This window comes from Chelatococcus sp. KU-N122, assembly GCF_055391085.1.
Genome location: NZ_AP043981.1, coordinates 113,256 through 482,500, shown reverse-complemented (window position 1 = coordinate 482,500; position 369,245 = coordinate 113,256). Strand labels below are relative to the sequence as shown.

Sequence of the window (369,245 nt, the reverse complement as noted above, 5' to 3'; positions counted from 1 at the left end):
CCCCGGCCGTCCTTGGTCGTAAGAGCCTTGCGCGACCATATTCGCGCCGTGCTGCCCACACTGTAGAACCCGTGAATGCGACGAACGCTGATACGGCGCCTGCCCCGGGCGGGTCGCGGACGGCGGGGTCGCCTGGGGCGCGGCCAGAGTCGGGCTCGATCAGCCCGGGGCATTTCGCCATCCAACGACGCGTCGATGCCCAGAAAGTGCTTCAACTCGTCGCGACCTCGCGATGAAAAGCGCATAGTCATTATTTCTGGGTGCACGTGAAACATTGGAATCTATTCGCGCTGGGCCTTGGTATTATTGTCGTTCTGGCGAGCGGATCTCGACCGCAAGGCGCGAACGGATGACGACAGACTTCAATCCCTCGGACGTGGGCGGCTATGCGGCCTTGGGTGAGTTCGCCAGGGCCGCGCCGCTGCGCGACACGAGCCGCAGCACGGACGAGGCCGAGGTCTGGCGGGCATAATGGCGCGCCGCACCGGGCGCAGATGATAACTACGTTTACGCTATAGCCCTCTAAGATGAGGATCGGAAGGCCGGCAGAACTCGCTGAAATAATAGGAGGAATTAGTCTATACGTGCTGGTTGGGGGCGCGAAGCAGGCGCCCGGCCGGTGGTGATTGATTGGCCTGGAGCCGAGAGGATCAATTGCCGGGTCAGGCATAGGCCGTACCGGCGAGCGCCGCCCCGACCCCAACCATCCCCCGATCAGTCAGGTCCAAGAAAATACGATTCGTATCGTTCGTGTCGCGCGTGCGGCCAAAGAGTTCATGCGCCTGAGTGAATGCTACGCTCCAAACAGACGCGATCATGCCGGCGGCGAGATGCGCATCAGGATCGCCGCGTGGGCGGTTGACGGCATCGGCCAGGACATCTGCCAGAGCGCGGACGAAATCGTCGCGCATCTGGCGTGCACGCGCCTTGAGGGTTTCGCTCGCAAGGGCCGTTTCCACAAAGAGGTATGTGCCGCCAAAGAGTGGGTAGGAAGGATGAGGCTGTTCAATCAAGCGATGTGCCAAAGCACCCAACGCCTGAATGGGCGAGGTGCCCGCGTCACGGGCTTGGATGGCCGCAAACGCGACGTCCCTCATCTCCTGCTCCCGATCGAAGAACATGTCCTCCTTGCGGGGGAAGTGGTTGAACACCGTCATTCGCCCTACATCGGCAGCATCGGCGATCTCGTCGATCGTCACGTGGTCGAAGCCTCGCTCAAAGAACAGACGGGTCGCCACATCGGAGATGGTTTGGCGCGTCACCAGTCGCTTTCGCGTTCGCCGCTCTGCAGCTGACTTAGGCATGCCTTGCTTTCTGTACTGAGTATATTTATAGATCGAGTCCACATCATGCGGGTTCGAAATTGAGGGTTCCATGGCCAATCCGTCAACCTCCGTCTTTGCCCCGGCCCATGTTGACCAACCGTCGGTACTGGTCAGCGGCGCGAGCTTCGCCGGTTTGGCAACTGCCTATTGGATGACGAAACTCGGCTATCGCGTGACGGTCATCGAACTTGCCAGCGGATTGCGGCGAGGCGGCACTCCCGTCGATATCGAGGGTGAGACGATAGGGATCCTAACCCGCATGGGGATGATCGAAGCCGTACGCGCTAAGGCTCTTCCTCCACGCGACTTCGAGTTCAAGGACGAGGCGGATGCCACCTTGGGCGGGCTGGAGGCAGCCTCCAGGCCTGACGATCTGTCGGCGCGGCGATACGAGATCCACCGGGACGATCTACTCGACATCCTGTTCGGGGCGGTCGAGGGCTCCGTCGAAATCCTGTTCGGGCGATCCCTGAGCCAATTGGAGGAAGGGCCGGCAGGCGTCACGGTCACCTTCAGCGACGGCTCGAAGGGCGACTACACGCTGGTGTTCGGATGCGATGGCAATCGCTCCAATACCAGAAAGCTCGTGTTCGGAGACGCCGACTCTTCGTCCTACTTCATGGGCGGGTACTTCTACCTGCGAGTCGTGCCGGAGCCCGGCTTGGTTCCGGCAAACAGGACGCAGGTCTTCAGTGTGCCGGGCCTGACGGCGATGCTGAATGGCTACGACGATCGCACCGACATCGCCCTGGCGTTTCGCTCCGATCGCCAGATCGACTACGACTATCGCGACAGGGCACAGCAGCGCCGCCTCATCCGCGATCACTTCGACGGGCTCGGGTGGAAGGTGCCGGCCATGCTCGCCCACGTCGATACGGACGGCGACTTCTACTTCGACCAAGCGAGCCAGATCAGGATGAAGAGCTGGTCGAAGGGGCGTGTCACTCTGGTTGGTGACGCGGGATACTGCGTTTCTCCCGTCGCCGGCATGGGGGGCTCCATGGCCCTGATCGGCGCGGCGCGCGTGGCCGACGCTCTTCGGCGCCATCCGGACGATCATGCCGCCGCGTTCCAGGAATACGAGGACAGGCTTCGCCCCTTTGTGGAAGAGGTGCAGGAAAAAGCAGCCACCGATGGCATGTCGTTGCTGTTTCCGGCGGATGAGCTCGACCTTGCGGAGCGCAACCGTAAGCTCCTCGAGGGGATAATAGATCTGTGAGCCTCAGCACCGCCCCTTGAAGTTCCGTTCAGCAAGCAACGCGCCCCATGGCATATCGAGCGACGTTTTTTGGGAACCGCTCAAGCGTCGTTGAACGTCGCGAATGAGGGCGCATTCCCGCCATACCAGGCCGCAACGTATTCTTTTGGCAATCACTCGACCGAAAGCGATTCGAACTTTTCCGCCGCCGAACGCCGCCATTTCTACGCTCTTTTGCGCGTGGGCCGGCCTCTACCAGCTATAAGGGTGTACGTTCAACGGCTATAGTGTACAGCGGAGGGTAATCGGCGGTATTTGGCGCGCCAGACAGGAATCGAACTGGTCTTCGTTCTACGTAGAAAAGCTAAGCTGCTAACCTCGGGATCGGCCCCTCAACCAATCGCAGAAATCGGGTGTTGCAAGCTCCCGCAACCAAATCAGCCCGCCAAGTCAATGACTTGGCGGGTTTTTCGTTTGACCGGGCCTCATTCGGCCGGGCGCGGGGAGCGGCGACGCAGGGGCCGTCCGGCCATCTGCGCCAAGGCGACGCCGGCCAACACCAGGCAACCACCGATGACGTGATAGGGCCGGATCGGCTCGCCGAGCATGACGATCGCCGCCGCCGCGGTCAGCACCGGCAGCAGGTTCATGAACACGGCGCAGCGGCTGGGGCCCAGATGCTGGACGCCGCGGATCCAGAAGAACGGCAGCACCACCGACGCGAGCCCGCCGGCATAAGCGATGAGGGGCAGGGTGTCCTGGTTGAGGGCGCGCAACGGCGCCGGCGTCGCGAGGAAGGCGGGCAGCATGATCGCCAGCGCGCACAGCGCCTGCATGTAGGTCGACTGCCAGCCGGTGACGGGAAGGTTCCAGCGTTTCAGCAGCACGCCGTACAGCGCGTAGGCCAGGGCCGCCAGCAGCATCAGCGGATCGCCCGCATGTATGCCGTCGTGCAGCAGCGACGCGGGGCTGCCGCCGCTGACGAGATAGATGAGACCAACCAGCGACAGCACGCCACCGCCGACCATGCCGACGGTCGCCGGCTCGCCGAGCAGCCGCACGCTGAGGCCGACGGTCAGCAGCGGCGTCAGCGCCGTGAACACCGCCATGTTCGTCGCCGTCGTGGTCTCGGCCGCCAGGTAGGACAGGCTCTGGAACAGGCACATGGCCAGGAAGCCGAGGATGGCGAACTCGCCCAGATGCGGCCAGATGGCGGCCCGGTTGCGCCAGGCCGGGCGGGCCACGAACAGGCTCATCAGGAGGGCCGCCAGCAGCAGCCGGTAGAAGGTGATCGCCTGCGGCCCGATGGTGTGCGCCGACAGCCGGGAGACGATGACGTTGCCGGCCCACAGCACGATGGCGAGGACAGGATAGAGCGATGCGGCGTTGCGCCTGAGCATGGGGGCCTCGCGAAGAATTGCGGAGAGCCCATCCGATAGCGGGTCGCGGCTTGGTTAGTATCGCGCTAGAACGACGTTATCTGGCGAGATTGGGACATGCTCGACGATCTGCTCACCCGGTATCTCGACTATCACGCGACCGCCCGGCCTCTGGCGGCGATGGAGGTCGACTATCCGAGTGGCAGCAGCACGGGGCTGCATGCCCATCCGCGCGGTCAGCTTCTGCATGCGATCGCCGGTGTGATGATCGTGCGCTCGGCGGCGGGCTCCTGGGTCGTGCCGCCCAACCGGGCGGTGTGGCTGGTCGTGGGCCTCGAGCACGAGGTGCACATGTGCGGCGAGGTGAAGATCCGCACGGTGTTCGTCGATCCCGGTGCGGCGGCGCATCTGCCGCGAACGAGCTGCGTCATCGCCGTCTCGCCGCTGCTGCGCGAGCTGATCGTCGCGGCGGTCGCCGTGCCCAGCGACTACACGCCGGGCACGCGGGACGAACGTCTTCTGCTGCTGCTGCTCGACGAATTGCGCGAGCTCGACACGCTACCACTGCACCTGCCGGCGCCGGGCGATGCCCGCCTCAGGGCCATCTGCCAGGGGCTGACGTCGCGGCCCGATGACGTCACGACGGCCGAGCAGTGGGCGGGCCGGCTCGGCATCACGGCGAAGACGCTGCATCGGCTGTTTGCGAAGGAAACGGGCATGACCTTCGGCCAGTGGCGGCAGCAGGCGCGGCTGCTGTTTGCGCTGGAGCGGCTGGCGCGCGGCGAGCGGATCATCGATGTGGCGCTCGACAGCGGCTATGCCAGCCAGAGCGCCTTCACCGCCATGTTCCGCAAGCATTTCGGGATGCCGCCCAGCGTCTTCTATCGCTAGACTGCGTCGATCAGACGAGGTCATCCGATCCGGGAGGCATGCTCCGCTTCTCTCCGATCGGCTGCCGCCCCTCGATGACAGAGTACCCGAAGCGGCTTGATATGAGCTGCCGCTCTAGATGTGAGCTCTGTCGGCCTCAATCGGCGCGTTCGCCCCCATCTGCATCCTTGCAGATGGGGGCGCGCCACCGTTTCACTCGCGGTCTGGCCCGGTCGCCTCATAACGCTGCGAGTCCCCGCAAGGCATTGACGTCGTGCGAATTGACGAGGTCCTTCACGGTCCAGCCGGACAGATCGTATTCGGCCATGCAGCGCCGGACCATGTCCTGCATGAGCTCGAGCTCGCCGGTCGCCTGCGCGGCGAGCAGCGTCTCGATCCGCAGGTTTTCGTAGTTGCCGGCGTAGTTGCGTTCGTAGAGCTCGTGGCGCCCGCCGAACTCGGAGCCGATCGCGTCCCAGAGCAGCTTCAGCAGCTTCACCCGGTCGATGGCCGCATAGCCGTTCGACCCGCGCACGAAGCGGTCGAGATAGGGCCGGATCGCCGGACTGTCGAAGTCCGCTGCGGTCGACGGCAGGTAGATCAGGCCCGATGCGACGTGGCGCTCGATCAACTCCTTGATCCGCGGGTAGGCCATCGGCGCCATCACCCGATAGGCGAGGCCGTAGTTCATGTTGGGCAGGTTGAACCCGTCGGTGCCCTGCCAGGGGATCGGCGACTTGACCATCGCGTCCGCGAGTCCGTGGAAGAGGTTGCGCCAGGCGAGCACCTCGCCCACCGCGGCCTGCACGCCGCGGAAGCTACCCGCGCCGGTCGCGTCGACCGCCATCGAGAAGAGGCCGGCGATGAAGTCGAGCTTTACGGCAAAGCGGCAGACGCCGTGAAGCGTGAAGCGCGGCACGAAACCCGAGGCCGGGAAGAAGGCGTTCACCTTGGCCGTGTCGCCGTAGATGAAGACGTTCTCCCACGGCACCAGCACCTTGTCGAAGACGAGGATGGAATCGTTTTCGTCGAGCCGGCTCGACAGCGGGTAGTCGAAGGGCGTGCCCATCACAGCAGCCTGCGCCTCGTACGACTGCCGGGCGATCAGCTTCACGCCGGGTGAATCCATCGGCACGGTGAAGATCAGCGCAAACTTCTTGTCCTTGATCGGAATTCCGTAGTGGGCGATGAAGTTGTAGTGCGTCAGCGCCGATCCGGTGGCCACGACCTTGGCGCCGGAGACGACGACGCCCGCGTCACTCTCTCGCTCCACATGCATGAAGACGTCGGCCACCTCCTCGATGGGTCGGTCGCGGTCGATCGGCGGGTTGACGATGGCGTGGTTCCAGAAGTCGAGCCGCTCTTGCGTGCGGCTGTACCAGTCGCGCGCATTCTGCGCATACTCGCCGTAGAAGGCGGAGTTGGCGCCGAGCGTGCCGAGAAAGCTCGCCTTGTAGTCGGGCGACCGGCCCATCCAGCCGAAGGCGGGCTGCTGCAGGTCCATGATCGCGGCCTTTGACCGGACCAGGTCCTCGGCCGTGCGCGAGCCCAGGAAGAAGGGGTGGGTGATCTTTCGCGAGCCGTTGTCGCAGGGCACGCCGAGGGTGTCGGCATGGGCGTGGAAGCGGTCATACCAGCGAGCCACCATCCGCGCCGAGTTGCGGAACGCCGGGTGCCGCGTCACGTCCTTCACGCGCTCGCCGTAAATATACACCTCGCGGCCGTCGCGGATGCTCTCGAGAAACGCGTTGCCGGTATAGGCGGCGCAGCCTTCGCTGGGGCTGAATTGATCCATCGTCTCCTCCCTGGACTTTCGAGATCAGGCCCGGACCGCATGCTTTTCTGCGCGAGCCGACGGCGGAAACTGTCGCGCCGCGGCAGGCATCGCGGAAGGTATCGTGCCTTACCTGGGGCGGCATTGCCCGGCGCCCGCTTCCGCGCCAGCCTCGTTTCGGACGACCCGCGAAGCGGGCGCCAGCATTGCGCGGGGCATGCGTTGCGCAGGGGAGGAGCCGGGATGAGGCATGCGAGAGAAGGCGACCGGTTGCGCCCCGATGTGCCGAGCGCACCGGCCTTCGACACGCGCGCGTTCCGCAACGCTTGCGGCGGCTTCGGCACCGGCGTCACGGTGATCTCGACCCGCGCCGGCGGCGAGGACCATGCGATGACCGCCAACGCCTTCATGTCGATCTCACTCGAGCCGCCGCTGATCGCCGTATCCATCGCCGCCACGGCGCGGATGCTGCCCCGGCTGCGCGCCGCCCGGGCTTTCGCGGTGAGCGTGCTCAGCGAGGGGATGGAGACCATTGCCTGGCATTTCGCCGGCCGCCCGTTGATCCAGGGCCCCATGCCGTTCGACGATCTGGACGGCCTGCCGGTGATCCGCGATGCAGCAACCATCTTCGCGGCCGACGTGCACCACGAGGTCCCGGCCGGCGACCATGTGGTCTTCATCGGCCACGTCCGCTCCATGCGTTGCGACTCCGGTGCCCGGCCGCTGCTGTTCCACGCCGGGCGCTTCGCGAGCCTGCCGGCCGAGCCGGCAGACTGAAACCAGTGGGGGGATGGGATGGCCCTCGACGAGAGCACGGGCGCGGCGCACCCCCTCGACCTCAGGCGGATGCGCTACTTCCTCGCCGTGGCGCGCGAACTGCACTTCGGCCGCGCTGCGGACCGTCTCGGCATCGCGCAGCCGCCGCTCTCACGCATGATCGCGCAGCTCGAGCGCGATCTCGACGTGCAGCTCTTCGACCGCAGCCGCAGCCAGATTGCCCTGACCCAGGCGGGCGAGCTCCTGAGGACACGGGCGAGCTATCTCGTCGAGGAAATCGACCGCGCCATCCGCGACGTGCGGACCGTCGGCAAGGGCGGGTCGGGGGTCCTGCGCGTGTCCTTCGTGGGCTCGGCGACGCATGGGCCGTTTCCCGTGTTGGTCAAGCAGTTCCGCTCCGCCTATCCGGAGGTGGAGCTGCGTCTCAGCGCGATGAACAATGCGGAATCCCATGATCAGCTGATCACCCGGGCGATCGACGTGGCGGTGGTCCGCCCCGCCCTCGACGACTGCACGCTGCGCCAGCAGTTGTTGGTCGAAGAGCCGCTGGTCGCCGCCGTGCATGAGACGATGGCCGACGGCCTCGGCGCCTCCATCCGGCTGTCGGCGCTCGGCGGCATGCCGTTCGTGCTGTTCCCGCGCAAGCCGCGTCCCAGCTTCGCCGATCTGATCCTCGGCCTGTGCGAGAAAGCGGGCTTCGCGCCGCCGACCATCGTCTGGGCGCCCGACTACCAGACGGCCGTCAGTCTCGTCGCGGTGGGGGAGGGGATATCCATCGTGCCGGCGTCCTGCGAGGGGGCGCTCCGGCCCGGCGTGCGCTTCTGCCATCTGGCCGAGCCGGAGGCCCGGACCCGCCTGTCGATCTGCGCCCGCAGCGACAACCAGAGCCCGCACGTGTTCAAGTTCCTGGATTTCGCGCGCAGCTTCGCCCGTAGCTTGAACAACGGGCGAAGCGCCGACAACCGGTAGAGCATTTCGTCATTGGACCTGATCGTCCAATGACGAAATGCTCATAACCTTTTGAATCTGGAACGCAGGTATCGCGTCAGACCCGCCGGGTATTGGACAGGTCCGGCGTGCGTCCGGAAAGTGGACCGGCAATCAAAATTTCAAGAGACAGGCCAAGGCTGTGGTGACCATCGACCGGATCGATACTCTCATCATCGACGTCCCGACGGTGCGCGGGCATGTGCTGTCGATGGCGACGATGATGACGCAGTCCGTCGTGCTCGTGCACATGCGTTTCTCCGACGGCTCCGAAGGCTGGGGCGAGGGCGCCTCGATCGGCGGATTGTCTTACGGCCTGGAAAGCGTCGAAAGCATCAAGCTGGCCATCGACGTCTACATCGCGCCGATCCTGGCGGGCGCCGACGCGGATCGGATCACTGCGGCCTCGGCGCTGATGGCGCGGGCCGTCAAGGGCAACCACGCCGCGCGGGCGGCGGTCGAGACGGCGCTGTGGGACGGGCTCGCCCGGCGGCTCGGCGTGCCGGTGGCCCAGCTCTTCGGCGGCCGCGTGCACGATCGCCTGCCGGTCGCCTGGACGCTCGCCTCGGGCAACAGCCGGACCGACATCGACGAGGCGGAGCAGATGCTCGACGAGCGCCGTCACCGCGACTTCAAGCTGAAGATCGGCAAGCGTGCGGTGAAGGACGATCTGGCCCATGTGGCGGCGATCGCCCAGGCGGTGGGCGAGCGGGGCACGATCCGGGTCGACGTCAACCAGGCCTGGAGCCTGACCGACGCGCGCTACGGCGTGCGCGGCCTGCAGGAGATCGGCTGCGTTCTCGTCGAGCAGCCCGTCGCGCGCGAGCGGCTGGCGGGCCTCAAGGCGCTGACCGACGGCTACGAGATCGCGATCATGGCGGACGAGGTGCTGCAGGGGCCGATCGATGCGATGCGCGTCGCGGCGGAGCGCTCGGCCGACGTCTTCGCGGTGAAGGTCTGCCAGTCCGGCGGCCTCGCGCCGGCGGCGGAGGTCGCGTCCATCGCCCGGGCGGCGGGCATCGACCTTTACGGCGGCACCATGCTGGAGAGCGGCGTCGGGACGGCCGCTGCCGTCCAGCTCTTCGCCACGATCCCGCAGATCACCTGGGGAACCGAGCTGTTCGGGCCGCTTCTCCTGGTCGACGAGATCCTGGCCGAGCCGCTCGTCTACGGCGATTTCTCGGTCATGGTGCCGACGGGGCCGGGCATCGGCGTTCGGCCCGACCCCGACAAGCTGGCCTTCTACCGGCGCGACCGGCGGCCATCGGCAGCGCGCGTGGCGGCTACGTAGTAGCGCCGCTCGCGGCGCTCACACCAGCTTCCGGGCGACCTTCTGGGCGAGCGCCACGAAGTTGCGGACGTGGATGCCCTGTTCGTCGATCCGGTAGTTGACGGAAATCCCCGTCCCCGTCGCGAGGTGAGCGATCTCGTGATAGCGCACGCCGTTCCGCTGCACCGTCCCGACCGATGCCGGGACCAGCGCCACGCCTTCGCCGACGGCGACCAGCGCGATGGCCGTCTGGAAGTCCATGGTGAAGACGGGGCGGCCCACGTCCATCCCCAAGCTCTCGCAGGCGCGGATCACCACGTCGGCGAATGAGGGCCGCGGATACTCCGGATAGAGGATGAAGGTTTCGTCCTTAAGCCGTGGCAGGTCGACGGGGCCGGGCGGCAGGATCAGTGTATCGGGGACCGCCAGAGCCAGCGGCTCGTCCGCCAGCTTGCGGGTGACGATCTCGGTGTCATCGAGCGAAGGGCGGGCGATGGCGATGTCGATCTCGCGCCGGATCAGGGTCCGCTGCAATTGCGCGTTGTTCATCGGGACCAGCGACAGGTTCACGTCCGGATAGGCCGCACGGAAGGACTTCAGGATGTTGGGCAGCATCCCGTAGGTCGCCGAGCCGACGAAGCCGACCCGCAGACGCCCCTCGGCCCCCTGGCCGATGCGCCGGACCTCGAGCTTGATGTCGTCGAACTCGGTGAGCAGCGCCGAGCCGCGCTGATAGAACCGCTCGCCGGCTTGCGTCAGGGTGATCCCGTTGCGGCCGCGATTGAAGAGCAGCGCACCCAGATCCTCCTCGATCTGCTTGATCTGCCGCGACAGGGGCGGCTGCGCCATGCCCAGCCGCTCGGCCGCACGCCCGAAATGCAGTTCTTCCGCCAGCGCTATGAAATATTCAAGCTGCTTGAGGTTCACACCCGCGCTCCTTCGCCCCGTGCAGGCTGTCGCTCGCAGGGGGCGGGCAAGATGTCCGCAAGAGTTAGGAGCTTTGCACGGAGGCGTTGTCTTCTTGAGCGGATGGATGGCCGGGTCAAGCCCGGCCAAGACGATGAGGATAAAGGCTCTCCGCCTTCACGCTCTCATCGGCCGGGCTTGACCCGGCCATCCATCGACTTCAAACCTCCTGAGGGCGCGGCCTCAGGTGCAGACGGCTTTCACTCCGCAGCGAGTGCCGGGGATGCCGCCAGCGGCTTCAGGGTGAAGTCGAAACGGATGTGCAGGTTGGTGTCGTCGCCGGGACGGCCGGGGCCGAACGTGGCCACAAGGCTGTTCTTCACCGCGAACACCGAGTCCTCGTCGAGCCAGGGGCTCTCGGCGTCGAAGACCTGGCTCACCAGCGTCCGATAGCCGTCCTTGGCGATGATGAAATGCAGATGGCCGGGACGGTTGGGATGATGGCCCATGTAGCGGATCAGTTCGCCCGCCGTCTCGTTGTCGGGGATCGGGTAAGGCACCGGTCGCAAGGCGCGCAGTGCGAAGTGGCCGGCGTCGTCGGTCTCGAAGCGGCCGCGCAGGTTGTAGTCCGGCTGGCTCGGGTCGTGGTTCTCGTAGAGCCCGTTCGGGGCATCTTCCCAGATGTCGATGGTCACGCCCGCGAGCGGCCGCCCCGCCGTATCGCGGATGTAGCCCTCGACCAGCACGGTCTCTTCGCCCTCGAAGTGCTTCTGCACGGTCGAGGCGCCCTTGGGCAGCACCGGCGGGTTCTCCCGGTAGAAGGGGCCGAGCACGGTCGACTCGCTTTCGCCGCCATCGATCGGGTTCGACAGCATGTCGACCAGAACCTCGACGCCGAGGATGTCGCCCAGGAGGATGAACTCCTGCCGTTTGTCGTCGCAGGTCTGGCCGGCGCGTGCCAGGAACTGGCAGGCCTGGATGAATTCGTGGTGCTGAAGCTTCACGTCGCGGCAAAAGCCGTGCAGGTGCTTCAGAAGCGAGGTCATGATCTCACGCTGGCGGTCGGAGATCGGGCCGTGGCGGCCGAGCGAGCCGATGACCACGTCGGTGACGTTGCTGGTCGTGACGTTGCGCATGGTGTCCTCCTCCCCGAAACCTGGTCTTTGCGGGTTCCCGCTGTCTGGGCGAGTATTCACGTCGGTCTCGGCGGCGCCAATGCTCCGCCGGGTATGGCCCGATACCTGCCCCGCCCGGTATCGGCGAATACCCGCCACGTCATTGTCGGCCGGCATCCGTGCGTCCTTGATGGACGTCGCCGGGTGCGTACGCCCTGGCGGGAGGACCGACATGCTCGCCACTCTACGCCGGATGCAGGATCGGTTGAACGCGACGCCGCACCTGCTGCGTCTGGGGCGGCTGTTTTCCGAAACCGTGCTCGTCGAGGTGGACGGGCAGGAGTTCTATCTGACCTTCCGCGACGGCCGGCTGGAGGCCATCATGGAGGGGCCGAGCCGCAAGACGCCCTGGCGCTTCGGCCTGCGCACCGACGCGAAGGCGCTGGCCGCCTTCTGGGCGCCGCTGCCGGACCCGGGCTTTCACGACATCTTCGGGCTGGTGAAGATCGGTCGCGCCCGGATCGACGGCGATAGCCTGGTGCTGGTCAAGAACCTGCGCTTCTTCAAGGAATTCATGGCGCTCGGGCGCGAGATGGAGCCGGCATGACCTTCGAGCCGATCACCGGCCGCTATCTCACCGTGACCGTGGCCGGACGCGCGCAGCGCATCTACGTCGAGATGGCGGGAGAAGGGTCGGCCGTGCTCTGCCTGCACACCGCGGGGGCGGACACGCGGCAGTGGCGGCATATCCTGAACGACGCCGAGCTGACGCGCCGGCACCGCTTCTTCGCCTTCGACCTGCCCTGGCACGGCAAATCCCTGCCGCCGGATGGTTTCCAGACCGAGGAATACCGGCTGACCACCGATCTCTACGTCGAGACCGTGCTGGCCGTGACGACGGCCCTCGGGCTCGACCGGCCGATCCTGGCGGGCTGTTCGATGGGCGGGCGCGTCGCGCTGCAGCTCGCGGCGCTCCACGCCGGCCGCTTCTCGGGCTTCATCGCCATCGAGGCATCGGATTTCCAGCCCGCCTGGTACGACATCGATTGGTTCGACCGGCCCGACGCCCACGGCGGCGAACTGGGGGCGGCGCTGGTCTCGGCCAACATCTCGCCCCATGCGCCGCCGGCTGACCGTTGGCACACGCTGTGGATGTTCATGCAGTCGGGACCCGGCGTGTTCCGGGGCGATCTGTCATTCTACACGCTGGATCGGAGCCTGATCGACCGGCTGCACCTGATCGACGCCGGGCGCACCCCCGTGCACCTGCTGGTCGGCGCCTATGACCTCACCTGCACGCCGGAGGACGCCCGCCGCACGGCCGAGGCGATCCCCGGGGCGACGATCACGGTGATGCCCGAGCTCGGCCATTTCCCCATGTCGGAGCATCCCGAGGCGTTCCGGCCCTACTTCGCCGACGCGCTGGACCGCATGGCCGCGCGCGTCTGAACCCGGAGCGCTGCGCGATCCAATGATTGCGCCAACCGCAGAAGATTCAAAAGGTTATGGGCACTTCTCTGCCTTTGGATGACCTCATCCAATGGGGATATGCTCTAGCCATCAAGCCATCGTCGGCCATCTTGATGGCTGGCGTCCCAGGCCCTATTTTGTTGGCGCAAGGAGGGCCCCATGGCTGAGCCACAGCTTTCCGTCCGCAGTGCCAAGGCGCGCGACCTCGCGCACCGGTTGGCGCGGCGCGAGAAACGCTCGATCGCCGACATCGTCGAGCGCGCACTGGAAGCCTATGAGATCCGCGAGGCGGGACGCGAGCCAGCGGTCGCCTTCTACGCCCGCCTGTCGGCCAATGCGGCAACCGACATCGATCTCGAAGCTGTCATCCGTGAGGCGCGTCGCGCTCATCCAGGCCCGGAGTTGTGATCTTCCTCGACACCAACGTCGTGTCGGAGACCCTGCGCAAATCGCCGGAACCGGCGGTGATCGCCTGGCTCGTGCGGCATGATGCCGAGCTCGCTCTGCCAACCGTGACTATCGCCGAGATCGCTTTCGGCATCGCAAAGATCAAGCCGGATCAGCGCGCGGCGCGGCTCGAGCAGGGGCTCGCCGACTGGCGCCGTCGCTTCGCCGACAGGATTTTCGCCCTGACCGAGGAAGCGGCGCTGGCCTATGGGGACATCATGGGCGTCGCTTCGCGGCAGGGGAACGGCATGTCGGCGCCCGACGGCACGATCGCCGCCATCGCGCTCATCAACGGCGGACGCCTCGCCACCCGCAACCTGGCGGACTTCAGGTCGACGGGCCTCGAGCTGATTTCCCCCTGGGATTTCTGATCAGCGGAGGCAAACCGGCGCCGCCGGTGTTGCCCGAGCTCGGCCCATTCACGGGTCGAGGGCCGCCGTCAGGTCGCCCATCGGCGGCTCGCCCTGTGCCGCGAGCGCCTTGTCGCGTTCGATCAGGCCGGGCAGCACGGGTAGGTTCCAGCGCTCGGTGACGAAGCGCAGGATCGAGGTCGTGTCGTACTGCGTGTGGTCGACGAAGCCCCGCTTGGCGAACGGCGAGACGATGAGGGCGGGAATGCGCGAGCCCGGGCCCCAGCGATCGGCCTTGGGCGGGGCGACATGGTCCCAGAAGCCGCCGTTCTCGTCGTAGGTCACGACCACCAGCATATGCTCCCACTGCGGGCTCTTCTCGAGGTGGGCGATGACGTCGGCGATGTGGGCATCGCCGGCGCTGACCGAGGCATAGTCCGGGTGCTGGTTGAGATTGCCTTGGGGCTTGTAGAAGGTGACGGACGGCAGCTGGCCCGCGTCGATGTCGGCGATGAAGGCCGTGCCGTCCATGCCGCCGTCGCGCAGATGCGCGGTGCGCGTCGCCGTGCCGGGCGCGAACTGGGCGAAATAGTTGAAGGGCTGGTGGTGGTATTGGAAGTTCGGCGCGGGCCTCCCGTTGTGGCCGTCGAGCGTGGCCTGCCAGGCGCCGGCGTACCAGGCCCAGTCCACCCCCTTGGCCGTGAGGAGGTCGCCGATCGTGGCGTCGCGCTGCGGCGGTAGCGTCGTTGCCTTGCCCGGATCGGCATAAGCCTTGTCCTGCCCCGCGGCCGGCGGATTGGCGCTCGGCTGGTAGGGCGGCTGCATCGTGTTCACCGCGTAGAAGTCCGGCGTCAGATTGCTGCTGTTGGCGAATTTTGGCGGCCCATCCATCGCCGACGCCGCGGCATTGGGCGCGGGTGTCAGCGTGACGCCATCCGGCTCCACCTTCGAGATCAGGTCCTTGGCAGGGCTCTCGTCGGCGCGGGGGTAGACCGGAATGCAGGCGCAGACGAGCTCGAAATGGTTGAGGAAGGAGCCGCCGAAAGCGCCTTGAAAGAAGTTGTCAGCCAGCGTGTACGTCTTCGCGACATCCCATAATTGCTGCTTTGCGTGGGCGTAGTGGCCCATCACCAGCGCTCCCGCGTCGGCAAAGGCCACGAAGCGGTCGTTCTTGCCGCCGTTGATCTGCATCTGCTCTTCGTAGAAGCGATGCCAGAGATCGCGCGTGATGACCGTGTCGGGCGCGTTGAAGCCGCTCGGATCGTCGATGGCGAAGGGCGCATTGGGCAGGTGCTCGGTCTGGGTCTGGGTCACCGGCGGCACGACGCCTTTGGCCGTCAGCCCGGTCCAGATCGGCGGCAGCTCCTTGAGCGGCTCGCCATTGCGGTCGATCTGGCGGTAGTGAGCTGGCTCAATCCCCTGGAGGCCGCGCGCGCCGGGGAATGTCCCGTAGATGTTGTCGAAGCTGCGGTTCTCCGCATAGATCACGACGACCGTATCGATCCTGTCGAGCCTTGCGGAGGCGGCGACACCGGGCGTCGCCGCAGCGATTGTCGTCGAGCTGGCACCGATAAGGAGGAGTGTGCGAAGCATCATCATGTCATCCCCGGGAACGGGCAGTGGCGGTGTCCGCGAGCGACCCACAAACGGTCGCTGTTAGGCTCGTCTGATTGCAGTTTCGTGATGCCGACGCGACCGGCACGCCATCGTCCTCATCAAGGAGAGCTCAAGGTGGCGGATAGACGACGTCGGGCGGCCCCCGGAAAAGCGCTCCAGACCCAAAAGGTCATGAGCCTTTCGCCATTGGATGATCTCATCCAATGGCGAAAGGCTCTGGCGCTGGTGGGGCTGCTGCTGATTGCCGCGGCGCCGCTGCCAGCGCCGGACGGTGCGGCCATCGATGGGTCGGCCGGCGGCGGGCTCTCGCGGGCCGAAGCCTTTCGCCGCGCTGCGGGGCTGGAGGCGCTGGGGCGCAAGCTGTTCTTCGATCCGGCTCTGTCTGCCTCGAGGTCCCTGTCGTGCGCCTCGTGCCACGTGCCGGAGCGGGGCTTTGGGCCGGCCAACGGGGCGTCGGTCCAATACGGAGGCCGGGATCTGGACCAGCCCGGGACGCGCGCGGTGCCTTCGCTCACCTATCTCCAGGCCACCCCGCAGTTTGCCGAGCACCAGTTCGACGACGAGGGCGGGGGCGATGCGAGCGTTGACAACGGGCCGACCGGCGGGCTGACCTGGGACGGACGCGCCGACCGCGGGCGCGGCCAGGCGACCATTCCACTGCTGTCGAGCAACGAAATGGCGAACCCCAGCGCCGGCGATGTCGCCGCCGCGGTCCGGGCCGCGCCCTATGCGGCGGAAGCTGCCGCCCTGGCGGGCGGCGAGCACGACGACGCGCTGTTCAAGACGGTTCTGGAGGCGCTTGAAGCCTTCGAGCAGACCCCGCAGGCCTTCTATCCGTATTCGAGCAAGTACGACGCCTTTCTGGCCGGGCAGGTCGCCCTCGCGGACCAAGAGGCGCGCGGCTTGAAGCTCTTCGAGGATCCGCAGAAGGGCAATTGCGCCAGCTGCCATCCGAGCCAGCGCGACGGCAACAACACGCCGCCGCAGTTCACCGACTACGGGCTCGTGGCGCTCGGCCTGCCCCGCAATATGGCGATCCCGGCCAATCGCGACCCCGACTATGTGGATCTCGGGCTGTGTGGCCCTTACCGAACCGATTTCAGCGACCGCCCCGCCTATTGCGGGCTGTTCAAGGCGCCGTCGCTGCGCAACGTGGCGCGACGCGAGACCTTCTTCCACAACGGCGTCGTTCACGACCTGCGCAGCGCCGTCGCTTTCTACGCTTACCGCGACGTGCAGCCGGAGCGGTTCTATCCGCGCCGGCCGGACGGGACGGTGGCCGTCTACGACGACTTGCCGGAACGCTACCGGGGCAACCTCAACCAGGATCCGCCGTTCGGCCGCAAGCCGGGCGACCCGCCGCCGCTCACCGAGACCGAGATCGACGACATCACGGCCTTCCTGCGGACCCTCGACGACGGCTATTCTGCTCCGGCGACGGCGCGGCGTGCGGCGCCTTAGCCAGGCGCGCCCGCGGCCGGCGGCCGATCTATCGCGAGGATTGAGCCATGAAGATCGACGGACGGCACTATCGCACCATCTGGCCGGCCGAGGACGGCTGGCGCGTCGTCATCATCGACCAGACGAAGCTGCCGCACGGCTTCGAGACGGTGGTGCTGGAGAGCGAGGAGCAGGCGGCGCACGCCATCCGCAGCATGCAGGTGCGCGGGGCGCCGCTGATCGGCGCCACCGGCGCCTACGGCCTGGCGTTGGCGCTTCGCGCCGATCCGTCCGACGCCGCCCTGGCCGCGGCCTATGATCGGCTGCTGGGCACCCGCCCGACCGCGGTCAACCTGCGCTGGGCGCTAGACGACATGCGCGCCCGGGCGGCGGCGCTGAAGCCGGCGGAGCGCGCCGCCGCCGCCTATCGCCGTGCGGCCGAGATCTGCGACGACGATGTCGCCACCTGCCGCGCCATCGGCGAGCACGGCCTGGCCGTGTTCCGCGAGCTCTGGGAGAGGAAGGGCCGGCCGGAGCGGCTGAACGTGCTGACCCATTGCAACGCCGGCTGGCTGGCCACGGTCGACTGGGGCACGGCTCTCGCGCCGGTCTACCTGGCGCATGACGGCGGCGTGCCGGTCCATGTCTGGGTCGACGAGACGCGGCCACGCAACCAGGGCGCCAGCATCACCGCCTTCGAGCTCGGCCGCCACGGCGTCAAGCACACGGTGATCGCCGATAATGTCGGCGGCCATCTGATGCAGCACGGCATGGTCGATGTCGTCATCGTCGGCACCGACCGCACCACCGCGGCCGGGGACGTGTGCAACAAGATCGGCACCTATCTGAAGGCGCTCGCGGCGCACGCCAACGGCGTGCCGTTCTATGTCGCGCTGCCCTACACCACGATCGACTGGACCCTGACCGACGGCGTCCGCGGCATCGAGATCGAGCAGCGTGACCCGCGCGAGCTGAGCCATATCACCGGGCGCACCGCGGACGGCCGGATCGAGACGGTCGGCATTCTGCCGGAGGGCAGCGCTGCGGCGAACTGGGCCTTCGACGTCACCCCGGCGCGCTACGTCACCGGGCTGATCACCGAGCGCGGCGTCTGCGCCGCCAGCCGTGAAGGCCTGGCCGGGCTATACCCGGAGCGGCACCGGCACCATGCCGGTCAGCGGCGGTAGCAACGGATCGTCTCAAAGCCGCGGCTGCGATTTCCAGGGATGGGTCTTGCGGGCCGTGAAACTTAGGAGGAGCATTCCGGCTTTAGAGAAAGCAACATACGGGAGGTGATCGCCATGCAGGAGATCCGGACCCGCGACCAGGATGCCGCATCCGGCAGAGGTCGCAAGGGTCCACGGTGCGTTGCCATCGTGGGCCCGTTCCAGAGCGGCAAGACGACGCTCCTCGAAGCCATGCTGGCCCGGGCGGGGGCCGTCTCGCGGCAGGGCAGCGTGGTTGCCGGCAACAGCGTCGGCGACGCCAGCGCCGAGGCCAGGGCCCATCGCATGAGCGTCGAGGTCAACGTCGCCGGCGCCGAATTCCTGGGCGACGCCTATACGTTCATCGACTGTCCGGGCTCCGTCGAGTTCCTGGCCGAGATGCAGCCGGTCCTGCCCGCCGTGGATGCCGCGGTCGTGGTGTGCGACGGCGATGACAAGAAGATCCCGGCGCTCCAGCTCATCCTGCACGAGCTCGAGGCGCGCTCCATCCCGCGGCTGCTGTTCCTCAACAAGATCGATGCCTCGACCCGGCGCATCGAGGAGGCCATTGCCGCGCTCCGGCCCGCCTCGTCGGTGCCGCTGCTGCTGCGCCACATGCCGATCCAGCGCGACGGCTGTGCCGTCGGCTTCATCGACCTCGCACTCGAGCGGGCCTTCCTCTACCAGGATCATGCGCCCTCGCGCACCGCGGAGATCCCGGCCGATGCCGCCGAGGAGGAGCGCGCGGTGCGCTTCGCCATGCTGGAGCGCCTCTCCGAGCATGACGACCGGCTGATGGAGGAACTGGTCGAGGAGATCGAGCCCGAGCGCGAGCGCGTCTTTGCCGACCTCACCCACGAGATGCGGGATGGTCTGGCGGTGCCGGTGCTCATCGGATCCGCCGTCAACGGCCACGGAGTCGGGCGGCTGATGAAGGCGTTCCGCCACGAGGTGCCCGACGTCGCGAGTACGGCGCAACGCTTGGGTCTTGCTGCGCAGGGTCAGCCCGTCGCGCAGGTCGTGAAGACGCTGCACACCGGCCAGGCGGGCAAGCTGTCCGTCGTACGGGTGCTGGACGGCGTGCTCCAGGACGGCATGAGCTTGACGGCGTCGTCGGGCCAGGCGACCCGCGTCTCGGGCCTGGCGCGGCTGACGGGCCAGGCCAGCCAGAAGGTCACCGAAGCGGTTGCCGGCGACGTGGTGGCTCTGGGGCGGCTCGAGGCCGTCAACACGGGCGAGACGCTGTCGTTCGGCAAACCGGTCGCGCCGCTCGTCGAGCTGACTGCACCCAAGCCCGTCATGGCGCTGGCGGTCCGGGCGCGCGACCGCAAGGACGACGTCAAGCTGGGCGCGGCCATGCGCAAGCTGACCGACGAGGACCGCTCGCTTGCGCTCGCGAGCGACGGGGAGCTCGGTGAGCAGATCCTGCGCGGCCAGGGCGAACTGCACCTGCGCGTCGCGGCCGAGCGGCTCGCGTCGCGCTTCGGCATCGAGGTCGTCGCGCAGCCACCGCAGGTGGGCTACCGCGAGACCATCCGCAAGGCCGCGAGCGCGGTGCGCGGCCGCCACAAGAAGCAGTCGGGGGGGCATGGCCAGTTCGGCGACGTGGTCGTCGACATCGCGCCGCTGCCGCGCGGCGAGGGCTTCGTCTTCGAGGAGCGGATCGTCGGCGGCGCGATCCCACGCCAGTACATCCCCTCGGTCGAAGCCGGCAGCCAGGCGGCTCTGAAGAAGGGGCCGCTCGGCTTCCCGGTCGTCGATGTGCGCGTCACCCTGACCGACGGCTCCTTCCACACGGTGGATTCCTCCGACATGGCGTTCCAGCAGGCCGCCCGCGTCGCCATGACCGAGGCTCTGCCGCGCTGTGCGCCGGTGCTGCTCGAGCCGGTGCTGGCCATCTCCATCGCCGTGCCCTCCGAGGCGACCGCCAAGGTCAACGCCATCGTGTCGTCGCGCCGCGGCCAGATCCTCGGCTTCGACGCGCGCGACGGCTGGCCCGGATGGGATGTGGTGGAGGCGCAGATCCCCGAGGCGGAGATGGCCGATCTGATCATCGAGCTGCGCTCGGTGACGGCCGGCGTCGGCACCTTCGAGGCGAGCTTTCATCACCTGGCGGAGTTCGTCGGTCGCGACGCCGACCAGGTCGTGGCGGCGCGGCAGGGGGCGGCGTAGCTGTGCCGCTTGAGAGCTTGGGCTCGGAGGTGGACACTGGCTCCTGGGTTATTCCGATGTCGAGGCGGACTGACGAAGCGGCGGCTCCGATGGAAACGGCGCTGCCGCTCTCTAGAGCGAGTTGATTTTTCTTCGAACCATCATCCCGCTCTATCTCATTCTTTAAGCATGATCTATTCGCTGACGCGGACCTTCGGTTCCAAAAACCGGATTCCACTTTTGGGGATCATGCTTTAGTTCTTTGTTTGAGTATCGGATTGTTCTCGAAGCCGGCATCCACGTTTGAGTCCGACGCGCTAAATTCGAAATCCGCCGTTCACGTCGATCACGGTACCGGTCAGATACCCGGCCTTTTCCGATAGCAGGAAGGCCACCGTGGCGGCGAGCTCGTCCGCCTCGCCCAGCCGTCCCAGGGGAATCCTCTCCAGGACCGCGGGCTCGGCTTCGAGCGGCACGGCCTTGCGCATCAGGGGGGAGGCGAAGGTGCCCGGGGCGATGGCGTTCGCCGTGATCCCGAGCGGCGCCACCTCCCGGGCCACGGACTTGGTGAGGCTGATCACGGCGCCCTTCGAGGCCGCGTAGGACGTGCTCGAATGCGCGCTCCCCATCTGCGCGGCGACTGAGCTCAGCGTGACGATCCGCGCGCCCGGCAGCGGCGCAGTCGTCCTGCGCCGCACCATCTCCCTGATGCAGAGGAAGGTGCCCAGCGCGTTCACGTCGAACGTGCGCTGCCAGTCCTCCACCGATGTCGTCGTGATCCCGGTCCGTTCGCCCGGCCGCATGAGCAGCACCGCGGCGAACGTGACCAGCGACGACACGGGGCCCAGCTCCCGTTCCGCCACCTCGAAGGCGGCCTGAACCGACGCCTCGCGCGCCACGTCGATCTCGATGCCGAGATGTGGGCCGCCAGCGAGCGACGATGCAAGGCGCTCGCTGGCGGCCCGGTCGACGTCGGCCGCGGCGATGCGGAAGCCCGTGTCCGCCAGCAGGCGGCACGTCGCCACGCCCAACTGGCCACAGGCGCCGGTGATCAAGGCTGTTCGAGGCCCCATGCGCTCCTCCTATGCCCAAGCGTCATGCGTCGAGAAACACCAGCTTGCTGACACCCCCCTGGGTCACCAAGCGGCACGCCGACGGGCTCGGCGAGTGCGAGGTGAGGATGATCGTGTCGGTGTTGGCGTAGCGCTCGATCAGGCCGGCGATCGTCCGGTTCCCAACCGCGTGGTCGGCGTCGGCGCGTGAGCGCCATGTCCCGTGGATGAACTGGACGGCGTGGTGCGCCGCATCGGCGGTGAAGAGGCAGTGCCTCCCCGCCGATCTGAGGTGGACGCCGCTTTGGTGCATCGTATGGCCGGGCAAGGGCTCCAGCCACAGCTCCGTCGCGCCCGCGGCGATCTGCGCGTCGTCCGCGACGAGCTTCAGTCGCCCCATCCGCATCAATGGCTCGACGCACTCGTCGAAGGCGGCCTTGGCCTGCGGCGTCGTCCCGCCGTCGGCGTGCGCCCGCTTCCACCAGCCGTACTCCGACCCGGTCACGATGTAGTCGGCGTTCGGAAATGTGGGCACGAAGCGATCGCCCTCCCGCATGACGTTCCAGCCCACGTGGTCGACGTGGAGGTGCGTGCAGATCACGGTGTCCACGTCCTCGCGGCGAACGCCGATGGCGCTCATGTTCTCCAGGTACCGCGTGTCGAGATGATCGAACACCGGAACGGACGGGCGGCTGCGGCCGTTGCCGACGCCGGTATCGATGACGATGGTCCGGCCGGGGCAACGGATGACATGGGACTGAACGGTGATCTTGAGGTGGCCGTTCGCAGTATTGATCAGCCGGGGTCCGAGATGCTTCGCCTGCCGAAGAACATCCTCGGGGGTCGCGCCGGGAATCAGCCAGCCCGGCTCGAACTCGGCTTCGAGCTCGAGCACCCGGTCGACACGGCAATCGCCGATTTCCAGTATGCTCATCGGATCCTCCCCTATGCGCGCCCGGCTGCCTGCCTTGCGCCCGCTCACGGCGACGGCAAGGCGCCGCCGTCCGCCGCATGTTTTGCGAACATCTGCTCGTAGGCCTTCTGTCGTGTCGCGTTGAACGCGGCCATGTTGGCCTTCATCCAGGCGTGCGTGTCGTGCCTGTTCTTGTTGACGTTCGAGAAATGCGGCATCACGAACCGGGCATAGAGCTCGAACGACTTCTTCGTCTGCTCCCAATCGGCCCAGTCATGCCCCAGCTGGAGCACGCAGCCGAAGCCGCCCTGCTCGGCTTGCAGGCGCTCGATCATCTCGATCGCGTCGTCGGGCGTGCCGATGACCACGCGCTTGCTGTTGATGAGGTAGTCGACCGCGTCCTGGCCCTTGGTCTCGCCGAGCGGGATCGCGGTCACCATCCCATAGTAGTCGAACCACTTGGCGAGCCCGAAGCGGACGTTGGCCCGGGCCTGATCGCGCGTCTCGGCGATATGCATGGGCACGCAGATCCTCAGCCGGCTGCGATCCATCGTCCGCCCGTCCTTGGCGGCGATGTCTTCGGCGATCGTCCAATTGCCGCGCAGGACGTCGAAGCCCTTGGGGTCGGTGGCGGCGACGCACAGCAGGCCGAGGCCGTACGTGCCGGCGGCGCGGGCGCCCGACGGCGTGTAGACGCTCGCGACGGCGACCTCCGGATGGGGATCGGAGTAGGGCAGGATGTGCACGCGCGCCTGGTCCAGGTCGAACCAATCGGTCTTGTGCGTGACCGTCTCGCCGCGCAACAGGCGGAGTATCACCGCGAGCGCCTCCGCCATCCGGTCGCGCTGCGTCAGCGGATCGACGCCGTTCATGATGGCATCGGTGACGAGGACGCCGGGCCCGACGCCGAGCATCACGCGGCCGCGCGTCATGTGGTCGAGCTGAATGATGCGGTTCGCCACCATCAAGGGGTTATGGTAGGTCAGTGAAACGACGCCGGTCCCCAGCCTGATATGCTTCGTCCTTTCGGCCGCGGCTGCGATCATCAGCTCCGGCGACGAGATCATCTCCCAGCCGCCGGAATGATGCTCGCCGATCCACGCTTCCTGGTAGCCGAGACGGTCGAGCCATTCGATGAGCTCCAGCTCGCGCGTGAAGAGCGTGGTCGGGTTCTCGTCGATGGGATGGTACGGGGCTGAAAACAACCCGTGCCGCAATCTGTCGTTCGCCATTGTGTCCTCCTCGGCCCGGCGCCGGGCGCATGCGCCCAATTCGACGGGGCGGCGTCTGCCGGCGTTGCCTCGCGCCACGCGCGCTCAAGATGTGTGAATCCGATAGCCGGCTTTCGGATGGTGCCCGCCGGGCGCCAGTCCGTCCGCATCGGCGCATGTCACCGCTTGTCTTGTATTAGACCTATAGCCCGTATTATAGGTTCAATGCAAGTGCGGCGCTGCTGCCCGCGCATGGGGCATAGGGAGGGTTTCTTGATAGCGGATAACAAGCTGCCGGAGTTCGGCGTGTCCGGCCGGACCGTGCTGGTGACCGGCGCATCGCGCGGCATCGGCTTCGCCATCGCAGAGGCCGCCGCGGCCGCGGGCGCAACTCACGTGGTGCTCAACGGCATCGATGGCGACGAGCTCCAAGACGCGGTGCAACGGATCGAGCGGGCCGGGGCGCGGGCGAGCGCGCTCGTAGCGGACGTCTTCTCGGAAGACGCGGTGCTGCGCATGTTTGCCGAGCTCGACGAGCGTGTCGGCTTCGTCGACTGCGTCTTCAGCAACGCCGGCATGAACCTGAGGATCCCCACGCTGGAGATGTCGGGTGCCGATTTCGGCTCGGTCGTCAACGCCAACCTGCTCTCGCACTTCTACGTCGGGCGCGAAGCGGCCCTGCGGATGCGCGAGCGCAGGCGGGGCTCGGTCGTCTTCACGGCGTCGATCACCACGCTGGTCGGCCGTCCGCGGCTCGCGGCCTACACGACGGCCAAGAGCGGGCTGGGCGGCTTGACCCGCTGCCTTGCCGCGGAGCTCGGCCCCTATGGCGCGCGCGCCAACGCGGTTTGCCCCGGCTTCATCGAGACGGCCCTCAGCGCCGGCCTGCACGGCAACGCGGACAGCAACGCGCTGATCAGACACCGCGTTCCCGCGGCCCGGTGGGGCCGGCCCGACGACATTTCGGGCCCGGCGTTGTTTCTGGCGTCGGAGGCGGCGCGATATGTGAACGGGCACCTGCTGGTGGTGGACGGCGGCATGACGGAGGTCTTTGACGAGCACCCGTTCGCGCCGGCTTGACGAAGGAGCAGGGGGCGCTTGCGCGCTTGCGCCGGCGCGCCGCGTCGGATCAGTTAGGCGCCAACCGCCGGCTGATCGACGAGGGCTGTAACGATGCGCGCCAACACTGAACGCCCCAACGCGCCGGGACGCGCGCGCTCCTCGGGCGACGACGCGCGGCATTCGTCCGAGGATGCCCCGGAGCTCACGGACCGGGTTGCGCTCTACCTCAGGATTGCCAGCCTCATCCGATCGAAAATCTCGGGCGGCGCCTGGACGGTCGGCGCACGGCTGCCCACCGTCGTCGAGCTCGCGGCGCACTACAACGTCTCTCGGATCACCATCCGCCAGGCGCTAGGGCTGCTGTCCCAGGAGGGTCTGATCGACAGCCGGCGGGGTCGGGGAACCCTGGTCATCGCCGTGCCGGCGCACCCGCCGGCCCTCCCGAGCCTGCTGGAGCTCGGCAAGCAGTATCGGACCGACCGTAGCCTCGCCATCAATGTGCTCGAGATCAAGCAGGCGACGACGATCTCTCCGGAGTTCGAGCTTCATGGGCGGCCGTCCGGGCGATACACGTTGATCAAGAAGCTGCACATGTACGAAGGCGCGGTCTTCTGCCTGTCCACCATCTATCTGTGCGAGGAGCTGGCGAAGCTCTGCCCCCGGCGCCTGATCGAGCGGGAGCGGGTCACCTCGGCTCTCTCGGAAACCTTCATCGAGCGGAAAAGCCTCTATTTCCAGCGCATTACCGTCTCGGAAGCGGATGTCGGGACGGCGGAGCACCTGAAGGTCGGCGTGGCCGCTCCGATCGCGATCGTGCATCGCGAATACCTGTCGCCGGAGGGTGAGATCCTGATGGTTTCGCAGGGCAGGTACCGCTCGGATCGTTTTGCGAGCGAGGAGCGTGATACGTTCGAGGCCATGCTGAAGCGTCAGGCCGGCCCGATCGCGGGGCGGCCCGCACAGGCCACAAGCGCGGCTCGCGCACGGCGTGAGCGCGCCGGCGGAGCCGATCGCTCGGCGCCGGCCGCGGCACTCACAGAGACCGTGCCGGGGGGCCGTCGTAGGTGACCTCGTCGTCGGATGCCAGCAGCCGAAAGCCGGGCTCTCGCGCGTACTCCTCCAGAGCGTGGGCGGACAGGCCGGCCGCGCGCCCGACGAAGTTGATTGCCCGGATGATGTCGGGCGGCATGCCGATGTCCAGGGCGACGCAGGCGATCGCGCCATCGACATTCATCGGCAGCGGCCGCCCGACGCGACGGGCGATCACCGCTTCGGCCGCGAGGCCGACCTCCAGGGCTTGTCCGGCGACGCCGAGATCGTGGGCGAGGCGGATGAGGCGACGGGCGCGCGGATCGCCGTCGGGATGCAGGGGCTGCCCGTAGCCGGGCACGCGCTCTCCCCGGTCCTGGAACGACGCCACGAAGCGCTCCGCGGCGGCGGTCACGTCAAGGGCGCCTGTCGCCGCCTCGCCAAGACTGGCCTGCAGGCCTCGCGCCATGGCGATCCCGACGCCGCCGTGGATGTCGCCGAAGGTCAGAATGCCGGCGGCGACGGCCGCCTGCAGCGGCACGCCGCACGACGCCACCGTCCGCGCAATCGACGCGGACGGCGTAATCCCGCGATCAGCCGCCGAAATCAACAGCGCGTTGATGGCCTTCGCAGCCTGCGGCGACGGTAGTTCTCCGCAGACGAGCAGGAAGAAGACCGCGCCGAAGTCGACCTTCTCGGCGAGATCCGAAATATTGTAGCCGCGAATGCGCACCTCGTCGGCGCTCGCCTCGGTGATGGCCGTCCGCCATCTCATTCGTTCGCTTGCTTTTCCCATGGCGCGGCCCATCCTTTCGTCCCGATCTATCGCTTCACAGCAGGCCCTTGTCAATAGTAGGACTATAGATAAGATATCATGATTAATGTAGCTTGACAGGGGTCGGCGTGGGAGGGCTTCGACATGCGCGAGGGGGCTCTGGCCGACGCGCGACGCAGCCCGCGATGTCCTCGGCTCACGCGCCCACGTGTGAGCGTGTCTCGCCTCTTTTGAGCATAACGGAGATGATGTGATGCCGCGTCCGCTTGATGGTGTCCGTGTTCTTGAAGTCGGCCAGTACATTGCCGCTCCGTATTGTTGCCTGTTGCTGGCCGATCTCGGCGCCGAGGTGATCAAGATCGAGCGCCCGGGCTCGGGCGACCCGCGCCGTAGCTACGATCCCCGGTATGTCAGTGGCGACCATACGATGAGCGGCGGCTTCATCGGCTACAACCGCAGCAAGAAGAGCGTCACGCTCGATCTGTCGCAGCCGCGCGGCGCGGATGTCTTTCGCGGTCTGGTCGAGCGGGCGGACGTCGTCGTCGAGAACCTCAAGCCCGGGGCCATGGATCGGCTCGGCCTGAGCTACGCGAAGCTGTCGGCCATCAACCCGCGCCTCGTCTATTGCGCGATCAGTGGCTTCGGCCGGCTGGCCACGCATCAGGGCCCTTATTCGGGGCAGCGGTCGTTCGACACCACGATTCAGGCCATGTCCGGCGTCATGTCCGTGACGGGGGAGCCGGGCGGCGGGCCGAGCCTCGGGCCGTCGGGATTTGCGGACATCTACACGGGCGTCTTCGGGGCCCTCGCCATCAACTCCGCGCTCTACGGCCGGGAGAAGACGGGCCTCGGCACCTTCATCGATCAGGCGATGTACGACACTATGGTGTCGCTCATGGAGCGGGCGCTCATTCTTCACGCGCTGACGGGCTACGTGCCCAAGCCCGGTCAGGACATGTACTCGCCGCTCGGGCCGATCGGGGTGAAGGACGGCACCATCGCGGTCGTCCTGCCCACGGACGAGATGTTCGGCCGGTTCTGCAACGCGCTCGGGCGCCCCGACCTGATCGGCGACCCTCGCCTGGCGACGGTGCTCGACCGCGCCGCCCGCTTTCACGACGTGATCCGGCCGGAGGCGGAGACGTGGACGATGCGGCACACGCGAGCCGAGGTGGTGGAGCGCTTCGTGGCCGCCGGCCTGCCGGTCGGCGTGGTGCAGACCATCGATGAGGTCTACGCCTGCCCACAGGTCGAAGCGCGAGGCATGCTGCTGGCGATCGACGAGACCGCCATGGGGCGCGTGCGCCTGCCGCGCACGCCGCTGCTGTTCTCCGCCTTCGAGGCCGCCGACACCCGTCCCGCTCCGGGCCTGGGCCAGCATACGCGCGAAGTGCTCACGGGGCTGGTCGGGCTGACGGCCGAGGAGATCGCGGCCCTGAGCGCGAGCGGCGCTGTCTGAGCCTCAGCTCTTCGACAGCTCCTTCAGCAGCGCATCGTTGAAGCGCCGCGGCTCCTCCATCTGCGGCGCATGGCCAAGGGCGGGAAACTCGATCAGCGTCGCCTGCGGGATCATCCGGGCGACCTGTTTGCCGAGCACGTCGTAGTGGCCGAGCTTCCCCTTCACCTCCGGTGAGGCCACGTCGCTGCCGATCGCCGTGGTGTCGGCTGTGCCGATCATCAGCGCGGTCGGCACCTTGACGTTCTTGAACTCGTAGTAGACGGGCTGGGTGAAGATCATGTCGTAGATCAGCGCCGAGTTCCATGCCACCAGGCGGTGGCCGGGCCCCTTGTTGAGGCCGGCCAGCATGTCCACCCAGCGGTCGAATGCGGGCTTCCAGCGTCCGGCATAGTAGGTCGCCTGCTCGTACTTGCGGACCCCCTCGGCCGAGAGCTTCAGCTCGCGCTCGAACCATTGGTCGACGGTGCGGTAGGGGACGCCGAGCGCCTTCCAGTCCTCCAGGCCAATGGGGTTGACCAGCACCAGCCGGTCCACCTGCTCCGGGTAGAGCAGGGCGTAGCGGGTCGCCAGCATGCCGCCGGTCGAATGGGCGATCAGCGCCACCCGTTGAATACCGAGCTTGTCCAGCAGCGCGCGCGTATTGCTAGCCAACTGCTGGAAGCTGTACTGGTAGCTCTCGGGCTTGGTCGAGGAGCAGAAGCCGATCTGGTCGGGCGCGATCACCCGGTAGCCGGCCGCGCTCAGCGCCTTGATGGTATCCTCCCAGGTCGCCGCGCAAAAATTCTTGCCGTGCATGACGACGGCGGTGCGACCGTTCGCCGGGCCCGAGGGCGCCACGTCCATGTAGCCCATCTCGAGCTGTTTGCCCTGGGACTCGAAGGCGAAATGCTGCAGCGGGTAAGGATAGACGAAGCCTTCCAGCTGCGGGCCGTAGCCCGGCCCGTCGGTTGCGGCGGCAAGAGCCGGACAGGTGGCTGCCACTGCGAGCGCGCACGACAGCCAGAGAGAGCGCAAGGTGAACATCAGGGGATCCTCGACGTCGGCGAATTCCGCGCCGGAGGCGATACCCGAACATCGGCGGTATCGTGGCAGGACGAGGATGTGCGGCGCTCTTGTCGCTGGCCGCCGCGCCGGACGCGCGCGGCCGCGGCGCGTGGTTGGCCGGCCCGAGCCGTTCTGGCCTGCCCTGGGGCTCGCGGCGTTCAGCTTACCATCTGCCGGCGCGGCGCGTAGGCAAGGGCAACGAGGCTGACCGCGGTCGCCGCGGCGACATAGAAGGCAGGCGCATGCGCCTGGCCGGTCTGTGCCACTAGCCAGGCCACGATGAAGGGCGTAAATCCCCCAAAGATCGTGGTGGCGCCGTTGTAGGCGATCGACAACCCCGTCGAGCGGGACGTGGGCGGAAACTGGGTCGCCATGAAGAAGGGCAGCACGCCCAGCATGCCCCCGACCGGAACGGCAAACGCGAGCTGGAACGTCAGCAGCGCGGACACGCCCGGCCGCGCCAGCAACAGCATCAGGGCCGGAACGATCAGGAGCCCGACCAGGAGGATGGCGGCGATCAAGATCGGGCGGGCGCCGATCCGGTCTGCCAGGCGCCCCGCGAGCAGCGCGCAAAGCCCGCAGACGATGAGTCCGGCTGCATTGGTCAGCAGCGCCTGGTCTTGCGCGACGTGAAGCTGCCGCACGGCAAACGTCGGCATGTTGACGAGGAAGAAGTACGTGGAGATCGTCGTCGCGACGACCAGGCCGAAGCACGCGGCCGTCGAGCGCCCGTGATCGTCGAAGGTCTGCCGCAAGGGACTGGGAGCGGTGTCGGCGACCTGGGGTAGCGTTTCCGGCGCCCGGTTGCGGATATAGAGGCCGACGGGGCCGATCAGGAGGCCGGCGAGGAAGGGAACGCGCCATCCCCAGCTCAGCAGGTCCTCGGTCGACAGGAGGCCGGTGACGGCCGCGCTGACCGCCGATCCCAGGAGCAGCGCTGCGGCGACCGTCACCTGCCACAGGCTTCCGTAGAAGGCCCGCCGGGCAACCGGCGCCTGCTCGACGAGATAGGCCGTTGCGCTACCGAACTCGCCGCCCGCCGAAAAGCCCTGGATCAGCCGCCCGGCCACGATGATCGCCGGTCCCCACAGGCCGGCCTGCTCGTAAGTCGGAGCAAGCCCGATCATCGCCGTGCCGAGCGCCATGAGCCCGATGACGATCGTGAGGGCGGGCTTGCGTCCACGACGATCGGCAAGAACGCCGAGCACGACCGCGCCGACGGGCCGCATGAGGAACCCCACGCCGAAGGCCGCCACCGACGCGAGCAACGAGACGGTCTCGTTGCCGGCCGGGAAGAACAGCTTGGCGATGGTCAATGCGAGGAAGCCGTAGACAGCGAAATCGTACCACTCGAGCAGATTGCCGATCAACGCGGCCGTGACCGCCCGACGCGCCGAAATCCGCTCCGGGCTGCGCAAGAGTTCGTCGCCACGATCGATCTGTTCGACTGATACAGTTCCGCCAGACATGCTGTTGTCCTCCCGTTCTTCTTAAATGGCCGTCGATTGACTGCTGAAAGCCACGAGCGATTGCGCTTGGGCCGGTTGTCCAACGGCGCCGGAGGCTGTTCGTCCGCGTATCGAGCCGGCCGCGCGCGTCGCCGCATGCGTCCGCCCGGCGCCGACCGGACCATCGAGCGGGGGCTTCGTCCCCAGCCGACGGATAGCGCACCGCCTCGTGTCGAATAATGAATTCTAATTCATATCTTTGTGTCAAGAGCGAAGCGCGATTCAATCGGCGCTGCGCGCATATGGTGCTTTTAATATCGGGTTCATGCGCCCAAAGAGCGAGACGGCTTGACAGTAGGAGTGATTATAGGTTCATTTCTTATACGCCTCGAGTAAAGGCGATCTGGCGGGAGGGCGATGGCAATGCAGGCACCCATGGGAGCGGATATGGCCGCGTACGCGGCCCGTGCGCGCTTCTTCTCGGTGGAGGAGGGCTTCAATATCAAACGGCCGCCGCTGGAGCCGCGGCAGTTCACGGCGGAGCGGGACGCAGCGTTCGACGCCGGCACGCCGACGCGCGAGATTCTGCTGGACAGCGCCACGCCGCTCGGCCTGCCCCATCCCGCGACCTCGCCGCTGCTGTTGGCGAGCTATCTGCGCATCAAGGCCGGCGAGCAGCTGGCCCTGGCCCGCGCGGCCACCGGCGAGATCTACGTGGTGCTGTCGGGATCGGGCCAGAGCAGCAAAGGCGCCGATCGTATCCAGTGGAGCGACGGTGACATCTTCTGCCTGCCCGGCGCCGACGATCCCACGGAGCACGCGGCGAGCGCGGACGCCATTCTCTACCATGTCTCCGATGCGCCGGCGCTGCGCTTTGCGGGCGCCGGCGCGCCCGTGTCCGAGCAGGCGGCGATCGAAGCCGTCCACTATCCACGCGCCATGACGGAGGCGCGATTGAGCGAGCTGCGCGAGCGGATTTTGCCCCCGGACGCGCCCGGGCGGGCGCTCAATCTGTCGAGCACGGCCATGGACGGCCTCAAGACATGTCTGCCCTTGATGACGCTGACCTACAACCTGGTGGCCCCGGGCGACGCCCAGCCCGCCCATCGGCACAACGCCGCCGCACTGGTGCTCGTGCTGCGGCAGGGCGAATGCCATTCGGTGATCGGCGGACGCCGGTTCGACTGGTCCGATCACACGGTGATCCTGACGCCGGCGACCGAGGCTCACTCGCACGCCAATGCCGCCGACGGCGGCTGGGCGCTGGCGCTGATCGTGCAGGACGGCGGTCTATACTATCACGCCCGCACCATGGGCTTCGCTTTTGTCTGACGAGGCTCCCATGCACGGCCTGATGCAGGACGTTCCGCTGCTCATCTCGAGCCTCCTGGACTATGCCGAGCGGTGGCATCCGCGGGCCGAGATCGTCGCCTACGCGGACGGCGCTGCGGCTCATCGGTATGGTTTCGAGGATGCGGCGCGGCGAGCGCGGCGGCTCGCCTCGGCGCTGACGCGCGCCGGCGTGAAGCCCGGGGACCGCGTCGCCACCCTGGCCATGAACCATCACCGGCACTTCGAGCTCTACTTCGCCGTGTCCGGAATCGGCGCCATTCTTCACACGGTCAATCCGCGCCTCTTCGACGCCCAGATCGAGTACATCGTCCGGCACGGCGGCAGCCGCATCCTGTTCGCCGACGCTCAGTTCGTCCCGCTGGCGGCGCGGCTGGCCGAGCGCGTCGAAGCGCTTCACACCGTGATCGTTCTCGGCGAGCCTGGCGAAGCCGCCGCCGCGCCGCGCACCGACTGGCTGGGCTATGAGCGCTTTCTCGCCGACGGCGACGTCGATCTGGCCTGGCCGCGTTTCGACGAGCGCACCGCCTCCACCCTCTGCTACACGTCGGGCACCACGGGAGATCCCAAGGGCGTCCTCTACTCGCATCGGTCCACCGTGCTGCACGCGCTCTCGGCGTGCCAGCCCGGCAGCTTTTCGATCTCGGCGGACAGCGTGCTGCTGGCGCTACCTCCGATGTTCCACGCGAATGCCTGGAGCTTTCCGTATCTGGCGGCGATGACGGGCGCCAAGCTGGTGCTGCCCGGCGCCAAGATCGACGGGCCGGCCATGCATGCGATGATCAGCGCCGAGGCCTGCACCTTCACCGTCGGCGTGCCGACGGTGTTCACCATGCTGCTCGACCACCTCGGGCAGACGGGGGGACGGATCGACAGCCTGCGCCGGGCCGGCATCGGCGGCTCCGCCGTGCCGCGCGCCATGATCGAGGCTCTGGCCGGCTTCGGCTGTACCGTTCTGCAGCTGTGGGGGATGACCGAAACCAGCCCTCTCGGCACGATCGCCACCTCGACCCCCGCGGTGGACGCGCTGCCGCACGAGCAGCGCGCCACCGTCCTCGCCCAGCAGGGGCGGGTTCGATGGGGCGTGGACGCGCGCATCGTGCAGGAGGACGGGGGCGAGGCCCCGCGGGACGGGCGCTCGCAAGGGGCGCTGTGGGTTCGCGGACCCTGGGTGGCCCGGAGCTATTTCGGCGCGGGCCAGGACGAGCTCGACACGGAGGGCTGGTTCGCGACGGGCGACGTCGGAACGCTCGACCGCTTCGGTTATCTCCGCATTACCGACCGCACGAAGGACGTGATCAAGTCAGGCGGCGAGTGGATCAGTTCGCTCGAGATCGAGAACCTTGCCTGCAGCGTGCCGGGCGTGAGGCAGGCGGCCGTCATCGCGGCCTATCACCCCAAGTGGGAGGAGCGGCCGCTGCTCATCATCGTGGCGGCCGAAGGGGCGGCGCCGACACGCGAGGGCGTGCTCTCGTTCCTGAGCCCGCGCATCGCCAGATGGTGGCTCCCCGACGACGTCGTGTTCGTCGACGAGCTGCCGATGACCGCCACCGGCAAGATCTCGAAGCTGACGCTTCGCGAACGCTTCCGCGACCATCTCACCCAGGTCCCGGCGGCATGAGCGGCGCGTCCGGCAGCGGCGGGCCGCCTTATGCCAGCGGCCCGTTCCAGACGTTGATCGTCGGCGTTTCCCGGTAGTAGCCGAGGAGGCACAGGGTGCCGGTGCCGAGCTGGAGGTGCTGGCCGAGGACGGTGGGCGAGCCGATCCAGCGGGCGCCGACGACGCGCAGGATGTGGCCGTGCGCGAACAGCGCCACCTTGCCGCCGGCCTGCCGGGCGCGTGCGATCACCCGGTCGGCGCGGGCGCCGATCTGCTCCGGTGTCTCGCCGCCCGGGCAGCCGTCCACGAAGATCTCCCAGCCCGGAGCCTCCTCGCGGATCTGGTCGGTGGTCCGCCCCTCATAGGCGCCGTAGTTCCACTCGCGCAGGTCCGGGTCGACGACCGCCTGGGCGCCGAGGCCGGCGATCTCGCAGGTCTCGCGCGCCCGCTGCATCGGGCTCACCAGCACCAGCGCGAACGTCTCCTTGGCGAGCACCGGCCGCAGCCGCTCGGCGAGGTGCCGGCCGTTGTCGGTCAAGGGGATATCGGTGGTGCCGGTGTGCTGGCCGCTGAGGCTCCACGCCGTCTCCCCGTGCCTGATCGCAAACACATCCACGTCGCGCCCTCCCGTCTGCGACCGCGGTGACCGGCGGACCATCGGGTCGTCGCCGGTTCATAGCACAGCGTGAGAGCTAAAACGTCGGTGGCGTATTGATGACGATGATCCGCGCCGGCTTAGGCCCCGGGTTGAAGTATCCGTGCGGGATCTCCGAGCGGAAGTGTGCGGAATCGCCGGCGTTGACCGTGTAGCGCTCCTTTCCCACGATGATCTCCAATGTTCCCTCGATGACGTAGCCGACCTCTTCGCCCTCGTGCGTGATCAGGTCGTCGCTCGTCTGGGCGCCCGACCCGGGCGCAATGAGGTGAATGCTGCCCTCCAGCAGATGGCTGGGGTCGTAGGGGATCAACTGCTCGACCTTGGTGTCGCTGTTGGGCCGCAGCGGATGGATGGGCAGGATGGCGCGCTCGCCGGCGCGCGAAATGATGCCGGCCGGGCGGTGTGCGTTGGTGAACAACTGCCCCATGGTCAGACCCAGCACCTTGATGACGCGATAGAGCGTCGCCATCGACGGCAGCGCCCGGCCGTTCTCGATCTTGGACAGCATGCTCTCCGAGCACTCCGCCTGCTCGGCCAGCTGGCGCAGCGTCAGTCGATGCGTGAGCCGCGCGTGGCGCAGCCGCCGGCCGATGTGAACATCGTCGGCCGGCGGCTCGTCCGCCGCTTCGGCGGCCGCGGCGGGCAAGGTCTTGTGGCGACGCATATCGGGCTCCGTGCTGGCGGCGCGACGAGCCGCCCGTGAATCGGTGTGCGTTCAAAATAGGCCGGAATTTCATTCAAGCTACTTGAATAAAATTGCGCATATAGGTAATCAGTTTGCCACCAAGCAGCGATGCGGAGACCGACATGGCAGACTCGATGCTGATCGACGCCGAAACGCAGGACCACGCGCCCCACTTCGAGCCGTACGGGTGGCAGCATTGGCCCGACCATCCCTGGATGTCGTACCAATTCAGGCGCGGGCTCGGAGAGACGCAGGAAGGCGCGGGCGCCATCAGCGAGTGCTTCCAGGCCGCCGCGCGCATGGTGCCGGGCGACGAGGAGAGCTGGCACAACGAGTGGATCCGCGTGGCGCGGCGCAACCACGAGCGCGCCGACCGCTCGGAGGCCGCAGGCCATATCCAGACGGCCCAGAACGGCTGGCTGCGCGCTGCCGGCTACTACCGCCAGGCCGAGTTCTGGCTGGCGCCCGACGATCCGCGCCGGCTGCCCACCTTCGAGCTGATGGAGACCTGCTCGAAGAAGTTCATCTCCCACCTCGTTCCCGCCGGCGAGGTGGTGGATATCCCCTATGAGAACGGGGTCTCGCTGTGCGCCTACTTCGTGCGCTCACCCCTTGGCTCCGGCCGTCAGCCCGTCCTCATCGCCATGGGCGGCCTCGACTCGATCAAGGACGAGATGTGGTTCATGCAGGCGCGCGGCGCCCTGCAGCGCGGCCTCTCGGTGCTGATGATCGATGGCCCCGGCCAGGGCGGCACGCTGCGCCGCCACGGCGTGGTCAGCCGCTATGACTACGAGGTGCCGATCGGCCGCTGCATCGACTATCTGGCGACGCGCGACGACGTCGACATGGCGCGGATCGCGCTCTGCGGCTCCAGCCTGGGCGGCTATTACGCCGCGCGCGCCGGCAGCTACGAGCCGCGGCTCGCGGCCTGCATCTCGCACGGCGCCATCTGGGACTTCGCCGCCCAGATCGGCGACCGACCCGAGGACCATCCGCTCGCCGGTCATCTGAAGTGGGTCACCGGCGCCACCTCCATGCGCGAGCTGCCGGAGGTGGTGCGCCAGTTCCGCCTGGAGGGCGTGCTGGACCATATGAAGTGCCCCTACCTCATCGTGCACGGCGGCCACGATGTCCTCGGCGTGCAGGCGGCCAAGCTGGTGCGTGACTATGCGGTGTCGAAGAGCGTCGACGTGACCTTCCACCTGGTCAGCGAGGAGGAGACCGGCGCCGACCACTGCCAGCACGACAACCCGACGCTCGGCCAGGAGATCATCGGTGACTGGCTGGTCGAGCGGTTCGGCATCGACGAGCGCGCGCTGCGCGCGGTGGCCCGGGGCTGAGATTGGCTGCAGGCCGCCGGCGCTTGCAGCTTGGCACCTAAACTCTTGCTCTGACAGCGCATCGCCAACACCCCCACCCCTCCCCACAAGGGGGAGGGAGGAGCCTCACTTTTTAAGCTTGGAGAAGTTGGGCGAGGCGGCCTGCCGAACGGCCTCCCCCTTGCGGGGAGGCTCTCCCGACCGAAGGGGAGGGGCTGGTGGGGTGTTGCCTCGACGCCCGCAGAACGTGCCTCGGTGAACACACCACAACAACCAGAGGGGAGCCGCATGACGATCGCATCGACCATAGCCGTGCAGCCATCGGCAGAGCGTCTGTCCCGGCGCGCAGCGATGACCATGTTGGCCATCATGGGCGTGACCTATGCGGTCAACGCCATGGACCGGATCGTGTTCTCGATCTTGCTGCCCAACGTCAACGCGCACTACGCGTTCTCGCTCGAGCAGGGCGGCTTCCTGGCCACCGTCTTCACCCTCGGCATCGGCCTGTCCGGCATCCCGACCGGCTACCTGCTCGACCGCTTCTCGCGCATGAACGTCATCCTTATCGGCATCCTGATCTATTCGGTGCTGACGATCCTGTCGGCGTTCTCGGTCGGCTTCTACGATATGGCCGTCTATCGCGCCCTGTCGGGTATCGGCGAGGGCATGCAGAACGCCGCCCTGTTCACCGCCGTGGGGGCCTACTTCGCCGCCAACCGCGCCGCGGCCCTGGGCTCGATGAACTTCGCCTATGGCGTGGGATCGTTCATCGGGCCGATTCTCGCCGCCTACCTCCTGGTCTGGACCAGCGATTGGCGGACACCGCTGATCGTTTACGGCGTGCTCGGCCTCATCGTCCTGGTGTTTGCCCGTCTGACGGTCACGCCCGCCTTCACCGAGCATCGTAACGAGCCGCTCGATCTCGCTGCATCCGGCGCCGACGAGCACATCCCGGCGCGCGTGCTCAACCGCAACGTCGTCATCTGCGCCCTGAGCGCCATCGTCCTGGGCGTGGCCGGCTACGGCTTCCTCGGCCTCTATCCGACGTTCCTGCGCACCGAGCTCGGTCTGAGCGTCCCGCAGGCCGGCTTCGCCGCCAGCCTCTTCGGGCTCGGCGCCCTGCTCGGCATTCCCGCCGGCTACTTGGCCGATCGCGTCAGCCAGCGCTGGATCGCCATCGTCGCGATCTGCGTGATGATCGTGAACTCCTACGCCATGTTCAACGTCGCGACATCAGCGCCGGCTCAGTACGCGCTCGCCTTCATCGCCGGCGCCATCGGCAGCGGCGTCGTCTTCGTCAACACCTATTCGCTGATCCAGCGCTGCGTCCGCCCGGCCTTCGTCGGTCGCGCCTCGGGCATCATGGTCACCTGCCTGTACCTGCCGGCAAGTCTTGCCGGCTATCTGTTCGCGCTGCTGCGCACGCAGTTCGGCTGGGGCCACGCGAGCCTGCTGCAACTGTGCCTGTTCCCGCTCGTCGCGATTATCGCCATGCTGTTCCTCGACGCCAAGGCGATCCGCCGGCCGCGGCCGGCCGCGTGACGAACCGAAGCGGCAGGCCCATTGAAACGGAGGATCACCCGGTGAGCGATGACGTCGGCCGCAGCATCCGTGCCCGCCTCGACTATACGCCGATCCACCGGCGGCCAGCCCTGGCGCTGCCGGGTGGTGCCCGGGTCGCCGTCTGGACCATCGTCAACGTCGAGAACTGGAGCCCGCTTGCGGCGATGCCGCGGGCCGTGCTGCCGCCGCCCATGGGCCAGCCGCTGCTGCCGGATGTACCCAACTGGGCCTGGCACGAGTACGGCATGCGGGTCGGCTTCTGGCGCTTCATCGAGGCGCTCGGCAGCCGCGGCCTGAAGGCGACGTTCGCCGTCAACGGCAGCGCCTGCACGGTCTACGAGGAAGCCTGCCGGGCCGCCCGCGAGGCCGGCTGGGAGTTCATGGGGCACGGCTTCGTCCAGCGCCCCATGCACAAGGTCGCGGATCAGCGCGCCGCCATCGCCGATACGATCAAGGCCATTGCCGATTTCACCGGCCGGCCGCCGCGCGGCTGGGAGAGCCCCGGCCTCACCGAGACCGACGAGACGCTCGATCTCCTGGCGGAGGCGGGCATCGAATACGTCGCCGACTGGGTGCTGGACGAGCAGCCGGTGCCGCTCACGACCCGGGCCGGCACCGTCGTCTCCGTGCCCTACACGGTCGAGATCAACGACGTCGTCATCAGCGCCGTGCAGCAGCAGCCGTCGGACGAGATCTGGCGGCGGGGCCGCGACCAGTTTGACCGGCTCTACCTCGACGGTGCCCGGGCGCCGCGCGTCATGGCCATCTCGATCCACCCCTACCTCACGGGCGTGCCGCACCGGATCAAGTACCTCGAGATGCTCTACGACTACATTCTCGGTCACGACGGCGTCGTCATGTGGACCGGGGCGGAGATCCTCGACTGGTATCGCACCCAGCACACCGTTGGCGTGTGATGGTGTAGATCTGTCGCGCAAGGTCCTTCCGAGGCCTGGGGACAGAATCGTGCGAGGAGCGATCGGATGGCGTCCTGGCGCGACCTGGACCGGTTTCCCTTCGGCGACGGGCCCGAGCTCGCGGACGAGCTGCTCGCGCTCATTCTGATCGGCCGCAAGACGGCGACGTGCTGGAGCGCCACCGACGGGTCGAAGGGGGCCGAGGCCGGCAAGCGATGGGTCGTCGAGGACGGCGCCGGACGGCCGCGCGCCGTGCTGGAGACCGTCGAGCTGACCCAGCGCCGCTTCGACGAGGTGGACGATGTCTTCGCCGCCGAGGAAGGGGAGGGCGATCTGACGCTCGCCTACTGGCGGGCGGCGCACCAGAGCTACTTCACGCGGAACGGCGGCTTCAATCCGGACATGCTGCTGTGGTGCGAGCGCTTCCGCGTGGTCGAAGTCCTCGACGTCGACGGCGCGTAGATGGGGCGATCACGGTTGCAGAGCCGGCGCGTGGCAGTTCGCGTCAATAGTCGGCCTTTGCTGCCCGAAGCTTGATAGGCGCGGAGGCGCCGATCGATCAGCTCGCGATGATCGCCGCGGCCGTCATGCGCGCGAGCCGCTTGATTTGCTGTCGGTCGCAGCGTTCGCCGAGAACGACGATGCGCCAGTAGAGGGGTCCGATCAGCACATCGGTCGCCAGGCGACGATCAACATCTTCCGGTAGTTCGCCTCGGACCACGGCTCGGTCGATCAGTGTCTTGACCTTCTTCTCCCGCGCCGCCTCGCCGGGCCGCAGCACCGCCACCAGGGCGGGCTCCCGCCCCATGGCCAAGTAGAGGTCAGGCAGGATGCGGCGCACGAGCCGGTGGCGCATCAAGCGCCGGCCGGCGAGGAGCATCGCATACAGATCGTCCTCCAGGGACCCGCAGTCACCAGACTCGATGCGGGCGGGGACGGTCGCCACGAACTGGGACAGGAGATCGCGCGCCATGTCGGCCTTGGAGCGCCAACGACGATAGAGAGCAGCCTTGCCAACCCCCGCCTTGCGCGCCACGGCATCGAGGCTGAGCGCGCTGTATCCGACGCGCGCCCATTCTTCGAAAAAGGTCCGTGCCAACGCGTCGGTGATCTGCGGCCGCTTCACCGCCGCGCCGCTCAGGCGCTCGGCACGCGCAGCCGTCGCGACGGAACGGTTGCGTTCCATTGATCGTGAGCCTAGCCTGTCGAGACGATCGTGTTCCATCGACGGAGATCTAGTCCGTGTCCGAGACCAAGCCAACCACTCTGACCATCATGAAGGATGCCCTTGGAGACCGTATCGACCCGTCGGCGACAAGCTTCATCGACATGATGGCCGAGGACTTCGTCATGGAGTTTCCATACGCCCGACCCGGCATGAAGACACGGATCGACGGCCGTGCAGCCGTGGTCTCGTATCTATCGACCGTCGGCGAGGCCGTGAGCGTCGACTCGGTGGACAACGTCATCGTGCACGAGACCACCGACCCCGAGGTGGTCATTCTGGAGTTCGAGGGCCATGGCCGCGCACTGAAAGTCGGCGAACCGTATGAGCAGCGCTACATCTCCGTCATCCGCACGCGCGGCGGCCGGATGGTCCACTACAAGGACTACTGGAACCCCATTCAGGGCCTGAAGGCGCAGCTCGGCTCGGCAGTGGTCGAGGCTTTCATTCTCGGCGGCGCGCCCGACGCGGGAGACGCCGCATGAGTGGCCTCGTGCTCGTCACCGGCGCGACCGGGAAAACGGGCCGGAGCCTGGTCTCGCAACTGAGCGAGAAGGGCGTGGACTATCGCGCCGCCTCTCGCGGCGGCGAGCGGCCGTTCGACTGGACCCGGCCCGAGACATGGGACGCGGTGCTTGACGGCGTTGCGTCGGTCTATCTCGTGGCTCCGCCGACCGTCGACGATCCGTATTCGCGGATGGTGGCGTTCGCGCAATCGGCGATGCGCAAGGGCGTTCGTCGCTTCGTGTTTCTCAGCATGGCTTCGCTGCCAGCAGGCGGGCCCGCCCACGGACAGGTGCACCAATGGCTGAAAGACAACAGTGAGGACTGGGCCGTCTTGTGCCCGAGCGCCTTCATGCAGAACTTCAGCGTGGGCTCGCATCTCGCGACCATCCTGGGCGAGGACACCATCTATTCGAACACCGGCACAGGCCGCGTTCCCTTCATCAGCGCCGACGACATCGCGCGCGCGGCGTTTGCGGTGCTGACGGGGCCTGGGCGGATGAACAGCGACTTTGTTCTCACGGGCGGCGAGGCGATTTCGTATGACCAGGTCGCGGAGCAGATCAGCCAGGCTTGCGGCCGCCGAATCTCGCACACCCCCATTTCGACGGAGGCGCTGGTGGTTCGCTTCCTCAATCGCGGCCTTCCCGACGCAACGGCCAGATTCTTGGCCGCCGGATACCAAGCCATTGCTGACGGCGCCCATGCGCGGACGACGGACGTCTTTAGAACCTTGACCGGCGCGCCTCCTCTGACCTTTCAAGCTTTTGCCGAGGCGAGCGCTGATGTCTGGAAGCGGGCGGGTTAGAGCGGGATGATTTTTCTTCGAATCATCATCCCGCTTGGGGTCATGCGCTAAGGAGAGGCGGAAGGCGCCGACGCCTCGGCCGCCGTGCAGACGTCCGCTCCCAGGCGGCGGACAGGGCAGGTGGCTTGGCCGTGCGTCAGCCGCGCAGCTTCTCGCGCGCCACGCGGATGCCGGCCTGCTCTCGGTCCCATACGTCCGGCGTGACGCCGGCGCTGCGCAGCACGTGCTTCTCCACCTTCTGCGTCGGCGTCCTCGGCAGGTCGGGGAGCACGCGCACATAGCGCGGCAGCATGAAATGGGCGAGCCTGGGCCTCAGGAACTCCAGCAACTCCACCGGGTCGATGGTCGCGCCGGGTATCGGCGCCACGATCGCCAGCACATCGTCCTCCGACGTCTCGTTCGGGACGGCGACGACGGCGCACTCGCGCACGGCCGGGTGGGCGAGGATCTCCACTTCCACCTCGAACGAGGAGATGTTCTCGCCGCGCCGGCGGATCGCGTCCTTCATGCGGTCGACGAAGAAGTAGTCGCCATCCGCATCGCGCCGGAAGGCGTCGCCGGTGTGGAACCAGCCGTTGCGCCAGGCTTTCGCCGTCGCCTCCGCGTCCTTGAAGTAACCGGAGTTCAGCGCCCACGGCGCGTCGGTGCGGATGATCAGCTCGCCCACCTGCCCGTCGGCAACCTCGCAATCGTGCTCGTCGACAATGCGCAGTTCGACGCCGTCACGCTTGCGCCCGCAGGTGCCGAGCTTGGGCGGGTTGGGCTCGGAGACGATCGGCACGTTGATCTCGGTCATGTTGAACAGCGTCCACACTGTCACGCCGAACCGTTCGGCGAAGGCGCGCCAGCCGTCGTCGAGGGGGATCATCATCACCTTCTTGAGCGTGTGGCCGCGGTCGTCGGGCGAGGGCGGCCGCTTGGCGATGAAGCTGGTCATGACGCCGAGCAGGATCGCGAAGGTGGCGCCGGTGGCGCGCACCGCCGGCCAGAACGTCTCGGTCGAGAACTCGCCGGCGACGCCGACGGCGCCGCCGCGGTTGAGCGAGGCGACCACCGGCAGCGTGCCGCCGACGTGGAACAGCGGGCCGTAGAGCAGGAAGCTGTCGGTCTCGTCGAGCATGTGGAAGCTCTGCGGCCCGCTCATGTGGAAGAGGTGGGCGTAGGAGCTGATCACCCCCTTGGAACGGCCGGTGGTGCCCGAGGTGTAGATGATCGACTGCACGTCCCAGGGCTCGATCGGCCGGCCGAGGGTCGGGATCGTGGAGGGATCGCCGTCGAGCGCCGCCGCCTCGTGCATGGCGAGGCCGGGCACGGGATCGGCGCTGCCGCCGACGACGACGCAGGTCTCAAGGCTCGCCCTGTCCACGTCGGCGAGCCGCGCCACCAGGTCGACGCTGGCGACGATGACCGACGAGCCGGCGTTGGCCAGCACGTGCGCCAGCAGGCTGCCGCGATAGGCGACGTTGATCGGCACGTAGGTCGCGCCCAGCCAGTTGATGGCGAACCAGACGCGGATCATCTCGACACCGTTGGGCAGCCACACGGTGACCGTGTCGCCCTGCTTGACGCCGAGGGCGGCGAGCCCCGCCGCGGCGCGCTCGACCTGCTGCTTGAAATCGCCGTAGGCGAGGTGGCTGCCATCGCCGAGCCGGATGAACGGGCGGTCCGGATGGGCGGCTGCGCGCCTGTCGAGCACGTAGCGGAGCACGCAGTCGTCGCGTGCCGGCACGCGGGGCTCGGATACAGCCATGGTTCCCTCCTGAAGCGTGATTGCCGAGCGGACGCCGCCGCCTTCGTCGCGGTCTCGCCTCCACAATCCTCGGTCGGCGGCCACGTTTCGGTCGTGGTCGACCGGCGCAAGGTCATGCCGACCGTTCGGCCCGGCGGGCGGACGGGGGCGAGAGGGCCTCAGCCGTCCCTGCCACCGCATGCTCCGTCCGGCGCCGCGCCGTGCGATCGTGTCAACGTATTGATGGATTTTCGCGGCGCCGACAACCGTTTTCTGGCGACCGCCTTCTGCTCAGTCGCCGGCGCCGGCCGTGTGCGTCCGGTCTGGCGCCGCGTCGGCGGCGCCGTGGGCGGTCCGCTGGCGCCGCCCACCTGCCGGCTTCGATCGCGGGCCGGGCTTCTTTGCCGAGTGTTTCTTGGCCGAGTGCTTCTTGGCCGAGTCGAGGCGCACCGCCTTCAGGCCGCGCGAAACCTGGACCAGCACCTCGACGAACGCCGCCCTGGCATCGAACGGTATCGTCTCGGTGGCGAGCTTGTAGAACTCGACGGTGCGGGCGCTCAGATCGTCCCACGCCAGGACGCCGGCCCGGGTCAGCCGCACGATGCGGATCCGTCTGTCGGTCGGGCCCTCGATGCGTTCGACGAGGCCTTGACGCTCCATCCGCTTGAGCACGGCATCCAGGTTCTGGCGGCTGACGGCGAGGTAGTCGACGAGGGCGGAGAACGCGATGCCCTCGTCGGCATAGCGCGACAGCGCCCCCAGCACCACGCCCTGGATGGCCGAGATGTTGAGCTCGCGCGTGGCCTGCCGGTGATAGATGTTGGCCGCCTGGACCAGCCGGAAGAAGAGGCGGTTGTTGAGCTCATGGTCAGCATCGCCCGAACGGTCGGCGGGGGGGGCGTCGTGCGTAGGCTGCATGCTCACCATGGTTCCTTGTGGTTGGCGGCTTCCGGTTGCGGGAGCCAGACGTGTCAATATATTGACGCGTCTCGCCCTCGCTCGTAGAGCTGGGTCGGCCGCACGCTGAAATATCGAGCAGAAGCCGCTTCCTGTCAGCTGGCCGACGACGGGGCTGCCGACGCGTTGCGCAGCCGCGATCCGGCAGCCGGCCGTCGTGCTTACGCACAAGCGGTGGCTCGCGCAAGATGGCCACAACCAGGGCGATACGGCTCCACAGTCGGAGCAGGTCAGGACAGCACACCGGGAGGACAAGATGCAGGCGCAAGGAGATGCAGCCGATTACACCGCCAGCGAAGCGGCCTATCTGGCTCACGCGGAGCAATTCTGGGCGCGACGCTGGCCCGCCGAGGTCCCCCGCGAGGTGCGCTATCCGCTGGGCGAGATCGCCATCACCGCCTACCTCGGCGAGTGGGCACGACGCACGCCTGCCAAGCCCGCGATCATCTTCTACGGCCGTGAGATCAGCTACGCTGAGCTCGACCGGCTGAGCGACCGCTTCGCCGCCCTGCTCCATCGCTACGGTTTCAAGACCGGCGATCGGGTCGCCGTCTTCCTGCCCAACTGCCCGCAGTTCTTCATCGCCTTCTACGGCATCCTGAAGGCCGGCGGCGTGCATGTGCCGGTCAACCCGATGTTCCGGGAGGCCGAGTTCGTCTACGAGCTCAACGACACCGCCGCCGAGATTCTAGTCACCCACGACCAGCTGCTGCCGGTGGTCGAGGCTTGCAAGGCGCAGACCTCGGTCCGGCACGTGCTCGCCACCTCGTTCCTGGACATGCTGCCGGACCAGCCGCTCGGCCCCCTGCCGCCGGCCCTGACGACGCCGCGCAGCCCGCTGCCGGCCGGCGTCGTCGACCTGATGGCGACGCTCGACGCGGAGACCGGCGCGGCGCCCAAGGTGGAGCCCGATCTCGATGCGGTCGCCGCGCTGAACTACACCGGCGGTACCACCGGCATGCCCAAGGGCTGCGTGCACACCCAGCGCAACATGCTCTACACGGCCGCGACCGGCACCTCGATCACCGCCGACATCGGGCCCGACGCCGTCATCATCGACTTCTGGCCGATCTTCTGGATGGCCGGGGAGGATTTCGGCATCCTCATCCCCGTCGTCTGCGGCGGTACCTGCGTGCTGCTGGCGCGCTGGGATCCGGAGGCCTACATGGCCGCGGTCGAGCGCCACAAGGTGACCTTCTCGGCCATGGTCGTCGACAATGCGGTGGAGCTGATGGAGCATCCCCGCATCGGCGACTACGACCTGACGTCGCTGCGCGACGTGGTCGTCGCCTCCTTCGTCAAGAAGCTCAACGTCGCCTTCCGCGAAGGCTGGCGGACGCACACCGGCGCCACCCTGCGCGAAGCCGCCTGGGGCATGACCGAGACCCACTCGATCGACACCTTCACCCGCGGCTTCCAGGAGGGCGACGTCGACCTCAAGGCGCGGCAGGTGTTCTGCGGCCTGCCGGTGCCCGGCACCGCGTTCAAGATCATGGAGTTCGGCAGCGACAGGCTGAAGCCGCTGGGCGAGGAGGGCGAGCTCTGTGTCCGCTCACCGTCGCTGCTCAAGGGCTACTGGAACAAGCCGGACGCCACGCGCGAAGGCCTGGTCGGCGGCTGGCTGCGCACCGGCGACATCGGCATGATCGGCGAGGACGGCTCGATCCACTTCCTCGGCCGCCGCAAGGAGATGCTCAAGGTCAAGGGCATGAGCGTGTTCCCGGCGGAGATCGAGGCCGTGCTCGGCCAGCACCCGGCGGTGACCGGCAGCGGCGTCATCGGGCGGGAGGACCCCGTCCGCGGCCAGGTGCCGGTCGCCTTCGTCACCTTGCACCCGGCGCAGGCGGGCCAGGTGTCGGCCGACGATCTCCTGGCGTTCTGCCGCGAGAGGCTCGCCGTCTACAAGATTCCCGAGCTGCGCATCGCCGAGAGCCTGCCGATGACCACCACCGGCAAGGTGAAGAAGGAAGAGCTGGCCAAGGAGCTGTGAGGCGTGGGTGGCCGCCGCTCCAGCGTCATGGCTGGGATGGGCCCGGCTGCCATCGTCCCTCCGTCGTCATGGCCGGACTTGATCCGGCCATCCATCCACTTGGAAACCGCCAGCATGCGGCCAGCCCTGGCGGGCTGACATTTATCTTCATCGATGGATGGCCGGGTCAAGCCCGGCCATGACGCGCCGCGGGTGAAGGAGCGAGCCGGATCAAGTCCGGCCATGACGCGCGGGAGATGAAGGAGCGGGCCGGGCCAAGCCCGGCCATGACGAGGGGCTACTTCTTCAAGTACTTGCAGTCGCTCTGGTCGACCGGGATGAAGGCCTGCTCGCCCGGAAACTTCTGGGTGAGGTTCACCAGGTCCGTGGCATCCTTCATGTCCGCAGGCTTCTTGACCTCGGCGAAGTAGAGGTCGCGCATCAGCCGGCCGTCGGCGCGGACCTTGGCGCCGTGGGTGAAGAAATCCTCCACCGGCATTTCCTTCATCTTGGCGAGCACCGCTGCCGTATCGGCGGTGCCGGCGGCCTTGACCGCCTTCAGGTAGTGCGTGACGGCGCTGTAGACGTTGGCCTGCGGGTCGGTCGGCAGCTTGCCGGTGCGCTGCTTGAAGCGCTCGGCCCAGGTCCGGGTGGCGTCGGATTCGCCCCAGTAGAAGCTGAACACCAGCGGCATGCCGGCGGTCGCCTTGTTGCCGAGGCCGATGATGTCGACCGTGGTCAGCGAGAACGGGATGAAGCGCTGTCCGGTCTGGTTGATGCCGAACTCGTCGGCCTGCTTGATGCCGTTCACCAGGTCGCTGCCGCCGGCGATCATTACGATGTTCTTGGCGCCGGACGATTGCGCGCGCAGCAGGTAGGAGCTGAAGTCCGTGGTGTTCAGCGGGAAGCGGACGCTGCCGGCGAACTGGCCGCCCTGCGCCTCGATCATCTTCTTGGAATCGCCTTCGATGCTGTGGCCGGCCGTGTAGTCGACGGTGATGAAGAACCAGCTGTCGGCGCCCGGCTTGCGGCTGCCGTCGATGGTCAGCTTGGCGACGGAATAGCCGTCGTTGGCCCATTGCATGCCGTTGGGCGAGCAGGACTTGCCGCTGATGTCGCGGCTGCTGGCCATCGACACCACCAGGATCTTGTTCTTCTCCTCGGCGAGCCGCTGCACGGCCAGCGAGACGCCGGAGCTGTAGATGTCGAAGACGGCATCGACGCCGTCGACATCGAACCACTTGCGCGCGATGCCGGCGCCCACGTCGGGTTTCTGCAGGTGGTCCGCCGCCAGGATCTCGATGGGCTTGCCGAGCAATTGCCCGCCGAAGTCCTCGACGGCCATCTTGGCGGCTACCTCGGAGCCTTCGCCCGTGATCGAGGAATAGACCGACGAGCGGTCGTTCAGGATGCCGATCTTGACCGGACCGCCCGACTGGGCTGCGGCGATGCTAGGCCCCGCCGCCAAGGACAGCGCCGCAAGCGCTGCCAGAACCAAATTCCTCATGCCATCCTCCCTCGTCCAGCTTCGTCGACGCCGTCTTGTAAAGCCAGGCGACGTTGATTGGTCGCCGGAGCTTCCACGGCAGGGCATAAATGTCAACAGGTTGATACGTCTGGCCGTGCGTGCATCTCGCAACGGGATGAGATCAACCAATTGCGAGATGCGCCAAGTTTTTGGATCTGGAGCGCTTCTCTTGCGCTTGGGTGTCTCCACCCTGGCGCGAAGCGCTCCAGGCTCAGCGCAGCAGCGCGTAGGGGCCGCCGCGCTCCAGCGCCCGCTTGTAAGCGTCTCGCGCGTGGATGCGCTCGAGGAAGCCGCTCAGGTTGGCGTAGCGCCCGTCGAGGCCGCCGCGGGCCGCGAGAGCTTCCACGGGAAAGCTCATCTGGATATCGGCTGCGGTCATGTCGGCGCCGGCAAACCATGGGCTGCGGCCGAGCTCGGCCTCCATGAACGCCCGCTGGTCGGCCAGCTGCGGCTCCACGGCGCGGGCGATCGCCTTGTCGGCGACGATCTGCAGCAACGGCCGCAGCAGCGCCGGCGCCGCCGTCGGCAGGCGGCTGAGCACCAGCTTGAGCAGCAGCGGCGGCATGGCCGAGCCTTCGGCGAAGTGGAGCCAGTAGGTGTAGCGCCGGTGCTCCGGCGTGCCCGGTGGCGGCCGCAGTCGGCCGCCGCCGTAGCGATCGAGCAGGTATTCGATGATGGCGCCGGATTCGGCGACGACCTGGTCGCCATCGGTCACGATCGGCGATTTGCCGAGCGGATGGATGGCCTTCAGGGCAGCCGGCGCCCGCATGGATGCGTCGCGGGCGTAGCGCTTGACCTCGTAGGGAAGGCCGAGCTCCTCGAGCAGCCACAGCACCCGCTGCGAGCGCGAATTCTCCAGGTGGTGGACGACGAGCATGCGCTTCTCCCGCGCGGCGATGACGCCCGCCCCCTGACCGATTTGGCGTTTCCGGGCCTGCTCAGAACGGCGGCGGCACCACCTGGTAGACGGTGCGGCCGCCGTAGCTGTAGGGACGGTAGTAGGTGCCCGAGCAATTGTAGTAGCGGGCGCCGTTCACCGTGGCGGAGTCGCAGGGGCCGGGCAGAGCATAGTAGGTCGAGCCGGCGGGCGCTGCCACGGCCACCGGCGCCGGAGCGACGACGACGGGCGGTGGCGGGACCGCCGCGGCGGCACCGATCGCGGCGCCGGCAGCGAGGCCGACGGCGCCGGCGGCGGCAACCCCGCCCCAGCCGGGGCCACCCCAGCAGCATCCGCCGCCGTGCCAATAACCGCCGCCGGCTGCATAGCCGCCGTGCCAGGCGTGGATGCCGCCGGCGGGGCCGCGCCAGAAGCCGCCGCCGTGGGCGGCGATCCAGGCCGAGGCCGGGCTGGCGACCGCCATCAGGGAGAGCGCCGAAAGCGCAGCAAGGATGTAGCGACGCATGGGGATCTCCTTATTGCGCAGGCAGGAATTCGATCTGGGCGGCATCGGCGGCCGGCGCGAACTCGAAGGTCTTGGCCGGAAGCTCCTTGTTCAGCTCCCAGTTCCTGAGCTCGACCAGGAAGTGCGGATTGCGCTCGGTATCGGTGTAGGTCACCGCCAGCAGGTGCGGCAGCTGCGTCTCCGTGTCGATCCAGATCTGCCATTCGACGCCCTTGCCGGCGAAGGCCAGATGCTTGACCTTGGCATTGTGCAGCTGGCTGGTCTGCACCTCGTAGGCGGTGGTCAGCCCGTCGGTCAGCACCTTGTAGGGGTCGCTGTAGAGGAAGTCGGCCAGCGCGAAGTGGATGCCCTGCTTGCCGGCCGCCTGGAGCGTCTCGTCCAGGGTCGCGGGCGCGTCGAGCTTGCTGAACAGGTTCGTCGTCGTGTCGACGACGTTGAGCGTCTTGCCGTCGTAGACGAAGCGCATGCGCTGGCCGTCGGTGTCGACGACCGCGTTCAGCCGGTTGGGGCGCTGCACCTCGACTCGCGTCGTGCTGAAGAAGGTCAGCATGTTGTTCTGCGTCGAGAGCACCTCGCGCATGCCCCGCGCGCTGACGCTCAACGTCTTGGCGGCGGCGAGCTTGTCGCTCATCGCCTTGACCAGATCGAGGGCCTTCTGGTCGATGACCGGCTTGGGCGCCTCGGCGGGCGCAGCAGCCGCGGTCGCCGGAGCCTGGCTGGCCGGCGCTTGGCTGGCTGGCGCTTGGCTGGCCGGCACTTGGCTGGCCGGCACTTGGGGCGGGGCAGCGGGCTGGGCTGGGGCTGGAGCCGGCGTGGCCGCAGTCTGCGCCATGGCGGTGGTGGTGAGGCATAGCGCGCCCAGGAGCGGCGCAAGCAGGCGAAGTCGCTCGGCGACGAACGTTGACGTCATGGAACCGCTGGCCTCCCTTTGCCCGTTGTCCGTCCGGCGCCACGCACCCCACGGCGGCAACGGCGCCGGCCATACCACAGGTGGGCTTCCGGCCGCCATGGCTAAGGGGCCGGAGGCGCATTCCGGCGGCGCGTGCAACGCCGTTGCGCCGGCGCGACGGACGCGGCCGGCGGCGTTGTTCGCTCCGCCGGCCGATGCTACGAAGCGCCGGAGTGAGGCTTGGCCGACGAGCGGCCGGACGAGCGAGGAGCGGATATGCGCGCGATGGTGCTGGGGACCCTGCTGGTCGCCGCTCTGACGGTCTCGGTGGAAGCCCAGCAGACGCGGCGGGGCGGCGGGCACGATGCTCCTCCCCCTGGCCAGAACTGGCTCGACCTCGGCGACGAGGGCGACGACGAGGACGACGGGTCGGAATACGTACGTGAGAGCGAGGGACAGTCGCCGGTCGACGGCGGCATGGCCGGCAGCGACGACCTCTTCGGCAACGACGTGCTGCCGGGCGGCGTCGGCGGGCCGGACTGAGCTTCGGAGACGTTCCGTTCCGATGTGATCAGCGGGGCGGATCGATGTGGTCCACGCGCTCACGGCGTTCGCCTGCTGCGAAGGCTCGGTTGACGCCTTACGCATTGCGACGGCGGTGCCGGCGCAGCAGAAGCGGGCATGGATCTTGACCTTTCGATCGCAGCGCTGCTGGCCGGCGCGGGCTTGCTCGCCGGCGCCATGAACGCCGCGGCCGGCGGCGGCTCGTTCGTCACCCTGCCGGCGCTGGTGCTCGCCGGCGTGCCCTCCGTCGGCGCCAACGCGTCGAGCACCGTGGCGCTGTTTCCCGGCGCGCTCGCCAGCGCCTACGGCTACCGTGAGGACTTCCGCCCGTTCGACGGCGTCTCGTTCGGCCCCGTGCTCGGCGTGAGCCTGGCCGGCGGCCTCGTCGGCGCGCTGCTTCTGCTGCTGACGCCGCAGCGCGCCTTCGACGGCATCGTGCCGTGGCTGCTGCTCATCGGCACGGTGGCCTTCGCCTTCGGCGCCCGGGCGGGACGCGCCCTGCGGCGCGTCGTGCGCATCGGCCCGGCCACGCTGCTCGGGGCGCAATTCGTCCTCGGCATCTACGGCGGCTATTTCGGCGGCGCCGTCGGCATCATGATGATGGCGGTCTGGAGCCTGCTCGGGCACGAGGATATCAAGGCGATGAGCGCGGCGCGCACGCTGCTGGTCGCCGCCACCAACGCCATCGCCGTCGTCTGCTTCAGCGCCGCCGGCATCGTCCACTGGCCGCAGACACTGATCATGCTGGGCGCAGCCATCGTCGGCGGCTACGCCGGCGCCCGCCTGGCGCGGCGGCTCGACCAGCGCCACCTTCGCTTCGGCATCACGCTGCTGAACGTCGCGATGACGGCGATCCTGTTCTATCGGCTGCGCTAGAGCATGATCCCAAAAAGTGGACACCGTTTTTTTGGACAAGATCATGCTCAGAACAAAGACTTAGCGCGGGGTGATGATTCGAAGAAAAATCATCCCGCCCTAAGCAGGATCAGGAACTTTCGCTGCCGCATCACGTTGTTCGGGCGACCCATCGGCAACGGGCCGTGTTCACACCGAGAGCTGCCAAGGCTAACCGAACAAAGGGACAGGCCGTGCTTGGAACAGTCCTTCTCATCATCATTATTTTGCTTCTGGTCGGCGCTGTGCCGCGGTGGCCTTACAGCGCGAACTGGGGCTATGGCCCCTCGGGCGTGCTTGGCGCCGTGCTCGTCGTCGTGCTGATCCTCCTGCTCCTCGGCCAGCTGTAGCGGGGCCGCAAGGCTGCGGCTGCGCCGCCCACCCGACGATGGTCGATCACCCGGGCGCGAGCCCGGGTGATTTCGTTTGTGCGGTCCGTTCAATCCTGCCACACGGCAACACGTGACGTGGGCGTCGAGACGCGTCGGGGGCAAGGGCGCGCGGTCGACCGCGCCGCTGTTCGTGATCGTGAAATCGCCCAGGTTGTCACGGATGGGGATGCGTGCGCCCGCACGGCGAATCTGGCATTCGCCTCACGCGGGGCGGCGCGCTTAACGAATATCGGGTCAATGCCAAGCGGGCGGCTGCCGCGAGCCGCTGCTGGCCGAACCCGACCGAGGGGCTGGTGCCATGAAAGCGAGCCGCGTCGTGGCGGTCGTCATCGTCCTTGCGGCCGTCGGCTGGATTGCATCCGGCATGCTGACGCGTGAGCCGCACAAGGTGGCGGACGCCGGGGCGCCGGCGGCGGCCGAGGCGCGGCCGCGCTTCAAGGTCGCGGTGATGACGGTGACGGAGGAGGAGCGGGCCCGCAAGGTCACCGTGTCCGGCCGCACCGAGGCGGACAAGCGCGGCACGGCCGTCGCCCGCGTCGCCGGCATCATCAAGGAGCTCAGGGTGAAGCGCGGCTCCGAGGTGAAGACCGGGGACGTCATCGCGGTGCTGCTGGACGAGGGCCGCTCGGCGGCGGTCGACCAGGCCCGGGCGAAGCTCGCCCAACGCCGTATCGAGCTCGAGGCGAAGCTGAAGCTGATCGAGAGCGGCGCCTACGCCGCCCTCAACAAGCCGCAGCTCGAGGCCGAGCTGAAGGCCGCCACCGCGAGCCTGGCGCTGGCCGAGGCGGAGCAGGGCAAGAACGAGGTGCTCGCCCCCATCACCGGCGTGGTCAGCGACGTGCCGGTCCAGGTCGGGCAGGCCCTGGCGCTCAACGCCACCCTGGCCGAGATGGTGTCGCTCAACCCGATGCTCGCCGTCGTCGAGGTGTCCGAGCGGCAGCTCGGCGGCATCACCGTCGGCGACGAAGCGCGCGTCAAGCTGGTCACCGGCGCCAGCGGCAAGGGCCGGATCCGCTTCATCTCGCCCACCGCCAGCAAGGGCACGCGCACCTACCGGGTCGAGATCGAGCTCTACAAGAGCAAGGGCGTCGTGCCCGACGGGGTGACGTGCGAGGCCGCGCTGTGGCTTGCCAAGGTGCCCGCCGTGGCGGTGCCGCGCTCGGCCCTGACCTTCTCGGCCGAGGGGCGGCTCGGCGTGCGGACCGTGCAGGACGGCAACAAGGTCTCCTTCCTGCCCATCGAGGTGGTGGAGGACACGCCGGCCGACATCTGGGTCGCCGGCGTGCCGGGCGCCAGCAAGGTCATCGTCCGCGGCCAGGATTTCGTGAAGGAGGGCGAGGTCGTCGAGCCGGTGGCGGCTGGCGCGCCGCTGACCTGATGGCCAATCCCGTCGACTATGCGATCAACCACGCCCGGCTCACCATCGCCACCCTGCTGTTCCTGCTGGTGGCCGGCCTCACCGCCTACGTCTCGATCCCCAAGGAGGCGGAGCCGGACGTGCGTGTGCCGATCATCTACGTCAACGTGCTCCAGCGCGGCATCAGCCCGGAGGATTCCGAACGGCTGATCCTGCGGCCGCTCGAAACGCAGCTGAAGTCGGTCGCCAACATCAAGGAGATGCGCAGCGCCTCCTACGAGGGCGGCGGCTACGTGCTGGTGGAGTTCGAGGCCGGCTTCGATTCCAACGCGGCGCTGGCCGACGTGCGGGCCAAGGTCGACCAGGCCCGCAAGGACCTGCCGCGCGATGCCGACCAGCCGATCGTCATGGAGGTCAACCTCTCGCTGTTCCCGGTGCTGGTCGTCGGCCTCGGCGGCGACGTGCCGGAGCGGACGCTGCTGCGGCTCGCCCGCCAGGCCAAGACCGTCATCGAGCAGGCGCCGGGCGTGCTGTCGGCCGAGCTGCGCGGCGCCCGCGACGAGGCGGTCGAGATCATCGTCGAGCCGATGCTGCTCAAGAGCTACGGCATCTCGCTCAACGATTTCGTCAACACCGTCTCGGCCAGCAACAGCCTCGTGGCGGCCGGCGCCATCGAGAGCAGCACCGGGCGCTTCGCGGTCAAGGTGCCGGCGCTGATCGAGGAGCCGCAGGATGTGCTGAAGCTGCCGGTGGCCTCGTCCGGCGCCGCCACCGTCACCCTGGGCGAGGTGGCCGAGGTGCTGCCCACCTTCCGCGACGCCACCTCGATCACGCGCATCAACGGCAAGCCGGCGATCACCGTCGAGGTCAAGAAGCGCAGCGGCGCCAACCTCATCGACACCGTCGACGCCACCAAGAAGGCCGTTGCCGAGCTCCAGCGCAGCTGGCCGGCCAACGTGCAGGTGAGCTTTACCCAGGACAAGTCGAAGAACATCCGCGCCATGCTGCACGAGCTGCAGAACAGCGTCGTCACGGCAGTGCTGCTGGTCGTCATCATCATGCTGGTGGTGCTCGGCGGCCGCGCCTCGATGTTCATCGGCATCGCCATCCCCGCCTCGTTCCTGGCCGGCATCCTCGGCCTGCAGATGGCCGGCCTCACCATCAACATCGTCGTGCTGTTCTCGCTCATCCTGGCGGTCGGCATGCTGGTCGACGATGCCATCATCGTCTCGGAATTCGCCGAGCGGCGCATGGCGGAGGGGATGGCGCCCAAGGCCGCTTATGCGCTGGCGGCCAAGCGCATGGCCGGGCCGGTGATCTCGGCGACGCTGACCCGCATCGCCGCCTTCTCGCCGCTGCTGTTCTGGCCCGGCGTCGTCGGCCAGTTCATGAAGTACATGCCGCTGACGCTGATCGCGACGCTGTCGGCGTCGCTGGTCGTGGCGCTGTTCTTCACCCCGACGCTGGGCGCGCTGCTCGGCCGGGCGTCGGCCGCGCCGCACGACGAGCGCGTGCGCGACGACGGCTTATATATGCGCACGGTCCGGCTCGCCATCGCCCACCCCCTCGCCACGCTCGGCCTCGCCGTGCTGCTGCTCGTCGGCGTCATGCAGGCCTACGGCCGCTTCGGCCACGGGGTGGAGTTCTTTCCCGACGTCGAGCCCGACTACGGCCTGGTGCAGGTGCGGGCGCGCGGCAATCTTTCCATGACGGAAAAGGACCGCATCGTCCGCCAGGTCGAGGACCGCCTGCTCGGCATGGGCGAGATCGAGACCGTCTACGCCCGCTCGGGCGAGGGCGAGCGCGGCTCGAGCGACGTCACCGAGGATACCGTCGGCACCATCCAGTTCTCCTTCGTCGACTGGCGCCAGCGCCGGCGCGCCTCGCAGATCATGACCGACATCCGCGAGCGCACGCAGGACATTCCGGGCGTCATCATCGAGGTGACCAAGCCCAACGCCGGGCCGGCCACCGGCAAGCCGATCGCCATCCAGCTCAGCGGCATCGACAGTGCCCAGCTCTTCCCCGCGGCGCGCAAGACCGCGGAGCTGCTGCGGGCCCGCGCCGACACCCGCGACGTGGACGACGGCCTGCCGCTGCCGGGCATCGACTGGAAGATCGACGTCGACAAGGCGGAGGCGGCGAAGTACGGCGCCAGCCCCCTCGGCGTCGGCACCACCGTCCAGCTCGTCACCAACGGGCTCAAGGTGGCGGAGTACCGGCCGATCGACACGGACAAGTCGGTCGACATCCTCGTGCGATTCCCGGCGGCGATGCGTAGCCTCGACACGCTCGACGCGCTGCTGCTGCAGACGCCGGTGGGCGCGGTGCCGATCGCCAACTTCGTCGCCCGCAAGCCGATCGACCGCGTCAGCCTGATCAATCGCGTCAACGCCCAACGGGTGGTCAACGTCACCGCCAATGTCGCCGGCGGCGTGCAGACGGCCGTGGTGCAGCAGGAGGTGACCGAGGCGCTGCGGCGGCTCGAGCTGCCGGGCGTCACCTTCAAGCTCAAGGGCGAGGACGAGGAGCGCCAGAAGGCGGGCGCCTTCCTCGCCAAGGCCTTCGGCGCCGCGCTGTTCCTGATCTTCGCCATCCTGCTGGCGCAGTTCAACAAGTTCAGCAGCGTCTTGCTGACGCTCTCGGCGGTGGTGCTGTCCACCATCGGTGTGCTGATCGGGCTCATGGTCATGGGCCAGCCGTTCGGCGTGGTGATGACCGGCATCGGCATCATCGCCAACGCCGGCGTCATCGTGAACAACAACATCGTGCTGATCGACACCTACGACCGGCTGGTGCGCGAGGGCTCGGCGGCGCGCGAGGCGATCCTGGAGACGTGCCGCGAGCGCGCGCGGCCGGTGGTGCTGACCGCCGTCACCGCGGTGCTGGGCGTGCTGGCCATCGCCTTCGGCATCAATCTCGACTTCGTCAAGCGCACGATCGACTACGGCGCGCCCTCGACGCAATGGTGGGTGAACCTCTCGACCGCCATCGTTTTCGGGCTCGGCTTCGCCACCATCCTGACGCTGGTGGTGACGCCGGCGGCGCTGATGGCCATGGCCCGCGCCGGCGCCTGGCGGCGGGCCAGGCGGGCAGGTGCCGCCGGCCAGCCGGCTGCCGCCTCGGCCGCGAGCGCGCCGGCGGAATAGGCGCTCCGTGCCGGGGCGGCCGCAGCCGAGCCGCCGCGCCGGTCGGAAAAGGCATTCATATTCAAATCGTTATTGAAGTGCTTCGGCGTCGGTCGCCTCCAGCCGATGGCAAAGCGCATGAGCGCCGGGTGTGGTTGGGCTCGGCCCGAGCGTCGAGAGCTGGGCGGCTCCGAGCCCGGAGAATGCATACGACGCGGCAGGCCTCATGCGGAGGAATGCATCCTATGCCGCCTCTTGCCGTGGGCGACGGGCGGCCTACTTATGGTAAACGTGTCAGACGGAACATAAACGGAACAAACGGCACCTAGGCTGGGGGCGGACGATGGTCGTGACGCCAGATTCACTGTCGCGTCATGGGCCGGATCGATTCTCCCGCACGGTATCGTGTGATTCGTTGGCTTCCGCGAGCAAGGGAGAACCCGATGCCAGCTGCGTCCACTCTGACGGCGGTCTCGCCGACGCGCCGGAGCGGCAATCTGCGGGAATGGGCACGCGCTGCCTACGCAGCCGTCCGGGATGAAACCGAGCGCCGCGTCGCGCCGCTGTCGGACGAGGACCAACTGATCCAGTCCATGGCGGACGCCAGCCCCGCCAAATGGCACCGGGCTCACACCACGTGGTTCTTCGAGCAGTTCCTGCTGGTGCCGCACGCGGCCGGCTACAAGCCGTTCGATGAGCGCTTCGCCTTCCTGTTCAACTCCTACTACGTCAGCGCCGGGCCTCGGCACGAGCGACCGCGGCGCGGCCTCATCACCCGTCCGACGGTGGCCGAGGTCGGGCACTACCGGGCCCACGTCGATGCCGCCATGGCGAACCTCATCGCGGAGGCGGACGAGGCCACGCTCGAGGCGATCGCGCCGCTCGTCGAGATCGGGCTCAACCACGAGCAGCAGCATCAGGAGCTGATGCTGACCGACATCCTGCACGGCTTTGCCCACAACCCGACCGATCCGGTCTACGCCGCCGGCTGGCGCCTGCCGTCACCCACCGGCGGCGATGCCACGTCGGTGCCCGGCGGCATCTACCGCATCGGCCACGAGGGGCAGGGCTTCTCGTTCGACAACGAGGCCCCCAACCACCAGGTGCTCGTCCATGCGGTCACGATCGGCCCGCTGGTCACCAACCGCGAGTGGCTCGCCTTCATGGCGGAGGGGGGCTACAGCGACCCGCTGCTGTGGCTCTCCGACGGCTGGGCGACGGTCCAGCGCGAGGGCTGGGAGGCGCCCGGCTATTGGCGCCAGGTCGACGGCCGCTGGTTCCAGATGACGCTGGCGGGCATGCAGCCGGTCGATCCGGCGGCGGCGGTCTGCCACGTCAGCTATTACGAGGCGGACGCCTATGCGCGGTTCGCCGGCAAGGACCTGCCGACCGAACAGGAATGGGAGGTGGCGGCGGCCGGCGGCTTGCCGGATGCCTTCGGCATCGTCTGGCAGTGGACCCGCAGCGCCTACGGCGCCTATCCGGGCTACCGGCCGGCGCCGGGAGCGCTCGGCGAATACAACGGCAAGTTCATGGTCAACCAGCTGGTGCTGCGCGGCTCGTCGGTGGCGACACCGTCCGGCCACGAGCGGCTGACCTACCGCAACTTCTTCTATCCCCACCATCGCTGGCAGTTCACAGGCTTGCGCCTCGCCGACTACGTCCGCACCGCCCCTGGGCGGGATGGTGGCGCCGCCAAGGAGGTCAACGCGTGACGGTCGTCCCCCGCTTCGAGATCGCGCAGCGCGTGGCGCCGCCTTTCGCCAACAATCCCTTCGCCCTCGACCTGGTGCAGGGTCTGTCCCAGAGCCCCAAACAGATCTCCCCCAAGTATTTCTACGACGAGGCCGGATCCGAGCTGTTCGAGCGGATCACGGCCCTCGACGAATACTATCCCACCCGCACCGAGATCCGCATCCTGCGGGAGCGGGCGGGCGACATCGCCGCCCTTGTGCCCGACGGCGCCGCGCTGGTGGAGTTCGGCAGCGGCTCGAGCACCAAGGTGCGGCTGCTGCTCGATCGGTTGCCGGGGCTCCACGCCTACGTGCCGGTCGACATATCCGACGGCTTTCTGCACAGCAGCGCCGAGGCGCTGCAGGCCGACTACCCGGCGCTGCGGATCGCGCCGGTCGCGGCCGACTTCACCCAGCCGTTCGCGCTGCCCGCGGCCCTTGCCGGCCGCCCCCTGGTCGGCTTCTTCCCGGGCTCGACGATCGGCAATTTCGAGCCGGCCGACGCGGCCGTGTTCCTGGCCCATGCGGGATCCATCCTGGGGCCGGGCGCATCGATGATCGTCGGCGTCGACCTGGTGAAGGACACGGCGATCCTCAACGCCGCCTACGACGACCGCGAGGGGGTCACCGCCGCCTTCAATCTCAACGTCCTGGCGCGTGCCAACCGTGAGCTCGGCGCCGACTTCGAGCTCGGGGCCTTTGCCCATAAGGCCTTCTTCAACGTCGAAGCCAGCCGCATCGAGATGCACCTGGCGAGCCTGAGCGCCCAGGACGTGCAGGTGGCGGGCGTGCGGCTGCGCTTCGGCCGGGGCGAGACCATTCACACCGAGAACAGCTACAAGTACACTCCGGACGGCTTCCGGGCGCTGGCCGGCCAAGCCGGCTGGACGAGCCGGGCCGTCTGGACCGATGCCAGGCAGCTGTTCTCGGTGCACGTCCTGGCCAAGGCCTGAGGCTAGAGCATGTCCCGATCGGATGGAGTCATCCGATCGGATGGGCATGCTCCACCTTTTTGAATCTGGAGCGCTTCTCCTCGAGAGGGTAGGGCTCAGCCGATCGACTGGAAGCGCTCCGGCGGACCGCGCGGCGGCCGTCGCTGCGTTGTCACATTGGTGCGTCCGTTCTAGCCTATACGCGGGCGATCGAAGGGCCCAAGTCACCGGTCGTGGATGGAGACAGTGCAATGTTCGACGCCAAGCAGATTCTGGACGCGATGGTCGGTGCCGGCGCCATGGGCGGCCAGCCCCAATCGTCCCAGCAACAGGCCCCGGCCGCCCAGGGCGGCCTCGCCGACATGCTGAATCAAGCGCTCGGCGGCCTGACCAACGGCCAGGCGGCGCAGCCCGGCCAGCAGCCCGGTCTGGGCGGCCTCCTCAGCCAGGTCCTGGCCGGCGGTCAAGGCGCCGGCGCGGGGGCAGGCGCGGGCACCGGCGGGCAGCCGGGCGGCAGCCTCGGTGACCTGCTCGGGCAGGTGCTCGGCGGCGGCCAGGGTGGTGCGGGCGGCGCGGCCGCCGCGGGCGGCCTCGGCGGCCTGCTCAGCCAGATCCTGGGCGGCGCCCAGGGCGGCGCGGCCGGCGCTCCCTCGACCGGCAGCGCGGCCGCACCGGCTGGCAGCCCCGGCTCCGATCCCTCGGCCGGCGGCCTCGGCGGCCTGCTCGGCCAGATTCTCGGTGGTCAGGGCGGACAGGGCGGCAGCGGCCTGGGTGGCGCATTGGCCGGCGGCGCGGCAGCGGGCGGCCTTGGCGGTCTCCTCGGCCAGCTCCTGGGCGGCGCCACGCAGAGCGGCGCGTCCGACCAGCCGGGGTCCAACCCCGGCGCGACCATCGGCGACAGCCTGAGCAAGGTTGCCGGTCCGCAGACCGGCGGCATCCTGCAGAACGCCATCTCCTTCGCCCAGACGCCGCAGGGCGCCGCGATCCTGGCGGGGCTCGCAGGCCTGATGGTCACCAAGGCGACCCACACCCTCAGCAGCAATGCGGCCCAGCTCGGCGGCGCCGCGCTGATCGGGGGCCTGACCTACAAGGCCATGAAGAACTGGCAGGGCGGGGCCCAGCCCCAGGTGACGCAGGCCAGCGCGCCGGCCATCGCGCCGCCCGGCTCGGGTTTCGAGCCCAAGGATCTGACGCACGACGACGCCACTGTCCTCATCAACGCGATGATCGCCGCTGCCGCCGCCGACGGCTCGGTCGATCCGGCAGAGCGCGCCAAGATCGCCGGCACCCTCCAGCAGGCGGGCTTCAATCCGGCCGCAGCGTCGTACCTGGATCAGGCTTTCTCCAATCCGCCGTCGGTGCAGGATCTCGCCAACGCGGCCTCGTCGCCGGAGCAGGCCGCGCAGATCTACGAGGCGGCGCGCATCACCATCGACCCGGACTCGCCCGCCAATGCGGCCTTCTTGAACAACCTCAAGCAGGCGCTCGGTCTGGACGATTCCCTGGTCGCTCACCTGGACGCGGCCGCCCAAAGCACCCGGGCCTGAGCCCTGGAGCGCTTCGCGATTGGGTGGAAACACCCAATCGCGGAGAAGCGCTCCAGCTTCCAAAGCTTCTGAGCATGTCGATGCAATTGGATGATCTCATCCAATTGCGAAATGCTCTGCGCCTCGCGGCGCCGCGGCAGCTGGGGCGGGCTCGCCACAGCCCCGCCGCTGCGCCCGGGCCTGCAAGTCGAGGCCGCTCCTTCTCCACGACGTGGTGGGGGAGGGGCGGCACGATTCGACTTTCTTTATGGCTTCAGAACAAGAGCTTACGGTCGTGGTCGCAGCCTTCCTCGCGCCTTCGGCCGCGGGCTGTGTGCGTCCGATTGGCCGGCGGGCGATCTGCCGGGCCAACGCGTGGCGGACGAGCGCGCGCGGCAGGACATGCATTGACAGGTGGGGCGGAGGTACCTACGTCCGCCGGCCGAACCTGTTGAGGAGAGCCACGCCGACATGATGGACCGCCGTTTGTTTCTGGCCGCCTCGGCCGCGACCGCAGCCATGGCCAGCACGGGGTTTGCACCTGAGGCGCTGGCGGCGTCCGATCTCAAGCTCGGCAATCCCGTCGATTTCTCCTTCGAAGCCCTCAAGGCGCGCGTGCGCACCATGGCGACCCAGCCCTATCGGCCGGCGCCGTCGCCGGACCCGGCGGTGCTGAACCAGATCGACTACGACGCGCACGGCAAGATCAAGTTCAATCCGGACTACGCGCTGTTCGCGGACGGGCCCGGCCAGTTTCCTGTCACCTTCTTCCATCTCGGCCAGTGGTTCCAGAAGCCGGTGCGCATGCGCGTGGTGGCCGACGGCAAGGCGCGCGAGATCGTCTACGAGCCGCGCTACTTCGACATGCCCGCCGACTCGCCCGCCCGGCGCCTCAAGGAGAACGCCGGTTTCGCCGGCTTCCGCTTCCAGGAAAGCCGGCTGGGCGACCAGGCGGCCAAGCCCTGGCAGAAGAACGATTGGGTCGCTTTCCTCGGCGCATCCTATTTCCGGGCCATCGGCGAACTCTACCAGTACGGCCTGTCGGCACGCGGCGTCGCCGTCAACGTCACGGTGGCGGAGGCGCCGGAGGAGTTTCCGGACTTCACCGAGGTCTATTTCGAGACCCCCAAGGACAACGGCCCCTCGGTCACCGTCTACGCCCTGCTCGAAGGCCCTTCCGTCGTCGGCGCCTACAAGTTCATCATGACCCGCGACAAGGCGGTGGTGATGGACATCGAGGCCGCGCTCACCGTGCGCAAGCCGGTGATCCGCTTCGGTCTGGCGCCGCTCACCTCGATGTTCTGGTTCTCCGAGACGGTGAAGCCGACCGCCGTCGACTGGCGGCCGGAGGTGCATGATTCCGACGGTCTCGCCATGTGGACCGGCAGCGGCGAGCGCATCTGGCGGCCGCTCAACGATCCACCGCGCATCAGCGCCTCGGCCTTCCAGGACATGGATCCGCGCGGCTTCGGCCTGATGCAGCGCGATCGCAACGGTGATCACTTCCAGGACGGCGTCTTCTACGAGAAGCGGCCGAGCGCCTGGGTGGAGCCGGTGGGCCAGTGGGGCAAGGGCTCCGTCCAACTGATCGAGATCCCGACCGACGACGAGATCCACGACAACATCGTCGCCATGTGGGTACCGGCCGAGCCCGCCACTGCGGGCCGCAACTATGCGCTGCGCTACCGCCTCCACTGGGTTGCCGACGAGCCCTTCCCGAGCGATCTCGCCCGCTGTGTCGCGACGCGTCTGGGCAACGGCGGCGTGCCCGGGCAGCCGCGCCCCAAGGGCGTGCGCAAGTTCATGGTCGAGTTCCTCGGCGGCCCGCTCAAGAACCTGCCGTTCGGCGCCAAGCCCGAGGTGGTGCTGTCCGCCTCGCGCGGCACTTTCTCCTACGTCTTCACCGAGGCGGTGCCCAACAACGTGCCCGGCCACTGGCGCGCGCAGTTCGACCTGACGGTCAGCGGCAACGACCCGGTCGACATGCGCTGCTACCTGAAGCTCGGCGACCAGGTGCTGACGGAGACCTGGCTCTACCAGTACCTGCCGTTCTGACGCAGCTGGCGGCGCGCTCCACCCCTGGACAAATGCAACAGTAGAACATTACATACTGGGCGATGGTCCAGTCTGCGCACGTTCACGCCCATGCTGCCCGCCGCGCCCAGGGGGCGAGGCCGTCATTGCTGCGGGCGGCGGTGGCGGATCGGGCCGTCGTGGCCGTGGTGCTGCTCCTCGCCCTGTGGGCGGCCATCGCCGCCGTCATCGGAGCCTCGGCATGAGCGCAGAGCGCGCGGCATCGTCGGTCCTCGCCTCGTCGGCGCAGGCCGTGGCATCGGACGGGCCCATAGCTGCCCGGCCTTTGGCCGCTATTCGCTTCGACGATGTGACCCTGGGTTACGACCGGCATCCCGCGGTGCATCACCTCGACGGGGCGATCGCCAGCGGCAGCCTGACGGCGATCGTCGGTCCCAACGGCGCCGGCAAATCCACCCTGCTCAAATCGGTCGCCGGCCTCATCAAGCCGCTGGGCGGCCACATCCGTGTCGGCCGGCCGGGCGAGCGCATCGCCTACCTTCCGCAGCTGACCGACCTCGACCGCAGTTTTCCGATCAGCGTCTACGATCTGGTCGCCATGGGCCTTTGGCACCGGGTCGGCGTCTTCGGGCGCATCGGCCGCAAGGAGGCCGGGCGGGTCGAAGAGGCGATCGCGGCGGTCGGGCTTACCGGCTTCGAGCGGCGGCCGATCGGCAAGCTCTCCGGCGGCCAGCTGCAGCGGGCCTTGTTTGCGCGGCTGTTGGTGCAGGATGCGGCCCTGATCGTGCTCGACGAGCCGTTCAATGCGCTCGATGCCAAGACCACGGCGGATCTGCTCGACCTGGTGCGCCGCTGGCACCAGGAGGAGCGCACTGTCATCGCTGCCCTGCACGATCTGGCGACCGTCGAGCAGACGTTTCCCGAGACGCTGCTGATCGCCCGCGAGCCGATCGCCTGGGGCCGGACGGCGACGGTGCTCACACCGGAGAACCTGCTGTCGGCGCGGCGGATGATCGAGGCGAGCGATCCGCATGCGCGGGCCTGCGACCGAGCCGCCTAAGCAAATAGAGGCGCGCGTGAACCTTCTCTATAGCTGGCTCGCAGCTCCCTTCGTCGACTTCGATTTCATGCGGCGCGGGCTGGTCGGCGCCGTCGCGCTGGCGCTCTCCGGCGCGCCGGTCGGCGTCTTCCTCATGCTGCGGCGCATGAGCCTGACCGGCGATGCCATGGCGCACGCGGTGCTGCCGGGCGCCGCCATCGGCTTCATGCTCTACGGCCTGTCCCTGCCCGCGATGACCATCGGCGGCCTCGTCGCCGGCTGCGCCGTGGCATTGCTTGCCGGCGCCGTGGCGCGGGCCACGAGCTTGCGCGAGGATGCCTCGCTGGCCTCGTTCTACCTGCTGTCCCTGGCGCTCGGGGTGACCATCGTGTCGCTCAAGGGCTCCAACATCGATCTGCTGCACGTGCTGTTCGGCTCGGTGCTGGCCCTCGACGACGCGACGCTGCTGCTGCTCGGCGGCGTCGCCAGCATCACCCTGGTCACGCTGTCGGTGCTCTATCGGCCGCTGGTGATGGAATGCGTCGATCCGGGCTTCCTGCGCTCGGTGAGTCGGCTCGGCGCGCCGACGCACCTGGCGTTCCTGAGCCTCCTGGTGCTCAATCTCGTCGCCGGCTTCCACGCGCTCGGCACGCTGCTGGCCATCGGCATGATGATCCTGCCGGCGGCCACGGCCCGGTTCTGGGCCGAGGACGTGACGGCCATGATCATGCTCTCGGTGGTATTCGCTCTGGTTGCCGGCTGGGCCGGCCTGGTGCTGTCGTTCCACTTCGGGCTGCCGGCGGGGCCTTCCATCATCCTCGCCGCGGGCGTGCTCTACCTCGTCTCGCTGGTGCTCGGCCCGGCCGGTGGGCTGTTACACGGCCTGCTGCCGCAGCGGCATCTGGAGGCGTAAGCGATGCGCCGCTTGGGCTTGCCAAATGGCATGTTAGATGGAAAACATGGATATTATGGATATTTGGATGACTGATTGATGCGGGCGTTCACCACCCATGATCTGAACAAGCAGGTCGGCGAGGTCACCGATGCCGCGGCGAGGGCGCCGGTCATCATCACGCGCCATCGCAAACCCCGATTTGTCATGATGAGCTACGAGCACTACCAGAAGCTACGGGACGACGCTGATCCGCGCCGGGCTTATGGCACGGGCGAAACGCCTGTCGAGCTCGCGCAGGTGTTCTCGGCCGAAATTGCTCGCCTCGCCAAAGGCGAGGGCTATGGTGACGAATGATGACTGGCGCCCGGGCTCCGTCGTTCGCTATCCCTACCTATGGCGCTGGCAGAACGAGCGCGGCGAGAGGGAGGGGCGGAAGGGCCGCCCGGTCTGTGTGGTCGTCGCCCTCCGCGCGGCTGACGATCTTACCCATCTCGCCCTCTTTGCCATATCGAGTCGCCCACCCGGCGCCGACCAGGCTGCCATCGAGGTGCCCGCGATCGAGTGCCGTCGGGCGGGATTGAACGAGCTGCAGCGAGCCTGGATCACGGTGAGCGAGTACAACCATGACGTCTTGGAGCGCTCCTTCTACGTCGACCCCAACGAGCCCGTGCTGGGGCGGTTCAGCCGGTCTTTCATGATGCAGGTTGCGACCGCCGCCACTCCCCTGTTCCAGACAAGGCAGGCCCGCGTTGATCGTATCGATTGAAGCTGGGGCCCATCATGTACCCCGCATCCGGGGTGAGCGCCTCTTTTGCGGTTGGGTGAGTCCACCCGACCGCGAAGCGCTCTAGCCCTTTTCTCGCGACGGCGCGCACCGATATATCAGCGCCAGTTCCATCGGTGCCGTTGCCGGAACCGTCGTCTGCATTGCCGGCTTCGCCGCGAGCGAAGCCGTGGAGGCTGCCATGACCGACAAGATCCCCGTCACCGTGCTCACCGGCTATCTCGGCGCCGGCAAGACGACGCTGCTCAACCGCATCCTCAGTGAGCCGCACGGCAAGAAGTACGCCGTCATCGTCAACGAGTTCGGCGAGGTGGGCATCGACAACGACCTCATCGTCGGCGCCGACGAGGAGGTGTTCGAGATGAACAACGGCTGCGTCTGCTGCACCGTGCGCGGCGACCTGATCCGCATCATCGACGGGCTGATGAAGCGCAAGGGCAAGTTCGACGCGATCATCGTCGAGACCACCGGTCTCGCCGATCCGGCGCCGGTGGCGCAGACCTTTTTCGTCGACCAGGACGTGTCGGACCGGACCAGGCTCGACGCCGTGGTCACCGTCGCCGACGCCAAATGGCTCTCCGAGCGGTTGAAGGATGCGCCCGAGGCCAAGAACCAGATCGCCTTCGCCGACGTCATCGTGCTCAACAAGACCGATCTGGTGAGCGCCGACGAACTGGCGGATGTCGAGAGCCGCATCCGCGCCATCAACCCCTATGCGCGCCTGCACCGGACCGAGCGGGCCAAGGTCGACATCGACGAGGTGCTCGGCCGCAACGCCTTCGACCTCGACCGCATCATGGCGCTGGAGCCCGACTTCCTGGAGGAGGGGCACCACCACCACCACGACGACGACGTGCAGTCGGTGGCGGTGACGCTCGACGGCGACGTCGACCCCGACCGCTTCCTGCCCTGGATCAACGACCTGGCCCAGCGCGAAGGGGCGAACATCCTGCGCTCCAAGGGCATCCTGGCCTTCAAGGGCGAGCCCAAGCGCTTCGTCTTCCAGGGCGTACACATGATGCTGGAAGGCGACCTGCAGCGCGACTGGCGCCCCGACGAGAAGCGCGCCTCCAAGATCGTGGTGATCGGGCGGGACCTCGACCGGGCGTCCATCGAGAAGGCCTTCCAGGCCTGCGCGGCGTGAGCCTGCTCGTCCCCTGGCGGCCTGGGCGGCCGCGTGACATAGAGGTGATCGTTCGACCATGAAGCCGGCAGCAGCCCCGATGACCCAGGCCAGCGCAATCACTTCGCTCCTCGATCACGTGACGGCGCTCGACGCAGGCGCCCATGTCACCGGCGCCGCTTTCCTCGGCGATGTGGCGGCGCTGGCGCTGGGCGACGGCGGCGTGCTGCTCGCGGCGGCCGGCGAGACGCGGCGCGTGGAGGCGCATCCGGACGGCGCCGTGCTGGTCGCCGTCCGCCAGGGCGCGCAGCTGATTACCGGCGGCGACGACGGCCGCGTGGCGGCCATCGACGCCACCGGCCGGATTGAGACCATCGCGGATGAAAAGGGCCGCTGGATCGACGCGGTGGCGGCGCGGCCCGGCGCCGTGGCCTGGAGCTTCGGCAAGCAGGTTGCGGCGCGGGACGACAAGGGCGCCGTGCGGCGGATCGAGGCGCCGTCGAGCGTCCGCGGTCTCGCCTTCGCGCCCAAGGGCTACCGGCTGGCGCTGGCCCACTACAACGGCGCCAGCCTGTGGTTCCCCAACACCGATGCGGCACCGGAGGCGCTGAGCTGGAAGGGCTCGCATCTCGACATCACGTTCTCGCCGGACGGGCGCTTCCTCGTCACCTCCATGCAGGAGAATACGCTGCACGGCTGGCGCCTGGCCGACCGCAAGGACATGCGCATGTCCGGCTATCCGGCCAAGCCGCGCTCGCTCTCCTGGTCCCACGACGGGCTGCACCTCGCCACGTCAGGGGCCGACGCCGCCATCGTCTGGCCGTTCGAGGCCAAGGACGGGCCGATGGGCAAGCCGCCGCGCGAGTGCGGCGTGCGCCCGGCCAAGGTTTCGCAGGTCGCCTTCCATCCCCGCGCGCTGATTCTGGCGCTCGGCTACGAGGACGGCGCCGTCATGTTGGTGCGGCTGACCGATGCGGCCGAGCTGATGGTGCGCAAGCCGGACGATGCCGGCCCGATTTCGGCCTTCGCCTGGGACGACAAGGGCGCACGCCTCGTATTCGGCACCGCCGAAGGCGCGGCTGGATTGCTGACGCTGCCCTGAGTCCGTAGCCCATGACATTCGGCCTGCTCAAACGCCGCCCGCGGCCCGATGCCGAGATCGCCTCCCGCATCAAGGCGTGGACGGGCGCGGCGCTCGGCGCCGACGAGGCCACCAACTTCGCTGTCAACGAGATCGTCTGCCACGATCCGGGCTGTCCCGGCACGGAGACGGTGATCCTGGTGATGCAGCCGGGCCAGCGGACCTGGGCGCTGAAAATCGCCAAGGCGATGGCCGAGACCGCCGAGGAGGACGTCGCCGCTGCCGTGGACGAGGCTCGGCAGCGGCAGGCTGGTTGATCGAGGAGCACCCGGACGATGACGGATCTCTCAGGCTGGCGCCCCCCGCCATTTCCGCCCCGGCGCGTGCTCGAGGGGCGCTACTGCCGGCTCGAGCCGCTCTCCGTCGACCGCCATGCCGACGACCTGTGGGCGGTGCTCGCCGACGCCCACGATGTGTGGACCTACCTGCCGCTGGTCGCGCCGGACGGCCCGGACGCCTACCGTGCGCTGCTGGCGTCCATGGTCGAACGCACCGACATCGTGCCGCTGGCGGTGGTCGACACCGCCGACGGCCGCGCCAAGGGGCACCTCTGGCTGATGGAGATCCGGCCCGCCCACGGCGTCGCCGAGGTGGGCTTCATCACCTATGCGCCGAGCCTCCAGCGCACCCGCACGGCCACCGAGGCGATCCACCTCTGTGGCGCTTATCTGTTCGGGCTCGGCTATCGCCGGTTCGAGTGGAAGTGCAACGACCTGAACGAGCCGTCCAAGCGCGCCGCCGCGCGCTTCGGCTTCGTTTACGAAGGGCTGTTCCGCCAGCACATGGTGGTCAAGGGAGCCAATCGCGACACCACCTGGTTCTCGATCCTGGACGGCGAATGGCCGGCGGTCGCCGCGGCGTTCAAGGCGTGGCTGGCGCCCGACAACTTCGACGCCGAGGGCCGACAGCGGCGCGGCCTGGCCGAGATCCGGGCCGCGGCTGCCGCCAATCCGCCGACAGATTGGCGGCCTTAAGCTGGAACGGCTGCGAGCTGCGCGGGAGTGAGCGGGGCCGGGATTGGGCCGCGGAGCCAATTGCGGCCCGCGAGATCAGTGCAGCTCAGCGGTTGGAGCATGATTCCGAAAACTGGACATCGGCTTTTGGACAAGATCATGCTCAGAATAAGGGCTTATAGCGGGTGATGAATCGAAGATAGATCATCCCGCTCTAGAGTCCAGCCGCCCTATAGCTAAGGGTGCGGAAGGCCTCGTTGTTCTTTGCGCCATCTACCCGTGCTTCGGTGGCCGAGTCGTAGCGGCGCGCCGCGGGCCTCTCCACATGCTTCGAAGCGCTGTTGCACGCCTTGATCCTGACCGGACGGCTGGTGTCGATCGGGAGCACCGTCTTGTGAGAGATCCGCTTCAGTGCTAGACTTGAGCGAATACTGGCGACGCCGGGTATGCGCGAGATCTTGTTGACGATGATATCTTCGAGATCGTCTACGTCGGAAGCCATGACGCGCAGCAGATAATCGCTATCTCCCGTCATCAGGTAACACTCCATTACCTGGCTCAGGCGATCAATCGCGCGTGTAAAATTCTCAAGGGACAGCTGAGCCTGCTTCTCAAGCTTCACTTGGATGAATGCGGTTACGCCGATGCCGAGTACCGCCGGGTCCAGTACCGCAATTCGTCGATCGATCACACCAAGCTTTTCAAGTGTTCTAACTCGAGCGAGGCAAGGCGATGGTGAAAGATTTACGCGGGAAGCAAGCTCCACATTAGTCAAGCTCGCATCCTGCTGCAGTTCGTTCAGAATCTTTATGTCGATCCTGTCGAGAGCCGTCGTTGTCATATCGCTGTCTCCCGGAGTAAATAGCGGCAACTATCGAGGCCCAGTCCCGCGCGTTATCTTGCGCAGTGACATCTCGATGACAGGGATGCTAACCACTGTCTGGGCTGCCGAATTTCGACAAAATGACAACTTATATCGAAAAACAGTCAATCCGTTTGAGCCCGTTGAATGCGGCTACGCCGGCGGGGCGCGGCGGCGCGCGGTCCGCAGGAGCGGGTCGCCGGCATCCCTGCTCCGAGGCTCCCACGCCTCCCCGGCAATCACGTCGAAATAGGGCCGCACGCCGTGCAGATGGAAGGCGATGATGCCGCCGGCGACGGCAGGATCCGCCTCGATGATGGCGCGAGCCGCCGCCAGATCGCCCGCCTCGATCAGCACGACGCCGCCGAAGCTCGAGCGGAACGGACCGCCGAACAGCACGGCCCCGTCTTCGTAGTGGCGACGCATGTGCTTCAGATGCGCACGCATGATCGCCGGATCCTGCTCATGCACCGGACGGTCGGGAACCGCATTCGGTCCGGCGGCGAGAACGGCCACATAGCGCATGCTCGGTCCTCCAGTTTGAGCGCTCCACCCCCGGAGCGCGTGTCTTCAGCCCAGGGCTCGCCAGACGCATTTTGGGCCGGACGACCCGCCGGCCCTGGCCTGTTTGTGTCGGCGACGCAGCCTCAGCCACCGCGAATGCTTCCGCGATGCCTCCAGACTTATGATCGAGACGAAATCCAGCATATTCAGCATCGGCGCGTCGTAGCCCCTTGCCGGGCTGCCGGATTTCGCTAGAATGCCAACCTATCGCTAAAATCTGTCAAATGATGTTGGGCGGCCCCCTTCTCCCCGGCTTCGACGACCCCGATGCAATCGACCGGCCGGCGGTGGCGTTGCGTCTGCAGGTGAGCGAGCACAGCGCTGAAATCCCGGTGCATCGGCATCGCAAGGGGCAGTTGGTCTTGGCGCTGCACGGTGCGGTCACATGCCAGGTGGCCGATGCGTTTTGGATCGTGCCGCCGCATTGCGGCGTATGGATTCCGGGCGACATGCCGCACAGCAATCGCGCGACAGCGAATGCGCGCCTTTGCTACCTGTTCGTCGAGCCGGGCATCGTGGCGCTTTCCCAACAGTGTTGCACGCTTTCTATCTCACCGATGATCCGCGAGATGATCTTGCATCTTGCGGCCTCGCCCTTGGATTATGAGCCGGGCAGCCATATCGACCATCTCACCCGCGTTCTGCTGGACGAACTGGCGCTGATGCCGATGGAGAGGCTCTATCTGCCCGTCACCGATCATCCGAAAATCCGCCAGATCGCCGACGCGCTTCACGCTAATCCCGCCGACCGCAGCACCGCCGCCCAATGGGCGAAGCGTCTGGCGATGAGCGAGCGCTCGCTCACCCGGCTTGTCCTCGATGAGACGGGACTCACGTTCGGGCGCTGGCGGCAGCAACTTCATTTGCTCATCGCGATTCGCGAGCTTGCCGGCGGCGCGTCGGTGCAGCGCGTGTCCGGCGACCTCGGCTATGAGTCGGTCACCGCGTTCATCACGATGTTCAAGAAGGCACTTGGACTCTCGCCGGCCCGCTATTTCGCGGCGCTCACGCAAAGCCGGTTGCCGACAGCAGGCGAGCTGTAGCGCCCTCACGACGGCGATGGCGTAGCCGCCCCGTACGAAAGGGCCGCCCGACGCCTGGCATGCGCAGCCGCGATCGAAGCCTGCCGACACCTGCGGATTACTCCGCGCGCCGCGGCAGAAAATGCCGATCGGTGATGCGGGGGGCGAGCTGTTTGAACATTAATGCCGGGACGGCTGCGTAAATATCATTCGGATAACGCGAGCCCGCGGAGATCGCAGATCAGCGCCCTGCCGCAAACCGGGAACGAAAAAATGAGGCTTAAACACGTCTATCTTACTGCTGCCGAACCAGAGCAGCTCGCGGAGTTCTACGAGGCGCTCGGACTGACGATCCGCTTTGCCGACCAAGGTAAGTGGATTCAATTCGCAGGGGAGAAAACCGCATTCTGCGTCGCAGGCCCGCCTGAATCCGTGTCCGAGCAGTCTCAGAATGCTGTCCTCGTATTCGAGGTGGACGATCTGGACACGGCCGTCGAGCGCGCACGGGCGCGGGGAGCCACAGTATTTGGTGAAGTCCGGGACATGGGAGCGCACGGACGGGTGGCCCAGTTCAGGGACCCGCAGCAAAATACGATCCAGCTGTTTCAAGCCGCGCGCACGTAGAGCTGGTAGCAAGCGCGCTGAATGACGTCGGATCCACGCATCGAGGCGGTCGTCGCCGTGAACGCCCAAGTGTCCCCTATGCCCGGGCAGGAAATCCCGACGTGCAGCAGCGCCGAGTTCCGCGGCGCTATGCGCAACGTGCCGGGCGCCGTGTCCATCGTGACGACAGGTAGGCAGCCGAGCAGACACGGCTTGACGCTGACGGCTGGCTGTTCGTTGTCGACCGATCCACCGAGGGTGCTCGTGTGTGTCAATAAGCTGGCCGGTGCGCACGATACGATAAAGCGAAGCGGATCGTTCTGCTGGAATATTCTCGCGGTCGGCCACGTTGTGCTGGCGCAGACTTTCGCGGGGCGGGACGGTAGCAAGGGCGACATACGTTTCAGCGAAGGTATGTGGCGGGCGCTCGTTACGGGAGCGCCGAGCCTTATCGAGGCGGTTTGCAGCTTCGATTGTCGCGTTGCCGGGTCGTGCGACGCGGGAAGTCATACGATATTCACCGGCGACGTTGTTGCACAGGTCGCAAACGCCGATCTCGAGCCTCTCGTCTATGCGAAGGGCGAGTTCGCCGTGCCAGAGTTCCAGCTCCCGTCGCGATCCTAAGCGACGCGTCAAACGCCATCGATCGAAAGTGAAAGCAAGTCAACATGATGATTCCGCAAATCGGCCGTCCTATACGCGTCACCAATGCCTAGCTAGTTCCGCCTGGGCGACGCGGAGCCGGCCGTCGTTCGTCGATCCGCGGGCCATCGTGGCCCTCGAACCGCACTATTCACTCGTATCACTCGGTGCCCGCTCATGTCATCGCTCTGGCTCAATGTTCTCGCGAGTGGAATTCTGCTCGGCCTCGTCTACGGACTCGTGGCGCTCGGGCTGACGATCATTTTCGGCGTCATGCGCGTCGTCAACTTCGCGCACGGCGAGATGGTCGTCTTCGGCATTTATATCGGGTATTGGGCTGTCCGCCTTTGGGATGTTCCGATCATTGTCGCGGCAGCAATAGCAGCGATCGTGATGTTCATCTTCGGATACCTACTGGAGGTCGCGATCGTTAAACGTTTCGTTAATCGGCCACATCATTATCAGTTCATCGTATTCATCGGGCTGTCGCTGCTTCTTGGGGGCATACTCCTGGTGACGTTCGGGCCGGATCCTCGTCCAACGGCTTCTCAGTTGTCGTTTCAGACCGTATCGCTCGGCCCTCTGACGCTGGATCTGGCGCGGCTTCAGGCCGCGGCGACTGCGGGCCTGCTCATTCTCGTCCTCGGCGCGTATCTGAGGTATTCATCGTTTGGCCAGTCCCTGAGAGCGGCCGCGGACAATCGGCTCGGCGGCCTGGTCGTCGGGCTGAACATTCCGCGGGTCTACGCAGTGACCTTTGGCATCGGCGCAGCATGCGCGGGTGCGGCCGGCGCCCTGATATCTCCTTTGTTCGACGCCCAACCATATCTAGCTGTTGACTTTACTCTAATAGCTTTCGTGACGGTCATCGTCGGCGGCCTCGGCAGCTTCAGTGGAGCGCTTTTGGGCGGATTAACAATCGGCGTGGCCGAGGCCGTCGCGGCGCTGATGTTTGCGCCGTCGATGAAGACGGCGCTCCCCTATGCGCTCCTGATCATCATCCTGATCTTCAGTCCCAGGGGGTTTTTCGGTGCAAAAGAGACTTGATGGCGCCACTGAAATGAAGCGATGGCTCGCGGGAGGAACGGTCTTCGCTATCCTTGCTCTAGTCGGTGCCCTGTCGAACGCATACGTCGTCTCGCTGATGACTATCGTCTTGCTGTTCACCTTCCTGGGGCAATCGTGGAATCTGATGCTCGGAATCGGTGGGCAACTGTCGATAGGTCATGCCCTCTTTGTCGGCCTGGGGGCCTATTCAGTGGCCGTCCTCGACATCAAGTACGGCATCTCTCCGTGGATAGGCCTTCTGCTCGGTATGCTCATAGCCGGATCCGTCGGTGCCGTATTGGCGTGGCTGAGCTTCCGGTTCGAAGTGCGTGGAATATACTTCGCGCTGCTGACGATCGCCGCCGCGGAGTTTGCACGGATTATGTTTAGCGGCTGGGAGTTCGTTGGCGGAATGCAGGGGCTGTTCTTTCAGGCGCCCACCGGCACGATCGACATCCTGATGCTCCGGGGAGATGCCCGGTTCTACTATTTTGTGGCTCTGGCCTTGGCGGCATTGGGCATCGTCGGAACCGAGCTTATCTCACGATCGTACCTCGGATATGTATGGCGAGCGATGAGGGATGATGACGAGGCCGCACGCGCGCTCGGTGTCCGCACGTTCCGACACAAAATTCTCGTGATTTCCATATCGGCGGCGACTGCGGCAGTCGGTGGCGGTATTCTGGCACTCGTACAGGGATCGATATTTCCAGATTCGATTATGGGCATGGGAATCTCGGTCGACGTCCTGATCGGGCCCGTGGTCGGTGGGTTAGGTACGAGCTTCGGCCCGCTGATCGGATCGCTCGCGGCAATCCCTCTGAACCATTTGATGAGCGCGCTTGGTGACAGCTTCGGGATACCGGGGTTGAACCATATCGCATACGGCATCGTCCTGATCCTGGTCGTCTGGTTCTTGCCGGACGGTATTTGGCCGGCCGCCGTCCGTCTCTACAAGGCAATCCAGCTGCCGTCCCGAGCGTGGCTGCCGCAGCCGAGCAAGGCCGAGAAATGACGAATCTACTCGAGGTCAGGAACCTCTCTCGATCGTTCGGCGGGCTGGTCGCGGTCAACGACGTCAGCTTCGCTCTCGGAGCCGGCCGCATCACTGCGCTCATCGGGCCGAATGGCGCGGGAAAGACGACGTGCTTCAATCTTGTTGCCGGCGCCCTGAAGCCGACGAGCGGGCAGGTGCTCTTCGAGGGGCGCTCGATAGAAAATACGCCGCCGGAAAATGTCTGCAGGATGGGCATCGCGAGAACATTTCAAATCGTGCGGCCGATGCGCGACATGTCGGTCTTGGAGAACGCAATGGTCGGCGCCTTCAGCTGGACCAAGAGCGTCAACGTGGCGCGATCGACGGCCTACGAGTCTCTCGAAAGTGTTGGGCTCGCCGGCAAGGCCAATGCGCGGACGGATCAGCTGACATTGCCGGATCGGAAGATGCTGGAAACGGCTAAAGCGCTATCGACGCGACCCAAGCTGCTACTGCTGGACGAGGTGATGGCAGGCCTCCGACCCACCGAAGCCGCAGGAGTCGTCCGTGTGCTGCAGAAACTGGCAGGGAATGGGCTGACGATCCTTCTCGTCGAGCACGTCATGCGGATCGTGATGGAAGTGGCTTCGCTTGTCGTCGTCCTTCATCACGGCGCAAAAATTGCAGAAGGAAGCCCTGGCGACGTGGTGGCGGATCCAAGCGTACGCGAATGCTATCTCGGGGCCGGCTTCCATGCTTGACGACGCTCTTTTATCGGTCGACGCGCTTTGTGTTGCGTACGATGGCTCGAACGCCTTGAACGGCGTCTCCCTGCATATCCGCCAAGGCGAGTTGATCTGTGTCGTCGGCGCCAACGGCGCAGGCAAGACGTCGCTGATCAGAACGATCTCGGGCATCGTTCCACCCTCACGGGGTGCCGTTCGGCTGAAGGGTGTCGATATCACCGGGATGCCGCCATGGGAGATCTGCGAGCTTGGCATCGCGCAGGTCGCCGAAGGCCGGCAGCTGTTTGGGGGGCTTTCCGTCGAGGAAAATCTGCTACTCGGCGGCTCGCTGAGACGTGCGAAGGCTGACCGGCACGCAACGCTCGAGTTCGTCTATCAATTGTTCGGGCGCCTCCGAGAGCGCCGGCGCCAACGCGCAGGGACGTTGTCCGGCGGCGAGCAGCAGATGGTGGCGATCGGACGCGCGATCATGGCGAAGCCGGAAGTCGTCATGTTCGACGAGCCGTCCATCGGGCTGTCGCCCGCTTTGACGGATGCGATGTTCGGCGTCGTCGAGTCCCTGCACAAACAGGGAATAACGGTGCTGCTGGTCGAGCAGAACGTCGCGAAATCGCTTGCGATGAGCAATCGCGGCTACGTCCTGGAGAACGGCTCCATCGTGCTCCACGGATCGAGCCATGAGCTGCTGAACAACTCCGAGATCCAACGCGCCTATCTCGGAATGTAGCTATCTTCAAGGCAGCACGGCATCGAGCCGCGCAACGAGGGCCGCTCCATCCCACCTCGGTAGCGCGCGCGGCTGCGCTCAAGCGAGGCGAATAGCCATGGCGCCCCAGGAAAGGGCGAGCGCCGATATCGAGAAACGCGACGTCACCCGACAAATCGACGGACGGATCCGGAGTAGAAGATGCTGAGACAGGGCATTCCGGCGGATGTTTGTGTCGTGGCGCGTCGCCTCGGCACCGATGTACGGCAATCAATTTCGACACACGACACGTAGGGTTCCCCCCATGGATAATGACGATGCCCTTATAATCGAGCGCGACCGCGGCATGGTCACGATGACTATGAATAGGCCGCCGGCAAATGCGGTGAACACTGGCCTTATCGTCGGTTTGCTGGACCATATCCGCTCGCTATCCCACGAAGCTTCACCGCCAGGTATTGTATTGACTGGTCAAGGTGATCGATTCTTCAGCGCGGGGGGCGATATAAATGAAGTGGCTGGCTTCGAAATCGCAGCACGCCGCTTGAGAAGCTTTCACGCGCTTCTTTGCGAGATGGAGAGGTATCCAGGCCCGATCGTATGTGCCGTCCGAGGGTATGCGGTTGGAGGAGCGTTGGAGTTTCTCCTTCATGCGGACTACGTCGTTGCAAATCACGAGTGCCAAATCGGGTTTCCGGAAATCAACAACGGTCTCCTACCGGCAGTCAAAGGGATACGGCAGGCGGTGCAGAAACTTGGGCTTCGTGAGGCCCAAGCCCTGCTCTATTGGGGCGAGCTCGTCGACGCGCGGAAAGCGCTTGATATGGGCGCGATCAACGAAATCACAACCACCGCAAACGTGATGAGCCGTGCCACGGAGGTTTGTAGGCACCTTCGTGGGAAGGATAAGACGCTTTTCGCCGCGCTCAAGCGCTCGTTGAACTTGGCGGGACATATGGATGACAACTCGCTCGAGGCGATGACGATCGACGATCTCGGCGCCTATCTGACCGATGATAGCTCGGCAGACGCGCGCGCGCGATTCCTCTCGAAGAGCTCGAGGAAGGCATGAATGGCGGCGTTGGCATCTCCTGATCAAATCCGGCTGGAGCTCATGAGCTTCGAGGAGATATCGGCCGCCCTGACGCTCGGGCGCTCGACGGTCCTGATACCATGTGGCGCCGTCGAGCAGCATGGACCGCATCTTCCTCTTTGCATGGATGCGGATCACGCCGACGCGCTCGCGGCAAGGGTGGCGCGGCAGCTTGGCGACACTCTGATAGCGCCGACGATCAAGGTCGGTTGTTCATCCCACCATCTTGTCTTCCCCGGGACCATCTCGCTTCGGCCAGAAACATTTGAAGCCGTCTGCGCGGATTATTGCACGAGTCTCGCAACGCACGGGTTTACGCGGATGCTGCTCTTTTCCGGGCATATCGGAAACTTTCCCGTTCTGCGAGACAGTCTCCCTCGATTGCGGCAGGCGGCGCCGCAAGACGTTGAGATCGACGCATTCTTTGACTCGATCGCTTGGATCGACAGGTGGCGAAGCGCCGTCGAGGCCGCGGGAGGTGACCCTGAAGCCGTCGGCGGGCACGCCGATATCGCGGAGACGTCTCTCATGATGTGTCTGCGCCCGGATAGCGTGCGGCTGGATCGGTTCGAAGTTGGACACCGAGGCGCGCTGTCCGAAGAACAGCTCAACTCCATGTGGAGGAACGGCATCAAGTCGATCGCCGGCAACGGCATCATCGGCGATCCCAATGGATCGACTGCGGAGATCGGCGAGCGATGCCTCGAGGCGATCACCGATCTTCTCGTCGGCTCGTTCCGCAAGTAAATCGACGCCGCGACCGGCGCCATACGGGCCACCGGGCCAAGATGCCGGCGGAAAGGAACATCGCGCGGAGACCCGTAAGATATGTAGCTGTCGAGGATAGTATTTCTCGACTCATTACAGCACAAAATTCGGTAGCCTATGTAACGTTCTCCAGCATTTAAACGAAAATGTTGCGCGCCTTATGGGACGCTGTACCGATCTCGCATCACTTAGAGGATTCAAAAATGGCACTTACGTTTGGCTTCTGGTCGGAGCAAGAAACCCAGGTCGGACAGAGCTATGCGCGCCGACTTCATGAGCTGGTGGACGAGGTGCGCCTCGCGGAGAAAGTCGGGTTTGACTGCGTCGCGCTGTCCGAACAGCACGTGGCGCTTGGCGGCATCTCGAGCTCGGCGCCCGAAGTCGTGTATGGCTACCTCGCCGCCGTGACGTCGCGCGTGAAGCTGAGGTCCGCGGTTACCTTGATGCCGCACAGGATCAATCACGCCTTGCGGTCGGCAGAGCGGTTGGCGGTGACCGATATCCTGTCCCATGGTCGCGCGGAATTCTATGGCGGCCGGGCCAATACGACCATCGCAATGCGCGCGTTCAATGTCGAGCCGAGCGAAACGCTCGAGCAGATGGAAGAAGGGCTCGCGCTGCTCAGGAAGTCGATGCGCGAGGATATCTTCACGTTCGATGGAAAGTATTACCAGATCCCGCCGCGGATGCTCGTGCCGAAGCCGATTCAGAAGCCGCATCCGGTCATCGGCATTGCCGCGACGAGCGAACGCAGTCACAGCTGGGCGGGCTCCGAAGGCCTGGCCGTGATGAGCAGCAACATCTACCAGGGCTGGGAAGTCCAGGAAAAGCTGGTCAAGACGTACCGCAACGCTTGGAAGCGGGACGAACAAGGCCCGCTCGAGCGTCCTCGCATCGGTGTTCCGCTCTTCCTCGGCATCGGCGCCACCGACCAGAAGGCGAAGGACGACTACGCCGAGCCGCTGATGCACTATGCGAGAATCTCCACCGACGCGTATCCCCGTCTGGCCAAGCTCGCCGATGACTATGCGTACATGAGCGAGAGCGTGCCGGCCATGGAGCGCGCGGCAAGGGACTGGGACTACCTGCTCAACCACTCGGCGACGACGGTCTGTGGCAGTCCCGACACCGTCATTCGCCAGATCGAGAAGTTTCAGGATTTGGGGATCGATGAAGTTCTTCTTCACCTCGATTCGGTGAGCCACGAGAAGATCATGGAAGCCATCGACATGGTCGGCCGTTACGTGATCCCCCATTTCAACGATAGAAATAATGTGGTCCGGCCCACAGAAGACATCCTCGGGAAAATTCGAGCTATGCGGCCTCAGAATTGAACGTGCAGGCAGCAGAAGGGAGAAGATCAATGGCGCAGCATAGCTACAAGTATCTGATCGTCGAAAGGCGTGCCAGCGGTGTCGCCGTCGTGACGCTGAACCGGCCGGAAATTCTGAACGCGATCAATTGGGATATGCACGAGGAGCTGGAACAGGTCTTCGTTGATCTCGACGGGGACAAGTCGGTCCGCGCGATTGTGCTCACCGGCGCCGGCCGCGGATTCTGCTCGGGAGGCGATCAGAAGTCGCTCGACAAGGGCAAGCTTCCGTCGCCGACAAGGAGCGGACGTCACCTCATCCGCAATATGCTCGAAGTCGAGGTGCCGCTCATCGCGGCCGTCAACGGCGTTGCCGTCGGGCTTGGCGCGACGCTTGCCCTGTTTTGCGACGTCATCTTCGCAAACCCGACCGCGCGATTTGCCGATACGCATGTGACGGCCGGCGTCGTCGCCGGCGACGGCGGCGCGGTGATGTGGCCGTTGCTGATGGGGCCGGTGCGCGCAAAGCATTATCTCATGACCGGAGATTTCATCTCGGCCGAGAAGGCTGCGGCCATGGGGATGATCAACGACGTCATTTCGAATCGAGACGTCAAGGACGCCGCGATCGAATACGCCGAGATGCTTGCGAGCGGCCCGCAGGAGGCGATCATCTGGACGAAATATAGCGTCAACAAGATCATCAAGCAGTATGCGCATCTGCTGCTCGACACCTCGGCGGCGCTGGAGATGCTGACGTTCGCATCGCCGGAGCGACGCGAGGCGGTCGCCGCTTTTGCGGAGAAGCGGAAGCGCTTTGCGGAGCGATAAGATGGGCGTCGAATCCTTCATTTCGGGAGCTCAGCTGGTCGACGTGACCATTCCGCAGCTTCTGATCGAGCGAAGAGCGGAGCGCCCGGACACGGTCGCGTATCACCAGAAGCGTCACGGCGAGTGGATCGCCGTGACGTGGAAGCAGTATTCGGATCGCGTCGCGAGCCTGGCGCTCGCCCTGCAGCAGGCCGGGCTCCAGCGCGGCGACCGGATCGCCATCATGGGGGACGTGTCCCAGGAGTGGCTGATTGCGGACATGGCGACGATCTGCGCAGGCGCCGTGATGGTCGGCGTCTACTTTACCGCATCGCCGGAAGAAGTCGGCTACTATCTGAGCGATTCCGGAGCGTCCTTCGCCTTCGTCGGCAACGAGCTTCAGCTGGGTATCGTCATCGGCTCCGGCCAGGCCGAGAAGCTGAAGAAGATCATCGTGCTGGATGCTGAATGGGACGGAGGGGGCGGAGCGGCCAATGTCGTCTCCCTGAGGGAATTCTGCGGGACGGCGCCGGTCGATGCCGACGCATGTCTGCGGGAGCAGGCGACGAAAGCCAAGGCCAGCGACCTGGCGAGCATCGGCTATACATCGGGCACGACCGGCTTCCCGAAAGGTGCGATGCTAACCCATCTGTCGCTGCTCGCCGGCGCGCACTGCGTGACGACGTTTACCCCGCGCATGCGCAGCGACAGGCATCGCGTTGTCGTCCATCTGCCCATGTCGCATACGGTTGCGCGCGCACAAGCGACGACCATGCCCTTGATCGCCAATATGGTGCCGTATTTTGGCGAAGCGAGCGCGGATTTCGCTCAAACGATCGAGGAGGTGAAGCCGACCTATTTCATGGCGCCGCCGCGATTTTTCCAGCGCTTTGCCACGCAGATCCTCAGCAAGGTGCACTCCGGCTCGGCGAAGCAGAAGCACGACTATCAGCTCGCGATGAAGGTCGCCCGCAAGGCGCTCGATGCCCGCCAGGCTGGTGGGGAGCCGGACCCTTTCATATCCGGGCTCTTCGAGGTCTGCCGGGAACAGATCTTCCGGCCGTTGCTCGCCGAGGTCGGGTTCGCGGAGCTCACGGTCGCCTTCACCTCCTCGGCGGCGATGCCTTCCGAGCTCATGTCCCTGTGGCAATTGTGGGGCCTCCAGCTCAAGGAGTGCTACGGCCAGACGGAGCTCGTCGGAGCCAACCTGGTGCAGATGGCCGAATGGCCCGAGGCCGGTACCGTTGGCGTGCCGCTGGAGGACCCGGCTTGGGAGACAACGGTTCTTGAAGACGGGGAAATGATCACCCGCGGGCCGGGGCTCTTTGTCGGGTATTGGAACAAGCCTGAGGAGACCAAAGCAGCTCTGCGGGACGGCTGGCTCTATACCGGGGATATCGTCGAAGTCGGACCGACCGGGCTTTTCAAGCTGATCGACCGCAAGAAGGAGATCATCAATACCTCCAACGGAAAATCGATCAGCCCGACGCAGATCGAGAACGAGATCCGACATAGTCCGTTCATCTCCGAAGCGGCAGTGATCGGAGAAGGAAAGAAGTATCTCACAGCGTTGATCGAAGTCGACGCGACGGCTACGATGGATTGGGTGAAATCGCGCGATCTCCAGATTGCGCAGTATTCCGACTTGGCGAATTCCGAGGTCGTCGTCCGAATGATCGAGGGCGAGATTGCCAAGGCAAACAGCCGTCTGGCGAGAGCCGAGCAGATCAAGGCCTTTCGAATACTGCCGGAGGAGCTGTCTCCGGAGAATGGCGTGATGACACCGACACGTAAGAAGCGCCGAAAGCAACTGATGGAAAGATACCGATCGCTGATCGATACGCTCTACGACGATAGCGAGGAAAACCTGATCAAGACGGAAATGGGAATGTGATCTGTACTACTCCGGTTCTATGATCACACGCGCCGCACGGGTATCGCGGCGTGCTTAAGATGGAAGGTGCGCACGTACGTTCTGTGTCAGCTGAGATGACAGGGCGCTTCACCACTCCGTAGCGCCACGTCGTGGCGAAGGATCAGTTGAACACTCCGGCGCGCGCCGTCATCCGCAATGTTCCCAATCGAACCGTCTCACTATTCATTGCCGTCAACAGAAGGGGACATCACATGAAGAATCGGATCGGAAACGGGATAACGCGCCGCGCCGTGCTCGGTGGTGGCGTTGGCATCACAGCAGGACTTGCGTCGTGGCCGGTCGCGGCGGCGCCGACCAAGGTGCGTGTCGGCGCGATCATGCCCAGCAGCGGCGTGTTGGCGTTCCCCGGGCAGGCCTGCGTGCGCGGTATCAACGTCGGCGCGAAGTTCGCGAAAGAAAAATTCGGCATAGACATCGAGATCATTCATGCCGATACACAGAGTAGGCCGGAGAACGGGCGAATTGCCGCCGATAGCCTTATCAGGCAGGGCTGCACGGTGCTCATTGGCGCCTGGGATTCGGGAGCGACCATCTCGGCGCTTCAGGCCGCTGAGGCCGCGGCGGTTCCGATGGTGGTGCATGTCGCAAGCGCGACCCAGGTGACGTCGCAGGGATTCACCCAGGTCTTCCGTTACTATCCTACGTCGCTGACGATCGTCAGGAAGTCTCTTGTCGAATTGAAGTCGGTGCTGTCGACGCTCAAGGATCCGCCGACGAGCGCTGCCGTTCTTCATCTCAACAACACGATGGGACAGTCCACCGCTGCAAGCATCGATCAAGCCTGGAAGGAGGTGGACCCGCCGCTGAAGATCGCGCAGTACGTGCCGTATGACGAACGGGCCAAGGACCTCGCGGTCGAGGTCGCGAAGGCCAAGGCCTCGGGCGCCGATGCGCTTGTGTCGGTCACGCGCGTCAACGACGCCATCATGATCATCCGGGAATGCATCAAGCAGGGATGGAATCTCAAGATGATCTTCTCGCCGAATTCGAACGGCGTGCAGGACAAAGCGTATTACGACGCGCTGGGCAAGTATGGCGACGGCGGAATCGCGACGGGCCTGTGGTGCAATCCCAAGGCACCGGACACCGAAGCCATTCTCAAGCGATTTGCCACCGACTATCCAAATGATTGGTTCGATGGAAACGCAGGATGCGCGTTCGAAGCCGTGCAGATCGTCGGAGATGCAGTGACCCGCGCCGGCTCCGCCGAGGCCGTGGCAATTCATGCCGCGCTCAAGTCGACCGACATGACGCCGTTCCTGATGTCGAGCGGCAAGATCAAGTTTGATGCGACCGGTCAGAACACGGGCAGCGACATAACCATCCTACAGGCCCAGAACGGAAAGCCTCGTGTCGTATCGCCGCCGGCGGTTGCGGAAGCGGCGCTTCAGTACCCACTGGTTCCGTTTAACGCGCGGTAGACAAGGGATGAGTTGCGGCCTCCGGTCAACCGGGCCGGGGGCGCAGCCTTCCGATGAACGGCTCGTGGCTGGTGAAGCTGGATCGCTCGGCGAGGAAGCGACGCGGGCTCTTTCCCATCGTCTTCTTGAACATGGTTATGAAGGCGCTAGGCGTCTCATAGCCCAGATCGAGTGAGACGGCCTGCACGGACGATCCGGCCGACAAGCGTTGCAGCGCCACCAGGATGTGCAGCCGCTGCCGCCAGCGTCCGAATGTGATCCCCGTTTCCTTCAATACCAGACGGGCGAACGTGCGCTCACTCATCGCATATCGAGCAGCCAGCTCCTCGACCGTGCTGCGGTCGCCAGGATCATTGAGCAGAGACGTGGCGAGATGCTGAAGCCGGCTATCCGCGGAGATGGGCAGGTACATCTGCTCGGTGGACATCTGTACCAGTTCGTCGAGCAATACGCGCGCAAGCCGGCTGGTCGGGCCTTCGATTGGATATAAGGGTGGAAATACAGCTAATCGATGTATCAACTCACGGACAAGAGACGATATCGTAAATGTACAGCAGGCAGATGGTAGTGTGCTCGCTTGTGGATCAATAAAGACAACGTATACCTTTCCGTAATCTGATATGCAGTTGCTATGCGGAATTCCAGCGGGTATCCATACCGCACCTTGTGGCGGGACGATCCATAGTCCACCCGGTGCACGACACATGACGGATCCGCGAGACGCGACCACCAGCTGCCCCTTCGTATGCGAATGAAGCGGAAGCTCGTCGTTGTCCTGATCTGTCTCGATACAGAACGAGACAATGGGTCGGTCGAGGAGGTCCGGATCGATCGGATCGTAATTGATCCGAAGATCCGGCAAATTCATTCTGGCAAGGCCGTGATCCGTCTCTGAAGCGGGCGACGTGCGCATCGAATTCACTCGTGAACGGCAGCCGTTCCAATCTGTTAGGCGGCGGCGACAAAGCTCGCGCCGGGTTCTTTATCAAGGATAGCCCGCTGGCAGATGATCGTCACTGAGAAAGTAGCGAGGCGTGAAAGAAAAATCTACCGATGAAAGGCCATCTTCCGCTTCCGGCGCGCGGTTGAGAGCGATCCTGAGTGGGCGATTACCGTGGGTTGCGGTGGTCGTGAGGCGTGCTCGTTGCGCAATCATTGGCCGGGGCTGCGACCCGGCAAGCTCGCCCATAATTGCGGCGCGACGATCGATCGCCATCGGGGCGTGTAAGTCCGGCTGCTGCGCGAACGTGTGCTCCTTATTTCGTCGTGCCGCGGGCCTTGTCGGCTCGGCTGCCATATGCCGGGCGGCAGAGAATGCCGAGTATCGGCGATAGCACTCCGTCTGGCCGCGTATTCCGGCAGAACGGCACGTTCTTCGGCAAGATATGCCATGCAACTCGGTGCTACCTAGGACGGGGTTCGCAGGAGTTTGAGGAAAAATGATCGCTCACATCGATCCGCCGTTCAACGTGGCCGCTGCGTCATCGCTCGACCAAGATCACGATGAAACGGCGGATTGGCTCGCATCTCTTGGGTCTCTCTATCGAAGCGCAGGCGCCGAACGCGTTCGCTTCATCCTGTCGGCCCTGGACCAGCGCGCCAAGGAGCTGGGCGTATTGTCTGAGGCGCCACCGTATTCCCCCTATCGAAACTCGATACCGCTTGAATCACAGGCGCCGTATCCGGGCGACATCGATATCGAGACCCGCATCACCGCGATCATCCGGTGGAACGCGCTCGCTATGGTCGTTCGCGCCAACAAGGCCTATGGAGAGCTCGGCGGCCACGTCGCGAGCTATGCATCCGCCGCGGAGATATTCGAGGTCGGTTTCAATCACTTCTTTCGCGCGTCGACGTCGGAGACCGAGGGCGACATCGTGTATTTCCAGCCGCACTCGTCGCCAGGCGTTTATGCGCGCGCATATCTCGAGGGGCGGCTGTCCGAGGAGAACTTAAGGTACTATCGTCAGGAGCTTACGGGCGCCGGTCTGTCGTCGTATCCGCATCCTTGGTTGATGCCGGACTTCTGGCAGATGCCGACAGGTTCGATGGGCATCGGGCCGATCAGCGCCGTGTATCAGGCCCGATTCATGAAATATCTCGAGAATCGAGGCTTGGCGCGTACCGAAGGCCGTCGCGTATGGGGTGTTTTCGGCGACGGCGAGATGGACGAGCCGGAGTCGATTGCTGGTCTGTCGTTGGCCGCTCGCGAAGGGCTCGACAATCTGACCTTCATCGTCAACTGCAACTTGCAGCGGCTCGACGGTCCGGTGCGCGGCAATGGTCAGGTCATACAAGAGCTCGAGATGCTCTTCCGGGGCGCCGGTTGGAATGTAATCAAGGTACTCTGGGGATCGGATTGGGATCACATCTTCTCGCGCGATACCGAGCATGCGCTGTTGCGCAAGTTCGCCGCGACGGTGGACGGAAAGTATCAGACGCTGGGCGCGAAGGATGGGGCGTACAATCTAGCGAATTTCTTCGGTGAAGATCCGAAAGTGCGAGCCCTTGTCTCGCACATGTCGGATAGCGATATCGACGCGTTGAAGCGAGGTGGCCACGATTTCCGAAAGTTGTTCGCTGCCTTCTCGGCGGCGAGGGCGACAAAGGGGCGGCCCACGGTCATCCTGGCGAAGACGAAGAAGGGCTACGGAATGGGCGGCGCCGGTGAGTCACGGATGACGTCCCATCAGGCAAAGAAATTGGACGTCGATGCGCTCTATGCCTTTCGCGATCGTTTTTCTCTACCACTGACGAACGAGCAGGTCGAGCGCCTCGAGTTCTTCCGTCCTGCGGAAGAGAGCACCGAGATTCAATATCTGCGTTCCAGGCGTGAGGCGCTTGGAGGCTATCTGCCTTCAAGACGGCGGACGGCAGCGCCGGTGCCGGTTCCGCCCATGCAATCTTATGCGGACTTTGCTCTCAAGGGCGATGGCAAGGAGATGTCGACGACCATGGCAGTCGTGAGGCTCATCTCGAACCTCCTCAAGGACAAGGTGCTCGGCCCGAGGATCGTGCCGATTGTTGCCGACGAAGCACGCACGTTCGGTATGGCCAATCTCTTCAGACAGGTGGGAATCTACTCGCCCGTCGGACAGCTATACGAGCCGGAAGACGCGGGCTCGATGCTATACTATAAGGAGGCTGTAGATGGCCAGCTTCTCGAGGAGGGGATCAGTGAAGCCGGTGCGATTTCGTCGTGGACGGCTGCGGCGACATCGTACAGCGTTCACAATTTCGCGTTGCTCCCTTTCTATATCTACTATTCGATGTTCGGCTTTCAACGGATCGGCGATCTCATCTGGGCGGCCGCGGATCAGCGCGCCAGAGGCCTCCTGTTAGGAGCAACAGCGGGCCGAACCACGCTCGGCGGCGAAGGTCTGCAACATCAAGACGGGTCGAGCCATGTCATGGCTGCGACGATCCCGAATTGCCGAGCCTACGACCCGGCGTTTTCCTATGAGGTCGCAGTCATCGTCGACCATGGCATGCGAGCCATGCTCGAAGAAGGACGCGACGAGTTCTATTATCTCACGGTGATGAACGAGAACTACCCGCAACCGTCGATGCCGGGGGATGTGCGCGACGACATCATAAAGGGCCTCTATCGGGTCGTCGCGAGCGAGGATGGGCTGCCACAGGTTCGTCTTGTGGGTTCCGGCGCCATCCTCCCCGAGACGTTGGCGGCGGCGGAGATGTTGCAGAGCGACTGGCAGGTCTCGTGCGAAGTCTGGTCGGCGACGAGCTACTCGGAATTGGCGCGCGAGGCCCGTGAGGTCGAGCGGAGAAATCGTCTCAGCCCTCTGTCCGAGCCGGCAGAAAGCCACGTTTCGAGATGCCTCTCGGGAAGCGCGCCGGTCGTGGCGGCTTCCGACTACGTGCGGGCTTATCCCCAGCTCATCGGGTCCTATTTCGAGGCGCCATACACGGTTCTGGGTACCGACGGATTCGGACGTAGCGATACGCGTTCAGCGCTCAGGTCGTTCTTCGAGGTCGATCGCAAGCAGATCGTGGTCGCCGCGCTTTCCGCTGTGGCGCGCTCAGGTGAGATCGATCGAGGGCGAGTGGCTGAAGCCATCTCGCTCTATGACATCGCGGCCGACGCAAATTCGCCTTGGCTCATGTGACGAATAAGTCAGAGTATCATCATGGTTGAGTCAGTAGAAATCGTTCTGCCAGACATTGGAGACTACAGGGACGTTCCCGTCGTTGAGATTAACGTGGCGGTTGGCGATGATGTCGCGGTCGATACGCCGCTGCTATCGATCGAATCCGACAAGGCGACAATGGAGGTGCCGTCTCCTGCCGCTGGTAAAGTCAAGCAGTTGATGATCGATGTTGGAAGCCGCGTATCTCGTGGATCTATCTTGATGATCCTTGAGAGCCAAGGAGCGTCGAGTGGTCTTCCGGTCCGAGCGTCGAATGCCGAACCGACGCCGCCAAAGAGGGAAGCAATTGCCGCGGTGCAGGGAGAACCCACTGCGAAGAGTGAGGTGCAGGAATATCAGAGGAGGGCAGAGGCGGGCGGGGCGCACGCGACGCCGTCGGTACGCGCATTGGCGCGGGAGCTCGGCGTCGCTCTGGATCTCGTGAAGCCGAGCGGCGCCAAGGGCAGAGTATTGCGCGACGACATAACGAACCACGTGAGGCACGTCGTGGGTTCGGGCCAATCGACGCCGTCGGCGTTCGGCAATGTGGTGCTCGAATGGCCCAAAGTGGATTTCGAGAGGTTCGGTCCTATCGAACGAACACCCCTGTCGCGAATTCAGAAGATAGCGGGAGCGAATCTCTCGCGAAACTGGAACATGATCCCGCATGTCACGAACTTCGACAAAGCGGATGTGACCGATGCGGAGGCGTTCCGAAAGATCATAAACAGCGACCCCGCAAAAGATACGGCGAAGCTGACGATGGTATCTATTCTGATTAAAGCGGCGGCCCTGGCGTTAAAAAAGTTTCCGCGCTTCAACTCCTCGCTCGATCAGGATGAACTGATACTCAAAAGGTACGTCCACGTCGGATTCGCTGTCGACACGCCAAAGGGTTTGGTTGTCCCGGTGATAAGAGATTGCGACAGGAAGGGATTGCTGGAGATCGCCTCCGAGATGCGATCGCTGGCAGATAAGGCGATCGGAGGGCAGTTGCCAGCCGGCGACATGCAGGGCGGATGCTTGTCCGTCTCTTCTTTGGGAGGCGTCGGCGGCCACGGCTTCACGCCGATCATCAACGCGCCCGAGGTTGCGATCTTAGGCGCGGGGAGAGCCGTGACCGAGGCGGTTTGGAATGGAAGCGAATTTCAGCCGCGTCTGATGCTGCCCATCAGCCTGTCTTGGGATCATCGGGTGGTCGATGGCGTCGCAGCCGCTCAGTTCTTGGGCTTCATCGCCGCTTCGCTAGCTGATTTGCGGCGCCAGGCGTTGTGAGGTCCTCCATGGAAAAGGTCGTTGACATAGCAGTCCCGGATATCGGGGGCTCCGAGGATGTCGAGGTCGTCGCGATCCTCGTCGAGGACGGAGATGTCGTTCAGGAGGAGCAGGCGCTGATCACCGTCGAGTCGGACAAGGCGACGATGGAGATTCCGGCGCCGGTCTCCGGGTTGATCGTCAGCGTGCTCGTGAAGGTCGGCGACAAGGTATCTCAAGGCACCATCCTGGCCAAAGCGGCGGTGTCTGCGTCGCAGCCCGCCGAGCCTGCCGTGGCTGTCGAGGGACATCAGGGAGCAGAGTCGACAGGCAGCGAGACACTGGAACGCTTCGATGTTGCCGTCATCGGAGGTGGGCCGGGCGGATATTCGGCGGCCTATCGCGCGGCCGATCTCGGCTTGAGGGTTGCCATCATCGAGCGGCACGACACGTTGGGCGGCGTATGCCTGAACGTCGGGTGCATCCCGTCGAAGGCGCTTCTGCACATCGCTGCCATCAAGGAGGAGGCGCAAAGGATCGCGGACAAGGGAGTGCGATTCGGAGATCCCGAGATAGACCTGAATGCGCTGAGGTCGTTCAAAGACGGTACGGTCAAGCGACTGACCGACGGGTTGAGCCAGATGGCTCGCGCGCGGAACGTCAAGGTGTTCGCCGGGACCGCGAGGTTCGTCGCAACGCACTGTTTGGAAGTCCGCCTCAGAGGTGGTGCGACGCAACGAATCGAGTTCGGAAACTGTATCGTCGCGACCGGATCGTCGGCCGTCAGGCTTGGCGTGCTGCCGGACGACGACCGGATCGTCACCTCCACAGGAGCCCTACGCCTCGAAGCGATCCCGAAGAGAATGTTGGTTGTCGGCGCCGGAATAATCGGCTTGGAGATGGCCACGGTCTATAGCGCGCTTGGGGCCCGGATCGATCTGGTCGAACGGCTGCCGGAGATGCTCGCCGGGGTCGATCCGGATGCCGTACGCATATGGCGGAGCCAGAACGGCCATCGCTTCGCGCATATCGATCTCGAGGCCAGCGTGAAGGGCGCGAGAGCGGAGCCGGATGGAGTGTCAGTTGAGATCCAGGGCGCGGACGCGGCCGTGCGATCATACGACTTGGTCCTGCAATCTGCAGGTCGGGTGCCAAACAGTGACGATCTAGGGCTGGAAGCGATCGGTCTGAAGCGGGACGCGAAAGGGTTCCTGACCGTCGATCGACAGATGCGGACGAATTTGCATCACATTTTCGCGGTCGGCGATGTGGCTGGCGGTGCCATGCTAGCCCACAAGGCGGTCCATGAGGGGCATGTCGCCGCTGAGGCGGCCGCGGGGTTGAAGAGCTTCTACGACGCGAAGATCGTGCCGAACGTGGCCTACACGGATCCTGAAATTGCTTGGGTCGGCCTGATGGAGCACGAGGCCGCGGCCTCGGGGAAGCGCGTCAAGTCTGCAAGATTTCCATGGGCTGCCTCCGGACGGGCGATTGCCTCTGGTGCGGGGTATGGAATGACGAAGCTGGTATTCGACGAGGAGACGCATCGGATCGTGGGCGGCGTCATCGTTGGACCGCACGCGGGTGACATGATCGGGGAGATCTGCCTGGCGATCGAGATGGGGGCCGATGCGATCGATATCGGTAGAACCATCCATCCGCATCCGACGCTTGGAGAAACGATAGGTTTGGCGGCGGAAATCTATGAAGGCGTCTGCACGGACGTCCTGCCGAGTAGGACGAGCGAATCGAAGCGCATGAGTCATCGATAGCCGAGCAGGCAGAGGCAGGGCCTTCACGGTCGCAGGGGAGGCCCCTCCCCGCCACGAAGTGGCGGGGAGGGTAGGGTGGGCAGAGATGTGCGCCACCCGATAGCCGCAAGCCCGGCCGGGTGCGCGGCTGGAACCGGAGGCCGGCTGCCTCTACGACCGCACCAGCACGTTGCGGAACTGCCAGGGGTCGCTGGTGTCGATGTCCTCGGGGAACAGCCCCGGCCGTCCGTCGAGCGGCGTCCAGTCGGTGTAGACGCCCACCACCGGGCCCAGATAAGGCAGCTGAACCTCCAGGCAGCGGCGGAAGTCGATCTCGTCCGCCTCGACGATGCCGGCGTTGGGGTTCTCCAGCGCCCACACCATGCCGGCGAGCACGGCCGAGGTGACCTGCAGGCCGGTGGCGTTCTGGTAGGGGGCGAGCTTGCGGGTCTCGTCGATGGAGAGCTGCGAGCCGTACCAATAGGCGTTGCCGCCGTGGCCGTAGAGCAGCACGCCGAGCTCGTCGATGCCGTCGACGATCTCGTTCTCGTCGAGGATGTGCTGCTCCTCCTGCACGCGGCCGGCCTGGCCGAACATCTCGTGCAGCGACAGCACCGCCTCGTTGCACGGGTGGTAGGCGTAGTGACAGGTCGGCCGGTAGACCACCTTGTCGCCGTCGCGCACCGTGAAGTAGTCGGCGATCGAGATCGCTTCGTTGTGGGTGACGAGGAAGCCGTACTGGGCCTTCGCCGTCGGTGTCCAGCTGCGCACGCGCGTGTCGGCGCCGGGCTGCAGCAGGTAGATGGCGGCCCCGCAGCCGTGCTCGTGCACGCGCCCGGTCTCGGGCATCCACGTCTCATGGGTGCCCCAGCCGAGCTCGGCCGGCTGCAGGCCTTCGGAGACGAAGCCCTCGACCGACCAGGTGTTGACGAACACCTGCATCGGCTTCTCGGACGTGGCGCGCTGCGTATCCCGCTCGGCGATGTGGATGCCCTTGACGCCGGTGCGGCGCATCAGGTCGGCCCACTCCTCGCGGCTCTTGGGCTCGTCGTGCGGGATGTTGAGGTCGGTGGCCAGATTGAGCAGGGCGCGCTTGGCGAACCATGAGACCATGCCAGGATTGGCGCCGCAGCAGTTGATCGCGGTCGTCCCGCCGGGGCTCGCGCGGCGCGCGGCAAGCAGCTTCTCGCGCAGCGCGTAGTTGGAGCGGTCCGAGGTCGACAGGTTCTTGTCGAAATAGAAGCCGAGCCACGGCTCGTTGACCGTGTCGACGTAGAGCGCGCCGAGCTCGCGGCAGAGCTCCATGATGGAGATCGAGCCGGTGTCGACCGACAGGTTGACGCAGAAGCCCTGGCCGCCTCCGGCCGTGAGCAGCGGCGCCAGGATGTCGCGATAGTTTGCCGGCGTCAGCGCCGCCTGGACGAAGCGGATGCCGCGCTCGTCCAGCAGGCCGCGATCCTTGTCGGAGGGGTCGATGACGACCAGGCGCGAAGCGTCGAACTCGAAGTGCCGTTCGATCAGGGGGAGCGTGCCCCGCCCGATGGAGCCGAAACCGATCATCACGATAGGACCGGTGATGCGGCCATGGATGGGCCAGGACTCGGACGACGAGGTCATCGGTGTTCTCCTTCCGAAACGGCGGCTGATAAAGCTCTTCGACGACGAGCGGACGACAGGAGGTGCGCCAGCAAAGGCTGCCGGCGCCATCCCATCAATCGTTCGGTCGCGCAACGCTTGTCCGGCTGAGCGCAGGGCCGCGTCCTGCTGAAAATGCGTCCAGCGTATCGATTGCCGCGGCGCTCAGGTCGACGGGCTCCGCCGGATCTGAACGCGCGCGGGCGGGGCGAGGCCGATGGGCCTCGCCCCGTCAAGGGTGTCACTGTGGTGTTGATGGGGAAGCTGGCTGCGGTTCACGCAGCGCGAGCCAACCTCCGTTCCGTGTGACCGGCGGCTGCCACCAGCTGGGCGAGATCCGGCTTGGGCGCACGGGTGCCGGTGGCGCTGATCAGGCCGCGAGCGCCGTCGAGCGCACCCGGCGCGAGCTCGCGGGCGAGCAGCCGCTCGGGGGCGTAGGGGCCGGGCATCCACAGCGCGCCGGTCTTGGCCGCCGAAAAGCCGAAGCGCTCATAGTACGGCGCATCGCCCATCAGCAGCACTGCCGCGTGGCCGCCTGCGGAGGCGCGCCGCAGCGCCTCGCGCATCAGGTCCGAGCCGATGCCGTCGCCCTGGCGGTCGGGGTCGACGGCGAGCGGGCCGAGCAGCAGCGCCGGGCGCGCCGGCCCGGCGCTCACATGCCAGAGTCGCACCGTGCCGAGCAGCCGCGGGCCGCTCGGTCCGCCGTCGCGCGCGACCAGGGAGAGGCCGCCGACGGGCAGGCGATCCTCGCGCAGGCGCTCGCTCGCCTTCTCGAAGCGGCCAGCGCCCATGGCGCGATCGAGCAGCGCTTCGCGCGCAGCGACTTCGAAGGGGGTTTCGTCGGCGATCGAAATCATGGCCGCTCGTCCTCATGTGCGGAGGTGGCAGCCCTCGCACCCGCGCGGTTGCCCACGCAGGCCGTCCGGACAAAGGATGGGATGGGTGAGAACGAGCCGGCAGGCCGGCGCGTTCGGCGTCCGATCAGATGATGTAGGACTTCAGCGGCGGGAAGCCGTTGAACGCCACCGCCGAGTAGGTGGTCGTGTAGGCGCCGGTTCCCTCGATCAGCACCTTGTCGCCGATCTCGATGCTCACCGGCAGCCAGTACGGCTCCTTCTCGTACAGGACATCGGCGGAATCGCAGGTCGGGCCGGCGAGCACGCAGGGCGCCTTCTCGTCACCGTCGCGCAGCGTCCGGATCGGATAGCGAATCGCCTCCTCCATCGTCTCGGCGAGGCCGCCGAACTTGCCGATGTCGAGGTAGACCCAGCGCACGCGGTCGGCGTCGCTCTTCTTGGACACGAGCACGACTTCGGCCTGGATCAGGCCGGCGTTGCCGACCATGCCGCGACCGGGCTCGATGATCGTCTCCGGGATACGGTTGCCGAAGTGTCGTCGCAACGCCTGGAAGATCGAGCTGCCATAGGCGCCCACGGCCGGAACCTGCTTCAGGTACTTCGTCGGAAAGCCGCCGCCGAGATTGACCATCGACAGGAAGATGCCGCGTTCCGCACAGGCGCGGAACACCGACGAGGCCATCGCCAGCGCCCCGTCCCAGGCCTCCGTGTTGCGCTGCTGGGAGCCGACGTGGAACGACACGCCATAGGCCTCCAGGCCCAGTCGATGGGCATGCTCGAGCACGTCGGGCGCCATCTGCGGATCGCAGCCGAACTTGCGCGACAGCGGCCATTCCGCGCCCGCTCCATCGCAGAGCACGCGGCAGAACACCTTGACGTCGCGCGCGCCGACCAGCGCCACGGCGCGGCCGATCTTGTCGACCTCGGCCTGGCAGTCGACGGCGAACAGGCGCACGCCGAGCTCGAGCGCGCGCACGATGTCGCGCTCCTTCTTGATGGTATTGCCGAAGGAGATGCGATCGGGCGTGGCGCCCGCGTCGAGCGCGAGCTGGATCTCGACGACGGACGCCGTATCGAAGCACGAGCCCAGGCCGTTGAGGACACGCAGGACCTCCGGGGCCGGATTCGCCTTCACCGCATAGAAGATGCGCGTGTCCGGCAGGGCCTTGGCGAAGGTCAGGTAGTTGTCACGCACGACGTCGAGGTCGACGACCAGGCACGGCCCGTCCTCGCGGCGGTTGCGCAGAAACTCACGGATGCGCGACGTCATGGCGCCCTCCCCAAAAGCTCAATGAACGGCCGGGAGAACCCACTCCGCGGTCGTTCGGCATGATGCGGTTGAAGAGCTCGCTTCCGTAGCGCTGTGGAGACGCTGCGGCGCGACTTCTCTCGAACCGACCGTGCTGCCTTGGTTTGGACAGGGAGAATCCCGATCCGCACGCCCGGCAATGATGGACAAGCCTCTTCGGTGTCGACCTTTGGAGGGCCGACGAGACCAAAAAAGCCCGCTCCGTCGTTGCTTTAAGCTGCGTCCCCCGTGGAGAGCGGGGTTCGCCGGTTTCGCCTCCGGCTGCCGGTTGTATGTTGAGGTCCGATCTTGCGATCGGGGCCGACCTGCCCGGGGTGTCCCACCCCAAGCCATCGACCCTTTCAACCTCGGGCGGCTGTCCGGCCTCTTGTCCGGATGCCCACCAACCGGCACGCGGCCACAGGCACGTGCGAAATTGGGCAGGGCGTTTAATAGTGTGCGCGTCGCCCTATCACAAGTGTTTTTCGGGCCGGAAAGTGCGGTTGGGTCAAAAAATTTCCACCATCGGCCGCCAACCGTGACCCGGGCCATGGGCCCGGCGCCGCCACGCCCAGGCCGGCGCTCGTACTGGCGCTCCCGCACTGGACCGACCCGGCGGGATCGCCTAATCCGTCTCTCCAAAAATCGGGCGCAGGCGCGATATCGGGTGGCGGCTAACATTCACGTGTGAGGCGAATGAGCGTTCTTTCCCGACGGCATTTCATCGAGGGCCTGGCCGCCCTCGTCTCCCTCGCCGCGAGCGCCGCGGCGGCCGAGGCCCAGGGCACGCAAGCGGCGCCGGCGCGCACCGATGCGCCGCCGCCAGCCGGCCCCGCCATCAAGCCGTTCGGCTACGACGACGTGGTTCGCCGCGCGCGCGAACTGTCCCTCGTCCCCTACGACGACCGCCCAAGCCAGCTGCCGGAGGCGTTGGCGAAGCTCGATTTCGACGCCTGGCGCGACATCCGCTTCCGCCCCGACAAGGCCCTGTTGGCGTCGAGCAACACGCCCTTCCGCATGCAGATGTTCCACCTGGGCTTCCTCTTCCAGCGCCCGGTGATCGTGAACGTCGTGCGCGACGGCATCGCCACCCCGGTGCCGTATTCGGCGCAGCTGTTCGACTACGGCCGCAACAAGTTCGACAAGCCGCTGCCGGTGAACGTGGGCTTTGCCGGCTTGCGGTTGCACTATCCGCTCAACAATCCCACCGTCAACGACGAGCTGATCTCGTTCATCGGCGCCAGCTACTTCCGCTTCCTGGGGCGCGGGCAGGTGTACGGCCTGTCGGCGCGCGGCCTCGCCATCGGCATCGGCGGCCAGGAGGAGTTTCCGGCCTTCCGCGAATTCTGGGTCGACGTCCAGCCCGGCGGCGAGAGCCGCGCCGTCGTCTATGCGCTGCTTGACGGCCCGTCGGTGACGGGGGCCTATCAGTTCAACGTCTATCCGGCGAAGGAAACTGTGGTCGACACCGTGGCGACCGTGTTTCCGCGCAAGCCCATCGCCAAGCTCGGCATCGCGCCGCTCACCTCGATGTTCTTCATCGGCGAGAACGACCGCCGCTTCATCGACGACTACCGGCCGGAGGTGCACGATTCCGACGGCCTGCTGATCCATTCCGGCACCGGCGAATGGATCTGGCGGCCGCTCAGGAACCCCAAGGAACTCGCCATCTCCTCCTTCATGGAGAGCAACGTGCGCGGCTTCGGGCTGATGCAGCGCGACCGTATCTTCGAGCACTACGAGGACCTGGACATCGCCTACGAGCAGCGGCCCGGCTATTGGGTGGAGCCGCGCGGCCAGTGGGGCGAGGGCCATGTGGAACTGGTCGAGCTGCCCACCACCGACGAGACCAACGACAACGTCGTCGTCGCCTGGGTGCCCAAGCAGCAGGCGGAGCCGGGGCAGACACTGGTCTACCGCTATGCCATCAAGGCCGTCGGCGACACGACGGGGCTGCATCCGGGCGGCATGGCCGTCAACAGCTACCAGTCGGCGCCCAAGGCCCTGGGCTCGTCGGAGGTCGTGAAGCCCAACACCCGCCGCCTGATGGTCGATTTCAACGGCGGCGAACTGTCCTATTGGCTGAAGGATCCGAGCAAGGTGCAGGTCGATGCCTCGATCTCGTCCGGCCGCATCATCCGCACCTTCATCATGCCCAACCCGCAGGTCCAGGGCTTCCGCGCCGGCGTCGACATCGAGGCGCCTGCCGGCCAGACGGTGGACGTGCGCGTCTTCCTGCGCGCCGGCAGCAAGGCGCTCACCGAGACCTGGATCTTCCCCTGGAAGGCGGACGGCGCCGCTTAGAGCGCTTTGTGATCCGACGTCATGGCCGGGCTTGACCCGGCCATCCATTGCAGCAAGCAGCGTCAGCCCGATAGGGCTGCCCGAATGTTGTTGTTTTCCAAGTGGATGGATGGCCGGGTCAAGCCCGGCCATGACGCGGTGGGTTTGTGCCCGCTAGATAAATCCCGGCTTCGGCTTTCCGGCGGCCTCGCCGAGGTCGAAGTCGGCCACTTCGCCCAGCAGCCTGACGAAGGCGGCCGCCGCGTGGTTCGCCGCCGCCTCGCCCTTCTCCGCGGTCGCCGCGGCGGCGTTGCCGATGGCGCCGGCGGCGTGGAGGTCCTGCGCCAGCCAGGCGAAGCCCGCCGGCCGGTCGGCGCGGAGCAGGCCGTACTCCTGCTCCATGGCCCGTGTCCGCGACGCGAAGTCGGCGGCCTGCTCCATGCGCACCAGATCCGGCCGGAAGGCGAGCATCAGCGAGGTCTCGATCTCGCCGCCGTGGATGCCGTGCCGGATCTCGTCGGCGTCGAAGAGGCCGTCCGGGTAGCCGAGCCGGGCCCACGAGGTCAGCACGACGAGGAGCCCGGCTTCGAGCCGCAGCGCGCGCGACACCACGTCCATGACCGGGCTGTTGCCGCCGTGGGAGCTCACCATGACGAGCTTACGGCAGCCGGCGCGGGTCACGCCGTAGCCGATCTCGCGCCAGGCGCGGATCGCCGTTTCCGGCGAGAGCGTGAGCGTGCCGGCGAAGGCGACGTGCTCCGTCGACAGGCCGACCGTCTGCGTCGGCAGCACCACCACCGGCGGCTCGCTGCCGGCGCCGTCCTCCAGCAGGGTCCGCACGCGCGCCAGGTGGCCCTCCATGATGAAGGTGTCGGTGCCGGTCGGCAGATGCGGGCCGTGCTGCTCGATCGCCGCCACCGGCAGCACGGCGATGGTGCGCGCCATCTCGCGGGCGGCGAAATCCTCGGTGGTGAGCTCGTCCCACAGCCGGCTGCGGCGGAACTGTGGCGCGCCGGGAGATCGTACGGTCTGGAAACTCTGGGCCAAGGTGCTCATCCCGAACGCGAGGTGATCTATGCAGAACGAAGGTATTCGCCGTCTTGTCAGCTTAGCCGTCTCGCGGGACAAAGGCACGGCGACAGATGGGGGAGATCAGACATGATCCGGTGGTTGGGCGGCATGTGGGCGGGCATCGTGCTCCTGTTGGGTGCCGGCGCGGCGCTGGCGGCCGACAAGGTCACCTTCGGCACCAACTGGCTCGCCCAGGCCGAGCACGGCGGCTTCTACCAGGCGGTGGCCGACGGCACCTATGCCAAGTACGGCCTCGACGTCACCATCGTGCCGGGCGGTCCGCAGAGCAACAACCGCATGCTGCTCGCTGCCGGCCGCCTCGATTTCTACATGGGCGGCAATCTGCTCCAGCCGTTCTCGGCGGTGGCCGAGAACATCCCGGTCGTCGTCGTCGCCGCCATCTTCCAGAAGGATCCGCAGGCGATCCTGTCCCGCCCCGGCCAGGGCCTCGATACCTGGGAGGATCTCAAGAAGGCGCGGCTGTTCATCGCCCGCGAGGGGCTGGTCTCCTACTTCCAGTGGATGAAGGCGGCGTTCGGCTTCAAGGAGGACATGACGCGGCCCTACACCTTCAACGTGGCGCCGTTCCTGGCCGATCCGCAATCCGCCATGGAGGGCTACAGCACCTCCGAGCCGCTGGCGGTCGAGAAGCAGGGCGGCTTCAAGCCCAACGTCTTCCTGCTCGCCGATTACGGCTTCGACACCTATTCGACCACCATCGAGACACGCAGCGACGTCGTCGCCGGCAAGGCCGACATGGTGCAGCGCTTCGTCGATGCCTCGATCATCGGCTGGTACAACTATCTCTACGGCGATCCGGCCGCCGCCAACGCGCTGATCAAGGCGGCCAACCCGGACATGAGCGACGAGCAGCTCGCCTTCTCGCGGGCCAAGATGAAGGAGTACGGCATCGTCGACTCCGGCGACACGCTGAAGCTCGGCATCGGCGCCATGACCGATGCACGGTTCAAGCACTTCTTCGGTCTCGCGGCGAACGCCGGGTTGGTGAACCCCGGGCTTGCCTACACCAAGAGCTACACGCTGGCCTTCGTGAACAAGGGCGTCGGGCTTGACCTCAGGCGCTAGCGGACTGGCGGTGGCGGACGTCGAGCCGATGCCGGCGCCCGCTGCCATCAGTCTGCTCGGTGTCGGCAAGAGCTACCCCAACGGAACGCGAGCCCTGGCCGGCCTCGATCTCGTGGTGCGCCAGCGCGAACTGCTGGCGCTGCTCGGCCCGTCGGGCTGCGGCAAGTCGACGGCGCTGCGCATCATGGCCGGCCTCGCCGCTCCGACCAGCGGCGTCGTCGAGCGCCATCTGGCCGCGGGCGACGGCGCCCCGATCGGCTTCGTCTTCCAGGAGCCGACGCTGATGCCGTGGGCCCGCGTCGCCGCCAACGTGCGGCTGCCGCTCGACCTTGCGGGCGTGGGCCGGGCGGAGGCCCGGCGTCGCGCCGAGGAGATGATCGACCATGTCGGCCTCGCCGGGTTCGGCCGTGCCTTCCCGCGCGAGCTCTCCGGCGGCATGCGCATGCGCGTCTCGCTGGCGCGCGCGCTGGTGACGCGGCCGCAACTGCTGCTGATGGACGAGCCGTTCGCCGCCCTCGACGAGATCACCCGCTTCAAGCTCAACGACGATCTCCTGGCGCTCCGGGCGGCGTTCGACTGCACCATCGTCTTCGTCACCCATTCCACCTACGAGAGCGTCTATCTGGCCGACCGCATCGTGGTGATGAGCGGGCGACCCGGCCGGGTCACCGACGAGATCGTGGTGGAGGCGCCGGCGCCTCGCACCGCGGCCTTCCGCGGCACGGCGGACTATGCCGAGCAATGCCGCCGCGCCTTCGCCGCCATTGCCGGGGCCGCCGGGAGCGTCGCCCCATGAGGGGCGGCGGCCATGAGCGCGTGCTGGCGTGGGGCATGCCGGCCCTGGCCTTCGCCGGCGCCATCCTGGCGTGGGACCTGGTGGTGCGGTTGAACGGCATTCCGCCCTACATCCTGCCGGGGCCGGGGCTCGTCGCCGCCACCCTGGTCAGCGACTGGCCGACGCTGTCGGCGTCGCTCTGGGTCACGCTGCGCACCACGCTCAAGGCGCTGGCCGTGGCGACGGTCGGCGGCGTCGCCCTGGCCGTCCTCTTCGCCCAGTCGCGCTGGGTCGCGCTGTCGCTCTATCCGTTCGCGGTGATCCTGCAGGTGACGCCGATCATCGCCATAGCGCCGCTGCTGCTCATCTATCTCTCCCCCGATGCGGCCGTGCTCACCTGCGCCTTTGTCGTCGCCTTCTTCCCGGTGCTGTCGAATACGCTGGCCGGACTGAACAGCGTCGATCCCAATCTGCGCGACCTGTTCCGCCTCAACCGCGCCTCGCGGCTGGCGGAGCTGCTGCGCCTGCGCATTCCCGCCGCCCTGCCCAGTTTCCTGGTGGGCCTGCGCATCGCAGGCGGCCTCGCCCTCATCGGCGCCATCGTCGCCGAGATCGCCGCGGGATCCTCCGGGCAAGGCTCGGGCCTGGCCTACCGCATCGTCGAAGCCGGCTATCGCCTCAACGTGCCGCGCATGTTCGCGGCGCTGGCGCTGATCTCGATCGCCGGCATCGTGATCTATGCCAGCCTCGCGCTGTTGTCGCATATCTTGCTGCGGCGCTGGCACGACAGCGCCGTCGGCCCCGACGGATAGTCGGGTGGCGAAGCACCGGCCCGCCTCGGTTATGCTGATCCCGGCGTCGGCTATTCGTTCACTCTACGTCATCGACTCGTCACTGCCCGCGAAGTACTATTTCGACGGCAAGCTAATTCCTTGGCGAGCTAAGCACGCCGCCAGAGCGCTTCCCGATGGGGTGGCCTCACCCGATCGGAGAGAAGCGCTCCAGATTCAAGAGCTGGAGCATCTCCATCCGATCAGATGAGCCCGTCTGATCGGATGGAGATGTTCCAGGGATCAGGGCTCGGCCAGCCCGGGCGCACCAAGCGAGACGAGCCGATGAAAAATCATATCCGCAAGAGCGTGGGGTGGGCGCTCGTCCATTCGGCGCGGCTGCACCGCACCCGCATGGGCGAGCGATTATCGGCGCTGGGCCTGTTCCCGGGGCAGGAGCAGGTGCTGCAGGCGCTCTCGGAGGTGGAGGCCATGACCATGGGCGAACTGGCCGACCTGCTGCGCGTGAAGCCCCCGACCGCCTCGAAGACCGTGGCGCGCCTGTCGGCGCAGGGCCTTGTGACGCGACAGGCCGAGCCCGGCGACGCCCGCGTGGTGCGCGTGCGGCTGACGCCGGACGGTGTCCAGCGCGCCGCTTCCATCGTCCAGCTCTGGGACGAGGTGGAGGACGAACTGCTCGACGGCTTCGACGCCAAGGAGCGGCGCCGGTTGCGCAAGCTGCTGCGGCGCGTCGCGAAGAACCTCGCGGGCACCGAGACCGAGGACGAGGCGGCCGACGCTCTGGACGACGAGTTCGAGGACAGCGCCGTCGTCTAGGTGCATCCCCGCTCCAGCCGGGGGGCCGCCACCGATGGACAGGATAGGCCGGAGCGGCTTATCGGTGGGGCGTCGGAGAGGTCAGCCATGTCCCAGGTCGAGGTGGTTCAAGTCAGTCCGCTCATGCCCGGACCACAGCGGGCGCTGGAAGCCGGCTTTACGGTGCATCGCTGTTACGGCGCAGTTGACCGCGCTGCCGTGCTCGATGCGGTCGCCGATCGGGCCCGCGCCGTGGCCGGCGGCTTCTCCAAGGTCGATGCGGCATTCATCGATGCGTTGCCGCGGCTGGAGATCATCGCCAATCTGGGTGTCGGCTACGATGCCGTCGATGCCGTCCACGCAGGCCGCAAGGGCATCGTCGTCACCAACACGCCGGACGTGCTGACCGACGAGGTCGCGGACCTGACGCTCGGCCTCATCCTGGCGACGGTGCGGCGTCTGCCCCAGGCGGATCGCTATGTGCGTGAGGGGCGATGGCCGGCTGGGCCGTTCCCGCTCACCGGCTCGCTGCGCGGCTGCACCATCGGCATCCTCGGTCTGGGTCGCATCGGCAAGGCCATTGCCACGCGCTGCGAGGCCTTCGGCCTCCCGGTCGCCTACCACGGGCGCCACCGCCAGCCCGGCGTGGCCTACGCCTATCACCCGACGTTGCCGGCGCTCGCGGCGGCGGTGGACATCCTCGTGGTGGTGGCGCCGGGCGGCGCGGAAACCCATGGCATCGTCGACGCCGAGGTGCTGCGGGCCCTCGGCCGCGACGGCATCCTGGTCAACGTGGGCCGCGGCTCGGTGGTGGACGAGCCGGCCCTGATCGCGGCCTTGCAGGCCGGAACGATCGCCGCCGCGGGGCTGGACGTCTTCGCGCACGAGCCGCACGTGCCAGCGGAACTGATCGCGCTCGACAATGTGGTGTTGCTGCCCCACGTGGGCTCGGCCTCCGTGCAGACGCGCACGGCCATGTCGCAGCTGGTGGTCGACAACCTGACCAACTGGTTTGCCGGACGCGGCCCGCTCACGCCGGTGGCCGAAACGCCCTGGCCGACTCCCTGAGGCGATGGTTCCGGCGCCTTGGCTCTAGTGTGGTGGAAGGTCCTGGCCCCGACATGGCATCGACGTTCAGGCCGCCGGTCCAGCGGCGCACCTCTCCCCGCAGGCGGGGCGAGGGGGCACGGCGGCTCCGTCAGCGCCAAACCGGTAAGACTTGTATGCAGAGCCACCCAAGCGCCTCTCTTGCGATTGGGTGATGCCACCAACCGCGAAGCAGCTAGCGCGTCAAGACCGGCTCGACCCTCAGCGCGCTGCGCACGAAGGCGATCATGGCCCACAGGCCGATGCAGCCGAAGATCACCATGAACGCGTATTCGATCGTCGTGCCCAGCTCCAGCAGGCCGGCGACGGCCCAGCCGCCCGCGATGGCTGCGCCCATCACCTCGGTGCCGACGAGCAGCGTCAGCGAGCCAAGGGTGAGCAGATTGCGCCAGTTGACGCGGCCTTGCGGTGCGAGCTTGTTTTCCGTATCTGCCGACAAACGACGTCCTTTCGATCAAGCCACGAGAAATAGCTTATGACGAAGCCCCCTGACAAGGCGATGCGGCCGCTGCCAGCGACGCGGCTTGCCCTGCAGGGCACGCATGGGCGCATTCGCGCGATTCGGCTCAAGCGCCACTTCGTTTCCGCTAAGGTGGCTTCCTAAACGACATCGGCACCAGAGCATCGGACCCGGGGTGGACGCCGGTTTTGGGGTTGTTCCGATGCTGAGACTGAAGAGCTAGGGCGGCAGCTTCGTTCCGGCGGAGCGCCCGACGCCCGAGAGCATCTCCGTCCGATCGGACAGAAATGCTCGGACTCTTCGAAACTGGAGCGCTTTCTTGCGGTCGGGTGAGCCCATCCGAGCGTGAAGCGCTCCGGCGTGGCGGATCCGGCTGGCTGACGGCGCATCGGTTGCAGGGCCGTGCGCGTCGAGCGATGAAGCAGGCGAACGCCACGCGGGTTGGTCCCACGAACGGCTCAGAGCGAGGGTGGATGCATCACGAGACCTTCAAGGCCTTCATGCCCTATCCCCCAGCGGCGGTTGCCCACGCGTCCACCGGGCCGCTGTCGGGTCTGAGCTTTGCCGTCAAGGATGTCATCGACGTCGCCGGCTATCCCACCTCCTGCGGCACGCCGCTCAAGCTCGCCGCCTCCGGAATCAAGCCGTCCACCGCCCCGGTCGTCCAGCGGTTGCTCGACGCCGGCGCCCGCTTTGCCGGCAAGACCCACACGGACGAGTTCGCTTTCTCGATCCTCGGCCGCAACTGCCATTTCGGCACGCCGGTCAACCCGGCCGCTCCCGGCCGCATCCCGGGAGGCTCGTCCTCCGGTTCGGCGGTGGCCGTGGCGGCGCGGCTCGTCGATTTTTCGTTGGGCACCGATACCGGCGGCTCGTTGCGCGCTCCGGCCTCCTATTGCGGCATCTTCGGCATCCGCCCGACCTTCGGCCGGGTCGACAACAGCCTGTGCGAGCCGCTCGCCCCCAGCTTCGACACGGTGGGCTGGTTTGCGCGGGACGCCAAGATGCTGGCCCGGGTCGGCGCCGTCCTGCTCGGCCCCGACACCACGGCGCTGCCGGGCGCCGCGCGCTTCCTGATCGCTCGCAGCTGCTTCGCCGTGGCCAAGCCCGAGACGGCGGCGGAGCTCGAAAGCGTGCTGCGCCGCATCGAGCTGCGGCTTGGCATGCTCGACGACACCACCGACGCGGCGCCCAACATCGACGACCTGTACTGGGCGTTCCGCCATATCCAGTCGCGCGAGGCCTGGGAGGCGCATCACGCCTTCATCGAAGAGATCGAGCCGCCGCTCTCGCCGGCGCTGGCCGAGCGCTTCGCCTTCGGCAAGGACGTGACCGACTCGCTCGTGGCCGAGGCGCGGGCGCTGCGCGTGCGCTTCCGCCAGCATCTGACGGCGCTGCTGGGGAGGGCACCGTGCTGGTGCTGCCGACCATGCCGGCGCCGCCGCCGTTCCTGAACGAGGCCGATGCGGCCATCGAGGATTTCCGCAACCGCACCGTCCGGCTGCTGTGCCTGGCGAGTTTAGCCGGCTTCCCGCAGGTGACCATCCCGGTGGTCGAGAGCGACAACGGCCCCTCGGCCTGTCGCTGTTGGGCCCCGCGGGCTCCGACCGGTCGCTGATCCAGCTCGCCAGCCGCGTCGCGGAAGCGGCGCGCGAACGGATCGCCTAAAGGGCTCTTCGCCGTCAGCCGGCGCCGGCCGAGGCGAGGCCGACCAGCAGCGCCGTCCCCAACACGAAGACGAAGGCGCCGGCGAGCACCTCGAGGCCGGCCACGACGACGGTTCCGCCGCGTCCGCGGCCACCGGCCAGCCTGAGCGCGAGGCCCTTGGCGAAGACCGCCAGCGCTGCCACGAGCCCGGTGGTGATGGCCGTGCCCAGCGCCATGGCGAAGGTGGCGGCGACCCCGACGGCGAAGGCCTTCTGGGACAGGGCGAAGACCAGCAGGATGATGGCGCCGGAGCAGGGACGGGTGCCCGCCGCCAGCACCACGCCGATCCAGCCGCGCACCGTGTCGGCCCGGGCGACCTCGGCGGCCGAGGGCATGTGAGCGTGGTCGCAGTCGTCGGCGGCGGCCGCATCGCCGCTGGGCGTCGCCACCGCAACGAGCTTGCCCGCCTTGCGCCACAGCAGCACGGCGCCGACTGCCGCCACCAGGGCGAAGCTCGCCAGCTCGATGAGGTTGGCGGTGGCGCTGACGGAGGCGGCGGTGGCGTTGAGCACGACCGCCAGCACGGCGACGATGGCGATGGCGACCAGGGCCTGGAGCACGGCCGCCGCCAGGCTGAGCACGAAGCCCTTCGCCAGCGTCTGCTCGTTGGCCAGCAGGTAGCCGGAGATGACCCCCTTGCCGTGCCCGGGGCCGGCGGCGTGGAAGACACCGTAGGCGAAGCCGACGCCCATCAGGGCCCACAGCCCGCTCCCGGTCTCGGCGATCACCTGGAGGCCGTTGGTGAGCGCCTGGTAGAAGCGCGATTGCAGCGCCAGGATCAGCGCGCCGAAGCTGCCGGTGGGCGCCGCCTCGCGCAGACCGGTGCCGAACGGGCTCTTGGGCGGTGCCGGCGCCGCAGCCTGGCCCGCCGCCCAGGCGATGAGCGCGAGTGCCGCCGCCACGAGCGCGACCGCGGCGACCGCCACGGCGATGCGCCGGGCGAGCCGGCCGTGGCGCGCCGCGATCGCTGACGTGGCGACGCCGCCCTCGCTCAGGGACATGCGACGAGCGCCTTGTTGGCGAACTGGCTGCCGAAATCGGACGACTGGTCCAGCGCGGTGAAGAAGCTCTCCGACAGGTTGCGCGTGTCGGGCGCCTGCGTCTTGGGGCGCATGACGGTGAGAGTGCAGCCCGCCGGCGCGCCGGCGAGGCGCACCGGATCGGGGCCGTCGGCGAGCGTGAAGTCGACGAAATAGGTCGGATCCGAGACGTCGAGCATCAGCGTGCGGCTGGCCGGCAGCGGCCGCTTCAGCGGTAGCAGGAACCTGAGCGTCAGCTGGCCGTCGGTGTATTCCATCGCCGTATCCACCGGCTCGGCGAACTCGAGCTCCTTGCCGTTCACGCGGGCGTGGGTGAAGTAGCCGTATTCGTTGAGCGATTCGGTGTTCACCTTGGCTAGCTCCGTCAGCTCGTCCGGCGTCACCTTGCCGTCGCCGTTCTTGTCCAGCCCCTGCACCGAATAGGCGGAGTAAGCCTTGTCGAAGCTCCAGGTGTGGCGGACGCCGGTCATGCTGCCGTCGGGCGCATAGATGATCTCGCTGCGCACGCTGACCCAGACATGGGGGTGCGCGGCGGCCGGTAGGGCGAAGGCGACGGCCAGCAGGAGGCCGAGAATCAGTCGCATGGCGAGCTCGCTCATGGGGCGGGCACCCTCTTTGGCAATTCGATCGAAATCGAGGCACGCCGAAAGGGCGGGCCGTGATGCAGTCGTCGTCCCGCCACTTTGGGCGGTCGTGCACGCGGCCGCGTTGCCGCCGCGCGTCGTGGCTCCAGATGTAAGCCCAAGGATGACGGGCGTGCGTTCGGGCGTAGCATGCGCGGACGAGTCGCGGTGATCCAGTGGAGAGAGATCGACCCATGACAGCGCTCACGACCGCCGATCCGGCTGCCCGCCTGGCCGGGCTCAGCGACAGCCAACGCGTCTTCGCCATCTTTGCCGCCTCGTCCGGCAATCTCGTCGAGTGGTATGACTTTTACGTTTACGCGTTCACGGCCATCTATTTCGCGCCGGCCTTCTTCCCGGCCGGCGACCCGACCATCCAGCTGCTCAACAGCGCCGCCATCTTCGCCATCGGCTTCCTCATGCGGCCCATCGGCGGCTGGCTCTTCGGCCGCATCGCCGACCGCTACGGGCGCCGCCGCTCGATGATCATTTCGGTGCTGATGATGTGCTTCGGCTCGCTCATCATCGCCTGCCTGCCGACCTTTGCCACCATCGGCACCCTGGCGCCGCTGCTGCTCCTCCTGGCGCGCATGGGCCAGGGGCTTTCCGTCGGCGGCGAATACGGCACCAGCGCGACCTACATGAGCGAGGTGGCCAAGGTGGGCCGTCGCGGCTTCTTCGGCTCCTTCCAGTACGTCACGCTGATCGGCGGCCAGTTGCTCGCCTCCCTGGTTATCCTGATCCTGGCGCTGATGCTCAGCACCGAGGAGATGCGGGCGTGGGGCTGGCGCATCCCCTTCTTCATCGGCGCCGCTACGGCGGTCATCGCGCTCTTTCTGCGGCGGACGCTCGAGGAGACCCAGTCGGAGGAGGTGCGCAAGCGCAGCGAGGCCGGTTCGCTGATGGCGCTGCTGCGGCAGCATCCCCGCGCCTTCCTCACGGTGCTCGGATTTACGGCCGGCGGGTCGCTGATCTTTTACACGTTCACGACCTACATGCAGAAATACCTGATCAATACGGCCCATATGGAGACGCGCACCGTCAACATCGTGATGACGGCGGCGCTGTTCGTCTACATGTGCCTGCAGCCGCCGTTCGGGGCGCTCTCCGACCGCATCGGCCGGCGCAACTCGATGCTGCTGTTCGGCGGCCTCACCACGGTGGCGACAGTGCCGTTGCTGACGGCCATCGGCGGCGTGACCAACCCCTGGACGGCGCTCGTGCTGATCCTGATCGCGCTCGCCATCATCAGCCTCTACACGTCGATCAGCGGCCTGGTGAAGGCGGAGCTGTTCCCGGCGGAGGTGAGGGCGCTCGGCGTCGGCTTCGCCTACGCCCTTGCCAACGCGGTGTTCGGCGGCTCGGCGGAGTACGTGGCGCTCTGGTTCAAGAGCGTCGGGCACGAATCCTGGTTCTTCTGGTACGTCACCATCATGTGCGCCATCGCGTTCGGCGTGGCCGTGTTGATGCGCGACTCCCGCAAGGGCGGCTACCTGCAGGGCCAGCACGTGGATTGAGCGCCTGATCGGCAGGGTTGCCCCGGCGCAGCGCTGCCGATCCCCGCTTGCATCCTGGTTGCACTCCCTTGAGTATGCACGCCGATGGTCACAAGAGCCATCTGAGGGAGGAACCATGCCTACGTCAGCGATCCGCTGGGGCTTGCTTGCCCTGGTGTGCACTCTAACGCCCGCCGCCGCCCAGGACTGGACCAAGTCCAAATGGGGCCCGGACGACGAGATCGGCGCGGCGAACTACATCACGCCGGAGCTTGTGCTCAAAGCCACCCAGCTGGTGAAGACCGGTAAGACCTATGCGCTCGGCATCGAGACCAACGCCAAGACGCCGGCTTTTCCACCCCGTGGCTTCAAGCTCATGGTGGTCCAGCCGGGCCAGGCCGGCATTCCTGGGCTGGGGCCGAACAAGGCCACCTATAACGACGATATCATCGAGGGGTGGGTCGGCGTCGGTAGCCAGCTCGACGGGCTGGGCCACCTCGGGATCGAACACGTCTATTACAACGGCAACAAGGGGGCCGACTTCGCCGACCCCAACGGCCTGAAGAAGCTCGGTATCGAGAAGGTCCCTCCGCTCGTCGCCCGTGGCGTGCTGCTCGACATGGCGGCGCTGAACAACACGGACGTGGTCAAGGAAGGGACGGCCTTCAATCGGGCGGAGATCGAGGCGGCCGCCAAGAAGCAGGGCGTCGATATCCGTCAGGGCGACGTGGTTCTGTTTCACACCGGCTGGACCAGCCTGATCGGCAAGGACGACAAGCGCTACAGCGCCGGAGAACCGGGAATCGGCCTCGAGGGTGCGCAATACCTGACGGATATCGGGGTCGTGGCGGTTGGTTCCGATTCCTCGGCGCTCGAAGTGATTCCCTTCGAGACCAAGGATCTGTTTCCCGTCCACCAGCACCTGCTCGCCAAGACGGGAACTTACATCCTGGAAAACATGAACACGGAGCAGCTGTCCAAGGACAAGGCTTACGAGTTTCTGTTCGTCTTGGGGCCGGCCCGGGTCACCGGCGCGGTGCAGGCGATCATCAACCCGATTGCCATCAGGTAGTGCTGCTGCTCCGTTGCAGCACAGGGCCTCCGGCCGTCCGGCTGCGAACCTCGCCCCGCGTGGGGGGTGAGGTCCGCAGCCGGCGCCGGCAACGCCAAGCCGTCAAAATAACGCGTCAGGCCGACTTCGCCGCGGCCGGCGGCTGCGGCCGCAGGCGGAACTCGCGACCCTGCTCGAGCCAGGCGATGCGCTCGTCGCGCAGCGCCGTGCGCCGCACCTTGCCGGCGTCGTCGCGCACCGCGTCGGTCGCCAGCTCGTAGCTCTCGGGGTGCTTGGGCCGGGCGATCCGGCTGGCGAGGAAGTCGGGCAGGGAGGCCAGCACCGTGTCCGCATCCTTGCCGTCGGCGAGCTGCACGATGGCGTGGATGCGCGCGCCGAGGTCCGCGTCCGGCAAGCCGATGACGGCGCAGGTGGTGATGTCCGGATGGGCGATCAGCGCCGCCTCGACCTCGGCCGGATAGACGTTGGCGCCGCCGCGCAGGATCATGTCGGAGCGACGGTCGGCCAGCCAGATGTAGCCCTCCTCGTCGATGCGACCGATGTCGCCGAGCGACTCCCAGCCGTCTTTCGTGCGCTTCGGCTCCGCTCCCAGGTAGTGGTAGGTGGTGCCGGCGCCCTCGGCCGACTTGAGGTAGATCTCGCCCGTCTCGCCCGGCGGCAGGTCGCGCCCGTCCTCGTCGACGACCTTGGCACCGCCGATCTCCACGCGGCCGACCGAGCCCTTGCGCTTGATCCATTCGGTGCCGGGAATGACGGTGGAAGCCTGCCGCTCGGTGCCGCCGTAGAGCTCGTAGATGCGCTCGGCCCCGAGCCAGTCGATCCACGCCTCCTTCAGCCACATGGGCATCGGGGCCGCCATGTGGAAGACGATGCGCAGGCTCGACAGATCGAAGCGCTCGCGCTCCTCCTTGGGCAGCGACCAGATGCGGCTCATCATGGTCGGCACGAAATTCACCCATTCGATGCGATGCCGCTCGATCAGGCGGAGCGCCTCGAGCGCGTCGAACTTGGGCATGCCGACCAGCAGGCCGCCCTCGAACAGGCTCGTATGGCTGATGATGAACGGCGCGTTGTGGTAGACCGGGCCGGGATTGAGCAGCCTGACGTGCTCGTGCATGACGATCGGCGGCACCTTGGGATCGGTCGCCGCCGGCTGGTGATCGACGATGACCTTCGGCCGGCCGGTCGAGCCCCCCGAGGTCATCGCCTTCCAATAGCGGGCGATCGGGCCGGTGACCGGCTCGTCCGAAAATCCCTCGGGCTTGAAATCGGGCGGCAGCGTCTTGGGGGCGTTCCAATCGGCCTCGCCACCGATGACGAGAGAGGGCTGCAGCAGCTCGAGGATCGCTGCGGCTTCGCCGCGTGGCAGGCGATACGACAGCGAGCAGGGCGTCGCGCCGCATTTCCAGATGGCGAAGGTATTCTCGTAGAAGACGTTGGAGTTGGGCAGGCCGACGGCGACGAAATCGCCCGGCTTGACGCCCATGTGAGCGAAGGCGCGCGCCCGCTGGTTGGCGCGCCGCTCCAGCTCGCCCCACGTCAGCTTGTCGTCGCCGTGGATGATGGCCACGGTGTCGTGGCCGTTCCGGTCGGCGTGCCAGCGCGGCACGTCTGCCATCGGGATCAGCATGTTTCCTCCACCGCCCGGCCGTCTCTGGCCGCTGCTCCATGTTGAGCCTGGGCGTTCGCCCGGCCGGATGATGTCATCCGGCCGGGCGAACGCCCAGGCCCAGCTGCGAATCTAAGGGAAGTAGAGCGGTATTTTGGCGCCGGGCGCAAACCGCCTGATGGCGGGCCGGTGGGGCCCGTCACTTTTCACGGCGCCAGGACGGCCTCCGCGGCAACGACGTCGGCATATTTCTGTGCCATGTCGAACAGGTTGGCCGCGTGCGGCGCCAAAGCCCGGTCGCCGACGCAGTCCTCCAGCACCACGGGGCGGAAGCCGAAGGACATGGCATCCACGACCGAGGCCCGGACGCAGCCGCTCGTGGTGCAGCCGGCTATCAGCAGGGTCGTGACCTCCTTGCGGACGAGCCAGGGTGCAAGCGCGGTGCCGAAGAAGGCCGACGGCACCGTCTTGCGCACCACCAATTCGCCCGGCAGCGGCGCGAGCTCTGCGACAATGGCGCTCTCGGGGCTGTCTTCCTTCAAGGAGAGCATCCCGGGGACCTTCAGGCAGAACACGTTTGCGTCCGCGTCGTCGTCCGCAAACACGATGCGACTGTGCGCCACCGGCCAGCGGCGCACGCGGGCATGGGCGAGGACCTGCCGGGTGCGAGCGATGGCGGCCGGAATGTTGCCGCCGCCGAACACCTCCGGGTCGGCGAAGCCGTTGACGAAGTCCACGATCAGCAGTCCCAGCCGGCCCTCGAGCCCGAGGGCGCGGCCGAAGCCCTGGCGCCGGTAGACCGCCGTGTCGGCCTCCGGGAGAGAAGCCGGGCTCATGCCGCCGCGTCCAGCGCCACGAGGGCGCCGTCGCGCACCACCTCGCGCCCGTCCACCGCCACGGTGCAGCGGCGCATGGGGATGTCGATATGGCATGCGGTGGTGCGGTTGCCGCCCGCCTCGTTGTTGGGGCCCATGGAGAACAGGAAGTTGCCCGCAAAAGCGCGCGCATCCATGCCGATCGTCTCCTCGCGATCGTAGAGGCCGAGCGTCGACCAGCGCGCCCGGTTCTGGAGGCCCCAGCCGATGTGCGAGATGGCATAGGCTTCCGGATCCTCGAAGACCGCCATGTAATCGTTGAGAAGATCGGCATCGACGCCGCCGGTGATGGACGTCACGTAACCTTTCTCCACGGCCATCTCGATCGGGGCGGACAGATAGGACTTCATCGGCAGCAGGATATCCCCGCGGTCGAGCACGACGCGTCCATGAGCCTCCCCATCGTTGGAGAAGGTCAGGCTGAAGCCGCTCGGCCAATGGTCCCAGCGGCCCGGCTCGTCCACGAAGCCGTATTCCTGGATGACCGGAAACTGGCCCATGGGCAAATGGAGGTCCGTGCCGGCCTTGGAGGTGACGTGCATCTCCCGGGCGCCGGACATGATGGCCGCTGCCTCCGCGCAGCGCGCCTTGTCGTCGAGGTTCGGCAGCAGCCGCACGAGCACCTCCGGCGGCTCGACGGCGAGCAGGATCTTGGTGCCGCTTTCAAGGATCTCCTGCTGCTCCGGGGAGAACAGCAGGGTCATGAGATCCAGCACCAGGTCGCTCTGCTTCAGCGCGGCGAGGGCGGCGCCGTTGCCGGTGAGCGGCGTTTCGCCGAGATAGGCGAGGCTGTCGCGGCTCAGGGAATGCTCGGCGTTCATCGGGGCGAGGTCGAGCCGGTTCACCGTGGCTCCCAGGTTGCCGGCGGCAATCTTCGCCGTGCGCAGCGTCTGCGCGTGGGAGTGCTCGGTGGTGAGGATGGTCACCGTTTGCTTCGGCTCGAGCTTCGACAACTTGAGCACATGGGTCCAGGCGCGGACCATATCGGCGTCGCTGACGGGCATGAGGATCTCCTCTCGGGTCTACGGGTGGAAACGGATCAGAGGGGCTCGCCCAGGAAGCCGCCGAGGGCGGCGTGGAAGCCGTCCTCGTCGTCCCAGGGGATCATGTGTCCGGCGCCATCGACGCGCCGGATGTCGATGGCCGGATTGAGGCCCCGGATCTCGTCCTCGTCGGCCGGCGTGATGACGCCGCCCCGGCCCGCCACCATGAGCAGGGTCGGGCACGTGAGGACCGGGAAGTCGGGGTGGATGTCGTCGGCGTGGAAGTCGGCGAAGGCTGTCGTGACAGCCCCCTCGTGGCACGTGTGGAGCCATTCGGCCCGCAGCGCGCGCTGTGCGTCCGTCCAGGTGGGGCAGAAGGCGCGCATGGCCTCGGCGTCGCATCCGGCCCGGGCGAGCCGGATGGACTCCACGTACCAGGAGAGGTCTGCCGGATAGGAGCGTCGGCCCGGCCCCGAGACCGGGGGATCCACCAGCACCAGGCGGCTGGCCCGCGCCCCGTGGCGCGCCTGCGCCCGCAACGCGATGCGCGCGCCCATGGAATGGCCGGCGAGGATATGGTCCCTCAGGCCGAGCGCCTCTGCGACGGCCACCGCGTCCCGCGCCATGGCCTCCAGCGAATAGTCGAGGCCGTCGCCGCTGTCGGAGAGGCCGCGGCCGCGGATGTCGAGGACATAGGTGTCGAAGACGCGGCCGAGACGCTCGCCCACGAAGGCCCACGTCACGGCCGGGCTGGTGATGCCGGGCAGCAGGAGCAACGGCCGGCCCCGGCCGCCGAAGCGCAGATAATGCTGGCGGATGCCGTTGGCGCCTACGTTCGCACCGTAGAGGAAGGTTGTGGCCATCTGCACCTCCCTCAGTACGCGCCGGACAGCAGGGCGCCGGCGCCGGGCACGAAGGCGGGCAGGGCGAGCGCCTTCAGCATGGCGTAGGTGGTGGCGACCGCCGCGGTGACGACCGGCTTGACGGTGCGGGCCTCCACCTCCGCAATGGCCCGCAGGGAGGGCATCTGAACACAGGCCGACAGCACGATGGCGTCCGCATCGGCGAGGTCCAGCCCGCTGACGATGCTCGGCAGCTGGGCCGGATCGTGGCGGCCGACCTCCAGGTTATCGGGGATCTCCAGGGCGCGGAAATCCTTCACCGTCACCCCTTCGTCGGTGATGTAGTCCACCACGAGCTGGGTCAGGGGCCGCATGTAAGGCGCCACCACCACGACCTGCTTCGCCCCGATCACGTGGAGGGCGTCCACCAGCGCGCCGGCGCTGGTGATCACCGGCGCCGGCGCGCCGTTCTCGATCGTGCGCGCGTGGAGGCGCTCCTGGGAAACGCGGTGGTAGGACTTGCCCATGCTCATGATGGCCACGAGGCAGGCGTAGCCGAGGACGTCCACCCGGGCGTCGCTCAGTTCCAGGGCGCAGCGGTCGGACTCGCCGTCCATGGCGGCGAGCTCCTCCTTCTTCACCGTCTTCATGCGCATGCGGCTGGAATGGAAGGTGAAGCGCGTGCCGTGCGCCCGGGCGTGCGCCTCGAACATCGCCGGGATCTCGGTCTCCATGGTGGTGTTGGAGCTCGGGACGATCTGCCCGATGCGGTAGATCTTGCTTGTCATGGTCACGCCTCGATGGCTTCAGGCAACAAGGCGCGACGGCGCCGGCTCCGACGCGGCCTCGAACTTGCGCGCGTCGTACGCGTAGACCCAGTTGGCTTGGATGCCGCTGGACTGAGGGTTGAGGAGGCCGCGCACCCAGTAGAGGAAGTCGCGCTTGGCCTGGGCCACGGCGGAGGGGAGGTGGTAGGTCCGCCCCCGCTCCCGCGCTTCGAGCTGCACCCGGCTGGTGCGCGGCAGTCGCTCCGCCTCATAGGCTTTGAGGACGGTGGCCAACTCGTCATGGCGGGCGAGCGCAGCCGCCAGCACGTAGGCGTCCTCGATGGCCATGGCTGCGCCCTGCGAGAGGAACGGCAGCATCGGATGGGCGGCGTCGCCCAGGAGCGTGACCCGGCCCTTCGACCATCCGGCCATGGGATCGCGATCGAACAGGCCCCATTTGAAGACGTCGGTGACCTGGCTGAACAGCCTCTCCACATTCGGGTGCCAGCCACGGAAGGCGTCGAGCATCTCGTCGCGGCTGCTCGGCGCGTTCCAGGATTCCTCCACCCACCGCGCCGTCTCCGCGACGGCGACGATGTTCACCGCCCTGCCGCCCTGCACGTAGTAGGTCACGACGTGGCTTCGCGGTCCCATCCAGAACGAGGCATCCGGGCTCACGTAGTCCACGACGCCGTCGACCGGGACGAGCGCGCGGTAGCACATGTGGCCGGTGAAACGGGGTGCCTCGGGCCCGAACAAGGCGGTGCGCACCGCCGAGCGTACGCCATCAGCCCCGACGATGAGATCGGCCTCGAAGGCGGACCCGTCGCTGAACTCCGCCACCGCCGCGTCCTTGGCCTGGCGCACGGTCGTGCACGTCGCGCCGAACGTGGCCAGGTCCTCCGGCACCAGCGAGGCAAGGATGCCGTGCAGGTCGGCGCGGTGGATGTGGATGAACGGGGCGTCGTAGAGCGTGGGGCACACCGCCTTCAGCGGCGTGCGGAAAGTCTCGCGGCCGGAGCGCCAGTTGCGGCCGACGATGGCCTCCGGCAGGAAGCCGGCGGCCATCATCCTGTCGAGCAGGCCAAGGGCCTTCATGACCTTCACGGCGTTGGGGGTCATCTGGATGCCGGCGCCCACCTCGCCGAATGCCGTGGCACGCTCGAACAGGTGCACCTCGAAGCCACGGCCCAGCAGGTTCGCCGCCAGGCCGACGCCGCCGATGCCGCCGCCGATGATGCCGATCCTCTTTCGCCTTCTCACATCGTTTCTCCAGATATTAATTGTTCATTCATTTAAATAAGGCGCGAAATCCATGCCGCTGACGGTGCGCCTCATCCGCCGAGATAGGCGCGCAGCAGCTCCGGATCGCCCCTCAGCTCGGCGGCGGGTCCGGCGGCCTTGGTGCGGCCGGTCTCCACCACATAGGCCCGCGAGGCGACGTCGAGGGCATTGTAGATGTTCTGCTCGACCAGCAGGACGGTGACCCCGTGGGCGTTGATGGAGCGCACCACCTCGAACACCTCGTCGGCCATCTTGGGGCTGAGGCCGAGGCTCGGCTCGTCGAGCATCAGCAGGCGCGGCTCCGACGCGAGGGCACGGGCGATGGCGAGCATCTGCTGCTCGCCGCCCGAGAGCGTGCCGGCGAGCTGGCGCGCGCGCTCCCGCAGGCGCGGAAACCGGTGGAATGCCATGCCGACACGCTGCTCCCGTTCGGCGCGGGAGGTGCACAGAAAGGCGCCCAGGCTGAGATTTTCCTCGACCGTCATGGCGGGCCAGACATGCCGCTCCTCCGGGCAATGGGCAATGCCGGCGGCGACGATCCGATCCGGGGACAGGTTGGCGATGCTGTTCCCCTCGAAGCGGATGGCGCCTGAGCGCAGCTTGAGGAGGCCGGAGATGGCGCGCAGGGTGGTGCTCTTGCCTGCACCGTTGGCGCCGATGAGGGCAACCGTTTCGCCCTTGTAAACCTCGAACGAGACGCCGTGGAGCGCCGCCGTGGCGCCATAGCAGACATGGATCTGCTCGACTGCGAGGACCGGGGGGCCGCTCATGCTGCGGCCTTTCCGAGATAGGCTTCCACTACGCTGGGGTTCGCCCGCACCTCCTCGGGCCGCCCCTCCGCCAGCTTCTGCCCGAAGTTGAGCACGACGAGCCGGTCGCAGGTGGCCATGACCAGGCTCATGTTGTGCTCGACCAGCAGCAGGGCGTTCACGGCGGTGCCGACGAGCCGCTTCAGCGCCTCGCCGAACTGGCCGGCCTCATGGCTGTTGAGACCGGCCGCGGGCTCGTCGAGCAGCAGGGCTTCGGGCTTGGCCGCGAGCGCCACGGCGACCTCCAGCAGCCGCAACTCGCCACAGGACAGCAGGTGAGCCGGGGCATCGGCCCGGCGGGTGAGGCCGAGGGTGTCGACGATGTGCGCTGCGCTGTCGGCGATCCGCGCCTCCGTGCGGCGCGTGCGCGGACCCGGCAGGAAGGTTCCGAGCAGAGACTGCCGGCCCTGCATGTAATGGCCGGTGAGGACATTCTCGAACACCGTCAGCTTCTTCATGACGGAGGTCTTCTGGAACGAGCGCACAAGGCCGAGCCGGGCGATCCGGTGGGGCTGGCGGCCGGTGATGTCGTGACCCTTGAAGTGGATCCGCCCGGAGGTCGGCGGGCAGAACCCGGTGACCATGTTGAAGCAGGTGGTCTTCCCCGCCCCGTTGGGGCCGATGAGGCCGACGATCTCGCCGGGCATCAGCCGGAAGGAGAAATCCCGCACGGCGGTGAGGCCGCCGAACACCCGGGTGAGGCGGTCCGCCTCCAGGAGGGGCTTCGCTGTGGCATCCGTCATTGTTACAGGGTCCCTTGGTCGACGGAGATCGGGCGCGCTGGCGCGCGGGCGCCGCCAGAGCCCTGGAGCTTGCGCAGCAGGCTGATGATCCCGTTGGGTAGGAAGAGAACGACGGCCATGACGATGAGGCCGAACAGGGTGAGGCGCAGCTCCTGCGCATCGCGCAGGTATTCGTCGAGCAAAGTGACAATGGTTGCGCCGATGATCGGCCCGATGAGCGTGCCCTTACCGCCGATCAGCACCATGATGATCATGCTCGCCATGAAGCTGAACTGGAAGACGTCGGGGCCGACGAAGGTGATGTAGTGGGCGTAGAAGCCGCCGGCGAGGCCGGCGAGGAACGCGCCCAGCACGAACGCCAGCATGGCCGCGGCGAACGGATCGATGCCGATGGATTGAGCCACGAACCGGCTTTCGCGCACGGCGACGGCGCCGCGTCCGGCATTGGAGTGGACGAAGCGGTAGCACAGGTAGAGCGAGACCGATGCGATGGCGAGGATGACATAAAAGAGCTGGCGCTTGTCGACGAGCCCGTCCTGCGGGATGCCGGCGAGGCCCATGGGGCCGTTGGTGACGGCGATCCAGTTGTTCGCCACCAGCCTCAGCACCTCGGCGAAGGACAGGGTGACGATGACGAAATAGGGCCCCTTCAAGCGGAGCGTGACCGTGCCGATAAAGGCGCCCGCGAGGGCGGCGAGCACGCCTGCGGCGGGGATGGTCGCCCACATGGGCCAGCCGGCGCTCTGCGCCAGCAGGGCGGCGCCGTAGGCGCCGGTGCCGAGAAAGGCGGTGTGCCCGAGGGAGAACTCGCCGACGTAGCCGACCACGAGGTTGAGGCTGCTGGCGAGCACCGCATAGAAGAGGACGAGGATGGCGATGTGCAGCACGTACGGGTCGTGGACCACGAACGGGAACACGATCGCTGCCGCCAGCAGCGAGAGCAGGACGCGGAAATCGAAGCTCATGGCTCAGGCCCTTTCCGCAGCGGCGGTTGCAAACAGGCCCTGGGGGCGGAACACCAGGATCAGGATCACGAGGACGAAGCCGATCACGTCGACCATGCCGGTCGCGACGTAGCCGCCCCACAGGGACTCGGCGACGCCGAGCAACAGGCCGCCGGCGACAGCCCCGGGGAAGCTGCCCAGTCCGCCGAGGATGACGACCACGAAGCTCTTGAGGCTGACGAGCCCGCCGATGCCGGCCTGCGCCGAGTAGATGGAGGCGAGGAGCATGCCCGAAAGCGCCGCCAGGGTGCAGCCCAGCGCGAAGGTGGCCGCATGGACATGCGCCACCCGGATGCCGGCGAGGCTTGCGGCCATGGGATCCTGGAAGGTCGCCCGCATGGCCTGGCCGAGCCGGGTGTGCCGGATCAGGGCGTGGGTCGCCACGATGAGCGCGATGCCCACGGCCACGGCGATCAGGCGCAGCTTGGTGATGAACACGGGGCCGATGAGGATGGCGCCTTCGGGGACGGCTCCGGCGACCTTCAGCGGCGCGGGGCCGACCACCAGCAGGGTGACGTTGGCCAGGAAGATGGACAGGCCGATGGTGAACAGAATCCCCGGCTCCTCGCCCTCGCCGCGCAATCGCTCGATGAGAAAGCGGTCGACGAGCAGCCCGAACGTGGCCATCGCCGCGCCGACCAGCACCGCGGCCAGAAAGAAGTTGAGGCCGAGGTGCGTGGTGAAGAGCCAGCCGAGCACGCCGCCCAGCATGTACATTTCACCGTGGGCGAAGTTGACCACACGCATGAGGCCGAAGATGAGCGTGAGCCCGAGCGCCGACAGCGCGTAGAACGAGCCATTGATCAGCCCGTTGATGAGAAACTGGAGGAACAAGTCCATGGAATGGTCCCGGAAGTGGCGGATGGCGGCCCTCGGGTGCCTCGGGCGCTCCGGCGAATGAAGGGTGGCCGGGGACGGCAAGCGGCGGCCGAATCGGCGGCTTACTGCGGGGCGGCCACCGGGGCGGTCGAGATGACCTTGGGCTCCTTGCCCTCGATCCTCACCAGCGCCGTCTCGAAGCCGTAGGCTTGGCCTTTGTCGGTGAACTTGTAGGTGCCGTTGGGGGCGGCATAGTCGGTCTGGCGCAGCGCCCCCCGGATCGCCTCCGGATCGGTGCCGCCGGCGCGGGCGATGGCGGCGGCCATGATGTTGACGGCGTTGTAGCCAGCCGCCCCGTACTTCCCGGGCCGAGCGCCGTATTGCGCCTCGTAGGCCTTCACGAACGCGGTGTTGCGCGGTGTATCGAGGCTCGCAACATATGGAACGGCCGCGTAGAGTCCTTCGGCGGCGTCACCGGCCAGGTTGATGAAGTCGGCCGTTGCCCAGGAGCCGACGCCGAACACCTTGGCGGTGAGCCCTAGCTCTTTGATCTGCTTCGCCAGGATGGAGCCGTCCTGGGTCTCGGCTGCAACGACGATGCCGTCGGGGCGGGCGGCGCGGATCTTGGTGAGCAGCGTATAGAAGTCGGTGGTGCCGTGATCGAAGTACTCCACCCCGACCGACTTCACGCCGCGGGCTGAGAGATCGCGGCCGAATTCCTCCGCGGCGCCGCGGCCCCAGTCGTCGTTCACGCCGATGTAGGCGACGGTCTTCAGCTTGAGGTCGTCGGCGAGAATGCCGGAGAAGGCCTTGGCCAGCAGAGCGTCCGTCTCCGCGGCGCGGAAGAAGTAGGGGTTGCCCTGCTCGGTCAGGTCCGCTTTCGAGGACACCCCGGTCAGGAGCGGGACCTTGTACTTCGCCGCCATCGGCATGATGGCGGCCGTTGCCGAGCTGCAGAAGGCGCCGATGAGGGCGACGACCTTGTCTCGCTGCACCAGCTTCTCAACCGCGTTCACGGTGTTTGCCGGCTTGCATTGCCCGTCCTCGATGATGAGGTGCAACGGCTTGCCGAGCACGCCGCCGGCCTTGTTGATGTCCTGCAGCGCGAGCTTGGCTCCCTCCACCACGGACTTGCCGTTGTAGGCGACCGAGCCGGTGACGGGCTCGACCAGCCCGATGCGGATCTCGTCCTCCGCCATGGCGCGTCCCGCCAATCCGACCAGGACAATTCCGAGCAGCGCGGCTTTCATGGGTCCCTCCCTGTCGCGCCGATGCGCCGGCGCGTCTTGCATTCCCTCGCTCGGGCCCGCTGCGCGGGATCGGCGATTGAATTTATTAAACGACCAATTAATTAAGCGCATCATACGTGCGGCTCCGTTTGCGAGTCAATTCCATGATTGAGGGAAGGTGGCCGATGCCGATCAACGCAATTCACGTGCCATTTGGGTCGGGGGCCGGTCTGTGGCACTTTCCCGCCCAGGCCAGGAGGAGCTCACCACGCGGCGCCGCCGCTCGCGCGTCGGGGGGCTCGGCCCGGCTCTCCTGCCGAATTTGCGGGCAAGCCGTGCTCGACATCTCATCATCGGTGGAGCTTCCCTTGCTACCTCACGCAGCAGAAGCTCCGTTCGGGCGCCCAAGGCTCTCGGATGGAGCAAGACGTGGACAGAAGGTCCCACGATGAGCGAACGCATGGCACCATCCAGCCCAACCGTCGCCGGCGTGGCGAAGAAGGCGGCGGTCCGCAGAAAGAAGCGGGCGGGGCCCGGACGGCCCGAGGGCGTGAGCACCATCCGCGACGATATCCTGGACGCCGCCGAGGTGGAGTTTGCCAACCAGGGCTACGCCGGGACGAGCCTGCGCTCGGTGGCCGAGCGGGCGCAGGTGACCCAGGCTCTCATCAACTACTATTTCGGATCCAAGGACGGCCTGTTTCGGGAAACGTTCCTGCGCCGCGGCTCTGAGATCGCCCGGGAGCGGGTGCGGCGCCTCGAGGCGCTCCAGGCGGGCACGGAGCGGCCGCAGCTGCGCGACATCCTGAACGCCTTTCTCATGCCTGCCCTCGCCATGCGCGAGACGCCCGGGGGGCGCACGTTCATGCGCCTGCATGCCCGCCTCCATACCGAGCCGCCGGAGATCTCGTACGAGCTCCGCAGCGTCGCCTATGACGATTCGACACGCATGTTCGCGGAAGCTTTGCAGGAGGCGCTCCCAAGCCTCTCGACAGCGGACGCCTATTGGCGGCTGACCCTCATGGTGGGCGCCTATCTCTATGCCTTTTCGGATACCCATCGGCTCGAGGTGCTCGCGCCGGGCATCTGCAACCCGGCCGACCCGGAGGAGATCCTGGGCGCCATCACGAGCTTTGTGACCGGCGGCATGCTCGCGCCCAACGCCGCCCAGCCTGCCCAGGTCGCCGAGCCGCGCCCAAAAGCGCCGCGAGGCCGTCAAGCCGGCGCCCCGTCAGCTCCTGAGCGCCGCGGCCGGTGACTGGCGGTAGGCGAGCAGGGCCGGCACGACGGCGGCCAAGGCGCCGAGACCAAGGAGGACAGCCAGCCCCGCCGCGTCCTGGGCCGCGAAGGCGACCGGCAGCGCGACGCCGCTCGTCGCCGTGATGGTGGCCGAGAGCAGGCGGGCCACGCCATAGCCGACGGCGAAGCCGGCCATGACGCCCGCGGCGAGGATCGCGAACGCTTCGAGCCAGACGACGAGCACGATGATCTCGCGGCGGGCCCCGAAGGCGCGCAGCGCCCCGATCTGGCGGCGCCGCTGCAGCACGTGCAGCAGCACCACGAGCAGGATGGCCGCGGCGACCAGCGCCTGGGCGCCCCAGGCGACCAGCGACAGCACGGTGCGGGCATCGCCGAGCGTCGCGTAGAGGCGCGTCAGCACCTCGCCGGGAAAGACCGCGAGGCTGCGCTCCGTCCGCCACTCCTGGCGGAGCTTGTAGGCGTCGGCAATGGTGCGCGGCTTGACCACGATGGCCGGCAGGCCCGGCGCGTCGGGGGCGGTCAAGGCCGCCGGATCGATCGGCGCGTCGAAGTGGACAGGAGGCGGCGGGCCGTCGGCGGCCCGGTCCGTCGCGGCGGCGTGGCCATCGTGGCCGGCGGCGTCCGGCCCATGCGCGTGGATGCGCCATACCGCCTCGATCGGCACCAGCACGGCGCGGTCCCACGGCGTCCCGGTGGGGCGCAGGCGGCCCACCACCCTGTAGGTGATGCCCTGGTGAACGCTCGCCGGCCAGTGGCTCTCGCCGTGCATGGGGCGGATCGTGTCGCCGATCGCCAGGTCCACGTCGGCACCGACGATGGCTTCGCCGAGCCTGGCGAAGGCTCTCCCGTCGCCGAGCCCGCCGATGCCGTCCACCAGGGACTGGGTGGTGCCCACGATCGGATAGCGGCCCGCGAAGTCGCCGAAGCCGACCGGAGCCGCCCAGGCGACCCGGGGATCGCCGAGCAGGGCGGTGAGCACCCGGCCGGGCAGCAGCGGCAGCGGCGCGGCCTGCAGGAAGACCGACGACAGAATGAGCTGCGTCTCGCTGCCCGGCGCGCCGACGACGAGATCGAAGGCCGCCGCTGCCCGCGCGCTGCCGAGCCGCAGCGCGCGCTCCTGCAAGGTCACGACCACGCCCAGCGCCGTCGCGAGCGCAATCAGCAGCGCGATGGCCGCCGCCCCGAGCCAGTGCCGCCGCAGGTCCGCCGCTATCAGCCGGAACATCGGGCGCGTCCCTCAGGGTTGGACAAGGCGGCCCGCGTCCAGCCGGAGCACGCGGCCGAAACGGCGGAGGAACAAGGGGTCGTGGGTCGCGACGATCAGCGTGGCGCCCACATCGCGCGCCAGCTCGGTCAGCAGGTCGGCCACGGCCGCGCCCGCCTCCGCATCGAGGCTCGCGGTCGGCTCGTCGGCGACGAGGATGCCGGGCCGCGCCACCAGCGCCCGGGCGACGGCCACACGCTGCATCTGGCCGCGCGACAGGGTGTCGACCGCCTGGTCGAGGCGCTCGATGCCTACCCGCGCCAGCAGGCGCTCGGCGTTGGCGCGCAGCCCGGCCGGAAGGCGTAAGTGCGCCAGCCGCTGAGGCAGCAGCACGTTGTCGAGCGCCGACAGGCCAGCCAGCAGGTGGAACTCCTGCATGACCAGCCCCACGTGGGCGGCACGCCAACGGTCGCGCGCGCTTTCCGTCAGCGACGACACATCGGTGTCGTCCCAGCGCACGGCGCCGGCGCCGGCCCGTTCCAGGCCGGTCAGCAGGTTGAGCAAGGTGGTCTTGCCCGATCCGGAGGGGCCGGTGACGGCGACGTGGGCGGCGGCGGCGAGGTCGAGGGAGGGGATCGACAGCGCCGGCCGGCCCAGCCCGGCAAAGCGCATGTCCAGATTGCTGACGCGCAGCGCAGGCACCGTCACGCCTGCCGGAAGCTTGCACCGACGAGCCGCAGCAGACTGACGAATCCCGTCTCCGGGTCGGTCCAGGAACCGACCTCCAGTCGCCCGGTGACCTGGATCAGGGCATTGGCCAGCTCGAAGGTCCGCCGCTCCTCGAGATAGATGACGACGATGTTGTCCGGCCAGTCGGCGTCCGACGAGCAGAACGGGCAGATCGACATCGGGATCTCGGTGAGGACGAAGAAGTTGGCCTCGGCCTTCAGCGGCGGCGCGATGAAGCCGCGCATGGTGACGCTGCGGCCCGCCAGCCCCTTGACCTTGTCGGAGAAGGCGAGGCCGAGCGGGCTCACCTTGCCGTAGAGCTCGTCGAAATCGAGCGTCGCTCCGCCGGCCCATGCCGGCGCGAGCGTCGCGGCCAGCATGGCGGCCGCGACGCCGTGCACGAGTTGCCGCCGCGAGATCGCCGGGTGCCGCACGGGGTGGCGCGCGTCAGTCTCGGGCGGGCGCGAGCGCCATGGCGTCGACCAAGATGCGGTAGACGTCGCTTTCCTCCATATAGCCCTTGAAGGCATCGGAGCCGGGCCCCGTCGCCTGCAGAATGACATCGTCCACGGCGTGCACGGCGGATTCAGCCTCGCGCGGCAGGTTGCCGATGCGCAGCACGGCGCCGGGCACGTCCTTGTAGGCCTCGTTGGCGACGTACTCCTGCTTGCCCTTGGCGACGGTGGGCTCGAAGGGGCCGTCCAGCTTCGGCCGGAAGGTCTCATAATAGTCGGGGAAGTCGGCGGCGAACATCGCCAGCCGCCGGCTCACGTCGATCCGGTCGGGATAGCCGTCGCCGTCCTTGTCCTCGTAGTTGGGAAAGCCCGCGGCCGCGTAGACACCGACCTTCTCGCGCATGTCGGTGCCGGGCTTGTCGTCGTCGATGGTGCCGATCAGCGACACGCCGTGGGTGTGGTCGGAGGTGACGATGACCAGGGTGTCCGGGTTCTTCCGGGCGAACTCGAGCCCGAGCCCGACCGCCTTGTCGAACTCGATGGTGTCGAACACGGCGCGCTCCCAGTCCATCGGATGGGACTGCTTGTCGATCAGGGCGCCCTCGACCATCAGGAAGAAGCCGTCCGGGTTCTTCGACAGCTGGTCGAGCGCAGCCTTGGTCATGTCGACCAGCCCCGGCTGGTTGGGGAACTTCGGCACGGTGCCCTTCTTCAGGAACTCCCGGTCGAGGACGGTGTCCATGTTGCCGGTGTGGAACAGGCCCAGGATTTTGCCGGTGTTGGTGCCGGAGGCGGCGGCGAGCTCGGCCTTGTCGGTGGCGAGCGCGTAGCCGTCGTCGCGGAAGGCCGTGATCAGGTCCTTGTCGTCCTTGCGCTTGGAGCCCGGTGTGCCCTTGGGCAGGAAATAGGCCGAGCCGCCGCCCAGGATGATCTCGGGCTTGGTGTCGAGGAACATGGCTGCGATTTCGGGCTTGTCGGCCCGCAGCCGGGTGTGGGCGATGACGGCGGCCGGCGTCGCATCCTCGATCTCGGCGCCCGAGACGACGCCGATGGATTTCTTGGTCACCCGGCGCAGCGCCTCGGCGATGTTCTCGACCTTGGGATCGTCCAGGCTGTTCTTGGTGCGGTCGGCGTAGACGCCCAGCGCATTCACCGCCGTCTTGTGCCCTGTCATGTAGGCCGACATGGAATTGGCGCTGTCGGTGCTGATGGAGTTCGTCGCCGACGTGCCGATGAAGGCCATGCGGTCGAGGCCGTCCATGTTCAGGTGGCCGTTGGCCTTGCCCTCGGTCATGCCCTTCGACATCAGCCGGGCGGCGGTGCGATGGGCGACCGAGAGGCCGTCGCCCAGGAAGAAGATGACGTTCTTGGCCTTGGGCGTCGCCTGGGTGGCGTAGACGTTCCAGGTCACCGTCTTGCTGTCGCCGTCGGCCGCCGCTTCGATCTTGTAGGATCCGGGCTGGCCGATCTGGGCGGCGCGGATACGCACGGCGGAGGCGTCGACGCCCTCTTCCTTCTCGATGAACTCGACGTCCTTGCCGAGAACCTCGCGCGCCGGCTTGCCGTTGATGGTCACCTTGACGTCGTCCGGCTTGACCACCTTGTCGAACTCGACCTTGAGGTCGAAGGGCGACCGCACCAGGATGTCGGCCCGGTCCAGGGGATAGATGGTCGCCGCCTCGGCGGCCGAGACGAGACAGGTCGTGACGGTGAGAACCGTGATCAGGCCACGCATTGGGTTTCTCGCACGGAAGCGGGGAGCCTGACTGCTAGGCTTGGGAAATGTCACTCTGATGACGGGACCGGCGAGGCCCGTGGCTGGCGCGTCGATGAACCGCGGCACGATTGCGGGCGCCCCCGTCTCAGCCGAGCCTGGCGAGCGTGTCCTGCGAGGGATTGCAGCATAGCAGGCCCTCGACGGTGTCGAGCAGATTGCTGTGCGCGAACGGCTTGCCCCACACCTCCAGCCAGCGGTTGGGCCGCTCGACCGCCGCCTCCCGCGTCGCCGCCACCGAGAACAGGTAGTCCATTGCCAACAGCAGCCTCGCTCTCAGCACGTCGGGCGGCACGTGCGTGATCAAGCGCCTCAGGTGCGAAAGGCATCGGCGCGTGCCGCTGTCGGCGCCGTCGCCCAGGGCGGACAGCAACAACCCCCGGTCTTGCTGGTAGACGGCGTTCAAGAGCCGCAAGGCATAACGGCCTGCAGAGTTGGTCTCCTTCGCCGGCGCCGACATATCGGCCAATATCGTGATGATGTCGCGCACGGAGATCGGGCGCCCCATCGCCTCCAGCAGATCCAGTTGCCTGTTCCTGTCGACTTCGATGATGGCGGATGCGTCCCTGATCAATTCGACGATCAGCTCTTCCTTCGAGCCGAAATGATAGTTCACGGAGCCGGCGTTCTTCAATCCGCATACGTTGGCCAGCTCCCGCGTCGACACCGCCTCTATTCCCCTGGCTGCGAACAGCGCCAATGCCGCGCTCTTGATCCGGGCTCTGCTCTTGACCTTGCCGGCATGAGCCGTCGCTCCATGGTCGATCACTGCACTGACCCCGTCTGTTCGAAGGCGACCAGGCACGTGCCTCGTCGCATGCATGGCGCGAGGGCGTCCGCGCCGTTTGACAAATTTGAACGCCGCTTTAATTCTAGCGCACAACGGCGGTGCCGACATAGTCCAAAACAACTCAAGAAAGGGATGGAACACGGTGATGCGTTTATCCGCAGCGACGGCGCTGGTCCTGACCGGCATGCTCGGGGCGACGGCCGCAGGCGCGCAGACGCCGGGCGTGACCGCCGGCGAGATCAGGGTCGGCCAGACGATGCCTTACTCCGGCCCGGTTTCGGCCTACGGCGTGATCGGCAGGGCGCACGATGCGTACTTCAACATGATCAACGACGCCGGCGGCATCAACGGCCGGAAGATCAAGTTTCTCTCGCTCGACGATGCCTATAGCCCGCCGCGTACGGTCGAGCAGACGCGCAAGCTCGTCGAACAGGACGAAGTCGCGCTGATTTTTGGCAGCCTCGGCACCCCGACCGGGCTTGCCGTACGCAAGTACCTCAACGGTAAGCAAATCCCCCAGATCCTGCTGGGCTCGGGGGCTACCGTGTTCGCCGATCCCGCGAACTTTCCCATGACCATGGGCTGGCAGCCCAACTCGCGGGACGAGGCGGCCGCCTACGCGCGGCGCATACTCGAATTGCAGCCCGGCGAGAAGATCGCCCTCATGTACGCCAAGGACGATTCCGGCAAGGACTTTGCCGATGGGTTCAAGGCCGCTCTGGGCACCAAGCTGCCGCTGCTGGTGGGAGAGGCCACCTATGAAACAGCCGATGCGACGGTCGATTCCCAGATCGTCAGGTTGAAGGCCTCCGGCGCCACGGCATTTTTCTTCCATGCCACACCGAAATTCGGTGCCCAGATCATCCGGGCTGCCTACGACACCGGGTGGAAGCCGCAGACCTATGTGGCCAATACCGCCAGCAGCATTGCGGGCGCCATCGAGCCTGCGGGCTTCGACAAGGCGCAAGGACTCATATCGTCGGCGTTTCTCAAAGACGCCAACGACCCGCAATGGAGCGAAGATCCGGACATGAAGGCTTTTCGCGCCTGGATGGCCAAATATAATCCGCGTGCGGACGAGAATGATTATCTGAATGTGCTCGGATATGCTCAGGCGGCAACTCTGGCAAAAATCATCGAGCTCTGTGGAGACGATCTTTCGCGCCGGAACATCATGGCCAAAGCGGCGAGCATGGACTTCGTGGTTCCGCTGTTGCTCCCAGGTGTCCGCCTCAAGACCGCTCCCGACGACTACCGGCCGATGAAGAAGCTTCGCCTCGTCAAGCTCGAGGGCAAGCGTTGGCATCTCATGCCGGAGTAGCCACCGGATGGGGGGAGCCCGCCCTGCGCGGCGCGCGCACCCTCTTGCCGGGACGGACCGGACGGACGAGGATCGCGGCGGCGAGACGTGATCTCGACCTGCCGTGCACCCCGGAGTTCGTCTTGATTCTGGACCGACCGACGATTGATCTGGCCGCCGCCGTGGAGCAGAACTGGCCTGCGCAGCTCGACTGGCTGAAGGCGCTGGTCTCCTTTCCCAGCGTGCGCGGCAAGGAGGGTCCTTGCCAGGATTGGATCGCTCGCCAATTCGCCGCACGCGGCTGGCCGGTCGACCGCTACACGCTGGCGGAGGTCGACATGGCGCATCTGCCGGGCTTCTCGCCGGTCATGGACACCGACTACGCACAGGCGGTGCAGGTGGTCGCGGCGCTCAGGGCGCCCGAGCCCAAGGGCCGCAGTCTCATCCTGCAAGGGCACGTGGACGTGGTGCCGGAGGGGCCGCTCGACATGTGGGCGAGCCCGCCCTACGCGCCCGAGATCCGTGACGGCCGCATGTACGGCCGGGGCGTCTACGACATGAAGTCGGGCGTGACGGCCATGGTGTTCGCGCTCGATGCGCTGCGCACGGCGGGCTTCGCGCCGGCCTCCGACATCTACGTGCAGACCGTCACCGAGGAGGAGTGCACCGGCAACGGCGCGCTCTCCACCCTGGCGCGCGGCTACCGGGCCGACGCCTGCCTGATCCCCGAGCCCACCGGCCAGACCATCCTGCGCGGCACCGTCGGCGTCATGTGGTTCCGGCTGAAGATCCAGGGCCACCCGGTGCACGTCTCGGAAAGCGAGCACGGCACCAACGCCATCCTGTCGGCGTTCGGCCTCATCCAGGCGATCCAGGCCTTCACGCGCGAGCTCAACGAGCGGGTCAAGAGCCACCCCTGGTTCTCCAAGCTCGCCAACCCGATCAAGTTCAACCCGGGCAAGATCCGCGGTGGCGACTGGGCGAGCTCGACGCCGGCCTGGTGCGAGGTGGACTGCCGCATCGCCGTGCTGCCCGGCACGCCGCTGGCCGAGTTCCGCCAGGAGCTCGCCGCCGTCGTCGCCCGCGCCTCGCTCAACGACAGCTTCCTGTCCAACAACCCGCCGGAGGTGGTGTGGAACGGCTTCCAGGCCGACGACTACGTACTGGAGCCCGGGTCGGATTTCGAGGCGGCGATGCGGCGCGCGCACGTCGCCGTGGCCGGTGCCGGTGCCGAGCCCAAGGAATCGATCCTGCCGGCGGTGACCGACGGCCGCTTCTACGGGCGCTACTACGATATTCCGAGCCTGTGCTACGGCGCCGGAGGCGCTGCCGCGCACGGCTTTGACGAGTATCTCGATCTGGCGAGCTTCAAGCAGACGACGGTGGCGCTCGCCACCTTCATCGCCGACTGGTGCGGCGTGCGCCCCCTCGCCGCGGCCTGAGGGGGATCATCACCTTGAGCCTGCCCACCCTGTCCAATGCCCGCATCGACGGCCAGCGCTTCTGGTCCACCATCGAGCAATCGGCCGCCATCGGCACCTGGCGGCGCGGCCTCAGCCGGCTGACGCTCAGCGACGCCGACAAGGCCATCCGCGACCTGTTCGTCGAGTGGTGCGCGGCCGCCGGCCTCACCGTGCGCATCGACGAGGTCGGCAACATCTTCGGCCGGCGGGCCGGGCGCGAGGACCACCTCGCGCCCGTGCTGGTCGGCAGCCACCTCGACACCCAGGCCAACGGCGGGCGCTTCGACGGCATCGTCGGCGTCCTCGGCGCGCTCGAGCTGGTGCGGACCCTGAACGATATCGGCCACGTGACGCGGCGGCCGATCGAGATCGTCAACTGGACCAACGAGGAGGGCGCCCGCTTCTCGCCGCCGATGGTGGCCTCGGGCTGCTTCGCCGGCGTCTACGAGCGCGACTGGGTCTACGGGCGCACGGCCGACGACGGCGCCACCCTGGGCGGCGAGCTCGCGCGCATCGGTTATCGCGGCGAGGCGCCGGTCGGCGGCATCGTTCCCGACAGCTACCTGGAACTGCATATCGAGCAGGGCCCGATCCTCGACGCGGAGCGTATCCAGGTCGGCGTGGTCACACACGGCTACACCTCGCACGGGATGCTCGTCGAGTTCCGCGGCGAGACCGCCCATACCGGTCCGTGGCCGATGCAGAGCCGTCGCAGCGCCCTTGTCGCGGGCGCGCGTCTGGTGGCCGCCGTCGACGACATCGGCTGGGACTTCGCCCACGTCGGCGGCAAGGCGAGCGCGCCGCGGTTGCAGGCCTGGCCGAACCGCGCCGGCATTCTCTCCGAATGGGCGCAGGTGGTGTGCGACGTGCGCCAGGACGATCCGGTGATCGCCGGCATCATGGCCGAGCGGGTGCAGCGCGCCGTGGGCGAGGCGGCGGCCAGGGCCGGCTGCACCTGCGAGGTGCTCGACCGCTGGAACTGGGGCGGGCGCATCTTCGACGACACCATGGTGGGCCTGGTGCGCGACACCGCCGCGACGCTCGGCTACAGCCATCGGGACATCGCCAGCCAGGCCGGCCACGACGCCTATTTCCTGGCCCGCATCTGCCCCACCGCCATGATCTTCACGCCCTGCCGCGGCGGCATCACCCACAACGACGGCGAGGACGCGTCGCTCGACGAGCTGGCGCCCGGAGCGAACGTGCTGCTGCACGCCGCCGTCGCGCGGGCGGATCGGTAGGCGGCTGGATTAGAGCATGATCCCAAAAAGTGGACGCCGGTTTTTGGAAAAGATCATGCTTAAATAAAGACTTAGAGCGGGATGATGATTCGAAGAAAAATCATCCCGCTCTAGCGCGTCAGGTCCCAGTCGATCGGTGCCGCGCCGCGGGCGGTGAGCCAGGCGTTGGCGCGGCTGAATGGTCGCGAGCCGAAGAAGCCGGCGTGGGCGGACAGCGGCGAGGGGTGCGCCGACTCGATGATGCCGTGGCGGGCCGGATCGATCAGCGCGGCTCGCCGGCGCGCGTCGGCGCCCCACAGGATGAACACCGCAGGCCTGGGGCTCGCCGCGACGGCGCGGACCACCTCATCCGCGAGCCGGTCCCAGCCGAGCTTGCGGTGGGCGCCGGCCCGGCCGGCCTCGACGCTGAGGCAGGTGTTGAGCAGCAGCACGCCGCGCTCGGCCCACGGCGCCAGCGATCCGCTCGCTGGTGGCGGACAGCCGACGTCGGCGGCGAGCTCCTTGAAGATGTTGCGCAGGGATGGCGGCAGCTTGGCCGCGCGCTCGACGGAAAAGGCGAGGCCATGCGCGTCGCCCGGTGTCGGGTAGGGGTCCTGGCCCAGGATCACCGCCTTCACCGCGCCGGGCGGCGTCGCCACCAGCGCCCGCAGCAGGTCGGCGGGGGCCGGCAGGATGCGGGCGCCGGCCGCCACCTGCGCATCGAGCGTCGCGGCGAGCCGCGCCGCCGCGCCGCCGGCGAAGAACGGCAGGTCGCCCCAGCCGCCGCCTGCGGCCCGGAAGGACGCGACGGCCGCCGCGTAGCTCAGGCGCGCCTCAGGGGACGATCGCGATGCGATCATCGGTCTTGATGGTGACGGTCCCGAGCTTGCGCAGGTAGGCCATCACGTCGTTGGCCAGCAGGCGGTTGCCGGTGTCGGCGGTGGCATCGGAGGTGCCGGCGAGCATGGCGTAGCCGTCGCCGCCCTTCAGCATGAAGTCGTTGGTGGCGACCGTGTAGGTCGCCTGCGGCTCGAGCGCACGGCCGTCGACCTGCGCCGATACGACGCGCGCCCCCGCCGGCCGGGCGGTATCGACCTCGACCGTCATGCCGGAGATCTGCGGGAAGCGGCCGGCCCGGCTGTCGAGCCTGGAGAAGCCGTTCTCCAGGGCGGCGCGCAGCTGCTGGCCGGAGACGGTGGCCACCACCGTCTTGTTGCCGAACGGCAGCTCGGTCAGCACGTCCTTGCGGGTGAAGATGGAGCCCGCCGGGTAGACGCGGTTGCCGCGGATGCCGCCGCCGTTGAGGATGGCGACGTCGGCGCCGGTGGCGCGGCGGATGGCATCGGCGAACAGGTCACCGATCGCCGTCTCGCGGTAGCGCACGCTGGCGTTGCGGCTGTCGAGCTCGACGCCGAGCGTGGCCAGCGGCTCGTCGAGCGCGCGCGACAGATCCTGCTCCAGCTGGCGCACCCGGACGAGGACCACCGGATCGGGCGCGACCGTCAGGGTGTCGTGGATGCGGAAGCCCGGCGACCAGACGAGCGTTGCCGGTGCGCCCTCGGCTGCGGGCGTGCGCTTGACGTAGATGTCGACCGAGGTGACGAAATTGGCATCGTGGTTGGATTCGACCATCGCCGCCTCGTCGTCGTACTCGATGGCGAGGTCGTGGTCGTGCCCGGTGAGCAGCACGTCGACCAGCTTGGATTTGACGATGCGGACGTCCATGGCACGGTCGGTATGGGTCACCGCCACGATGAACTCGGCGCCCTCCTGGCGTAGCGCCAGCGTCTGCTGCCGCAGCGTATCGATGATCGGCCCGAACCGCAGATCGCCCGGGTTCGACTGCAGCGGCGTCTCGGTGAGGGCCAGGCCGACGAGGCCGACCTTGACGCCGCCGAGCTCGTAGATCTGCCGGTCGTTATGGCGCGGCAGCGGACGGCCCTCGGCGTCGCGCAGGTTGGCGGCGAAGACCGGCGCGTTCAGCTCGCCGATGCGCTGGAGATAGACCTGCTGGCCGAAGTCGAACTCGTGGTTGCCCGGCACGAATACGTCGGGGACCACCATGTTGGTCAGCTCGACGATGTGGGCGCCGTGGTCGAAGCCCGACATCAGCGAGGGGGAGAAGGTGTCGCCGGCGTGGCAGAACAGCATCGGCACGCCGCGGGCCCGCTCGGCCTTCACCACCGCTGCGAGCTTGGGAAAGCCGCCGCGACCGCCTTCGGCGTCCATGCGATAGATGTCGTTGACCAGGAGAAAGCTGAAGGTCGGCTTCGGGGCCGCCGCCTCCTGCGCCTCCGCCGGTCCGCCCGCCGCAGCCAGCATCGGCAGCGCGAGGGCACCAAGCGCCCCGCGACGCGTTACCTCACCCATGCCCCAATCTCCCAAAGCCCCTATGGGTAGGCGGCCACAGCTGCGTCACGGCCGGGCTTGACCCGGCCCTCCATCGACTCAAGAAACAGGCCCGAGCCGCGACAGGTTTTCAGAGCGGATGGATGGCCGGGTCAAGCCCGGCCATGACGTCGATCCCGAAACCGGACAACGCCTTCCGCGGGCGGAGCCATAGCCGATCTGCGATGACCGACACAGACAAACGTGAGCCGCCGGCCAACCCCGCTCCTCAGGCCGCGGGGCGGCCGGCGGGCCATCCGGCGGCCCCCACCGGCCGCATCGGCGTGCTGCTGCTCAATCTCGGCACGCCCGAAGGCACCGACTACTGGTCGATGCGGCGCTACCTCAAGGAGTTCCTCTCCGATCGCCGGGTGATCGAGACATCGCGTCTGATCTGGTGGCCGGTGCTCAACCTGATCATCCTGACCAAGAGGCCCGGGCCGAAGGGCCGCGACTATGCGTCGATCTGGAACGACGAGCGCGACGAGGGGCCGCTGAAGACGGTCACGCGGGCGCAAGCCGAGAGGCTGGCCGCAGACCTCGCCGCCGTCGACGGCCGCGTGGTCGTCGACTGGGCCATGCGCTACGGCTTTCCGGCCATCGACGAGCGGCTGCGGGCGCTCCAGGCGCAGGGCTGCGACCGCATCCTGCTGCTGCCGCTGTACCCGCAATACGCGGCGGCGACGACGGCGACCGTGTGCGACCATGCGTTTCGCGCGCTGATGAAGATGCGCTGGCAGCCGACGATCCGCTCGGCGCCGCCCTACCACGACGATCCGGTCTACATCGACGCGGTCGTCACTTCGCTCAGGCGGCACCTGGCCGCGCTGAGCTTCGAGCCGGAGGTGATCCTGGTCTCGTTCCACGGCATGCCCAAGGACTACCTGCTCAAGGGCGACCCCTACCATTGCCAGTGCGTCAAGACCTGGCGGCTCATGGGCGAGGCCATGGGGCTTGGAGAGGATCGCCTGCGCATGAGCTTCCAGTCGCGGTTCGGTAAGGGCGAGTGGCTCACGCCCTACACCGACGAGACGGTGAAGGCGCTCGCCCGCGGCGGCGTCAAGCGTCTCGCCGTGGTGACGCCGGGCTTTTCCGCCGACTGCCTGGAGACGCTGGAGGAGATCGGCGTCGAGAACGCCGGCTACTTTACCGACAACGGCGGCGAGCACTTCGCCGCCATTCCCTGCTTGAACGACAGCGACGAGGGCATGGCCGTGATCCGTCATCTGGCCTTGCGGGAGCTCCAGGGCTGGTTGTGAGGCCGCCGGCGACGCTGACGCCGATGTGGCTTGGCTGCGCCGTGCCGATCGGTCAGACTTTCGGCTGCGCCGGCATCTGCCGAATCGGTTCGCGGCGCGCGGGAGGGGGCCGTGCCGCTCGGCGTCAATATCGTCGTCATCGCCCTGGTGCTGCTCGCCGTGATGACGGCGGCGGCGGGGGTGCGCACCATTCCGCAGGGCTACGCCTATACGGTCGAGCGCTTCGGCCGGTATTCGCGCACCCTGGGGCCCGGGCTCGGGCTCATCCTGCCCTACGTCGAGCGCGTCGGCCACCGCGTCAACATGATGGAGCAGGTGCTCGACGTCCCGAGCCAGGAGGCCATCACCAAGGACAACGCCGGGGTGCGCATCGACGCGGTGGCCTTCTACCAGGTGCTCGATGCGGCCCGGGCCTCCTACGAGGTGGCCAATCTGCCCTTCGCCATCCTCACCCTGACGATGACCAACATCCGCACCGTCGTCGGCTCGATGGACCTCGACCAGCTGCTGTCGCATCGCGACGACATCAACGAGCGCTTGCTGCGCGTGATGGATGCAGCCGCCTCGCCCTGGGGCGTGAAGATAACGCGCATCGAGATCAAGGACATCATTCCGCCGCCGGCCATCGCCGAGGCCATGACGCGGCAGATGCGGGCCGAACGCGAGAAGCGCGCCAACGTGCTGGAGGCCGAGGGCTTGCGCCAGGCCGCGATCCTGCGCGCCGAAGGCGACAAGCAGGCGCAGATCCTGGCCGCCGAGGGCCGCAAGGAGGCCGCCTTCCGTGACGCCGAGGCGCGCGAGCGCCAGGCCCAGGCGGAGGCGCTCGCCACCGGCGTGGTCTCGTCCGCCATCGCCGCCGGCGATCCGGCGGCGGTGAATTTCCTGGTGGCGGAAAAATACGTGGACGCGTTCCGCACCCTGGCGGCGGCGCCCAATCAAAGGGTCGTCGTCGTGCCCTACGAGATGGGCGGCCTCGTCGGCACCCTGGGCGGCATGGCCGAGATCGCGCGGCAGGTGTTCGGCGACGGCTCGGCCGGGGCGTCCCCGCGCACCGCTCCCGTCCGCCGGGCGGGCACCGTGCCGCCGACCGGCGCCTGAAGGCGTGGCGCCCATGCTCGCCGACCCGACATGATGAATTCGTCGCTCGGACCTTGGCTGTTCATCCTCGCCGGCCTGGTGTTGATGGCGGCGGAAATGGTCGTCCCCGGCGCCTTCCTGGTCTGGTTCGGCATCGCCGCCGTGGCGACGGGCCTGGTCGACCTGGTCTTGGCCCCGCCCTGGCAGGCCAGTCTCGTGTTGTTCTGCGTCTTCGCTGTCGCAGCGGTGCTCGCGGCGCGGTGGCTCACCCGGACGCGGGGCGTGCCGGACGAGGGCGAGCAGCCGTTCCTCAACCGCCGTGGCGATGCCCTGATCGGCCGCAGCTTTCCGCTGGCCTCGGCGATCGTCGACGGCCACGGCACGATCCGCGTCGATGATACGATCTGGCGCGTGACCGGGCCGAGCGCCGCCGCCGGCGAGCAGGTTCGGGTGCTGCGGGTGGTCGGCGTCAGCCTGGAGGTCGAGCGCGTGGAGTGATCACGCGCGGTCGGGAAGCGCTCAGGCCACGCCGGCGCGCAGCAGGTCGAGGTAATGCACCAGGCCCACCGGCTTACGCGCCTCGACCACGACGATGGCGGTGATCTTGGCTGTCTCCTGGATCTCCAGGGCCTTGGCCAGCAGGGTGTCCGGTCCGACGGTGCGCGGGTTGCGCGTCATCACGTCGTCGACTAGCTCCGCCTCCAGGTTCGGCTTGAAGTGGCGGCGCAGGTCACCGTCGGTGACGATGCCGGCGAGGCCGCCGTCGGCGCGGGTCACGATGACGCAGCCGAAGCCTTTGCTGGTGATCTCGTCGATGGCCTCGCCCATCGGCGCGCCGAGCTGCACGATCGGCAGGCGGGCGCCGGTGTGCATGATCTCGCGCACGTGCTTGAGCTGGGCGCCGAGCTTGCCGCCGGGATGCAGCACGCGGAAGTCCTGGCGGGAGAAGCCGCGCGCTTCGAGCAGCGCCACGGCGAGCGCGTCGCCGACCACGATCTGCAGCGTCGTCGAGGTCGTCGGCGCCAGCCCGTTCGGGCAGGCCTCGTCGACCGCCGGCAGCACCAGGGCGATCTCCGCCTGCCGGGCGAGTGTCGACGAGGCGTTGGAGGTGAGGGCGATCAGCGGCACGCGGAACCGCTTGGTGTGGGCGACGATGTCCGACAGCTCGGCCGTCTCGCCCGACCAGGAGAGCGCCAGGAGCACGTCGCCCGGCTGGATCATGCCGAGATCGCCGTGGCTCGCCTCGGCAGGATGGACGAAATAGGTCGGCGTGCCGGTCGACGACATGGTCGCCGCGACCTTGCGGCCGACATGCCCGGACTTGCCCATGCCGGTGATGATGACGCGCCCGCTGCTCGCCGCGATCAGGCCGACGGCAGCCGCGAACGGCTCGCCGAGACCGTTGGCAAAGGCCGCCTCGAGGGCGGCCAAGCCGGCGCGCTCCACGCTGAGGGTGCGGAGGGCGGAGGCGACCGGGCTCACGTCGGCGGGGCGGCGCGATAGGGGAACGGAGCGAAGCACTCGCAATCCATAGCACGGGCGGCGCCGTTGGGCGACACGCCCTCCGGCGACGACGGGGAACCCCGTCTCAGCCCTTGGCCAGCATCGCCTCGAGCTCGGCTCGGAACGGCCCGGCCAGCTCCTCGCGGGCAAGCGCGTAGGCCACGTTCGCCATCAGGAAGCCGATCTTCGATCCGCAATCGTGGATCTGGCCGTCGAACCGGGTGGCGAAGAAGGCCTGCTCCCGCGAGAGCTGGATCATCGCGTCGGTCAGCTGGATTTCGCCGCCGGTGCCGCGTTCCTGCTGGGCCAGCAGCTCGAAGATGCGCGGCTGCAGGATGTAGCGGCCGGAGATGGCGAGGTTCGACGGCGACGTGCCTTTCTTCGGCTTCTCGACCATGGCGGTGATCGGGTAGACCCCTTCACGCTCGGGCTCGATGCCGACGATGCCGTACTGGTGCGTCTGGTCCTGCGGCACCTCGTAGACGGCGATGAGGTTGCCGCCGTGCCGGTCGTAGGCCGTGCGCATGTCGGCCAGGCACGGCCGGTCGCCCAGGTGCAGCATGTCCGGCAGCAGCAGGGCAAACGGCTCGTCGCCGACGATCTCCCGGGCGCACCACACGGCGTGGCCGAGCCCCAGGGGCGCCTGCTGGCGGGTGAAGCTGGTCTGGCCGGCCCCCGGCAGGTCCCTCAGCAGGGCCTCGAGCTCCCTGGTCTTGCCGCGGTCGGCAAGCGTGTGCTCAAGCTCGTACTGGCTGTCGAAATGGTCCTCGATGACGCCCTTGTTGCGGCCGGTGACGAAGATGAAGTGCTCGATGCCGGCGGCCTTGGCCTCGTCGACCACGTGCTGGATGACGGGGCGATCCACCACCGTCAGCATCTCCTTGGGCATCGCCTTGGTGGCCGGCAGGAAGCGAGTGCCGAGCCCCGCGACGGGGAACACGGCTTTGCGGATCGGCTTTGTCATGGAGGCTCGTTCGGCTAGAGGGACGAGAGACGGGCTTTCTCTCTAGATTCTGTGGACGGGCGTCAAGCTGAGCAGGCGCCTTTTCGTGTCTGCAAACTCCGTTCCATGGCCGTTTTGTTCCGTTCGGAGCCCCTCGATTCAAGCTTTCTTAAGCGGCGACCTGTCCTGTTCCAGGGATGGCGAGGGATCGAACATGACGGCTCCGGTCAAGTCTGCTGGCGGCGGACGCGGACATGGATTCACAGGCGGCGTGGCGCGTCTCGGCCGTTCCGGCGCGGCGCTCGCCATCTGTGCCCTGGCGGGCTGCGCCGGCTCGCCGATCCTCCCCGGCGCCAGCGAGACCGCCGCGGTGGCGACCACCGGGTCTATTGCGCCCGCCGGCGCCCGGAGCAGTGACGACCGGGCGACGGGGAGCTTCGGCAGCTTCGTCGCGCAGCTGTGGCCCGAGGCCCAGGCGCGCGGCGTCTCCCGTGCCACCTTCGACGCCGCGTTCGCCGGCGTCGCGCCCGATCCCAAGATCATCGCGCTCACGCGCCGGCAAGCCGAGTTCGTGCGGCCGGCCGGGGACTACCTCTCCAAGGCGGTGACGGCCGCCCGGCTGGAGCGCGGCGGCCAGCTCGCCGGCGAGTATGCCTCGACGTTGAATGCGATCGCCGCCACCTACGGTGTCGACCGTGCCGCCATCATCGGCGTCTGGGGCATGGAGACGAACTTCGGAACCAACTTCGGCAAGAGCTACGTCATCCGCTCCCTCGCCACGCTCGCCTACGAGCGCTATCGGGGCGACTATTTCAAGCGGGAGCTGCTGGTCGCGCTTCAGATCCTGCAGGAGGGACACATCGCCGCTGCCGAGATGCAGGGCTCGTGGGCCGGCGCCATGGGGCAGACGCAATTCATGCCGACCAGCTTCATGGCCTACGCCGTGGACTACGACCACGACGGCCGGCGCGACATCTGGCGCTCGGTGCCGGATGCGCTCGCCTCCACCGCCAACTACCTCAAGAAGCACGGCTGGGTCACCGGGCTGCCGTGGGGCTTCGAGGTAGTGCTGCCGCCCGGTCCGATGGCCGAGGGAACCAAGCACTCGTTCGCGGCCTGGGCGGCCGCCGGCGCCCGGCGCGCCGACGGCAAGGCCTTCCCTGCCCACGGCGAGGCGAGCGTGCTGCGCCCTGCGGGCGCCGGCGGTCCGGCCTTCCTGGTGACGCGCAACTTCTTCGTCATCAAGCGCTACAACAATGCGACGTCGTATGCGCTCGGGGTCGCCCATCTGGGCGACCGCATCTACGGCGGGGCGCCGATCCAGGCAGCGTGGCCGACGGCGCCCGTGACCACAGGCTCGATTCGCTGACGCGCTGCCGCATCGCGCGCCTCCATCGGAAGGCAGGGTCCGCCGAGGAGAGAAGCTCTCCAGATTCTAGGCTCGAGGCGCTATAGTGCGGCCGCAAAGTGCTGCTTGAGGAGGGCCTGGCCGTCGGCGCGAGCCACGGCCGGGTTGCCGTTCGAGAGGGACATGATCCACCGGAAGCTGGTTGTGTTGACCTGCGCCGTCCTGGCCTGCCTGGCGACAGGTGGGGTGACGGTCAGTGCGCTCGACTCCGACCTGCGCAGCCCGTTGTTCCAGCGGTCCAATCGGCCGCCGCCGCGGCAGTATTCTCGCCCCGCGCCGAGCCCTCAGCGGCCGCCGGCGCCGCCGCGCGGCTTCTTCGAGTCCCTGTTCGGCGGAGGGGCGCCGCCGCCGGCCGCGGCGCCGGCTCGCCCGCCCAGACCGACCTATGTCCATCGGCCCTACTACCGGCCCGTGCAGCGGGAGGCAGAGCCGCGGATGGAATACCGGCGCGCGCCGCCGGTCTATCGTCGTGCGCAGCCGGAGTACCGGCGCGCGCAGCCGGAGGAGGTCGAACAGCCTCGCAGCATTCGCCGCAGCAGCCGGCACGTCCCCCGGTACGACGGTCCGGCGCCGTCGCTGCCCATGCGCCGGGCAGCGCGCTCGCCGGCGCGCGAAGCCGTCAAGCCGAAGGTGAACCCGTCGACCTTCATCGCCGTCTTCGGCGACGGCCTGGGCCAGGCGCTGGCGCAAGGTCTCGACGTGGCGATGAGCGACAACCAGGACGTGGTGGTCACCAGCAAGGCCAACGGTGAGGCGAGCCTGGCGCGGTTGGATGCCTACGACCTGTCCAAGGCGGCGCAGGAGGCGCTGGCCGGCCACGACAAGCTGAGCATCGCGGTCATCATGGTGGGGACCAACGATCGCCAGCCGATCAAGGACGGCGAGACGGTGGCCGAGCCCGGCAGCGACCGCTGGCTCCAGCTCTACAGCGCTCGCGTCGCCGACCTGGTCAAGGGCTTCGCGGACAGGAAGATCCCGGTGATCTGGGCTGGCCAGCCGCCGATGAAGGACGAGAAATTGTCGGGCGAGATGGCCGCCTTGAACACCCTCGACCGCGGCTTGGTCGAGCGGGCGGGCGGCGTGTTCGTCGACGTCTGGGAGGCCTTCGTCGACGCCGACAACCGCTACTCGGCCTACGGCCCCGACGTCTCCGGCGAAAAGGTCAAGCTACGCAGCAACGACGGTGTTCATTTTACCAAGGCGGGCGAACGTAAGCTGGCTCACTTCGTCAATGTCGAGATCAGGCGTATCCTCGACTCCAAATCGGCGACCGCTGGCTTGTCGCTCAAGCCGTCGGCGGGCCCCGAGACGACCGACCCGGCGGAGCTCATCGATCGGCAGATGACCGCGCTGCCGGAGTTGCCGGGCAGCGCAGGCCTCGCGGCAAAGCCCTTGGCCGGCCCCATCCTGCCGCTGACCGAGACGGAGGTGACCCCCGGTGGCGTGCTGCTGGCGACCGCCCCGAAGAAGACGGGCGATGCGTCGGCCCTGATCGATCGTGTGTTCGGGGAGGGCCTTGCGGTCGATCCGCGGCCCGGCCGCGCCGACGATTTCCGCTGGCCGAAGCAGGGATCGTAAGGCCGTGGTCCGTCGCCAGGCGAAGCTTGGCGCGGGGCAAATCTTGCGAGACCAAGCCGAAGCCGGCATGTGAACGGGCGGCCAGGCCGGCGCCACACCACCCATCAAGCGGTGTCTTGAAACCCCGCGGTTGCCCGGATCACCGCGGCAGCGTCGAACGGCCCTGCAGGAACTCGTCCACCGAGCGGGCGCACTGGCGGCCTTCGCGGATGGCCCAGACGACCAGCGACTGGCCGCGGCGCATGTCGCCGGCCGCGAACACCTTGTCGCGCGACGAGCGATAGTCGCGCGTGTTGGCGGCGACATTGCCGCGCGGGTCGAAGCCGACGGCCAACTCGGTCAGCAGGCCGTCGTGGACCGGCTGGGTGAAGCCCATGGCGAGGAGCACCAGGTCCGCCTTGAGCTCGAACTCGGTGCCCGCCACCGGCTTGAAGGCGGAGTCGACCCGTGTGCAGGCGACCGCCTTGACGCGGCCGCTCTCGCCGACGAAGCGGCTGGTGGACACGGCGAACTCCCGCGCCGCCCCTTCCTCGTGGCTCGACGACGTGCGCAGCTTCAGCGGCCAGTCCGGCCAGGTCAGCAGCTTGTTCTCCTTCTCCGGCGGCAGCGGCATGATTTCCAGCTGGGTGACCGACAGGGCTCCCTGACGCACCGAGGTGCCGATGCAGTCCGAGCCGGTATCGCCGCCGCCGATGACCACGACATGCTTGCCCGAAGCGAGGATCGGCTTGCCGGTGTCCACGTTCTCGCGGCTGACGCGGCGGTTCTGCTGCGGCAGGAACTCCATGGCGAAATGAACGCCGGTGAGGTCGCGGCCCTCGATCGGCAGATCGCGCGGCTTCTCGGCGCCGCCGGTCAGGACGACGGCGTCGTGCGTGTCGAGCAGCTCCTGGGCCGGGACGGTCACGCCGACATGGCAGTTGTAATGGAAGGTGACGCCTTCGGCCTCCATCTGCGCCACGCGCCGGTCGATGTGGTGCTTCTCCATCTTGAAGTCGGGGATGCCATAGCGCAGCAGGCCGCCGGCGCGGCCGTGCTTCTCGTACACGTGCACGTCATGGCCGGCGCGGGCCAGTTGCTGGGCGCAGGCGAGCCCCGCCGGGCCCGAGCCCACGATGGCGACGCGCTTGCCGGTCTTGGTGTCCGGCGGCAGCGGGGCGATCCAGCCTTCGGCCCAGCCCTTGTCGATGATCGCACACTCGATCGTCTTGATGGTCACCGGGGCATCGGTGAGGTTCAGCGTGCACGAGGCTTCGCACGGCGCCGGACAGATGCGGCCGGTGAACTCGGGGAAGTTGTTGGTGGAATGGAGGTTGCGGAGCGCCTCTTCCCAGCTGCCGTGGTAGACGAGGTCGTTCCAGTCCGGGATCTGGTTGTTCACCGGACAACCATTGTGACAATACGGGATGCCGCATTCCATGCAGCGCGCCGCCTGGTCACGGGTGCCTTGCTCGCCCAGCGGGATCACGAATTCCTGGTAGTGGCGAATGCGATCCGACGCAGGCCGATACTTGCGGTCCTGACGATCGATCTCCATGAAGCCGGTCACCTTGCCCATCGCCTGCGAAAGCCCCTCTCACGCATCCGGTGCGTGCCACTATTTAGCTATTCGAATTCCAACCTGTGCGGAAGCGAAGAGAAGCCCGCTCGGGCAGGATGGCTGGCCCGGCCGAAGCCCGGCGCACGCCATCCGCCCGCGCCGGCGGCCCTACTCGGCAGCGACCTGCCGCAGCGACATCTCGATCTCCTCGAGCGCGCGCCGATACTCGACCGGCATCACCTTGACGAACTTCGGCAGGTAGTCGCTCCAGTTTTGCAGGATCTCGGCTGCCCGGCCCGACCCCGTATAGCGGTGATGGTCGGTGATGAGCTGATGCAGCCGCTCCGCATCCTGCCGCGACATGTTGTCGAGCACGTCGATGCGTCCCTTGAAGGTCAGATCGCCGCCCTGGTGGTGCAGGCGCTCGAGCAGTTCCTCTTCCTCGGCCACCGGCTCCAGGTCGACCATGGAGAGGTTGCAGCGCTTGGCGAAGGTGCCGTCCTCGTCGAGCACGTAGGCGATGCCGCCCGACATGCCGGCGGCGAAGTTGCGCCCGGTCTGGCCGATCACCACGACGACGCCGCCGGTCATGTACTCGCAGCCATGGTCGCCCGTGCCCTCGACGACGGCGATGGCGCCGGAATTGCGCACGGCGAAGCGCTCGCCCGCGACCCCGCGGAAGTAGCACTCTCCGGCGATGGCGCCGTACAGCACGGTGTTGCCGACGATGATCGACTTCTCCGGCACGATGGTGGCATTGGCCGGAGGCCGCACGACGATGCGGCCGCCGGACAGGCCCTTGCCGACGTAGTCGTTGGCCTCGCCCTCCAGGTCGAGCGTGACGCCCGCCGCCACCCAGGCGCCGAACGACTGGCCCGCCGTTCCCTTGAGCTTCACCGTGATGGTGTCGGGCGGCAGGCCGGCATGGCCGAAGCGCTTGGCGATCTCGCCGGACAGCATGGCGCCCGTGGTCCGGTCGACGCTGCAGATCGCATGCTCGATCACCACGGCTTCGCGCCGCTCGAGCGCCGGCTGCGCCTCGGCGATCAGCTTGCGGTCGAGCACCTGGTCCAGGTGATGGTCCTGGATTTCGCTGTGGTAGATGGTGTAGCCCTCGGCTTCCTCCGGCTTGTGGAACAGCCTGGAGAAGTCGAGGCCCTTCGCCTTCCAGTGCTCGATGACGCGACGCTTGTCGAGCATCTGGATCTGCCCGACCATTTCATTGAAGGTCCGGTAGCCGAGCGTGGCCATGATCTCGCGCACTTCTTCAGCGACGAAGAAGAAGAAGTTGATGACGTGCTCGGGCGTGCCGACGAAGCGCTTGCGCAGCACCGGATCCTGGGTCGCCACGCCCACGGGGCAGGTGTTCAGGTGGCACTTGCGCATCATGATGCAGCCGGCGGCGATCAGCGGCGCCGTAGCGAAGCCGAACTCGTCGGCGCCCAGCAGCGCCCCGATGATCACGTCGCGGCCGGTCCTGAGGCCGCCGTCGACCTGCACCACGATGCGGCTGCGCAGGCGGTTGGCGACCAGGGTCTGGTGCGTCTCCGCCAGGCCGATCTCCCACGGGGAGCCCGCATGCTTGATCGAGGTCAGCGGCGAGGCGCCGGTGCCGCCCTCGAAGCCGGCTATGGTCACATGGTCGGCGCGCGCCTTGGAGACGCCGGCCGCCACCGTGCCGACGCCCACTTCGGACACCAGCTTCACCGACACGGCGCCCGCCGGATTGACGTTCTTCAGATCGTAGATGAGCTGCGCCAGATCCTCGATCGAATAGATGTCATGGTGCGGCGGCGGCGAGATCAGGCCGACGCCCGGGGTCGAATGGCGCACCTTGGCGATGACGGCGTCGACCTTGTGGCCGGGCAACTGGCCGCCCTCGCCGGGCTTGGCGCCCTGCGCCATCTTGATCTGCATCATGTCGGAGTTGACGAGATATTCCGTCGTCACGCCGAAGCGCCCCGAGGCCACCTGCTTGATGGCCGAGCGCATGGAATCGCCGTTCGCCAACGGCCTGAAGCGGTCGGTCTCCTCGCCGCCCTCGCCGGTGTTCGACTTGCCGCCGATCCGGTTCATGGCGATGGCCAGCGTCGTGTGCGCCTCGCGCGAGATCGAGCCGAACGACATCGCGCCGGTGGCGAAGCGCTTGACGATGTCCTTAGCTGGCTCGACTTCGTCGAGCGGCACGGGCGCGCGCCCGTCCTCCTCGGCGGTGCGGATACCGAACAGGCCGCGGATCGTCAGCAGCCGCTCGTCTTGGTCGTTCAGGCGCTGGGCGTAGGTCTGGTAGCGCTCGAGCGAGTTGCCGCGGACCGCGTGCTGGAGATCACGCACCGTGTCGGCGGTCCAGGCGTGGTCCTCGCCGCGCACGCGATAGGCATAGTCGCCACCCACGTCGAGTGCGGTGAGGTAGATCGGCGCATTGCCGAAGGCATCCTCGTGGCGCCGCGCGGTCTCCTCCGCCACCTCGGCCAGCCCCACGCCCTCGATCGGCGTGGCGGTGCCGGTGAAGTAGCGGGCGACGAAGGCGCTCGACAGCCCGACGGCGTCGAAGATCTGCGCGCCGCAATAGGACTGGTAGGTGGAGATGCCCATCTTGGACGCCACCTTGAGCAGGCCCTTGCCGATCGACTTGATGTAGCGCTTCACCGCCTCCTTGCGATCGACCTCGGCCGGGAACTCGCCGCGGCTGTGCAGGTCGAGGATGGTGTCGAAGGCGAGATAGGGGTTGATGGCCTCGGCACCGTAGCCCGCCAGGCAGGCGAAGTGGTGCACCTCGCGCGCCTCGCCGGTCTCGACGACCAGGCCCACCGAGGTGCGCAGGCCCTTGCGGATCAGGTGATGGTGCACGGCTGCGGTGGCGAGCAGGGCCGGGATCGGGATGCGATCAGGCCCGACCTGGCGATCCGACAGCACGATGATGTTGTAGCGACCGCGGACCGCCGCCTCGGCGCGCTCGCACAGCCGCTCGAGCGCGAGCTCCATCCCCGCCGCGCCCGACTTGGTCGCGTAGGTGATGTCCAGCGTCTTGGTGTCGAACTGGTCCTCGATGGCGCCGATGTTGCGGATCTTCTCCAGGTCGCCGTTGGTCAGGATCGGCTGGCGCACCTCGAGCCGCTTCAGGCGCGAGGTGCCCTCGTGGTCGAGGATGTTCGGCCGCGGCCCGATGAACGACACCAGGCTCATGACCAGCTCCTCGCGGATCGGATCGATCGGCGGGTTGGTCACCTGGGCGAAGTTCTGCTTGAAGTAGGTGAAGAGCGGCTTGGACTTGGCCGACAGCGCCGCGATCGGCGTGTCGGTGCCCATGGAGCCCACCGCCTCCTGGCCGGTGATGGCCATGGGGGCCATCAGCATGCGCAGGTCTTCCTGGGTGTAGCCGAAGGCCTGCTGGCGATCGAGCAGCGACACGTCGGCGCGCGGTGCGCGCGCCTCCACCGGCCGCAGATCCTCCAGCACGATCTGCGTGTGCTCCAGCCACTCGCGGTAGGGATGGCTGGTGGCGAGCTCACGCTTGATCTCGTCGTCGGAAACGATGCGGCCCTTCTCCAGGTCGATGAGCAGCATCTTGCCCGGCTGCAGGCGCCACTTCTCGACGATCTCCTCCTCGGGGAAGGTGAGCACGCCCATTTCCGACGCCATGACCACGAGGCCGTCGCGCGTCACGAAATAGCGGGCCGGCCGCAGGCCGTTGCGGTCGAGCGTGGCGCCGATCTGGCGGCCGTCGGTGAAGGCGATCGCCGCCGGACCGTCCCACGGCTCCATCAGCGCGGCATGGTACTCGTAGAAATGGCGCCGCTCCTCGTCCATGAGCGGATTGCCAGCCCAGGCCTCGGGGATCAGCATCATCATGGCGTGGGCGAGCGAATAGCCGCCGCGCACCAGGAACTCGAGCGCGTTGTCGAAGCAGGCGGTGTCCGACTGGCCTTCGTAGGAGATCGGCCACAGCTTGGAGATGTCGTTGCCGAACAGCGGCGAGGAGACGGACGCCTGCCGCGCCGCCATCCAGTTCACGTTGCCGCGCAGGGTGTTGATCTCGCCGTTGTGGGCGACCATGCGGTAGGGGTGGGCCAGCGACCAGGTGGGAAAGGTGTTGGTGGCGAACCGCTGGTGCACCAGCGCGATGGCCGAGACCATGCGCGGGTCCTTGAGGTCGAGGTAGTAGGCGCCGAGCTGGGTCGACAGCAGCATGCCCTTGTAGACGAGGGTCCGTGAGGACAGGCACACGGCATAGTAGCCCGAGACGCGCGCGTCGCCGAGATCGTTGACCGCGTTGGAGACCACCTTGCGCAGCACGAACAGCCGCCGCTCGAACTCGTCGTCGGGCGCGGTGTCGACGCCGCGGCCGATGAACACCTGGCGATGGAACGGCTCGGTCGGCTTGACGCTGTAGCCGAGGTCGGAGTTGTCGACCGGCACGTCGCGCCAGCCGAGCAGGACCTGGCCTTCGGCCGCGGTGGCGCGCTCGACGATGGCCTCGATCAGGCGGCGGCCCTCCGGGTCGCGCGGCATGAAGAAGTGGCCCACGGCATAGTCGCCGGCCGTCGGCAGCGTGATGCCCAGCTTGGGACATTCGTCGGCGAAGAACTCGTGCGGCATCTGCAGCAGCAGGCCGCATCCGTCGCCCGCCTTGGGATCGGCCCCGACCGCTCCCCGGTGCTCCAGATTTCGCAGGATCGAGAGCCCATGCTCGATGATCGCGTGCGACTTCTCGTTCTTCATGTTGGCGACGAAGCCGACGCCGCACGAATCGTGCTCGTTCGCCGGGTCGTACAGCCCCGTCGGCGCCGGGAAGCCGGGGTCGACGCCGCGGCGGGGCGCGGATGAAGCGGTCTGGATTGCGGTGTCGCCGATCGTGTCGCGCATGTCAGCTGGCCCCCGACGCCAAGACGGTCCAAGACGTTCACTGCCGTGGAACACGGCAATTTCGATGCCAGATCGCCCGGCCGGACCCCATCTGGTGCCCGCCGGAACTCGCATTGTCGAGGTTCGGTCGCTCTGGCGCTGCGCCCGCACCCCTGCGGGCTCGGCCAGCCGTCAGGCTGCGCGCGCGCCCGTCGTCCGCATGACGCGGACAGTCGGTTTCAGGCTCTTTCGATCCGCCGCATTCATCTGCGCCGCCATTGTGGCCCGCCCGGTCCGACAGGTCGAGCGCGCGCAAGCGCCCGCGACCTCAAAAAATGGACAGCAGGGCTGTCCTACCCGTACCTTGGCAGATTTCCAGACTGCGCACAAGGGCGCCTGAGCTGCGCCCCCTGCATCGCCGGGTCGCACAAAAAAGGCGCCCCGAAGGGCGCCTTTCGATCGTCGCGACGACGCTCTACGGCCGGTCAGGCCGCGGCCTTCGTCTCGAGCTTGGCGTCGATGATGGGCGCCTCTACCCTGGCGCCGCCATTGCCGCCGATGGGGATTTGCCGGGGCTTCTTGGTTTCCGGGATCTCGCGGACGAGGTCGACGTGCAGCAGGCCGTTGCGCAGCTCGGCGCCGACGACCTGGACATGGTCGGCGAGCTGGAAGCGGCGCTCGAAGGCACGCGAGGCAATGCCCTGATAGAGCACCTCGGCCTTCTCGCCGGACGTCGGCGCGCTTTTGTCGCCGCGGATGCTGAGGGTGTTTTCCTTGACCTCGATGGAGAGCTCGCTCTCGCCGAAGCCGGCCACCGCCACCGTGATGCGGTAAGCGTTCTCGCCCGTGCGCTCGATGTTGTAGGGCGGATAGGTGGGAGCGCTGTCGACCGCAGTCAGCTTGTCGAGCATGTTGAACACGCCGTCGAAACCGACCGTGGAGCGGTAGAGGGGGGACAAATCGAACTGTCGCATGGCATATCCTCCAAGTGAAGCGACATGCAAAATCCGCCTCGTCATGAGCGCGGATCAGCTATGGATGTGCAGCCGTCTGGCCTGCACGACGAACAGTTGGGAACGCGCTCGGACGGTGTCAAGGCCACGTATGCGGCGCCCGCGGGCGAGCTTGGCATCGGCCGGGGCGGCCGAGCATGTCCGCCAGCGGATATCGGAGACGAGCGTGGACAGCGTCGATTTCGTCGAGACCGCCGATAACCCGATTCCCGCCGGCGCGGAGCTCGTCCGCGTGGCGACCGACGACGGGCGCACGCTGCGCGCCGTGCGCTGGGCGGCGCGCACCGCCGCGGCCGAGCCGAAGGGAACCGTCTGCATCCTCCAGGGGCGAGCCGAGTTCCTGGAAAAGTACTTCGAGACCGTGGGCGATCTGCTGGCCCGCGGCTTCGCGGTGGTGGCCTTCGACTGGCGCGGGCAAGGGGGATCCGAGCGCGACCTGTCGAACCCCGGCAAGGGGCACGTGGACGACTTTTCGCTCTACCGGCTGGATCTGGAGGCGGTGCTCGACCAGGCGGTGCCGCCCGACTGGCCAGGGCCGCTGTTCGGCCTCGCCCATTCCATGGGCGGCGCGATCCTTTTGCAGGCGTTGAGCCAAGGCTTTGGGCGCTTTGCCCGCGTCGTGACCATCGCGCCGATGGTCGATATCGCGCTGATCTCGATGCCCCGGCTGGCGCGCGCCCTGGCGCAGGGCCTCGACGTGATCGGGCTCGGCACCGCCTATGTTCCGGGCGGCGGCGCCACCTCGATCCAGACCAAGCCGTTCGCGGGCAACCGGGTGAGCAGCGACCCTGTGCGCTACGCCCGCAACGCAGCGGCGGCCCGGTCGGACATCGCCGTCGGCGATCCCACGATCTCGTGGCTCAACGCCGCTTTCCGCTGCATGGCGGCGCTCCAGGAGCCACGCTTCGGCGCCTCGATCACGACACCGATCCTGGTCATCGGCGCCGGCGAGGACAGGATCGTGTCGACGATCGCGGTCGAGCACTTCGCGGCGCGTCTGAAGACCGGCCACGCCATCGTCATCCCGGCCTCGCGGCACGAGGTGCTGATGGAGCGGGAGCCGATCCGCGAGGCCTTCTTCGCCGCCTTCGACGCCTTCATTCCCGGCAGCGCCGTCGCGACGACGGCGACCGCCGCGAGAGCTGCGCGCTAGAGCGCTCTGCGATTGGGTGGAGCCACCCAATCGCAGAAAAGCGCTCCAGATTCAAAAAGTTATGAGCATTTCTCTGCAATTGGATGATCTCATCCAATTGCGAAATGCTCAAGAGGATGATGCTCATCCAATAGGGAAAGGCTCTAGCTTTCGCCGCGGGGGCCGCGGCCGCGCCGCGGCTTCGCGGCCGGCTTGGTCTCGATGGGCATCATGTCGGCCATGACCGGGTTGGGCGTGTGATCCAGCGGCGCCCCCGTGGCGGCGTCGACGCCCACGCCGATCACGCCGCCGACGAGGACGTTGCCGGCAAGCCCGGCGGCGCCGCCGCCGCTCAGGCGCGTCGTCACCGGTATCTGGACCGGGTGGTAGCCGTCGAGCGTGAAGGTGGCGATGAACTCCTGCTTGCGCGGCACATCCCAGATGCAGGGGGTCGCCGGGCAGCTCATGCCCATGTTCGAGATCACCTGCGCGCCGGGCGGATTGGATTCGACCGTGACCTTCTCCGTGGTGCCGCGCACGACCGTGCCGCAGCCCGCGCCGACGAGCGCCGCGGCCGACGCCGCGACGAAAAACGCTTTGTACATAGATACCCCCAATTCCCGCGGGCGGCCTAGCAGCGCGGCAACCGGGAGTCGATGCTTCCTTCGACGAAGCTGAGCCTGAACAGTTGTCGGCGTGTCCCGGGGGACACGCCCGGGTCAGGCCAGGCGGTCGCGCAGCAGGGCCGCCGCGGCCGCCAGGTCCGCGCCGTCGGCGCGCGGCGCGCCGCGGAAGGTGAGGTGCTCTTCGGCGATATAGCGGCGCGAGGTGATGTCGGTGCCCTCCAGCAGCGGCAGCACGTGCGCGTGGGCGTGCGCGACGTCGGTGCCGGTGAAGAGGAAGCCGGCCCGCGGCACGCCGTAGACGGCCTTGAGCGCGGCGCCGATGCGCTGGCCGAGCTGTACGATCTCGGCCGCGAGGTCCGGCGGCAGGTCATCGAAACAGGCGAAATGGTCGCGGGGCACGATCAGCGTGTGGCCGGGGCGTATCGGATGGATATCGAGGAACGCCATCAGCCGGTCGCTCTCGTAGACCCGGGTGGCGGGAATGCGTCCGGCCGCGATGGCGCAGAACGGGCAGCTGCCGTCGCCGCTCATCAGCCGGCGCTCCCGGCGAGCAGCTCGAGCGCCTGGGCATGTACGCGCCGGTCGCCGGCCGCCACGACCGCACCGCCGCCCCTGACCGGTGCCCCGTCCCACGTGGTGATGATGCCGCCCGCCCCCTCGATGATCGGCACGAGCGGCACGATATCGCACGCCTTGAGCCCCGCCTCGACCACCAGGTCGATGTGGCCGGCGGCGAGCAGGCAATAGGCGTAGCAGTCCGTGCCGAAGCGGGTGAGTCGGCAGGCGCGCTCCACCCGGCCGAAGGCATCGAGCGCACCGCCCTCGAACAGCCGCGGCGAGGTCGAGGCCAGGGTGGCCGCGTCGAGGCCCGCGCAGCGTCGCGTCCGGATGATGCGCTGGTCGCTGCCGCGCCGGTAGCCGCTCTCGCCGCCGTTGCCGAAGAACCGCTCGCCGATGAAGGGCTGGTGCATCAGCCCGTAGGCGGGGTGGCCGTGGTGCTTGAGGCCGATCAGCGTGCCCCACAGCGGCAATCCGCTGATGAAGGCGCGGGTCCCGTCGATCGGATCGAGGACCCATACGTACTCCGCGTCGGGGCGTTCATCGTCGAACTCCTCGCCCTCGATGCCATGGGCCGGAAAGGTGCGGCGGATGAGCGACCGCATGGCCGATTCGGCCGCCCGGTCGGCTTCCGTGACCGGATCGAAATCGCCGCCCGCCGACTTGTTCTCGGCGATCAGCATGGAGCGGAAGAAGGGATTGATCGTCCGGCCCGACACGTCCGCGAGCTCGTCGACGAAGGCACCGAAATCGACCGCTGTCATGGGCTGTCCTCGAAGCCGCCGCCCGATGACCGGACCCGGCGCTTGTGGATAGCAAAAAGACGAGACGGTTCAATTGTTTCCGAACCGCGCCGCGGAAAATGCGGTCGGGGCCATGCCTTGCCTCTTGCATTTTGTGCGGTGCGGTGGCATCTTGTTGCAGTGCGGTACCGTCCATGACGGGATCGCTGCCCTCCTTGGGCGTTTCCTCCCTAGACTTGGGCCGCACCTCTGGTGCGGCCCTTTTTCTTGGACGGAGCCCGGCGGCCAGCGCGCCGCGCTATCGGGCGCAGTCACCCGGAAGCAGGCTCCCCCGACTCACAGGATCGGAGCGCGTTCCAGGCTGTTGGCCTCGGTAGAACGGGGGCATGCTCGACGCCTGGTTCGCGCCGGCTCCCGCAGCACGGCGCCGCCGCGCTACTCGGCAGCGATCGGACGCGACATCGAATCGGCGGCGACCCTGGTGACGAATTCGCCGAACACGTGGGTCAGGTGCTCCTCCAGCATCGCCCAGCCGTGATTCGGCTCCAGCGTCCGCTCGTCCATGTAGAGGCCGCGGTTGATCTCGACCTGGATGGCGTGCCGGGCCGTGGCAGGGGCGCCGTAGTGCTCGGTGATGAAGCCGCCGGCGTAGGGCTTGTTGCGGGCGACCGTGTAGCCCAGGGCGTTGAACAGGGTCTCCAGGAGGTCGGTCACGCGGCCGTCGCAACTGGTGCCGTAGCGGTCGCCGAGCACGATGTCGGCAGTCTGGCCCTCGTGGCGCGGCAGGCTGGTGGACGGCATGGAGTGGCAATCGACCAGCACCACGGCGCCGAACTGCCTGAGCGTGCGCGTCACCAGATGGCGCAGGACCCGGTGATAAGGCTTGTAGAGGTGCTCGATGCGTTGCAGCGCCGCCGCCACCGGCAGCTTGGCGCGGTAGATGTCGTGGCCGTCGGCGACGATACGCGGAATGGTGCCGAGGCCGCCAGCGACCCGCATCGAACGGCTGTTGGCGTAGGCCGGCAACGGACCGTCGAACATGCGCGGATCGAGCTCGTAGGGCTCGCGATTGACGTCCAGGTAGGCGCGGGGAAACCGCGCGCTCATCAGCGGCGCGCCAAAGCGCACGATGGGGCCGAACAGCAGATCCACATGGGCGTCCTCCGAGCGGCGCAGCGACAGCGGATCGAGCCGGGACGAGGCGAGGAAGCTCGGTGGATAGACGCGCCCGGCGTGGGGCGCGTTGAACACCACCGGCACGGATTGCCGTATCGGCTCGGTGAGCACGAAAGGCGGGTCGAACGTCGTGTCCGGCGGGGACTGCATCGGGCGGGACCGCTAGGGGGCTGAGGGAGCCACGGGACTGAACTTTGACGTTGAAACTCACGGATGTCCATTATGACGATCGGCTGACGGGCGTGTCCCGGCTTTGGCCCTCTGCCCGCCCCATTCACGGCTTCTTTACGGCGCGCAGTCTTTATGGTCGAACGTCCGAGCCCTTCCGTGAAGCCGATGACTAACAAGATCCTCCTCGCCGAAGACGATAATGACATGCGACGCTTTCTGGTGAAGGCGCTGCAGAACGCCGGCTACGACGTAGCCTCGTTCGACAATGGCCTCTCCGCCTACAATCGCTTGCGGGAAGAGCCGTTCGAGCTGCTTCTGACCGACATCGTGATGCCCGAGATGGACGGCATCGAGCTGGCCCGCCGGGCCACCGAGCTCGACCCCGATCTCAAGGTGATGTTCATCACGGGATTCGCGGCCGTGGCGCTCAACGCTGATTCGCAGGCACCGCGCGACGCCAAGGTGCTCTCGAAGCCGTTCCACCTGCGCGAGCTGGTGAACGAAGTCGAGAAGCTGCTCGCCGCATAAATCGCACGATACCCGGTTGCGCCGGGGCGAGCGAGCGGGTATATGGCCCGCTCGCTCGCGCTGGCTCCTCGGCCGGCCAGCGTTTTGGCCGACGACGGTGCGCTGCCAGCGTGGTCCGTCGCCGGCTTGGAATTCGTGGATCGGGGCGGATTGGCTTGCTGCCGGCTCGATCCATCAGGGCGCGTAGCTCAGCGGGAGAGCACTACGTTGACATCGTAGGGGTCACAGGTTCGATCCCTGTCGCGCCCACCATTTTTGTCGAAGCTTGCGGCCGGCCCTCGTCGTCGAGCCGGACGGGGAACGGACCATGAAGATCCGCAATTCACTGAAGTCGCTCATGGGGCGCCATCGCGACAACCAGCTCGTGCGTCGCCGCGGCCGCGTCTACATCATCAACAAGACGCAGAAGCGCTACAAGGCCCGCCAGGGCTGACCGCCCCGCTCGGGCCCACCGACCCGATCGAGATCGAGGCACCCGCGCCCTCCGGCGTGGGTGTTTTGCATTGGCCTGATGGTTTGTCGCAGCGGTGTCGATTGGAGCTGGCGGTGTTCCCGTCTACAATCGGCCCATGAATTGCTCCTTCGCCAGCATCAGGCGGCGCTCGTTCCGCTGCGCGCCGGTGACCGCATTGGCTGCCGCCTGGATCGTCGCCGCCTCGGCCGCGCTGGCCCAGCCCGCGCCGGAGCCGTCCCGGCCGTCCGCTCCGAAATCCGCCAAGCCTCCAGCTGAAGCCGCCAGGCCGCCGTCCGAGGCCGGCAAGCGGGTAGGGGAGGCCGACGGCGCCACTACGCTCGACCGCCTCTTCACCCGGCTGGCGCAGGCCAAGGACGAGGACGAGGCGGCCGGCATCACGCGCCAGATCGAACGGCGCTGGATGCAGTCGGGCAGCGACACGGCCGACCTGCTGATGGGCCGCGCCATCGTGGCCCTGGCGGCCGGCGACCAGCCGCTTGCGGTCGAGTTGCTCGACCGCGTCATCGCCATTCGCCCCAACTGGGCCGAGGCATGGAACAAGCGGGCGACGGTCTTCACGCTCATGGGCGACGAGCAGCGCGCTGTCGCGGACATCCAGAAGACGCTGTCGTTGGAGCCGCGCCATTTCGGCGCCCTGAGCGGGCTCGGCACGATCTTCAACGCCAACGACGACGAAAAGCACGCGCTGGAAGCTTATCGCCGGGCCCTGGCGATCAACCCGTTCCTGGAGAACATCAAGGAACGCGTGAAGCGGCTGGAGCCCGACGTCGACGGCCGCGACCTCTGAGTCGGTGCCGCTCGCTGGCGGCTGATCCTGCTGGCGTCGAGGTTCGCCCGCACCGCTCCTTCCGCTCCCCGCTTCGCTCCGCCAGGAGCGCTTCGCGCCCTCGGTTCTTGAGATTGAGCATGTCCAAGGACATGCTCCCGACAGCCCCCACAAGGAGGCCGTTCGGTTGGGCGCCTCGCCTAACGTCCCCAAGCTTAAAAAGTGAGGCTCCTCCCTCTCCCTTGTGGGGAGGGGTGGGGGCGAACCGCCACGCTCTCAGAACAAGCGCTTTGGCGTCGCCCTATCGGCCGCCGGTGCCAGCGGGGTTGACGAAGGCGACGCGCAGCATGTTGGTCGCCCCGGGCGAGCCGAACGGAATGCCGGCCACGATCAGCACGCGCTCATTGCCCTGCGCGAAGCCCTCGTCACAGGCGTGACTGCAGGCGCGCTGGGTCATGTCGTCCACGTCGTGCGCATCCTCGGTCACCACTGCATGGATGCCCCAGCTCACGGCGAGCCGCCGGGCCGTGGTCACGTTCGGCGTCAGCGCGATCATCGGCGTCTGCGGCCGCTCGCGGGCGATGCGCAGCCCGGTCGAGCCCGACGCCGTCCACGCGACGATGGTCTTGATGTCGACCGTTTCGGCAATGGTGCGGGCGGCGGCGGCGATCGCATCCGCGCCGGTCGCTTCCGGCTCGGTGCGCTGGGCCGTGATGATGGCCCGGAAGTTGGCATCGCTCTCCACCTGGATGCCGATGCGGTTCATGGTGGCGACCGCTTCCGCCGGATACTGACCGGCGGCGCTCTCGGCCGACAGCATGATCGCGTCGGCGCCCTCGAACACCGCGGTGGCCACATCCGAGACCTCGGCGCGCGTCGGCACCGGCGCCGAGATCATCGATTCGAGCATCTGCGTCGCGACGACGATGGGCTTGCCGAGGCGGCGCCCCATGCGCGTGATGCGCTTCTGGATGCCAGGCACCTGCTCGAGCGGCATTTCGACGCCGAGATCGCCACGCGCCACCATCAGCCCGTCGGCGAGCTCGAAGATCTCGTCCAGCCGCGTGACGGCTTGCGGCTTCTCGATCTTGGCCATCACCATGGCGCGGCCGCGCGCCGTCTTCTTGACCTCGGCCACGTCCTCTGGGCGCTGCACGAACGACACGGCGATCCAGTCGACGCCGGCGTCCAGGGCGGCTTCCAGATCGGAATGGTCCTTGCCGGTCAGCGCCGACACGGGAATCGTCGTATCCGGCAGGCTCACGCCCTTGCGGTTGGACACCGGACCGCCGACCACCACCTCGGCTGCCGCCTGGGTGGCGGGGCCTGCCCGGCGCACTTCGACGATCCTGAGCTCGACCTTGCCGTCGTCGATCAGCACGGTGTGGCCGGGCTCCAGCGCCGCCAGGATCTCCGGATGCGGCAGCTGCACGCGCGTGCGGTCACCCGGCGTGGCGTCGCCGTCGAGCGTGAACCGATCGCCCGCGTCGAGCATGACCTTGTCGCCAGCGAAGACGCCGAGGCGAAGCTTGGGGCCTTGCAGGTCGGCCAGGATGCCGATCGGACGGCCCACCTTCGCCTCCACGGCGCGGATATCGGCGACGCGCTCCCTGAGCGCGTCGCGCGTGGTGTGGCTCATGTTGATGCGGAACAGGTCGGCACCGGCGACAAACAGCTTTTCGAGCATCTCGCGCGTCGCGGATGCCGGCCCCAGCGTGGCGACGATCTTCACACGGCGCAGACGTCTCATTTGGGCGCTTCCCTTGAACGTGGGCTGTCGGTCAACTGCACGGTCCAGCTCTTCTGCTCGCCCGTGTCGACTTCGAAGAAGCCGTTGCGATCGAAGCCGCGGGCCAGGCAGTTCTCGATACCGCGGACCGAGAATTCGCGGTCGCGGGTGCACATGAAGGCCTTGCCGGACCACTCGCCACCGCGGTCGTAGTCGACGGCGTAGATGTAATAGAAGCGGGCGGCCAGTTGGCCGCGCAGCATGGTCTCGCAGCCGCGCGCGGACAGGTTCCACCACCCCTCCGTCACCCAGCCTTGCGCATCGCGGTAGCCCAGGGCCACCCCCAGCCGGCTGTTGGTCATGTTGCAGAGCCGCAGATCGGCACGCGCCGGCGCGGGCAACAGGACGGCGGCGAGCGGCGCCAGCGCCGCGATCAGCGCCAGCCCGGCACGACGGCGGCGCGGGGGCGCAGAACGGGCGGGACGCGCCGAGGAGATGCCAAGCCGTTTCGCCCCTCGATCGAGGTGTGGTGTCTCCCGCGAAGTCGATGCTGTCTCGTGTGGATCATCCTCCAGGGGGCGAAATCGGAAGGGCGCTTCGTTCATGCGGTGCTCGCGTTGGCTAACTTGTGGCCGACCTTGTCGACAGCATCGTGACGAAAAGCAGGACCGTATGGCGCGGCGAGCTCGCCCGCAGGCGAATCAGATGCACCGTGCGATCTTGCCGCTCCGCCGCCGCAAGTCCACATACGTTGGTCGATCGATCATCACGCTGTCGCCGGCGAGCCGGCAGCAGCGGCGGATGCACTGCGGAGGGCGAGATGGCCGCACTATCGGACGCTGACATGACCGAGCTGGAAGCGGCTGCGTTTCGCCGGCTCGTGAGCCACCTCCGCGAGCGCACGGACGTGCAGAACATCGAGCTGATGAACCTGGCGGGCTTCTGCCGCAACTGCCTGTCCAACTGGCTCAAGGACGCCGCCGACAGCCGCAACCTCGACCTCTCGCGGGAGGAGAGCCGCGCGCATGTCTACGGCATGCCCTACGACGAGTGGAAGGCGAAGCACCAGCGCGAGGCTTCCCCCGAGCAGCAGGCAAGCTTCGCCACGACCGCCAAGCATGGCTGACCGGTCGCCGGCGAGGGTGGTGCGGCGCGATTTGTTGTGGATGGCGGCCCCTACTTGTCCCCAGGGCAGCAATGCCGTTTGCCGCCGGCGATGCTCAATTTATTGATTTGGTTGCCTTTCTGGGCAGCGCGGCGTCGCCGTTCGGGCAACCGGACGCCCATGCGCCACATTTCGGCGCGGCTGGCGCGGTCTATGATCGGCGCCCTGGAGCATGTCCCGATCCGATGGACACATCCGATCGGGTCTTTCATCTGGAGCGCTTCTCTCGGATCGGGTGGACACACCCAATCGCAAAGCGCTCCAGGGCGACGCGCCCCTATTCACCGTCAAGGATCAGAAGCACAGACATGGTCGATCCCGCAGTGCCAGACATGGCCAATTCCGGCGTTGCCGCCGAGGAGCTGAAGCAGTTCATCGAGCGTATCGAGCGCCTCGAGGAGGAGAAGGCGGCTTTGGCCGCCGATATCAAGGAGGTGTTCGCCGAGCTCAAGGGACGGGGCTTCGACACCAAGGCGGTCCGCACCATCCTGCGCATCCGCAAGAAGGATCATGCCGAGCGGCAGGAGGAGGAGGCGATCCTCGAGCTCTACATGCAGGCGCTCGGCATGGCCTGAGGCGGACGCCGTGTCGAGCCGCCGAAGCGCCGACGCCGGTCAGGCCCTCAGCGACCGAATGACGATGATCACCCAGAGGCCGATCGCGACGAAGGCGATCGGCCCGGTTGCCACCATCAGCCAGCCCATGACGCCCATGGCGTAGAGCCCGTTGCCGATGTCGATGCCGGCGACCAGGCAGGAGCGGGCGGCGCCTTCGTCGACGCTGCAGCCCACGAGCAAGGCGATGGCGGCCGCAAGCCCGACCGAGACCAACGGCGCCCAGCCCAGCACGGTCGTGATGACGGCAGCCGCGAGCAGTCCGCGCCGGCTCATCGGGGCCGCGTCCGACGGCGGAGAAGCGTTCCGCACCCACTTGTCATCGATCCGCCCACGCTGCCTGCCGTCGCGACACGGGCGGCGACTGCAAGCTCAGCGTGCGTTGAACGCGGTCGCCGCGCCGTCGCCGCCGAAGGCTGCCGGGGGCTGCGGGGCCTGGGCTCGCGGACCGGAGAACGTGATCGGGGCTGACCGGGCCGGCGCCTCGACGGCGCCCGCCGCGCCGCGGCGGGACGCCGCAATGAGCGCGGCCGCCGTCAGCCCGTTGGTCTGCTTGGCGGCCGGTTGCCCGTCGCGCACCGACTCGCTGGCGAAGGTCGCGCTGCTGTAGGCGGCGGCGAGGCGTGTCGGCAGGGGCGGCGAGGCCGGCGCTGCCAGCGGCCGCACTGATGGTGGCGGCGGTGCGGACGAGCGCGCGTTGGGCGCGGCCGCGGGTGCCGTGGGGGCCGCATAGGCGAGCGCCGAGCTGGGTTTCGCTGCGGCGGCGGGAGCGGCTGCAGCGGAGGCCGCCAGGGCAGCCAGCGCCGCTGCGGAACCGTCGTCCTTGCGCGATGGGGCACTGCCGGCGTCGGCAGGGCGAGCCGGGGGCAGCGGCGCCAGAGCAAGCACGCTGGCGCTCAGGTCGCTCGGCCGGCGGGGCGGCAGCGGCATGCTCGTGGCGGCGACCAGTTCGACTTCAGGCGTCTGCTCCGGCTGCGTCGCCGGCTCCGGCGCGGGCCTGGCCACCGGCAACGGCGCCAGGGCGACGACGGGCTCGGGCGCCGGTGCCGCCGGCCGAGCCACCGGCAGCGGTGCCTGGGCCGGGACCGTCGGGGCCGTGACTGCTGGGGCCGGTTGCGGCGCCTCGGCCTGTTTGTTGGCTTCAGCCTCGGCCTGCTTGGCCTCGGCCAGCTTCCTGGCCTCGGCCCGCTGCAAGGCTGCGAGCGCCCGCGGCGATGGCGCCGGCTCGGCCGGCGCTGCGGCCTGGGTCTGGGGCTGCGCCTGCTGAGGGTTGGCGCTGAAGAAGCCGAGCAGGCCGGCATCGCCGCCGGTCGCGTTGGCGGGAGCATAGGCGACTTGCTGCGCCGTTTTCTCCACGGCCCGTGCCGAGCGCACCCGGGTCGGCTGCGGCGCCGGCGCCGGCGCGACCCGGGACTCGGCCACATCCTCGCTCTCGTCCGAGCCGCCGAACAACATGGCCCAGAAGCTTTTGCGCGGCGCCGCCGATTCGCCCGAGTCGGCGAAGGCGGTGTAGCCCGCAACGGTGCCGCCGCGGGCGAGGACTTCGGCTTTGGCCTGCTCGTAGCCCGCCAGCGGCCGCCCGTCCGACGGGACGTGCACGGTCTTGCCGTCGGGGAACAGCGCGGCCAGCTGGTCGTGCGTCATGCGCGGCCAGGCGCGCACGCTGGCGACATCGAGATGGATGAAGGGATTGTAGGCGGTGGGATAATAGCCGACGCCGCCGCGTTGCAGGCGTATGCCGATGGCGCGGACGCGGTCCACGCGCACGTCCGGCAGGTAGAAGTCCATGGCCTTGCCGAGCATGTGCTGGCTGTGCTCGGCGACCGCGCGCGAGCGGCGGCGCAGCATCGCATTGGTGGTCGGCGAGCGGTAGGCCGAGACGACGTGGACAGCTTCGCGAGAGCCGGTTTCCCGATAGACTTCCCACACCAGGTCGAACAGGCGCGGATCCATGTTGGTCGGCTCGTCGCGCCGCCAGTCGCGCAGCAGCCAGCACAATTGCTTGATGGCCTCGCGATCGTAGGATCCGTAGCGCTTGAACGTGATCGTCGCCGATTCCTTGGTGTGCGTATGATAGATCGTCAGCGAGCGCGTATCGCCGTTGGCGATCGCGTTCTGCGTTTCCGTCGCGCCGCCCAGCAGCGCGGCAACACCCGCACCGATGCCGAGGCAGAAGCGCAAACGGCGGCCAAACGAAGTTGGCGCTCTGAAAAGCGTCGACAAATGCAAGCCTGACCGTCCCTTGCGCGACCAAAATCGAGGTCGCCTTGGTGCAACTAAGGTTGCCGAATTCTTGTCGAGAGCCCTTAACGCTACGTTAGCCGGGCGTGCGCGTCCAGCCCACAAGGCGCCGCGATGGTCGTCAAAACCATGGCGGAATCGTGTCCGACAGTCAAACCGAGGCCAACCAAGGGTTTGCCTGCGCAGGCGAATGCGATCGCCACGGCAGCCCGCTGTTCATGTTTTGGACTGAATCAGCCCACAATGATGCCGGCCGCCGCTCATAATTGCCGCGCCGACTCAGGCGCCGCCGCCGGCCCGGCTCAACGGCGGTTCAGGCCGAGCGCCACCTTCATGCGGCGGTCGTAGCCGTAGATGTCGTCGCGGGCGAGCAGCTTGCCCGTGTCGTCCACGGCGGCGGTGAAATAGGTGAGGTGGATCGGCAGCGGCTGCTGGAGGTTGATGGTCCGCTCGCCGCGACCGACCATCGCCTTCACCTTGGCCTCTGTCCACGCCCCGCCGAGCACCAGCTCGGCAAAGCGCATCGGCTTGTCCACGCGGACGCAGCCGTGGCTGAAGGCGCGGCTGCTGCTGCTGAACAAGCCGCGTTGCGGCGTGTCGTGCAGGTAGACCGCGTGGTCGTTGGGGAACATGAACTTGATGTGGCCCAGCGCGTTGCGTTCGCCCGGCGGCTGGCGCACGACGATCTTGCCGCCGCGGCGCACCACCTCGTAGCCCCGCTTGGCCGCGTAATGGGGATCCCGCGCCAGCCCCGGCAGGAACTCCTTCTGGAGGATCGACGGCGGCACGAACCAGGACGGGTTGACGATGGCGAACTGCATCGTGTTGGAGAACACGGGCGTCGGGCTGTCGGGCTTGCCGACGATGACGCGTGCCTCGTAGGCGATGTCGCCGTCCTTGATGACACGGACCGTATACTCGGGAATGCTGACGAAGATGTAGTTGGCGCCGAGATCGCGCGGCAGCCAGCGCCAGCGCTCCATGTTGACGACGATGTCGCTGGTGTTGCCGGCCGAGGGGATGTCCCCGCCGGCCATGGCGAGCAGGGTCTGGCGATTGAGCACGCCGTTGGCGTGCAGCCCGTTTTCCTGCTGGAACTTGGCGACGGCGGCGGCGACCTGCTCGTCGTAGAGCTGGTCGTCGGCCGGCGACAGGGCGAAGCGGACTCTGACCAGGGGAACGCGCGGGTCGCGCATGCCGATCCTGAGCGTCTTGCCCGGCGGCACCCGCACCTGCGGCGCTTGCGCCGGGCGGGTCGCCTGCATGTCGGCCAGCTTGCGCTTGAGCGCTTGGTAGCCGGCGAGGGGCGGGTTGTAATCCGCGAGCACGCGGCCGGCGTCGCCGGCGCCGGCCAGCGCGTCGAGCACCTGCGCCGGTTCGGGCAGCGTCAGCGTCGGGGTGATCAGGCCGGAGATCTTGCGCAGGTCCAGACGGCCGCCCGAGGCGTCGCGGGCATAGAGGATCGCGGCCGCTGAAAGCTTGATGTCCGCGTCGGCGAGCGCCGCCTCGGGCTGCGCATGCGGCAGGATCGCGATCGACGGCACCGCGTAGTCCGTCGGCTCGAGCCCGTCCTCGTAGGCCTTCTCCAGCTGACCGATCGCCGCCCGGGCCGCGGACGACCACCCGCTGCCCTCGATCCACAGGGGCTTGCCGCCGTGCGACAGATAGTACTGCTTGAGCGCCTCGCGCTGCTCCTTGCCGAGCCGGCTCGGGCCCAGCAGGTCGGGTGCCTCGAGCCGCTGCGCCAGGGCGGCGTTGACCGCTTCGGCGCCGACGGCGGGCGGCGGCGCGGGCGTGGGCGGAGCCGGTTGCTGCGGCGGCGGCTGGTATGCGGCGGGCTGGGCGACCGCCGGTGGCGGGGACGAGGGCTTGCGCTGAGCCGGCTGGCCGGTGGTCGTCGCATTGACCGGAGCAGGAGGCCCGGCGACGGGCGCGGGCCGCGTGAGCTCGTTGGGCCGGCTCGCCAGGGGAATCGGTGGGGCGACACCGGTCAGCGGGTCGATGCTGTCGATCACCGCCGAGAGCTGCTCGCCGCGCTCGGTCAGCGGGGCTGCCTGCGCCGATCGGGTGAGGGGAGCCACATTCTTGACGGCCGGATCCGACGTCGACGTCCCGGGCCGGATCGATATCGGCGCCTCGCGGCCAGGCCGGCCTGCGCCGGCAGTCGGCAGGCGATCGGCCTCCATGCCGGCAACCATATCGGACTCGATCACCATTTCATTGACGATCGAGCGGTCCACGCCCTCCAGCGTCGAACGCAGCCGTGGGGATCGGTCCAGTGCCAGAGCGGGGCCGGCCAACGACGCGGCGAGCAGGATTGCAACCATGCGCGTCGTTTGGCCGGATAAACGCATGGGAAGCCCCTGTCCCCCGAGCACGCAGACACCTGCGGGCAACAGATGCGCGCGCCCGAGCGGAGGCGCAAGACCTTTAGGCGAGTCGACCTGCACCCTGCGGTCAATTCGTGGCGACTGTGTTTTGCGCGTCACCGGCCGAGGCGTTGCCTGATGGATCATGGTGCAGGCGCATCCACCTCGGCGCTGAGGCCGAGATCCTTGAGCTTGCGGTACAGCGTCGAGCGTCCGATGCCGAGGCGCCGCGAGATCTCCGACATATGGCCATCGTAGTGCTTGAGCGCGAAGCGGATGACGCCTGCCTCGATGTCGGCGAGGCGGCGCACGTCGCCATGGGCATTGAGCAGCGCGAGCTCGTCCAGCTCGCGCGGGAGCCCCGGCGCATCCGGTCTTCCGTTTCCGCCGGCACGGCCGGGCGGCAGCGCCGGCGCGCCGCTGCGGCCGGCGCCCTGGTCCCGCGATCCCGACGCGAGCGCGGTGGCGGCCTCGATCAGATGGGCCGCGGTGATCTGGTCGCCGGCGCAGCGCGCAACCGCCTGGCGAAGGATCAGCGCCAGCTGCGAGACATTGCCCGGCCAGGGATGGCCCATCAGCCACGTTGCCGCCTCGTCGGTCATGCGGGGTATGGGCCGGCCAGCGTCGTCCGAGAACGACGCAACCAGCGCCGCGGCGATCTCGCCCGTGTCCTCGCGCCGCTCGCGCAGGGGCGGCACCGTGACCGGTGTGACCGCCAGGCGGTAATACAGATCCTCGCGAAAGCTGCCGCCGCGCACGAGATCGATCAGCGGCCGGGTCGTCGCCGCGATCAGGCGGAGGGGAGCCGGCGCCGTCGGCAGCCTGACCGGGTCGCCGCGCCGCCCGCCCGGCACGCCGTCGCGCCGGGCGCGCTGCTGCAGCAGCTCGATCAGGTCCAGCTGGGCGGCCGCCGATAGCCGCCCCGCCTCGGCGAGATAAAGCGTGGTGCCGCCGCGCCGTCCCGAGCCGCCGTCGGCGAAGCGGGCGGAGAGCCGGTCCCCGCCACTGTCGCAATCGATGCGCACGAAGGCGCGGGTCCGTCGTTCCCCCGCCGCGTGGACGGCCCGCGCCAGGGCTTCCTTGCCGGTACCGGGCTCGCCCTCGATCAACAGCGGCGTGGCCGTTCGTGCCGCCCGCCTGGCGAGGCCGACGGCACGGGCCATGGCTGGGCTGCGTGCGGTGAAGTCGTCGAACCTCAGGGGGCCGGCATGGTCGTCGAAGGCATCGATCGTGCGGGACATGTCACTCGTTCGGTCGCGTGTGCCGGTTCGAGGCATGCTGGGAGAAGAACGGTAAAGCCCGTGTTAACGTTAATTGTCCCGGGCGTGTGCGCATTCGGCCGATCGCATATTTGCGCCGCGGCACCACATACCCGATATCAGCGTCAAATAGCTCCGCCCCTTGGTTCGAGGTGCCCGATGACCGCGTTCGACCGCCCGTTTCCCTCCGTACACCGGCACTTTGCGCACGGCCATTCCGGTGCCGTCGCCGGCCCGGCGGAGATCGGTGCCCTGCCCGAATGGGACCTGAGCGCACTCTATCCGGCGATGGACTCGGCCGAATACGCCGCCGCGCTCACCCGCGTCGACGACGAGTGCAAGAGCTTCGCCGACGCCTATCGTGGCCGGATCGCCGCGATCGCCGAGGCGCCCGACGCCGACACCGAGCTCGACGCGGCGATTCGGCGCTACGAGGCGATCGAGGACCTGCTCGGGCGCGTCATGTCCTATGCCGGCCTGATCTATGCCGGCGACACCACCGATCCGGCGCGGGCCAAGTTCTACGGCGACGCCCAGGAGCGCATCACCGCGGCCAGTGCCAACCTGCTGTTCTTTCAGCTGGAGCTGAACCGGGTCGACGACGCCCGCATGGCGACGCTGGTGGCGGGCGAGCGCCTCGGCCACTGGCGATCCTGGCTCGACGATATCCGCAAGGAGAAGCCACACCAGCTCGACGACGAACTGGAGCGGCTGTTCCACGAGAAATCGGTGACCGGCCGCAGCGCCTGGAACCGGCTGTTCGACGAGACCATGGCGAGCCTGCGCTTCGAGGTCGACGGCGAGGAGCTGACCCTCGAGCCCACCCTCAACAAGCTGCAGGACGCGGACGGTGCCGTGCGCAAGGCTGCGGCGATGGCGCTGGCGAAGGTGTTCCGCGAGAACCTGCGCATCTTCACGCTGGTCACCAACACGCTGGCCAAGGACAAGGAGATCTCCGACCGCTGGCGCGGCTTCGAGGACGTGGCCGACAGCCGCCACCTCGCCAACCGGGTCGAGCGCGAGGTGGTCGATGCCCTGGTCGCCGCCGTGCAGGCCGCCTATCCGCGGCTGTCGCACCGCTATTACGCGCTGAAGGCCAGGTGGTTCGGCCAGCCGCACCTGGAGTTCTGGGACCGTAACGCGCCGCTGCCGAAGACCGAGCAGCGCGTCATCGGCTGGGGCGAGGCGCGCGACACGGTGCTGTCGGCCTATCAGGCCTTCTCGCCCGAGATGGCCGGCATCGCCCGCCGCTTCTTCGACGATCGCTGGATCGATGCGCCGGTGCGGCCGGGCAAGGCGCCGGGCGCCTTCGCTCACCCGACCGTGCCGTCCGCGCATCCCTTCGTGCTGCTGAACTACCAGGGCAAGCCGCGGGACGTGATGACCCTCGCCCACGAGCTCGGCCACGGCGTGCACCAAGTGCTGGCAGCTCCTCACGGCGCGCTGATGGCGCCCACACCCTTGACCCTGGCGGAGACCGCCTCGGTGTTCGGCGAGATGCTCACCTTCCGCCGCCTCATCGAGGCGGCGGAGCCGCGCGCGCGCAAGGCGATGCTGGCGGCCAAGGTCGAGGACATGATCAACACCGTGGTGCGGCAGATCGCCTTCTACACGTTCGAGCGCCGCGTCCACGGCGAGCGCCAGCAGGGCGAGCTCACCGCCGAGCGCCTGAACGAGATCTGGCTCGGCGTGCAGGCCGAAAGCCTGGGCCCGGCGATCCATCTGGGCGAGGGCTACGAGGTCTATTGGACCTATATCCCCCACTTCATCCATTCGCCCTTCTACGTCTACGCCTATGCCTTCGGCGATTGCCTGGTGAACTCGCTCTACGGCGTCTATCAGAAGGCGCAGGACGGGTTTGCCGAGCGCTATCTGGCCATGCTGGCGGCCGGCGGCACCAAGCACCATTCCGAGTTGCTGGCGCCGTTCGGGCTCGACGCCACCGACCCCGGCTTCTGGCAGATCGGCCTCAACATGATCGAGGGGATGATCGCCGAGCTGGAGGCGATGGACTAGCCGGTGCGACCGTGAGCTGGATCGCCTTCACCGCCAAGGTCGTGCTGGGGAGCGTGGTCTTCCTGGGCGGCCTCATGCTCGCGGCCGTCGGCTACATGGTGGTCGTCGATCATCTCGAGAGCCGCGGCCGCTATGATCGCCACAACGCCGACTACCGCTACGTCGCGCAGCAGCTGAAGCCGCGCGCGGACGGCGGCTGGGCCGCCCGAGCCATCGATCTGCACCGGATCAATGGCGGCGACTGGCAGATCCTCTGCGTCATCGGTGCCTACGAGAGCCCCGAGACGCTCGCTGCCGAGGCGGCGCGCCAGCAGATCGCGCTGGTGTCGATGGACCGCGTCGCCATGCGGTCGTTTGCCGTTTCGGTGATCGAGGCAGGCGAGGGCGCCATCGCCTTCGTCGACGGCCAGGGCCGCGGCCGGGTGGTGCTGATCGATCGCTTCGAGCGGCTCATGCCGCAGAACGGGACACGCTGCTTCTCTCGCGATACCCGCGAGGTTACGCTGCCCATCCCTCGCGACCCCTAGAGCGCTTTTTCGCGATTGGGTGGACTCACCCAATCGCGAAAAAGCGCTCCAGATTCAAAAGACTATGAGCATTTCTCTGCCATTGGATGGGTCCATCCAATGGCGAAATGCTCTAGAGCAGGATGATTGTTCTTCGACCCATCGTCCCGCTCTAAGGCTTTGTTTTGTGCATGATCTTGTCCCAAAAAACCGGTGTCCACTTTTTGGGATCATGCTCTGAGAATCGACACGACAGGGAGCAACGCCATGTCCGACATCGCCTACAAGGCCATCCTGCCGGAGGGCTGGCCGCGGCCGCGCGGCTTTGCCCATGCGGTCGTCGCCGGCGGCTCGCGCAGCGTCCGCATCGCCGGCCAGCTCGGCAAGGAGCCGGGCCAGGCCCAGGTGGAGGAGGGGCTCGACCTGGGCGCCCAATGGCGGCTCGCCATGGCCAATCTGGTCACCGTGCTGAGGGCGGCCGGCGGCGAGCCCGGGCACGTGGTGATGCTCCGCGCCTACGTGACCGACATGGCCGAGTTCAACCGCAAGGGGGCCGCGATCGGCGAGGCCTGGGCCGCGACCCTCGGCCGGCATTTTCCGGCGATGACGCTGGTCCAGGTGTCCGGCCTCGTCGATCCCCATGCCATGGTCGAGATCGAGGGCGAGGCGATCCTGCCGTGAGCCGGCGCCTGTGGCCGATGACCGCCCCTCGCCCGGTGCGGCCTGGATCGGGCCACGGCACCCCCCACATGACGGCTCAGACGCCGCCAGCGCGAGCCCGCCGATGACCGACCGCGAAGCCAACCGCTTTTCCGCCCGGGCGGCGCGCTATGCCCGCGTCGGTGCCAATGTCGGCGGGGTCGCCGCGCGGATCGCCGCCGGGCGGATGCTCGGCGGCAGCGGCGGCCGCGGCGCGGACGCGGCGGCGCTGGCCGGCGCCCTGGGCGGGCTCAAGGGGCCGATCATGAAGGTCGCCCAGCTCATGGCGACGATCCCCGACGTGCTGCCGCCGGAATATGCGGCGGAGCTGCAGAAGCTGCAGGCGGACGCGCCGCCCATGGGGGCGGCGTTCGTCAAGCGCCGCATGATGGCCGAGCTCGGGCCGGACTGGCAGGGACGATTTGCCGGCTTCGATCTTCATCCCGCGGCCGCCGCCTCGCTCGGACAGGTGCATCGCGCCACGGCCAAGACCGGCGAGCCGCTGGCCTGCAAGCTGCAGTACCCCGACATGCAGTCGGCGGTGGAGGCGGATCTGCGCCAGCTCGACATGGTGTTCGCCATCCACCGGCGCATGGACCCGGCGATCGACACGCGCGAGATCGCCAAGGAGATCGGCGCGCGCGTGCGCGAGGAGCTCGACTACGCACGCGAGGCCCGCCACGCGGCGCTCTACAGGCACGTCCTCGCCGATACGCCGGAGGTCCGCGTCCCCGGCGTCTGGCCGGCACTGTCGACCGGCCGGCTGCTGACGCTCGACTGGCTGGACGGCCGCAAGCTGCTCAGCATCAAGGAGGCGGCGCTGCCGGCGCGCAACCGGATCGCCTCGGCCATGTACAAGGCCTGGTGGCACCCGTTCAGCCATTACGGGGTGATCCACGGCGACCCGCATCTGGGCAATTACACCGTGTTCGATGCCGACTGCGGCGGCGGCAGCGCCGAGCCCGCCGGCATCAATCTGCTCGACTACGGCTGCATCCGCATCTTTCCGCCGCGCTTCGTCGGCGGCGTCGTCGATCTCTACGTCGGGCTGCGCGACGGCGATGCGGCGCGGACGGTGCACGCCTACGAGACCTGGGGGTTCAGGAACCTGTCGAAGGAGATCGTCGACGTGCTCAATATCTGGGCCCGCTTCATCTACGGCCCGATGCTCGAGGACCGCGTGCGATCGGTGGCCGACGGTGTGGCGCCGGCCGAGTACGGCCGCAAACAGGCCTTCCAGGTGCATCAGGCGCTGAAGCGCATGGGCCCGGTCACCGTGCCGCGGGAGTTCGTGTTCATGGACCGGGCGGCGATCGGATTGGGCGGCGTCTTCCTTCATCTGGGCGCCGAGCTGAATTTCCATCGCCTGTTCGAAGCCGAGATCGAGGATTTCTCCGTGGAGCGGCTGGCGGCGCGCCAGGGCGACGCGCTCGCCCAGGCCGGCCTGAGCGCCACGGCGTAGGCCGGCTCCTGCCGTCAGGGGCGGGCACCGTGATTCCGTTAAGTCTGTCCTCAGGCCGCACCGGCGTTGCCCGCGCCGCGCCCGTCGGCGCATGATCGGACGGGCGGCCGATGGCGCCGCCGCAGTCGGGGCCGCGGATGGTCTATCGTCAGAGCGCAGGACAGAGCACCTTCATCTTCACCGATCTGGCGGACCTGATGGCCAAGGCGACGCCGGTGCGCTCCGGCGATCGCCTCGCCGGCATCGGCGCCCGCTCGGCCGAGGAGCGCGTCGCCGCCGCCATGTGCCTGGCGGACGTGCCGCTGCGGCGCTTTCTCAGCGAGGCCGTCGTCCCCTACGAGGCCGACGAGGTGACGCGCCTGATCGTCGACGGCCACGACGCCCAGGCCTTTGCGCCGGTGGCGCATCTGACCGTCGGCGGCTTTCGCGACTGGCTGCTGTCGGACGCCGCATCGAGTGACGTGCTGGCGGCCCTGGCGCCGGGGCTGATGCCCGAGATGGTCGCGGCCGTGTCGAAGCTGATGCGCAACCAGGACCTGGTGCTCGTCGCCCGCAAGTGCCGCGTGGTCACCCGCTTCCGCAGCACCATCGGCCTGCCCGGCACCATGGCGGTGCGGCTCCAGCCCAACCACCCGACCGACGATGCCGCCGGCATCACCGCGTCCATCGTCGACGGCCTGCTCTACGGCTGCGGCGACGCGGTGATCGGCATCAATCCGGCCTCCGACAACCTCACCGCGCTCGGCGACCTGCTGCGGCTGTTGGACGACGTCATCCACCGCTTCGCCATCCCGACGCAGGGCTGCGTCCTCACCCACGTGACCAGCTCGATCGCGCTCATCGAGGCCGGCGCACCGGTGGACCTCGTGTTCCAGTCGATCGCCGGCACCGAGGCCGCGAACCGGTCCTTCGGCATCGATCTCGCCGTGCTGGGCGAGGGGCTGGCGGCCGGGCGCTCGCTCGGCCGCGGCACCATCGGCGACAACCTCATGTATTTCGAGACCGGGCAGGGCTCGGCCCTGTCGGCCGATGCCCACCACGGCGTCGACCAGCAGACGCTGGAGGCGCGGGCCTACGGGGTGGCGCGGGCCTTCGAGCCGCTGCTGGTCAATTCCGTCGTCGGCTTCATTGGTCCCGAGTATCTCTACGACGGCAAGGAGATCATCCGGGCGGGGCTGGAGGATCATTTCTGCGGCAAGCTGCTCGGCCTGCCGTTGGGCATGGACATTTGCTACACCAACCACGCCGAGGCCGACCAGAACGACATGGACACGCTGCTGACTCTGCTCGCGGTCGCCGGCGTCGCCTTCGTGATGGGCGTTCCCGGCGCCGACGACGTGATGCTGAACTACCAGTCGACCTCGTTTCACGACCAGCTCTACGTGCGCGAGGTGGTCGGCAGCCGCCGCGCGCCGGAGTTCGAGGGCTGGCTCATGCGCATGGGCATCACCGGCGCGGACGGACGTCTTGCGCGACACTCCGGCCGCCATCCTCTCCTGCTCGGGCTCGCGGGCGAGGCGGCATGAGCGCCGTGGTACCCGATCCCTGGGCCAGGCTGACGGCGCTGACGCCGGCGCGCATCGCGCTCGGCCGGGTCGGCGCGAGCCTGCCGACCGGCGAGGCGCTGCGCTTTGCCCTCGCCCATGCGCGGGCCCGCGATGCCGTGCACGTGCCCCTCGACGTCGAGCGGCTTACGGCGGCGATCCAGGCGGAGGGCTTTTCGCACCTCACCGTGGCGAGCGCCGCGCCGTCGCGCCAAGCCTACCTGGTACGACCTGATCTGGGGCGGCGGCTGAGCGAGGATGGCCGCGTCGCCCTGCGCGGGTGGGCGGCGTCGCGGGAGCCGCCACCTGCGGCGGGCGAGCCACGCCTCGACCTGGCCGTCGTGGTGGCCGACGGCCTGTCCTCCGCCGCCACCCAGGCGCATGCGGCGCCGCTGCTCGCCTGCCTGCGCCCGCTGATCGAGCGCGAGGGCTGGACGACGGGGCCGGTCGTCGTCGCCACCCAGGCGCGCGTCGCGCTCGGCGACGAGATCGGCGAACTGATGGGGGCGCGCGCCGTCGCCGTCCTCATCGGCGAGCGGCCCGGCCTCTCCGCTCCGGACAGCCTCGGCGTCTATCTCACCTTCGCGCCGCGCATCGGCCGCAGCGACGGGGAGCGCAACTGCATCTCCAACATTCATGGTGCCGGGCTCGCGCCGGAGACGGCGGCGTTCAGGCTGGCCTGGCTGTTGCGGGAGGCCTTTGTGCGGCGGCTGACCGGCGTGGCGCTCAAGGACGAGAGCGATCTGCTGCTGGTGGGTGCCGAAAATGCACCCACATTGTCGCGGCCCACGTGAGGGGAATCGCCCAGGTTCTTGCCCCTTGGGCAGCCGTCGGATCGCCGGAGCGAGCGATAAGCTATTGAACTCGCAGAGCTTGTCTCGCCCAGGATGAGTCCGGCCGCGCAGGCGGCGCGCCAACGGCGAACCCGTCCGCCACGATCGGGACACATTGCCAGCGCCGAAGGCTTGGGCTAAATGCCCATGCAATTCGTCATGCGCCTCCCGGCCCGCCGTCTCTCCGCGCCCCGCAGCGGCGCCGGCGCGGTATCCGGATCAGGGAGCGCCGATAATTGGGGAACGTCACCTATGGCCGACCACGCCCAGATCGCCGCCGCCGATGGCCACCCGGACATGGACTACGCCGAGCACGACCGCACCTACCACCACTTCATCTCCTTCTCGAAGTGGACGCTCCTGTCGATCATCGTCATCCTCGTCCTGATGGCGATGTTCCTGCTCTGAGCGACGGCCCGCGTATCGCCGGCGGGGACGCGCGCTGCGAAGCGGCCGCTTGAGGCCGCGCGGCCCGGTGCCCGCCAGCCACCTGCTTAAATTCGAATAAGGGGCGGTTCTCAGCCGTTCGGACATTCCGTCCGGTCTCGGGCATCGCTCAGGAGGGAATGCCGATGCGGATCGCGGTGCCGAAAGAGGCCGAAGCAGGCGAGGGGCGCGTCGCGGCGACGCCCGACACCGTCAAGAAATTGGTCGGCCTCGGCGCCGAGGTCGTGGTCGAGCCGGGCGCCGGGACCGCGTCGGGCATCGTCGACGCCGACTACCAGGGCGCCGGCGCGACGGTCGCCGCGGCCGGCAGCGACGTGCTCGCCGATGCCGACGTCGTGCTCAAGGTGCGTCGGCCCAACGCCGCCGAGATCGCTCGCCTCAAGCGGGGCGCCATCGTGGTCGCCACCATGGACCCCTACGGCGCGGACGCCGCCCTCAAGGCCATGGCCGACGCGGGCCTCACCGCCTTTGCCATGGAGCTGATGCCGCGCATCACCCGGGCGCAGGTGATGGACGTGCTGTCGTCGCAGGCGAACCTCGCCGGCTATCGGGCGGTGGTCGATGCGGCGGCGGAGTTCGGCCGCGCCTTCCCGATGATGATGACCGCCGCCGGCACCGTTCCCGCCGCCAAGGTCTTCATCATGGGCGCCGGCGTCGCCGGCCTGCAGGCGATCGCGACGGCCCGGCGGCTCGGCGCCATCGTCACCGCGACCGACGTGCGCCCTGCGGCCAAAGAGCAGGTCGCCTCGCTCGGCGCCAAGTTCATCGCCGTCGAGAACGACGAGTTCAAGGCGGCCGAGACCGCCGGCGGCTACGCCAAGGAGATGTCGGACGCCTACAAGGCGGCCCAGGCCGATCTCGTCGCCTCGCATATCGCCAAGCAGGACATCGTCGTCACCACGGCGCTCATCCCGGCCGTCCCGCGCCGCGGCTGGTGTCGGCGGCCATGGTCGAGTCGATGAAGCCGGGCTCGGTCATCATCGATCTGGCGGTGGAGCGCGGCGGCAACGTCGAGCTCGCCAAGCCGGGCGAGGTCGTCCGGCACAATGGCGTGACTATCGTCGGCCATCTCAACGTTCCCGGCCGGCTCGCCGCCTCCGCGTCTCTGCTGTACGCCAAGAACCTCTATGCCTTCATCGAGACGATGATCGACAAGAGCACCAAGGCGCTGGCCGTCAAATGGGACGACGAGCTGGTCAAGGCGACGCTGCTGACCCGGGACGGCCAGATCGTCCATCCGAATTTCCAGCCCAAGGTGGCCGAGGCGCCTGCAGCGGCGCCCGCACCCGTAGCCGGCGCTTGAGCGAGAAGGGGGGATCTGAACCATGGCGGACACCGCGCGAGAGCTTCTCTATCACGCCGAGGCCGCTGCGGCGGCCGCCCGCGAGGCCGCGATCGCGGCTCAGCATTATGCCGACCAGGCGGCCCTCGCCGTGGGCACCGTGGCCCATCAGGCGACCGGCGGCGCCGTCGATCCGACGGTGTTTCGCCTGGCCATCTTCGTGCTGGCCGTGTTCGTGGGCTACTACGTGGTCTGGTCGGTGACGCCGGCCCTGCACACGCCCCTGATGTCGGTCACCAACGCCATCTCGTCGGTCATCGTCGTCGGCGCCCTGCTCGCCGTCGGCGTCGAGGTCGCCCAGGGCTTCGGTAGCGGCCCGGTGTGGGCGCGGGCCTTCGGCTTCATCGCGCTGATTCTCGCCTCGATCAACATCTTCGGCGGCTTCCTCGTGACCCAGCGCATGCTCAGCATGTACAAGAAGAAGGGCTGAGCGCGATGTCGCCCAATATTTCCGCGCTGCTCTATCTCGCCGCCGGCGTCCTCTTCATTCTGGCGCTCCGGGGGCTCTCGTCGCCGGCGACATCGCGCCAGGGCAACCTCTTCGGCATGATCGGCATGGCCATCGCCGGCGTCACCACGCTGGTCGGTGCGCCGCCGGCGGGCGGCTGGGCCTGGATCCTGGTGATCGCCGGCATCGGCATCGGCGGCAGCATCGGCGCCATCACGGCGCGCCGGGTGCCGATGACGGCGATGCCGCAGTTGGTGGCCGCCTTCCACTCGCTGGTCGGCCTCGCGGCCGTGCTCGTGGCGGCTGGCGCGCTCTATGCGCCGGACGCCTTCGGCATCGGCCAGCCGGGGCTCATCCATGGCGGCTCGCTGGTCGAGATGTCGCTGGGCGTCGCCATCGGCGCCGTCACCTTCACCGGCTCGATCATCGCCTTCCTCAAGCTCGACGGCCGCATGTCGGGCAAGCCGATCATGCTGCCGGCACGGCACCTGCTGAACATTGCGCTCGGCGTGCTGCTGGTGCTGCTGGTCATCGGCTTCGTCATCTCCGAGAGCCACGCGCTGTTCTGGTTGATCGTGCTGGTGTCGTTCGTGCTGGGCGTGACGCTCATCATCCCGATCGGCGGCGCCGACATGCCGGTCGTGGTGTCGATGCTCAATTCGTATTCGGGGTGGGCGGCCGCCGGCATCGGCTTCACCCTCGGCAACCTGGCGCTGATCATCACCGGCGCGCTGGTCGGCTCGTCGGGCGCCATCCTGTCGTACATCATGTGCAAGGGCATGAACCGCTCGTTCATCTCCGTCATCCTCGGCGGCTTCGGCGGAGAGACCAATTCCGCGGCCGGTGGGGCCGTCGAGCAGCGCCCGGTCAAGCAGGGCTCGGCCGACGATGCGGCGTTCCTGATGAAGAACGCCGAGAAGGTCATCATCGTGCCGGGTTACGGCATGGCGGTCGCCCAGGCCCAGCATGCGCTGCGCGAGATGGGCGACAAGCTCAAGGAAGCCGGCGTCGACGTGAAGTATGCCATCCATCCGGTGGCGGGCCGCATGCCCGGGCACATGAACGTGCTCCTGGCCGAGGCCAACGTGCCCTACGACGAGGTGTTCGAGCTCGAGGACATCAATTCGGAGTTCGCCCAGGCCGACGTTGCCTTCGTCATCGGCGCCAACGACGTGACCAACCCGGCCGCCAAGACCGATCCGGCCTCGCCGATCTTCGGCATGCCGATCCTCGACGTGGAGAGGGCGAAGACCGTGCTGTTCATCAAGCGCGGCATGGGCTCGGGCTACGCCGGCGTGGAGAACGAGCTGTTCTTCAAGGACAACACCATGATGCTCTTCGCCGACGCCAAGAAGATGGTCGAGGAGATCATCAAGGGGCTTTAGAGTGTCGGACCCGAAGGTCGACGCCGGTCTTGGGACAAGTCCGGCGCCAAGGCAAAGAGCCGACGAACGCTCGAGCCGAAGGACGGAATGGCCGGGGCAACGCCCTGGCCATGACCAGCGTGCGCTACAGCGTCGGAACCGGCTGCTTCATGCCGATCAGGACGTCGTTCAGGTCGGCGCGGATGCCCAATCCCACGTTGTCGACCTGGACCAGCATGAACGACAGCCCCGAGTGGTAGCTCAGGTAGGCGGCAATGTCGTAGCCCCAGTCGATCGTCACCAGGGCGCCGTCGCTCAGCGGATCACCGTGGTACTCGGGCGGCTCGACGAGGTGATGCACCTCGCCCTTGATCAAGGCCGCGCGCCGTCGCGATACGCCCATGCGCCTGACGATCGGCACCGTCATGATGATGGCGCCCCCGGGCCGCAGCGTGCGGGCGACTTCCATGACCGCCAGGTTCGGGAAGAAGATGTGCTCGAAGACGTCCTGGGCGACGATGAGATCGAAGGATTCATCGGCGAACGTCAGGTTCTCGAGGTTCTCGATCCGGTAGCTGCCGCACGGCATCTCGGGCGCCGCGACGACCGCCCCGCGAGGACGGGACGGATCATAGTAGGACGCCGTGTAGGATGCGCACTCGGCCGCCAGACGCTGGCTGACGATGTCCCAGCCCGGTGAGGCTTCGTGGACGGCGAGGTCGCGCCAGTTCGGATAGTAGGCGGCCAGCACATGCTTCAGCGCCCGATGCCGTGGCAGCGAGAGGCAATTGCTGCATCTGAACGTGTTTCTGAGATAGGGGCCGCTGGCGACGAAGGTGACCTTCTGTTCGCAGCCCGGGCAGAAACCATCCAGACGCACCGCCGGCGCCCGTTCGTCGTCTTGCGTCATGGGCATGGGCTCCCAGCGCGGGATGATTCCTGCTTCGAATCACCACCCCGCTCCAGGTTATTGCTTTGAGCACGTTCTTTCCCAAAAAACGGTGTCCGTCTTTGGGGGGCTGCTCTCGGGCCGTGGCCGGCGAGCTGCCAAAGCCGGCCCGGCGCTCGGCCGATGCAGGTCCTCCGGGCGGCTACGGCCGTGGCGGGGTATGCATCAGCTGCCGAGGCGCGACATGCCCTCCCGGGCGACCTGGTTGCGCGGATCGGACGACAGCGCGTTGCGGTAGGATTCGGCTGCGGCCTGCCGATTGCCGAGCTTCTCGTAGGCCACGCCCCGGCCGACCCAGGATTCGGTCTGCTTATTGTCCACGTTGAGCGCGGCGTTGAAGTCCTCGACCGCCTTTTGATACATGCCGAGTGCCAGCTCGCTCTGGCCGCGTGCGGCGTAGGGCGCGGCGACGAAGGGATTGCGGTCGATGGCCGCGTCGAAATCGGCCACGGCCTGCCGGTTCTGTCCCTGGCGTTGGGCCACCAGGCCGCGGGCGTGGTGCGCCTCGGCCGATTCCGGATTGAGCTGGATGGCGCGGTTCAGATCGGTCCGGGCGCCGTCCGCATTGCCCTGTGCCCGCATCAGGTTGCCGCGGCCGATATAGGCCGGAGCGTAGTTCGAATCGGCGCTGATGGCGCGGGAGAAGTCGGCGAGGGCCGCGGTGTCGTCGCCGGTCTGGCGGAGCGCCAGCGCGCGATTGGTGTAGGCCGGCGCATCGTTGGGATCCAGGCGGATCGCCTGGCTGAAGTCGTCGATGGCGTTTCTGTAGTCACCGATGCGGGCGTAGGCGGCACCGCGGGTGTTATACGCCGTGGCGTCGTTGGGGTGGCTGCGGACGACTTCGCTCAGCGAGGCGATGTTGGTCTCGGCAAGCTTGGGATCGTCCCTGACGACTTCGGCCACGCTCGCCGTGGGCCTGGTGGAACCGATCGTGTCACACCCGGCAACTGCCAGTGCGAGAGCCAGCGCCGACAGCGCCAAGCCCGATCCCCGATAAGACACCTGCACGGCCACCTCTTCAGTTTCCCTCTGCCCAGCCCGCTAGGGCGCTTCTCCAGGCCGGCGTCGACTCGACCCATGCCACGGCCCGGGAGGGAGCGCTCCGGGCGCGCCGGCGATGATCGTGCGCGAAGGCCGAGGGTGCGCCGGCGGCCGCGGACGTGGCCCGAGACCCTGGCCGGTTCCCGCGGGCAACTGACGCGCCTTTGCGTTCAAAATGCGCTCGACCCCTACCGTGGCCGCAGCGGGCATCGATCCCCAGAGCATAGCTCGCCAATGCCGCCCCCGGCTCGCGTGCTTCACGACCGTCTAATTGCCGCCGTTTCGTTAACAAAGAGGAGACAACGGCGGCATGGAGGCAATTTTGCTGCCGGTCGTCATGGCGCGTCCTGCGCTCGTCATTTCTGCGCGGGGTGTTGCCGTCAGGCCATGATCCCAAAACGTGATGGCCGGCTTTTCGGGGAAGATCGTGCGCGAAGTGATGACCCTGGAGCGGGACGATGACTCGACGACAAGTCATCCCGCTCCAGGCCGCGGCTCGGCGATCCAAAACGTAAGACGGCACCTTCCGTGGCTGGAAGGTGCCGTTCAATCCATTCACGATGAGTCGTGCGGACGCCTCAGCGTCCGGGAGCAACCGGCCGGGGCTTCATCGGCAGCAGGCCCTCGCGCTGCATCTTCTTGCGCGCAAGCTTGCGAGCGCGACGAACGGCTTCCGCCTTCTCGCGGGCTCGCTTCTCCGAGGGCTTCTCGTAGTGGTCGCGCAGCTTCATCTCGCGGAAGACGCCCTCGCGCTGGAGCTTCTTCTTCAGCGCCCGAAGCGCTTGGTCCACGTTGTTGTCACGGACAAGTACCTGCACGCGGGATCGTCCTGCCTTGAATGTTGAGAATACACGGTCATCGGCGCGAACGACAGATTGCACCGTTGCCTGCCCCTAACAGAAAACCAGAGCTCTGTCCATAGTGAAGGGAGGAATCCGGGCTAGGCCGACGTCCGGGCTATGCCGACTTGGGTGTGGCGCGGGACTTGGGCGTGACGCCGGGCTTGAGCGTGACGCGGGTGACGTGGCCCATCTTGCGACCCGGTCGGGCCTTGCCCTTGCCGTAGAGGTGCAGATGGGTCCCAGGCTCGCGCAACAGCTCGGGCCAGGCCTCGATGTCGGCGCCGACCAGATTGGTCATCGTGGCCTGCCCCAGGCTCGTGGCCTCGCCCAGCGGCCAGCCGCTGATGGCGCGGATATGCTGCTCGAACTGCGAGGTCACCGCGCCTTCAATGGTCCAGTGCCCGGAGTTGTGGACCCGCGGCGCCAATTCGTTGACGAGCGGTATCGTGCTGTCGTCGAGCACGAAGAGCTCGACGGTCAGCACACCCACGTAGCCGAGCGCCTCGCCGATCCGCCGCACCGCCGCCAGCGCCGCGTCGCGGGTCGCTGGAGCGATGGTCGCGGGCGCGCGCGTGACATCGAGGATGTGGTCACGGTGGGTGTTTTCGCAGACGTCGAAGGCGGCGAAGGCGCCGTCGCAGCCGAACGCGGCCACCACCGAAATCTCCTGGGCGAAGGGCACGAAACCTTCGAGAATCGCCGGCGCCCGGCCGATGGCCTCGAACGCTGCGGCCGCATCGTCGGCCGCGCCGATCTTCACCTGGCCCTTGCCGTCGTAGCCCATGCGCCGCGTCTTCAGCACCGCCGGCCGGCCGAGCTCCGCGAGCGCCGCCTCGAGATCCGCGACGCTGTCGACCGCTGCGAACGGGGCCGTGCCGATGCCGAGCGCCGCGACGAAGCTCTTTTCCACCAGCCGGTCCTGGGCCGTCGACAGCGCCTCGAGGCCAGGTCGCAGCGGCCGCCGTTCGGCAAGGAAGGCGGCCGTCCCCGCCGGAACGTTCTCGAACTCGTAGGTGATGACATCGACGGCTTGCGCAAACGCCGCGAGCGCCGCCTCGTCCTCATAGGCGGCGACGGTGTAGGCATGGGCCACGTCGAACGCCGGGCTGTCGTCGTCAGGGCAGAAGATGTGCGTCTTCAGGCCGTAGCGGGCGGCGGCGATGGAGAGCATGCGGCCGAGCTGGCCGCCGCCCAGGATGCCGATGGTGGCGCCGGGGACGAGCATCAGGCGTCGTCGACCGGGCGCTCCGCCACGCCCCCGCTCTGGCGGGCCCGCCACGCCTCCAGCCGCTCCGCCAGCACCGGATCGGCAAGCGCCAGCACGGCGACGGCCAGCAGCGCCGCATTGATCGCGCCCGACTTGCCGATCGCCAGGGTGCCGACGGGAACGCCGCCCGGCATCTGCACGATCGACAGCAGGCTGTCGTGGCCCGAGAGCGCCTTGGACTCGACCGGCACACCGAAGACCGGCAGCGGCGTCAAGGCGGCGGCCATGCCCGGCAGGTGCGCGGCGCCGCCGGCACCGGCGATGATCACCTTGAAGCCCGCCGCCTTGGCGCCCTTGGCGAAGGCGAACAGCCGCTCCGGCGTGCGGTGGGCCGACACGATCAGGGCTTCGTGCGCGATGCCGAATTCCTCGAGCGTCGTCGCCGCGTGCCGCATCGTCGCCCAGTCGGACTGGCTGCCCATGATAATGGCCACCGGCTTGGGTGCGCTCATCGAACCCCTCGCACGAAAAAAGCGCTCGTATAGGGCCGCCGCCCCGAGCGCAAGCGTTGCCCTGCAAGAATTTGCGGCGATTCCACGCCTCGCTCCCGGAGCGCTTCGCGATTGGGTGGACTCACCCAATCGCGAAATGCTCTCGGCGTTGGCGATCGCTTTGCCGGCGTCAGGCGATGATGTCGGGCGTCAGCCGGTCTTCCAGGTGGATGATCTTGTCCTTGAGGTTGAGCTTGCGCTTCTTCAGGCGCTGCAGCTGGAGCAGGTCGCCGGTGCCGGCCGACGCGAGCGCTTCGATCGCCGCATCGAGGTCGCGATGCTCCTGCTTCAGACGGCTCAGCTCGGCAGCCAGCTCCGACATATCTGGCTCACTGGAATGGATCATCTGGGATTCCGCAAACCGTCCCGACGCAGCTGAGCGACCGCACGCAGCAGCACGGCACCAGGAACGGGCGCCTGCGGACGACCGTGATCCCTGCGGCCGCGCCGCCTGCAGCAGCGGCCCTTATGGCGCGCCGAGTATGCTGCGCTGCCCGCTCCGCGGCAAGCACCGGCCGGTTGCCGGTGGCGGAACGCCGCGCCCTGCATTGGCGGCGGCGAGAGCACGGGCCTTTCGCCGCCGTGTCGCGCCCGGCGCCGTCGGGGGCATGGCCCGATCAGATCGATCCGTCTGATCGGGCCATGCTCCAACTCTTTGAATCCGGAGCGCTTCTCCCGCGATTGGGGTGAGTTCACCCAATCGCGAAGCGCTTTAGCGCCGTTCGGCCGTGAATTGCGTCGTCAGCCGGCGAACAGGCCTTGCAGGGCCGAATCATTGTGTCACATTTGTCATGTCCGTAACCGACGAAAGGAGGCTCCTCTATGAGTGTGCAGTCCCATCTCGCGGAACTCGAACGGCGGCATCGCGCCATTGAGCGCGAGCTGCAGGCAGCGGCCAACCAACCGGCGACTCCCGATCTCAAGCTGGCGGAGCTGAAGCGCAAGAAGCTGCAGCTCAAGGATCAAATCGTCCGTCTGCGCCAGACGTCGGAGAACGCGTCGATTCACTAGCACTTGCGACGAGCGCAGGCGTGCGCCTGCGGATCGGCTTCGGCCACGGCTCGCCGATGAGGCTGGAGTTCGACATGGTCTGGCGTGGCGCAGCGTCCTTCGGACGCCCGCCCCGCCTTGCTACCCGCCTCCTCGCGCAGGCCGGGGCTTGTTGCATCAGCCGCCGCTGGCCGGCTCGGTTGCCATGGCCTTGGCCGTTTCCCGCAGCTTGAATTTCTGGATCTTGCCCGTCGACGTCTTCGGAATGTCGGCGAAGACGATGGCGCGCGGGCATTTGTAGCGGGCCAGGTGCGCGCGGCACCAGTCCATCAGCTCCTCGGCCGTGGCTGCGTGGCCCGCCTTGAGCTCGACGAACGCGCACGGCGTTTCGCCCCATTTCTCGTCGGGCCTGGCCACGACGGCGACATTGGCCACGGCGGGGTGCTTATAGAGCGCATCCTCCACCTCGATGGAGGAGATATTCTCTCCCCCGGAAATGATGATGTCCTTGGACCGGTCCTTGAGCTGCACGTAGCCGTCGGGATGCTTTACGCCGAGGTCGCCGCTGTGGAACCAGCCGCCGGCGAAGGCCTTGACCGTCGCCGACGGGTTCTTCAGGTAGCCCTTCATCACCACGTTGCCGCGCATGACGACCTCGCCCAGCGTCGTCCCGTCGGCGGGCACGGGCGCCATGGTGTCGGGGTCGACGACGTCCAGGGCCTCGAGCGCCGCGTAGCGGACGCCCTGGCGCGCCTTCCTGGCGGCCTGCTCCTCGGCGGGAAGCCCGTTCCAGGCCTCGTCCCATTCGTTGACCACGGACGGCCCGTAGGTTTCGGTGAGGCCGTAGACGTGGGTCACGTCGAAGCCGGCGTCCGCCATGGCGGCGAGCACCGCCTCGGGCGGCGGAGCCGCCGCCGTGGTGAACGACACCCGCTGCGGGAAGCTGCGCCGCTCCGCCTCCTGGGCGTTGACCAGTGTCGCCATTACGATCGGCGCACCGCACAGGTGCGTAACGCCATGGTCGGCGATGGCGTCGTAGATGGCTTTGGCCCGGACCTGGCGCAGGCAGACGTGGGTGCCGGCGAGCAGCGAGATGGTCCAGGGGAAGCACCAGCCGTTGCAGTGGAACATCGGCAGCGTCCACAGGTAGACCGGGTGGCGTCGCATGTCGCAGCTGAGCACGTTGCCGGTGGCGAGCAGGGCGGCGCCGCGATGATGGTAGACCACCCCCTTCGGATCGCCGGTCGTGCCGGAGGTGTAGTTCAGGCTGATCGCATCCCACTCGTCGTCCGGCCCGCGCCAGGCGAACTGCGGATCGCCGGCGGCGATGAACGCCTCGTACTCGGCCGATCCCAGCCGCTCGCCGGGCCCGGCGTATTCCGGATCATCGACGTCGATGACGAGCGGCTTCACGCGCGCCAGCGCTAGCGCCTCGCGGATGATGGGCGAGAACTCCCGATCGGTGATCAGGATCCTGGTCTCGGCATGGTCGAAGGTGAAGGCGAGGATCGCCGCATCGAGGCGGGTGTTCAGCGTGTTGAGCACGGCGCCGGCCATGGGCACGCCGTAGTGGCACTCGACCATGGCGGGGGTGTTGGGCAGCATGACCGAGACGGTGTCGCCGCGGCCGACGCCGGCGGCGCGCAGGGCGGAGGCGAGCTGGCGCGAGCGCCGGTAGAGCTCGCCGTAGCTGCGGCGCAGCGTGCCGTGCACGACCGCGGTTCGGTCGGGAAACACGCTCGCGGCCCGTTCCAGGAAGCTCAGCGGCGTCAGCGGCTGGTAGTTGGCCGGATTGCGATCGAGATCGCGGTCGAAGGCGGTCATCATGGCGTTCCCCTGTTGCTCTCGTTCTAGCCGAAAGCGCCGGCGCACGCATGGGGAAAGCGTTGTCCAGCCGGCGTTGCCGAGCGGGCGCCGTTGGCCTCGGTACGATCGCGCACAGCCGCTTTGCATTCACCACTCCGTGCGCGCTACAACGGGCGGGCGGTCTGGCGGCAATTCGTTTGAGCCGGGAGCCGCCTGAGCCGCGCAGCCGCCAGCGGGAGGCCGCCGTCGTGCTCCGGCGGCTCATGCCCGCTCTGCGTTGAACCGTGACACTTGCCGGCGCAGCGCGAATTCGCCGACCGGCCCTCGTGCGAAAGCGAGAAGGGAAACGACGTGGTCGCCGATTCCAGATCTTCTGCCAAACCTCCGACGAAACCCGCCGCCGGGTCTGCGGCCGGCGCCGCGGGTAAGCCCGGCGGCGAGGCATCCGCCGGCGGCTCCTATCACGAGGTCTATGCGCGGGCCGAGCGCGACCCGCAGGCGTTCTGGGGCAAGACCGCGGGCGGCATCGACTGGATGAAGTCCTGGTCGACGGTGTTCGATCCGTCGGCGGGCCCCTACGGTCGCTGGTTCGCCGGCGCGACCTGCAACACCTGCTACAACGCGGTCGATCGCCATGTGGAACGCGGGCGCGGCGCGCAGCCGGCGATCATCTACGACAGCCCGGTCTCCGGCTCGAAGCGGGTGATCTCCTACGCCGGCCTGCTGGCCGAGGTGCGCATCCTGGCCAGCGTGCTGCGCGACATGGGGGTCGGCAAAGGCGACCGCGTCGTCATCTATATGCCGATGGTGCCCGAGGCGGTGTTCGCCATGCTGGCCTGCGCGCGGCTGGGGGCAATCCACTCGGTGGTCTTCGGCGGTTTCGCCGCCAAGGAGCTCGCCACGCGCCTGGAGGACGCGGCGCCCAAGGTCGTCCTCGCCGCCTCCTGCGGCATCGAGCCTCAGCGCGTGGTGTCCTACAAGCCGCTGCTCGACGAGGCGATTGCGCTCTCCAGCGTCAAGCCGTCGGCCTGCTTGATCCTGCAGCGTCCCCAGGCGGAGGCCAAGCTGGTCAAGGGCCGCGACCTCGACTGGGCGACGATGACCGACAAGGCCCGTGCCGCCGAGAAGGGCGCCGACTGCGTGCCGGTGGCCGCGACCGATCCGCTCTACATCCTCTACACCTCGGGCACCACGGGTAAGCCCAAGGGCGTCGTCCGCGACAACGGCGGCTACATGGTGGCGCTGCTCTGGTCGATGAAGGCGCTGTACGGCATCGAGCCGGGCGAGGTGTTCTGGACCGCCTCCGACGTCGGCTGGGTGGTCGGCCACAGCTATATCGTCTACGCGCCGCTGATCTTCGGCGCCACCAGCCTGCTCTACGAGGGCAAGCCCGTGGGCACCCCGGACGCCGGCGCCTTCTGGCGCGTGATCGCCGAGTACGGCGTCAAGGCGCTGTTCACGGCGCCGACGGCGTTGCGCGCCATCAAGAAGGAGGACCCTGACGGCGAGCTGCTGAAGCGCTACGACCTGAAGGGCTTCCGTACCCTGTTCCTGGCGGGCGAGCGGGCCGACCCCGATACGATCCAATGGGCCGAGAAGCTGCTCAAGGTGCCGGTGATCGACCACTGGTGGCAGACCGAGACGGGCTGGTGCATCTGCGGCAATCCGGTCGGGCTCGGACAGCTGCCGGTCAAGTACGGATCGACCGGCGTGCCCATGCCCGGCTACCAGATGGCGGCCCTCGACGAGGCCGGCAAGCCGGTGGCGGCTGGCACCATGGGCTCGATCGCGATCAAGCTGCCGCTGCCGCCCGGCTGCCTGCCGACGCTATGGCAGGCCGATGAGCGCTTTCGCGAGAGCTACCTCGCCGACTTCCCGGGCTACTATCGCACCGGCGATGCGGGCTTCATCGATCAGGACGGCTACGTCTTCATCATGGGCCGCACCGACGACATCATCAACGTTGCCGGTCACCGTCTGTCGACCGGGGGCATCGAGGAGGTCATCGCCGCCCACCCGGACGTGGCCGAGTGTGCCGTGATCGGCGTACGCGACGAGATCAAGGGCGAGGTCCCCTGCGGCTTCATCGTGCTCAAGCGAGGTGTCGACCGGAGCCCGGCGGAGATCGAGCGGGAGATCATCGCCCTGGTGCGCGAGAAGATCGGCCCGGTGGCGGCGTTCAAGTCGGCCGTGACGGTGGGCCGCCTGCCCAAGACCCGCTCCGGCAAGATCCTGCGCGGCACCATGAAGAAGATCGCCGACCAGGAGAGCTGGACGATGCCGGCCACCATCGAGGACGCGAGCGTCCTCGACGAGGTGGCGGCGGCCCTGGGCGGGCGGACGCCGAAGTAGGTGCCCGCGCACCGGCACCGACAGAAGAGCGCGGCGCAGCAGCTGTGTCGCCACACGCCAGAGCGCTTTGCGATTGGGTGGACTCACCCAATCGCAAGAGAAGCGCTCCAGATTCAAAAGGTTATGAGCAATTTTCTGCTATTGGATGACTCCATCCAATGGCGATATGCTCCAGGTCATGAAAGGTGGCCGGGCGCGCCCGGCCACCATGGCGAAACGGCATCGTTCCGCTCCCGCGCCTACCAGCGCCGGCAGCTACCCCAGTGCAGGAAGCGCCCGGTGTAGCGGTTGTAGCAGTAGACTCGCGGCACCCGCCGGACGTAGCGGCGGGGGGCGCACCGGCCCCAATGAAGGAACCGGCCAGTGTAGCGGTTGTAGCAGAACACCCTGGCGTTCTCGACGTGCGACAGATCTTCGGCCGCACCGGCGATGGCGCCGGGATTGATGGGCAACGCAATACTGCTCGACGGAACAAAAAGGCCGATCCCGAGCGTGGCCGCAAGGGCAATCAGTAGCGCTCGCATTGACTGTCTCCCCCAATCGAACCTGTCAGCCAAGGCGGCGGCAAGGCCGTCCTGGCCAGGGTTTATATACCGCTGGCCAAGCCGAGGGCATCAGTCATTTTCAGTAGGGCCTTCGTCTTAACCGAGATCGAACACTTGCAACCGACCTCGCGGACGCGCCCGAACCGTAAGATGTGCTCCAGATATCAACGAGTTGGAGCCATTTTTGCCTGATCACGTGACCACAACTGCTCGAGAAAGGCTCTAGGACCTTCGTCCTACGGCGCGCTGGCTGCGGTCAGCCGCTCCACCGCTGCCGCCGGCAGCGCGAGACGGGTCGCCTTGATCAGGTCGCCGAGTTGCTCGACGCTGGTGGCGCTGGCGATCGGCGCGGTGACGGTCGGGCGGGCCATCAGCCAGGCGAGCGCCACCTGTGTCGGGTTGGCCTTGACCTCGGCGGCGACCTCGTCGAGCGCCGCGAGGATGCGGAAGCCGCGCTCGTTGAGGTATTTGGGAATGGCCCGCGCGCCGCGCGGGCTCTTGCCGAGGTCGGCCTCCGATCGGTACTTGCCGGTGAGGAAGCCGGCGGCCAGCGAGAAGTAGGGGATGACGCCCAGGCCCTCGGCCCGGCACACCTGCTCGAGCGGCCCCTCGTAGGTGTCGCGGCTGTAGAGGTTGTACTCGGGCTGCATCGTCTCGTAGCGCGGCAGGCCGAGCCGCTTGCTGGCGTCGAGCGCGCTCTTGAGCCGCTCCGGCGAGAAGTTGGAGGCGCCGATGGCGCGCACCTTGCCGGCCTTGATCAGCTCGGCATAGGCCTGAAGCGGCTCCTCGACCGAGGTGTCGGCATCGTCGAAATGGGACTGGTAGAGATCGATGTAGTCGGTCTTGAGCCGCTTGAGCGAGTCCTCGACCGCCTTCAGGATGTAGGCGCGCTTCAGCCCCTTGCGGTCCTCGGCCATGGGGGCGCCCACCTTGGTGGCGATGATCACCTTGTCGCGTCCGCCGCGGGCGGCGAGCCAGTCGCCGATCACCGTCTCCGACTCGCCGCCCGTGTGGCCGGGAACCCAGACCGAATAGACGTCGGCCGTGTCGATGAAGTTGAGCCCCTCGGCGACGAGGGCGTCGAGCAACGCAAACGACGCCTTGGGGTCCGCGGTCCAGCCGAAGACGTTGCCGCCGAAGCACAGCGGCGGCACTGTAATTCCCGAACGTCCAAGCTCGCGTTTCGCCATGGTGCTCTCCCCTTTCGAGCGGCTCATTCCTATTTGCATCATGCGACGCGAGCCGGCCCGACGCCACGCCGACGATGCCGGATCTGCCATGCGCGCGCGTCGAGCAAGCCAGACTGTGGAGCCATGACCCATGAAACTGCCCGGTCCCGATCATCCGATCACCATCAAGCCCGCCGGCCAACGCGTGCGGGTGATCCTGAACGGCGAGACGATCGCCGACAGCACGCACGCCCTCGAGCTCAAGGAGGCGACCTATCCGGCGGTGCTCTACATTCCGCGCCAGGATGCGACGATGGCGCTGCTGGAGCGCACGGATCACCGCACCCATTGCCCCTACAAGGGCGATGCCAGCTATTTCAGCATTCGCACCGGCAAGGGCCGTTCGGAGAACGCCATATGGTCCTATGAGGAGCCGTTTCCGGCCATGGCGGAGATCAAGGACCACCTCGCCTTCTATCCGGAGCGGGTCGACCGCATCGAAGTGGGCGGCTGAGACGCGACGTAGCACGCTGTCGCAGCGATGCGCCGGCGCCGACACCAAAAAGCGCCAGATCCGTGATCATGGCACAGGGGGCAACGTGCCCAGGAGAGGACAACCGATGATGATGAAGTTCGCCGCTGCAGCCGGCGCGGCCATGGTGCTGGTCGCGACCGCTCTGCCGGCAGCCGCGCAGAACCAGCCGAAGCTCAGCGCGGAGACCCAGGCCAAGCTGCGCCAGGCCTGCATCAGCGACGTGCGCACGCTCTGTTCGGGCATCAAGCCAGGCGGGGGCAAGATCGTGCAGTGCCTGGCCGACAACCGCGAGAAGGTGTCGGACGGCTGCAAGACCGCCATGGGCGACGCGCAGATGGAGCGGCAGTCGAAGATGAAGAAGCAGTGATTGCGCGGGCCTCCGGCCCGACGTGATCCCGAGTTTGACGGGTGGCCGGCTCGCCCCGGCCGCCCGGTCGCTTCGCGCGTGCTTCATCCGGCCGGTGCGTGCGCCGCCAGCTGTCTGCGAGGCAGCAAGTATCGGCACCTTGTTGGTGTTTTGTGCGGAACGTCTTGTCCACAGGTGCGCAACGGCGAATTTCCGTTGCGCCGTCGAAAGCTCCGGGACCACATTCCAAGAACAGAATACGCGCTTCGGATCGACGTAGAGCGCTCATCTTACTTGGAAGAAGGGCATCCCTACATGAAGCTTGGTGTCTTTCTGCCCAACGGGCAGAACGGTTACATCCTGTCGCGGAACAGCCCGCAATATATCCCGACGTGGGAGCATTGCCTGGCCATCACCAGGGCGGCGGAAGACGTCGGGCTCGATTTCATCCTCTCGATGATCAAGTATCGCGGCTTCGGCGGCGAGACCGGCTACTGGGATTCCTGCCTCGATTCCATCGGGCTCGCCTGCGGCCTGGCCGCCGCGACGAGCCGCATCGAGCTCTATGCCACCGTGCCTGTGCTGGGCGTCCACCCTGCGGTTGCCGCGCGCATGATCTCGACCTTCAACGGCATTTCGGGCGGCCGCGCCGGCGTCAACATCGTCACCGGATGGAACAAGCCGGAATACGCGCAGATGGGTTTGTGGCCGTCCGACGACTACCACGACCGCCGCTACGAGCTGACGGAAGAGTATATCGGCATCATGCGCGAGCTGTGGCGCACCGGCCGTTCCAGCTTCAGCGGCCGCTACTACAAGCTCGACGACTGTGAGTGCTTCCCCAAGCCCGGGCGGGAGATTCCGATCGTCTGCGCCGGCCAATCGCCGAAGGGCGTGCAGTTCACCGCCCGCTTCGCCGAGTACAACTTCGTCTTCGGCGGGCCTGAGAAGCTGCGTGGCATCGCTCAGCCGGTGCTGTCCGAATCGGCCAAGCTCGGGCGCACGGTCGGAACCCTGGCGCTCGTCACCATCATTGGCGCGGCAACCGATGCGGAGGCCGAGCGCCGCTGCCAGGACATCGTCGACGGGGCCGATACGGAGGCGCTGATGAACGTCGTCAGGAGCGCGTCCATGGACAGCAATCCGGAGGGGACGAGCAAGCACTTCCGCGACGGCATGACCGCTCCCGTGACCGAGGGCAATCTGACTTTCATGGGCTTTCCCGTCATTCACGGCTCATGGGAGTCGATTGCACGCCAGATCGCCGATCTCGAGGCGCAAACGGGGATCAGCGGCCTGCTCATGACGTTTCCGGACTTCGTGCAAGGCGTGAACGAGTTCGGCAGCTACGCGCTGCCGCTGCTCCGCGGCGAGGGCCGGGCCGATGCCATCCCGGCGCAAGCCCGCCCGTCCCGCTTGGCGGGGCAGGCATGAGCCGCGGCCGGACCGCGTCTGCGACGGCCGTCATGTCCGCCTTCATCTGCACCACGTGCGGGACCCAGTTCGCTCCGTCCGAACGTGAGCCGGAGGAATGCCCGATCTGCACGGAGGAGCGCCAGTTCGTGCCGCCATCGGGTCAGCAATGGACGACGCTCGCCCGGTTGCGACGCTCGCACATGACCGTCGTCCGCCGCGAGGCCGAGCTGATCGGCATCGGCGTGGCGCCCCAATTCGGGATCGGGCAGCGCGCGCTGCTGGTGCGCACCCCGTCCGGCAACGTGCTGTGGGACTGCGTCTCCCTTCTCGATCCGTCCGTGGTGGAGCTGCTCGAAGGGCTTGGCGGCCTGGCGGCGATCGCCATCTCGCATCCCCACTACTACACCACCATGGTCGACTGGAGCCGGGCTTTCGGCGATGCCCCGGTCTACCTGCACGCGGCCGACCGGCCTTGGGTGATGCGCCCGGATCCGTGCCTCCGCTTCTGGGACGGTGAGACCAGGGAGGTTCTGCCGGGGCTGACGCTGATCAGGGCCGGTGGCCACTTCGAGGGCGGCGCGGTGATGCATTGGGCGCAGGCGGCCGGCGGCAAGGGGGCGCTGCTGGCCGGCGACCTTCTGCAGGTCGTGGCCGACGGACGCCACCTCGGCTTCATGCGCTCGTATCCGAACTTCATTCCGCTCGGCGCGGCGTCGGTGTGCCGCATCGCCAGGCGCATCGAGGGTTGGCGCTACGAGGCGATCTACGGCGCGTGGTGGGACAGGGTCATCGCGACAGCGGGCGAGGCGGCCATGGCCGCTTCGGTGGCGCGCCATCTGCACTGGCTCGGCCGGGACGACATCTGATCGGGCGCCGCTTCAATGCCGAGCCGCCCGGCCGCGCGTCTCGCGCGGCGTTTCGCCGAAGCGCGCCTTGTAGTGGCGGCTGAACTGCGCCTGGTCGCCGAAGCCCCATCGATAGGCGATCTCGGCGATCGTTTCGCCGCGCAGCGGGTCGGAGATCTCCTCGCGCGCCGCTTCGAGCCGTAGCTGCCTCACCCACCGGCCGATCGTCTGGTGCTCGCTGCTGAACAGTTCGTGGAGATAGCGGACGGAGATGCCGCAGGCCGCGGCGATGGTCTCCGGCGACAGGCCGCGCGTCTGGAGGTTCTGTCGGATGAACCATTCGATGCGGCCTAGATGGGCCCGCTTGATGGTGGACTCGCGGCTCGCCAGCACGCGGTCGTCTCCCTCCAGCGCCAGGCCGAGCAGCGCGACGACGTGGCTCCCGAGCCGTGGGTGAAGGCGGGCGTTGCTTTGTCCGAGACGCTCCGGCAGCGTGCGCAGGGTGTCGAGCAGCAGACGGCCCAGGCCGCGGCTTGCATCGAAGGTGAACGGGGCGAAGCGATCGACGGAGCGGACATGGCGGCCGAGATCGCCGGCCTTGACCTTCAGCACCAGCAGCTCGTTGGCGGCGGCGTGGCCGAATTCGTAGGGCAGGTTGCCACGCTGGATGATGAACTGGTCCCGTCTGAAATTCAGATGGACGCCGTTCTGGGCAAATTCCGTTTCCGACTTCAGTGCGAAGGTGATGAGAAGCTCTTCGTCGACGAGGCGACGCAGGTGCTGCTTCTCCCGCCGGTAGCGGACCCCTTCGGTGAGGAAGTGCGACAGCGACGCGGTCGTCAGCTCCCAGCGTCGCAGGCTGCCGTCGAACCGCGCCGGATCGCGGATGTCGGCCGACAGCGGAAACAGGGTCTCGGTCACCGACCTCGACCAGTAGTCGGCCCGCTCTGCCTGGGGGATGGACGCTGCGCAATATTCGTCCATGGGATCGCAACCGGCACGTCAGGGGTCCCCGGATCTGAGGCATTTCCCGTGCCAGCTGCGCCGGGCGGCGCTGTCGCCGCCCGTGGAGAGGCGAGGGACTAGACTTCGTCGTCGTCCTCGTCGCTGCGCTTCAGGCCCTTGAGCTTGGCGAAGACCGAATCGACATCGATCTTCTCCGGGGCGCGTCGGGGCGGCTCGCGGTCGGCGAAGGGCTCGGGCTCCTCCTCGGGGGCCGTCGTGACCTCCGCCGGCAGCAGCGTCTGGCCTCCCTCCACGTCCGACGGCGGCCGGTCCTTGGCCGCCTTCGCCACTTCCATGTCGAGATCGATCTGCGAGGCGAGGCCGAGCGTGACCGGATCGAGCGGGCTCAGGTTCTGCATGTTCCAGTGGCCGCGCTCGCGGATCTGCTGGATCGTGTTCTTGGTCGTGCCGACCAGGCGCATGATCTGCGCGTCCTTGAGCTCCGGGTGGTTGCGCAGCAGCCAGAGAATGGCGTTCGGCCGGTCCTGGCGGCGCGACACCGGCGTGTAGCGCGGGCCCTTGGAGCGCTTCACCTCCGGCAGGCGGACCTTCGGGTCGGCCAGCTTGAGGCGATAGTTGGGGTCACGCTGGCCGCGCTCGATCTCCTCGCGCGTGAGCTGCCCGGTGCCGACCGGATCGAGGCCCTTGATGCCGGCCGCGACCTCGCCGTCGGCAATGCCTTTGACCTCCAGGTGATGCAGCTTGCAGAAATCGCCGATCTGCTCGAACGACAAAGAGGTGTTCTCCACCAGCCATACGGCAGTGGCTTTGGGCATCAGCGGTCCGGCGGACATGACGAAATTCCTCCGATGAAGGTCCTCGACGCGCTCCCGCGCGGAGGAAAATTGGCAAGACCCCTCTGCTGCTCCGGACCGGCTGGTCGGCCAGAGCGCGTCACCACGACTTGAGGGGAACATGTGAGGATATAGGACGTTCCGCCGCGCGAGGCAACGGAGCCACGCTCGCCGCAAGCGGTGCGCTTTGTCCCGGCCGAGCGCCGATTCCTCACGGCGTGACGGTCAGGACGATCTTGCCCACGTGCGCGCTCGATTCCATCAGCGCATGCGCCTTGTTCGCCTCGGCCAGCGGGAAGGTGGCGTGGATGACGGGCTTGATGCGGCCCGAGGCGAGCAGCGGCCACACGTTGGCCTCGAGCGCCCGCGCGATCACGGCCTTCGCCTCCACCGGCCGGGCGCGCAACGTCGAGCCCGTATGGGTCAGCCGCTTCAGCATCAGCCGGGTGAAATCCACCGTCGCCTTGGCGCCGTTGAGGAAGGCGATCTGCACGATGCGCCCGTCGATAGCCGCCGCATCGTAGTTGCGCTGGATGTAGTCGCCCCCGACCATGTCGAGGATCACCTCGGCGCCCTGGCCGTTGGTCGCCGCCTTGGTCGCGGCGACGAAATCCTGCGTGCGGTAGTTGACGGCGACGTCGGCGCCGAGCTCGCGGCAGGCGGCGCATTTGTCGTCGGAACCGGCGGTGGCGATCACCTTGGCGCCGAGCGCCTTGGCCAGCATGATCGCCGTGGTGCCGATGCCGGACGAGCCGCCGTGGATGAGAATGGTCTCTCCGGCCTTCAGGCCGCCCCGGTCGAACACGTTGGTCCAGACGGTGAAGAAGGTCTCCGGCAGCGCCGCGGCTTCGACCAGGCTGTAGCCGGAGGGCACCGGCAGGGCGTTGCTCTCGTGCACCGTCATGTACTGAGCGTAGCCGCCGCCGGCCACGAGCGCGCAGACCTGATCGCCGACCTTGAAGCGGCTCGCGCCCGGGCCGACGGCGACGACGTCGCCGGCCAGTTCCAGGCCTGGGATGTCGCTGGCGCCGGGCGGCGGCGGGTAGGCGCCCAGGCGCTGGATCACGTCGGGACGGTTGACCCCGGCGGCGGCGATGCGCACCAGGATCTCCTCCGGGCCCGGCTGGGGCACGGGACGGGTTTCCGGCCGCAGCACGTCGGGGCCGCCGGGCGTCTTGATGCCGATGGCCGTCATGGTGCTGGGAAGGGGGGTCTGATCAGCCGCCATCGCCGGAGTCTCCTCGTTGCTGTATCTGCACATGGCATGCGCCGCCGCGGCGGACAATTGGTGCCCTGATTTGATCCGAAGGGAAATGGCTTTAGGCTCTCCGGGCCGAAGGGGAGGAGGAGAGCCGCGATGACCGAATCGTTCCTGGACGACAGGCCACGTCCCAAGCCGCCGGTGCACGAGATCGGGCAGGACCTGGCAACGCTGTCGCTGGCCGAGCTCGACGAGCGCATTGCCGCGCTCACGGCCGAGATCGAGCGGCTCAAGGCGGCCCGGGCCCGCAAGGAGGCGTCGCGCAGCGCCGCCGATTCCGTCTTCAAGCTCTGAGGCGGCGCGGCCCGTGAGCGGTCCGTCGGTCGCCTTCTGGTATGATTTCGGCAGCCATTATTCGTGGCTCTCCGCCCGGCGCATGGCGTCGCTCGCCGCCGCGCGCGGCGTGGCGGTGGCCTGGGAGCCGTTCCTGCTCGGCCCGATCTTTGCGGCGCAAGGCTGGGCCACCTCGCCCTTCAACATCTATCCGGCCAAGGGCGCCCATGCCTGGCGCGATATCGAACGGCAGGCGGCGGCGCTCGGCCTGCCGCTGGTCCGGCCCGAGCCGTTCCCGCAGAATTCGCTGCTGGCCGCGCGCGTCGGGCTGGCCGTCGGCGCGGAGGGGCGGCCGGCCTTCACCGAGGCGCTCTACCGCGAGGAGTTCGAGCGCGGCCGCTCGATTTCCGATCCCGCCATCCTTGCCGAGGTTCTGGCGCCGCTCGGCCACGACGCCGCGGCGGTGCTCGGCGCAGCCGCCAGCGAGCCGATCAAGGCTGCGCTGCGGCAGCAGGGCGAGCGGGCCAAGGATCTCGGGCTGTTCGGTGCGCCGACCTTCGTGACCGCCGACGGCGAGGTGTTCTGGGGCAACGACCGCCTCGAAGCGGCGCTCGCCTGGTCGGTCGAAGGCCCACCGCCCGGCCTCGCGTCCAGGGCGCCGGCCGGTTGACGCCGGCTCGGCAGCGCTGCGACGCGACCGCCACCCATCCGCGCGCCCTGGACGCCTGCTTTCGCCTTGCTGGCATTCGGGAAAGCTTGCCGCCACCGCCTCCGCCAACTATATGAACGCTATCCGACTACGGCAGCCTTGGGCTGGCGCGACGAGGGGTGCGGTTGAGGCCGCGCCCTTTTTGTGTTGCGGGACTTTCGAAGTTCAGGCACCTAGCCGGCCACGCTCCCTCCGGCGGCCTCATGCGCCGGCCTGCCCGCAAGCTGCGGGCAGTTGTCCGACCCCCTCCGGGGCGGGCACCGCGGGTCGGGGCGCATCGCAACACCAGCCGTCGGCGCATGGATCCCGCGGGATCCCAGGAGCTTGAATGTCCGCAGTCCCATCCACCAACCGCGCCCACAGCGACGTCATCCCGTCGCGTGAAGATTTCGCCGCACTGCTCGAAGAGTCGTTCGGCCGTTCGGAAGCCCAGGAAGGCTCCGTCATTCGCGGCACCGTCGTCGCCATCGAAAAGGACGTCGCCGTCATCGACATCGGTCTGAAGACCGAAGGGCGCGTCGCTCTCAAGGAATTCACCGGCCCTGGCCGCGACCAGGAGCTGAACGTCGGCGACGAGGTCGAGGTCTATCTGGAGCGCATCGAGAATGCGCTCGGCGAAGCCGTCATCAGCCGTGACAAGGCACGCCGCGAAGAGAGCTGGGTCAAGCTCGAGCGCGCCTTCGAGAACAACGAGAAGGTGACCGGCGTCATCTTCAACCAGGTCAAGGGCGGCTACACCGTCGACCTCGACGGCGCCGTGGCCTTCCTGCCGCGCTCGCAGGTGGACATCCGTCCGGTCCGCGACGTGACCCCGCTGATGGGCGTGCCGCAGCCGTTCCAGATCCTCAAGATGGACCGCCGCCGCGGCAACATCGTCGTCTCCCGCCGTACGGTGCTGGAGGAGACGCGCGCCGAGGCCCGCTCCGAGCTCGTCGCCAATCTCGAGGAAGGCCAGGTCATCGACGGCGTGGTCAAGAACATCACCGAGTACGGTGCGTTCGTCGACCTCGGCGGCATCGACGGCCTGCTGCACGTCACCGACATGGCGTGGCGCCGCGTCAATCACCCGAGCGAGGTGGTCAACATCGGCCAGAGCGTCCAGGTCAAGATCATCAAGATCAACCACGAGACGCACCGCATCTCGCTCGGCATCAAGCAGCTGCTCGCCGACCCGTGGGAGGGCATCGCCGAGCGCTATCCGGTGAACTCGCGCCTGACCGGCCGTGTCACCAACATCACCGACTACGGCGCCTTCGTCGAGCTGGAGCCGGGCATCGAGGGCCTGATCCACGTCTCGGAGATGAGCTGGACCAAGAAGAACGTCCATCCCGGCAAGATCGTCTCGACGAGCCAGGAAGTGGACGTGCAGATCCTCGAGGTCGACCCGGTCAAGCGCCGCATCTCGCTGGGCCTCAAGCAGACCCTGCAGAACCCGTGGGAAGCCTTCGCCGAGCAGCACCCGATCGGCTCGGAGGTCGAGGGCGAGGTCAAGAACAAGACCGAGTTCGGCCTGTTCATCGGCCTCGACGGCGACGTGGACGGCATGGTGCACCTGTCGGACCTGGACTGGAACCGTCCGGGCGAGCAGGTCATCGAGGAGTTCAAGAAGGGCGACATGGTGCGCGCCCAGGTCCTCGACGTCGACGTGGAGAAGGAGCGCATCTCGCTCGGCATCAAGCAGCTGGCCGGCGACCCCTTCGTCGAGGCGGGCGACATTCGCCGCGGCCAGGTGGTCACCTGCGAGGTGCTCGAGGTGAAGGACGGCGGCCTCGAGGTGAAGCTGGTCGACAGCGACCTGACCTCGTTCATCAAGCGTGCCGAGCTCGCTCGCGAGCGGGCCGACCAGCGGCCTGAGCGCTTCGCCCCGGGCGAGAAGGTCGACGCCCGCGTCGTCCAGTTCGACCGCAAGGCGCGCCGCATCCAGCTCTCGATCAAGGCGCTGGAGATGGCCGAGGAGAAGGAGGCGATCGCCGCCTACGGCTCGACCGACTCCGGCGCGTCGCTCGGCGACATCCTCGGCGCCGCCCTGCGCAAGGCGAACGAGAAGAAGTGACGGTCGGCCGGGCCTCCGGGCCCGGCTTCCGATTCGATTGCCGGTCGGGCCGGCATCCAGGGCGGGCGACCTCGACAGAGGTCGCCCGCTTTTTTGTTCCGGCGCCGCGGGCCTCGAAGTCTGGACAGCACCTCGCCGGCGATCGTCCGCCCGCGGTCCCGCAAGGTCCTGCCCGTCAAGATGTCGCGACCCGGCCAGAAAGATCTCGCCGGGTGCTTGACTAAAACTCAAGCACCTCGAAGCCTTCGCCGCCCACAACGTTTGCGCGACAAGCGCATGACATGTCGTTAGGATTCAAGTTGCTCGTGCAACCGAGCCAATCGGGATCCGATGCGGGAATGGTGGACGTCGGCGTATCCAAGATCGAGGTCTTTCTGCCGACGCTGGCATCGGCCCGCGGCGCCGATGCACTTCTCGACGAGCACCTGTTCGATCGCGCTCGTGTGTTCACCGGCCTGATCCGCGATCTGGTGCGCTGCTCGGCCTTCAGCCTGACCGCCTGGGATCCGGTCTCCGAGACCCATCTGCATCACTCGATCGCCAGCGACGGCTATTCCGACCGGACGCTGGCCCACGTCGACGACGAATTCATCGTCGAGAACCGGGCGTTCGCCATCGCCCATTGCCGGGATCCCCGCTCACTGCGCTGGCGCGACTACCGCAAGGACTGGAATTTCGATTTTCCCGTCACCCGCAGCGCGCAGGAATATCTCGTCCCGGATGGATATCGGGAAGGCGCCACCATGTGCCTGCGCCTGCCCGACGGCCGCTACACGGGTGCCTTCCACATGAGCTGGAGCGTGGCGGCGGCGGCGACCGACGCAAGGCGCGAGATCACCGAGCGCTTCCGGCCGATCCTGGCGGAGATCTGCGACCAGTTGCGGACGCCGCGGCTGCTCGCCGAGGCCATCTCGCCCACGGCGTATGCGACGATCTTCGCCCCGGCGGGCCGGGTGTTCCGGCTGCCCGGCCGTCAGCCGGGGCCGCACCTGGGCGAAGGTGGCGCCCTGCGCCGGTTCCTGGTCGGGCAACCGCCGGCGAGAGCCAAGCAACGTTTCCTGTGGCCGGACGATGACGGCGGCTGCCATCGCGTCACCGTCACGCCCTGCCACGGCGACATCGTCCTCGTATGCCAGGAGCCGATCGCCTGGCCGTACGGTCTGTCGTTCCGCGAGTTGGAGGTTCTGCATCTCGTCGCCGACGGGGCGTCGAACCCGGAGATCGCCGAGCAGCTGTTCGTGTCGGTGAGGACCGTCTCCACGCATATCGAGCATATCCTGGCGAAGATGGGCTGTGCGTCGCGCGCCCGGCTCGCCGCCCTGGCGGCGGCCGAAGGCTGTCTGCTGCCCTGCGCCGGCTTTGCAGCCCTACGCGACGGCCGCCCGTGCGCCCGCCTACCCAGTCCTCGCCGCCGCTGAGGGGGAGGGCGCAGACGCCGCAGCGCGCGGACACGACGATGAGTGTCCGCGCCGTCCGGCAGGACATTCCTTTTTAACCGCAACGGCAACCGGCGGACCACGACATGCTGCTGGACAAGATCGAACCCCTCCTGCCGGCTCTGGCTCCGCGATCGTCGGTGCCACCGATCGGCGACGGTGATCTGGTCGACAGGGCGGTCGAGATGACGTCCCTGCTGCGGGACATCGTGCGCTGTTCGGCTTTCACGCTGACGGCGTGGGATCCGGTCGCTGATACCCACCTGCATCGCACCATCGCCAGCGACGGCTACACGCCGGAGACGCTGGTCCATGTCAACGACGACTTCGTCGCCAACAACCGCGCCTTCCTGGTCTCGCACCTCAACGATCCGCGAGCGATCCGCTGGCGCGAATGCCGTGACATCTGGAACTTCGAATTCGGTGAGACGCTGTCGGCCCGGAAGTTCCTGATCCCGGCGGGGTTTCGCGAAGGGCTGACGATGTGCCTGCGGCTGCCCAACGGCCGCTACACCGGCGCCTTCCACATGAGCTGGAGCAGTGCCGCGGCAGCCACCGACGACCGCCGCGATATCGCTGAGCGTTTCCGGCCGATCTTCGCCGAGCTCTGCGACAGGCTGCGCGGTCCCCAACTGCTGGCCGAGACGATCCCCGCCGATGCCGGTGCGATGATCTTCTATGCCTCCGGCCTGAGCTTTCCGGTCCACAACCGTCAGGCCGGCCCGCATCTGGAGGAGGGCGGCGGCCTGCGCGAGCTGCTGCTGTCGCGGCTGCTGGCGGAGCGGCCGCGCCGCTTCCTGTGGCCGGACGCCGACGGCCGCTGCCACCGGGTGTCGGTCACGCCGTGCCACGGGGAGATGTTCCTGGTCGGCGAGGAGCTCATCGCCTGGCCCTATGGCCTCTCCGTCCGCGAGATCGAGATCCTCGAGCTGGTGTCGGAGGGCCATTCGAACCCGGCCATCGCGGCGCGCCTGTTCGTCTCGACGCGGACGGTGTCGACCCATGTCGAGCACATTCTGTCGAAGATGGGGTGCACCTCGCGGGCGCGCCTCGCCGCCCTCGTAGCTGCGGAGGGGCTACGGCTGCCGCACGTGCCGTTCAGGAGCCCGGCGCGCAGAACCGGCTTTCGTTCCGGCCGGCCTCTGTCGCAACGGTGAGGGACGCGAGGAGCCGGCGGTCGACGCTTCACTGCACCGACGGCGAAGGACAGTGTGCGCGGTCGCCCCTTCCTCCTTGTGTGGTCCCCCTCCTCCGCTACGCGGGGGAGGATCAGGGCGGCCGCTGCTCTGACGTCGGCTGACAACCCACCGCTGTGGTAGCGTTGGAAAGCCCTATGCCGCCTTGTCCGTCACCGCCGTCGAGCCGGGCAGCGGCCCTGGCGTGATGAAGGTGTCCACGACATTGCCGAGCAGCCGCGAGATGTTGTTGTCGAAGCCGTTGATCGGCAGCGCCATGCCGAACGCGATCGAACCGGTGGCGAAGACGGCGCCGTTGTTGGGGGCTTCGAAATAGACCATGTCGGCGCGCAGCCGGTAGTTGTGCGTGCCGCTGAAGCCCTGGTGGGAATAGGCGCCTTCCTCGTCGTGGGCGACGTAATTGTCGGGATGGCCGCCGGAGGAGGCGATGACCTTGGCATTCGGCGGCGTGCCGAAGCTCAGCCGGTAATAGTCGATCTCGACGCCGGCGGCGCCGCCGTTGGCCAGCCCGAAGTCGCCGAGGATGTCCTCGTCGATGCCGGCGACCATCCAGGCCATGGCCGGGTCGTAGCTGTCCGGCATGCGCTGGTAGGGGCGGCTGTGGGCGAAGCCTTCGCCGGCGAAGGTGTTGCCGACCACCTTCTGGCCGTAGCGCTGGATGCGGTTCCACAGGCCGCCCATCTGGCCTGTCGTCGCCATGTAGTATTCGCCGGGCCGCGCCAGCCAGGCCTTCCAGTGGCCGCCGACCTTGCGGCATTCCATGATCCAGGGCTCGTCGTCGCGGAACGCGACGTTGCAGCAGAAGCTGTTGGCGCCCATGCAGATGAAGCGGCCACCGCCGGCGATGTAGTCCTCGGTCGCATCGAGCATGCGCTCCGAGAGATATTCGGGGTGGGTACAGTTGAGGACGCACTTGTAGGGCGCCAGCGCCGCAGCGCCTTCCAGGTGCAGGTCCTCGTCGGTCAGCACATCGTAGTCGTAGCCCTTGTGCTCGAGCCAGGCCAGGATCGACAGGTCGGCCGGGAAGTTCCACGGAAATCCGAAGGCCGAGATCCGGTATTTCGGCCGCATCGACAGCAGCGGGCGGTGGTAGCTGCTGTAGCAGACGCCGGCCCCGTCGGCGTGCGAGTCGTAGCAGCCGCCGCCGAACTCGACGTTCTTGTACATCTCGATGTCGGCATCGGTGATGACCGGCGGCTGGCCGGCCATCGGCTGCACGATCTGGCCTTCGGTGGCGAAGCGCTCGTTGGCATAGGCCAGGTAGGTTGCCGTCGCGAACAGCAGGGCGACGCGGCCCTGCGGCGTAACCGGCCGCACGAAGAAGACGACGTACTCCTCGCCGAACCTCCTCCCGTCGCCGCTGCGCAGCCGCATGGCATAGCAGCCGCTGCGCAAGGTCTCGGGCAGCTGCAGTGTCCTGGTGATCGTCCAGTTGCTGTCGATCATCGCATCGGCATGGAATTCGATGCCGCCGTACTGGTGCGGCGCCAGCAGGAAGCAGTCGTTGCGGCCGTTCCAGTTCCAGCCCGTCTGCGCCCGGACCGGACGGTTGTAGCCCCTGGCGTCGAGACAGAGCGGCCCGACGTCGGCGACGACGTCACCGATGCCGCGATCGGTATAGCCGACGGTGGTATCCCAGTAGGTGACCAGGCCCCGGCTCGGCGGCTGTCCGCCGTCCCTGATGCCGTCGAGCTCCTGGCGGGTGAGCGGGCGGTCGAAGACGCCGCAGCGGTCGATCTTGCCGGAGTAGGACTGGGAGACGAAATCGCCGCGCAGTTCGTGCCAGTCGCGCGAGCCGGCCATCAGGAACGGCGTCTCCCGCAGGTTCTTCTGGCGAAAGCGGAAGATTTCCGAGGTGTGTGACCGGTAGTCGATTGGCGTCACCTTGCCGAGCAGGCTGTTGTAGCGGTTGACGACGCCCTCCTGATAGAGCGTGGCGCGCCCCGTCCGGGCATCGAAGGTCGCCGCGACGAAGTACCAGGTCTGCCGCTGCAGCGGCACCTCGGCCTGGACGTAGTCGACCTCGTCGCCGCGGCCGACCCAGAACTCGAGCCGCCCGGTGGGGTTGATACCGAGCCCGTAGCCGCAGTTGCGCCGGTTGTCCCAGCGCCCGATCAGGCACTGGCGATGCCCGATCGTCGGCGTCGTCGGCCAGATGAAGGCGTGCAAGGTCAGGCTGCCGTCGAGCGACAGCCGGCCGCCGGGGTCGTCGACCTCCAGGAACGAGCCGACCTGGGTGAACTGCTTGTGCACGGCCCAGGTGCCGTTGGCCTCGCAGTCGATCTCCTCCTCGACGAACCCCGGCCCGTCCGGGTGCTCGTCGCCGTGGATCAGCCGGACGAGCTGCGCCTGCGTCGTCGACGTCCCGTCGGCGCTGACGTGAAACTGGATCGTCTGCCCCGGCCTGGTGGTGATCTTGTCCGTGTAGCCGAAGAGCTTGATCTGAGCCATGGCAGCCTGTCCTGATAGTTGTCTCGTCCCGGCGCGCCGCGGGGGTTAATCGGTGCCGATCAGGTCGCGCACGAACAGCACGAACAGCGCGTGGTAGGCGGCCTCGACCGTCGGGTGGCGCGTGTCGTCGACGGCGATCGGCAAGGTGCCGCGCCGGCCGCTCAGCGCGACGATGCGGTAGTCCTTGAACGGCTCGACGACCTTGATGACGTACTTGCCGCCGTTGGGCATCTGCCGGAAGTAGAGCAGCAGGCGCTCCAGCGGCTCGCTGTGCTGACCGAGCGGGTTGGCGCGATGCTCCTCGATGACCTCGGGCGTCACCAGCGATCGCAGGAACGTCCGGCGATGGTCCTCGAACCGCTCGCGGACGATGCGGTCGCGGTCGTTGGTCCGGTCCATCTCAAGTGGCAGCATGGTCGCTCTCCGGCACGGCGCTACGGATCACGCCCATTGCTTTTCCTCGCTGATCCAGGCCCAGCCGGGCAGGGCGCCGGGCTTGACGAAGGTGCCGACGACGTTGGCGAGCAGCCTGGAGGCGTTGTTGTCGAAGTTGTCGACCGGCAGCGCCTGGGCGAACGCCGCCGAGCCGCACGAGAACACCGCGCCGTTGTTGGGGGCGGTGAAGAAGGCCATGTCGGCGTGCACGCGCCAGTCGTGGGAGCCATACAGGCCGAGAAAAGCGTAGTGCACGAGCTGCTGGTTGACGACGTAGGTGTCGGTGTGGCCGCCCGACGAGGCGATGATCCGGGTGTGCGGCGGCGTGCCGAGATTGAGGTCGTAGGCGTCGAGGCCGAGGCCGGCGGCGGCGCCGTCGGCGAGGCCGGTGTCGCCCAGGATCTCGCCGTCGATGCCCTTGGTGATCCACGACACCGTGCGGTGATAGCTGTCGGGCATGCGCCGGTAGAACTCGCTGCGCCCGGCGCCCTGGGCGCTCAGGCCGACGCCGACGAGCTTCTGCGAGGCGCGGCCCAGAACCTTCCAGGGGCCGCCGCGGATGCCGTCCGAGGCCAGGTAGTGCTCGCCGTAGCGTGCCGCCCAGGTCTTGTAACCGTCGTCGCGCCGGCGGCACTCCATGATCCACGGCTCGCCGTCGCGGACGCCGGCGGTGCTGTTGAAGCCGAAACCGCCCGCGTAGACGTAGCGTCCGCCGGCGGCGATATAGTCCTCCGCCGCGTCGAGCATGGCCTCCGAGACGTATTCGGGCCGGGTTCCGCTGATCACGCAGGCATAGGGGGCGAGCGCCGCCGCCCCCTCGGTATGCAGGTCCTCGTCGGTCAGCACGTCGTAGCCGTAGCCCTGGTGCTCGAGCCAGGCGACGATCGATAGGTCCGCGGCGAAGCCCGACGGCAAATTGGTGCTCGGCATGCGCGCCTTGGGGCGCATGTTGAGGAGCGGCCGGTGGTAGGAGCTGTAGCAGACGCCGCGGCCGTCCGCGTGCAGGTCGTAGGTCGAGAGCCCGAGCTCGGGCCGCCCGTAGAGCGCGACGTCGGCGTCGGCGAGCACCGGCGGCTGGCCGACGACGGCCTGGCGCTCGCTGTCGTCGAAGCTGAGGCGCTCGTTGCCGTAGGCCATGTAGGTGGTGGTCGGCATGACGACGGCGATCCGGGCGCGCGGCAGCGCCGGCCGGACGAAGAACACCACATGCTCCTCGTGCCGTGCCGCGGCGCCGCCGACGCGCAGGCGCATGGCGTAGCAGCCGCTGCGCAGCGTCGCCGGCAGCGTGACCTGCCGCGTGACCGGCCAGCGGCAGTCGGTCAGCGCATCGCCGTGGAACTCGATGCCGCCGAACTGCTCGGGCGCCGAGCGGAAGCAGTCGACGCGCCCGTCCCAGTTCCAGCCCGTCATGCCGCGTACCGGCCGGTTGTGGCCGACGGCATGCAGGCCGGACGGTCCGATATCGACCACCTCGTCGCCGATGCCCCGCTCGGTGTAGCCGGCCGCGGTGTCCCAGAACGCAATCAGCCCGTCGGGCGGCGGCGTATTACCGTCCTGGATCGCGGCGATCTCCGCTTCGGTCAGCGCGCGGTCGAAGACGCCGCAGCGATCGATCTTGCCCCAATAGGTGTCGGAGACGAACGGTCCGCGCACGGCATCCCGGTCGCTGCAGCCGGCGACGATGAACGGCGTATCGGGCGCGGCGGCCGGCGCTCGGGCGCCCGGCTCGACGCGCCGCGCCCGGGTCTCGATCAGGGCCACCTTGCCGACCAGGCTGTTGTAGCGGCCGACGACACTGTCGTGATGCAGCGACAGGTTGCCAGTCGCCAGGTCGAGACGCCCGACGACGAGGTACCACACCTGCATCTGCAGCGGCACCGGCGAGCGCACGCGCGTGGCCGCCCCGTCGCCGTGCCCGATCTCGAGTTCCAGATGGCCGGCGGCATCGATGGCCAGGCGGTAGCCGCCCTGCGTGCCCCTGTCCCAGCGCGACAGGATGCTCTGCGGCACCCCCGATGCCGGCCAGTTCGGATAGATGAAGGCGACCAGGCTGAGGCTGCCGGTGAGCGCCAGCCGCGCCTGCGGATCGGCCACGGTGAGGAACGAGCCGACCTGTGTCGGCTGGTGGCCGACGGTCCAGGTATCGTTGGCCTGGCAGGCCACCTCTTCCTCGATGAAGCCGGGACCAGCGGGGTTCTGGTCGCCGTGGATCAGGCGGACGAGCTGCGCCTCCGCCTCGCCCGTGCCCTCGGCGCTCACATGCACCGCGACCGTCTCGCCTGCCTTCACGGAGATCCTGTCGGTGTAACCGAAGATCCTTGCGTCCGTCATGGGTGACCGCTCATGTTGCTTCGCCATGCCGTCTCACGATTCCAGCAGATCCTGGACGCGCCTGATGAAGACGCCGTGGGTGGCGTCCTGGATATTTGGATAGATCTTGTCCTCGACCACGCGCGGCGCCACGCCGCGGTGGCCGGAGAGCGCCACGATGCGGTAGCCCTTGAACAGGTCGACGACCTGGATCGCGTATTTCTCGACCTGCGGCCGGGTGCGGAAGTAGATGAGGAGGCGCTCCAGCGCATCGCTATGCTGTCCGTTCAGGGACGTCGCGTGCTCGGCGATGATCTCCGGCGTCACCAGCGTCTTCAGGTGGTCGCGCTGCATCTTGTCGAACCGGCGCTGGTAGATCAGGCTCTTGTCGTCGATTTCCGTCGCCTCCTCGGGCAGTATTTCGCCGCCCTTCTCGGCGCGCATCGAGCGGCGCTCGCTCTTCTTCTTGTCGCGCCAGGCGCGGAACTGCGCCTTGATGCCGAACAGGCCGTTGCGAAGATAGAGCACCACCAGGAGCGTGATGATGCCGACGAGGACGAGGCGCAGCGGCCCCAGATTGAGCATCACCTTGTCGAGGAACACGACGATCAGCGTGCCGGCGACGGCGCCCTCGGGCCGGCCGAGGCCGCCGATGACCAGCATGGCGAGGCCGAGCAGCACGCCGTCGAAGGCGAAGATCGAATACGAGACGCCGCCGAAATTCGCCGCGTAGAAGCCGCCGACGAAGCCCAGCGCCGCCGACGAAATGATGAAGATCGACATCCGCGCCTTGCGGAAGTTGATGCCGGTCGCCTCGGCGAACGCCTCGCGCTTCTCCGGTGCCATGCGCAGAATGCGGCCGAGCCGGCGGCCGGCGACGAACCGGTGCAGCGCAAGCGCCAGCAGCATCAGGGCGAAGCAGGCGTAGTAGCCGAGCAGCAGCTTGCTGTGCGCCGGCCATTGCGACGGGATGTAGGAGCTCGCCCCGTAGAGCCCGCCGTTGGCCGCGCCGAAATCCCGCGAGGTGACGAAGTAGACCCGGCACAGCTCGTTCAGGCCCAGCGTCAGCAGGGCATAGTAGAAGCCGTCGAGCCGCGTCGCCGGGAAGGCGATGATGGCACCGAAGATCAGGCCCGCCAGGGCGCCGATCGGCGGCAGCAGCCACCAGGGCAGGCCGAGCTGGATCGACAGATAGGTGGAGAAGAACGCGGCGGTGCCGACGATGGCGTAGGTGGCCAGCGAATAGATGCCGCCGACGCCGATCACCAGGTTCCAGCACAGATTGATCGCCGCGTAGATGCCGAACGTGGCGCCGGCGGTCAGCAGCGTCGTCTGCATGCTCACCGGCGCCAGCAGCGGCGCGATCGCCAGGGCGAGCAGGCAAAGCGCCCAGTAGATCGGCCGACGGTCGACGATGGTCTTCTCGCGCCGCAGGGTCTTGCGATTGTATTCGCCCTGGATGTCGAGCACGCGCCGCCGGGTCGGCCAGTAGCGCAGGCGCTGCCAGAGGGTGCCGCCATGGCCGGGCAGCTTGTACCAGTAGCGCAGCCGGCCCACCGGCAGCATCCGCACCCTCCAGCGCGCCTGCTCCCAGACCGTCTGATGGCTGCGCCAGGGATTGCTCGGCAGTTCCTCGACTTCCCGGTCGTCCCAGGCCGCGAGCGGGTTGCGCCACTTGTTTCCAGCGGTGTCGGTCATGGCCTCATGCTTCCCGGGCTCGATCCAGCAGGCCGGCGATGCCCCGCGGCCGGATCAGCAGAATGACGATGATCAGGAGGAACTGGGTGATCAGCACGTAGCGGCCGCCGATCGAGACGTTGGTGATCGCCTCGTTGAGACCGAGGATCGCGGCGGCGATCACCGCGCCGCGAACGCTGCCGAGGCCGCCGCACAGGGCGATGCTGACGCCCTTGATCATCGGCATCAGGCCGCCGAAGGGCGAGATGTAATAGGTGTTGGAGAGCAGCACCGCGGCGAGGCCGGCGAGGCCGCCGGTGATCGACATGACGTAGAACGAGGTCTTGCGCACGCCGATGCCGACGATCGAGGCCGCGTGCGGGTTCATCATCATCGCCCGGATCTCCAGGCCGCGCCGGCTGCTGCGCATCCAGCGCAGCACGACGACCAGCATGACGATGGCGCAGGCGATGCCGCCAGCCTTGTCGGCGGTGAGGGTCAACTCGCCGATCGAGAGCTTCCAGGTGCCGAAGATCGGCGGCAGGCTCTTGGCGCGCGGGCCGAACCACCAGAGCAGGGCCTGCGTGCCGATCAGGTTGATCGCCAGGGTGGCGATCATGCCCCGCATGGTGAAGTTGGGCTTGTCGTGGATGGGGATGAAGGCGAGCACGCAGACGATGATGCCGCCGAGCACGCCGGTGAGGATGCCCGCCGCCAGCACGACGACGCCGAAGGACGAGATGTACTGCGACGCGAGGTACGCGCCGTAGCCGGCGAAGGCGAAGATGAAGCCGTAGGAGATGTTGAGCAGCCCGAGACTGGACCAGGTGATCGAGATGCCGATCGCCAGGGTGCCGTAGATCGTGGCCAGGACGATGGCGTTGCTGAGAATGAACCAGATGTCCACGGGTCTGCCCTCAGTGATGCAGGGAGAGCGCGGCCGAGGCCTCGCCCTTCAGCTTGCCGACGTGCATGCCGATCACCCGATCGACGCGGCCCTCGAGCAGCGCCACGTTCTGCTCGGCGATGACCATGGCCGCGGCCCCCAGATCGATGTGCATCAGCGCGTCGATCACCGCCTTGCCGATCTTCGGCGCCAGCCCGAGCGACGGCTCGTCGACCAGGAACAGCGACGCCTCGCTCATCAGCCCGCGGCCGATCGACACCATCCGCCGCTCGCCGCCGGAGAGGCGGCCCACCGGGACCGCCATCAGCTTGCGCAGCGGCGGGAACACTTCGAGGATCCGCACCTTGCGCTCGGCCCGCTCGCGCCAGGCCCGCGGCGTGAAGGCGCCGGAATCCAGGTGCTCCTCCACCGTCAGGCCGTGGAAGATCTCGTCGCCCTGGGGGATCAGCGCCAGCCCCAGGCGGACGATCTGGTGGGTGTAGCGGCCCGGCCCCTGGCTTCTGATGCGTCCCACCTCGGTGCCGTTGAGCTTGATCGAGCCGCGCTGCCAGCCGGTGAGGCCGGCGATGGCGTAGAACAAGGTCGATTTGCCGTGGCCGTTGAGGCCGACGATGCCGATGCGCTCGCCGGACTTCACCACCAGGTCGAGGTCGTGAATGACGCGCAGCGGCCCGTAGCCCGCCGACAGCTTCGACACCCGCAGGATCTCCCGCTGTCCTTGCCCATGTGGGGCTGCATCAGCCTGTGCCATGAATTCGCTTCCCGCATGGACCGTGCGCGTCGGACAAGGATCGGCCTCTTCCGTCGGCGCGGACGTTCGTCGTGATCGGTCATGTGGATCTGTTCGAACGCGCTATTTGGGCCTGCTCGTATTCAGGCTCGAAATACGCCGCATGTACTTTCGGATCCTGCAGCACGTCCTCGATCAGACCTTCCGAGATCACCTCGCCGGCGTCCATTACCATCACCCGATCGGCGATGGCGCTGAGCAGCTCGATGCGATGCTCGACGATGATGATGGCGACGTTCATCTCCTTGGAGAGAACGCGGAGCAGCTCGTCGATCTCGTCGATCTCCGAGTTGATCAGCCCGGCTGCCGGCTCGTCCATGAGCAGCAGGGCGGGCCGGCGCATCAGCAGGCAGGCCAGCAGCAGCTTGCGCCTGTCGAAGGTGTCGAGCTGCGATGTCGGCGCATCGTCGTCGATCGTCAGCCCGACGAGATCGGCGCCGTACTCGGCGTCGAACTTGGTCAGGTACGGCCGGTAGGCCTGGCGCGCCGCCTTGAAGGCCTCGCCGACGCGCAGCTCGTCGGGCACGACGGGGGTCTGGTAGGTGCGCCCGATCCCCAGCCGAGCCCGTTCGTACAGCGGCAGCGCGGTGATGTCCGTGCCCTTGAAGCTGACCCGGCCGGCCTTGGGCGGGATGCGGCCGCTGAGCACCTCGAACAGGCTGGTCTTGCCGGCGCCGTTCGGGCCGATGATGCCGAGCACCTCGCCCGCCCGGATGTCGACGTTGACGTTGCGCAGGATTTCCCGCCCCCCGAGGTCGAGACCGATGCCGCTGCAGGAGAACAGCGGCCCGGCTGCGGCGGAGGCCCCGGCCGGGGCTACGATCGTCATTTCCACCAGGGTGCCGGCTTGAGCGACGCCTCGGCGACCTCGTTGGGATAGACGATCTTGTGCTCGCGGTCCTGAATCTGGAGGTAGAGCTGCGATTGGCCCGTGTCGAGCGTATCCGCCTGCAAGTCGTCGAACCCGACATTCGGGAAGTGCCGCGCCTCCTGATAGGGATTGTTCATGTTGTAGTGGCCGCAGACGCCCCGCATCGGGTTGGCGCGCAGGAACGCGACCACCTCGGTGAACTTGCGGGGATCGCCGACGGCCTCCCAGGCCCGCTTTAGCATGAACGGGATGTCATAACCGATGCCCGTATAGGCGAGCCCCATGACACCCGCATATTTCTTCTTATATTTGTCACGAAACTCGTTGCCGATCTTGTCGGCATAGACCCCGGTGACCGTGCTCCAGCAGAATCCGTTTCCGGTTGCTCCTGTCAGCGTGAGAAACTCCGGCTGCGACGGGCCGTATTGCAGATAGACCAGTGAGTTCGGAACCGGATCGGCGACGAACTCCTTGGCGAAGCCGGCGAGTTCTGATGCGACCCAGTGGTCCATCATGATCACGCCGGCGTCGGTCCGGCGCAGGTCTCGAATGACCGTGGCCCAGTCCTGAACCGGGTACTGGATGTCCGTGATCCTCGCGATCTCGAACTTCCCCTGCTTCTTGATCGCGTCCTGGGCGCATTTCGAGATCGTCTGCGTATAGGCGATCTGCTCCTGGACGATGTGGACCTTGCGATTCTTCGGCTTCCAGACGCCGCGCTTTTCCTCGTGCTCCAGCCAGGTCGGAAACGTCCACCCATAGTTCGTTTCCGCCGACGTCACCATGAAGACGTGACCAAGCTTGCCTGGATCGGCCTTCACGGCTTCGGACGAGACGCGATTGGCCGAGCCGTGCAGGAAGGGGCATTTATACTGGGATGACGCGTCCATGGCCGGCAGCGGTGGCAGCATGAACGGATTCGAGATCGCGTCGACCTTCGCATCGATGCAGACGGCGATGGCCTGCCTGCTGCTTTCCGGCGACAGCGGATCGAAATCGATGATCTGCTGCTTCAACTCCCGCCCGAGGATACCGCCGGCCTTGTTGATCTCGTCGACCGCCATCGTCGACCCATTGATATGATCGCCGTGATCTGCTGCGCCTACAGCCGCTGTCGACGTAGCCGGCACGCCGATGACGATGGGCGTCGATGCGGCGCGTGCGTAACGCGAAACAAAGGGCATGGCGATTGCCGCGCCGAGCGCAGTTGAAACCGTTCTACGGGTCAGTCGTTGTTTCATGCGCTCTATCTCTTCGTTATTTCGCGAGGCCAAGAACGGATCAGATTTTCACGAGGCAGTGCGTGCCGCGCAATACGTCAACTGACCGATTTTGCGCAGCGCGTACTTGGATGAGGCCGGAGACCGGCTGCCCTGCACAGTCCTATGAGGGGGGACCTCGGCCTTCTTGACATCGAGGCGGGCGACATTCGCCGCGGCCAGGTGGTCACCTGCGAGGTGCTCGAGGTGAAGGACGGCGGCCTCGAGGTGAAGCTGGTCGACAGCGACCTGACCTCGTTCATCAAGCGTGCCGAGCTCGCTCGCGAGCGGGCCGACCAGCGGCCTGAGCGCTTCGCCCCGGGCGAGAAGGTCGACGCCCGCGTCGTCCAGTTCGACCGCAAGGCGCGCCGCATCCAGCTCTCGATCAAGGCGCTGGAGATGGCCGAGGAGAAGGAGGCGATCGCCGCCTACGGCTCGACCGACTCCGGCGCGTCGCTCGGCGACATCCTCGGCGCCGCCCTGCGCAAGGCGAACGAGAAGAAGTGACGGTCGGCCGGGCCTCCGGGCCCGGCGTGACGGCGACAACGCGACGGCCGGGCGCTCCCACGCGCCCGGCCGTTTGTCGTTTCGGGGATGGTGAAGCGGACGATCGCTGCTGCGAGGCCGGCGAGGCCCGGCCCGGAGCGAACGCGGCCTCGTCTTCTCTGCCGGCGCCGCAGTCCGCGGGGCTCCCCGCCTTTGGCGGAACCGACGGAGTGGTCGCGACGGTCAATGACAACTCCAGATAGAATTTGAAGATCTATAGAGCTGTGCCCGTAGGGTAAAAAAGTTCCAAATTTGCCCAATAATGGGAATATTATTATACAATTAGCTTGAAAGAATAGTTTCTTAATCGCAAAACGTGAGTGATACAGAATTAATTTTCGATAATTTTCTTTTCTTATCATAAAACATATTTGTTTATGCCAAAATATGCGTGCATAATACGATTGAATCAAATTTCACGCATAATTATGTGTTTTGAGCGCTGATGTTCGAGTTCCGGCACGTCACGCACGAGTTCGCTGTCTCGGCTCGGGCTCGCACACGGGCGCTGGATGACGTGTCCCTCGAGGTCCGTCCAGGCGAGTTCCTGTGCATCATCGGGCCGTCGGGCTGCGGCAAGACCACGTTGCTCAACATGATGGCGGGGTTCACGCTGCCGACCGGCGGCGAGGTGCTCTATCGAGGCGAGTCGGTGAGGGGGCCGGGGCCGGACCGCACCGTCATGTTCCAGGACTACGGCCTGTTCCCCTGGATGTCGGCGGCCGAGAACATCGCCTTCGGGCTCGCGGCCGCAGACCTGCCGGAGGCGGCGCTGGCAGCGCGCGTCGCCCGGTTCGTGGACATGGTGCACCTGAGAGGGTTCGAGGCGAGCTATCCCGACCAGCTGTCCGGCGGCATGCGCCAGCGCGTCAGCATCGCGCGCGCCCTCGCGCCCGATCCGGACGTCGTGCTGATGGACGAGCCATTCGCGGCCCTCGACTCGCTCACCCGCGACCTGCTCCAGGAGGAACTGCTCACCATCTGGAGCGGCTCGCAGAAGACCTTCGTGCTCATCACCCACAATATCGAAGAGGCCGTCTTCCTCGCCGACCGCATCCTCGTCATGCAGGCCCGGCCGGGCCGCATCAAGGTCGGCATCGACATCGACCTGCCGCGCCCTCGCGCGCCCGACATCCGCACGCGGGACCCCGCATTCCTGGCCCTGAAGGAGCGCGTGACGCGACTGCTGCGAGAAGAGGCGCCGGGCGACCTCGCCGGAGTGCAGTGAGATGGGCGAGCAGGGCGTCGTGACCGGGCCGCTCGGTAGAATATCGGACCCCCGCCTTCCGGGCGGCCTCGGATATGCCGCGTCGTCGCAACGCGTCGGCGGCGAGGCGCGGACCGGCGCGCGTTTTCGGCGGACGAAGCTCCGCCCCGACCCGCAGGCGGCCGCCGCCTCCACGCGACTGGCGCGCCTGGGCGCGGCGACCCGTCCGTTCCTGGTCGTGCCGCTCCTGCTGCTGGCATGGGAGACCGGGGTGCGGACCGGCCTCGTCAGCGCGAACCTGTTTCCGCCGCCGTCCGCGATCTTCAGGGCCCTCGTCGATCTCTCCGAGGCCGGCATGCTGTGGGGCGACGTGGCCGCGAGCGTCACTCGCGTGAGCATCGGCTTCGCCTTTGCGGCGCTCGCCGGCATCGCCCTCGGCCTGCTGCTGGGACGCCTGCCCGTGCCGTCCGCCTATCTGATGCCGCTCATCGACATCGTGCGGCCCATCTCCGTGATCGCCTGGATCCCCATCGCCATCCTCTGGTTCGGCCTCGGCGACAAGCCGGCGTGGTTCATCATCGCGCTCGGCGCATTCTTTCCCATCTTCACCAACAGCTATCTGGGGGCGCGGTCGGTGCACGAGCTGCATGTGCGCGTCGCACGTTGCTTCGGCGCCGGCCGCCTCCTGTTCCTGCGCAAGGTGCTGCTGCCCTCGGCGCTGCCCTACATCCTCGCCGGCCTGCGCATCGGCCTGGGCGCGGGATGGATGTGCGTGATCGCCGCCGAGCTGATCTCCGCCACTTCCGGCCTCGGCTACATGATTCAGATGGCCCGCACCACCATCGAGACCGAGAAGGTGCTCGCCGGAATGGTGGTCATCGGCCTCATCGGCTTCGCCATGAACGGCGCCATGCTCTGGCTGGAACGCGCCCTGGTTCGTCGCGCCTGATCTCCTCGCTCCCGTTCGAAAGGCCAGACCCCATGAACCGCAGATCGCTCCTCCTCGGCGCCGGCGCCCTCGTCGGCGGCGCGGCCACAGGCACGGCCCCACTGCCGGGTCTCATCCGTGCGGCGCGGGCTCAGCAGCCCGTCAAGATCACGCTCGGCTATCAGTCGCTCTGGGCCGGCGGCGGGCAGATCTTCGAGACGCTCCGGCGCACCAACATCCTGGAGCTGAACGGCATCGAGGCGGAGTTCAAGACCTTCACCTTCGGCGGTCCGCTGGGGGAGGCGGCCGTGGCGGGAAGCATCGACAACATCTTCGCCGCCGATGCGCCGACGCTGCGAGCGGCCGCCCGCATCCCCGGCACCAAGGTGCTCCAGCGTACCCACGATCAGCGCTTCGCCATCGTTGTGCGCCCGGATTTCGAGGGCGGCCTGGCGGACCTCAAGGGCAAGCGCCTCTCGGGCCCCTTCGCCACCACGGTCTTCCCTCGCAGCATCCAGGCCATCGTCGCGGCGGGCATCAAGGAGCCCTTCAAGCAGATCCGCATCGTCAACCAGGACGTGGCCGAGCAGGCTGAATCCCTACGCGGCGGCCTCGTGGACGCGGTCACCACGTGGGACCCTACCTATGAGCAGCTCATCCAGCAGAAGATCGGCAAGGCGCTGTGGCAGTCGCCCCAGGGCGCCTCGGGCATCCAGGCGCTGTCCGGGCCCTGGCTCGCGCGCTACGGCGAGGACGGGGCCGTGCGCCTCCTCAAGTCGTGGATCATCGCCACCTGGTGGACCTCGAACCACATCGCCGAAGCCGACGAATGGTTCGGCAAGACCTCGCGCCTGGCCCCCAACCTGCTCACCGTGGCCAACAAGGCGGACCGCTATCTGCGCCAGCCGGTCGCCGACATCAAGACGCTGGACTTCACCGTCTCGGGCCAGGACATCGCGGACACCCAACAGGTGCTCGATTTCCTCCACGAGCAGAAGCTCCTGAGCAACCGGCTGGAAGCGGCTCCCTTCTACGACGACGGCCCGCTGAAGCGGGCGCAGGGCGAGGTGGCGGCGGGCCGGATTCCCGATTTGTCCAAGATCGCCGTGGTCGGCTGAGCGCCGTCCGGCTGCGGCGGCCCGGCCGCTGCAGCGCGGCGGCAGTGGAGATGAGCATGAGCCAGCAGAAGCAGCTTCGCTTCAACGCGTTCAACATGGCCGCGCCGAGCCACAACTGGGCGGGTTTGTGGACGCATCCGCGCGATACGTCCATCAATTACAACACGCTGGACTATTGGGTGGATTTCGCCCGGACAGCCGAGCGCGGGCTGCTCGACGGCATTTTTCTCGCCGACGTGTTCGGCGTCTACGACGTCTACGGTGGCACGCCGGACACCGCGATCGCCACCGGCGCGCAGCTCCCGAACAGCGACCCGACGCTCATCGTGCCGACCATGGCCTACGCGACGCAGCATCTCGGCTTCGGCGTGACGGCCAATCTCACCTACGAGCATCCCTACCAGTTCGCTCGCCGTTTTTCGCTGCTCGACCATCTGACGGCAGGCCGGGTCGGCTGGAACATCGTGACCGGCTACCTGGACAGCGGGGCGCGCGGCATGGGCCTGTCCGGAGCCCGCATCCACGACGACCGCTACGAGGCGGGCGAGGATTTCCTGACCGCGGCGTACAAGCTGTGGGAAGGAAGTTGGGAGGACGATGCCGTCCGCCGCGACCGCGACGCAAAGGTCTTCACCGACCCCGGCAAGGTCCACCGCGTTACGCACGACGGCAAGTATTTCAAGGTCGACGGCATCCATCTCGCCGAGCCCTCGCTCCAGCGCACCCCAGTGCTCTACCAGGCCGGAACCTCGAAGAGGGGCCAATCCTTTGCCGCGCGGCATGCGGAGGCGATCTTCATCAACGGCCAGACCCGGCCCATCCTCGCCAATGCCGTGCGCAACATCCGCGAGACCGCCAAGTCCGTCGGCCGTGCGCCCCACGATATCCTGGTCTTCGCCGGGGCCACGGTGATCGTCGCGCCGACACGCGCGGAGGCTCGGGAGCTGCACGACGAATACCGGCGCCACGTGGACGTGGCAGGCCAGCTCGCACTCGTCTCAGGCTGGACCGGTATCGACTTTGCGACCTACGGCTCCGACGAGGCCGTCGCCTATGTGAAGAGCAACGCCATCCAATCGATGGTGGAGAACATCACGGTTCTCAGCGATCGGCCGATCAAGGTGCGGGACCTCGGCGCCCTCGACTGGATCGGCGCCCGCTCGCCCTTCATCGTCGGCTCCCCCCAGGACGTCGCCGACGAGTTGATCGGCTGGGCGGAGGACGCCGACCTCGACGGCTACAACCTGTTCCGGCTGGTGGTGCCGGAATCCCTCGAGGCCTTCGTGGATCTCGTGGTGCCGGAGCTGCAGTCGCGCGGCGCCTTCAAGACCGAATACGGCGACGGGACGTTGCGCGAGAAGCTGTTCCCCGGCCGCGGGCCGCGCCTGCACCACAGCCATCCCGGTGCCGCCTTCCGCCGTACCGCCCCTGACGAAGCCGCCGGAGCGTCTCATGTCCGCCAGCTCTGACGCGAGCGGCGCCGGCTGGACTCCAGCGGCTGGGGCGGGGCGGCCGCGGCGCCTCTGGCCGCGCCTGCGGTCCGTCCTGGAGAAGTCCCTCGCCATCGCTCTGTTCCTGCTCGCCTGGGAGCTTGCGCCGCGCCTCGGCCTGATCAACCGCACCTTCCTGCCGCCGTTTTCCGAGGTGATCGAGCACGGCGTGCGGTTCGCCGCCACGGGCGAACTTTTCGTCCATCTCGGGGTCAGCCTGTCGCGGGCGCTCGGCGGCTTCATCCTCGGCGTTGCCACCGCCGTGCCCCTCGGCCTCCTGCTGGCCTGGTACGAACCGCTGGAGCGCTACCTGAATCCGCTGCTGCAGCTGCTGCGGCAGACCAACCCGGTCTCGTTGTTCCCGGTCTTCATCCTGTTCTTCGGCGTCGGCTACGCCACCAAGGTCGCCATCATCTACTGGGTGGTGGTGTGGCCGATCCTGCTCGGCACGATGGCGGGCGTGAAGTACGTGGACCCCGCGCTGGTCAAGTACGCGCGCTCCCTGTCGCTCTCCCGGTGGCAGCTCTTTTCCAAGGTGATCATCCCCTCCACCGTTCCCTCGCTGATCACCGGCATGCGGCTCGCCGCGACCTATTCCTTCCTGATGCTGGTGATCTCCGAGATGATCGGCGCCAGCAGCGGACTCGGCTTCCTTGTCACCAACGCGCAGTACGTGCTGAGCATCCATCTGCTCTACGTAGCGGTGATCGTGATCGCGCTGCTGGGCATCACCAGCAACTATCTCCTGGTCAAGCTCGAAACCCGCCTGACGTCCTGGAAGGGCCACGTCAGCGGGGACGAGCGCTTTTGAGGCCGGAGGCGCGCATGAGCGTCAAGATCCGTGTCTCCAACGTCAGCAAGACGTTCACCACGCGCGCGTCCGGCAGCGTCGAGCCGGCGCCGTTCCTAGCGCTGCACGACGTCAACCTCGATGTGCATACCGGCGAGTTCCTCACGATCGTCGGGCCGAGCGGCTGCGGCAAGTCCTCGCTGCTCGACATGATCGGCGGCCTGTCGAGGCCGTCAGCGGGCGCGATCCTGCTGGACGGCAAGCCCATCACCGGCGCGGCTCTCGATCGCGGCATCGTCTTCCAGCAATACGCCCTCTTTCCCTGGCGCACGGCCCTGCAGAACGTGGCCTTCGCCCTGGAGGCGCGAGGCGTGCCGAAGGTCGAGCGCCTCGCGGTCGCGCGGGAGCACCTCGCGCTGGTGGGCCTGTCGGAATTCGAGGAGCGCTACCCCCACGAACTGTCGGGCGGCATGCGCCAGCGGGTCGCCATCGCCCGCAGCCTCGCCCACGATCCGGCCGTGCTGCTGATGGACGAGCCCTTCGCGGCCCTCGATGCCCAGACCCGCGAGACGCTCCAGGGCGAACTGCTGCGCATCTGGGAGCGCGCGAAGAAGACGGTGATCTTCATCACGCATGCCCTCGACGAGGCGGTCTATCTCGGCCAGCGCGTGGCGGTGATCACGTCGCGGCCGGGCCGCGTCAAGGCCATCGTCGACATCTCCCTCCGCGATCGCACGAGCGTCGAGGACCTGCGCTCGTCGCCGGAATTCGGCGCCCTGCGCCACGAGGTCTGGAGCCTCATCAAGGACGAGGTGGTCAAAGCGCAGGCGCTGGAGCTGCGCTGAACCCCAGTCCCATCCAAGCCGAACAACGGAGTTCGTTCATGCACATCAGGTCCCTGTTCAGGGCGTTCGTGGCGCCGGCGCTGGCCGCCGGCATGCTGGCGGCGGGCGGCAGCGCGGCGATCGCGCAGGACGCGAAGCCCCTCAAGACCTTCCGCGTCCAGGACATGCCCAAGCGCTGGAACGGCTACGAACTGCTCTTCCTCGCCGACAGGAAGGGATACTTCAAGGAGCAGGGCCTCCAGCTCGAACTGGTCCCGCTGCCCATCGACCAGTACACCATCGCGGTGGACAGCGGCGTGACCGACTTCGCCCTCTCGGCCGACTACATCTACTTCGCCAATATCAAGGCGAAGGGCCTGAAGATGCGGGAGATCGTCAGCTCGAACCCGATCAACGACCCGGCTGCCGCAGGCGAAGGCGTGTTCGTGCTGAAGGACAGCCCGATCAAGTCGCCGGAGGACCTGCGCGGCAAGACCATCGGCGTGCGCAACGTGGGCTTCTCGGCCGCCTGGTTCACGCTGGACTATATCGGCCGGAAAGGCGTGAAGAAGCAGGAGGTCAATCTCCTCACCATCCCGGACCTCCAGCTCGAGCAGGTGCTCCAGAGCGGCGCGGTCGACGCCATCTTCGCCTACGGGCCCATCGACGCGCAGTTGCGCACGCGCGGCCTCTACAGGCAGCTCTTCCAGATCTCCGACCTCGCCGGCCGTCCGATCCAGCGCGGCGGGACCATCGCCCGCGACGAGTTCATCGCCAAGAATCCGGACATCGTCCGAGGCTACGTCGCGGCCATCGGCAAGGCGGCCGACTACGCCTCCGCGCATCCCCGGGAGGTGGTGGACCTGGGCATCGAGCTCGGCCGCCTCAACCCCGAGGTCGCGCCGCTGCTCTACACGAAGACCCCTTACGGCGACTTCGGCGGGGTGAGGTGGCCGGCCCACGGCGTCATCGATGGCGCCGACGTGAGGTTCTGGCTGGAGGTGGCCGAGCGCCAGGGCATCGTGCCGCCGGGTCTGCTGAAGGCCGAGGATCTCTATACTAACGAGTTCAACGGGTTCGCGCAGAAGACGGCGCCCTGAGGACACCCGGGCCGGATGAGACGACGTCCGGCCGGATGCCGGACAGGATGTGGAGATCACGAATGAAAATCGCGGTTCTGGCCGCAGTGGCGGCGCTGTCGGTCACGACGGCTGCCTCGGCGCAGGAGGCCCTGAAGATCGGTGCGCCGCTCCCGGTCACCGGGGCGCTGGCGCCCGAAGGGGCGAAGCTCCGGCAGGGCTATGAGCTCTGGCAGCAGAAGGTGAACGGCGCCGGTGGCGTGGTGATCGGCGACAAGCGGCTGAAGGTGGAGCTGATCTACTACGACTACCAGTCCGCCACGCCCAAAGCCGTGCAGCTCGCCGAGAAGCTGATCACCGACGACAAGGTGGACTTCCTGTTCTCCCCCTTCGGCTCCGGAGCAACCAAGGCGGTGAGCGCGGTGGCCGAGAAGTACCAGATCCCGCTGATCGCCTCGTCGGCCTCCTCGGCGGAGGTGTTCGATCAGGGCTACAAGAATCTGTTCGGCGTCTACACCGACAACTCCACCTTCAGCGAGCCGATCGCCGATCTCGTGAAGGCGAAGGTGCCGCAGGTGAAGCGCGTCGCCATTCTCGCCCGCAATGACCTCTATCCGCTTTCTCTGGCCAACGAGTTCGAGAAGAGCGCCAAGAAGCGCGGCTTCGAGGTGGTGTTCTTCGAGAAGTATCCGATCGGCACGCTGGATCATTCCGCCGCGCTCTCGCAGCTGCGTGCGGCCAAGCCCGATTGGATCGTGGCCACCGGCTACATCAATGATCTCATCCTCGTGCGGAAGCAGGCGGGCGATCTGCGCATCGGCCCCAAGGTGTTCACGCTCATCAACGGTCCGGCCTACAAGGAATGGGCCGACGCGGTGGGCCCGCTGGCCGAGAACGTGACGACGGCGAGCTGGTTTCACCCTGCCGTGAGCTATGCGAGCGAGGACCTCTTCGGCTCCAGCAAGGCCTTCGTCGAGCAGTTCAAGGCGAAGTACGGGGGCGAGCCTGACTTCACCCAGGCGTCGGGCGCCGCCGTCGGCGTCGTGCTCCAGCTGGCCATCGAGCGCGCCGGCTCCATCGACCATGCCAAGGTGCGCGAGCAGCTGCAGAAGGGGGGCTTCAAGACCTTCTTCGCACCGATCTCCTTCTCGCCCATCGGCATCGCCGACAGCTACGTGCCGCCGGTGCTGCAGATCCAGAACGGCAAGGTGGAAGTGGTGCTGCCGGCCGACGTCGCCACCGGCACCTTCCGCGCCGGCATCGGCGACTAGAGCGCTTTGCGATTGGGTGGAATCGCCCAATCGCAGAAAAGCGCTCCAGATTCAAAAAGTTATGAGCATTTCTCTGCAGTTGGATGATCTCATCTAATTGCAGAGAAATGCTCTAGCGCTGCACGCCTGCGTGCGGCCGCGCCCCGTGCCGGCCCACGCTTGCATCCGGTACCGTCGGATCGGGACACGCCATGCTCTGGTTGCAAGTACTCGCCAACGGCCTCGTGCTGGGCGGCCTCTATGCCTGCATCGCTGCCGGCTTCTCGCTGGTCTGGGGCGTGCTGAACGTCATCAACATCCTGCACGGCTCGCTGATCGTGCTCGGCGCCTATCTCGCCTTTTTCGCGCACGCGACGTTGGGGGTGAGCCCGTTTCTGTTCGCGCCCATCGCCGGCGCGCTGCTGTTCGGGCTCGGCTTCGCGGTCCAGAAGGCCGCGGTCAACAGGGTCATGGGCCGCCCGGTGCTGATGAGCCTGCTGTTGACCTTCGGCCTCAACCTGTTCCTCGACAATCTCATGATCGAGGGCTTCAGCGCCGACTACCGTAAGGTGATCCTCGACCCGCCCCTCGGTATCCTCGATCTCGGTACGGTCATTCTTCCCCTCGACCGCATCTACGCGACCGCATGCGGCCTCGTGGTGGTGGCAGCCCTCTGGCTGCTCCTGCGCACCACCCAGCTCGGGCGCGCCATCGTCGCGGTGCGCATGGACCGCGACGCGGCCGAGCTGATGGGCATCGACGTCAGAGCCACCTATGCGATCGCCTTTGGCCTCGGCGCGTTCATGGCCGGCGTCGCGGGATCGCTGCTGAGCGCGATCTTTCCCATCTCGCCGCTGGCCTCGAGCCTCTATCTCGGCAAGGCCTTCGTCATCTGCGTGCTCGGCGGGCTCGGCAGCGTGCCCGGCGTGATCGTCGGCGGCTTCTCGCTCGGGCTCCTGGAGAGCTTCGGCGCGCTGCTGTTCGGGCCGGAGCACGCGCTGACGGTGGCCTTCCTCGCGCTCATCACGCTGCTGATGGTGCGCCCCCAGGGCATGCTGGGGCGGCGAGGATTCCAATGAGCGCCCGCCATCTCCTCGGCGCCCTGGCTTGCGCGGCCGCCCTCGGTAGCTTCGCCGTGGTCGCCGACAACTACATCCTGCGCCTCGCCACCACCTTCGCCATGTATGCCACGCTGGCCTTGTCATGGAACCTCGTCGGCGGCTACGGCGGCTACCCATCCTTCGCCACCGCCGCCTTCTTCGGCCTCGGTGCCTACGGCACGGCGGTCGCGCAAACGTCCGGCTTGCCCTTGCCCGCAGCCTGGGCGACGGGAGGCGCGACCTGTGCGCTGTTCGCCGGGCTGCTTGGCCTTGGCATCTTCCACCTGCGCGGCCACTACTTCGCCATCGCCAGCCTCGTGGTCGCGGACGTCCTGCGCGAGATCACCAATTCCTGGACGTCCCTGACCGGCGGCGGCATGGGCATCAACCTGCCCCTCGTGGGCGGCAGCGTCGGGGCGCAGGCCCACTTCTATTTCGGAGCGATGGCGGGGCTCGCGATCGTCGCCGCGGGCGTCACGCTGGCGGTGGACCGCTCCCGGCTCGGGGTGGCCTTGCGCTGCATCGCGCAGAACGAGGACGCGGCCCAGATTATCGGGGTGGATACCCGGCGAGCCAAGGTGTGGGCCTTCGTCCTGTCGGGCGCGCTCGCCGGCGCTGCCGGCGGCGTCTACGCCTCCTGGGTCAGCTATATCGACGCGTCGGACGTCTATGACGTCTCCCTTGCCGTCAAGCCGATCCTCATGACCTTGTTGGGCGGGGCGGGAACGGTGCTGGGGCCGGTGGCCGGAGCGTTCGTGTTCCTCGGCCTGGAGGAGCTGCTGTGGCGCAACCTCCTCTCCTTTCATGCCGGCCTTCTCGGAATGCTCGTCGTGGCGCTGGTGCTGTTCCTCCCGGAGGGGCCGAGGTCGATCCCGTGGCGGGGCCTCGTCGGCGGTAAGCCGCTCGGACGGGAAGGCGGCTGATGGCGCTCCTCGAGATCGAAGGCGTCACCATGCGCTTCCGCGGCCTCGTCGCGCTCGACGATGTCTCCCTCGATATCGCCGTGGGCGAGGTGGTCGGGCTCATCGGTCCCAATGGCGCGGGCAAGACGACGTTGGTCAACCTGATCAGCGGCGTCTACCGGCCGAGCGCCGGGCGGCTCACGTTCGCCGGCTCGCGCATCGACGGGCTGCGCCCGGACCGTATCGCTAGGCAGGGCATCGCCCGCACCTTCCAGATCGTGCAACCGTTTCCCCGCATGACGGCGCTGGAGAACGTCGCGGCGGCTGCGCTCTTCGCGGGCGGGGCCGCCTCGCTGGAGGCGGCGCGCCGCCAGGCGCGCGAGGCTTTGGAGTTCTGCGGCCTGTTGAGTGAAGGGCACAAACCCGCGGCGACCCTGACGCTCGCCAGCCGCAAGCGGTTGGAGCTGGCCAAGAGTCTCGCGCAACGGCCGAAGCTGCTGCTGCTGGACGAGGTCAATGCGGGCCTCAACGCGGTGGAGATCGACCATGCGATCGAGCTCATCCGGGCCATCGCGGAGCAGGGCGTCACCGTGCTCGTCATCGAGCATCTGATGAAGGTGGTGACGCGGGTATCCACCCGTATCGTGGTGCTCCACCAGGGACGGCCGATCGCCGATGGCAGCGTCGCCGAGGTGATGGCTGATCGCAAGGTCATCGAAGCCTATCTGGGGCGCGGCTATGCCCAGGGCGTGGCGGGGACGGCGCCGTGACGGGCACGGGCGAGACCCCGCTTCTCGACATCCGTGATCTCGCGGTGTCCTACGGCGATATCGAAGTGGTCTGGCAGGCCGATCTCGTCGTGCCGCGCAACAGCATCGTCGCCCTCGTCGGCTCCAACGGCGCGGGCAAGACCACCCTGCTGCGCGCCATTGCCGGCGCGCTCCGCCCGCGGCGCGGCACCATCCTCATCGACGGGGACGATGTCACGGGCGACGACGCCCGTGGCCGGGTGCGGCGCGGCCTCGTGCTCGTGCCGGAAGGACGCCGGCTCTTCGCCGGCCTCACCGTAATGGACAACCTGCTCCTCGGCGCCTACCTGCGCAGCGACAAGGCTGGGGTGAGACGCGATATGGAACGCGTCTACGCCCTGTTCCCGCGGCTGGCGGAGCGGCGCCGGCAGGATGCCTCCACCCTGTCCGGGGGCGAGCAGCAGATGTGCGCCATCGCCCGCGGCCTCATGGCCGCACCGCGCCTGCTGCTGATCGACGAGCTCTCGCTCGGGCTCGCCCCTTCCGTGGTGGACGAACTGATCGCGGCGCTCGAGCGCATCAATCGTGATGGCACCGGCCTGCTGGTGGTGGAGCAGGACGTGGCGGTGGCGTTCGGCTTCGCCGGCTATGCCTATGTGCTCGACCAGGGCCGTTCCGGCGTGGGGGGCCGGTCGCCGAGGTCGCCGCCGATCCGGCGGTCCGTCGTGCCTATCTCGGCATCTGAAACGTTCAGGATTGGAGCAGGCCATGTCCGAGCCCAAGCGCAAGGTCGAGTATTATTTCTCCTTCATCTCCCTTTGGTCGTACGTAGGCAGCCTTGCCTTCCAGGACCTCGTGGCGCGACTCGATCTCGACGTCGATTACAAGCCCATCGACCTGCTCGCCGTGTTCGCGGCGGGAGGAGGCAAGCCGGTCAGGCAACGGCCGGTGCAGCGGCAGGTCTATCGCCTGGTGGAGATGCAGCGCTGGCGTGAGCTCCGGGGCATTCCGCTGGTGCTGCATCCCAAGCATTATCCCGCCGATCCGGGCCTCGGCCACCGCATGTTCCTCGCCGCGCAGGCGGGCGTCGGCGGCCCCGGGGACCTCGGTGCCTTCGCCCATCTCGGCCTCAAAGCGGTATGGGCGGACGAGCTGAACGTGGAGGATCCGGGCACGCTGGCGGTATTGGCGGGCCGTTGCGGGTTCGACGGCCAAGCGTTGCTGGCCGCGGCGGAGGCTCCCATCCTCTCGGAGAAAGCCGAAGCTCTGACCCGGGAAGCCATCGGCCGCGACCTGTTCGGCGCGCCCTTCTATGTCTATCGAGGCGAGCCATTCTGGGGCCAGGACCGGCTCGACCAGCTCGAGGCGGCCATCACCTCCGGTCGCCGGCCTGTCGTGCCCCCGGCTCGCTCCGAGCTTTAGAGCGCTTCATAATCGGGCGGAATCATCCAATCGCGCGAGACGCGTTTCAGCTCGGCGCCGTGCCGGGCGGCTGAACTTCGGTGGTGAACGACCCTGCGATTGCCGCAAATGTCGCCATACGATTTCGGGTGACAGGCGACACGGCAAGCGGCATGAACCTCGCTGTTCATGCCGGCTCAGGGCCGGTGACGCACCGGGACGGAGATATCGATGGCGACGGATGCGGAACAGTTGGCCGAGCGGCGCTCGCTGCGGCGGCGACTGAGCGGCTGGCGGATCGTGGCCTTGCTCGCCGTCCTGGCGGCGATCGTGACCGGGGGCCTGTGGGCGGCGGCCGACGAGATCCCCGGCACCGCCCACGTCGCGCGCATCCACGTCTCCGGGCTGATCACCGGCGATCGTAGGACGCTCGACCTGCTGAAGCGGGTCAGGGAGAGCGCCGCGGCCAAGGCGGTCCTCGTCGTCGTCGACAGCCCCGGCGGCACCACCACCGGCTCGGAGGCGATCTACGACTCCCTGCGGCAGCTGTCGGCGAAGAAGCCCACGGTCGCGGTGATCGACTCCATCGGTGCCTCCGGCGCGTACATCGCGGCCCTGGGCACGGACCGCATCTTTGCCCGCCATACCGCGCTGGTCGGCTCCATCGGCGTCCTCGTCCAGTTCCCCAACTTCGCCAAGCTGCTCGACATCGTCGGCGTCAAGATGGAGGAGGTGAAGTCGAGCCCGCTCAAGGCCGCGCCGAACGGGTTCGAGCCGACGTCGCCGGAAGCGCGCGCCGCCATCGCCAGCCTGGTCTCCGATTCCTACGACTGGTTCAAAGGCCTGGTGCGGCAGCGCCGGCACTTCGATGATGCGCAACTCACGGCGGTGGCGGACGGCCGCGTCTTCACCGGCCATCAGGCCCTCGACCTGAAGCTGATCGATCAGATGGGCGGCGAGCGCGATGCCGTCGCCTGGCTCGAGGCGAACCGAGGCGTGGCCAAGGATCTACCGGTTCGGGAGTGGCGGCCGAGATCGGCGAACCGCTTCGACGTGCTGACCTACGCCGGCCGGATCGCCGCGGTGCTAGGCTACGACGATCTGGCCAACACGCTCGCCCGCAGCGAGCTTGTGGTCGACGCCTCGCGGCTTGACGGGATGCTCGCGCTCTGGCACGGTCCTTCTGAAAAGTGACGATTGATCAATGGGATACGGATCGACGATGATCAAATCGGAACTCGTCCAGCGTATCGCGGAACACAACCCGCACCTCTACCAGCGCGACGTCGAGAACATCGTCAACGCGATTCTCGACGAGATTACGCGGGCGCTGGCACGCGGCGACCGGGTCGAGCTGCGCGGCTTCGGCGCATTTTCGGTGAAGACGCGCGACGCCCGCACCGGTCGCAACCCACGGACCGGTGAAACCGTGGACGTGTCGCGCAAGGCGGTGCCGGTCTTCAAGACCGGCAAGGAGATGCGCCTGCGCCTCAACGCGGCCCCGATCAAGGGGCGCATCGCGGCTGAAGCCTGATGCCGGCGGAGACGACGCCTTGAAGACACTGCTTCGACTGCTGGTGCTGCTGCCGCTCGCGATCGTGATCGTGCTGCTCGCCATCGCCAATCGTACGCCGGTGCTGTTCTCGCTGGATCCGTTCGCGCCGGATGCGCCGGCGCTCGGGGTCCAGCTGCCGCTGTTCGTGGTCATCTTTGCGGCGCTGCTGCTGGGTGTGCTGATCGGCGGCCTCGCCTCGTGGCTGGTGCAGGGACGGCATCGGCGCGCCGCGCGCGTCAATCGGCGCGAAGCCGAACGGCTGAAGGGCGAGACCGAGCGGCTGAAATCGGCCCTGGCGGCCCGCACGCCGGCGCTCGGGCAGCCGTAGCGCCCGGGCCAGGACGGGGCCGCTGCCGGTTGCTGGCCGAAGCAGCGCTCCAGATTCAAAAAGTTAGGAGCATTTCGCCATTGGATGACCTCATCCAGTGGCGAAATGCTCTGGCGCCCGGCAATGGCCGGGACGCGGCGCGGCCCCGCTCGTTAACCAGCCCTTAGGGTTTCCAAGCTATTACTTTCCGCATCCAGTTTCGCTGGATGTCGAGTGGTTCTGTCCACTCTGTTGACGCCTCCCTGTTGATACGACTTCGAAGCCGCCTGCGGGCGGCTTCTTTTTTGCCCCGAGGCTCCCGGGCCCCTGTTGTCCCGCCGTGCTTTGGCACAATGTTGCGGCTGTGCCGCCGAGCAGCGCGATGTCCGATTTTGGGCCTGATGCGCTCGACGAGCGGGGTGATTGTTAGGCTTAATAAAGGGTAAAGCTTTCGCTCGCGCGTCGCTTCGCTACAGTCCGCGGCGAGCCGAAGATGCTGTGGAGCTGGGGGCCATGAGCGAAAGCGCACGACGTTTGCCGAGCGAGGATTCGGCTGATCCGATTTCGTTCGCCGCCCGCTTCGCCGGCAGCAACGCCTTCAATCTTCTGTTTGCCGAAGCGACCCAGCTGGTCGAGAAGACGGCGGCCTATCTCGACGGGCCCGGGCGCGTCGATTCAGCCGGGCTGCGCGGCATTGCCGCGCTCACCTTCGCCCAGGAGAGCACGCGCCTGTCGACGCGGCTCATGCGCCTCATGTCGTGGCTGCTCATCCGCCGCGCGGTGGCCGACGGCGACATGACCGAGGTCGAGGCCGAGCAGCAGCGCCGCAAGAGCGACAGCTATGCCGAACCGCCGCCGCCGGCGGAGACCCTGCAACTGCTGCCGGAGTATCTGACCGATCTGATCGCCAGCGCGGCCCGCCTGGAAATCCGCATGCTCCATATCGACGCAAGCGAGATGACCGACGCACCGCGTCCGTCCCCCGTGCGGCGGGAGCTCACGCTGCTCAAGGCAGCGTTCGGCGAGCGGCCGGCACCGACGCGCGGCAAGCCCTGACGGGGCCGCGACGGCGTACGGCCGTCGGGGCGAAGCCGGGAATGGCGCGGCGAGTGGCCGTCAGCTGCCTGAGCGTTAGAGCATTTCCCGACCAGATGGACCCATCTGGTCGGGAAATGCTCCAGATCTTCGAATCCAGAGCGCTTCTCTCCGATCGGGTGGTTCCACCCGATCGGAGAGAAGCGCTCACGTGGCGACGGCTGCCCCTGAGCGGACCGGGGGCCGGTCCGCGGACGCTACTTCTTGCCGAAGCTCAGGCCGCCGAACTTGTTGGCGAAGCGCGAGACCCGGCCGCCGCGGTCGATAAGGGTCTGCGAACCGCCGGTCCAGGCCGGGTGGGTCCTGGCATCGATGTCGAGGGTCAGCGTGTCGCCGTCCTTGCCGTAGGTCGAGCGCGTCATATACTCGGTGCCGTCGGTCATGACGACCTTGATCAGGTGGTAATCCGGGTGCGTGTCCGGCTTCATGGCAGCATCCTCGCGCTCAGCCCGAACGAGGCCGGCGCATTACAATTAGCAATGTCCGAAGTCGCGACCCTATAGCGCAGCGCCCCGGACATGACAAGGCCGCGGGGAGGGCGCATCTCGCCGGCGCATAGAGGACGCGAGCGCGTGTCGCGGTCAGATGTGACCTTCCGTGCCGATAGACATGTTCTAAGTCAACGAATCTGGAGCGCGTCTCTGCGATCAGGCGGTTCCACCCGATCGGAAGAGGCTCCAGGGCCGATTGGATCCATATGAGTGAAATGACCGACAGCGGCACCGCGGCCGAGCCGCAAGGCGCAGAGCAACGATCCGGCGTCGCCGGGCGCCGGCGGCCGAACCTCGCTGCGCTGCGAGCCATGCTACCCTTCGCCCTGCGCTACCGCGGTCGCATGGCCGCTGCCCTGGTGGCGCTCACGTTGGCGGCCGCCGCCACGCTGACCCTGCCGATCGCCATCCGCCGCTTGATCGACCTCGGCTTCTCGCCGGACAGCGGCGGCCTGGTGAACGTCTATTTTCTGGCGCTCGGCGGCGTGGCCCTGGTGCTCTCGCTGGCCAGCGCGGCGCGCTACTACCTCGTCATCACCTTGGGTGAGCGCGTCGTTGCGGACGTGCGCAGCGCGGTGTTCCGCCACCTGACGCGTCTCGACCCCTCGTTCTTCGACAGCGTCAAGAGCGGCGAGATCGTCTCGCGACTGACGGCCGACACCACCCAGATCAAGGCCTCCTTCGGCGCCAGCGCGTCGCTGGCGCTACGCAACCTGTTCCTGTTCCTCGGCGGCGTCGGGCTGATGGTGGTCACCAGCCCCAAGCTGTCGCTGATGGTGCTGATCGCGATCCCGATCATCGTGCTGCCGCTGGTGGCCTCGGGTCGCGGCGTCAGCCGTCGCTCGCGTGCCGCCCAGGACCGGCTGGCCGACGCGTCCGCCTATGCGGTCGAGGCCATCGGCGCCTCGCGCACCATGCAGGCGTTCGGCGCCGAAGCGGCGACGGCGCGCCATTTCGATGCCGCCTCCGAGGAGGCGTACGCGGCGGCCCAGCTGTCGACCCGGGCGCGGGCGTTGCTGACCGGCTTTGCCATGTTCATGATCAGCGCCAGCGTCGTCGGCGTGCTGTGGTACGGCGCCCACGACGTACTGGTCGGCACCATGACCGCCGGCCGGCTGTCGCAGTTCCTGCTCTACGCCGTGCTTGCCGCCAGCGCGCTCGGTGAGCTCTCCCAGGTGTGGACCGAGGTGGTGCAGGCCGCCGGCGCCGCCGGCCGGCTCGGAGACCTCCTGGCGGCCAAGCCTGCCATCGTGGTGCCCGCCGACCCGGTGCCTCTGCCGGAGCGGCCGCTGGCCACGCTCGCCTTCGAAAACGTGCATTTCGCCTATCCCACCCGCCAAACGGCCGCGGCCCTCAAGGGCGTGAGCTTTGCGGTGGCGGCCGGCGAGCGCGTCGCCATCGTCGGCCCGTCCGGGGCGGGCAAGAGCACGGTCTTCCAGTTGGCGCTGCGCTTCTACGATCCGCAGGAGGGCCTCGTCCGGGTGGACGGTGTCGATGCCGCCCGCACCGACCCGGAGGCGCTGCGGCGGCGGTTCGCCCTCGTGGCGCAGGATCCGGTCGTGTTCGGCACGAGCGTCGCCGACAACATCCGCTACGGCAAGCCGGAGGCGAGCGACGCCGAGGTGGCGCGCGCGGCCGAGCTCGCGGCGGCTGACGCCTTCATACGGGCGTTGCCGCAGGGTTACGAGACGCCGCTCGGCGAGCGTGGCATCACCCTGTCCGGGGGGCAGCGCCAACGCATCGCCATTGCCCGGGCGCTGCTGAAGGACGCGCCGATCCTGCTGCTCGACGAGGCGACCTCCGCCCTCGATGCCGAGAGCGAGCGGCTGGTGCAGGCGGCCCTCGATCGGCTGATGCGCGGCCGCACCACGCTGGTGGTGGCCCATCGCCTCGCCACGGTGCTGTCGGCCGATCGCATTCTCGTCATGGACGAGGGCCGCATCGTCGAGGAGGGGACGCACGACCGGCTGGCGCGGGCCGGCGGCCTCTACCAGCGGCTGGCGCGACTCCAGTTCGGCGACATCGAGGTACGGGCGGCGGAGTAGGCCCCCGCCACCGCAGCGCTCATCGCTCGGTGAGCTTCAGCTCGATGCGGCGGTTGCGGGCGAGGGCCTCGTCCGTGGCGGCCAGGTCGACCGGCTGGTATTCGCCGAAGCCGGCGGCCAGCAGCCGCTGCGGCGGCACGCCCCTGGACGCGAGATACTGCACGACGGAGATGGCGCGCGCCGCCGAGAGCGCCCAGTTCGATTTGAACTCGCCGGCGCCGGAGAGCGGCCGCCTGTCCGTGTGGCCGTCCACCCTGAGCACCCAGGGGATGTCCGGCGGGATTTCCTTGGAGATGTCGAGGATCGCATCGGCGACCTTGTCGAGCTCGGCATTGCCCTGCGGGCGCAGGGTCGCGGCGCCGGTATCGAACAGCACCTCCGACTGGAAGACGAAGCGGTCGCCGACGACGCGGATGTCGGGCCGATTGCCGAGGATCTGCCGCAGCCGGCCGAAGAAATCCGATCGGTAGCGGGCCAGCTCCTGCACCTTCTGCGCCAGCGCCACGTTCAGCCGACTGCCGAGATCGGCGATGCGCGCCTGGCTCTCCTTGTCGCGCGCCTCGGAGGCGGCCAGCGCCTCCTCGAGGGCGGCGAGCTGGCGCCGGAGCGCCGCCATCTGCTGGTTGAGCGTCTCCACTTGCGCCAGCGCCTGGTCGGAGATCTGCTTCTGCTTGTCCAGATCGGAGCTGAGCTGGCCGGCCCGCGCATTGGCAGCGGTATCCTGGGCGGCGCCGGATGCCAGCAGGCCTTGCAGGCGGTCGCGGTCGCCCTCGGCGGCCTTGAGCGAGGATTGCAGCAGCGCCAGGCTGTCCTCCAGGTTCTTCTTGCCCGACCGCTCCAGGGCAAGCAGGTCGTTGAGCTCGGCGATCTGACGATTCAGGCGCTGCAGCGCCGTATCCTTGCCGCTGATCTCCTGGCTCAAGAAGAACTGCACCATCACGAAGACGGACAGCATGAAGACGACTGCGAGCACCAGGGTCGACAAAGCGTCGACGAAGCCCGGCCAATAGTTGAGCCCGCGGTCGGCGCGGCGGCCGCGCGCGAGCGCCATCAGCCGAGCTCCTCGGTGCGCCGGCGCGGCTTGGCCTTCGCCGGCTCGTCGGGCTCGTCCGTCGTCAGCCGCTCCAGCGCGGCCTGGATCGCGCGCTGCTGATCGGCCTGCGCCTCCACCCAATCGCGGATCAGCTGCTGCTCCTGGCGCATGTGCTGGACCAGGTCGCGAATGCCGTCGGCGAGGCTCGCCATCGCCTGAGCCTGGCCGCGGCTGCCGTCGCCCGCCGCCATCGCCACAAAATTCTGGTTCAGCCGCTCGATCGCCGCCGTCAGCGCCGGGGAGGCCTCGGCACCGGCGCTGATCACCGGCAACTCGTCGCTGACGCTGGCCGCGAGGCCGTCCTCCAGGCCGGTGTAGAAGCGCGTCTGGGCCTGGCCCAGCTGCAGGTCGAGGAAGCCCAGGATCAGCGATCCCGCCAGGCCGAACAACGATGACGAGAAGGAGATGCCCATGCCGCCGAGCGGGGCGGCCAGGCCGCTCTTGAGCTCGTCGAAGAGCGCCGCCGCTTCGCCCCCGGTGCGCATGGAACGGATCACGGCGCCGACGGAGCTCACCGTCTCCAGCAGGCCCCAGAAGGTGCCGAGCAGGCCCAGAAACACCAGCAGCCCGGCCAGGTAGCGCACGATCTCTCGATTTTCGTCGAGCCTCAGCGCAATGGCGTCGAGGACGGAGCGCATGACCGGCGTGCTGACGCTGCGGCCGGCACCGAGCTGCGCCGCCATCGGCGCGAGGAGGGACGGCGGCTCCGCCTCCGGCAGTTGTCCGCGCCGCAGGCCGGCCGAGCCCGTCGCGTTCACCCAGCCGACCGCGCCGAACAGCCGCAGCACCTGGGCGATGGCGATGATGATGCCGATCAGCAGCACCAGGCCGATCAGGCCGTTGAGCCCCGGATTGTTGAGGAAGGCGGTCCAGATCGGCTGGTACAGGATGAAGGCGAGAAAGCCGACGAGGATCAGGAACACCACCATGCGCACCAGATGGATGCGCGGGGATGTTAGATGCAGCGGATCGGCCTCAGCCATCGGCGGCCTCGCGTCGGTTTGCGTGCGCGGTTCCGCCCGGCGCACGATTGGACCTCAAGATCGTTGCCACTCCCCGAGCGGGCTATCCATCGACCAGCCCGCACCTCGTCCGGCGTCGTCAGGCTGCCGATTTGATCAGCCGCAGCAGCTCCCGGTGCATGTACTCATTGCCGCACGCGATGCTGCCGCTGCCGGCCGGATCGTCGCCGCCGTCGGCCTCGCTCGCCATGCCGCCGGCCTCGCGCAGGATGCACAGGCCCGCCATGAGATCCCAGGACTTGAGATTGCGCTCCCAGTAGGCATCGGCCCGGCCGGCCGCCACGTAGCACACGTCGAGCGCAGCCGCGCCCTGCCGGCGGATGCCGGCGAAATGGACCATCATGACGGACAGCTCGCGCAGGAAGCGCTCGTGGTCGGGGCGTCCGATGTGGGGAATGCCGCACAGCACGATGGCCTGATCCAGCGCGTTGCGGGCGGCGACCCGAAGCCGCCTGTTGTTGACGAAGGCGCCCTTGCCCCGCTCGGCGATGAACCACTCGTCCTTGATCGGATCGTAGACCACGCCGGCCACCGGCATGCCCTCGCGCTCCAGCCCGACCGAGATGCAGAAGTGCGGCAGCCCGTGCAGGAAGTTGGTCGTGCCGTCGAGCGGGTCGATATGCCAGCGGTGCGAGGCGTCGGTGCCGTCGACGATGCCGCCCTCCTCGAGCACGAAGCCATAGCCCGGCCGCGCCTTCTCGAGGGCGCCGCGCAGGATGTTCTCCGTCTTGCGGTCGGCGGCCGAGACGAAGTCGCCGGGGCCCTTGCGCGAGACCTGAAGCTGCTCGACCTCGCCGAAGTCGCGCTTCAGCGAACGGGCCGCCTTGGCAACGGCGTCGGTCATCACGGTCATCAGCGGCGAACGGATCATCGGGGCAACCTTTGCGCGCTCGTCGGCGCGATTGCCGTCAACGCGAGATGTCGCGCGGTGTTGCAGGCCGACGCGAAAGGGGAGAGCCGCCGCCCATGTGCATCGCAGCACGGGGCGTCGTCAAGGCGTCTCTCCCGCCAGTTCCGCTCGGTGGCGGGCCGCCAGTGTCTCGGCCCGCCGGCGCTCGTCCGCGCTCAGCCCCTTCAACGCCTCGTCGAGCCAGGGATCGGTCAGGCCCTGGCCGGCTGCGAGCAGATGCCAGCCGGCGGCCTCCACCAGGTCCGGCGGGGCGCCGCGCCCGGTGACGAGCAGACGGGCGAGGCGATTCTGGGCGATGGCGTTGCCCTGCGCGGCGGCGTGCAGGAACAGCTTGGCCGCGCCGGCCTCGTCCTTGTCCGTGCCGGTGCCGTTGAACAGCGCGATGGCGTACTCGACCTCGGCGGCGACGAGCCGGTTGGCCGCGGCTTTCGCCAGCAGCGCCGTCGCCTCGACGTCGTTGCGGGGAGCGCCCGCTCCTTTCCTGTAGAGGGTCGCCAGCACGTATTGGGCCTCGGGGACCTCGGCGTCGGCGGCGATGCGCAGCAGCAGCACCGCTTCCGCCGCACCGGCGTCGCCGGGCTGGGCGAGCTTGACCAGCGCCAGATTGTAGCAGGCAGCGGGCTGGCGCGCGGCCGCCGCCGTTTCCAGCAGCTTCAGGCCGCCGGGCTCGTCCTTGGGCACGCCCCGGCCCTGCAGCTTCATCATGGCAAGCGCAAAGGCGGCGTCGGCGTTGCCGGCAGCGGCTCCTCGCTGGTACCAGTCGGCGGCCTTGGCGAGATCCTCCGGTACGCCGAGGCCCTGGTTGTAGAGCTCGCCCAGCAGCGTCATGGCGGCGCCGTCGCCCGGCGCGCGCTCCAGCCGCCGCAGCGCTTCCTGCATGGCCGTGGCGAAGTAGCCGCGCTGGTAGGCGCCATAAGCGGCGTCGGCCGTATCGGGGCTCGCGGGCTGCTGCCCGGCCTCGGGCTTCACGTCGTAGGAGTTGGGCAGGACCGGCCCGCGCACCGCGCCGCGCCGCTCCGCATCCGAGGGCGGGCGGTCCGTCGGACGCGGCAGCGTGAAGGCCGGAGAGCCCGGCATGCCGGGCTGCATGGTGGGCCTGCCGAAAGAGCTGCCGTCCGGCGGCAAGGTCGGTATCGGGAGGATCGGCGTCGCGGGCCGCGGCCCCGGCGCCTGGGCAAGCGCCGCGATCGGCGCAGCGCCTGCGGCCGCGAGCATGATCGGGAGGCCGACGGTGAGCGCCCGCCGGCGGCGGCTGATCCCGGTCATCGGAAGGCCGTCTCCGCCCCGGCGAGCAGATCGCGGGCGCGGGCGACGGCGGCTGCCGCCCCCTCGGCCGCGCCGAACACGGCGTCGCCCAGAGCTACGAACTCGGTCCCCGTCGAGGCGATCAGCGGCACCGCGTCGAGCTGCGCGGCATAGGCGACGCAGGGCACGGCAAACAATTCCGCCCACCAGGCGGCGCGCTCCACGGTGGCCTCCACGTCGGGCACGAAACCGTCCGCCCGCGGCTCGCCGAACATCACGTAGTCCACGTCGGCCTCGCCGGCGACCATGGCGTCGTGGCGCAAGGAGAGCGCGCCGACGCCGACGATACGGTCGGGCTGCAATGTGCGGGTCGCGTCCCGCAAGGTTGCCGGATCGGCGCCGCTCAGATGCACGCCGTCGGCGCCACCACGAATGGCGGCCTGGGGACTGGCCGTCACCAGCAGGGCCGCGCCTCGTTCCTGGACGATCGGCGCCAGGCGCTTGATGCGATTGATGGTGCTGCGCTCGTCGTCGCGCGGCAGATCGATGAGGACGGCGGCCACGTCGCCGGCTGCGCAAACCTCCGCCAGGAGCGGCGCAAAGGCCTGCGCGTCGGCGATGGTCGGCGTGATCAGATAAAGGCGGGTGGGCTCAGCCATGGCTCAACAGGACGTCAACAAATGCGGGATGGCCTCGGGGGACGCCACCCCTCGACTCGCTTCTGCGCGAGCATGATGCCGAAAAGTGGGCGCCGATCCCGCTCGGCGCCCAATCTCGAAGCGCTCTAGGCCGCCTGGCTCTCCAGCTCGCGCGTCCACTCGCCCCGGGAGGCAAGCCCGTTCATCAGCGCGCGATGGGCAAAGGCCTTTTGGCCGGCCACGACGTTCTCGGGCTTGCCCGACCAGGCCTTCTGCGGCGCGGCCTGCAGGGCGCGGCCATAGCTGAAGGTCATCTTCCAGGGGAAGCCGCCGATGCGGTTCATGGCATCGAGATGGGCCGTCGCATCCTCGTCGCTCTGGCCGCCGGACAGGTAGGCGATGCCCGGCACGGCCGACGGTACGCAGCGCTTCAGCACGGCGATGGTCGCCTGGGCGACCTCGTCGACCGACGCCTGCTTGGGCGACTTCTTGCCCGGCACGATCATGTTGGGCTTGAGCACGATGCCCTCGAGCGCGACGCGCGCGTAGAACAGCTGCTGGAAGACCTCCTTCAGCGTCCACTCGGTGACTTCGGCACAGCGGTTGATGTCGTGGTCACCGTCCATCAGCACTTCCGGCTCGACGATCGGGACGATGTTCGCCTCCTGGCACAGGGCGGCGTAGCGAGCCAGGGCCTGGGCGTTGGCGTTGATGCAGTTGTAGCTCGGGATGCCGCTGCCGATGTCGATCACCGCCCGCCATTTGGCGAAGCGTGCGCCCAGCTTGTAGTACTCGTTCAGACGCTCGCGCAGGCCGTCGAGGCCCTCGGTCACCGTCTCCCCGGGGGAGAAGGGCAGGGGCTTGGCGCCGGCGTCGACCTTGATGCCCGGAATCGATCCGGCCTGCTCGATCAGCTTGACCAGCGGCGTGCCGTCCTTGGCCTGCTGACGGATGGTTTCGTCGAACAGGATGACACCCGAAATATTGTTCGTCATCGCAGCGGCTGTGCGGAACATGAACTCGCGATAATCCCGCCGCGTGTCGGCCGTGGAGGGAACGCCGATGGCGTCGAATCGCTTGGCGATGGTGGATGAGCTCTCATCCGCTGCGAGGATGCCCTTGCCGGGGACGACCATCGCCTCGGCAATCTTGTTCAGTTCATCGAGCTGCACATCAACCTCCCGTCTGGACCTGGGTAGCACGGGCGCCTGATCGCCAAAGGCGGATGCCGCTTTGGAGGACGATCGCGCCGAAAACATAATCAAAGAGGGATGCTGGCCCCATGAGCCGTCCCTCCGCCGCCCCGGGGCCGCCAGCCCGAGCCGCCGACCGTCGAGACACCCGCCGCAGCGGCGCCTTCGGCCCTCAGGCCTTACGCAGCGCTTCGACGCCCGGCAACGCCTTGCCCTCGAGCCATTCGAGGAAGGCGCCGCCCGCCGTCGACACGTAGCTGAAGTCGTCGGCGACGCCGGCATGGTTGAGCGCGGCGACGGTGTCGCCGCCGCCCGCCACCGACAGCAGCTTCTTCTCACGCGTGCGCCCGGCGGCGTGACGCGCCGCCTCGACGGTGCCGCGGTCGAACGGCTTGATCTCGAAGGCGCCGAGCGGGCCGTTCCAGACCAGGGTCGCCGCATCGTCGATGACGGCGCGGATACGGTCGATGGAGAGGGCGCCGACGTCGAGGATCATGCCGTCGCTCGGTATGGCATCGACCCCGTAGGCGTGATGCAGCGCGTCGGCGGCGAACCTGTCGGCCACTTCGGCGTCGACGGGCAGCACGATGGCGCAGTTGGCTTCTTCCGCCTTGCTCATGATACGTCGCGCGGTATCGGCCAAATCCTTTTCGCAAAGCGATTTCCCGACCGGGAGCCCCTGCGCGTAAAGGAAGGTGTTGGCCATGCCGCCGCCGATCACCAGCGCATCGACCTTGGCCACGAGGTTCTCCAGCAGCTCGATCTTGCTCGACACCTTGGCGCCGCCGACGACGGCGACGATCGGCCGGGCCGGATGCTCGAGTGCCTTCGACAGCGCCTCCAGCTCCGCCTGCATGGTGCGCCCGGCATAGGCCGGCAGCACCCGGGCGAGACCTTCCGTGGAGGCGTGCGCCCGGTGGGCCGCCGAGAAGGCGTCGTTGACGTAGATGTCGCCGTTCGCCGCCAAGGCCTTGACGAAGTCCGGGTCGTTCTTCTCCTCGCCGCCGTGGAAGCGGGTGTTCTCCAGCAGCAGCACGTCACCATCGGCCATGGCGGCGACCTTGCTCGCCGCCGGCTCGCCGATGCAGTCGTCGGCGAAGGCGACGGGCTGGCCCAGCAGCCGCGCCAGCTCCGCTGCTACCGGCCGCAGGCTGTCCTTGGCATCGCGGCCCTTGGGTCGGCCGAAGTGAGCGAGCAGGATCACCTTGCCGCCGGCTTTCGCGATCTCGCGGACGGTCGGCAGGATGCGCTCGATGCGGGTCGCATCGCTGATACGGCCGTGCTCCATCGGCACGTTGAGGTCGACGCGCAGAAGCACGCGCTTGCCGGCCAGAATTGCGTCGTCGAGGGTGCGAAAGCTCATCAGGTCAATCCCGGAATGCCGAAACGCTGCGCCAGCACGACGAAGATCGCGGCCAGCACCGCGGCGATGATGGCCGTGGCGATCAGCGCGCCGAAGCCGGGCAGGCGGCCGACGCGGGCGGCGAGCCGCTCCAGCTCGTCCTGGCGCGCCAATCCGCTGGTGACCCCGGTCGTGTGCTCGACCCGATCCTCCACGCGCAGCAGCAGCGCTTCGGCGCGGGCGTATTTCTCTTCGACGCGCGCCACTTTGTCTTCGATACGCGCCAGCTGATCGTGCAGGATCTTGTCGGCGGGAATGGATTCCGACAGCGGCGCCGGGGTGGCGGCGGGCGGCGTACGGCCGGCTCCGGCAGGCCAGGTCGGTTCGACGCGGTAACTCGGCTCGTCGCTCATGCTCGACTCCTGGGCTAGAGCGCCTGCCGTCCGGTGGATTGCCCCACCCCGGAGAAGCGCTCCAGATGCAAAGAGCTGGAGCATTTCCATCCGGCCGGACGACCGCGTCCGATCGGGAAAATGCTCCGGTCGCTGTGCCCGCGCCCGCGCGGGCGCCGTCATGGGCGGCTCAGATCAGCTTGCCCATGGCGACGGCGGTATCGGCCATCCGGTTGGAGAACCCCCACTCGTTGTCGTACCACGACAGGACGCGCACGAGGGTGCCGTCGAGCACCTTGGTCTGATCGATGTGGAAGATCGACGATGCCGGATGGTGGTTGAAGTCGATCGACACGTTGGGGGCGTCGGTGAGGGCGAGCACACCCTTGAGCTGCTGGTCGGCGGCGCGCCTGATCGCCTCGTTGATCTCGTCCTTCGACGTGGCCTTGCGGGCGACGAACTTGAAATCGATCACGGACACGTTCGGCGTCGGCACGCGGATGGAGGTGCCGTCGAGCTTGCCGTTGAGCTCCGGCAGCACCAGACCGACCGCCTTGGCGGCACCCGTGGACGTCGGGATCATCGACAGCGCCGCGGCCCGGGCGCGGTAGAGATCCTTGTGCATCTGGTCCAACGACGGCTGGTCGTTGGTGTAGGAGTGGATGGTCGTCATGAAGCCCTTCTCGATGCCGACCGCGTCGTTCAGCACCTTGGCGACGGGCGCCAGGCAGTTCGTGGTGCACGAGGCGTTCGAGACGACCAGATGGTCTCCCGTCAGCTTGTCGTGGTTGACGCCGAAGACGACGGTGAGATCGGCGCCGTCGGCCGGCGCGGATACCAGCACGCGCTTGGCGCCGGCATCGAGGTGCGCCTTGGCCTTGTCCTTGGAGGTGAAGATGCCGGTGCATTCGAGCGCGATGTCGACGCCGAGCTCCTTGTGCGGCAGGGTCGCCGGATCCTTGATGGCAGTCACCCGGATGGCGCGGCCGTCGACGAGGATGCTGTCGCCCTCGACCTTGACCTCGCTCGGGAAGCGGCCGTGCACGCTGTCGAAGCGGAGCAGATGGGCGTTGGTCTCCACCGGGCCGAGATCGTTGATGGCGACCACTTCGACGTCCGTGCGGCCCGATTCGACGATGGCGCGCAACACGTTGCGCCCGATGCGCCCGAATCCGTTGATGGCAACCCGAACCGTCATGATCCTCTCTCCTCGTCCCGTCTGCCCCGGCGCCAAGCCTGCGGGCGCCGGGAATTGCCGATTTCAACCGTCGCGGTCCGCCAAGCTGCCGCTCCTGGTTGGATGCGAAGGCGGCGCGCGCCCCGATGCGATCGGGGCGGCCGCCGGTTCTCGATCACGCGGCCATGGATCCGGCCAAGCCGGGGTCGTGGACGTGATCGCGCCGAGAAGGTCCGGCGCGGGTGCGGGCTTGTGCCCGCGCGCGCTTGCCCCTCGGTGAGGCTCCTAAGCATGGATTGCTGCTGCAATCCATGCCCGATCTCACATAAGTGGCGCGGTGGCGCCTGCCCAGGGCGCCTCGAGACCGTTCGGCCCCGTGCCGCGCCGCCGAGGCGTCACGCGTTGTGGCGCTTGACGACCTGCTCGACCACCGCCTCCGGCGTGATGCCGAAGTTCTTGTAGACCTCCTTGTAGGGGCCGCTGGCGCCGAAGCTCGACATGCCGACGAAGCCGCCGTGCTCGCCGATGACGGCATCCCAGCCGAAGCGCACGGCGGCTTCCGCCGCGACCCGGATCTTGGCGGTGCCGATCACCGCGCGGCGCACGTCCTCCGGCTGCTCCAGGAACAGGTCGAGGGAGGGCACCGATACGACGCGCGCGGCGATGCCCTGCTGCTTCAGCAGCGCCTGCGCCTGCATGACCAGCTCCACCTCCGAGCCGGTGGCGAACAGCGTCGCGACCGCCTCGCCATCCGCCGGCGACAGCTCGTAGGCGCCCTTGGCGCAGAGGTTCTCGCTGACGTGGGTGGTGCGCACCGGCGTCAGGTTCTGGCGCGACAGCACGAGCATGCTGGGGCCTGTCGTCCGCTCGAGGGCCAGCTGCCAGCACTCGGCCGTTTCCACCGTATCGGCGGGCCGGTAGACGTGCAGGTTGGGCATGGCGCGCAGCGCCGCCAGGTGCTCGACCGGCTGGTGGGTCGGCCCATCCTCGCCCAGCCCGATGGAGTCGTGGGTCATGATGTAGATGACCGGGATGTGGGCCAGCGCCGAGATGCGGATCGCCGGCCGGGCGTAGTCGGTGAAGACGAAGAAGGTGCCGCCGGCCGGGCGGAAGCCGCCGTGCAGGGTCATGCCGTTCATGGCGGCCGACATGCCGTGCTCGCGGATGCCGTAGTGGATGTAGCGGCCGCCGTAGGAGCCCGGCGCGATCTCGGTCAGGTTCTTGGTCTTGGTGTTGTTGGAGGGCGTCAGGTCGGCGGAGCCCAGGATCAGCTCGGGCACCGCGACCGTCACCACCTCCAGCGCGATCTCGCTCGACTTGCGCGTCGCGACCGTCTGCGGCTCGGCCACCAGGTGGCGCTTGAGGCCTTCGATGGCCGTATCCAGGCCTTGCGGCAGCTTGTGCTCGATGCGGCGGGTGAACTCGCGGCGCTGCTCCTCCGGCGCCTTGTCGAAGCGCGCCTGCCAGGTCTCGCGCGCCGCGCTGCCGCGGCCGCCGAAAGCGCGCCATGCCTGCAGGATCTCGTCGGGGACCTCGAAGGAGCCGTAAGGCCAGCCGAGCTGCTCCTTGGCCGCCTTCAGCTCGTCGGCGCCGAGCGGTTCGCCGTGCGCCTTGGACGTGCCCTGCTTATGCGGCGCGCCGAAGCCGATCACCGTCTTGCAGGCAATGAACGACGGCCGGCCGGTCTCCTGCTGGGCGTTGATGATGGCCTGAGCGATGGCATCGGGGTCATGGCCGTCGATGCGGACCGCGTGCCAGCCCGCCGCCTCGAAGCGCTTCACCTGGTCCACGGAATCGGCCAGCGTCAGGGGCCCGTCGATGGAGATGCCGTTGTCGTCGTGGAAGACGATGAGCTTGCCGAGCTTGAGGTGGCCGCCGAGCGCGATCGCTTCCTGGCTGACGCCCTCCATCAGGTCGCCGTCGGAGGCCAGCACGTAGGTGTAGTGGTCGACCAGCTCGTCGCCGTACTCGGCCGCCAGCATGCGCTCGGCGAGCGCCATGCCGATGGACGTGGCGATGCCCTGACCCAGCGGGCCCGTGGTCGTCTCGACACCCGTCGTCATGAAGTTCTCGGGGTGGCCGGGCGTCTTGGAGTGGATCTGGCGGAAGCGCTCGATCTCGGCGAGCGTCATGCCCTCGTAGCCGTTGAGGTAGAGCAGGGCGTAGAGCAGCATCGAGCCGTGGCCGGCCGACAGTACGAAACGGTCGCGGTCGGGCCAGTGCGGCTGGGTCGCATCGAACTTCAGAAAGCGCGTGAACAGGACGGTAGCGATGTCGGCTGCCCCCATGGGCAGGCCAGGGTGACCGGACTTGGCCTTCTCGACGGCATCCATCGCGAGGGCACGAACCGCATTCGCGAGATGACGGTGTTCAACGAGGTTGGTCATCGGAGGTCCGCCTGCGTCGGGTTTGAGGTATCCGGATCCGGCCTCGGGGCGAGCCCGGACGCGCCCGGGGTTGATAGCAGTTGAGCTTAGTGAGTCAAATTGTCGAGCAAATGGCGTCAGATAAGGGCGAGCGGCCGGCAAGCCGGCTCAAGATTCTGCCTGCCGCGGGTTTCAACAGCACCGCCACATGCGCTAATTGCTGGGTGGCGCGCCGGCCGGCCCGGCCGCGTTGCCCGGGCAGGCGCATCCATCCGCGATCCGGCGTGACTTGCGGATTCTTGTGTCTGAGCCGGGATGCCATGAGAAGGATCGGACAGGTCAAATCCACCCGGGATGCGGGCAGCAAGGCGCCATGAACCTCAACGAGGCACTGAAACGGCTCGACGCCGCCCTGACCGCGCTGGAGGCCGCCGCCGCCCGGCGCGAGGAAGCCGACCGCCGCAGCGGCGATCTGGAAACCGAGCTGTCGCTGATGCAGGACGACCGCGCCCGGCTGGCCGTCGACCTGGACGGCACGATCGCCAAGCTCGACCGCATGGAGGCGACGACGGCGGACGTCGGCCGCAGGCTCGAGCGGGCGATGGCTGCGGTGCAGGCGGTTTTGGACGCGGAGACGGCCGGGCCGCCCGCCGCTCCGCCCGGCCCCAACGACGGGGACTAGCATGGGGCACCCTGGATCGAACCGGGCCAGGGCCCTAAAATATGCTCGATTCGAGGCGCTTAGATCGGCCGCGCGCGCCGCCGCCCACGCCGCTCGGTCGGGGCCGGCGCAGCGGCCCGACATGGTGCCGACAGACAAATGGCGCCGACAGACAACCAGTTGAGGCCCCCATGGCGCACGTATCGGTCACGATCGCCGGCAAGGTCTATCGCATGGCCTGCGAGGACGGGGAGGAGAAGCATCTCGAGGGCCTCGCGCAGACCTTCGATCGGCGCATCGCCACTCTGCAGGAGTCCTTCGGCCCGATCGGCGACATGCGGCTGCAGGTGATGGCCGCGCTGATGGCGCTCGACGAGCTGGAAGAGGCCCAGAAGCGCCTGCTCGACGCCGAGCACGAGATGCGGTCGCTGCGCCAGGCCTTGACGGCGGGGGACGAGCGCGTCGACGTTGTCGAGGCCCAGGCGGCGGAAACGCTCATCAACGTCGCCGAGCGCATCGAGCGGCTGGCCCGCGCGCTCAATCCCGGGTCGTCCAATCCCGCCTGACGTTCGTCTCGACGGCGGCCGCCAGCTATTTCGGCTTGTCGGAGGGCAGCAGGATGGTGCTGCTGCCGGTGCCCGGCGGCACCTGGTCGATGACGAGCAGCTTGACCGTGTCCGCGCCTTCGGTGGCGCCGAAGTGCCATGCGTCGATCATTTCCACGATGAAATCGCCGGTGCGGTACAGCGTGCTGCGGCCGCCGTCGGCGGACGACACGCGCAAGGTGCCGGCCTCCACGTAGGCGTAGCGGGGAAGGGGTGCTTGTGGATCGGCAGCCTGACGCCCGGCGGAATGGTGTAGCGGGAGACGATCACCTCGACGTCGCCGCCGGGCAGGCGGATGGGCTGATCAGCGGCGGTGCGATCGGACCGGAACAGGAGCGCCACGGATGCCGCCGCGGCCGGCGGCGCCGGCGGCACCTCGACGGGCCTGAGCGGAGCCTCGGCCCTGGTCGCACTGATCGCCGCCAGAGCGGCAAGGCCGAACACGATTATCCGGATCGTCACGTTGGTCCCCCTTGAATCGCTCGATGCCTCGCGCATGTGGACGCTCCACGCGTGCGATGCTCTGCACCGCTCAAGCTTGGCGCCGGCATCTAGCATTTGCGCAGGAAGCGCCCTACGTTAGCGCGGCGGGGCTGTGGGGTGCGTCAGGAGACACATATCCCCGGGGCCTTATCGATCCGAACGGGAGCTGTACCTGCCCTTGTCCGTGGACTTGGGCACACGGCGCCCACCTACGTTGTAGGTTTCCCGGGATCGATTCTCCAACGCCTTTCGCGGCTCCGCACGTCCTCCGCCATTCCGCGCCGCGCGCGGCCGGCCTCGATGACCGCCGCCGTCACGACAGCGGCGAATACGGCTCGGGCCGAGCGATCGTCGAGACCGCTTCCAGCACCTGTTCGGCCGCGCCCGGCGGCGGCCAGATGCCGTCCGCGGTCGCCTTGGCGCGGATGGCCGAGCGCGCGTCGACGCCGGCATAGGGCCAGATGTGCGTGATGCGCGGCGCGCCGTCGAGCGCGTACATGGCGATGACGAGGGGCGACCTCGACGCCCGCGCCGGCATGGCCGCCTCCCAGCCCGCCAGCGTCGGCGGCAGCCCGCCCGGCCTCAGCTTGTACGTGCGGAACTCATAGACGTCGCCGTAGACGCCGGGCCGGACGGGCGGCAGGAACGGAAACGGCGCGTAGCTGTCCATCTCGAGCGCCGTGATCGCGTCGCCGGCGTTGAACGGGTTGGCGCTGAGCAAGGCGCGCCTGCGCTCGGCCGCCAGTTCCTCCTGGCTCGCGAACCTGCGCAAGATCAGCAGGCGTCCGAGCGTGCCGATGTCGGTCCGCCAGCATCCGAGCAGGTCGCCCTTCGCATCCGGCGCGCTCAGGAAAGCTTGCGCGCCGTCCGAAGCCCTGGAGACAGAAACGACCGGGCATGACAGCGTCGTGAGCTCGTAGAACTGGGGCATGCTGGGACCCTTTCGGCCGGCGGGATGCAACGGGACGCATGCCGACATGCGGCGTCTGCCGTCCCATGCGCAAGGCCGCGACCGCCGAGGCGTGCTACAATTAGCGTGGACGCCGTCGTCTGGCGTCGAGGCAGACCTCGGCTTCATGTGCGCGCGATGACAAACGTATCCATGCGGGCGGTGCCGTGCGCATCCGCCGGGTCCAGGTGAGGGCCGCCGATGCCGGCCGCCGACCGTAAGGCGGCGCTGCGCCGGGCATGCCTGGCGCGGCGGGACGGGCTCCCTCCCGCCGTTCGCGCGGCGGCCTCTCACGCGATCGCGGCGAACGCGCTGCTGCTGCCCCAGCTCGGCCATGCCTCAGCGGGGGCCCCGTCGCCGGCTACTGGCCGATCCGCAGCGAAGTCGATCCGCGCCCGCTGATGACCGTGCTGGCCAGCCGCGGCACGGCGCTCTGTCTGCCGGTCGTGGCGGCGCCCACCTTGCGGTTCCGGGCCTACGCGCCGGGCGACCCCTTGCACGATGCCGGCTTCGGCACCAGGGGCCCGTCGCCCGAGGCGCTCGAGGTCTCGCCACGCATCCTGCTGGTGCCCTGCGTCGCCTTCGACCGGGACGGTGGGCGGCTGGGGTATGGCGCCGGGCATTATGACAGGGCCCTGGCGCGGCTCGCGGCGCACGGACCGGTGGTCGCCATCGCGCTCGCCTTCGCCGCCCAGGAGGTGGAGCAGGTGCCGGCCGAGGCGCACGACCGGCCCCTTGACGCCATCGTCACCGAGCGCGAATGGGTGAGCCCCGCCGGTTAGGCCGGTTTGACGGCCGCCGCACGATCGGCTTTCCCCCCCATGTGGCGAATCCGAAATTCGCACCACCTCGGAGCCGCGCTTGGAGCGAATTTCGGATTCGTGAGCCACACGAGCAATTCGATGATTCTAGTGTGGTTTAATGGATTTGAAGTTCCTGAACGCGGATGCCATGCACAGGGCAGGAACGTCAAATCCACCACGCTGGAGCATTTCGTCATTGGATGGGATCATCCAATGACGAAGCGTTCCTAACCTCTTGAATTTGGAGCGCTTCCTTGCGATTGGGTGGTTCCACCCAATCGCGAAGCGCTCTAGGGCTCGACATGCGACTTCTCTTCATCGGCGACGTCTGCGGCCGTGCCGGCCGCCATGCGGTCGTCAACCGGCTGCCGGAGCTGCGGACGCGCTGGAACCTCGACTGCGTCGTCGTCAACGGCGAGAACTCGGCCGGCGGCTTCGGCATCACCGAGGACATCTGCGACGCCCTGATCAACGCCGGCGCCGATGCGGTGACGCTGGGCAACCATGCGTTCGACAACCGTGACGCCCTGGTCTTCGCCGACCGCCAGCCGCGCCTGGTGCGCCCGGCCAACTATCCGAGCGGCACGCCAGGCCGAGGCGCCACCGTGGTCGAGACCCAGAAGGGCGCGCGCGTGCTCGTCGTCAACCTCATGGGACGCGTGTTCATGGAGCCGCTGGACGATCCCTTCGCCGCCGCCGAGCGCGAGCTGGCGGCGGCGCCGCTGCGGCATGCGTGCGATGCGATCCTGGTCGATTTCCACGCGGAGGCGACGAGCGAGAAACAGGCCTTCGGCTATTTCGTGGACGGCCGCGTGTCGCTGGTGGTCGGCACGCACACCCATGTGCCGACCGGCGACCACCGCATCCTCGCCGGCGGCACCGGTTACATGTCCGACGCCGGCATGAGCGGCGACTACGACAGCGTCATCGGCATGCACAAGGAGGAGCCGGTGCGGCGCTTCCTGCAGAAGACGCCGGGCGGCCGGCTGGAGCCCGCCGGCGGCGAGGCCACCCTGTGCGGCGTCGCAGTCGAGACCGACGATGCGACCGGCCTGGCGACCCGGATCGCGCCGGTCCGACTCGGCCCGCATCTCGGTGAAGCGCGACCGGATTTCTGGGAGCCCTGAGCGCCGCCGGCGCGGCGCTCGTGACGCTGCAAATCATCGAATTGGAAGCGCTTCCGTTCGGCCGAGCGATGCCGCCCGGCCGGGACACGCCCGGGTGCGCGCGGGTTGACAGGGGCCGACGTCGCGGCCTCTCTGCCGCCCGCATCGACAACGCCTGTTCGACGGGAGCCAGACGCATGCGAATCGGGACTGCGGCCTTCGGGGCAGGTCTGCTGATGATGTCGGCCGTGGCGGCTGCCGCGGACCAGCCGCCGCTCTACAAGGAGCACGGCGACTGGAGCGGTCGCTGCATGAGCACCGGCCTGTGCGTCATCGCCTCGGGCCCGTTCGAGATCGTGCGTGGCTGGGCTTGGGATGCCATACCCCTGGTCTGCTATTACGGGGCGGACGCCGGCGCGGGCGAGCTCACGGTCGATGTCGGCGGCCAAGCCTTTGCCGTGGCGCCAGATCCGTCCCTGACCGGCGCCAAGCAGATCGCCGCCGGCCACCACGCCTTCGACGCCTATGTGCGCCAGCAGCAGCGCAACGGCCGGTCTGCCTGCCAGCCCGCGGCGGCGGAGCCCAAGCTGCTCGAGGCGATGGCCGCAGGCCAGCAGGCGACGACCGGACGGGCGGGCCGGACGACGCCGCTGTCGCTCGCCGGCTTCACGGTTCTGGCGGATTGGATGGACGCGCGCCAGGAGCGCACGGGCACCAGCGGCGCCCTGCTGAAGCCGGGCGCTGCCGCTCCTCAGGATGCGCCGCACGCCGCACCGCTGCTGCAATCGGACCCGCTGCCGCGCGCGGTCCAGGCGGTCTACGACGAGCCCAAGGCGGCGTGCGCCACCATCCGGCCGGACAATTTCGACGGCGCCGGCGCGGCGCGAATCGCGTTGGGCGGCGGGGCCGAGCTGTTCCTGCTGCCCTGCGGGGAGCCGGGCGCCAACCAGCCGATGCTGGCCGTGACGCTGCTGCCCAACGGCCAGGCCATCAACCAGAGACTGGAGTTCGTCAGCGACGGCAAGCGGTTGGCGGAGCTCGGCGGCATGAACCTGGTCTGGGACGGGCGCAACCATCGGCTCGTCGGCCGCCAGTCCATGGGCTACGCCTGTGCGATCGAGACACGATGGCGTCCGGCCGGTCATCGGTTCGAGTTCGACAGCCAGGTGCAGAAGGTCGGCTGCAGCAAGCCCGATGCGCCCAACGTGCAGGAGTGGGTGGCAGTCCGGCATGCGGCTGCGACCGAGGTCGGCGCGTCCGCCGCCGCGCCGGGCCAGCAGGCCCTGCTCCTCACCGATCAGGGGCTCGGCCCCTTCGAAGCGGGCGGGCGCTACGACACCGCGGACCTGGCCAAGCTCGCCGGCACCTTCAAGATCAGCCGCGCCCCCAAGGTCGAGGGCGAAGCAGGCTACACCTCGACCTACGAGCTGATCCCGGCGGGGGCCGGCACCGGCACCATCTCGGTCGCCTATACCTTCCATGGCCCGCTCGTGGCGATCGAGGTCACCGACCCGGCCGTCAAGGTCGCCGGCGGCCATGGCGTCGGCGGCGCCTTCCCGGCCGTCGTTCCCGAAGCGGAGATCGCGCAGCGCTGCGGCGCCGGCCTCGAAACCCTGTCCGGCCTGACCGTGTGCAGCTTCCCGGGCACGGCCCACCTCGCTGCGGCCTTTTCCCAGCCGGGCTATTCCGGGCCGGACGGTCAGCTGCCGCCCGCATCGGTTCTGGCCAAGGCGCACGTGGTCAAGCTGCTTTGGCTCGACAGCCCGAAGGACGCCGTCACCCGTGTGAACTAGAAAGCTTCTCGATCGGGCGGAACCACCCGATCGGAGCGAAGCGCTTCGGATTCAGCGCATACGAGCAGCTCTTCCCGATCGGAGGAGCGCTCTGATCGGGAATGCCCCAGGGCCGCTGCGGACCAATTCCAGAAATCGGGCCGGTCCGCAGCGAACGGCGGCGCCCCTCGCTAATGGCCGGTGCTATCGGCCCGGCGGCTCGCCTCGAACAGGAACCAGGTCCGCCGTTCGGTCGCATCGATGAAGTTCTCGAGCAAGCTCGTCGTGGCGAAGTCGTCGTGCTTGTCGGCGATGCCGTGCGCTTCCCTGAGCGATGCGACCATCGCCTTGTTGTCGGCGACGAGCTCCAGCAGCATGTCGCGCGGGTCGACATACTCGGCCTCGTTGTCGGAGATCCGCGACAGCTTGGCGATCTGGCCGATGGAGCGGAGCGTGGTGCCGCCGATCTTGCGGGCGCGCTCGGCCAGGTCGTCGGTGCTCTCGAAGATCTGCTCGGACTGCTCATCGAGCAGCAGGTGGTAGTCGCGGAAGTGCGGGCCGCTGACGTGCCAGTGGAAGTTCTTGGTCTTGATGTAGAGGGTGAAGGTGTCGGCGAGCAGGGCCTTCAGCGCGTCGGAGATCTCCAGCACCGCTTCGGGCGACAGATCGGTCGGCGTGTCCAGGCGATTGGGGGCGACGCTCGACGGCGCGGCGGCGGAACTCTTCTTCGCAGGAGGCTTCGCGGCTTCGCGGCTGGCGGCGGGGGTTCTGGCGGGCGAACCCTTGGGGGTCGACGCTTTGGCCATGGCGGTCACCTTGGGATTGTTCGACGAGAGGTGTGGCGTGCGGTTGCAGACGGCACCGCACACGCTTGCCTCAATCGCGGGGGCACGTCAAAGGTTCCCGAAGGCCGTTCGCTGCGCCGGTGGCCGCCCGACCGTCCCGCGTTCGGGCTTCCTTCCTTTTGCGGCAAAGTCGCCCTATAAGGCCGCCTTCACGCCGGCGCCGCCCCGTGACGTCCGTGCGGACCGATCGCAAGATCTCCGGGTTCAGATTATCGAGTATTTCCATGGCCGGACATTCCCAGTTCAAGAACATCATGCACAAGAAGGGCAAGGCCGACGCGGCTCGGTCGAAGCTCTTCTCCAAGCTCGCGCGCGAAATCACCGTGTCCGCCAAGCTCGGCCTGCCCGACCCGTCGATGAACGCGCGGCTGCGGGCGGCGGTCCTGGCGGCGCGCGCGGAAAACATGCCGAAGGACAACATCGAGCGGGCCATCAAGAAGGCCTCCGGCAACGACGCCGAGAGCTATGACGAGATCCGCTACGAGGGCTACGCGCCCGGCGGCGTCGCGCTGATCGTCGAGGCACTGACCGACAACCGCAACCGCACCGCCTCGGACGTGCGCTCCCTGTTCACCAAGGCCGGCGGCAGCCTGGCCGAGACCGGCGCGGTCTCGTTCATGTTCGATCGGGTCGGCCTGGTCGGCTACGACGCCAAGGTCGGCGATGCCGATACGGTGCTGGAAGCGGCCATCGAGGCCGGCGCCGACGACGTGGTGTCGACCGAGGACGGGCACGAGATCTACACGGCGCAGGATAGCCTGGCCGACGTCGCCAAGGCGCTCGAGGCCAAGTTCGGCGAGCCGCGCATGGCCAAGCTGGTGTGGCGGCCGCAGAATGGGGTCGCCGTCGACGACGAGGCCGGCGAAAAGATCCTCAAGCTCGTCGATGCGCTCGACAGCCACGACGACGTGCAGACGGTGTACGGCAATTTCGAGCTGTCGGACGCGCTGCTGGCCAAGCTCAGCGCCGATTAGGCTCGTCGTGTCGGGACGGACGGGCCGAGCTCGGCCCGCCATCGGCGCTGCGGCGAGTTAACTGTTCGTTCGTCGTTTGTTCGGCTAGATAGCCCCATGGGCTTTCCTGCGATTCGCATCCTGGGCATCGATCCCGGCCTGAGGCGCACCGGCTGGGGGGTGATCGCGTCGGAAGGCACGCGGGTGGGCTTCGTCGCCTGCGGCCATGTGCGCTCGAGTGACGGGGCGAGCCTGGCCGACCGCCTGTGCGAGCTGCACCGTGGCCTTCAGAGCGTCATTACGGCCTGGCAGCCGGACGAAGTCGCCGTCGAGGAGACCTTCGTCAACAAGGACGCGCAATCCACCTTGAAGCTTGGCCATGCCCGCGGCGTCGCCCTGCTGGTGCCCGGGCTGGCGGGCCTCCTCGTCGCCGAATACGCCGCCAACCTGGTCAAGAAGACCGTCGTCGGCGTCGGCCACGCCGACAAGCGGCAGGTCGAGGCCATGGTGCGGGTGCTGCTGCCCAAGGCCACGCCGGACGGCGCCGACGCGGCCGACGCGCTCGCCGTCGCCATCACCCATGCCCAGCACCGCGAGGCGGCGCGGCGGCTGGGGCATGCCCGATCAAATGCGCGCATCTGATTGCATGGACATGCTCCACGTTCTCGAGGCTGAAGTATTTTGGGGCCGCATGGGCTGGGAGCGGCGATGATCGGCAAGCTCAAGGGGCTGATCGACAGCTACGGCGAGGATTTCGTCATCGTCGACGTGGGCGGCGTCGGCTATGTCGTGCATTGCTCGGCCCGCACGCTGCAGAACCTGCCGCCGGCGGGCGAGGCGGCGAGCCTCGCCATCGAGACCCACGTGCGCGAGGACATGATCCGCCTCTACGGCTTCCGCTCGGATGCGGAGCGCGAGTGGTTCCGGCTGCTGCAGACGGTGCAGGGGGTCGGCGCCAAGGTGGCGCTCGGCATCCTCTCGGCGCTGGATCCGGCCGCGCTCGCCACCGCCATCGCCATGGCCGATCGCACGGCGATGGCGCGGGCGCCGGGGGTGGGGCCGAGGCTCGCCGCCCGCATCGTCGCCGAGCTGAAGGACAAGGCGCCGGCCTTCGGCCACGTCGATCCGATCGTGGCCAGGCTGGCCGGCGCGGTCGACGGCGGCACGGCACCCGCGGCGACGGCGGACGCCGTCTCGGCTTTGGTCAATCTGGGTTACGCTCAGCCACAGGCGGCGGCGGCGATCGCCGCGGCGGTGAAATCGGCTGGCGACGACGCCGACGCACGGACCCTGATCCGCCTGGGCTTGAGGGAGCTGGGCAAATAGAGCACCGCGGTCACGCCGCGCGCGCGGCGTCGGGTGAGGAGGACGGTTTGATCAACGGAGACGATCGCCCGGGGGACGCGGCCTGATGCCGGCTGACCGCCTGATCACGCCCGAGCGCCGCGATGACGATGCCGATACCTCGCTCAGGCCGCTGGCGCTCGGCGAGTTCATCGGCCAGGCCCAGGCGCGCGCCAACCTGGCGGTGTTCATCCAGGCCGCCAAGGCCCGGGGCGACGCGCTCGACCACGTGCTGTTCGTTGGTCCGCCCGGCCTCGGCAAGACGACGCTGGCGCAGATCGTGGCGCGCGAGCTCGGCGTCAACTTCCGCTCCACGTCGGGCCCGGTGATCGCCAAGGCCGGCGATCTGGCCGCGCAGCTCACCAATCTGGACGAGCGCGACGTGCTCTTCATCGACGAGATCCACCGGCTCAATCCGGCCGTGGAGGAGATCCTCTATCCGGCCATGGAGGACTACCAGCTCGACCTGATCATCGGCGAAGGGCCGGCCGCCCGCTCGGTCAAGATCGACCTGCCCAAGTTCACGCTGGTCGGCGCCACCACCCGCCAGGGCCTGCTGACGACTCCTCTGCGCGACCGCTTCGGTATCCCGGTGCGGCTGTCGTTCTACACGGTGGCGGAGCTCGAGCTGATCGTGAAGCGCGGCGCGCGCGTGCTCGGCATCGGCATGACCGACGAGGGGGCGGACGAGATCGCGCGGCGCGCCCGCGGCACGCCCCGCATCGCCGGGCGCCTGCTCCGGCGCGTGCGCGACTTTGCCGCCGTCGAGGGCGCCGACCGGGTGACGCGCGCCATCGCCGACCGGGCGCTCTGCCTGCTGGACGTGGATGCCATCGGCCTCGATCTCATGGACCGGCGCTACCTCAGCATGATCGCCACCTCCTTCGGCGGCGGGCCGGTGGGGGTCGAGACCATCGCCGCGGCCCTGTCCGAGCCGCGTGACGCCATTGAGGAGATCATCGAGCCGTTCCTGATCCAGCAGGGTTTCGTGCAGCGCACGCCGCGGGGCCGGCTGCTGACGCCGCACGCGTTCCGCCATCTCGGCCTGGCCGAGCCGGCGCGGCCGGCGCAGTTCGGCCTGTTCGGCGCGGAGGGCGGCACGGATGAGTGAACCGATGGGCAACGGCGCGGCGCTGGTTCCCGTCTCGGGCCGCGCCGAGGACGGCTGCCACCTGCTCGCCGTCCGGGTCTACTACGAGGATACGGACTTCTCTGGCGTGGTCTACCACGCCAACTACCTGCGCTTCCTGGAGCGGGGACGCACCGAATCGCTGCGCCTGCTCGGCGCCAGCCAGTCCGAGCTGCTGGCCGGCGACGGCCTGTTCTTCGCCGTGCGCAAGATGATCATCGATTGGCGGCTGCCGGCGCGGATGGACGACGTGCTCATCGTCGAGACCCGCACCCGCGAGGTCCGTGGCGCTTCGCTCATCATCGACCAGCGCCTGCTGCGCGGCGACGAGGTGCTGCTCACCGCGGAGGTCCGTGTCGCCGCCATCCTGGGCGGCCGGCCGGCGCGCATTCCCGATGCCATGCGCGCCCTGCTGACGGGTGACTAATTTATAACGCGATCTAACGACTTGATCGGGCCGCGCGACGCGCTACAACGCTGACAAACAAGCGTTAGATCAGGGACCATCCAAGGAGCTTTCGATGACCATGCCGATCATCCGTCTCGCCGCCGCGGTGGCGTTGATCTGCGCCGCGTCGGCGGCGCCGGCTCAGGAGAAGAAGTACAGCGAAGGCGCCAGCGACACCGAGGTGAAGCTCGGCCAGACGATGCCCTACAGCGGGCCGCTGTCGGCCCACGGCATCCAGGGGCGCAGCGAGGTCGCCTACTTCAACATGCTCAACGAGACGCAGGGGGGCATCAACGGCCGCAAGATCAACCTGATCTCGCTCGACGACGCCTTCTCGCCGCCCAAGACGGTGGAGCAGACCCGCAAGCTGGTGGAGCAGGACGGCGTGCTGGCGCTGTTCGGCTCGAGCGGCACCGCCGCCCAGTCCGCCGTGCAGAAGTACCTGAACGGCAAGAAGATCCCGCAGCTCCTGCTCAGCACCGGCGCCAACAAGTGGAACCAGCCGAAGGCGTTCCCGTGGAGCACGCCGGCCTTCTTCCTCTATGGCACCGAGGGCGAGGTGCTCGGCCGCTACCTGCTGAAGGTGAAGCCCGACGCCAAGATCGGCATCCTCTACCAGAACGATGATTTCGGTAAGGACTACGTGGCCGGCTTCAAGAAGGCGCTGGGCGACAAGGCGGCGACGATGATCGTCAAGGAGGTCACCTACGAGCTGAGCGACCCGACGCTCGACAGCCAGGTGCTGGCGCTCAAGAACTCCGGCGCCGACACGTTCTTCAACGTCAGCCTCGGCAAGGCGACGTCGCAGATCTACAAGAAGGTGTACGAGCTCAACTGGCAGCCGCTGCAGCTCGTGGTGAGCCCCTCGACCGGCCGCGTCTTCCTCGAGGCGGCGGGACTGGAGACGGTCAAGGGCATCGTCAGCGCCACCGCCTACAAGCAGTTCACCAGCCCGCGCTGGGCCAACGATCCGGACGTGATCGCCTACAAGGAATTCCAGAAGAAGTACCTGCCCAACGACGATCCGATGAACGAGATCGGCTTCGCGACCTACTCGTTCGCCCACGTCATGGCGCACATCATCCGCGCCTGCGGCGACGATCTGACCCGCGAGAACCTGCTGAAGCAGGCGACCAACCTCAAGAACGTGCGCGCGCCGGCGCTGCTGCCCGGCACCACCTACAGCACGACGCCGGACGACTACGTGCCGTTCAAGCGCCTGCAGGTGCAGCGCTTCGACGGCAACGACTGGGTGCCGCTGGAGGAGATCACGGCCGAGTAGGGCGCCGCTGCGCTGGGCTGTTGACGGGCTGACGGGGGTGCCGGCAGCGCAGCCGCCCACCCCGTCCGAGTCCGGGATCAGGGGGCTCGGAAACAGAAAGACCTCGGCCGTGGCCGAGGTCTTTGTCTTTAATAGGGGGACGAGGCAGGCCCTCTTGCTTGATCCCTCCTGGCACTTCGCGGCGGAGGGGCCTCCTGCTGGCGTCGGGAGCTGGGCGAGCCGGAGGGACCGGCGGGCTTCAGCTGCCACACGCCTCCGCGCCATGCCGAGGGCAAGCCCGGCCGTGACGTGTGAGTGCGCGGTTGCGACGGGGCGACCGCCGCGTGCGCGCGGCGCCTGTGGCCGATCGACGCCGAGACAGGTCCGTCAACTGTCCGTTAACGTTAATCGCGTCTGATCCCGGGCGCGGCCCCCGATTGGGCCGGGGCCTCGGCAAACCCTTGCCGTGGCCCTGCTTTCGACAGATTCTGGGGCGAGGGAGAGGACTGTGAACTCCCCGTCCCCGTGATGATTGACGTCTCATGCGGCTTGTGTCGCTCCATGAGGATGGCGGTTTGGCTTGGTTGTTGCTGCGCGGCGCGGTTAGGCGCCCTGGCGTCTGTTGCGCGCCGTGCGGCTGGTTCTGCGAGCAGCGTGTGCGTGCGCCGGTCGAGATGAAAGCGCCTGTCGATGCGTAACGCCGATGTTCGGGAACGGCACCCGAGCGCATCGGAGCTAGACGGCCGGCCCGGTTTAGAGCGGTCCGGTGCGCAACCGAGATGGAACGGCGGCTTCGACCCGGTCGAGTCGCGTGGCACCCCGATGCACCCGTTCGAGAGGAATGGCCGATGAATCCCGCCGACGTGGCCCAGGGCGCCCTGCCCATAGGCGAAATCTCCCTGTGGCACATGTTCTGGCAGGCCCACTTCATCGTGAAGCTGGTCATGCTCGGGCTCGCTGCCGCGTCCGTGTGGTCGTGGGCGATCATCATCGACAAGGCGCTGCTGTTCTCGCGCACGCGGCGACAGATGAACGATTTCGAGGACACCTTCTGGTCCGGCCAGTCCCTGGAGGAGCTCTATCGCTCGCTGGCCGCCGCCACGCCGACGGGAATGGCGGCGCTGTTCGTCGCCGCCATGCGCGAGTGGAAGCGATCGTTCGAGGGCACCGGGCGCTCCATCGCCTCGCTGCCGCAGCGCATCGACAAGGTGCTCGACGTGTCCATCCAGCGCGAGATGGAGCGGTTCGAATCCAAGCTCCTCGTCCTGGCGACGATCGGGTCGTCGGCCCCCTTCATCGGCCTGTTCGGCACGGTGTGGGGCATCATGACCTCGTTCCGCTCGATCGCCGCCTCCAAGAACACGTCGCTCGCCGTCGTGGCGCCTGGCATCGCGGAGGCCCTGTTCGCCACCGCCATCGGCCTGGTTGCCGCGGTGCCGGCGGTCATCGCCTACAACAAGTACCAGGCCGAGGCGGCCAAGGCCCAGGCGCGGCTCGAGGGCTTCGCCGACGAATTTTCGTCCATCCTGTCACGTCAGATCGACGAGCGGATGGCAGCCTGACGGCGATGCGGCCGACGATGACGATCGGAGATTGAGCACATGGGTATGGCAGCGGGCGCGCCCGGCCAGGCGGGTGGCCGCCGACGCCGACGCCGTGGCGGTCGGGCCGGCGCATTCACCGACATCAACATGACGCCGTTCATCGACGTCATGCTGGTGCTGCTGATCGTCTTCATGGTCGCGGCGCCGCTGTTGACGGCCGGGGTGCCCGTCGACCTGCCGCAGAGCGCCGCCAAGCCGCTCAACGTCGACCACAAGCCGGTGACGCTCTCCATCGACGAGCGCGGCCGCGTCTTCCTCGGCGACCAGCCGCTGCCGGACAACGACATCGTCTCCCGCCTGCAGCAGACCGCCAAGGCCGGCATGGACGAGCGCATCTACCTGCGCGGCGCCAAGAAGGTCGACTATGGCCGGGTCGCCCAGGTGATGGGGCTGATCACGGCGGCAGGCTTCAAGAAGGTCGCCCTGGTTACCGAGCCGGACCAGAGCTGAGCGCGGTCGATGCGGCTTCCCTTCTCCCGACAGGAGCCAGGTCTGGCGGTCTCGAGCGTGATGCACGCGGCGTTCGTCGTCGCGGGGCTGATCGCGCTCGCCGCAGCGCCGCGCTTCGGCGATCAGGAGGAGGCGGTTCCGGCCGAGATCATCACCGAAGAGCAGTTGCGGGCCATCACTCAGGGCGACAAGACCGCCAAGGAGGTCCAGCCCGATCCCAAGCCCCGCGTCGACAAGGTCGCGGAGGTCAAGGTCCAGCAGCCCGATCCTGGCGAGCATGAGGAGGACAAGCAGGCGCCGATCCCGCCGGCTCGTCCGCCCGACCTCGTTGCCGCCGAAAAGGAGACGCCGCCGGAACCGCCCAAGCCGGAACCGAAGCCCGAGCCCAAGCCGCAGCCTCCGAAGGTGGAGCCCAAGCCGGAGCCGCCCAAGCCGGAGCCGCCCAAACCCGAGCCCAAGCCCGACCCGACGCCTGAGCCCAAGCCGGAACCGAAGCCGGAACCCAAGCCCGAGCCCAAGCCCGATCCCAAGCCGCAGCCCAAGGTCGAGCAGAAGCCCCAGCCCAAGCCCGAGCCGAGGAAGCAGGATCTGGCCAAGCTGATCGAGCAGACGACGCCGCCGGAGCCGCCCAAGGCCAAGCCGGCGCCGCCCGAGAAGCGCTTCAATCCGACCGATATCCGCAAGCTGCTGCAGAGCAACGACGCGGCGCATCGGGCGGCGTCGACCGGCGCGGAAGTGAACAACCGCGTGGCCTCTCTCGGCACCGAGACCGGCCGGGCGCCGAAGCTGTCGATGTCGCAGCGGGACGCGCTCGGCGCGATCGTCAAAGAACAGGTGAGCGCATGCTTTTCGCCGCCGCCGGGAGCCGACCCGGGGCTCAGGCCGCGCATCCGCATGGCGATCAACCAGGACGGGTCGCTGGCGGCGCAGCCGGTCTGGACCAACCCGTCCCGGGATCCGGGCTTTCGGTCCGTCGCCGACGCGGCCATGCGCGCGGTCAGGCGGTGCAGCCCGCTCCGCATCCCCGCCCGCTACATACCTTACTACGAGGGCAAGGACGGCTGGCGTGACTGGGAAATTACGTTCGAGAGCGTCACCTGATGCGTGAACACCACGCGGATATGCCGCGCACCTCCGACACGACGATATCGGCTTGCCTTACGTCTCGGGCCGCGCTGGGAAGGCTGAGGCATGATCTGCACAGCTGACGCTCGTGCCGACACGCTTTTGCCATCTCATGCCGCGACAAGCCGCCATCCCAACGAAGATATAACCGATGATTGCTGATACCATGGATCACCGTGACGGGGCCGCCGTGGGCGCGCGCAGCTGTGCGACGGTGGCAGCCGATGGCGCTCCCCGCAGCCGGAGGCGCTCTGCGGCCTCGACCCTGCTCCGGGCGCTGCACGTTCTCGTCGGCTTCATCGCGGTCGGTGCCGCGAGCCCGGCCGCCGCCGAGATGAGGATCACGATCGATCGGGGCAACTTCCAGCCGCTGCCGATCGCCGTCACGGACTTCAGCGGGGACCCGGAGCTCGGCGCCAAGATCGCCGGCATCATCAGCGCGGACCTCAAGCGGTGCGGCTATTTCGTGCCGCTCGACAAGGCGGCGTTCCCCGAGCGGTCGATGAACTTCGACGCGGCGCCGCAGTTTGCCGCCTGGCAGGCTATCAACGCCCAGGCGCTGGTGACCGGCCGCGTCAGCCGCGACGGCAGCGGCCGGCTGAAGACCGAGTATCGGCTGTGGGACACTGCGGCCGGCCAGCAGCTCGACGGCCAGCAGTTCTTCACCGACGCCAACAACTGGCGCCGCATCGGCCACATCATCGCCGACGCGGTCCTGACCCGCGTCACCGGCTTCAAGGGCATGTTCGACACCCGCGTCGTCTTCGTCGACGAGAGCGGCACCAAGGAGAACCGCCGCAAGCGGCTCGCCATGATGGACCAGGACGGCGCCAACGTCCGCTATCTCACCCGCGGCGAGGAGATGGTGGTGACGCCGCGCTTTTCGTTCAATTCGCAGGACGTGGCGTTCATGTCGCAGCGGCGCGGCGAGCAGCCGCGCGTGCAGGTGGTCAACGTCGAGACCGGCCAGCGCCAGGTGGTCGGCAATTTCCCGGACATGACGTCGAGCCCGCGCTTCTCGCCGGACGGCCAGCGCATCCTGCTCAGCCTCCAGCAGGGCGGCAACGCCAACATCTACGTCATGGACCTCGCCTCGCGCACGACGACCCGCCTGACTACGGCGAGCGCCATCGACACCTCGCCGTCCTATTCGCCGGACGGCCAGCGCATCGTGTTCGAGAGCGACCGCGGCGGCAGCCCGCAGATCTACGTGATGAGCGCGTCGGGCGGCGAGGCCCAGCGCATCTCCTTCGGCGAGGGGCGCTACGGCCAGCCGGTGTGGTCGCCGCGCGGCGACTACATCGCCTTCACGCGCCAGAGGGGCGGCACCTTCGCCATCGGCATCATGAAGCCGGACGGCTCCGGCGAGCGCATCCTGACCGAGGGCTTTCACAACGAGGGCCCGACGTGGGCGCCGAACGGCCAGTTCCTGATGTTCTTCCGGGATCCGGGCGGTGAAGCCGGCGGCAAGATCTACATGGTCGACGTCACCGGCCGCGTCGAGGTGCCGATCCCGACGCCAGGCTACGCCTCGGATCCCGCCTGGTCGGGGGTGCTCGGCGACATGCGCTGAGCAGGGTATCCGCGGCAGCATTCGTGCGCGAGGTCTCCTCAGGGATGGGGCGGCAGCGTCGGTTGACCGGCGCGGACGAGCCAGCTCACCGAGGCGTAGGCGCCGAGCCAGGAGCCCAGCGCCGCGAACAGCACGTAGGCGGCATTGCCCGTGTAGTTGATGACGGCGAACGCCGACAGCAGGTACCAGACGGCGCTCCAGTTGGCGGCGCGCACCCGGTGGCGGGCGACCACCGCGGCGTTGAAGAACACGTAGGCCATGTCGGTGACCGCGGTCGCCAGCACGACGCCCAGGGCAATCAACGGATCGATCTCGCTCAAGCTCATGTCCGCCCCTCCTGTCCCGTTCTAGCAAAGGTGTCGCGGCGCGACGACGGCCTGATGAAGCGGGCGCCAAGGTCACCAAACCGTCCGATTTACCCTTGATTAACGTTGCCGACAGCTTCCCGCCCGCGGATCGCCGCGGCCCCCCGCGCGAAAGCCTTCATCAAGGTTGACGGAACGTTCGCTTAACCGGGCAGGGCTATCCCTGTGTCGAGGAACCATGGATCCGGCCTCGATCCCGGATCCGCGCAGTGCTTGCAGTCGAAGGATGGTTGATGATGTCGCTGACGGGATTTGATCAGGCGACGGCCTCGGTCGGCAGAAGGGCCGGGGGGCGCCCGCGCTCCGCGGCGCTCGCGCTCGCCGTCGGGGCCGCGCTGGCGATGGCCGGCTGCGCCAAGAACGACTCGGCGGCCGGGTTGGCCGCCGGCGCCGGCAGCGCGGCGCCGGGCAGCGCCCAGGACTTCGTCGTCAACGTGGGCGACCGGGTGTTCTTCGAATCCGATCAGTCCGATCTGACCCCCCAAGCCGTGGCTACGCTCGACAAGCAGGCGGCGTGGCTGTCGCAGTACCCCCGCTACACCTTCCTCATCGAAGGTCACGCCGACGAGCGCGGCACCCGCGAGTACAACTTCTCGCTGGGCGCGCGCCGGTCCCAGGCGGTGCGCGACTACCTGAGCACGCGCGGCATTTCCGCCTCGCGCATGCGCACCATCTCGTACGGCAAGGAACGGCCGGTCGCCGTGTGCAACGACATCTCCTGCTGGTCGCAGAATCGCCGTGCGGTGACGGTGCTCGACGGCGGCGCCTCCTGAGGCCGTACGTCCGCCGCAGTCATATTTTGGCCCTGGGAAGCCGCTTGTGCTAACCACATAGGCGGCTTCTGCCGTCTGCCATCCATGAACCTGCGGACCTCTGATCGATGACCGTCTTCTGGCCGCTCGCGCGTAGTCTTGCCGTCGCATTGGCCCTTGCGGCGTTTGTCCAGCCCGCCTTGGCGCAGGACCCGGGCGACATGATCGTGCGCATCGGTCGCCTGGAGAGCCAGCTGCGGCAGATGTCCGGACAGATCGAGCAGCTGCAGTTCGAGAACCGCCGCCTCTCCGATCAGCTGCGCAAGTTCCAGGACGACGTCGAGTTCCGCTTCCAGGACAAGGCCGGCGGCGGCTCGAGCGCGCGCTCGGCGCCTCAGCAAGGCGCCCCATCGACGTCGCAACAGGCGCCGCGCGGCTCCCAGCGCCGTGGCGACGCTTTCGACCCGAGCCGCAGTCCGAACGCTCCGGGGACGCCCCAACCCCTCGGCTCGCCTCGTTCGGCGGCGCCGCCGCTTGCGCCGGACAGTCGCCCCCCGGCCGTGGTCGGCGGGGGCCCCGGCGTGCCGCAAGGCGCCATCGCCACGGGCGGTGTGCAGATCGTCGACGAGCAGGACGACAACACCCGCCTGGCGGCGGCCGATCCCGAGGCGCCCATGGACGACAGCGGCGGCCCGCCGCCGCCGCGCGGCGGCACCTCGATCGCCTCGACCGGCAACCCCGTCTCGCCGCGTGCCGACTACGATGCCGCCTTCAGCGACATGTCGCAGCGCCAGTACGATCAGGCGGAGATGGGGTTCCGACGCTACCTGCAGTCGCATCCGCGTGACCGGCTGGTGCCGGACGCCACCTACTGGCTGGGCGAGAGCTACTACCAGCGCGGCCGCTACCGCGAAGCGGCCGAGCAGTTCCTCAAGGTCTCGACCGACTATGCCGGCTCGGGCAAGGCGCCGGACAGCCTGGTGAAGCTCGGCATGTCGCTCAACCGCATCGGCGCCCACGACCAGGCCTGCGCCACCTACGGCGAGGTCACCCGCAAGTACCCGCAAGCCTCGCCCGAGGTCCGCTCGGCCATCGATCGCGAGCGCCGCCGGGCCAAGTGCTGACTCCGGCTCGGGGCGCCGCGGCCGGGTCCGAGCCCGGCGCCGCGCCGCGCCCGGCCGCGGCCGGTGAGGTCCGCACCGGCGACGACACGCCTCTGGACGCTGCCGCCGCGGCCGAGCGCCTGCGTCCGATCGAGAGCGCCCGCGGCCTGCTGCTCGCCGTCTCCGGCGGCCCCGACTCCATGGCGCTGCTGCGCCTCGTCGCCGACTGGGCCAGGGCGCCGGGCCGCCCGCCCACGGAGGTTGCCACCGTCGACCACGGCTTGCGCCCCGAGGCACGGCGGGAATGCGAAGCGGTCGTCCGCTGGGCGGCAGCAGCGGGACTGGCGGCTACGATCCTGACCTGGGAGGGTGACAAGCCCGTCCGCGCCATTCAGGAGCGGGCGCGGGAGGCGCGCTATCGGCTGCTGAGCGGGCGGGCGCGGGCCATCGGCGCGAGCCATATCGTCCTCGCCCACCATGCCGACGACGCTGCCGAGACGGTGCTGCTACGCCTGCTCGGGGGCTCGGGCATCGCCGGCCTTGCCGGCATGGCGCCGCTGACGCCGCTCGACGGGCTCGTCCTCGCCCGTCCGCTGCTCGATGTGCCCAAGGCACGGCTGCTGGCGACCTGCCAGGTCCTGGGTCAAGATTATGTGAGCGATCCGAGCAATGCCGACACGCGCTTCCTGCGCCCACGGCTGCGCCGGATCAGCGCCGCCCTCGCCGCCGAAGGGCTCGACCGGGCTCGCCTGCTCAGGCTCGCCGCCCGCGCTGCGCGCGCCGATGAGGCGCTGCGGCAGATGACGGAGCCCGCCTGCGCCGCGTGCGCGCCGCGCGCCACGGCACAGGGCCTCACCTTCGCCGCTGCGGCCCTCGCCGCGCAGCCGGCCGAGATCGTCGTACGGGTTCTCGGCACGTTCATCGACGCGGTGCGGGCCCCGGGCTCGCGGGCGCCGCTGCGGCTGGAGCGGCTGGAGGCGCTGGCGCGGCGCTTCGCCGATGCGCAGGCTCGCCGCAGCCCCTTAAAATCGTCACTTGCCGGTACGATCTTATGCCTCGACACCGCCGGACGGGCGACGATCCTCCGTGAGGGCGATCGCAGGCGAGGGCGCCGCGCCGGCGGGCAACCGCTCGGCCAAGCCTGATCCGTTAAACACGGTTTTGCCTCGGAACCGTGCATTGACTTGGCAATGTGCCTGCACCGACTTACATTGAATAGGGAGCGCTCGCAGACGCCGAGCGGGCCGGATGGACCAGGACAATCGCAATAAGATGAACCCCAATTTTCGGAATTTTGCCCTTTGGGTCATCATTTTCCTGTTGGTTCTGGCGCTGGTCACGCTGTTCCAGAACCCCGGCCAACGTTCGGGTGGAAGCGAGATCGCCTATTCGCAACTGCTCAGCGATGCCGACAACGGGCGGATCGCCAGCGTCGTGATCTCCGGACAGGAGATCAACGGCACCTATACGGACAACCGGACGTTCCATACCTACGCGCCGTTCGATCCGGGCCTGATCTCCAAGCTGCAGGCCAAGGGCGTGCAGATTTCCGCCCGGCCGCCGCAGTCGGATACGCCGTGGTTCGTGGCGTTGCTGGTCAACTGGCTGCCCATCCTCGTCTTCATCGGCGCGTGGATCTTCCTGTCGCGGCAGATGCAGAACGGGGCCGGCCGGGCCATGGGCTTCGGCAAGTCCAAGGCCAAGCTGCTGACCGAGGCGCACGGCCGCGTCACCTTCGAGGACGTGGCGGGCGTCGAGGAGGCCAAGGACGACCTCCAGGAGATCGTCGAGTTCCTGCGTGACCCGCAGAAGTTCCAGCGGCTGGGCGGACGGATTCCGCGCGGCGTGCTGCTCGTCGGCCCACCCGGCACCGGCAAGACGCTGATCGCGCGCGCCGTGGCCGGTGAAGCCAACGTGCCCTTCTTCACCATCTCGGGCTCCGACTTCGTCGAGATGTTCGTGGGCGTCGGCGCCTCGCGCGTGCGCGACATGTTCGAGCAGGCGAAGAAGAATGCGCCGTGCATCATCTTCATCGACGAGATCGACGCCGTCGGCCGCCATCGTGGCGCCGGCCTCGGCGGCGGCAACGACGAGCGCGAGCAGACGTTGAACCAGCTGCTGGTCGAGATGGATGGCTTCGAGACCAACGAGGGCATCATCATCATCGCGGCCACCAACCGGCCCGACGTGCTCGATCCCGCGCTGCTGCGTCCCGGCCGCTTCGATCGCCAGATCGTCGTGCCCAACCCGGACGTGATCGGCCGCGAGCGCATCCTGCGCGTGCACGTGCGCAAGGTGCCGCTGGCGCCGGACGTCGACCTCAAGACCATCGCACGGGGCACGCCCGGCTTCTCCGGCGCCGACCTCATGAACCTGGTCAACGAGGCGGCGCTGCTGGCGGCGCGGCGCGGCAAGCGCATCGTGACCATGGCCGAGTTCGAGGACGCCAAGGACAAGGTCATGATGGGCGCCGAGCGCCGCACCCTGGTCATGACCGACGACGAGAAGCGGCTCACCGCCTATCACGAGGCGGGGCATGCGGTCGTCGCCCTCAACGTGCCGGCCACCGATCCGGTGCACAAGGCGACCATCATCCCCCGCGGCCGCGCGCTCGGCATGGTCATGCAGCTGCCCGAGCGGGACAAGCTGTCGATGAGCTACGAGCAGATGACCTCGCGGCTCGCCATCATGATGGGTGGCCGCGTCGCCGAGGAGATCATCTTCGGCGCCGACAAGGTCACCTCCGGTGCGGCGTCCGACATCCAGCAGGCGACCAAGCTCGCCCGCATGATGGTGACCCAGTGGGGCTTCTCGCAGGAGCTCGGCACCGTCATGTACGGCGACAACAACGACGAGGTCTTCCTGGGCTATTCCATCGGCAAGCAGCAGACGCTGTCCGAAGCGACCGCCCAGAAGATCGACGCCGAGATCCGTCGCCTGGTCGAGGAGGGGCTGGCCGAGGCCCGCCGCATCCTGACGACGAAGCGCGACGAACTGGAGTCGCTGGCCAAGGGCCTGCTGGAGTACGAGACGCTCTCCGGCGATGAGATCCGCGACCTGCTCGACGGCAAGCCACCGATTCGCGACAGCGGCGAGCCGGTGACGCCGGCCCGGGGCTCGCCGGTTCCGTCGGCCGGCCGCAACCGTCCGCCGCGCGGCGAGCCTGACGCCGGGCTGGAGCCGCAGCCGCAGGCCTGAGGCCGCTTCGCGGACATCATGAAAAATGCCGCCGCCCCGCAAGGAGCGGCGGCATTTTTCGTTCAGGCTGCGGAGTTAGAGCCTTCCAATAGAAAAGGCTACGACTGCCAGATCAGTGCCAGCAGCGCCGCCAGAAGGATGAGGGCGCAGACCAGCCAGCTCGTCCGCGCCGCGTTGTCGAGCACTGCGATCCGGCGCCGCCAATTCATGCGGTTGCGAACCAGCGCCTCGGCCACCCGATCCGGCGTGCCGGGCATCTCGGCCGAGAGCTGGTGGCGGGCCCGCTCCTCCAGCTCCTCGCGCCGGGTCCCGCTGTCGATCGCAGTGGCAATGATCTTGAACATGGTCCGCCGATCCGTTCCGCGCGGCGAGGCATAGGCGACATCGCCACGAATCGAAAGATGCGGATACCATGCCACGTCGGGACAGGCGTCATCTTGACGCTAAGGATGCAGGCCCATGATAACGTCATCATTGTCGACTTAAGTTGATCGTCTTACGGACGCCCATGACCGGCGCGGTTTTCGCTCTCATAGCCAATGTCTGCGTCGCGACGTTGTTTGCCGGAACGTTCCTGGCCTTGTCGCGGGTCGACGTGGCCTTTCGGCGAGTCGGCTGGTTTGCCCTGAGCTATGCGATCGGCGCTCTGACGCCTGCGGCCGAATTTCTCGTGCGGGTGACACCGTTTCCCGGCCTGTTCTCGGTCGTCAGCTTCACGATGTTCTCGCTGGCCTTCCACGTCACGGCCAAGGGCTTGGCCTCGTACTACCGCGAGCGCCTGTCGTCGGTGCTGCTGGTCGGGTCGTTCCTCGCCTCGATCGCCACCCGGATCGCCATCTGGGACGGCCCGCGCGACACGATGCCGTACGAGCTGATCTATCAGCTGCCCTTCGCCATCGGCCTCGGCATTTGCGCCATCGTCGTCTCCCGGGTTCCACACAAGCGCGGCGCCGACCGCCTGCTGGCGGCCATCCTGTGGGTGGTCGGCGCCCATTTCCTCGCCAAGCCCTACGCGGCCATGGTGCTCGGCTCCGGCGCCACCGCCAAGGACTATGCGCAAAGCACCTACGCACTGTTCTCGCAGGCGCTCAGCGGGATCCTGCTGATCGCGACCGCGCTGGCCATCCTGCTGGTGGTGGTGCGCGACATGCTCGATCACGCCCGGATCGACGAGTTGTCCGGCCTGCTGAACCGCCGGAGCTTCGACGTGAAATGCAAGGCCCGGTTGGCGCGTGCTACCGCCCGAGTCCATGCGGTCGTGGTCTTCGACCTCGATCAGTTCAAGTTCATCAACGACACCTACGGCCACGCGGCCGGGGACGAAGTCATCAGGGCGTTTGCGGGCATCCTGCGCGCCAACGCACCGGCGGACGCTGTCGTCGGCCGAATGGGGGGCGAGGAGTTCGCGGTCTTTCTCGCCGACGGCGACGAGGCCGCAGCCGCGATGGTCGGTGAGGCGATTCGCCAGCAGATCCGCATGCTCCCCATCGCGGCGCTGCCCGGCGGTGCGCGCGTAACGGTCAGCGTCGGCGTAGCGGAGTCGACCGCCGGCGAAGAATTCTCGCGGTTGATGCAGCGCGCCGACCGGGCGCTGTACGTCGCCAAGGGCTACGGCCGCGACCAGGTCGCCACCGCGAGCGCGGCCGCCGACGCGCCGACGGCGTCCGTCCTGGCATTCCGGCGGGCGTCGGGTGGCGCATGATGCCATGTCGCGGTCGGCGCGCTGCGGCGCCATGGACCCAGGCTCCGTCCGTAACACCCGGTTATGAACTGTGATGGGCGGGATGCGGCCATGATCTTGACCGGAGCAGGCGAACGCTGCTTTGTGGGCTGACGAGTATTCGTCGGGGGGTGACGAGATCTCGACGCCGGCATGCGTCGCGCCGACGAGCGGTGGATGCACGGTCCGGCCGCTGGCGTGCGTCCTGACCGGATGAACGCGCCCCAATCAGGAAGCGATCTGGATTCAAAGCGTTGGAGCATTCTTGCCTGATGAGGTGTCCCTATCCGATCGGGACTGCGCCAGAGCGCTTCGCGATGGCGGGACACACCCAGTCGCGAAAGAAGCGCTCCAGATTCAGAAAGTTATGAGCATTTCCGTGCCATTGGATGATCCCATCCAACGGCGAAATGCTCTAGGGTATCAAACCCCCTTTGAACACGCCTGATCGGCCGCGATCGACAGTGTGGGAACTTTGCGGCGACGGGTGAATAGCGTGGATGCCGTGCGGAACCTTCGATTCTTCGAGGACTTGAACACATGACGCGCAATTATTTCGGTACCGACGGCATCCGCGGGCGCGCCAACAGCGAGATCACGCCGGAGCTGGCCCTGAAGGTCGGCCAGGCGGCCGGCCTCATGTTCCGGCGCGGCGATCACCGCAACCGGGTGGTCATCGGCAAGGACACCAGGCTCTCCGGCTACATGATCGAGTCGGCGCTGCAGGCCGGCTTCACCTCCGTGGGCATGGACGTGTTGCTGCTCGGCCCGATGCCGACGCCTGCCGTCGCCATGCTCACCCGCTCCATGCGCTGCGACCTCGGCGTCATGATCTCCGCCTCCCACAACCCCTTCGAGGACAACGGCATCAAGCTGTTCGGGCCGGACGGCTACAAGCTGTCGGACGAGGTGGAGGCCGAGATCGAGGCGCTTCTGGAGAACGACCTCGGCAAGCGCCTGGCGGGTTCGGCCGACCTCGGCCGCGCCAAGCGCATCGAGAGCGTGCATGCCCGCTACATCGAGTTCGCCAAGCGGACGCTGCCGCGGGCGCTGGATTTCGAGGGGCTGCGCGTCGTCATCGATTGTGCCAACGGCGCCGCCTACCGGGTCGCGCCGGAGGCGCTGTGGGAGCTCGGGGCGGAGGTGTTTCCGCTCGGCGTCGAGCCCACCGGCCTCAACATCAACAAGGACGTGGGCTCCACCGCGCCGGAGGCGCTCACCCGCAAGGTGCGGGAGGTTCGCGCCGACGTGGGCATCGCGCTCGACGGCGATGCCGACCGGGTGATCGTCGTCGATGAGAAGGGCCACCTCATCGACGGGGACCAGCTGATGGCGGTGATCGCCAGGAGCTGGCAGGAGGATGACCTGCTGTCCAAGCCGGCCATCGTCGCCACGATCATGTCCAATCTCGGCCTGGAGCGCTATCTCGACGGCCTGGGCCTGGCGCTCGAGCGCACCGCTGTCGGCGATCGTTACGTACTCGAGCACATGCGCCGTAACGGCTACAACGTCGGCGGCGAGCAGTCCGGGCATATCATTCTGTCGGATTACGCGACGACCGGCGACGGCCTGCTGTCGGCTTTGCAGGTGCTGGCCGTGGTCAAGCGCTCCGGCAAGCCGGTCAGCGAGGTCTGCCACTCCTTCGAGCCCTATCCGCAGGTGCTGAAGAACATGCGCTACAAGGCGGGCCAGCGGCCGGCCGAGGAGAACGTGGTCTCGATCGTCGAGGCCGCTCGCGGCCGTCTCGGCAACGAGGGGCGGCTGGTCGTGCGCCCGTCCGGCACCGAGCCGGTCATCCGTGTGATGGGCGAGGGCGACGACCGCCAACTGGTGGAGCAGGTCGTCGACGACGTGATCGAGGCGCTGGCGAAGTCGGCCGCCTGACCAGCCCGCAAGGCTCTGCGGCTGGTGCTCACCCCTTAACCAAGCGAGTTAAGGTTAAGTCCGCATTAAGAGGTGTCTGGCACGTTGCGGGCGTTCCCCGGCGGCGTTCGACCGCCCGGGGCGCCAACACGGTGTGCCCATGGTCCGAGTTTCTCACGCTGCGGCGGCGGTCGTCGTCCTCGCCGCCTTGCCGGCCTTCGCCGCGGACCTGCCCCCCTTGCCTGACATCGAGCCCAGCACGCCCATCGCCATCGGCGGCGGCTGGTATCTGCGCGGCGACGTCGGGCTCGGCTCCACCAGCACGTCGCGGGCACGGACACCCACGGTCGATCTCGTGCCGATCGATACGGCGCTGGTCAGGCAGCGCATCGAGAACGGCTGGAGCATCGGCGGCGGCGTGGGTTATCGGTTCGGATCCAATTTCCGCGCCGATCTCACGGTCGGCGGCCTCGTCGGCCAGAGCTTTCGCGCGATCGGCATCGACGCGGTCAACGTCGGCAACCCGAGCTCTCCCGCTGCCTACTACAGGGCCGGCGTGAGCTCCACCGTTGCGCTGGTCAACGGCTATTGGGATATCGGGACGTGGGAAGGGATCACACCCTTCGTCGGCGCAGGCGTCGGCGTCGCCTACAATCGCCTGCATGGCATCAGCCGCGTCGATGTCGGCGCGCCGCTCGGACCGGCGACGGGCTATGACGCCATCGCCCACGGCAGCCGTACCCAGGCCGCCTTCGCGCTCTATGCCGGCCTCGCCTACGAGATAATGCCGGGAGTGACCGCCGAGGTGGCCTATCGCTACCTGAATCTCGGCTCGGCCGGCAGCAACCCAGGCATCTGCGGCACCGGCTACCTTTGCACGGCGGCGACACCGCTGCGGGTCAAGAGCATCAACAGCCAGGACGTGATGATCGGCGTCCGCTGGGACCTGAGCGGCGTGTAGGGTACGCGACAGCCCGGCCTCCGACACGTCATGGCCGGGCTCGAGCCGGCCATTCGTCCGTTTTGAACGGCAACAGCGTACGGACAGCCCTACCGGGCTGACGGCTCGCCGCGCCATGGCGGTGACCGATGCAAAGGGCGCGCGGCTGCTGCGCCCGAGATTGGTCTTGCGTGCGACCGCCGGTGAGCGTACCCGCATCGGCGGGACACTTCCCCCCAACGGGAAGCGCCCATCTGAAAGGATGGACCATGACGACGACGCCAAAGGTGCGGCCCGAGCGGCCGCAATTTTCGTCCGGCCCCTGCGCCAAGCGGCCGGGCTGGGCCCCCGAGGTTCTGAGCGACGCGCCGCTGGGCCGCTCGCACCGCGCCAAGGTCGGCAAAGCCAAGCTCAAGCTCGCCATCGACCTGACTCGCGAGATTTTGCAGGTGCCGGCGGACTATCGCATCGGCATCGTGCCGGCGTCCGATACCGGCGCCGTCGAGATGGCCCTGTGGTCGCTGCTCGGCGCGCGGCCGGTCGACATGCTGGCGTGGGAGAGTTTCGGCGAAGGCTGGGTGACCGACGTGGTCAAGCAGCTGAAGCTCGCCGATGCGCGCATCATCAAGGCCCCGTACGGCGAGCTGCCCGACCTGTCGCAGGTCGATACCCGCACCCGTGACGTGGTGTTCACCTGGAACGGCACGACGTCGGGCGTGCGCGTGCCCGACGCGGACTGGATCGCCGCCGACCGCGAGGGCCTGACCATCTGCGACGCGACGTCGGCGGCCTTCGCCCAGCGGCTGGACTTCGCCAAGCTCGATGTGGTGACCTTCTCCTGGCAGAAGGTGCTGGGCGGCGAGGGCGGCCATGGCGTGCTCATCCTGTCGCCACGGGCCGTGGCCAGGCTGCAAAGCTACGTGCCGCCGTGGCCGCTGCCGAAGATCTTCCGCATGACCTCGGGCGGCAAGCTGATCGAGGGCATCTTCGAGGGCGAAACCATCAACACGCCGTCGCTGCTGTGCGTCGAGGATTACATCGACGGCCTGAAGTGGGCGCAGTCGGTCGGCGGCCTGGAGGGGCTGATCGCCCGGGCGGACGCCAATGCCGGCGCGCTGTTCGACTGGACGGCGCGCAGCAGCTGGATCGGCAACCTCGCCAAGGTGCCGCACACCCGCTCCAACACCAGTGTCTGCTTGTCGATCACCGATCCGGAGGTCGTCTCGCGCGGCCCCGAGGCGGTCGCGACGGTGGCCAAGGCGATCGTTTCGCGCCTGGAGGCCGAAGGCGTCGCCTACGACATCGGCGCCTATCGCGACGCGCCGCCCGGCCTGCGCGTCTGGTGCGGCGCCACCATCGAGACCGCTGATGTCAAAGCCCTGACCCATTGGCTCGATTTCGCCTTCGCGGAAGCCAAGGCGAAGCTCGCCAAGGCGGCCTGACGAGGCCGTCGGCGCCGCCCGCGCCGGGCCGCCCACATCCGATGCCAAGCCGCGCCCGCGCCACGCCGGGCGCGGCGATCCCATTTCACCGCCGGCACCGCTTGCGCCTCGAACGACCATCGGCGCCGTGCCGCTCGACGACAGGTGATCCATGTCTGCCGCACCCCGAGTCCTGATTTCGGACGCCCTCTCTTCCGCCGCCGTGCAGATCTTCAAGGACCGCGGCATCGACGCCGACTTCCGTCCCGAGCTCGGCAAGGACAAGGACAAGCTCGCCGAGATCATCGGCAACTACGACGGCCTCGCCATCCGCTCGGCCACCAAGGTGACGCCGGCGATCCTGGCGCGCGCAGATCGCCTGCGCGTGATCGGCCGGGCCGGCATCGGCGTCGACAACGTCGATATTCCGGTGGCGACCGGTCGCGGCGTCATCGTCATGAACACGCCGTTCGGCAATTCCATCACCACCGCCGAGCATGCGATCGCGCTGATGTTCGCGCTCGCCCGCGAGATCCCGGCTGCCGATGCCTCCACCCAGGCCGGCAAGTGGGAGAAGAACCGCTTCATGGGCGTCGAGATCACCGCCAAGACGCTCGGCATCATCGGCTGCGGCAACATCGGCTCGATCGTCGCCGAGCGCGGTGTCGGCCTGCGCATGAAGGTCATCGCTTACGATCCGTTCCTGTCGCCGGAGCGGGCGCTGGACCTCGGCGTCGAGAAGGTCGAGCTCGACGAGCTGCTGCAGCGCGCCGATTTCATCACTCTGCATACGCCGCTCACCGACAAGACGCGCAACGTGCTGTCGGAGGCCAACCTGGCGAAGACCAAGCCGGGCGTGCGCATCATCAATTGCGCCCGCGGCGGCCTGGTGGACGAGGCGGCCCTGCGCCGGGCGCTGGACAGCGGCCACGTGGCAGGCGCCGCCTTCGACGTGTTCGTCGAGGAGCCGGCGACCTCCAACCCGCTGTTCGGCCACCCCAATGTGGTCTGCACCCCGCATCTGGGGGCGGCGACGACCGAGGCGCAGGAGAACGTCGCCCTCCAGGTCGCCGAGCAGATGTCGGAATACCTGCTGCGCGGGGCGATCCAGAACGCGGTGAACTTCCCGTCCATCACCGCGGAGGAAGCGCCCAAGCTCAAGCCCTTCATCACGTTGGCGGAGCGGCTGGGCTCGTTCGCCGGCCAGCTGACGGAATCCGGCATTAAGAGCATCCAGATCACCTACGAGGGCTCCGTTGCCGGCCTCAAGATCAAAGCGCTCACGGCGTCGGCGATCGCCGGCGTGCTCCGGCCGATGCTGCAGGACGTGAACGTCGTCTCGGCTCCCGCGGTCGCCAAGGAGCGCGGCATCGTGGTCGAGGAGACCATTCGCGAGGCGGAGGGCGACTACGACGCCCTGATCACGCTCGCCGTCACCACCGAGCGCCAGACGCGCGCCATCGCCGGCACCGTGTTCGCCGGCGGCAAGCCGCGCATCCTGTCGATCAAGGGCATCAATGTGGACGCCGAGTTCGGTCCGTCGATGCTCTACGTGACCAACGAGGACAAGCCGGGCTTCATCGGCCGCTTTGCCAGCGCCCTGGGGGAGGCGGGCGTCAACATCGCCACCTTCGCGCTCGGCCGCGACGCGCCGGGCGGGTCGGCCATTGCGCTGGTCGAAGTCGACGGTGCCGTGCCGCCGCAGGTGCTGGAGACGGTCAAGGCCATTCCGGGCGTGAAGCAGGTCAAGGCGCTGAGCTTCACGTGAGGCCTGTCCTGAGACCGCGATCCGTCGCTCATTGACGACGCACGCGGGCAGAGGGGGAGGGCGTTACGGTGCGCGCGACGACGACTTCGGCGACCGAGAATGGTCTCGCGTTGGAGCCCGCCACCGGGCCAGCCGACTTCGCCGTCGTCGTCCCGACGTTCAATGAACGCGACAACATCGAGCCGCTTGTCGCCGAGCTCGCCGATGCGCTGTCCGGCGAGCCGTGGGAGGTCATCTTCGTCGACGACGATTCTCCCGATGGCACATGGCAGCATGTCGCCGACCTGGCGCGCGACAATCATCGTCTGAAGCTGGTCCGGCGCGTTGGCCGACGCGGTCTCGCGTCGGCCGTCGTCGAGGGCATCCAGTCGAGCAGCGCGCCGTATGTTGCGGTGATGGACGCGGACGGGCAGCATGATCCGGCCCTGCTCCCGTCCATGCTGACGGCTTTGCGCGACGGGACGGCCGATGTCGCCGTCGGCGTTCGCGCCGGATTGCGCGAGGCGTCGACGGCATGGACCACGCGGCGGCGGCTCATCAGCCGCGCCGGCGCCTGGTTGTCGCGGCGCATCATCGGCACCGACCTGTCGGATCCGATGAGCGGCTTCTTCGCGCTGCGGCGCGCGACGTTCGACAGCGCAGCCGGCGGTCTTGCCCTGCAAGGCTACAAGATCCTGATCGACATTCTCACGTCGTTGCCGGCCCCCCTGCGCGTGGTCGAGCTTCCCTACCGCTTCCGCGCTCGCCGCAGCGGCGACAGCAAGCTCGACGCGCGTGTGGGGGCGGAGTACCTCGTGCTGCTGGCGGGAAAAGCGATCGGCCGCGTCGTTCCGGTACGCTTTCTCCTGTTCTCCTTCGTCGGCGGCATCGGCGTCATCGTCCATTTTGCGACATTCGTTTCGCTCGGCGCGCTGGGCCTGTCGTTCACGATGGCGCAAGCGGGAGCCACGTTTCTGGCGATGACCGGGAATTTTTTCTGCAACAACATGCTGACCTATCGCGATCGGAGGCTGCAGGGCCTCTCGGCGATCGGCGTCGGTCTGGCGAGCTTCTATCTCGCGTGCTCCGTCGGCGCCGTGATCAACGTGGCGGCTGCGCGTGCGCTGTTTCTGGGCGGCGTTGCCTGGTGGCTGGCGAGTGCCGCGGGCATCGTCGTCGGCGCGGTGTGGAACTACGTCGCGACGAGCGTTCTCACGTGGCGGGAGGCTCACGCGTCCGCGGGATCATGAAGGCGCTCAGAACCGCCAGCGCCACGATGATCGTGAACATGGTGATGAGGTGGTGACGGGCCGGCGGGGCGGGCCGGGGCGTGGCCAGCGCCGCCGGCGTCAGCTCCCAGACGGAGATGCGGGACGGGCCGATGGCAACGTCGCCGTCGGCCACCGGCCTGTAGCGCTCTTGATCCGCGAGGGCATCACGCACGCCGAGGAGGCGCTCGCGGCGGTTGGGCAGCCCCGGCACGACATAGGGAGCGGGCGTATCGACGAACACGATCCGCCCTGCCCAGCTCGCGGCGAGCCACACCCTGCCGGCCGCCTGGACGGCTGCCCGGTCCGGCAGTTCCTGCAGCACGGGCTGGTCGATCCGGGGAAAGCAGCGGCATGCTACCATGACGGTCCAGGCGAAAAGATCGGAAACGCCGAGCGTGGAGGCAAAGCCGATGTCGTTCTCGTGCTGCACGAAGGGCAGATAGGCGGCGGCGAGATCGCGATCGTTCGGACGCTCCGGCGTCCGGATCGCGACCTTGAGCGCCATCTCCGAGGGCGGCTTGAGACTGGTGATGACCAGTGCCGCGACGAAAGCGGCCGCAACCACGAGGGTCAGGCCCGACCGGACGGCGGGGGACGACACCCGGCCGGTCACGACGCACCACGCCTCCGCCGCGCCAACGCCGGCGAGCGCCCATACGGCAAAGAGCCAGGTGGCCTGAAAACGCCACTGCTGCTGCGGATGCAGAACGACGATGAGTGCGCTCAACGCTGCAAACACCGGCAGGACGCGCGCCCCGCCCCTGCGGGCGACCAGCAGGCTGCCGCCGCCGACGGCGAGACAGAGCGCGGCAAGCGCCAGGGCGGGATGAGAATGAAAGCCTTCCGAAAAGCCGTGCCAGTGGAACAGCAGCGCGGCCCAGGGATCGTAGCCGCGTGATGCACCGAAATGCGTCGGTCCGATGAACCAGGCGAAGCTTCGGAGAACCTCCGGCACGAGGAACCAGAGCCCGACGACGAGCCCGTGCCATGCCGCGATGATCAGGCCATGGCGACCGAGCAGCGCGCTGGCGGCCGCATGACTGCTCAGCCAGAACAGCGCCAGCCGGGCGAGGATGACACTCCAGGCCAGCATGAGCACAAGCCCAGGCGCAATCAGAAAATCGCGCCCGGCGAACTGGATCGCGGTTGTCTCGCGCGCGGACAGCCACGCGGCAACCCCCACCAGAGCCGCGGCGAGGGGCAGGAACGGATGAAGCAAGAGCGCGCGGAGCAGGGCGCGGCCGTCCGGCCCCGTCAATCTGCGTAGAAACGCCGTCAGTTCTCCATTGAGCAACGCCGTTGCCGTGACGGCTGCCAGCGCCATCAGCCAGTAATTATACTTCTCGAGAAATAAAAGGCTGAGTGCAATGGCAAGATAACGGCAATAGCGCGCGGCGGCTCGTGCGTCATTCGCCGCCCAAGCGTCCGAGGCGCGTTGATACGCATACAGCACGAGGGCGCTGAGCAGCGCTCCGAGCGCCTCGAGCATCACGTCCGACCCGAGCAGACGAAAGGCCGGGCTCCAGGCGGCGAAGGCAGCGGCAAGCGTCGCAGCGAGAAGGCGGCCGCCGTCGGATGTGGCACGGAAGGCCAGCACCGCCGCCATCGTTACGGTGCCGATCCAGCCGAGCAGGCTTGGCACGATCCCCAGATCGGGATTCGCCCCGCCGACGAGCAGCACGAAGCCGAGTACAATTGCGTGCAGAGGGGGCCAGACAGGTATCGCCACTGCGTGCGCGACATAACCGAGGGGGTCCAGCGCCGCTATCGACTGCGCGAGCTTCAGCCCGTTCAGAAAATGTGTGTTCCGGTCATGGTAGGGATCGCGCCAGAGACCGTCGGTGCCCATCGTGAAGGTCGACGTCGCGGCGGCCAGGAGCAGCAGAACAAGCACACCCAGTCCAAGCCAGCCGAACAAGCCTATCCGGTTTCGGCGAGGCATCCAGATATCCTTCGATGGCGGTTTGGGATGGCAGCCGATGCGATGCGGAGAGGTCCCGATCCGAGAGCAGCTCTTCGTTACTCCGCCGATACGACGTTGTCGATGAGCCCTCGGGCGACCGGTCCACTCTTGGGGCGATCGGCGCAGGCGCGACCGTCCGACAAGGCGACGGCCACGCGTCGTGGTGTCGGCGTGAACGACGATCGCGCAACGCGGGTGTGAAGATTTGCCATCGATAATATAGAATTATTCTAATTCAAATATCGTGCGCTCGGACGACGGAGATAGCAATCGCTTCATCGTATTCATTCCAAATCGAGTTGTCTGTCTTGTAAAATTGTGCCGTGACAATCGAATATTTGAGATCTATGCAGGCTTGCTGCTTCTGCCAAAGAAGCGTGGAGGACCGCGAAAATGATTGCATCTGTTCGCGTCGCAATGATCGGAGCTGCGCTGCTGGGCGCCTCCGCGGCCCGGGCCGCCGAATTCTACATGGGTGAGCCGGTGGTCAAGGAGGGTATGCAGTTCTCGCCGGCCTATCTCACGGGCATCGAGATGGACAAGCATCCGCCCGGCATGGACATGAGCTCGAGCGCGGTCCACATCGAGATCGACATCCACGCGACCAAGGACGAGAGCCACGGTTTTCCGGAGGATGCCTGGATTCCCTACCTCACCGTCAACCTGACGATCGAGAAGGAGGGGACGAGCTACAAGGAGACCAAGCAGCTCGCCGCCATGGAGGCCAAGGACGGGCCGCACTATGCCAACAACTTCAAGATGGACGGCCCCGGCACCTACAAGGCCACCTACGTCGTCGACCCGCCATCGAAGGCCGGGTTCATCCGTCACATCGACAAGGATACCGGCGTTCCCGCCTGGTGGCAGCCGATCACCGTGAGCTGGACCTTTCAATATCCCAGCAAGAGCAACTAGGCAGGCGCCCCGCCGAGCCCGTGCGATGAGCTGCGGCCCGGCGTCGCCTGATCATCGCGGGGCGCTCGTTGCGGCGGGCGCGTAGGCACATGGCGTCGCAAGCGACGGGAGCATCGGGCATGACCTTGATCCTTCGCCATCTGGTCGCCGGCTCGATGCTCTCGGCGCTCGGCACGTGCGGCACCGCCGCGCAGACGGCCTCGGGCAGCACCACGGCGCCCGCCTATACGGCGACCAACGCCGCCGGACAGATCGAGGTCGTCCTCAAGGACCACGTCTTCACCCCGTCGGCGATCCGCGTGCCGGCCGGCACGCGGATGCAGCTGCTGATCAAGAACCAGGATCCGGCGGCCGACGAGTTCGATTCCGCACCCCTCAAGGTGGAGAAGGTCATCGGCGGCCATTCCGAAGGCGTCGTGCGCCTGCGGGCGCTCGACCCGGGGACCTACCCGTTCATGGGTGAGTTCAATTCGTCCACCGCCAAGGGCGTCGTCATTGCCGAGTAGGAGGCCGCCATGTTCGGCGCATTCATCATCGTCTTCCGTGAGGTCCTCGAAGCGGGCCTGGTCATCGGCATCGTGCTGGCGGCCACGAGCGGCCTTGCCGGCAGCCGCCTCTACGTCGCCCTCGGCATCATCGGCGGCATCGTCGGGGCGGGCATCATCGCCGGGTTCGCCGATATCGTGTCGAACCTGTTCGACGGCACCGGCCAGGAGCTGCTGAACGCCGGCATCCTGCTGGTGGCGGTGGCCATGCTGGCGTGGACGGTGAGCTGGATGGCGGCGCACGCGCGCGAGCTCACGGCGCATCTCAAGGCGGTCGGCCTCGACGTCAAGGCGGGACGCAAGCCGCTGACCGCCCTGGCGATCGTGGTCGGTGCCACGGTGCTGCGCGAGGGCTTCGAAGTGGTGCTGTTCCTCTACGGCATCCTCGTGGGCGGCGGCGGCACGGCGGCCTCCGTGGCTCTGGGTGGGCTCCTGGGCATTGTGGCTGGCGGCCTCGTCGCCTATGCCCTGTACCGCGGCCTCGCGGCGATCCCGGTCAAGAGCCTGTTCCAGGTGACGACGGTGATGATCGCGCTGCTGGCGGCCGGCCTTGCGTCCCAAGCCGTCGGCATCCTGCAATCGGCCGGCTATCTCAACGTGCTGGCCGACCCGCTCTGGAACACCTCCGCCGTCCTGCCGGAGAACAGCATCGCAGGCCGCATCCTCAAGACGCTGATCGGCTACACCGACCAGCCGAGCGGGCTGCAGCTTGCCGCCTATCTCGTCACGCTCGCCGCCGTCTTTCTTCTGTCGCGCTGGGCGGCCGCCTCCGCGGTCCCGCCGCGGGGCTCGTCGGACGCGACCAAGTCCGCGCCGGCCAACCGTTAGGCCACGGCCAGTTCATGGCGTCGGCGGCCGAGCTTTTCGAAGATCAAGGGAGCACACAATGGTTAGCGACAGCCTTGCCCAGGCCCTGGGCGGCCTGCTGAACGGCGAGCTCGAAGCCCACCACGCCTATCTCCAGGCGGCCGCCTGGGCCGCCGACCGCAATCTCGACGGCTGCAAGCGCTTCCTGCTCAAGCACGCCGGCGAGGAGCTTGCGCACATGCACAGGATCTTTGCCTACATGGTCGACCTGGGCCTGCCAATCCGGCTCGAGACGCTGCCCGCGCCGGTGATCAAGGCCAACGACGTGGTCGGGCTGTTCACCGAGATCCGCGACCGCGAGCGGGCCGTCACCCAGGCCATCGGCGCCGTCGTTGACCTCGCGGTCCGCGAGAAGCACCACGGCACCTTCCAGTTCCTGCAATGGTTCGTGGCCGAGCAGCACGAGGAGGACAGCCTCTGCAAGAGCCTGCTCGACAAGATCGCGCTCATCGGCGACGGGCCGAATTCACTTTATCTGATCGACAAGGAGATCGGCCACGTAGCCCACGCGGATCACGCGACGTAGGCGAGACTGCCGGTCAGGGCGCCGGCGACGCCGAGCGCAATCGCCGCGTACCAGGGCCAGCGCTGGCCGCGAGCGATGATCGAGATCGTGGCGATGGCGATAGCGACCTGAACCAGCGTGACCGCGGCCGTCAGGATGTGGTGGCGGGCGCTGCGCAGCTCGACCTCGCCGAGGCTCTCCAGGGAGAGCCGCTCCTCCTCGCGGGCGATCGAGGCGAGGCCGCCGGCGTCGCGGTCCTGAAAGCGCTCCGGCGGCGTATCGGCCGGCGTCCCGGGCGGACTGGAGATCTGCCCGGCCGCGGGCGTGATCTTCAGCAGCAGGGCGCGGATGCTCTTGGCCTCGAACGAGCTCCAGGCATCCGTGGCCCGATCCTGGTGCAGCACCGCCTCGCTGTTGGCGCGCGCCGCCGCCGCGGTCTCGACCGACTCCAGGCTCCCCAGAATCACGCCGACGACGGCCAGCACCGCGATCGTGACCGCGACCCGCCGGGCGAACGGGCCGCTGCCGTCGGAGTCCTCGATGGCGTGCTCGTCCTGCTCGAGCTCCTCGCTCGTCGTCTTCGCCAGTTCAGCCATGGGCGTCTCCCGCGGACCCTCGGTTGCTCAACGCGTGCGCACTCAAGAGAGCTGCTTCTGGTGGCGATCCAGGTCGGCCAGTTCCTCGTCGCCGAAGGCGACGGTGCGCCGCGTGGCGTGGTCGAGCACCGCGGCGACGACCTCCGCATCGGCGACGCAGGCGCCGGTCTCGTAGTCGAACAGCAGGTGCGCGAAGCGCAAGGTCCTGCCCATGACGCCGATGAGGGCGCTACGGGCGACGAGCAGGGTGCCGGCGCGCGGCAGCGTGCCGTAACGGACCCGCGTCTCGAGCACGATGCTGCCGCGGCCACGCGCGAGCATGCGCGCATGATCGAGGCCCAGGCTGTCCCACAGGTTGCCGACCCCATCCGAAAAACGGCCCATGACGAACTCGATCGTCATGCGGCCGGAGGTGTCGCAGTGGCTCGGCGCGACCCGCCCGCGAAAGATCTCGACCAGATCGAGCGCTTCGGCGCGGCTCAGGTCGATCTGTGGCAGACCGCCGTCGAGGGGGATGCTGCGCGGCGCTTCACTCTCGGGGAGGGGGCCGGCGAGGCGCTCGAGCCGTTCACGCTGGGCGGTGGACCAGGGGACGGCGGCGCCTGTCGCCTGATCGACGTGACGGTCGACGGCGAGAAAGCTCGCAGCCACCTCGCCGGCGCAGATCAAGGCGTGGTGGATGACGGCGCCATCGTCGCGCAGCTCGACGAGGCGCGAGCGCATCGACGCCATGTCGCCGGACCGCAGCTCGCGGCGAAAGCGCACGTGATGGCGCTGCGGCATCAGGGTCCTGCCGGCATCGATGCCGAGGCCGTGGACCACGAAGCCCTGCGCCTCGGCCAGGCGGGCCAGATAGAAGCGGACGTTGAGATGGTCGTTTTCGTCGCATTCCCAGGCATTCACGCCGCCGCGACCGGTGTCGAAATGGTGATCGGCCATCGTCCCCGCTTCCGTCGTCTGTCCTTGGCTGTCTAGAACATGTTGGGCAAAAGTGAGAGCCCGTTTGCGGGCGATGCCCTCCTTCCGATGTCGTGTCCCTGACGCGTCCGTGCGCCACGATCGGCCGTCCCGGCCAAGGAGTTCCGTCATGCCGCGTCCACCCCGATCGATGGTCCTCGCCGCGATAACCGCCGGCGCGTTGCTGGCGGCGGATCTGCCCGCCCTGGCGGCCAGCTTCGACTGCAACAATGCCGCCTCGCCGAACGAGATCGCCATTTGCAGCAACCGCCAGCTCTCCGAGCTCGATACGGAAATGTCGGCGCTGTTCTACGCCTATCGCACCATGCCGCACCTGATGGGGGTGCGCGGGGCGATCCAGGACGACGCGCGCCAGTTCCTCGACGACCGCGAGGCGTGCGGCACCAATGTCGTCTGCCTCGTCAGCATCTACCGGCAGCGGATCGGGCAACTGAAGCGCGGCATCGCCAATTCATCGCGCGGCGGGTACTGATTGCAGGCTGCCGGGCCGGGCGGAGTGCCGTCGGCGTCGGCGATCCCATGGAGAGTGAGTTGACCATCAAGCGTATCGAGACCGGCCCGCGCATGAGCCAGGCCGTCGTCCACAACGGCACCGTCTACCTGGCCGGCCAGGTCGCCAAGGGCAAGGATGTCACCGAGCAGACGCAGGCCATCCTGACCCAGATCGACGCGCTGCTGGCGGCAGCCGGCAGCGACAAGACCCGGCTGCTCTCGGCCACCATCTATCTGACCGACATGGCCACCTTCGGCGACATGAACAAGGTTTGGGAGAGTTGGGTCGTGGCCGGCGCGACGCCGGCGCGGGCCACGGTGGCGGCGGGCCTGGCTGCGCCCGAGTACAAGGTGGAAATCGCCGTCGTCGCGGCCGCCGGCTGATATCCGGCTTTCGGCCGATCTGACTTTTACGGGCGCAGGCGAAGCCCCTCGCGCCGACCTTGGACAGCGACGGCGGCGGGTGGGTTTGCGACGGTCCGCTTGGGGGCGGGGCGCCGGATACCGTTCATTCGATTCACGGCCGGCCCGTTCATGTCGGTCCCTGTTCTCGGACGGCGACGCCGATGAGCCCCATTCGCTTGGCGCCGCCAACCGCCGTGTCATTTGGGAGGGGGGCGTCGAGAACGCCGCCTCCCTTCCATCATAGCGCCGGGTGCCGATCGCCGAGGCCGCCCTTACGCTCCAGCATCGCGCCCAACCGCAGAAGCGTCGCCTCGTCGAGCCATTTGCCGACGAGCTGGATGCCGATCGGCAACTGCTCTGAACTGAACGCATATGGCACCGAGAGCGCCGGCAGCCCGGCCAGGTTGAACGGAGACGTCGCGGCCATGACATGGGTCCAAGGCACCGTTACGCCATTGACCACCAGTTCCTGCGCGCCATGCGGCGTGGCCGTCATCGGGTTCACCGGCGTCAGCAGGACATCGTACTTCTGGAAGAAGCCGGCGAAGGCAGACCGGAGCGCCTCGGCCTGTGCGTGGGCCGCCGCGAAATCGACGAAGCTCGGATCCGAAAGTCCAATGGCCCCGCTGCCCACCGCGTGCAGCTCGCTTTCACGGCCTGCAGCAAGGGCTTTGATGGACGGCACGATTTCGGCGTAGACAAGCGTGGCGAGTGCCCCGAACGCGTTGCCGATGAATGGTAACGTCACCTCTTCAACCTCGCATCCGAAGTCGGCAAGTTGGGCGGCAGCCGCGGCGACGGCGGCGGTGATCTCGGGATCGACGGGGCCGAAGGCCGCCTCCGAGACCCAGCCCACGCGGATGGGCTGGCCAGCGACTCTGTCGCCGTCTGGCTCCGTGTCCCGCGCATGGATGGCGTAACCATCGATCCCGTCCGGACCTTTCAGGATCGAGTAGCCGAGCGCGACATCACCGATCGTGCGGGCCATGGCGCCGACATGCCACCAATGCGAGAGGATGATTGGATAATGGCCGGTATAGGGAACACGGCCGTGGGTGGCCTTCAGCGCGGCGACGCCGGTAAAGGCAGCAGGACCCCGTAGCGAGATCATGACGTCGCTGCCGATGCCGATGGGCGACATGCCAGCTGCGAGCGCAGCCGATTCGCCACCGGAGGAACCACCCGGCGTGCGCTTGAGATTCCAAGGATTATTGGTTCGGCCGGTCACGAGGTTGTCGCTCTCGGTCCAGAACGAGAATTCGGGTAGATTGGTCTTCATGAGCGGGATGCCGCCGGCCGCCTTGAATCGTGCGACCGCAGTGGCGTCCTTATCCGGAATGTTGCCGGCGAATAGTTTAGAGCCGCGCTGCGTGAGGACACCCGCAGTGTCCAGAGAATCCTTGATCGAGAAGGGCACGCCGTGCAGCGGACCGAGGATGGCGCCGTTGGCGACGGCCTTGTCGGCAATGTCTGCGCCCCTGAGGGCGTCTTCGGCCATCAACGTGACGATAGCGTTGATCTGCGGGTTCACGGCGTCGATGCGATCGAGGTGCGCCTGCACGACCTCGCGCGCCGACACCTTCTTCGTCCGGATGAGTGCCGCGAGTGTCGTCGCGTCCTGATAGTGGATCGGGTTCGCGTCGCCGATCTTCACGTTGGTCATGATCATTCTCCTGCCGGGCAGATTGCATCTACCTGACGACAGGTAGGTTGCTCGGCAATCAACAGGTGGGTCTTTCCTTTCGTGATGTCAACGCCTATCTGTCGTCAGGTAGAAGGGCGTTGTGATGGTCGCGGGCGACACGAAGGAGCGGATCATGGCGGCGGCACGGCTTACCGTGCAGGACCGCGGCTATAGCGGTCTGAGCTTCCGCGAGCTGGCGAAGGACGTCGGCATCAAGAGCGCCAGCATCCACCATTATTTCCCGACCAAGGGCGAACTGGGCGGTGCGCTGGCGGATCGCTATACGTCGGACTTCGCCACGTATCTGGATGGCTTGCTGGCCGACGGGCTCGATCCCCAGGCCTGCTTGGCGCGCTACACCGATGTCTTCCGCGACACACTTCGCAACGACAACCGCATGTGTCTTGCAGGCATCATGGCTGCCGAGCACAAGGAACTGCCGGACGAAGTGCGGAATGCAGTCGTGAAGTTCGGCACCATGAACGAGAATTGGATCGCACGGGTGCTGGCGAAGGCGGCCACCGCAGATCCTGAGGGTATGCGGCGTCGCGCGCGCGCGATCTTTGCGGCGATCGAGGGCGCGCAGCTCGTCGCGCGCAGCCGCGGTGACGTGTCCGTCTACGAAGAGATCGTCGCGACCTACCAAGCGAGCGGCCTCATCCCCTGAGCCCGGCTGTCCTTCATCGACCGATTGCCCCGCACCTACTGCGCCAGCACCAGCGCCCAATAGGTGCCGTAGCCCTGGCCCGGCGTGCTGGCCTTGGCCAGGCCGATGCGCTTGGCCTCCGCCATCAGCAGGTTGTCGTTGTGGCGGGGCGAGCGCTGCCAGCGTGCGACGGCGCCGGACACCGTATCGCTGCCGGCGCTGAGGTTTTCGGCGGCGCTGCCGGCGATGGCATAGGCGGTCATGCGGCCGCTGAAATCGCCATGGGACAATTGCCCACGCGCGGCGACGCTGCGCGCCTGCTCGGCGGCGGCCCGGTTCAGGTCGGCGTCGGTGACGACCGTGCTCAGGCCCCGCGCCGCGCGATAGCGCGAGATCAGCGCCGCCGCCTCGCCGGCGTCGGTCGTCGACACCATGACCTGCTCCGGCGGCACCCGGATGCCCGAATCCAGGGCGCAATGGGTCAAGCCCAGGGACAGCAGCAGAACGGCGAGAAGGGGCGGGCGCGAACGGCGGGGCATGGGCCAGCGGTGTGGGCTCGATGGTGCTGTCGTCGTGCAGGTATCGGCGCTCACGCACTTCAAATCCGTAAACTACCCCTGCGCCACCCTGCACCGAGGCCGCAGGCCTGCGGCTCGTAAGCGGCGAAAACGGCGGCGACGGGGCGGCGAATAGATTATGGTTGCGCGGTAATGGCTACGGACACGCGTCAGTCGACGGTCGATACTTCCAGCCGAGCCTCAGTCGCAACCGATGAGATCGCCATGGCGCTTTACGTTCTCGCACTCCTGATCGGCATCGTCGCCGGCCTGCGCGCCATGACGGCGCCGGCGGCCGTGAGCTGGGCGGCCTACGCCGGATGGCTGCCGCTCGCGGCCACGCCGCTGGCCTTCCTGGGGTATTCCTACGTCGCCTACATTCTGCTCGGGCTGGCGGTGATCGAGCTGATTACCGACCAGCTCCCGTCGACTCCGAGCCGCAAGGTGCCGGTGCAGTTCGGCGCGCGTATCGTGACCGGCGCGCTGGCGGGGGCGGCCATTGGCGCGGGCGCCGGCGGCCTGGTCGGTGGGCTGATCGCCGGTGCCATCGGTGCCGTGCTCGGCACGCTCGGCGGCTACGAGTTCCGCAGCCGCCTGGTCCGCGCCAGCGGCGGCCGCGACCTGCCGATCGCGCTGCTGGAAGACGCGATCGCCATCGTCGCCGCCGTCCTCATCGTCGCGGCGGCCGGTCGCGCCCTGGGCGCGCTATGAAGCGCTTCGATGCCATCATCGTCGGCGCCGGCCAGGCTGGCCCACCGCTCGCCGGCCGGCTCACGGCCGCGGGCTGGAGCGTTGCCATCGTGGAGCGCAAGCTGTTCGGAGGCACTTGCGTCAACACCGGCTGCATCCCCACCAAGACCATGGTGGCGAGCGCCTATGCCGCCCACATGGCGCGCCGGGCGGCCGAGTTCGGCGTCCACCTCGGCGGTGCCGTCACCGTCGACATGAAGCAGGTGAAGGCGCGCAAGGACGATATTTCGGGCCGGTCCCGCCGCAGCGTGCGCGCCTGGCTGGATGGCATGGCCGGCTGCACGGTGCTCGAGGGCCATGCGCGCTTCGAGGCGCCCCACGAGATCCGCGTCGGCGACGAGCTCCTCGGCGCTGACAACATCTTCCTCAACGTCGGCGGCCGGGCCGTGGTGCCCGACATGCCCGGTGTCGACCGTGTCCCCTACCTCACCAACACGTCGATGCTGGAGCTCGACATCCTGCCGCGCCACCTGGTCGTCGTCGGCGGCAGCTACATCGGCCTGGAGTTCGGGCAGATGTTCCGGCGCTTCGGCTCGGAGGTGACGATCGTCGAGAAGGGGCCGCGGCTCGTCCAGCGCGAGGATGAGGACGTCTCCGCCGGCGTGCGCGAGATCCTCGAGGGCGAGGGCATTCACGTGCGCTGCGATGCCGAATGCATCAGCTTCGCGCCCCGCGGCGATGACATCGCCGTCGGCGTCAACTGCGCGTCGGGCGAGCCGGAGGCGATCGGCTCGCACGTGCTGCTGGCAGTCGGCCGCCGGCCCAACACCGACGACCTCGGGCTCGACGTAGCGGGCGTCGCCATCGACAAGACGGGCTACATCGTCGTCGACGATCAACTGCGCACCAATGTCCCGGGCATCTGGGCGATGGGCGACTGCAATGGCCGCGGCGCCTTCACCCATACCTCCTACAACGATTTCGAGATCGTCGCGGCCAACCTGCTGGACAACGATCCGCGGCGGTTGAGTGAGCGCATCCTGGGCTACGCGCTCTACATCGATCCGCCGCTCGGCCGCGTCGGCATGACCGAGGCGCAGGCCCGCGCCAGCGGCCGGCGCATCCTCAAGGCCACGCGGCCCATGGCGCGGGTCGGCCGGGCCGTGGAAAAAGGAGAGGCGCAGGGCTTCATCAAGATCCTCGCCGACGCCGACAGCCGCAAGATCCTGGGCGCTTCGATCCTCGGCACGAGCGGCGACGAGGCGATCCAGAGCATCCTCGCGATCATGAACGCCGACGTGCCCTACACCGTGCTGCAACGGTCGACGCCGATCCATCCGACGGTCGCTGAACTGCTGCCGACCGTCGTCGGCGACCTCCGCTGAGTCGCAAGCTGCAGGCATTGTTGGCCGCTACGGGCACCCGCGCTATGGTCGGCGCCCGCTGAGTGCGAAGGACGAGCGAATGGCACCGGTCACCTTTACGATGTCGCACAGCCTGGGGGCGGATGTCGCCAAGAACCGGCTGGAGAAGGGCGTCAACGTGCTCCAGCAGCGCTTCGCCGCTCACCTCAGCGCCTGCGAGACCCGGTGGGACGACCACACGCTGCACTTCCTGGTGGGCGCGCTGAAGCAGCAGGTCAGCGGCACCTGCGTGCTGACCGACACCACGGCCGTGGTGTCGTTCGAGCTGCCGTGGCTGCTGGCGCCCTTCCGTCAGAAAATCCAGCAGGTGCTGGGCCAGGAACTACCCAAAGCCTTGGCGCCGCCCAAGCAGAGCTGAAGGCTAGGCCGCCTTCCGCCGTGGCGGCCGGCCTTGGCCCGCGGCCCGCCGTTCGCTGAGGATACGGCGTTCAGCCGGCTCTGTCGGCCGGCGCTTTTCGAGTCGATGGGTGGCCGGGTCGAGCCCGGCCATGACGAGGTCGCTCCGGGAGCAGAGCATTTCGCCATTGGATGATCTCATCCAATTGCGGAGAAATGCTCCAACTCTTTGAATCTGGAGCGCTTCTCTGCGATTGGGCGATTCCACCAATCGCCACGCGCTCTAGTGTTGTGTCGGCACCTTCGGCCGGCTGGGGGCGCGCCGCTTCGGCACGGTCGCGCTGACCTGCGCAGTAACCGGCGTTTGGGCCTGAGTCTGGGCATGGGCCTTCGCAGCCTGCGCCCGCACGTGAGCGAGCACTTGCTCGATCACCTCGCGGGAATGGGCCAGCCCATTCTCGAACGCTTCCGGCGTGAAGCCGGTGCGATCGATGTTGCCGAGCTTCGTGCGTATGGCCTGCTCCAGGAGGTCTATGTCGTCGCGATGACGTCCGGCCACGAGCTCCGCCGCGAGCAAGCGAATCATGTTGGCGAGGGCGTTTACGGTCACCAGGTGGTGATCTTTGGATAGTGGTTGCATGTTCGTGCTCCGGCGCACGGAGCCGTCCGGCATCCGGCAGCCGCTGGAATTCAACATCTCGGGCTTTGGATCAGAGAGACCGAGGAGGTCCTCGCGGCCCCAAAGCCGGGACGTCGCACGCGACATGGATCGGTTCGGCCACGACGGCGTCGCCCCCGGCCGGCATGGCCGCGCGGTCGACGATCGTCGGAGCGGACGCCGGGACGGCCTTGCCGCTCGGGCCGAGGGCAAGATGCTGATGGTCGTCGTCATCGGCCAGCGCCGCTGCCAGCAGCAGGTAGCCGCGGCTGTCGCTGGGGCTGCGCTCGATCGCGCTCAGCACCTGCTCTTGCGGGAACTGCAGGCAGACAAAGCCGTCCAGCGCGCCGATCAGTGCCAGCACGACGAGCAGCAGCCGCAAACCGAGTCCCGTCGGCACCACGATCGAACGCTCCACGGCTCCTATGTAAAGCGTGGGCGGCCATGATGCAATCCAAAGGGGTGCAGAATGGTGTGGACGCTGGCCAGTGGCAGCCTGTGGTTGCTGAGCTGGCGCCTTCGTGGCCCGCTCGCTACCTGCCTCGAGGCCACCACGAGACGCCGCCACCCTTCGTGCCCGCAGCAGCCGGATGCCGCAGCAGCCGGGTGCCGACGTCATCGTTGGGCTGCGACGTCATGTGTCCGACCGCGATCGGGATGTGCGATTTGGCACATACGATGGTCGTCTCATAGGTGACCTTTGAGTGGTGTTGCCGATGCCGCGGGCGGATCGGCGCGCCATTTCTTGAAAATACCTTACGTGATGTGATGCAACGCGCGAATTCCCCATGCGAGTGGGGACGATCGACTTAGCGATAGCCACGCGCATCGAGGCCACCGAGGCCCATCCGAGGAGGAGAGCTCATGCCCCGCTTCCGCCATGCGCTGCCGCAGCTGGACGGCAGGCCGTTCCTGACCGACGGTGGTCTGGAAACCACGCTGGTCTTCGACGAGAAGCTCGACCTGCCGTGCTTTGCGGCTTTCCCGCTCCTCATGAGCCCGGACGGCCGGGCGGTGCTGACGCGCTGCTACCAGCCCTACGTTGCGCTGGCCGCACGCCATGATGTCGGCCTGATCCTCGATACGCCCACGTGGCGCGCCAACACCGACTGGGGCGCCGAGCTCGGCTATGACGGCGAGCAGTTGCGCGCGGTCAATCTCGAGGCGGTCGGCTTCGTCGCGGCGCTACGCCACGCATCCGGGCGTGCCGACGCCATCGTGCTGAACGGGGCGATCGGGCCGCGTGGCGACGGCTACAAGGTCGGCAAGACGATGTCCGCGGCCGACGCCGCAAGCTACCATGCCCCCAGATCGAGGCCTTCCGCGACAGCGAGGCCGACATGGTGAGCGCCGTCACTCTGACGTACGCCGAGGAGGCGATCGGCGTCGCGCTGGCCGCGCGCGCCGCCGGCATGCCCGTCGTCATCTCGTTCACGGTCGAAACCGACGGTCACCTGCCGTCGGGCGAGAGCGTCGCCGCGGCCATCGAGGCGACGGACGAAGCTACCGGCGCCTATCCGGCCTACTACATGATCAATTGCGCCCACCCGCTGCATTTCGAGGATCGGCTCGTCCCAGGCGAGCCCTGGATGGCGCGGGTCCGGGGCATCCGCGCCAATGCGTCCACCAAGAGCCACGCCGAACTCGACGCAGCAACCGAGATCGACATCGGTGATCCGCAGGCGCTCGGCCGGCACTACGCCGGCCTGCGCCGGCGCCACCCGCAGCTCACCGTCCTCGGTGGCTGCTGCGGCACCGACCACCGCCACGTCGGCGCGATCTGCGAAGCGTGCCTGTCATTCGAGCGGTCCTAGAGCGCTTCGCGATTGGGTGGAATCATCCAATCGCAAGAGAAGCGCTCCAGATTCAACAGGTTATGAGCATTTCTCTGTCATTGGATGATCCCATCCAATGACGAAATGCTCTCGAGCAGACGAGCGCTCTAGCTAGCTGCCGCGATAGGTGCCGTAGCTCCACGGCGTCACCAGAAGCGGCACATGCAGATGGCCTTCGGGCTCGGCGATCGAGAAACGAATCGGGATCGAGTCGAGAAAGGGCGGATCGGACAGCGCTATCCGATGCCTTGCGAAGTATTCGCTGACCTCGAACACAAGCTCGTAGCGCCCCATCGGCAGCGGCCGCCCGTGAATCAGCGGCGCGTCGGTGCGTCCATCATGGTTCGTCGCCGTGCTGGCGATCAGCCGCGGCTCGCCGAGCTTCGAGAGCTCGACGAGGCGAATGGGCACGTCCTGCGCCGGCAGGCCGCGCGCGGTGTCGAGGACATGCGTGGTCAGCGCGCCGTTGACGGACAGGCGCCCGTCGCCCTTGACGAGTTGGTCGACGCGCAGCGCCGCAATCCGACAGATCTCGCCGATCGAGACCCGCGCCTCGGTCGCGGGATCGTTCGGCAGACGCTGCTCGAAATCACGCAGGATCGAATCCTTGGTGTGCCGTCGGACGCAGACGATATACGGAAAGCCGAACTTGGCGCCATAAGCGCCGTTGACGCGTTCGAACGCTTCGAACTCCGCCTCCGACAGGCGGTCGAGCCCGACGCTGTTCTGCTCGGAATGCGACTCGGGCGTAAGGCCGGCGGCACGCTGTGTCTTATTGCCGAGGTCGGGGTGAGCGCGGATCAGCGCCAGGCGCGCGTCCTCGCTTGCCTCCTTGACGGCGGTCGCCATCGCTTCGAAAAGCTGCGCGACCGAGGCGAAAGGCCGCTTGGCCGCCGCAGCCTCGGCCACCCATGGCGAATATTCGAAGATATTGGCGAGCGCGGCGACGAAGGCTTCGCGGCTTGCAGCGTTGAGCTCGGCAAGGGCGATCTCGGGAACGGCGATCTCGGACATCGCGTGGCGCCTCAGACGACGGAAACGGCTTGGTCGGCGAGATGCGCCATATGGGCGTGCCAATGGCGGGCGATCTCAAGGCGCGTCGGTATCCAGACCCTGTCGTGGCTCGCCGCATAGTCGAGAAATCGCGCGAGCGAGGCGGCACGGCCGGGCCGACCGACAAGGCGGCAGTGAAGCCCGACCGACATCATTTTCGGCGAGTCCTCGCCCTCCGCGTAGAGCACGTCGAAGCTGTCCTTGAGGTAGGTGAAGAATTCGTCGCCGCCGCCGAAGCCTTGCGCATTGACGAAGCGCATGTCGTTGGCGTCGAGGCTGTAGGGGATGATGACGTGCGGGCCTGCGGGACCTCGGACCCAGTAGGGAAGGTCGTCGGCATAGGAATCGCTGGAGTAGAGCAAGCCGCCGGCCTCCAGGAGCAGCCGCAGCGAATTCTCCGACGTCCGCCCCGAATACCAGCCGAGCGGGCGCTTACCGGTGGCCTCCGTATGCAGCCGGATCGCTTCGGCGATGTCGTGTCGCTCCTGCGCATCGCTCAGATCCTTGTGGTCGATCCACTTGAGGCCGTGGCAGGCGATGTCCCAGCCTGCCTCCTGCATCGCGGCGACGATCTCCGGGTTGCGCTTGAGGGCGGTCGCGACACCGAACACGGTGACGGTGAGCCGCCTCTCGGTGAACATGCGCCAGAGCCGCCAGAAGCCGGCGCGCGAGCCATATTCGAACATCGACTCGACGTTGGGATGGCGCTGCCCCGGCCAGGGCTGCGCGCCGAGCACGTCGGAGAGGAAAGCCTCCGAGGCGCGGTCGCCGTGCAGGATGTTGTTTTCGCCGCCTTCCTCGAAGTTGACGACGAACTGGACGGCGATGCGGCTCCGCTCGGGCCACTTCGGGTCGGGCGGGCTGCGGCCGTAACCGCGAAGGTCACGCGGATAGTCGGCGTCGTGCATCAGGCCGCCTCGAAGCGCACTTTATGCGCGCCCTTCCACAAGACGCTCTTGCCGAGCTCGGCAAGACGGTCGAGGTTCGATGTCAGCGTGATGAAATGGTTGCCCGCGAGCTGCCCCATCTTGCTGGCGAAATGGACGCCGCCGTAGGCAAGCAGGATCTCCGTCTCGCTGATTCCGCCGGGGTAGAGGATGATCTGACCCGGCGCCGGATAGCTCGTGTGGTTTTCATAGCCGACGCCGAAATCGAGGTCGCCGAGCGGCAGCCACACGCCTTCGCCGCTCCAGCGCACGTGGACCATCTGGCTCTCGAACGGCATCGCCTTGCGAAAGGCTGCCGTGGTCTTGGGCGCCAGCTCGTCCTCGAAGCGGGCGTCAAACGTGAAATCACCGGCATAGATCTTCAGATGGCTCATCGGCGGGTCTCATGAGGCAATGGACGGCGGGACAACAATGGAGAATGCCTTAATGGAGAACGTCTTGCGGCCGTCTGCGAAAAGCGCGGCGACGCTGTTACGGCGAGAGCCTCCCCAGCGTATTGGGCTTGCGCGACTTTCGTCACTCGAATCCTGTCTCCGGGGTCGCCACGCCTAAGAAATACTGTAACGCCTCTTCCAGTCAATCACGCCCGGCCGGACCGGAGGCTCGGAAGCCGCGTGTCCGACGCCATGTTGATGCTGGGCCTGCCGTGGCCGCGCCAATGGTAGGCTCATCCACCTTGGCGTTTGGAAACGAGGAGCCTCCTGCCAGGAACGACAGCATCGCTGCTCCCACGGTATCGTACATCAGCTGGCGCATCGTTGAGGGCGCCGTTAGCCTGAATATCCAGCATTTATTCGTGGGTGGTGCCGAAACAGTAAGCAAGTGTAGTTGCGGCTCCTGTGAGGCATCCCCACGAATGCGCCCGGCCGCGCGTCGACGCGAGGTAGCGTCCCGCCGCGGCGGCCCTGGGGTTTCCTCTCCCGCGGGACGATTTCTCCCCGGGTCGCGGGCAGGCCGGCGCCGTGCAAGAGGGTACCTGCGATGGAAGTATAGGAGCATCATTTTTAGGCAATCGCCTCTTCAATACTGAGGCATTCCTTTGACACCGATAAAGCAGCACGGTGCTCTCTAATTGGGAACGCCGTTTCGCGTGAGTGCGTGTAAGTTAACGGTGTTGCATCGGCGGGCTGGCACGGCCGCATGCAATCCGAAGGGCTTGCCGCCGGCAACGCGCCCGGGTCGAGCGGACTTTATCCATCCGTCGACGCCGCGCGGCCGTTCACGACATCACGGGAGTTCTCATGCCTCTCATTCGGAACAGCTATGGCAAGGGCCGCGTGCGGATCATGCGCGTCGAGCGCAGCACGGCGCGGCACGCGGCGCGCGAGCTCGACGTCAAGGTGATGCTGACCGGCGGCTTCGAGGCCGCATACACCTCGAGCGACAACTCCTCCGTCGTGTCGACGGATACGATCAAGAACATCGTCAACATCGTGGCCCGCGACAACGTCGGCCTCGAAAACGAACGCTTCGCGGCTGCGCTCGCGACCTACTTCTTCGATCATTACGCGCAGGTCGATTCCGTCGAGGTGACGACGACCGAGACCAAGTGGGTGCGCATCCTCGTCGACGGCCAGGAGCACGACCACAGCTTCCTCCTCGATAGCAACGGCAAGCCGACCGTTCATCTCGCCGCGACGCGCGGCGGCACGACGGTTGCTTCGGGAATAAATGGCTTCAGCTTCATGAAGACGACCGAGTCCGGATGGGCCGGCTATCTCATGGATGAGGCCACGACCATCAAGGAGACGACCGACCGCATGTTCGCGACCTCCATGGTGGCGTCCTGGCGCTGGGCCGCGACGCCGGGCTCCTATGAAAAGGCCAATGCGGAGGTTCTCGCGGCGGCGATGAGGGTCTTCGCCACGACCTACAGCCCGAGCGCGCAGAATACGCTGTATCTCATGGGAGAAGCGGCGCTGGCCGCGGTGCCGGAGATTTCGGACATCGCCATCGCCTGCCCGAACAAGCACTACCTGCCGATCGACCTCAGCCCCTTCGGCCGCCAGAGCGACAAGCAGGTCTTCACGCCGACCGACGAGCCGCACGGGCAGATCGAGTGCGTGGTCGGTCGCGGCTGACGGAGCTCGGGCATGGATCTCAACACCATCAAGGCCGTCGAGCGCCCGCGCGACCGCCGTGCGATGGGAGCGCTTGCCCGCGCTGTGACGACACGCGACGCCTGGCTCGCGGGCGGAACCTGGCTGTTCTCGGAGCCGCAGCCGCGACTCGAGCGGCTGATCGACCTGGGCGGCCTGAACTGGCCGCCCCTCGAGGTCGACGACCGCGGCCTGACCATCGCGGCGACCTGCACCATCGCCGCCCTCGACGCTTTCGAGGCGCCGTCCCACTGGACCGCGGCGCCGCTGGTCGGCCAGTGCTGCCGCTCGTTTCTCGCCTCCTTCAAGATCTGGAACGTGGCGACGGTCGGCGGCAATCTGTGCATGGCTCTGCCCGCCGGACCGATGATATCCCTCTGCGCCGCCCTTGAAGGTGTCTGTCTCGTCTGGACCCCGGACGGCGGCGAGCGCCGCGTGCGGATCGTCGATTTCATCGAGGGCCCCCTGGCGCCGGCGCTGCGGCCGGGCGAGGTGCTGCGGGCGATCGAGCTGCCGGTGGAGGCGCTGACGAGGCGCACGGCCTTCCGGCGCATCTCGCTGACGCAGCTCGGCCGCTCCGCCGCGCTGGTGGTCGGCACCCTCTCCGGCACGGGGGAGTTCGTCCTGACGGTCACGGCCTCGACGCGCCGGCCGGTGCGCCTCGCCTTTGCCGCGACGCCGGGCGAAGCAGTTCTCGCCGACCGGCTCGCGTCCGAAATCCCCGCGAGCGTCTATTATGACGACATCCACGGCCGGCCCGACTGGCGCCGGCACATGACCTTCGAACTCGCCGCGCAAATCCGGCGCGAACTCGCCACGGAGGCGGCGTGAAGCTCATCGTCAACGGCACGCAGCAAGAGGCTTCGCCGCACCCCGGACAGTGCCTGCGCACCTTTCTGCGCGGCCTCGGCTGCTTCGGCGTCAAGAAGGGCTGCGACGCGGGCGATTGCGGCGCCTGCACCGTGCATGTCGACGGCAAGCCCGTGCACAGCTGCCTCTTCCCCGCCTTCCGCGCCGAGGGACGCGCCGTCACGACGATCGAGGGCCTGGCGACCGACGGCGGGCTCAGCCCCGTGCAGCAGGCCTTTCTCGACGCTCAGGGCTTCCAGTGCGGGTTCTGCACCGCCGGCATGATCATGACCTCCGCCTGCTTCGACGACACGCAGCGCGGCGAGCTGCCCCACGCCCTCAAGGGGAACCTCTGCCGGTGCACGGGCTACCGCGCCATCAAGGATGCGGTCGAGGGCCGCTGCCACGTCGAGGAGCACGGTTCGGGCGAGGCGGTCGGCGTCAATGTCCCGGCCCCGGCAGGCCCCGCCGTCGTCACCGGCCGGGCGCGCTACACCATGGACGTCGCCGTCGACGGCCTCCTTCACATGAAGATCCTGCGCTCGCCACACGCCAGCGCCCGCATCGTCCGCATCGATGTCGAGGCGGCTCTTGCAGCGCCCGGCGTGCGCGCGGCGTTCACCTATGAAGACGCGCCACAGCGCTATTTCTCCACCGCCCGCCACGAAATACCGCAGGACGACGTCGACGACACCATGGTGCTCGACCGCGACGTCCGCTTCGCCGGCCAGCGCGTCGCGGCGGTCGTCGCCGACAGCGAGAGGGAGGCGGAGGCGGCGGTTGCGCTGATCGACGTGGTCTACGAGACCCTGCCGGCGGTGTTCGATCCCGAGGCGGCGATGACGCCGGGAGCGCCGGCGATCCACCGCAAGGGACCGGAGTCGCGCATTCACGATCCGGCCCGCAACATCGTCGCCGAGCTGCATGGCGAGGTCGGCGACGTCGAGGCCGGCTTCGGCGAGGCGGACGCCGTCTACGAGGGCGTCTATGTCTCGCAACGGCTGCAGCATGCCCATCTCGAGACGCACGGCTGCATCGGCTGGATGGACGAAGCGGGGCGGCTCACGATCCGCACCAGCTCGCAGACCCCGTTCCTGACGCGCGACGCACTGTGTGCGCTCTACGATCTGCCCCGCGACAAAGTCCGCGTCTTCGCCGAGAGGGTAGGGGGCGGCTTCGGCGGCAAGCAGGAGATGATCGTCGAGGATATCGTTGCGCTCGCCGTGCTGAAGCTCGGTCGGCCGGTGAAGCTCGAGCTCACGCGCACCGAGCAGTTCGCTGCCTCGACCAGCCGCCATCCGATGCGCGTTCGCGTCAGGATCGGGGCGCGGCGCGACGGAACGCTGACCGCCATCGCCATTCATATCCTGTCGGACACCGGCGCCTACGGCAATCACGCCGGCGGCGTGCTATTCCACGCCGCCAATGAATCGATTGCCCTCTATCGCTGCCCCAACAAGCGCGCCGACGGCTATGCCGTCTACACCAATCACATGCCGAGCGGTGCCTTTCGCGGCTACGGGCTGAGCCAGACCAATTTCGCCGTCGAATCGGCGATGGACGAGCTGGCGCGCCGGCTCGGCATCGATCCGTTCGCGCTCCGCCGCCACAACATGGTGCGCCCGGGCGACCGGCTGATCGCCGCCGACGATCACGAGCACGACGTCGAGTTCGGCAGCTACGGCCTCGATCAATGTCTCGACATCGTCGAGCGGCGCCTCGCGGAGCCTTCGTCGAGCGGCCTCTCCGACGACTGGCTGATCGGGCGCGGCATGGCGGCCGGCATGATCGACACCATCCCGCCGCGCGGCCATTTCGCCGAGTGCCGCATCCGCCTTGCGGCCGACGGCGCCTACGAGCTGTCGACCGGCACCGCCGAATTCGGCAACGGCACGACGACCGTCCACGCGCAGATCGCGGCGACGGTGCTCGGCACGACCGTCGATCGCATCCGCATCCGGCAGTCCGATACCGAGCATGTCGCTCACGACACCGGCGCCTACGGCTCGACCGGCACCGTCGTCGCGGGCGCGGCGACGCGCGCCGCCGCCGCGGAGCTGGTCGAGGTCATCCTCGATTTCGCCGCCGAATGCACCGGTAGCAACATGAAGGCAGGCCGCCTCGGGCGCGACCACGTCGAGATCGCAGGCCGGTCGCTGAGCCTCGTCGAGCTGGCCGCGATGGCGAAGGCGCGCGGCACGGCGCTGACGGCTCTCGGTCATTCCACGGGCACGCCGCGGTCGATCGCCTTCAACGTGCAGGGCTTCGAGGTCGCGGTGCACCGCCGGTCCGGCGAGATCCGCATCCTGCGCAGCATCCACGCTGCGGACGCCGGCTCTGTGATCAATCCGATGCAGTGCCGCGGCCAGGTCGAGGGCGGCGTGGCGCAGGCGATCGGCGCCGCGCTCTACGAGAAGCTGACCTTCGATGCGGACGGTCGCGTCGCCAACACGGCCTTCCGCTCCTATCACATTCCCTCCTTCGCGGATGTTCCGGCGACCGAGGTGCATTTCGCGACCACCACGGACCGCGTCGGTCCGCTCGGCGCCAAATCCATGAGCGAGAGCCCTTTCAACCCTATCGCCGCGGCGCTCGGCAGCGCGATCAGGGATGCGACGGGCGTCCGCCTCCAAGAGACGCCCTTCACTGCCGACCAGCTCTATCTGGAGCTCGTCGAGCGCCACGGCCAGCCGCCGCGGGAGGGGCCGGAGGGGATGCCTTCGCAAGGCGTTTCACGCCGGCGGCGCCCCGCGGCTGCAACCGCCGTCAGCATAGCCGCCCCGGCGACGGGGCTACGTTCGGTCCATGACTTGAGGGATGCGCAATGACAATGCTCGCGGACAGCGTGGCCACGGGGACGACGCCGGTCGTCAGAACGCCGAAGACGCATCCGGTCGACGAGGTTCTGCCACCCGCCAAGCTGGCCGCCTACGGCTTCCAGCACGTCCTCGCCTTCTATGCAGGCGCGGTCCTGGTGCCGATCATCCTCGCCGGGGCGCTGAAGCTCACCCCGGAGCAGCTCATCCATCTGATCAACGCCGATCTGTTCACGTGCGGTATCGCCTCGCTGATCCAGGCCGTCGGCATTTGGAACATCGGCGTCAGGCTGCCGCTCCTGCAGGGCGTGACCTTCACCGCGGTCAGCCCGATGATCGCCATCGGCCTGGCGGCCGGCGGCGGAACGCCGGGGCTTCTGGCGATCTACGGCTCGGTGCTGGTCGCAGGCGTGTTCACCTTCGCGATCGCCGCGCATTTCGCCAAGCTCGTGCGCTTCTTCCCGCCGGTCGTCACCGGCTCGGTGATCCTGATCATCGGCATCGCCCTCCTGCCGGTCGCTGCGAACGACATCGTGCATGGCAGCAGCCCGTCGGCGATCCAGAACCCGGTGCTGCTGAAGAACGTCGCCTACGCCCTCGGCACCCTGGCGCTGATCGTCGCCATCCAGCGCGCCTTCTCGGGCTTCATGGCGACCGTCGCCGTGCTGATCGGCCTCGTCGTCGGAACGCTGGTGGCTTGGATCCTCGGGGACGCGCAGTTCTCCGAGGTCGCCGACGCCAACTGGCTCGGCTATACGATGCCGTTCTATTTCGGCATGCCGACCTTCAGCATCACGGCCATCATCTCGATGATCGTCGTCATGGTCATCACCATGGTCGAAACCACGGGCGACGTCTATGCCACGGGCGAGATCGTCAAGAAGCGCATCCGGCAGGACGATATCGCCCGCGCCATCCGCGCCGACGGGCTCGCCACCTTCATCGGCGGCGTCTTCAACTCCTTCCCCTACACCTGCTTCGCGGAGAACGTCGGCCTGGTGCGGCTGACGCAGGTCAAGAGCCGCTGGGTCGTCGCGGCGGCGGCGGTCATCATGATCATCCTGGGCTCACTGCCCAAGGCGGCGGCGATCGTCGCCGGGATTCCGCTGCCCGTTCTCGGCGGCGCGGCGCTCGCCATGTTCGCCGCCGTCGCGGTGGTCGGCATTCAGACCTTGAGCAAGGTCGACTTCAACAACCACAGCAATATCGTCATCGTCAGCATCAGCGTCGGGCTCGGCATGCTGGTGACGGCGCAGCCCTTCGTCGCTGGGGCCTTTCCGAGCTGGGCGCAGATCATCTTCGGCAGCGGCATCACGCTCGGCGCCCTGTCCGCAATCGTGCTCAACATCCTCTTCCACCACATCGGCAGCGGGCATGACGTCGCGGTCGCGGGCACCCCGGGCCAACTCGTGACGCTCGCCGACGTCAACGCCATGGACGAGGAGGCGTTCGCCAAAACCTTCGGCGGGCTGGTCGAGAATACCCCCTGGGTGATCGAGCGCGCCTATGCCATGAAGCCCTTCGCGGACACCCTCGCCCTTCGCTCGGCCTTTCACGATGCCCTGCTCACCGGCTCGGCTGCCGAGCAGCTGGAGCTGATGAATTCCTTCGCCGATCTCGGCAGCGAGGCGGACGCCGCCAACGCCTATGTGCTCGACCACGTCAGCGCCGGGATCGAGGGGCTCGACAGCGAGGACCACAGCAAGGTGCGCGACCTTGCGGCCGCCTACCGCAAGCATTTCGGCTTTCCGCTCATCGTCTGCGCACGCGAGGTCGAGCGCTACGAGCGGGTGCTGGCGACAGGCTGGTCGCGCATGGCGAATGCGCCGAGCGTCGAGCGCGCCGCCGGGCTGATCGAGATCGCCAAGATTGCCAACTACCGCTTCGACGAGCTCGTCGCCAACGCCAACCCGATCGCGACGGCGCATTTCCAACGCTTCGTCGAGCAACCCGCCTGACGGCCCACGCGGCGGCGGTCCGTATCGTCGGAACGCCGCCCGGGTCCCGTCCATGTCCACCTCAGGAAGTTTCCGAGTGACAGCGATCAAGGCCCTGCGCGGGGGCGCCATCTCCTTCCGCGGCAATCCGTTCGACCAGCCGGCGGAGACGTGTCTCGTCCATCACGAGGACGCGCTCGTCGTCATCGAGGCGGGCCGCATCAAGGCGTTCGGCCCCTATGCCGAGCTCGCGCCGACCCTGCCGGCCGGAGCGGAGATCGTCCACTACGAAGATGCGCTGATCTCCGCGGGCTTCATCGATACCCATGTGCATTATCCGCAGGTCGAGATGATCGGCGCCTACGGCTCGAGCCTTCTCGGATGGCTCGAGAAGCACACCTTCGCCACCGAACAGAAGTTCGCCGACGCGGCTCACGCGCAGGTCAGCGCGAAGTTCTTCCTTCGGGAGCTTCTGCGTCGGGGCACCACCACCGCCGCGGTCTATTGCACGGTCCATCCGCAGTCCGTGGATGCCTTCTTCGAGGAGTCCCATCGGCTCAACACGCTGATGGTCGCCGGCAAGGTGCTGATGGACCGCAACGCGCCGCAGGCGCTGCTCGATACGGCGCAGCGCGGCTACGACGACAGCAAGGCGCTGATCGCCCGCTGGCACGGGAAGGGGCGGCAGCACTACTGCGTGACGCCGCGTTTCGCGCCGACGAGCAGCGAGGCCCAGCTCGAGGCCGCGGGCGCCCTCGTCCGCGAGCACGCGGGCCTGTTCATGCAGACGCATCTCAACGAAAGCGTGCACGAAGTCGAATGGGTGAAGAGCCTCTTTCCCGCGCGCTCGAGCTATCTCGACGTCTATGCCCACGCCGGCCTGGTCGGCCCCCGCTCGGTGTTCGGCCACGCCGTCCATATGGCGGAGGAGGATTTCTGCACCTGCCATCGGGCCGGCGCGGCGCTTTCGCACTGTCCGACGTCCAACCTGTTTCTGGGCAGCGGCCTGTTCCGGCTGTTCGACGCCCTCGATCCGAGGCGGCCTGTCCGGGTCGGGCTCGGCACGGACGTCGGCGCGGGGACCTCGTTGTCGCAGCTCCAAAGCCTCAACGAGGCCTACAAGGTCGCCGCGCTCCAGGGGCAGAGCCTCAACCCCATCCAGGCCTTCTACCTTGCAACGCTCGGCGGCGCGACGGCGCTCTACCTCGACGACCGGCTCGGCAGGCTGGAACAGGGATTCGACGCCGACATCTGCATCCTCGACGGGCGCGCCACGCCGCTGCTCGCCTTCCGCAGCGAGCATTGCGCCGATCTCATGGAGCGCCTCTTCGTGCTGATGACGTTGGGCGACGACCGCGCCGTGCGCGCCACCTACGTCGCCGGCGAATGCGTCTATGACCGCGACCGTGGCGAGCCCTTCGTCGAGCCGGCGGCGATGGCGTAGGCTTGGCCTAGCTCATCTGCTGAGCTGAAGCGGGCGCCAGAATCAGCCGATCGAGCCTGGAAGGTTGATCTCCTCGAAATGCCGCTTCGCGCAGTCATAAAAGACCGCCGGCGCGAAATGCAGATGGCCGCCGGCGCGAACGATGAGGCCGAAGCGGTTGGCGGGAATATCCGGATCCTCGAGCTGCCGGAACACCAGGGTGCCGGCGTTGATCTCGTTCTGCGCGCCGATCGGCGTCATCAGAGACGCATGCCGGCCGATCAGCGCAAGCTCGACCAGCATGCCGATCGAATCGACCTCGACCAGCGGCCGGCGTGCCAGATTGACACGCTGAAGGAAGGGCTCGATCACTTCGCGTATCGAAATGCCCGGCTTCGCGACCGCCGTCGGGTGCTCGAGGCAGGCCGCGAGGGTGAGGTGGGGGATGTGGGCGAGCGGATGATCGGGCCGCATCACCGCGCCGAGCCTGATGTCGCGCCGCACCGCGACCTCGATGCCCCGCGACGGGCCGGTGATGAAGCTGAAGCCCACGTCGACGAGGCCCTCGGCGGTTCGCGCGATCACGTCGGCGGACGAACCGACGGAAACGTCCAGGTGGATGCCGGGATAGCGTTGCGCGAAATCGGCGATCAACGCCGGCATGGCCGACAGGCCGACGCTCTCCACAGTGGCGATGCGGACCGAGCCGATCTTCAGCCCGCGCAGCATGTCGAGCTCGGAGAGGGCGGCCTCGAGCGGCGCGGTGAGGCGGCGCGCGTGATGGAAGAGGATCTCGCCCGCAGGCGAGAGCTTCAGTCGTCGCCCCTCGCGTTGGAACAGCTCCATGCCGAGCGCGTCCTCGAGGCTCGCGACCTGCCGCGTCACCGCCGAAGAGGCGACATTGAGCCGACGTGCCGCCTCGCGCACGGACAAATGCTCCGCGACCGCGTTGAAATAGACGAGCGCCGGCTGGTGAAAGACGCGCACCATCAGGGCGGGCGACAGCGCGTGATCGCGCGGCCGGGCTTCGATGGGGCGTCCGCCGAGCTTCGGCGGGCTTTCGTCGCTACCAGCCATGCAGGCCGGACCCGGTCATTCGCGGACTCATGCCGCACCCTACAATATACCTCATGTCTCATTCCACAATATTATGACGCAATTTCAAAGAGCTGCGTGCCCCGACAGGCGCGGCGCCGGCGGCGAGCGCGTGGCCCGGGCTCCTCGCGCGGAACGCACGGCGTAGGCGGCGCTGCACGGCGAAGGAGCCCCGGGACCGCCGCAAGCCATGGCGCGGAACTTGCCAGCGTCGGCTTCGCCGGAGCAATCTCGCGCCGCGGGCACGGCGCGTGTCGGTCCGGTGCCGCCGGCCCGGCAAAGGCGGCGGTCGTGATCGCCGGCAGGCTTTGCTGAGGATTTGACGGCATGGGTATTCAGGCGCCCCCGGCACGGCTGCGATCGCTCGGCGAGGAAATCGTCGGGCGCGTCGAGGAGCTCGGCGCCATCTCCGAGACGCCAGGCGCGCTGACCCGGGTCTTCCTGTCTCCCGAGCACAAGCGCGCATCCAGCCTCATCATCGGCTGGATGCGCGAGGCGGGCATGACCGCGCACCTCGACGCGATCGGCAATGTCGTCGGACGCTACGAAGCCAAGAGCCCGGGCGCGCCGGCCTTGCTGCTCGGATCCCATTACGACACCGTGCGAGACGCCGGGAAATGGGACGGGCCGCTTGGCATCGTCACCGCCATCGCATGCGTCGGCGATCTCAACCAAAGGGGCAGGCGCTTGCCCTTCGCCATCGAGGTCGTCGGCTTCGCCGACGAGGAAGGCGTGCGCTTTCCGGCGACCTTGCTCGGCAGCCGCGCGCTCGCCGGGACGTTCGTCGAGAGCGTCCTCGAGCTCAAGGACGCAGGCGGCGTCCGCATGTCCGAGGCGATGGCCAGTTTCGGGCTCGATCCGGCGCACGTGGGCGCCGCGGCGCGGATCCGCAGGGAGTTCATCGGCTATCTCGAGCTCCATATCGAGCAGGGGCCGGTGCTCGAGGCCGAGGACATTTCCGTGGGCCTCGTCACCGCGATCAGCGGCGCGACGCGCCTCACGGTCCAGCTCACCGGGATGGTGGGACATGCCGGAACGGTGCCGATGCACCTGCGCCGCGACGCTTTGGCGGGCGCGGCCGAATGCATCCTCGCGGTCGAGGCGCATTGCCGATCGCTCGCCGGCGTCGTCGGCACGGTCGGCTATGTCCGCGCCGATCCCGGCGCGATGAACGTCATCCCAGGCCACGCGGCCTTTACGATCGACCTTCGCTGCGAATCGGACGATCGGCGCCGGCTGGCGGTCGCCGCCGTCGTGAGGAGGATCGAAGACATTGCCAGGCAGCGCGATCTCGTCCCGCAGATCGACGTCACGCACGAGAGCCGCACGGCCCATTGTGCGCCTTGGATCAGGGAGCAGATCGCGCAGGCGATCCGCGGCGAAGGCCTGCGCGTGCTGGAGCTGCCGAGCGGCGCCGGCCATGACGGCATGGCCATCGTCGACGTCGCCGATATCGGCATGATCTTCGTGCGCTGCCGCGGCGGCGTCAGCCACAGCCCGGCGGAGCACGCCGAGCTCGCCGACGTCGACGCCGGCGCTCGGGTCATGATGTCCGTCATCGAGAACTTCCGTCCGCAGGCGGCGGAGCGGCGGACCGGTTAGAGAGAACGCTATGTCGCGATCCAGCGGAAGTGGACGGCGAGAGGCTGCCGGCGGCCTCTGATCGTGACCGTCCGCTGGTCCTCGAAGATGCCGGTGTCGGCGCCCGCGGCACGGGCCTCGGCGATGACGTCGTCGCTGGCGACGAGGGCTGCCTTGGCCTGCTTGCCGACCTCCAGCAGCCGGCTGGCCACGTTGACGCTGTCGCCGGCCACCGTGATGTGCTGATGATCGCTGGCGCCGAGGCGTGAGAACACGACCTCGCCGTAGTGAACGCCGGCGCGCAGGTCGATCGTGCCGGGCCGGCATTCCGGCCGGGTGGCCAGCCAGTCCCGCACCTTGACCACCACGTCACCGGCGGCCGCGAGCGCATGGGCGGCGTCACCGGGCGCCGGCTCGGGCAGGCCGAAGACGCTCATGGCGCCGTCCCCCATGAAGTTCATGACGATGCCGCCGTGGGTGGTGACGACGTCGCTGACGAGCCCGTGGAAGTCCTTCAGGAACGTCCGGGTGGCCTCGGGGCCGAGCCGCTCGCTCAGCCGCGTGAAGCCCGTGAGGTCGACGAACAGCACCGCCGTCGCCTGCGTCCGCGGCTCGGCCAGGAAGCCCGGATCGCTCGCGATGAGGGCGGCGAGCGCCGGCGGCTGAAACAGCGCCAGGGCCTGCTTGGCCTGGACGAGACGCCGCTGCACCAGGCGGTCGCCGATCTGCCGGCCGGCGACGGCGATGGGGATGACGGGCGCCATGGCCGCCAGCGGCAGTGCCGCGCTCAGCCAGGCGTCGTGGGCGAAAGCCGCGAGGGTGACCGCAAGCCAGGCCGCCGCCGCCAGCACCACCACGCCGATGCCGATGCCCCACGGGGCGAGCGACAGGGCGAGCGCCGCCAGGACCGCCATGGCGACGGCGGCGGCCACGTCGATGCGGCGGATCGCCTGGCTGCGCACGAGGCCGTCGCCGGTGAGCAGATGGCCGACGGCCGTGGCGAGCACCTCGACGCCCGGCAGCACGGGATCATAGGGCGTGGCGAAGGTATCGCCGGTGCCGACGGCGGTGGTGCCGATGACCACGATCTTGTCGGCGAGCTGCTCGGCCATCCGGCCATCGTGCAGGATCTGCTCGGCCGGGATCGTCCTGATCGCGCCGCGCGGGCCATAGAAGCGTAGCGGCAGGTGGCGGCCCTGGTCGACGCCGCTGACGACGGTGCCGAGAACGACCTGATCGCCTTCGAACACCGGCTCGGTCTCCGCCGCCTTGGCGGCGAGCAGCAGGGCGAAGGAGGGCAGGAGGTCGGCGCCCGCGCGCACCAGCAGCGGCACGTGCCGCGGTGTTCCGCCGTTGTCGGCGGCAATGTTGACGAGGCCGATCGGTGCATCGGCAGCCAGGACATCGGTCGGCCAGAGCATGCGCGCGGCCACGGGAATGTCGCCATGCGCCCGGTCGCGCAGCGCACCGTCGGGCCCGCGGGCGAACAGGGCGGCGGAGCCGATGATGGTGCCGGACCGGCGGAGCGCCGCGGCGAGCGCCTGATCGGCCGCGTCCGGGCCCTTGTCGAAAAAGAGCAGGTCGAGGCCGAGGGCTCTGGGCCGCTGCCGCGCGACGATGTCGACCAGCGCCGCGACCGTGGCGCGGGGCAGCGGATAGATGCCGCTCTGCGCCACCGTCGCGTCGTCGATCGCCACGATGACGATATCGGTGGGCGCCGGCCGCGGACCGGCCAGACTGAAGCGCAGGTCGAGCAGCGGCGCCTCGAGCCGGTCCAGCACCGTCGCCCGGCCGGCGAGGTGCCAGGCGCCGAGCAACCCCGACCAGGCGAGCGCCAGCCCGAGCGCCACCAGGGCCGGCACGATCCTCCAGCGGCCCGTCATCGGGAAAGCCGCGAACGCCGGCTCGACCGCGGCGCCGCCGGCGTGATCACCCAACGCATGCTCTCTCTCGATCGTCTCCCGGTACGCCTCCTCGCAGGCCGACCAGAGCATTTCGCAATCGGATGAACTCCACCCAATCGCAGAGAAGCGCTCCAGGCTCGCGACACATAGCCACTGAACGACGACACTGGCCATCGTGACCGCTGCGCGGAGAACCTCGGTCGGCCTGTCGTACCGGGTTGTGCAACGGGCCGCCAGCCCCCGGGACGGCAGACGGTGTTTCGCGACGATGAGCGGAGGCTCGACGGCGTGACACGCGCAGGCGTCCCTTCGGCTCGACCGCGCCGGCTGTCCAATGGTGTCGCGGCGGCGCCGCGGAGCATTGCGAATATTATCGCGACGTGAAGCTTCCCGTCGTTGCTGCCTTACGCGCTCGACCGGTTTGCCGAGCTGCTCGCTCTCGACCGACCGCGGCAGGCACTGCTTCGTCACCCCCTGAGGCAGGTGGTCGGGTGGAGAAGACGCTGACCTGCCAGGTCGGCCGGGCGCGGGCCCAGCTCGGCGGATCGGTCGCTTATGCAGAACTGCGTGCCGCAGGGAGGCGGCGCAAATTATAGGTCAGCGCGGTGGAAACCACGGATGTGCGGCTGTTGCAGCCGAGCTTATCAAATATATTCTCGAGGTGCTTCGAGATCGTCGAGCGCGCGACAAACGTCTTCGATGCGATTTCATTGTTTGTCGCGCCGGAGATCAGCAGCTCGATAATCTCGAGCTCGCGCGCCGTAAGCCCATAAGGGAGCTGACATTCTTCGGTCACGAGCGCCCGCGCGCCACCTTGCAGCAGGCCTGTGTAGACCCGGTACCAAACGGACTGGTGCTTGTAGAGGAAAACCTCCGGTATCTGATGCGGATCGAAGCGTGCGAGACACGTGTTCAACTCCTCGCGCAATGGCTCCAGCGGTCGGGGAATACCCGGAAGATCGACAATTTGACCGGCCGAGGTGATGACGCAGCCGCTTCCGTTCTTGAATCTGCTGGCATACGGGCAGGTCGCGTCCCGCAGCAGGTCCGTGAAGTTGCCCAGGATCGTCTGCAGGCACTGTACGATGTCCGCCATCATGTCCGAGGACGGGAAACGGGGATCGTCGGTGCTGATGTGCAGATCGCCCGTGTACCGGCCGTCCCGGCTGTAGAGGCACAGCGTGATGCCCTCATGGAAGCCCGCAGGCAGAAAGACCTCCTGAACCGAGTAGGAGTCTTGGTAGTCGAACGGCATTTCGGCCCATTTCAAGGCCTTCTGTCGACGCCCCTGTCGCTGGTAGTAGTCGTAGGCGACATCTTCGCTCACGAACCGACCGCTGAGATAAGATAATACTTTCGGATCATAGCCGCTGGACGCGATGGTCCGATGGGTTCCGTCGAGAGGATTGTAGACCGTCAGACAGGAGGCGACAAAGGGCAGCCGGGACATCATCACATCGAGCATTTCCCGGCCGGACGCGGGATCGCACGGCGAAGAGGCCGTCGCGATGGCTGCGATATCGAGAGGAATTAGCATGGCCGCCACTCCGCTGTCCGATTACGAAGGGCGATGCAATTAAGGCGCCAATCGACCCCTCTGCGCGGTCGCTTCTTCGCTCTCTGACGACCAAAGGCCAGACGCGGCAGCCGCCTCGCGCCAAAACTCGCTCGGCCGTCGGCTTCCTGTCAATAGTCCGGATATCCGGGACGGTCGTTGCACAGGGGGCCGCTCGACAGTCGGGCGAGCGCAGATGTTCCCAGTTGCAGTCGCCCGATCGCTTGGCGATGGGGCGTCGACCGGCAGACCAGGGCGGCTCCTGTCGTCGCCCATCCCTACAGCGCCAACGAAGTTGCAGAGTGCCGCCTCGACGAAGCCGTCGAGGCGGATGTACGTCGAACTGCAACCCAAAGTCTGTTTGAACGAGGCGAGAGCCGGTTCGCGTGAAGAAGACGCGTCAGATCTTCAAATAGGCATCGGCCCAGGGACGCACCTTCTCGAGGTTGCGGGCGAGCCTCAGGAGCAGAGCGTCTTGCCGGGGCCTAGCCGCGAACTGGATGCCGACCGGCAGCCCGTCCTTGGTAAAGCCGGCGGGAACGGAAATTGCGGGATTCGACAGCATGTTGAACGGATAGGTGAGCAGCCAGTCCAGGATTTGCTCCCGTACCGACTTGCCGTGGAGCCATCTGGGCGAGAATTCCCCGTGCGGGAAGCTGGCGGACGCAAGCGTCGGCGAGGCGAGCACGTCGTAGTCCCGCATGAAGGCGGTGAAGGTGTCCCACATCTTGCCACGGATGGCGCTGCCGCGCGCCACATCTACGGCGGTGGTGGTTTCCGCCTCCTTCATGATCAGTATGAGATTGTCGTCCACCTGGCCGTGCAGATCGTCCCAATCGTAGGCGTCATAGACTTCCGCGAAGGCCGGCACCCAGAGCCCATGCCACATGGCCAGCGAGATATCGCCTTCCCATTTGGGCGCCGCTTCTTCGATCGTGACGCCGATCTTCGCGAGATCCTCCAGCGCGCTTCGGCAGATGGCGATCACCTCGGGGTCGACATGGACCCCTGTCCCGAGATCGTCCGACCAAGCCAGCCGGAGCCCTTCGACGTCGCCTTCGATCGCCTCGACGAAGGATGGAACGGGCTTCTCGATCGTCTTCGGATCGGCGTCGGACGGACCTGACCAGATATCCATCATCAGGGCGGAATCCGCCACGGTGCGCGTGATCGGGCCGTGGAACAGGAACGAGTGATAGCGGTTCGGGAACAGCGTGTCGGGAACCACGCCGACGGTCGGCTTCAGGCCGACCGTGCCGCTCAGAGACGACGGAATCCGGACGGAGCCGGCGCCGTCATTGCCTTCGGCGAGCGGCGTGATGCCGGCGGCGACCGATGCCGTGGCGCCGCCGCTCGATCCCCCGGTCGAATAGCCCTGCTTGAAGGGATTGTGCGCGGCGCCGTACTCGTGGCCCTCGCAGCCGCCGTAGTAGCCGAATTCCGGCAGGTTGGTCTTGCCGACGAACAACCCGCCGGCATCGCGCAGCCGCTCGTAGACGACCGCGTCGTAGGTGCCTACGTTGCCATGGTTGGGCTTGAAGCCGCTGGTGAACGGCAGCCCTTTCATCGACGTATTGTCCTTGATCGTGAAGGGAACCCCATGGATCGGGCCGAGCTCGTCGCCGCGTTGCACGGCTGCGTCGAGGCCCTTGGCGTCCTTCAGGATCTGCTCCCGATCCACATGGACGAGGGCGTTGAGCCTGGGGTTGACCGCGTCGATCCGCGCGATGGTCGCCTCAGCGACCTGCGTGACGGTGACCTCCCGGTTCCGCACCATCTCTGCCAGTTGCGTCGCCTGCACCAAGTGTAGGTCAGTCAAGGTTGTGCTCCTTATGCAAAACGCGGCCCGTGCGATGGGATTGCGCGTCGCGTGCCGGCGGCGTTGAAAGCTGAATCCAGCGATTTATGAGTATTTGGCGCTGTGATTTCAGGAAATACGCCATATATCGGATATTGAGCCCGGCTCGGGCCGTCCGGGCCGAGCGCCGCCGTGCCGGCTCGTCCCGCTCCAGGAGTGGTCGGCCTGCCCTTGCCTCGGGCTGTGCCGCGTCTTCCGTGTTCGCAGCGGCTCGCCCCCCGAGGGCGGCGCGGCCGTCGGCAAAAATCCGTCATTTAGCGAATGTCTCGGGCGTCGACGGCGGTGCTAGCGTCCGTGCCGCATGAGCCTTGCGGCCTTCGGATACATGCCCCGACGCGGATCGCATGCCCGGCCGATTGTCTCCACGCCGCCGCAACCACAGAAGATCAGACGGGGAATCGCATGATCACGCATGACAGAATCGCCAAATCTTTGGCTCTGGTCCTCTCGACTGTCGCCCTGGGTTGTCTCATGCAGCCCGCCCGTGCCGCCGCGAAGGACTGCGCGAAGACCTACACCATCGGCTACAGCCACCCCGTCAGCGAGGCCAAGGCGGTGCAGGCCGTCGCCAAATACGCCGAGCGTCGCGCCGCGGACGTCGGATGCGTCAAGCTGCTGATCGACGCGACGACGAACCTGAACCTGCAAACGCAGCGCGCAGCCGTCGAGAACTGGATCCTGCAGGGCGTCGACGCCATCGTGATCCGTCCCGTCGATCCCTCGGCCTTCGTGCGCCTGCAAAAGGAAGCCCAGGGCAAGGGCATCAAATGGCTCACCTACACCAAGCCGATGCAGGGCCAGGACGGTTCGGTGGGCTGGGACACGAACAAGGCCGGCGAGCTGATCGCCGAGCATGTCAAGCAATGGGCGAAAGAGCATCGTCCCAAGGGCGGCGCCGTCGCCGCGGTGACCCAGTTGTCGATCGAGCCCTCGCTGGCCGGACAATGGAAAATCCCCTCGGCCGCGTTGAAGGAGCTGAGCATTCCGATCGTCCTGGCGCAGGATTGCGCTGATCAGGAATGCGGGCTCGCGATGGCCGAAACGGCGCTACGTGAAAACCCCAACCTGCGGATCTTCATCGCTGGGAGCACCGACGATCCGGGCGTGGGAGCCGCTCGCGCCTTCCAGAACGCCGGCATCAATCCCGGCGACGTCTATATCGGGGGCATGGACGGCTCGGAGCAGGCGCTCGCCGAGATCAAGAAGGGCACCTACTACAAGGCGACGGCGGCCATCCGACTGGATCTGCTGGGCTATTCCATCGTCGACGCCGCGCTGCACGCCATCTCCGGCAAGGGCGAGACCAACATCCTCGCGCCCAACGAGCTGGCGACGACCGCCGACATGGATGCGCTGAACAAGTTGCTCGCAGTCTATAAGTGAGGTCGGAGATGAGCGCTTCCACGGCGTCCATCAAGCTGGTGGATCTCCGCAAGTCCTTTGGAACGACAGAGGTGCTCAGGGGCGTCAACCTCGAGTTCATGCCGGGCGAGGTGCACGCGCTGCTGGGAGCGAACGGAGCTGGAAAATCGACATTGCTGGGATGTCTCAGCGGTGCCGTCCAGCCGACATCCGGCAGCATCCAGGTCGATGGCAAGGCATTCCAGGGCTTCGCGCCGCGCGAAGCCCTGGAGGCAGGCATCTCCATCATCTACCAGCACTTCCAGTTGGCGACGACGTTGACCGTCGCCGACAATGTCTTCCTCGGCGCTGAGCTCAAGTCGCGCTGGCACATCCTCGACAAGCAGGAACAAGAGCGCATCACCTCCGAGGTCCTCAAGCGGATCAACCTGGAGATCGAGCCCAACGAGCTGGTCCAGGATCTGAGCGTCGGCGAGCAGCAGGGGGTGGAGATTGCCCGCTCCGTGCGCCGCGAACCGCGCCTGCTGATCCTCGACGAGCCCACGGCGGCCTTGGGCAAGTACGAGGTCGACGCCCTCCTGACCCTGGTGCGACGCCTGGCGCACGAACTCGGCGTGGCCGTCGTCTTCGTCACGCACCTGCTGGGCGAGGTGATGCAAGTCGCCGACCGGGTCACGATCCTTCACGACGGCCGGGTGCTCTGGACCAGGCCGCGCGACAACGTCTCCATCGTCGACATGATCGAGGCCATTTCGCCCGATGCCGCCTCCGCGGGCAAGCCGCCGGCGCGAATTGTCAAGTCGAACGATCTCGTGGCGTTCGAGGCTTTCGAGACCTCCTATTGCGGGCCCATCGACCTTCGTATCCGCGAAGGGGAGATCGTCGGCATCTACGGAATGCTGGGCAGCGGACGAACCGATCTTCTGGAAACCATCGCCGGCGCGCGCCAGCGGTGGAAGGGCCGGCTGCGCCTGGGGGACTGCGATCTCGCCTACGCGACCGTGTCGCAAGCCATGGCGGCCGGCGTCGCCTTGGTCGCCTCCGATCGTCTCACCCAGTCGCTGTTCCCGAGCTTGAGCGCGCAAGACAATCTGATGATGCCGCACTACGCTCAGCTCGCCCGCCTGTGGCGTCGTCCGCGCCGCGAACTGGATACCTTCAAAGGAACCGCGTCGAAGCTGAACCTCGTGCCGGCGAACCCGGACATCGACGGTTCAGCCTTCTCCGGCGGCAATGCGCAGAAGCTCGTGCTCGGCCGTTGGCTGGCCGACCTTCGCGACATCCGGCTGCTTCTGCTGGATGAGCCGACCCAAGGCGTCGACATCGGCTCTCGCGCGCAGATCTACAAGCTCTTGCGCACCTTCGCCGTGGAACGACCACGGCGCGCGGTGCTCTTCGCCACGAGCGATCCCGAGGAAGCGATAGCGCTCGCCGACCGGATCATCATTCTCATCAATGGTCGGCTTGCGCATGTCACGGAGCCGACGGTCGACGAGGCCGAATTGTTGTCGCTCGCTCAGGCAATCGGCGTCGAACACAGAACTACCGATTAGGAAAGAGATCATGACCATTCAGGTCGATCAGGGCTTCCTCCCGTCAGGACCGATGTTCAAGCAGATCGTCATCAAGGGCATCGGCTTGATGATGCCGCTGGCGACTGTCGTCCTCATGGCATTCTTCGCGATGAGCACAAAGTCGTTCTTCACCTTCGACAACTTCGCGGCGATCATTTCCCAGAACGCGGCGGTCATCATTATCACGGTCGCCTTCGCGATGCTGCTGATGGCCGGCTATGTCGATCTGTCGGTCGGCTCCGTCATGGGGCTGGTCGGCGTCGTCGCAGGTATGGCGTTCCTGCACGTGGGCGTCGTCGCGGGCATCCTGAGCGGCCTGGCTGTCGGCCTCGGCTGGGGGCTGATGAACGGCGTGCTCATCGGGATCCTCGGCTTGTCGCCGATCGTCGTCACGCTGGGTGGATTGGCCGCGGCGCGCGGCATCGCATTGGCCCTGGCCCCGAACGCTATTTACGGCTTCCCGGACTTCGTGGTCGATCTGGGCAGCGGAAAGCTCTTCAACCTCGCCTATATCGGCTGGATCGCCCTGGCCATCGCGGCGGCTGGCCTCGTGGTCCTCGCCAAGACGCCTTTCGGCAAGCATGTTCAAGCGATCGGCGTGAACCCGCGTGCCGCTTTCCTCGTTGGCATCCGTGTCAAGCGAACGGTCCTCCTCCTCTACAGCCTGACGGGCCTTGCCGTCGCGCTGGGGGCGCTGCTGATCGTGGCGCGCCTGGATAGTGCGCCCTCGGGGACACTCGGAGTGGGGCTGGAGATCAGCGTGCTGACGGCCTCGCTGCTTGGCGGAATCCCGTTCACGGGCGGCCGCGGGACCATGTGGCGTGTCCTGCTCGGCGTGTGGTTTCTGATCGTGCTTCGAAACGGGCTGGCACTCATGAACATCGGAACGGAGTTCACCAACATCATTTCCGGTTCCGTCCTGGTCGTCGCCGCAGGGCTGGAAGTGCTGCAGATGAGCCTGCGAAAACGTAGCTGATGCCCGCCGCACCGACACGTCGCCTCGTCGAGGGGCCGACGCGGACTGAGTTGCGTGATTCCGTTGTCGCTTTGTGTCAAAGCGAGGTGAAGTCGAGAAAAATTCCGTATATGAGCAATTGATAAGATTTTATTTCCACGTGTTGTCAGATTTATAAATTATTATTCTATAGTAGCCTGTTGTTGACATGCTGATGATCGCGGATACACATCGCCAAACGCTCGCGCCGCACATTCTACCGCTTCACCTTCGCCTTGAGAGCAAGCGATGCCTCGATACCTGTCGCGTTTTTCGCTGGCGCTGCTGCTGCGCGCCGCAGCGACGCCTGACACAGACGCCGACGTGCCCGCCAATCCGTTCGACATCGATCGTCTCGCCGCCTACGTCCGTGATCTGGAACGCCACGGCTACGATCGCGTGGTGCTCGCGGATTCGCTGGATACATCCGCGGTCGGGACGGGCGCCGCCTGTCTGGGCCTCGAGGCCTTCACGCAGGCCGCCTTCCTCGCGGTGAAAACCACCCGCATCGGGGTGACCGTCTCGGTCAACACCAACTACGTGGAGCCGTTCGGCCTGGCGCGGCTGCTGGCCTCGCTCGACCATATCAGCCGCGGGCGCGCCGCGTGGCTGGTGTCGATCGACGAGTCGGGCAACTCCGCCGGCAATCATCAGCGGGCCGAGACGGCTCTCGAGGTCCGCAGGCAGCGGCGCGACGAGGCGGTGGCCGTGATCGAGGGGCTGTTCACCACCTGGGAAGATGGCGCGTTCCTGCGGAACAAGGACACGGGCGCATTTGTCGATCCCACAAAAATCCATCCGCTGGACCACCACGGGCGCTTCTTCCAGGTCCGCGGCCCGCTCAACGTCGCGCGGCCGCCCCAGGGCCGCTTGCCGAAGCTCGCGTGCGTCGGCCCGGTCGCGAATGGCGACGACGACCTGTCGGCGCTGAGCCGATACGATTCGATCGTCGTCTCCGGGCGGAGTGATGCCGAAGCCCGAAGCCTCAAGGCCCGCCTGGCCGCTGCCGCTGCCGCCGGCGCACCGCGCCTGCTGAAGCGCCTGACCCCGGTGCTGCACGGCGTTTCTCATGCCGCCGACGACGATGCGGCCCTCGGGCATCTTCGTCGCGCGACACCGGAGGAGGACCTGTTCATCGGCACGGTCGACGACTGGCGCAGGCAATGGGCCCGCCGGTCGGCGGGAGCAGGCCCCTGGGACGGCCTGCTGATCGATCCTGCGCCGGCTGATTATCTCAACGGGTTGCTGCTGGAGGTGCTTGCCGCCGCCGATCACGGCAGCGCCGCCCCGCATCGCAGCGTCGCGAGCTAGGCCCACTCGACCATGACAGCACCAGCTCGAAGCCATGAGGCGAGGCAACTCCATCTGGGATTGATGTTCTGGGCGACCGGCACCCACTCCGCGGGCTGGCGGCATCCGCTGGCGCGCAGCGACGGCGCGTTCGACATCGCGTTCATTCAGCAGATGGCCCAGGCGGCCGAGCGCGCCAGGTTCGATTTCATGTTCCTGGGCGACAGGCTGGTGGCGGATCCGGCGCTGGCGAAGACCAATCCGGGACAGATGTCCCGGCTGGAGCCGTTCACGACCGCAAGCGCCATCGCCGCCGTGACGGAGCGGCTCGGGCTCGTCGTCACCGCCAACACCACCTACAGCGATCCGTTCACCGTGGCCCGCATGCAGGCGTCGCTCGATCACATCAGCAAGGGGCGCGCCTCCTGGAATATCGTGACCGGAGCGGACCCGGCGGCGGCCCACAATTTCAGCCGCACCGAGCATTGGGACGAGACCAGGCGATACGAGTGGGCCGACGAATTCACCGAGGCCGCGCGGGGTCTCTGGGACAGCTGGGGCGATGGGGGATACGCAGTCGAACGCGACGGAACATTTCACGTCAAGCCGGATGGGATTGCACCGCTCCACTTCGAGCGCCGGCATATCCGCATCGACGGCGCGCTGAACCTGCCGCGGCCGCCACAGGCGCACCCGGTTCTGCTGCATGCCGGCACGTCCGAAAGCTCGCGTGAATTCGGTGCGCGCCACGCGGACGTGCTGTTCACCGGGCATGCCGTGCTCGAGGAGTCGCGCGAATACTATCGCGACGTGAAGAGCCGCGCGCAGCGCTACGGCCGCCGGCCGCAGGACATCAAGATCATGCCCGGCCTGATCGTGATCGTGGAGGACACCACGGAACAGGCGGTCGCCACCTACGATGCGCTCAACCGGCTGATCACGCTGGATCCGGAGGACGCGCCAGCCGCGCAGGCCGCGGCCGGACAGGACGTCAAGCCGCACTTCCAATATGTCGGGCTCGGCCGTGGCGCGAAGCGCAATCTGACCCTCGCGGCCGAGGCGCTGGGCGTCGACGTGCGCGGCAACGCCCACGATGCGCCGGTGCCGCCGGACGTTTACGAACTGGCGACGCCGGCCGGCCAGGTGATCCTGAACTACATCACGCGCCTGACGCGGCGCACCCTGACTGCGACCGACCCGGCGCGGCGGATCACCTATCTCGATCTCATCCACGCCTCCATCGCGCAGACATCCGCCGTGGTCGGCAATCCCGTCGAGGTTGCCGACTACATGCAACTCTGGCTCGACGAGGGGGCGGCGGACGGGTTCAATATCTTCCCGTCGTTGCTGCCTTACTCGCTCGACCGGTTCGCCGAGCTCGTCGTGCCGGAATTGCAGCGGCGCGGCATCCACCGGACCGACTATGCCGGCGCGACGCTGCGCGACCACTTCCACCTGAAGCGGCCATCCTGACCGGTCGTCCGGCTTTCGGCCACGAGCGCCGCCGGCGCAATGTTCCAACGTCTTGAATCTGGAGCCGCTTCTCTCCGACCGGGTGGTTCCACCCGATCAGGACACACTCTACCGCCCGAACCGGCCCAGGAACTCGGCGGCGCGGCCGGCGCCCCAGCGGTTCACCTGCAGCGGCGCCGTGCCGGCTTCCACGTCGACGCCGTCGCCGCTGCGCAGCAGGACGCCCGGGCCGCGCGGCCGGCGCACGTCGACCGCACCGGTCTGGACGAAGACCGAGGTCCGCGTCGGCACGACGTAGACGGCCCACGTGGTGCCGCGTACGGACGCGATGGCATGAGGCGTCAGGATCTGGAAGGGGCCGCGCTTGGGCGGGGTGTCGACGAGCAGGCCGCCCTGGGTGAGCACGGCGGCCTCCGGCCGGCCATCCCGGTTGCGGTCGATCAGGCGATACTGGCTGTCGCGCCGCGCGGTGATCGAGACGCCGCCCGGACAGGAGAGCACCTCCCGCGGCGGGTCGGTGTAGGCGGTGGTGGCGCAGCCGCGCCCCTGCGCCCGGGCTGAGCCGGTCGCACCGGCACCGAGCATGAGCGCAGCGGCAACCATGGCTGCCCCGAAAGAAGTCGATATGCCGCCGGCCCGGGCCATGTCCTCATCCTTTCAGACCGACCGCCGCGGTCGAGGCCCCGCGGGATCGTAGCCGAGCATGGCCCGCAAGCCGAGTACGTCTAAAGGATCGGGGGATCCGTCGGGGTGCGGCAGCGCACGCGGCAGGGCGTATCCGGTCGGGGCGAAGCTTCGTTTAGAATAATTATAAAATAGAGTTTAGAACGAATTTAAAGTAATACCTGCAATGTCGATAGCGCGTCGGACGACGTTTGACGTAACGTATGATATTGCCTAAGGCCGCTCGATCACGGAGACCAAGGTCCATGTGCGGCATACGGAAAATTGGCTACGCCACTGTTGTTGCCCTTGCGATGTCGGCGGGGCCCGTCCTGGCCAAGGAGGTCCCGGTCGGCAAGCACGTGATCCAGGAGGGCCTGGAGGTCGCGGCGGTCTACCTGCAGCCGATCGAGATGGAGCCGGCGGGCATGATGCGCGCCGCCAGCGACAGCGACGTGCACCTGGAGGCGGACATCCACGCCGCCAAGGACAACAGGAACGGCATGCCGGAGGGCGACTGGGTGCCGGCCCTGCAGGTGGGCTACGAGCTGACCAAGCTCGACGACGGCCAGACGGTCAAGGGCGACATGATGCAGATGGTGGCCAGCGACGGCCCCCACTACGGCGACAACGTCAAGCTCTTCGGGCCGGGCAAGTACAAGCTCAAGCTCACCATCGCGCCGCCGGGCCCCAACCAGCATTTCGGCCGCCATGTCGACAAGGAGACGGGCGTCGGCCCCTGGTTCAAGCCGTTCGAGGTGAACCAGGAGTTCACCTACGCCGGCGCCGGCAAGAAGGGCACCTATTGAGCGGCGCACCGATGCGCACCCTCCTTGCCGTCGGCCTTGCCTTGTTCGTCGTCGCCGGGGCGCGGGCCGACGACATGCCCGTGTTCCAGATCGACATGAACAACGGCGTGATCACGCCGCGGCGGCTGGAGGTGCCGGCCAACACGCGCTTCAAGCTGGAGATCACCAACTCCGGCGATACCCCGGCCGAGTTCGAGAGCACGCCGCTGCGCCGCGAGAAGGTCCTCGCGGCGAAAAGCTCGGGCAATCTGGTGATCCGCACGCTCGATCCCGGCGAGTACACCTTCTTCGACGATTTCCATCCTGGAGCGGAGGCGATCCTCGTTGCCAAGTAGCGCCGACACTCTGCTTGCGACCACCGGCGCGGCGCCGATCCGGCGCCGCCGGTCGGCGCTGCTCGAGTGGGTCGGCCATGCCTTGCAGACGCACCAGCGCACCATCCGCACCGTGCAATGGCTCGTCGTCGCCGTCTACGGGATGCTGATCATCGGCCCCCTGGTGCTGCCGCTGCCGGATCGGACTGCGCATCTGTGGACGCATCTCACGCTGTTTGCCCAGTTCGCCTTCTGGGGCCTGTGGTGGCCATTGGTGCTGCTCAGCATGGTGCTCGTCGGCCGCAGCTGGTGCGGGCTGCTCTGTCCGGAGGGGACGCTGACCGAGTTCAGCAGCCGCTGGAGCCTCGGCCGCGCCGTGCCGCGTTGGCTGCGCTGGCCGGGCTGGCCCTTCGTCGCCTTCGCGCTGACCACGGTCTACGGCCAGATGGTCAGCGTCTATCAGTACCCCATGCCCGTGGCCGTCATTCTGGGCGGCTCGACGCTCGCGGCGATCGCCGTCGGCCTCGTCTACGGCCGCCACAAGCGGGTGTGGTGCCGCTATCTCTGCCCGGTCAACGGCGTCTTCAATGTCCTGGCGAAGCTGGCGCCCGTGGCCTTCCAGGTCGACGGGGCGGCGTGGTCGACGTCGTCCAAGCCGCCGCGCTCGGAGGCGGTGAACTGTGCGCCGTTGGTGCCGATCCGCGTCATGCGCGGCGCCGGCCAGTGCCATATGTGCGGGCGTTGCGACGGCTACCGCGGCGCCGTTCACCTCGCCGCCCGCTCGCCGAGCCACGAGATCGTCCATGTGGCCGGCGACGAGGCGGACCCGTGGCAGACGCTGCTCATCCTCTTCGGCATGATGGGCATCGCGATCGGCGCCTTCCAGTGGAACGCCAGCCCGTGGTTCCTCGAGGCCCGGCAATGGCTGGCGGAGCAGTTGGTCGACAACGGCGTGCTGTGGCCGCTGCACGCGCTCGCCCCCTGGTGGGTGCTGACCAACTATCCGGCGCAGAACGACACGATGACCCTGCTCGACGGCTTCGTGCTGCTGTCCTACATCGGCATCGCCGCCCTGGTGATCGGCACGGCGACATCGCTGGCCGTGGCGGCGGCATCGCGCGCCGCCGGGCCGTGGGCCTGGTCGCGCTTCCACCATTTCGCCCAGACGCTCATTCCGTTGGCCGGATGCGGTGTCTTCCTGGGCCTGTCGTCGCTCACCTTCACGATGTTGCGGGCCGATGCCATCCACGTGCCGTTCGTGCAGGAGGGGCGGGCCCTGCTGCTCGGCGGCGCCGCCGTCTGGTCGGTCTATCTCGCCTGGCGGGTGGCGGGCCTGTCGGTCACGGGCTGGCGGCGGGGGCTGGCCGCGGCCTGCATCGGCGCCGCTGCCGCCTTCGTCGACTGGAACTGGGTGCTGCTGTTCTGGATCTGGTGACGCCGCGTCGGCGCATCGCCTCTTGACGGGCGCGTGAGCTGGCCGCGACCATCATCAAGGTGCCATGGAGCCGGCGTAGGATTCCCCCAGGCGGGTGAGCCGCAACGGAGGATCTGATGGCCGAGCTGCCCACCAAGGCGACCGAGACGCTTCCCACCCTCGTCGCCGATCCGCGGCTCGTCGCCCAGATCAAGCGCGGCATCAATCTCGGCGACCGGGCGATGATCACCGGCTTCGGCGACAGGTCCCAGCGCGACGTGGTGGGCTTCGCCGACCGCATCCTGGCTCAGACCCGCAACAAGGACATGGGCGACACGGGCAAGCTCCTGCTCGACGTGATCGAGAAGGCGCGTGGGCTGGACCCAGCCGAGATCCAGAAGGCCGGCTTCCTGGAGCGCCTGGTGTCGTCGGCCGAGAGCCGCCTGCGCCGCTTCGTCGGCCGCTTCGAGACCGTGGCCGGGCAGATCGAGGGCGTCACCATCGAGCTCGACCGCCACAAGGATACGCTCAGGCGCGACATCTCCCTGCTCGACGAGCTGCACGAGGAGACCAAGCGCGCCGTCCTCGTCCTGGAGGCGCACATCGAGGCCGGCAAGGAATTCGCCGAGGAGTTCAAGGTCGGCCGGCTGAACGAGCTCAAGGTGCGCGCCGACGCGGCCAAGACCGACGGCGAGGGCCTGATGGCGGCCCAGGACTACCAGGATGGCCTGCAGGCGCTCGACCGGCTGGAAAAGCGGATCTTCTATCTCCAGCAGGCGCGCCAGATCGGCATCCAGCAACTGCCCCAGATCCGCATCGTCCAGGCCGGCGACGAGACGCTGATCGAGAACCTGCAGGCGACGACCCAGCTCGCCGTGCCGATCTGGAAGCAGAAGATGGTGCTGCTGCTCGGCCTGTCGCGCCAGTCGGCGGCGCTCGACCTGCAGAAGACCGTCACCGACGCGACGAACACGATGATGCGCCAGGCGTCCGAGATGATGAAGGAGCAGGCCATCGACATCGAGAAGCAGGCGCAGCGCGGCATCATCGACATCGAGACCCTGGAGAAGACGAACCGGGACCTGATCGACACGGTCAACGGGGTGCTCCAGGTGCAGCGCCAGGGCCGCCAGAAGCGGGCGGAGGTGGAGCACCGGATGGAGGAGCTCACCGGCGAGCTCAAATCCGTTCTCACCACGGCGCCGAGCTGACGCGGGGCGCGGCTGGCAAGGGGAGCGGGAGCCATGGCCCGCACGATCCGGTTCCGCGGCGCCCGGCGCCTGCTCGCCATTGCCATGGCGGCGGCCCTCACGGCCGCCGGCGCGGCCTGCAACGACCGGGGGCCGGCCGTCACTATCGTCGCCGGCTCCGAGAACAAGCCGCTCGAGCCCTTGGTGCAGGAGTTCTGCAAGGAGCGGCGCGCCACCTGCAGCTTCGTCTACAAGGGCTCGCTCGACATCGGCTTCGGCCTGAAATCGAAGGGCGAGCCGCTCGACGCGGACGTGGTCTGGCCGGCGGCGTCGATCTGGATCGACCTCTTCGACGAGGGGCGCAAGGTCAAGCACCTGCAGTCCATCGCGCAGACGCCAGTGGTGCTCGGCGTGCGCAAGGGCAAGGCCGAGGCGCTGGGCTGGACGACGCGCGCGGTAACGACGGGCGACATCATCGCGGCGGTGCGCAGCGGCCAGCTCAAGTTCCTGATGTCGTCGGCCACACAGTCGAACTCGGGCGCCGGCGCCTACCTGGCGATGCTGACGGCGGCGGTGGGCGAGGCCGACGTGCTGACCGAGGCCGACCTCGCCAACCCGGCGGTGCGCGACAAGGCGCGGGCGCTGCTCGCCGGGGTGGAACGCACGTCGGGCTCGAGCGGCTGGCTCGGCGATCTCTTCCTCGACCAGGACCAGCGCGGCACGCGCTATCAGGCGATGTGGAACTACGAGGCGGTGCTGAAGGAGATCAACGACGTGCTGACCGCCCGCGGCAGCGAGCCGCTGTGGCTGGTCTATCCCAAGGACGGCGTCGCCATCTCCGACAGCCCCATGGGCTATCTCGACCGCGGCCGCGGCCAGCAGGTGGAGAGCTTCGTCGTCGACCTCGAGGCGTTCATGCTCTCCGCCCCGGCCCAGAAGCGCATCGCCGCGACAGGACGGCGCATCGGCCTCGGCCGTGCTGACACGGTCCAGCCGGTTCCGGCCTGGAATTTCGATCCCGGCCGGCCGGTGACGGCGGTGCGCCCGCCCGAGCCCAAGGTCATCTGGGCGGCGCTGAACCTCTACCAGGAGGCGCTGCGCCGTCCCTCGCTCACCGCGCTCTGCGTCGACGTCTCCGGCAGCATGGAAGGGGAGGGCATCCGCCAGCTGCACGACGCGATGAGCTTCCTGTTCACCCCGGACACCACCCGCGAGTTCCTCGTGCAATGGTCTCCGGACGACAAGATCGGGGCGATGGCCTTCTCCAACTCGACCGGCCCGATGCAGCGCGGCAGCGGCGCTCCCGCCGACCAGGCGCGCCTCAAGGCCTGGGGCACGCAACTGCGGGCCGGCGGCGGCACCGACATGTACGCCTGCGCCCGCGACGCTCTTCAGGCCATGGCGCCGGACCTGGGGACCGGGCGGTATCTGCCGGCCATCGTCATCATGACCGACGGCCAAAGCCAGGGCAGCCTGCAGGCCTTCCTCGACGACTGGCGTCGGGACGGCCACAACGTGCCGGTGTTCGGCATCACCTTCGGCGACGCCGACCGGTCCCAGCTCGACCGGCTGGCGGCGGACACCGCCGGGCGCGTGTTCGACGGCCGGTCCGGCCTCGCCGATGCGTTCCGGGCCGTGCGGGGATACAACTAGCGCCATGGCGTTGCGGGGCGACAGCGGCATGAACCACGTCATCGGCGGCCTCGTCGCCGCGGTCGTGCTGCCGGCGGTCGCCTTCGGCCTGAAGCTGCCGTTCCTCGTCGCGCTGGCCATCGCGGCAGGCGTGTATTTCGGGGTGGCCTTCCTGCTGTCGCCGCGGCGCGCCATCGATCGCGTCGATGCGGAGGGCGTCGGGCGCGTGCAGGCCGAGCTCGTCGCCGGGCTGGTGGAGGACGGCGAGGCCACCATCGCCCGCCTGCGCGCCACCTCGCGCCGGCTCAAGTCCAAGGCTGCGGCGCGGACGGTGAGCCACATGGCCGATGCGGCCCAGTCGCTGCTCGACAAGCTTGCCGCCGAGCCCGGCAAGCTGCCCGCGGTGCGCCGATTCCTGACCTATTACCTGCCGCGCTCGGCCGAGATCGCCGAAGGGCTGGCCATCGTCGAGGAGCAGCGCCGTCCCGACGCCGCACGGCTCAGCGAGATCGAGGCCATGCTGGGCAAGCTCGACCAGGCCTTCACCTTCTATGCCGACAACTTCGCCCAGGCCGAGCTGGAGGTGCTCGACGTCGAGCTCAAGCTGCTTGGCCGCTCGCTCGCCGAAGACATCGGGCTGCCGCAGGCGCCGATCACTTCGCCCGAAGCCTTGCCCCGGAAGGAAACGCCTTAGAGCGGCATGATCGTCTTCCAAACATCATCCCACTCCGGGTTACGTGGAGCATGACCTTGACCAAAAGCCGGCATCTACGTCTTGGGATCATACGCTAATGGCGATCAGCCGCCGCGCCGTGGGCCTGGGCCTGCTCGGCCTCAGCGCCGCCGGGACGGCCGCCGTCCTCTACGGCCGCTCCGACCCCATGGTCCGTGGCCTGCTCGGGGACACCACGACCCTCACCGGCTTCATCGGCGGCGAGAAGGAGCGCTTCGTCGCCGACCCCGACGTCGTCTCGGCCCTGCGCCGCTACGGGCTCGCGCTCGATGCGCGCCGCGCCGGCAGCGTGGAGATGTCGCGGGAGAAGGCGCTGCTCGATCAGAACCCGCAGTTCCTGTGGCCGTCGTCATCGGTGTTCGTCGATCTGGCGCGGATGAACGGCGTCAAGATCCGCCGCGATCAGGTGGTGCTGAACTCGCCGATCGTCGTCTATTCCTGGCAATCGGTCGCCAAGGGGCTCGCCGGCGCAGGCATCGTGCAGCCGGAGGGGGAGACGCGCTACCGGCTCGACCTCGCCAAGCTGCTCAAGGCGGTGCTCGCCAACAAGAGCTGGTCGGATCTCGGTGTTCCCGCCCTGTTCGGCAGCGCGCGCCTCATCTCCACCGATCCGAACCGCTCCAATTCCGGCTTCATGTTCGCCGGGCTCGCCGCCAACCTGCTCAACGGCGAGGTCGCCACGTCGGCGGCGCTGGCGCAGGTCGGCGATCAGGTCAGGACCCTGTTCGCGCGCATGGGCTACAAGCCCAGCTCTTCCGGCAAGATGTTCGAGGACTATATCGCCGGCGGTCCCGGCGCCCAGCCGATGGTCGTCGGCTACGAGAACCAGCTGATCGAATGGGTGCTGGAGGACGCGGCGCGCTGGCGCCGGCTCGACGCCTCCGCCGCCGTCAAGCCGGTGATCCTGTATCCCCAGCCGACGGTGTTCTCGGCCCATCCGCTGATCGCCATCGATCCGGCGGTCAACCCGCTGATCGACGCGCTGATGAGCCCCACCATCCAGGACATCGCCTGGCGCAAGCACGGCTTTCGCGGGCCTCTGGGCACGGTCGGGGCCGAAGCCGAGGACCCGCTGGTCAAGGACCGCATCCTGCCGACGATCGACGCGGTCATGCCGATGCCCGACATCGCCACCATGCTGGCGCTGATCGACCGGCTCGCTGCGTAGAACTCGTTGCATTACGCATCCGCGGGCAACCGCATGCGGGCAATATAGGTCGATCGATTTAGTATCGGTGCTGAGTCGATCAGCAGCAACATCTGGTCATGTGGGCTGTCTCGCCCCTTCACCGGCTTCAGATTTCCCCGATACAAAACGCAAGCTGCCGGAAACATCGAGACACACGCACGCCACGTTGGGGCTGCATCGCGTTCCCACGATCACCTCGTCCAGATACGAGGTGATCCGACATGGCTCTACGGCGAGACGTGGTTTTCCTGCACATCCCCAAGACGGCGGGAACCTCGCTCCGAACCGCGCTCGAATCGGCTCTGGCCGGCCACGTCCAACTGTTCGACTATGGGGAGCACGACACCAAGACGAGCCCCGCGATCGTGCGGCTGCGTCGCGAGGGGGCATGGCCGGGCGGCGTCGACCAGTTGCCTAGGACGCGGCCGATCTTCCTCTGCGGCCATATCGAAGCGACGGACTATCTGGGCCGGTTCGGGCCCCAGTCCTTCGTCACGTTCCTCCGCGACCCGGTCGACCGCGTCATCTCGGCCTATCATCACAGCAGGCGGCATACGGACGACAGGCGATCGTTCGACGAGTTCGCACGCGACCCGCGGCAGCGGAACATTCAGGCTCACCAGCTCGACGGGCTGCCGCTGGCTGGCTGCGGCTTCGTCGGCGTCGCGGAGCACTATCGGGCGGATTGCGCCGACCTGGGCCGCTGGCTCGGCGTCGAGCTGGCCTACATCCGCACCAACATCAAGCCGTTCGTCCAACGCTTCAGCCGACTGGGCGTCGACCGGCGCACCATCGCCGAGCTCAACCAGGACGATGCGATGCTCTATCGCGAGGCGCTGCAGTTGCGCGGCCGGCGCCGCGAGCGCGCAACACAGGCGGGCGGCGGACACGAGCATGCGGCACTCGCCGACCGTCGCCTGTGCGACGAGCGCACATAGTCGACGACTGTTAGAGCAGTTCGCTATTGAATGAGGTCATCCAACTAGCGAAGCGCTCGCGCGAGGAGGCCCGGCTCGCGCGCCGCGCGAGCCGGGTTCGTCCGGCGCTTTAGCGCGGCGCCATGCGGATGGCGCCGTCGAGGCGCACGTCCTCGCCGTTGAAGTAGCCGCAGGTGATCATCGTCATGGCGAGCTGCGCGTACTCCGCCGGATCGCCGAGGCGCTTGGGGAACGGCACCGAGGCGCTCAGCGCGTCCTTGACGTTCTGCGGCGCGCCGTTCATCAGCGGCGTGTTGAAGATGCCGGGCAGGATGGTGTTGACGCGGATGCCCTCGCTCATCAGGTCGCGGGCGATCGGCAGCGTCATGCCGACGACACCGGCCTTCGAGGCGGTGTAGGCGACCTGGCCCATCTGGCCGTCCTCGGCGGCGACCGAGGCGGTGTTGACGATGGCGCCGCGCTCGCCGTCCTCGAGCGGCGACAGGGTCAGCATGCCCTTGGCCGATTTGGCGACGCAGCGGAAGGTGCCGACCAGGTTGATCTGGATGATGCGGTTGAACGCATCGATCGGGAAGTGCACGGGCTCGCCCGTCTTCTTGTCGCGGCCGGCGGTCTTCACCGCGTTGCCGGTGCCGGCGCAGTTCACCAAGATGCGCTCCTGGCCGTTGGCGGCGCGGGCCTTGGCGAAGGCGGCGTCGACCTCGTCGTCGGAGGTGACGTCGACCTTGCAGAAGACGCCGCCGAGCTCCTTGGCGAGAGCCTCGCCCTTCTCCGTGTTGAGATCGAACAGGGCGACCTTGACCCCCTGGGCCGCGAGCGCCCGGGCGGTGGCGGCCCCGAGGCCGGAGGCGCCGCCGGTGATGACGGCGGAAATCGATGAATCGAGCTTCAAGTCGGATCCTCCCTAGCTGGAGAGCATGAGCCTATCAAACGATTGATCATGCTCCTGTCGCACTGGCCTAATGCCGCTTGCGCGGCGAGGTCAAGTCGGGGAGGGCGGCAATGGCCGCCGAAGACGCGGCCTGGGCGGACAGCCTGCATCACGTCGGCCATATTTTGCGATCGCACGGCCCGGCCGGGGCGCCCCTAGATGTCGGCGCCCTGAATGATGCCGCCGAAGCGTTTCCAGGCCGCTCCGTCGAACCTCTGCAGCTGCACCTGCCGAATCGGATGGTAATTCGTCGGGCTGGTATTGACCAGGATGCCGGGCAGCATGGTCGGCATCTGGAGATCCTGGAGGCTCGTGGCCTGCTTCATGATGTTCTCGCGGGTGAAGTTGCCGTTGCACTGCTCCAGCACCTTCATGAGCACGCGCGCCACGGTATACGCATACAGGATGTAGGAATCGTTCGCCTTGCCGTCAGGGAAGTATTTGGCGAGGAAGGCCAGGTATTCCTTGATGCCGGCGTCGTCCGCCCAGGTGGGATCGGTGGCGTCCTTGAGGTAGGCCGAGGCGATCACGCCGGTCGAGCGCTCGGCGCCGGCGGGGATCAGCACGCCCGCGATCGAGGCTGCGCCATTGGCGATATAGTGGGTCGGCTTCCACTGGAGCTCGTAGACCCGCTTGATCGACTGGGCGACGAACTTCGCCGTCGTTCCCGAGAGCAGCACGTCGGCTCCGCTCTGCTTCAACTGCACGATCTGCGAATCCACCGTGGGATCGGAGACCTCGTGCGGAACGGTGGTCACCTGCTTGTCGAAATTGCCCTGCAGGACGTCGCGCATCCCCGCGACGTAATCCTTACCGAGGTCGTCGTTCTGATACAGGATGGCGATCTTGGCCGACGGGTTCTGCTGGAGGGCATGCTTGGCGAAGATCTGCGCCTCGATGCGGGCGCTCGGCGCAAAGCCCATCGTCCAGGGATTGGTCTTGTAGTCGCCCCACTTGTCCCCGTTCACGGACAGGAACAGGTGCGGAATCTTCTTCTGGTTGAGGTACTTGACGATCGCTGAGTTCGGCGCGGTGCCGAGCGTGTTGAACATGAAGGCGACGCCGTCGCTTTCCACCAGCTTGCGCGTCTGCTCGACCGTCCTCGGCGGGCTGAAGCCGTCGTCGTAGTAGATGTAGGTGATCCGTCGGCCGGATACGCCGCCGGCCTCGTTGATCATCTTGAAGAACGCTTCCTGGCAGCGCGCTTGAATGCCGAGCGCCGAGACCGGGCCGCTCAACGACGTCGTGCTGCCGATCTTGATGTCGGTGTCGGTCACGCCCGGCAGATCATCGGCATGCGCGCGACGGGCGCCTGCGGCGGTGAACCCTGCCATGGCCATGCCCGCCAGGAACGATCTGCGGTCGAACGCCGTCATGTGACCTCCCCAGGTCTTCGCCGCCTACCGCGTAGGCCGGTCTTGTCGTTGTTGGTCGACGGGAGACGTCTCCCGACGCCGAGGCCGGGCCGCTGGCCCTGGCGCTTCGGAGCGGCGGCGAGATTAGAGCGCGCTCTAATGATGTCAATCGGCGCGCGAGCGATCGGTCGGTCGCTGCGGCGGGCGCAGCCGGGCGGCCGTGCCGGGAGCCGCCACGGCGGCGAGGATGAGGGAGAAGCCGAACTTGAGCTTGCCGCGCAACTGTTCCGTCGTGATCATCCCCTCGGCCCAGTGGGAGAGGCCGCCACGGGCGAGGAACGACAGCGTCGCCCCCGTCTCGGCATCGTCGGTGTCGGGCCTCAGGCGCCCGCTGCGGCGGGCCGCGGCCACGAGGCCGCACCAGAAGTCGACGCGGGGCTTGCTGATCTCGGCGTAGAGATTGCCCTCCCGCCCGCTCACGTACATCATCGCCTTGTACAGGCCCGGCTGCTCGTCGTAGAGCTCGGTTGCGACGTCGAGCGCTATGAAGAAGTTGTCCAGCGCATCCGCCGCAGCGCGCTCGGCGAAGACAGCCTCGAAGCGCGCCAGATCCTGATCGAAGACCCCTTTGAGGACCGACGATTTGTTGCCGAACAGGTTATAGACGGTCGCTGGACTGACGCCGGCATGCTCGGCAATGAGGTTGATCGAGAGCGCCTCGAGCTCGATTTCGCGCAGCAGCTTCGTCGTCGCCGACACGATTCGCGCGCGGCGCCCGCGCTTTGCCAGTTCGTGCCCGCTCGGCTTGGCGTCCATTCCCGTTCCTCTCCGGCGCGTTCGAGCGTCCACGATCTTCCGGTGGAGATCCGCCGTTCCACATGCCAGCAATACGATCCAGCTGCGTGGCGCACAATTTGTCGCGCGGCTCGCATTGACATTATTAGAGTGCACTCTAAAAAAGTGGCATCCACCGTGGCCCTGGAGAGCCCGGTCGGATCAAAATTCGACAAGGCGCGCCGCGTGGGCCGACGGCCAGCGCCCGGATCGCGGCAGTGGCGGGAGGAGTACGATGGCTGAAATCAGCGGCGGCATGGCTCTGGGGAGGTCGTTGAGCGCGCTCGGCGTCAGCGAGGTGTTCACGCTGCACGGCGGGCACCTGGATTCCTTTCTTACGGCGTGTGCCGACAACGGCATCCGCCTCACCGATACGCGGCACGAGGCGACGGCGGGCCACGCCGCCGAGGCCTATGCGCGCGCGACGGGCCATGTCGGGGTCTGCGTCATCACCGCCGGGCCCGGCTTCACCAACGCCCTGACGTCGATGACCAACGCCTGGCTCGATGCGACGCCCGTGCTGTTCATCGCCGGCGCCCCGCCGCTGCGCGAGGTGGCGACCAATCCGCTGCAAGGCGGCTTCGACCAGGTCGCCATGGCCGCGCCGGTGACCAAGTGGTCGCATCGCATCACCAACGTCGAGCGCATCCCCGATCTGGTCGAGAAGGCCGTGCGGCTGGCGCGCTCCGGCCGGCCCGGCCCGGTGTTCATCGAGGTGCCGATCGACATCATGTTCGGCCTGGCCGACGAGGCGCTGCTGTCGAAGGCGGCCCGGCCGGCCGTGTCGGCGCGGCCTGCGGTGTCCACTGCGACCGTCGATCATTTCGTCGCTCTGCTGGAGGCGGCGGAGCGGCCCGCCATCATCGTCGGCGGCGGGGCTGCGTCGCGCGAGTGCGCCGCGCTGCTGAGCGGCTTCGCTGAGGCGGCGGCGATCCCGGTGCTGGCCAGCAACAAGGGCGCCGGCATCCTCGCCCACGACCATCCCCTCAACGCGGGCGCGGCCGGCACGCTGGCCGTGGCCGCCCTCGTCGAGCGGCAGCCGGCCGACCTGGTGATCCTGCTCGGGGCGCGCGCGGGGATGTTCCTCGGCGGCCGCCAGGGAACCATCATCCCCCACGCGGCCAAGCTGGTGCAGGTCGATATCGACGAGGCCGAGATCGGCCGCCTGCGCGCCCCGGACCTCGCCGTCACCGCGGATGCCACGGAGTTCCTCAGGGCCGTGGGCGAGCGCACCGGCGGCCGTGCGTGGCGCCGGCGCAGCGAATGGATCGACACGCTGAAGCGCTGCCCCGGCCATTTCGTGCGCGCCTTCGAGACTGCGCCCAAGGAGGGCGCGACCGGGCTGCTTCATCCCTTCCACGCGGCGAGGGCCGTGGCCGAGGCCTTGAGCGCCGACACCGCCATCGCCTGGGACGGCGGCGAGGCGCCCGGCTGGTTCCGCCCCTTCGCCCGCGTGCCCGGGCCCGGGCTCAGCCTCGGCAACGGCTATCTCGGCTGCCTCGGCGTGGGCCAGGGCTTCGCCATCGGCCTCGCCCGCGCCCGGCCGGAGCATCCGGTGGCCCTCATCCTGGGCGACGGAGCGGCGGGCTTCCATATCGCCGAGTTCGACACCATGGTGCGGCATCGGCTGCCCGTGCTGACGGTGATCTTCAACAACGCCTGCTGGGGCATGTCGCAGCACGGGCAGGAGCTGGTCTTCGGCCGGCAGAACCTGGCGGCGGTGAAGCTGGCGTCCAGCGACTATCACGAGGTCGCGACCGCCTTCGGCGGCCACGGCGAGAAGGTGACGCGCTACGAGGACATCGCCCCGGCGATCCGGCGCGCCCAGGCGGCCCGGGTCGCCGCCTGCATCAACATCATCACCGATCCCAGCATCGTGCACCCGGTGACGCCGATGATGATCGGCAAGCTCGATGCCGAGGACGAGATCCCCATCCCCTACTACGAGAACATCCCGGCCCAGGGCCGTCGGGCCCATGGAGCGGCACAATGAGGGCCGTCGTCCGCCGTCAGCGTCGGCTCGTGCTGGACGAGGCCTTTCCCGAACCCGTGCCCGGCACCGGGCAGGTGCTGGCACGCTCGCTCGCCTGCGGCATCTGCGGGTCCGACCTGCACGGGCTCGAGCATCTGGAGGAGCTCGCGGCGCTGGCGCAACGCTGCGGCTCGGCGACGACGCTCGACGGCGACAAGGACGTGGTCTTCGGCCACGAGTTCTGCGCCGAGGTCATCGAGGCGGGGCCGGGCTGCAGCGGCCGCATCCAGCCCGGCACGCGGGTGGTCGCCATGCCGTTCTGCGCCGGGCCCACCGGCATGGAGCTCGTCGGCTTCTCCAACCGCTTCTCCGGCGCTTTCGCGGAACGGTTGCTGCTCACCGAGGCGCTGCTGCTGCCGGTGCCCGAGCATCTCTCCGACGTCCTCGCCTGCCTGACCGAGCCTTTCGCCGTCGGCGAGCATGCGGTCGCCACGGCGCGGCTCGCGGATGATGCGGTGGTTCTCGTCCTCGGCTGCGGACCGATCGGCCTCGCCACCATCGCCGCCGCCAAGCTGCGCGGCGTCGGTCCCGTCATCGCCTGCGACTTCTCGCCGGCACGGCGGCAACTGGCGGAGACCGTCGGCGCCGACATCGTCATCGATCCCGCCGCCGACAGCCCCTACGGGCGCTGGGAGGCGTTCGACGTGCCGGCGACGCTGGCCAGCCGCTCGGTCGCGCTCGCCACGGGGCGCCGGACGCGCCCGGCGACGATCTTCGAATGCGTCGGCAAGCCGGGCATGCTGCAAGCCATCATCGACGGCGCCCCGCCACAGTCGCGCATCGTCGTCGGCGGCGCGTGCATGCAGTCGGACGCCATCGAGCCGCTGATGGCCATCAACAAGCAGCTGAGCTTCGACTTCGTCTTCGCCTACACGCCCGAGGAGTTCGCCGCTACGCTCGCCAACATCGCAAGCGGGCGTATCAAGGCGGAGCCGCTGGTCACCAAGGTCGTCGGCCTCCCCGCCGTGGCGGAGGCCTTCGGGCTCGCGAGCCGCGCCGACGAGCACGCCAAGATCGTCGTCGATCCTCGCCTGTGACGGGACCATAAGGGTCCGGCCGGCATCGGCGCCGGAGCGGACGAAGCATCGGGAGGAATGAGCGTGCGCTTTTCGGGCAAAGTGGCGATCATCACGGGCGGGGCCTCGGGCATCGGCGAGGCGACGGCGCGCCGGCTGCACGGCGAGGGCGCAACCGTCGTCGCCTTCGACCTCGACGACGAACGCGGCGCCGAGCTGGTGCGGGCGGCCGGCGGCGAGCGCATGGCATTCCGCCATGTGGACGTCGCCGACGGAGCGCAGATGGCGGAGGCCATCCAGGAGGTCGCGCGCCAGCATGGCCGGCTCGACGTGCTGTTCAACAACGCCGGCATCGGCTCGCACAGCACGACGGTCGACCTGCCCGAGGAGGACTGGCGCCGGGTGTTCGCCGTCAACGTCGACAGCGTCTTCTACGGCTGCAAGGCGGCCATTCCGATCATGACGGCGCAGGGATCGGGCGCCATCGTCAACACCGCCTCGATCTCGGGCCTGGCCGGTGATTTCAACTTCGACGCCTACAACGCGGCGAAGGGCGCCGTGGTCAACTATACGCGCGCCCTGGGGATCGGCCTCGCCCGCGCCGGCATCCGCGTCAATGCGGTCTGCCCCGGCCCGGTCGACACGCCGATCATCGCGCGCGTGAAGGAGATGCCGGGCCTGCGCGAGCACTGGGACGAGCGCGTGCCGCTGGGACGCTTCGCGCGGCCCGAGGAGATTGCCGCTGTCGTCGCCTTCCTGGCCAGCGACGAGGCGTCCTTCATGGTCGGTGCAGTGGTGCCGGTCGACGGCGGCGTCACCGCCCATACCGGCCAGCCGAATATCGTCCGCTTCCTCGAAGCGAGCGCGTAGTACGAGGCTAACCAAATGCAAGCGCGTATTATTACGACCATCGGCATCAAGACTATGACAAGTCTGTCTTGCGGCGATCCGCCGTGGGCTCATCATGGGAGATAGGGCAGGTGTGAAGGGGCTCAGCCCTGCACTCTCACGAATGCGCGCGGCTGGATCTGAATATTCGCGCGAACCTGGTCGTAGATTTGCGCCGCGCCGGGCATTTCGATTGTGACCGCAAGACCGAACGGAATCGCCTCGTCAACTGGGGTCCCTTGATCTTTTTCCCGCTGAACCTGGACCGGGATTGAAGCTCCATTAGCGATCACGCCGATGCGTGCATAACGCCATCTACGATGGACGATCGTTCCACTCTCAGACTGGCTGTTGGACGGTTGGCTCGTGGAGGTTCCAACGCCTGCGATCTCCAGACTGTCGGGCTGAAGCGAGTTGATCTTCAGCTTGACGGCACGGTAGGCTAGGTGCCCAGGCCGGATTGGTGTGAACCAAGCGAGGGTTGCTCGCACCTCCCGAATGCTTGCGCTGGCGCCGAGGGCGGCGGGAATCGGAATGTCGAAGGCCAGCGACCCTTCTATCGGCAGCGTGCCGGTCGCCCACATGGTGGCTCGATCCGCGGCACAAGCAATCGCATCTTCCGGATCGACAAAGCCGTATCCCAGATGGCGGCAAACCTCTCGTCGCCAATGCTCATGTGACCTCACGAGCGAGGCCGTTCCTGATCTGGTCCACCCCGCGGCGGGCTGAGTCGCGAAGCTTCTCGCTCCCATGGCCGACGCCGTCCCCGATGTTCGTCGAGCGGTAGCGAAGTACTAGGTCGCTCGCCACCCTGAATGTCGATTCGCTGAACGGGCGGCGACGGTACTCCCATGAGGTCTCGCGCGCCGATCGTGTGGTGCCTGATGCCCCTTGTGCGAGGTCTCCGCGCTGTCCAGGTCACGGCCGCTGAGCAGCGCGAGCACTCCGTCGCCGCGAGGGCCAGAACTCACCCGTTCGGTCGCGAGTGACGCTCCTCCCGCGGCTCAATCTGCCCTGAACAGCTGCGCTTGCGAAACGTGGCCTTCGGCCTCGATCATCCTGAAGCTCTTGGGCGGATAGCCCACGGTCGCGTCAGGGCTGTGAATGCCGGCAACTCGCGTGCCACGTCGGCCACCGTGACGTGCTCGCGCACGAGCTCGCCCTCGATCGGCGCGTGAATGCGCGCGATGGTGAAGCCTTGCGGGTTGCCCCAGCCATCGGGCCTTGCGCGAGCGCATGATCCTGCGAGACATCGGCGTGTGGTCCCACTACATCGGCGACGCCAGCCAACCGCTGCACGTGACCGCGCGTCACGTTCAAGCTTGAGCTTTGGAGGGAGACCCCGAGTTCGCCCCAGGGGGGCTCTGGGCCGGGTCGGCCTTTGAAGATTTCGGCGAGCCGTCAGATCCGGATGTTGCCCCTCTCCGCAGCGGCGGGCATCACACATCAATGTGGAACTCTCTGTGGCCACACCGGGTGTAGCGCATTTGACGCCCAAGATCCGATAACGGCACGTCGCGGGCCCGACCTCGATGATATCAGTCTTCCGGAAGAGGAACAGTCCGGCCCAGCTGAAAACGGCGCGCATCCGGTGATTGCAGTGTTCAATTCGAAGAAATGGCTGCCATTTGCAGCAACAAAGTACGTGGATCCACTCAGAGGCGAGAAATTGTACGGGCAAGAAAGCGCAATTACCGTCGAAAATACACGCTCAATCGATCTAAAGTATTCGCAAAATCGATAGCAAGCCGTTGTTCACGTAAGAACATGTAACGTAGTGTCCAACATCTAGGCGCGGATTAAGTTCACACCAATCTGCGCTCACAACATTGCACCCACGTGATCCCATCCTATCGAAGAAGTGCAATAAACTGGGCCATGATAGCCCAAATGGTTCAGGGAAGCTAACCGCTGGCGCAGACAGGGGGTCAACAACATCGGTATCGATCGAAAGGTGAATTGGCACATCCTCCAGGAGGTGTTCAAAAACATCCTCGATATCGCATGCGATATGCTTCTCAGATAACGCTCTTTGGCATGATGTGAGGCTTCGGAGACCAGAAAGGGTGATTCGCGCCACATGCGATTCGCGCGCAACAAACCCCATAAAGTTACCGCAACTAGGCGTCCGCTGATCTACCTTAGCCTCAAAGTCAGAATGCGCATCCAAATGCACAACTTGAACACGCTGATATCCCTCACTTAGCGAACGTATTAGAGGAAGCGCGCAACTGTGATCGCCTCCCAGCAGCAAGATCTTCCGTTCTCGCCGAACAAGATCGCGGAAAATAACCTCACAATCACCGAGGTATCTTCCTCTAGATACCGACGAATGAAAGGGTAGATCTCCGAAATCGGAGACGTCAAGCGGACCCACTTCGTGGACTCCGTTCTGGCTCTCTCTGTACAAAGAACGTCTTTCGCCCAATCGTTGCCACCCTGTGAGTGACCGCAGGACCCTGGGAGCATCGCCCGTTCCGCTTACGGATCCCGCGCCGCCTTCGTACGGCATGCCCACGACGACAACTCTGCCACATCCCCCACTCGTGGCTCCGAATAGAGTGCGAGACAAGGACAGCCTCCGGCGCGAAAACCAGCGAGCGTTCAGTTGACAAGCGACGTCGCCTGCTGTCAACTGGAGCACGGCAACGGAGTTGCTTTCTCGAATGCAGCAGGAGCCAGCCATGGGGACCGCCGGGAAGTCTGATTCCGCAGAGGAAAACACAAGCCCGCCCTCAGCTGAGGAGCTTGCAGAACGGATGCGATCGCAAGGTTACGAGCCTCCGTCGATTGATAATATGGATCCTGAACTCCGTAGTGTTAGATATGCCGGTGACACCGCGTATGGTGAAACCTCGTTCAATTTAGACAAGAGCGCCCAAGCCGACCATGAGGGAAGTCCGTTGGAGGCTGCGCGAGCTTTGAAAGACAAAGACGGAAACAAATAATCGGTATTGCGTGCGCCAATCACAAATCCGTTTGTCCTGATTTATTGCGGAAGCTGTGACGGCGCTGTATCCGAGAGAATGTGATGGCAACTTCTGCCTGATGTATTGCCTAGATCCAAATAGGAAGGCGCAATAACATATAAAGTAGCGGCGCCAGCCGCACGGACGTTTTGCGCTAGCTGAGCTGCTGCCAGCTCAATTTGCGCAGTTCTGCGTTGGCGTTCGTATGCTTTCAACGCCCGATAGCGGAACTGTAGAACGGGAGTGCAGACGTGAATATACATTTGCCTCCGGATGGGGCCGAATTCTGTGCGCTCTTGGTCTTTCCACCCGGGTGGTCGCCTTACTCCCCTTACCTGTCGGTACCGCTGCTGGCCGGCGCGTTGAACGACGCCGGCTATTCAACGGTATGCAGAGATCTAAACGTCGAGTTTTTCAGGTGGATGTTAGCTCCGCAAATGATCACGCGGCTACGCGAGCGGGTGATGTTGCGCACTATGTCGGATGCAATGACAGCAGCAGAGCAAGCTCGCCTGGGTGCCGCAAAGATTTTTGCTGACTTTATGCCCGAGGCGGCTGGACGTGTAACGGATGTGCTTCGGAATAGGGCCCTGCTAATGGATAGGGCCACTGAGGTGTGGTTGTCAGAGGCAATCGGGCATATCACGAATTATTTCTCAGCTGCTTTTCCGGGATTCAATATTAATCCAGAAACCATGGAATTTTCGAATTATTCCCGAACGAGATCGAGTGACATCTTATGTGTTGCTCGGGACGAAGCGGTGAACCCCTTTATTCAGTTTTATAGGGAATGTGTCTTCCCGAGTCTGGGAGGGCATTCGTTTATAGGCATTTCCCTAACGGACGTCGCTCAGTTGATTCCGGCGGTTACGTTGGCTATCGAAGCTCGGAAGTTCCTAAGCTCGTCAGTCCCGATAGTGCTAGGCGGGAACTATGCCACGAGGATGGTGGAATCATGGGACTACGCCCATCCCTTCTATGACTTATTCGACGTGATCGTGCGGTCCGAAGGCGAAGACGCGATTGTAGCAATCGCAGAAACCATTAAATACAGTAAACCAAAGTGGCTTGGTGTACCAAACGCCTCTTATGTCTTAGACGGTAAACTGGTCAAAAATGACATTAAGGAGGCCGACATATCACGATCGCCGCGTCCGCGGTTTGAGCAGCTTGCTTTGGATCTTTATCTATCTCCTGAGATCATTTTCCCGCTCTTTTTATCTAGGAGCTGCCGTTACAAGTGCTCGTTTTGCTCGATACCATGGGCAAGCAATTCCTTCCGGATCCGCCCTCTGGACAGGGTGATCGGCGAAGTTGCTACACTCAAATCGATTGTTGGAGCAAAGCACTTCACTTTCGTTGATGAAACATTCGAGTGGAAGTACGGCGAAGCCCTGGCGGATAGTCTAATTCGGGAAAAGATAGATATACGATGGTATGCAGAAGCTCGGTTTAGCAAGAAATTGAATTCTACACTGGCTAGACGTCTTCATCAGTCCGGTTGTCGTTACCTTATGTTCGGTCTCGAGTCCTACAACCAACGTATTCTAAATCTAATGAAGAAGGGAGTAAAGGCACAGGACATTGAGCCATGTTTGATTGCGGTACTAGAAGCTGGGATTTCGTTTCATCTGTTTTGCTTCCTAGGCTTTCCGGGAGAGACAGAGGACGAAGCTAACGAGACAATCAGGTTTGTTTCCTCCATCTTGAAGCTCGCTCGCGAGAAGCATGATGACTTCTTTTGTTCCAGTGGAGCAGGTACGTTCTCTCTTGATCGCCATGCGCCCGTTTATCGAGAGGCCAATCAGTATGGCGTGGTTGTACGTGAGCCGGAGGCTAGCGAGGACTTGCGCTTCGATATGAAATACGATGTTCGGAGTGGCTTATCGCACTCCGAAGCGCTCGCGGTGTTGCAGAGGGCCTCGGGTCAAGTAGATCGGAGGAGTGTTTTCGATGCAATTGGGAGAGTGTCGATCAGAGATAACGTTCATGCCCGGAGACGACCGGAGGAGTGGAACTTCATTCTCAAATGCGGTTCGGATGAAGCTGTAGCGGAAGTGTGTGGGCCTGGAATCATTGGTGAACTACTCCATGAGTCAAACGACGGTTCTTGCGCAACTGAGTACCAGTGCGAGCTGAGCGGGAACCCAAAGAAGCGTGGACTTACTGGGAGCGCGCGGTTTTATGTCAATGGGGCGACCTGGGTGGCTGCCGAGCTGCCGCATCTTCATACGGTATGTGGAACTACCGAACGTGAGCGTCGGGACATATACGAGAGGCTGCGGCGCGCGGGAGCATCGCGGGCAATGGCGGAGCAATTTAGCAACTATCAGGTGGTACATCCTCAAAATGGGCGCTTATTATCATCTGTCGAGATTGTTGAGAGAGATGACAATTTCTATCTTGTTGATATCGACACAGAAGAATGTTGGAGCCTCTCAATCAGCAGCGCCATGATCATTCGTATGTTGCAGTCGAACGCGAGTGACGAAGAGGTCGCGCGCACCTTAGAACGATTTGGGGAGGGTGCTGTTCATGATGGTATGGCCTTCCTGGGGCAGCTTGACCGGAATAAGATGTTGCTACCTACCTAAACTTGTCGTTGGCTGACCGATGGCCCTTGACTAGACCATGTAGCACGCATTTCCCACGGAATGTAGGTGCATCGGGACTCTGAAAAGCTGCTTTGCGATTGACTTCAGACTGAGACGGAGAGACGGACCGATCGCGACAGAGTGTAGCGTGATCCCTGACGCGCTTGGCACCGTCGGAGGTCGCAAGGTCGCCGGGTGGTTGCTGGTTTGGACGGCGGAATGATCTCGTCGGGCGCCGGCACGCCGCTGCTGGGATCGACGGATCGGGGCGGTCCGTTTGGTCGATCGGCTGGCCGGCTGCTTTCGCGACAGCCGCAAGCCGGAGCTGATCGAGCACGAGGTGGCGACCCTGGTTGGCCAGCGCGTCTTCGGGCTGGCGCTCGGCTACGAGGATCTCAACGACCACGACCAGTTGCGCCACGACCCGATGATGGCGGTCCTGGCCGGCAAGCTTTCGGCGCGGCGGGAGGATTGTGCGCCGGTCGCCGGCGAGAGCACCTTGAACCGCCTGGAGTTGAGCAAGCCGCAGCCGAGCCGGTATCACAAGATCAGCCACGACGGTTCGGCCATCGAGAGCCTGTTCGTCGAGCTGTTCCTGGAGACTCAACGCAAGGCGCTCCGGCAAATTATCCTCGACCTGGATGCGACGGACGACCCCCTGTCCGGCCATCAGGAGGGGCGCTTCTTCCATGGCTACTACGATAGCTATTGTTACCTGCCGCTCTACATCTGCTGAGAAATGCGGGCTAGCTTCTGAAGCTCGTCGAGAAGGCGGACTTCGCCGTTGCGACCGCCCTCCGCGAGCGCTACCGCGTGCTCCAGTTTCGCTACGTCGAATGCAACGAAAGCCTCTATAATCCCCATGGCGCGCCCTCCGTGTGTGAGGCTCGGCTCGGCCCTCCGAGCAACCCTCGTCTCTTAGTCGCACGACAGGGCGGGCCAGCCTCAGCCCGGGAACGTGACGTCTAGTCGACAACCTTCGTAAAGGCACCGATCTCAAGCTGAGCTCTACGGGTCATCTCATTTCAAGCCCGACGAACTTGAAGACTGCATCCTCAAGAATAGGCAAGACCGAGATGATAAAATCGTCCGCATCGTCAAACCGCTCGCAGAAGACATCAATTGTCCCAGCGTGCGCAATGGCGCAGCGGATCGCGTAGGCCGCCTTGACGCCTTTAGCGATTTTGGATGAAGCTCCCGGTCTGAGTTCAAGCTTTCTGGATATTGCCCACGCAAATTTGTTACCGCCCTCCATCGCGACTTTATGTTCGTCCGCGAGCGTCTCGAATTGATCCTCCAACTGGTGGCGTTGAACGAGCGATAAGAACTGCTCGCTTTCGTTGGAAAGGGCCTTCTGTGCTGCATTGATGGCAGAGGAAGGATCATCCATGAAATCAGATTTTAGCATAGAAAAAATACTATCGAGATATCCGTGCTCTAGAATCCGGTACATCTGAAGATATCGCCACTTTGGTACTCTCTGCGATAACGACTCCTTAACCAGTCTAGGAAATGAACCTTTCAAAATTCTGGCGGAGCTATCAGCGGTTATGATTGAGCTAGGCCTATTTCGTCCTCTATACATAGCACCGCTTTGCTGATTGGTCGTGCATTCCGCGAAGGCCAGAAGCAATTCGAAATTGTCGGATGGCAAGGTGATCGGCGCCGCCGCGAGTAGGGCAGCCCCTCCAAAGGAGGACAGGTCCGCAGGCGCTCCAGCCCACGCGTGAACCAGGATCTTTTCACCCGACGTGGGTGGCGCCGCCGAGGCTCTTTCCGGCTCTTTTGGACAAATGAGAACCTCCGCAATTGTCTGCCCATCTAAGATAATAGTTGAAAACTTCCACTCTTTGCTAACCGAGGTATGCACAATTCGCTCTACATCGAGACGTGAGCCGTCAGACAGTATGCGCGACAGCTCGGACCGTCCATCCTCCGAGAAAAATGGAAGTGCGCTGCCTGCCGCCGAAATTAGCACCTGTTCCGCTACTTCGAAGGAGCACCCCCTCGCCAAGCCCAGGGCGGCGTAGACACTATCAGGGACTGCGGCCATCAAGCTCTCGCTCCCGCCATCTGCCAGCAGTCGGCCATGCTTGAATGTCCCTCAGTGAAGAAGAACTCTCTAAAGGCATTAAATACAAGATTTCTGGTTGCTTCTCCGACGTTCTTCTTTGAGGGATCGATGCCTTTCCGAATGTCTTCAAATGCTGTAATTGCCAGCGGATCAGGATCACTGAAGAGCAGAGATTGTTCGAGGTGGTTGATTGCGCGATCAGTGCGTTGTCTGAGACGCTCGTCCTTCTGAGCCGATCCGACAGCTGCCGATAGCCCGAGCAAAACTGTTTCGCTTCCGAAAAAATCTAATCTACTATCGCCAAGTAACCTATCCAATCTAACAACGGACTCCATAAAGTCACGAAATGCGTCTCCACCTTCGTGATTATCTGTTCGTTCTATAGAGGCGCTGAGCGTCTCAAGCGCCGAATCCGCCATCATCTGTTCGACCACGACGTTGCGCACATCTATATTTGGCGTCCCTTGGAGCCATGCTTGAAAGCTCAATGACAGCTTCGACAACTGGAATTGCCCGGGGTGGACCCTTCGTCGACCGGCATCGATTATCTCAATATTCGGAATAATCTGTAGATCTGATTTTAGGTTTAAGCTAAGTATCTCGACTTGATGTTTAATCGACATCGGGCGCTGCCCCGCATTCAATAACAACATGCGATAGGCGAGGGCGCCGAACGGGATGTTAATCCACACCTCCAGGCGCAAATTCGTCTCAAGAAACCCCGAACGATCTGCGTCCGACAAGTCAGATTCAACCTGCCGCAGCGCGTTAGTCCTTTGAAGGCCATCGACGATGTAGATAGATGAGGCTTGAATATTGATCAGCTGCCTTTCGAGGTCGCTTAGAAGGGCCGAATCAACAGCTCCCGGTTTTGCGAAATCGGCGGCGTGACCGTGCAGTTCGACCGCGAGCACGATCGGCGGCAGTACGCAGCCCCGCTTCAAATCGGACCGTAGCGTTGCGTAGGCCTTAGATCCGGCAATTATCCTTCGCTGTATCGATAGGTTGGCTTCTGCTCCTTTCGCGACATTGAGATACCACCCGTAGGTCGTTCGGACATTTAAGCATGTTGCTTTCAGGCGGGCATCATGATCGTATGATGTAATTTCAATCATATATCGGGCCCTCATCTCTCTCAGGTTTGAGCACTTCACGAGGTGCGTGTTGTAGAGGCCTCATCTGTCACGGGCGAATGCCCGCCACTGCCACAGAGCAATGAGATCCGTCGCCCCAACGCGGGACGGGCGGCCCTCTCCTCGCCAACTCTGATGATCTTCGCCGAAGTCCCGCCCGCCGATCTCGCGGTGCGCCGGGTGCTGCCACAGTGATCCTTGCCGTCCACGCTGCTGTAGACGGTACGGCGTCCCATCTTGTCGGCAATAAAGAACTCGCCACGTGGCCCGCGAGGATCATCCCGGCCGGCCACGATTCGTCGATGCCGGATAGCCTTATCCTGGCGCCGCGGATGCCAACGATCGTGCTGGCGCGACCGGCGATCGGATCCGCCTCGGCGGCTAGCGCGGGCGAGGCGAGCGGCAGTAGGGCCTTGATGAGCGCGTGCGCGCCTGCTTTGACGCCAACGACTGCAATCTTCATGAGTGCCCCCCTTCGGAAACGTAGCCGGAGGCCGCCCATCCCCGCAAGGGCCGACACGGGCAGGAGTGGGCCCGATTTGGGGGCCTTTCGACGATCGGGCGGTCATCACGCCGCCACTGTCTATTGCGACGGTGGCGGCCGGCGGACGATCCCGGGGCCACATGGCCACTTTTGGAGAGAGCGGCCTCGAAAGGTCGCCAGCCGCGGGCGAAGCTCGCCGCTTGACACCACCTGCAGCCCGAAACGTGGGCTCAAGGGGTGTGCGCGGCCGCCCTCCCGTGCAGAACCTCGCCCAGCAACACGACGGGCCGGGAGCTCAAAGGTGCCCACCTTTTGCATCCGCCGGCCTTCGTGCTCGGTCTAGTGCTCTTGGGCTCGGACCACCGGGAGCAGACACGTGGCCCGCCCCTCAGCCTGCCTTGACGGCTCGGAGATTGCCGACTGAGTCATCTCCGGCCTCGGGTTTGCGCGGCTCAACCGTCCGCTTCCGCCCGCCTGACAGCGGCACGCGGTCGAGTGACCGGCTCGAGGTCGGCTCGCCGCCGTGGCTCGCAGGATGTCGGCGCTATTCTGCACGACCGCGTTCAGATGAATTGTTGCAAGGGCATCCTCGCCGCGCCATGACAGCTAGCTCGCGCAAGCCCTCGACCCCGATTCGGACGATCTCCGCCGGGAAGTGGGGCGAGATAACGCGCGGGTCGACAGGTTGCCGGCTAGTCCCGCAGCGCCGCGCCACCCCAATGGTGGCCTTCTGGTCCTTGGTAGGCTGAGGAGTTCGAAGTCGTGACGCCCGACTACAATTGGTTCAAGACCGGATGAGGTTGGCTGGCTCGTGTGTTCGTATGCTTTGTGGCTAGAGGGCGTTATTTGGGTTTAGAATTCGGTAAACCTGCATACGCGAACATCCGATCGAGCGAGCAATCGCAGCCACGCCGGCTCCTTCATTTCGCATCCGCAACACGGCACCGCGATGCACCCCTCCGGCCACCGACCGCTACAGCCCTTCATGATGAGAGCGCGGTCGGTCGCCTCCGCTACCGTCGAGCTACACCATCAGATGGGACACGACCCGAGATGCCGGTCAGTTCGTCGCGCCCTGGGCTGCGACGAGCGCCGGCGTGGCGCGGTAGTCACTCGGGAACAGCCGCTTCAAGGCCTCGATCTTCGGCAGGTCGTTGACGACGATGTAGGGGTAGGTGGGGTTCCGGGTCAGGAAATCCTGATGGTACGCCTCCGCTGCGTAGAAGGCGTGGCCCGGCTCGACCTTGGTGGCGAGGGGCGCGCCCCAGGCCCTGGTCTGGTTGAGCTGGGCGATATAGGCGTTCGCGACCCGCGCCTGCTCGGCGTTGGCGGGGAACACCGCGGAGCGGTACTGCGTGCCGGTGTCCGGGCCCTGGCGGTTGAGCTCGGTCGGGTCGTGGGCGACGGAGAAGTAGATCTGCAGGATGCGGGCGTAGCTGATCTTGCGCGGATCGAAGGTGACTTTCACCGCCTCCGCATGGCCGGTCGATCCCCTGCCGACCATCTCGTAATGCGCCGTCGCCTTGTCGCCGCCGGCATAGCCCGACACGGCGCTGGTGACGCCGTCGACGTGCTGGAAGACGCCTTGCACGCCCCAGAAACAACCGCCGGCGAGAACCGCGACGTTGCCGGCCGGCTGGTCGAGCGTCGGCGCCGGGACGGCGCGGACGCCGTCCGCCGTCGCCCGCGACGTGACGAGGGCCAAGCCGCCGGCGAGCAGCACGGCGAGGAGCGCGGCCGACCGGCGCCGCCGAGGCGTCATGTCGGTGAGGCGAGGGGGCATCGCGGCGGTCATGGGCGGCTCCGGTCTTCGCATGGGGATGGCGATGGATCAGGCGGCGAGCGGCTTGAAGGCCAGGGCGAGGCCGTTCATGCAGTAGCGCAGGCCGGTAGGCTTGGGGCCGTCGTCGAACACGTGGCCCAGGTGGCCGCCGCAGCGGCTGCAATGCACGGCGGTGCGGCGCATGCCGTACGAGCTGTCGCTGGTGGTGCCCACGGCGCCGTCGAGGGGCGCCCAGAAGCTCGGCCAGCCGGTGCCGCTGTCGAACTTGGTCGTCGATGAGAACAGATCGCGCTCGCAGCCGGCGCAGGCGAAGTTGCCTCGCCTGTGTTCGTCGAGCAGCGGGCTGCTGTACGGCGGCTCGGTCGCGCTCCGGCGCAGCACGGCGTAGCGGTCGGCCGGCAACCGCTTGCGCCATTGCTCGTCGCTGTAGGAGACCTGGAACGTCTCGGCCCGGGACAGCCTGGGCCGCGCCAGGGCGCCAATGAGGCCCAGCGATCCGCCCAGGAGAAGATGACGCCTCGCAATCATGGTCGGGCAGCTCCGATCGGTGTACCTCGCGGATCCCGGATGCTCGCTACGCGGGGGCCGCTCCTCAGACGCCTATTCGGCTGCAATGCCGGTCCGGTTACACTCCGGATTCCGTTTCGGCCGCGGGCAGGGCAAAAGAACGTGCGCGTGCCGGAACACACAGCAGATTGGTAGGCCACTGTGGCCTGATCAAGCGCATAGGCCGCGGGATCACGGGATCTTGCTCGGATGTATGCCGGGTGGCGGCAGGCGAGGACGGCACCAATGTCGCTTCTGCTCCCCTCTCGGCGGCAATTCCTGCTGACCTGCGCGGCGCTTGCCAGCCAGCCGCCGCTGGCCTGGGCCCAGGACCGCGCGACGGCGGCCGCGCCCAGGCCGCTGCGGGGCGGCGAGATCCTGCCGACGCCGGACTTCGACAAGCTGGCGCCCAACCCCTACCGGTTCGGCATCCGGCCCCACCGCCGCGGCGGGGTGCGCCTGGAGCGGGAGGCGCGCCCGCTGGAGACGCCGTCCGGACCCAAGTACCTGATCCACAACTACGGACACGGCGGCGGCGGCATCACGCTCGCCTTCGGCTGCGCCGACGTGGTCAAGGGTCACGTCGACAGCATCGTCACGCAGACGCTGCGGCGCCCGGCGCGCCGCGTGTCCGTCGCGGTCATCGGCGCCGGCGTGATCGGGCTGACCGTCGCCAGCGAGCTCAAGCGCTGGCGCCCGCAGCTCGACGTGACGATCTACGCCAAGAACGTCAACCGCCGCCACCACGTCGACGTCACCGCCACCACGTCGTGGGTCGCCGGCGGGCAGTTCGAGCCCTCCGGCATCTGGCGCGAGTATTGGTCGGAGGACGAGGACGACCACAGGATCGACATCCTGCACGACCTCGTGGCGCGGTCGGCCGCTCGGCTCCGGCAGATCCAGGGTGCGGGCAAGGCGGCGGCCTACGGGATCTTCGCCCGGCGGAACTATACGCTGCGGCGCTACGACGAGGACGGCGACGCCATCGGCTCGGAGGGTTTTGATCGCGGCACGCCGCGCTCGGTCATCGCCGCCCCCACCGAGGGGCTGCTTCCCTTCGCGCACCTGAAGGCCGTGCAGGGGCGGGAATACCGGACCTGGCTCATCGATCCGACCATTCTCCTGCCGCGGCTCGCGGAGGAGCTGCGCAAGGCCGCCGTCCGGTTCGAGCCGCGCGCGCTGCGCACGGTGGACGACGTGCGTGCGCTACCGGCCGAGATCATCGTCAATTGCACCGGGCTCGGCGCGGGGGCGCTGTTCTGCGACCAGAACGTGGTGCCGATCCGTGGCCAGCTGGTGATCCTGAACAACCCGAACAAGCTCAAGTATTTCTTCAGCGGCGGCTGCGACGCCGACGCGGCCTACCTCTTTGCCCGGAGCAACGACATCGTCGTCGGCGGTACGTACGAGTACAACGAGGCCGGAGCGCCCTCCGACGACGGCGCCTACGACACGATCCTGAAGCGCGCTGCCGATATCTTCGCCGGGCGGGCCAGATGCGTGCGCCAGAACCTGACGATCTAATCAAAGGCGTCAGGTGTAGAGCGCCTCAGATCTCCGCGAAATTGGCGCGCGAGCCTGCGACGTAGGCCGGCCTCGCCGTGGTGCGCTCGAGATAGGGCATGGCGGTGTCGCAGACGCCCACGCCATAGTCGATTGCCCAGGTCAGGCAGGTGGTGAGCAGGATATCCGCCGTCGTGAACTGGTCTCCCAACAGGTAGGGCCGCCCGTCGGACAATGCGACGTCGACGTGGCGGAGCTGCTCCCTGAAGTATTCGCCGGCCTTGGCCACCACGGCGGGCGCCTCGCCGTAGATGTGTGCGAGCCCTTTGTTCGTGCCGTGGCGTCTCATGACGTACAGGCTGGTGGAGTCGAGCTCCGTCACGATGAAGAAGCACCACTCCAGCCACTTGGCGTGTAGATCGCTGTCCAAAGGCAACAGGATTCGGCCGGGGTTCGAATATCTGTTCGCCAGATAGGCGACGATCGCCGCACTTTCGCCGATGGTCAGGGCTCTGTCCTGCAGCAGGGGGATTTTCTGCCTCGGGTTCAGGGCGGTGTATTCCGGCGTCTTGGTCTCGCCGGATCGGGGCAGGATCGGCCGCACGTCATAGTCGAGGCCGAGCTCGTGCAGGGCCCAGTGGGCGCGGACGGTGCGGCTGGTGCCGACTCCCCAGAGCAGCAGTTTGTCGGGCATGTCACCACGTCTCCCGCCCGGGCCGCAGGTCGAGCTCGTGCGTCCAGCCGTCGCGGCTCTGGTTGTGCAGGAACCAGTAGACGTCGGCGATCGACGAGGTCTTGGTCAGGCTGTCGGCCGGCATGTCGGCCGTGTCGACGCCTCGCTCCGCCATCACGCGCCGCCGAATGGCCTCGCTATCGACGGCGGCATCGATCAAGAGATGGGCCACGTGGATGTTCTGCGGCCCCAGCTCCCGCGCCATGGCCTGGGCCAGCGCGCGCAGGCCGAACTTGGCGGACGAGAAGGCGGCAAAACCCTTGCCGCCGCGCATGCTGGCCGTGGCGCCGGTGAACAGGATGGTGCCGCGGCCGCGCGGGACCATGTGCCGAGCCGCCTCGCGGCCGACCAGGAAGCCGGCGTAGCAGGCCAGCTCCCAGGCCTTGAAGAACAGCCGCTCGGTGGTCTCCAGCAGCGGCTTGTTGACGTTGGAGCCGGCGTTGAAGAGCGTGACGGCGACCGGGCCGATGTCGCGCTCCACGTCCGCGAACAGCTTTTGGACGTCCTCCTCCTTGCGCGCATCGACGCTGAACGCATGGAATGCGGCGCCCTTGGCCTTGAGCTCGTCGCCCAGCGCCTGAGCCTTCTCCGCCTCGCGCCGCGCGACGCAGACCGTGTAGCCCCCTTCAGCGAAGCGCCGCGCGACAGCGGCGCCGATGGCGTCGCCTGCCCCGACGAGCAGGGCGACCTGATTGGATCCTGACATGGCTCTCCCTCCCGATCGGTTCGGCTAGTTCGCGGCGCGGACAGCGCGGCTGCGGATCATCGCGTCGATCGCCTCGTCGCCGTAGCCGAGGTCCTGCAGCACCTGGCGGCTGTGCTCGCCGATGCGCGGCGCCGGGCCGCCGATCGCGGCCGCGCGCTCTTCGAACCGTGCCGGTGGCTTGGGCTGTCGCACACGGCCGACCGTCGGCTGCTCGAGCTCGGCGATGAGTTCGCGCGCCACCACCTGCTCGTGGCCGACGATCTCGCCGCGGCGCAGGATCGGCGCGCAGGGAACGTCGGCCGCATCGAGCCGCTCGAGCCATTCCGCCGTCGTGTGGCTGGCGATGTAGTCCGCCATCCTGTGGATGCGGGCGGTGGCGTTGAGGGCGCGTCCGGTGGGCGTGGCGAAGCGCTCGTCCGCCGCCAGCGCCGGGTCGCCGGTCGCCCGGCAGAAGCCCTGCCACTCGGAATCGGAGATGGTGCCGACGGTGATGTAGCCGTCCACCGTCTTGAACACGAGGTCGGGCCGGTCGTTGGGGTCGCCGACCGCCGCCTCCTTGCCGACGACGGTGTATTGCATCATGCCCTCGGGCCACAGATGCGCGAGCATCACGTCGAGCATGGCAATGCGGATGTGGTCGCCCTGGCCGGTCTTCTCGCGGGCATACAGCGCCGACGCCACGGCCTGCGCGGTGAACACCGCCGTCGTCTTGTCGGCGAGGATGGTCCGGATCATCTGCGGCCGGTTGGTCGACGGGTTCGACTGGATGTCGGCAAGGCCCGACAGGCCCTGGATGATCGGGTCGTAGACCCGCTTCTTGGCGTAGGGGCCGGTCTCGCCCACGCCGCTGATCGACACGTAGATCAGCCTCGGATGGCGCCGGCGCAGTTCGTCGGCGCCGAGGCCGAGCCGCTCCATGGTGCCAGGACGAAAATTCTGCACCAGCACGTCCGCCTCGGCCACCAGCTTGGCCAGCACCTCGCGCCCGGCCTCGCTCTTGATGTCGATGGCGAGCGACCGTTTGCCCCGGTTCGACGAGATGAACAGCGCCGAGAACTCTCCGGCCGCGTCGATCGTGGCGCGGCTGCGGCGGGTGATGTCGCCGCCGGGGGGCTCGATCTTGAGCACGTCGGCGCCCTGGTCGGCGAGCAGCATGGTGGCGAGCGGTCCAGAGACGACGCCGGTCAGATCGAGGACACGGACGCCTTGGAGTGGGCCTGGCATGGTGTTGCTTCCTTCATGACTTTCAGCGCGGGGCGGGGATGAGGGCCTTCAACTGCGATCCCGGCCCGAATGACTGTTGTGAGCATGATCTCGTCGTCCATGAGCCATGCCCGGCGAAGCATGAGTTAGACGCTCAGATAGGTGCGCCTGATGTCCTCGTTGTCGATCAAAGCATTGGTTCCACCTGAGAACTGCACGCGGCCCTGGCCGAGCACGTAGACCTGGTCGGCGAGCCGCGTCGCCAGATGGTAGTTCTGCTCCACGAGCAGGATGGGGATGCCGCTCCGCTTGATGTCGACGAGGACGGCCTCCAGCGCCTCGATGATCACCGGCGCCAGCCCCTCGCTCGGCTCGTCCAGGATCAGCAGGTCCGGGCCCGTGGTCAGGGCGCGGCCGATCGCCAGCATCTGCTGCTCGCCGCCCGAGAGCTGGCCGCCGAAGCTGCGGCGGCGTTCGCGCAGGCGCGGAAAGATGCCGTAGATCTCGTCCGCCGTCCGGCGCCCCGTGCGCTGTCCGGCGGCCCGATGGGCCATGCTCAGATGCTCGTCGACGGTCACCGTGGGGAAGATGCCGCGATCCTCGGGAACGAAGGCAATGCCCGCGCGAACGACGCGGTAGGTCGGCGCGCGCGTGATGTCGCGGCCCTTGAAGGTGATCCGCCCGCGGCGCGCCGGCGTGAGGCCGAGGACGGAGCGCAGCGTGGTGGTCTTGCCCGCGCCGTTGCGGCCGAGCACGGCAACGCACTGGCCTGCGCCGACGGAGAGGTCGACGCCCTGCAGCACGTGGCTCTGGCTGTAGTAGGTGTGAAGGTCGGTCACCTCAAGCATGGTTATGACCGAGATAAGCGTCGATGACGCGCTGGTTGGACTGGATGTCCTGCCTGGTGCCGGTGGCGAGCACCTTGCCGTAGCTCAGGACGGTGATGAGATCGCAGGTGGCGAAGACGACATCCATGTCGTGCTCGACGAGCACGATGGTGAGGTGTCGCGGCAGGCCGTTGATCAGGCGCACGAGGTTGTCGCGCTCCGCCGGCGATGTGCCGGCCGCCGGCTCGTCCATGAGCAGGATCTTGGGCTCGGCGCAGAGCGCGATGGCCACCTCGAGCTGCCGCTTCTGCCCGTAGGGCAGCTCGGCCACCTTGCGGTCGAGCACGCCGCCGAGGTGCATCAGCTCGGCCACCTCCCGCGCCTTGCGGGTGACGTCCGAGAAGGCGCGGCGCGGGCGCAGCAGCGCGTGGCGTGAGCGCCGGAACGCCTGGCAGGCGACGCAGAGATTGTCGAGCACCGTCACGCCTTCGAGCAGCGTGTTCTTCTGGAACGAGCGGGTCAGTCCGCGGCGGGCGACGAGGTGCGGGCGGCCCGCCGGCGCGGGGCGGCCCTCGATCAGGATCTCGCCGCTCGTCGGCGCCAGCCAGCCCGTGATCAGGTTGAACAGCGTCGTCTTGCCGGCGCCGTTGGGGCCGATCACCGCGTGGCGCTGGCCGGCGGGGATCTCGAGGTCGAGGTTGTTGATGACCTGAAGGCCGCCGAAGGCCATGTGCAGCTTGCGGATCTCGAGCGCCGTCATGGCTGCCGCTCCAGGAGCCGCCGCAGCGTGCCGGCGATGCCGTCGCGGAAGAAGATGACGACGAGCATGAAGAAGATGCCGAAGAACAGGCTGTATTCCTCGGTCACCATGGCCAGCCCCTGCTTGACCAGCACGAATGCGGCGGCGCCGACGAAGGGCCCGGCGACGGCGGTGGCGCCGCCGATGATGACCATCAGCACGCCTTCGCCGCTGAGCTGCCAGCTCATCGAATCCGGATTGACGAAATAGGTGTACTGGGCCTGCAGGATGCCGCTGACCGCGCAGATCATCGACGACAGCGCGAAGGCGGCGATCTTGTAACGTGTCACCGCGTAGCCCATGGCGGTGATGCGCCGCTCGTTCTCGCGGATGCCGATCAGGACGCCGCCGAAGGGCGAGGCGACGATGCGGCCGAGCAGCAGGGCCACCAGCAGCGCGGTGGCGAGGATGTAATAGTAGAAGCCGACCGGGCTGTCGGCGCTCAGGCCGACCATCGACAGGTCCGGGCGCGGGATGCCCGACATGCCGTCCGAGCCGTTGGTCCAGCGCAGCTTGATGGCCGCGCCGTAGAACATCTGCGAGAAGGCGAGCGTGATCAGCAGGAACTCGATGCCGCGCGTGCGAGTGCAGACCGCACCGATGGCCGCCGCGATCAGCGTCACCACGACGAGCGTCATCGGCACCGAGATCCACAGCGGCCAGCCCAGCAGCGCGGTGCCGATAGCGATGCCGTAGCCGCCGAGGCCCAGGAACATGGCCTGGCCGAGCGAGACGAGCCCGGTCACGCCGATCAGCAGGCTGATCCCGGCGGCGAACACGCCGGCGATCATCGCTTCCACGGCGAGCGTCAGCGGATAGCCGGAGACGACGGCGGGGAGTGCTGCGAGCGCCACCAGCACGACCGCGCCCAGCGCCTTGGGCCAAGCGAACGGCAGCGTGGTCCGGGCGGGCGAAGCCGGCATCAGGGCGGTACGACCGAAATCGGCGGCTTCTTCCGTCATGACACCCTGCTCACGGTTCCGAACAGGCCTTGCGGCCGCACGATCATCACCAGGATCAGCAGCGCGTAGACCGCGAACAGCTCGGCCTCGGGCACGTAGGCCTGGGCGAGCGTGTCGACCATGCCGACGATCAGGGCGGCCACGAACGAGCCCTTGAGATTGCCGAGGCCGCCGACCACCACGACGACGAAGGTCGTGACGACGATGGCGAGGCCCATGGTCGAATAGATGCTGGTGACCGGCGAGGCGATGACGCCGGCAAAGCCCGCCAGCGCCGAGCCGCAGCCGAAGACGACCGCGAAGAGGAGCTTGATGTTGATGCCGAGTGCCGTGACCATCTCGCGGTTGTCGACGCCGGCGCGCAACGTCGCTCCGATCAGCGTGCGGTCGAAGACGAGGAACAGCGCTGCCGCGACGGCCAGGCCCACGCCGATGATGAACAGGCGGTAGACGGGATAGGACGCGCCGAGCAGCGTCACGCGGCCGTTCAATATATCCGGTGTCGCGATGCTGTAGAAGGCCGAGCCGAACCAGTATTCGACCGCGCCGGCGGTGGCGAACAACAGCCCGAAGGTCAGCAGCGCCAGGTCCAGGTGGGTGGACCGGCCGCGGTCGGCCAGCGGCTGCAACACGACATACTGGAGCACGAAGCCGGCCGCGAACGGCAGGAGCGGGCCGATGACCAGCGCCAGCCAGAACGAGCCGCTCGCCTGCGCCACGACGAGCCCCGCATAGGCGCCCAGGGTGAAGAAGGCGCCGTGCGCCAGATTGAGCGTGTTCATGAGCCCGAAGATGAGCGTGAGTCCCACCGCGAGCAGGAACACCAGCATGCTCAGCTGAAGACCGTTCAGAAGCTGAAGAAGAAGCATCAGAAGGACTTCGTGCAGCCCGGCAGGTCGTCGGCGCCGGGGAAGGCGTCGACGAAGCGGCGCTCGGGCTTGCCGTCGGGGCCCTTCACGATGTCGACCACATAGACCTTCTCCAGCAGCGCGCTGTTCTGCGCGTTGAAGCGGATGGTTCCGCGCGGAGCCGCGAAGGTGAGGCCGCGCATGGTCGAGATGAACTGGGCACGGTCCTCGGGCATGCGCCCGCCCAGCTTGTCGAGCGTCAGCAGAATGGCCTTGGCGTTGTCGTAGCCGAGCGATGCATTCACGTCCGGATCGGCCTTGAACATCGTCCGGTAGGCGTCGACGAATTTGGCGTTGGTCTCGCCCTGCAGTCCGGGGAAGTGCACGGTGATGTGGCGCGCGCCGAGCACGAGGTCGCCGAGCGCCGGCCAGAGTGCCTCGTCGTAGACCCATTGGTCGCCGATCAGCGGCATCTTCTCGCGCAGGCCGAAATCGGCGTGCTGCTTGACGAGCTGGACGGCCTCGGCCCCGGCATAGAAGGCGTAGATGATCTGGGCACCGGAGTTGCTGGCCTGGGTCAGAGCGGCGCCCCAGTCCTTGGTCTTCTGGAACGGGGTCCAGATTTCCTGGACGACCTTGCCGCCGGCCTCCTCGAAACCGCGCCTGAAGGCGCCGAGAAACGAGTGGCCGGCCGAATAGTCCGGGCCGATGATGACGGCGGTCTTGATGCCCTTGCCGGCCCAGTACTTGCCCGAATTGTACTGGAAGCCGTTGGCGCTGAACGAGGTGCGCGCCACGTAGGGGCTGCAGAACTTGCCGGTGATCTCGTCCGCGAAAGCATTCACGAAGACCATAGGCGTCTTGCTGCGGTCGGCAAGCTCCGAAATCGCGATCGCAACACTCGAGCTGACGACGCCCGCGACGAGGTCGACCTTGTCGAGCTGCGTGAGCTTGTTGAATTTCTGCACGCCTACGCCCGGCGTCAGCTCGTCGTCGGCGCGGATGATCTCGATGGCGCGGCCGGCGACCTTGCCGCCGTGCTCGGCGAGCGCCACCTGAAAGCCGCGGTCGATGCCTTCGGCGGGAACCGCGTAGACGCCCTTGTAGGGCAGCATCAGCCCGATCTTGATCGGACCGTTGTCTTGGCTATTGTCTTGGCTCTTGCTTTGGCCGAGCGCCGGGCCTGCCAAAGCTGCGACGATCGCCGTCGTGCCGAGGACGGCACGGACCGATGCCCGGACGGGCTTGGACATTTCGATCTCCCTTGCGACGGGGCTCGTACGCCCCGTTCGGCCCTGGCGGCGCCGCGAGGCAGCTCAGCCCGGATTGTCGTTGTGAGACCGTGATAGCCTGCTGCGTCGGAGCCGGGCTTGCAGCTTTGCGCCGGGATGTACGCAAAAGTGTCGTGTTGTCGTCGGCCTCCGGCGCGGCGGACGCGCAGCGCGGCTCAGGCGCTATGCTGCTGACGGTACCGGGACGGCGTCATGCCGGTCGCCCGCTTGAACCGCGTGGAAAAATGCTGGCCGTGGCCGAAGCCGGTCGCCAGTGCGATGTCGGTGATCGTCTCGTCGGTCGCCGACAGGCGGCGCCTGGCGTCCTCGATGCGCAGCGCCAGGACGTGCTGGTAGGGCGTGCTGCCCATGCTCTCCTGGAAGGCGCGGATGAAATGGCGCTGGCTCAGGCAGGCGATGGCCGCAAGGTCCGCGAGCGATATCGGGCGCGCGAGGTCGGACCGCAGGTAGTCGTCGATCCGCTGCAGGCTCTTCGCGGTGATGCCGCCGCGCAGGCCCTTCGCACACGGCGTCTCCCGCCGGCTGACGCGCGAGATATGGGCGAGCGCCTGTGTCGCCCAACCGTCCGCCAGGAGATCGAACAGATCGTCGGGCGCCGCCGCCTCGCGGCTGAGCTCGGCGAGCCCGCGCGTCAATCCGTCGTGCTCGAACGCGATCGTCGAGCACGCGATGTCGTCGCGCAGCCGGCCGCCGACGAAGCCGGGGTTGAGGAACACGACGACGTAGTCGAGCACCGGGCCGACATTCCACTCGCCCTCGATCTCCACGGCCGCCGGAAAAATGGCGAGCCGGTTCCTGCCCCGGAAGACCTGATCGACAGGCCGGCCGTCGACGGTCGCCTTCAGCCGTTCGGCGCCGTTCACGAACCAGAACAGGCACAGCTCGGGCTGGCGGAAATGCCAGGACATGCAGTTGTTCGCCTCGCGGCGCAGAACCTCGATACGCATCGTCGGCGTGCGCGTGATGACCGAGGAGGCGAGGGTGCCGCCGACCTCGCGGACAAAGCCCGCGTCAGCCTGAACCATGGGAAGCTCCGGATGCGACGAGAGAGCTCACATCGTGTCAGAGCAAGCCTAGGTTCTAAATCGGAATGAAGCAAGGCCGCGCGTCATCCCGCTGTCTTGGACGCGCGAGCCGCTAGAGCATGATCCCAAAAAGTGGATACCGGTTTTTGGGCAAGATCATGCTCAAACACCTAGAGTGGCAACCTTGCTGAGCTTGGCTGTCGCCGATCGCGAAGCGCTTCAGATTCAAGGAGTTGGATCATTCTATCCGATCAGATGATGTCATCCGATTGGATGGGAGGATCTAGCCGGCGTGCGGGCTCTTTTCGACCGCATATCGAAGCCAGACCATGCCGCCCGCCAGGGTCTCCGTGGCCATATGGCGAAGCGACTGGCCAGCCGCCGGCCGCTCGTCCGCGCCGCCGACGTACTCGTAGATGCTCGATATGCCGGCCAGCCCGTCAATCGCCGGGTAGACGAGGAGGCTGATCTCGTCGATCAGTCCGGCTTTCAGGAAGGCGCCGTTGATGAGGCCGCCACCCTCGAGCAGGAGCGTCCTGACGCCCATGGTCTCGCCGAGCGTGTCCATGGCGCCGGGCAGGTCGTGCCCATCGGGGCCGGCGAACAGATAGGAGACGCCGTCCTCGCGCAGTTCGGCGAGATAGGCGTCGGAGACCTGCTGACCGAGGACGGCCACGATGTGGTCGCCGCCGGCATGGTCCTGCCCATAGTGCAGCTTGCCGTGCGGATCGATGGCAACGGCGACGTCTCGGCCCTTGCGGTCGGCGATATGCGTCGTGCGCAGATCGCCGGTGGTCGGCCGCGGCGTCCGTGCGGTGCCCTTGACGATTTCCGACATGGTGTTGCGCCCGACCATCCATCCGTCAGCGCCCAACCGTGCGGCTGTCTGATCGTAGTGCGCCCGCAGGGTCGTCGTCTCGATTCCGGCGGCCGGCGGGGTCCATCGGTCGACGTGCAGGCGGCCGTCGACCGAGCTGACCATGTGGCAGATGATCCTGGGGCGCATTTGGGGGGACCTTCTGTCACGCATCACGATGGAGAGCGGCGCGGAAGCGCGAGGGAGGGAGAGGGCACCCGCTAACCGGGCGGGCTATATCCGGGCTTCTTGTATATCGTGTCGGGCTTTCCAAGAATGTCCGGCTTGTAGACTTTGTCCGCCCAGTCCGCCGGCGCGACATCCTCGATGCCGACCGAGACGGATTCCTCGCCGTAGTTCAGGGCCGCCATGATGGCCTTGGTGATCTGCTCGGCGAGCATGGCCTTCTGCCGCTCTGATTTGCCCGTGTATAGCTTCACGATCACATGAGGCATTGCCTGCTCCACTGGCTGCGTCTGCTGGCCGATCGGGCCGCGTTGAGCGAAAGCTTGCGGTCATCTGCCGTACTGATCATCGCCGGCCTGCTCCAGTCAATCGATCAGACGGCCGGCGGCGCGCCCTGAAGCCGTGCCGCGACCGCGACGCCGCAGAGCACGACGAGTGTGCTGACCAGGAACACGGCGTGCAGCCCGGCGCCACCGGCGACCAGTCCCAACGCGGGGCTGGCGAGCCCCAGCGCCAGATCCAGAAAGGCGGTATAGGCGCCCGTGGCGAGGCCACGGCTCTGCGGCGGCGCGCGGCGGACCGCTTCGACGCCCAGGCCGGGATAGACCAGCGAATAGCCGATGCCGGTGAGCGTCGCGCCGGCCAGAGCCTGGACGGGGCCGGCCGCCAGCCAGACGAGCGCCTGGCCGGCGGCTTCCACCAGCACGCACACCAGCGCCACCCTGGCACCGCCGAGCCGGTCCGGCAGGTGCCCGAAGATGATGCGCGCGGCCATGAAGGCGCAGGCGAACGCGGTGAAGGCGAGCCAGCCCGAGCTCCACCCGCGCTCCACGAAGAGCAGGGCCATGAAGGCCGTGATCGCGCCGAACCCGAGGCTGCTGAACGCCAGGCCGAGCCCCGGCAACCAGACGGCGCCGGCGACCCGCAGGAGCGCAGGCGGCTCGCGATGGCTTGGCGCCACCGGGCGGAGCGGCCTGATCAGCAGGAGCGTCCCGAGCGGCACGAGCGTGCTCGCCAGTGCGATCGCGTCGAAGCCGGCGGCGGCGTAGAGCATGGAGCCGATGGGGGCGCCGGCTGCGAACGCCGCGTACATCGCAGTCCCCACCCAGGCCATGACCTTGCCTGCGTTCTGCGCGTCGGCGAGAGCCAGTCCCCAACTGAGCGCGCCCGTGATGACGAAGCTCTCGGCCCCACCGAGCAGCGCACGGCCGACGAGGAGGATCGCCACCGATATCGCGGGAACGGCGATGAACCGGAGTGACAGCAGATAGAGCAGCCCGGCCGCGGCGGCGGCGAGCAGGCCGGCGACGACGGCGCGCTTGGCGCCGCGGCTGTCGGCATAATGCCCGGACCACACCCGCGCGACGAGCGAGGCCGCGAACTGGCTGCCGGCGACGAGCCCGACCATGAAGGTGCCGAGGCCGAGGCCCTGATGCACATGCAGCGGGAGCACCGGCAACGCGAGACCGATCATCAGAAACGCCGCGAAGACCGCGGCCATGATCGGCAGCAGCGTGAGGGCGAGGCCGCGGGCCGACGGCGCATGCGACGACGTGACGGACACTGACCGCGCCTTCCTCATCTGATCTCGTGGCCTGGGCCTGCCATGCGAGGGGGCCGGGCCGACAACAAAAAACCTAGCCGCTTCGGTGCCTTGCGATTAGAAGGTGAAATCGGCATGGATACATAAGTGCTGCTGATGAATGTCGCGAAACAACATCAACGACCTTTTCGCCTTCCTTGCCGTCGCAAAGGAGCGGAGCTTCACCCGGGCGGCGGCGAAGCTCGGGATCTCGCAGTCGGCGCTGAGCCAGACCGTTCGCCAGCTTGAGGAACGACTCGGGCTTCGGCTGCTGACGCGCACAACGCGCAGCGTTGCGCCGACGGAGGCTGGCGAGCGCCTGCTGCGCAGCGTCGGCCCCCGGCTCGAGGAAATCGAGGCCGAGCTCGATGCGCTGAGCGAGCTTCGGGACAAGCCCGCCGGTACCGTCCGGATCACGGCCACCGACTACGCCATCGATCGGGTCCTATGGCCGAAGCTCGTGAAGGTCCTGCCCGCCTATCCGGACGTCAGGGTCGAGCTCACGGTTGACTACGGCCTGTCCGACATCGTTGCCGAGCGCTACGACGCGGGCGTGCGGTTCGGCGAGCAGATCGCCAAGGACATGATCGCGGTGCGGATCGGCCCCGAGGTCCGCTTCGCCGTGGTCGGCGCAACATCCTATTTCGGCGAGCGTGCGCTGCCGAAGGTGCCGCAGGATCTGACCGGTCACACCTGCATCAACTTGCGGCTGCCCACCCATGGCGGGCTGTACGCCTGGGAGTTCGAGAAGGACGGCCGCGAGCTGAAGGTGCGCGTGGAAGGTCAGCTCGTCTTCAGCAGTATCTTCCATGTCCTCGACGCGGCCGTGGCGGGCTTCGGCCTCGCTCATGTGCCGGAGGATCTGGCGGAGCCCTATCTGGCCGAGGGCCGGCTCACGCGGGTGCTGGAAGACTGGTGCCCTTACTGGGCGGGATATCACCTTTACTACCCGAGCCGCCGCCAGGCTTCGCCCGCCTTTGCCCTGCTGGTCGACGCATTGCGCCACCGAGGCTGAGGCAGATCCGATCGACCGTCAGCTGCTCCGCAGCTCCGCCGGCAGGCTGCGCTGCTTCATGCGGACCGCGATCAGATAGGGCGCGTCGGCGGCCTTGGCCCGGCGGAGCGCCGGCAGCAGGTCCGACGCGGCGTCCACCCGCTCCGCCTCGGCGAAGCCCATTCCCTTGGCGATGGCGACGTAGTCCCACCGCGGCAGATCGAGGTAGGGGATAGCCTTGACGTCTGCGTTCTGGAAGAAGCTGCGCCTGTCCGTGGCGGTGATGCCGCGCGTGGCCTCCACCGTCCATTGCTCGATGGCGTAGAGGCCGTTGTCCAGCACGACGACGATCGCCGGGATGCGCTGGCGGGCGAGCGTCGACAGCGCCTGCACCGACATCTGCAAGCCGCCGTCGCCGCACAGCACCAGCGGACGGGGCGGCTGCTGGGCCCCGGCGATCTCACGCTCGGCAATGCCGACGCCGATGGTGGCGCCCACCGAATAGCCGATCGATTGCCACACCGCATTGCACAGGAAGCCGCCGCGCCGCGAGATCAGGAGATCGGCAGCCGGATGCATGCTGACGCTGGTATCGGTGATGACGATGACGGAGGGGTCGATGACGCCGGCCAGCGGGCCCATCAGCTCGTCGTAGGTCAGACCGGCATCGCCCGCGGCTGCGGCCTCTGCCGGGAGGCCCGGCCGCCGCTGCTCCGGCATCGGCGCCCGGCCGCGCAGCGAGCTGGCGGCGAGGTGGGCCGGATCCGGGGTCCAGCTCTGGGCTTCCAGCGCGTGGAGGAGACGGCCGATGTCGATGCTCGCGCGCCGCGCTCGCCCGATCTGGGCGGCTCCGTCGGCGACGCGGATCATCAGCTCGGGCGGCTCGTGGTAGAGCTCGCGGTACTGGCGGCCGGGCACGCAGCCGAGGGCGAGCAGCACGTCGGCCTCGCGGACGGCGGCGACCACGCTCTTCGCCGCCCGTGGTCCGTCGTAGGTGCCGAGGAAGCCGACCGTGTCCTCCGACACGACCGACTTCGCCAGCAGCGTCGTCGACCAGGGCATCCTCAGCTTCTGCACCAGCGCCGTGGCGCGCTCGCCGAGGCCATGGCGGGCGACCTCGATGCCGAGCAGCAGCGCCGGTCGGCGGGCGGCGCGCAGCTTGGCAATGATCTCGGCGGCGAGGCCCGCTTCACCGCCGCCGGCGTCGCCCGGCGCCTCGAGCCGGCCCGCGGGCGCGGCGATCTTCTTCGACCACAGATCCTTGGCGATCTCGATGTAGACCGGCCGCTTCTGTGCGACGGCGGCCTTGAGCGCGGCATCGATCGCCCGCGGCGCGCGCTCCTTGGCGGTGATCCGCACGGCGTGGGCGGTGATGGCGCGGAAGACGCGCAGGTCCGCCAGCAGGTCCTCGTCGGCCGCGGCCCCCGGCAGCTTCACCTCGCCGAGGGAGTGAGAGAACAGCGAGCCGTCCTCCTTGAAGTGCGTCAGGTCGAACAGGCTCGGGCCGCCGTTGATGACGACGACCGGGCTGCGCTCCACGTAGGCGCCGGCAATGGCGTTGGCGAGGCTGAGCATGCCGACGCCGTAGGTGACCGATACCGCACCCAGGCCCTTGCGCCGCGCATAGCCGTCGGCGGCATAGCCGGCCTCCAGGTCGGTTGCCGTGACGACGACCGACAGCTTCGCCTGGAGCGCCGCATCGAAGACGGGATCGCAGGTGGCGCCGGGGATGCCGAAGAGCGTGTCGCAGCCCAATTGCTTCAAGCGCATGGCGATGTAGTCCGCGACAGTGACCGTGCCGGTGGCCGCGTCGTCGCCGGAGGCAGGCTGGGCCGTGGCGCGCGGCGGCAGCAGGTTGGCGCCGGCCGCTCCGGCGAGCGCCACGGTGGTCGCCAGCAGCCGTCGCCGCGATACGGGCAAGCTGTCATCGGACAAGGGGGCGCTCCTTCATTGCTGCATTGCTGCGCGATCATCGGCGCCCGCGCGGCGATCGCAATCGATCTCGGAGACCATGAGGCGTCAGCGGCGCTCGCGATGTGCTGTAGCCGACGGACGCAGCCGCCGTGGCCCATGTCCCGACGCCTCAGGGCGGCCCCCGTTCGCGCAAGTCGCTTGCGCCGGCGCGGCAACGGGCTGAGCGAGCAACGATCGATCAGCCGGCAACGGCGGCCAGCACCCTGCCGCGGCACTCGCCGAAGCCGATCGGTACGTAGCCGTCGCGGCGGGCGTGAGCGCGCAGAATCACCTCGTCTCCGTCCTCCAGGAAGCGCCGCTCCTCGCCGGTGGCGAGGTTGAGCGGCACCTTGCCGCCCTGGGTCATCTCCAGCAGGCTGCCCAGGCCCGTGGGCTCCGGGGCCGAGATCGTGCCGGAGCCGAGGAGGTCGCCGGGCCGCAGGTTGCAGCCGTTGCTGGTCTGGTGGGCCACCAGCTGCGCCGCCGTCCAGTACATGTGGCGGGTGTTGCTCAGGCTGATGCGGACCGGCGGTCGGCCGCGCTCGCGGAGCTGGGGCGTCGACAGGAACACCTCGAGATCGAGCGCCAGTGCGCCGCCCTGCTGGTCGGCCGCGTCGGCGAGGTAGGGCAACTCCGCCGGATCGCCCGCCGGGCGCGGCGGCTGCGCCGTGCGGAACGGGGCCAAGGCCTCGGGCGTGATCACCCACGGCGACAGCGTCGAGCCGAAGTTCTTGGCCAGGAACGGCCCGAGCGGCTGGTACTCCCAGGCCTGGATGTCGCGCGCCGACCAGTCGTTGAGCAGGCAGAAGCCGGCGATGTGGTCGGCGGCGCTAGCGATCGGAATGGGTGCGCCCAGCGCGTTGCCGGGCCCGATCCAGATGCCGAGCTCCAGCTCGAAATCCAGGTTGCGGCATGGCCCGAAGCTTGGCGCCGTCTCGTCTGCCGCCTTGCGCTGGCCATGCGGCCGGTGCAACGGCGTTCTCGAGGGCACCAGCGAGGAGCTGCGGCCGTGGTAGCCGATGGGCACGTGCTTGTAGTTCGGCAGCAGCGGGTTGTCCGGGCGAAACACCTTGCCGACGTTGGTGGCGTGATGAATGCCCACGTAGAAGTCGGTGTAGTCGCCGACGCGGGCCGGCAGGTGCAGCGTGCAGCCCGCCGCCGCGTGCAGCAGCGGCCGCAGCCGGTCGGCGGCGGCGCTGCCGTCGGTCAGGAGCGCCGCCAAGTGGGTGCGCAGCGCCCGCCGCGGCTCAGCGCCGAGGGCGAACAGGCCGTTCAGGGCCCCGCCGGCGGCAGCCGCGGCGGCGCGGCCCGCATCGCCGACGAGCAGCCCGGTCTCGGCCAGGCCCGCCAGGTCGAGGATGCTGTCGCCGATGGCGACGCCGGCGCGCGCCTCGCCTCCGTCAGCCGGGGTGAAGATGCCGAGCGGCAGGTTCTGGATCGGAAAATCCGGGTGGCCGGCGGCCGAGGCCACCCAACTGCGCCGGCCGGGATCGTGGGTCTCGTCGATCGCTGCCATGATCAGGGCCGAGTCGGATCGAAGTTCTTGCGCAGCTCGTGGCCGTAGCGCCCGTAGGCCGTCTGCCGCTCGGCGGCGTTGGCGGCGAATGCCGTCACCCGCTGGGGAAAGCGCGTCTCGAACATGAAGGCCATGGTGCCCTCCAGCTTGTGCGGCTTGAGCTCGACCGAGCTCGCCCTCTCGAAGGCCTCCACGTCTGGCCCGTGCGGCAGCAGCGTGTTGTGCAGCGAGATGCCGCCCGGCACGAAGCCGTGGGGCTTGGCGTCGTACTGGCCGTAGACCAGGCCCATGAACTCGCTCATGACGTTCATGTGGTACCACGGCGGCCGGAAGGTGTTTTCGGCCACCAGCCAGCGGTCGCAGAAGACGACGAAGTCGATGTTGGCGGTGCCGGGCGTCTCCGACGGCGACGTCAGCACGGTGAAGATCGACGGGTCGGCGTGGTCGTAGAGCACCGGCCCGACCGGCGAATAGCGCCGCAGGTCGTACTTGTAAGGGTAGTAGTTGCCGTGCCAGGCGACCACGTCGAGCGGCGAGTGCTCGATGTGGGCGGCCCACAGCGCGCCGCCCCATTTGACGAACAGGCGCGAGGGCGCGTCCCGGTCCTCGTAGGCGGCGACGGGCGTCAGGAAGTCGCGCTGGTTGGCCAGGCAGTTGGCGCCGATCGGGCCGCGCTCCGGCACGGTGAAGGCGCCGCCATAATTCTCGCAGATATAGCCGCGCGCCGGGCCGCCCTTGAGCTCGACACGCAGCTTGACGCCGCGTGGGATGACGGCGATCTCGCCGGGCTCGATGTCGATGAGGCCGAACTCGGTGGCGAGCCGGAGCTCACCCTGCTGGGGCACGAACAGCATCTCCCCGTCGGCATTGTAGAAGTAGTCGTTCTCCATGGAGCGCGTCACCAGGTAGACGTGCGCGCCCATGCCGGCGTGGCTGCCGGCGTCGCCGGCGGTGGTGATGGTGCGCACGGCCTCGACGAAGGTCAGCGCCTCGTTGGGGATGGGGAACGGATCCCAGCGCAGCGGCGCGATCGGCGTGTCCACCTCGGCTGCCGGCGCCGTGCGCCAGAGGCCGTTGTCGACCTTGGCGAACTCGCCCCAGTGGGCGACCGTCGGCCGGATCCGATAGAGCCAGGAACGCTCGTTGGTGGTGCGCGGCGCCGTGAACGGCGAGCCCGACAGTTGCTCGGCGTAGAGGCCGTAGGCGCAGCGCTGCGGCGAGTTGCGGCCGATCGGCAGGGCGCCTGGCAGCGCCTCCGTCTCGAAGCCGTTGCCGAAGCCGGAGAGGTATTCGAGCTCATTGCTGCCGGCCGGAGAGCCGGCAGCAAAAGCGGGGCGCACGGTGACGTTCATGGCTGCCTCCAGGGCTTACGGGTCACGTTCCGGCAGGCTTCGCCGCCTTGGCCTGCTCGAGCGCCTGCCACATCTCCACGTCGCGCTCGGCCGTCCAGATGCGCGGATGGTCGATGCCCTTGGCCTCGTCGACGGCGCGGCTCACGTCGAAGGGCATGCAATGGTCGAAGATGACCCAGTGCCCGTACTTGGGCCGCATCGCCGCCATGGCCTCATCGTAGATCTGGTTGAGCGTGGCGCCTTTGGCCACCCCCGCCTTGGCGATGGCGAAGAGGTCGGCGGTGAAGGCGGCCGTGCCGTCGATCGCCTGGTCGACCTCGGCGCGGCCGATGAGGCTGCGCCCGCGCCCGGGCACCAGCCGTTCGGCGCCCAGCGCCCGCACGGCCGCCAGTGTCGCCGGCCAGTCGGTAAAGTGGGCGTCCCCGCAATAGGGCGTGGCGCCGAACTCCACGGTATCGCCGGCGAACAGCACCTTCTCCTTCGGCAGCCACACCACGGTGTCGCCCGCCGTGTGGCTGCGGCCGATGTGGATGATCTGCACCTCGCGGCTGCCGAGCCAGAGCGTCATGCGCTTGTGGAAGACGAGGGTGGGCCAGGTGAGGCCGGGGATGCTCTCCTTGCCGCGGAACAGGCGCGGGAAGCGGCCGATCTCGCTGTCCATGTCCTGCTGGCCGCGCTCGACGATCAGGTCGCGGGTGGCGTCGGAGGCGATGATGGTGGCGCCCTCGTAGGCGGAGGCGCCGAGCACGCGCACGGCATGGTAGTGGCTCAGCACCACGTGCCGTACCGGCCTGTCGGTGACGTCGCGGATGCGCGCCAGCACGTCCTCGGCCATGGCGGGCGTGGCCTGGGCATCGACCACCAGCACGCTGTCGTCGCCGACGACGATGCCGGAATTGGGGTCGCCCTCGGCCGTATAGCCGTAGAGGCCGGGCCCGAGCTCTTCGAAGGAGACCTGCTTGTCGACGAGGTCGGCGGTGCTGGCGAAACCTGACATGATCGGTCCTTTCAGGGTCGGCCGAAGCCGGATCTATTCCGCGTCCTGCTGGCGGTCGGGCGCGGCAGCGGCGAAGGGGGCAAGCGCGTTGCAGGCGCTCTCGGCGGCCAGGAGGCGCGGCAGATGCGATAGCTCGCAGCCGAAGCGGCGGGCGTTGTAGAGCTGCGGTATCAGGCAGAGGTCCGCCAGGGTCGGCGCCGCGCCGAAGCAGAACGGCCCGGGAGCGCCGGCGAGCAACGTCTCACAGGCGTCCAGCCCATCGCCGATCACCCAGCGGGCCCAGCCGGTGACCTCCGCATCGGCGACGCCGAGCGCGCGTAGCCGTTCCTGCACCTTCAGGTTCTGCACCGGGTGGATGTCGCAGGCGATGGCGAGCGCGAAGGCGCGGATGCGGGCGCGCTGCCAGGCGTCGCCCGGCAGCAGCGGCGGGCTGGGATGGGTTTCGTCGAGCCACTCGCAGATGGCCAGCGACTGGGTGAGCACGGCGCCGTCATCGAGCTCGATCGCGGGCACCAGGCATTGCGGATTGAGCCGCGCATAGGCCGGCTCGCGCTGGCCGCCGTGGCGCAGGTGGTGGAAGGCGTGCGCCGCCGCGACGCCCTTCAGGTTGAGCGCGATTCTGACGCGCCAGGCGGCCGACGAGCGATAGTAGCCGTGCAGAATCATGACGGGCTTCCGTTCTCCGCGGTGTCAGGCGGTGGCGCGCACGACGCCGTCCTCCCCGGCGGGGACGATGCCCCGGCGTGCCAGCGCCATGGCTTCGTCGAGCACGGCGCGATCGCCGACGTGGTTGGCGAGCAGCAGGACGAGCTTGGCGTTGACCAGCCGGCTCTGCTCCGGCGTCAGGCCGCGATGGAGGCCGATCAGGGCTTCGTAGAAGCCGTCCGGATCGGCGATGTTGAGCTCGGTGTTCAGCATGGCCTCCTCACCCTTGGCCGGTGGCGCGGGCCAGCGCCGCGCGCACCGCCGCGCCGTCGACGTGCCGCCAGCGGGCGCAGACGTGCTGGTCGGGCCGCAGCAGGTAGAATGTCCCCGGCCGGGCGTCGTAGCGGTCGGCGGCGACGCCGGCGGCATCCTCGACCGCGACCACGCCGCAGGGCGTCGACGCCTGCGAGCTCCCGGCCGGCGTGACAAACAGGATGGCGAACGGCACCGGGCCATCAGCCGCCGCGTGCAGCGCCTGCAGCTGTGCCGACGCGGGCTCGCGCGCGTCGCCGAAGTAGATCCCGGTGAAGCCGCTGCCGGTCTCGCCGAGCAGCCAGGCGTCCTGGCCCATCCTGCGCACCGGCGCGTCCCCGGCCGGGGCCCCGGGCTCCATCGCGCCGCGGAACGCGTCGATGTCCGCCGTGTTGAGCGGCGAGCCCCGGTAGGTGCTCGGCGTCGACAGGCGGCCGCTGTTCACCAGCCGTCGCGCGAAGCCGCAATCCTTGGCAAGCTCCAGCGTGGCATCGCGGAAGGCGCGGCTCGCCTCGTTCTTCGGGGTGATGAAATCGGTGCTGCGCGTCGAATTGAGGATGTTCTCGTCGGCGGCGGCGACGCGCTCGCTGTCGTAACTGTCGAGCAGCGTCTGCGGCGCCAGCCCGCGCAGGACGAGGGCGAGCTTCCAGGCGAGGTTGTCCGCATCCTGCACGCCGCTGTTGGCGCCGCGCGCGCCGAAGGGCGACACCCCGTGTGCGCTGTCGCCGGCGAACAGCACGCGGCCGTGCCGAAACCGGTCCATGCGCAGGCATGAGAAGGTGTAGACGCTGACCCATTCCAGCTCGAACGCCGCGTCCGGCCCGAGCAGCGCCCGCACCCGCGGGATCACCCGCTCTGGCTGGCGCTCGAGCTCCGGGTCCGCGTCCCAGCCCAGCTGGAAATCGATGCGCCAGACGTCGTCCGGCTGCCGGTGCAGCAGCACCGACTGGCCGCGGTGGAAGGGCGGATCGAACCAGAACCAGCGCTCGGTCGGCAGGTCGGCCTTCATGCGCACGTCGGCGATGAGGAAGCGGTCGCGAAAGGTCTGGCCGGAGCTCTTCTGGCCGAGTTGCCCGCGGATGCCGCTGCGCGCGCCGTCGGCGGCGACCAGCCAGTCGCAGCGCAGGCGGTAGTCGCCCTCCGGCGTGGCGATCTGGAGCGTGACGCCGTCATCGTCCTGGGCGACGCCTGTCACCTTGTTCTTCCAGCGGATTTCCAGGTTGGCGAGCTCGGCCGCCCGGTCCAGCAGGTAGCCCTCGACGAAGTATTGCTGCAGGTTGATGAAGGCGGGGCGCTGGTGGCCGGTGTCGGGCTGCAGGTTGAAGCTGTAGACGGCGTCGTCGCGGAAGAAGACCTTGCCCAGATTCCAGGTGACGCCCTTGTCCACCATGCGCTGGCCGCAGCCGAGCCGGTCGAAGATCTCGAGCGTGCGCTTGGCGAAGCAGATGGCGCGTGACCCGGTCGACAGCCGGTCGTCGTCGTCGAGCACGAGGACGGGGATGCCCTGTTGGGCAAGATCGATGGCGGCGGCGAGGCCGACGGGCCCGCAACCGACGACCACGACCGGATGCGCGGCCGGGCGCGCCGCATCCTGATCGGACGAGCGGGCGTAGGCGAATGCCAGGTTCCGATAATCGGGCTCGGACACTGGGCTCCTCATCATGCGTTTTCCCTGGCCGCAGCGGCAATCCGGTCGCTGTCACGATCAGCCCGATCAATTGCCGCTTGCTACGTAATACGTAATGTAGTCTTCTATGCGTAATACTGATCTGGGAGAACGCGTGATGTCAAGTCCGGTCGGGGCGGCGGAGCCCGGGCGTGGCCTGCCCGCGGGCGGTGCGGAGCCGCCGGCCAAGGGCGGCGTAAATTCCGTCGAGGTCGCGGGTGACTTGCTGCGGGCGCTGTCCGAGACGGCCGGGCCGGCGCGGCTCGCCGATCTGGCGCGCGCCGCCGGCCTGCATTCGGCCAAGGCGCACCGCTATCTCGTCAGCCTGGTGCGGACCGGTCTGGTCGAGCAGGATCCGGCCACCAGCCGCTACGACTTCGGGCCGCTGGCGCTGCGCGCCGGCGTGGTCGCGCTCAGCCGGTCGGACGTGCTCAAGCGCGCCGAGCGCACGCTCAACGCCATCGTCGAGGCGACGGGCGAGACGGCGGCGGCGGCGGTCTGGGGCAGCCACGGGCCGACCCTGGTGCGGATGGTCGAAGCCCGCCATGAGCTCGCCAGCACCGTGCCGCTCGGGCACGTCTGCGCGCTGACGTTCTCGGCCGCCGGGCTGGTCTACTGCGCCTTCGGCGAGGCCGAGCGGCTGGCGCCGCTGATCGGCCGCGAGCTGACGCAGAGCCGGGCGGTCGGCCGCCGCGGCGCGCCGACGACCCGGGCCGAGCTCGACCCGCTGGTCGAGGCGGTGCGGGGCCGGGGCTTTGCTACCGTCGCCGCGGAAGGCGAAGGCGGGCTTGCCGCCGTTTCCGCGCCGGTGTTCGATGCGGCCGGCCAGATGCGGCTGGCGCTCACCGTGTTCGCGCGGGTGGGCCGGCTGGACGTGTCGCCGCACGGCCCGGTCGCCGCGCTAATGACAGGCGCAGCGCGAGCCCTCGGCGCCGAGCTGCACGGGCGGTAGCGGCTCTGCACAGAGATTTTGGCACTGAGATTTTGACGCATCGGTCCCGTCGCAGCAAAAGGCGTGAGGCGGTGCGACTGCATACCTCTCCCGGCCTTCTGGTCGCGTTGAGGCGGTTGCGTTGCGCCTTCAGAACAGGAGCTGAGGCCGCAAGCCGCAGATGTGCAATCCGATAGCCCCTTGCGGGGGAGGCCGGGTTGCGCTCAAGCGCTTCTCCGATCGGTGCACGGACGGCGCCCTTGCTGCGCAGGCTTGACGCTTTCGGCCAGATCCTTGACATGTGGTGACACCGGGGTGGGGGCGCCGGGAGTGGTGAACCGGGGCGAAGGCGATCATGCACGGGCCAGGAGTGTCAGTGGTTCGGCCGTTCCGGGCGGGGCTCGGCAGGCGTCTGCCGCCGGGTCATATTCGCATCGGTGCCGCCACCAGGGTCCCGGAGGTCCTCGCAGCCTTCGGGACCGACGTTGCGCCTCTGCTGGCGGCGGAGGGCGTTCATGACGACGTCTTCTCGGATCCGGATCACGCGCTGCCATACCCCGTGTTCTGCCGGCTCATTTCGCGCTGCGCATCGGCCATTGCGCGGGACGATTTCGGCCTTCTCATTTGCGAAACCATATCGGCCTCGAATCTCGGCCTCGTCGGATTTCTTCTCCAACAGGCGCCGGACGTCCGCACGGCTTTGACCGATCTCGTCAGCTACCTTCACCATCATGATCGGGGCTCAGCGCCATTTCTGGTGGTCGAGCAGGGCATCGCCTGTCTCGGCTACGCGATCCACGAGCCCGGTCTGCCGGCGACGGCACAGATCTATGACGGTGCCCTTGCGATTGGGCTCAACATCATGCGGGCGCTCTGCGGCCAGGACTGGAAGCTCCTGGAAGTCACTTTGACGCGGCCACGCCCCGCGTCGCCGGCCCGTTACGAGAAGTTCTTCGGGGCTCCGGTCCGTTTCGGTGCCGATCGCAACGCATTGTATTTCCCCGAGAATTACCTCCGCGTGACGATTCCGCGCGCCGACCCGGCGTTGAGGCGAATGCTGAAGGAGCAGGTTGACCTCCTTGAGCGCGAAGAGATCAACAACGTTTCGGAGCAGACGCGCCGGCTGTTGCGCGCCACCCTTCTGACGAGCGCAAGCTCTTTCGACGATGTCTGCCGGCTGCTCGGGATGAGTCGCCGAACGTTTGCCCGCAGGCTCACCGTCGAGGGAACGACCTTCAAGCGCATCTCCGACGAAGTTCGTTTCGACATCGCGCGTCACCTCCTGAGCAGCACGGCCATGAGCGCGACGGAGATCGGGGCAATTGTGAGGTTCTCTGAAGCAAGCGCCTTCAGTCGGGCGTTCAAGGGCTGGTCCGGGATGACTCCGAGCGAGTGGCGGCTCCGTGACGCCGCCCAGCGGGACGGGGTGCCGGCCGGTCTGACGCCTTCCTGAGCTGCGGCGGTTATTCCGCAGGCGTGCGACCGAAAATTCAGCGGCTTTCAGCCGGCTGGACTTCCGTCGTCAAGCTTCCGGCAGAATCCGTCAAACGCCGCGGCACGAAATGGTGGATTGCCCCGCCGGTTCGCTCGCCAACTGGAGGACCTTCGAGGATGAGACGATCGCTGCTGTCCGTTGCCCTGCTCCTCGCGGCCGTTTCGACGAGCCATGCGCAGGCCCCGGTCCCTCTTGCGTCCTATGCCGACGCGAACGGGTTCCTCGACGTGCAGACGCTGACGTGCGCGCAACTCGCCGACACCTATCAGGAGGATGCCGATGCGCTCACCACCTGGTACAGCGGCTGGTATAACGGCCTGGCCCGTAAACACTATGCCGACATCCGCAAGGGTAAGCTGATGGAGCATGAGGTCATCGTCTACTGCAAGGCGAACCGGGACAAAAAAATCATCGAAGCCATCGCTCATGTCTTCAAGGATGAGCGGGCCAAGCTCGGTATTGAAATGAGGTAGCGAGCGGCCCGGCGGGACTGCGCGGCGGACATCCACGCCCCCCGCGGTCTCGTTTGCGGCCCCGGCCTCTCGAATCCCGCTCCCCGGAGCGAAGCGGCATTGTGTTCTTTTGTCGAACTGACCTCAGCGTAAGCTTCGGGGTAGCGTCATCCAACCGGTGTATGAGCAGATGCGCGTCAGGAGGGAACCATGAACATCACACGTCGAGTAGCTATGTTCGCCAGCCTTGGAGCTCTGGCTGGCGGTGTCGGCGGCGCCGCCAAAGCCGATTGGGGCGCTGATCTTGCCGGGCTCGGCGAGGGGCTGGATGACTTCTGGCTGGCAACGGACGCCTACATCTTCGGCTATCCGCTGGTCACCATGGAGATGACCCGCCGCGTCATGACCAACGTGGCCGCGCCGGAGGGAACGCGGGCGCCCATGGGGCACCTGGTCAAGATGCGGCAATATCCGGACGCATCGTTCCGGGACGTGACGGCGCCGAACGCCGACACGCTGTACACGACGGCCTGGTTCGACGTCGGCAAGGAGCCCTGGGTGCTGAGCGTGCCCGATATGAAGGGACGCTATTTCCTGCTGCCCATGCTGGACGGCTGGACGACGGTCTTCGACGTCCCGGGGGCGCGGACGACGGGCACCGGTGCGCAGACGTTCGCGGTCACCGGGCCGAACTGGTCCGGCACGCTTCCCGCCGGTGTGAAGCAGTACAAGTCGCCGACCAACATCGTCTGGCTGCTGGGGCGGCTCTATTGCACCGGAACGCCGGAGGACTATGCGGCGGTGCATGCGCTCCAGGATCAGTTCAAGCTGACGCCGCTCAGTTCCTTCGGCAAGGACTACACGCCGCCCGCCGGTAAGGTCGATGCCTCGCTCGATATGAAGACGGCCGTCCGCGAGCAGGTCAACGGTATGGACGCCGTGGAGTACTTCATGCTCCTGGCGGACCTCATGAAAACGAACCCGCCGTCCTGGTCGGACGCGGCAGCCGTCGGCCGCTTTGCCAAGATCGGGCTCGTGCCGGGCCAGGACTTCGACAAGTCGAAGCTTCGGGCGGATTTCGCCAAGCGCATCCCGTCGATCGCCTTCGATCGCATCATGCTGCAGTTCAAGGTGAACGGCGCGATTCAGCATATCAACGGCTGGAACTTTACGACCAAGACGGGCATCTACGGCACCGACTACCTCCTGCGGGCGCTGATCACGGCGATCGGGCTCGGCGCCAACCGGCCGCAGGATGCGGTCTACCCGACGTCGCTCAAGGCCGCAGACGGATCGGACTACGACGGGGCCCACAAATATGTCATGCGGTTCCCCAAGGGCCAGCTGCCGCCCGTCGAGGGCTTCTGGTCGCTGACGATGTACGACAGCAACTACTTCTTCGTCGCCAATCCGATCAATCGCTATTCGGTCAGCCCGCGGCAGGACCTGAAGGCCAACGCCGACGGCTCGGTGGATCTCTACATCCAGAAGGATTCACCGGGTGCGGACAAGGAATCGAACTGGCTGCCGGCGCCAGCTGGAAAATTCCTGCTGATGCTGCGCATGTATTGGCCGAAAGAGACGAATCCCTCGATCATCGACGGCACCTGGACGATTCCTCCGGTTCAGAAGGCCGGCTGAGCGGTGGCGGACGGCGCCGATCATTCGGCGCCGTCCCATTCAGCAGGCTCGCGGCTCCGCCGTCGGGTCGATATACTTCAGGTCTCCTTATCAGGAGCACCGTCAACGGGTGGTTCCACCCGATGACGGTGCTCCTGCACGCCGGCTCCCTGCTGCCTGCGCCATTGAGAGGGTGCCTCGCCAGCCCAACGTTGGAAGGCGTGATCGAATGTGCTGTTCGCTGAATAGGAGAGCGCTTCGGCGATGCTCCCGATGGGCAGGCGGGTCAATGCAAGCAGTTCACGGGCGACCGCGAAGCGCACCTCGTCTTTGATCGCCTCGAAACTGGTACCGGCACGTGCGAGATGACGCGCAAGCGTGCGCGGTCCGAGGCCGAGCTCGCGGGCGACGGCATCTCGATCAGCTTCACCGAGCATCAGGCGCGGTCGTATGGCGTGGCGCACCTGCGCAGCGACGTCGTCCAGATCACCGCGCGCCATGGTCCGCATCGCCGCGCGAAGCTCAAGCCGGCGACGAGTGTCGGCACCGGGCAGCGGCAGCGCCATGTCGTGCCCCGCTATAACGATACCTGTCTGTTCCCGGTCAAAGGCGAGATTCGTCTTCAATAGCTTTCGATAGGGTCCCAGGTCATCGGGCTGGCCGACACTTTCAAGCACCCGCAACGGTCGGACCCGCCCGCCGGTCAACGCCCGCACCATATTGCAGCCCATGGCGACGACGAGATCGTGGACCTGCCGACCGAGACCGACCCCGGCGTGATACATGCCGTAGCCGACGAAGTAATCATCGTCGATGCGCTGCAGATAGACGACCGCGCCCCGCGAATAGCCGATCTGAAGCCCGATATAGTCGCGGAAAGCGTCGCCGAGCGTGGGCGCGCTGGCCATCATCTCGCCGATGACGCCGAGCGCCTGGTGATCGCAGCGCGCCCCGACAAGCAGGCCGAGGTGTGGGCAGCCTGCGACCCTTGCGGAACGTTCGATCAGGCCGATCACCGACGGATATGCAAAACGCGCATCCGGCACGAGCTGCTGAGGTTCGATGCCCGAACCGGCAAACGCCTCCTCGAGGCTCACGCCGAGGTCCTCGAGCACGCCCGGGAGCGCCGCGACGGGCCCGACGCGCTGGGAGAGGCCGTTCGTCAAGATTGCTCGCTCCTGTCCTCAAATAGCAAGCGGTGCCCGTTTCCTTAAGCTATGCGATTGGCCGCCGCCAAGCGCTTTCGCGTTGGTTTGTTGAATCAGGTGCGCGTTGCCGCGCCGCTTGTCGCCATTGCCTGTTCGGTCCGCTCCATTCCGCCGCGCTTCGGTGTGGTGACGGTTGGGCCGCGCCGACGGCCGAGGCGGCAGCTCGGCCGCCTGGCGGCGACGGCTTGCCATCGTACGCCGCCTTGAATGCAACGCCAGGGCGCGCCGGGGCCTTCAATCTAGTCAGAGGCGATCATGCAGGTGATGGGGGCGAACGTCGGGTGGCCAATCAGGGTGGGGCTCGGCCGGCGCCTGCCGCCAGGTCATGTTCGTGTCGGAGCCGCCATCCACGCCCCGCAGGTCCTGGCGTCCTTCGGCGCCAAGGTCGGTCCTCTGCTTGCGGCCGAAGGTGTTCATGAAGAGCTCTTCTCCGATCCGGATCATGCGCTGCCGGTCGCAACGTTCTGCAGGGTCATTTCGCGTTGCGCCTCCGCCATCGGGCGAGACGATTTCGGCCTTCTTGTCGGCGAAACCGCATCGGCGTCGAATCTCGGCCTGGTTGGATTCCTCCTCCAGCAGGCTCCGGACGTGCGCACGGCCCTGGCCGACCTCGTCGGCTACCTTCATCACCATGACCGCAGCGCGGCGCCCTTCTTGGTGATCGAGCAAGGCATCGCCTGCCTTGGCTATGGGATCCATGAGATCGGGCTGCCGGCGACGGCGCAAATCCATGACAGCGCTCTAGCCATCGCGCGAAACATCATGATGGCTCTCTGCGGCCCAGGCTGGGAGCTCCTGGAAGTCACGTTGATGCGGTCGCGTCCGGCTTCGCCGGCTCGATATGAAACATTCTTTGGCGCTCCGGTCAGATTCGAGGCCGAGCGCAATGCGTTATACTTCCGCGAGAGTTGCCTGAACCTGTTAATTTCGCGAGCCGACCCGGCGTTGAGGCGATTGCTTAAGGAGCAGGTCGAGCTTCTTGAGCGCGAGGAGCTCGACAAAGCTTCGGAGCAAACGCGGCGGCTGCTCCGCAACACGCTCCTCACGGGCCAGGGGTCTTTCGACGACGTCTGTCGGCTGCTCGGGATGAACCGGCGAACGTTCGCTCGTAGACTCAAAGCCGAAGGCACGACATTCAAGCGCATCGCTGACGAAGTTCGCTTCGATGTTGCGCGGCATCTTCTGAGCGGCACGGCGATGAGCTCCACGGAAATCGGCGCAATTGTCCGGTTCTCCGAAGCAAGCGCCTTCAGTCGGGCGTTCAAGGCCTGGTCTGGCATGACGCCGAGTGGGTGGCGGCACCGCTACGGAGGCCAGCGCCACGAGACGCAGGACGGCCGATGTCTTGTCTGACGATGACGTGCGCTCCGCATAGTTCGCAGAGCCCCGCCAGCAAAATTCACTGGCCGGCGCGCATGCGCTGTCAAACATCAGGCAAGTTCTGTCAAACGCCGTCGCTCGGAATCGCGCATGGGGGCAGGTGAGCAGCCCGCGAAGCCGCACGGCGGTCGCCCTGGATGAGGCGACGACGGCGTCGGCTTCGCCCCACTCCTGTCGTGTCCTGGCCTCGCGCTTGGGAGGATCATATGAACCGAGCCGTCGTTGCTTGCTCTTTTGCTCTTTCGCTCTTCTTGCTGTCGGCGCCGGCGTGGGCGCAGGAACGGGACGCGATCTCCGCTCCGGCGACGAAGGCGATCGGCGGCGGGGGCAAAACTCAGATTGAACCGGCGCTGATCGTGATGAGCGCGAAAGGTGCGTCCCTCCAGAACAACAAGCTGGTGCTAAGCGGAGTCGCTGCCAGCTCCATCATGTTCGCCGACCGTCCGGTTCGGGCGGCCGGCCACGTGCTGACCGCGATCTTGCTCGAGGAATGGGCCAAGGGCAGCGATAGCTTTGCCAAAGACCCACCCAACGCTACGGTCTCGGTCCTGAGCAGCGCCGGCGATTCCGTGCGCGACGCGGTCGTGACGTTGCGGTCACCCAAGCTCGATGCGGATACGTTGACCTTCGACGTCAGCGTGCTCGAGGGGAGCCTCAAGGATGCAAACGGTCCGGCATCCGTCTTCATCGACATCATCGGGCTGCCGTTCACGCCACTCTCGTTCGCGGGCATGGCGCGCCGGGCGGCCTATCGCTCCGCCTGGTATGCCGGAGCGGCGGCCGGAGCGGCGGCGGCGGGCGCTCCGTATTACGCGCGCCCTCCGGTTTGCGGGTACTACCCATACCCACCCTGTTACTGAGCCGCTTGAAGCGCGCCGGAGCGCTTCGCGATTGGGTGGACTCACCCAGACGCAAGAGAAGCGCTCCAGATCCAAAAGGTTATGAGCATTTTTCTGCCAATGGATGGTCCAATCCAATGGCGAAATGCTCTAGGCACTCATAGTGATGAGCTATCCGATGAAGCCGTGCTTGCTCCTCGTTTTGGGGGCTTTTTGCCTGGCCGGATGTCAGTCGACGGCATCCAGGGCTCAGCAACTGGCCCAGATCTGCGCCGATCCCGGCAACCGAGCGCCCGGATCGTTCTATTTCGCGGAATGCCAATCCCTCTATCCGCTATCCGAACAGACGCGCGAGCGAGATTATTTTCAGGCGGCACCCGAGTAGCAATCCAAGCGCAGACCCAGCGGACGCGACCGCGGGTTATATTTGGACGTCCAGTTTCTCGACCTCCTCCGGCTACCACTTCTGACACACGCTTTTCGGCGGCGAAAAGATACATCCTCAGTCTTTGCCGGGACGACAATGCAACAGGGGCAATTGATGAGCAAAGACCTGACAAGAAAACCCGGCGTGCTTCGCCTGGTCCTGGGGCTTTCCGGCCTGCTGCTCCTTCACGCGGCGCCTGCCTATGCGGGGGTGAAGGTGGGGACGCTCACGTGTGACGTCTCGGCCGGCATCGGCCTCGTCGTCGTGGAGAAGCAGACCTTGTCGTGCGTCTTTCAGCCCGACAGGGGCGGGGCCGGCGAGCGCTACACCGGTCAGATCACCGAGTTCGGGATCACGCTCGGCGCCACGGTAGGAGGATATCTGGTCTGGGGCGTGATCGCCGGCGACTACGGGCTGCCGGCCGGCGCGCTCGCGGGAACCTACGCCGGGGCCGGCGCTGATGCATCGTTCGGCGTGGGCGTCGGCGCCAACGTGCTGATCGGCGGCACCGGGCGGGCGTTCTCGCTCCAGCCCATCTCGGTGGAGGGGCAGGCCGGCGTCAATGTGGCGGGCGGCGTCACGGCAGTCACGTTGGTCGCGGCGCCATGACATTGCGCTGAGCCGAGAGCGCCGGCTGGCTCCTCGGCGAGCGAGCGGGCCGGAGCAGCGGCGAGCAGGCCGGCCTTGTTGGAGACGCGCGGCGAGCGGTGCCTGGCGCGCTTCGCGATTGGGTGGTATCGCCTGTCGCCTCGTCTTGACGAGGCCCACCGATCGGCCGCGTAAGGGCTCAAGACATGCAATCGCTTGGATCGGATGGCTGGGTTTCGGACTGGCTGTGGGGCTTGCCTCTGATCGTCCTGGCTGCGCTCATCCACGTCCTTGGCCTCGGAGCCATCGAGCTCGGTGTCGAGCGAAGCCTGAAGCGCGCGGATAAATTCCGTCGGCGCCTGACGACCTTCGCCATGGTGGTGGGGGCGACCGTGTTATCGGCGACCGCATTGCATGCCATCGAAGCGGCCGTCTGGGCGGTGGCTTATCTGTGGCTCGGCGCTCTTCCAGATGCACGCTCGGCGATGTTGTATTCGATCGGCGCGATGACGACCTTCGGCCATGCGAACCTCAAGCTCGCCGATCAGTGGCAGATGCTGGGAGCGCTCGAAGCGCTGAATGGCGTGTTGCTGTTCGGACTGACGACAGCCTTCCTCTACGCCACCCTCCGCAACGTTCGCCCGACCACGATCGGAGCGGTCGCCATGGAGGAAGGGCGGGCGAGGTAAGCCGCTCCCCGGTGCCCCTCCTCGTTGCCGTTTGACATTGAGGCCCTTGCATCGCCTCGCCTCGACGATCGACGATGACCAGGTGCCGCGCAACGGAGGCTCGCGCGATAGCTTTCAACAGAATAGAATGCGCGACCGGAAGCCACCGTCTTCTCCGCTCAGATCCACGTCGGCAAGAATTACCCGAACACCATTCTTCGTCCCCCCCGACCCGACCTGCCGCACGGTGCGCTCATTGCGCCGAGGCCTACGGCGCCGGCAGATCAGTTCCGCGAAGCTTGCCTTCGGGTGTGCACCGGTTCTGCGATGTGTCCGCCGGATGACTCTTGCTACGCTAGCCGCCGGGCGACATCGAAACCACTCATCTTGCGCCACCTATGCCGCCTTCAGGAGCGCCGTCGCATGGCCGCAGTCCCCGTCATCTCCAGCCATGTCCTGCGCGGCCTGCCCGCGTTCGTTCGAGATGAGATGGGAGAGAGGGTGCTGCGGCGGGCCAATCGAGCTGCGGGGTTCGACGTCGAACTGATCGAGGATCGGAACTGCTTCATTCCTCAACAGGCGGTCGTCGGCTTCGTCGATGCGATCGGACGAGCGGCCGGCGAGCCCGATTTCGGGCTCCTGATAGCCCCCGGCATGGACGTCGCCGCCTACGGCAGCTTCGGACGCTACGTGTTTGGAGCGGACACCCTCGGCCACGCCCTCCGGCGGAGCGTCGCGGCCCTCCGCTATCATAGTACCTATGACAAGTTGTCCGTCACAACCGTCGCTGACGAAGTGCGATATAGTTACGGGTTTGCTTTGGCCGGCGCTGACGGGTATAGCGCAGTCGCGGGCGCTGCGGCCGGCGAGTTGCTGAGCCTCATCAGGACCTATTTGCCTGATACTTGGCGGCCACTGCGCATCGAGCTTGATATCGAGA

The 369,245-nt window shown here is 67.5% G+C and carries 335 protein-coding genes, 1 tRNA gene, 1 other RNA gene and 6 pseudogenes (2 of these 343 cut by a window edge); 198 read left to right on the top strand and 145 right to left on the bottom strand.

The window, feature by feature from the left end:
- Nucleotides 1–66: pseudogene (locus ACZ5PO_RS02200) on the top strand (type 2 periplasmic-binding domain-containing protein) (its annotated part extends 258 nt beyond the left edge of the window); the annotation flags it as partial.
- A 283-nt stretch (nucleotides 67–349) separates the two neighbouring features.
- Nucleotides 350–472 (top strand): hypothetical protein, encoded by a 123-nt coding sequence (locus ACZ5PO_RS02195; RefSeq protein WP_464189815.1) that lies wholly within the window; start codon nucleotides 350–352, stop codon nucleotides 470–472.
- Nucleotides 473–662: 190 nt separating this feature from the next.
- Here ACZ5PO_RS02195 and ACZ5PO_RS02190 read toward each other — a convergent pair whose 3' ends face one another.
- Nucleotides 663–1,376, bottom strand: a complete 714-nt coding sequence (locus ACZ5PO_RS02190; protein ID WP_464196616.1) for a TetR/AcrR family transcriptional regulator — start codon at nucleotides 1,374–1,376, stop codon at nucleotides 663–665.
- On the opposite strand from ACZ5PO_RS02190, the gene ACZ5PO_RS02185 reads away from it, so the two are divergent.
- Nucleotides 1,375–2,544 (top strand): FAD-dependent monooxygenase, encoded by a 1,170-nt coding sequence (locus ACZ5PO_RS02185; protein ID WP_464189813.1) that lies wholly within the window; start codon nucleotides 1,375–1,377, stop codon nucleotides 2,542–2,544. The two genes, ACZ5PO_RS02190 and ACZ5PO_RS02185, sit on opposite strands and share 2 nt — an antisense overlap.
- Before the next feature lie 464 nt (nucleotides 2,545–3,008).
- On the opposite strand, the gene ACZ5PO_RS02180 is transcribed toward ACZ5PO_RS02185, so the two are convergent.
- On the bottom strand, nucleotides 3,009–3,923 hold the full coding sequence (locus ACZ5PO_RS02180; protein ID WP_464189810.1) for a DMT family transporter: 915 nt from the start codon (nucleotides 3,921–3,923) through the stop codon (nucleotides 3,009–3,011).
- A 96-nt stretch (nucleotides 3,924–4,019) separates the two neighbouring features.
- Here ACZ5PO_RS02180 and ACZ5PO_RS02175 point away from each other — a divergent pair, with 96 nt between their 5' ends.
- Entirely contained in the window at nucleotides 4,020–4,793 is a 774-nt protein-coding gene (locus tag ACZ5PO_RS02175) for an AraC family transcriptional regulator (protein ID WP_464189808.1), read from the top strand.
- Nucleotides 4,794–5,010: 217 nt separating this feature from the next.
- On the opposite strand, the gene ACZ5PO_RS02170 is transcribed toward ACZ5PO_RS02175, so the two are convergent.
- Nucleotides 5,011–6,567, bottom strand: coding sequence for a 4-hydroxyphenylacetate 3-hydroxylase N-terminal domain-containing protein (locus ACZ5PO_RS02170; protein ID WP_464189806.1), 1,557 nt, complete (start codon nucleotides 6,565–6,567; stop codon nucleotides 5,011–5,013).
- A 222-nt stretch (nucleotides 6,568–6,789) separates the two neighbouring features.
- Here ACZ5PO_RS02170 and ACZ5PO_RS02165 point away from each other — a divergent pair, with 222 nt between their 5' ends.
- The 3 genes from ACZ5PO_RS02165 (at nucleotide 6,790) to ACZ5PO_RS02155 (ending at nucleotide 9,601) form a co-directional block, all read left to right on the top strand.
- Nucleotides 6,790–7,323: a flavin reductase family protein gene (locus tag ACZ5PO_RS02165; protein WP_464189804.1), complete on the top strand. Its 534-nt coding sequence runs from the start codon at nucleotides 6,790–6,792 to the stop codon at nucleotides 7,321–7,323.
- Nucleotides 7,324–7,341: 18 nt separating this feature from the next.
- Complete coding sequence (locus ACZ5PO_RS02160; RefSeq protein WP_464189802.1) at nucleotides 7,342–8,292, top strand: LysR family transcriptional regulator; 951 nt, start codon at nucleotides 7,342–7,344, stop codon at nucleotides 8,290–8,292.
- 160 nt (nucleotides 8,293–8,452) lie between these two features.
- Nucleotides 8,453–9,601, top strand: coding sequence for a muconate cycloisomerase family protein (locus ACZ5PO_RS02155; RefSeq protein ID WP_464189800.1), 1,149 nt, complete (start codon nucleotides 8,453–8,455; stop codon nucleotides 9,599–9,601).
- 18 nt (nucleotides 9,602–9,619) lie between these two features.
- On the opposite strand, the gene ACZ5PO_RS02150 is transcribed toward ACZ5PO_RS02155, so the two are convergent.
- Nucleotides 9,620–10,507 carry a LysR family transcriptional regulator gene (locus ACZ5PO_RS02150; RefSeq protein WP_464189798.1) on the bottom strand — a complete coding sequence of 296 codons (888 nt, stop codon included), beginning with the start codon at nucleotides 10,505–10,507 and terminating at the stop codon, nucleotides 9,620–9,622.
- Between the two features lie 239 nt (nucleotides 10,508–10,746).
- Nucleotides 10,747–11,622, bottom strand: coding sequence for a dioxygenase family protein (locus ACZ5PO_RS02145; protein ID WP_464189796.1), 876 nt, complete (start codon nucleotides 11,620–11,622; stop codon nucleotides 10,747–10,749).
- A gap of 211 nt (nucleotides 11,623–11,833) precedes the next feature.
- Between ACZ5PO_RS02145 and ACZ5PO_RS02140 the strand changes: the two genes are divergently transcribed.
- The 4 genes from ACZ5PO_RS02140 to ACZ5PO_RS02125 all read left to right on the top strand — a co-directional run bounded on the left by ACZ5PO_RS02140 (nucleotide 11,834) and on the right by ACZ5PO_RS02125 (nucleotide 13,889).
- Nucleotides 11,834–12,208: a hypothetical protein gene (locus ACZ5PO_RS02140; RefSeq protein ID WP_464189794.1), complete on the top strand. Its 375-nt coding sequence runs from the start codon at nucleotides 11,834–11,836 to the stop codon at nucleotides 12,206–12,208.
- Nucleotides 12,205–13,050, top strand: coding sequence for an alpha/beta fold hydrolase (locus tag ACZ5PO_RS02135; protein ID WP_464189792.1), 846 nt, complete (start codon nucleotides 12,205–12,207; stop codon nucleotides 13,048–13,050). The genes ACZ5PO_RS02140 and ACZ5PO_RS02135 overlap by 4 nt, the downstream gene beginning before the upstream one ends.
- A gap of 180 nt (nucleotides 13,051–13,230) precedes the next feature.
- On the top strand, nucleotides 13,231–13,479 hold the full coding sequence (locus ACZ5PO_RS02130) for a plasmid stabilization protein (RefSeq protein ID WP_464189790.1): 249 nt from the start codon (nucleotides 13,231–13,233) through the stop codon (nucleotides 13,477–13,479).
- Complete coding sequence (locus ACZ5PO_RS02125; protein WP_464189788.1) at nucleotides 13,476–13,889, top strand: PIN domain-containing protein; 414 nt, start codon at nucleotides 13,476–13,478, stop codon at nucleotides 13,887–13,889. Before ACZ5PO_RS02130 ends, ACZ5PO_RS02125 begins: the two co-directional genes overlap by 4 nt.
- A gap of 48 nt (nucleotides 13,890–13,937) precedes the next feature.
- Here ACZ5PO_RS02125 and ACZ5PO_RS02120 read toward each other — a convergent pair whose 3' ends face one another.
- On the bottom strand, nucleotides 13,938–15,467 hold the full coding sequence (locus ACZ5PO_RS02120; RefSeq protein WP_464189786.1) for an acid phosphatase: 1,530 nt from the start codon (nucleotides 15,465–15,467) through the stop codon (nucleotides 13,938–13,940).
- Nucleotides 15,468–15,671: 204 nt separating this feature from the next.
- Here ACZ5PO_RS02120 and ACZ5PO_RS02115 point away from each other — a divergent pair, with 204 nt between their 5' ends.
- From ACZ5PO_RS02115 to ACZ5PO_RS02105, 3 genes are all read left to right on the top strand, one after another.
- Entirely contained in the window at nucleotides 15,672–16,946 is a 1,275-nt protein-coding gene (locus ACZ5PO_RS02115; protein WP_464189783.1) for a cytochrome-c peroxidase, read from the top strand.
- Between the two features lie 47 nt (nucleotides 16,947–16,993).
- The gene (gene mtnA / locus ACZ5PO_RS02110) at nucleotides 16,994–18,112 is read left to right on the top strand and encodes an S-methyl-5-thioribose-1-phosphate isomerase (RefSeq protein WP_464189781.1); all 1,119 of its coding nucleotides are present in this window, start codon (nucleotides 16,994–16,996) and stop codon (nucleotides 18,110–18,112) included.
- Between the two features lie 114 nt (nucleotides 18,113–18,226).
- Nucleotides 18,227–20,302, top strand: a complete 2,076-nt coding sequence (locus tag ACZ5PO_RS02105; RefSeq protein ID WP_464189779.1) for an elongation factor G — start codon at nucleotides 18,227–18,229, stop codon at nucleotides 20,300–20,302.
- Between the two features lie 296 nt (nucleotides 20,303–20,598).
- Here ACZ5PO_RS02105 and ACZ5PO_RS02100 read toward each other — a convergent pair whose 3' ends face one another.
- From ACZ5PO_RS02100 to ACZ5PO_RS02090, 3 genes are read right to left on the bottom strand one after another with little or no spacing between them, the layout of a single operon-like run.
- Nucleotides 20,599–21,336 (bottom strand): SDR family NAD(P)-dependent oxidoreductase, encoded by a 738-nt coding sequence (locus ACZ5PO_RS02100; RefSeq protein WP_464189777.1) that lies wholly within the window; start codon nucleotides 21,334–21,336, stop codon nucleotides 20,599–20,601.
- 40 nt (nucleotides 21,337–21,376) lie between these two features.
- Entirely contained in the window at nucleotides 21,377–22,267 is an 891-nt protein-coding gene (locus ACZ5PO_RS02095; RefSeq protein ID WP_464189775.1) for an MBL fold metallo-hydrolase, read from the bottom strand.
- Between the two features lie 44 nt (nucleotides 22,268–22,311).
- On the bottom strand, nucleotides 22,312–23,478 hold the full coding sequence (locus ACZ5PO_RS02090; RefSeq protein ID WP_464189773.1) for an LLM class flavin-dependent oxidoreductase: 1,167 nt from the start codon (nucleotides 23,476–23,478) through the stop codon (nucleotides 22,312–22,314).
- 252 nt (nucleotides 23,479–23,730) lie between these two features.
- Here ACZ5PO_RS02090 and ACZ5PO_RS02085 point away from each other — a divergent pair, with 252 nt between their 5' ends.
- Together ACZ5PO_RS02085 and ACZ5PO_RS02080 are read left to right on the top strand one after the other, a co-directional pair.
- Nucleotides 23,731–24,537, top strand: a complete 807-nt coding sequence (locus ACZ5PO_RS02085) for an SDR family NAD(P)-dependent oxidoreductase (protein WP_464189771.1) — start codon at nucleotides 23,731–23,733, stop codon at nucleotides 24,535–24,537.
- A gap of 93 nt (nucleotides 24,538–24,630) precedes the next feature.
- The gene (locus tag ACZ5PO_RS02080; RefSeq protein ID WP_464189769.1) at nucleotides 24,631–25,587 is read left to right on the top strand and encodes a GntR family transcriptional regulator; all 957 of its coding nucleotides are present in this window, start codon (nucleotides 24,631–24,633) and stop codon (nucleotides 25,585–25,587) included.
- Here the strand turns inward: ACZ5PO_RS02080 and ACZ5PO_RS02075 are convergent.
- Entirely contained in the window at nucleotides 25,553–26,323 is a 771-nt protein-coding gene (locus ACZ5PO_RS02075) for a citryl-CoA lyase (protein WP_464189767.1), read from the bottom strand. The genes ACZ5PO_RS02080 and ACZ5PO_RS02075 overlap by 35 nt on opposite strands.
- 253 nt (nucleotides 26,324–26,576) lie before the next feature.
- Between ACZ5PO_RS02075 and ACZ5PO_RS02070 the strand changes: the two genes are divergently transcribed.
- Nucleotides 26,577–27,782 carry a CaiB/BaiF CoA transferase family protein gene (locus tag ACZ5PO_RS02070; RefSeq protein WP_464189765.1) on the top strand — a complete coding sequence of 402 codons (1,206 nt, stop codon included), beginning with the start codon at nucleotides 26,577–26,579 and terminating at the stop codon, nucleotides 27,780–27,782.
- 3 nt (nucleotides 27,783–27,785) lie between these two features.
- Here ACZ5PO_RS02070 and ACZ5PO_RS02065 read toward each other — a convergent pair whose 3' ends face one another.
- Nucleotides 27,786–28,805 carry an alpha/beta fold hydrolase gene (locus ACZ5PO_RS02065; protein ID WP_464189763.1) on the bottom strand — a complete coding sequence of 340 codons (1,020 nt, stop codon included), beginning with the start codon at nucleotides 28,803–28,805 and terminating at the stop codon, nucleotides 27,786–27,788.
- 179 nt (nucleotides 28,806–28,984) lie between these two features.
- On the bottom strand, nucleotides 28,985–30,295 hold the full coding sequence (locus ACZ5PO_RS02060) for an MFS transporter (RefSeq protein WP_464189761.1): 1,311 nt from the start codon (nucleotides 30,293–30,295) through the stop codon (nucleotides 28,985–28,987).
- A 426-nt stretch (nucleotides 30,296–30,721) separates the two neighbouring features.
- Here ACZ5PO_RS02060 and ACZ5PO_RS02055 point away from each other — a divergent pair, with 426 nt between their 5' ends.
- Together ACZ5PO_RS02055 and ACZ5PO_RS02050 are read left to right on the top strand one after the other, a co-directional pair.
- On the top strand, nucleotides 30,722–31,606 hold the full coding sequence (locus tag ACZ5PO_RS02055; RefSeq protein WP_464189758.1) for a cupin domain-containing protein: 885 nt from the start codon (nucleotides 30,722–30,724) through the stop codon (nucleotides 31,604–31,606).
- A gap of 10 nt (nucleotides 31,607–31,616) precedes the next feature.
- Complete coding sequence (locus ACZ5PO_RS02050) at nucleotides 31,617–33,245, top strand: long-chain fatty acid--CoA ligase (RefSeq protein ID WP_464189756.1); 1,629 nt, start codon at nucleotides 31,617–31,619, stop codon at nucleotides 33,243–33,245.
- Nucleotides 33,246–33,273: 28 nt separating this feature from the next.
- On the opposite strand, the gene ACZ5PO_RS02045 is transcribed toward ACZ5PO_RS02050, so the two are convergent.
- Together ACZ5PO_RS02045 and ACZ5PO_RS02040 are read right to left on the bottom strand one after the other, a co-directional pair.
- Nucleotides 33,274–33,840 (bottom strand): histidine phosphatase family protein, encoded by a 567-nt coding sequence (locus ACZ5PO_RS02045; protein WP_464189754.1) that lies wholly within the window; start codon nucleotides 33,838–33,840, stop codon nucleotides 33,274–33,276.
- A 76-nt stretch (nucleotides 33,841–33,916) separates the two neighbouring features.
- Nucleotides 33,917–34,546, bottom strand: coding sequence for a cupin domain-containing protein (locus tag ACZ5PO_RS02040; protein WP_464189752.1), 630 nt, complete (start codon nucleotides 34,544–34,546; stop codon nucleotides 33,917–33,919).
- Nucleotides 34,547–34,689: 143 nt separating this feature from the next.
- On the opposite strand from ACZ5PO_RS02040, the gene ACZ5PO_RS02035 reads away from it, so the two are divergent.
- From ACZ5PO_RS02035 to ACZ5PO_RS02020, 4 genes are all read left to right on the top strand, one after another.
- Entirely contained in the window at nucleotides 34,690–35,907 is a 1,218-nt protein-coding gene (locus ACZ5PO_RS02035; protein WP_464189750.1) for an alpha/beta hydrolase family protein, read from the top strand.
- A 267-nt stretch (nucleotides 35,908–36,174) separates the two neighbouring features.
- Nucleotides 36,175–37,428 carry an MFS transporter gene (locus ACZ5PO_RS02030; RefSeq protein ID WP_464189748.1) on the top strand — a complete coding sequence of 418 codons (1,254 nt, stop codon included), beginning with the start codon at nucleotides 36,175–36,177 and terminating at the stop codon, nucleotides 37,426–37,428.
- A gap of 41 nt (nucleotides 37,429–37,469) precedes the next feature.
- Nucleotides 37,470–38,366: a polysaccharide deacetylase family protein gene (locus tag ACZ5PO_RS02025; RefSeq protein ID WP_464189745.1), complete on the top strand. Its 897-nt coding sequence runs from the start codon at nucleotides 37,470–37,472 to the stop codon at nucleotides 38,364–38,366.
- Between the two features lie 66 nt (nucleotides 38,367–38,432).
- Entirely contained in the window at nucleotides 38,433–38,828 is a 396-nt protein-coding gene (locus ACZ5PO_RS02020; RefSeq protein WP_464189743.1) for an ASCH domain-containing protein, read from the top strand.
- A gap of 97 nt (nucleotides 38,829–38,925) precedes the next feature.
- Here ACZ5PO_RS02020 and ACZ5PO_RS02015 read toward each other — a convergent pair whose 3' ends face one another.
- Nucleotides 38,926–39,552, bottom strand: coding sequence for a TetR/AcrR family transcriptional regulator (locus ACZ5PO_RS02015; RefSeq protein WP_464189740.1), 627 nt, complete (start codon nucleotides 39,550–39,552; stop codon nucleotides 38,926–38,928).
- Between the two features lie 56 nt (nucleotides 39,553–39,608).
- On the opposite strand from ACZ5PO_RS02015, the gene ACZ5PO_RS02010 reads away from it, so the two are divergent.
- On the top strand, nucleotides 39,609–40,076 hold the full coding sequence (locus tag ACZ5PO_RS02010; RefSeq protein WP_464189738.1) for a nuclear transport factor 2 family protein: 468 nt from the start codon (nucleotides 39,609–39,611) through the stop codon (nucleotides 40,074–40,076).
- Nucleotides 40,073–40,903, top strand: a complete 831-nt coding sequence (locus ACZ5PO_RS02005) for an NmrA family NAD(P)-binding protein (RefSeq protein WP_464189736.1) — start codon at nucleotides 40,073–40,075, stop codon at nucleotides 40,901–40,903. The genes ACZ5PO_RS02010 and ACZ5PO_RS02005 overlap by 4 nt, the downstream gene beginning before the upstream one ends.
- Nucleotides 40,904–41,039: 136 nt before the next feature.
- Here ACZ5PO_RS02005 and ACZ5PO_RS02000 read toward each other — a convergent pair whose 3' ends face one another.
- On the bottom strand, nucleotides 41,040–42,653 hold the full coding sequence (locus ACZ5PO_RS02000) for an AMP-binding protein (protein WP_464189734.1): 1,614 nt from the start codon (nucleotides 42,651–42,653) through the stop codon (nucleotides 41,040–41,042).
- A gap of 270 nt (nucleotides 42,654–42,923) precedes the next feature.
- The gene (locus ACZ5PO_RS01995) at nucleotides 42,924–43,550 is read right to left on the bottom strand and encodes a MarR family winged helix-turn-helix transcriptional regulator (protein ID WP_464189732.1); all 627 of its coding nucleotides are present in this window, start codon (nucleotides 43,548–43,550) and stop codon (nucleotides 42,924–42,926) included.
- 295 nt (nucleotides 43,551–43,845) lie between these two features.
- On the opposite strand from ACZ5PO_RS01995, the gene ACZ5PO_RS01990 reads away from it, so the two are divergent.
- The gene (locus ACZ5PO_RS01990) at nucleotides 43,846–45,579 is read left to right on the top strand and encodes an AMP-binding protein (RefSeq protein WP_464189730.1); all 1,734 of its coding nucleotides are present in this window, start codon (nucleotides 43,846–43,848) and stop codon (nucleotides 45,577–45,579) included.
- A gap of 277 nt (nucleotides 45,580–45,856) precedes the next feature.
- Here the strand turns inward: ACZ5PO_RS01990 and ACZ5PO_RS01985 are convergent, their stop codons facing one another.
- From ACZ5PO_RS01985 to ACZ5PO_RS01970, 4 genes are all read right to left on the bottom strand, one after another.
- Entirely contained in the window at nucleotides 45,857–47,065 is a 1,209-nt protein-coding gene (locus ACZ5PO_RS01985; RefSeq protein WP_464189728.1) for an ABC transporter substrate-binding protein, read from the bottom strand.
- 232 nt (nucleotides 47,066–47,297) lie between these two features.
- Entirely contained in the window at nucleotides 47,298–47,963 is a 666-nt protein-coding gene (locus ACZ5PO_RS01980; RefSeq protein WP_464189726.1) for a glutathione S-transferase family protein, read from the bottom strand.
- 61 nt (nucleotides 47,964–48,024) lie between these two features.
- Nucleotides 48,025–48,489, bottom strand: a complete 465-nt coding sequence (locus tag ACZ5PO_RS01975) for a hypothetical protein (protein ID WP_464189724.1) — start codon at nucleotides 48,487–48,489, stop codon at nucleotides 48,025–48,027.
- 10 nt (nucleotides 48,490–48,499) lie between these two features.
- Nucleotides 48,500–49,399 carry a DUF2092 domain-containing protein gene (locus tag ACZ5PO_RS01970; protein ID WP_464189722.1) on the bottom strand — a complete coding sequence of 300 codons (900 nt, stop codon included), beginning with the start codon at nucleotides 49,397–49,399 and terminating at the stop codon, nucleotides 48,500–48,502.
- Nucleotides 49,400–49,654: 255 nt separating this feature from the next.
- Here ACZ5PO_RS01970 and ACZ5PO_RS01965 point away from each other — a divergent pair, with 255 nt between their 5' ends.
- From ACZ5PO_RS01965 to ACZ5PO_RS01880, 18 genes are all read left to right on the top strand, one after another.
- Nucleotides 49,655–49,921, top strand: a complete 267-nt coding sequence (locus ACZ5PO_RS01965) for a hypothetical protein (RefSeq protein ID WP_464189720.1) — start codon at nucleotides 49,655–49,657, stop codon at nucleotides 49,919–49,921.
- 138 nt (nucleotides 49,922–50,059) lie between these two features.
- Nucleotides 50,060–50,818 (top strand): sulfite exporter TauE/SafE family protein, encoded by a 759-nt coding sequence (locus ACZ5PO_RS01960; RefSeq protein ID WP_464189717.1) that lies wholly within the window; start codon nucleotides 50,060–50,062, stop codon nucleotides 50,816–50,818.
- A gap of 212 nt (nucleotides 50,819–51,030) precedes the next feature.
- A complete protein-coding gene (locus tag ACZ5PO_RS01955; RefSeq protein WP_464189715.1) occupies nucleotides 51,031–51,186 on the top strand; it encodes a DUF3309 family protein in 156 nt (51 codons plus the stop codon).
- A gap of 340 nt (nucleotides 51,187–51,526) precedes the next feature.
- Nucleotides 51,527–52,606, top strand: a complete 1,080-nt coding sequence (locus tag ACZ5PO_RS01950) for an efflux RND transporter periplasmic adaptor subunit (protein WP_464189713.1) — start codon at nucleotides 51,527–51,529, stop codon at nucleotides 52,604–52,606.
- Nucleotides 52,606–55,734 (top strand): efflux RND transporter permease subunit, encoded by a 3,129-nt coding sequence (locus ACZ5PO_RS01945; protein WP_464189711.1) that lies wholly within the window; start codon nucleotides 52,606–52,608, stop codon nucleotides 55,732–55,734. Before ACZ5PO_RS01950 ends, ACZ5PO_RS01945 begins: the two co-directional genes overlap by 1 nt.
- Nucleotides 55,735–56,156: 422 nt before the next feature.
- Nucleotides 56,157–57,428 carry an ergothioneine biosynthesis protein EgtB gene (gene egtB, locus ACZ5PO_RS01940; RefSeq protein ID WP_464189709.1) on the top strand — a complete coding sequence of 424 codons (1,272 nt, stop codon included), beginning with the start codon at nucleotides 56,157–56,159 and terminating at the stop codon, nucleotides 57,426–57,428.
- Entirely contained in the window at nucleotides 57,425–58,399 is a 975-nt protein-coding gene (egtD, locus tag ACZ5PO_RS01935; protein ID WP_464189707.1) for an L-histidine N(alpha)-methyltransferase, read from the top strand. Before egtB ends, egtD begins: the two co-directional genes overlap by 4 nt.
- A 230-nt stretch (nucleotides 58,400–58,629) precedes the next feature.
- On the top strand, nucleotides 58,630–59,925 hold the full coding sequence (locus ACZ5PO_RS01930) for a tellurite resistance TerB family protein (protein ID WP_464189705.1): 1,296 nt from the start codon (nucleotides 58,630–58,632) through the stop codon (nucleotides 59,923–59,925).
- Nucleotides 59,926–60,375: 450 nt separating this feature from the next.
- Nucleotides 60,376–61,959 (top strand): OpgD/OpgG family glucan biosynthesis protein, encoded by a 1,584-nt coding sequence (locus tag ACZ5PO_RS01925; protein ID WP_464189703.1) that lies wholly within the window; start codon nucleotides 60,376–60,378, stop codon nucleotides 61,957–61,959.
- 62 nt (nucleotides 61,960–62,021) lie between these two features.
- Nucleotides 62,022–62,183, top strand: coding sequence for a hypothetical protein (locus ACZ5PO_RS01920; protein ID WP_464189702.1), 162 nt, complete (start codon nucleotides 62,022–62,024; stop codon nucleotides 62,181–62,183).
- The gene (aztA, locus tag ACZ5PO_RS01915; protein WP_464189700.1) at nucleotides 62,180–62,998 is read left to right on the top strand and encodes a zinc ABC transporter ATP-binding protein AztA; all 819 of its coding nucleotides are present in this window, start codon (nucleotides 62,180–62,182) and stop codon (nucleotides 62,996–62,998) included. Before ACZ5PO_RS01920 ends, aztA begins: the two co-directional genes overlap by 4 nt.
- A 67-nt stretch (nucleotides 62,999–63,065) precedes the next feature.
- Nucleotides 63,066–63,890: a metal ABC transporter permease gene (locus tag ACZ5PO_RS01910; RefSeq protein ID WP_464196614.1), complete on the top strand. Its 825-nt coding sequence runs from the start codon at nucleotides 63,066–63,068 to the stop codon at nucleotides 63,888–63,890.
- A 78-nt stretch (nucleotides 63,891–63,968) separates the two neighbouring features.
- Nucleotides 63,969–64,226 carry a type II toxin-antitoxin system Phd/YefM family antitoxin gene (locus tag ACZ5PO_RS01905; protein WP_464189698.1) on the top strand — a complete coding sequence of 86 codons (258 nt, stop codon included), beginning with the start codon at nucleotides 63,969–63,971 and terminating at the stop codon, nucleotides 64,224–64,226.
- Complete coding sequence (locus ACZ5PO_RS01900) at nucleotides 64,213–64,638, top strand: hypothetical protein (protein ID WP_464189696.1); 426 nt, start codon at nucleotides 64,213–64,215, stop codon at nucleotides 64,636–64,638. Before ACZ5PO_RS01905 ends, ACZ5PO_RS01900 begins: the two co-directional genes overlap by 14 nt.
- A 199-nt stretch (nucleotides 64,639–64,837) precedes the next feature.
- Nucleotides 64,838–65,800, top strand: coding sequence for a CobW family GTP-binding protein (locus tag ACZ5PO_RS01895; protein WP_464189694.1), 963 nt, complete (start codon nucleotides 64,838–64,840; stop codon nucleotides 65,798–65,800).
- A 79-nt stretch (nucleotides 65,801–65,879) separates the two neighbouring features.
- Entirely contained in the window at nucleotides 65,880–66,881 is a 1,002-nt protein-coding gene (locus ACZ5PO_RS01890; protein WP_464189692.1) for a WD40 repeat domain-containing protein, read from the top strand.
- An 11-nt stretch (nucleotides 66,882–66,892) separates the two neighbouring features.
- Nucleotides 66,893–67,177 (top strand): hypothetical protein, encoded by a 285-nt coding sequence (locus tag ACZ5PO_RS01885; protein ID WP_464189690.1) that lies wholly within the window; start codon nucleotides 66,893–66,895, stop codon nucleotides 67,175–67,177.
- An 18-nt stretch (nucleotides 67,178–67,195) separates the two neighbouring features.
- Nucleotides 67,196–67,894 (top strand): GNAT family N-acetyltransferase, encoded by a 699-nt coding sequence (locus ACZ5PO_RS01880; protein WP_464189688.1) that lies wholly within the window; start codon nucleotides 67,196–67,198, stop codon nucleotides 67,892–67,894.
- A 193-nt stretch (nucleotides 67,895–68,087) separates the two neighbouring features.
- Here the strand turns inward: ACZ5PO_RS01880 and ACZ5PO_RS01875 are convergent, their stop codons facing one another.
- Together ACZ5PO_RS01875 and ACZ5PO_RS01870 are read right to left on the bottom strand one after the other, a co-directional pair.
- Nucleotides 68,088–68,714, bottom strand: a complete 627-nt coding sequence (locus ACZ5PO_RS01875; protein WP_464189686.1) for an Lrp/AsnC family transcriptional regulator — start codon at nucleotides 68,712–68,714, stop codon at nucleotides 68,088–68,090.
- A 174-nt stretch (nucleotides 68,715–68,888) separates the two neighbouring features.
- Nucleotides 68,889–69,260, bottom strand: coding sequence for a YciI family protein (locus tag ACZ5PO_RS01870; protein ID WP_464189684.1), 372 nt, complete (start codon nucleotides 69,258–69,260; stop codon nucleotides 68,889–68,891).
- A 263-nt stretch (nucleotides 69,261–69,523) separates the two neighbouring features.
- Between ACZ5PO_RS01870 and ACZ5PO_RS01865 the strand changes: the two genes are divergently transcribed.
- From ACZ5PO_RS01865 to ACZ5PO_RS01805, 13 genes are all read left to right on the top strand, one after another.
- Complete coding sequence (locus tag ACZ5PO_RS01865) at nucleotides 69,524–70,342, top strand: AraC family transcriptional regulator (RefSeq protein WP_464189682.1); 819 nt, start codon at nucleotides 69,524–69,526, stop codon at nucleotides 70,340–70,342.
- A 252-nt stretch (nucleotides 70,343–70,594) separates the two neighbouring features.
- Nucleotides 70,595–70,945 (top strand): VOC family protein, encoded by a 351-nt coding sequence (locus tag ACZ5PO_RS01860; protein ID WP_464189680.1) that lies wholly within the window; start codon nucleotides 70,595–70,597, stop codon nucleotides 70,943–70,945.
- A gap of 21 nt (nucleotides 70,946–70,966) precedes the next feature.
- Nucleotides 70,967–71,548, top strand: coding sequence for a flavin reductase family protein (locus tag ACZ5PO_RS01855; RefSeq protein ID WP_464189678.1), 582 nt, complete (start codon nucleotides 70,967–70,969; stop codon nucleotides 71,546–71,548).
- Nucleotides 71,549–71,743: 195 nt separating this feature from the next.
- Complete coding sequence (locus tag ACZ5PO_RS01850) at nucleotides 71,744–72,613, top strand: branched-chain amino acid ABC transporter permease (RefSeq protein WP_464189676.1); 870 nt, start codon at nucleotides 71,744–71,746, stop codon at nucleotides 72,611–72,613.
- On the top strand, nucleotides 72,597–73,628 hold the full coding sequence (locus ACZ5PO_RS01845; RefSeq protein ID WP_464189673.1) for a branched-chain amino acid ABC transporter permease: 1,032 nt from the start codon (nucleotides 72,597–72,599) through the stop codon (nucleotides 73,626–73,628). The genes ACZ5PO_RS01850 and ACZ5PO_RS01845 overlap by 17 nt, the downstream gene beginning before the upstream one ends.
- The gene (locus ACZ5PO_RS01840) at nucleotides 73,625–74,350 is read left to right on the top strand and encodes an ABC transporter ATP-binding protein (RefSeq protein WP_464189671.1); all 726 of its coding nucleotides are present in this window, start codon (nucleotides 73,625–73,627) and stop codon (nucleotides 74,348–74,350) included. Before ACZ5PO_RS01845 ends, ACZ5PO_RS01840 begins: the two co-directional genes overlap by 4 nt.
- Nucleotides 74,343–75,062, top strand: coding sequence for an ABC transporter ATP-binding protein (locus tag ACZ5PO_RS01835; RefSeq protein ID WP_464189669.1), 720 nt, complete (start codon nucleotides 74,343–74,345; stop codon nucleotides 75,060–75,062). The genes ACZ5PO_RS01840 and ACZ5PO_RS01835 overlap by 8 nt, the downstream gene beginning before the upstream one ends.
- A 283-nt stretch (nucleotides 75,063–75,345) precedes the next feature.
- The gene (locus ACZ5PO_RS01830) at nucleotides 75,346–76,113 is read left to right on the top strand and encodes an enoyl-CoA hydratase/isomerase family protein (protein WP_464189667.1); all 768 of its coding nucleotides are present in this window, start codon (nucleotides 75,346–75,348) and stop codon (nucleotides 76,111–76,113) included.
- A complete protein-coding gene (locus tag ACZ5PO_RS01825; protein WP_464189665.1) occupies nucleotides 76,114–76,881 on the top strand; it encodes a creatininase family protein in 768 nt (255 codons plus the stop codon). It abuts the gene before it with no gap.
- A gap of 224 nt (nucleotides 76,882–77,105) precedes the next feature.
- On the top strand, nucleotides 77,106–78,236 hold the full coding sequence (locus tag ACZ5PO_RS01820) for an LLM class flavin-dependent oxidoreductase (RefSeq protein ID WP_464189663.1): 1,131 nt from the start codon (nucleotides 77,106–77,108) through the stop codon (nucleotides 78,234–78,236).
- Between the two features lie 2 nt (nucleotides 78,237–78,238).
- Nucleotides 78,239–79,045: an enoyl-CoA hydratase/isomerase family protein gene (locus tag ACZ5PO_RS01815; protein ID WP_464189661.1), complete on the top strand. Its 807-nt coding sequence runs from the start codon at nucleotides 78,239–78,241 to the stop codon at nucleotides 79,043–79,045.
- Nucleotide 79,046: 1 nt separating this feature from the next.
- Nucleotides 79,047–80,918 (top strand): AMP-dependent synthetase/ligase, encoded by a 1,872-nt coding sequence (locus ACZ5PO_RS01810; protein WP_464189659.1) that lies wholly within the window; start codon nucleotides 79,047–79,049, stop codon nucleotides 80,916–80,918.
- A 233-nt stretch (nucleotides 80,919–81,151) separates the two neighbouring features.
- Nucleotides 81,152–82,381 carry an ABC transporter substrate-binding protein gene (locus ACZ5PO_RS01805; RefSeq protein ID WP_464189657.1) on the top strand — a complete coding sequence of 410 codons (1,230 nt, stop codon included), beginning with the start codon at nucleotides 81,152–81,154 and terminating at the stop codon, nucleotides 82,379–82,381.
- Between the two features lie 25 nt (nucleotides 82,382–82,406).
- On the opposite strand, the gene ACZ5PO_RS01800 is transcribed toward ACZ5PO_RS01805, so the two are convergent.
- Complete coding sequence (locus ACZ5PO_RS01800) at nucleotides 82,407–83,294, bottom strand: AraC family transcriptional regulator (RefSeq protein WP_464189654.1); 888 nt, start codon at nucleotides 83,292–83,294, stop codon at nucleotides 82,407–82,409.
- A gap of 526 nt (nucleotides 83,295–83,820) precedes the next feature.
- Between ACZ5PO_RS01800 and mdeB the strand changes: the two genes are divergently transcribed.
- The 3 genes from mdeB to lpdA are packed head-to-tail and all read left to right on the top strand — an operon-like array spanning nucleotide 83,821 to nucleotide 89,555.
- Nucleotides 83,821–86,508 (top strand): alpha-ketoglutarate dehydrogenase, encoded by a 2,688-nt coding sequence (gene mdeB, locus ACZ5PO_RS01795; protein WP_464189652.1) that lies wholly within the window; start codon nucleotides 83,821–83,823, stop codon nucleotides 86,506–86,508.
- Between the two features lie 21 nt (nucleotides 86,509–86,529).
- On the top strand, nucleotides 86,530–87,804 hold the full coding sequence (locus ACZ5PO_RS01790; RefSeq protein WP_464189650.1) for a 2-oxo acid dehydrogenase subunit E2: 1,275 nt from the start codon (nucleotides 86,530–86,532) through the stop codon (nucleotides 87,802–87,804).
- Between the two features lie 8 nt (nucleotides 87,805–87,812).
- The gene (gene lpdA, locus ACZ5PO_RS01785; RefSeq protein ID WP_464189647.1) at nucleotides 87,813–89,555 is read left to right on the top strand and encodes a dihydrolipoyl dehydrogenase; all 1,743 of its coding nucleotides are present in this window, start codon (nucleotides 87,813–87,815) and stop codon (nucleotides 89,553–89,555) included.
- A gap of 150 nt (nucleotides 89,556–89,705) precedes the next feature.
- Here lpdA and ACZ5PO_RS01780 read toward each other — a convergent pair whose 3' ends face one another.
- From ACZ5PO_RS01780 to ACZ5PO_RS01770, 3 genes are all read right to left on the bottom strand, one after another.
- Nucleotides 89,706–91,151, bottom strand: a complete 1,446-nt coding sequence (locus tag ACZ5PO_RS01780; protein ID WP_464189645.1) for a homospermidine synthase — start codon at nucleotides 91,149–91,151, stop codon at nucleotides 89,706–89,708.
- Nucleotides 91,152–91,444: 293 nt separating this feature from the next.
- A complete protein-coding gene (locus tag ACZ5PO_RS01775) occupies nucleotides 91,445–92,026 on the bottom strand; it encodes a GNAT family N-acetyltransferase (protein ID WP_464189643.1) in 582 nt (193 codons plus the stop codon).
- Between the two features lie 124 nt (nucleotides 92,027–92,150).
- The gene (locus tag ACZ5PO_RS01770; RefSeq protein ID WP_464189641.1) at nucleotides 92,151–93,296 is read right to left on the bottom strand and encodes a type III PLP-dependent enzyme; all 1,146 of its coding nucleotides are present in this window, start codon (nucleotides 93,294–93,296) and stop codon (nucleotides 92,151–92,153) included.
- Nucleotides 93,297–94,010: 714 nt separating this feature from the next.
- Here ACZ5PO_RS01770 and ACZ5PO_RS01765 point away from each other — a divergent pair.
- Nucleotides 94,011–95,618, top strand: coding sequence for an OpgD/OpgG family glucan biosynthesis protein (locus ACZ5PO_RS01765; RefSeq protein ID WP_464189639.1), 1,608 nt, complete (start codon nucleotides 94,011–94,013; stop codon nucleotides 95,616–95,618).
- A 153-nt stretch (nucleotides 95,619–95,771) separates the two neighbouring features.
- Here the strand turns inward: ACZ5PO_RS01765 and ACZ5PO_RS01760 are convergent, their stop codons facing one another.
- Nucleotides 95,772–96,644 carry a creatininase family protein gene (locus ACZ5PO_RS01760; RefSeq protein ID WP_464189637.1) on the bottom strand — a complete coding sequence of 291 codons (873 nt, stop codon included), beginning with the start codon at nucleotides 96,642–96,644 and terminating at the stop codon, nucleotides 95,772–95,774.
- Between the two features lie 111 nt (nucleotides 96,645–96,755).
- On the opposite strand from ACZ5PO_RS01760, the gene ACZ5PO_RS01755 reads away from it, so the two are divergent.
- The 5 genes from ACZ5PO_RS01755 (at nucleotide 96,756) to ACZ5PO_RS01735 (ending at nucleotide 101,183) form a co-directional block, all read left to right on the top strand.
- Entirely contained in the window at nucleotides 96,756–97,754 is a 999-nt protein-coding gene (locus ACZ5PO_RS01755) for an ABC transporter substrate-binding protein (protein WP_464189635.1), read from the top strand.
- A 28-nt stretch (nucleotides 97,755–97,782) separates the two neighbouring features.
- Nucleotides 97,783–98,550 carry an ABC transporter ATP-binding protein gene (locus tag ACZ5PO_RS01750; protein WP_464196612.1) on the top strand — a complete coding sequence of 256 codons (768 nt, stop codon included), beginning with the start codon at nucleotides 97,783–97,785 and terminating at the stop codon, nucleotides 98,548–98,550.
- Nucleotides 98,551–98,585: 35 nt separating this feature from the next.
- On the top strand, nucleotides 98,586–99,341 hold the full coding sequence (locus tag ACZ5PO_RS01745) for an ABC transporter permease (RefSeq protein WP_464196610.1): 756 nt from the start codon (nucleotides 98,586–98,588) through the stop codon (nucleotides 99,339–99,341).
- Nucleotides 99,342–99,644: 303 nt separating this feature from the next.
- Complete coding sequence (locus ACZ5PO_RS01740; protein ID WP_464189632.1) at nucleotides 99,645–100,136, top strand: MarR family winged helix-turn-helix transcriptional regulator; 492 nt, start codon at nucleotides 99,645–99,647, stop codon at nucleotides 100,134–100,136.
- An 87-nt stretch (nucleotides 100,137–100,223) separates the two neighbouring features.
- Entirely contained in the window at nucleotides 100,224–101,183 is a 960-nt protein-coding gene (locus tag ACZ5PO_RS01735) for a 2-hydroxyacid dehydrogenase (RefSeq protein ID WP_464189630.1), read from the top strand.
- Between the two features lie 214 nt (nucleotides 101,184–101,397).
- Here ACZ5PO_RS01735 and ACZ5PO_RS01730 read toward each other — a convergent pair whose 3' ends face one another.
- Nucleotides 101,398–101,661 (bottom strand): hypothetical protein, encoded by a 264-nt coding sequence (locus tag ACZ5PO_RS01730; RefSeq protein WP_464189628.1) that lies wholly within the window; start codon nucleotides 101,659–101,661, stop codon nucleotides 101,398–101,400.
- Nucleotides 101,662–102,155: 494 nt separating this feature from the next.
- Here ACZ5PO_RS01730 and ACZ5PO_RS01725 point away from each other — a divergent pair, with 494 nt between their 5' ends.
- Together ACZ5PO_RS01725 and ACZ5PO_RS01720 are read left to right on the top strand one after the other, a co-directional pair.
- Nucleotides 102,156–103,136 carry an amidase gene (locus ACZ5PO_RS01725; RefSeq protein WP_464189626.1) on the top strand — a complete coding sequence of 327 codons (981 nt, stop codon included), beginning with the start codon at nucleotides 102,156–102,158 and terminating at the stop codon, nucleotides 103,134–103,136.
- The gene (locus ACZ5PO_RS01720) at nucleotides 103,094–103,300 is read left to right on the top strand and encodes a hypothetical protein (RefSeq protein ID WP_464189624.1); all 207 of its coding nucleotides are present in this window, start codon (nucleotides 103,094–103,096) and stop codon (nucleotides 103,298–103,300) included. The genes ACZ5PO_RS01725 and ACZ5PO_RS01720 overlap by 43 nt, the downstream gene beginning before the upstream one ends.
- A 64-nt stretch (nucleotides 103,301–103,364) precedes the next feature.
- Here ACZ5PO_RS01720 and ACZ5PO_RS01715 read toward each other — a convergent pair whose 3' ends face one another.
- Both ACZ5PO_RS01715 and ACZ5PO_RS01710 read right to left on the bottom strand, forming a co-directional pair.
- Entirely contained in the window at nucleotides 103,365–104,390 is a 1,026-nt protein-coding gene (locus tag ACZ5PO_RS01715; protein WP_464189622.1) for a nickel/cobalt transporter, read from the bottom strand.
- A complete protein-coding gene (locus ACZ5PO_RS01710; protein WP_464189620.1) occupies nucleotides 104,381–105,013 on the bottom strand; it encodes a DUF1007 family protein in 633 nt (210 codons plus the stop codon). The genes ACZ5PO_RS01715 and ACZ5PO_RS01710 overlap by 10 nt, the downstream gene beginning before the upstream one ends.
- 233 nt (nucleotides 105,014–105,246) lie before the next feature.
- Here ACZ5PO_RS01710 and ACZ5PO_RS01705 point away from each other — a divergent pair, with 233 nt between their 5' ends.
- Complete coding sequence (locus ACZ5PO_RS01705; protein ID WP_464189618.1) at nucleotides 105,247–106,569, top strand: MFS family transporter; 1,323 nt, start codon at nucleotides 105,247–105,249, stop codon at nucleotides 106,567–106,569.
- A gap of 115 nt (nucleotides 106,570–106,684) precedes the next feature.
- Complete coding sequence (locus tag ACZ5PO_RS01700) at nucleotides 106,685–107,620, top strand: cyclase family protein (protein ID WP_464189616.1); 936 nt, start codon at nucleotides 106,685–106,687, stop codon at nucleotides 107,618–107,620.
- A 115-nt stretch (nucleotides 107,621–107,735) separates the two neighbouring features.
- Here ACZ5PO_RS01700 and ACZ5PO_RS01695 read toward each other — a convergent pair whose 3' ends face one another.
- The 11 genes from ACZ5PO_RS01695 to ACZ5PO_RS01645 all read right to left on the bottom strand — a co-directional run bounded on the left by ACZ5PO_RS01695 (nucleotide 107,736) and on the right by ACZ5PO_RS01645 (nucleotide 118,605).
- Nucleotides 107,736–109,250, bottom strand: coding sequence for an AMP-binding protein (locus ACZ5PO_RS01695; RefSeq protein WP_464189614.1), 1,515 nt, complete (start codon nucleotides 109,248–109,250; stop codon nucleotides 107,736–107,738).
- A gap of 185 nt (nucleotides 109,251–109,435) precedes the next feature.
- A complete protein-coding gene (locus ACZ5PO_RS01690; RefSeq protein WP_464189612.1) occupies nucleotides 109,436–110,065 on the bottom strand; it encodes an isochorismatase family protein in 630 nt (209 codons plus the stop codon).
- Nucleotides 110,062–111,108: a 2,5-dihydroxypyridine 5,6-dioxygenase gene (locus ACZ5PO_RS01685; RefSeq protein ID WP_464189610.1), complete on the bottom strand. Its 1,047-nt coding sequence runs from the start codon at nucleotides 111,106–111,108 to the stop codon at nucleotides 110,062–110,064. Before ACZ5PO_RS01685 ends, ACZ5PO_RS01690 begins: the two co-directional genes overlap by 4 nt.
- Before the next feature lie 35 nt (nucleotides 111,109–111,143).
- Nucleotides 111,144–111,950: an alpha/beta fold hydrolase gene (locus tag ACZ5PO_RS01680; protein WP_464189608.1), complete on the bottom strand. Its 807-nt coding sequence runs from the start codon at nucleotides 111,948–111,950 to the stop codon at nucleotides 111,144–111,146.
- An 11-nt stretch (nucleotides 111,951–111,961) separates the two neighbouring features.
- A complete protein-coding gene (locus ACZ5PO_RS01675; RefSeq protein WP_464189605.1) occupies nucleotides 111,962–112,717 on the bottom strand; it encodes a maleate cis-trans isomerase family protein in 756 nt (251 codons plus the stop codon).
- Between the two features lie 18 nt (nucleotides 112,718–112,735).
- Nucleotides 112,736–113,959, bottom strand: coding sequence for an FAD-dependent monooxygenase (locus ACZ5PO_RS01670; protein ID WP_464189603.1), 1,224 nt, complete (start codon nucleotides 113,957–113,959; stop codon nucleotides 112,736–112,738).
- Between the two features lie 71 nt (nucleotides 113,960–114,030).
- Nucleotides 114,031–114,750 (bottom strand): ABC transporter ATP-binding protein, encoded by a 720-nt coding sequence (locus ACZ5PO_RS01665; protein ID WP_464189601.1) that lies wholly within the window; start codon nucleotides 114,748–114,750, stop codon nucleotides 114,031–114,033.
- The gene (locus ACZ5PO_RS01660) at nucleotides 114,747–115,532 is read right to left on the bottom strand and encodes an ABC transporter ATP-binding protein (RefSeq protein WP_464189599.1); all 786 of its coding nucleotides are present in this window, start codon (nucleotides 115,530–115,532) and stop codon (nucleotides 114,747–114,749) included. Before ACZ5PO_RS01660 ends, ACZ5PO_RS01665 begins: the two co-directional genes overlap by 4 nt.
- A 2-nt stretch (nucleotides 115,533–115,534) precedes the next feature.
- Nucleotides 115,535–116,497, bottom strand: coding sequence for a branched-chain amino acid ABC transporter permease (locus ACZ5PO_RS01655; protein WP_464189597.1), 963 nt, complete (start codon nucleotides 116,495–116,497; stop codon nucleotides 115,535–115,537).
- A gap of 3 nt (nucleotides 116,498–116,500) precedes the next feature.
- Entirely contained in the window at nucleotides 116,501–117,376 is an 876-nt protein-coding gene (locus ACZ5PO_RS01650) for a branched-chain amino acid ABC transporter permease (protein ID WP_464189595.1), read from the bottom strand.
- 101 nt (nucleotides 117,377–117,477) lie between these two features.
- The gene (locus ACZ5PO_RS01645; protein ID WP_464189593.1) at nucleotides 117,478–118,605 is read right to left on the bottom strand and encodes an ABC transporter substrate-binding protein; all 1,128 of its coding nucleotides are present in this window, start codon (nucleotides 118,603–118,605) and stop codon (nucleotides 117,478–117,480) included.
- Nucleotides 118,606–119,032: 427 nt separating this feature from the next.
- On the opposite strand from ACZ5PO_RS01645, the gene ACZ5PO_RS01640 reads away from it, so the two are divergent.
- Nucleotides 119,033–119,842 (top strand): TetR/AcrR family transcriptional regulator, encoded by an 810-nt coding sequence (locus ACZ5PO_RS01640; RefSeq protein ID WP_464189591.1) that lies wholly within the window; start codon nucleotides 119,033–119,035, stop codon nucleotides 119,840–119,842.
- On the opposite strand, the gene ACZ5PO_RS01635 is transcribed toward ACZ5PO_RS01640, so the two are convergent.
- The 5 genes from ACZ5PO_RS01635 to ACZ5PO_RS01615 all read right to left on the bottom strand — a co-directional run bounded on the left by ACZ5PO_RS01635 (nucleotide 119,816) and on the right by ACZ5PO_RS01615 (nucleotide 124,706).
- On the bottom strand, nucleotides 119,816–121,069 hold the full coding sequence (locus ACZ5PO_RS01635) for an FtsX-like permease family protein (RefSeq protein ID WP_464189589.1): 1,254 nt from the start codon (nucleotides 121,067–121,069) through the stop codon (nucleotides 119,816–119,818). The genes ACZ5PO_RS01640 and ACZ5PO_RS01635 overlap by 27 nt on opposite strands.
- A 12-nt stretch (nucleotides 121,070–121,081) precedes the next feature.
- Nucleotides 121,082–121,750 (bottom strand): ABC transporter ATP-binding protein, encoded by a 669-nt coding sequence (locus ACZ5PO_RS01630; protein WP_464189587.1) that lies wholly within the window; start codon nucleotides 121,748–121,750, stop codon nucleotides 121,082–121,084.
- A 2-nt stretch (nucleotides 121,751–121,752) separates the two neighbouring features.
- Nucleotides 121,753–122,157, bottom strand: a complete 405-nt coding sequence (locus ACZ5PO_RS01625; RefSeq protein WP_464196608.1) for a hypothetical protein — start codon at nucleotides 122,155–122,157, stop codon at nucleotides 121,753–121,755.
- A gap of 67 nt (nucleotides 122,158–122,224) precedes the next feature.
- Nucleotides 122,225–123,967: an alkaline phosphatase gene (locus ACZ5PO_RS01620; RefSeq protein WP_464189584.1), complete on the bottom strand. Its 1,743-nt coding sequence runs from the start codon at nucleotides 123,965–123,967 to the stop codon at nucleotides 122,225–122,227.
- Nucleotides 123,968–124,094: 127 nt separating this feature from the next.
- Nucleotides 124,095–124,706: a TetR/AcrR family transcriptional regulator gene (locus ACZ5PO_RS01615; protein ID WP_464189582.1), complete on the bottom strand. Its 612-nt coding sequence runs from the start codon at nucleotides 124,704–124,706 to the stop codon at nucleotides 124,095–124,097.
- 235 nt (nucleotides 124,707–124,941) lie between these two features.
- Here ACZ5PO_RS01615 and ACZ5PO_RS01610 point away from each other — a divergent pair, with 235 nt between their 5' ends.
- From ACZ5PO_RS01610 to ACZ5PO_RS01600, 3 genes are all read left to right on the top strand, one after another.
- A complete protein-coding gene (locus ACZ5PO_RS01610) occupies nucleotides 124,942–126,117 on the top strand; it encodes an ABC transporter substrate-binding protein (RefSeq protein ID WP_464189580.1) in 1,176 nt (391 codons plus the stop codon).
- Nucleotides 126,118–126,239: 122 nt separating this feature from the next.
- Nucleotides 126,240–127,538, top strand: coding sequence for an ArgE/DapE family deacylase (locus ACZ5PO_RS01605; protein WP_464189578.1), 1,299 nt, complete (start codon nucleotides 126,240–126,242; stop codon nucleotides 127,536–127,538).
- Between the two features lie 14 nt (nucleotides 127,539–127,552).
- Complete coding sequence (locus tag ACZ5PO_RS01600; RefSeq protein WP_464189576.1) at nucleotides 127,553–128,800, top strand: Zn-dependent hydrolase; 1,248 nt, start codon at nucleotides 127,553–127,555, stop codon at nucleotides 128,798–128,800.
- A gap of 110 nt (nucleotides 128,801–128,910) precedes the next feature.
- Here ACZ5PO_RS01600 and ung read toward each other — a convergent pair whose 3' ends face one another.
- Nucleotides 128,911–129,639, bottom strand: a complete 729-nt coding sequence (ung, locus tag ACZ5PO_RS01595; RefSeq protein ID WP_464189574.1) for a uracil-DNA glycosylase — start codon at nucleotides 129,637–129,639, stop codon at nucleotides 128,911–128,913.
- A complete protein-coding gene (locus ACZ5PO_RS01590) occupies nucleotides 129,614–131,149 on the bottom strand; it encodes a bifunctional metallophosphatase/5'-nucleotidase (protein ID WP_464189572.1) in 1,536 nt (511 codons plus the stop codon). Before ACZ5PO_RS01590 ends, ung begins: the two co-directional genes overlap by 26 nt.
- A 203-nt stretch (nucleotides 131,150–131,352) precedes the next feature.
- On the opposite strand from ACZ5PO_RS01590, the gene hemH reads away from it, so the two are divergent.
- The 3 genes from hemH (at nucleotide 131,353) to ACZ5PO_RS01575 (ending at nucleotide 134,001) form a co-directional block, all read left to right on the top strand.
- Complete coding sequence (hemH, locus tag ACZ5PO_RS01585; protein ID WP_464189570.1) at nucleotides 131,353–132,426, top strand: ferrochelatase; 1,074 nt, start codon at nucleotides 131,353–131,355, stop codon at nucleotides 132,424–132,426.
- A 162-nt stretch (nucleotides 132,427–132,588) separates the two neighbouring features.
- Nucleotides 132,589–133,524 carry an SPFH domain-containing protein gene (locus ACZ5PO_RS01580; RefSeq protein WP_464196606.1) on the top strand — a complete coding sequence of 312 codons (936 nt, stop codon included), beginning with the start codon at nucleotides 132,589–132,591 and terminating at the stop codon, nucleotides 133,522–133,524.
- A 30-nt stretch (nucleotides 133,525–133,554) separates the two neighbouring features.
- A complete protein-coding gene (locus tag ACZ5PO_RS01575; protein ID WP_464189568.1) occupies nucleotides 133,555–134,001 on the top strand; it encodes an NfeD family protein in 447 nt (148 codons plus the stop codon).
- Nucleotides 134,002–134,022: 21 nt separating this feature from the next.
- On the opposite strand, the gene ACZ5PO_RS01570 is transcribed toward ACZ5PO_RS01575, so the two are convergent.
- Both ACZ5PO_RS01570 and galU read right to left on the bottom strand, forming a co-directional pair.
- Nucleotides 134,023–135,024 (bottom strand): KpsF/GutQ family sugar-phosphate isomerase, encoded by a 1,002-nt coding sequence (locus tag ACZ5PO_RS01570; RefSeq protein ID WP_464189566.1) that lies wholly within the window; start codon nucleotides 135,022–135,024, stop codon nucleotides 134,023–134,025.
- Nucleotides 135,025–135,091: 67 nt separating this feature from the next.
- The gene (gene galU, locus ACZ5PO_RS01565; protein ID WP_464189564.1) at nucleotides 135,092–135,970 is read right to left on the bottom strand and encodes a UTP--glucose-1-phosphate uridylyltransferase GalU; all 879 of its coding nucleotides are present in this window, start codon (nucleotides 135,968–135,970) and stop codon (nucleotides 135,092–135,094) included.
- 250 nt (nucleotides 135,971–136,220) lie between these two features.
- Between galU and ACZ5PO_RS01560 the strand changes: the two genes are divergently transcribed.
- Together ACZ5PO_RS01560 and ACZ5PO_RS01555 are read left to right on the top strand one after the other, a co-directional pair.
- Nucleotides 136,221–137,318: a lytic murein transglycosylase gene (locus tag ACZ5PO_RS01560; RefSeq protein WP_464189562.1), complete on the top strand. Its 1,098-nt coding sequence runs from the start codon at nucleotides 136,221–136,223 to the stop codon at nucleotides 137,316–137,318.
- 162 nt (nucleotides 137,319–137,480) lie between these two features.
- Nucleotides 137,481–138,935 (top strand): SGNH/GDSL hydrolase family protein, encoded by a 1,455-nt coding sequence (locus ACZ5PO_RS01555; protein ID WP_464189559.1) that lies wholly within the window; start codon nucleotides 137,481–137,483, stop codon nucleotides 138,933–138,935.
- A 139-nt stretch (nucleotides 138,936–139,074) separates the two neighbouring features.
- Here the strand turns inward: ACZ5PO_RS01555 and ACZ5PO_RS01550 are convergent, their stop codons facing one another.
- From ACZ5PO_RS01550 to ACZ5PO_RS01540, 3 genes are all read right to left on the bottom strand, one after another.
- On the bottom strand, nucleotides 139,075–140,493 hold the full coding sequence (locus ACZ5PO_RS01550; protein WP_464189557.1) for a glutamate synthase subunit beta: 1,419 nt from the start codon (nucleotides 140,491–140,493) through the stop codon (nucleotides 139,075–139,077).
- 150 nt (nucleotides 140,494–140,643) lie between these two features.
- A complete protein-coding gene (gene gltB / locus ACZ5PO_RS01545; protein ID WP_464189554.1) occupies nucleotides 140,644–145,341 on the bottom strand; it encodes a glutamate synthase large subunit in 4,698 nt (1,565 codons plus the stop codon).
- Nucleotides 145,342–145,805: 464 nt separating this feature from the next.
- On the bottom strand, nucleotides 145,806–146,294 hold the full coding sequence (locus ACZ5PO_RS01540) for an Hsp20 family protein (RefSeq protein WP_464189552.1): 489 nt from the start codon (nucleotides 146,292–146,294) through the stop codon (nucleotides 145,806–145,808).
- Between the two features lie 205 nt (nucleotides 146,295–146,499).
- On the opposite strand from ACZ5PO_RS01540, the gene ACZ5PO_RS01535 reads away from it, so the two are divergent.
- Nucleotides 146,500–147,486, top strand: coding sequence for an alpha/beta fold hydrolase (locus tag ACZ5PO_RS01535; protein WP_464189550.1), 987 nt, complete (start codon nucleotides 146,500–146,502; stop codon nucleotides 147,484–147,486).
- Nucleotides 147,487–147,629: 143 nt separating this feature from the next.
- On the opposite strand, the gene ACZ5PO_RS01530 is transcribed toward ACZ5PO_RS01535, so the two are convergent.
- The 4 genes from ACZ5PO_RS01530 to ACZ5PO_RS01515 all read right to left on the bottom strand — a co-directional run bounded on the left by ACZ5PO_RS01530 (nucleotide 147,630) and on the right by ACZ5PO_RS01515 (nucleotide 150,718).
- On the bottom strand, nucleotides 147,630–148,070 hold the full coding sequence (locus tag ACZ5PO_RS01530) for a translation initiation factor 2 (protein ID WP_464189547.1): 441 nt from the start codon (nucleotides 148,068–148,070) through the stop codon (nucleotides 147,630–147,632).
- Nucleotides 148,071–148,184: 114 nt separating this feature from the next.
- Nucleotides 148,185–148,622: an HIT family protein gene (locus ACZ5PO_RS01525; RefSeq protein ID WP_464189545.1), complete on the bottom strand. Its 438-nt coding sequence runs from the start codon at nucleotides 148,620–148,622 to the stop codon at nucleotides 148,185–148,187.
- Nucleotides 148,622–149,413 carry a histidinol-phosphatase gene (gene hisN, locus ACZ5PO_RS01520; protein WP_464189542.1) on the bottom strand — a complete coding sequence of 264 codons (792 nt, stop codon included), beginning with the start codon at nucleotides 149,411–149,413 and terminating at the stop codon, nucleotides 148,622–148,624. Before hisN ends, ACZ5PO_RS01525 begins: the two co-directional genes overlap by 1 nt.
- 414 nt (nucleotides 149,414–149,827) lie before the next feature.
- On the bottom strand, nucleotides 149,828–150,718 hold the full coding sequence (locus ACZ5PO_RS01515) for an N-formylglutamate amidohydrolase (RefSeq protein ID WP_464189540.1): 891 nt from the start codon (nucleotides 150,716–150,718) through the stop codon (nucleotides 149,828–149,830).
- A 186-nt stretch (nucleotides 150,719–150,904) separates the two neighbouring features.
- Here ACZ5PO_RS01515 and cpdR point away from each other — a divergent pair, with 186 nt between their 5' ends.
- The 4 genes from cpdR (at nucleotide 150,905) to ACZ5PO_RS01495 (ending at nucleotide 152,529) form a co-directional block, all read left to right on the top strand.
- Nucleotides 150,905–151,267 carry a cell cycle two-component system response regulator CpdR gene (gene cpdR, locus ACZ5PO_RS01510; protein WP_464196604.1) on the top strand — a complete coding sequence of 121 codons (363 nt, stop codon included), beginning with the start codon at nucleotides 150,905–150,907 and terminating at the stop codon, nucleotides 151,265–151,267.
- Between the two features lie 177 nt (nucleotides 151,268–151,444).
- A tRNA-Val gene (locus tag ACZ5PO_RS01505) sits at nucleotides 151,445–151,519 on the top strand.
- Between the two features lie 55 nt (nucleotides 151,520–151,574).
- A complete protein-coding gene (ykgO, locus tag ACZ5PO_RS01500) occupies nucleotides 151,575–151,700 on the top strand; it encodes a type B 50S ribosomal protein L36 (RefSeq protein WP_188609335.1) in 126 nt (41 codons plus the stop codon).
- A 136-nt stretch (nucleotides 151,701–151,836) separates the two neighbouring features.
- Nucleotides 151,837–152,529, top strand: coding sequence for a tetratricopeptide repeat protein (locus tag ACZ5PO_RS01495; protein ID WP_464189538.1), 693 nt, complete (start codon nucleotides 151,837–151,839; stop codon nucleotides 152,527–152,529).
- 280 nt (nucleotides 152,530–152,809) lie between these two features.
- Here ACZ5PO_RS01495 and pyk read toward each other — a convergent pair whose 3' ends face one another.
- Nucleotides 152,810–154,258: a pyruvate kinase gene (gene pyk, locus ACZ5PO_RS01490; protein ID WP_464189536.1), complete on the bottom strand. Its 1,449-nt coding sequence runs from the start codon at nucleotides 154,256–154,258 to the stop codon at nucleotides 152,810–152,812.
- Nucleotides 154,255–154,734 carry a DUF1036 domain-containing protein gene (locus tag ACZ5PO_RS01485; RefSeq protein WP_464196602.1) on the bottom strand — a complete coding sequence of 160 codons (480 nt, stop codon included), beginning with the start codon at nucleotides 154,732–154,734 and terminating at the stop codon, nucleotides 154,255–154,257. The genes pyk and ACZ5PO_RS01485 overlap by 4 nt, the downstream gene beginning before the upstream one ends.
- Before the next feature lie 323 nt (nucleotides 154,735–155,057).
- Here ACZ5PO_RS01485 and ACZ5PO_RS01480 point away from each other — a divergent pair, with 323 nt between their 5' ends.
- Both ACZ5PO_RS01480 and ACZ5PO_RS01475 read left to right on the top strand, forming a co-directional pair.
- The gene (locus tag ACZ5PO_RS01480; RefSeq protein ID WP_464189534.1) at nucleotides 155,058–155,363 is read left to right on the top strand and encodes a DUF1244 domain-containing protein; all 306 of its coding nucleotides are present in this window, start codon (nucleotides 155,058–155,060) and stop codon (nucleotides 155,361–155,363) included.
- A gap of 347 nt (nucleotides 155,364–155,710) precedes the next feature.
- On the top strand, nucleotides 155,711–155,977 hold the full coding sequence (locus ACZ5PO_RS01475) for a DUF2312 domain-containing protein (protein WP_464189532.1): 267 nt from the start codon (nucleotides 155,711–155,713) through the stop codon (nucleotides 155,975–155,977).
- Nucleotides 155,978–156,016: 39 nt separating this feature from the next.
- Here ACZ5PO_RS01475 and ACZ5PO_RS01470 read toward each other — a convergent pair whose 3' ends face one another.
- The 4 genes from ACZ5PO_RS01470 to ACZ5PO_RS01455 form a co-directional block, all read right to left on the bottom strand.
- Nucleotides 156,017–156,292 (bottom strand): hypothetical protein, encoded by a 276-nt coding sequence (locus tag ACZ5PO_RS01470; RefSeq protein ID WP_464189530.1) that lies wholly within the window; start codon nucleotides 156,290–156,292, stop codon nucleotides 156,017–156,019.
- A 96-nt stretch (nucleotides 156,293–156,388) separates the two neighbouring features.
- The gene (locus ACZ5PO_RS01465) at nucleotides 156,389–158,197 is read right to left on the bottom strand and encodes a peptidoglycan L,D-endopeptidase MepK (protein WP_464189528.1); all 1,809 of its coding nucleotides are present in this window, start codon (nucleotides 158,195–158,197) and stop codon (nucleotides 156,389–156,391) included.
- Nucleotides 158,198–158,559: 362 nt separating this feature from the next.
- A complete protein-coding gene (locus ACZ5PO_RS01460) occupies nucleotides 158,560–160,611 on the bottom strand; it encodes a L,D-transpeptidase family protein (protein WP_464189526.1) in 2,052 nt (683 codons plus the stop codon).
- A 158-nt stretch (nucleotides 160,612–160,769) separates the two neighbouring features.
- Entirely contained in the window at nucleotides 160,770–161,867 is a 1,098-nt protein-coding gene (locus tag ACZ5PO_RS01455; protein WP_464189523.1) for a sigma 54-interacting transcriptional regulator, read from the bottom strand.
- 177 nt (nucleotides 161,868–162,044) lie between these two features.
- Here ACZ5PO_RS01455 and ACZ5PO_RS01450 point away from each other — a divergent pair, with 177 nt between their 5' ends.
- The 10 genes and pseudogenes from ACZ5PO_RS01450 to ACZ5PO_RS01405 all read left to right on the top strand — a co-directional run bounded on the left by ACZ5PO_RS01450 (nucleotide 162,045) and on the right by ACZ5PO_RS01405 (nucleotide 172,567).
- Nucleotides 162,045–163,901 carry a M3 family oligoendopeptidase gene (locus tag ACZ5PO_RS01450; RefSeq protein WP_464189521.1) on the top strand — a complete coding sequence of 619 codons (1,857 nt, stop codon included), beginning with the start codon at nucleotides 162,045–162,047 and terminating at the stop codon, nucleotides 163,899–163,901.
- Between the two features lie 11 nt (nucleotides 163,902–163,912).
- The gene (locus tag ACZ5PO_RS01445; RefSeq protein ID WP_464189519.1) at nucleotides 163,913–164,428 is read left to right on the top strand and encodes a hypothetical protein; all 516 of its coding nucleotides are present in this window, start codon (nucleotides 163,913–163,915) and stop codon (nucleotides 164,426–164,428) included.
- 246 nt (nucleotides 164,429–164,674) lie between these two features.
- A complete protein-coding gene (locus ACZ5PO_RS01440; protein ID WP_464189517.1) occupies nucleotides 164,675–165,088 on the top strand; it encodes a RidA family protein in 414 nt (137 codons plus the stop codon).
- 103 nt (nucleotides 165,089–165,191) lie between these two features.
- Nucleotides 165,192–166,568 (top strand): ABC1 kinase family protein, encoded by a 1,377-nt coding sequence (locus tag ACZ5PO_RS01435; RefSeq protein ID WP_464189515.1) that lies wholly within the window; start codon nucleotides 165,192–165,194, stop codon nucleotides 166,566–166,568.
- Between the two features lie 137 nt (nucleotides 166,569–166,705).
- On the top strand, nucleotides 166,706–168,094 hold the full coding sequence (locus ACZ5PO_RS01430) for an ethanolamine ammonia-lyase subunit EutB (protein WP_464189513.1): 1,389 nt from the start codon (nucleotides 166,706–166,708) through the stop codon (nucleotides 168,092–168,094).
- Nucleotides 168,091–168,906, top strand: a complete 816-nt coding sequence (gene eutC, locus ACZ5PO_RS01425; RefSeq protein ID WP_464189511.1) for an ethanolamine ammonia-lyase subunit EutC — start codon at nucleotides 168,091–168,093, stop codon at nucleotides 168,904–168,906. The genes ACZ5PO_RS01430 and eutC overlap by 4 nt, the downstream gene beginning before the upstream one ends.
- A gap of 291 nt (nucleotides 168,907–169,197) precedes the next feature.
- Entirely contained in the window at nucleotides 169,198–169,353 is a 156-nt protein-coding gene (locus tag ACZ5PO_RS01420; protein WP_464189509.1) for an aa3-type cytochrome c oxidase subunit IV, read from the top strand.
- 164 nt (nucleotides 169,354–169,517) lie between these two features.
- Nucleotides 169,518–170,695 (top strand): annotated as a pseudogene (locus tag ACZ5PO_RS01415) (Re/Si-specific NAD(P)(+) transhydrogenase subunit alpha).
- A 22-nt stretch (nucleotides 170,696–170,717) separates the two neighbouring features.
- Nucleotides 170,718–171,164 carry a proton-translocating transhydrogenase family protein gene (locus tag ACZ5PO_RS01410; RefSeq protein ID WP_464189507.1) on the top strand — a complete coding sequence of 149 codons (447 nt, stop codon included), beginning with the start codon at nucleotides 170,718–170,720 and terminating at the stop codon, nucleotides 171,162–171,164.
- Between the two features lie 5 nt (nucleotides 171,165–171,169).
- Entirely contained in the window at nucleotides 171,170–172,567 is a 1,398-nt protein-coding gene (locus ACZ5PO_RS01405) for an NAD(P)(+) transhydrogenase (Re/Si-specific) subunit beta (protein ID WP_464189505.1), read from the top strand.
- 124 nt (nucleotides 172,568–172,691) lie between these two features.
- Here the strand turns inward: ACZ5PO_RS01405 and ACZ5PO_RS01400 are convergent, their stop codons facing one another.
- The 6 genes from ACZ5PO_RS01400 to ACZ5PO_RS01375 form a co-directional block, all read right to left on the bottom strand.
- Entirely contained in the window at nucleotides 172,692–173,456 is a 765-nt protein-coding gene (locus tag ACZ5PO_RS01400; RefSeq protein ID WP_464189503.1) for a class I SAM-dependent methyltransferase, read from the bottom strand.
- Nucleotides 173,457–173,660: 204 nt separating this feature from the next.
- Entirely contained in the window at nucleotides 173,661–174,503 is an 843-nt protein-coding gene (locus ACZ5PO_RS01395; RefSeq protein ID WP_464189500.1) for a tetratricopeptide repeat protein, read from the bottom strand.
- A gap of 611 nt (nucleotides 174,504–175,114) precedes the next feature.
- Nucleotides 175,115–175,354 (bottom strand): 30S ribosomal protein S21, encoded by a 240-nt coding sequence (rpsU, locus tag ACZ5PO_RS01390; protein ID WP_464189498.1) that lies wholly within the window; start codon nucleotides 175,352–175,354, stop codon nucleotides 175,115–175,117.
- A 139-nt stretch (nucleotides 175,355–175,493) separates the two neighbouring features.
- On the bottom strand, nucleotides 175,494–176,603 hold the full coding sequence (locus ACZ5PO_RS01385; protein ID WP_464189496.1) for a 5-(carboxyamino)imidazole ribonucleotide synthase: 1,110 nt from the start codon (nucleotides 176,601–176,603) through the stop codon (nucleotides 175,494–175,496).
- Entirely contained in the window at nucleotides 176,603–177,097 is a 495-nt protein-coding gene (gene purE, locus ACZ5PO_RS01380) for a 5-(carboxyamino)imidazole ribonucleotide mutase (RefSeq protein ID WP_464189494.1), read from the bottom strand. Before purE ends, ACZ5PO_RS01385 begins: the two co-directional genes overlap by 1 nt.
- Before the next feature lie 169 nt (nucleotides 177,098–177,266).
- A complete protein-coding gene (locus ACZ5PO_RS01375) occupies nucleotides 177,267–177,482 on the bottom strand; it encodes a YdcH family protein (RefSeq protein ID WP_464189491.1) in 216 nt (71 codons plus the stop codon).
- 476 nt (nucleotides 177,483–177,958) lie between these two features.
- On the opposite strand from ACZ5PO_RS01375, the gene ACZ5PO_RS01370 reads away from it, so the two are divergent.
- Nucleotides 177,959–178,147, top strand: coding sequence for a YdcH family protein (locus ACZ5PO_RS01370; protein WP_464189489.1), 189 nt, complete (start codon nucleotides 177,959–177,961; stop codon nucleotides 178,145–178,147).
- 156 nt (nucleotides 178,148–178,303) lie between these two features.
- On the opposite strand, the gene ACZ5PO_RS01365 is transcribed toward ACZ5PO_RS01370, so the two are convergent.
- The gene (locus tag ACZ5PO_RS01365; protein ID WP_464189487.1) at nucleotides 178,304–179,953 is read right to left on the bottom strand and encodes an acyl-CoA synthetase; all 1,650 of its coding nucleotides are present in this window, start codon (nucleotides 179,951–179,953) and stop codon (nucleotides 178,304–178,306) included.
- A 330-nt stretch (nucleotides 179,954–180,283) separates the two neighbouring features.
- Between ACZ5PO_RS01365 and ACZ5PO_RS01360 the strand changes: the two genes are divergently transcribed.
- Nucleotides 180,284–182,284 (top strand): propionyl-CoA synthetase, encoded by a 2,001-nt coding sequence (locus ACZ5PO_RS01360; RefSeq protein ID WP_464189485.1) that lies wholly within the window; start codon nucleotides 180,284–180,286, stop codon nucleotides 182,282–182,284.
- Nucleotides 182,285–182,523: 239 nt separating this feature from the next.
- Here the strand turns inward: ACZ5PO_RS01360 and ACZ5PO_RS01355 are convergent, their stop codons facing one another.
- Nucleotides 182,524–182,736 (bottom strand): hypothetical protein, encoded by a 213-nt coding sequence (locus ACZ5PO_RS01355; protein WP_464189482.1) that lies wholly within the window; start codon nucleotides 182,734–182,736, stop codon nucleotides 182,524–182,526.
- Nucleotides 182,737–183,065: 329 nt separating this feature from the next.
- Complete coding sequence (locus tag ACZ5PO_RS01350; RefSeq protein WP_464189480.1) at nucleotides 183,066–184,019, bottom strand: aldo/keto reductase; 954 nt, start codon at nucleotides 184,017–184,019, stop codon at nucleotides 183,066–183,068.
- 130 nt (nucleotides 184,020–184,149) lie between these two features.
- On the opposite strand from ACZ5PO_RS01350, the gene ACZ5PO_RS01345 reads away from it, so the two are divergent.
- From ACZ5PO_RS01345 to ACZ5PO_RS01330, 4 genes are all read left to right on the top strand, one after another.
- A complete protein-coding gene (locus ACZ5PO_RS01345) occupies nucleotides 184,150–184,512 on the top strand; it encodes a DUF427 domain-containing protein (RefSeq protein ID WP_464189478.1) in 363 nt (120 codons plus the stop codon).
- Nucleotides 184,513–184,618: 106 nt separating this feature from the next.
- On the top strand, nucleotides 184,619–184,900 hold the full coding sequence (locus tag ACZ5PO_RS01340) for a cysteine rich repeat-containing protein (RefSeq protein WP_464189476.1): 282 nt from the start codon (nucleotides 184,619–184,621) through the stop codon (nucleotides 184,898–184,900).
- Nucleotides 184,901–185,194: 294 nt separating this feature from the next.
- Nucleotides 185,195–186,313, top strand: coding sequence for an LLM class flavin-dependent oxidoreductase (locus tag ACZ5PO_RS01335; protein ID WP_464189474.1), 1,119 nt, complete (start codon nucleotides 185,195–185,197; stop codon nucleotides 186,311–186,313).
- 32 nt (nucleotides 186,314–186,345) lie between these two features.
- On the top strand, nucleotides 186,346–187,161 hold the full coding sequence (locus ACZ5PO_RS01330; RefSeq protein WP_464189472.1) for an MBL fold metallo-hydrolase: 816 nt from the start codon (nucleotides 186,346–186,348) through the stop codon (nucleotides 187,159–187,161).
- A 12-nt stretch (nucleotides 187,162–187,173) separates the two neighbouring features.
- On the opposite strand, the gene ACZ5PO_RS01325 is transcribed toward ACZ5PO_RS01330, so the two are convergent.
- The 3 genes from ACZ5PO_RS01325 to ACZ5PO_RS01315 form a co-directional block, all read right to left on the bottom strand.
- Nucleotides 187,174–188,124 (bottom strand): helix-turn-helix domain-containing protein, encoded by a 951-nt coding sequence (locus tag ACZ5PO_RS01325; protein WP_464189470.1) that lies wholly within the window; start codon nucleotides 188,122–188,124, stop codon nucleotides 187,174–187,176.
- Nucleotides 188,125–188,222: 98 nt separating this feature from the next.
- Nucleotides 188,223–188,939, bottom strand: coding sequence for a DUF1013 domain-containing protein (locus ACZ5PO_RS01320; protein ID WP_464189467.1), 717 nt, complete (start codon nucleotides 188,937–188,939; stop codon nucleotides 188,223–188,225).
- 211 nt (nucleotides 188,940–189,150) lie between these two features.
- Nucleotides 189,151–190,167, bottom strand: a complete 1,017-nt coding sequence (locus ACZ5PO_RS01315; protein ID WP_464189465.1) for an NAD(P)H-quinone oxidoreductase — start codon at nucleotides 190,165–190,167, stop codon at nucleotides 189,151–189,153.
- A gap of 129 nt (nucleotides 190,168–190,296) precedes the next feature.
- Between ACZ5PO_RS01315 and ACZ5PO_RS01310 the strand changes: the two genes are divergently transcribed.
- From ACZ5PO_RS01310 to ACZ5PO_RS01290, 5 genes are all read left to right on the top strand, one after another.
- The gene (locus ACZ5PO_RS01310) at nucleotides 190,297–190,494 is read left to right on the top strand and encodes a DUF1192 domain-containing protein (protein ID WP_464189463.1); all 198 of its coding nucleotides are present in this window, start codon (nucleotides 190,297–190,299) and stop codon (nucleotides 190,492–190,494) included.
- 13 nt (nucleotides 190,495–190,507) lie between these two features.
- Nucleotides 190,508–191,143 carry a DsbA family protein gene (locus ACZ5PO_RS01305; RefSeq protein ID WP_464189461.1) on the top strand — a complete coding sequence of 212 codons (636 nt, stop codon included), beginning with the start codon at nucleotides 190,508–190,510 and terminating at the stop codon, nucleotides 191,141–191,143.
- 367 nt (nucleotides 191,144–191,510) lie between these two features.
- Nucleotides 191,511–193,235: a 30S ribosomal protein S1 gene (gene rpsA, locus ACZ5PO_RS01300; protein ID WP_464189459.1), complete on the top strand. Its 1,725-nt coding sequence runs from the start codon at nucleotides 191,511–191,513 to the stop codon at nucleotides 193,233–193,235.
- 338 nt (nucleotides 193,236–193,573) lie between these two features.
- Nucleotides 193,574–194,653, top strand: a complete 1,080-nt coding sequence (locus ACZ5PO_RS01295; RefSeq protein WP_464189456.1) for a helix-turn-helix transcriptional regulator — start codon at nucleotides 193,574–193,576, stop codon at nucleotides 194,651–194,653.
- Between the two features lie 104 nt (nucleotides 194,654–194,757).
- The gene (locus ACZ5PO_RS01290) at nucleotides 194,758–195,828 is read left to right on the top strand and encodes a helix-turn-helix transcriptional regulator (protein WP_464189454.1); all 1,071 of its coding nucleotides are present in this window, start codon (nucleotides 194,758–194,760) and stop codon (nucleotides 195,826–195,828) included.
- A gap of 174 nt (nucleotides 195,829–196,002) precedes the next feature.
- Here ACZ5PO_RS01290 and ACZ5PO_RS01285 read toward each other — a convergent pair whose 3' ends face one another.
- The 8 genes from ACZ5PO_RS01285 to ACZ5PO_RS01250 all read right to left on the bottom strand — a co-directional run bounded on the left by ACZ5PO_RS01285 (nucleotide 196,003) and on the right by ACZ5PO_RS01250 (nucleotide 206,549).
- Nucleotides 196,003–198,318: a N,N-dimethylformamidase beta subunit family domain-containing protein gene (locus ACZ5PO_RS01285; protein ID WP_464189451.1), complete on the bottom strand. Its 2,316-nt coding sequence runs from the start codon at nucleotides 198,316–198,318 to the stop codon at nucleotides 196,003–196,005.
- A 45-nt stretch (nucleotides 198,319–198,363) separates the two neighbouring features.
- Nucleotides 198,364–198,732, bottom strand: a complete 369-nt coding sequence (locus ACZ5PO_RS01280) for a hypothetical protein (protein WP_464189449.1) — start codon at nucleotides 198,730–198,732, stop codon at nucleotides 198,364–198,366.
- A 27-nt stretch (nucleotides 198,733–198,759) separates the two neighbouring features.
- Nucleotides 198,760–201,084: a N,N-dimethylformamidase beta subunit family domain-containing protein gene (locus tag ACZ5PO_RS01275; protein ID WP_464189447.1), complete on the bottom strand. Its 2,325-nt coding sequence runs from the start codon at nucleotides 201,082–201,084 to the stop codon at nucleotides 198,760–198,762.
- A 33-nt stretch (nucleotides 201,085–201,117) separates the two neighbouring features.
- Entirely contained in the window at nucleotides 201,118–202,761 is a 1,644-nt protein-coding gene (locus ACZ5PO_RS01270) for a branched-chain amino acid ABC transporter permease (protein WP_464189445.1), read from the bottom strand.
- 4 nt (nucleotides 202,762–202,765) lie between these two features.
- A complete protein-coding gene (locus tag ACZ5PO_RS01265; RefSeq protein WP_464189443.1) occupies nucleotides 202,766–203,647 on the bottom strand; it encodes a branched-chain amino acid ABC transporter permease in 882 nt (293 codons plus the stop codon).
- Between the two features lie 10 nt (nucleotides 203,648–203,657).
- Nucleotides 203,658–204,398: an ABC transporter ATP-binding protein gene (locus tag ACZ5PO_RS01260; RefSeq protein ID WP_464189441.1), complete on the bottom strand. Its 741-nt coding sequence runs from the start codon at nucleotides 204,396–204,398 to the stop codon at nucleotides 203,658–203,660.
- Nucleotides 204,399–204,477: 79 nt separating this feature from the next.
- Nucleotides 204,478–205,266: an ABC transporter ATP-binding protein gene (locus tag ACZ5PO_RS01255; protein WP_464189439.1), complete on the bottom strand. Its 789-nt coding sequence runs from the start codon at nucleotides 205,264–205,266 to the stop codon at nucleotides 204,478–204,480.
- The gene (locus ACZ5PO_RS01250) at nucleotides 205,263–206,549 is read right to left on the bottom strand and encodes an ABC transporter substrate-binding protein (RefSeq protein WP_464189437.1); all 1,287 of its coding nucleotides are present in this window, start codon (nucleotides 206,547–206,549) and stop codon (nucleotides 205,263–205,265) included. The genes ACZ5PO_RS01255 and ACZ5PO_RS01250 overlap by 4 nt, the downstream gene beginning before the upstream one ends.
- Nucleotides 206,550–206,744: 195 nt before the next feature.
- Here ACZ5PO_RS01250 and ACZ5PO_RS01245 point away from each other — a divergent pair.
- The 18 genes and pseudogenes from ACZ5PO_RS01245 to ACZ5PO_RS01160 all read left to right on the top strand — a co-directional run.
- A pseudogene (locus ACZ5PO_RS01245) lies at nucleotides 206,745–207,074 on the top strand (S1 RNA-binding domain-containing protein); the annotation flags it as partial.
- A 484-nt stretch (nucleotides 207,075–207,558) separates the two neighbouring features.
- Nucleotides 207,559–208,341 (top strand): ABC transporter ATP-binding protein, encoded by a 783-nt coding sequence (locus ACZ5PO_RS01240; RefSeq protein ID WP_464189435.1) that lies wholly within the window; start codon nucleotides 207,559–207,561, stop codon nucleotides 208,339–208,341.
- A gap of 1 nt (nucleotide 208,342) precedes the next feature.
- Entirely contained in the window at nucleotides 208,343–209,269 is a 927-nt protein-coding gene (locus ACZ5PO_RS01235) for an ABC transporter permease (RefSeq protein ID WP_464189433.1), read from the top strand.
- A gap of 32 nt (nucleotides 209,270–209,301) precedes the next feature.
- Nucleotides 209,302–210,366 (top strand): ABC transporter substrate-binding protein, encoded by a 1,065-nt coding sequence (locus ACZ5PO_RS01230; protein ID WP_464189431.1) that lies wholly within the window; start codon nucleotides 209,302–209,304, stop codon nucleotides 210,364–210,366.
- Nucleotides 210,367–210,422: 56 nt separating this feature from the next.
- Nucleotides 210,423–211,835: an LLM class flavin-dependent oxidoreductase gene (locus ACZ5PO_RS01225; RefSeq protein ID WP_464189429.1), complete on the top strand. Its 1,413-nt coding sequence runs from the start codon at nucleotides 210,423–210,425 to the stop codon at nucleotides 211,833–211,835.
- The gene (locus tag ACZ5PO_RS01220; protein WP_464189427.1) at nucleotides 211,819–212,667 is read left to right on the top strand and encodes an ABC transporter permease; all 849 of its coding nucleotides are present in this window, start codon (nucleotides 211,819–211,821) and stop codon (nucleotides 212,665–212,667) included. Before ACZ5PO_RS01225 ends, ACZ5PO_RS01220 begins: the two co-directional genes overlap by 17 nt.
- A 14-nt stretch (nucleotides 212,668–212,681) precedes the next feature.
- Nucleotides 212,682–213,491: an ABC transporter ATP-binding protein gene (locus tag ACZ5PO_RS01215; RefSeq protein ID WP_464189425.1), complete on the top strand. Its 810-nt coding sequence runs from the start codon at nucleotides 212,682–212,684 to the stop codon at nucleotides 213,489–213,491.
- 38 nt (nucleotides 213,492–213,529) lie between these two features.
- Nucleotides 213,530–214,570, top strand: coding sequence for an ABC transporter substrate-binding protein (locus tag ACZ5PO_RS01210; RefSeq protein ID WP_464189423.1), 1,041 nt, complete (start codon nucleotides 213,530–213,532; stop codon nucleotides 214,568–214,570).
- A gap of 62 nt (nucleotides 214,571–214,632) precedes the next feature.
- Entirely contained in the window at nucleotides 214,633–215,820 is a 1,188-nt protein-coding gene (locus ACZ5PO_RS01205) for an amino acid ABC transporter substrate-binding protein (protein ID WP_464189421.1), read from the top strand.
- Between the two features lie 191 nt (nucleotides 215,821–216,011).
- Nucleotides 216,012–216,878 (top strand): branched-chain amino acid ABC transporter permease, encoded by an 867-nt coding sequence (locus ACZ5PO_RS01200; protein WP_464189419.1) that lies wholly within the window; start codon nucleotides 216,012–216,014, stop codon nucleotides 216,876–216,878.
- Nucleotides 216,875–217,822, top strand: coding sequence for a branched-chain amino acid ABC transporter permease (locus ACZ5PO_RS01195; RefSeq protein WP_464189417.1), 948 nt, complete (start codon nucleotides 216,875–216,877; stop codon nucleotides 217,820–217,822). The genes ACZ5PO_RS01200 and ACZ5PO_RS01195 overlap by 4 nt, the downstream gene beginning before the upstream one ends.
- Nucleotides 217,819–218,571 (top strand): ABC transporter ATP-binding protein, encoded by a 753-nt coding sequence (locus tag ACZ5PO_RS01190; RefSeq protein ID WP_464196600.1) that lies wholly within the window; start codon nucleotides 217,819–217,821, stop codon nucleotides 218,569–218,571. The genes ACZ5PO_RS01195 and ACZ5PO_RS01190 overlap by 4 nt, the downstream gene beginning before the upstream one ends.
- Nucleotides 218,568–219,011, top strand: a pseudogene (locus tag ACZ5PO_RS01185) (ABC transporter ATP-binding protein); the annotation flags it as partial. The gene ACZ5PO_RS01190 and the pseudogene ACZ5PO_RS01185, both read left to right, overlap by 4 nt.
- 127 nt (nucleotides 219,012–219,138) lie before the next feature.
- Entirely contained in the window at nucleotides 219,139–219,972 is an 834-nt protein-coding gene (locus ACZ5PO_RS01180; protein WP_464196598.1) for a DsbA family protein, read from the top strand.
- 210 nt (nucleotides 219,973–220,182) lie between these two features.
- Nucleotides 220,183–221,145: a signal peptide peptidase SppA gene (gene sppA / locus ACZ5PO_RS01175; RefSeq protein ID WP_464189415.1), complete on the top strand. Its 963-nt coding sequence runs from the start codon at nucleotides 220,183–220,185 to the stop codon at nucleotides 221,143–221,145.
- Nucleotides 221,146–221,173: 28 nt separating this feature from the next.
- Nucleotides 221,174–221,485, top strand: a complete 312-nt coding sequence (ihfB, locus tag ACZ5PO_RS01170) for an integration host factor subunit beta (protein ID WP_464189413.1) — start codon at nucleotides 221,174–221,176, stop codon at nucleotides 221,483–221,485.
- A gap of 19 nt (nucleotides 221,486–221,504) precedes the next feature.
- Nucleotides 221,505–221,834 (top strand): lipopolysaccharide assembly protein LapA domain-containing protein, encoded by a 330-nt coding sequence (locus tag ACZ5PO_RS01165; RefSeq protein ID WP_464189411.1) that lies wholly within the window; start codon nucleotides 221,505–221,507, stop codon nucleotides 221,832–221,834.
- Between the two features lie 492 nt (nucleotides 221,835–222,326).
- A complete protein-coding gene (locus tag ACZ5PO_RS01160; RefSeq protein ID WP_464189409.1) occupies nucleotides 222,327–222,869 on the top strand; it encodes a DUF1465 family protein in 543 nt (180 codons plus the stop codon).
- Between the two features lie 236 nt (nucleotides 222,870–223,105).
- Here ACZ5PO_RS01160 and rpmE read toward each other — a convergent pair whose 3' ends face one another.
- Entirely contained in the window at nucleotides 223,106–223,336 is a 231-nt protein-coding gene (gene rpmE, locus ACZ5PO_RS01155; protein WP_464189407.1) for a 50S ribosomal protein L31, read from the bottom strand.
- A 278-nt stretch (nucleotides 223,337–223,614) separates the two neighbouring features.
- Between rpmE and ACZ5PO_RS01150 the strand changes: the two genes are divergently transcribed.
- Nucleotides 223,615–225,444 carry an ABC transporter transmembrane domain-containing protein gene (locus ACZ5PO_RS01150; RefSeq protein ID WP_464196596.1) on the top strand — a complete coding sequence of 610 codons (1,830 nt, stop codon included), beginning with the start codon at nucleotides 223,615–223,617 and terminating at the stop codon, nucleotides 225,442–225,444.
- A 19-nt stretch (nucleotides 225,445–225,463) separates the two neighbouring features.
- Here ACZ5PO_RS01150 and ACZ5PO_RS01145 read toward each other — a convergent pair whose 3' ends face one another.
- The 10 genes from ACZ5PO_RS01145 to tkt form a co-directional block, all read right to left on the bottom strand.
- The gene (locus ACZ5PO_RS01145; RefSeq protein WP_464189405.1) at nucleotides 225,464–226,495 is read right to left on the bottom strand and encodes a peptidoglycan -binding protein; all 1,032 of its coding nucleotides are present in this window, start codon (nucleotides 226,493–226,495) and stop codon (nucleotides 225,464–225,466) included.
- Nucleotides 226,495–227,520, bottom strand: a complete 1,026-nt coding sequence (locus tag ACZ5PO_RS01140) for a flagellar motor protein MotA (RefSeq protein ID WP_464189403.1) — start codon at nucleotides 227,518–227,520, stop codon at nucleotides 226,495–226,497. The genes ACZ5PO_RS01145 and ACZ5PO_RS01140 overlap by 1 nt, the downstream gene beginning before the upstream one ends.
- Nucleotides 227,521–227,638: 118 nt before the next feature.
- A complete protein-coding gene (locus ACZ5PO_RS01135) occupies nucleotides 227,639–228,430 on the bottom strand; it encodes an inositol monophosphatase family protein (protein ID WP_464189400.1) in 792 nt (263 codons plus the stop codon).
- Nucleotides 228,431–228,550: 120 nt separating this feature from the next.
- On the bottom strand, nucleotides 228,551–229,735 hold the full coding sequence (locus ACZ5PO_RS01130; RefSeq protein WP_464189398.1) for a tetratricopeptide repeat protein: 1,185 nt from the start codon (nucleotides 229,733–229,735) through the stop codon (nucleotides 228,551–228,553).
- Nucleotides 229,732–230,373 carry a thiamine phosphate synthase gene (locus tag ACZ5PO_RS01125; RefSeq protein WP_464189395.1) on the bottom strand — a complete coding sequence of 214 codons (642 nt, stop codon included), beginning with the start codon at nucleotides 230,371–230,373 and terminating at the stop codon, nucleotides 229,732–229,734. The genes ACZ5PO_RS01130 and ACZ5PO_RS01125 overlap by 4 nt, the downstream gene beginning before the upstream one ends.
- Nucleotides 230,374–230,498: 125 nt before the next feature.
- Nucleotides 230,499–231,524, bottom strand: a complete 1,026-nt coding sequence (locus ACZ5PO_RS01120) for a class I fructose-bisphosphate aldolase (protein ID WP_464189393.1) — start codon at nucleotides 231,522–231,524, stop codon at nucleotides 230,499–230,501.
- Between the two features lie 193 nt (nucleotides 231,525–231,717).
- Nucleotides 231,718–232,908: a phosphoglycerate kinase gene (locus ACZ5PO_RS01115; RefSeq protein ID WP_464189391.1), complete on the bottom strand. Its 1,191-nt coding sequence runs from the start codon at nucleotides 232,906–232,908 to the stop codon at nucleotides 231,718–231,720.
- Complete coding sequence (locus ACZ5PO_RS01110) at nucleotides 232,908–233,300, bottom strand: hypothetical protein (protein WP_464189389.1); 393 nt, start codon at nucleotides 233,298–233,300, stop codon at nucleotides 232,908–232,910. Before ACZ5PO_RS01110 ends, ACZ5PO_RS01115 begins: the two co-directional genes overlap by 1 nt.
- A gap of 169 nt (nucleotides 233,301–233,469) precedes the next feature.
- The gene (gap, locus tag ACZ5PO_RS01105; protein WP_464189387.1) at nucleotides 233,470–234,477 is read right to left on the bottom strand and encodes a type I glyceraldehyde-3-phosphate dehydrogenase; all 1,008 of its coding nucleotides are present in this window, start codon (nucleotides 234,475–234,477) and stop codon (nucleotides 233,470–233,472) included.
- 374 nt (nucleotides 234,478–234,851) lie between these two features.
- Nucleotides 234,852–236,843, bottom strand: a complete 1,992-nt coding sequence (gene tkt, locus ACZ5PO_RS01100; RefSeq protein ID WP_464189385.1) for a transketolase — start codon at nucleotides 236,841–236,843, stop codon at nucleotides 234,852–234,854.
- A 352-nt stretch (nucleotides 236,844–237,195) separates the two neighbouring features.
- Between tkt and ACZ5PO_RS01095 the strand changes: the two genes are divergently transcribed.
- The gene (locus ACZ5PO_RS01095; protein ID WP_464189383.1) at nucleotides 237,196–237,504 is read left to right on the top strand and encodes a DUF4164 family protein; all 309 of its coding nucleotides are present in this window, start codon (nucleotides 237,196–237,198) and stop codon (nucleotides 237,502–237,504) included.
- 170 nt (nucleotides 237,505–237,674) lie between these two features.
- Entirely contained in the window at nucleotides 237,675–238,049 is a 375-nt protein-coding gene (locus ACZ5PO_RS01090; protein WP_464189380.1) for a cell division protein ZapA, read from the top strand.
- 25 nt (nucleotides 238,050–238,074) lie between these two features.
- Here ACZ5PO_RS01090 and ACZ5PO_RS01085 read toward each other — a convergent pair whose 3' ends face one another.
- Entirely contained in the window at nucleotides 238,075–238,266 is a 192-nt protein-coding gene (locus ACZ5PO_RS01085) for a cupin domain-containing protein (RefSeq protein WP_464189378.1), read from the bottom strand.
- 409 nt (nucleotides 238,267–238,675) lie between these two features.
- Between ACZ5PO_RS01085 and ssrS the strand changes: the two genes are divergently transcribed.
- Nucleotides 238,676–238,833: non-coding RNA, 6S RNA (ssrS, locus tag ACZ5PO_RS01080), on the top strand.
- 51 nt (nucleotides 238,834–238,884) lie between these two features.
- Here ssrS and ACZ5PO_RS01075 read toward each other — a convergent pair.
- On the bottom strand, nucleotides 238,885–239,502 hold the full coding sequence (locus tag ACZ5PO_RS01075; protein ID WP_464189376.1) for an NIPSNAP family protein: 618 nt from the start codon (nucleotides 239,500–239,502) through the stop codon (nucleotides 238,885–238,887).
- Nucleotides 239,503–239,921: 419 nt separating this feature from the next.
- Here ACZ5PO_RS01075 and ACZ5PO_RS01070 point away from each other — a divergent pair, with 419 nt between their 5' ends.
- The 3 genes from ACZ5PO_RS01070 to ACZ5PO_RS01060 all read left to right on the top strand — a co-directional run bounded on the left by ACZ5PO_RS01070 (nucleotide 239,922) and on the right by ACZ5PO_RS01060 (nucleotide 243,222).
- Entirely contained in the window at nucleotides 239,922–240,302 is a 381-nt protein-coding gene (locus ACZ5PO_RS01070; RefSeq protein ID WP_464189374.1) for a 5-formyltetrahydrofolate cyclo-ligase, read from the top strand.
- Between the two features lie 323 nt (nucleotides 240,303–240,625).
- Nucleotides 240,626–241,450 (top strand): TIGR00282 family metallophosphoesterase, encoded by an 825-nt coding sequence (locus tag ACZ5PO_RS01065; protein ID WP_464189371.1) that lies wholly within the window; start codon nucleotides 240,626–240,628, stop codon nucleotides 241,448–241,450.
- Nucleotides 241,451–241,626: 176 nt separating this feature from the next.
- On the top strand, nucleotides 241,627–243,222 hold the full coding sequence (locus ACZ5PO_RS01060) for a DUF1131 family protein (RefSeq protein ID WP_464189369.1): 1,596 nt from the start codon (nucleotides 241,627–241,629) through the stop codon (nucleotides 243,220–243,222).
- A 170-nt stretch (nucleotides 243,223–243,392) separates the two neighbouring features.
- Here the strand turns inward: ACZ5PO_RS01060 and ACZ5PO_RS01055 are convergent, their stop codons facing one another.
- Entirely contained in the window at nucleotides 243,393–244,007 is a 615-nt protein-coding gene (locus ACZ5PO_RS01055; protein WP_464197250.1) for a Dps family protein, read from the bottom strand.
- Nucleotides 244,008–244,270: 263 nt separating this feature from the next.
- Between ACZ5PO_RS01055 and ACZ5PO_RS01050 the strand changes: the two genes are divergently transcribed.
- The 10 genes from ACZ5PO_RS01050 to tolB all read left to right on the top strand — a co-directional run bounded on the left by ACZ5PO_RS01050 (nucleotide 244,271) and on the right by tolB (nucleotide 253,933).
- Nucleotides 244,271–245,020 (top strand): YebC/PmpR family DNA-binding transcriptional regulator, encoded by a 750-nt coding sequence (locus tag ACZ5PO_RS01050; RefSeq protein ID WP_464189367.1) that lies wholly within the window; start codon nucleotides 244,271–244,273, stop codon nucleotides 245,018–245,020.
- A 96-nt stretch (nucleotides 245,021–245,116) separates the two neighbouring features.
- Nucleotides 245,117–245,641 carry a crossover junction endodeoxyribonuclease RuvC gene (gene ruvC / locus ACZ5PO_RS01045; protein WP_464189366.1) on the top strand — a complete coding sequence of 175 codons (525 nt, stop codon included), beginning with the start codon at nucleotides 245,117–245,119 and terminating at the stop codon, nucleotides 245,639–245,641.
- A 66-nt stretch (nucleotides 245,642–245,707) separates the two neighbouring features.
- Nucleotides 245,708–246,325, top strand: coding sequence for a Holliday junction branch migration protein RuvA (gene ruvA, locus ACZ5PO_RS01040; protein ID WP_464189363.1), 618 nt, complete (start codon nucleotides 245,708–245,710; stop codon nucleotides 246,323–246,325).
- Nucleotides 246,326–246,410: 85 nt separating this feature from the next.
- Nucleotides 246,411–247,454, top strand: coding sequence for a Holliday junction branch migration DNA helicase RuvB (gene ruvB, locus ACZ5PO_RS01035; RefSeq protein WP_464189361.1), 1,044 nt, complete (start codon nucleotides 246,411–246,413; stop codon nucleotides 247,452–247,454).
- 4 nt (nucleotides 247,455–247,458) lie between these two features.
- Nucleotides 247,459–247,899 (top strand): tol-pal system-associated acyl-CoA thioesterase, encoded by a 441-nt coding sequence (gene ybgC, locus ACZ5PO_RS01030; RefSeq protein WP_464197248.1) that lies wholly within the window; start codon nucleotides 247,459–247,461, stop codon nucleotides 247,897–247,899.
- 94 nt (nucleotides 247,900–247,993) lie between these two features.
- Entirely contained in the window at nucleotides 247,994–249,202 is a 1,209-nt protein-coding gene (locus ACZ5PO_RS01025; protein ID WP_464189359.1) for an ABC transporter substrate-binding protein, read from the top strand.
- Nucleotides 249,203–250,029: 827 nt separating this feature from the next.
- Nucleotides 250,030–250,743, top strand: coding sequence for a protein TolQ (gene tolQ, locus ACZ5PO_RS01020; protein ID WP_464189357.1), 714 nt, complete (start codon nucleotides 250,030–250,032; stop codon nucleotides 250,741–250,743).
- Between the two features lie 39 nt (nucleotides 250,744–250,782).
- Entirely contained in the window at nucleotides 250,783–251,235 is a 453-nt protein-coding gene (locus ACZ5PO_RS01015) for an ExbD/TolR family protein (RefSeq protein WP_464189355.1), read from the top strand.
- Nucleotides 251,236–251,244: 9 nt separating this feature from the next.
- Nucleotides 251,245–252,336 (top strand): cell envelope biogenesis protein TolA, encoded by a 1,092-nt coding sequence (locus ACZ5PO_RS01010; protein WP_464189353.1) that lies wholly within the window; start codon nucleotides 251,245–251,247, stop codon nucleotides 252,334–252,336.
- A 175-nt stretch (nucleotides 252,337–252,511) separates the two neighbouring features.
- Complete coding sequence (tolB, locus tag ACZ5PO_RS01005) at nucleotides 252,512–253,933, top strand: Tol-Pal system beta propeller repeat protein TolB (RefSeq protein ID WP_464189351.1); 1,422 nt, start codon at nucleotides 252,512–252,514, stop codon at nucleotides 253,931–253,933.
- Between the two features lie 38 nt (nucleotides 253,934–253,971).
- Here tolB and ACZ5PO_RS01000 read toward each other — a convergent pair whose 3' ends face one another.
- Nucleotides 253,972–254,259, bottom strand: a complete 288-nt coding sequence (locus ACZ5PO_RS01000) for a hypothetical protein (RefSeq protein WP_464189349.1) — start codon at nucleotides 254,257–254,259, stop codon at nucleotides 253,972–253,974.
- 272 nt (nucleotides 254,260–254,531) lie between these two features.
- On the opposite strand from ACZ5PO_RS01000, the gene pal reads away from it, so the two are divergent.
- The 4 genes from pal to ftsH all read left to right on the top strand — a co-directional run bounded on the left by pal (nucleotide 254,532) and on the right by ftsH (nucleotide 259,351).
- The gene (pal, locus tag ACZ5PO_RS00995) at nucleotides 254,532–255,071 is read left to right on the top strand and encodes a peptidoglycan-associated lipoprotein Pal (RefSeq protein WP_464189347.1); all 540 of its coding nucleotides are present in this window, start codon (nucleotides 254,532–254,534) and stop codon (nucleotides 255,069–255,071) included.
- Nucleotides 255,072–255,178: 107 nt separating this feature from the next.
- The gene (ybgF, locus tag ACZ5PO_RS00990) at nucleotides 255,179–256,174 is read left to right on the top strand and encodes a tol-pal system protein YbgF (protein WP_464189345.1); all 996 of its coding nucleotides are present in this window, start codon (nucleotides 255,179–255,181) and stop codon (nucleotides 256,172–256,174) included.
- 92 nt (nucleotides 256,175–256,266) lie between these two features.
- Nucleotides 256,267–257,298, top strand: coding sequence for a tRNA lysidine(34) synthetase TilS (tilS, locus tag ACZ5PO_RS00985; protein ID WP_464197246.1), 1,032 nt, complete (start codon nucleotides 256,267–256,269; stop codon nucleotides 257,296–257,298).
- Nucleotides 257,299–257,425: 127 nt separating this feature from the next.
- Nucleotides 257,426–259,351, top strand: coding sequence for an ATP-dependent zinc metalloprotease FtsH (gene ftsH, locus ACZ5PO_RS00980; protein WP_464189343.1), 1,926 nt, complete (start codon nucleotides 257,426–257,428; stop codon nucleotides 259,349–259,351).
- A gap of 98 nt (nucleotides 259,352–259,449) precedes the next feature.
- Here the strand turns inward: ftsH and ACZ5PO_RS00975 are convergent, their stop codons facing one another.
- The gene (locus ACZ5PO_RS00975; RefSeq protein WP_464189341.1) at nucleotides 259,450–259,695 is read right to left on the bottom strand and encodes a hypothetical protein; all 246 of its coding nucleotides are present in this window, start codon (nucleotides 259,693–259,695) and stop codon (nucleotides 259,450–259,452) included.
- A 164-nt stretch (nucleotides 259,696–259,859) separates the two neighbouring features.
- On the opposite strand from ACZ5PO_RS00975, the gene ACZ5PO_RS00970 reads away from it, so the two are divergent.
- The 6 genes from ACZ5PO_RS00970 (at nucleotide 259,860) to ACZ5PO_RS00945 (ending at nucleotide 268,292) form a co-directional block, all read left to right on the top strand.
- On the top strand, nucleotides 259,860–261,053 hold the full coding sequence (locus ACZ5PO_RS00970) for a GGDEF domain-containing protein (RefSeq protein ID WP_464189339.1): 1,194 nt from the start codon (nucleotides 259,860–259,862) through the stop codon (nucleotides 261,051–261,053).
- Between the two features lie 558 nt (nucleotides 261,054–261,611).
- Complete coding sequence (glmM, locus tag ACZ5PO_RS00965; RefSeq protein ID WP_464189337.1) at nucleotides 261,612–262,955, top strand: phosphoglucosamine mutase; 1,344 nt, start codon at nucleotides 261,612–261,614, stop codon at nucleotides 262,953–262,955.
- Nucleotides 262,956–263,094: 139 nt separating this feature from the next.
- A complete protein-coding gene (locus tag ACZ5PO_RS00960) occupies nucleotides 263,095–263,895 on the top strand; it encodes an outer membrane protein (RefSeq protein WP_464189335.1) in 801 nt (266 codons plus the stop codon).
- Nucleotides 263,896–264,143: 248 nt separating this feature from the next.
- Nucleotides 264,144–265,316, top strand: coding sequence for a phosphoserine transaminase (locus tag ACZ5PO_RS00955; RefSeq protein WP_464189333.1), 1,173 nt, complete (start codon nucleotides 264,144–264,146; stop codon nucleotides 265,314–265,316).
- Nucleotides 265,317–265,467: 151 nt separating this feature from the next.
- Nucleotides 265,468–267,063, top strand: a complete 1,596-nt coding sequence (gene serA / locus ACZ5PO_RS00950; protein ID WP_464189331.1) for a phosphoglycerate dehydrogenase — start codon at nucleotides 265,468–265,470, stop codon at nucleotides 267,061–267,063.
- A gap of 68 nt (nucleotides 267,064–267,131) precedes the next feature.
- Nucleotides 267,132–268,292, top strand: a complete 1,161-nt coding sequence (locus tag ACZ5PO_RS00945) for a glycosyltransferase (protein WP_464189329.1) — start codon at nucleotides 267,132–267,134, stop codon at nucleotides 268,290–268,292.
- Here ACZ5PO_RS00945 and ACZ5PO_RS00940 read toward each other — a convergent pair.
- On the bottom strand, nucleotides 268,255–270,231 hold the full coding sequence (locus tag ACZ5PO_RS00940; RefSeq protein WP_464189327.1) for a hypothetical protein: 1,977 nt from the start codon (nucleotides 270,229–270,231) through the stop codon (nucleotides 268,255–268,257). The genes ACZ5PO_RS00945 and ACZ5PO_RS00940 overlap by 38 nt on opposite strands.
- A gap of 438 nt (nucleotides 270,232–270,669) precedes the next feature.
- Between ACZ5PO_RS00940 and ACZ5PO_RS00935 the strand changes: the two genes are divergently transcribed.
- From ACZ5PO_RS00935 to ACZ5PO_RS00920, 4 genes are all read left to right on the top strand, one after another.
- The gene (locus ACZ5PO_RS00935; protein WP_464189325.1) at nucleotides 270,670–271,191 is read left to right on the top strand and encodes an iron transporter; all 522 of its coding nucleotides are present in this window, start codon (nucleotides 270,670–270,672) and stop codon (nucleotides 271,189–271,191) included.
- Nucleotides 271,192–271,310: 119 nt separating this feature from the next.
- The gene (locus tag ACZ5PO_RS00930) at nucleotides 271,311–271,697 is read left to right on the top strand and encodes a cupredoxin domain-containing protein (protein WP_464189323.1); all 387 of its coding nucleotides are present in this window, start codon (nucleotides 271,311–271,313) and stop codon (nucleotides 271,695–271,697) included.
- A 9-nt stretch (nucleotides 271,698–271,706) separates the two neighbouring features.
- The gene (locus ACZ5PO_RS00925) at nucleotides 271,707–272,564 is read left to right on the top strand and encodes an FTR1 family iron permease (protein WP_464189321.1); all 858 of its coding nucleotides are present in this window, start codon (nucleotides 271,707–271,709) and stop codon (nucleotides 272,562–272,564) included.
- A gap of 58 nt (nucleotides 272,565–272,622) precedes the next feature.
- Nucleotides 272,623–273,129 carry a ferritin gene (locus tag ACZ5PO_RS00920; RefSeq protein ID WP_464189319.1) on the top strand — a complete coding sequence of 169 codons (507 nt, stop codon included), beginning with the start codon at nucleotides 272,623–272,625 and terminating at the stop codon, nucleotides 273,127–273,129.
- Here ACZ5PO_RS00920 and ACZ5PO_RS00915 read toward each other — a convergent pair.
- Nucleotides 273,117–273,704 (bottom strand): DUF4337 family protein, encoded by a 588-nt coding sequence (locus ACZ5PO_RS00915; RefSeq protein WP_464189317.1) that lies wholly within the window; start codon nucleotides 273,702–273,704, stop codon nucleotides 273,117–273,119. The genes ACZ5PO_RS00920 and ACZ5PO_RS00915 overlap by 13 nt on opposite strands.
- Before the next feature lie 42 nt (nucleotides 273,705–273,746).
- Complete coding sequence (locus ACZ5PO_RS00910) at nucleotides 273,747–274,643, bottom strand: acyl-ACP thioesterase (protein ID WP_464189315.1); 897 nt, start codon at nucleotides 274,641–274,643, stop codon at nucleotides 273,747–273,749.
- Between the two features lie 148 nt (nucleotides 274,644–274,791).
- Here ACZ5PO_RS00910 and ACZ5PO_RS00905 point away from each other — a divergent pair, with 148 nt between their 5' ends.
- Nucleotides 274,792–275,154, top strand: coding sequence for a lysozyme inhibitor LprI family protein (locus ACZ5PO_RS00905; RefSeq protein ID WP_464189313.1), 363 nt, complete (start codon nucleotides 274,792–274,794; stop codon nucleotides 275,152–275,154).
- A gap of 59 nt (nucleotides 275,155–275,213) precedes the next feature.
- On the top strand, nucleotides 275,214–275,558 hold the full coding sequence (locus ACZ5PO_RS00900; protein WP_464189311.1) for a RidA family protein: 345 nt from the start codon (nucleotides 275,214–275,216) through the stop codon (nucleotides 275,556–275,558).
- Nucleotides 275,559–275,817: 259 nt separating this feature from the next.
- Here ACZ5PO_RS00900 and ACZ5PO_RS00895 read toward each other — a convergent pair whose 3' ends face one another.
- Nucleotides 275,818–277,242: an amidase gene (locus tag ACZ5PO_RS00895; RefSeq protein WP_464189309.1), complete on the bottom strand. Its 1,425-nt coding sequence runs from the start codon at nucleotides 277,240–277,242 to the stop codon at nucleotides 275,818–275,820.
- Between the two features lie 124 nt (nucleotides 277,243–277,366).
- On the opposite strand from ACZ5PO_RS00895, the gene ACZ5PO_RS00890 reads away from it, so the two are divergent.
- Nucleotides 277,367–277,930, top strand: coding sequence for a TetR/AcrR family transcriptional regulator (locus ACZ5PO_RS00890; RefSeq protein ID WP_464189307.1), 564 nt, complete (start codon nucleotides 277,367–277,369; stop codon nucleotides 277,928–277,930).
- A 35-nt stretch (nucleotides 277,931–277,965) separates the two neighbouring features.
- Here the strand turns inward: ACZ5PO_RS00890 and ACZ5PO_RS00885 are convergent, their stop codons facing one another.
- Nucleotides 277,966–278,502: a CAP domain-containing protein gene (locus tag ACZ5PO_RS00885; protein WP_464189305.1), complete on the bottom strand. Its 537-nt coding sequence runs from the start codon at nucleotides 278,500–278,502 to the stop codon at nucleotides 277,966–277,968.
- A 189-nt stretch (nucleotides 278,503–278,691) separates the two neighbouring features.
- Between ACZ5PO_RS00885 and ACZ5PO_RS00880 the strand changes: the two genes are divergently transcribed.
- The 3 genes from ACZ5PO_RS00880 to ACZ5PO_RS00870 all read left to right on the top strand — a co-directional run bounded on the left by ACZ5PO_RS00880 (nucleotide 278,692) and on the right by ACZ5PO_RS00870 (nucleotide 280,938).
- Nucleotides 278,692–279,177: a DUF4126 domain-containing protein gene (locus ACZ5PO_RS00880; RefSeq protein WP_464189303.1), complete on the top strand. Its 486-nt coding sequence runs from the start codon at nucleotides 278,692–278,694 to the stop codon at nucleotides 279,175–279,177.
- Nucleotides 279,174–280,541 carry an FAD-containing oxidoreductase gene (locus ACZ5PO_RS00875; protein ID WP_464189301.1) on the top strand — a complete coding sequence of 456 codons (1,368 nt, stop codon included), beginning with the start codon at nucleotides 279,174–279,176 and terminating at the stop codon, nucleotides 280,539–280,541. Before ACZ5PO_RS00880 ends, ACZ5PO_RS00875 begins: the two co-directional genes overlap by 4 nt.
- A 79-nt stretch (nucleotides 280,542–280,620) precedes the next feature.
- Entirely contained in the window at nucleotides 280,621–280,938 is a 318-nt protein-coding gene (locus ACZ5PO_RS00870) for a polyhydroxyalkanoic acid system family protein (protein ID WP_464189299.1), read from the top strand.
- Between the two features lie 261 nt (nucleotides 280,939–281,199).
- On the opposite strand, the gene ACZ5PO_RS00865 is transcribed toward ACZ5PO_RS00870, so the two are convergent.
- On the bottom strand, nucleotides 281,200–281,556 hold the full coding sequence (locus ACZ5PO_RS00865) for a hypothetical protein (protein WP_464189297.1): 357 nt from the start codon (nucleotides 281,554–281,556) through the stop codon (nucleotides 281,200–281,202).
- A 70-nt stretch (nucleotides 281,557–281,626) separates the two neighbouring features.
- A complete protein-coding gene (locus ACZ5PO_RS00860) occupies nucleotides 281,627–281,992 on the bottom strand; it encodes a hypothetical protein (RefSeq protein WP_464189295.1) in 366 nt (121 codons plus the stop codon).
- Between the two features lie 446 nt (nucleotides 281,993–282,438).
- Between ACZ5PO_RS00860 and ACZ5PO_RS00855 the strand changes: the two are divergent.
- Nucleotides 282,439–283,388 (top strand): annotated as a pseudogene (locus ACZ5PO_RS00855) (homocysteine S-methyltransferase family protein).
- Between the two features lie 132 nt (nucleotides 283,389–283,520).
- Here ACZ5PO_RS00855 and uraD read toward each other — a convergent pair.
- From uraD to ACZ5PO_RS00840, 3 genes are read right to left on the bottom strand one after another with little or no spacing between them, the layout of a single operon-like run.
- On the bottom strand, nucleotides 283,521–284,423 hold the full coding sequence (gene uraD / locus ACZ5PO_RS00850; protein ID WP_464189293.1) for a 2-oxo-4-hydroxy-4-carboxy-5-ureidoimidazoline decarboxylase: 903 nt from the start codon (nucleotides 284,421–284,423) through the stop codon (nucleotides 283,521–283,523).
- A gap of 11 nt (nucleotides 284,424–284,434) precedes the next feature.
- Nucleotides 284,435–285,370, bottom strand: coding sequence for an allantoinase PuuE (gene puuE, locus ACZ5PO_RS00845; protein WP_464189291.1), 936 nt, complete (start codon nucleotides 285,368–285,370; stop codon nucleotides 284,435–284,437).
- Entirely contained in the window at nucleotides 285,370–285,783 is a 414-nt protein-coding gene (locus ACZ5PO_RS00840) for a DUF3830 family protein (protein ID WP_464189289.1), read from the bottom strand. The genes puuE and ACZ5PO_RS00840 overlap by 1 nt, the downstream gene beginning before the upstream one ends.
- 867 nt (nucleotides 285,784–286,650) lie before the next feature.
- Between ACZ5PO_RS00840 and pucL the strand changes: the two genes are divergently transcribed.
- The 5 genes from pucL to guaD are packed head-to-tail and all read left to right on the top strand — an operon-like array spanning nucleotide 286,651 to nucleotide 294,554.
- Nucleotides 286,651–287,490, top strand: coding sequence for a factor-independent urate hydroxylase (gene pucL, locus ACZ5PO_RS00835; RefSeq protein WP_464189287.1), 840 nt, complete (start codon nucleotides 286,651–286,653; stop codon nucleotides 287,488–287,490).
- 12 nt (nucleotides 287,491–287,502) lie between these two features.
- Nucleotides 287,503–288,339 (top strand): FAD binding domain-containing protein, encoded by an 837-nt coding sequence (locus ACZ5PO_RS00830; RefSeq protein WP_464189284.1) that lies wholly within the window; start codon nucleotides 287,503–287,505, stop codon nucleotides 288,337–288,339.
- Nucleotides 288,336–291,185 (top strand): molybdopterin-dependent oxidoreductase, encoded by a 2,850-nt coding sequence (locus ACZ5PO_RS00825; RefSeq protein ID WP_464189282.1) that lies wholly within the window; start codon nucleotides 288,336–288,338, stop codon nucleotides 291,183–291,185. Before ACZ5PO_RS00830 ends, ACZ5PO_RS00825 begins: the two co-directional genes overlap by 4 nt.
- Nucleotides 291,182–293,131, top strand: coding sequence for a solute carrier family 23 protein (locus ACZ5PO_RS00820; protein ID WP_464189280.1), 1,950 nt, complete (start codon nucleotides 291,182–291,184; stop codon nucleotides 293,129–293,131). Before ACZ5PO_RS00825 ends, ACZ5PO_RS00820 begins: the two co-directional genes overlap by 4 nt.
- Before the next feature lie 52 nt (nucleotides 293,132–293,183).
- Entirely contained in the window at nucleotides 293,184–294,554 is a 1,371-nt protein-coding gene (guaD, locus tag ACZ5PO_RS00815) for a guanine deaminase (RefSeq protein ID WP_464189278.1), read from the top strand.
- A 42-nt stretch (nucleotides 294,555–294,596) separates the two neighbouring features.
- On the opposite strand, the gene ACZ5PO_RS00810 is transcribed toward guaD, so the two are convergent.
- Nucleotides 294,597–295,610 (bottom strand): LysR family transcriptional regulator, encoded by a 1,014-nt coding sequence (locus tag ACZ5PO_RS00810; protein WP_464189276.1) that lies wholly within the window; start codon nucleotides 295,608–295,610, stop codon nucleotides 294,597–294,599.
- A 345-nt stretch (nucleotides 295,611–295,955) separates the two neighbouring features.
- On the opposite strand from ACZ5PO_RS00810, the gene ACZ5PO_RS00805 reads away from it, so the two are divergent.
- Nucleotides 295,956–297,230, top strand: coding sequence for an allantoate amidohydrolase (locus ACZ5PO_RS00805; RefSeq protein ID WP_464189273.1), 1,275 nt, complete (start codon nucleotides 295,956–295,958; stop codon nucleotides 297,228–297,230).
- Between the two features lie 8 nt (nucleotides 297,231–297,238).
- On the opposite strand, the gene ACZ5PO_RS00800 is transcribed toward ACZ5PO_RS00805, so the two are convergent.
- From ACZ5PO_RS00800 to ACZ5PO_RS00790, 3 genes are all read right to left on the bottom strand, one after another.
- A complete protein-coding gene (locus ACZ5PO_RS00800) occupies nucleotides 297,239–299,146 on the bottom strand; it encodes a CHASE2 domain-containing protein (protein WP_464189271.1) in 1,908 nt (635 codons plus the stop codon).
- Between the two features lie 520 nt (nucleotides 299,147–299,666).
- Nucleotides 299,667–300,650, bottom strand: coding sequence for a helix-turn-helix transcriptional regulator (locus tag ACZ5PO_RS00795; protein ID WP_464189269.1), 984 nt, complete (start codon nucleotides 300,648–300,650; stop codon nucleotides 299,667–299,669).
- A 418-nt stretch (nucleotides 300,651–301,068) separates the two neighbouring features.
- Entirely contained in the window at nucleotides 301,069–302,487 is a 1,419-nt protein-coding gene (locus ACZ5PO_RS00790; RefSeq protein WP_464189267.1) for an amidase, read from the bottom strand.
- A 300-nt stretch (nucleotides 302,488–302,787) separates the two neighbouring features.
- On the opposite strand from ACZ5PO_RS00790, the gene ACZ5PO_RS00785 reads away from it, so the two are divergent.
- The 5 genes from ACZ5PO_RS00785 (at nucleotide 302,788) to ACZ5PO_RS00765 (ending at nucleotide 309,219) form a co-directional block, all read left to right on the top strand.
- Nucleotides 302,788–303,909, top strand: coding sequence for a sugar ABC transporter substrate-binding protein (locus ACZ5PO_RS00785; protein ID WP_464189265.1), 1,122 nt, complete (start codon nucleotides 302,788–302,790; stop codon nucleotides 303,907–303,909).
- Nucleotides 303,910–303,947: 38 nt separating this feature from the next.
- The gene (locus ACZ5PO_RS00780; RefSeq protein WP_464189263.1) at nucleotides 303,948–305,441 is read left to right on the top strand and encodes a sugar ABC transporter ATP-binding protein; all 1,494 of its coding nucleotides are present in this window, start codon (nucleotides 303,948–303,950) and stop codon (nucleotides 305,439–305,441) included.
- A gap of 10 nt (nucleotides 305,442–305,451) precedes the next feature.
- Nucleotides 305,452–306,438 carry an ABC transporter permease gene (locus ACZ5PO_RS00775; RefSeq protein ID WP_464189261.1) on the top strand — a complete coding sequence of 329 codons (987 nt, stop codon included), beginning with the start codon at nucleotides 305,452–305,454 and terminating at the stop codon, nucleotides 306,436–306,438.
- A 267-nt stretch (nucleotides 306,439–306,705) separates the two neighbouring features.
- Nucleotides 306,706–307,767 carry an LLM class flavin-dependent oxidoreductase gene (locus ACZ5PO_RS00770; protein WP_464189259.1) on the top strand — a complete coding sequence of 354 codons (1,062 nt, stop codon included), beginning with the start codon at nucleotides 306,706–306,708 and terminating at the stop codon, nucleotides 307,765–307,767.
- Between the two features lie 63 nt (nucleotides 307,768–307,830).
- Entirely contained in the window at nucleotides 307,831–309,219 is a 1,389-nt protein-coding gene (locus ACZ5PO_RS00765) for an NtaA/DmoA family FMN-dependent monooxygenase (protein ID WP_464189257.1), read from the top strand.
- Between the two features lie 108 nt (nucleotides 309,220–309,327).
- On the opposite strand, the gene ACZ5PO_RS00760 is transcribed toward ACZ5PO_RS00765, so the two are convergent.
- Nucleotides 309,328–309,822, bottom strand: a complete 495-nt coding sequence (locus ACZ5PO_RS00760; protein WP_464189255.1) for a FecR domain-containing protein — start codon at nucleotides 309,820–309,822, stop codon at nucleotides 309,328–309,330.
- Nucleotides 309,823–310,148: 326 nt separating this feature from the next.
- Here ACZ5PO_RS00760 and ACZ5PO_RS00755 point away from each other — a divergent pair, with 326 nt between their 5' ends.
- The 8 genes from ACZ5PO_RS00755 to ACZ5PO_RS00720 all read left to right on the top strand — a co-directional run bounded on the left by ACZ5PO_RS00755 (nucleotide 310,149) and on the right by ACZ5PO_RS00720 (nucleotide 318,101).
- The gene (locus tag ACZ5PO_RS00755) at nucleotides 310,149–310,691 is read left to right on the top strand and encodes an iron transporter (protein WP_464189253.1); all 543 of its coding nucleotides are present in this window, start codon (nucleotides 310,149–310,151) and stop codon (nucleotides 310,689–310,691) included.
- 11 nt (nucleotides 310,692–310,702) lie between these two features.
- A complete protein-coding gene (locus tag ACZ5PO_RS00750; RefSeq protein ID WP_464189251.1) occupies nucleotides 310,703–311,026 on the top strand; it encodes a cupredoxin domain-containing protein in 324 nt (107 codons plus the stop codon).
- Complete coding sequence (locus ACZ5PO_RS00745) at nucleotides 311,016–312,440, top strand: 4Fe-4S binding protein (protein WP_464189249.1); 1,425 nt, start codon at nucleotides 311,016–311,018, stop codon at nucleotides 312,438–312,440. Before ACZ5PO_RS00750 ends, ACZ5PO_RS00745 begins: the two co-directional genes overlap by 11 nt.
- A gap of 116 nt (nucleotides 312,441–312,556) precedes the next feature.
- On the top strand, nucleotides 312,557–313,630 hold the full coding sequence (locus tag ACZ5PO_RS00740) for a toxic anion resistance protein (protein ID WP_464189247.1): 1,074 nt from the start codon (nucleotides 312,557–312,559) through the stop codon (nucleotides 313,628–313,630).
- Nucleotides 313,631–313,663: 33 nt separating this feature from the next.
- Complete coding sequence (locus ACZ5PO_RS00735) at nucleotides 313,664–315,262, top strand: VWA domain-containing protein (RefSeq protein WP_464189245.1); 1,599 nt, start codon at nucleotides 313,664–313,666, stop codon at nucleotides 315,260–315,262.
- A 28-nt stretch (nucleotides 315,263–315,290) separates the two neighbouring features.
- Nucleotides 315,291–315,935 carry a 5-bromo-4-chloroindolyl phosphate hydrolysis family protein gene (locus ACZ5PO_RS00730; protein ID WP_464189243.1) on the top strand — a complete coding sequence of 215 codons (645 nt, stop codon included), beginning with the start codon at nucleotides 315,291–315,293 and terminating at the stop codon, nucleotides 315,933–315,935.
- Nucleotides 315,936–316,032: 97 nt separating this feature from the next.
- Nucleotides 316,033–317,142, top strand: a complete 1,110-nt coding sequence (locus ACZ5PO_RS00725; protein ID WP_464189241.1) for a type 2 periplasmic-binding domain-containing protein — start codon at nucleotides 316,033–316,035, stop codon at nucleotides 317,140–317,142.
- Between the two features lie 242 nt (nucleotides 317,143–317,384).
- Nucleotides 317,385–318,101, top strand: a complete 717-nt coding sequence (locus tag ACZ5PO_RS00720) for a sulfotransferase family protein (RefSeq protein ID WP_464189239.1) — start codon at nucleotides 317,385–317,387, stop codon at nucleotides 318,099–318,101.
- Between the two features lie 109 nt (nucleotides 318,102–318,210).
- Here the strand turns inward: ACZ5PO_RS00720 and ACZ5PO_RS00715 are convergent, their stop codons facing one another.
- From ACZ5PO_RS00715 to ACZ5PO_RS00705, 3 genes are all read right to left on the bottom strand, one after another.
- Nucleotides 318,211–318,993, bottom strand: coding sequence for an SDR family NAD(P)-dependent oxidoreductase (locus ACZ5PO_RS00715; RefSeq protein ID WP_464189237.1), 783 nt, complete (start codon nucleotides 318,991–318,993; stop codon nucleotides 318,211–318,213).
- A gap of 194 nt (nucleotides 318,994–319,187) precedes the next feature.
- A complete protein-coding gene (locus ACZ5PO_RS00710; protein ID WP_464189235.1) occupies nucleotides 319,188–320,408 on the bottom strand; it encodes an ABC transporter substrate-binding protein in 1,221 nt (406 codons plus the stop codon).
- Nucleotides 320,409–320,552: 144 nt separating this feature from the next.
- Nucleotides 320,553–321,203 carry a TetR/AcrR family transcriptional regulator gene (locus ACZ5PO_RS00705; protein WP_464189233.1) on the bottom strand — a complete coding sequence of 217 codons (651 nt, stop codon included), beginning with the start codon at nucleotides 321,201–321,203 and terminating at the stop codon, nucleotides 320,553–320,555.
- A 253-nt stretch (nucleotides 321,204–321,456) separates the two neighbouring features.
- Between ACZ5PO_RS00705 and ACZ5PO_RS00700 the strand changes: the two genes are divergently transcribed.
- The 3 genes from ACZ5PO_RS00700 to budC are packed head-to-tail and all read left to right on the top strand — an operon-like array spanning nucleotide 321,457 to nucleotide 325,139.
- Entirely contained in the window at nucleotides 321,457–323,214 is a 1,758-nt protein-coding gene (locus ACZ5PO_RS00700; RefSeq protein ID WP_464189231.1) for a thiamine pyrophosphate-binding protein, read from the top strand.
- Nucleotides 323,211–324,290, top strand: a complete 1,080-nt coding sequence (locus ACZ5PO_RS00695) for a zinc-binding dehydrogenase (protein WP_464189228.1) — start codon at nucleotides 323,211–323,213, stop codon at nucleotides 324,288–324,290. The genes ACZ5PO_RS00700 and ACZ5PO_RS00695 overlap by 4 nt, the downstream gene beginning before the upstream one ends.
- A gap of 57 nt (nucleotides 324,291–324,347) precedes the next feature.
- The gene (budC, locus tag ACZ5PO_RS00690) at nucleotides 324,348–325,139 is read left to right on the top strand and encodes a meso-2,3-butanediol dehydrogenase (RefSeq protein WP_464189226.1); all 792 of its coding nucleotides are present in this window, start codon (nucleotides 324,348–324,350) and stop codon (nucleotides 325,137–325,139) included.
- 122 nt (nucleotides 325,140–325,261) lie between these two features.
- Here budC and ACZ5PO_RS00685 read toward each other — a convergent pair whose 3' ends face one another.
- Nucleotides 325,262–325,741, bottom strand: a complete 480-nt coding sequence (locus ACZ5PO_RS00685) for a hypothetical protein (protein WP_464189224.1) — start codon at nucleotides 325,739–325,741, stop codon at nucleotides 325,262–325,264.
- 1,136 nt (nucleotides 325,742–326,877) lie between these two features.
- A complete protein-coding gene (locus ACZ5PO_RS00680; RefSeq protein ID WP_464189222.1) occupies nucleotides 326,878–327,843 on the bottom strand; it encodes an arginase family protein in 966 nt (321 codons plus the stop codon).
- 534 nt (nucleotides 327,844–328,377) lie between these two features.
- Between ACZ5PO_RS00680 and ACZ5PO_RS00675 the strand changes: the two genes are divergently transcribed.
- Together ACZ5PO_RS00675 and ACZ5PO_RS00670 are read left to right on the top strand one after the other, a co-directional pair.
- Nucleotides 328,378–330,720, top strand: a complete 2,343-nt coding sequence (locus ACZ5PO_RS00675) for a B12-binding domain-containing radical SAM protein (protein ID WP_464189220.1) — start codon at nucleotides 328,378–328,380, stop codon at nucleotides 330,718–330,720.
- 195 nt (nucleotides 330,721–330,915) lie between these two features.
- Nucleotides 330,916–331,450, top strand: a pseudogene (locus ACZ5PO_RS00670) (transposase); the annotation flags it as partial.
- Nucleotides 331,451–331,735: 285 nt separating this feature from the next.
- On the opposite strand, the gene ACZ5PO_RS00665 reads toward ACZ5PO_RS00670, so the two are convergent.
- The 5 genes from ACZ5PO_RS00665 to msrB form a co-directional block, all read right to left on the bottom strand.
- On the bottom strand, nucleotides 331,736–332,773 hold the full coding sequence (locus ACZ5PO_RS00665; RefSeq protein ID WP_464189218.1) for a hypothetical protein: 1,038 nt from the start codon (nucleotides 332,771–332,773) through the stop codon (nucleotides 331,736–331,738).
- Nucleotides 332,773–333,909, bottom strand: coding sequence for a hypothetical protein (locus ACZ5PO_RS00660; protein WP_464189216.1), 1,137 nt, complete (start codon nucleotides 333,907–333,909; stop codon nucleotides 332,773–332,775). The genes ACZ5PO_RS00665 and ACZ5PO_RS00660 overlap by 1 nt, the downstream gene beginning before the upstream one ends.
- A 1,334-nt stretch (nucleotides 333,910–335,243) precedes the next feature.
- Nucleotides 335,244–335,351, bottom strand: coding sequence for a helix-turn-helix domain-containing protein (locus ACZ5PO_RS00655; protein WP_464197244.1), 108 nt, complete (start codon nucleotides 335,349–335,351; stop codon nucleotides 335,244–335,246).
- Between the two features lie 120 nt (nucleotides 335,352–335,471).
- Entirely contained in the window at nucleotides 335,472–336,206 is a 735-nt protein-coding gene (gene msrA / locus ACZ5PO_RS00650) for a peptide-methionine (S)-S-oxide reductase MsrA (protein WP_464189214.1), read from the bottom strand.
- Between the two features lie 36 nt (nucleotides 336,207–336,242).
- Nucleotides 336,243–336,722 carry a peptide-methionine (R)-S-oxide reductase MsrB gene (gene msrB / locus ACZ5PO_RS00645; protein ID WP_464189212.1) on the bottom strand — a complete coding sequence of 160 codons (480 nt, stop codon included), beginning with the start codon at nucleotides 336,720–336,722 and terminating at the stop codon, nucleotides 336,243–336,245.
- 264 nt (nucleotides 336,723–336,986) lie between these two features.
- On the opposite strand from msrB, the gene ACZ5PO_RS00640 reads away from it, so the two are divergent.
- Entirely contained in the window at nucleotides 336,987–338,264 is a 1,278-nt protein-coding gene (locus ACZ5PO_RS00640; protein ID WP_464189210.1) for an FAD-dependent oxidoreductase, read from the top strand.
- Between the two features lie 25 nt (nucleotides 338,265–338,289).
- Here the strand turns inward: ACZ5PO_RS00640 and ACZ5PO_RS00635 are convergent, their stop codons facing one another.
- From ACZ5PO_RS00635 to ACZ5PO_RS00580, 12 genes are all read right to left on the bottom strand, one after another.
- Nucleotides 338,290–338,937, bottom strand: coding sequence for a glutathione S-transferase family protein (locus tag ACZ5PO_RS00635; RefSeq protein ID WP_464189208.1), 648 nt, complete (start codon nucleotides 338,935–338,937; stop codon nucleotides 338,290–338,292).
- Between the two features lies 1 nt (nucleotide 338,938).
- On the bottom strand, nucleotides 338,939–339,682 hold the full coding sequence (locus ACZ5PO_RS00630; RefSeq protein WP_464189206.1) for an SDR family NAD(P)-dependent oxidoreductase: 744 nt from the start codon (nucleotides 339,680–339,682) through the stop codon (nucleotides 338,939–338,941).
- 24 nt (nucleotides 339,683–339,706) lie between these two features.
- The gene (locus ACZ5PO_RS00625) at nucleotides 339,707–340,906 is read right to left on the bottom strand and encodes a CaiB/BaiF CoA transferase family protein (protein ID WP_464189204.1); all 1,200 of its coding nucleotides are present in this window, start codon (nucleotides 340,904–340,906) and stop codon (nucleotides 339,707–339,709) included.
- 125 nt (nucleotides 340,907–341,031) lie between these two features.
- Complete coding sequence (locus tag ACZ5PO_RS00620; protein WP_464189202.1) at nucleotides 341,032–341,733, bottom strand: ABC transporter ATP-binding protein; 702 nt, start codon at nucleotides 341,731–341,733, stop codon at nucleotides 341,032–341,034.
- Nucleotides 341,726–342,472: an ABC transporter ATP-binding protein gene (locus ACZ5PO_RS00615; protein WP_464189200.1), complete on the bottom strand. Its 747-nt coding sequence runs from the start codon at nucleotides 342,470–342,472 to the stop codon at nucleotides 341,726–341,728. The genes ACZ5PO_RS00620 and ACZ5PO_RS00615 overlap by 8 nt, the downstream gene beginning before the upstream one ends.
- On the bottom strand, nucleotides 342,469–343,473 hold the full coding sequence (locus ACZ5PO_RS00610; RefSeq protein WP_464189198.1) for a branched-chain amino acid ABC transporter permease: 1,005 nt from the start codon (nucleotides 343,471–343,473) through the stop codon (nucleotides 342,469–342,471). Before ACZ5PO_RS00610 ends, ACZ5PO_RS00615 begins: the two co-directional genes overlap by 4 nt.
- The gene (locus tag ACZ5PO_RS00605) at nucleotides 343,470–344,342 is read right to left on the bottom strand and encodes a branched-chain amino acid ABC transporter permease (protein WP_464189196.1); all 873 of its coding nucleotides are present in this window, start codon (nucleotides 344,340–344,342) and stop codon (nucleotides 343,470–343,472) included. Before ACZ5PO_RS00605 ends, ACZ5PO_RS00610 begins: the two co-directional genes overlap by 4 nt.
- Nucleotides 344,342–345,574, bottom strand: a complete 1,233-nt coding sequence (locus tag ACZ5PO_RS00600; protein ID WP_464189194.1) for an ABC transporter substrate-binding protein — start codon at nucleotides 345,572–345,574, stop codon at nucleotides 344,342–344,344. Before ACZ5PO_RS00600 ends, ACZ5PO_RS00605 begins: the two co-directional genes overlap by 1 nt.
- A 194-nt stretch (nucleotides 345,575–345,768) precedes the next feature.
- The gene (locus ACZ5PO_RS00595) at nucleotides 345,769–346,638 is read right to left on the bottom strand and encodes a helix-turn-helix domain-containing protein (protein ID WP_464189192.1); all 870 of its coding nucleotides are present in this window, start codon (nucleotides 346,636–346,638) and stop codon (nucleotides 345,769–345,771) included.
- Between the two features lie 283 nt (nucleotides 346,639–346,921).
- Nucleotides 346,922–347,644 carry a RibD family protein gene (locus ACZ5PO_RS00590; RefSeq protein WP_464189190.1) on the bottom strand — a complete coding sequence of 241 codons (723 nt, stop codon included), beginning with the start codon at nucleotides 347,642–347,644 and terminating at the stop codon, nucleotides 346,922–346,924.
- 71 nt (nucleotides 347,645–347,715) lie between these two features.
- The gene (locus ACZ5PO_RS00585; protein WP_464189188.1) at nucleotides 347,716–347,949 is read right to left on the bottom strand and encodes a tautomerase family protein; all 234 of its coding nucleotides are present in this window, start codon (nucleotides 347,947–347,949) and stop codon (nucleotides 347,716–347,718) included.
- A 104-nt stretch (nucleotides 347,950–348,053) separates the two neighbouring features.
- On the bottom strand, nucleotides 348,054–349,244 hold the full coding sequence (locus ACZ5PO_RS00580; RefSeq protein WP_464189186.1) for an arabinose transporter: 1,191 nt from the start codon (nucleotides 349,242–349,244) through the stop codon (nucleotides 348,054–348,056).
- A 139-nt stretch (nucleotides 349,245–349,383) separates the two neighbouring features.
- On the opposite strand from ACZ5PO_RS00580, the gene ACZ5PO_RS00575 reads away from it, so the two are divergent.
- Nucleotides 349,384–350,277: a LysR family transcriptional regulator gene (locus ACZ5PO_RS00575; RefSeq protein WP_464189183.1), complete on the top strand. Its 894-nt coding sequence runs from the start codon at nucleotides 349,384–349,386 to the stop codon at nucleotides 350,275–350,277.
- 18 nt (nucleotides 350,278–350,295) lie between these two features.
- On the opposite strand, the gene ACZ5PO_RS00570 is transcribed toward ACZ5PO_RS00575, so the two are convergent.
- The 7 genes from ACZ5PO_RS00570 to ACZ5PO_RS00540 all read right to left on the bottom strand — a co-directional run bounded on the left by ACZ5PO_RS00570 (nucleotide 350,296) and on the right by ACZ5PO_RS00540 (nucleotide 358,691).
- Entirely contained in the window at nucleotides 350,296–352,191 is a 1,896-nt protein-coding gene (locus tag ACZ5PO_RS00570; protein ID WP_464189181.1) for a thiamine pyrophosphate-binding protein, read from the bottom strand.
- A gap of 217 nt (nucleotides 352,192–352,408) precedes the next feature.
- Entirely contained in the window at nucleotides 352,409–353,725 is a 1,317-nt protein-coding gene (fahA, locus tag ACZ5PO_RS00565; protein ID WP_464189179.1) for a fumarylacetoacetase, read from the bottom strand.
- A 2-nt stretch (nucleotides 353,726–353,727) separates the two neighbouring features.
- Nucleotides 353,728–355,077 (bottom strand): homogentisate 1,2-dioxygenase, encoded by a 1,350-nt coding sequence (hmgA, locus tag ACZ5PO_RS00560; RefSeq protein WP_464189177.1) that lies wholly within the window; start codon nucleotides 355,075–355,077, stop codon nucleotides 353,728–353,730.
- A 22-nt stretch (nucleotides 355,078–355,099) separates the two neighbouring features.
- Nucleotides 355,100–356,077 carry an MBL fold metallo-hydrolase gene (locus ACZ5PO_RS00555; protein ID WP_464197242.1) on the bottom strand — a complete coding sequence of 326 codons (978 nt, stop codon included), beginning with the start codon at nucleotides 356,075–356,077 and terminating at the stop codon, nucleotides 355,100–355,102.
- 30 nt (nucleotides 356,078–356,107) lie between these two features.
- Complete coding sequence (gene maiA / locus ACZ5PO_RS00550) at nucleotides 356,108–356,740, bottom strand: maleylacetoacetate isomerase (RefSeq protein WP_464189175.1); 633 nt, start codon at nucleotides 356,738–356,740, stop codon at nucleotides 356,108–356,110.
- Nucleotides 356,741–356,764: 24 nt separating this feature from the next.
- Nucleotides 356,765–356,992: a DUF2783 domain-containing protein gene (locus tag ACZ5PO_RS00545; protein WP_464189173.1), complete on the bottom strand. Its 228-nt coding sequence runs from the start codon at nucleotides 356,990–356,992 to the stop codon at nucleotides 356,765–356,767.
- Nucleotides 356,993–356,999: 7 nt separating this feature from the next.
- On the bottom strand, nucleotides 357,000–358,691 hold the full coding sequence (locus ACZ5PO_RS00540) for an FAD-dependent oxidoreductase (protein ID WP_464197240.1): 1,692 nt from the start codon (nucleotides 358,689–358,691) through the stop codon (nucleotides 357,000–357,002).
- 124 nt (nucleotides 358,692–358,815) lie between these two features.
- On the opposite strand from ACZ5PO_RS00540, the gene ACZ5PO_RS00535 reads away from it, so the two are divergent.
- The 4 genes from ACZ5PO_RS00535 to ACZ5PO_RS00520 all read left to right on the top strand — a co-directional run bounded on the left by ACZ5PO_RS00535 (nucleotide 358,816) and on the right by ACZ5PO_RS00520 (nucleotide 363,216).
- The gene (locus ACZ5PO_RS00535) at nucleotides 358,816–359,649 is read left to right on the top strand and encodes an IclR family transcriptional regulator (RefSeq protein WP_464189171.1); all 834 of its coding nucleotides are present in this window, start codon (nucleotides 358,816–358,818) and stop codon (nucleotides 359,647–359,649) included.
- Nucleotides 359,650–360,004: 355 nt separating this feature from the next.
- Nucleotides 360,005–361,081, top strand: a complete 1,077-nt coding sequence (locus ACZ5PO_RS00530) for an AraC family transcriptional regulator (protein WP_464189169.1) — start codon at nucleotides 360,005–360,007, stop codon at nucleotides 361,079–361,081.
- Between the two features lie 158 nt (nucleotides 361,082–361,239).
- On the top strand, nucleotides 361,240–361,596 hold the full coding sequence (locus ACZ5PO_RS00525) for an HdeA/HdeB family chaperone (RefSeq protein WP_464189167.1): 357 nt from the start codon (nucleotides 361,240–361,242) through the stop codon (nucleotides 361,594–361,596).
- 189 nt (nucleotides 361,597–361,785) lie between these two features.
- On the top strand, nucleotides 361,786–363,216 hold the full coding sequence (locus tag ACZ5PO_RS00520) for a DUF1254 domain-containing protein (RefSeq protein WP_464189165.1): 1,431 nt from the start codon (nucleotides 361,786–361,788) through the stop codon (nucleotides 363,214–363,216).
- A gap of 77 nt (nucleotides 363,217–363,293) precedes the next feature.
- Here the strand turns inward: ACZ5PO_RS00520 and ACZ5PO_RS00515 are convergent, their stop codons facing one another.
- A complete protein-coding gene (locus tag ACZ5PO_RS00515) occupies nucleotides 363,294–364,361 on the bottom strand; it encodes an AraC family transcriptional regulator (protein ID WP_464189163.1) in 1,068 nt (355 codons plus the stop codon).
- Between the two features lie 297 nt (nucleotides 364,362–364,658).
- On the opposite strand from ACZ5PO_RS00515, the gene ACZ5PO_RS00510 reads away from it, so the two are divergent.
- From ACZ5PO_RS00510 to ACZ5PO_RS00490, 5 genes are all read left to right on the top strand, one after another.
- Nucleotides 364,659–365,756 carry an AraC family transcriptional regulator gene (locus tag ACZ5PO_RS00510; RefSeq protein ID WP_464189161.1) on the top strand — a complete coding sequence of 366 codons (1,098 nt, stop codon included), beginning with the start codon at nucleotides 364,659–364,661 and terminating at the stop codon, nucleotides 365,754–365,756.
- Between the two features lie 233 nt (nucleotides 365,757–365,989).
- Nucleotides 365,990–366,643 carry a hypothetical protein gene (locus ACZ5PO_RS00505; protein ID WP_464189158.1) on the top strand — a complete coding sequence of 218 codons (654 nt, stop codon included), beginning with the start codon at nucleotides 365,990–365,992 and terminating at the stop codon, nucleotides 366,641–366,643.
- Between the two features lie 520 nt (nucleotides 366,644–367,163).
- Complete coding sequence (locus tag ACZ5PO_RS00500) at nucleotides 367,164–367,658, top strand: DUF992 domain-containing protein (RefSeq protein ID WP_464189156.1); 495 nt, start codon at nucleotides 367,164–367,166, stop codon at nucleotides 367,656–367,658.
- Between the two features lie 185 nt (nucleotides 367,659–367,843).
- Nucleotides 367,844–368,326, top strand: a complete 483-nt coding sequence (locus ACZ5PO_RS00495; RefSeq protein ID WP_464189154.1) for a hypothetical protein — start codon at nucleotides 367,844–367,846, stop codon at nucleotides 368,324–368,326.
- A gap of 402 nt (nucleotides 368,327–368,728) precedes the next feature.
- Nucleotides 368,729–369,245 carry the 5' portion of an AraC family transcriptional regulator gene (locus tag ACZ5PO_RS00490; RefSeq protein ID WP_464189152.1) on the top strand. 506 nt of this gene lie beyond the right edge of the window, so only the first 517 of its 1,023 coding nucleotides appear in the window; its start codon is at nucleotides 368,729–368,731; its stop codon lies beyond the right edge, outside the window.

Excerpts from the sequence above, each read along its gene's own strand:
- ACZ5PO_RS02195 (WP_464189815.1), top strand. The coding sequence starts at position 350 with ATGACGACAGACTTCAATCCCTCGGACGTGGGCGGCTATGCGGCCTTG.
- ACZ5PO_RS02185 (WP_464189813.1), top strand. The coding sequence starts at position 1,375 with ATGGCCAATCCGTCAACCTCCGTCTTTGCCCCGGCCCATGTTGACCAA.
- ACZ5PO_RS02190 (WP_464196616.1), bottom strand. The coding sequence starts at position 1,376 with ATGGAACCCTCAATTTCGAACCCGCATGATGTGGACTCGATCTATAAA.
- ACZ5PO_RS02180 (WP_464189810.1), bottom strand. The coding sequence starts at position 3,923 with ATGCTCAGGCGCAACGCCGCATCGCTCTATCCTGTCCTCGCCATCGTG.
- ACZ5PO_RS02175 (WP_464189808.1), top strand. The coding sequence starts at position 4,020 with ATGCTCGACGATCTGCTCACCCGGTATCTCGACTATCACGCGACCGCC.
- ACZ5PO_RS02170 (WP_464189806.1), bottom strand. The coding sequence starts at position 6,567 with ATGGATCAATTCAGCCCCAGCGAAGGCTGCGCCGCCTATACCGGCAAC.
- ACZ5PO_RS02165 (WP_464189804.1), top strand. The coding sequence starts at position 6,790 with ATGAGGCATGCGAGAGAAGGCGACCGGTTGCGCCCCGATGTGCCGAGC.
- ACZ5PO_RS02160 (WP_464189802.1), top strand. The coding sequence starts at position 7,342 with ATGGCCCTCGACGAGAGCACGGGCGCGGCGCACCCCCTCGACCTCAGG.
- ACZ5PO_RS02145 (WP_464189796.1), bottom strand. The coding sequence starts at position 11,622 with ATGCGCAACGTCACGACCAGCAACGTCACCGACGTGGTCATCGGCTCG.
- ACZ5PO_RS02140 (WP_464189794.1), top strand. The coding sequence starts at position 11,834 with ATGCTCGCCACTCTACGCCGGATGCAGGATCGGTTGAACGCGACGCCG.
- ACZ5PO_RS02135 (WP_464189792.1), top strand. The coding sequence starts at position 12,205 with ATGACCTTCGAGCCGATCACCGGCCGCTATCTCACCGTGACCGTGGCC.
- ACZ5PO_RS02130 (WP_464189790.1), top strand. The coding sequence starts at position 13,231 with ATGGCTGAGCCACAGCTTTCCGTCCGCAGTGCCAAGGCGCGCGACCTC.
- ACZ5PO_RS02120 (WP_464189786.1), bottom strand. The coding sequence starts at position 15,467 with ATGATGATGCTTCGCACACTCCTCCTTATCGGTGCCAGCTCGACGACA.
- mtnA (WP_464189781.1), top strand. The coding sequence starts at position 16,994 with ATGAAGATCGACGGACGGCACTATCGCACCATCTGGCCGGCCGAGGAC.
- ACZ5PO_RS02105 (WP_464189779.1), top strand. The coding sequence starts at position 18,227 with ATGCAGGAGATCCGGACCCGCGACCAGGATGCCGCATCCGGCAGAGGT.
- ACZ5PO_RS02095 (WP_464189775.1), bottom strand. The coding sequence starts at position 22,267 with ATGAGCATACTGGAAATCGGCGATTGCCGTGTCGACCGGGTGCTCGAG.
- ACZ5PO_RS02090 (WP_464189773.1), bottom strand. The coding sequence starts at position 23,478 with ATGGCGAACGACAGATTGCGGCACGGGTTGTTTTCAGCCCCGTACCAT.
- ACZ5PO_RS02080 (WP_464189769.1), top strand. The coding sequence starts at position 24,631 with ATGCGCGCCAACACTGAACGCCCCAACGCGCCGGGACGCGCGCGCTCC.
- ACZ5PO_RS02075 (WP_464189767.1), bottom strand. The coding sequence starts at position 26,323 with ATGAGATGGCGGACGGCCATCACCGAGGCGAGCGCCGACGAGGTGCGC.
- ACZ5PO_RS02070 (WP_464189765.1), top strand. The coding sequence starts at position 26,577 with ATGCCGCGTCCGCTTGATGGTGTCCGTGTTCTTGAAGTCGGCCAGTAC.
- ACZ5PO_RS02065 (WP_464189763.1), bottom strand. The coding sequence starts at position 28,805 with ATGTTCACCTTGCGCTCTCTCTGGCTGTCGTGCGCGCTCGCAGTGGCA.
- ACZ5PO_RS02060 (WP_464189761.1), bottom strand. The coding sequence starts at position 30,295 with ATGTCTGGCGGAACTGTATCAGTCGAACAGATCGATCGTGGCGACGAA.
- ACZ5PO_RS02055 (WP_464189758.1), top strand. The coding sequence starts at position 30,722 with ATGGCCGCGTACGCGGCCCGTGCGCGCTTCTTCTCGGTGGAGGAGGGC.
- ACZ5PO_RS02050 (WP_464189756.1), top strand. The coding sequence starts at position 31,617 with ATGCACGGCCTGATGCAGGACGTTCCGCTGCTCATCTCGAGCCTCCTG.
- ACZ5PO_RS02040 (WP_464189752.1), bottom strand. The coding sequence starts at position 34,546 with ATGCGTCGCCACAAGACCTTGCCCGCCGCGGCCGCCGAAGCGGCGGAC.
- ACZ5PO_RS02035 (WP_464189750.1), top strand. The coding sequence starts at position 34,690 with ATGGCAGACTCGATGCTGATCGACGCCGAAACGCAGGACCACGCGCCC.
- ACZ5PO_RS02030 (WP_464189748.1), top strand. The coding sequence starts at position 36,175 with ATGACGATCGCATCGACCATAGCCGTGCAGCCATCGGCAGAGCGTCTG.
- ACZ5PO_RS02020 (WP_464189743.1), top strand. The coding sequence starts at position 38,433 with ATGGCGTCCTGGCGCGACCTGGACCGGTTTCCCTTCGGCGACGGGCCC.
- ACZ5PO_RS02015 (WP_464189740.1), bottom strand. The coding sequence starts at position 39,552 with ATGGAACGCAACCGTTCCGTCGCGACGGCTGCGCGTGCCGAGCGCCTG.
- ACZ5PO_RS02005 (WP_464189736.1), top strand. The coding sequence starts at position 40,073 with ATGAGTGGCCTCGTGCTCGTCACCGGCGCGACCGGGAAAACGGGCCGG.
- ACZ5PO_RS02000 (WP_464189734.1), bottom strand. The coding sequence starts at position 42,653 with ATGGCTGTATCCGAGCCCCGCGTGCCGGCACGCGACGACTGCGTGCTC.
- ACZ5PO_RS01995 (WP_464189732.1), bottom strand. The coding sequence starts at position 43,550 with ATGCAGCCTACGCACGACGCCCCCCCCGCCGACCGTTCGGGCGATGCT.
- ACZ5PO_RS01990 (WP_464189730.1), top strand. The coding sequence starts at position 43,846 with ATGCAGGCGCAAGGAGATGCAGCCGATTACACCGCCAGCGAAGCGGCC.
- ACZ5PO_RS01985 (WP_464189728.1), bottom strand. The coding sequence starts at position 47,065 with ATGAGGAATTTGGTTCTGGCAGCGCTTGCGGCGCTGTCCTTGGCGGCG.
- ACZ5PO_RS01980 (WP_464189726.1), bottom strand. The coding sequence starts at position 47,963 with ATGCTCGTCGTCCACCACCTGGAGAATTCGCGCTCGCAGCGGGTGCTG.
- ACZ5PO_RS01975 (WP_464189724.1), bottom strand. The coding sequence starts at position 48,489 with ATGCGTCGCTACATCCTTGCTGCGCTTTCGGCGCTCTCCCTGATGGCG.
- ACZ5PO_RS01970 (WP_464189722.1), bottom strand. The coding sequence starts at position 49,399 with ATGACGTCAACGTTCGTCGCCGAGCGACTTCGCCTGCTTGCGCCGCTC.
- ACZ5PO_RS01965 (WP_464189720.1), top strand. The coding sequence starts at position 49,655 with ATGCGCGCGATGGTGCTGGGGACCCTGCTGGTCGCCGCTCTGACGGTC.
- ACZ5PO_RS01960 (WP_464189717.1), top strand. The coding sequence starts at position 50,060 with ATGGATCTTGACCTTTCGATCGCAGCGCTGCTGGCCGGCGCGGGCTTG.
- ACZ5PO_RS01950 (WP_464189713.1), top strand. The coding sequence starts at position 51,527 with ATGAAAGCGAGCCGCGTCGTGGCGGTCGTCATCGTCCTTGCGGCCGTC.
- ACZ5PO_RS01945 (WP_464189711.1), top strand. The coding sequence starts at position 52,606 with ATGGCCAATCCCGTCGACTATGCGATCAACCACGCCCGGCTCACCATC.
- egtB (WP_464189709.1), top strand. The coding sequence starts at position 56,157 with ATGCCAGCTGCGTCCACTCTGACGGCGGTCTCGCCGACGCGCCGGAGC.
- ACZ5PO_RS01930 (WP_464189705.1), top strand. The coding sequence starts at position 58,630 with ATGTTCGACGCCAAGCAGATTCTGGACGCGATGGTCGGTGCCGGCGCC.
- ACZ5PO_RS01925 (WP_464189703.1), top strand. The coding sequence starts at position 60,376 with ATGATGGACCGCCGTTTGTTTCTGGCCGCCTCGGCCGCGACCGCAGCC.
- ACZ5PO_RS01920 (WP_464189702.1), top strand. The coding sequence starts at position 62,022 with ATGGTCCAGTCTGCGCACGTTCACGCCCATGCTGCCCGCCGCGCCCAG.
- aztA (WP_464189700.1), top strand. The coding sequence starts at position 62,180 with ATGAGCGCAGAGCGCGCGGCATCGTCGGTCCTCGCCTCGTCGGCGCAG.
- ACZ5PO_RS01910 (WP_464196614.1), top strand. The coding sequence starts at position 63,066 with ATGCGGCGCGGGCTGGTCGGCGCCGTCGCGCTGGCGCTCTCCGGCGCG.
- ACZ5PO_RS01905 (WP_464189698.1), top strand. The coding sequence starts at position 63,969 with ATGCGGGCGTTCACCACCCATGATCTGAACAAGCAGGTCGGCGAGGTC.
- ACZ5PO_RS01900 (WP_464189696.1), top strand. The coding sequence starts at position 64,213 with ATGGTGACGAATGATGACTGGCGCCCGGGCTCCGTCGTTCGCTATCCC.
- ACZ5PO_RS01895 (WP_464189694.1), top strand. The coding sequence starts at position 64,838 with ATGACCGACAAGATCCCCGTCACCGTGCTCACCGGCTATCTCGGCGCC.
- ACZ5PO_RS01890 (WP_464189692.1), top strand. The coding sequence starts at position 65,880 with ATGACCCAGGCCAGCGCAATCACTTCGCTCCTCGATCACGTGACGGCG.
- ACZ5PO_RS01885 (WP_464189690.1), top strand. The coding sequence starts at position 66,893 with ATGACATTCGGCCTGCTCAAACGCCGCCCGCGGCCCGATGCCGAGATC.
- ACZ5PO_RS01880 (WP_464189688.1), top strand. The coding sequence starts at position 67,196 with ATGACGGATCTCTCAGGCTGGCGCCCCCCGCCATTTCCGCCCCGGCGC.
- ACZ5PO_RS01875 (WP_464189686.1), bottom strand. The coding sequence starts at position 68,714 with ATGACAACGACGGCTCTCGACAGGATCGACATAAAGATTCTGAACGAA.
- ACZ5PO_RS01870 (WP_464189684.1), bottom strand. The coding sequence starts at position 69,260 with ATGCGCTATGTGGCCGTTCTCGCCGCCGGACCGAATGCGGTTCCCGAC.
- ACZ5PO_RS01865 (WP_464189682.1), top strand. The coding sequence starts at position 69,524 with ATGATGTTGGGCGGCCCCCTTCTCCCCGGCTTCGACGACCCCGATGCA.
- ACZ5PO_RS01860 (WP_464189680.1), top strand. The coding sequence starts at position 70,595 with ATGAGGCTTAAACACGTCTATCTTACTGCTGCCGAACCAGAGCAGCTC.
- ACZ5PO_RS01855 (WP_464189678.1), top strand. The coding sequence starts at position 70,967 with ATGACGTCGGATCCACGCATCGAGGCGGTCGTCGCCGTGAACGCCCAA.
- ACZ5PO_RS01850 (WP_464189676.1), top strand. The coding sequence starts at position 71,744 with ATGTCATCGCTCTGGCTCAATGTTCTCGCGAGTGGAATTCTGCTCGGC.
- ACZ5PO_RS01840 (WP_464189671.1), top strand. The coding sequence starts at position 73,625 with ATGACGAATCTACTCGAGGTCAGGAACCTCTCTCGATCGTTCGGCGGG.
- ACZ5PO_RS01835 (WP_464189669.1), top strand. The coding sequence starts at position 74,343 with ATGCTTGACGACGCTCTTTTATCGGTCGACGCGCTTTGTGTTGCGTAC.
- ACZ5PO_RS01830 (WP_464189667.1), top strand. The coding sequence starts at position 75,346 with ATGGATAATGACGATGCCCTTATAATCGAGCGCGACCGCGGCATGGTC.
- ACZ5PO_RS01825 (WP_464189665.1), top strand. The coding sequence starts at position 76,114 with ATGGCGGCGTTGGCATCTCCTGATCAAATCCGGCTGGAGCTCATGAGC.
- ACZ5PO_RS01820 (WP_464189663.1), top strand. The coding sequence starts at position 77,106 with ATGGCACTTACGTTTGGCTTCTGGTCGGAGCAAGAAACCCAGGTCGGA.
- ACZ5PO_RS01810 (WP_464189659.1), top strand. The coding sequence starts at position 79,047 with ATGGGCGTCGAATCCTTCATTTCGGGAGCTCAGCTGGTCGACGTGACC.
- ACZ5PO_RS01805 (WP_464189657.1), top strand. The coding sequence starts at position 81,152 with ATGAAGAATCGGATCGGAAACGGGATAACGCGCCGCGCCGTGCTCGGT.
- ACZ5PO_RS01800 (WP_464189654.1), bottom strand. The coding sequence starts at position 83,294 with ATGCGCACGTCGCCCGCTTCAGAGACGGATCACGGCCTTGCCAGAATG.
- mdeB (WP_464189652.1), top strand. The coding sequence starts at position 83,821 with ATGATCGCTCACATCGATCCGCCGTTCAACGTGGCCGCTGCGTCATCG.
- ACZ5PO_RS01790 (WP_464189650.1), top strand. The coding sequence starts at position 86,530 with ATGGTTGAGTCAGTAGAAATCGTTCTGCCAGACATTGGAGACTACAGG.
- lpdA (WP_464189647.1), top strand. The coding sequence starts at position 87,813 with ATGGAAAAGGTCGTTGACATAGCAGTCCCGGATATCGGGGGCTCCGAG.
- ACZ5PO_RS01780 (WP_464189645.1), bottom strand. The coding sequence starts at position 91,151 with ATGACCTCGTCGTCCGAGTCCTGGCCCATCCATGGCCGCATCACCGGT.
- ACZ5PO_RS01775 (WP_464189643.1), bottom strand. The coding sequence starts at position 92,026 with ATGATTTCGATCGCCGACGAAACCCCCTTCGAAGTCGCTGCGCGCGAA.
- ACZ5PO_RS01770 (WP_464189641.1), bottom strand. The coding sequence starts at position 93,296 with ATGACGTCGCGCATCCGTGAGTTTCTGCGCAACCGCCGCGAGGACGGG.
- ACZ5PO_RS01765 (WP_464189639.1), top strand. The coding sequence starts at position 94,011 with ATGAGCGTTCTTTCCCGACGGCATTTCATCGAGGGCCTGGCCGCCCTC.
- ACZ5PO_RS01755 (WP_464189635.1), top strand. The coding sequence starts at position 96,756 with ATGATCCGGTGGTTGGGCGGCATGTGGGCGGGCATCGTGCTCCTGTTG.
- ACZ5PO_RS01750 (WP_464196612.1), top strand. The coding sequence starts at position 97,783 with ATGCCGGCGCCCGCTGCCATCAGTCTGCTCGGTGTCGGCAAGAGCTAC.
- ACZ5PO_RS01745 (WP_464196610.1), top strand. The coding sequence starts at position 98,586 with ATGCCGGCCCTGGCCTTCGCCGGCGCCATCCTGGCGTGGGACCTGGTG.
- ACZ5PO_RS01740 (WP_464189632.1), top strand. The coding sequence starts at position 99,645 with ATGAAAAATCATATCCGCAAGAGCGTGGGGTGGGCGCTCGTCCATTCG.
- ACZ5PO_RS01735 (WP_464189630.1), top strand. The coding sequence starts at position 100,224 with ATGTCCCAGGTCGAGGTGGTTCAAGTCAGTCCGCTCATGCCCGGACCA.
- ACZ5PO_RS01725 (WP_464189626.1), top strand. The coding sequence starts at position 102,156 with ATGCATCACGAGACCTTCAAGGCCTTCATGCCCTATCCCCCAGCGGCG.
- ACZ5PO_RS01715 (WP_464189622.1), bottom strand. The coding sequence starts at position 104,390 with ATGTCCCTGAGCGAGGGCGGCGTCGCCACGTCAGCGATCGCGGCGCGC.
- ACZ5PO_RS01710 (WP_464189620.1), bottom strand. The coding sequence starts at position 105,013 with ATGCGACTGATTCTCGGCCTCCTGCTGGCCGTCGCCTTCGCCCTACCG.
- ACZ5PO_RS01705 (WP_464189618.1), top strand. The coding sequence starts at position 105,247 with ATGACAGCGCTCACGACCGCCGATCCGGCTGCCCGCCTGGCCGGGCTC.
- ACZ5PO_RS01700 (WP_464189616.1), top strand. The coding sequence starts at position 106,685 with ATGCCTACGTCAGCGATCCGCTGGGGCTTGCTTGCCCTGGTGTGCACT.
- ACZ5PO_RS01695 (WP_464189614.1), bottom strand. The coding sequence starts at position 109,250 with ATGCTGATCCCGATGGCAGACGTGCCGCGCTGGCACGCCGACCGGAAC.
- ACZ5PO_RS01690 (WP_464189612.1), bottom strand. The coding sequence starts at position 110,065 with ATGAGCCCGGCTTCTCTCCCGGAGGCCGACACGGCGGTCTACCGGCGC.
- ACZ5PO_RS01685 (WP_464189610.1), bottom strand. The coding sequence starts at position 111,108 with ATGCCCGTCAGCGACGCCGATATGGTCCGCGCCTGGACCCATGTGCTC.
- ACZ5PO_RS01680 (WP_464189608.1), bottom strand. The coding sequence starts at position 111,950 with ATGGCCACAACCTTCCTCTACGGTGCGAACGTAGGCGCCAACGGCATC.
- ACZ5PO_RS01675 (WP_464189605.1), bottom strand. The coding sequence starts at position 112,717 with ATGACAAGCAAGATCTACCGCATCGGGCAGATCGTCCCGAGCTCCAAC.
- ACZ5PO_RS01665 (WP_464189601.1), bottom strand. The coding sequence starts at position 114,750 with ATGAGCGGCCCCCCGGTCCTCGCAGTCGAGCAGATCCATGTCTGCTAT.
- ACZ5PO_RS01660 (WP_464189599.1), bottom strand. The coding sequence starts at position 115,532 with ATGACGGATGCCACAGCGAAGCCCCTCCTGGAGGCGGACCGCCTCACC.
- ACZ5PO_RS01655 (WP_464189597.1), bottom strand. The coding sequence starts at position 116,497 with ATGAGCTTCGATTTCCGCGTCCTGCTCTCGCTGCTGGCGGCAGCGATC.
- ACZ5PO_RS01650 (WP_464189595.1), bottom strand. The coding sequence starts at position 117,376 with ATGGACTTGTTCCTCCAGTTTCTCATCAACGGGCTGATCAATGGCTCG.
- ACZ5PO_RS01645 (WP_464189593.1), bottom strand. The coding sequence starts at position 118,605 with ATGAAAGCCGCGCTGCTCGGAATTGTCCTGGTCGGATTGGCGGGACGC.
- ACZ5PO_RS01640 (WP_464189591.1), top strand. The coding sequence starts at position 119,033 with ATGAGCGAACGCATGGCACCATCCAGCCCAACCGTCGCCGGCGTGGCG.
- ACZ5PO_RS01635 (WP_464189589.1), bottom strand. The coding sequence starts at position 121,069 with ATGTTCCGGCTGATAGCGGCGGACCTGCGGCGGCACTGGCTCGGGGCG.
- ACZ5PO_RS01625 (WP_464196608.1), bottom strand. The coding sequence starts at position 122,157 with ATGCTGGCCGCGACGCTCGCGCCGGCATGGGCCGGCGGAGCGACGCTC.
- ACZ5PO_RS01620 (WP_464189584.1), bottom strand. The coding sequence starts at position 123,967 with ATGCGTGGCCTGATCACGGTTCTCACCGTCACGACCTGTCTCGTCTCG.
- ACZ5PO_RS01610 (WP_464189580.1), top strand. The coding sequence starts at position 124,942 with ATGCGTTTATCCGCAGCGACGGCGCTGGTCCTGACCGGCATGCTCGGG.
- ung (WP_464189574.1), bottom strand. The coding sequence starts at position 129,639 with ATGATCGCATCGCGATCGTCCCCTGAGGCGCGCCTGAGCTACGCGGCG.
- ACZ5PO_RS01590 (WP_464189572.1), bottom strand. The coding sequence starts at position 131,149 with ATGGGTGAGGTAACGCGTCGCGGGGCGCTTGGTGCCCTCGCGCTGCCG.
- hemH (WP_464189570.1), top strand. The coding sequence starts at position 131,353 with ATGACCGACACAGACAAACGTGAGCCGCCGGCCAACCCCGCTCCTCAG.
- ACZ5PO_RS01580 (WP_464196606.1), top strand. The coding sequence starts at position 132,589 with ATGACGGCGGCGGCGGGGGTGCGCACCATTCCGCAGGGCTACGCCTAT.
- ACZ5PO_RS01575 (WP_464189568.1), top strand. The coding sequence starts at position 133,555 with ATGATGAATTCGTCGCTCGGACCTTGGCTGTTCATCCTCGCCGGCCTG.
- galU (WP_464189564.1), bottom strand. The coding sequence starts at position 135,970 with ATGACAAAGCCGATCCGCAAAGCCGTGTTCCCCGTCGCGGGGCTCGGC.
- ACZ5PO_RS01555 (WP_464189559.1), top strand. The coding sequence starts at position 137,481 with ATGATCCACCGGAAGCTGGTTGTGTTGACCTGCGCCGTCCTGGCCTGC.
- ACZ5PO_RS01550 (WP_464189557.1), bottom strand. The coding sequence starts at position 140,493 with ATGGGCAAGGTGACCGGCTTCATGGAGATCGATCGTCAGGACCGCAAG.
- gltB (WP_464189554.1), bottom strand. The coding sequence starts at position 145,341 with ATGCGCGACACGATCGGCGACACCGCAATCCAGACCGCTTCATCCGCG.
- ACZ5PO_RS01540 (WP_464189552.1), bottom strand. The coding sequence starts at position 146,294 with ATGCGACAGTTCGATTTGTCCCCCCTCTACCGCTCCACGGTCGGTTTC.
- ACZ5PO_RS01530 (WP_464189547.1), bottom strand. The coding sequence starts at position 148,070 with ATGTACAAAGCGTTTTTCGTCGCGGCGTCGGCCGCGGCGCTCGTCGGC.
- ACZ5PO_RS01525 (WP_464189545.1), bottom strand. The coding sequence starts at position 148,622 with ATGAGCGGCGACGGCAGCTGCCCGTTCTGCGCCATCGCGGCCGGACGC.
- hisN (WP_464189542.1), bottom strand. The coding sequence starts at position 149,413 with ATGACAGCGGTCGATTTCGGTGCCTTCGTCGACGAGCTCGCGGACGTG.
- ACZ5PO_RS01515 (WP_464189540.1), bottom strand. The coding sequence starts at position 150,718 with ATGCAGTCCCCGCCGGACACGACGTTCGACCCGCCTTTCGTGCTCACC.
- cpdR (WP_464196604.1), top strand. The coding sequence starts at position 150,905 with ATGACTAACAAGATCCTCCTCGCCGAAGACGATAATGACATGCGACGC.
- ykgO (WP_188609335.1), top strand. The coding sequence starts at position 151,575 with ATGAAGATCCGCAATTCACTGAAGTCGCTCATGGGGCGCCATCGCGAC.
- ACZ5PO_RS01495 (WP_464189538.1), top strand. The coding sequence starts at position 151,837 with ATGAATTGCTCCTTCGCCAGCATCAGGCGGCGCTCGTTCCGCTGCGCG.
- pyk (WP_464189536.1), bottom strand. The coding sequence starts at position 154,258 with ATGAGACGTCTGCGCCGTGTGAAGATCGTCGCCACGCTGGGGCCGGCA.
- ACZ5PO_RS01480 (WP_464189534.1), top strand. The coding sequence starts at position 155,058 with ATGGCCGCACTATCGGACGCTGACATGACCGAGCTGGAAGCGGCTGCG.
- ACZ5PO_RS01475 (WP_464189532.1), top strand. The coding sequence starts at position 155,711 with ATGGTCGATCCCGCAGTGCCAGACATGGCCAATTCCGGCGTTGCCGCC.
- ACZ5PO_RS01470 (WP_464189530.1), bottom strand. The coding sequence starts at position 156,292 with ATGAGCCGGCGCGGACTGCTCGCGGCTGCCGTCATCACGACCGTGCTG.
- ACZ5PO_RS01460 (WP_464189526.1), bottom strand. The coding sequence starts at position 160,611 with ATGCGTTTATCCGGCCAAACGACGCGCATGGTTGCAATCCTGCTCGCC.
- ACZ5PO_RS01455 (WP_464189523.1), bottom strand. The coding sequence starts at position 161,867 with ATGTCCCGCACGATCGATGCCTTCGACGACCATGCCGGCCCCCTGAGG.
- ACZ5PO_RS01450 (WP_464189521.1), top strand. The coding sequence starts at position 162,045 with ATGACCGCGTTCGACCGCCCGTTTCCCTCCGTACACCGGCACTTTGCG.
- ACZ5PO_RS01440 (WP_464189517.1), top strand. The coding sequence starts at position 164,675 with ATGTCCGACATCGCCTACAAGGCCATCCTGCCGGAGGGCTGGCCGCGG.
- ACZ5PO_RS01435 (WP_464189515.1), top strand. The coding sequence starts at position 165,192 with ATGACCGACCGCGAAGCCAACCGCTTTTCCGCCCGGGCGGCGCGCTAT.
- ACZ5PO_RS01430 (WP_464189513.1), top strand. The coding sequence starts at position 166,706 with ATGGTCTATCGTCAGAGCGCAGGACAGAGCACCTTCATCTTCACCGAT.
- eutC (WP_464189511.1), top strand. The coding sequence starts at position 168,091 with ATGAGCGCCGTGGTACCCGATCCCTGGGCCAGGCTGACGGCGCTGACG.
- ACZ5PO_RS01420 (WP_464189509.1), top strand. The coding sequence starts at position 169,198 with ATGGCCGACCACGCCCAGATCGCCGCCGCCGATGGCCACCCGGACATG.
- ACZ5PO_RS01410 (WP_464189507.1), top strand. The coding sequence starts at position 170,718 with ATGGCGGACACCGCGCGAGAGCTTCTCTATCACGCCGAGGCCGCTGCG.
- ACZ5PO_RS01405 (WP_464189505.1), top strand. The coding sequence starts at position 171,170 with ATGTCGCCCAATATTTCCGCGCTGCTCTATCTCGCCGCCGGCGTCCTC.
- ACZ5PO_RS01400 (WP_464189503.1), bottom strand. The coding sequence starts at position 173,456 with ATGACGCAAGACGACGAACGGGCGCCGGCGGTGCGTCTGGATGGTTTC.
- ACZ5PO_RS01385 (WP_464189496.1), bottom strand. The coding sequence starts at position 176,603 with ATGCTCGTCCCCGGCGCCACCATCGGCATCCTGGGCGGCGGCCAGCTC.
- purE (WP_464189494.1), bottom strand. The coding sequence starts at position 177,097 with ATGAGCGCACCCAAGCCGGTGGCCATTATCATGGGCAGCCAGTCCGAC.
- ACZ5PO_RS01375 (WP_464189491.1), bottom strand. The coding sequence starts at position 177,482 with ATGATCCATTCCAGTGAGCCAGATATGTCGGAGCTGGCTGCCGAGCTG.
- ACZ5PO_RS01370 (WP_464189489.1), top strand. The coding sequence starts at position 177,959 with ATGAGTGTGCAGTCCCATCTCGCGGAACTCGAACGGCGGCATCGCGCC.
- ACZ5PO_RS01365 (WP_464189487.1), bottom strand. The coding sequence starts at position 179,953 with ATGATGACCGCCTTCGACCGCGATCTCGATCGCAATCCGGCCAACTAC.
- ACZ5PO_RS01350 (WP_464189480.1), bottom strand. The coding sequence starts at position 184,019 with ATGGCGAAACGCGAGCTTGGACGTTCGGGAATTACAGTGCCGCCGCTG.
- ACZ5PO_RS01345 (WP_464189478.1), top strand. The coding sequence starts at position 184,150 with ATGAAACTGCCCGGTCCCGATCATCCGATCACCATCAAGCCCGCCGGC.
- ACZ5PO_RS01340 (WP_464189476.1), top strand. The coding sequence starts at position 184,619 with ATGATGATGAAGTTCGCCGCTGCAGCCGGCGCGGCCATGGTGCTGGTC.
- ACZ5PO_RS01335 (WP_464189474.1), top strand. The coding sequence starts at position 185,195 with ATGAAGCTTGGTGTCTTTCTGCCCAACGGGCAGAACGGTTACATCCTG.
- ACZ5PO_RS01330 (WP_464189472.1), top strand. The coding sequence starts at position 186,346 with ATGTCCGCCTTCATCTGCACCACGTGCGGGACCCAGTTCGCTCCGTCC.
- ACZ5PO_RS01325 (WP_464189470.1), bottom strand. The coding sequence starts at position 188,124 with ATGGACGAATATTGCGCAGCGTCCATCCCCCAGGCAGAGCGGGCCGAC.
- ACZ5PO_RS01320 (WP_464189467.1), bottom strand. The coding sequence starts at position 188,939 with ATGTCCGCCGGACCGCTGATGCCCAAAGCCACTGCCGTATGGCTGGTG.
- ACZ5PO_RS01315 (WP_464189465.1), bottom strand. The coding sequence starts at position 190,167 with ATGGCGGCTGATCAGACCCCCCTTCCCAGCACCATGACGGCCATCGGC.
- ACZ5PO_RS01310 (WP_464189463.1), top strand. The coding sequence starts at position 190,297 with ATGACCGAATCGTTCCTGGACGACAGGCCACGTCCCAAGCCGCCGGTG.
- rpsA (WP_464189459.1), top strand. The coding sequence starts at position 191,511 with ATGTCCGCAGTCCCATCCACCAACCGCGCCCACAGCGACGTCATCCCG.
- ACZ5PO_RS01295 (WP_464189456.1), top strand. The coding sequence starts at position 193,574 with ATGGTGGACGTCGGCGTATCCAAGATCGAGGTCTTTCTGCCGACGCTG.
- ACZ5PO_RS01290 (WP_464189454.1), top strand. The coding sequence starts at position 194,758 with ATGCTGCTGGACAAGATCGAACCCCTCCTGCCGGCTCTGGCTCCGCGA.
- ACZ5PO_RS01285 (WP_464189451.1), bottom strand. The coding sequence starts at position 198,318 with ATGGCTCAGATCAAGCTCTTCGGCTACACGGACAAGATCACCACCAGG.
- ACZ5PO_RS01280 (WP_464189449.1), bottom strand. The coding sequence starts at position 198,732 with ATGCTGCCACTTGAGATGGACCGGACCAACGACCGCGACCGCATCGTC.
- ACZ5PO_RS01275 (WP_464189447.1), bottom strand. The coding sequence starts at position 201,084 with ATGACGGACGCAAGGATCTTCGGTTACACCGACAGGATCTCCGTGAAG.
- ACZ5PO_RS01270 (WP_464189445.1), bottom strand. The coding sequence starts at position 202,761 with ATGACCGACACCGCTGGAAACAAGTGGCGCAACCCGCTCGCGGCCTGG.
- ACZ5PO_RS01260 (WP_464189441.1), bottom strand. The coding sequence starts at position 204,398 with ATGGCACAGGCTGATGCAGCCCCACATGGGCAAGGACAGCGGGAGATC.
- ACZ5PO_RS01255 (WP_464189439.1), bottom strand. The coding sequence starts at position 205,266 with ATGACGATCGTAGCCCCGGCCGGGGCCTCCGCCGCAGCCGGGCCGCTG.
- ACZ5PO_RS01250 (WP_464189437.1), bottom strand. The coding sequence starts at position 206,549 with ATGAAACAACGACTGACCCGTAGAACGGTTTCAACTGCGCTCGGCGCG.
- ACZ5PO_RS01240 (WP_464189435.1), top strand. The coding sequence starts at position 207,559 with ATGTTCGAGTTCCGGCACGTCACGCACGAGTTCGCTGTCTCGGCTCGG.
- ACZ5PO_RS01235 (WP_464189433.1), top strand. The coding sequence starts at position 208,343 with ATGGGCGAGCAGGGCGTCGTGACCGGGCCGCTCGGTAGAATATCGGAC.
- ACZ5PO_RS01230 (WP_464189431.1), top strand. The coding sequence starts at position 209,302 with ATGAACCGCAGATCGCTCCTCCTCGGCGCCGGCGCCCTCGTCGGCGGC.
- ACZ5PO_RS01225 (WP_464189429.1), top strand. The coding sequence starts at position 210,423 with ATGAGCCAGCAGAAGCAGCTTCGCTTCAACGCGTTCAACATGGCCGCG.
- ACZ5PO_RS01220 (WP_464189427.1), top strand. The coding sequence starts at position 211,819 with ATGTCCGCCAGCTCTGACGCGAGCGGCGCCGGCTGGACTCCAGCGGCT.
- ACZ5PO_RS01215 (WP_464189425.1), top strand. The coding sequence starts at position 212,682 with ATGAGCGTCAAGATCCGTGTCTCCAACGTCAGCAAGACGTTCACCACG.
- ACZ5PO_RS01210 (WP_464189423.1), top strand. The coding sequence starts at position 213,530 with ATGCACATCAGGTCCCTGTTCAGGGCGTTCGTGGCGCCGGCGCTGGCC.
- ACZ5PO_RS01205 (WP_464189421.1), top strand. The coding sequence starts at position 214,633 with ATGAAAATCGCGGTTCTGGCCGCAGTGGCGGCGCTGTCGGTCACGACG.
- ACZ5PO_RS01200 (WP_464189419.1), top strand. The coding sequence starts at position 216,012 with ATGCTCTGGTTGCAAGTACTCGCCAACGGCCTCGTGCTGGGCGGCCTC.
- ACZ5PO_RS01195 (WP_464189417.1), top strand. The coding sequence starts at position 216,875 with ATGAGCGCCCGCCATCTCCTCGGCGCCCTGGCTTGCGCGGCCGCCCTC.
- ACZ5PO_RS01180 (WP_464196598.1), top strand. The coding sequence starts at position 219,139 with ATGGCACCGGCCTGCTGGTGGTGGAGCAGGACGTGGCGGTGGCGTTCG.
- sppA (WP_464189415.1), top strand. The coding sequence starts at position 220,183 with ATGGCGACGGATGCGGAACAGTTGGCCGAGCGGCGCTCGCTGCGGCGG.
- ihfB (WP_464189413.1), top strand. The coding sequence starts at position 221,174 with ATGATCAAATCGGAACTCGTCCAGCGTATCGCGGAACACAACCCGCAC.
- ACZ5PO_RS01160 (WP_464189409.1), top strand. The coding sequence starts at position 222,327 with ATGAGCGAAAGCGCACGACGTTTGCCGAGCGAGGATTCGGCTGATCCG.
- rpmE (WP_464189407.1), bottom strand. The coding sequence starts at position 223,336 with ATGAAGCCGGACACGCACCCGGATTACCACCTGATCAAGGTCGTCATG.
- ACZ5PO_RS01150 (WP_464196596.1), top strand. The coding sequence starts at position 223,615 with ATGACCGACAGCGGCACCGCGGCCGAGCCGCAAGGCGCAGAGCAACGA.
- ACZ5PO_RS01145 (WP_464189405.1), bottom strand. The coding sequence starts at position 226,495 with ATGGCGCTCGCGCGCGGCCGCCGCGCCGACCGCGGGCTCAACTATTGG.
- ACZ5PO_RS01140 (WP_464189403.1), bottom strand. The coding sequence starts at position 227,520 with ATGGCTGAGGCCGATCCGCTGCATCTAACATCCCCGCGCATCCATCTG.
- ACZ5PO_RS01135 (WP_464189400.1), bottom strand. The coding sequence starts at position 228,430 with ATGATCCGTTCGCCGCTGATGACCGTGATGACCGACGCCGTTGCCAAG.
- ACZ5PO_RS01130 (WP_464189398.1), bottom strand. The coding sequence starts at position 229,735 with ATGACCGGGATCAGCCGCCGCCGGCGGGCGCTCACCGTCGGCCTCCCG.
- ACZ5PO_RS01125 (WP_464189395.1), bottom strand. The coding sequence starts at position 230,373 with ATGGCTGAGCCCACCCGCCTTTATCTGATCACGCCGACCATCGCCGAC.
- ACZ5PO_RS01115 (WP_464189391.1), bottom strand. The coding sequence starts at position 232,908 with ATGAGCTTTCGCACCCTCGACGACGCAATTCTGGCCGGCAAGCGCGTG.
- ACZ5PO_RS01110 (WP_464189389.1), bottom strand. The coding sequence starts at position 233,300 with ATGAGCGACGAGCCGAGTTACCGCGTCGAACCGACCTGGCCTGCCGGA.
- gap (WP_464189387.1), bottom strand. The coding sequence starts at position 234,477 with ATGACGGTTCGGGTTGCCATCAACGGATTCGGGCGCATCGGGCGCAAC.
- tkt (WP_464189385.1), bottom strand. The coding sequence starts at position 236,843 with ATGACCAACCTCGTTGAACACCGTCATCTCGCGAATGCGGTTCGTGCC.
- ACZ5PO_RS01095 (WP_464189383.1), top strand. The coding sequence starts at position 237,196 with ATGAACCTCAACGAGGCACTGAAACGGCTCGACGCCGCCCTGACCGCG.
- ACZ5PO_RS01090 (WP_464189380.1), top strand. The coding sequence starts at position 237,675 with ATGGCGCACGTATCGGTCACGATCGCCGGCAAGGTCTATCGCATGGCC.
- ACZ5PO_RS01075 (WP_464189376.1), bottom strand. The coding sequence starts at position 239,502 with ATGCCCCAGTTCTACGAGCTCACGACGCTGTCATGCCCGGTCGTTTCT.
- ACZ5PO_RS01070 (WP_464189374.1), top strand. The coding sequence starts at position 239,922 with ATGACCGTGCTGGCCAGCCGCGGCACGGCGCTCTGTCTGCCGGTCGTG.
- ACZ5PO_RS01065 (WP_464189371.1), top strand. The coding sequence starts at position 240,626 with ATGCGACTTCTCTTCATCGGCGACGTCTGCGGCCGTGCCGGCCGCCAT.
- ACZ5PO_RS01060 (WP_464189369.1), top strand. The coding sequence starts at position 241,627 with ATGCGAATCGGGACTGCGGCCTTCGGGGCAGGTCTGCTGATGATGTCG.
- ACZ5PO_RS01055 (WP_464197250.1), bottom strand. The coding sequence starts at position 244,007 with ATGGCCAAAGCGTCGACCCCCAAGGGTTCGCCCGCCAGAACCCCCGCC.
- ACZ5PO_RS01050 (WP_464189367.1), top strand. The coding sequence starts at position 244,271 with ATGGCCGGACATTCCCAGTTCAAGAACATCATGCACAAGAAGGGCAAG.
- ruvC (WP_464189366.1), top strand. The coding sequence starts at position 245,117 with ATGGGCTTTCCTGCGATTCGCATCCTGGGCATCGATCCCGGCCTGAGG.
- ruvA (WP_464189363.1), top strand. The coding sequence starts at position 245,708 with ATGATCGGCAAGCTCAAGGGGCTGATCGACAGCTACGGCGAGGATTTC.
- ruvB (WP_464189361.1), top strand. The coding sequence starts at position 246,411 with ATGCCGGCTGACCGCCTGATCACGCCCGAGCGCCGCGATGACGATGCC.
- ybgC (WP_464197248.1), top strand. The coding sequence starts at position 247,459 with ATGGGCAACGGCGCGGCGCTGGTTCCCGTCTCGGGCCGCGCCGAGGAC.
- ACZ5PO_RS01025 (WP_464189359.1), top strand. The coding sequence starts at position 247,994 with ATGACCATGCCGATCATCCGTCTCGCCGCCGCGGTGGCGTTGATCTGC.
- tolQ (WP_464189357.1), top strand. The coding sequence starts at position 250,030 with ATGAATCCCGCCGACGTGGCCCAGGGCGCCCTGCCCATAGGCGAAATC.
- ACZ5PO_RS01015 (WP_464189355.1), top strand. The coding sequence starts at position 250,783 with ATGGGTATGGCAGCGGGCGCGCCCGGCCAGGCGGGTGGCCGCCGACGC.
- ACZ5PO_RS01010 (WP_464189353.1), top strand. The coding sequence starts at position 251,245 with ATGCGGCTTCCCTTCTCCCGACAGGAGCCAGGTCTGGCGGTCTCGAGC.
- tolB (WP_464189351.1), top strand. The coding sequence starts at position 252,512 with ATGATTGCTGATACCATGGATCACCGTGACGGGGCCGCCGTGGGCGCG.
- ACZ5PO_RS01000 (WP_464189349.1), bottom strand. The coding sequence starts at position 254,259 with ATGAGCTTGAGCGAGATCGATCCGTTGATTGCCCTGGGCGTCGTGCTG.
- pal (WP_464189347.1), top strand. The coding sequence starts at position 254,532 with ATGATGTCGCTGACGGGATTTGATCAGGCGACGGCCTCGGTCGGCAGA.
- ybgF (WP_464189345.1), top strand. The coding sequence starts at position 255,179 with ATGACCGTCTTCTGGCCGCTCGCGCGTAGTCTTGCCGTCGCATTGGCC.
- ftsH (WP_464189343.1), top strand. The coding sequence starts at position 257,426 with ATGAACCCCAATTTTCGGAATTTTGCCCTTTGGGTCATCATTTTCCTG.
- ACZ5PO_RS00975 (WP_464189341.1), bottom strand. The coding sequence starts at position 259,695 with ATGTTCAAGATCATTGCCACTGCGATCGACAGCGGGACCCGGCGCGAG.
- ACZ5PO_RS00970 (WP_464189339.1), top strand. The coding sequence starts at position 259,860 with ATGACCGGCGCGGTTTTCGCTCTCATAGCCAATGTCTGCGTCGCGACG.
- glmM (WP_464189337.1), top strand. The coding sequence starts at position 261,612 with ATGACGCGCAATTATTTCGGTACCGACGGCATCCGCGGGCGCGCCAAC.
- ACZ5PO_RS00960 (WP_464189335.1), top strand. The coding sequence starts at position 263,095 with ATGGTCCGAGTTTCTCACGCTGCGGCGGCGGTCGTCGTCCTCGCCGCC.
- ACZ5PO_RS00955 (WP_464189333.1), top strand. The coding sequence starts at position 264,144 with ATGACGACGACGCCAAAGGTGCGGCCCGAGCGGCCGCAATTTTCGTCC.
- serA (WP_464189331.1), top strand. The coding sequence starts at position 265,468 with ATGTCTGCCGCACCCCGAGTCCTGATTTCGGACGCCCTCTCTTCCGCC.
- ACZ5PO_RS00935 (WP_464189325.1), top strand. The coding sequence starts at position 270,670 with ATGATTGCATCTGTTCGCGTCGCAATGATCGGAGCTGCGCTGCTGGGC.
- ACZ5PO_RS00930 (WP_464189323.1), top strand. The coding sequence starts at position 271,311 with ATGACCTTGATCCTTCGCCATCTGGTCGCCGGCTCGATGCTCTCGGCG.
- ACZ5PO_RS00925 (WP_464189321.1), top strand. The coding sequence starts at position 271,707 with ATGTTCGGCGCATTCATCATCGTCTTCCGTGAGGTCCTCGAAGCGGGC.
- ACZ5PO_RS00920 (WP_464189319.1), top strand. The coding sequence starts at position 272,623 with ATGGTTAGCGACAGCCTTGCCCAGGCCCTGGGCGGCCTGCTGAACGGC.
- ACZ5PO_RS00915 (WP_464189317.1), bottom strand. The coding sequence starts at position 273,704 with ATGGCTGAACTGGCGAAGACGACGAGCGAGGAGCTCGAGCAGGACGAG.
- ACZ5PO_RS00910 (WP_464189315.1), bottom strand. The coding sequence starts at position 274,643 with ATGGCCGATCACCATTTCGACACCGGTCGCGGCGGCGTGAATGCCTGG.
- ACZ5PO_RS00905 (WP_464189313.1), top strand. The coding sequence starts at position 274,792 with ATGCCGCGTCCACCCCGATCGATGGTCCTCGCCGCGATAACCGCCGGC.
- ACZ5PO_RS00895 (WP_464189309.1), bottom strand. The coding sequence starts at position 277,242 with ATGACCAACGTGAAGATCGGCGACGCGAACCCGATCCACTATCAGGAC.
- ACZ5PO_RS00890 (WP_464189307.1), top strand. The coding sequence starts at position 277,367 with ATGGTCGCGGGCGACACGAAGGAGCGGATCATGGCGGCGGCACGGCTT.
- ACZ5PO_RS00880 (WP_464189303.1), top strand. The coding sequence starts at position 278,692 with ATGGCGCTTTACGTTCTCGCACTCCTGATCGGCATCGTCGCCGGCCTG.
- ACZ5PO_RS00875 (WP_464189301.1), top strand. The coding sequence starts at position 279,174 with ATGAAGCGCTTCGATGCCATCATCGTCGGCGCCGGCCAGGCTGGCCCA.
- ACZ5PO_RS00870 (WP_464189299.1), top strand. The coding sequence starts at position 280,621 with ATGGCACCGGTCACCTTTACGATGTCGCACAGCCTGGGGGCGGATGTC.
- ACZ5PO_RS00865 (WP_464189297.1), bottom strand. The coding sequence starts at position 281,556 with ATGCAACCACTATCCAAAGATCACCACCTGGTGACCGTAAACGCCCTC.
- uraD (WP_464189293.1), bottom strand. The coding sequence starts at position 284,423 with ATGTCCGAGATCGCCGTTCCCGAGATCGCCCTTGCCGAGCTCAACGCT.
- puuE (WP_464189291.1), bottom strand. The coding sequence starts at position 285,370 with ATGCACGACGCCGACTATCCGCGTGACCTTCGCGGTTACGGCCGCAGC.
- ACZ5PO_RS00840 (WP_464189289.1), bottom strand. The coding sequence starts at position 285,783 with ATGAGCCATCTGAAGATCTATGCCGGTGATTTCACGTTTGACGCCCGC.
- pucL (WP_464189287.1), top strand. The coding sequence starts at position 286,651 with ATGCCTCTCATTCGGAACAGCTATGGCAAGGGCCGCGTGCGGATCATG.
- ACZ5PO_RS00830 (WP_464189284.1), top strand. The coding sequence starts at position 287,503 with ATGGATCTCAACACCATCAAGGCCGTCGAGCGCCCGCGCGACCGCCGT.
- ACZ5PO_RS00820 (WP_464189280.1), top strand. The coding sequence starts at position 291,182 with ATGACAATGCTCGCGGACAGCGTGGCCACGGGGACGACGCCGGTCGTC.
- guaD (WP_464189278.1), top strand. The coding sequence starts at position 293,184 with ATGTCCACCTCAGGAAGTTTCCGAGTGACAGCGATCAAGGCCCTGCGC.
- ACZ5PO_RS00810 (WP_464189276.1), bottom strand. The coding sequence starts at position 295,610 with ATGGCTGGTAGCGACGAAAGCCCGCCGAAGCTCGGCGGACGCCCCATC.
- ACZ5PO_RS00805 (WP_464189273.1), top strand. The coding sequence starts at position 295,956 with ATGGGTATTCAGGCGCCCCCGGCACGGCTGCGATCGCTCGGCGAGGAA.
- ACZ5PO_RS00795 (WP_464189269.1), bottom strand. The coding sequence starts at position 300,650 with ATGCTAATTCCTCTCGATATCGCAGCCATCGCGACGGCCTCTTCGCCG.
- ACZ5PO_RS00785 (WP_464189265.1), top strand. The coding sequence starts at position 302,788 with ATGTCTCGGGCGTCGACGGCGGTGCTAGCGTCCGTGCCGCATGAGCCT.
- ACZ5PO_RS00775 (WP_464189261.1), top strand. The coding sequence starts at position 305,452 with ATGACCATTCAGGTCGATCAGGGCTTCCTCCCGTCAGGACCGATGTTC.
- ACZ5PO_RS00770 (WP_464189259.1), top strand. The coding sequence starts at position 306,706 with ATGCCTCGATACCTGTCGCGTTTTTCGCTGGCGCTGCTGCTGCGCGCC.
- ACZ5PO_RS00765 (WP_464189257.1), top strand. The coding sequence starts at position 307,831 with ATGTTCTGGGCGACCGGCACCCACTCCGCGGGCTGGCGGCATCCGCTG.
- ACZ5PO_RS00760 (WP_464189255.1), bottom strand. The coding sequence starts at position 309,822 with ATGGTTGCCGCTGCGCTCATGCTCGGTGCCGGTGCGACCGGCTCAGCC.
- ACZ5PO_RS00755 (WP_464189253.1), top strand. The coding sequence starts at position 310,149 with ATGTGCGGCATACGGAAAATTGGCTACGCCACTGTTGTTGCCCTTGCG.
- ACZ5PO_RS00750 (WP_464189251.1), top strand. The coding sequence starts at position 310,703 with ATGCGCACCCTCCTTGCCGTCGGCCTTGCCTTGTTCGTCGTCGCCGGG.
- ACZ5PO_RS00740 (WP_464189247.1), top strand. The coding sequence starts at position 312,557 with ATGGCCGAGCTGCCCACCAAGGCGACCGAGACGCTTCCCACCCTCGTC.
- ACZ5PO_RS00735 (WP_464189245.1), top strand. The coding sequence starts at position 313,664 with ATGGCCCGCACGATCCGGTTCCGCGGCGCCCGGCGCCTGCTCGCCATT.
- ACZ5PO_RS00730 (WP_464189243.1), top strand. The coding sequence starts at position 315,291 with ATGAACCACGTCATCGGCGGCCTCGTCGCCGCGGTCGTGCTGCCGGCG.
- ACZ5PO_RS00725 (WP_464189241.1), top strand. The coding sequence starts at position 316,033 with ATGGCGATCAGCCGCCGCGCCGTGGGCCTGGGCCTGCTCGGCCTCAGC.
- ACZ5PO_RS00720 (WP_464189239.1), top strand. The coding sequence starts at position 317,385 with ATGGCTCTACGGCGAGACGTGGTTTTCCTGCACATCCCCAAGACGGCG.
- ACZ5PO_RS00710 (WP_464189235.1), bottom strand. The coding sequence starts at position 320,408 with ATGACGGCGTTCGACCGCAGATCGTTCCTGGCGGGCATGGCCATGGCA.
- ACZ5PO_RS00705 (WP_464189233.1), bottom strand. The coding sequence starts at position 321,203 with ATGGACGCCAAGCCGAGCGGGCACGAACTGGCAAAGCGCGGGCGCCGC.
- ACZ5PO_RS00700 (WP_464189231.1), top strand. The coding sequence starts at position 321,457 with ATGGCTGAAATCAGCGGCGGCATGGCTCTGGGGAGGTCGTTGAGCGCG.
- ACZ5PO_RS00695 (WP_464189228.1), top strand. The coding sequence starts at position 323,211 with ATGAGGGCCGTCGTCCGCCGTCAGCGTCGGCTCGTGCTGGACGAGGCC.
- budC (WP_464189226.1), top strand. The coding sequence starts at position 324,348 with ATGAGCGTGCGCTTTTCGGGCAAAGTGGCGATCATCACGGGCGGGGCC.
- ACZ5PO_RS00685 (WP_464189224.1), bottom strand. The coding sequence starts at position 325,741 with ATGTGGGCGACCGGCACGCTGCCGATAGAAGGGTCGCTGGCCTTCGAC.
- ACZ5PO_RS00680 (WP_464189222.1), bottom strand. The coding sequence starts at position 327,843 with ATGGCTGGCTCCTGCTGCATTCGAGAAAGCAACTCCGTTGCCGTGCTC.
- ACZ5PO_RS00665 (WP_464189218.1), bottom strand. The coding sequence starts at position 332,773 with ATGGCCGCAGTCCCTGATAGTGTCTACGCCGCCCTGGGCTTGGCGAGG.
- ACZ5PO_RS00660 (WP_464189216.1), bottom strand. The coding sequence starts at position 333,909 with ATGATTGAAATTACATCATACGATCATGATGCCCGCCTGAAAGCAACA.
- msrA (WP_464189214.1), bottom strand. The coding sequence starts at position 336,206 with ATGACCGCCGCGATGCCCCCTCGCCTCACCGACATGACGCCTCGGCGG.
- msrB (WP_464189212.1), bottom strand. The coding sequence starts at position 336,722 with ATGATTGCGAGGCGTCATCTTCTCCTGGGCGGATCGCTGGGCCTCATT.
- ACZ5PO_RS00640 (WP_464189210.1), top strand. The coding sequence starts at position 336,987 with ATGTCGCTTCTGCTCCCCTCTCGGCGGCAATTCCTGCTGACCTGCGCG.
- ACZ5PO_RS00635 (WP_464189208.1), bottom strand. The coding sequence starts at position 338,937 with ATGCCCGACAAACTGCTGCTCTGGGGAGTCGGCACCAGCCGCACCGTC.
- ACZ5PO_RS00630 (WP_464189206.1), bottom strand. The coding sequence starts at position 339,682 with ATGTCAGGATCCAATCAGGTCGCCCTGCTCGTCGGGGCAGGCGACGCC.
- ACZ5PO_RS00625 (WP_464189204.1), bottom strand. The coding sequence starts at position 340,906 with ATGCCAGGCCCACTCCAAGGCGTCCGTGTCCTCGATCTGACCGGCGTC.
- ACZ5PO_RS00620 (WP_464189202.1), bottom strand. The coding sequence starts at position 341,733 with ATGCTTGAGGTGACCGACCTTCACACCTACTACAGCCAGAGCCACGTG.
- ACZ5PO_RS00615 (WP_464189200.1), bottom strand. The coding sequence starts at position 342,472 with ATGACGGCGCTCGAGATCCGCAAGCTGCACATGGCCTTCGGCGGCCTT.
- ACZ5PO_RS00610 (WP_464189198.1), bottom strand. The coding sequence starts at position 343,473 with ATGACGGAAGAAGCCGCCGATTTCGGTCGTACCGCCCTGATGCCGGCT.
- ACZ5PO_RS00605 (WP_464189196.1), bottom strand. The coding sequence starts at position 344,342 with ATGCTTCTTCTTCAGCTTCTGAACGGTCTTCAGCTGAGCATGCTGGTG.
- ACZ5PO_RS00600 (WP_464189194.1), bottom strand. The coding sequence starts at position 345,574 with ATGTCCAAGCCCGTCCGGGCATCGGTCCGTGCCGTCCTCGGCACGACG.
- ACZ5PO_RS00595 (WP_464189192.1), bottom strand. The coding sequence starts at position 346,638 with ATGGTTCAGGCTGACGCGGGCTTTGTCCGCGAGGTCGGCGGCACCCTC.
- ACZ5PO_RS00590 (WP_464189190.1), bottom strand. The coding sequence starts at position 347,644 with ATGCGCCCCAGGATCATCTGCCACATGGTCAGCTCGGTCGACGGCCGC.
- ACZ5PO_RS00585 (WP_464189188.1), bottom strand. The coding sequence starts at position 347,949 with ATGCCTCATGTGATCGTGAAGCTATACACGGGCAAATCAGAGCGGCAG.
- ACZ5PO_RS00575 (WP_464189183.1), top strand. The coding sequence starts at position 349,384 with ATGTCGCGAAACAACATCAACGACCTTTTCGCCTTCCTTGCCGTCGCA.
- fahA (WP_464189179.1), bottom strand. The coding sequence starts at position 353,725 with ATGGCAGCGATCGACGAGACCCACGATCCCGGCCGGCGCAGTTGGGTG.
- hmgA (WP_464189177.1), bottom strand. The coding sequence starts at position 355,077 with ATGAACGTCACCGTGCGCCCCGCTTTTGCTGCCGGCTCTCCGGCCGGC.
- maiA (WP_464189175.1), bottom strand. The coding sequence starts at position 356,740 with ATGATTCTGCACGGCTACTATCGCTCGTCGGCCGCCTGGCGCGTCAGA.
- ACZ5PO_RS00545 (WP_464189173.1), bottom strand. The coding sequence starts at position 356,992 with ATGCTGAACACCGAGCTCAACATCGCCGATCCGGACGGCTTCTACGAA.
- ACZ5PO_RS00540 (WP_464197240.1), bottom strand. The coding sequence starts at position 358,691 with ATGAGGAGCCCAGTGTCCGAGCCCGATTATCGGAACCTGGCATTCGCC.
- ACZ5PO_RS00535 (WP_464189171.1), top strand. The coding sequence starts at position 358,816 with ATGTCAAGTCCGGTCGGGGCGGCGGAGCCCGGGCGTGGCCTGCCCGCG.
- ACZ5PO_RS00525 (WP_464189167.1), top strand. The coding sequence starts at position 361,240 with ATGAGACGATCGCTGCTGTCCGTTGCCCTGCTCCTCGCGGCCGTTTCG.
- ACZ5PO_RS00520 (WP_464189165.1), top strand. The coding sequence starts at position 361,786 with ATGAACATCACACGTCGAGTAGCTATGTTCGCCAGCCTTGGAGCTCTG.
- ACZ5PO_RS00510 (WP_464189161.1), top strand. The coding sequence starts at position 364,659 with ATGCAGGTGATGGGGGCGAACGTCGGGTGGCCAATCAGGGTGGGGCTC.
- ACZ5PO_RS00505 (WP_464189158.1), top strand. The coding sequence starts at position 365,990 with ATGAACCGAGCCGTCGTTGCTTGCTCTTTTGCTCTTTCGCTCTTCTTG.
- ACZ5PO_RS00500 (WP_464189156.1), top strand. The coding sequence starts at position 367,164 with ATGAGCAAAGACCTGACAAGAAAACCCGGCGTGCTTCGCCTGGTCCTG.
- ACZ5PO_RS00495 (WP_464189154.1), top strand. The coding sequence starts at position 367,844 with ATGCAATCGCTTGGATCGGATGGCTGGGTTTCGGACTGGCTGTGGGGC.